Source organism: Pseudomonas sp. Tun-23181, from assembly GCF_057415455.1.
The window spans coordinates 4,496,967-4,952,551 of sequence record NZ_CM171630.1 but is presented as its reverse complement, the minus strand read 5'-3'; the positions used below and the strand labels follow the sequence as shown (position 1 = coordinate 4,952,551).

At 65.2% G+C, this 455,585-nt stretch carries 412 protein-coding genes, 3 tRNA genes, 3 pseudogenes and 1 riboswitch (2 of these 419 cut by a window edge); of the genes and pseudogenes, 190 read left to right on the top strand and 228 right to left on the bottom strand.

Features of this window, described 5'->3' with window-relative positions; genetic code table 11:
* The 3 genes in view from dapE to ACDI39_RS23350 are tightly spaced (at most 18 nt apart) and all read left to right on the top strand, a layout consistent with a single transcriptional unit that may run on beyond the window.
* Window positions 1–877, top strand: the 3' portion of a protein-coding gene (gene dapE / locus ACDI39_RS23360) for a succinyl-diaminopimelate desuccinylase (protein WP_225787322.1). It extends 275 nt beyond the left edge of the window; the window shows 877 of its 1,152 coding nt (coding positions 276–1,152); the start codon falls outside the window, past its left edge; its stop codon occupies window positions 875–877.
* Complete coding sequence (locus ACDI39_RS23355; protein ID WP_225787321.1) at window positions 877–1,689, top strand: putative RNA methyltransferase; 813 nt, start codon at window positions 877–879, stop codon at window positions 1,687–1,689. Before dapE ends, ACDI39_RS23355 begins: the two co-directional genes overlap by 1 nt.
* Window positions 1,690–1,707: 18 nt before the next feature.
* Entirely contained in the window at window positions 1,708–2,085 is a 378-nt protein-coding gene (locus tag ACDI39_RS23350; RefSeq protein ID WP_225787320.1) for a hypothetical protein, read from the top strand.
* A gap of 97 nt (window positions 2,086–2,182) precedes the next feature.
* Here the strand turns inward: ACDI39_RS23350 and ACDI39_RS23345 are convergent, their stop codons facing one another.
* Entirely contained in the window at window positions 2,183–2,392 is a 210-nt protein-coding gene (locus tag ACDI39_RS23345; RefSeq protein WP_225787319.1) for a cold-shock protein, read from the bottom strand.
* Window positions 2,393–2,625: 233 nt separating this feature from the next.
* On the opposite strand from ACDI39_RS23345, the gene plsB reads away from it, so the two are divergent.
* The 3 genes from plsB to ACDI39_RS23330 all read left to right on the top strand — a co-directional run bounded on the left by plsB (window position 2,626) and on the right by ACDI39_RS23330 (window position 6,309).
* On the top strand, window positions 2,626–5,112 hold the full coding sequence (gene plsB / locus ACDI39_RS23340) for a glycerol-3-phosphate 1-O-acyltransferase PlsB (protein ID WP_225787318.1): 2,487 nt from the start codon (window positions 2,626–2,628) through the stop codon (window positions 5,110–5,112).
* 75 nt (window positions 5,113–5,187) lie between these two features.
* Window positions 5,188–5,586, top strand: coding sequence for a YbaY family lipoprotein (locus ACDI39_RS23335; protein WP_225787317.1), 399 nt, complete (start codon window positions 5,188–5,190; stop codon window positions 5,584–5,586).
* 33 nt (window positions 5,587–5,619) lie between these two features.
* Window positions 5,620–6,309, top strand: coding sequence for a DUF4197 domain-containing protein (locus tag ACDI39_RS23330; protein ID WP_225787316.1), 690 nt, complete (start codon window positions 5,620–5,622; stop codon window positions 6,307–6,309).
* Between the two features lie 64 nt (window positions 6,310–6,373).
* On the opposite strand, the gene ACDI39_RS23325 is transcribed toward ACDI39_RS23330, so the two are convergent.
* Together ACDI39_RS23325 and ACDI39_RS23320 are read right to left on the bottom strand one after the other, a co-directional pair.
* Window positions 6,374–9,439 carry an efflux RND transporter permease subunit gene (locus ACDI39_RS23325; protein ID WP_225787315.1) on the bottom strand — a complete coding sequence of 1,022 codons (3,066 nt, stop codon included), beginning with the start codon at window positions 9,437–9,439 and terminating at the stop codon, window positions 6,374–6,376.
* 6 nt (window positions 9,440–9,445) lie between these two features.
* Entirely contained in the window at window positions 9,446–10,546 is a 1,101-nt protein-coding gene (locus ACDI39_RS23320; protein ID WP_225787314.1) for an efflux RND transporter periplasmic adaptor subunit, read from the bottom strand.
* Window positions 10,547–10,727: 181 nt separating this feature from the next.
* On the opposite strand from ACDI39_RS23320, the gene ACDI39_RS23315 reads away from it, so the two are divergent.
* The 8 genes from ACDI39_RS23315 (at window position 10,728) to ACDI39_RS23280 (ending at window position 18,338) form a co-directional block, all read left to right on the top strand.
* Window positions 10,728–11,360: a TetR/AcrR family transcriptional regulator gene (locus ACDI39_RS23315; protein ID WP_225787313.1), complete on the top strand. Its 633-nt coding sequence runs from the start codon at window positions 10,728–10,730 to the stop codon at window positions 11,358–11,360.
* A 103-nt stretch (window positions 11,361–11,463) separates the two neighbouring features.
* A protein-coding gene (gene prfB, locus ACDI39_RS23310) for a peptide chain release factor 2 (RefSeq protein ID WP_225787312.1) occupies window positions 11,464–12,559 on the top strand; the annotation gives its coding sequence in 2 pieces (ribosomal slippage) (window positions 11,464–11,535 and window positions 11,537–12,559; 1,095 coding nt in all).
* Between the two features lie 123 nt (window positions 12,560–12,682).
* Window positions 12,683–14,185 carry a lysine--tRNA ligase gene (gene lysS, locus ACDI39_RS23305; protein ID WP_253079931.1) on the top strand — a complete coding sequence of 501 codons (1,503 nt, stop codon included), beginning with the start codon at window positions 12,683–12,685 and terminating at the stop codon, window positions 14,183–14,185.
* A gap of 333 nt (window positions 14,186–14,518) precedes the next feature.
* Window positions 14,519–15,223: a TetR/AcrR family transcriptional regulator gene (locus tag ACDI39_RS23300; protein WP_225787310.1), complete on the top strand. Its 705-nt coding sequence runs from the start codon at window positions 14,519–14,521 to the stop codon at window positions 15,221–15,223.
* Between the two features lie 46 nt (window positions 15,224–15,269).
* On the top strand, window positions 15,270–15,818 hold the full coding sequence (locus ACDI39_RS23295) for a hypothetical protein (RefSeq protein ID WP_225787309.1): 549 nt from the start codon (window positions 15,270–15,272) through the stop codon (window positions 15,816–15,818).
* A gap of 24 nt (window positions 15,819–15,842) precedes the next feature.
* A complete protein-coding gene (locus ACDI39_RS23290; RefSeq protein ID WP_225787308.1) occupies window positions 15,843–17,120 on the top strand; it encodes a flavohemoglobin expression-modulating QEGLA motif protein in 1,278 nt (425 codons plus the stop codon).
* Window positions 17,092–18,015, top strand: a complete 924-nt coding sequence (locus ACDI39_RS23285; RefSeq protein WP_253090624.1) for an alpha/beta hydrolase — start codon at window positions 17,092–17,094, stop codon at window positions 18,013–18,015. The genes ACDI39_RS23290 and ACDI39_RS23285 overlap by 29 nt, the downstream gene beginning before the upstream one ends.
* Window positions 18,012–18,338 carry a PA3694 family proteiin gene (locus ACDI39_RS23280; protein WP_225787306.1) on the top strand — a complete coding sequence of 109 codons (327 nt, stop codon included), beginning with the start codon at window positions 18,012–18,014 and terminating at the stop codon, window positions 18,336–18,338. Before ACDI39_RS23285 ends, ACDI39_RS23280 begins: the two co-directional genes overlap by 4 nt.
* Window positions 18,339–18,471: 133 nt before the next feature.
* Here ACDI39_RS23280 and lptF (ACDI39_RS23275) read toward each other — a convergent pair whose 3' ends face one another.
* The 3 genes from lptF (ACDI39_RS23275) to ACDI39_RS23265 form a co-directional block, all read right to left on the bottom strand.
* Entirely contained in the window at window positions 18,472–19,260 is a 789-nt protein-coding gene (lptF, locus tag ACDI39_RS23275) for a lipotoxin F family OmpA-related lipoprotein LptF (RefSeq protein WP_225787305.1), read from the bottom strand.
* 50 nt (window positions 19,261–19,310) lie between these two features.
* Window positions 19,311–19,724 carry a DUF4398 domain-containing protein gene (locus ACDI39_RS23270; protein ID WP_225787304.1) on the bottom strand — a complete coding sequence of 138 codons (414 nt, stop codon included), beginning with the start codon at window positions 19,722–19,724 and terminating at the stop codon, window positions 19,311–19,313.
* Window positions 19,725–19,986: 262 nt separating this feature from the next.
* Window positions 19,987–20,334: a pilin assembly protein gene (locus ACDI39_RS23265; protein WP_225787303.1), complete on the bottom strand. Its 348-nt coding sequence runs from the start codon at window positions 20,332–20,334 to the stop codon at window positions 19,987–19,989.
* Between the two features lie 229 nt (window positions 20,335–20,563).
* Between ACDI39_RS23265 and ppc the strand changes: the two genes are divergently transcribed.
* The 7 genes from ppc (at window position 20,564) to ACDI39_RS23230 (ending at window position 27,709) form a co-directional block, all read left to right on the top strand.
* Window positions 20,564–23,191 carry a phosphoenolpyruvate carboxylase gene (ppc, locus tag ACDI39_RS23260; protein WP_225787302.1) on the top strand — a complete coding sequence of 876 codons (2,628 nt, stop codon included), beginning with the start codon at window positions 20,564–20,566 and terminating at the stop codon, window positions 23,189–23,191.
* 257 nt (window positions 23,192–23,448) lie between these two features.
* Complete coding sequence (adk, locus tag ACDI39_RS23255) at window positions 23,449–24,099, top strand: adenylate kinase (RefSeq protein ID WP_253079928.1); 651 nt, start codon at window positions 23,449–23,451, stop codon at window positions 24,097–24,099.
* An 87-nt stretch (window positions 24,100–24,186) separates the two neighbouring features.
* Window positions 24,187–24,861 carry a tRNA (adenosine(37)-N6)-threonylcarbamoyltransferase complex dimerization subunit type 1 TsaB gene (tsaB, locus tag ACDI39_RS23250; protein WP_486537090.1) on the top strand — a complete coding sequence of 225 codons (675 nt, stop codon included), beginning with the start codon at window positions 24,187–24,189 and terminating at the stop codon, window positions 24,859–24,861.
* A 130-nt stretch (window positions 24,862–24,991) separates the two neighbouring features.
* The gene (locus ACDI39_RS23245; protein ID WP_225787299.1) at window positions 24,992–25,279 is read left to right on the top strand and encodes a hypothetical protein; all 288 of its coding nucleotides are present in this window, start codon (window positions 24,992–24,994) and stop codon (window positions 25,277–25,279) included.
* Window positions 25,280–25,282: 3 nt separating this feature from the next.
* Entirely contained in the window at window positions 25,283–26,152 is an 870-nt protein-coding gene (locus ACDI39_RS23240; RefSeq protein ID WP_486537089.1) for a DUF72 domain-containing protein, read from the top strand.
* Between the two features lie 30 nt (window positions 26,153–26,182).
* Window positions 26,183–27,013 (top strand): isocitrate lyase/PEP mutase family protein, encoded by an 831-nt coding sequence (locus ACDI39_RS23235; protein WP_486537088.1) that lies wholly within the window; start codon window positions 26,183–26,185, stop codon window positions 27,011–27,013.
* A 6-nt stretch (window positions 27,014–27,019) separates the two neighbouring features.
* Window positions 27,020–27,709: an extensin-like domain-containing protein gene (locus tag ACDI39_RS23230; protein WP_368815603.1), complete on the top strand. Its 690-nt coding sequence runs from the start codon at window positions 27,020–27,022 to the stop codon at window positions 27,707–27,709.
* Between the two features lie 2 nt (window positions 27,710–27,711).
* Here the strand turns inward: ACDI39_RS23230 and ACDI39_RS23225 are convergent, their stop codons facing one another.
* Window positions 27,712–28,332 carry an energy transducer TonB gene (locus ACDI39_RS23225; RefSeq protein ID WP_225787295.1) on the bottom strand — a complete coding sequence of 207 codons (621 nt, stop codon included), beginning with the start codon at window positions 28,330–28,332 and terminating at the stop codon, window positions 27,712–27,714.
* Between the two features lie 94 nt (window positions 28,333–28,426).
* Between ACDI39_RS23225 and ACDI39_RS23220 the strand changes: the two genes are divergently transcribed.
* Entirely contained in the window at window positions 28,427–29,209 is a 783-nt protein-coding gene (locus tag ACDI39_RS23220) for a class I SAM-dependent methyltransferase (protein WP_225787294.1), read from the top strand.
* Between the two features lie 180 nt (window positions 29,210–29,389).
* Here the strand turns inward: ACDI39_RS23220 and ACDI39_RS23215 are convergent, their stop codons facing one another.
* Window positions 29,390–30,157: a tellurite resistance TerB family protein gene (locus tag ACDI39_RS23215; RefSeq protein ID WP_253079925.1), complete on the bottom strand. Its 768-nt coding sequence runs from the start codon at window positions 30,155–30,157 to the stop codon at window positions 29,390–29,392.
* Window positions 30,158–30,354: 197 nt separating this feature from the next.
* Here ACDI39_RS23215 and ACDI39_RS23210 point away from each other — a divergent pair, with 197 nt between their 5' ends.
* Entirely contained in the window at window positions 30,355–31,779 is a 1,425-nt protein-coding gene (locus ACDI39_RS23210; RefSeq protein WP_225787292.1) for a gamma-aminobutyraldehyde dehydrogenase, read from the top strand.
* A 65-nt stretch (window positions 31,780–31,844) separates the two neighbouring features.
* Here the strand turns inward: ACDI39_RS23210 and ACDI39_RS23205 are convergent, their stop codons facing one another.
* From ACDI39_RS23205 to ACDI39_RS23195, 3 genes are all read right to left on the bottom strand, one after another.
* Window positions 31,845–32,951, bottom strand: coding sequence for an NADH:flavin oxidoreductase/NADH oxidase (locus ACDI39_RS23205; protein WP_253079924.1), 1,107 nt, complete (start codon window positions 32,949–32,951; stop codon window positions 31,845–31,847).
* 256 nt (window positions 32,952–33,207) lie between these two features.
* Entirely contained in the window at window positions 33,208–34,917 is a 1,710-nt protein-coding gene (gene recJ, locus ACDI39_RS23200; RefSeq protein ID WP_253079923.1) for a single-stranded-DNA-specific exonuclease RecJ, read from the bottom strand.
* A 30-nt stretch (window positions 34,918–34,947) separates the two neighbouring features.
* Complete coding sequence (locus ACDI39_RS23195) at window positions 34,948–35,490, bottom strand: YaeQ family protein (protein WP_225787286.1); 543 nt, start codon at window positions 35,488–35,490, stop codon at window positions 34,948–34,950.
* Between the two features lie 234 nt (window positions 35,491–35,724).
* Here ACDI39_RS23195 and ACDI39_RS23190 point away from each other — a divergent pair, with 234 nt between their 5' ends.
* Complete coding sequence (locus tag ACDI39_RS23190; RefSeq protein WP_225787285.1) at window positions 35,725–36,924, top strand: CaiB/BaiF CoA transferase family protein; 1,200 nt, start codon at window positions 35,725–35,727, stop codon at window positions 36,922–36,924.
* A gap of 22 nt (window positions 36,925–36,946) precedes the next feature.
* Window positions 36,947–37,822, top strand: a complete 876-nt coding sequence (locus ACDI39_RS23185) for a TIGR02285 family protein (RefSeq protein ID WP_253167825.1) — start codon at window positions 36,947–36,949, stop codon at window positions 37,820–37,822.
* Window positions 37,823–37,971: 149 nt separating this feature from the next.
* Here the strand turns inward: ACDI39_RS23185 and ACDI39_RS23180 are convergent, their stop codons facing one another.
* The 12 genes from ACDI39_RS23180 to ffh all read right to left on the bottom strand — a co-directional run bounded on the left by ACDI39_RS23180 (window position 37,972) and on the right by ffh (window position 47,985).
* On the bottom strand, window positions 37,972–38,253 hold the full coding sequence (locus tag ACDI39_RS23180) for a DUF3509 domain-containing protein (RefSeq protein ID WP_225787284.1): 282 nt from the start codon (window positions 38,251–38,253) through the stop codon (window positions 37,972–37,974).
* Between the two features lie 77 nt (window positions 38,254–38,330).
* Window positions 38,331–38,771, bottom strand: coding sequence for a DNA-binding transcriptional response regulator (locus ACDI39_RS23175; RefSeq protein WP_253079921.1), 441 nt, complete (start codon window positions 38,769–38,771; stop codon window positions 38,331–38,333).
* 166 nt (window positions 38,772–38,937) lie between these two features.
* Window positions 38,938–40,347, bottom strand: coding sequence for a threonine synthase (gene thrC / locus ACDI39_RS23170; protein WP_253079920.1), 1,410 nt, complete (start codon window positions 40,345–40,347; stop codon window positions 38,938–38,940).
* Between the two features lie 170 nt (window positions 40,348–40,517).
* On the bottom strand, window positions 40,518–41,822 hold the full coding sequence (locus ACDI39_RS23165; protein ID WP_225787281.1) for a homoserine dehydrogenase: 1,305 nt from the start codon (window positions 41,820–41,822) through the stop codon (window positions 40,518–40,520).
* An 82-nt stretch (window positions 41,823–41,904) separates the two neighbouring features.
* On the bottom strand, window positions 41,905–42,666 hold the full coding sequence (locus tag ACDI39_RS23160; protein WP_253079919.1) for a DsbC family protein: 762 nt from the start codon (window positions 42,664–42,666) through the stop codon (window positions 41,905–41,907).
* Between the two features lie 154 nt (window positions 42,667–42,820).
* A complete protein-coding gene (xerD, locus tag ACDI39_RS23155; protein WP_225787279.1) occupies window positions 42,821–43,717 on the bottom strand; it encodes a site-specific tyrosine recombinase XerD in 897 nt (298 codons plus the stop codon).
* 184 nt (window positions 43,718–43,901) lie between these two features.
* The gene (locus ACDI39_RS23150) at window positions 43,902–44,312 is read right to left on the bottom strand and encodes an acyl-CoA thioesterase (RefSeq protein WP_225787278.1); all 411 of its coding nucleotides are present in this window, start codon (window positions 44,310–44,312) and stop codon (window positions 43,902–43,904) included.
* Between the two features lie 122 nt (window positions 44,313–44,434).
* Complete coding sequence (gene rplS / locus ACDI39_RS23145) at window positions 44,435–44,785, bottom strand: 50S ribosomal protein L19 (RefSeq protein WP_225787277.1); 351 nt, start codon at window positions 44,783–44,785, stop codon at window positions 44,435–44,437.
* A 42-nt stretch (window positions 44,786–44,827) separates the two neighbouring features.
* Window positions 44,828–45,580: a tRNA (guanosine(37)-N1)-methyltransferase TrmD gene (gene trmD, locus ACDI39_RS23140; RefSeq protein WP_225787276.1), complete on the bottom strand. Its 753-nt coding sequence runs from the start codon at window positions 45,578–45,580 to the stop codon at window positions 44,828–44,830.
* Between the two features lie 3 nt (window positions 45,581–45,583).
* Entirely contained in the window at window positions 45,584–46,120 is a 537-nt protein-coding gene (gene rimM, locus ACDI39_RS23135; RefSeq protein WP_225787275.1) for a ribosome maturation factor RimM, read from the bottom strand.
* 5 nt (window positions 46,121–46,125) lie between these two features.
* Entirely contained in the window at window positions 46,126–46,377 is a 252-nt protein-coding gene (gene rpsP / locus ACDI39_RS23130) for a 30S ribosomal protein S16 (protein ID WP_225787274.1), read from the bottom strand.
* Window positions 46,378–46,608: 231 nt separating this feature from the next.
* Window positions 46,609–47,985 carry a signal recognition particle protein gene (ffh, locus tag ACDI39_RS23125; RefSeq protein WP_225787273.1) on the bottom strand — a complete coding sequence of 459 codons (1,377 nt, stop codon included), beginning with the start codon at window positions 47,983–47,985 and terminating at the stop codon, window positions 46,609–46,611.
* Between the two features lie 530 nt (window positions 47,986–48,515).
* Between ffh and ACDI39_RS23120 the strand changes: the two genes are divergently transcribed.
* From ACDI39_RS23120 to ACDI39_RS23110, 3 genes are all read left to right on the top strand, one after another.
* Window positions 48,516–49,325 carry a cytochrome C assembly family protein gene (locus ACDI39_RS23120; RefSeq protein ID WP_225787272.1) on the top strand — a complete coding sequence of 270 codons (810 nt, stop codon included), beginning with the start codon at window positions 48,516–48,518 and terminating at the stop codon, window positions 49,323–49,325.
* 9 nt (window positions 49,326–49,334) lie between these two features.
* Window positions 49,335–50,540, top strand: coding sequence for a transporter associated domain-containing protein (locus ACDI39_RS23115; protein ID WP_486537087.1), 1,206 nt, complete (start codon window positions 49,335–49,337; stop codon window positions 50,538–50,540).
* Window positions 50,541–50,797: 257 nt separating this feature from the next.
* Window positions 50,798–52,102, top strand: coding sequence for an MFS transporter (locus tag ACDI39_RS23110; RefSeq protein ID WP_225787270.1), 1,305 nt, complete (start codon window positions 50,798–50,800; stop codon window positions 52,100–52,102).
* A 75-nt stretch (window positions 52,103–52,177) separates the two neighbouring features.
* Here the strand turns inward: ACDI39_RS23110 and purT are convergent, their stop codons facing one another.
* The 5 genes from purT to ACDI39_RS23085 form a co-directional block, all read right to left on the bottom strand.
* Window positions 52,178–53,359 (bottom strand): formate-dependent phosphoribosylglycinamide formyltransferase, encoded by a 1,182-nt coding sequence (gene purT / locus ACDI39_RS23105; RefSeq protein WP_253079918.1) that lies wholly within the window; start codon window positions 53,357–53,359, stop codon window positions 52,178–52,180.
* A 104-nt stretch (window positions 53,360–53,463) separates the two neighbouring features.
* A complete protein-coding gene (locus tag ACDI39_RS23100) occupies window positions 53,464–53,931 on the bottom strand; it encodes a VUT family protein (protein ID WP_253079917.1) in 468 nt (155 codons plus the stop codon).
* Between the two features lie 119 nt (window positions 53,932–54,050).
* Window positions 54,051–54,248, bottom strand: a complete 198-nt coding sequence (locus tag ACDI39_RS23095) for a DUF1289 domain-containing protein (RefSeq protein ID WP_253079916.1) — start codon at window positions 54,246–54,248, stop codon at window positions 54,051–54,053.
* Window position 54,249: 1 nt separating this feature from the next.
* Complete coding sequence (locus ACDI39_RS23090; RefSeq protein WP_225787266.1) at window positions 54,250–54,774, bottom strand: gamma carbonic anhydrase family protein; 525 nt, start codon at window positions 54,772–54,774, stop codon at window positions 54,250–54,252.
* A 44-nt stretch (window positions 54,775–54,818) separates the two neighbouring features.
* Window positions 54,819–55,418: a CoA pyrophosphatase gene (locus tag ACDI39_RS23085; RefSeq protein WP_225787265.1), complete on the bottom strand. Its 600-nt coding sequence runs from the start codon at window positions 55,416–55,418 to the stop codon at window positions 54,819–54,821.
* 133 nt (window positions 55,419–55,551) lie between these two features.
* On the opposite strand from ACDI39_RS23085, the gene ACDI39_RS23080 reads away from it, so the two are divergent.
* The 5 genes from ACDI39_RS23080 (at window position 55,552) to ACDI39_RS23060 (ending at window position 65,325) form a co-directional block, all read left to right on the top strand.
* On the top strand, window positions 55,552–56,106 hold the full coding sequence (locus ACDI39_RS23080; protein ID WP_225787264.1) for an NUDIX hydrolase: 555 nt from the start codon (window positions 55,552–55,554) through the stop codon (window positions 56,104–56,106).
* 19 nt (window positions 56,107–56,125) lie between these two features.
* Window positions 56,126–56,686: a L,D-transpeptidase family protein gene (locus ACDI39_RS23075; protein WP_225787263.1), complete on the top strand. Its 561-nt coding sequence runs from the start codon at window positions 56,126–56,128 to the stop codon at window positions 56,684–56,686.
* A gap of 158 nt (window positions 56,687–56,844) precedes the next feature.
* Window positions 56,845–58,536: a ShlB/FhaC/HecB family hemolysin secretion/activation protein gene (locus ACDI39_RS23070; RefSeq protein WP_486537086.1), complete on the top strand. Its 1,692-nt coding sequence runs from the start codon at window positions 56,845–56,847 to the stop codon at window positions 58,534–58,536.
* Window positions 58,537–58,563: 27 nt separating this feature from the next.
* A complete protein-coding gene (locus tag ACDI39_RS23065; protein WP_486537085.1) occupies window positions 58,564–63,102 on the top strand; it encodes a hemagglutinin repeat-containing protein in 4,539 nt (1,512 codons plus the stop codon).
* 171 nt (window positions 63,103–63,273) lie between these two features.
* Window positions 63,274–65,325, top strand: a complete 2,052-nt coding sequence (locus tag ACDI39_RS23060; RefSeq protein ID WP_486537084.1) for a PhoX family protein — start codon at window positions 63,274–63,276, stop codon at window positions 65,323–65,325.
* 98 nt (window positions 65,326–65,423) lie between these two features.
* On the opposite strand, the gene ACDI39_RS23055 is transcribed toward ACDI39_RS23060, so the two are convergent.
* Both ACDI39_RS23055 and purL read right to left on the bottom strand, forming a co-directional pair.
* On the bottom strand, window positions 65,424–65,735 hold the full coding sequence (locus ACDI39_RS23055) for a YqfO family protein (RefSeq protein WP_253090612.1): 312 nt from the start codon (window positions 65,733–65,735) through the stop codon (window positions 65,424–65,426).
* Between the two features lie 2 nt (window positions 65,736–65,737).
* A complete protein-coding gene (gene purL / locus ACDI39_RS23050; RefSeq protein ID WP_225787258.1) occupies window positions 65,738–69,634 on the bottom strand; it encodes a phosphoribosylformylglycinamidine synthase in 3,897 nt (1,298 codons plus the stop codon).
* A gap of 487 nt (window positions 69,635–70,121) precedes the next feature.
* On the opposite strand from purL, the gene mltF reads away from it, so the two are divergent.
* Window positions 70,122–71,579 carry a membrane-bound lytic murein transglycosylase MltF gene (gene mltF / locus ACDI39_RS23045; protein ID WP_486537083.1) on the top strand — a complete coding sequence of 486 codons (1,458 nt, stop codon included), beginning with the start codon at window positions 70,122–70,124 and terminating at the stop codon, window positions 71,577–71,579.
* 133 nt (window positions 71,580–71,712) lie between these two features.
* On the opposite strand, the gene tadA is transcribed toward mltF, so the two are convergent.
* Both tadA and ACDI39_RS23035 read right to left on the bottom strand, forming a co-directional pair.
* The gene (tadA, locus tag ACDI39_RS23040; protein ID WP_368816054.1) at window positions 71,713–72,192 is read right to left on the bottom strand and encodes a tRNA adenosine(34) deaminase TadA; all 480 of its coding nucleotides are present in this window, start codon (window positions 72,190–72,192) and stop codon (window positions 71,713–71,715) included.
* Window positions 72,192–73,574, bottom strand: coding sequence for a multicopper oxidase family protein (locus ACDI39_RS23035; RefSeq protein WP_225787255.1), 1,383 nt, complete (start codon window positions 73,572–73,574; stop codon window positions 72,192–72,194). The genes tadA and ACDI39_RS23035 overlap by 1 nt, the downstream gene beginning before the upstream one ends.
* 204 nt (window positions 73,575–73,778) lie before the next feature.
* Between ACDI39_RS23035 and ACDI39_RS23030 the strand changes: the two genes are divergently transcribed.
* A complete protein-coding gene (locus tag ACDI39_RS23030) occupies window positions 73,779–76,454 on the top strand; it encodes a dermonecrotic toxin domain-containing protein (RefSeq protein ID WP_486537082.1) in 2,676 nt (891 codons plus the stop codon).
* A gap of 253 nt (window positions 76,455–76,707) precedes the next feature.
* Here ACDI39_RS23030 and ACDI39_RS23025 read toward each other — a convergent pair whose 3' ends face one another.
* The 6 genes from ACDI39_RS23025 to ACDI39_RS23000 all read right to left on the bottom strand — a co-directional run bounded on the left by ACDI39_RS23025 (window position 76,708) and on the right by ACDI39_RS23000 (window position 82,635).
* Window positions 76,708–77,106 carry a type II toxin-antitoxin system death-on-curing family toxin gene (locus tag ACDI39_RS23025; RefSeq protein WP_225787253.1) on the bottom strand — a complete coding sequence of 133 codons (399 nt, stop codon included), beginning with the start codon at window positions 77,104–77,106 and terminating at the stop codon, window positions 76,708–76,710.
* Window positions 77,106–77,276, bottom strand: a complete 171-nt coding sequence (locus ACDI39_RS23020) for an acetyltransferase (RefSeq protein ID WP_225787252.1) — start codon at window positions 77,274–77,276, stop codon at window positions 77,106–77,108. The genes ACDI39_RS23025 and ACDI39_RS23020 overlap by 1 nt, the downstream gene beginning before the upstream one ends.
* Window positions 77,277–77,967: 691 nt before the next feature.
* Window positions 77,968–79,545, bottom strand: coding sequence for a glutamine-hydrolyzing GMP synthase (gene guaA, locus ACDI39_RS23015; RefSeq protein WP_225787251.1), 1,578 nt, complete (start codon window positions 79,543–79,545; stop codon window positions 77,968–77,970).
* Window positions 79,546–79,670: 125 nt separating this feature from the next.
* Window positions 79,671–81,140 (bottom strand): IMP dehydrogenase, encoded by a 1,470-nt coding sequence (guaB, locus tag ACDI39_RS23010; RefSeq protein ID WP_225787250.1) that lies wholly within the window; start codon window positions 81,138–81,140, stop codon window positions 79,671–79,673.
* 128 nt (window positions 81,141–81,268) lie between these two features.
* Window positions 81,269–81,829 (bottom strand): sugar ABC transporter ATPase, encoded by a 561-nt coding sequence (locus ACDI39_RS23005; protein WP_225787249.1) that lies wholly within the window; start codon window positions 81,827–81,829, stop codon window positions 81,269–81,271.
* Between the two features lie 50 nt (window positions 81,830–81,879).
* On the bottom strand, window positions 81,880–82,635 hold the full coding sequence (locus tag ACDI39_RS23000; protein ID WP_253081234.1) for a sulfite exporter TauE/SafE family protein: 756 nt from the start codon (window positions 82,633–82,635) through the stop codon (window positions 81,880–81,882).
* Between the two features lie 299 nt (window positions 82,636–82,934).
* Here ACDI39_RS23000 and xseA point away from each other — a divergent pair, with 299 nt between their 5' ends.
* The 3 genes from xseA (at window position 82,935) to leuA (ending at window position 87,140) form a co-directional block, all read left to right on the top strand.
* The gene (gene xseA, locus ACDI39_RS22995) at window positions 82,935–84,314 is read left to right on the top strand and encodes an exodeoxyribonuclease VII large subunit (RefSeq protein ID WP_253081235.1); all 1,380 of its coding nucleotides are present in this window, start codon (window positions 82,935–82,937) and stop codon (window positions 84,312–84,314) included.
* A gap of 3 nt (window positions 84,315–84,317) precedes the next feature.
* Window positions 84,318–85,145: a M23 family metallopeptidase gene (locus ACDI39_RS22990; protein ID WP_253090600.1), complete on the top strand. Its 828-nt coding sequence runs from the start codon at window positions 84,318–84,320 to the stop codon at window positions 85,143–85,145.
* A 321-nt stretch (window positions 85,146–85,466) separates the two neighbouring features.
* Window positions 85,467–87,140, top strand: a complete 1,674-nt coding sequence (gene leuA / locus ACDI39_RS22985) for a 2-isopropylmalate synthase (RefSeq protein ID WP_225787245.1) — start codon at window positions 85,467–85,469, stop codon at window positions 87,138–87,140.
* A gap of 163 nt (window positions 87,141–87,303) precedes the next feature.
* On the opposite strand, the gene ACDI39_RS22980 is transcribed toward leuA, so the two are convergent.
* The 6 genes from ACDI39_RS22980 to ACDI39_RS22955 form a co-directional block, all read right to left on the bottom strand.
* A complete protein-coding gene (locus tag ACDI39_RS22980; RefSeq protein WP_225787244.1) occupies window positions 87,304–88,596 on the bottom strand; it encodes an OprD family porin in 1,293 nt (430 codons plus the stop codon).
* A gap of 137 nt (window positions 88,597–88,733) precedes the next feature.
* Window positions 88,734–90,047: an MFS transporter gene (locus ACDI39_RS22975; RefSeq protein ID WP_225787243.1), complete on the bottom strand. Its 1,314-nt coding sequence runs from the start codon at window positions 90,045–90,047 to the stop codon at window positions 88,734–88,736.
* Between the two features lie 204 nt (window positions 90,048–90,251).
* Complete coding sequence (locus ACDI39_RS22970; RefSeq protein WP_225787242.1) at window positions 90,252–90,893, bottom strand: N-carbamoylsarcosine amidohydrolase; 642 nt, start codon at window positions 90,891–90,893, stop codon at window positions 90,252–90,254.
* 14 nt (window positions 90,894–90,907) lie between these two features.
* Entirely contained in the window at window positions 90,908–91,660 is a 753-nt protein-coding gene (locus ACDI39_RS22965) for a maleate cis-trans isomerase family protein (RefSeq protein ID WP_225787241.1), read from the bottom strand.
* 13 nt (window positions 91,661–91,673) lie between these two features.
* The gene (gene nicD / locus ACDI39_RS22960; RefSeq protein ID WP_225787240.1) at window positions 91,674–92,480 is read right to left on the bottom strand and encodes an N-formylmaleamate deformylase; all 807 of its coding nucleotides are present in this window, start codon (window positions 92,478–92,480) and stop codon (window positions 91,674–91,676) included.
* On the bottom strand, window positions 92,477–93,625 hold the full coding sequence (locus ACDI39_RS22955; protein ID WP_486537081.1) for an FAD-dependent monooxygenase: 1,149 nt from the start codon (window positions 93,623–93,625) through the stop codon (window positions 92,477–92,479). Before ACDI39_RS22955 ends, nicD begins: the two co-directional genes overlap by 4 nt.
* A 329-nt stretch (window positions 93,626–93,954) precedes the next feature.
* Here ACDI39_RS22955 and ACDI39_RS22950 point away from each other — a divergent pair, with 329 nt between their 5' ends.
* The 4 genes from ACDI39_RS22950 to ACDI39_RS22935 all read left to right on the top strand — a co-directional run bounded on the left by ACDI39_RS22950 (window position 93,955) and on the right by ACDI39_RS22935 (window position 99,855).
* Window positions 93,955–95,007, top strand: a complete 1,053-nt coding sequence (locus tag ACDI39_RS22950; protein ID WP_253090598.1) for a 2,5-dihydroxypyridine 5,6-dioxygenase — start codon at window positions 93,955–93,957, stop codon at window positions 95,005–95,007.
* A gap of 84 nt (window positions 95,008–95,091) precedes the next feature.
* Entirely contained in the window at window positions 95,092–95,574 is a 483-nt protein-coding gene (locus ACDI39_RS22945; RefSeq protein WP_225787237.1) for a MarR family winged helix-turn-helix transcriptional regulator, read from the top strand.
* 235 nt (window positions 95,575–95,809) lie between these two features.
* Window positions 95,810–96,277, top strand: coding sequence for a (2Fe-2S)-binding protein (locus ACDI39_RS22940; protein WP_486537080.1), 468 nt, complete (start codon window positions 95,810–95,812; stop codon window positions 96,275–96,277).
* 14 nt (window positions 96,278–96,291) lie between these two features.
* The gene (locus tag ACDI39_RS22935) at window positions 96,292–99,855 is read left to right on the top strand and encodes a molybdopterin cofactor-binding domain-containing protein (protein WP_486537079.1); all 3,564 of its coding nucleotides are present in this window, start codon (window positions 96,292–96,294) and stop codon (window positions 99,853–99,855) included.
* A gap of 3 nt (window positions 99,856–99,858) precedes the next feature.
* Here ACDI39_RS22935 and ACDI39_RS22930 read toward each other — a convergent pair whose 3' ends face one another.
* Window positions 99,859–100,497, bottom strand: a complete 639-nt coding sequence (locus tag ACDI39_RS22930) for a TetR/AcrR family transcriptional regulator (protein WP_225787234.1) — start codon at window positions 100,495–100,497, stop codon at window positions 99,859–99,861.
* Between the two features lie 118 nt (window positions 100,498–100,615).
* On the opposite strand from ACDI39_RS22930, the gene ACDI39_RS22925 reads away from it, so the two are divergent.
* Window positions 100,616–101,587 carry an XdhC family protein gene (locus ACDI39_RS22925; protein ID WP_486537078.1) on the top strand — a complete coding sequence of 324 codons (972 nt, stop codon included), beginning with the start codon at window positions 100,616–100,618 and terminating at the stop codon, window positions 101,585–101,587.
* 132 nt (window positions 101,588–101,719) lie between these two features.
* Here ACDI39_RS22925 and ACDI39_RS22920 read toward each other — a convergent pair whose 3' ends face one another.
* From ACDI39_RS22920 to zwf, 3 genes are read right to left on the bottom strand one after another with little or no spacing between them, the layout of a single operon-like run.
* Window positions 101,720–102,394 (bottom strand): bifunctional 4-hydroxy-2-oxoglutarate aldolase/2-dehydro-3-deoxy-phosphogluconate aldolase, encoded by a 675-nt coding sequence (locus tag ACDI39_RS22920; protein ID WP_225787232.1) that lies wholly within the window; start codon window positions 102,392–102,394, stop codon window positions 101,720–101,722.
* 17 nt (window positions 102,395–102,411) lie between these two features.
* Window positions 102,412–103,125, bottom strand: a complete 714-nt coding sequence (gene pgl, locus ACDI39_RS22915) for a 6-phosphogluconolactonase (protein ID WP_253081244.1) — start codon at window positions 103,123–103,125, stop codon at window positions 102,412–102,414.
* Window positions 103,112–104,581, bottom strand: a complete 1,470-nt coding sequence (gene zwf, locus ACDI39_RS22910; RefSeq protein WP_225787230.1) for a glucose-6-phosphate dehydrogenase — start codon at window positions 104,579–104,581, stop codon at window positions 103,112–103,114. The genes pgl and zwf overlap by 14 nt, the downstream gene beginning before the upstream one ends.
* 209 nt (window positions 104,582–104,790) lie before the next feature.
* On the opposite strand from zwf, the gene hexR reads away from it, so the two are divergent.
* Window positions 104,791–105,654, top strand: coding sequence for a DNA-binding transcriptional regulator HexR (gene hexR / locus ACDI39_RS22905; RefSeq protein WP_225787460.1), 864 nt, complete (start codon window positions 104,791–104,793; stop codon window positions 105,652–105,654).
* Here hexR and ACDI39_RS22900 read toward each other — a convergent pair.
* From ACDI39_RS22900 to edd, 10 genes are all read right to left on the bottom strand, one after another.
* Entirely contained in the window at window positions 105,647–106,501 is an 855-nt protein-coding gene (locus ACDI39_RS22900; RefSeq protein WP_225787229.1) for a D-hexose-6-phosphate mutarotase, read from the bottom strand. The genes hexR and ACDI39_RS22900 overlap by 8 nt on opposite strands.
* A 117-nt stretch (window positions 106,502–106,618) precedes the next feature.
* Complete coding sequence (locus tag ACDI39_RS22895; RefSeq protein WP_253102001.1) at window positions 106,619–107,920, bottom strand: carbohydrate porin; 1,302 nt, start codon at window positions 107,918–107,920, stop codon at window positions 106,619–106,621.
* Window positions 107,921–108,002: 82 nt separating this feature from the next.
* Window positions 108,003–109,157 carry an ABC transporter ATP-binding protein gene (locus ACDI39_RS22890; RefSeq protein WP_225787228.1) on the bottom strand — a complete coding sequence of 385 codons (1,155 nt, stop codon included), beginning with the start codon at window positions 109,155–109,157 and terminating at the stop codon, window positions 108,003–108,005.
* Window positions 109,158–109,160: 3 nt separating this feature from the next.
* Complete coding sequence (locus ACDI39_RS22885; protein ID WP_225787227.1) at window positions 109,161–109,997, bottom strand: carbohydrate ABC transporter permease; 837 nt, start codon at window positions 109,995–109,997, stop codon at window positions 109,161–109,163.
* Complete coding sequence (locus tag ACDI39_RS22880) at window positions 109,990–110,898, bottom strand: carbohydrate ABC transporter permease (protein ID WP_225787226.1); 909 nt, start codon at window positions 110,896–110,898, stop codon at window positions 109,990–109,992. The genes ACDI39_RS22885 and ACDI39_RS22880 overlap by 8 nt, the downstream gene beginning before the upstream one ends.
* Before the next feature lie 100 nt (window positions 110,899–110,998).
* Window positions 110,999–112,261 carry an ABC transporter substrate-binding protein gene (locus ACDI39_RS22875; RefSeq protein WP_253101986.1) on the bottom strand — a complete coding sequence of 421 codons (1,263 nt, stop codon included), beginning with the start codon at window positions 112,259–112,261 and terminating at the stop codon, window positions 110,999–111,001.
* A gap of 131 nt (window positions 112,262–112,392) precedes the next feature.
* The gene (locus ACDI39_RS22870; RefSeq protein ID WP_225787224.1) at window positions 112,393–113,847 is read right to left on the bottom strand and encodes an ATP-binding protein; all 1,455 of its coding nucleotides are present in this window, start codon (window positions 113,845–113,847) and stop codon (window positions 112,393–112,395) included.
* Window positions 113,828–114,553 (bottom strand): two-component system response regulator GltR, encoded by a 726-nt coding sequence (gene gltR, locus ACDI39_RS22865; RefSeq protein WP_225787223.1) that lies wholly within the window; start codon window positions 114,551–114,553, stop codon window positions 113,828–113,830. Before gltR ends, ACDI39_RS22870 begins: the two co-directional genes overlap by 20 nt.
* Before the next feature lie 72 nt (window positions 114,554–114,625).
* Window positions 114,626–115,585: a glucokinase gene (locus tag ACDI39_RS22860; protein WP_225787222.1), complete on the bottom strand. Its 960-nt coding sequence runs from the start codon at window positions 115,583–115,585 to the stop codon at window positions 114,626–114,628.
* Window positions 115,582–117,408, bottom strand: a complete 1,827-nt coding sequence (edd, locus tag ACDI39_RS22855) for a phosphogluconate dehydratase (protein ID WP_225787221.1) — start codon at window positions 117,406–117,408, stop codon at window positions 115,582–115,584. Before edd ends, ACDI39_RS22860 begins: the two co-directional genes overlap by 4 nt.
* Window positions 117,409–117,675: 267 nt before the next feature.
* Here edd and gap point away from each other — a divergent pair, with 267 nt between their 5' ends.
* From gap to ACDI39_RS22825, 6 genes are all read left to right on the top strand, one after another.
* Complete coding sequence (gene gap, locus ACDI39_RS22850) at window positions 117,676–118,677, top strand: type I glyceraldehyde-3-phosphate dehydrogenase (RefSeq protein WP_225787220.1); 1,002 nt, start codon at window positions 117,676–117,678, stop codon at window positions 118,675–118,677.
* A 286-nt stretch (window positions 118,678–118,963) separates the two neighbouring features.
* Window positions 118,964–119,476: an RNA polymerase sigma factor gene (locus ACDI39_RS22845; protein ID WP_225787219.1), complete on the top strand. Its 513-nt coding sequence runs from the start codon at window positions 118,964–118,966 to the stop codon at window positions 119,474–119,476.
* 93 nt (window positions 119,477–119,569) lie between these two features.
* On the top strand, window positions 119,570–120,532 hold the full coding sequence (locus tag ACDI39_RS22840) for a FecR family protein (protein ID WP_486537077.1): 963 nt from the start codon (window positions 119,570–119,572) through the stop codon (window positions 120,530–120,532).
* 126 nt (window positions 120,533–120,658) lie between these two features.
* Entirely contained in the window at window positions 120,659–123,247 is a 2,589-nt protein-coding gene (locus tag ACDI39_RS22835) for a TonB-dependent receptor (RefSeq protein WP_486537076.1), read from the top strand.
* Window positions 123,248–123,477: 230 nt separating this feature from the next.
* Window positions 123,478–124,086, top strand: a complete 609-nt coding sequence (locus ACDI39_RS22830) for a biliverdin-producing heme oxygenase (protein ID WP_225787216.1) — start codon at window positions 123,478–123,480, stop codon at window positions 124,084–124,086.
* Window positions 124,087–124,138: 52 nt separating this feature from the next.
* On the top strand, window positions 124,139–124,552 hold the full coding sequence (locus tag ACDI39_RS22825) for a YbaN family protein (protein ID WP_225787215.1): 414 nt from the start codon (window positions 124,139–124,141) through the stop codon (window positions 124,550–124,552).
* Between the two features lie 3 nt (window positions 124,553–124,555).
* On the opposite strand, the gene arcD (ACDI39_RS22820) is transcribed toward ACDI39_RS22825, so the two are convergent.
* On the bottom strand, window positions 124,556–125,983 hold the full coding sequence (arcD, locus tag ACDI39_RS22820) for an arginine-ornithine antiporter (RefSeq protein WP_225787214.1): 1,428 nt from the start codon (window positions 125,981–125,983) through the stop codon (window positions 124,556–124,558).
* Window positions 125,984–126,419: 436 nt separating this feature from the next.
* Here arcD (ACDI39_RS22820) and arcD (ACDI39_RS22815) point away from each other — a divergent pair, with 436 nt between their 5' ends.
* From arcD (ACDI39_RS22815) to ACDI39_RS22760, 12 genes are all read left to right on the top strand, one after another.
* On the top strand, window positions 126,420–127,847 hold the full coding sequence (gene arcD, locus ACDI39_RS22815) for an arginine-ornithine antiporter (protein WP_225787213.1): 1,428 nt from the start codon (window positions 126,420–126,422) through the stop codon (window positions 127,845–127,847).
* A gap of 32 nt (window positions 127,848–127,879) precedes the next feature.
* Window positions 127,880–129,136 carry an arginine deiminase gene (gene arcA / locus ACDI39_RS22810; RefSeq protein WP_225787212.1) on the top strand — a complete coding sequence of 419 codons (1,257 nt, stop codon included), beginning with the start codon at window positions 127,880–127,882 and terminating at the stop codon, window positions 129,134–129,136.
* 69 nt (window positions 129,137–129,205) lie between these two features.
* Window positions 129,206–130,216, top strand: a complete 1,011-nt coding sequence (locus tag ACDI39_RS22805; RefSeq protein ID WP_225787211.1) for an ornithine carbamoyltransferase — start codon at window positions 129,206–129,208, stop codon at window positions 130,214–130,216.
* Between the two features lie 89 nt (window positions 130,217–130,305).
* Window positions 130,306–131,244, top strand: coding sequence for a carbamate kinase (gene arcC, locus ACDI39_RS22800; RefSeq protein ID WP_225787210.1), 939 nt, complete (start codon window positions 130,306–130,308; stop codon window positions 131,242–131,244).
* Window positions 131,245–131,300: 56 nt separating this feature from the next.
* The gene (locus tag ACDI39_RS22795; protein WP_225787209.1) at window positions 131,301–131,663 is read left to right on the top strand and encodes a DUF5064 family protein; all 363 of its coding nucleotides are present in this window, start codon (window positions 131,301–131,303) and stop codon (window positions 131,661–131,663) included.
* A gap of 110 nt (window positions 131,664–131,773) precedes the next feature.
* Window positions 131,774–133,282 carry a sigma-54-dependent transcriptional regulator gene (locus tag ACDI39_RS22790; protein ID WP_225787208.1) on the top strand — a complete coding sequence of 503 codons (1,509 nt, stop codon included), beginning with the start codon at window positions 131,774–131,776 and terminating at the stop codon, window positions 133,280–133,282.
* Window positions 133,283–133,561: 279 nt separating this feature from the next.
* Window positions 133,562–133,945 carry a glycine cleavage system protein GcvH gene (gene gcvH, locus ACDI39_RS22785; protein WP_225787207.1) on the top strand — a complete coding sequence of 128 codons (384 nt, stop codon included), beginning with the start codon at window positions 133,562–133,564 and terminating at the stop codon, window positions 133,943–133,945.
* A gap of 12 nt (window positions 133,946–133,957) precedes the next feature.
* Entirely contained in the window at window positions 133,958–136,813 is a 2,856-nt protein-coding gene (gene gcvP / locus ACDI39_RS22780) for an aminomethyl-transferring glycine dehydrogenase (protein ID WP_225787206.1), read from the top strand.
* Between the two features lie 135 nt (window positions 136,814–136,948).
* A complete protein-coding gene (locus tag ACDI39_RS22775) occupies window positions 136,949–138,325 on the top strand; it encodes an L-serine ammonia-lyase (protein WP_486537075.1) in 1,377 nt (458 codons plus the stop codon).
* A 26-nt stretch (window positions 138,326–138,351) separates the two neighbouring features.
* Window positions 138,352–139,473, top strand: coding sequence for a glycine cleavage system aminomethyltransferase GcvT (gene gcvT, locus ACDI39_RS22770; RefSeq protein ID WP_253081730.1), 1,122 nt, complete (start codon window positions 138,352–138,354; stop codon window positions 139,471–139,473).
* Between the two features lie 346 nt (window positions 139,474–139,819).
* A complete protein-coding gene (locus ACDI39_RS22765; protein ID WP_225787203.1) occupies window positions 139,820–140,032 on the top strand; it encodes a cold-shock protein in 213 nt (70 codons plus the stop codon).
* A gap of 90 nt (window positions 140,033–140,122) precedes the next feature.
* A complete protein-coding gene (locus tag ACDI39_RS22760; RefSeq protein ID WP_225787202.1) occupies window positions 140,123–140,611 on the top strand; it encodes an RDD family protein in 489 nt (162 codons plus the stop codon).
* 118 nt (window positions 140,612–140,729) lie between these two features.
* On the opposite strand, the gene lptG is transcribed toward ACDI39_RS22760, so the two are convergent.
* A complete protein-coding gene (lptG, locus tag ACDI39_RS22755; protein ID WP_225787201.1) occupies window positions 140,730–141,791 on the bottom strand; it encodes an LPS export ABC transporter permease LptG in 1,062 nt (353 codons plus the stop codon).
* The gene (gene lptF, locus ACDI39_RS22750) at window positions 141,784–142,899 is read right to left on the bottom strand and encodes an LPS export ABC transporter permease LptF (protein WP_253081784.1); all 1,116 of its coding nucleotides are present in this window, start codon (window positions 142,897–142,899) and stop codon (window positions 141,784–141,786) included. Before lptF (ACDI39_RS22750) ends, lptG begins: the two co-directional genes overlap by 8 nt.
* Window positions 142,900–143,188: 289 nt before the next feature.
* Between lptF (ACDI39_RS22750) and ACDI39_RS22745 the strand changes: the two genes are divergently transcribed.
* The 5 genes from ACDI39_RS22745 to rlmF all read left to right on the top strand — a co-directional run bounded on the left by ACDI39_RS22745 (window position 143,189) and on the right by rlmF (window position 149,616).
* On the top strand, window positions 143,189–144,679 hold the full coding sequence (locus tag ACDI39_RS22745; RefSeq protein ID WP_225787199.1) for a leucyl aminopeptidase: 1,491 nt from the start codon (window positions 143,189–143,191) through the stop codon (window positions 144,677–144,679).
* Between the two features lie 50 nt (window positions 144,680–144,729).
* A complete protein-coding gene (locus ACDI39_RS22740; RefSeq protein ID WP_253081782.1) occupies window positions 144,730–145,158 on the top strand; it encodes a DNA polymerase III subunit chi in 429 nt (142 codons plus the stop codon).
* A 5-nt stretch (window positions 145,159–145,163) separates the two neighbouring features.
* Window positions 145,164–145,532: a DNA polymerase III subunit chi gene (locus ACDI39_RS22735; RefSeq protein WP_225787458.1), complete on the top strand. Its 369-nt coding sequence runs from the start codon at window positions 145,164–145,166 to the stop codon at window positions 145,530–145,532.
* Between the two features lie 121 nt (window positions 145,533–145,653).
* A complete protein-coding gene (locus tag ACDI39_RS22730) occupies window positions 145,654–148,500 on the top strand; it encodes a valine--tRNA ligase (protein ID WP_225787197.1) in 2,847 nt (948 codons plus the stop codon).
* 159 nt (window positions 148,501–148,659) lie between these two features.
* On the top strand, window positions 148,660–149,616 hold the full coding sequence (gene rlmF / locus ACDI39_RS22725) for a 23S rRNA (adenine(1618)-N(6))-methyltransferase RlmF (protein ID WP_225787196.1): 957 nt from the start codon (window positions 148,660–148,662) through the stop codon (window positions 149,614–149,616).
* Between the two features lie 49 nt (window positions 149,617–149,665).
* Here the strand turns inward: rlmF and ACDI39_RS22720 are convergent, their stop codons facing one another.
* Entirely contained in the window at window positions 149,666–149,947 is a 282-nt protein-coding gene (locus tag ACDI39_RS22720; RefSeq protein ID WP_225787195.1) for an HU family DNA-binding protein, read from the bottom strand.
* A 396-nt stretch (window positions 149,948–150,343) separates the two neighbouring features.
* Here ACDI39_RS22720 and yejK point away from each other — a divergent pair, with 396 nt between their 5' ends.
* Window positions 150,344–151,351: a nucleoid-associated protein YejK gene (gene yejK, locus ACDI39_RS22715; protein WP_225787194.1), complete on the top strand. Its 1,008-nt coding sequence runs from the start codon at window positions 150,344–150,346 to the stop codon at window positions 151,349–151,351.
* Window positions 151,352–151,422: 71 nt separating this feature from the next.
* Here the strand turns inward: yejK and ACDI39_RS22710 are convergent, their stop codons facing one another.
* The 14 genes from ACDI39_RS22710 to ACDI39_RS22645 all read right to left on the bottom strand — a co-directional run bounded on the left by ACDI39_RS22710 (window position 151,423) and on the right by ACDI39_RS22645 (window position 162,477).
* Entirely contained in the window at window positions 151,423–151,710 is a 288-nt protein-coding gene (locus ACDI39_RS22710) for a GIY-YIG nuclease family protein (protein WP_225787193.1), read from the bottom strand.
* 43 nt (window positions 151,711–151,753) lie between these two features.
* On the bottom strand, window positions 151,754–152,224 hold the full coding sequence (locus ACDI39_RS22705) for a nuclear transport factor 2 family protein (RefSeq protein ID WP_225787192.1): 471 nt from the start codon (window positions 152,222–152,224) through the stop codon (window positions 151,754–151,756).
* An 88-nt stretch (window positions 152,225–152,312) separates the two neighbouring features.
* A complete protein-coding gene (locus ACDI39_RS22700) occupies window positions 152,313–153,593 on the bottom strand; it encodes a CynX/NimT family MFS transporter (protein ID WP_225787191.1) in 1,281 nt (426 codons plus the stop codon).
* 13 nt (window positions 153,594–153,606) lie between these two features.
* Entirely contained in the window at window positions 153,607–154,254 is a 648-nt protein-coding gene (locus ACDI39_RS22695) for a FadR/GntR family transcriptional regulator (RefSeq protein WP_253081797.1), read from the bottom strand.
* 295 nt (window positions 154,255–154,549) lie between these two features.
* A complete protein-coding gene (hisC, locus tag ACDI39_RS22690; protein WP_225787189.1) occupies window positions 154,550–155,596 on the bottom strand; it encodes a histidinol-phosphate transaminase in 1,047 nt (348 codons plus the stop codon).
* A 2-nt stretch (window positions 155,597–155,598) separates the two neighbouring features.
* Window positions 155,599–156,924, bottom strand: a complete 1,326-nt coding sequence (gene hisD, locus ACDI39_RS22685; protein ID WP_225787188.1) for a histidinol dehydrogenase — start codon at window positions 156,922–156,924, stop codon at window positions 155,599–155,601.
* Window positions 156,925–157,050: 126 nt separating this feature from the next.
* Window positions 157,051–157,686, bottom strand: a complete 636-nt coding sequence (gene hisG / locus ACDI39_RS22680) for an ATP phosphoribosyltransferase (protein WP_225787187.1) — start codon at window positions 157,684–157,686, stop codon at window positions 157,051–157,053.
* Window positions 157,687–157,776: 90 nt separating this feature from the next.
* Window positions 157,777–159,042 (bottom strand): UDP-N-acetylglucosamine 1-carboxyvinyltransferase, encoded by a 1,266-nt coding sequence (gene murA, locus ACDI39_RS22675; protein WP_225787186.1) that lies wholly within the window; start codon window positions 159,040–159,042, stop codon window positions 157,777–157,779.
* 23 nt (window positions 159,043–159,065) lie between these two features.
* Complete coding sequence (locus ACDI39_RS22670) at window positions 159,066–159,305, bottom strand: BolA family protein (protein ID WP_225787185.1); 240 nt, start codon at window positions 159,303–159,305, stop codon at window positions 159,066–159,068.
* A 118-nt stretch (window positions 159,306–159,423) separates the two neighbouring features.
* Window positions 159,424–159,726, bottom strand: coding sequence for an STAS domain-containing protein (locus tag ACDI39_RS22665; RefSeq protein ID WP_225787184.1), 303 nt, complete (start codon window positions 159,724–159,726; stop codon window positions 159,424–159,426).
* Complete coding sequence (locus tag ACDI39_RS22660; RefSeq protein WP_225787183.1) at window positions 159,723–160,376, bottom strand: MlaC/ttg2D family ABC transporter substrate-binding protein; 654 nt, start codon at window positions 160,374–160,376, stop codon at window positions 159,723–159,725. Before ACDI39_RS22660 ends, ACDI39_RS22665 begins: the two co-directional genes overlap by 4 nt.
* Window positions 160,377–160,385: 9 nt before the next feature.
* The gene (mlaD, locus tag ACDI39_RS22655; protein ID WP_225787182.1) at window positions 160,386–160,871 is read right to left on the bottom strand and encodes an outer membrane lipid asymmetry maintenance protein MlaD; all 486 of its coding nucleotides are present in this window, start codon (window positions 160,869–160,871) and stop codon (window positions 160,386–160,388) included.
* Entirely contained in the window at window positions 160,871–161,668 is a 798-nt protein-coding gene (mlaE, locus tag ACDI39_RS22650) for a lipid asymmetry maintenance ABC transporter permease subunit MlaE (RefSeq protein WP_225787181.1), read from the bottom strand. The genes mlaD and mlaE overlap by 1 nt, the downstream gene beginning before the upstream one ends.
* A complete protein-coding gene (locus ACDI39_RS22645) occupies window positions 161,668–162,477 on the bottom strand; it encodes an ATP-binding cassette domain-containing protein (protein ID WP_225787180.1) in 810 nt (269 codons plus the stop codon). The genes mlaE and ACDI39_RS22645 overlap by 1 nt, the downstream gene beginning before the upstream one ends.
* 244 nt (window positions 162,478–162,721) lie before the next feature.
* Between ACDI39_RS22645 and ACDI39_RS22640 the strand changes: the two genes are divergently transcribed.
* The 11 genes and pseudogenes from ACDI39_RS22640 to ACDI39_RS22590 all read left to right on the top strand — a co-directional run.
* Window positions 162,722–163,696: a KpsF/GutQ family sugar-phosphate isomerase gene (locus ACDI39_RS22640; protein ID WP_225787179.1), complete on the top strand. Its 975-nt coding sequence runs from the start codon at window positions 162,722–162,724 to the stop codon at window positions 163,694–163,696.
* Between the two features lie 14 nt (window positions 163,697–163,710).
* Window positions 163,711–164,235 carry a KdsC family phosphatase gene (locus tag ACDI39_RS22635; protein WP_225787178.1) on the top strand — a complete coding sequence of 175 codons (525 nt, stop codon included), beginning with the start codon at window positions 163,711–163,713 and terminating at the stop codon, window positions 164,233–164,235.
* An 8-nt stretch (window positions 164,236–164,243) separates the two neighbouring features.
* Window positions 164,244–164,816, top strand: coding sequence for an LPS export ABC transporter periplasmic protein LptC (gene lptC / locus ACDI39_RS22630; RefSeq protein ID WP_225787177.1), 573 nt, complete (start codon window positions 164,244–164,246; stop codon window positions 164,814–164,816).
* Complete coding sequence (lptA, locus tag ACDI39_RS22625) at window positions 164,803–165,327, top strand: lipopolysaccharide transport periplasmic protein LptA (RefSeq protein WP_225787176.1); 525 nt, start codon at window positions 164,803–164,805, stop codon at window positions 165,325–165,327. Before lptC ends, lptA begins: the two co-directional genes overlap by 14 nt.
* A 5-nt stretch (window positions 165,328–165,332) precedes the next feature.
* Window positions 165,333–166,058 (top strand): LPS export ABC transporter ATP-binding protein, encoded by a 726-nt coding sequence (lptB, locus tag ACDI39_RS22620; protein ID WP_225787175.1) that lies wholly within the window; start codon window positions 165,333–165,335, stop codon window positions 166,056–166,058.
* A 176-nt stretch (window positions 166,059–166,234) separates the two neighbouring features.
* Window positions 166,235–167,728, top strand: a complete 1,494-nt coding sequence (locus ACDI39_RS22615; RefSeq protein ID WP_225787174.1) for an RNA polymerase factor sigma-54 — start codon at window positions 166,235–166,237, stop codon at window positions 167,726–167,728.
* Between the two features lie 77 nt (window positions 167,729–167,805).
* Window positions 167,806–168,114: a ribosome hibernation-promoting factor, HPF/YfiA family gene (hpf, locus tag ACDI39_RS22610; RefSeq protein WP_225787173.1), complete on the top strand. Its 309-nt coding sequence runs from the start codon at window positions 167,806–167,808 to the stop codon at window positions 168,112–168,114.
* Between the two features lie 12 nt (window positions 168,115–168,126).
* Complete coding sequence (gene ptsN, locus ACDI39_RS22605; protein WP_225787172.1) at window positions 168,127–168,591, top strand: PTS IIA-like nitrogen regulatory protein PtsN; 465 nt, start codon at window positions 168,127–168,129, stop codon at window positions 168,589–168,591.
* A gap of 2 nt (window positions 168,592–168,593) precedes the next feature.
* A complete protein-coding gene (gene rapZ / locus ACDI39_RS22600; RefSeq protein WP_225787171.1) occupies window positions 168,594–169,448 on the top strand; it encodes an RNase adapter RapZ in 855 nt (284 codons plus the stop codon).
* A 20-nt stretch (window positions 169,449–169,468) separates the two neighbouring features.
* A complete protein-coding gene (locus ACDI39_RS22595; RefSeq protein ID WP_225787170.1) occupies window positions 169,469–169,741 on the top strand; it encodes an HPr family phosphocarrier protein in 273 nt (90 codons plus the stop codon).
* Between the two features lie 307 nt (window positions 169,742–170,048).
* A pseudogene (locus ACDI39_RS22590) lies at window positions 170,049–170,183 on the top strand (transcriptional regulator); the annotation flags it as partial.
* Window positions 170,184–170,228: 45 nt separating this feature from the next.
* On the opposite strand, the gene ACDI39_RS22585 reads toward ACDI39_RS22590, so the two are convergent.
* The 6 genes from ACDI39_RS22585 to pmbA all read right to left on the bottom strand — a co-directional run bounded on the left by ACDI39_RS22585 (window position 170,229) and on the right by pmbA (window position 175,534).
* Window positions 170,229–171,122, bottom strand: coding sequence for a ZIP family metal transporter (locus ACDI39_RS22585; RefSeq protein WP_253081375.1), 894 nt, complete (start codon window positions 171,120–171,122; stop codon window positions 170,229–170,231).
* 11 nt (window positions 171,123–171,133) lie between these two features.
* Window positions 171,134–171,745, bottom strand: a complete 612-nt coding sequence (locus ACDI39_RS22580; RefSeq protein ID WP_253081368.1) for a superoxide dismutase — start codon at window positions 171,743–171,745, stop codon at window positions 171,134–171,136.
* Window position 171,746: 1 nt separating this feature from the next.
* Entirely contained in the window at window positions 171,747–172,208 is a 462-nt protein-coding gene (locus ACDI39_RS22575) for a DUF2753 domain-containing protein (RefSeq protein ID WP_253090590.1), read from the bottom strand.
* Window positions 172,209–172,233: 25 nt separating this feature from the next.
* On the bottom strand, window positions 172,234–173,610 hold the full coding sequence (locus tag ACDI39_RS22570; protein ID WP_253090589.1) for a class II fumarate hydratase: 1,377 nt from the start codon (window positions 173,608–173,610) through the stop codon (window positions 172,234–172,236).
* Window positions 173,603–174,004: a FagA protein gene (locus ACDI39_RS22565; RefSeq protein WP_225787166.1), complete on the bottom strand. Its 402-nt coding sequence runs from the start codon at window positions 174,002–174,004 to the stop codon at window positions 173,603–173,605. The genes ACDI39_RS22570 and ACDI39_RS22565 overlap by 8 nt, the downstream gene beginning before the upstream one ends.
* Window positions 174,005–174,187: 183 nt before the next feature.
* On the bottom strand, window positions 174,188–175,534 hold the full coding sequence (gene pmbA, locus ACDI39_RS22560) for a metalloprotease PmbA (RefSeq protein WP_410045788.1): 1,347 nt from the start codon (window positions 175,532–175,534) through the stop codon (window positions 174,188–174,190).
* A 109-nt stretch (window positions 175,535–175,643) separates the two neighbouring features.
* Here pmbA and yjgA point away from each other — a divergent pair, with 109 nt between their 5' ends.
* Window positions 175,644–176,165, top strand: a complete 522-nt coding sequence (gene yjgA, locus ACDI39_RS22555; protein ID WP_225787164.1) for a ribosome biogenesis factor YjgA — start codon at window positions 175,644–175,646, stop codon at window positions 176,163–176,165.
* 81 nt (window positions 176,166–176,246) lie between these two features.
* Here yjgA and tldD read toward each other — a convergent pair whose 3' ends face one another.
* The 8 genes from tldD to mreB form a co-directional block, all read right to left on the bottom strand.
* On the bottom strand, window positions 176,247–177,686 hold the full coding sequence (gene tldD, locus ACDI39_RS22550; RefSeq protein ID WP_253090587.1) for a metalloprotease TldD: 1,440 nt from the start codon (window positions 177,684–177,686) through the stop codon (window positions 176,247–176,249).
* 2 nt (window positions 177,687–177,688) lie between these two features.
* Window positions 177,689–178,540, bottom strand: coding sequence for a carbon-nitrogen hydrolase family protein (locus tag ACDI39_RS22545; RefSeq protein ID WP_253081371.1), 852 nt, complete (start codon window positions 178,538–178,540; stop codon window positions 177,689–177,691).
* Window positions 178,537–182,358 (bottom strand): YhdP family protein, encoded by a 3,822-nt coding sequence (locus tag ACDI39_RS22540; RefSeq protein ID WP_253081372.1) that lies wholly within the window; start codon window positions 182,356–182,358, stop codon window positions 178,537–178,539. The genes ACDI39_RS22545 and ACDI39_RS22540 overlap by 4 nt, the downstream gene beginning before the upstream one ends.
* 82 nt (window positions 182,359–182,440) lie before the next feature.
* Window positions 182,441–183,898 (bottom strand): ribonuclease G, encoded by a 1,458-nt coding sequence (gene rng, locus ACDI39_RS22535; RefSeq protein WP_225787160.1) that lies wholly within the window; start codon window positions 183,896–183,898, stop codon window positions 182,441–182,443.
* Between the two features lie 54 nt (window positions 183,899–183,952).
* Window positions 183,953–184,552 carry a Maf family protein gene (locus ACDI39_RS22530; RefSeq protein WP_225787159.1) on the bottom strand — a complete coding sequence of 200 codons (600 nt, stop codon included), beginning with the start codon at window positions 184,550–184,552 and terminating at the stop codon, window positions 183,953–183,955.
* Between the two features lie 34 nt (window positions 184,553–184,586).
* The gene (mreD, locus tag ACDI39_RS22525) at window positions 184,587–185,075 is read right to left on the bottom strand and encodes a rod shape-determining protein MreD (protein WP_225787456.1); all 489 of its coding nucleotides are present in this window, start codon (window positions 185,073–185,075) and stop codon (window positions 184,587–184,589) included.
* Window positions 185,075–186,085, bottom strand: a complete 1,011-nt coding sequence (mreC, locus tag ACDI39_RS22520; RefSeq protein WP_410045792.1) for a rod shape-determining protein MreC — start codon at window positions 186,083–186,085, stop codon at window positions 185,075–185,077. The genes mreD and mreC overlap by 1 nt, the downstream gene beginning before the upstream one ends.
* Before the next feature lie 229 nt (window positions 186,086–186,314).
* Window positions 186,315–187,352 carry a rod shape-determining protein MreB gene (gene mreB / locus ACDI39_RS22515; RefSeq protein WP_003255163.1) on the bottom strand — a complete coding sequence of 346 codons (1,038 nt, stop codon included), beginning with the start codon at window positions 187,350–187,352 and terminating at the stop codon, window positions 186,315–186,317.
* 201 nt (window positions 187,353–187,553) lie between these two features.
* Between mreB and gatC the strand changes: the two genes are divergently transcribed.
* The 6 genes from gatC (at window position 187,554) to ACDI39_RS22485 (ending at window position 192,784) form a co-directional block, all read left to right on the top strand.
* Window positions 187,554–187,841: an Asp-tRNA(Asn)/Glu-tRNA(Gln) amidotransferase subunit GatC gene (gatC, locus tag ACDI39_RS22510; RefSeq protein WP_225788658.1), complete on the top strand. Its 288-nt coding sequence runs from the start codon at window positions 187,554–187,556 to the stop codon at window positions 187,839–187,841.
* A 15-nt stretch (window positions 187,842–187,856) separates the two neighbouring features.
* Complete coding sequence (gatA, locus tag ACDI39_RS22505; RefSeq protein ID WP_225788657.1) at window positions 187,857–189,308, top strand: Asp-tRNA(Asn)/Glu-tRNA(Gln) amidotransferase subunit GatA; 1,452 nt, start codon at window positions 187,857–187,859, stop codon at window positions 189,306–189,308.
* A gap of 11 nt (window positions 189,309–189,319) precedes the next feature.
* The gene (gene gatB, locus ACDI39_RS22500) at window positions 189,320–190,765 is read left to right on the top strand and encodes an Asp-tRNA(Asn)/Glu-tRNA(Gln) amidotransferase subunit GatB (protein ID WP_253081373.1); all 1,446 of its coding nucleotides are present in this window, start codon (window positions 189,320–189,322) and stop codon (window positions 190,763–190,765) included.
* A gap of 118 nt (window positions 190,766–190,883) precedes the next feature.
* Window positions 190,884–191,294: a septal ring lytic transglycosylase RlpA family protein gene (locus ACDI39_RS22495; protein ID WP_225788656.1), complete on the top strand. Its 411-nt coding sequence runs from the start codon at window positions 190,884–190,886 to the stop codon at window positions 191,292–191,294.
* A gap of 61 nt (window positions 191,295–191,355) precedes the next feature.
* Window positions 191,356–192,399 carry a calcium/sodium antiporter gene (locus ACDI39_RS22490; RefSeq protein WP_225788666.1) on the top strand — a complete coding sequence of 348 codons (1,044 nt, stop codon included), beginning with the start codon at window positions 191,356–191,358 and terminating at the stop codon, window positions 192,397–192,399.
* Window positions 192,400–192,409: 10 nt separating this feature from the next.
* A complete protein-coding gene (locus ACDI39_RS22485) occupies window positions 192,410–192,784 on the top strand; it encodes a carboxymuconolactone decarboxylase family protein (RefSeq protein WP_225788655.1) in 375 nt (124 codons plus the stop codon).
* A gap of 58 nt (window positions 192,785–192,842) precedes the next feature.
* Here ACDI39_RS22485 and ACDI39_RS22480 read toward each other — a convergent pair whose 3' ends face one another.
* The 4 genes from ACDI39_RS22480 to ACDI39_RS22465 form a co-directional block, all read right to left on the bottom strand.
* Window positions 192,843–194,207, bottom strand: a complete 1,365-nt coding sequence (locus ACDI39_RS22480; RefSeq protein ID WP_225788654.1) for an amino acid permease — start codon at window positions 194,205–194,207, stop codon at window positions 192,843–192,845.
* A 54-nt stretch (window positions 194,208–194,261) separates the two neighbouring features.
* Window positions 194,262–195,203: an AEC family transporter gene (locus ACDI39_RS22475; RefSeq protein ID WP_225788653.1), complete on the bottom strand. Its 942-nt coding sequence runs from the start codon at window positions 195,201–195,203 to the stop codon at window positions 194,262–194,264.
* 184 nt (window positions 195,204–195,387) lie between these two features.
* The gene (locus tag ACDI39_RS22470; protein ID WP_225788652.1) at window positions 195,388–195,948 is read right to left on the bottom strand and encodes a response regulator transcription factor; all 561 of its coding nucleotides are present in this window, start codon (window positions 195,946–195,948) and stop codon (window positions 195,388–195,390) included.
* Window positions 195,945–197,204, bottom strand: coding sequence for an ATP-binding protein (locus tag ACDI39_RS22465; protein WP_225788651.1), 1,260 nt, complete (start codon window positions 197,202–197,204; stop codon window positions 195,945–195,947). Before ACDI39_RS22465 ends, ACDI39_RS22470 begins: the two co-directional genes overlap by 4 nt.
* Window positions 197,205–197,413: 209 nt before the next feature.
* Here ACDI39_RS22465 and ACDI39_RS22460 point away from each other — a divergent pair, with 209 nt between their 5' ends.
* The 13 genes from ACDI39_RS22460 (at window position 197,414) to ACDI39_RS22400 (ending at window position 213,222) form a co-directional block, all read left to right on the top strand.
* Window positions 197,414–198,130, top strand: coding sequence for an SIMPL domain-containing protein (locus ACDI39_RS22460; RefSeq protein WP_225788650.1), 717 nt, complete (start codon window positions 197,414–197,416; stop codon window positions 198,128–198,130).
* Between the two features lie 506 nt (window positions 198,131–198,636).
* Entirely contained in the window at window positions 198,637–200,262 is a 1,626-nt protein-coding gene (locus ACDI39_RS22455) for an ABC transporter substrate-binding protein (protein ID WP_225788649.1), read from the top strand.
* A 158-nt stretch (window positions 200,263–200,420) separates the two neighbouring features.
* Window positions 200,421–202,013 (top strand): ABC transporter substrate-binding protein, encoded by a 1,593-nt coding sequence (locus ACDI39_RS22450; RefSeq protein WP_225788648.1) that lies wholly within the window; start codon window positions 200,421–200,423, stop codon window positions 202,011–202,013.
* Between the two features lie 224 nt (window positions 202,014–202,237).
* Entirely contained in the window at window positions 202,238–203,617 is a 1,380-nt protein-coding gene (locus ACDI39_RS22445; RefSeq protein WP_225788647.1) for an OprD family porin, read from the top strand.
* A gap of 69 nt (window positions 203,618–203,686) precedes the next feature.
* Complete coding sequence (locus ACDI39_RS22440) at window positions 203,687–205,282, top strand: ABC transporter substrate-binding protein (RefSeq protein ID WP_486537064.1); 1,596 nt, start codon at window positions 203,687–203,689, stop codon at window positions 205,280–205,282.
* A 90-nt stretch (window positions 205,283–205,372) separates the two neighbouring features.
* Complete coding sequence (locus tag ACDI39_RS22435; protein ID WP_060515691.1) at window positions 205,373–206,383, top strand: ABC transporter permease subunit; 1,011 nt, start codon at window positions 205,373–205,375, stop codon at window positions 206,381–206,383.
* Window positions 206,384–206,393: 10 nt separating this feature from the next.
* A complete protein-coding gene (locus ACDI39_RS22430) occupies window positions 206,394–207,320 on the top strand; it encodes an ABC transporter permease subunit (protein WP_225788645.1) in 927 nt (308 codons plus the stop codon).
* A 10-nt stretch (window positions 207,321–207,330) separates the two neighbouring features.
* On the top strand, window positions 207,331–208,299 hold the full coding sequence (locus ACDI39_RS22425) for an ABC transporter ATP-binding protein (RefSeq protein WP_486537062.1): 969 nt from the start codon (window positions 207,331–207,333) through the stop codon (window positions 208,297–208,299).
* The gene (locus ACDI39_RS22420) at window positions 208,299–209,267 is read left to right on the top strand and encodes a peptide ABC transporter ATP-binding protein (protein WP_225788643.1); all 969 of its coding nucleotides are present in this window, start codon (window positions 208,299–208,301) and stop codon (window positions 209,265–209,267) included. Before ACDI39_RS22425 ends, ACDI39_RS22420 begins: the two co-directional genes overlap by 1 nt.
* 164 nt (window positions 209,268–209,431) lie before the next feature.
* Complete coding sequence (locus ACDI39_RS22415) at window positions 209,432–210,241, top strand: helix-turn-helix domain-containing protein (protein WP_225788642.1); 810 nt, start codon at window positions 209,432–209,434, stop codon at window positions 210,239–210,241.
* A 64-nt stretch (window positions 210,242–210,305) separates the two neighbouring features.
* Window positions 210,306–211,712: an NAD(P)/FAD-dependent oxidoreductase gene (locus ACDI39_RS22410; protein ID WP_225788641.1), complete on the top strand. Its 1,407-nt coding sequence runs from the start codon at window positions 210,306–210,308 to the stop codon at window positions 211,710–211,712.
* A 32-nt stretch (window positions 211,713–211,744) separates the two neighbouring features.
* Window positions 211,745–212,086 (top strand): cupin domain-containing protein, encoded by a 342-nt coding sequence (locus ACDI39_RS22405; RefSeq protein ID WP_225788640.1) that lies wholly within the window; start codon window positions 211,745–211,747, stop codon window positions 212,084–212,086.
* A gap of 56 nt (window positions 212,087–212,142) precedes the next feature.
* Window positions 212,143–213,222 (top strand): polyamine ABC transporter substrate-binding protein, encoded by a 1,080-nt coding sequence (locus ACDI39_RS22400; protein WP_225788639.1) that lies wholly within the window; start codon window positions 212,143–212,145, stop codon window positions 213,220–213,222.
* Window positions 213,223–213,470: 248 nt separating this feature from the next.
* Here the strand turns inward: ACDI39_RS22400 and ACDI39_RS22395 are convergent, their stop codons facing one another.
* The 3 genes from ACDI39_RS22395 to ACDI39_RS22385 all read right to left on the bottom strand — a co-directional run bounded on the left by ACDI39_RS22395 (window position 213,471) and on the right by ACDI39_RS22385 (window position 215,809).
* A complete protein-coding gene (locus tag ACDI39_RS22395; RefSeq protein WP_253090582.1) occupies window positions 213,471–215,054 on the bottom strand; it encodes a peptide chain release factor 3 in 1,584 nt (527 codons plus the stop codon).
* A 106-nt stretch (window positions 215,055–215,160) separates the two neighbouring features.
* Entirely contained in the window at window positions 215,161–215,529 is a 369-nt protein-coding gene (locus ACDI39_RS22390; RefSeq protein WP_410900155.1) for a helix-turn-helix domain-containing protein, read from the bottom strand.
* Window positions 215,495–215,809, bottom strand: coding sequence for a type II toxin-antitoxin system RelE/ParE family toxin (locus ACDI39_RS22385; RefSeq protein ID WP_253090581.1), 315 nt, complete (start codon window positions 215,807–215,809; stop codon window positions 215,495–215,497). Before ACDI39_RS22385 ends, ACDI39_RS22390 begins: the two co-directional genes overlap by 35 nt.
* Before the next feature lie 430 nt (window positions 215,810–216,239).
* Here ACDI39_RS22385 and ACDI39_RS22380 point away from each other — a divergent pair, with 430 nt between their 5' ends.
* Genes ACDI39_RS22380 through ACDI39_RS22365 form a run of 4 tightly spaced genes read left to right on the top strand, consistent with a single transcriptional unit; the run spans window position 216,240 to window position 219,682 of the window.
* Window positions 216,240–216,950 (top strand): ABC transporter permease, encoded by a 711-nt coding sequence (locus ACDI39_RS22380; protein ID WP_225788635.1) that lies wholly within the window; start codon window positions 216,240–216,242, stop codon window positions 216,948–216,950.
* Window positions 216,951–216,966: 16 nt separating this feature from the next.
* Window positions 216,967–217,878, top strand: coding sequence for a glycine betaine ABC transporter substrate-binding protein (locus ACDI39_RS22375; protein ID WP_225788634.1), 912 nt, complete (start codon window positions 216,967–216,969; stop codon window positions 217,876–217,878).
* Window positions 217,875–218,528 carry an ABC transporter permease gene (locus tag ACDI39_RS22370; protein ID WP_225788633.1) on the top strand — a complete coding sequence of 218 codons (654 nt, stop codon included), beginning with the start codon at window positions 217,875–217,877 and terminating at the stop codon, window positions 218,526–218,528. Before ACDI39_RS22375 ends, ACDI39_RS22370 begins: the two co-directional genes overlap by 4 nt.
* The gene (locus tag ACDI39_RS22365; protein ID WP_253080771.1) at window positions 218,525–219,682 is read left to right on the top strand and encodes an osmoprotectant ABC transporter ATP-binding protein OsmV; all 1,158 of its coding nucleotides are present in this window, start codon (window positions 218,525–218,527) and stop codon (window positions 219,680–219,682) included. Before ACDI39_RS22370 ends, ACDI39_RS22365 begins: the two co-directional genes overlap by 4 nt.
* A gap of 146 nt (window positions 219,683–219,828) precedes the next feature.
* Here ACDI39_RS22365 and ACDI39_RS22360 read toward each other — a convergent pair whose 3' ends face one another.
* The 3 genes from ACDI39_RS22360 to ACDI39_RS22350 all read right to left on the bottom strand — a co-directional run bounded on the left by ACDI39_RS22360 (window position 219,829) and on the right by ACDI39_RS22350 (window position 223,838).
* A complete protein-coding gene (locus ACDI39_RS22360) occupies window positions 219,829–222,258 on the bottom strand; it encodes a TonB-dependent siderophore receptor (protein ID WP_253080772.1) in 2,430 nt (809 codons plus the stop codon).
* Between the two features lie 108 nt (window positions 222,259–222,366).
* The gene (locus tag ACDI39_RS22355; RefSeq protein ID WP_253080773.1) at window positions 222,367–223,335 is read right to left on the bottom strand and encodes a FecR family protein; all 969 of its coding nucleotides are present in this window, start codon (window positions 223,333–223,335) and stop codon (window positions 222,367–222,369) included.
* Window positions 223,336–223,352: 17 nt separating this feature from the next.
* Window positions 223,353–223,838, bottom strand: a complete 486-nt coding sequence (locus tag ACDI39_RS22350; protein ID WP_225788629.1) for an RNA polymerase sigma factor — start codon at window positions 223,836–223,838, stop codon at window positions 223,353–223,355.
* Window positions 223,839–224,455: 617 nt separating this feature from the next.
* On the opposite strand from ACDI39_RS22350, the gene ACDI39_RS22345 reads away from it, so the two are divergent.
* Window positions 224,456–225,619 (top strand): type III PLP-dependent enzyme, encoded by a 1,164-nt coding sequence (locus ACDI39_RS22345; protein ID WP_486537058.1) that lies wholly within the window; start codon window positions 224,456–224,458, stop codon window positions 225,617–225,619.
* A 143-nt stretch (window positions 225,620–225,762) separates the two neighbouring features.
* On the opposite strand, the gene ACDI39_RS22340 is transcribed toward ACDI39_RS22345, so the two are convergent.
* Together ACDI39_RS22340 and ACDI39_RS22335 are read right to left on the bottom strand one after the other, a co-directional pair.
* A complete protein-coding gene (locus tag ACDI39_RS22340; RefSeq protein WP_225788627.1) occupies window positions 225,763–226,512 on the bottom strand; it encodes a tetratricopeptide repeat protein in 750 nt (249 codons plus the stop codon).
* 3 nt (window positions 226,513–226,515) lie between these two features.
* Window positions 226,516–227,196 carry a Fe2+-dependent dioxygenase gene (locus ACDI39_RS22335; RefSeq protein WP_225788626.1) on the bottom strand — a complete coding sequence of 227 codons (681 nt, stop codon included), beginning with the start codon at window positions 227,194–227,196 and terminating at the stop codon, window positions 226,516–226,518.
* A gap of 219 nt (window positions 227,197–227,415) precedes the next feature.
* Between ACDI39_RS22335 and ACDI39_RS22330 the strand changes: the two genes are divergently transcribed.
* Complete coding sequence (locus ACDI39_RS22330) at window positions 227,416–229,695, top strand: TonB-dependent receptor (protein ID WP_225788625.1); 2,280 nt, start codon at window positions 227,416–227,418, stop codon at window positions 229,693–229,695.
* Window positions 229,696–229,798: 103 nt separating this feature from the next.
* On the top strand, window positions 229,799–232,354 hold the full coding sequence (locus ACDI39_RS22325; protein WP_486539027.1) for a PepSY domain-containing protein: 2,556 nt from the start codon (window positions 229,799–229,801) through the stop codon (window positions 232,352–232,354).
* Between the two features lie 84 nt (window positions 232,355–232,438).
* Here the strand turns inward: ACDI39_RS22325 and ACDI39_RS22320 are convergent, their stop codons facing one another.
* The 21 genes from ACDI39_RS22320 to trmJ all read right to left on the bottom strand — a co-directional run bounded on the left by ACDI39_RS22320 (window position 232,439) and on the right by trmJ (window position 251,071).
* A complete protein-coding gene (locus tag ACDI39_RS22320; RefSeq protein ID WP_253080774.1) occupies window positions 232,439–233,230 on the bottom strand; it encodes an amidohydrolase in 792 nt (263 codons plus the stop codon).
* Window positions 233,218–234,366 carry a pyridoxal phosphate-dependent aminotransferase gene (locus tag ACDI39_RS22315; protein ID WP_225788623.1) on the bottom strand — a complete coding sequence of 383 codons (1,149 nt, stop codon included), beginning with the start codon at window positions 234,364–234,366 and terminating at the stop codon, window positions 233,218–233,220. Before ACDI39_RS22315 ends, ACDI39_RS22320 begins: the two co-directional genes overlap by 13 nt.
* A 111-nt stretch (window positions 234,367–234,477) precedes the next feature.
* Window positions 234,478–235,944, bottom strand: a complete 1,467-nt coding sequence (gene der, locus ACDI39_RS22310; RefSeq protein WP_225788622.1) for a ribosome biogenesis GTPase Der — start codon at window positions 235,942–235,944, stop codon at window positions 234,478–234,480.
* Window positions 235,945–236,061: 117 nt separating this feature from the next.
* Window positions 236,062–237,204: an outer membrane protein assembly factor BamB gene (gene bamB, locus ACDI39_RS22305; RefSeq protein WP_225788621.1), complete on the bottom strand. Its 1,143-nt coding sequence runs from the start codon at window positions 237,202–237,204 to the stop codon at window positions 236,062–236,064.
* 1 nt (window position 237,205) lies between these two features.
* Complete coding sequence (locus ACDI39_RS22300) at window positions 237,206–237,847, bottom strand: tetratricopeptide repeat protein (RefSeq protein WP_225788620.1); 642 nt, start codon at window positions 237,845–237,847, stop codon at window positions 237,206–237,208.
* Window positions 237,848–237,886: 39 nt separating this feature from the next.
* Window positions 237,887–239,176 carry a histidine--tRNA ligase gene (gene hisS / locus ACDI39_RS22295; protein ID WP_253080775.1) on the bottom strand — a complete coding sequence of 430 codons (1,290 nt, stop codon included), beginning with the start codon at window positions 239,174–239,176 and terminating at the stop codon, window positions 237,887–237,889.
* A 24-nt stretch (window positions 239,177–239,200) separates the two neighbouring features.
* Window positions 239,201–240,310, bottom strand: coding sequence for a flavodoxin-dependent (E)-4-hydroxy-3-methylbut-2-enyl-diphosphate synthase (gene ispG / locus ACDI39_RS22290; RefSeq protein WP_225788618.1), 1,110 nt, complete (start codon window positions 240,308–240,310; stop codon window positions 239,201–239,203).
* Window positions 240,311–240,313: 3 nt separating this feature from the next.
* Entirely contained in the window at window positions 240,314–241,348 is a 1,035-nt protein-coding gene (locus tag ACDI39_RS22285) for a RodZ domain-containing protein (protein ID WP_253080776.1), read from the bottom strand.
* Complete coding sequence (gene pilW, locus ACDI39_RS22280) at window positions 241,345–242,103, bottom strand: type IV pilus biogenesis/stability protein PilW (protein ID WP_486537055.1); 759 nt, start codon at window positions 242,101–242,103, stop codon at window positions 241,345–241,347. Before pilW ends, ACDI39_RS22285 begins: the two co-directional genes overlap by 4 nt.
* 11 nt (window positions 242,104–242,114) lie before the next feature.
* A complete protein-coding gene (gene rlmN / locus ACDI39_RS22275; RefSeq protein ID WP_225788615.1) occupies window positions 242,115–243,260 on the bottom strand; it encodes a dual-specificity RNA methyltransferase RlmN in 1,146 nt (381 codons plus the stop codon).
* Between the two features lie 24 nt (window positions 243,261–243,284).
* A complete protein-coding gene (gene ndk, locus ACDI39_RS22270; protein ID WP_225788614.1) occupies window positions 243,285–243,716 on the bottom strand; it encodes a nucleoside-diphosphate kinase in 432 nt (143 codons plus the stop codon).
* A gap of 88 nt (window positions 243,717–243,804) precedes the next feature.
* The gene (gene iscX / locus ACDI39_RS22265; protein WP_225788613.1) at window positions 243,805–244,005 is read right to left on the bottom strand and encodes a Fe-S cluster assembly protein IscX; all 201 of its coding nucleotides are present in this window, start codon (window positions 244,003–244,005) and stop codon (window positions 243,805–243,807) included.
* Between the two features lie 9 nt (window positions 244,006–244,014).
* Entirely contained in the window at window positions 244,015–244,356 is a 342-nt protein-coding gene (fdx, locus tag ACDI39_RS22260) for an ISC system 2Fe-2S type ferredoxin (protein ID WP_043208095.1), read from the bottom strand.
* Window positions 244,357–244,359: 3 nt separating this feature from the next.
* On the bottom strand, window positions 244,360–246,222 hold the full coding sequence (gene hscA / locus ACDI39_RS22255; RefSeq protein ID WP_225788612.1) for a Fe-S protein assembly chaperone HscA: 1,863 nt from the start codon (window positions 246,220–246,222) through the stop codon (window positions 244,360–244,362).
* Between the two features lie 43 nt (window positions 246,223–246,265).
* The gene (hscB, locus tag ACDI39_RS22250) at window positions 246,266–246,787 is read right to left on the bottom strand and encodes a co-chaperone HscB (RefSeq protein WP_253080779.1); all 522 of its coding nucleotides are present in this window, start codon (window positions 246,785–246,787) and stop codon (window positions 246,266–246,268) included.
* Between the two features lie 8 nt (window positions 246,788–246,795).
* Window positions 246,796–247,119, bottom strand: a complete 324-nt coding sequence (gene iscA / locus ACDI39_RS22245; protein WP_253080780.1) for an iron-sulfur cluster assembly protein IscA — start codon at window positions 247,117–247,119, stop codon at window positions 246,796–246,798.
* Window positions 247,120–247,161: 42 nt separating this feature from the next.
* A complete protein-coding gene (gene iscU / locus ACDI39_RS22240) occupies window positions 247,162–247,548 on the bottom strand; it encodes a Fe-S cluster assembly scaffold IscU (RefSeq protein WP_225788609.1) in 387 nt (128 codons plus the stop codon).
* 46 nt (window positions 247,549–247,594) lie between these two features.
* On the bottom strand, window positions 247,595–248,809 hold the full coding sequence (locus tag ACDI39_RS22235; RefSeq protein WP_225788608.1) for an IscS subfamily cysteine desulfurase: 1,215 nt from the start codon (window positions 248,807–248,809) through the stop codon (window positions 247,595–247,597).
* A 42-nt stretch (window positions 248,810–248,851) separates the two neighbouring features.
* Entirely contained in the window at window positions 248,852–249,343 is a 492-nt protein-coding gene (iscR, locus tag ACDI39_RS22230) for a Fe-S cluster assembly transcriptional regulator IscR (RefSeq protein WP_253080781.1), read from the bottom strand.
* 167 nt (window positions 249,344–249,510) lie between these two features.
* A complete protein-coding gene (gene cysE, locus ACDI39_RS22225) occupies window positions 249,511–250,296 on the bottom strand; it encodes a serine O-acetyltransferase (RefSeq protein ID WP_253080782.1) in 786 nt (261 codons plus the stop codon).
* A 4-nt stretch (window positions 250,297–250,300) separates the two neighbouring features.
* The gene (gene trmJ / locus ACDI39_RS22220) at window positions 250,301–251,071 is read right to left on the bottom strand and encodes a tRNA (cytosine(32)/uridine(32)-2'-O)-methyltransferase TrmJ (protein ID WP_253080783.1); all 771 of its coding nucleotides are present in this window, start codon (window positions 251,069–251,071) and stop codon (window positions 250,301–250,303) included.
* A 150-nt stretch (window positions 251,072–251,221) separates the two neighbouring features.
* On the opposite strand from trmJ, the gene suhB reads away from it, so the two are divergent.
* Window positions 251,222–252,040: an inositol monophosphatase family protein gene (gene suhB / locus ACDI39_RS22215; protein WP_225788604.1), complete on the top strand. Its 819-nt coding sequence runs from the start codon at window positions 251,222–251,224 to the stop codon at window positions 252,038–252,040.
* 144 nt (window positions 252,041–252,184) lie between these two features.
* Here suhB and ACDI39_RS22210 read toward each other — a convergent pair whose 3' ends face one another.
* The 6 genes from ACDI39_RS22210 to queA form a co-directional block, all read right to left on the bottom strand.
* On the bottom strand, window positions 252,185–252,733 hold the full coding sequence (locus tag ACDI39_RS22210; RefSeq protein ID WP_225788603.1) for a glycine zipper 2TM domain-containing protein: 549 nt from the start codon (window positions 252,731–252,733) through the stop codon (window positions 252,185–252,187).
* A gap of 120 nt (window positions 252,734–252,853) precedes the next feature.
* Window positions 252,854–253,762 carry a protein translocase subunit SecF gene (gene secF / locus ACDI39_RS22205; protein ID WP_225788602.1) on the bottom strand — a complete coding sequence of 303 codons (909 nt, stop codon included), beginning with the start codon at window positions 253,760–253,762 and terminating at the stop codon, window positions 252,854–252,856.
* A gap of 10 nt (window positions 253,763–253,772) precedes the next feature.
* A complete protein-coding gene (secD, locus tag ACDI39_RS22200; protein ID WP_225788601.1) occupies window positions 253,773–255,635 on the bottom strand; it encodes a protein translocase subunit SecD in 1,863 nt (620 codons plus the stop codon).
* Between the two features lie 63 nt (window positions 255,636–255,698).
* Window positions 255,699–256,034, bottom strand: a complete 336-nt coding sequence (gene yajC / locus ACDI39_RS22195) for a preprotein translocase subunit YajC (RefSeq protein ID WP_023382222.1) — start codon at window positions 256,032–256,034, stop codon at window positions 255,699–255,701.
* Window positions 256,035–256,074: 40 nt separating this feature from the next.
* A complete protein-coding gene (tgt, locus tag ACDI39_RS22190; RefSeq protein ID WP_253080793.1) occupies window positions 256,075–257,190 on the bottom strand; it encodes a tRNA guanosine(34) transglycosylase Tgt in 1,116 nt (371 codons plus the stop codon).
* Window positions 257,191–257,204: 14 nt separating this feature from the next.
* The gene (gene queA, locus ACDI39_RS22185) at window positions 257,205–258,254 is read right to left on the bottom strand and encodes a tRNA preQ1(34) S-adenosylmethionine ribosyltransferase-isomerase QueA (protein ID WP_225788600.1); all 1,050 of its coding nucleotides are present in this window, start codon (window positions 258,252–258,254) and stop codon (window positions 257,205–257,207) included.
* 108 nt (window positions 258,255–258,362) lie between these two features.
* Between queA and ACDI39_RS22180 the strand changes: the two genes are divergently transcribed.
* The 4 genes from ACDI39_RS22180 to ACDI39_RS22165 all read left to right on the top strand — a co-directional run bounded on the left by ACDI39_RS22180 (window position 258,363) and on the right by ACDI39_RS22165 (window position 262,750).
* Window positions 258,363–258,447, top strand: a tRNA-Leu gene (locus tag ACDI39_RS22180).
* A gap of 355 nt (window positions 258,448–258,802) precedes the next feature.
* Entirely contained in the window at window positions 258,803–259,294 is a 492-nt protein-coding gene (locus ACDI39_RS22175) for a sigma-70 family RNA polymerase sigma factor (RefSeq protein WP_253090575.1), read from the top strand.
* A gap of 3 nt (window positions 259,295–259,297) precedes the next feature.
* Window positions 259,298–260,236, top strand: a complete 939-nt coding sequence (locus tag ACDI39_RS22170; RefSeq protein ID WP_253090574.1) for a FecR domain-containing protein — start codon at window positions 259,298–259,300, stop codon at window positions 260,234–260,236.
* A 102-nt stretch (window positions 260,237–260,338) separates the two neighbouring features.
* Entirely contained in the window at window positions 260,339–262,750 is a 2,412-nt protein-coding gene (locus ACDI39_RS22165) for a TonB-dependent siderophore receptor (RefSeq protein WP_486537051.1), read from the top strand.
* Between the two features lie 91 nt (window positions 262,751–262,841).
* Here ACDI39_RS22165 and ACDI39_RS22160 read toward each other — a convergent pair whose 3' ends face one another.
* On the bottom strand, window positions 262,842–263,933 hold the full coding sequence (locus ACDI39_RS22160) for a diguanylate cyclase (protein WP_486537050.1): 1,092 nt from the start codon (window positions 263,931–263,933) through the stop codon (window positions 262,842–262,844).
* 181 nt (window positions 263,934–264,114) lie between these two features.
* Between ACDI39_RS22160 and ACDI39_RS22155 the strand changes: the two genes are divergently transcribed.
* On the top strand, window positions 264,115–264,666 hold the full coding sequence (locus ACDI39_RS22155) for a GNAT family N-acetyltransferase (RefSeq protein WP_486537049.1): 552 nt from the start codon (window positions 264,115–264,117) through the stop codon (window positions 264,664–264,666).
* On the opposite strand, the gene phnE is transcribed toward ACDI39_RS22155, so the two are convergent.
* The 4 genes from phnE to ACDI39_RS22135 are packed head-to-tail and all read right to left on the bottom strand — an operon-like array spanning window position 264,629 to window position 267,859.
* Window positions 264,629–265,396: a phosphonate ABC transporter, permease protein PhnE gene (gene phnE, locus ACDI39_RS22150; protein ID WP_486537048.1), complete on the bottom strand. Its 768-nt coding sequence runs from the start codon at window positions 265,394–265,396 to the stop codon at window positions 264,629–264,631. The genes ACDI39_RS22155 and phnE overlap by 38 nt on opposite strands.
* On the bottom strand, window positions 265,393–266,220 hold the full coding sequence (locus ACDI39_RS22145) for a PhnE/PtxC family ABC transporter permease (RefSeq protein ID WP_225788593.1): 828 nt from the start codon (window positions 266,218–266,220) through the stop codon (window positions 265,393–265,395). The genes phnE and ACDI39_RS22145 overlap by 4 nt, the downstream gene beginning before the upstream one ends.
* Complete coding sequence (locus tag ACDI39_RS22140) at window positions 266,214–267,008, bottom strand: phosphonate ABC transporter ATP-binding protein (protein WP_410045802.1); 795 nt, start codon at window positions 267,006–267,008, stop codon at window positions 266,214–266,216. Before ACDI39_RS22140 ends, ACDI39_RS22145 begins: the two co-directional genes overlap by 7 nt.
* Window positions 267,005–267,859, bottom strand: a complete 855-nt coding sequence (locus ACDI39_RS22135) for a putative selenate ABC transporter substrate-binding protein (RefSeq protein ID WP_225788591.1) — start codon at window positions 267,857–267,859, stop codon at window positions 267,005–267,007. The genes ACDI39_RS22140 and ACDI39_RS22135 overlap by 4 nt, the downstream gene beginning before the upstream one ends.
* Window positions 267,860–268,046: 187 nt before the next feature.
* On the opposite strand from ACDI39_RS22135, the gene selD reads away from it, so the two are divergent.
* Both selD and mnmH read left to right on the top strand, forming a co-directional pair.
* Window positions 268,047–269,081, top strand: a complete 1,035-nt coding sequence (gene selD / locus ACDI39_RS22130; RefSeq protein WP_486537046.1) for a selenide, water dikinase SelD — start codon at window positions 268,047–268,049, stop codon at window positions 269,079–269,081.
* Window positions 269,081–270,199: a tRNA 2-selenouridine(34) synthase MnmH gene (gene mnmH, locus ACDI39_RS22125; protein WP_225788589.1), complete on the top strand. Its 1,119-nt coding sequence runs from the start codon at window positions 269,081–269,083 to the stop codon at window positions 270,197–270,199. The genes selD and mnmH overlap by 1 nt, the downstream gene beginning before the upstream one ends.
* Window positions 270,200–270,391: 192 nt before the next feature.
* Here the strand turns inward: mnmH and ACDI39_RS22120 are convergent, their stop codons facing one another.
* The 11 genes from ACDI39_RS22120 to hmpA form a co-directional block, all read right to left on the bottom strand.
* On the bottom strand, window positions 270,392–270,931 hold the full coding sequence (locus tag ACDI39_RS22120; RefSeq protein ID WP_486537044.1) for a hypothetical protein: 540 nt from the start codon (window positions 270,929–270,931) through the stop codon (window positions 270,392–270,394).
* Window positions 270,932–270,983: 52 nt separating this feature from the next.
* Window positions 270,984–271,547 carry a GNAT family N-acetyltransferase gene (locus ACDI39_RS22115; RefSeq protein ID WP_225788587.1) on the bottom strand — a complete coding sequence of 188 codons (564 nt, stop codon included), beginning with the start codon at window positions 271,545–271,547 and terminating at the stop codon, window positions 270,984–270,986.
* A gap of 234 nt (window positions 271,548–271,781) precedes the next feature.
* Window positions 271,782–272,168 carry a YkgJ family cysteine cluster protein gene (locus ACDI39_RS22110; protein WP_225788586.1) on the bottom strand — a complete coding sequence of 129 codons (387 nt, stop codon included), beginning with the start codon at window positions 272,166–272,168 and terminating at the stop codon, window positions 271,782–271,784.
* A 218-nt stretch (window positions 272,169–272,386) separates the two neighbouring features.
* A complete protein-coding gene (gene alaC / locus ACDI39_RS22105) occupies window positions 272,387–273,595 on the bottom strand; it encodes an alanine transaminase (RefSeq protein ID WP_225788585.1) in 1,209 nt (402 codons plus the stop codon).
* A 252-nt stretch (window positions 273,596–273,847) separates the two neighbouring features.
* Window positions 273,848–274,735 carry a heme o synthase gene (cyoE, locus tag ACDI39_RS22100; protein WP_225788584.1) on the bottom strand — a complete coding sequence of 296 codons (888 nt, stop codon included), beginning with the start codon at window positions 274,733–274,735 and terminating at the stop codon, window positions 273,848–273,850.
* Window positions 274,736–274,746: 11 nt separating this feature from the next.
* Complete coding sequence (gene cyoD, locus ACDI39_RS22095) at window positions 274,747–275,079, bottom strand: cytochrome o ubiquinol oxidase subunit IV (RefSeq protein ID WP_225788583.1); 333 nt, start codon at window positions 275,077–275,079, stop codon at window positions 274,747–274,749.
* Entirely contained in the window at window positions 275,079–275,702 is a 624-nt protein-coding gene (gene cyoC, locus ACDI39_RS22090; RefSeq protein WP_225788582.1) for a cytochrome o ubiquinol oxidase subunit III, read from the bottom strand. The genes cyoD and cyoC overlap by 1 nt, the downstream gene beginning before the upstream one ends.
* 3 nt (window positions 275,703–275,705) lie before the next feature.
* Complete coding sequence (gene cyoB, locus ACDI39_RS22085; protein ID WP_225788581.1) at window positions 275,706–277,727, bottom strand: cytochrome o ubiquinol oxidase subunit I; 2,022 nt, start codon at window positions 277,725–277,727, stop codon at window positions 275,706–275,708.
* 3 nt (window positions 277,728–277,730) lie between these two features.
* Window positions 277,731–278,675, bottom strand: coding sequence for a ubiquinol oxidase subunit II (gene cyoA, locus ACDI39_RS22080; protein ID WP_253080791.1), 945 nt, complete (start codon window positions 278,673–278,675; stop codon window positions 277,731–277,733).
* A gap of 556 nt (window positions 278,676–279,231) precedes the next feature.
* On the bottom strand, window positions 279,232–279,738 hold the full coding sequence (locus tag ACDI39_RS22075; protein ID WP_225788579.1) for a disulfide bond formation protein B: 507 nt from the start codon (window positions 279,736–279,738) through the stop codon (window positions 279,232–279,234).
* A 604-nt stretch (window positions 279,739–280,342) separates the two neighbouring features.
* The gene (hmpA, locus tag ACDI39_RS22070; RefSeq protein WP_225788578.1) at window positions 280,343–281,521 is read right to left on the bottom strand and encodes an NO-inducible flavohemoprotein; all 1,179 of its coding nucleotides are present in this window, start codon (window positions 281,519–281,521) and stop codon (window positions 280,343–280,345) included.
* A 156-nt stretch (window positions 281,522–281,677) separates the two neighbouring features.
* Between hmpA and norR the strand changes: the two genes are divergently transcribed.
* The 4 genes from norR (at window position 281,678) to ACDI39_RS22050 (ending at window position 285,365) form a co-directional block, all read left to right on the top strand.
* Window positions 281,678–283,228, top strand: a complete 1,551-nt coding sequence (norR, locus tag ACDI39_RS22065) for a nitric oxide reductase transcriptional regulator NorR (protein WP_225788577.1) — start codon at window positions 281,678–281,680, stop codon at window positions 283,226–283,228.
* A gap of 103 nt (window positions 283,229–283,331) precedes the next feature.
* Window positions 283,332–284,231, top strand: coding sequence for a chemotaxis protein (locus ACDI39_RS22060; RefSeq protein ID WP_225788576.1), 900 nt, complete (start codon window positions 283,332–283,334; stop codon window positions 284,229–284,231).
* A gap of 88 nt (window positions 284,232–284,319) precedes the next feature.
* Window positions 284,320–284,631, top strand: a complete 312-nt coding sequence (locus ACDI39_RS22055) for a hypothetical protein (protein WP_225788575.1) — start codon at window positions 284,320–284,322, stop codon at window positions 284,629–284,631.
* Complete coding sequence (locus ACDI39_RS22050; RefSeq protein ID WP_225788574.1) at window positions 284,631–285,365, top strand: YkgJ family cysteine cluster protein; 735 nt, start codon at window positions 284,631–284,633, stop codon at window positions 285,363–285,365. Before ACDI39_RS22055 ends, ACDI39_RS22050 begins: the two co-directional genes overlap by 1 nt.
* A gap of 169 nt (window positions 285,366–285,534) precedes the next feature.
* Here the strand turns inward: ACDI39_RS22050 and ACDI39_RS22045 are convergent, their stop codons facing one another.
* Both ACDI39_RS22045 and ACDI39_RS22040 read right to left on the bottom strand, forming a co-directional pair.
* The gene (locus tag ACDI39_RS22045; RefSeq protein WP_410046054.1) at window positions 285,535–286,638 is read right to left on the bottom strand and encodes a methyl-accepting chemotaxis protein; all 1,104 of its coding nucleotides are present in this window, start codon (window positions 286,636–286,638) and stop codon (window positions 285,535–285,537) included.
* 198 nt (window positions 286,639–286,836) lie between these two features.
* Window positions 286,837–287,106: pseudogene (locus ACDI39_RS22040) on the bottom strand (PAS domain-containing protein); the annotation flags it as partial.
* 234 nt (window positions 287,107–287,340) lie between these two features.
* Here ACDI39_RS22040 and ACDI39_RS22035 point away from each other — a divergent pair.
* The 7 genes from ACDI39_RS22035 (at window position 287,341) to ACDI39_RS22005 (ending at window position 297,229) form a co-directional block, all read left to right on the top strand.
* On the top strand, window positions 287,341–288,504 hold the full coding sequence (locus tag ACDI39_RS22035; protein ID WP_225788572.1) for an efflux RND transporter periplasmic adaptor subunit: 1,164 nt from the start codon (window positions 287,341–287,343) through the stop codon (window positions 288,502–288,504).
* On the top strand, window positions 288,501–291,593 hold the full coding sequence (locus ACDI39_RS22030) for a multidrug efflux RND transporter permease subunit (protein WP_225788571.1): 3,093 nt from the start codon (window positions 288,501–288,503) through the stop codon (window positions 291,591–291,593). Before ACDI39_RS22035 ends, ACDI39_RS22030 begins: the two co-directional genes overlap by 4 nt.
* A gap of 9 nt (window positions 291,594–291,602) precedes the next feature.
* Window positions 291,603–292,277 (top strand): heavy metal response regulator transcription factor, encoded by a 675-nt coding sequence (locus ACDI39_RS22025; protein WP_225788570.1) that lies wholly within the window; start codon window positions 291,603–291,605, stop codon window positions 292,275–292,277.
* Entirely contained in the window at window positions 292,252–293,664 is a 1,413-nt protein-coding gene (locus ACDI39_RS22020) for a heavy metal sensor histidine kinase (RefSeq protein ID WP_225788569.1), read from the top strand. Before ACDI39_RS22025 ends, ACDI39_RS22020 begins: the two co-directional genes overlap by 26 nt.
* 129 nt (window positions 293,665–293,793) lie before the next feature.
* Window positions 293,794–294,018 carry a hypothetical protein gene (locus ACDI39_RS22015; protein ID WP_225788568.1) on the top strand — a complete coding sequence of 75 codons (225 nt, stop codon included), beginning with the start codon at window positions 293,794–293,796 and terminating at the stop codon, window positions 294,016–294,018.
* 205 nt (window positions 294,019–294,223) lie between these two features.
* A complete protein-coding gene (locus ACDI39_RS22010) occupies window positions 294,224–295,552 on the top strand; it encodes an OprD family porin (protein WP_225788567.1) in 1,329 nt (442 codons plus the stop codon).
* A 180-nt stretch (window positions 295,553–295,732) separates the two neighbouring features.
* Window positions 295,733–297,229, top strand: coding sequence for a GGDEF domain-containing protein (locus ACDI39_RS22005; RefSeq protein ID WP_253090646.1), 1,497 nt, complete (start codon window positions 295,733–295,735; stop codon window positions 297,227–297,229).
* A gap of 75 nt (window positions 297,230–297,304) precedes the next feature.
* Here ACDI39_RS22005 and ACDI39_RS22000 read toward each other — a convergent pair whose 3' ends face one another.
* Complete coding sequence (locus ACDI39_RS22000; protein WP_225788566.1) at window positions 297,305–297,781, bottom strand: ferritin-like domain-containing protein; 477 nt, start codon at window positions 297,779–297,781, stop codon at window positions 297,305–297,307.
* 66 nt (window positions 297,782–297,847) lie between these two features.
* Here ACDI39_RS22000 and ACDI39_RS21995 point away from each other — a divergent pair, with 66 nt between their 5' ends.
* Together ACDI39_RS21995 and ACDI39_RS21990 are read left to right on the top strand one after the other, a co-directional pair.
* Window positions 297,848–297,985 carry a hypothetical protein gene (locus ACDI39_RS21995; RefSeq protein WP_225788565.1) on the top strand — a complete coding sequence of 46 codons (138 nt, stop codon included), beginning with the start codon at window positions 297,848–297,850 and terminating at the stop codon, window positions 297,983–297,985.
* Window positions 297,982–298,218: a DUF3820 family protein gene (locus ACDI39_RS21990; protein WP_225788564.1), complete on the top strand. Its 237-nt coding sequence runs from the start codon at window positions 297,982–297,984 to the stop codon at window positions 298,216–298,218. Before ACDI39_RS21995 ends, ACDI39_RS21990 begins: the two co-directional genes overlap by 4 nt.
* Before the next feature lie 52 nt (window positions 298,219–298,270).
* Here the strand turns inward: ACDI39_RS21990 and ACDI39_RS21985 are convergent, their stop codons facing one another.
* The 3 genes from ACDI39_RS21985 to ptsP are packed head-to-tail and all read right to left on the bottom strand — an operon-like array spanning window position 298,271 to window position 303,793.
* Window positions 298,271–299,998: a PTS fructose-like transporter subunit IIB gene (locus ACDI39_RS21985; RefSeq protein WP_225788563.1), complete on the bottom strand. Its 1,728-nt coding sequence runs from the start codon at window positions 299,996–299,998 to the stop codon at window positions 298,271–298,273.
* Window positions 299,995–300,942 (bottom strand): 1-phosphofructokinase, encoded by a 948-nt coding sequence (gene pfkB, locus ACDI39_RS21980; protein WP_225788562.1) that lies wholly within the window; start codon window positions 300,940–300,942, stop codon window positions 299,995–299,997. The genes ACDI39_RS21985 and pfkB overlap by 4 nt, the downstream gene beginning before the upstream one ends.
* Window position 300,943: 1 nt before the next feature.
* The gene (gene ptsP / locus ACDI39_RS21975; RefSeq protein WP_225788561.1) at window positions 300,944–303,793 is read right to left on the bottom strand and encodes a phosphoenolpyruvate--protein phosphotransferase; all 2,850 of its coding nucleotides are present in this window, start codon (window positions 303,791–303,793) and stop codon (window positions 300,944–300,946) included.
* A 288-nt stretch (window positions 303,794–304,081) separates the two neighbouring features.
* On the opposite strand from ptsP, the gene cra reads away from it, so the two are divergent.
* Window positions 304,082–305,077 (top strand): catabolite repressor/activator, encoded by a 996-nt coding sequence (gene cra, locus ACDI39_RS21970; RefSeq protein WP_225788560.1) that lies wholly within the window; start codon window positions 304,082–304,084, stop codon window positions 305,075–305,077.
* A 2-nt stretch (window positions 305,078–305,079) separates the two neighbouring features.
* Complete coding sequence (locus ACDI39_RS21965) at window positions 305,080–305,865, top strand: TatD family hydrolase (RefSeq protein WP_225788559.1); 786 nt, start codon at window positions 305,080–305,082, stop codon at window positions 305,863–305,865.
* Between the two features lie 78 nt (window positions 305,866–305,943).
* Here ACDI39_RS21965 and ACDI39_RS21960 read toward each other — a convergent pair whose 3' ends face one another.
* The 4 genes from ACDI39_RS21960 to ACDI39_RS21945 form a co-directional block, all read right to left on the bottom strand.
* Complete coding sequence (locus tag ACDI39_RS21960) at window positions 305,944–306,648, bottom strand: methyl-accepting chemotaxis protein (RefSeq protein ID WP_410896967.1); 705 nt, start codon at window positions 306,646–306,648, stop codon at window positions 305,944–305,946.
* A 1,433-nt stretch (window positions 306,649–308,081) separates the two neighbouring features.
* The gene (gene ampE, locus ACDI39_RS21955; protein WP_225788557.1) at window positions 308,082–308,912 is read right to left on the bottom strand and encodes a regulatory signaling modulator protein AmpE; all 831 of its coding nucleotides are present in this window, start codon (window positions 308,910–308,912) and stop codon (window positions 308,082–308,084) included.
* Window positions 308,909–309,475, bottom strand: coding sequence for a 1,6-anhydro-N-acetylmuramyl-L-alanine amidase AmpD (gene ampD / locus ACDI39_RS21950; RefSeq protein WP_225788556.1), 567 nt, complete (start codon window positions 309,473–309,475; stop codon window positions 308,909–308,911). Before ampD ends, ampE begins: the two co-directional genes overlap by 4 nt.
* 191 nt (window positions 309,476–309,666) lie before the next feature.
* Window positions 309,667–311,841 carry a DUF1631 domain-containing protein gene (locus ACDI39_RS21945; RefSeq protein WP_253090565.1) on the bottom strand — a complete coding sequence of 725 codons (2,175 nt, stop codon included), beginning with the start codon at window positions 311,839–311,841 and terminating at the stop codon, window positions 309,667–309,669.
* Window positions 311,842–312,085: 244 nt separating this feature from the next.
* On the opposite strand from ACDI39_RS21945, the gene nadC reads away from it, so the two are divergent.
* Window positions 312,086–312,934 carry a carboxylating nicotinate-nucleotide diphosphorylase gene (gene nadC, locus ACDI39_RS21940; protein WP_225788554.1) on the top strand — a complete coding sequence of 283 codons (849 nt, stop codon included), beginning with the start codon at window positions 312,086–312,088 and terminating at the stop codon, window positions 312,932–312,934.
* 161 nt (window positions 312,935–313,095) lie between these two features.
* Here the strand turns inward: nadC and trxB are convergent, their stop codons facing one another.
* A complete protein-coding gene (trxB, locus tag ACDI39_RS21935) occupies window positions 313,096–314,058 on the bottom strand; it encodes a thioredoxin-disulfide reductase (RefSeq protein ID WP_225788553.1) in 963 nt (320 codons plus the stop codon).
* A 329-nt stretch (window positions 314,059–314,387) separates the two neighbouring features.
* On the opposite strand from trxB, the gene cysZ reads away from it, so the two are divergent.
* Together cysZ and ACDI39_RS21925 are read left to right on the top strand one after the other, a co-directional pair.
* Window positions 314,388–315,116 (top strand): sulfate transporter CysZ, encoded by a 729-nt coding sequence (gene cysZ, locus ACDI39_RS21930; protein WP_225788552.1) that lies wholly within the window; start codon window positions 314,388–314,390, stop codon window positions 315,114–315,116.
* A 151-nt stretch (window positions 315,117–315,267) separates the two neighbouring features.
* Window positions 315,268–316,485, top strand: a complete 1,218-nt coding sequence (locus tag ACDI39_RS21925) for a glycosyltransferase family 4 protein (protein WP_225788551.1) — start codon at window positions 315,268–315,270, stop codon at window positions 316,483–316,485.
* Here the strand turns inward: ACDI39_RS21925 and ACDI39_RS21920 are convergent.
* From ACDI39_RS21920 to ACDI39_RS21910, 3 genes are all read right to left on the bottom strand, one after another.
* Window positions 316,454–317,557: an NADH:flavin oxidoreductase gene (locus ACDI39_RS21920; RefSeq protein ID WP_253081402.1), complete on the bottom strand. Its 1,104-nt coding sequence runs from the start codon at window positions 317,555–317,557 to the stop codon at window positions 316,454–316,456. The genes ACDI39_RS21925 and ACDI39_RS21920 overlap by 32 nt on opposite strands.
* Before the next feature lie 197 nt (window positions 317,558–317,754).
* Window positions 317,755–318,237: a glutathione peroxidase gene (locus tag ACDI39_RS21915; protein WP_225788549.1), complete on the bottom strand. Its 483-nt coding sequence runs from the start codon at window positions 318,235–318,237 to the stop codon at window positions 317,755–317,757.
* 144 nt (window positions 318,238–318,381) lie between these two features.
* Entirely contained in the window at window positions 318,382–318,867 is a 486-nt protein-coding gene (locus tag ACDI39_RS21910) for an FKBP-type peptidyl-prolyl cis-trans isomerase (protein WP_225788548.1), read from the bottom strand.
* On the opposite strand from ACDI39_RS21910, the gene ACDI39_RS21905 reads away from it, so the two are divergent.
* Together ACDI39_RS21905 and pta are read left to right on the top strand one after the other, a co-directional pair.
* On the top strand, window positions 318,866–319,168 hold the full coding sequence (locus ACDI39_RS21905; protein WP_225788662.1) for a DUF3565 domain-containing protein: 303 nt from the start codon (window positions 318,866–318,868) through the stop codon (window positions 319,166–319,168). The genes ACDI39_RS21910 and ACDI39_RS21905 overlap by 2 nt on opposite strands.
* Before the next feature lie 31 nt (window positions 319,169–319,199).
* Window positions 319,200–321,290, top strand: a complete 2,091-nt coding sequence (gene pta, locus ACDI39_RS21900) for a phosphate acetyltransferase (RefSeq protein ID WP_225788547.1) — start codon at window positions 319,200–319,202, stop codon at window positions 321,288–321,290.
* A gap of 225 nt (window positions 321,291–321,515) precedes the next feature.
* Here pta and ACDI39_RS21895 read toward each other — a convergent pair whose 3' ends face one another.
* Window positions 321,516–322,235, bottom strand: coding sequence for a YiaD family glycine zipper/OmpA-like lipoprotein (locus ACDI39_RS21895; protein ID WP_225788546.1), 720 nt, complete (start codon window positions 322,233–322,235; stop codon window positions 321,516–321,518).
* Window positions 322,236–322,329: 94 nt separating this feature from the next.
* Complete coding sequence (locus ACDI39_RS21890; RefSeq protein ID WP_253081755.1) at window positions 322,330–322,974, bottom strand: MBL fold metallo-hydrolase; 645 nt, start codon at window positions 322,972–322,974, stop codon at window positions 322,330–322,332.
* Window positions 322,975–323,150: 176 nt separating this feature from the next.
* On the opposite strand from ACDI39_RS21890, the gene dctP reads away from it, so the two are divergent.
* The 3 genes from dctP (at window position 323,151) to dctM (ending at window position 326,122) form a co-directional block, all read left to right on the top strand.
* Window positions 323,151–324,146 (top strand): C4-dicarboxylate TRAP substrate-binding protein DctP, encoded by a 996-nt coding sequence (gene dctP / locus ACDI39_RS21885; RefSeq protein WP_225788544.1) that lies wholly within the window; start codon window positions 323,151–323,153, stop codon window positions 324,144–324,146.
* Between the two features lie 63 nt (window positions 324,147–324,209).
* The gene (locus ACDI39_RS21880) at window positions 324,210–324,842 is read left to right on the top strand and encodes a TRAP transporter small permease (protein WP_225788543.1); all 633 of its coding nucleotides are present in this window, start codon (window positions 324,210–324,212) and stop codon (window positions 324,840–324,842) included.
* Window positions 324,839–326,122, top strand: coding sequence for a C4-dicarboxylate TRAP transporter large permease protein DctM (gene dctM, locus ACDI39_RS21875; RefSeq protein WP_225788542.1), 1,284 nt, complete (start codon window positions 324,839–324,841; stop codon window positions 326,120–326,122). Before ACDI39_RS21880 ends, dctM begins: the two co-directional genes overlap by 4 nt.
* Window positions 326,123–326,141: 19 nt before the next feature.
* Here the strand turns inward: dctM and ACDI39_RS21870 are convergent, their stop codons facing one another.
* The 6 genes from ACDI39_RS21870 to ACDI39_RS21845 all read right to left on the bottom strand — a co-directional run bounded on the left by ACDI39_RS21870 (window position 326,142) and on the right by ACDI39_RS21845 (window position 337,061).
* Window positions 326,142–326,834, bottom strand: coding sequence for a sensor histidine kinase (locus ACDI39_RS21870; protein WP_253081753.1), 693 nt, complete (start codon window positions 326,832–326,834; stop codon window positions 326,142–326,144).
* Complete coding sequence (locus tag ACDI39_RS21865; protein ID WP_253101322.1) at window positions 326,831–328,438, bottom strand: tetratricopeptide repeat-containing response regulator; 1,608 nt, start codon at window positions 328,436–328,438, stop codon at window positions 326,831–326,833. The genes ACDI39_RS21870 and ACDI39_RS21865 overlap by 4 nt, the downstream gene beginning before the upstream one ends.
* Window positions 328,439–328,595: 157 nt before the next feature.
* Window positions 328,596–331,307, bottom strand: a complete 2,712-nt coding sequence (locus ACDI39_RS21860; protein ID WP_253090563.1) for a winged helix-turn-helix domain-containing protein — start codon at window positions 331,305–331,307, stop codon at window positions 328,596–328,598.
* 435 nt (window positions 331,308–331,742) lie between these two features.
* The gene (locus tag ACDI39_RS21855; protein ID WP_225788538.1) at window positions 331,743–333,107 is read right to left on the bottom strand and encodes a DUF1329 domain-containing protein; all 1,365 of its coding nucleotides are present in this window, start codon (window positions 333,105–333,107) and stop codon (window positions 331,743–331,745) included.
* Between the two features lie 25 nt (window positions 333,108–333,132).
* Window positions 333,133–335,052: a DUF1302 domain-containing protein gene (locus ACDI39_RS21850; RefSeq protein ID WP_225788537.1), complete on the bottom strand. Its 1,920-nt coding sequence runs from the start codon at window positions 335,050–335,052 to the stop codon at window positions 333,133–333,135.
* A gap of 326 nt (window positions 335,053–335,378) precedes the next feature.
* Window positions 335,379–337,061: a fatty acid--CoA ligase gene (locus ACDI39_RS21845; RefSeq protein WP_253081208.1), complete on the bottom strand. Its 1,683-nt coding sequence runs from the start codon at window positions 337,059–337,061 to the stop codon at window positions 335,379–335,381.
* Window positions 337,062–337,253: 192 nt separating this feature from the next.
* Here ACDI39_RS21845 and ACDI39_RS21840 point away from each other — a divergent pair, with 192 nt between their 5' ends.
* The 3 genes from ACDI39_RS21840 to ACDI39_RS21830 all read left to right on the top strand — a co-directional run bounded on the left by ACDI39_RS21840 (window position 337,254) and on the right by ACDI39_RS21830 (window position 340,103).
* Window positions 337,254–338,219: a 2-hydroxyacid dehydrogenase gene (locus ACDI39_RS21840; protein WP_225788535.1), complete on the top strand. Its 966-nt coding sequence runs from the start codon at window positions 337,254–337,256 to the stop codon at window positions 338,217–338,219.
* A gap of 50 nt (window positions 338,220–338,269) precedes the next feature.
* Window positions 338,270–339,268, top strand: a complete 999-nt coding sequence (locus tag ACDI39_RS21835; RefSeq protein ID WP_253081209.1) for a methyltransferase — start codon at window positions 338,270–338,272, stop codon at window positions 339,266–339,268.
* A 39-nt stretch (window positions 339,269–339,307) separates the two neighbouring features.
* Window positions 339,308–339,428: riboswitch (yybP-ykoY riboswitch) on the top strand.
* A gap of 90 nt (window positions 339,429–339,518) precedes the next feature.
* Entirely contained in the window at window positions 339,519–340,103 is a 585-nt protein-coding gene (locus tag ACDI39_RS21830; protein ID WP_225788661.1) for a TMEM165/GDT1 family protein, read from the top strand.
* Window positions 340,104–340,114: 11 nt separating this feature from the next.
* Here the strand turns inward: ACDI39_RS21830 and ACDI39_RS21825 are convergent, their stop codons facing one another.
* The 4 genes from ACDI39_RS21825 to ACDI39_RS21810 form a co-directional block, all read right to left on the bottom strand.
* On the bottom strand, window positions 340,115–340,930 hold the full coding sequence (locus ACDI39_RS21825) for a M48 family metallopeptidase (RefSeq protein ID WP_253081210.1): 816 nt from the start codon (window positions 340,928–340,930) through the stop codon (window positions 340,115–340,117).
* 106 nt (window positions 340,931–341,036) lie between these two features.
* Entirely contained in the window at window positions 341,037–341,657 is a 621-nt protein-coding gene (locus ACDI39_RS21820) for an SOS response-associated peptidase (RefSeq protein ID WP_225788532.1), read from the bottom strand.
* 12 nt (window positions 341,658–341,669) lie between these two features.
* Window positions 341,670–341,930: a putative signal transducing protein gene (locus ACDI39_RS21815; protein WP_225788531.1), complete on the bottom strand. Its 261-nt coding sequence runs from the start codon at window positions 341,928–341,930 to the stop codon at window positions 341,670–341,672.
* Window positions 341,930–342,115: a CPXCG motif-containing cysteine-rich protein gene (locus ACDI39_RS21810; protein ID WP_225788530.1), complete on the bottom strand. Its 186-nt coding sequence runs from the start codon at window positions 342,113–342,115 to the stop codon at window positions 341,930–341,932. Before ACDI39_RS21810 ends, ACDI39_RS21815 begins: the two co-directional genes overlap by 1 nt.
* Window positions 342,116–342,237: 122 nt before the next feature.
* Between ACDI39_RS21810 and ACDI39_RS21805 the strand changes: the two genes are divergently transcribed.
* Entirely contained in the window at window positions 342,238–343,407 is a 1,170-nt protein-coding gene (locus ACDI39_RS21805; protein ID WP_225788529.1) for a 1-acyl-sn-glycerol-3-phosphate acyltransferase, read from the top strand.
* 194 nt (window positions 343,408–343,601) lie between these two features.
* On the opposite strand, the gene ACDI39_RS21800 is transcribed toward ACDI39_RS21805, so the two are convergent.
* Window positions 343,602–343,862, bottom strand: coding sequence for a hypothetical protein (locus ACDI39_RS21800; RefSeq protein ID WP_225788528.1), 261 nt, complete (start codon window positions 343,860–343,862; stop codon window positions 343,602–343,604).
* 159 nt (window positions 343,863–344,021) lie between these two features.
* Between ACDI39_RS21800 and ACDI39_RS21795 the strand changes: the two genes are divergently transcribed.
* Entirely contained in the window at window positions 344,022–344,228 is a 207-nt protein-coding gene (locus ACDI39_RS21795; protein ID WP_225788527.1) for a hypothetical protein, read from the top strand.
* 73 nt (window positions 344,229–344,301) lie between these two features.
* On the opposite strand, the gene ACDI39_RS21790 is transcribed toward ACDI39_RS21795, so the two are convergent.
* On the bottom strand, window positions 344,302–344,886 hold the full coding sequence (locus tag ACDI39_RS21790) for a YajG family lipoprotein (RefSeq protein ID WP_225788526.1): 585 nt from the start codon (window positions 344,884–344,886) through the stop codon (window positions 344,302–344,304).
* A gap of 173 nt (window positions 344,887–345,059) precedes the next feature.
* Between ACDI39_RS21790 and ACDI39_RS21785 the strand changes: the two genes are divergently transcribed.
* Together ACDI39_RS21785 and mqo are read left to right on the top strand one after the other, a co-directional pair.
* Window positions 345,060–345,293 carry a hypothetical protein gene (locus tag ACDI39_RS21785; protein ID WP_225788525.1) on the top strand — a complete coding sequence of 78 codons (234 nt, stop codon included), beginning with the start codon at window positions 345,060–345,062 and terminating at the stop codon, window positions 345,291–345,293.
* A 605-nt stretch (window positions 345,294–345,898) separates the two neighbouring features.
* A complete protein-coding gene (mqo, locus tag ACDI39_RS21780; RefSeq protein ID WP_225788524.1) occupies window positions 345,899–347,404 on the top strand; it encodes a malate dehydrogenase (quinone) in 1,506 nt (501 codons plus the stop codon).
* 106 nt (window positions 347,405–347,510) lie between these two features.
* Here the strand turns inward: mqo and ACDI39_RS21775 are convergent, their stop codons facing one another.
* The 3 genes from ACDI39_RS21775 to ACDI39_RS21765 all read right to left on the bottom strand — a co-directional run bounded on the left by ACDI39_RS21775 (window position 347,511) and on the right by ACDI39_RS21765 (window position 349,002).
* Complete coding sequence (locus tag ACDI39_RS21775) at window positions 347,511–347,801, bottom strand: PA4642 family protein (RefSeq protein WP_225788523.1); 291 nt, start codon at window positions 347,799–347,801, stop codon at window positions 347,511–347,513.
* 70 nt (window positions 347,802–347,871) lie between these two features.
* On the bottom strand, window positions 347,872–348,342 hold the full coding sequence (locus ACDI39_RS21770) for a hypothetical protein (protein WP_225788522.1): 471 nt from the start codon (window positions 348,340–348,342) through the stop codon (window positions 347,872–347,874).
* A 102-nt stretch (window positions 348,343–348,444) separates the two neighbouring features.
* Window positions 348,445–349,002 carry a hypoxanthine-guanine phosphoribosyltransferase gene (locus tag ACDI39_RS21765; protein ID WP_225788521.1) on the bottom strand — a complete coding sequence of 186 codons (558 nt, stop codon included), beginning with the start codon at window positions 349,000–349,002 and terminating at the stop codon, window positions 348,445–348,447.
* Between the two features lie 164 nt (window positions 349,003–349,166).
* On the opposite strand from ACDI39_RS21765, the gene upp reads away from it, so the two are divergent.
* On the top strand, window positions 349,167–349,805 hold the full coding sequence (gene upp / locus ACDI39_RS21760; protein ID WP_225788520.1) for a uracil phosphoribosyltransferase: 639 nt from the start codon (window positions 349,167–349,169) through the stop codon (window positions 349,803–349,805).
* A gap of 2 nt (window positions 349,806–349,807) precedes the next feature.
* Complete coding sequence (locus ACDI39_RS21755; RefSeq protein ID WP_368816789.1) at window positions 349,808–351,082, top strand: uracil-xanthine permease family protein; 1,275 nt, start codon at window positions 349,808–349,810, stop codon at window positions 351,080–351,082.
* 78 nt (window positions 351,083–351,160) lie between these two features.
* On the opposite strand, the gene hemH is transcribed toward ACDI39_RS21755, so the two are convergent.
* Together hemH and ACDI39_RS21745 are read right to left on the bottom strand one after the other, a co-directional pair.
* Entirely contained in the window at window positions 351,161–352,174 is a 1,014-nt protein-coding gene (gene hemH / locus ACDI39_RS21750) for a ferrochelatase (RefSeq protein ID WP_486537037.1), read from the bottom strand.
* A gap of 13 nt (window positions 352,175–352,187) precedes the next feature.
* On the bottom strand, window positions 352,188–353,093 hold the full coding sequence (locus tag ACDI39_RS21745) for a TIGR01777 family oxidoreductase (RefSeq protein WP_253081216.1): 906 nt from the start codon (window positions 353,091–353,093) through the stop codon (window positions 352,188–352,190).
* 187 nt (window positions 353,094–353,280) lie between these two features.
* Between ACDI39_RS21745 and ACDI39_RS21740 the strand changes: the two genes are divergently transcribed.
* From ACDI39_RS21740 to ACDI39_RS21730, 3 genes are all read left to right on the top strand, one after another.
* A complete protein-coding gene (locus ACDI39_RS21740) occupies window positions 353,281–354,267 on the top strand; it encodes an NAD(P)/FAD-dependent oxidoreductase (protein ID WP_225788516.1) in 987 nt (328 codons plus the stop codon).
* Between the two features lie 202 nt (window positions 354,268–354,469).
* A complete protein-coding gene (gene phrB, locus ACDI39_RS21735) occupies window positions 354,470–355,912 on the top strand; it encodes a deoxyribodipyrimidine photo-lyase (protein WP_486539023.1) in 1,443 nt (480 codons plus the stop codon).
* Complete coding sequence (locus tag ACDI39_RS21730; RefSeq protein WP_253081217.1) at window positions 355,909–356,607, top strand: SDR family NAD(P)-dependent oxidoreductase; 699 nt, start codon at window positions 355,909–355,911, stop codon at window positions 356,605–356,607. Before phrB ends, ACDI39_RS21730 begins: the two co-directional genes overlap by 4 nt.
* 39 nt (window positions 356,608–356,646) lie before the next feature.
* On the opposite strand, the gene ACDI39_RS21725 is transcribed toward ACDI39_RS21730, so the two are convergent.
* The 6 genes from ACDI39_RS21725 to hemA all read right to left on the bottom strand — a co-directional run bounded on the left by ACDI39_RS21725 (window position 356,647) and on the right by hemA (window position 362,008).
* Window positions 356,647–357,165 carry an acyloxyacyl hydrolase gene (locus ACDI39_RS21725; protein WP_486537035.1) on the bottom strand — a complete coding sequence of 173 codons (519 nt, stop codon included), beginning with the start codon at window positions 357,163–357,165 and terminating at the stop codon, window positions 356,647–356,649.
* Window positions 357,166–357,281: 116 nt separating this feature from the next.
* Window positions 357,282–358,079, bottom strand: coding sequence for a glutamate racemase (gene murI / locus ACDI39_RS21720; RefSeq protein WP_368816544.1), 798 nt, complete (start codon window positions 358,077–358,079; stop codon window positions 357,282–357,284).
* Window positions 358,072–358,827: a molybdopterin-synthase adenylyltransferase MoeB gene (locus ACDI39_RS21715; protein ID WP_225788512.1), complete on the bottom strand. Its 756-nt coding sequence runs from the start codon at window positions 358,825–358,827 to the stop codon at window positions 358,072–358,074. The genes murI and ACDI39_RS21715 overlap by 8 nt, the downstream gene beginning before the upstream one ends.
* The gene (gene prmC, locus ACDI39_RS21710) at window positions 358,821–359,651 is read right to left on the bottom strand and encodes a peptide chain release factor N(5)-glutamine methyltransferase (RefSeq protein WP_225788511.1); all 831 of its coding nucleotides are present in this window, start codon (window positions 359,649–359,651) and stop codon (window positions 358,821–358,823) included. The genes ACDI39_RS21715 and prmC overlap by 7 nt, the downstream gene beginning before the upstream one ends.
* Window positions 359,652–360,734, bottom strand: coding sequence for a peptide chain release factor 1 (gene prfA, locus ACDI39_RS21705; protein WP_225788510.1), 1,083 nt, complete (start codon window positions 360,732–360,734; stop codon window positions 359,652–359,654).
* The gene (gene hemA, locus ACDI39_RS21700; protein WP_225788509.1) at window positions 360,731–362,008 is read right to left on the bottom strand and encodes a glutamyl-tRNA reductase; all 1,278 of its coding nucleotides are present in this window, start codon (window positions 362,006–362,008) and stop codon (window positions 360,731–360,733) included. Before hemA ends, prfA begins: the two co-directional genes overlap by 4 nt.
* Before the next feature lie 493 nt (window positions 362,009–362,501).
* On the opposite strand from hemA, the gene ACDI39_RS21695 reads away from it, so the two are divergent.
* The 8 genes from ACDI39_RS21695 to ychF all read left to right on the top strand — a co-directional run bounded on the left by ACDI39_RS21695 (window position 362,502) and on the right by ychF (window position 369,300).
* A complete protein-coding gene (locus ACDI39_RS21695; protein ID WP_486537034.1) occupies window positions 362,502–364,229 on the top strand; it encodes a tetratricopeptide repeat protein in 1,728 nt (575 codons plus the stop codon).
* A gap of 2 nt (window positions 364,230–364,231) precedes the next feature.
* The gene (gene lolB, locus ACDI39_RS21690) at window positions 364,232–364,849 is read left to right on the top strand and encodes a lipoprotein insertase outer membrane protein LolB (RefSeq protein WP_253081221.1); all 618 of its coding nucleotides are present in this window, start codon (window positions 364,232–364,234) and stop codon (window positions 364,847–364,849) included.
* Between the two features lie 3 nt (window positions 364,850–364,852).
* Window positions 364,853–365,698 carry a 4-(cytidine 5'-diphospho)-2-C-methyl-D-erythritol kinase gene (gene ispE, locus ACDI39_RS21685; RefSeq protein ID WP_253103273.1) on the top strand — a complete coding sequence of 282 codons (846 nt, stop codon included), beginning with the start codon at window positions 364,853–364,855 and terminating at the stop codon, window positions 365,696–365,698.
* Window positions 365,699–365,732: 34 nt separating this feature from the next.
* Window positions 365,733–365,807: transfer RNA gene (locus ACDI39_RS21680), tRNA-Gln, on the top strand.
* Window positions 365,808–365,855: 48 nt separating this feature from the next.
* Window positions 365,856–366,797, top strand: coding sequence for a ribose-phosphate pyrophosphokinase (locus tag ACDI39_RS21675; RefSeq protein ID WP_043214915.1), 942 nt, complete (start codon window positions 365,856–365,858; stop codon window positions 366,795–366,797).
* 123 nt (window positions 366,798–366,920) lie between these two features.
* Complete coding sequence (locus ACDI39_RS21670; RefSeq protein ID WP_225788505.1) at window positions 366,921–367,517, top strand: 50S ribosomal protein L25/general stress protein Ctc; 597 nt, start codon at window positions 366,921–366,923, stop codon at window positions 367,515–367,517.
* A 75-nt stretch (window positions 367,518–367,592) separates the two neighbouring features.
* On the top strand, window positions 367,593–368,177 hold the full coding sequence (gene pth / locus ACDI39_RS21665) for an aminoacyl-tRNA hydrolase (RefSeq protein WP_225788504.1): 585 nt from the start codon (window positions 367,593–367,595) through the stop codon (window positions 368,175–368,177).
* Between the two features lie 22 nt (window positions 368,178–368,199).
* Window positions 368,200–369,300, top strand: coding sequence for a redox-regulated ATPase YchF (gene ychF / locus ACDI39_RS21660; RefSeq protein ID WP_253103274.1), 1,101 nt, complete (start codon window positions 368,200–368,202; stop codon window positions 369,298–369,300).
* An 84-nt stretch (window positions 369,301–369,384) separates the two neighbouring features.
* On the opposite strand, the gene ycaC is transcribed toward ychF, so the two are convergent.
* From ycaC to ehuR, 9 genes and pseudogenes are all read right to left on the bottom strand, one after another.
* Complete coding sequence (gene ycaC, locus ACDI39_RS21655) at window positions 369,385–370,011, bottom strand: isochorismate family cysteine hydrolase YcaC (protein ID WP_225788502.1); 627 nt, start codon at window positions 370,009–370,011, stop codon at window positions 369,385–369,387.
* 122 nt (window positions 370,012–370,133) lie between these two features.
* Window positions 370,134–370,335 (bottom strand): annotated as a pseudogene (locus ACDI39_RS21650) (hydrolase); the annotation flags it as partial.
* Window positions 370,336–370,821: 486 nt separating this feature from the next.
* Complete coding sequence (locus tag ACDI39_RS21645; RefSeq protein WP_225788501.1) at window positions 370,822–372,207, bottom strand: aspartate aminotransferase family protein; 1,386 nt, start codon at window positions 372,205–372,207, stop codon at window positions 370,822–370,824.
* A gap of 12 nt (window positions 372,208–372,219) precedes the next feature.
* Window positions 372,220–373,686, bottom strand: a complete 1,467-nt coding sequence (locus ACDI39_RS21640; protein ID WP_225788500.1) for an NAD-dependent succinate-semialdehyde dehydrogenase — start codon at window positions 373,684–373,686, stop codon at window positions 372,220–372,222.
* A gap of 48 nt (window positions 373,687–373,734) precedes the next feature.
* The gene (doeB, locus tag ACDI39_RS21635; protein ID WP_225788499.1) at window positions 373,735–374,751 is read right to left on the bottom strand and encodes a N(2)-acetyl-L-2,4-diaminobutanoate deacetylase DoeB; all 1,017 of its coding nucleotides are present in this window, start codon (window positions 374,749–374,751) and stop codon (window positions 373,735–373,737) included.
* 3 nt (window positions 374,752–374,754) lie between these two features.
* Window positions 374,755–375,945 (bottom strand): ectoine hydrolase DoeA, encoded by a 1,191-nt coding sequence (gene doeA, locus ACDI39_RS21630; RefSeq protein WP_225788498.1) that lies wholly within the window; start codon window positions 375,943–375,945, stop codon window positions 374,755–374,757.
* 36 nt (window positions 375,946–375,981) lie between these two features.
* On the bottom strand, window positions 375,982–376,974 hold the full coding sequence (gene eutC, locus ACDI39_RS21625) for an ectoine utilization protein EutC (RefSeq protein ID WP_253081223.1): 993 nt from the start codon (window positions 376,972–376,974) through the stop codon (window positions 375,982–375,984).
* A gap of 33 nt (window positions 376,975–377,007) precedes the next feature.
* A complete protein-coding gene (eutB, locus tag ACDI39_RS21620; RefSeq protein WP_486537032.1) occupies window positions 377,008–377,979 on the bottom strand; it encodes a hydroxyectoine utilization dehydratase EutB in 972 nt (323 codons plus the stop codon).
* Between the two features lie 210 nt (window positions 377,980–378,189).
* A complete protein-coding gene (gene ehuR, locus ACDI39_RS21615) occupies window positions 378,190–379,584 on the bottom strand; it encodes a MocR-like ectoine utilization transcription factor EhuR (protein ID WP_253081225.1) in 1,395 nt (464 codons plus the stop codon).
* 288 nt (window positions 379,585–379,872) lie between these two features.
* Between ehuR and ehuB the strand changes: the two genes are divergently transcribed.
* The 4 genes from ehuB (at window position 379,873) to ehuA (ending at window position 382,963) form a co-directional block, all read left to right on the top strand.
* Window positions 379,873–380,730, top strand: a complete 858-nt coding sequence (gene ehuB / locus ACDI39_RS21610; protein ID WP_253081226.1) for an ectoine/hydroxyectoine ABC transporter substrate-binding protein EhuB — start codon at window positions 379,873–379,875, stop codon at window positions 380,728–380,730.
* A 63-nt stretch (window positions 380,731–380,793) separates the two neighbouring features.
* A complete protein-coding gene (ehuC, locus tag ACDI39_RS21605; protein WP_225788493.1) occupies window positions 380,794–381,453 on the top strand; it encodes an ectoine/hydroxyectoine ABC transporter permease subunit EhuC in 660 nt (219 codons plus the stop codon).
* The gene (ehuD, locus tag ACDI39_RS21600; RefSeq protein ID WP_225788492.1) at window positions 381,450–382,106 is read left to right on the top strand and encodes an ectoine/hydroxyectoine ABC transporter permease subunit EhuD; all 657 of its coding nucleotides are present in this window, start codon (window positions 381,450–381,452) and stop codon (window positions 382,104–382,106) included. The genes ehuC and ehuD overlap by 4 nt, the downstream gene beginning before the upstream one ends.
* Window positions 382,106–382,963 carry an ectoine/hydroxyectoine ABC transporter ATP-binding protein EhuA gene (gene ehuA, locus ACDI39_RS21595; protein WP_410045818.1) on the top strand — a complete coding sequence of 286 codons (858 nt, stop codon included), beginning with the start codon at window positions 382,106–382,108 and terminating at the stop codon, window positions 382,961–382,963. The genes ehuD and ehuA overlap by 1 nt, the downstream gene beginning before the upstream one ends.
* Window positions 382,964–383,050: 87 nt before the next feature.
* Here ehuA and ACDI39_RS21590 read toward each other — a convergent pair whose 3' ends face one another.
* On the bottom strand, window positions 383,051–384,028 hold the full coding sequence (locus tag ACDI39_RS21590; RefSeq protein WP_225788491.1) for a Fic family protein: 978 nt from the start codon (window positions 384,026–384,028) through the stop codon (window positions 383,051–383,053).
* A 234-nt stretch (window positions 384,029–384,262) separates the two neighbouring features.
* On the opposite strand from ACDI39_RS21590, the gene ACDI39_RS21585 reads away from it, so the two are divergent.
* The 4 genes from ACDI39_RS21585 (at window position 384,263) to ACDI39_RS21570 (ending at window position 389,092) form a co-directional block, all read left to right on the top strand.
* A complete protein-coding gene (locus ACDI39_RS21585) occupies window positions 384,263–384,646 on the top strand; it encodes a YybH family protein (protein ID WP_253081228.1) in 384 nt (127 codons plus the stop codon).
* 95 nt (window positions 384,647–384,741) lie between these two features.
* Window positions 384,742–386,241, top strand: coding sequence for a purine-cytosine permease family protein (locus ACDI39_RS21580; RefSeq protein WP_253103278.1), 1,500 nt, complete (start codon window positions 384,742–384,744; stop codon window positions 386,239–386,241).
* Window positions 386,242–386,254: 13 nt separating this feature from the next.
* A complete protein-coding gene (locus ACDI39_RS21575; RefSeq protein WP_253081230.1) occupies window positions 386,255–387,685 on the top strand; it encodes an aldehyde dehydrogenase family protein in 1,431 nt (476 codons plus the stop codon).
* 189 nt (window positions 387,686–387,874) lie between these two features.
* Complete coding sequence (locus ACDI39_RS21570) at window positions 387,875–389,092, top strand: DUF3422 domain-containing protein (RefSeq protein WP_225788487.1); 1,218 nt, start codon at window positions 387,875–387,877, stop codon at window positions 389,090–389,092.
* Between the two features lie 268 nt (window positions 389,093–389,360).
* Here ACDI39_RS21570 and ACDI39_RS21565 read toward each other — a convergent pair whose 3' ends face one another.
* The 6 genes from ACDI39_RS21565 to ACDI39_RS21540 form a co-directional block, all read right to left on the bottom strand.
* Entirely contained in the window at window positions 389,361–389,774 is a 414-nt protein-coding gene (locus ACDI39_RS21565) for a hypothetical protein (protein WP_368816532.1), read from the bottom strand.
* Between the two features lie 129 nt (window positions 389,775–389,903).
* A complete protein-coding gene (locus ACDI39_RS21560; RefSeq protein ID WP_225788486.1) occupies window positions 389,904–390,152 on the bottom strand; it encodes a hypothetical protein in 249 nt (82 codons plus the stop codon).
* A 1,086-nt stretch (window positions 390,153–391,238) separates the two neighbouring features.
* Window positions 391,239–392,636: a PAAR domain-containing protein gene (locus ACDI39_RS21555; protein WP_486537029.1), complete on the bottom strand. Its 1,398-nt coding sequence runs from the start codon at window positions 392,634–392,636 to the stop codon at window positions 391,239–391,241.
* A gap of 339 nt (window positions 392,637–392,975) precedes the next feature.
* A complete protein-coding gene (locus ACDI39_RS21550; protein WP_225790554.1) occupies window positions 392,976–395,357 on the bottom strand; it encodes a DUF3772 domain-containing protein in 2,382 nt (793 codons plus the stop codon).
* Between the two features lie 57 nt (window positions 395,358–395,414).
* The gene (gene ada, locus ACDI39_RS21545) at window positions 395,415–396,482 is read right to left on the bottom strand and encodes a bifunctional DNA-binding transcriptional regulator/O6-methylguanine-DNA methyltransferase Ada (RefSeq protein ID WP_486537028.1); all 1,068 of its coding nucleotides are present in this window, start codon (window positions 396,480–396,482) and stop codon (window positions 395,415–395,417) included.
* Between the two features lie 315 nt (window positions 396,483–396,797).
* Entirely contained in the window at window positions 396,798–397,424 is a 627-nt protein-coding gene (locus tag ACDI39_RS21540) for a DNA-3-methyladenine glycosylase family protein (RefSeq protein ID WP_253081605.1), read from the bottom strand.
* A gap of 176 nt (window positions 397,425–397,600) precedes the next feature.
* Here ACDI39_RS21540 and ACDI39_RS21535 point away from each other — a divergent pair, with 176 nt between their 5' ends.
* The 3 genes from ACDI39_RS21535 to ACDI39_RS21525 all read left to right on the top strand — a co-directional run bounded on the left by ACDI39_RS21535 (window position 397,601) and on the right by ACDI39_RS21525 (window position 401,645).
* On the top strand, window positions 397,601–398,116 hold the full coding sequence (locus tag ACDI39_RS21535; protein WP_225790557.1) for a sigma-70 family RNA polymerase sigma factor: 516 nt from the start codon (window positions 397,601–397,603) through the stop codon (window positions 398,114–398,116).
* Window positions 398,103–399,059 carry a FecR domain-containing protein gene (locus ACDI39_RS21530; protein WP_253103481.1) on the top strand — a complete coding sequence of 319 codons (957 nt, stop codon included), beginning with the start codon at window positions 398,103–398,105 and terminating at the stop codon, window positions 399,057–399,059. The genes ACDI39_RS21535 and ACDI39_RS21530 overlap by 14 nt, the downstream gene beginning before the upstream one ends.
* A 96-nt stretch (window positions 399,060–399,155) precedes the next feature.
* On the top strand, window positions 399,156–401,645 hold the full coding sequence (locus ACDI39_RS21525; protein WP_486537026.1) for a TonB-dependent siderophore receptor: 2,490 nt from the start codon (window positions 399,156–399,158) through the stop codon (window positions 401,643–401,645).
* Between the two features lie 101 nt (window positions 401,646–401,746).
* On the opposite strand, the gene ACDI39_RS21520 is transcribed toward ACDI39_RS21525, so the two are convergent.
* Entirely contained in the window at window positions 401,747–402,907 is a 1,161-nt protein-coding gene (locus tag ACDI39_RS21520; RefSeq protein WP_253081608.1) for an MFS transporter, read from the bottom strand.
* Window positions 402,908–403,318: 411 nt separating this feature from the next.
* Window positions 403,319–404,536 (bottom strand): MFS transporter, encoded by a 1,218-nt coding sequence (locus ACDI39_RS21515; RefSeq protein ID WP_253103477.1) that lies wholly within the window; start codon window positions 404,534–404,536, stop codon window positions 403,319–403,321.
* 183 nt (window positions 404,537–404,719) lie between these two features.
* Between ACDI39_RS21515 and ACDI39_RS21510 the strand changes: the two genes are divergently transcribed.
* Entirely contained in the window at window positions 404,720–405,652 is a 933-nt protein-coding gene (locus ACDI39_RS21510; RefSeq protein WP_253168373.1) for a FecR family protein, read from the top strand.
* A 97-nt stretch (window positions 405,653–405,749) separates the two neighbouring features.
* Window positions 405,750–405,826 (top strand) — tRNA-Met (locus ACDI39_RS21505).
* 130 nt (window positions 405,827–405,956) lie between these two features.
* Here the strand turns inward: ACDI39_RS21505 and ACDI39_RS21500 are convergent.
* Complete coding sequence (locus ACDI39_RS21500; protein WP_486537024.1) at window positions 405,957–406,571, bottom strand: LysE family translocator; 615 nt, start codon at window positions 406,569–406,571, stop codon at window positions 405,957–405,959.
* Window positions 406,572–406,712: 141 nt separating this feature from the next.
* Here ACDI39_RS21500 and ACDI39_RS21495 point away from each other — a divergent pair, with 141 nt between their 5' ends.
* Window positions 406,713–407,630, top strand: a complete 918-nt coding sequence (locus ACDI39_RS21495) for a LysR substrate-binding domain-containing protein (protein ID WP_225790564.1) — start codon at window positions 406,713–406,715, stop codon at window positions 407,628–407,630.
* On the opposite strand, the gene ACDI39_RS21490 is transcribed toward ACDI39_RS21495, so the two are convergent.
* The 4 genes from ACDI39_RS21490 to ACDI39_RS21475 all read right to left on the bottom strand — a co-directional run bounded on the left by ACDI39_RS21490 (window position 407,570) and on the right by ACDI39_RS21475 (window position 410,218).
* The gene (locus tag ACDI39_RS21490) at window positions 407,570–408,154 is read right to left on the bottom strand and encodes a D-Ala-D-Ala carboxypeptidase family metallohydrolase (RefSeq protein WP_253081610.1); all 585 of its coding nucleotides are present in this window, start codon (window positions 408,152–408,154) and stop codon (window positions 407,570–407,572) included. The two genes, ACDI39_RS21495 and ACDI39_RS21490, sit on opposite strands and share 61 nt — an antisense overlap.
* A gap of 126 nt (window positions 408,155–408,280) precedes the next feature.
* The gene (can, locus tag ACDI39_RS21485; RefSeq protein WP_225790566.1) at window positions 408,281–408,925 is read right to left on the bottom strand and encodes a carbonate dehydratase; all 645 of its coding nucleotides are present in this window, start codon (window positions 408,923–408,925) and stop codon (window positions 408,281–408,283) included.
* A gap of 52 nt (window positions 408,926–408,977) precedes the next feature.
* Window positions 408,978–409,433, bottom strand: a complete 456-nt coding sequence (gene rimI, locus ACDI39_RS21480; RefSeq protein WP_225790567.1) for a ribosomal protein S18-alanine N-acetyltransferase — start codon at window positions 409,431–409,433, stop codon at window positions 408,978–408,980.
* Window positions 409,430–410,218: an energy transducer TonB gene (locus ACDI39_RS21475; protein WP_486537023.1), complete on the bottom strand. Its 789-nt coding sequence runs from the start codon at window positions 410,216–410,218 to the stop codon at window positions 409,430–409,432. Before ACDI39_RS21475 ends, rimI begins: the two co-directional genes overlap by 4 nt.
* A gap of 204 nt (window positions 410,219–410,422) precedes the next feature.
* Here ACDI39_RS21475 and mksB point away from each other — a divergent pair, with 204 nt between their 5' ends.
* Genes mksB through mksF form a run of 3 tightly spaced genes read left to right on the top strand, consistent with a single transcriptional unit; the run spans window position 410,423 to window position 415,237 of the window.
* Window positions 410,423–411,712 (top strand): Mks condensin complex protein MksB, encoded by a 1,290-nt coding sequence (gene mksB, locus ACDI39_RS21470; RefSeq protein ID WP_225790569.1) that lies wholly within the window; start codon window positions 410,423–410,425, stop codon window positions 411,710–411,712.
* Window positions 411,702–412,409 (top strand): Mks condensin complex protein MksE, encoded by a 708-nt coding sequence (mksE, locus tag ACDI39_RS21465; RefSeq protein WP_225790570.1) that lies wholly within the window; start codon window positions 411,702–411,704, stop codon window positions 412,407–412,409. Before mksB ends, mksE begins: the two co-directional genes overlap by 11 nt.
* Complete coding sequence (gene mksF / locus ACDI39_RS21460) at window positions 412,406–415,237, top strand: Mks condensin complex protein MksF (protein ID WP_225790571.1); 2,832 nt, start codon at window positions 412,406–412,408, stop codon at window positions 415,235–415,237. The genes mksE and mksF overlap by 4 nt, the downstream gene beginning before the upstream one ends.
* A 116-nt stretch (window positions 415,238–415,353) precedes the next feature.
* On the opposite strand, the gene ACDI39_RS21455 is transcribed toward mksF, so the two are convergent.
* The 5 genes from ACDI39_RS21455 to rplU all read right to left on the bottom strand — a co-directional run bounded on the left by ACDI39_RS21455 (window position 415,354) and on the right by rplU (window position 419,049).
* Window positions 415,354–415,797, bottom strand: coding sequence for a CreA family protein (locus ACDI39_RS21455; protein ID WP_225790592.1), 444 nt, complete (start codon window positions 415,795–415,797; stop codon window positions 415,354–415,356).
* 22 nt (window positions 415,798–415,819) lie between these two features.
* Entirely contained in the window at window positions 415,820–416,938 is a 1,119-nt protein-coding gene (proB, locus tag ACDI39_RS21450) for a glutamate 5-kinase (protein ID WP_225790572.1), read from the bottom strand.
* Between the two features lie 87 nt (window positions 416,939–417,025).
* Window positions 417,026–418,249: an Obg family GTPase CgtA gene (gene cgtA / locus ACDI39_RS21445; protein ID WP_225790573.1), complete on the bottom strand. Its 1,224-nt coding sequence runs from the start codon at window positions 418,247–418,249 to the stop codon at window positions 417,026–417,028.
* A gap of 189 nt (window positions 418,250–418,438) precedes the next feature.
* Complete coding sequence (gene rpmA, locus ACDI39_RS21440; protein WP_225790574.1) at window positions 418,439–418,696, bottom strand: 50S ribosomal protein L27; 258 nt, start codon at window positions 418,694–418,696, stop codon at window positions 418,439–418,441.
* Window positions 418,697–418,734: 38 nt separating this feature from the next.
* A complete protein-coding gene (gene rplU, locus ACDI39_RS21435; RefSeq protein ID WP_225790593.1) occupies window positions 418,735–419,049 on the bottom strand; it encodes a 50S ribosomal protein L21 in 315 nt (104 codons plus the stop codon).
* A 246-nt stretch (window positions 419,050–419,295) separates the two neighbouring features.
* Between rplU and ACDI39_RS21430 the strand changes: the two genes are divergently transcribed.
* The 3 genes from ACDI39_RS21430 to ACDI39_RS21420 all read left to right on the top strand — a co-directional run bounded on the left by ACDI39_RS21430 (window position 419,296) and on the right by ACDI39_RS21420 (window position 421,170).
* Window positions 419,296–420,264, top strand: coding sequence for a polyprenyl synthetase family protein (locus ACDI39_RS21430; protein ID WP_225790575.1), 969 nt, complete (start codon window positions 419,296–419,298; stop codon window positions 420,262–420,264).
* Between the two features lie 167 nt (window positions 420,265–420,431).
* Window positions 420,432–420,773, top strand: coding sequence for a zinc ribbon domain-containing protein YjdM (locus ACDI39_RS21425; protein WP_225790576.1), 342 nt, complete (start codon window positions 420,432–420,434; stop codon window positions 420,771–420,773).
* A 151-nt stretch (window positions 420,774–420,924) separates the two neighbouring features.
* A complete protein-coding gene (locus ACDI39_RS21420; protein ID WP_225790577.1) occupies window positions 420,925–421,170 on the top strand; it encodes a PA4570 family protein in 246 nt (81 codons plus the stop codon).
* A gap of 149 nt (window positions 421,171–421,319) precedes the next feature.
* Here the strand turns inward: ACDI39_RS21420 and bamJ are convergent, their stop codons facing one another.
* From bamJ to ACDI39_RS21395, 5 genes are all read right to left on the bottom strand, one after another.
* The gene (gene bamJ, locus ACDI39_RS21415) at window positions 421,320–421,937 is read right to left on the bottom strand and encodes a BamJ family beta-barrel-assembly machinery protein (protein WP_225790578.1); all 618 of its coding nucleotides are present in this window, start codon (window positions 421,935–421,937) and stop codon (window positions 421,320–421,322) included.
* Between the two features lie 87 nt (window positions 421,938–422,024).
* On the bottom strand, window positions 422,025–422,330 hold the full coding sequence (locus tag ACDI39_RS21410) for a DUF6482 family protein (protein WP_225790579.1): 306 nt from the start codon (window positions 422,328–422,330) through the stop codon (window positions 422,025–422,027).
* A 138-nt stretch (window positions 422,331–422,468) separates the two neighbouring features.
* Complete coding sequence (locus ACDI39_RS21405; protein ID WP_225790580.1) at window positions 422,469–422,957, bottom strand: TIGR00645 family protein; 489 nt, start codon at window positions 422,955–422,957, stop codon at window positions 422,469–422,471.
* 239 nt (window positions 422,958–423,196) lie between these two features.
* The gene (locus ACDI39_RS21400) at window positions 423,197–423,535 is read right to left on the bottom strand and encodes a PA4575 family protein (RefSeq protein WP_225790581.1); all 339 of its coding nucleotides are present in this window, start codon (window positions 423,533–423,535) and stop codon (window positions 423,197–423,199) included.
* A gap of 160 nt (window positions 423,536–423,695) precedes the next feature.
* Window positions 423,696–426,134, bottom strand: coding sequence for a Lon protease family protein (locus ACDI39_RS21395; RefSeq protein ID WP_225790582.1), 2,439 nt, complete (start codon window positions 426,132–426,134; stop codon window positions 423,696–423,698).
* A gap of 257 nt (window positions 426,135–426,391) precedes the next feature.
* Here ACDI39_RS21395 and ACDI39_RS21390 point away from each other — a divergent pair, with 257 nt between their 5' ends.
* The 3 genes from ACDI39_RS21390 (at window position 426,392) to ACDI39_RS21380 (ending at window position 429,425) form a co-directional block, all read left to right on the top strand.
* Entirely contained in the window at window positions 426,392–426,880 is a 489-nt protein-coding gene (locus ACDI39_RS21390; RefSeq protein WP_225790583.1) for a DUF3015 domain-containing protein, read from the top strand.
* A gap of 78 nt (window positions 426,881–426,958) precedes the next feature.
* On the top strand, window positions 426,959–428,812 hold the full coding sequence (locus tag ACDI39_RS21385; protein WP_253081686.1) for an Lnb N-terminal periplasmic domain-containing protein: 1,854 nt from the start codon (window positions 426,959–426,961) through the stop codon (window positions 428,810–428,812).
* 112 nt (window positions 428,813–428,924) lie between these two features.
* Entirely contained in the window at window positions 428,925–429,425 is a 501-nt protein-coding gene (locus tag ACDI39_RS21380) for a GreA/GreB family elongation factor (RefSeq protein ID WP_225790585.1), read from the top strand.
* Between the two features lie 11 nt (window positions 429,426–429,436).
* Here ACDI39_RS21380 and gdhA read toward each other — a convergent pair whose 3' ends face one another.
* The 3 genes from gdhA to ACDI39_RS21365 all read right to left on the bottom strand — a co-directional run bounded on the left by gdhA (window position 429,437) and on the right by ACDI39_RS21365 (window position 433,285).
* Entirely contained in the window at window positions 429,437–430,777 is a 1,341-nt protein-coding gene (gdhA, locus tag ACDI39_RS21375) for an NADP-specific glutamate dehydrogenase (RefSeq protein ID WP_225790586.1), read from the bottom strand.
* A 260-nt stretch (window positions 430,778–431,037) separates the two neighbouring features.
* Window positions 431,038–432,705 carry an energy-dependent translational throttle protein EttA gene (gene ettA / locus ACDI39_RS21370; RefSeq protein ID WP_225790587.1) on the bottom strand — a complete coding sequence of 556 codons (1,668 nt, stop codon included), beginning with the start codon at window positions 432,703–432,705 and terminating at the stop codon, window positions 431,038–431,040.
* 208 nt (window positions 432,706–432,913) lie between these two features.
* Entirely contained in the window at window positions 432,914–433,285 is a 372-nt protein-coding gene (locus ACDI39_RS21365) for a hypothetical protein (protein ID WP_225790594.1), read from the bottom strand.
* A 265-nt stretch (window positions 433,286–433,550) separates the two neighbouring features.
* Here ACDI39_RS21365 and ACDI39_RS21360 point away from each other — a divergent pair, with 265 nt between their 5' ends.
* From ACDI39_RS21360 to ACDI39_RS21350, 3 genes are all read left to right on the top strand, one after another.
* The gene (locus ACDI39_RS21360) at window positions 433,551–437,381 is read left to right on the top strand and encodes a sensor domain-containing protein (RefSeq protein ID WP_486537020.1); all 3,831 of its coding nucleotides are present in this window, start codon (window positions 433,551–433,553) and stop codon (window positions 437,379–437,381) included.
* A gap of 198 nt (window positions 437,382–437,579) precedes the next feature.
* Window positions 437,580–438,833, top strand: a complete 1,254-nt coding sequence (gene glyA / locus ACDI39_RS21355) for a serine hydroxymethyltransferase (RefSeq protein ID WP_486537018.1) — start codon at window positions 437,580–437,582, stop codon at window positions 438,831–438,833.
* Window positions 438,834–439,027: 194 nt separating this feature from the next.
* A complete protein-coding gene (locus ACDI39_RS21350) occupies window positions 439,028–439,582 on the top strand; it encodes a hypothetical protein (RefSeq protein WP_225790590.1) in 555 nt (184 codons plus the stop codon).
* A gap of 42 nt (window positions 439,583–439,624) precedes the next feature.
* Here ACDI39_RS21350 and yjiA read toward each other — a convergent pair whose 3' ends face one another.
* The 3 genes from yjiA to ACDI39_RS21335 all read right to left on the bottom strand — a co-directional run bounded on the left by yjiA (window position 439,625) and on the right by ACDI39_RS21335 (window position 442,957).
* Window positions 439,625–440,596 carry a GTPase gene (yjiA, locus tag ACDI39_RS21345; protein ID WP_486537017.1) on the bottom strand — a complete coding sequence of 324 codons (972 nt, stop codon included), beginning with the start codon at window positions 440,594–440,596 and terminating at the stop codon, window positions 439,625–439,627.
* A gap of 79 nt (window positions 440,597–440,675) precedes the next feature.
* A complete protein-coding gene (locus ACDI39_RS21340) occupies window positions 440,676–440,873 on the bottom strand; it encodes a YbdD/YjiX family protein (RefSeq protein WP_027918412.1) in 198 nt (65 codons plus the stop codon).
* Window positions 440,874–440,890: 17 nt separating this feature from the next.
* Window positions 440,891–442,957 (bottom strand): carbon starvation CstA family protein, encoded by a 2,067-nt coding sequence (locus ACDI39_RS21335; RefSeq protein ID WP_486537016.1) that lies wholly within the window; start codon window positions 442,955–442,957, stop codon window positions 440,891–440,893.
* Between the two features lie 168 nt (window positions 442,958–443,125).
* Here ACDI39_RS21335 and ACDI39_RS21330 point away from each other — a divergent pair, with 168 nt between their 5' ends.
* Together ACDI39_RS21330 and ACDI39_RS21325 are read left to right on the top strand one after the other, a co-directional pair.
* Window positions 443,126–443,491 (top strand): PilZ domain-containing protein, encoded by a 366-nt coding sequence (locus ACDI39_RS21330; RefSeq protein ID WP_225790513.1) that lies wholly within the window; start codon window positions 443,126–443,128, stop codon window positions 443,489–443,491.
* A 260-nt stretch (window positions 443,492–443,751) separates the two neighbouring features.
* The gene (locus tag ACDI39_RS21325) at window positions 443,752–445,269 is read left to right on the top strand and encodes a nucleobase:cation symporter-2 family protein (RefSeq protein ID WP_225790514.1); all 1,518 of its coding nucleotides are present in this window, start codon (window positions 443,752–443,754) and stop codon (window positions 445,267–445,269) included.
* Between the two features lie 116 nt (window positions 445,270–445,385).
* On the opposite strand, the gene radA is transcribed toward ACDI39_RS21325, so the two are convergent.
* On the bottom strand, window positions 445,386–446,753 hold the full coding sequence (gene radA, locus ACDI39_RS21320) for a DNA repair protein RadA (RefSeq protein WP_225790515.1): 1,368 nt from the start codon (window positions 446,751–446,753) through the stop codon (window positions 445,386–445,388).
* A gap of 176 nt (window positions 446,754–446,929) precedes the next feature.
* Between radA and mscL the strand changes: the two genes are divergently transcribed.
* On the top strand, window positions 446,930–447,337 hold the full coding sequence (gene mscL, locus ACDI39_RS21315; protein ID WP_225790516.1) for a large-conductance mechanosensitive channel protein MscL: 408 nt from the start codon (window positions 446,930–446,932) through the stop codon (window positions 447,335–447,337).
* An 81-nt stretch (window positions 447,338–447,418) separates the two neighbouring features.
* On the opposite strand, the gene ACDI39_RS21310 is transcribed toward mscL, so the two are convergent.
* Window positions 447,419–448,195, bottom strand: coding sequence for a ferredoxin--NADP reductase (locus ACDI39_RS21310; RefSeq protein ID WP_225790517.1), 777 nt, complete (start codon window positions 448,193–448,195; stop codon window positions 447,419–447,421).
* A 199-nt stretch (window positions 448,196–448,394) separates the two neighbouring features.
* Here ACDI39_RS21310 and ACDI39_RS21305 point away from each other — a divergent pair, with 199 nt between their 5' ends.
* Window positions 448,395–449,099 (top strand): autoinducer binding domain-containing protein, encoded by a 705-nt coding sequence (locus ACDI39_RS21305; RefSeq protein ID WP_225790518.1) that lies wholly within the window; start codon window positions 448,395–448,397, stop codon window positions 449,097–449,099.
* 83 nt (window positions 449,100–449,182) lie between these two features.
* Window positions 449,183–450,310, top strand: coding sequence for a methyltransferase (locus ACDI39_RS21300; protein WP_253091489.1), 1,128 nt, complete (start codon window positions 449,183–449,185; stop codon window positions 450,308–450,310).
* Between the two features lie 81 nt (window positions 450,311–450,391).
* Here ACDI39_RS21300 and ACDI39_RS21295 read toward each other — a convergent pair whose 3' ends face one another.
* From ACDI39_RS21295 to ACDI39_RS21285, 3 genes are read right to left on the bottom strand one after another with little or no spacing between them, the layout of a single operon-like run.
* The gene (locus ACDI39_RS21295; protein ID WP_225790520.1) at window positions 450,392–450,532 is read right to left on the bottom strand and encodes a DUF2474 domain-containing protein; all 141 of its coding nucleotides are present in this window, start codon (window positions 450,530–450,532) and stop codon (window positions 450,392–450,394) included.
* A 12-nt stretch (window positions 450,533–450,544) separates the two neighbouring features.
* Window positions 450,545–451,552 carry a cytochrome d ubiquinol oxidase subunit II gene (gene cydB, locus ACDI39_RS21290; protein WP_225790521.1) on the bottom strand — a complete coding sequence of 336 codons (1,008 nt, stop codon included), beginning with the start codon at window positions 451,550–451,552 and terminating at the stop codon, window positions 450,545–450,547.
* Window positions 451,553–451,555: 3 nt separating this feature from the next.
* Window positions 451,556–452,995, bottom strand: a complete 1,440-nt coding sequence (locus ACDI39_RS21285) for a cytochrome ubiquinol oxidase subunit I (RefSeq protein ID WP_225790522.1) — start codon at window positions 452,993–452,995, stop codon at window positions 451,556–451,558.
* A gap of 366 nt (window positions 452,996–453,361) precedes the next feature.
* On the opposite strand from ACDI39_RS21285, the gene ACDI39_RS21280 reads away from it, so the two are divergent.
* Window positions 453,362–454,582: an MFS transporter gene (locus ACDI39_RS21280; protein ID WP_253091490.1), complete on the top strand. Its 1,221-nt coding sequence runs from the start codon at window positions 453,362–453,364 to the stop codon at window positions 454,580–454,582.
* Window positions 454,583–454,774: 192 nt separating this feature from the next.
* Window positions 454,775–455,585 carry the 5' portion of an NCS2 family permease gene (locus ACDI39_RS21275; protein WP_225790524.1) on the top strand. 485 nt of this gene lie beyond the right edge of the window, so only the first 811 of its 1,296 coding nucleotides appear in the window; it begins with the start codon at window positions 454,775–454,777; the stop codon falls past the right edge of the window.

Sequence of the window (455,585 nt, the reverse complement as noted above, 5' to 3'; positions counted from 1 at the left end):
CTTGATCGACGCCGAAGGCATGCTCTGCGGCCGTGGCGCCGCCGACATGAAGGGCAGCCTGGCGTCCATGGTGGTGGCCAGCGAGCGCTTCGTGCGCGACTACCCCAACCACCGTGGCAAGGTCGCCTTCCTGATCACCAGCGACGAGGAAGGCCCGGCCCACCACGGCACCAAGGCCGTGGTCGAGCGCCTGGCCGCGCGCAACGAGCGCCTGGACTGGTGCATCGTCGGCGAACCGTCGAGCACCAGCCTGCTCGGCGACGTGGTCAAGAACGGCCGCCGCGGCTCGCTCGGCGCCAAGCTGACCGTACGCGGCAAGCAGGGCCACGTGGCCTACCCGCACCTGGCGCGCAACCCGATCCACCTGGCCGCGCCGGCCCTGGCGGAATTGGCCGCCGAGCACTGGGACGAGGGCAACGCCTTCTTCCCGCCGACCAGCTTCCAGATCTCCAACCTCAATTCGGGAACCGGTGCGACCAACGTGGTGCCGGGCGAACTGACCGCGCTGTTCAACTTCCGTTTCTCCACCGAGTCGACGGTCGAAGGCCTGCAGCAACGGGTCGCGGCGATCCTCGACAAGCACCAGCTCGACTGGTCGATCGACTGGGCGCTGTCGGGCCTGCCGTTCCTCACCGAGCCGGGTGAACTGCTCGATGCGGTGTCGTCGAGCATCACGGCGGTCACCGGTCGCCAGACCCAGCCGTCCACCAGCGGCGGCACCTCCGATGGCCGCTTCATCGCCACCCTGGGTACCCAGGTGGTGGAGCTCGGCCCGGTCAACGCCACCATCCACCAGGTCAACGAGCGCATCCTGGCCAGCGACCTCGAGCTGCTGACCGAGATCTACTACCAGACCCTGGTACGGTTGCTCGCCTGATGCTCGCCTGCCCTCTCTGCCAGGCCGCCCTGACCCGGCTCGACAACGGTGTGCTGTGTCCGGCCGGGCACCGCTTCGACCGGGCCCGCCAGGGCTACCTGAACCTGCTGCCGGTACAGCACAAGAACAGCCGCGACCCAGGCGACAACCAGGCCATGGTCGAGGCGCGCCGGGACTTTCTCGACGCCGGCCACTACGCACCGGTGGCACGCCGCCTGGCCGAACTGGCCGCCGAGCGCCAGCCCGGCAGTTGGCTGGACATCGGCTGCGGCGAAGGCTACTACACAGCGCAGATCGCCCAGGCCCTGCCCGGCAGCGACGGCTATGCCCTGGACATCTCCCGGGAGGCGGTCAAGCGCGCCTGTCGCCGCGCCCCGGCGGTGACCTGGCTGGTGGCGAGCATGGCCCGGGTCCCCCTGGTCGATGCCAGCTGCGACTTCATCGCCAGCGTGTTCAGCCCGTTGGACTGGCAGGAAGCCAAGCGTCTGCTCAGCCCCGGCGGCGGCCTGCTGCGGGTCGGCCCGACCAGCGGTCACCTGATGGAACTGCGCCAGGTGCTCTACGATGAAGTGCGGCCCTACGCCGACGACAAGCACCTGGCCCTGGTGCCCGAGGGCATGGCCCACGCCCATGGCGAGGTGCTGGAGTTCACGCTGGCCCTGGCGGCGCCCAAGGCCCGTGCCGACCTGTTGGCCATGACCCCGCACGGCTGGCGAGCCAGTGCCCAGAAACGGGCGCGGGTGATCGACCAACCCGAGCCGTTCGAGGTCACCGTATCCATGCGCTATGACTATTTCGTGCGCCAAGACTGAGCACACCCGGAGCCCTTTATGCGCCAACCCGATATCGAGATCTACCTGAAGGACACCGACGTCGACCACAAGCAGATCGCCGCGTGGCTCGGCCAGGCACTGGGCCCTTGCAGCGAGTGGCAGCAGAAAGGCCAGACCTGGAAGTGCACGGCCGGTAACATTCCAGTCACCTGGGTACCCAAGGCTGTAGGGAAATGGAACAGCCTGTTCCTGGAAAGCGACCAGACCCCATGGGACGACGACATCGCCTGCGCGCGCGCCGCCTATGCCGCACTGGGCGTCGAAGTGCGCTGCGCGCCGGGCAGTTGGGTCGAGGAAGATGGGGAAGAAGATGCCGATCGCTGGATCCGCATCAGCGCCGACGGTGAACAGGAAATCACCTGGCGCACGGGTTGAAGCTGCAAGCTCAAGCTGCAAGACAGATCGCATCAAGCTGCAAGTCACACGGTCAACTTGCAGTTTGAAGCTTGTGGCTTGCAGCCCGGAGCGCGCCTCAGAGGCCGACTACGTCCTCGGCTTGCAGGCCTTTCTGGCCCTGCACCAGGGCGTATTCCACCCGCTGTCCTTCGACCAGGGTCCGATGCCCCTCACCGCGGATCGCCCGATAGTGGACGAACACATCCGCACCACCTTCGCGCTGAATGAAGCCATAGCCTTTGGCATCGTTGAACCACTTCACATTCCCAGTCTCACGAGACGACATCTGAACTACTCCGGATTTTTATTTTGAAGATCGCCGTGCAGGCACAGGGTCATCGCCCCATGCCGACGCAGCTTGCCGAAATATCCTGCAAGCTGCGGACCGAGTATATGACAGGGAACAAAAAAATTTCATGACTGGGGCGCTAATTGGCGGATTTTGCCGAACTTGCGCGGATACGGCAGACTAACTGGCTGGAATATCACCCGAAAAATCTCATCCAGGGCACACACCCCATGACCCGTTCCCCCCTGCGCCGCCTGATCTTCGGCGCCTTGCGTCGCCTGTTGTACCTGTGGGTGCGCTCCGAGACCATCAACCAGTCCTCCCTGACCCTGCAGCTCGACCGTGGTCGCCCGGTGTTCTACGCCCTGCCCTCGCCGTCGCTCACTGACCTGGCCGTGCTGGACCGCGAATGCACCAAGGCGGGGCTGCCACGCCCGGTCCTGCCCGTCGCCGTGGGCTCGCTGCAGGAGCCGGCAGGCTTCTTCTACCTGACGCCCGACCCTGACTGGCTGGGCCGCCACGACAAACGCGGTGCGCCACCGACTCTCGAACGCCTGGTCGCCGCGGTGAGCCAGCACGCCGAGGAAGACGCGCAGGTCATCCCGGTCAGCGTGTTCTGGGGCCAGTCGCCGGCCAGCGAGTCGAGCCCGTGGAAGCTGCTGTTCGCCGACAGCTGGGCGGTGACCGGGCGCCTGCGCCGCCTGCTGACCGTGCTGATCCTGGGGCGCAAGACCCGAGTGCAGTTCTCCGCACCGATCCACCTGCGCGAACTAGTGCAGCACAACAAGGGCCATGAGCGCACCGTGCGCATGGCCCAGCGCCTGCTGCGGGTACACTTTCGCAACCTCAAGACCGCGGTGATCGGCCCGGACATCTCCCACCGGCGCAACCTGGTCAAGGGCCTGGTGCACGACCCACTGGTACGCCAGGCCATCGCCGACGAGGCCGAACGGGCGCAGATCCCCTACGCCAAGGCCGAAGCCCAGGCGCTGCGCTATGGCAACGAGATCGCCTCCGACTACACCTACACCGCGATCCGCTTCCTCGAAGTGGTGCTCAGCTGGTTCTGGAACAAGATCTACGACGGCATCAAGGTCAACCACATCGAGCAGGTACAGGGCATCGCGCCGGGCCATGAGGTGATCTACGTGCCCTGCCACCGCAGCCACATCGACTACCTGCTGCTGTCCTACCTGCTGTTTCGCAACGGCCTGACGCCACCGCACATCGCCGCCGGCATCAACCTCAACATGCCGGTGATCGGCGGCCTGCTGCGCCGTGGCGGGGCCTTCTTCATGCGCCGCACCTTCAAGGGCAACCCACTGTACACGGCGGTGTTCAACGAATACCTGCATACCCTGTTCACCAAGGGCTTCCCGGTGGAGTACTTCGTCGAGGGCGGGCGCTCGCGCACCGGGCGCATGCTGCAGCCACGCACCGGCATGCTGGCGATCACCCTGCGCAGCTTCCTGCGCTCGTCACGTACACCGATCGTCTTCGTACCGGTGTACATCGGCTACGAGCGAGTGCTGGAGGGCCGCACCTACCTGGGAGAACTGCGCGGTGCGAGCAAGAAGAAAGAGTCGATCTTCGACATCTTCAAGGTCATCGGTGCGCTGAAGCAGCGCTTCGGCCAGGTCTACGTCAACTTCGGCGAGCCGATCCGCCTGGCGGGCTTTCTCGACCAGCAGCAACCCGGCTGGCGTGAGCAGGTGCTGGCCCCGCAGTTCCGTCCGGCCTGGCTCAACGAGACCACCACGCGCCTGGGCGAGACCGTGGCCCGGCACCTGAACGAGGCGGCGGCGATCAACCCGGTCAACCTGGTGGCCCTGGCGCTGCTCTCCACCAGCCGCCTGGCCCTGGACGAGCGGGCTTTGACCCGGGTCCTGGACCTGTACCTGGCCTTGCTGCGCCAGGTGCCCTACTCGCCCCACACCACCCTGCCCGAAGGCGACGGCAAGGCGTTGATCGAGCACGTGCGGCGCATGGACCTGCTGGCCGAACAGACCGATGCCCTGGGCCGCATCCTCTACCTGGACGAAGCCAACGCGGTGCTGATGACCTACTACCGCAACAACGTCCTGCACATCTTCGCCCTGCCGGCCCTGCTGGCGAGCTTTTTCCAGAGCAGCTCGCGGATGAGCCGCGAACTGGTCGGCCAGTACGTCCGGGCGTTGTATCCCTACCTGCAGGCGGAACTGTTCCTGCGCTGGGCACCGGAACAGCTCGACGAGGTCATCGATCAATGGCTCGAGGCGCTGGTCGGCCAAGGCCTGCTGCGCTTCGAGAACGGCGTCTACCTGCGCCCGGCGCCCAGCTCCCGGCAGTTCGTCCTACTGACCCTGCTGGCCCGTGCCATCACCCAGACCTTGCAGCGCTTCTACATGGCCACGTCGCTGTTGCTCAACAGCGGCCAGCACAGCCTGACCGCCGAGGAGCTGGAAGACCTGAGCGTGATGATGGCCCAACGCCTGTCGATCCTGCATGGCCTGAATGCCCCCGAGTTCTTCGACAAGACCCTGTTCCGCCACTTCATCCAGACCCTCGTCCAACAGGGCGTGCTGCGCCCGGACGGCAACAGCAAGCTGGGTTACCACGACAAGCTCGGCGAACTCGCCGAAGGCGTGGCCAAGCGCGTGCTGTCGGCGGAACTGCGCCTGTCGATCCGCCAGGTGGCGCTGCACCGCGAGGAAACCCTGGAAGCCGTGGCCAGCTGAGGCTTCGCCCCGGGCGAAAATCCGTTAAAGTCCTTGGGTTGGCCAAAAGCCGGCCCCAAGGACACCGGAGATTCCATGAAAAAACTCTTCATGCTGTGTTGCGCATCCCTGCTCGCAGCCTGTTCCAGCCATACCCCGTCGAACCAGGCCAGCCTGGAGGGCGAAGTCTTCTACCTGCAACGCATGGCCCTGCCGCCGAGCGCGACCTTGAGCGTGAGCCTGCAGGACGTGTCGCTGATGGACGCCCCGGCGGTGACCCTGGCCAGCCAGGCCGGCCCGGTCAAGGGCAATGTCCCGCTGCCGTTCCACCTCACCTACGACCCGGCCCAGGTCAAGCCCGGCCACCGCTACGCGGTCAGCGCACGCATCGAGCTGGACGGCAAGCTGCTGTTCATCAATACCGAGCACCATGGCGTCAAGCTCGACGGCAGCGACCCGCAGCCGGTGCGGATCAAGGTCGATCCGGTGCGCTGACCCCTGTTCATGTTCAACCATAAGGAAATCCCCATGATTCGCTCCTCCCTGCGCCTCACCACCCTGTGCGCCGGCCTGCTGCTGTCGGCCAGCGCCCTGGCCCTGTCGCTCGGCGACCTGACCCAGAAGGACGCCACCGGTGGCCTGAAGGACGCCCTCACCCAAGGCACCCAGATCGCCGTCAAGCAACTGAGCACGCCGGGTGGCTTCAACGACAACCCGGACGTGCGCATCGAGCTGCCGGGCAACCTCGGCAAGGCTGCCAAGGCCATGAAGATGTTCGGCAAGGGCGAGCAGGTCCAGGCCCTGGAAGACAGCATGAACAAGGCCGCCGAGGCCGCCGTGCCACAGGCCCAGACGATCCTCGTCGACGCGGTGAAGAAGATGACCGTGACCGATGCCAAGGGCATCCTCAGCGGCGGTGAAGACGCCGCCACCCAGTACCTGAACAAGAGCAGCCGCGAAGAGATTCGCGCCAAGTTCCTGCCGATCGTCAAGCAGGCCACCGACAAGGTCGGCCTGGCCCAGCAATACAACAACTTCGCCGGGCAAGCGGTGGCCCTCGGCGTGGTCGACGCCAAGAGCGCCAACATCGAGAACTACGTGACCGAGAAGGCCTTGGACGGCCTGTTCGAGATGATCGCCAAGCAGGAGCAGAGCATTCGCCAGAACCCGGCCGAGGCGGCGACCAGCCTGGCCAAGAAGGTCTTCGGAGCACTCTGACGCAGCCGCGGCTGCAAGCAAGAGCGAGACCGCGCCGCGATCCGCTCTTACTTGCAGCTTGCAGCTACCCCTTCCGCACCCTGAACCACGCCGCATATAGCGCCGGCAGGAACAACAGGGTCAGCACCGTGGCCACGATCAGCCCCCCCATGATCGCCACCGCCATCGGCCCGTAGAACACGCTGCGCGACAGCGGGATCATCGCCAGCACCGCCGCCAGGGCAGTCAGCACGATGGGCCGGAAACGCCGTACCGTGGCCTCGATGATCGCCTGCCAACGCTCCAGGCCGCTGGCGATGTCCTGTTCGATCTGGTCCACCAGGATGACCGAGTTGCGCATGATCATCCCCGCCAGGGCGATGGTGCCGAGCATGGCGACGAAGCCGAACGGCTGGCGGAACACCAACAGGAACAGGGTCACGCCGATCAGCCCCAGCGGCGCGGTGAGGAACACCATCACCGTGCGCGAGAAACTGCGCAGCTGGATCATCAGCAGGCTCAACACCACCACGATGAACAGCGGCATGCCAGCGTTCACCGATTTCTGCCCGCGCTCGGCATCCTCCACCGTGCCACCGACCTCCAGCAGGTAGCCATCCGGCAATGCGTCGCGCACCTGCTGCAGGGTCGGCAGGATCTGCTGCACCAGCGTCGCCGGCTGTTCCTTGCCGTAGATATCGGCGCGCACGGTGACCGTCGGCAGGCGATTGCGGTGCCAGATGATGCCTTCCTCGAAACCGTACGCCAGGGTCGCCACCTGCGACAGCGCCACGCTCTGGCCGTTGTCGGTGGGCACGGCCAGGCTGCCCAGGTTGCCCAGCTCGCTGCGCTCCTGCGGGGTGCCGCGCAGGAGAATCTCGATCAGTTCGTTGTCTTCGCGGTACTGGCTGACCGTGGTGCCGGTCAGCGAGCTCTGCAGGAAACTCGACAGGTGCGCGGTGCTCACGCCCAAGGCCCGCGCCCGGTCCTGGTCGATCTCGAGGAACACCGCCTTGCTCGGCTCCTCCCAGTCCAGGTGGACGTTCACCAGGTGCGGGTTCTCGCGAACCTTGGCCGCCACCTCGCGGGCCAGGGCACGGACCTTCTCGATATGCTCGCCGGTGACCCGGAACTGCACCGGATAACCCACCGGCGGGCCGTTCTCCAGGCGCGTGACCCGTGAGCGCAGGTCGGGGAACTGCTCGTCGAGCGTGGCGATCAACCAACTGCGCAGCGTCTCGCGATCCTCCAGGCTCCTGGCCAGCACCACGAACTGGGCGAAGCTGGCGGCTGGCAACTGCTGGTCCAGCGGCAGGTAGAAGCGCGGCGAGCCGGTGCCGACATAGGCCACGTAGTTGTCGATGCCCTGCTGCTGGCGCAGCAGCGCTTCCAGGCGCTTGACCTGCTCGGCGGTGTTGCTCAGGGAGGCGCCCTCGGCCAGCTTGAGGTCGATCATCAGCTCGGGGCGCCCCGAGGCCGGGAAGAACTGCTGCGGCACGAAACGGAACAGCAGGATGCTGCCGACGAACGCGGCGATGGTCAGCACGATCACCGTCTTGCGCCGGCGCACGCACCATTCCACCACACGTCGCACACGCTGGTAGAACGGCGTGGCGTACGGGTCCGGCGCATGCGCGCCACTGCCCTGGCGCGCTGCGTGGCGCTTGGCCAGGTCGGGCAACAGCCGCTCGCCCAGGTAGGGCACGAACACCACCGCGGCGACCCAGGAAGTGAGCAAGGCGATGGTCACCACCTGGAAGATCGACCGGGTGTACTCGCCGGTGCTCGACGCCGCCGTGGCGATCGGCAGGAAACCCGCCGCGGTGATCAGGGTGCCGGTGAGCATCGGGAAGGCCGTGCTCGTCCAGGCGTAGCTGGCCGCCTTGAGCCGGTCGAAGCCCTGCTCCATCTTGATCGCCATCATCTCCACGGCGATGATCGCATCGTCCACCAACAGGCCCAGCGCCAGTACCAGGGCGCCGAGGGAGATCTTGTGCAGGCCGATGCCGAAGTAGTGCATGGCCGCGAAGGTCATGGCCAGCACCAGCGGGATCGCCAGCGCCACCACCAGGCCCGTGCGCAGCCCCAGGGAGAAGAAACTCACCAGCAGGACGATGGCCAGGGCCTCGACCAACACCTGGACGAACTCGCCGACCCCGGCCTTGACCGCCGCGGGCTGGTCCGACACCTTGCGCAGTTCCATGCCCGCCGGCAGGTTGCGCGCCAGGCGGGCGAACTCCGCCTCCAGGGCCTTGCCCAACACCAGGATGTCGCCGCCGTCCTTCATCGACACCGCCAGGCCGATGGCATCCTCGCCCATGAAGCGCATGCGCGGCGCGGGAGGGTCGTTGAACCCCCGGTGCACCTCGGCGACATCGCCGATGCGCAAGGTGCGGTCGCCGACACGGATGGGGAACTGGCGGATCTGCTCGACACTGTCGAAACGCCCGCTGACCCGCAGCTGCAGGCGCTCGCTGGCGGTCTCGAAGAACCCTGCGGTGCTGACCGCGTTCTGCTCCTGCAGCGCCTGCTGCACCGCCTGCAGGGGCACGCCGAGGGTGGCCAGCTTGATGTTCGACAGTTCGATCCAGATCTTCTCGTCCTGCAAGCCGACCAGCTCGACCTTGCCCACGTCCTTGACCCGCTGCAGTTGGATCTGGATGCGATCGGCGTAGTCCTTGAGCACGGCATAGTCGAAACCGTTGCCGGTCAGCGCGTAGATATTGCCGAAGGTGGTGCCGAACTCGTCGTTGAAGAACGGCCCCTGGATCTCCGGCGGCAAGGTGTGGCGGATGTCCGCGACCTTCTTGCGGATCTGGTACCAGAGCTCGGGGATGGCATCGGAGTGCAGGGAATCGCGGGCCATGAAGGTCACCTGGGACTCGCCAGGCCGGGAGAACGAGACGATCCGCTCGTATTCGCCGGTTTCCATGAGCTTCTTCTCGATGCGCTCGGTGACCTGGCGCGAGACCTCCTCGGCGGTGGCCCCTGGCCACAGGGTGCGGATGACCATGGCCTTGAAGGTGAAGGGGGGATCCTCGCTTTGCCCCAGCTTGGTGTAGGACATGGCACCGACCGCCGCCAGCAGGATCATCAGGAACAGCACGATCTGGCGGTTGCGCAGCGCCCAGGCGGAAAGGTTGAAACCCATCGGGACTTACTCCTTGGCCGCCAGGTTCACTTCACGGTTGCTACGGTCCACAGGCCGCACCTGCTGGCCTTCGCGCAGCACATGACCACCGGCGGCGACCACCCAGTCGTCCGCCGCCAGGCCCTCCAGCACTGGCACGCTATCGGCACCGTAGGGGCCGAGGCGAACCACCGCGCGCTCCAGCCGACTGTCTTTGTTCACCCGCCAGACATAGGCCTGGCCCTGCTCGGCGGTGACGGCCGAGAGCGGCACCGACAACGGCGAGCGTTCGGCATGGGCGATGAATACCCGGGCGCTCTGGCCCAGTTCGGCCGGCGCCTTGGCCGAGGTGAAGGCGATGCGCGCGGCGAAGGTCCGCGAGCGTGGGTCGGCCGCCGGCGACAGCTCGCGGATGCGCCCTTCGTAGCGCTGGTTGGGGTGCGACCACAGCTCCACGCTGACCGTCTGCCCCACGGCAAAACGGGCGAACTGCTGCTCCGGCAGGCCGATGGCCACCTCACGCTCACCGTCGGCGGCCAGGGTGAACACGGTCTGCCCGGCCGCCACCACCTGGCCGACCTCGACCTGGCGCTTGGCGATGACGCCTGCCTGGGGGGCGCGCAGCACGGCGTATTCGGTCTGGTTGCCGGCGACTTCGAACTCCGCACGGGCCTGCTTCAGGCGCGCCAGCCCCGCGCGGTAGAGGTTCTCGGCATTGTCGAACTGGGAACGGCTGACCATCTGCCGCTCGAGCAGCTTCCGGTAGCGGTCACGCTCGGTACGCACCAGCGCCAGGTTGGCCTCGGCGGCAGCCAGTTGGGCGCGGTTGGCCTCCAGTTGCAGGCGCACGTCCTGTGGGTCGAGCTCGGCCAGCGGCTGGTCGGCCTTGACCCGCTGCCCCTCCTCCACCAGGCGCTTGCTGACCTTGCCGCCGATGCGGAAGGCCAGCTCCGGCTCGAACCGCGCCCGTACCTCGCCCGGGTAGCTGTCGGCAGAGGCACCGGTTGGCTGGGGCTGGACCACCAGCGCCGGACGTGGGGCGGCCGGTGCCGCGGTTTCCTGGCCACAGGCGGCCAGCAGCAGGGCCACGGCGGCGGACAGAGCGATGGGCAAGGCATGACGCAACATGGTGAATGACCTTTCGCAAGGAACGCATCGAATATTTATACTGGCGAGTATATTAAGTCAGGGAAGCGGGGTGTGGAAGCAGGCACAGCGGCGAAAACGCAACGACGTCGCGACATCCAGAGCAGCGGTATGACCCACGACCCGGTAAGATGGTCGCTCCTCCAACCAGATACGGATTCCAATGCCCAACGACGCACCCATCGGCCCCGGCCGGCCCAAGGACCTGGCCAAGCGCGAGGCCATCCTCGAAGCGGCCAAGACGCTGTTCCTCAGCCTTGGCTATGCCAACACCAGCATGGATGCGGTCGCTGCGGCGGCAGGTGTTTCGAAGCTCACCGTCTACAGCCACTTCACCGACAAGCAGACCCTGTTCGGTTCGGCGGTCATGGCGACCTGCCAGACCCAGTTGCCCGACCTGATCTTCGAACTGCCCGAAGGCGTGCCGCTGGAGCAGGTGTTGTTGAACATCGCCCGGGGGTTCCACGCGCTGATCAGCAGCGACGAGTCGGTCAAGCTGAGCCGGCTGATCATTGCCCTGGGCAGCCAGGACCCAGGGTTCGGCCAGTACTTCTGGGAAGCCGGGCCCAAGCGGGTGCTGGGTGAAATGGAGGCATTGCTGCGCTGCGTCGGCGAGCGGGGGCTGTTGCGCATCGACAACCCGTGGCGCGCGGCCGAGCATTTCTTCTGCCTGGTCAAGGGGGCGCCGGACTATCGCCTGCTGCTGGGCTGCGCGCCGCCCCTGCAAGGAGATGAGGCCGAGGCGCATGTGCGGGAAGTGGTCGGGTTGTTCATGCGGGCCTATCGAATCCAGTAGCCCGCAGCAGCGGCGGCACGGGACAAGTGGGGGTGGGAGGCACCCCTCATACTCGGTTATACTCGCGGGCTTTTCACCGAATTCGCACGAGAGCCGCGCACCCATGGAAATCCAACCGATCCTGAACACCATCAAGGACCTTACCGAGCGTTCCCAGTCCATTCGGGGGTATCTTTGACTACGATCAAAAAGCTGACCGCCTGATCGAAGTCAACCGCGAACTGGAAGACCCTGCCGTCTGGAGCAAGCCCGAATATGCCCAGGGGCTGGGCCGCGAGCGCGCCATGCTGGCGCAGGTCGTCGAGACCCTGGACAAACTGTCCGGCGGCCTGGCCGACTGCAAGGACCTGCTCGACATGGCCGTCGAGGAAAATGACGAAGGCGCCGTAGGCGACGTCGTGACCGAGCTGGAGGGCCTGGAAGAACGCCTGGCACAGCTTGAGTTCCGTCGCATGTTCAGCGGCGAGATGGACATGAACAACGCCTACCTGGACATCCAGGCCGGCTCCGGTGGTACCGAGGCGCAGGACTGGGCCAACATCCTGCTGCGCATGTACCTGCGCTGGGCCGACAAGCGCGGTTTCGACGCCACCATCATGGAACTGTCCGAGGGTGAAGTCGCCGGTATCAAGGGCGCCACCGTGCACATCAAGGGCGAATACGCGTTCGGCTGGCTGCGTACCGAGATCGGCGTGCACCGCCTGGTGCGCAAGAGCCCGTTCGACTCCGGTGCCCGTCGCCATACCTCGTTCTCGGCGGTGTTCGTGTCGCCCGAGATCGACGACAAGGTCGAGATCGAGATCAACCCGGCTGACCTGCGCATCGATACCTACCGCTCCTCCGGTGCCGGTGGCCAGCACGTAAACACCACCGATTCGGCAGTGCGTATCACCCACGTGCCGACCAACACCGTGGTCAGTTGCCAGAACGAACGCTCCCAGCACGCCAACAAGGACACCGCCATGAAGATGCTGCGGGCCAAGTTGTACGAGATGGAGATGCAAAAGCGCAACGCCGCCTCGCAGGCGCTGGAAGACAGCAAGTCGGATATCGGCTGGGGCCACCAGATCCGCTCCTACGTACTCGATGACTCGCGTATCAAGGACCTGCGTACCGGCGTCGAGCGCAGCGACTGCCAGAAGGTCCTGGATGGCGACCTCGACCAATACCTGGAAGCGAGCCTCAAGCAGGGGCTTTGAACCGCACACCGATACCGCGATGCAAGCTACGGCCCGTTCCCCGAGCGGGCCTGCCCAGGCCACCGAAGCGCCGCGATCCCTGCCTGGCAGGGGCAACGAACCCGTGATGGAAAGATTGACGACATGAGCGACCTCAACACCGCACCGCAAGACCTGCAACAGGAAGAAAACGCCCTGATCGCCCTGCGCAAGGAAAAACTTGCCGCCGAGCGCGCCAAGGGCCAGGCCTTCCCCAACGACTTCCGCCGCGACAGCTATTGCGACGACCTGCAGAAGCAGTACGTCGACAAGACCAAGGAAGAGCTGGAAGCTGCAGCGATCCCGGTCAAGGTCGCCGGCCGCATCATGCTCAACCGTGGCTCGTTCATGGTCATCCAGGACATGACCGGGCGCATCCAGGTCTACGTCAACCGCAAGACCCTGCCGGAAGAAACCCTGGCCGCGGTCAAGACCTGGGACCTGGGCGACATCATCAGCGCCGAAGGCACCCTGGCCCGTTCCGGCAAGGGTGACCTGTACGTCGAGATGACCGACGTGCGCCTGCTGACCAAGTCGCTGCGCCCACTGCCAGACAAGCACCACGGCCTGACCGACACCGAGCAGCGCTACCGCCAGCGCTACGTCGACCTGATGGTCAACGAGGACACCCGCAAGACCTTCCGCGTGCGTTCCCAGGTGATCTCGCACATCCGCAACTTCCTGGCCAAGCGTGACTTCCTCGAAGTCGAGACGCCGATGCTGCAGACCATCCCCGGCGGCGCCGCGGCCAAGCCGTTCGAGACCCATCACAACGCCCTGGACATGGCCATGTTCCTGCGCATCGCGCCGGAGCTGTACCTCAAGCGCCTGGTGGTCGGCGGCTTCGAGAAGGTGTTCGAGATCAACCGCAACTTCCGCAACGAAGGCGTCTCGACCCGGCACAACCCCGAGTTCACCATGCTCGAGTTCTACCAGGCCTATGCCGACTACAAGGACAACATGGACCTCACCGAGGAGCTGTTCCGCGAGCTGGCGCAGCTGGTCCTGGGCAGCACCGACGTGCCGTACGGCGACAAGGTGTTCCATTTCGGCGAGCCATTCGCCCGCCTGACCGTGCTCGAGGCCATCCTCAAGTACAACCCGGACATCACCGAGGCCGACCTGCAGGACGTCGACAAGGCCCGTGAAATCGCCAAGCGAGCCGGCGCCAAGGTGCTGGGCCACGAGGGCCTGGGCAAGCTGCAGGTGATGATTTTCGAGGAGTTGGTGGAGAGCAAGCTGGAGCAGCCGACCTTCATCACCGAGTATCCGTTCGAAGTCTCGCCGCTGGCCCGTCGCAACGACCAGAATCCGAGCGTCACCGACCGTTTCGAGCTGTTCATCGGTGGCCGCGAGATCGCCAATGCCTACTCCGAGCTCAATGACGCCGAGGACCAGGCCGAGCGCTTCATGGCCCAGGTGGCCGAGAAGGACGCCGGCGACGACGAAGCCATGCACTACGACGCCGACTTCGTCCGCGCCCTGGAGTACGGCATGCCGCCGACCGCCGGCGAAGGCATCGGCATCGACCGCCTGGTGATGCTGCTGACCAACTCGCCGTCGATCCGCGATGTGATCCTGTTCCCGCACATGCGTCCACAGGCCTGAGCATCCTGAACAAGCCGCCTTTCGAGGCGGCTTTTCTTTGGGCGACAAGCGACAAGCTGCACGCCACAGGAAAGCGCCATTCGGCATGCACCGCGCCGGTCAGTTAAGATTTCCAGCTGTCATTTGGGGCCACTTCGCTGCCCTATCGCCGGCAGGCCCCCACATGGTTCGGCGCAGACCTCAAGAGCAGCGCGGTCCTTGTGGGAGCTGGCTTGCCAGCGATGGGCTGCAAGGCAGCCCCGGCTCTGTGCACAGGCTTTTTCTTGTAGCTTGCCGCTTGCAGCTTGCATCCCACCGCTTCCACATTCAGAGGTACCCGACGTGACACCCGCAATGGCCCAACAAGGCGCGGCAGGCGTGGCCACCGCCGTCGCCGAAAGCGTGCAGTACCAAGGGCGCAAGACCGCCCGCCAGGGCAGCGAACAGCGCCGCCAGCAGATTCTCGACGCCGCCATGCGCATCGTCGTGCGCGATGGCGTGCGTGGCGTGCGCCACCGGGCGGTGGCCGCCGAGGCGGGAGTGCCACTATCGGCCACCACCTACTACTTCAAGGACATCGAGGACCTGCTCACCGATACCTTCGCCCAGTACGTCGAGCGCAGCGCCGCGTACATGGCCAAGCTGTGGGCCAATACCGAGGTGGTATTGCGCCAGTTGCTCGCCCAGGGCGACGGCAGCCCGCAGTCGCGTGCACGCTTGGCCGACGAGGTGGCACGCATGACCGCCGACTACGTCAGCCGCCAGTTCCACAGCCGCCGCGACTTCCTCATGGCCGAGCAGGCCTTCCGCCAGGAGGCGCTGCTGTGCCCGCGCCTGGCCGAGCTGGTGTGTGCCCACGAGCAGATCCTCCTGCAGGGTGCGCGGCAGATGCTCCAGGTCGTCGGGTCGCGCCATCCCGAGCAGGATGCCCAGATGTTGACGGCGATAATCGAGCAGATGGAATATCAGTGCCTGCTCAAGGACGCGAATTCTCAAGCCGATGGGCAGATGCTCGCTATCCTTACCCGGTACCTGCATCTGGTGCTGGCATCGGCCTGAGCTGCGAGCGGCCCGGGCTGGCCCCGACCTTTTCAAGGAGAACCCGATGAAAGCCTGGCGTGTGGTGTTGTTGACCTTGTCATTCCTGCTGCTGGGCGGCTGTCTGGTGACCTTCCACGAACCCTTGCCCAGCAACCAGGCCGCGCCCAGGGAACTGCTCGGCAAATGGAGCAGCAAGGACGCCTGGGGCGAGCCCCTGACACTGGCCATCAGCCGCAGCGGCGCCGATGCCTACCGGGCAGTGGCCACGGCCAAGGGCAAGGCCCCCGAGGAATACGTCTTCACCGTCTCCCGCCATGGCAACCGCTGGTACCTGTCGGCAGGCGTGCCCAAGCGCCTGGGTGGCAACTTCCTGATCGGCGGTTTCGAAGTGATCGACGGCAAGGAACTGGTGGTCTACAACCTCGATGTCGACCAGGTCCAGGAGGCGGTGGGGCAGAAGGAACTGAGCGGGCGCAGCACCGAGGGGCTGGAGGACAACGGCCCGGGCGTGCTGATCGACAGCCCGGCGGAGCGGGTCCTGGCCTACCTGGACGATCCGGCCAATTCCGACCTGTTCGTCGAAGTGGCGCGTTTCCAGCGCGTGGGCAGATAAGCGATCCGAGCAAGGAGTCCCGGGGTGGACGAGTACCAGCAGACCATACGCACGCTGTCCGATCGCATCGTCGCGGCGCAGACCCCCATCCGCGTACTCGATGCGGTGAAGTGGGACGACAACATCCGCCAGGGCTTCCTCAAGGCCAAGGGCAAGGAGCCGCCTGCGGTGGACCGTGCCTACTACCAGGGGCGGCCCCTGTCGTTCGACTCCGCCGCGGTGAAGTCGGAATTCCAGAGCATCGAGCGTGACATCACCCGCCAGCTCGGCCAGTTCAATCCGGTCGGCCAGATCATGCGGCGGATGTGCAAGGAGTACCGCATGGTGGTGCGCATGCTCGAGGCGCGCGGCACCGAAGACTTCGGCCTGATCTCCCAGGAGCTGTATGGCGCGGCCTCCGATGCCTTCCATGCCGGCGACCCGACGCTCGCCGACCTGGGCCTGATGCTCTCGGACTACCTCAACAACATCGACGGCCGCGGCGACCTCAAGGACGAGCCGAAGAACCTGACCGCCAAGGAAGCCGTGGAGATCCTCCAGCGACGGCTGAACAAGGTGTTCGGCGAGGCCGAAGAGACCATCCGCGTGTTCGAGTCCGACGGCATCGTCGCCGATGCCGCGGCCGGTGCCGACTACATCAAGGTGCGCGCCGACGCCCTGTTCAACAATCGCGACGTGCGCGCCCTGGAGGTGCACGAGGGGTTGGTGCACGTGGGCACCACCCTCAACGGCCTCAACCAGCCGATCTGCACCTTCCTGGCCAAGGGGCCGCCCTCCTCGACCGTGACCCAGGAGGGCCTGGCCATCCTCATGGAGGTGATCGCCTTCGCCTCCTACCCCAGCCGCCTGCGCAAGCTGACCAACCGCACCCGGGCCATCCACATGGTCGAGGAAGGCGCGGACTTCCTGCAGGTCTACGAGTTCTTCCGTGGCCAGGGCTTCGAGATGGCGCAGAGCTACAGCAACGCGAGCCGGGTGTTCCGTGGCTCGGTGCCCGATGGCCTGCCGTTCACCAAGGACTTGTCCTACCTCAAGGGCTTCATCATGGTTTACAACTACATTCAGTTGGCCGTGAAGAAGGGCAAGCTGGAGCAGATCCCCCTGTTGTTCTGCGGCAAGACCACCCTGGAAGACATGCGTACCCTGCGCCAGCTGGTCGAGGAAGGCCTGGTGGAGCCGCCCAAGTACCTGCCGGAGCAGTTCCGCGACCTCAATGCGCTGTCGGCCTGGATGTGCTTCTCCAACTTCCTCAACCACCTGAGCCTGGACCGTATTGAAGCCGACTACGCGAACATTCTCTGACGCCTGCCGCGGCCTGTGCCTGGGGCTGCTGTTGCTCGGCGTGGGCGGCTGCAGCAGCCTGCTGTTCTACCCGGAACCGGGCCAGCCGTTCACCCCCGAGAAGGCGCGCCTGGCCTTTCGCGAGGTGTCGCTGGTCACCGCCGACGGCGTGCGCCTGCACGGCTGGTGGCTACCGGCCAAGGCGGGGGTCGAGGTGAAGGGCACGGTGCTGCACCTGCACGGCAATGGCGGCAACCTGGCCTGGCACCTGGGTGGCAGCTACTGGTTGCCGGAACAGGGCTACCAGGTGCTGATGATCGATTACCGCGGCTATGGCCTGTCCCAGGGCAAGGCGCGCCTGCCGGATGTCTACCAGGACATCGCCGCAGCCCTGGACTGGCTCGACAAGGCGCCCGAGGTCGAGGGCAAGCCGCTGGTGCTGCTGGGCCAGAGCCTGGGCGGGGCCATGGCCATCCATTACCTGGCTGCCCACCCCGAACAACGCCAGCGTTTCAGTGCGCTGGTGTTCGACGGTGTGCCGGCCAGCTACCGCGAGGTGGGGCGCTTCGCCCTGGGGGCGTCCTGGCTGACCTGGCCGTTGCAGGTGCCGTTGTCCTGGCTGGTTCCGGACGGTGACAGTGCGATCCGCTCGATCGAGCGCCTGGACAGCCCGCCCAAGCTGTTCTTCCACAGCATCGACGACAACCTGGTGCCCATGGACAACGCCATCCGCCTGTACCAGCACGCCCCCCCGCCACGGGTGTTGCAACTGACCCGAGGTGGCCACGTACAGACCTTCGCCGACCCGACGTGGCGCCAGGTGATGCTGCGTTTTCTTGACGATCCGAGCCATTTCAACGGCCTTCGGCGCTTGGCCGAAGTCCCCAACTACCCTGACGAGAAGAACGCGCAATGAGTGAAGAACGCAACGCCATCCCGCTGATCCTGACCGCCGTCGGCAGCATCATCGTGACGGTCGGGACCCTCTGGTACTACGGCTACGTGCATTTCGCCAAGCCCGAGGATGCCCTGTTGCTGCAGGACTACACCATGCTCAAGACCATCCCCGGCGAGGACTACAAGGTCTCCCTCGCCCCCGCTCCCCAGGTCGCCCAGTGCATCGACGGCGTGCTGGTGCTGTTCGACACCCAACAGAAGGGCCTGACCGGCGTGCTGGTGGACAACCGCAAGCGGGCGATCCGCTGCATGGGGCAGGAGACGCCGCAGCAGGTGCAGTGATCGAGGTATCCCAGGCCGCTTCGCCCCCACAGGCCCCCGGCAATGCCCACGAAGCATGTGTCATGCAGTGGGTGCGGCCTTGTGTCGCGAAAGGGCCGCAACGCGGCCCCACGCTTTCGAGGCGCTACAAGCTTCAGCGCACGTGGCTCACCGAACGCGGCTGCACCGGTTGGTTGTCGTTGGAGATGGTCACCTCCACCCGACGGTTCTGGGCACGGCCGGAGTTGGTGGTGTTATCGGCCACCGGGTATTCCTTGCCATAACCCTGGGCGACGATGCGTGCCGGATCGACCCCGGCGCGTACCAGCGCCATGCGCACACTGTTGGCACGGCGCTCGGACAGGCCCTGGTTGTAGCTGGCCGAGCCGACGCTGTCGGTGTAACCCTCGACGATCACCTTGCGCTCAGGGTTTTCCTGGAGGAACTGGGCGAGCTTGGTGATGTTGGGGAAGGCGCTGCTCTTGAGTTCGGACTTGTTGAAGTCGAACAGCACGTCGCCGAAGGTCACCAAGGTCCCGCGATCGGTCTGCTTGGCGTTGAGGCTCTCCTGCAGCTTGCGGATCTGCGCGTCGCGGGCGTCCAGGCGGGCCTGGGCGCGATGGGCAGAGGCATTCTTCAGTTCGTTCTCGGCCGAACGCAGGGCGATGGTCTGCTTGGCCACTTCGACGCGCTGGTTGGTCAGGTAGGCCAGTTGGTCGACCTTCTTCTCGTCCTCGCGGTCCAGGTAGGCCTTGTCGGCCTTGTTCAGCCAGTCCTGGGCGTCCTTGGTCTCGAGGGCCGCCAGCTTGCTGGCCTGCGGATCGCTCTGCAGCGCGGAGAAGTTGGTGCGGGCCGACTCAAGGTTCGGGTTCGGGTCATGGGAGCAGGCAGCCAGGCCTACGCTCAGGGCCAGCAGGGCGGGAATCATGACGTAGTTGCGCATAGTGTTCATCCTTTGATCGTTAGCGAAGGCTCAAGGTGGCGGGACAACGCTCATTCAGCGCTGCGCAGGCCTTCCTCACGCAAGTCCTGGACACCCTGGCGGGCATCCTGCAGGGCCTTCTCGGCCTTGGCGGCCTGCGCCTTGCGTTCGGCGACGCGGGCGTCCCACTCGGCCTGTTCGGCCAGGCGCCTGGCTTCGTCGTACTTCTTGTCGTGCATGGCGATCTCGGCCTGCTTGAACTTGTCCTGGGCCGCCTTCATTTCCACCGCTGCGAACTCGGTGCCACCGGCACTGACGGCGGAATTCACCGCGGACTGGGTGACGGCATACTGCTCGGTGGGCGGGTTGCCCGCGCAGCCGGCCAGCAGCAGGCTGCTACCCAGCGCCAGCGCAGCCAGCCTGAGCCCGCGCAGGTGAGTGGGTGAAGGTTTCAACGTGCGGGTCTTCATGGTGGTCAGCTCCATTGGATCACTCCTGATAACGACGATGTCCGTAGCACTCCATCGCTCTTTCCCTGTCATCCGCGAGCACTCAGCCGAACTGTGCACAACGCCAGGTGTGCAGGGTTTTAGCGTGATGGCTATTGGCTGTGACTGAGGCGTTTTTCGAATAGTTCAGAAAAAATCACCCAAAACGGGTGACTTTTTCTGACTGACAAGTCAGTGTTTTTCCGGGAACTTCCAGGCCGCGCGGCGGTATCCAGGGCGCCTGGCGCGCCGCTGGAACTCAGCCCTGGTTGTCTTCGCCCGCCTTGCCCAGCGCGGCTTGCAGGTGACGCCGGGACAGGGCCAGGAAGCGTGGCGTGGGGCCGATGTCTTCGTACAACGGGTCGCCTTCTTCATCCGTGGCGATCACCTGTTGGCCCTTGACGTAGGGGAAGCTGGCCTCCAATTCCTCGAGCGCCGCGGCGACCAGTTCGCCGAGCAGCTCCTCGGTGCTGCGCTTGGGGTACATCTCGGTCAGCGCGGCCAGGCGCGCCTCGGATTCCAGGTCCAGATGCAGGACGTGCCCGGTGGGGCTCAGCCGGCCCGTGGCATCTTGTTCCCAGCGCTGGACGAGTTCGCGGATTTTCATGATGACCTCTGCACGCAACCTGAAATGAGGCATCGCCTGGGATGCCCTGCATTCACTTTAGTCGCTGAGCGCAAGCTTCGAGCGGCAAGCGAATCATGCACGGGCCGCTTTTACTTGCAGCTTGCCGCTTGTCCCCATCGCCCGGCTTGCCAGGCCGGCCCCGCTGTAGGCACTCTTGGGCAAGAGTTCCTGGGCGATGCGCGGGCCGACCGCGCCGGAGAGAGGGCCGATGACCGATATCGATGCACGCTTGCGAGAGGATGTCCACCTGTTGGGAGAGCTGCTCGGCGAAACCATTCGCCAGCAGCATGGCGATGCCTTCCTGCAGAAGATCGAGGACATCCGCCACAGTGCCAAGGCCGACCGCCAAGGCGGGGCCGAACAGTTGAGTTCGACCCTCGCCGACCTTGCCGACGACGACCTGCTGCCGGTGGCGCGGGCCTTCAACCAGTTCCTCAATCTGGCCAATATCGCCGAGCAGTACCAGTTGATCCGGCGCCGCGACGCTGGGCGCCCCGAGCCCTTCGAGGCACGCGTGCTACCTGAGCTGCTGGCGCGCCTGAAGCAGGCCGGGCACGGCGACGAGGCCCTGGCCAGGCAACTGGGCAAGCTGGACATCCAGCTGGTGCTCACCGCCCACCCCACCGAGGTGGCACGCCGGACCCTCATCCAGAAATACGACGCCATCGCCGGCCAACTGGCGGCCCAGGATCATCGCGACCTGACGCCCGCCGAGCGCGGCCAGGTGCGTGAGCGCCTGCGCCGGCTGATCGCCGAGGCCTGGCACACCGAAGAGATCCGGCGCAGCCGGCCGACCCCGGTGGACGAGGCCAAGTGGGGCTTCGCGGTGATCGAGCATTCGCTCTGGCAGGCCATTCCCAACCACCTGCGCAAGGTCGACAAGGCCCTGTTCGAGGCCACCGGCCTGCACCTGCCGCTGGAGGCCGCGCCAGTCCGCTTCGCCTCGTGGATGGGCGGCGACCGCGACGGTAACCCCAACGTGACTGCTGCGGTGACCCGCGAGGTCCTGCTGCTGGCCCGCTGGATGGCGGCCGACCTGTTCCTGCGCGACATCGACTACCTGGCCGCGGAATTGTCCATGCAGCAGGCCAGCGAGGCCCTGCGTGCACAAGTGGGCGACAGCGCCGAGCCCTACCGCACCCTGCTCAAGCGACTGCGCGAACGCCTGCGGGCTACCCGCGCCTGGGCCCAGGCTTCGCTGGGCGCCAGCCAGCCGGTCACCACCGAGGTGCTGGTGGACAACCGCGAGCTGATCGCCCCGCTCGAGCTGTGCTACCAGTCGCTGCACGCCTGCGGCATGGGCGTGATCGCCGATGGCCCGTTGCTCGACAGCCTGCGCCGGGCGGTGACCTTCGGCCTGTTCCTGGTGCGCCTGGACGTGCGCCAGGACGCTGCCCGCCACCGTGACGCGCTGTCCGAGATCACCGACTACCTGGGGCTGGGGCGCTACGCCGAGTGGGACGAGGAGCAGCGCATCGAGTTCCTCCAGGCCGAACTGAAGAACCGCCGTCCCCTGCTGCCGGCGCACTTCCAGCCCCAGGCCGAAACCGCCGAGGTGCTCGCCACCTGTCGCGAGATCGCCGCCGCACCGGCGGCGTCGCTGGGCTCCTACGTGATTTCCATGGCGGGTTCGGCCTCGGACGTGCTGGCGGTGCAGCTACTGCTCAAGGAAGCCGGCCTGACCCGGCCGATGCGCGTGGTACCGCTGTTCGAGACCCTCGCCGACCTGGACAACGCCGGCCCGGTGATGGCGCGCCTGCTCGGCCTGCCGGGCTACCGGGCCAGCCTGCGTGGCCCGCAGGAGGTGATGATCGGCTACTCCGACTCGGCCAAGGATGCCGGCACCACGGCAGCGGCCTGGGCCCAATACCGGGCGCAGGAGGAGCTGGTGCGCATCTGCCGCGAGCACCAGGTCGAACTGCTGCTGTTCCATGGCCGTGGCGGCACCGTCGGCCGTGGCGGCGGCCCGGCCCACGCCGCGATCCTGTCGCAGCCGCCGGGCTCGGTGGCCGGGCGTTTCCGCACCACCGAGCAGGGCGAGATGATCCGCTTCAAGTTCGGCCTGCCGGGCATCGCCGAGCAGAACCTCAACCTGTACCTGGCCGCGGTGCTCGAGGCCACCCTGTTGCCGCCTCCTCCACCGCAACCCGCCTGGCGCGAACTGATGGACCAACTCGCCGCCGATGGCGTCAAGGCCTACCGTGGCGTGGTGCGCGAGAACCCGGACTTCGTCGAGTATTTCCGTCAGTCCACGCCAGAACAGGAATTGGGCCGCCTGCCCCTGGGCAGCCGCCCGGCCAAGCGCCGCGCCGGTGGTATCGAGAGCCTGCGCGCCATCCCCTGGATCTTCGGCTGGACCCAGACGCGCCTGATGCTACCGGCCTGGCTGGGCTGGGAGACCGCCTTGAACAACGCGCTGGCACGTGGCCAGGGCACGCTGCTGGAGCAGATGCGCGAACAGTGGCCGTTCTTCCGTACGCGCATCGACATGCTGGAGATGGTCCTGGCCAAGGCCGACGCCGAGATCGCCAAGGCCTACGACGAACGTCTGGTGCAACCGCAGCTGCGTCCGTTGGGGGTGCATCTACGCGACCTATTGTCGCAGTCGTGCCAGGTCGTGCTGGGGCTGACCGGGCAGCCGGTGCTACTGGCGCACAGCCCCGAGACCCTGAAGTTCATCAGCCTGCGCAACACCTACCTGGACCCGCTGCACCTGCTCCAGGCCGAGTTGCTGGCGCGTTCGCGCAGCCGCGAAGCCGCTCTGGACAGCCCGTTGGAGCAAGCCTTGCTGGTCACCGTGGCGGGGATCGCCGCTGGCCTGCGCAACACCGGTTGAAGTGTCGCAAGCAGGGTCGCGCCCGGGGGGCATAGGCCCTTCGAGCGAGGGAGGCGAAGCCGGTTGCGCCGGGCGCAACCCGCTCGCCCCCAGGGGGCAAGTGGCGATTTCCTGCCACCTGGCGGCGCTTGTCTGCTTGCCGGGCGCTGTGTATCTTGAGCAGCCTTTTGACCGATTTTCGGTCTCACCCGATTTTTCGGAGTTGGCCCTGAGCGCCGAATCCGTTGATTCACATAGAAAAATATGAGGAGCACAAGATGCGCGTAATTCTGCTGGGAGCTCCCGGGGCCGGTAAAGGTACTCAGGCAAAGTTCATCACCGAGAAGTTCGGTATTCCACAGATCTCCACCGGTGACATGCTGCGTGCCGCCGTCAAGGCCGGCACCCCGCTGGGCCTGGAGCTCAAGAAAGTCATGGATGCCGGCCAACTGGTCTCCGACGAGCTGATCATCAGCCTGGTCAAGGAACGCATCGCCCAGCCCGACTGCGCCAAGGGCTTCTTGTTCGACGGTTTCCCACGCACCATTCCGCAGGCTGAAGCCATGGTCGCCGCCGGTGTCGAGATCGACGCCGTGGTCGAAATCGCCGTCGACGACGAAGAGATCGTCGGGCGCATGGCCGGCCGTCGCGTGCACCTGGCCTCGGGCCGTACCTACCACATCCAGTACAACCCGCCCAAAGTGGAAGGCAAGGACGACGTCACTGGCGAAGACCTGATCCAGCGCGACGACGACAAGGAAGAGACCGTACGTCATCGCCTGTCGGTCTACCACAGCCAGACCAAGCCGCTGGTGGACTTCTACCAGAAGCTGTCGGCCGCCAACGGCGGCAAGCCGAAGTACAGCCACATCGAAGGCGTCGGCTCGGTCGAAGCCATCACCGACAAGGTGCTGGCAGCCCTGAGCTGATTCGCCTCGCAACTTCACGACGGCCCGCTTGCGGGCCGTTGTCGTTTATACTGCCGCTCTTTCACCTCTCGCCTGGAATACCGTTCGATGACCACCTTGCTGGCCCTGGATACCGCCACCGAAGCCTGTTCCGTCGCCCTGCTGCATGACGGCAAGGTGACCAGCCACTACGAGGTGATCCCACGGCTGCATGCGCAGAAGCTGCTGCCGATGATCAAGCAGTTGCTGGCCGAGTCCGGCGTGGCTCTCAACGCCCTGGACGCCATCGCCTTCGGCCGTGGCCCAGGCGCGTTCACCGGCGTGCGCATCGCCATCGGCGTGGTCCAGGGCCTGGCGTTCGCCCTCGAGCGTCCAGTGTTGCCGGTGTCCAACCTGGCCGCGCTGGCCCAGGGCGCCCTGCGCGAGCGAGGCGCACAGCAGGTGGCCGCGGCCATCGATGCGCGCATGGACGAGGTGTATTGGGGCTGCTACCAGGCCTGCGACGGCGAGATGCGCCTGGTCGGCCAGGAGGCGGTGCTGGCGCCGGAGCGGGCGGCGTTGCCGCAAGGCGCCAGCGGCCAGTGGTTCGGCGCCGGGAGCGGCTGGGGCTACGCCGAACGGCTGGGCGCCGCGGTGAATGCCAGCGACGCCAGCCGGCTGCCCAATGCCCTGGACATCCTCGGCCTGGCCGGTTTTGCCTGGGCCCGTGGCGAGGCGATCAGCGCCGAGCAGGCGCAGCCGGTCTACCTGCGCGATAATGTAGCCACGCCCAAGGCGCGTTGAGCGCTGTTCGTCGGCTATCGCCGATGACGATAAAACCTTTTGCGCGAACTGTGGTCCAGTTATCAATCGGGCATTAGCGACGGATCTCTGATGCTGCTAAATTGCCATCACTGACCCTGAGTGCCCATTCATGCGTATCGACGGCTTCTCCTCGCAGTCCTATCCGATCCGGCGCCCGCCGCGCCAGGCCCCTGTGCGCGACGAGTCGATCGAGGACGCCGAACTGCTCGACGAAGCCGAAGCCTCCCAGCCGAACCGCGTCAATCGCCGCCCGGGCGGCCTGCCGGCGCGCCAGCAGGACATGATCTTCCCGCGTGCCCGTGACCGGCGCACCGCCACCGCCCTGGCCAGTTACCTGGCCACGGCCGGCTTCACCGACTGGGAGATGGAAGTAGAGGGGCTGGACCTGTACATTTGAGGCATGAATCCATCGCCTCTGCCTTATTTCCTCGGTTGTCCCTCCTGGAGCGAAAACGCCTGGCGCGACTACCTCTACCCCGCCGATGCCCGTCCCACCGAATACCTCGGCCTGTACAGCCAGGTCTTCAATGCCGTCGAAGGCAACACCACCTTCTATGCCCGCCCTGCCCCTGCCACGGTGCAACGCTGGGCCCAGGTCATGCCGGCACACTTTCGCTTCACCGCCAAGTTTCCGGGTGATGTCAGCCATGCGGGGGACCTGGGCGAACAGCTGGAGTCGGCGATCGACTTCACCCGCCTGCTGGCACCGCTGGGCGAGCGCGTTTCACCCTACTGGCTGCAGTTGCCGGCGCTGTTCGGCCCATCGCGCCTCGCCGAACTGAGCCACTTTCTCGACCGGATCGGCAAGCCGCTGGCCGTCGAAGTGCGCCATGACGCCTTCTTCGCCCGTGGCGAGGAGGAGCGCCAGCTCAATCGCCTGCTGCACGAACGGGGTGTGGAGCGCATTTGCCTGGATCCGCGTGCGCTGTTCAGCTGCACCTCGCGCGAGGCGGGCGTGTTGCATGCGCAAGCCAAGAAACCACGGGTACCGCCGCGCCCTGCGGCGTTCAGCCAGTCTCCCCAAGTGCGCTTCATCGGCCATCCGGAGCTGGAGGCCAACGAAAGCTTCCTTACCCCCTGGGTGGAAAAAGTCGCTGCCTGGATCGAGGAAGGGCGCAGCCCCTACGTGTTCCTGCACACCGCCGACAACCGCCTGGCCGCCGCCCTCGCCCAGCGTTTTCACCAGCGCCTGATGGCGCGCCTGCCTGGCCTTGCCCCGCTGCCGGAATTGCCGCGCGCTCCAGAGGTCGAACAACTGGGGCTACTCTGACGACTCCTTCATCTGCCGGAGGTTATGACCATGGATGTGCAAACCCTGCGAGCCGAAGCCTTCAAGGCACTGCACGAACGTGAAGGCACCTTCGTCATTCCCAACCCATGGGACGCAGGCTCTGCGCGGCTGCTGGCCAGCCTGGGCTTCGAAGCACTCGCCACCACCAGCGCGGGCCTGGCGTTCAGCCTGGGGCGACCGGATGCGGAAGGCGCCCTGACCCTGGACGAAACCCTGGAGAACGCCAGGGCGATCGTCGACGCCACTGCGCTGCCAGTGGCCGCCGACCTGGAAAATGGCTTCGGCGACCTGCCGCAGGACTGCGCCCTGGCCATCGCCCGTGCTGCCGAGGCCGGCCTGGTGGGCGGCTCGATCGAAGATGCCACGGGGCGCAGCGATACGCCGATCTACGACTTCGCCCTGGCGGTCGAGCGGGTACGCGCCGCAGTGCAGGCCGCGCGCGAGCTCCCCTTCCCCTTCACCCTCTGTGCCCGTGCCGAGAACCTGCTGCATGGGCGCCTGGACCTGGACGACACCATCCGGCGCCTGCAGGCCTATGCCGAGGCAGGCGCAGACGTGCTGTATGCCCCGGGGCTGCGCAGCGTCGACGAGATCCGGGCGGTGGTCCAGGCGGTGGCGCCAAAGCCGGTGAACGTACTGATGGGCATGCCCGGGGTGCCGCTGGGCGTGAACCAGTTGCAGGACCTGGGCGTGCGGCGCATCAGCGTCGGTTCGTCGCTGGCCCGGGCGGCATTGGGGGCATTGCGGCAGGCGGCAATGGAGATTCGCGACCAGGGCACCTTCGGTTATGGCGAGCAGGCGCTGCCGTTCGCCCAGCTCAACGACCTGTTCCGCCGCTGAGGCCGCATGCGCGCAGCGCCAGTACTGCTGGGCGGCCTGCTGTTGGTAGCGGGCCTGGCCTGGTACCTCGGCTGGCGGCCGCCTGCGTCATGGAACCCCTGGGCAGCGCTGGACGTGCGCCAGCCGCCGAACCTGCTGACGCCCTACAAGCTATCGCGCCTGCGCGACGATCCCGGCTTGTGCCGCCAGGTGCTGGCGACCTCTGCCCTGCGCTATCGCCCACAGGCGGACAGCCCGGCGACGGCCTCCTGTCCGTTGCAAAATGTCTTGCGCATCGAAGGCGGCCAGGCGCGGCTGAGCAGTAGTTTCCTGGCCTCCTGCCCGTTGGCGGTGGCTTATGCGCTGTTCGAGACCCATGGCTTGCAACCTGCGGCGCAGCGGGTGTTCGGCCAACCCGTGGTGCAGGTGGATCACCTGGGCAGCTTCGCCTGCCGCAACGTCTATCACCGCAAGCAGGGGCGCCTGAGCCAGCATGCCACGGCCGATGCGCTGGACATCAGCGGCTTTCGCCTGGGCGATGGCCAGCGCATCGTGCTGGCGCGCGACTGGCAGGGGGACGGGCAGAAGGCAGCGTTTCTACGCCAGGTGCGGGACGCTGCCTGCGACAGCTTCAACACGGTGCTGGGGCCCGACTACAACGCCGCGCACCATAACCATTTTCACCTGGACATGGGGTTCTGGCAGGTCTGCCGCTGAACTCAGGCGTGCAGGCGGACGTTGTTCAGCACCACCGGGCGCGCCCAGTGGGTGTCGAACGCCAGGTCGTTCTGCTGCTGGGCCAGGGTGGTTTCGTCGTAGGGTTCCGGGGCCTTGTCCAGCAGTTCCATCTCGAATTCGGCGATGGGCAGGAACAGCGGGCGTGGCGACGGCGCCGGCCCAGGCTCTGGGAGGGGATGGCCCTGGCTCATGACTACCGGGCGCAGCCAGCTGTTGTTCAGGTCGAGCTGACGCTGCTGCTCGATCAGCTCGGCGGTGCTGAAGGGCTCGGGGGCCTTTTCCAGCAGTTGCGGTTCGAATTCGGCCTTGGGCAGGAACAGCGGCTCGGGCGGCTTGACCTCCCTGTCCTGCACGTCGCATGCGCGCTGGAGGCGGATCTGCGCCAGGGCCTGCACGCCACCGATCGGCTCACCGCTTCGCTCGTCGTACTGCTCCAGGGCCTGGCGGGCGGGGTCTGCCTCCTGCCCTTGCTGCTCGGCCAGGGCGCGGGCGAAAAAATCCTGCCACAGGTGGCTGACGCCCCCGAGTGCCTGGGTGTTCTGCCGACCGTAGTTGCCGACGGGCGACAGGTAGGTCAAGCCGATGGGAAGGGTTTCTGACATGGCAGTCGCGCGCGTTGTGCTCTGGCAGAATAGCGAGTACTGCGTATATCGGCCGTGGCCGGGGTTTCATTAATTTTTTCGGATGCGGGTACGGATGGTAGAGCAAGAGCAAGGCACAGGTATCAGGGTCGAGGCGTTGTCGGCTGAATTCCAGGCGCAGGCCGTGGCATGGGCCGAGCGCCTGGGCCTGCCGCTTGCGGACGATACGGCGGGTTTCGCCGTGCAGGTCGGTGCCAATGGCCTGCAGATCCAGCAACTGGGGCCGCAGGCGCCGGGGCCGGTGCGGGTGGACTTCGTCGAGGGCCAGGCAGCCCACCGGCGCCTCTATGGCGGTGGCAACGGGCAAATGATCGCCAAGGCCGTGGGCATCGCCCAGGGCATACGGCCGCAGGTGCTGGATGCCACGGCGGGGCTGGGCAAGGATGCGTTCGTCCTGGCCAGCCTCGGTTGCCAGATGACCCTGATCGAACGCCAGCCGCTGATCGCCGCGTTGCTCGAGGATGGCCTGGCACGGGCCCGGGACGACGAGGACGTGGCGGCGATCGTCGGGCGCATGCGCCTGCTCACGGGCAACGCCATCGAGCGCATGCGTGGCTGGGAGGGCGAGCCACCCCAGGTCATCTACCTCGACCCGATGTTCCCGCATCGGGACAAGAGCGCCCTGGTGAAGAAGGAAATGCGCGTGTTTCGGCCGCTGGTCGGCGATGACCTGGATGCGCCGGCGTTGCTCGAGGCAGCGCTGGCGTTGGCTTCGCACCGGGTGGTGGTCAAGCGGCCGCGCAAGGCCCCCATTATCGAGGGGCCCAAGCCTAGCCATAGCCTGGAGGGGAAATCGAGCCGGTATGACATCTACCCGAAGAAGGCGCTCAAGGCCTGATCGGGCTGGGCTTGGGGCTGCCTTGCAGCCCATCGCCGGCAAGCCCACCACACGGTTCTCTACATGGCACCCCATGCGTGAGCACCAGTGCCCCTGTGGCCGGCTTGCCGGCGATGGGGCGCGAAGCGCCCCCAATGCCGCTTAACCGACTGGCATTAGGCAATGCCCTCTATCACAGCATCACTGCCCGGCGGCAAGCCTGACCTGCTCCTCCAGCTCCTGGCGCAGGGTCGGCTCCAGGCGCAGCTGGCGTGCCAGTTCGTCCAGGTAGGCACGCTCCATGAAGTTCTCCTGGTCGACCATCATCACGCTGGCCAGGTACATCTCGGCAGCCATCTCCGGCGTCTGCGCGGCACTGGCCACCTCGGCCGGGTCCAGCGGCTTGTTCAGCTCGGCGTGCAGCCAGTGCTGCAGCTCGCGATCGTCGTCGAGCCTGACGAATTCGCCCTCGATCAAGGCACGTTCGCGCTCGTCGATGTGGCCATCGGACTTGGCGGCCGCCACCAGGGCACGCAGGACCGCCTGGCTATGCTGCTCGGCCTGGGCCGGCGGCAGGCGATCGAGGGTCCGGGGTTCCTGGGGCTGGCCTTCGCCCTGGCGCGCCTGCCAGTTGCCGTAGGCCTTGTAGGCCAGCACGCCGAGGGCGGCCAGGCCTCCGTAGGTCAGCACCTTGCCGCCGTACTTGCGCGCCTTCTTGTTGCCCAGCAGCAAGCCCATGGCACCGGCTGCCAGGGCACCGCCGCCGGCGCCCGAGAGCAGGCTGCCAAGGCCACCGCCCTTGCCCGCCTGGCCGCCGAGCAGGTCGCCAAGGCCACCGCCCTTGCCCGCCTGGCCGCCGAGCAGGTCGCCAAGGCCAGGCACCTTGCCCGCCCCGCCCTTGCCTTGCTGGTTCTGCAACAGCGTCTGTCCGGACTTGAGCAGTTGGTCGAGCAGGCCACGGGTGTTCATCTGGCGTTACCTCCTGGGGAAAGGAAAACCCCAGAGTAGGCCCGGAGGCTGAATCCTCGCTTAACGCATTTGCATCCGAATGTTGCTCGATGTGTCATTTGTCGCCGGCGGCACCAGCTTCTAGTCTGGTGGATCACGGTCGTGCCGCGCCCACGTGGGTGGTCGTCGCGCGCAAACCCCCTACGGAGGATGGACGCATGCATACCCAAATGCTGATCAACGGTCGCCTGGTGGCCGGCGAAGGCCCCACCTGGACCGTGCTGAACCCGGCCCTGGGCAGCGCCCTGGCGCAGATCGGCGAAGCGACCGAAGCCCAGGTCGACGCCGCCGTGCGTGCCGCCGACCAGGCGTTCGACAACTGGTCGCAGACCAGCCCCAAGGACCGCTCCCTGGCCTTGCTGGCGCTGGCCGATACCCTCGAACGGCATGCCGAGGAACTGGCCCGGCTGGAGTCGCAGAACTGCGGCAAGCCTTTCGCCGCGGTGCTCGGCGACGAGTTACCGGCCATCGTCGACGTATTCCGCTACTTCGCCGGCGCAGCCCGTTGCCTGGGCGGCTCGGCGGCTGGCGAGTACCTGCCGGGGCACACCTCGATGATCCGTCGCGACCCGCTGGGGGTGGTCGCCTCCATCGCGCCGTGGAACTACCCGTTGATGATGCTCGCCTGGAAGGTCGCCCCTGCCCTGGCGGCAGGCAACACCGTGGTGCTCAAGCCTTCGGAGCTGACGCCCCTGACCGCCCTGCGCCTGGCAGAATTGGCCAAGGACATCCTGCCGCCAGGCGTGCTCAACATCCTGTTCGGTCGCGGCCCGACCGTGGGCACACCGCTGGTCACCCATCCCAAGGTACGCATGGTCTCGCTGACCGGCTCGATCCCCACCGGCGCGCACATCATCGGCGCCACGGCCAGCAGCGTGAAGCGCCTGCACATGGAGCTCGGCGGCAAGGCGCCGGTGCTGGTGTTCGACGACGCCGACCTGGACGCCGCCATCGAGGGTATCCGCACCTTCGGTTTCTACAATGCCGGCCAGGACTGCACCGCCGCCTGCCGCCTGTATGTGCAGGACGGTATCTACGAGCGTTTCGTCGAACGCCTGGGCGAGGCGGTGGCCAGCCTCAGGCCTGGCCTGCAGGACGATCCCGAGACCGAGCTGGGGCCGTTGATCAGCGCCCAGCACCGCGACAAGGTCGCCGGCCTGGTGCAGCGGGCCATCGCCCAACCCCACATCCGCCTGGTGACCGGCGGCAAAGCCCTGCCGGGCGAGGGGTTCTACTTCGAGCCGACGGTGCTGGCCGATGCGCTGCAGGATGACGAGATCGTCCGCCACGAAGTGTTCGGCCCGGTGGTCTCGGTGACGCGCTTCAACGATGAAGCCCAGGCCCTGGAGTGGGCCAACGACTCGGACTATGGCCTGGCCTCATCGGTATGGACCCGCGACACCGGCCGCGCCCACCGCCTGGCGGCACGCCTGCAGTACGGCTGCACCTGGGTCAATACCCACTTCATGCTGGTCAGCGAAATGCCCCATGGCGGGCAGAAACACTCGGGGTATGGCAAGGACATGTCCATGTATGGGCTGGAGGACTACACCTGCGTGCGGCATGTGATGATCAGGCATTGAGCCTGGGGCTGCCAAGCAGCCCCAGTGTCACCCGGCATTGGGGCTTGCCCACAAAGGCGCCGATACTATTCCCGCAGGTCTGACTCGTGGATCGGGTTCGCCCGGCTGGTGGCCCGCTGGTATTGCGCCGGCCACGTCGCCTTGTTGCCGCCCAGGTCATCGTCGGCGTGCAACGGCCAGTACGGGTCACGCAGCAGCTCGCGGGCCAGGAAGATGATGTCGGCCTGCCCGGTGCGCAGAATATGCTCGGCCTGGGCCGGTTCGGTGATCATGCCGACAGTGCCGGTAGCGATCTCCGACTCCTTGCGTACCCGCTCGGCAAAACGGGTCTGGTAGCCAGGGCCGGTAGGGATCTCGGCATTGACCGAGGTGCCGCCGGAGGAAACGTCGATCAGGTCCACCCCGATCGCCCGCAGGCGCCGGGCCAGTTCGACGGTTTCGTCCGGATTCCAGCCATCCTCGACCCAATCGGTGGCCGATACCCGCACGAACAACGGCAACTCCTGTGGCCAGACCTTGCGCACCGCCTCGGTCACCTCCAGGGTCAGGCGGATGCGGTTCTCGAAGCAACTGCCATAGCGGTCTCGGCGCTGGTTGCTCAGCGGCGAGAGGAACTGGTGCAGCAGGTAACCATGGGCGGCATGCACTTCGGCCACCTTGAAGCCTGCGCTCAAGGCGCGGCGGGCAGCATCGGCGAATGCCTGGACGATACCGCCGATCTCATCCTCGGTCAGTTCATGGGGTACGGTGTGTTCCGGATCGAAGGCGATCCTCGACGGGCCGACCGGCTGCCAGCCGCCCTCCTCCACGCTGACGCTGCCATGCTTGCCCAGCCAAGGCCGGTAGGTGCTGGCCTTGCGCCCGGCATGGGCCAGCTGGATGCCCGGCACGGCGCCCTGAGCGGTGATGAAGCGGGTGATGCGCTGCAACGGCGGGATCTGTGCATCGTTCCACAGGCCCAGGTCCTCGGCACTGATGCGCCCCTGCGCGGTCACGGCAGTGGCCTCGGTGAACACCAGGCCTGCGCCACCAACGGCACGGCTGCCTAGGTGCACCAGGTGCCAGTCGTTGGCCAGGCCGTCGACGGCGGAATACTGGCACATGGGGGAAACGGCGATGCGGTTGGGCAGGGTCAGCTGACGCAGGGTGTAAGGCTCGAGCAGCAGGCTCATGAGGGCACCTCCCAAGGACTCCAATGGTGATCCGGCCCGGACACTCAATTGCACGTCCCTGGCCCGGGTCCGGTCAATCTTCAGACTAGACCAGATTGGGTGGGGGAGTGGTTCCGTGGGATGTTGGGATCGAGCGCCGCCCGCCCGGCCGCATCGCACGCCATCGCTTTGGCTCGTGGCTCGTGGCTCGACATCGAATCGTACCGGTCGCGCATAGAGCACTTTCGCAGAACCGCCGTTCCCACAGGAGTTGCCGTCAGCGCGGCTCCATGTGGGCAATCATCAGCTGTACGCTTTCATTGCCACGGAACTCGTTCACATCCAGCTTGTAGGCCAACTCGACCCAGCGCACGGTCGGGTTCGGCCACACCTCGCGGTCGATGCCGAAGGCAATGCCGTCCAGCCGCACCGAGCCACACTCGCTCTTGAGCACTACCTTCAAGTGCCGCTCGCCCACCACCCGCTGCTCGACCAACTGGAACACGCCGTGGAACAGCGGCTCGGGAAAGTGCTGCCCCCAGGGCCCGGCATGACGCAGGGCACGCGCCAGGTCCAGGTGGAACTCCTCCACCGCCAGGGTACCGTCGGACAGCAAGCGCCCGGTCAGGTCCTCCTCGCGCAGCTGGCGGCGAACCTCCTCGTCGAAGGCCTGGGCGAAAGCCGGGAAGTTGTCTGCTGGCAGCGACAGGCCGGCGGCCATGGCATGCCCGCCAAACTTGCTGATCAACTGCGGATGGCGCGCCGCCACCGCATCCAGCGCATCGCGGATGTGAAAACCCGGCACCGAGCGCGCCGAGCCCTTGAGCATGCCCTCCCCGGCATCGGCGAAAGCGATGGTCGGGCGGTGGTAGCGCTCCTTCAGGCGCGAGGCGAGGATGCCGATCACCCCCTGGTGCCAGTCCGCATCGAACAGGCACAGGCCATAGGGCATGGACTCTACCGGCAGGTCCTTGAGCTGGGCCAACGCCTCGCGCTGCATGCCCTGTTCGATGGACTTGCGGTCCTGGTTCAAGGCATCCAGCTCGCGTGCCATGTCCAGGGCCTGGGCCGGGTCATCGCTGAGCAGGCATTCGATACCCAGGCTCATGTCGTCCAGGCGCCCGGCGGCGTTCAGTCGCGGGCCGAGGATGAAGCCCAGGTCGGTGGAGGTGATGCGCCGATGGTCACGCCGCGCCACCTCGAGGATCGCCTTGATCCCGGGCCGGGCACGGCCGGCGCGGATACGCTCCAGGCCCTGGTGGACCAGGATGCGGTTGTTGGCATCCAGCGGCACCACGTCGGCCACGCTGCCCAGCGCCACCAGGTCGAGCAGCTCGCCGATGTTCGGCTGCGGCTGGTTGTCGTAGCGCCCCAGATCGCGCAGGCGCGCGCGCAGCGCCATGAGCACGTAGAAGATCACCCCGACCCCGGCCAGGGCCTTGCTCGGGAAATCGCACCCCGGCTGGTTCGGGTTGACGATGGCGTCGGCCTGCGGCAACTGCTCGCCGGGCAGGTGGTGGTCGGTGACCAGCACCTTGAGCCCGGCGGCCTTGGCTGCGGCCACCCCCTCCACACTGGAGATGCCGTTGTCGACGGTGATCAGCAACTGCGGCTCGCGCTGCAAAGCCACCTGGACGATCTCCGGGGTCAGGCCATAGCCGTACTCGAAGCGGTTGGGCACCAGGTAGTCGACCTGGGCCGCGCCCAGCAGGCGCAGGCCGAGCACGCCGACCGTACTGGCGGTGGCGCCATCGGCATCGAAGTCACCGACGATGAGGATACGCTGGCGCTGGTCGAGGGCTTCGACCAGCAACTGCACCGCAGCGTCGATGCCCTTGAGCTGCTGGAAGGGCAGCAGGCGTGCCAGGCGCTTGTCCAGCTCGGCTTCGGACTGCACGCCACGGGCAGCATACAGGCGGGTCAACAAGGGAGGCAGGTTGCCCAGGAACGGCAGGCTCGGCGGCAGGGGGCGAGGTTCGATACGCATGGGATCTTCGGCAGTCAGGTAGGGAACAGGTCAGCCACGCTCACCGAGCAGCCACTCCAGCTGCACTTCGTGCTGGCCGCGGTCGTCGGTGACGTATACCGTGCCTTCGCTGATCATCACGTCCCACTTGATCGAGCGGGGCATGTCCGTGGCCAGGGTCTCCAGCACCTCCTGGGGCACGGCGGCGATGCTGAGGTTCTTCAGGCCCTTGACCGCATCCACCACCTTGTTCTGCCACACCCGCAGGCTGCCGTAGGCCAGCAGGCTGGTGCGCTCGGTGCGACGCGAGCACCAGGTCAGGCGCTCGGCATCCGGCTGGCCGACCTCGATCCAGTGCAGGACACGGTCATCCAGGCTCTTTTCCCACAGGGCTGCTTCATCCACATCCGACAGGCCACGGCCAAACGCCAGGTTCTCGTTGTACCAGAGCGCGTAGGCCAGCAGCCGTACGGCCAGGCGTTCCTCGGTCTCCGAGGGGTGACGGGCGATGGTCTGCCTGACGTTTTCGTACACGCCGCGGTCGAGATCGGTCAGGTTCAGTTCGAATTTGTAGGTGGTGGACGGCTGGGCCATGGCGACGGGCTTCTTGCAAAGAAAAGTTGCACAGTCTAACCGATCGTGGACAGTCGCGGGGCGCTGACGGCCTTCTTCGCGGGCTTGTCCCAATGCTGGGCCTGGCAAGACATTCGGCGTCCATTCAGGGCCGCTTCGCGCCCCATCGCCAGCAAGGCAGCCCCACCCTGGCAGTACCTGCCATGCACCACCTGTGATACAACCAAGGGCCAAACCCATCGCCACGGACGCCCCATGCCCACGCCCAGCAAACCCCTCGCCGGCCTGAAAGTCATCGAGCTCGGCACCCTCATCGCCGGCCCCTTCGCTTCCCGCATCTGCGCCGAATTCGGCGCCGAGGTGATCAAGGTCGAGTCGCCCGATGGCGGCGACCCGCTGCGCAAGTGGCGCAAGCTGTACGAGGGCACCTCGCTGTGGTGGTTCGTCCAGGCGCGCAACAAGCAATCGCTGACCCTCAACCTCAAGCACCCCGAAGGCCGCGAGATCCTCAAGCGCCTGCTGGCCGAGGCCGACATCCTGATCGAGAACTTCCGCCCCGGCGTGCTGGAAAAGCTTGGCCTTGGCTGGGACGTGCTGCACGCCCTCAACCCGCGCCTGGTCATGGTGCGCCTGTCAGGCTTCGGCCAGACCGGCCCGATGAAGGACCAGCCCGGTTTCGGCGCGGTCGGCGAATCCATGGGCGGCCTGCGCTACATCACCGGCTTCGAGGACCGCCCGCCGGTGCGTACCGGGATTTCCATCGGCGACTCGATCGCCGCCCTGTGGGGCGTGATCGGCGCATTGATGGCCTTGCGCCATCGCGAAGTCAACGGCGGCCAGGGGCAGGTGGTGGACGTCGCGCTCTACGAAGCCATCTTCGCCATGATGGAAAGCATGGTCCCGGAGTTCGACGTGTTCGGCTTCATTCGCGAGCGCACCGGCAACATCATGCCGGGGATCACCCCCTCCTCCATCCACACCACCGCCGATGGCCGGCACGTGCAGATCGGCGCCAACGGCGATGCCATCTTCAAGCGCTTCATGCAGGCCATCGGCCGCGACGACCTGGCCAACGACCCTGGCCTGGCCACCAACGATGGCCGCGACCTGCGCCGCGACGAGCTCTACGGGGTGATCGACCGCTGGGCCAACGGCCTGCCACTGGCCCAGGTAATGCAAGTGCTCAACGATGCCCAGGTGCCCGCCAGCCGTATCTATTCGGCCGAGGACATGTTCAGCGACCCGCAGTTCCTGGCCCGCGAGATGTTCCTCCAGGCCCGCCTGCCGGACGGCAAGCCGTTCAGGATGCCAGGCATCGTGCCCAAGCTCTCCGACACCCCAGGCTCCAGCGAATGGGTGGGGCCGGGCCTGGGCGAACACAACGAATCCGTGCTCGGCACCCTGGGCTACGATGCCACGGCCATCGCCCGGCTGCGCGAAGCCGGCGCGATCTGATCGCGCGCAACACGCCATGCACATGCCCGGCGGACGCCTGCTTGGCCTCCTGATCCTGCTGTGCGGGTTGCTGCCGGCCATGACCGAGGCCAAGGAGCGCCTGCTGTGGCTGGTGCGCGACCTGCCACCGTTCACCATCTTCGAAGGCTCGGAGAAAGGCCAGGGCGTGATCGACCGCATGCTACCGGAACTGATCGCGCAGATGCCCGAGTACGACCACAGCATCGTCCGGGTCAACCGTGCCCGTGGCCTCCAGATGCTCCAGAGACCCAACCTCACCTGCGACCCGACCCTGCTATGGACGCCGGAGCGGGCCAGGTTCGTGCAATTTTCCACGCCCTTTCTCGGCGTGCTGAGCAGCGGGCTGGTAGTGCGCCGCCAGGACCAGGCCCTGCTGGCGCCCTTCCTGGAGCGCGGCAAGATCGACCTCCAGCGCCTGCTGGCGCAGACCCGGCTCAAGCTCGGCATCGTCGCCGAGCGCAGCTACAGCGCACAGGTCGACGATATCCTGCGGCAATTGCCCGACAGCGCCTTCAGCCGCCACTACGGCAACGACGCCACCGCCAACCTGCTGCAGATGCAGCGCCTGGGGCGCCTGCAACTGGTGCTCGGCTACTGGCCGGAGGCGCGCTACATGATCCAGCAGCAAGGCGGATCGCTGGACGAATACGTGTTCCATCCGATCCAGGGGGTGGACCGTTACCAGTTCTTCCACGTGGGCTGCTCCGACACGCCGCTCGGACGCGAGGCCATCGGCCATATCGACCCGTTGTTGGCCACCTTGCGCCACGCCCCATTGCCCGAGCAGTATGCCCAGTGGCTGGACCCGGACCTGCGCGAGGACTATCTGGAACAGAGCCGGCGCTTCTTCAAAGACCAGCAGGACGCGCCCCGCTGACAGCCTTCGTGGCCGGACGGACAAAAAGAAACCCCGGATGCCGGGGAGAGCGTCCGGGGTCGAGCGAAAGCCCTGAAGGACTCCCGGGACAGCCCACAGCACCGGAGCAGAGTGCCGTCAGCCTGCCCTCACTGTGTCAGATAAAGCGCTCAGGCGAAGGTTCCCGGCAATGACTGCTGGTGCTGCAAGGCCGCGATCACACAGGGCTGCAGGCGGCCTTCGACGATCTGCAGGTCACGGTGCAGGCCATCCACCAGGTCGACCAGCAGTTGTTGCTCCTGCAATTGGCGCGGGCTTACCGCACGCCTGAGGATCACCGCCCCCTGGTTGTCGATCACTGTCAGCTGGCGCTTGCCGCTGGCGTCTGTTTCGCCGAGTTGGGCTTGGTACGGGGTCAGGGCATCATTGAGCAGTTTGCAGATTCTTTCCATCCGGCGTACTCGCTGTTCTTGGAACCTATCGGAACTGACCTTGGGGAGCGGAGGAAGTTCGTCTAGCCGCCCCCGTATCAATGAGCATGCGCAAGGCAGATGACCGTTTGAGTATCCCTTGCGCCGCATGCTCCAGGAATGGGTCGCAAGCGCCGCACGGCATCGTGCAGGGCGGCCGTCGACAACGGCCAGCGCAGTTCAGCGATGACCCACAGGCCCTGTTGTCGGGCTTGCTGGGCCAGGTCCGCCTTGCCCGGTGACGGCTGGCCGACGAACAGCAGCGCGCGTGGGCGCCGTGTCTGCAGCACATGCCGGAGCAGGGCCAGGCCGCTGGCCTCGGGCATGGCATGGTCGAGGATCAGCAGGTCGGTGGCGTCTCCCTGGGCCAAGCTTGCCTGGGTATCGGGCAGGCCCTGGGTGAGGCGCACATTGAAGATGCCCAGGGCATTGCAGGCCTGGTGCAAGAGGATCCGATGGGAAGGACGTGCCTGGTGGATGAGCACGTTGAGCCGGTGCATGGGCCGCTCCTGGGGCTTCGCGCGCCCTGGTGGATAGGGGCGGTTACTCTAGGGAAGTCACCTGACGACTCATATAGGAAAAGTCTGAAACCGCAGTGGGAACGGTCTGCGGATAATGGGTGGATAGACATTGGGGCCGCGAAGCGGCCCCAATCAATCACTCGTCTTACAGCGGCTTGCCACGATTCCCGTGCTGGCTGACGAACGCCTGCACCGCTTTCAAGTCGTTGGCCAGGACCGTGCAACGCTCCTCGCGCTCGAACAGGTCGCTCAGGTGGGCCGGCAGCTCCAGGGCCTTGCCGACGCCGGCCTTCTCCACCGCTTCGGGGAACTTGACCGGGTGCGCGGTGCCCAGCACCACCATCGGCGTATCCAGGCTGCGGCGGCACTCGCGGGCGGCCTTGACGCCGATCGCGGTATGCGGGTCGAGCACTTCACCGGTACTGGCGAACACTTCGGCAATGGTCTGGCAGGTCTGCTCGTCGGTCACCGCCAGGGAATCGAACAGCTTGCGCGCTTCGGTCCAGCGGTCCTGCTCGACGCTGAAACCACCGCCCTGCTTGAAGCGTTCCATCAGCTCGGCGATGGCGGCGCCACTGCGGCCATGCAGGTCGAACAACAGGCGCTCGAAGTTGGACGAGACCATGATGTCCATCGAGGGCGACAGGGTCGGGTGCAGGGTGTCCTTGACGTACTGGTTGCCGCTCATGAAGCGGTGCAGGATGTCGTTGCGGTTGGTCGCCACTACCAGTTGGCTGATCGGCAGGCCCATGTTGCGGGCCAGGTAGCCGGCGAAGATGTCGCCGAAGTTGCCGGTCGGCACCGAGAAGGCCACCGAGCGCGCCGGGCCACCCAGTTGCAGCGCGGCGTGGAAGTAGTAGACGATCTGGGCCATGATCCGCGCCCAGTTGATCGAGTTCACCGCCACCAGGCGGGTGCCCTTGAGGAACGACTGGTCGGCGAAGCTGGCCTTGACCATTTCCTGGCAGTCGTCGAAGTTGCCTTCGATGGCGATGTTGTGGATGTTGTCGCCGAAGATCGTGGTCATCTGCCGGCGCTGCACTTCCGAGACGCGCTGGTGCGGGTGCAGGATGAAGATGTCGACGTTGTCGCAGCGGCGGCAGCCTTCGATGGCGGCCGAACCGGTGTCGCCGCTGGTGGCACCGATGATCACCACGCGCTCGCCACGCTTGGCCAGCACATGGTCGAGCAGGCGGCCGAGCAGTTGCAGGGCGAAGTCCTTGAACGCCAGGGTCGGGCCGTGGAACAGCTCCATGACCCACTCGTTGCTGTCCAGCTGGCGCAGCGGCGCCACGGCGGCGTGGGCGAACTCGCCGTAGGTTTCCTCGAGGATCTTCTTGAAGTCGGCGTCGGCGATGCTGCCTTCGACGAACGGGCGCATCACCCGGAAGGCCAGCTCGTGGTACGGCAGGCCGGCCCAGGAGGCGATCTCTTCCTGGGTGAAACGCGGCAGGTTTTCCGGCACGTACAGGCCGCCGTCGCTGGCCAGGCCAGCCAGCAGGACATCTTCGAAGTTCAGGGCCGGTGCCTGGCCGCGGGTACTGATATAGCGCATGGGTGCAAACCTTTGGTTCGAGCGGCAAGCTTCGAGCGGCACGCTACAAGAAAAAGCCGATCGGCATCGTTCCTGTAACTCGCGCCTCACCCTTGCCGCATGTGTCATCTGTTCCAAGCCTCAACGCCGAACTGCCTTTATCTTGCAGCTCGCTGCTTGAAGCTTGCCGCTTAATTGAGCTGTTCGACGCGAATACGCACGACCTTGCCGACCACGTCCTGCAGGGCTTCCAGGGCGACGATGGCGTCGTCGATACGCTGCTCGACCACGCGATGGGTCAGCAGGATCATCGGTACCAGGCCGTCCTGCTCCTCGGCTTCCTTCTGCATGATCGACTCGATGTTGATGCCGCGCTCCGAGAGGATGCTCGCCACCTGGGCCAGCACGCCCGGATGATCCTTGGCCTGGATGCGCAGGTAGTAGGCGCTTTCGCAGGCTTCGATCGGCAGGATCGGGTGGGCCGACAGTGAATCGGGCTGGAAGGCCAGGTGCGGCACGCGGTTCTCCGGGTCGGAGGTCATGGCGCGGACCACGTCGACCAGGTCGGCGACCACCGAGGAAGCGGTCGGCTCCATGCCGGCGCCGGCACCGTAGTACAGGGTCGAGCCGGCGGCGTCGCCGTTGACCATCACCGCGTTCATCACACCGTTGACGTTGGCGATCAGACGGTCGCTGGGGATCAGCGTCGGGTGCACGCGCAACTCGAAGCCGTCGTCGGTGCGACGGGCCACGCCCAGGTGCTTGATGCGGTAGCCCAGGGCCTCGGCGTAGTTGACGTCGGCCGTGGTCAGCTGGGTGATGCCCTCGGTGTAGGCCTTGTCGAACTGCAGCGGGATGCCGAAGGCGATGGAGGCCAGGATGGTCAGCTTGTGCGCCGCGTCGATGCCCTCGACGTCGAAGGTCGGGTCAGCCTCGGCGTACCCCAGGGCCTGGGCCTCGGCGAGCACGTCAGGGAAGGCACGGCCTTTGTCGCGCATCTCGGTGAGGATGAAGTTGCCGGTACCGTTGATGATGCCGGCCAACCAGTTGATGCGGTTGGCCGACAGGCCCTCGCGGATCGCCTTGATCACCGGGATGCCACCGGCCACCGCGGCTTCGAAGGCGACGATGACGCCCTTCTCGCGGGCCTTGGCGAAGATCTCGTTGCCGTGCACGGCGATCAGGGCCTTGTTGGCGGTGACCACGTGCTTGCCGTTTTCGATGGCCTTGAGCACCAGGTCACGGGCGACGGTGTAGCCGCCGATCAGCTCGATGACGATGTCGATCTCCGGGTTGCTCGCGACCTCGAACACATCAGCGGTAATGGGGGTACCGGTAATCTGGCAGTTCGGGTTCTGCGAGCGCATGGCGATCTGTGCCACTTCAATACCGCGCCCGGCACGGCGGGCGATCTCCTCGGCGTTGCGCTGAAGTACATTGAAGGTTCCGCCACCGACGGTCCCCAACCCACAGATGCCTACTTTGACCGGTTTCACTGTGAACTCCCCATTGAACGGCCGGCCTCTGCGCCGACCGTGAAACATGCCGTCTCCCCATGGTGACGGCGTACTGATTGAATTACTTGGCTGCGCTGCCTTCGCTGGCCAGGGCCAGCTTGGCCACCTGCGGCGCCGGCTGGTAGCCCGGAATCACCTGGCCGCTCTGCAGGACGATCGCCGGCGTGCCGTTGACACCGATCGACTGGCCCAGCTGGAACTGCCTGCCGACCGGGTTGGCGCACTTGGCGGCCTTGATTTCCTTGCCCTCGATCATCTTGTCCAGCGCCGCGCGACGGTCGCTGGAGCACCAGACCGCCTGCAGTTGCTCGTCGCCCGGCGAGCCGAGCCCCTGACGCGGGAAGGCGACGTAGCGCACCTCGATACCGCGGCGGTTGAGCTCAGGCACCTCGGCGTGCAGCTTGTGGCAATACGGGCAGGTGGTATCGGTGAAGACGGTGATGTGCGACTTGGTCTGGCCCTTGGCAGGATAAACCACCATCTCGGCGGCTGGAATGCCGTTGATGAGCTTGGCGATGCCTTGGCGCTCGGTCTTCTCGGTGAGGTTGATCGGCTTGCCGTCCTGGATCTGGAACAGGTAGCCCTGCATGACGAACTGCCCATCGGCACTGGCGTACAGCACGCGGCCGCCCTGTAGCTTGACTTCGTAGAGACCGCTGACCGGGCTGCTGGCGACGCTCTCGACCGGCACTTCCAGCTCGAGGGTCTGCAGGGTCTTGCGGATCGCCTGCTCGGCGCCGGCACTGGCGTCGCTGGTCGCGGCAACGGCAAAGGTACTGGCCAGCGCCAGGGCGGCGGCGGCGAAAATCTGGGTCACGCGCATGGGAACTCCTGAAGGCGGACGGGGCCGGCGGGGCGTCGGGCGCGGGGGAAATCGCGGCGAGCGGGCAGCCCTTGGTGCAAACCGTCCAAGCCTACCACAACAGGCCGCTACTGGAGGGGTTCGCAGGCACCGGTCGGCGGAACATGAAAACCATTCATCCACGCGGATGGTGCTGGGCATGCAGTTGCTGCAGGCGCGCCTTGGCCACGTGGGTATAGATCTGTGTGGTCGACAGGTCGCTATGGCCCAGCAGCATCTGCACCACCCGCAGGTCGGCACCGTGATTGAGCAGGTGGGTGGCGAAGGCATGGCGCAGGGTATGCGGCGACAGTGGCTTGTCGATGCCAGCGACCCGGGCATGGTGCTTGATACGGTGCCAGAAGGTCTGGCGGGTCATCTGCTCGCCGCGCTGGCTGGGGAACAGCACGTCGCTGGGGCGGCCATTGAGCAGCTCGGCACGCCCATCGCGCTGGTAACGCTCCAGCCAGAGCACCGCCTCCTCCCCCATCGGCACCAGGCGCTCCTTGCTGCCCTTGCCCATGACCCGCAGCACGCCCTGGCGCAGGTTGACCTGGTCCAGGGTCAGGCTGACCAGTTCGGTCACCCGCAGACCGCAGGCATAGAGCACTTCGAGCATGGCCCGGTCGCGCTGGCCGATGGCCTCGCCTAGGTCCGGCGCCTGCAGCAGGGCCTCGACGTCGGCTTCGGACAGGGACTTGGGCAAGGGGCGGCCCAACTGCGGCATCTCGACCTGCAGGGTCGGGTCGACGTCGATCAGCCTTTCCCGCAGCAGGTAGCGGAAGAAGCCGCGCAGGCCAGAGAGAAAACGCGCCGTGGAGCGTGGCTTGTAGCCTTGCTCGAAGCGCCAGGCGAGGTGATCGAGAATCAGCTCGCGGCCTGCCGCCGGCAGGGCCACGCTGTGCTCCTGCAACCAGCCGTTGAACAGGGCCAGGTCGCTGCGGTAAGAGGCGCGGGTATTGTCGGACAGGCCTTTTTCCAGCCAGAGGGCGTCGAGGAACTGGTCGATCAGGGGGTGGTCGAGAGCGGACATGCGGGGCTGCTGGGCGTTGAGAGGGGCCTAGTGTTTCACAGCAGGTGACAGGTTGTCAGGTCTGGCACTTTCGCGGGCAAGCCCGCGCCCACATGGCCCTGCAAACCGCATCACTTGCGATCGACTCGCCCCCTGCAAGAGCGGGCTTGCCCGCGAACAGGCCGGCGCAGGCGCCGGAGCGTCCTCAGGCCTGCGGCAACACCGGCACCGGGCGCTTGTCCTCGTCGATGGCGACGAAGCTGAACACACCATGAATGGCCCGCTCGCGGCCATCGAGGTACATGTTCTCGACGAACACATCCACCTGCACCTGCAGGCTGGTGGTACCGACCTTGATCACGGTCCCCACCAGCTCGACGATCGAGCCCGCCGGGATCGGGTGCTTGAAGTCGATGCGGTCGGTGGACACGGTCACCAACGGCAGGCGACAGAAACGGGTCGCGGCGATGAACGACACTTCGTCCATCCAGGCCAGGGCGGTGCCGCCGAACAGGGTGTTGTGGTGATTGGTGGTGCTGGGGAAGACAGCCTTGGTCACGCGGGTCACCGACAGTTCGGTGCGGCGTTGGATTTCCTGGTCTCGGGTGATGGTCATCGCTTACTCACATCGCAAGGGGCCGGGGCGGCCCCGGTACATCATTCGACAAAACGCAAAAAAGCAGCCCGAAGGCTGCTTTTTCTCTCGCAAGGCGGCCTCGGCCACCGGTCAAACTGCACTCAGGACAGTTTTTCCTTGATGCGAGCGGCTTTGCCGGACAGGTCGCGCAGGTAGTACAGCTTGGCCTTACGCACGTCACCACGACGTTTCACGGACAGGCTGTCGATTTGCGGGCTGTAGGTCTGGAAGGTACGCTCGACGCCAACGCCGCTGGAGATCTTGCGCACGGTGAAGGCGCTGTTCAGACCGCGGTTGCGCTTGGCGATGACGACACCTTCGAACGCCTGCAGACGGGAACGCTCACCTTCCTTCACTTTCACCTGGACGACAACGGTGTCGCCCGGGGCGAAGGCCGGGATTTCCTTGTTCATCTGCTCGGCTTCGAGCTGCTGGATGATCTTGTTGGTCATGCTGTGCTCCTAAGGCGGATAACTCGATCCACCATCGATACGTTAACTATCGTCCCGCTCGCGGAGGTATTCCTCGAGCAGCTTCTTCTCTTCTCCAGAAAGCGAGCGACTTTCCAGAAGATCGGCGCGCCGTTCGAAGGTCCGACCAAGGGACTGCTTCAACCGCCAACGCCGGATGTGTGCATGGTTGCCACTGAGCAACACGTCGGGAACGCGCAGATCCGCATACACCTCCGGTCGGGTGTAGTGCGGGCAATCGAGCAGACCGTCGGTGAAGGAGTCTTCCTCCGCCGAGTCCACATGCCCTAAAGCTCCGGGCAGCAGCCGCGTAACCGCATCGATCAGCACCATGGCCGGCAGCTCGCCACCGGAAAGCACATAGTCGCCAATCGACCACTCTTCATCGACATGAGCCTCGATAAAACGCTCGTCGATGCCTTCATAACGACCGGCGATCAGGATCAACGATTCCTGTTGCGCCAGCCCTTTGACCGCCTGCTGGGTCAGCTTGCGGCCTTGTGGCGAGAGGTAGATCACCTTCGCCGCAGCCCCGGTCGCCTGCCTGGCACTGGCCAGGGCGTCTTCCAGAGGCTTGATCTTCATCACCATGCCCGGACCACCGCCAAAAGGCCGATCATCCACCGTGTGGTGGCGATCCGTGGTGTAGTCCCGCGGATTCCAGCAGGTCACTTGCAGCAACCCCTGTTTCACCGCGCGGCTGGTAATGCCGTACTCCGTGATGGCCGAGAACATCTCGGGGAACAGCGTGACGACTTCTACGCGAAGGTTACCCATCGGTCAGAAATCCACGTCCCATTCGACCCGCATCACGCCTGCTTCCAGGTCGATGGCCAGCACGCACTGCGCCGTATAGGGCAGCAAGCGCTCGCGATCGTCCAGGCTGCCTGCGCAGGGCCGGACCACCAATACATCGTTCGCGCCGGTCTCCAACAAGTGATCAACCTTGCCGAACAGCTGTTCGTCCTGGTTGACGACCTTCAGACCCACCAGCTGGTACCAGTAGTACTCGCCGTCGGTCAGGTTGGGCAAAAGGCTCTGCGGTACGCAGATCTCGTAACCGCTCAGAAGCCGTGCTTCGTCACGATCGTCGAGGCCCTTGAGCTTCACCACCAACCCCTTCTGGGAAAGGCGGCCCTTGACCAGCTCGACCTGCTTTACCACGCCTTCGTGCCGAAGCGTCCAGCGGGGATAATCCAACAGGTTGTCAATCGGATCGGTAAAGGAAAACACCTTCACCTCGCCGCGAACGCCGTGAACCGAAAAGATCTTGCCGACAACGATGAGGTCGTCAGCCTTGTCTGGCGTCGCGTTCATACTGCTCAGGCGGCAGCCTTGGCAGCGTCCTTCAGCAGCTGAGCAACACGCTCAGACGGCTGCGCGCCCTGGCTCAGCCAGTACTGGGCACGTTCCTGGTTGACCGACAGGCGAACTTCGGCGCCGGAGGCGATCGGGTTGAAGAAACCGATACGCTCGACGAAACGGCCGTCACGGGCGTTACGGCTGTTGGTCACGGTCAGGTGATAGAAAGGGCGCTTCTTGGAGCCGCCACGGGCAAGACGGATGGTTACCATGTGAACATCGTTCCTATAGTCGGTGCTGCAAATCTGAATGCCCAATGGGCACAGGGTGCCCAAAAGGCCGCATATTCTCGGGGAATACACGGACATTTGCAAATGCCTTTTTCGGCAAGGCTACGCCTCACCGTCCAGATCTGCCGGTTAAGCCGCTGTTTGCGGCGCTATTCCCGCCGAGGCGGGGCTCCGGACGACCGCCTCACGACAAGGCGGCCACCTCGAAATCGGTTACAGCTTCGGCATGCCGCCACCCGGCAGCATCCCGCCCAGGCCACGCATCATCTTGGCCATGCCGCCCTTGGCGGAGAATTTCTTCATCATCTTCTGCATCTGCTTGTGCTGCTTGATCAGCCGGCCGACGTCCTGCACCTGGGTGCCGGAGCCGAGGGCGATGCGGCGCTTGCGCGAGCCGCTGATCATCTCTGGGTCGCGGCGCTCGGCCGGGGTCATGGAGTTGATGATCGCCTCCATCTGCTTGAACTGCTTCTCGGCCGCGCCCTGGGCGTTGCCCATCTGCGACAGGTTGACCCCGCCGATGCTCGGCAGCTTGTCCATCAGGCCACCCAGGCCACCCATGTTCTTCATCTGTTGCAACTGGTCGCGGAAGTCCTCGAGGTCGAAGCCCTTGCCTTTCTTGAGCTTCTTGGCCAGCTTGTCGGCCTTGGCCTTGTCGATGGTCTGCTCGGCCTGCTCGATCAGGCTGAGCACGTCGCCCATGCCGAGGATGCGCGAGGCGATACGGTCGGGGTGGAACGGCTCCAGGGCCTCGCTCTTCTCGCCCATGCCGATGAACTTGATCGGCTTGCCGGTGATGGCGCGCACCGACAGCGCGGCACCGCCACGGGCATCGCCGTCGACCTTGGTCAGCACCACGCCGGTCAGCGGCAGGGCGTCGCCGAAGGCCTTGGCGGTGTTGGCGGCATCCTGGCCGGTCATGGCGTCGACCACGAACAGGGTCTCGATCGGCTTGACCGCGGCGTGCAGGGCCTTGATCTCGTCCATCATCTCGGCGTCGATGTGCAGGCGACCGGCGGTATCGACGATGACCACGTCGATGAACTTGAGCTTGGCCTCGCGGATCGCCGCCTCGGCGATGGCCACCGGCTTCTGGCTGATGTCGGACGGGAAGAAGGTCACGCCGATGTCGTTGGCGAGGGTTTCGAGCTGCTTGATCGCCGCTGGGCGGTAGACGTCGGCCGAAACCACCATCACGCTCTTTTTCTTGCGCTCCTTCAGGAAGCGCGCCAGCTTGCCGGCGGTGGTGGTCTTGCCCGCGCCCTGCAGGCCGGCCATCAGTACCACGGCGGGCGGTGCGGCATTGAGCGCCAGGTCTTCGTTGGCCGCGCCCATCAGGCCTTCCAGCTCGGCCTGGACGATCTTCACGAATGCCTGGCCCGGGGTCAGGCTGCGCGACACCTCGGTGCCGACCGCACGTTCCTTGACGCTGTTGACGAAATCCTTGACCACCGGCAGGGCGACGTCGGCCTCGAGCAGGGCCATGCGCACTTCGCGCAACGTGTCCTTGATGTTGTCTTCGGTCAGCTTGGCCTTGCCGGTGACATGGCGCAGCGTCTGTGACAGGCGGTCGGTCAGGTTTTCGAACATGGTGATCCTTTCAGGCCCAGTGAAGCCGAGGTTGTTCAGGCGCCCTGGCGGATATGCGCACGCGTGGGGCACAGCAAGCCGGGCATTATAACGGAGAGCGGCGGTGGCGCACACCTCGTGCCGTGCCTCCCATCGCGGCGGGGGCAAGCTGCAAGAAAAAGCAGATCGTGCAGCGTTCTGCTTTTTTAGGAACAGAACATTATTCAATGGGCCGCTTCGCACCCCATCGCCGGCAAGCCCACAGAGTTCTCTGCATGCCACAAGATTGATGAACACCGCCACCTTGTGGGAGCCGGCTTGCCGGCGATGGGCTGCAAAGCAGCCCCAAGACCACTGGACTGGCCGGCATTGGTGCAATGCCCCCTCCCCCACTCCTTCTGCCCTCTGCCCTCTGCGCGGATGGGAGGGCCTTCATCTGTCAAGCTTGCAACTTGTGGCTTGTGGCTGTGGCTCGAAGCCGCCCCCGGTCTTCCTAGGCTGCCGCGTTCTATGCCACACTTCGTTCCTTTAGGGCTTGCCTACCTGGACTTATGCTCTCGTCACCCAGCCTCATCCCCAACCTGCTCGCCGCCGGGCTGTACATCGTCGCCGCCCTCTACCAGGGCAGCCGCCTGGCCCAGGGCAGTCGCGCCGACAAACGGTTGCTCGGCCTGCTCGGCGCACTCGCCGTGGTCGCCCAGAGCGGCGCCCTGTTCTTCCAGCTGATCACCCCGCTGGGCCTGAGCCTCGACTTCTTCAGCGCCGCCAGCCTGATCGCCGCGGCCGTGATCGCCCTGACCCTCGTGGCCTGCCTGCGCATCCCGGTCGAGAACCTGCTGGTGCTGCTGTTCCCGCTGGGGGCCATCACCGCCCTGCTGGCCCAGTTCGCCCCCGCGGGCACCGTGCCGCTGATCAACGAGAAACCCGGCATCCTGGCGCATATCCTGTTGTCGATCCTCGCCTATGGCCTGTTCACCATCGCGGTGTTCCAGGCCCTGCTGCTGCTGCTCCAGGACCACCAGCTCAAGCACAAGCACCCATCCGGGCTGATCCGCAACTTCCCGCCCTTGCAAACCATGGAAAGCCTGCTGTTCGGCTTCCTCTGGGCCGGCTGGTGCCTGCTCTCGCTGTCGTTGATCTCCGGTTGGCTGTTCCTCGACAACCTGTTCGCCCAGCACCTGGTGCACAAGACCTCCCTCGCCTGCGTCGCCTGGGTGGTGTTCAGCGTGCTGCTGTGGGGCCGCACCCGCCTCGGCTGGCGCGGGCACAAGGCGATCCGCTGGACGCTTGCCGGTTTCTGCCTGCTGATGCTGGCCTATTTCGGCAGCAAGCTGGTCCGCGAATTCATCCTGCACGTCTGACGGCCGCCCATGGACACCCTGCCGTACGCGCCCTTGCTCGGCACCCTGACCCTGGCACTGCTCTGGTCGGCACTGTTCAGTGCCGTCGACGCGGCACGCCAGCAACTGAACGGCCAGCAGCGGCCCGCTGAAACCAGCGCCCCCCCCCTGCCCGCCCAGGCCCTGGTGCTCTGCGCCAGCCTGGGCAAGCTGCTGGTGCTGGGCCTGGCCTGCCTGCTGGGCCAGCGCTACGACGGCGAACACGGTTTCTGGCTCGCCGGCCTCGCCGCCGCCCTGACCCTGCTGGTGCTGGCCGAGTACCTGCCGCGGCGCATGGCCCGGCGCAATCCGCAGGCGTTCGTCAGCCTCGGCGCCAGCCTGCTGAAATGGCCCCTGGCTACCCTGCAGCCGCTGGCTTGCCTGCTGGACGGCTGCGCCCGGCTGATCCTGCGGCCGTTCCGCGCACAACCCACTGCCGTGGCCCTGCACCCACAGGAAGACGATCGCTTCGACGAGGACGAACCACTCGAACCACCCCGCCCTGGCCTGCCGGAAGGGCTGCAGGCGCTGGACAAGATCACCGTCAACGACATCCTGGTACCGCGCAACGAAGTGGACGGCATCAACCTGGACGAGCCGATGGAGCGCATCGTCGAGCAACTGATCGTCAGCCGCCATACCCGCCTGCCGGTCTACCACAGCGACATCAACCAGGTCGAAGCCATCCTCAACACCAAGCTGATCAGCCATCTGCTGCCCAGGGCCGAGCTGACCCTGCAAGCGCTGCGGGCCGCCTGCTACGAGCCCTACTTCGTGCCCGAGAGCACGCCGCTGCAACTGCAACTGCTGAACTTCCACAAGCAACAGCGCCGCCTGGGCGTGGTGGTCGACGAATACGGCGAAGTGCTGGGCATCGTCACCCTGGAGGACATCCTCGAGGAGATCGTCGGCGAATTCGAGGACGAGCAGTCGCTCGACAACCCCCACATCCACCCCCAGCCCGACGGCCGCTACGTGATCGAGGGCACCGCTTCGCTGCGCGAGCTCAATCGCAGCCTGGGCTGGCACCTGCCCTGCGACGGCGGGCCGAAGACACTCAACGGCCTGGTCACCGAGGCCCTGGAAAGCATTCCGGAAAGCGCCGTGTGCCTGAAGATCGGCCGCTATCGCCTGGAAATCCTCGAAACAGAGGACAATTGCGCCAGCAAGGTACTGGTATGGACCGTGACCCGATAGCTATACTCGGGTCACGCTTACCCAGCCCTGCCGTCCCGCCCGCTACCCGCACCCGGCGTCACACGGCCAGTCCGCTCCACTGACACGCCCCGCGGTCCTGCTTCACCACCCCGAACAGCGCCCGCTCCCGATCCTATCCCCTGGGGCCCTCGTCAGCGGGCGAACCACAACAAACGCTCCGGCGTCCGTGTGCCCATGCCTGCCTGGGCAGCGCGCGGCCATGCCCAGGATGCATCCGACTGTCAGGGACCTATGCAATGACAACCAGCAGCACCTATGCCGATTCGACCCCGGCGACGCCCGTCAACTCGCCTGCGCGGGTCGCCACGGCGAGTTTCATCGGCACCGCCATCGAGTTCTACGATTTCTACGTCTACGCCACCGCCGCCGCCCTGGTGATCGGCCCGGTGTTCTTCCCGTCCGGGTCTGGTACCGCGCAGATGCTCGCGGCCTTCCTCACCTTCGGTATCGCCTTCCTCGCCCGGCCGCTGGGCTCGGCCCTGTTCGGCCACTTCGGCGACCGCATCGGACGCAAGTCGACCCTGGTCGCCTCGCTGTTGCTGATGGGTGTCTCCACCACCCTGATCGGGGTGCTGCCGGGCTACGACAGCATCGGCATCTGGGCCCCGATCATCCTCTGCCTGCTGCGCTTCGGCCAGGGCCTGGGGCTGGGCGGCGAATGGGGCGGCGCGGCGCTGCTGGCCACCGAGAACGCCCCGCAGGGCAAGCGCGCCTGGTTCGGCATGTTCCCGCAACTGGGCCCGTCGATTGGCTTCCTGGCCGCCAACGGCCTGTTCCTGACCCTGGCCCTGGTGCTCAGCGACGAGCAGTTCCGCGAGTGGGGCTGGCGCATCCCCTTCCTGCTCAGTGCCGCGCTGGTGATCGTTGGCTTGTACGTGCGCCTGAAGCTCGAGGAAAGCCCGGTGTTCGCCAAGGCCGTGGCGCGCCATGAACGGGTGAAGATGCCGGTGGTCGACCTGTTCGCCAAATACTGGCTGCCGACCCTGCTGGGTGCCGCGGCGATGGTGGTGTGCTACGCGCTGTTCTACATCTCCACGGTATTCTCCCTCAGCTATGGCGTATCGACCCTGGGCTACAGCCGCGAGAGCTTCCTGGGCATGCTGTGCTTCGCGGTGGTCTTCATGGCCCTGGCCACCCCGCTGTCGGCCTGGCTGAGCGACCGCTACGGGCGCAAGCCGGTGCTGATCGTCGGCGGCCTACTGGCCGTGGCCTCGGGCTTTACCATGGAGCCACTGCTGACCTCGGGCTCGACCACTGGCGTGGCGCTGTTCCTGGCCATCGAGCTGTTCCTGATGGGTGTGACCTTCGCGCCGATGGGGGCATTGCTGCCAGAGCTGTTCCCGACCCACGTACGCTACACCGGCGCCTCGGCAGCCTACAACCTGGGCGGCATCGTCGGTGCCTCGGCGGCACCGTTCTTCGCCCAGCAACTGGTGAGCATGGGGGGATTGAGCTGGGTGGGGGGCTATGTGTCGGTGGCGGCGGTGATCAGCCTGATTGCCGTGCTTTGCCTGAAAGAGACACGCAACAGCGAGCTTTGAATTTCCAGCTGCAAGCTTCAAGCGGCAAGTAAAAGCGGGATCGTGCACGACCTGCTTTTTCTTGCCGCTTTAAGCTTAGAACTCGACCTTGACTGCCTGGGAGGCGCGGGTCGCCTTGGCACGAGCGGCTTCGATCGACTCGTCTCGCGCCAGGCAGACGCCCATGCGGCGCTGGCCGTCGATCTGCGGCTTGCCGAACAGGCGGATGGCAGTGTCCGGTTCGCTCAAGGCGGCGCCGAGGTTGGCGAAGGTGGTCTGCTGGGACTGACCCTGCGGCAGGATCGCCGCCGAGGCCGACGGCCCGAACTGGCGCACCACCGGGATCGGCAGGCCGAGGATGGCACGGGCATGCAGGGCGAACTGCGAAAGATCCTGGGAGATCAGGGTCACCAGGCCCGTGTCGTGCGGGCGCGGCGAAACTTCGCTGAACCACACCTGGTCGCCCTTGACGAACAGCTCCACACCGAACAGGCCACGCCCACCCAGGGCATCGGTGACCGCCTTGGCCACCCGTTGCGATTCCGCCAAGGCCTTCGGGTTCATCGCCTGGGGCTGCCAGGATTCCTGGTAGTCGCCCTTCTCCTGGCGATGGCCGACCGGCTCGAGGAACGTGGTGCCGCCCACGTGGCGCACGGTCAGCAGGGTGATCTCATAGTCGAAATCGATGAACCCTTCGATGATCACCCGGCCCCGGCCGGCGCGGCCACCTTCCTGGGCATAGTCCCAGGCCTTTTGCAGGTCGGCTTCGCCGCGCAGCAGGCTCTGGCCCTTGCCCGACGAACTCATCACCGGCTTGACCACGCAGGGGTAGCCCAGGTCGGTGACCGCCCTGGCGTACTCCTCGAAGGTATCGGCGAAGTGATACGGCGAGGTCGGCAAGTCCAGTTCCTCGGCGGCCAGGCGGCGGATGCCTTCGCGGTTCATGGTCAGTTGGGTGGCGCGGGCGGTGGGCACCACGTTGAAGCCCTCGTTCTCCAGCTCGACCAACGTGGCGGTGGCGATAGCCTCGATCTCTGGGACGATGTAGTGCGGCTTCTCGGCTTCGATCACCGCGCGCAGGGCGGCGCCATCGAGCATGTCGATGACATGGCTGCGGTGCGCGACCTGCATGGCCGGGGCGTTGGCGTAGCGGTCCACGGCGATCACCTCGACACCCAAGCGCTGCAGCTCGATCACCACTTCCTTGCCCAGCTCGCCGCAGCCACACAGCAGTACACGGGTCGCGGTGGGCGACAATGGGGTTCCGATACGGGTCATTTCAGGTCCTCGAAGGCGTCGGGGCCGCGCCATGCTGGCTGCCGCCCGCTGAAAAAGGACCGCTATTCTACACTGGCCGGTGAACGCGGGGCTGCCCCTTGCAATCAGCCAACGACAGCCGCACGCCGTGCCCGCCAGGCCATGGCCAGCCACACCACGGTGACTCCGGCGAACTTCGACCCCAGGGCGGTGCCGACCACCGTTGGGGTCAGGGCGCCGATCATGCCGAAGAAGATGAAGGTATCCACCGGGATGCTCAGCGCCGAGCTCAGCCACAGGCGGTCGCGCAGCGGCCGGCGGGTGATGCTGAACACCAGCCAGTCGATCAGTTCGGAGACGAAGAACGCCGTGGCGCTGGCCAGGGCGATGGCCGGCTCGGAGGTGACATAGGACAGCACCAGCGCCACCAGCATGGCCAGCAGCGCACCATGGCCATGGCGGGTCTGCACCATGTCGCGCAGGATGAACACCAGCCCGCCCCAGGCGGACCAGATCACGTCCAGGTGCGGGGCACTGGAAAAGGCGTAGTTGATCAGCACTACGCTGCTGATGTAGGCGATGAGATAGAACATGGGATCACACGTTGGGCAAGCGGCACAGATTACTTGATTTTTGAGTCAACCGCAGCTGTTGGGGCCGCCTCGCGCCCCAGCACTTACCAAGCCCAACGTGTACGCAGATGCCCCACCGTTCACATCCCGATGATCAACCCCGCGGCCACCGCCCGCTCATGACACAGCTTCAGCACCTGGCGCCGCTCCTGGTTGTCCATGCGCCCCCAACGGGTGATCTCCGCCACCGTCCGCTGGCAGCCGACGCAGATGTCCTGCTCGTCCAGGGCGCAGACGCTCACGCAAGGCGAGGCGACGGGGCGTTCGGCATCGCTCATGTCAGTCCTCCTGGGGCGCCAGGTCACGGGCGTAGCGCTCGGCATTGTGCACGTAGTGGGCCGCGCTGGCCTCGAGCATGCGTTTCTGCGCGTCGGTCAGCTCGCGTACCACCTTGCCTGGCGAGCCCATCACCAGCGAGCCATCGGGGATTTCCTTGCCCTCGGGAATCAGCGCATTGGCGCCGATGATGCAGTGCTTGCCGATGCGTGCACCGTTGAGGATCACCGCGTTGATACCGATGAGGCTGTAGTCGTCGACGCTGCAACCATGGAGCATGGCATTGTGGCCAATGGTCACGCCCTTGCCGATGGTCAGCGGCGAGCCCATGTCAGTGTGCATCACCGTGCCGTCCTGGACATTGCTGCCCTCGCCGATGTCGATCAGCTCGTTGTCGCCGCGCAGCACCGCGCCGAACCAGACACTGGCGTGGGCCTGCAGGCGTACCTTGCCGATCAGCGTGGCAGTGGGGGCGGCCCAACTGGTGGGGTGGGTCTCGACCCGCAGGTCGCCCAGGCGATATTTCATGGTTGGCTCCTCAAGGTTTGCCGGGGTGGCGGGGTGGGCCCCACTCAGTTCTGGATGAAGCGTTCGGGGGGCTGGTGCAGGCTGATACCGGCGTCGTACAGCAGGTTGACCAGCTCGACGATCATGATCGCCGACAATCCCCAGATCTTGTAGTCGCCATAGCGGTAGCTGGGCACGTACCAGCTGCGCCCCTGGTAGTCGATGCGATGGGTATGGTCGCGCGGGTCCTGGCGGAAGAACTCCAGCGGCACACTGAACACCGCGGCGATCTCCGCGTCGTTGGCGCGGTACTCGACGTAGTCCGGGATCAGGCCGACGAATGGCGTCACCTTCAGGCCATGCAACGACACCAGCGGGCTGAGCGGGCCGATCACTTCCACCAGGCCAGGCGGCAGGCCGATTTCCTCCTCGGCTTCGCGCAGCGCGGTGAACACCAGGTCCGGGTCTTCCGGGTCGCGCCGCCCGCCAGGGAAGGCCACTTCGCCGCCATGGGTGGACAGCCCCTTGGCGCGCAGGGTCAGCACCAGTTCGGGCTCTTCGCTGCGGGTGATGGGCAGGAGTACCGCCGCCTCGGGGAAACGGTGGTCCGTCTCCAATGACGCGGGGGTATGGTTGCTCATTCGGCGAAGAAGCTCGTCCAGCATTACACACTCTCGATTCCAAGGCCTGTCTTGCATGATGCACCAAAGCCGCGAAGCACCCAAGCCCCGCCAGATGGCGGCTTGCGGGCGAGCCGCCAGGCGCGCCAAGATATCCCGACCTCAAAGGAATAAAAGCATGAAATTCTGCAGCGCGTGCGGCCACCCGGTCATCCAGCGGATCCCCGAGGGCGACAGCCGCCCGCGGTACGTCTGCGAACACTGCCGGACCATCCATTACCAGAACCCCAACATCGTCGCCGGCGTGCTGCCCACCTGGGGCAGCCAGGTGCTGCTGTGCCGTCGCGCGATCGAGCCGCGCCGTGGTTTCTGGACCCTGCCTGCCGGCTTCATGGAGAATGGCGAGACCCTCGACCAGGCCGCTCGTCGCGAAACCGTGGAGGAGGCCTGCGCCCGAGTCGGGCAGATGAGCCTGTACCAGCTGTTCGACCTGCCGCACATCAACCAGGTGCATGTGTTCTTCCGCGCCGAGCTGGCCGACCTGGACTTCGCCGTGGGCATCGAGAGCCTGGAAGTGCGGCTGTTCGAGGAACACGAGATTCCCTGGGACGCGCTGGCTTTCCGCACCGTCGCTCGCACACTAGAATGCTATTATCGTGACCGCATCGGGCAGCACTACCCCATAGGCCATGAATACCTGCCACCGATGAACGTCTCGTCGTCCACCACCTAGCTTTCAGGGATAAGGTTTCATGCGCTGGTTGTTCGCCCTCTTCTGCCTCTGCGTTGTATCGGTGTCCCAGGCGGCCTTCACCGAAACCATCATCCGCAAGCCCCTGCCCGCTACGCAGCCACCGTCCCACTCCCCGGCCCAGGTTCCCACCCAGCCATTGATCGACAAGGTGCTGGTGCTCAAGTCCGAACGCCGCCTGCAATTGATCAGCCGCGGCGAGCCGCTCAAGACCTACCGCATCTCCCTGGGCAAGCAACCCAAGGGGGCCAAGGAGCGCGAGGGCGACAAGAAGACTCCCGAAGGCCTCTACTGGCTCGACTGGCGCAAGGTCAGCGACCGCTTCAACCTGGCCATGCACATCTCCTACCCGAACATCAGGGATGCCGCCCGTGCCCGCCGCGAAGGCGTCAACCCGGGCAGCATGATCATGATCCACGGCACGCCGATCGACGAGGAATACCCGGAGTGGTACTTCCATACCCTGGACTGGACCGAAGGCTGCATCGCCATGCGCAATGACGACATGCGCGAAGTCTGGAGCATGGTCAAGGACGGCACCCTGATCGAGATCCGTCCCTGAAAGCGTACGATCCAGGATATTTCCTCAGAATTTCCCGACACTAATTCCGCATCTGCCTGACACGCAGGTGGGCACGGGCTCGCATCCAGACGACCAGTCGCATTCTTAGAATCCTCGCAAACGAGTACTGAACCGTACGCACTTTGCAGATTTCTTCCATGCCGACCGCCTCGCTCCGCTTCCACACCGCCAGGTGGCTGCTGGCTGGCCTGTTGTCCGGTCTCCTGGCCATGCCCCAGGCCCTGGCCGACGACCCGGCCAGCCAGCAACTGCGCGAACAACAGCGCACGCTCCAGCAACTGGAGCACCAGCAGCGGCTGCAGCGCTGGCAGCAACGCGAGCGCCCCAGTGCCACGCCGACGCCTTCCTCCTCCCCCCATGAGCCGGACACCCACTGCTGGCCTACCCCAGGCGTACGCCTGGCTGGCAACCAGTCGCTCTCCACCCCAGCGCTGGAGCGAACCCTGCGGCCACTGCTGCGTCCCTGCATGGGCGTGGCTGACATCAACCGGCTGCTGAAGGCCATCACCGAGCGTTACGTGCAGGCCGGCTATCCGACCAGCCGTCCCTACCTGGCCCGGCAACCCGAACCGGGCGAGCCGCTGGAGATCGTCATCGTCGAAGGCTTCGTCGAGTCGATCGAACTGGCTGGCGCCGACCTGCCGCTGTCCCTGCAGGGCGCCTTCCCCGACCTGCTCGGCCATCCCTTGTACCTGCCGGACCTGGAACAAGGGCTCGACCAGCTCAATCGGCTGCGCGCCTATGACGTCGTCGCCGACCTGTCGCCAGGCGAGCTGCAAGGGGGCACCCAGGTGCTGCTCGGAGCGCGCCAGGTCAGCTCGCGCTGGCACCTGGACGGGCGCCTCGACAACCGCGGCAGCGAGCTGACCGGCCGTCATCGCCTGAACCTGAGCCTCGGCCTGGACAGCCCGCTGAACCTCAACGACGACCTGCGCCTGTCGCTGGTCTCGACGCTCTTCGGTGCCCCCGGCGAAAGCCGAGGCGCCAGTCTCTACTACAGCCTTCCCTACGGCCCCTGGACCTTCGCCCTGAACGCCAGCGAGATCGCCTATCGCTCGCCCATCCCCCACGGGCGCCAGGTCAGCAGCGGCAACAGCCGCTTCCTGGGCATGAGCGCCGAGCGCGTGCTCTGGCGCAACCCGCAGGGCATGCTAAGCGCCAGCGCCCGCCTGGACCACAAGCGCCTGGTCAACCGCATAACAGGCGTGGTCGCGGGCGTGCAGAGCCCTACCCTCACCACCCTGGAGACAGGCATCAACCTACTCTGGCTCGATGGCGGCCTGTGGAACGCCTACCTGGGCATCGCCCAGGGGCTGGACGGGTTCGGCGCCGACCGCAAAGCCCAAGGGACGCTCGCCCCAGCGCCGCAATTTCTCAAGTACCGCGCCAGCCTGCTGCACCTGCGCCAAGGTCCGGCACAACGGCCCTGGCGCTGGCAAAGCGAACTCAACCTGCAATACAGCCGCGATGTCCTGTTCGCTGTCGAACAGCAGTTGCTCAGCGACGACTCTGCCGTGCGCGGCTTTCGCCAATACACCGTCGCCGGTGCCAGCACTGGCGTCTGGCGCAACACCCTCAGCCAGCCCCTGCCCCTGTCGCTGCCCTACGGCCTGGAGGTCCGCCCGGTCGTCGGCCTGGACCTGGGCTGGGCCCGCCTCTTCCATGGCCAGCCCTCCCAACGCCTGGCAGGTGCCGCCGTGGGCGTGGAGCTCAGCATGCCGGGCTCGCGGCTGCGCCTGGACTACCAGCATGCGCTCTACGCCAGCGACCTCCCCCGCCGACGCCTGGAGCCAGGATTCTGGGTACTGGACTGGACCCTGAACATCTGATTCACCCACAACAAAGAGAACGAAGACGTGAAGAAAGATCCCAAGCAACCGGCACCACGGCCCAATACCTTGCGCTGGGCCATCTCCCTTGCGCTGCTCACCTCCTCCACGGCCCTGGCCCAGGGAGGCCTGCAACCCGCCCCCGGCCCAGGCGGCACGCCCATCATCAACAATGGCCACGGCGTACCGGTGATCGACATCGTCGCCCCCAACACCCACGGCCTGTCGCACAACCAGTTCCTCGACTACAACGTCGGCAAGCCCGGCGTGGTCTTGAACAACGCCCTGCAAGCGGGCCAGTCGCAACTGGCCGGGGCCCTGGCCGCCAACCCGCAGTTCCAGGGCCAGGCCGCCTCGACCATCCTCAACGAGGTGATCAGCCGCAATGCCTCGCTGATCGAAGGCCCACAGGAAATCTTCGGCCGCCCGGCCGACTACATCCTGGCCAACCCCAACGGCATCACCCTCAACGGCGGTAGCTTCATCAACACCACCCGCGCCGGCTTCCTGGTCGGCACGCCAGTCGTCCAGGAGCAGCAGCTCAAGTACCTCGACACCCTGCAGGCAAGCGGCTCGCTGCAGGTGCTCGGTGGCGGCCAGAGCAACGCCGAAGGCGCCCTGGGGCTGATCGCGCCGCGCATCGACAGCCAGGGCCTGCTCAGCGCCAAGACGGACCTCGACCTGACCGTTGGCCGCAACCGCATCGACGCCGCCAGCGGGCACGTTTTGCGGCACCTGCCCGGCACCCCGTCGAGCATCGATGCCAAGCTGTTCGGCGCGATGCGTGCCGGGCGTATCCGGGTGCTGAGCACCGCCGAAGGCGCCGGCGTGCGCATGGGGCCGATAGAGGTGGCGGCACGCGACGGTATCAGCATCCGTTCGGCCGGTGATCTGCAGATCGACGCCAGCGCCACCCAGGGCGCACGCTTGCACAGCGAGCACGGCGCATTGTCCCTCAGCGCAGCGGATGACCTGCGCCTGCTGGCCGTCGACGGCAAGGCGCAACGGATCGAGGTGAAGGCCGGCAAGAAGCTGACGCTCGATGCCAGTACCCGGGAGAACATCGAACGCGACAATGAAAAATGGAACAAGAAAGCCTGGTTCATCACCACCGAGACCTACGACCGCGAACGCACCGTCACCACACGCACGCGGCACGGCACACACCTGCAGGCCGGCGACGACCTCACACTGCAATCCGGCAGCGACATGCGCCTGGTGGCGGCCACCGTGCAAGCCGGTGGCGACCTTGACGTGGCCAGTGGCGGCAAGCTCGACATCGAGGCCGGTATCGACAGCCGGCGGGAGCAGGAACAGGTACGCCATCGCAAGCACCTGTGGCGCGGCGACCGCGATACCGACGACTACAAGGAGACCGCCAAGGCCAGCGCCCTGGGTGGAGAGCGCGTGACGGTGAAGGCCGGCGATACGCTCAGGGTACGGGGCAGCCGCCTGGAAAGCCGGGGCGAGATGGAACTCTCGGCGCGGCAGGTGGAGGTGACGACTGCCGCCCTGCAGGAAAACGGCAAGCAACGCGATTACCGTGGCGACCTGGTGTCCGGCACCTTCTTCGGCGACCGCAACGGCAACGACCGCCAGGGCCAGGCCGTCGCCGGCAGCGTCGTTGCAGCGGTGGGCGACCTGCATGTCAGCGCCGACCAGGTCGTCATCAAGGGCAGCAGCGTGACCAGCCAGGGCGATGCCGTGCTCTACAGCGAGAAGGGCCTGCTGGCGATCGAGGCCGACCAGGGCAGTTCCACCTCCAAGGAGCAGCAGAGCGACAGCAAGCTGTTCGGGCTGATCGGCAGCAAGCGCGACCGCACCGTGCGCGAGGAACAGGTGCTGGTCAGCGACGTGACCGCCAAGAGCAACCTGCGCCTGGCCAGCGCCGCGCAAATGAAGCTTCGCGGCGCCAAGCTCGAAGCTGGCGGGCATCTGCAGCTCGAGGCCAAGGGCGACCTGTCGATCGACAGCGCACAATCGCGCCTGGATGCCGAGACCGTCAGCCAGCAACGAGGCTTCACCGCCAACGCCCGGCAGACCCAGGAAGCCCAGGACGGCAAGCCCGATTCGCGGCAGTTCGAAGCCACTGCCGGCTACCAGGTCGCCACGACCACCACCCGCGAAAGCGAAACCACCCAGGTCGCCAGTGAACTCAAGGGCGCCAGCGTGGCGTTGAACAGCGGCGAGCACCTGCAGGTCAACGGCTCCAAGGTCACGGCCAGCGCAGGCGACCTGAGCCTGCAGGGCAAGCAGGTCACCCTCGGGGCCACTCGCAACGAGCGCAACACCCAGACCGACACCCGCACCAGCGGCGCAGGCCTGACTGTCACCGGTGGCATCGACAGGCTCGGTAGCGCCTTCACCGGCGAGCATGTGCAAGACACCCAGCGAGAACGTGACAGCCAGGTGCAACGCAGCGAGCTGCAGGCCAGCGGCGATGTGAAGATCAACGCCACGAACCTTGTCACCGAAGCCGCGAAAGTCGATGCAGGCAAGCAACTGCTGGTGGAAGCCGAGCACATCGACAACCGCGCCGTGCAGGACATCCAGGAGCGCGAACACAATACCGAGCAATGGCGTGGCAGCCTCGGCGCCGACGTGGAATACCGCGACCTGACCCGCCCGATCGAACGCCTGGTACAAGGCCAGGAAGCCGCCCGCTTCCAGCAGGCGTCCCCCGAAGACGCCATGGCACCGCCCAGCGTGGGCGCGCAGATGACCGTCGACCACCTCAAGCGCCTGGAGAACCAGCGCCGGGGTCACGCCCAGGTCAGCGAACTGTCGGGCGCCACGGTCGCCGTCAAGGCCAACACCCTCGATGACCAGGGCACGGCCTGGCGCGCCAAGGGCGGCCAGCTCAAGATCGACGCCGACCGCCATCACGCCAGGGCGGCCGAGGATGTCGAGCAAAGCAGCGTGCAGCGCCTGGCCTACGGTGGCGAACTGCGCGTCGACACCAGCACCGGCCAGGACATCAACGTGCGCGCAGCCGGCAAGGGCGGCTCGCTGGACAAGCAGGCCAGCGCCAGCACCGCGCGTCCCGTCAGCCTCCAGGGGCATACCGGCGTCCAGATACAGCTCGGCAGCGATGGCCGCTACGAAGGCACCACCATCGATGGCGGCAACGGCGATGTATCGATCAATAGCGCCGGACGGCTGAGCCTGACCCAGGCCAACGATCGCAGCAGCGAACAATCGCGGCAACTCGATGGCAATGCCTGGGCCAAGGGCGGCAACCGGCCCACCAGCACCGGCCTGGACGCCCGTGGCTACCTCGACCACGCGCAGCGCCAGAGCCAGGACAGCAAGGCCAGGGTCGCGCAGATCGACGCCAAGGGCGATGTCGTCCTGAGCAGTGGCGGCGACATGCTGCTCGAAGGCACGCGCATCGGCAGCCGCGAACGCAAGGTCGACGACATCCGTCTCGACAGTGGGGGCGTGCTGCAGGTCAAGGCCGCCAGCGACACCCACCAGGCCAGTGGCAGCAAGCTGGGCGGCGGCCTGGAACTGTCCGCCAAGACCGGCAGCAGCAAGGGTGGCGGTATTGGCGGCCACTTCGAGCATGGCAAGCTGGACGAACGTGGCCGCCAGGCCGTCGATGCCCATTTCAATAGCGCAGGCGCCCTGCAAATGAACAGCCGCGCGCGGGAGGACATTGCCCTGCACCTGCAAGGCCTGCAGGCCTCCGCCGCGCAGATCGCCCTGAACGCGGCCAACGGCGGCATACGGATCGAGGCCTCCGGCAACCAGGAGTACCGCAACAACCTGGCGATCACCGCCGGGGCCGGGTTCAACACCTCCAAGGGCGAGACGCCGGACAAGGACGTGCGCGGGCTGCATGGCCGCGTACAGGTTGACCTGGACAAACGCGACAACCAGACCTGGAACGGCAACACGTGGCGGGCAGAGCGGATCAGCCTGCACAGCCGGGGCGACACGCGCATCGAAGGCGCCAGCCTGGAGGCCGGGCAGATCCAGGGCAATATCGGCGGCGATTTGCGGGTGGCCAGCCGCAAGGACCGCGTCGATAACCTGAGCCTCAAGGTCGATGCGCGCCTGAGCAAGGAGAAAAACCCCCAGGGCTACGTCAATGCGGCCAGCGCCGTGGCAGGGCCGGCGGGGGGCAAGGTCAGCGAGAAAGTCGGCCCGACGCTGAGCAAGGCCGAGCCTGGCCTGTCGCCGACCTTCAAGCTCGACCTGTCGCATGAGCAGCGTGACACCGTGGCCCACCAGGCGTCCCTCAGGGGCAGCGAGGGCATCGACCTCAAGGTGGGCGGCGACGCACACCTGGTCGGCGCCCGGTTGCAATCGGCCGGTGGCACTGTCGACCTGGCAGCGGCCTCCGTCAGCCGAGAGACCCTGACCGGTCGCGATTATCGACGGGATGTGTCGGTCGATGCGTCCAACTCACCGGTCGACCTGGGCACCGCCGTGGCCGAAGTGGTCAAGGACAAGGGGGCGGCCGACGGCGAGAATGCCCTGGACCTGGGGCTGTTGCGTACCAGCGGGCATGACCGCCGTGAGCAGTGGTCCTCGAGTGTTCAGGGCAAGGTCGAGCGTTGAGTCGATCTCCATGATTTGGGGGCGTGGGGCTGCAAGGCAGCCCCACGCCACTCGATGGACCGACATCGAGGACCGCCCCGCGCCGAAGCCTCCGTTAACATTTCTGCCAAAAAATCATCATATTGACGCACTAAAGTCGCGTCTTTCTTACTCACAACAAAAGGACACCCGATGAGTCGAGAAACCGGCGACAACCTTGACCGGAACCTGAGCGACAACCCACCGATGGCCAGCGTCATGGACGCCTACCTGAGCCGTCGCAGCGTGATGCGCGGCAGCCTTGGCGCGGCGATCGCCATGATCGCGGGAACCGGCCTGGCCGGCTGCCTCGACGGCATTGCCGCCGCCCGCCAAGATGCGCCCCGCCCGGCCAAGCCGCAGCCCTCGAAACTGAAGCTGGGCTTCGAGTCCATCGCCGGCTCGCGCACCGATGCCTGCGTCGTCGCTGCCGGCTACAGCGCCTATGTGCTGGCCCCCTGGGGCACGCCGCTGAACAGCAAAGCCAGCCCATGGAAGGCCGACGGCAGCAACACCGCCCTCGACCAGGCCAACGCCATGGGCATGCACCACGACGGCATGCACTTCTTCCCCATCGCTGGCAGCGCCGACGACGGCCTGCTGGCGATCAACTTCGAGTACATCGATCCCGCCGCCCTGCACCCGAACGGCCCGACCACCGACGCCAACGGCAAGCGCCCAGCCGAAGAAGTGCGCAAGGAAATCAATGCCCACGGCGTCGGCGTGGTGCGCCTGAGCAAGGTCGACGGCCGCTGGCAGGTGGTCGAGAACGACCCGCTCAACCGCCGCTTCACCACCGCCTCGCGGATGAACATCTCAGGCCCGCTGCGCGGCACCGACCACGTCAAGACCCGCTTCTCGCCCGACGGCAGCCAATGCCGCGGGACCAACAACAATTGCGGCAACGGCCATACCCCGTGGGGTACCTACCTGACCTGCGAGGAGAACTGGCCGGGCATCTTCGTCAACAAGGGCGCCCTCCCCGCCGACCAGTCGCGGATCGGCGTGGCGACCTCCAGCGGCCTGTACCAATGGGAAAGCGCTGCTGGCGACAGCAGCGAGGTCGACGGCGAATTCGCCCGCTTCGACGTCACCCCGACCGGCGCCAGCGCCACCGACGACTATCGCAACGAAGCCAGCACCTACGGCTACATCGTCGAGATCGACCCGTACGACAGCACCACCCTGGCGGTGAAACGTACCGCCCTGGGGCGCTTTCGCCACGAGGGCTGCTGCCCGGGCCTGGCGGTGGCCGGCAAGCCGCTGGTCTGGTACAGCGGCGACGACTCCAACAACGAGTACCTGTACAAGTTCGTCTCCGACGCCCTGTGGGACCCGGCCGACGCCAACCCGGCCGACCGCCTGGCCACCGGCGACAAGTACCTGGACCAAGGCACGCTCTACGTGGCCCGCTTCGATGCCGACGGCCGTGGCAGTTGGCTGCCCCTCGACGTCGAGACCGCCACCACCGACGGCAGCACCCTTGGCGCCCGGTTCGGCGACCTGCCGAGTATCCTCCTCAACACCCGGGGTGCGGCGGATGCCGTGGGCGCAACGCCCATGGACCGGCCGGAATGGACGGCGGTCAACCCGCTCAACGGTGACGTCTACCTGACCCTGACCAACAACAGCGCGCGCACCCCGGCAACGGTAAACGCCGCCAACCCACGCGGCCCGAGCCGTCACGGCCATATCATCCGCTGGCGCGACAGCGACGATCAGCGGGGTTTCACCTGGGATATCTTCGTGTTCGGCGCCAACGCCTCCGGTGCCGCCGAGATCAACCGCTCGGGCCTGACCGAACTGAACCAGTTCGCCAGCCCCGACGGCATGTGTTTCGATAGCCGCGGCGTGTTGTGGTTCGAGACCGACAACAGCGAGCCGAGCGTGGCTGACTACACCAACGACCAGTTGCTGGCAGTGATTCCGTCCGACCTGATGGATACCGATGGCAGGCAGATCCCGGTCAACGCCCGCAACCAGGTCGACCTGCGCCGCTTCTTCGTCGGCCCGAACGGCTGCGAGGTGACTGGCATCGCCTTCACGCCGGACAACAAGACGTTGTTCATCAACATCCAGCACCCGGGCAACTGGCCGTACAGCGACATTGCCACCGATGCCACCCCGGCGGGCACGACGGTGCGTCCACGGGCTTCGACCGTGGTGATCCAGCGTGACGATGGTGGGGAGATCGGGACGGCCTGATGGGCTGTCCTTTCAGGTTTCTGGGGCCGCTTCGCGCCCCCATGCCACCTAGCTAACAAACATTCGCGGGCTTGCCCCGCGAATGGCTCCAGCGCGGTCTAGAACTCGGCGAGCCGCCAGAGCTCATAGGCCGGCGTCTCGTACGGATGGCTCGCCTTGAGCGCAGCGACGACCTGGGCAACCAGGTCGTCAGCCACCACCAGCTCCACCTTCCACTCGTCCACCTGCTCGACCTGCCCTGCCTGCCCCAGGTACGGCTGGCTGCCGTCCAGAGGCCGGAACTGGCCCTGGCCCAGGGTCTGCCAGGCACAGTGGTCGTAGTCGCCGATGCGCCCGCCACCGGCGGCGAACACAGCGGCCTTGACCACGTCCACATGGCTCGGCGGCACGAAGAAGGCGAGCTTGTACACCGTCAGTTCACCCAGACCCGCGCATTGCGGAACATGCGCATCCAGGCGCCATCTTCCTGCCACTCGTCCGGACGCCAGGAGTTCTGCACGGCGCGGAACACCCGCTCAGGGTGCGGCATCATGATGGTCACGCGACCGTCACGGCTGGTGAGGCCGGTGATACCACGCGGCGAGCCGTTGGGGTTGGCCGGGTAGGCTTCGGTGACCTTGCCGTGGTTGTCGACGTAGCGCAGGGCCACGCAACCGGACAGGTCGGCTTCCAGCAGCGCTTCCTCGCTGGCGAACTCGGCATGGCCCTCGCCGTGGGCGATGGCGATCGGCATGCGCGAACCGGCCATGCCCTGCAGGAAGATCGAATTGGACTTCTGCACCTCGACCATGGCCACGCGCGCCTCGAACTGTTCCGAGCGGTTGCGCACGAAGTGCGGCCAGTACTCGGTGCCCGGAATCAGCTCGTGCAGGTTGGACATCATCTGGCAACCGTTGCACACGCCCAGGGCGAAGCTGTCGTTGCGCTCGAAGAACGCCTGGAAGGCATCGCGGGCACGGCGGTTGAACAGCGCCGACTTGGCCCAGCCCTCGCCGGCCCCCAGCACGTCGCCGTAGGAGAAACCACCGCAGGCCACCAGGCCCTTGAAGTCGGCGAAGTCGACCCGGCCGGCGAGGATATCGCTCATGTGCACGTCGATGGCGGCGAAGCCGGCGCGGTCGAAGGCTGCGGCCATCTCGACCTGGCCGTTGACGCCCTGCTCGCGCAGGATCGCCACTTGCGGGCGCACGCCCTTCTTGATGTACGGCGCGGCGATGTCGTCGTTGACGTCGAAGCCCAGCTTGACCGACAGGCCGGGATTCTCTTCTTCCAGCAGCACGTCGAATTCCTGGTCGGCGCACTCGGCGTTGTCGCGCAGGCGCTGGATCTGGTAACTGGTCTCGGCCCACTGGCGCTGCAGCAGACGGCGCTGGTCGTCGAACAGCACCTCGCCGCCCAGGCTGATGGACACCTCGCCGTTGTTGACCGGCTTGCCGATGACCGCGACGCAGTCTTCCAGGCCGGCGGCGCTGAACTGGGCCAGCACCTCGGGGGTGGCATCCTGGCGCACCTGGATGACCGCACCGAGTTCCTCGTTGAAGAGGATCGCCGGGACTTCGCCACGCTCGTCGGTCAGCGGGTCCAGGTGCAGGTCGAGGCCGCAATGACCAGCGAAGGCCATTTCCAGCACGCTGACCAGCAGGCCGCCGTCGGAGCGGTCATGGTAGGCCAGCAGGTGGCCGTCAGCGTTCAGGCCCTGGATCACCGCGAAGAAGGCCTTGAGGTCTTCGGCGTCGTCGACGTCCGGGGCCTGCTGGCCGAGCTTGCCATGCACCTGGGCGAGGATCGAGCCACCCATGCGGTTCTTGCCACGGCCCAGGTCGATCAGGATCAGGTCGGTCTCGCCCTTGTCCATACGCAGTTGCGGGGTCAGGGTGTCGCGGATGTCGACCACCGGGGCGAAGCCGCTGACGATCAGCGACATCGGCGCGGTGACGCTCTTCTCGACACCGTCCTCGCTCCAGCGGGTCTTCATCGACATGGAGTCCTTGCCGACCGGGATGGTCAGGCCCAGGGCCGGGCACAGCTCCATGCCCACGGCCTTGACGGTGTCGTACAGGCGGGCATCCTCGCCGGGGTGGCCGGCGGCGGACATCCAGTTGGCCGACAGCTTGATGTCGGAGAGTTGTTCGATGCGGGCACCGGCCAGGTTGGTCAGCACCTCGCCGATGGCCATGCGGCCCGACGCCGGGGCATCGAGCAGGGCCAGCGGGGTGCGCTCGCCCATGGCCATGGCTTCGCCGGTATAGACGTCGAAGCTGGTGGCGGTGACGGCGCAGTCGGCCACCGGTACCTGCCAGGGGCCGACCATCTGGTCGCGGGCCACCAGGCCGGTGATGGTACGGTCGCCGATGGTGATCAGGAAGCTCTTGCTGGCCACCGCCGGATGATGCAGGACGCGCTCGACGGCGTTGTCCAGGTCCAGCGCGCTCGGGTCGAAGTCATCGCCCAGCTCCGCCTCGCGGGTGACCGAACGGTGCATGCGCGGCGGCTTGCCCAGCAGCACGTCCAGCGGCATGTCCACCGGGGTGTTGCCGAAGTGGCTGTCGGTGACGGTCAGGTGCAGTTCCTCGGTGGCCTCGCCGACCACGGCGAACGGGCAGCGCTCGCGCTCGCAGATGGCCTTGAAGCGCTCGAAGTCGGCGGCGCTGACCGCCAGCACGTAGCGCTCCTGGGACTCGTTGCTCCAGATCTCGTGCGGCGCCATGCCCGGCTCGTCGTTGGGCACGTTGCGCAGCTCGAAGCGGCCACCGCGGCCACCGTCGTTGACCAGCTCGGGGAAGGCGTTGGAAATACCGCCCGCGCCGACGTCGTGGATGAAGGCGATCGGGTTCTGCTCGCCCAGTTGCCAGCAACGGTCGATGACCTCCTGGCAGCGGCGTTCCATTTCCGGGTTCTCGCGCTGCACCGAGGCGAAGTCCAGGTCGGCGGAGCTGGCACCGGTATCGACCGAGGACGCCGCGCCGCCGCCCAGGCCGATCAGCATGGCCGGGCCGCCGAGCACGATCAGCTTGGCACCGACGGTGATCTCGCCCTTCTGCACGTGCTCCTCGCGGATGTTGCCCATGCCACCGGCGAGCATGATCGGCTTGTGGTAGCCACGGACCTCTTCACCACGCGGGGTGTCGATGGCCTGCTCGAAGGTACGGAAGTAGCCGGTCAGCGCCGGACGACCGAATTCGTTGTTGAACGCGGCACCGCCCAGGGGGCCTTCGACCATGATGTCGAGGGCGTCGACGATGCGGCCCGGCTTGCCGTAGTCCTGCTCCCAGGGCTGCTCGAAGCCGGGGATGCGCAGGTTGGACACGGTGAAGCCGGTCAGCCCGGCCTTGGGCTTGGCGCCACGGCCGGTGGCGCCTTCGTCGCGGATCTCGCCGCCGGAGCCGGTGGAGGCGCCGGAGAACGGGGCGATGGCGGTCGGGTGGTTGTGGGTCTCGACCTTCATCAGGATGTGCACCGGCTCCTGCACCGCGCCGTACTGACGGGTCTCAGGGTTCGGGAAGAAGCGCCCGGCGACGTGGCCGACGATCACCGAGGCGTTGTCCTTGTACGCCGACAGCACACCTTCGCTGTGCATCTGGTAGGTGTTCTTGATCATGCCGAACAGGCTCTTTTCCTGAGCCTCGCCGTCGATGTCCCAACTGGCGTTGAAGATCTTGTGGCGGCAGTGTTCGGAGTTGGCCTGGGCGAACATCATCAGCTCGATGTCGTTCGGGTTGCGCGCCAGGCCCTGGAAGGCGTTGACCAGGTAGTCGATCTCGTCTTCGGCCAGGGCCAGGCCCAGGTCGATGTTGGCCTGGGCCAGCGCGGCACGGCCGCCACCGAGGATGTCCACGGAGGTCATCGGCCGAGGCTGGGCGTGGCTGAACAGGTCGGCGGCTTCTTCGAGCTTGCCCAGCACGCGCTGGGTCATGCGGTCGTGCAGCTCGGCGGCGATGAGCCCGGCGTCGGCCTCGGACAGCTCGCCGGCGACGTAGTAGGCGATGCCGCGCTCCAGGCGCTGGATGGCCTGCAGGCCGCAGTTGTGGGCGATGTCGCTGGCCTTGCTGGCCCAGGGCGAGATGGTGCCCAGGCGCGGCACCACCAGGAACAGGCGGCCACTGGGCTCCTGCACCGGTACGCTCGGACCGTACTTGAGCAGACGGCCCAGCACCTGCTGCTGGTCGGCGGTCAGCTCGCCGCTGACGTCGGCGAAGTGGGCGAATTCGGCATACAGGCCGGTAACAGCGGGGACTTTCTGGCTCAGTTGCTCGAGTAGCTTACCGTGGCGAAAGGCAGAAAGGGCAGGAGCGCCGCGCAGGATCAACATCGTCGGGACAGCCTCAGGAAGGGGTGTGCTTAGAGGCCGTGCATTCTAGCCTAAATCCGCGGCTTTCGGCACCCGCCAGAGGGCAATGCTGCCGGGCGGCGGAACCGGACTTCGGGGTCAGGAAAGCGGCACGAAAAGCAGCTTCAAGCGGCAAGCTACAAGCCGCAAGAAAAAGTGGGGCAGTGCACGGCTAATGCTGTTCACTTAAGCCTGATGTGACATCGATTGGGGCTGCCTTGCAGCCCTTCGCGGGCAAGCCCGCTCCCACAGGATCGTGCATTTGCAGCGTACTTGTGGGAGCGGGCTTGCCCGCGAAGGGCCGCAAGGCGGCCCCAATTGATTAAAGTGAACAGCATTAGGCAGTGCACGGCCTGCTTTCCCCTGCAGCTCGCCGCTGGGAGATAAGTAGCTTGAAGCTTGCCGCTAGCAAACCTATGGCCCGTTGTCGAGATATGGCGCGACCGGTCCTTTGCGTATACTGCAAGCTATGTTCGCCCACACTGCTTTGCGCCAGCGCTGCGCCAGATGGCTCTTCGCAACCGGACTCTTCCTGATGCTCGGTGCCTGTGTTGAAAAACCCAGCACCCTCGAGCGCGTCAAGGAGGACGGTGTGCTGCGCGTGATCACCCGCAACAGCCCGGCTACCTACTTCCAGGACCGCAATGGCGAGACCGGCTTCGAGTACGAGCTGGTCAAGCGGTTCGCCGACGATCTCGGCGTGGAACTGGAGATCGAGACCGCCGACAACCTCGACGAGCTGTTCGACCAACTGGGCAAGCCCTCCGGCCCGGTGCTGGCCGCCGCCGGCTTGGTCAGCAGCGAGCGACGCAGCACCCAGGCGAAATTTTCCCACCCTTACCTCGAGGTGACCCCACAGGTCATCTACCGCAACGGCCGCTCCCGGCCCACCAGCGTGAAAGGCCTGATCGGCAAGAAGATCCTGGTGCTCAAGGGCAGCAGCCATGCCGAGCAACTGGCCGAACTGAAAAAGCAGAATCCCACGTTGGAATACGAAGAATCCGACGCAGTGGAAGTGGTCGACCTGCTGCGCATGGTCGACGAGGGCCAGATCGACCTGACCCTGGTGGACTCCAACGAACTGGCCATGAACCAGGTGTACTTCCCCAACGTGCGCGTGGCCTTCGACCTGGGCGACACCCGCGATCAGCGCTGGGCAGTGGCCGCCGGCGAAGACAACAGCCTGCTCAACGAGATCAACGCCTTTCTCGACAAGGCCCAGAAGAACGGCACGCTGCAACGCCTGAAGGAGCGCTACTACGGCCATGTCGATGTGCTCGGCTACGTCGGTGCCTACACGTTCGCCCAACACCTGCAGCAGCGCCTGCCCAAGTACGAGAAGTACTTCAAGGCCAGTGCCAAGGTCGAGCAGGTCGACTGGCGCCTGCTGGCGGCGATCGGCTACCAGGAGTCCCTGTGGCAGCCGGAGGTCACCTCCAAGACCGGCGTGCGCGGCCTGATGATGCTCACCCAGCGCACCGCCCAGGCCATGGGCGTGTCCAACCGCCTGGACCCGAAGCAGAGCATCCAGGGCGGCGCCAAGTACTTCATGGTCGTCAAGGCCCAGCTCGACGACAGCATCAAGGAGCCGGACCGCACCTGGTTCGCCCTGGCCGCCTACAACGTCGGCAGCGGCCACCTGGAAGACGCGCGCACCCTGGCCAGGCGCGAGGGGCTGAACCCGAACAAGTGGCTGGACGTGAAGAAGATGCTGCCGCGCCTGTCGCAGAAGCATTGGTACAGCAAGACCCGCTACGGCTATGCCCGCGGTGGGGAGCCGGTGCACTTCGTGGCCAACATCCGCCGTTACTACGACATCCTCACCTGGGTGACCCAGCCGCAACTCGAAGGCCAGGTGGCCGAGGGCAGCCTGCATGTTCCGGGGGTCAACAAGGACAAGCCGGCTGAACAGTCGCCGCCGATGTGATGCCGTGCGACCGGTGGTGGTCCCATCGCTGGCAAGCCAGCTCCCACGGGGTTCGAGTCGATCACGAATGATGCGGTTTGCAGGGCCATGCGTGGCTTGCCGGCGATGGGCTGCAAAGCAGCCCCAGGCCGGCTCAGGCCTTCGTCCTGCGTGCCTTGAAGAACTCGCTCAGTATCTGCCCGCACTCCTCGGCCAGCACCCCGCCTTCATAGATCACCCGATGGTTGAGAAACCCCTGGGTGAAGAACTGCCCCTGGCTCTGCACGACCCCCGCCTTCGGCTCCAGTGCCCCATACACCACCCGCGCCACCCGTGAGTGCACGATCAGGCCGGCGCACATGCTACACGGCTCCAGGGTCACGTACAGGGTGCTGCCGGGCAGGCGGTAGTTGCTCGCCGCCCTGGCCGCCGCGCGAATGGCGACCATCTCGGCATGGGCGCTGGGGTCGCTGTCGGCGATCGGCCGATTGAAGCCCTGCCCGATGACTTGCCCGTGCTGCACCAGCACCGCGCCCACCGGCACTTCGCCCATGGCCGCCCCTTCGGCGGCCAAGGCCAGGGCCAGACGCATGAATTCCTGGTCGCGGCTGCGATCGATGATCTGCGGGCGCATCAGACCACCGCGATCGCGGCCATCAGGCCGGTTTCCATGTGGTCGATGACGTGGCAGTGGAACATCCAGGTCCCTGGGTTATCCGCCACCAGTGCCACCTGGGCACGCTCGTTCTTGCCCAGCAGGTAGGTGTCGGTGAACCAGGGCTCGACGATCTTGTGGCGATTGGAGGCGATCACCTTGAAACTCATGCCGTGCAGATGGATAGGGTGCTGGTACTGGGTCATGTTCTTCAGTTCGAAGATATAGCTCTTGCCCTTCTGCAGGGTAGCGATCGGTCGATCGGCACAGGTCTTGTCGGTGATGTCCCAAGCCTGGCCGTTGATCTGCCACAAGCTTGGAGGCTTGCCGTCCTCGGTGCCGACCGACACCTTGCCGGCCCACTCGAAGTTGAAGTTGAGCTTCTCGGCGTTCGCCAGGTCCGGCTCAGCGACCGGATTGGGCGGCAGGGGCTTGGGCCAGTCGCCGGGAGCTTCGTCGCTGACCACCGAGCGCAGGGTGCCCAGGCGCACGAAACCATCGCGCAGGGAGATCTGCTCGCCGGCCTGGGGAATGCGGATGGCCAGGCAGATGCGCATGCCCGGGCCGAGCCAGTAGTCCTTGCCCAGGGGCCGTGGCGTGACGGGGTTGCCATCCAGGGCATAGATCATCGCCTCGCAGTTGCCCTTGAGGTTGATGCGGTAGGTCCAGGTGTTGTCCAGGTTGAGCAGGCGCACCCGCACCACCTGGCCGGCCGGCAGCTCGGTGACCGCCCCGGCCTGGCCGTTGATGGTGATCAGGCGCCCGGCGGTGCCGTTGCGCGCCGCCTCGCGGGCAACGCTGAACGGCATCCAGGCGCCCTGCTCGTCCACGTGCCAGGTCTTCAGGCTCAGGGTGCGTTCATGACGAAACCCCGTGGGCTCGCGCTCCTCGACGATCAGCGGGCCGACCAGGCCGCGGCCCAGTTCCTCGGAGCTGCTGACGTGGGGGTGGTACCAATAGCTGCCAGCGTCCGGGACGCGGAACTTGTAGTCGAAGAACTCGCCCGGCTTGACCGGCAATTGCGACACGTAGGGCACGCCGTCCATTTCCAGCGGCAGGCGGATGCCATGCCAGTGAATGGTCGTCTCGACCGGCAGGTGATTGATGAAGCGTACCCGCAGCCAAGTGCCCTGGCGTACCCGCAGCTCGGTGCCCGGGGCCGATGGGCCGAAGGCCCAGGCCTCGGTCTTGAAGCCGGGCACCAACTCGACGTCCAGGGGTGCGGCGATCAATTCGTAGTCGTGCCCGGCGTTCTCGTCCTCCACCTTGCCCAGCCAGTAGCGGGCGGCGCCCCCGGCGCCCAGGCCAACCACCACCAGGCCGGTCAGGCCCTTGAGCATTTGTCGACGGGTGAAGGACATCGGTGCAGGTACCTCGTTTTTCGCGATCAATCTGCCAGCAGAGCTGGCAAGGAAGGGCGAATACGATACACCTGCAGTTGAGAAAGATTAAGTGAAGACTTGTACCTCGGGCCGGACGCGATGTCGCATCCAGCATTAAGTACCACCCCCACCACGACCGTTCCAACCATCTTGTGCGCCCCTTGAACCACCGCGAGTACGCTCATGATCTTTACCGAACGGCAGAAGCAGGATCACCAAACCCTGAACCTGATGGCGACCCAGGTAAGCACCTCTTGCCCCGACCTGCGCCAGATGGCCCGGGATATCGCCAAAGCGCTCCTGACCCAACATGGTTTCACGGCACTGGATCCCGACCGGGTGTACTTCCATCGCTTCCATACCGCCTCCAGCAGCCCCCGCACATTCAATGGCTGGCAGCATCATGAAAAGCCCTACCAATCGCTGACCCTGCCACAGCTGGTGATGCATCGCTTCGACGCGGCCGAGCAGGACAATGCCGACCTGCTCGGCAACTACACAGGTTTCTACACCTCAGGCCCAGGGGCCCAAGCCTACGATGAACGCAACGAAGTCCCCCTGGCCCCCAAGGCCGTACTCGAGGCGTTCTGGAAGATCGATTTCAGCAGTGCCTTCCATCAACGCCTCGATGCCTTCTGGGCACAGCATGCCGATGACTACCGAACCCTGGCCAAATCCATGTTCCTGAGCAAGGTCCTGGAAGCCTGCGCACATGACGCCCACAGTAGCCTGGCCAAGAGAGCACGCCAGATCACCGAGGCCTTGACGGGCGTGCGGACCTGGCCTGCCTCCCTACAGGAGTTGCGCCAGCAGGTCGTGCCCTCGACAGAGGTACGCCTGTGCACCTTCGACATAGGCGGACACGTCGCCAGCGATATCCTCAGGGTGGTGATGAGTGATGGCTGCCAGTTGCTCTACCTGCCAGGTGAAGACGAGGCGCTGCAACTGTTCGCCAGTGACCGGGAGCTTCATGCGTGGGTCCTGGCCAATACCCGGGAAACGCAAGGCAAGGTCCGCTTCATGGGCCACTTCCCGCTGGCGAGCCAAAAGGAGAATGCCCCCAACGTGGGGCTCGGTCACCTGCTGGATGTCATGAGGTGCCAGTGGGACGCCGCACATCCCGATGGCCTGAACACGCGGGACACGACGCTGCACGTGGATGCTTTCAGCCACCTGCGCGATGCCGCTCGCCAGCGCATGCTCGAAGATGCTCACTTCGCCTTGCGCTCCAACGCAGACCTGCGCAAACAGCTGTGGATCGGTTACCTAGGGGCCTTCTCCAAGGTCTTCGGCCCCATGGCCGCCCTGGACTGGCCAGTGGCGCTGGCCGCCGTCGGCGCAGGCCTGGCCGAGACAGGCCTGGATATCGACCAGGCGATCAACGGCCACACCACCGCCGAGCGTCAGGCGGGCGTCACGGGGGCCATACTCGCCGGCATCAATACCTTGTTCAACGCCACTTTCCTGGTTGCCGCCGGTGTGAACGCCACGGGCGAGCTGGCCCCCATCGAGGAAGCCGGCGAACAGGTCACGCTCCCCGAGGAAAACCAGCCCCCGGGCGAAGAACTCGATCCCGCCACCCCGGACGAGATCCAGGCCTGGGTTCCGGAAGATTTCAGGCCGAGCGATCTCGCACAGCGGATGCAGACGCTAGAAAGCAACGATATCCTGCGCAATGCCCCGGCAAACGCACCGTTCAAGGGCATCCTGGTACAGGACGGCAAGCAGTACGCGATGGTTGGCGACCTCGTCTACCAGGTACGTTTCGTCGGAGAACTGGATACCTGGGTCATCATCGATCCAGAAAACCCCTACGCGTTCTCAGGCAGCATCCCCATTGCCCCGGATACCGAAGGCCGCTGGCAACCTATCGACAGCATAGGGCTCAAGGGCGGCGGAATACCGAGGTTCCTGCTCAAGGCATGGGGCCGGTTACGGCCAAGGCCTGCCCTGCCACCCCTGGCCCCCACCCCCTACGACGTAGCGGAAATCGAGCGTCCGGCCTTGGCGCCTGCGACCAGAGGCGGCCTGAGGCTCGCCCTGGAAGACCCCGACAGCGGCCATCCCTATTCGGTCTATAGGCAACTGCGCGACCGCTTGGCCGCTGACGCACAGGGCTTCTTTTCTTCGTTTCACGCCCCTACCCGCCCAACGATTCCCGAGCTACCCAGTACAGCCACAAACAAGGAGATCATCCGCACGCTTTACCAGGAAAGCGACGGTCTGGTGATCGGCGAGTCACATACCCAACGCGGCGCCAAGCAGTTCTTGATCAAGAACATGCGGCAACTCAAGAAACAGGGGGTGGATGTACTCTACATGGAGCACTTCACGACCGATTTCCACCAGGTCGATCTCGACCTGTTCAACCGAACCGGGATGTTGTCGGCCGAACTCAAGGCCTATGTGGAGGATTTCGACGCCCAAGCCACCCTCGCCGAATCGACGCCCCACACCATGAAGAACGTGCTGTACGAGGCCCACCGGCAGAACGTACGCGTACAAGCCATCGACTGCCTTGCCTCGTACGTCCAAGCCTGGGACGTGCAGCCCTCTTCGACCATTCGCCAGGAAATGATGAACTACTTCGCCCATGTGGTCATCGAGGCCGACCAGACGCGACGCGGGACCGGAAAATGGATCACCCTCGCGGGCAACTCCCATGCCAATACCTTCATGGGCACTCCCGGCCTGAGCGAGCTGGAGGGGGTTATCGGCTTGCGGGTCGAAGACGTCGAGATCGACCAGGCAGGCGGCATTGGCAACGATCCCGGCTTCTGGGAGGAGGTGGAGGGGGAGCCGTTATTCGTCAAGAACGACCTGCTCCTGCAAGTTCCTCTCCTTCGCCCCTGGATGTAGGTACGACGGCCCTGCCCCTGAGCGCCATGGCGACAACTCGCGTCAGAGTGCCGCCATGGCACTCCAGCGAATCGTACGCCCTGAAACCCAAAAGCCCGCAATCATGCGGGCTTCTTGGATGTTTCTCACCAGTGGGGACCGGTCAACGCCGATTCCACTTCATTATCAATAGAATAAAAAAACCATATAAGCGGCTATTGCCCATCGTGACTACAACGAATCAAGACAGTGAATCTGAAAGGACTTCCTAGCACTACGCCTGATTTTGAGAAGCTATGAAAGAGGAGTAGAGAATATCGGCGAAATCATGCTCGTTGATATCGCCAGTAACCAAATCCCTAACGGCATCCGCTAGCAGATCATTGTCTAAGGTTATTTCATAATCATTGAGCGAAAGGTACTCCAAGCCGACTGCAAGCCCGGTGCGCTTGTTAGCATCAGGGAGTGCGTGGCCTCGCGCGATACTGGCTGTGTATTTAGCGGCAATTTCAAACACATCGTCGAGGCCATCATAGGCGACCGCATTGTCGATTCGGGCCAGCGCGCCCTGCAAGATCGGAATGCTCACCGCCCCCTTCATGCCGGGCTCGGTAGTCAAGATTTGAGTATTTATCTCAATGACACGTTCAAATGGAAAGAAGATCAATTCCATTACATGTCAGCCAGCTTCTGAAAGGTTTTCCTGTGAGTTCTGAGAGCGAGCTTGGTTTCTGAATAAACGATCTGCTTCCCCAAGTCGCCGCCCAAATCCAGCTTCTTGGTGGCTTTAATTTTAGGCCTTTCTACTATGGATACGCCATAGGTGTTCAGCTTGTGGTTCATGGCTTGGGTACCCCAAACGGCTTGATCAATTTCTACTCGCAAGGTAGCACACGAGGAGGCAAGACGCACCGAGCCGTCGACTTAAGGTACAGAGGAGGTTGTCCGGCATTTTTTTGGCCTGTCGGCGACCGCTCCTGACCGATCGAGGCAAAAAGGGGACTGATTTATTTTCCACTTGTTCATCAGCCTGCTGGGCGTCGTGCTGGTGCACACGACGCGTTGGCGTGAGGAACGCGCCGCCATGGGCCTATGGCCTGCCGCTGCCGGGCATGCCGGCGGTGGCGACGCTGTGGCAGAAGCATGTGCATTCCGAGGCAGCGCTAAGGATGCTGCCCACCCTGTGGTTGCAGTGCGTGGTAGCGACAGGTGCATTCGCCTGACTGGCGAGCTTGGAGGGCAGCTTGATGCAGTGGCAAGCACCGGATTCACGCTGAGCGTGCTGTGGACGGCTGCGCTGTCCACCCTTGGCGGCTCTATGGGCTTGGGCCATGTTTGATGAGCCGCTGTCGTGATGGATGTTGGTGGGCACTGGGGTGTCGGGGTTGAGGGTCTGCTTGGTGGCGCGGCGGAGCGGGTGCGGAGTTGAAGCCAAGGGTGTGATACCCCACCTCAAAAACGCCGAAAGCCCGCAGTTACGCGGGCTTCCGGGGTGTTTTTTTACCGTTTGATCCGGTCTATGCCGGACGCGGGATCATTCCCACTCGATGGTGGCAGGCGGCTTGCTCGACACATCGTAGGTGACGCGGGAAATGCCTTCGATTTCGTTGATGATACGGCCGCTGACGGTCTCCAGCAGCTCATAGGGCAGGTGCGCCCAGCGAGCGGTCATGAAGTCCACGGTCTCGACGGCGCGCAGGGCGACGACCCAGGCGTAGCGGCGGCCATCACCGACCACACCGACCGACTTCACCGGCTGGAACACCACGAACGCCTGGCTGGTCTTGTGGTACCAGTCGGCCTTGCGCAGTTCTTCGATGAAGATGTGGTCGGCGCGACGCAGCAGGTCGGCGTATTCCTTCTTCACTTCACCGAGGATACGCACGCCCAGGCCCGGGCCCGGGAACGGGTGGCGGTAGACCATGTCGTACGGCAGGCCCAGCTCCAGGCCGATCTTGCGCACTTCGTCCTTGAACAGCTCGCGCAGCGGCTCGACCAGCTTGAGGTTCATCTCCTCCGGCAGGCCACCGACGTTGTGGTGCGACTTGATCACGTGGGCCTTGCCGCTCTTGGCGCCGGCCGACTCGATCACGTCGGGGTAGATGGTGCCCTGGGCGAGGAACTGGATGTTCTCCAGCTTGCTGGCCTCGGCATCGAACACGTCGATGAAGGTGCGGCCGATGATCTTGCGCTTCTTCTCCGGGTCGCTCTCGCCCGCCAGGTTGGCCAGGAACTGGGCCTCGGCGTCGGCACGGATCACCTTGACGCCCATGTTCTCCTTGAACATGGCCATCACCTGGTCACCTTCGTGCAGGCGCAGCAGGCCGTTGTCGACGAACACGCAGGTCAGCTGGTCACCGATGGCGCGGTGCAGCAGCGCGGCGACCACGGAGGAGTCGACGCCGCCGGACAGGCCCAGCAGCACGTTGGCCGAACCGACCTGCTCGCGGACCTGGGCGATAGCGTCCTCGACGATGTTCGACGGGGTCCACAGGGCTTCGCAGCCGCAGATGTCCTGGACGAAACGCGACAGGATGCGCCCGCCTTGCTTGGTGTGGGTCACTTCCGGGTGGAACTGCACGCCGTAGTAGCCACGGGCATCGTCGAACATGCCGGCGATCGGGCAGCTCGGGGTGCTGGCCAGGATGTGGAAGTCTTCCGGCATCTGGGTGACCTTGTCACCGTGGCTCATCCACACGTCCAGGCCGAACACGCCGTCATCGTCGACATGGTCTTCGATGCCATCGAGCAGGCGGCTCTTGCCGACCACGTCGACGCGGGCATAACCGAACTCGCGCAGGTCGGAACCTTCGACCTTGCCACCCATCTGTTCGGCCATGGTCTGCATGCCGTAGCAGATGCCCAGCAGCGGGACGCCCAGGTCGAACACCGCCTGCGGTGCGCGTGGGCTGTCGGCTTCGTGGACCGACTCGGGGCCGCCGGCGAGGATGATGCCGCGTGGGTTGAATGCGCGGATCGCTTCATCGTCCATGTCGAACGGATGCAGTTCGCAGTAGACCCCGATCTCGCGCACACGGCGGGCGATCAGCTGGGTGTACTGGGAACCGAAATCGAGGATCAGGATACGGTGAGCGTGAATGTCGAGGGCCATGACTCAATCTCTGATACAGCTGCGAGCGTCTAGCCGCAAGCTGCAAGTTGATCGGGGGAAAACGCGGTAGCGGCTGCAGCGCAACTACCGCTTGTAGCTTGGAGCGCGTAACGGTGACTGGGATATCAACCGACGCGATAGTTCGGCGCTTCCTTGGTGATCTGCACGTCATGCACGTGGGACTCGGCCATGCCGGCACCGGTGATGCGCACGAACTCCGGCTTGGTGCGCATCTCGTCGATGGTCGCGCTGCCGGTGTAGCCCATGGAGGAACGCAGGCCGCCCATCAGCTGGTGGATGATCGCTGCCAGGGCGCCTTTGTAGGGCACACGGCCTTCGATACCTTCCGGCACCAGCTTCTCGGCACCGGCCGAGGAGTCCTGGAAGTAGCGGTCCGAGGAGCCCTGGGCCTGCGCCATGGCGCCCAGCGAGCCCATGCCGCGGTAGGCCTTGTAGGAACGGCCCTGGAACAGCTCGACCTCGCCCGGGGCCTCTTCGGTACCGGCGAACATCGAACCCATCATGACGCAGGAGGCGCCGGCGACGATGGCCTTGGACAGGTCGCCGGAGAAGCGGATGCCACCGTCGGCGATCAGCGGGACGCCAGTCCCTTCCAGGGCGGCGGCGACGTTGGCAATGGCGCTGATCTGCGGCACGCCGACACCGGCGACGATACGGGTGGTGCAGATCGAGCCCGGGCCGATACCGACCTTGACCGCGTCGGCACCGGCTTCGGCCAGGGCCTTGGCAGCGGCGCCGGTGGCGATGTTGCCGCCGATCACCTGCACCTGCGGGTAGGTTTCCTTGACCCAGCGCACGCGGTCGATCACGCCCTTGGAGTGACCGTGGGCGGTGTCGACCACCACCACGTCGACGCCCGCGGCGACCAGGGCGGCAACGCGCTCGCCGGTGTCCTTGCCGGTACCGACGGCGGCGCCGACGCGCAGGCGGCCCTGGTCGTCCTTGCTGGCCAGCGGGTAGGCCTTGGCCTTCTCGATGTCCTTGACGGTCATCATGCCCTTGAGGTTGAACTTGTCGTCGACGATCAGGACTTTTTCCAGGCGGTGCTTGTGCAGCAGCTCGCGGACTTCGTTCTTGTCGGCGCCCTCGCGCACGGTGACCAGGCGCTCTTTCGGGGTCATCACCTCGCGCACCTTGGCTTCCAGGCGGCTTTCGAAGCGCACGTCACGGGAGGTGACGATACCGACCAGGTCGCCGTTCTCCAGCACCGGCACGCCGGAGATGTTGTTCAGGCGGGTCAGCTCGAACAGGTCGCGCACGGTGGCGTCGGCGTCGATGGTGATCGGGTCCTTGACCACGCCGGCCTCGAACTTCTTGACCTTGCGGACCTCGGCGGCCTGCTGCTCGATGGTCATGTTCTTGTGGATGATGCCGATGCCGCCTTCCTGGGCCATGGCGATGGCCAGGCGCGCTTCGGTCACGGTATCCATGGCGGCGGAGACCAGGGGAATGTTCAGCTCGATGCCACGGGTCAAACGGGTCTTGAGACTGACTTCATTGGGCAGTACCTCGGAATAGCCAGGTACAAGGAGGATATCGTCGAAGGTCAGGGCTTCTTGGCTGATACGCAGCATCGCGGGGGCTCCCGGGCGGGAAAAATGGAAGCGCGCCATTATACTCATCCACGCTGCCGCGCTCAATGCAAAATAAGGGCCTCTTGTCAGCTGCGAGCATCGGGACCGAGCCGCTCGCAGCGCGTGGCTCAGCGCTTGTCGCCCAGCTTCACCTGCACCACCGCCACCGGCTGGTCCAACCAGTCGGCGAAGGTATCGAGGAAGGCCTGGGTGAAGCCGGCCTCGCCCCAGTTGTTGAAGATGAACCCCAGGTTGGAGAAGGCGCACGGCTGCAAGTAGAGGAAGCCGTTGATGTCGTCCTCGAAGCCGCACAGCGGGCAGGTGAAGTTGTCGCTCACCCCGGGCATCCACTCCTCCAGGCTCTCGAACAGCGGTTCGCCCACCTCACGCCGACATTCGGGGCAGCCGGCTTCCTCGAGAAAGCCCTCGGTAGGGGTATAGATACAGCGCTTGAGCACCACCTCCAGGCCGTTGACCGGCTCGCCGAAGGGCAGCATCTGCGGGTGCAGCGCCACCTTGCGCGCGCCCTCGGCCAGGGCATGGCCCATGCGGTTGCCGGTGCGCCCGCAGGTGCTCAGGTGCTCCTCGACGATCTTCTCGCGCACCAGCCAGCGCAGGATCGCCCGGGCGCGGGCTTCGTGCACCGGCACGGTGGACAGTTTGGGGACGATGATGCTCTGGGTGTTCATGAACGAAACGGGCCTGCGGACTGCGGTAATGGCGCAATTCTACCGCCTGCTCACGTGCCCAGATAGCGACCGATCAGCGCCACGCCGCTGGCCAGCACCAGCCAGGTGACCAACCGGACGAAGGCCTCGCGCGACAGCCTCATGGTCAGCCGCCGCCCAATCCACAGCCCGGCGAACATGACCGGCAACAGGCAACCGGCGAGCAACAGCAGGCCCGTGTCGGCATACACCCCGGCGATCAGGAACAGCGACAGGCGCACGACCGTGCTGCAACTGATCAGTGCGCTCTGGGTCGCCCGTGCCTGCTCTTTCGAGTCCAGCCGGCCACTGAGGTAGATGGCATAGAGAAAACCGCCGCTGCCGAACAAGGCACCGAACAACCCGCCCACCGTGCCCATCGGCACGGCCCAGAAACCGGACAGGTTCGCCGGCCGCACCTTCACCGCCAGGCCGTAGAGCGCGTAGGCGGTGACGAACAGCCCCATCAGCAAGAGCAGCAGGTCGGACTTGAGCCGCAGCAGGAACACCACGCCCAGCGCGCAGCCCAGGGCCATGCACGGCAGCAGGCGCAGCAACTCGCCGCGCACCACATCCCGACGGGATGGCAGCAGGTTGCCGAACGCGGCGACGAAGTCCAGCAGCACCAGCAACGGAATGACCCGTGACAGCGGCATGAAGTGGATCAGCACTGGGCCTGCGACCAGCGCGGTGCCGAAGCCGGCGATACCGAAGACGACATAGGCCACGGCCACGCCGAGCAGGATCGGCAGCCAGTCGAGGCCGGTGAAAGGCAGTTGGGCGAGCATCGAGGCGATTCCTGGGAAGACAGCGCAAGGTTAGCCATCGACGTGCCGTGCTGGCCAGGCTGTCTGTTCGTTCTGCTCTATCTCGGCAGCGCTGCACGGCTGGAGGGCCCATTGGCGGGCAAGCCCGCCCCCACGGGGAGCAGTGGTGCTCACACATTCAGGTGCCATGTCCAGGACATTGTGGGAACCGGCTTGCCGACGATGGGGCGCGAAGCGGCCCCGAATGACAGCAGATGACTGGCACGCGGACCTGCCAGCAACCGATGCACAACCCCGCCGCGTCCTTTATGATGCCTGCCATGATCAAAGACCCTTTCGAACGACTCGGCCTGGACCGCGAGGTTCTCACCGTCAGCCAGCTCAACGGCCGCGCTCGCGTGCTGCTCGAGGACGTGTTCCGCAGCGTCTGGGTGGAAGGCGAGATTTCCAACCTCGCCCGCCCGGCCTCCGGCCATGTCTACTTCACCCTCAAGGACAGCGGCGCCCAGGTGCGCTGCGCGCTGTTCCGGCAGAATGCCGCCCGCGTGCGCCAGGCCCTGCGCGACGGCCTGGCGGTGCGGGTGCGCGGCAAGGTCTCGCTGTTCGAGGGGCGTGGCGACTACCAGTTGATCCTCGACAGCGTGGAGCCGGCCGGCGATGGCGCCTTGCGCCTGGCCTTCGAGGCACTGAAGGAGAAGCTCGGCGCCGAAGGCCTGTTCAGCGCCGAACGCAAGCGCCCCTTGCCGGCCCACCCGCAGCGCATCGGCATCGTCACCTCGCCTACTGGCGCAGTGATCCGCGACATCATCAGCGTCTTTCGCCGCCGCGCGCCCCAGGTCGAATTGAACCTGATCCCCACCGCGGTGCAGGGCCGCGAGGCCATCGGCCAGATCGTCCGCGCCTTGCAGCTCGCCGACAGCCGTGGCTTCGACGCACTGATCCTGGCCCGTGGTGGCGGCTCGCTGGAAGACCTCTGGTGCTTCAACGAGGAAGCCGTGGCCCGCGCCGTGGCGGCTTGCGTGACGCCCATCGTCAGCGCCGTGGGGCATGAGACCGACGTGTCGATCAGCGACTTCGTCGCCGACGTCCGGGCCCCGACCCCATCCGCCGCCGCCGAGTTGCTCGCCCCCGACAGCAGCGGCCTGCAGCAACGTCTCGAGAGCCTGCAACGGCGCCTGCTGCTGCGCATGCGTAACCGCCTGGCCCACGACCACCTGCGCCTGGAAAGCCTGGCCCGGCGCCTGCGTCACCCAGGCGAGCGCCTGCGCCAGCAGGCCCAGCGCCTGGACGACCTGGACATGCGCCTGCGCCGCGCCTTCATGCTCGGCATGAACCAGCGCCACGAACGCCTGGCGCGGCTCGACACACGCCTGTCCGCCCAGCACCCGGGGCGCACGCTGAAGCTGCTCGGCCAACGCCTGGACAGCCTTGCCGAGCGCTTGCCGCGAGCCATGCGCGAGGTGCTCAAGGACCGTCGCCAGCGCTTCCAGGCCCAGTTGCAGACCCTGCAGGTGGTCAGCCCGCTGGCGACCCTGGCGCGCGGCTACAGCATCCTGCTCGACGAGCGCGGCCAGGCCATTCGCAGCGCCGCCCAGACCCACAACGGCCAACGCCTGACCGCACGCCTGAACGAAGGCGAACTCAAGGTGCGGGTCGAGGACAATCACCAGACCCCGGTCACCCTTTCGCTACTGGACTGACACATGCCCCGCTTGTTCGCGCCCCTGCTCGCCCTGACCCTCCTGCTGCTCGGCACCAGTGCCCAGGCCAGCTACATCACCCGCCAGTTGAACAAGCCGGTCCCTGGCGGCGTCGCGGTGGTCGACCTCGGCCCGGCAGTCAGCGCGCCGAGCGCACGCTTCGACGGCAAGCCGGTGCTGGTGGTCAAGGAGCAGGACACCTGGCTGGCCATCGTCGGCATCCCCCTGACCCAGCAGCCCGGCACCGCCGTGCTCACCCAGGGCGGTCGCACCCTGCCCTTCACCGTCGTCGGCAAGAAGTACCCCGAGCAGCGCATCACCTTGAAGAACAAGCGCCAGGTCAACCCCAACCCCGAGGACCTCAAGCGCATCGACCGCGAACTGGCCGAACAGCTCAAGGCCTACCGCAGCTTCAGCCCCAACCTGCCGAGCAACCTGATCCTCGACAAGCCGGTCAACGGCCCGCTGTCGAGCCGCTTCGGCGTACGCCGCTTCTTCAATGGCGAGGAACGCAACCCGCACGCCGGGCTGGACTTCGCCGTGCCCGCCGGCACGCCGATCAAGACCCCGGCCAACGGCAAGGTGATCCTGGTGGGCGACTACTTCTTCAATGGCCGCACGGTGTTCGTCGACCATGGCCAGGGCTTCATCAGTATGTTCTGCCATATGTCCAGGATCGACGTGAAACCCGGCCAGGCGCTGCGCCGTGGCGAAGTGGTCGGCCGTGTGGGCGCCACCGGTCGGGCGACCGGGCCGCACATGCACTGGAATATCAGCCTGAACGATGCACGGGTGGACCCGGCGATCTTCATCGGGGCGTTCCAGCCCTGAGATCGGCGACATTGGGCCGCTTGCGCCCCTTGAAAAGACCGCGCAACCAACACGGTCTTTTTGCACCCAGCAAGCGATAAAATATCGAAAACCTACTTTTTTTGAGCATTTCTATCAATTTTTCTCGAAGGCTTGCCATCCTTCACCCCACTGGTTAGGGTTGAAGACATGAAAACGTCCACGACCCTCATTCTGCTCCGCCAACACCGCAGCCTCTGCCTGGTCAGTGCACGACTACCAGGGTGAATCGCGTCGCCTCGCCTTTTCATCTCGTTACGTCCGGCAGGCCCGATCACGGCCGCACACTAAAGGATTGCTTCCATGACCATGCTCAAAGACCCTTCGAAGAAATACCGCGCGTTCCCGACCATCGACCTGCCCGACCGCACCTGGCCGTCGAAGACCATCACCCAGGCGCCGATCTGGTGCAGCTCCGACCTGCGTGATGGCAACCAGTCGCTGATCGAGCCAATGGACTCGGAGAAGAAGCTGCGTTTCTGGAAGACCCTGGTGCAGGTAGGCGTCAAGGAAATCGAAGCGTCCTTCCCGTCCGCCTCGCAAACCGACTTCGACTTCGTGCGCACCCTGATCGAGGACGGCCACATCCCGGACGACACCACCATCCAGGTGTTGACCCAGGCCCGTGAAGACCTGATCGCCCGGACCTTCGAGTCCCTGCGCGGGGCCAAGAAGGCCATCGTCCACCTGTACAACGCCACCTCGCCGTCGTTCCGCCGCATCGTCTTCAACCAGGACAAGCAAGGCGTGAAGGACATCGCGGTGAACGCGGCCAAACTGTTCGTCAAGTACGCCGCCCAGCAGCCGGAAACCCAGTGGACGTTCCAGTACTCGCCGGAGACCTTCAGCGCCACCGAACTGGAGTTCGCCAAGGAAGTCTGCGACGCGGTGATCGAGGTGTGGAACCCGACCCCCGAGCACAAGATCATCCTCAACCTGCCGGCCACCGTCGAAGTGGCGACGCCGAACGTCTACGCCGACCAGATCGAGTGGTTCTGCCGCAACATCAGCCGTCGCGACAGCGTGATCATCAGCCTGCACACCCACAATGACCGTGGCACCGGCATCGCCGCCACCGAGCTGGGCCTGATGGCCGGCGCCGACCGCGCCGAAGGCTGCCTGTTCGGCAACGGCGAGCGCACCGGCAACGTCGACCTGGTCACCCTGGCCCTGAACCTCTACACCCAGGGCATCGACCCGCAACTGGACTTCTCCGACATCGACGGCGTGCGCAAGGTGGTCGAGGAGTGCAACCAGCTGCCGGTGCACCCGCGTCACCCGTACGTCGGCGACCTGGTCCACACCGCCTTCTCCGGCTCGCACCAGGACGCCATCCGCAAAGGCTTCGCCCAGCAGAAGGACGGCGAACTGTGGGAAGTGCCTTACCTGCCGATCGACCCGGCCGACATCGGCCGCAGCTACGAGGCGGTGATCCGCGTCAACAGCCAGTCCGGCAAGGGCGGCATCACCTACCTGCTCGAGCAGGAGTACGGCATCAGCCTGCCGCGCCGCATGCAGATCGAGTTCAGCCAGGTGGTGCAAGGCGAAACCGACCGCCTGGGCCTGGAAATGACCGCCCAGCAGATCTACAGCCTGCTGCACAAGGAATACCTCCAGGCCAACACCCCGTACGCGCTGGTCAGCCATCGCCTGCAGGAAGAAAACGGCCACAGCGCGGTGGAAGTGGAAGTCGCCGGTGAAGGCGAGACCACCCTGCACTGGCGCGGCAAGGGCAACGGCGCCCTGGAAGCCCTGGTCGCCGGCTTGCCGATCGGTGTGGAGATCATGGACTACAACGAGCACGCCATCGGTGCCGGTACCAATGCCAAGGCCGCGGCCTACATCGAGCTGCGCGTGGCCGGTGGCCGTCCGGTGCATGGCGTGGGCATCGACGAAAACATCACCACCGCCAGCTTCAAGGCCCTGTTCAGCGCGCTGAACCGCTCGCTGAGCCAGCAAGCAGCGAAGGCGGCATAAGTCACACCGCAACATGCAAAGCCCCTGTCGAAAGACAGGGGCTTTCTTGTGCTCGACAGTTAGAGCGAAACGTAATTCGTTGATTTGGGCAAACCCTGTGGACATTCCGTCAACCGAATGTTCTGCGTGCGGCAGCGCTGCCCGGAGGGCTGGGTCATCTCCCTCAGAACAACTTGATCGTATAGCTCAGGATCAACCGGTTCTCATCGATATCCGTGCGGTAGTTCGATCGCGCCACCACGTTGCGGATACGTACGCCAACGCCCTCCAACGGCCCACTCTGCACCACATAGGCCAGGTCCAGATCGCGCTCCCAGTCACGCCCCTCGAAGCCCAACCCCGTCTCCACGTCCTTGCCCTTCACATAGCGCAAGGTCGACGTCAGCCCAGGAATCCCCAGCACCACGAAGTTGTAGTCATGCCGGACCTGCCACGAGCGCTCGCCCGGGGCGGCGAACTCGTAGGTGGGCAGCGTGTTGCCCAGCGGGTTGGTGTTGGCGCCGACCTGGATGAAGCCGTCGTCGCCACCGATCTGCTGGTAGCCCAGGTAGAAGGTATGCCCGCCGTGCTTGGCGGAGAACAAACCGAACAACGCATGGTTGTCGTACTCGCCGGCGATCTGCCGGCCGTCCTCGCGGGCATCGAAGTAACCTGCGTTGACCCCCAGCACCCAATCCCCCACCGGCTCGGCATGCTTGAAGCTGTAGAAACGCTGCTGGTAGATGTCCTCGAGTTGCGCCTGCCACACCCCGACACTGGTGCGGTTGTCGTTGAAGGCATAGTCGGCGCCGACGTAGTTGAAGCGGTCGCTGGTGAAACGGGCCAGGCGCTGCGGGTTGATCGGGTCGTTGACCAGGGCATACATCTTCTGGTCGTTGGACGAGTCGCGCAGGCGGGTGGAGCGGAACTGGCCCGCGCTCAGGGTCAGCCCCGGGAACTCGCGGGATTCGAGCATCGCGCCCTGGTAGGTCGGTGGCAACAGGCGCAAGTCGCTGAACACCAGCACCGGCAGGTTCGGCATTAGCTCGCCGATCTTCAGTTCGGTCTTGGAGGCCTTGAACTTGATCGCCGCACCCAGGCGGCCGTACTCGTCCGCCGACTCACCGTCGGCGTGCGTGGGCAACAATCCCGACCTGGCCCGGTCAGGGCTGCTGTCGAGCTTGATGCCGAGCAGGCCGATGACATCGACACCGACGCCGACCGTACCCTGGGTATAGCCGGAGCTGGCATTGAGGATGAAGCCCTGTGCCCATTCCTCGGTCTTCGATTGCCTGTTCGCCCCCTGGATATCGGAATAATCGCGGCTGAAGTAATAGTTGCGGGCTTGCAGGGTGGCCTGGGCACCTTCGATGAAACCGGCTTGCTCGGCGACCGACTCACCGCACAGGGCGGCGGCCAGGCAACCGCCAGTCAGGCGAACGGCCGGGTTGAGACGCTGTGACATTCGGGCATGCATGGAACGACTCCTGGATTTCGGGCAATGGCGATCCGTCGCGGTGGCCTGGGGCCAACCACGGGCGGAGTGCGACAAGGGGGATCGGCAAGCGGACCCAGGGCCCGCCTGCACTGCCGTTACGAAAGCCGGTCGGCCGCCTAGCGGTTGACCAGCTTGGCCGGCAAGGCGATCACCAGGAAGCAGCTGAGGATCAGGCAGCCTGCGAACACCCACAGCGCGGCATGGGAGGTGCCGGTAAGGTCGGTCACCAGGCCCATCAGCGAGTTGCTCACCAGGCCCGCGATGTTGGCCAGCGAGCAGGCCAGGGCGAAGCCGGTGGCCGCGGCGGTACCCTTGAGGAACGTCGCCGGCAGGCTGAAGAACACCGGTACCGCGCCGATGATCGCAGCCGAGGCGATGGAGAACAGCACCACGGTCACCACCAGGTTGTAGCTGAACAGGGTACTGCCGGCCATGGCGAACGCACCGATGACGAAGGGCACGATGATGTGCCAGCGGCGTTCGCGATGACGGTCGGAGCTCGCACCGATCATCAGCATGCCGAGCAAGGCGGCAAGGCTGGGGATGGCGGTCAGCAGGCCGATGTGGAAGGTGTCGCTGACGCCCGCGTCGCGGATGAAGGTCGGCATCCAGAAGCCCATGGCATAGGCGCTGAGCAGGATGGAAAAGTCGATGCCACCGAGCATCCACACCTTCAGGTTGAAAAAGCCATCGCGGAAACTGTGCTTGCTGCCCTTCCCTTCCGCGTCATCGGCGGCGAGATCGCTGGCCAGTTGCGCCTTGTCGTCCTCCGACAGCCACTTGGCCTGCTGGAAGTTGTTGGGCAGCGCCCAGAAGGTCAGGATACCGAGCAGCACACTCGGGATCGCCTCCAGCAAGAACAGCCATTGCCAGCCGTGCAAACCGTGCACCTGGTCGAAATGGCCCATGATCCAGCCGGAGATAGGCCCGCCGATCACGCTCGACAGCGGCAGCCCGATCATGAACAGGGCGATGATGCGCCCACGCCGGTAGGTCGGGTACCACATGGTCAGGTAGTACAGCACGCCCGGCAGGAAGCCCGCCTCGGCGGCCCCCAGCAGGAAACGCAGGATATAGAACTGGGTGGTGCTGGTGACGAACATGGTGCAGGCCGAGAGCAGGCCCCAGGTGATCATGATACGGGCGATCCAGATCTTCGCACCGACACGCTCGAGGATCAGGTTGCTGGGCACTTCGAAGATGATGTAGCCAACGAAGAACAGCCCGGCGCCCAGGCCATAGGCCGCGGTGCTGAACTGCAGGTCTTCGAGCATCTGCAGCTTGGCGAAGCCGACGTTGATGCGGTCGAGATAAGCGGCGAGATAGCAGAAGCACAGGAAGGGGATGAGCCTCCATGTGATCTTTCGATAAAGCGCTTGTGTGCCATGGTCGGCTTCGCTATGGACCGTGGTTGCATTCGCAATGGGCATTTTCTGTCTCCTGGCGGCGACTTGTGGTTGTTGTATAGGCCAGCAGTTTTCGACGCTCCGGGAGCGCCGCGAACTACAAGCGACTTTCCAGGGCAGCGTCACAAGATCCCCGAGCGCTCCTGCGGGGAGGTCGCCCAGACAGCAGGCGGCCAGGGAACGGGCTTCCCGCGCCGTTCCTCGATTGTTATGGGTGCGCCGGTCGAGTCAGCCGGCCAGGCGCGCCAGTTGTTCCATGGCTTCCTGCCGACTGACGACATCGCCGTACTTGCTGTCGATGTCGAACAGGTTGGCCTCGTGGGGAGCGGGATGGCGATCGCCCACGCATTCACGAACCACGATGGTACGGAACCCATGCTGCACGGCGTCCACCGCGCTGGCACGGATGCAGCCGCTGGTGGAGCAGCCGGCCAGCACCACGGTGTCGACCCCTTGTGCATGCAGCAGCGAGGCCAGGCTGGTACCGAAGAAGGCACTGGCGTACTGCTTGCTGATCACCGGCTCCCCTGGCCGTGGCGCCACCGGGGCGCAGAACGCCGCCAGCGGGTTGCCCTCGACCATGTCCTTCATCACCGGCGCCTTGCGCACCCAGATACCCCCATCGGCGAAATGCCCAGGCTGGTAGCGGATGTTGGTATGCACCACCAGGGTACCGCAGCCACGGGCCAGTTCCAGCAGGCCAGCGGCCTGCTCCACCGCCGACACCACGCCCGGGGCGTAGAGCGGCGCACCTGGTGTGGTGTAGCCCTGCATGAAGTCGATCAGCAGCAAGGCAGGCTTGCGGCCGAAGCCGATGCGCTGGCCCCACACGCCCTGGTAGTTGTCGCTTGCACTCTGCACGTCGCTCATTTCCGCCTCCCGACTCAGTAGGCGCCCGACAGCAAGGCACCGGCACCCGGCACCACTGGCTCCAGGTCCAGGGCCTTGAGCATGGCGTAGGTGGTGGCGATGGCCGCAGTGACCACCGGCTTGCCGGTCTGCGCCTCGACCTTGGCCACCGCCGACAGCGACTGCATCTGCACGCAGGCCGACAGCACCACCACATCGACGCCTTCCAGGTCCATGTCGGCGACGATACCGGGCAGGTTGGCCGGGTCGTGGCGGGCCACGGCGAGGTTGTCGGGGATTTCCAGCGCGCGCCAGTCCTGCACCTCGAAGCCTTCTTCACGGATGTAGTTCACCACCAGTTCGGTGAGCGGCTTCATGTAGGGCGCGACGATGGCGATGCGTTTGGCCTTCATCACGTGCAAGGCTTCGACCAGGGCACCGGCGCTGGTGATCACCGGGGCCTGCGCCTCATTGTCGGCGGTGGCCTTTTGCAGGCGCTTTTCCGACTGGCGATGGTAGCCCAGCCCCATGGCCATGATCGCCACCAGGCAGGCGTAGCCCAGCACGTCGACCTTGGCGTCGGACAGCTCGACCGCGCAACGGTCGGACTCGGCGTCCATCGCCGCCAGCTCTTCCTTCTTCACCTGTTTCATGCGCATGCGGCTGGAGTGGAAGGTGAAACGCTCGGGACGGATGGCCTGGCGCGCCATGAGCATCGCCGGGATCTCGGTTTCCATGGTGGTGTTCGAGCTCGGCACGATCTGGCCGATGCGGTACAGCTTGGTCATGTTGCGTGCTCCTTCAGACGAGAGGTTGGCCGAGGAAATCGCCGAACGCGGCGAAGAAACCTTCAAGGTCATCCCAGGGAATCATGTGCCCGGCGTTGTCGACGTGAACCACCTGGATATCCGGCTTGAGCTCGCGGATCTCGGCGATGTCCTGGGGCTGGATCACGCCGCCGCGCCCGGCCACCATCAACAGTGCCGGCTGGCTCACGGCGGGCAGGTACTGGTGGATATCCACCTCGTGGAAGTCCTCGAAGGCGCGCACGATCGCCGGCTCATGGCAGGTGTGCAGCCACTCGGCGCGCAGTTGCAGTTGCTCGTCGCTCCAGGTCGGGCAGAACGCGCGCATGTCGTCGCCGGTCATGCCGATGCTGGCCTGGCGGATCGAGTCCACGTACCACGGCAGCTTGCTCGGATACACGCGGCGCCCCGGCCCGGAGACCGGCGGGTCCACCAGCACCAGGCGCTGCAGGCCCGGTGCGCCCGCGGCGGCGGCACGGATGGCGAAACGCGCCCCCATCGAGTGGCCGAGCAGGTCATAGCGCTCAAGGCCCAGGGCCTCGGCGAACGCCGGGATGTCCGCGGCGCAGGCATCGGTGCCATAGTCCAGGCCCGGACCGCTGGAGGACAGGCCACGGCCGCGTACGTCGAGCACGTAGGCGTCGAAGTGCTGGCCCAGGCGCTCGGCCACGAAGCCCCAGGTGATCGCCGGGCTGGTGATCCCCGGCACCAGGATCAGCGCCGGGCCCTTGCCACCGTAGCGCAGGTAGTGCTGGCGGATGCCGTTGGCACTGACGTTGCCACCCTCGACGAAGGTGCTCATGCCGCCTCCCCGCTCTTGAGCTGCTGGCCGTAGAGGTCATAGCCATAGACCCACGCCGGATCTTCCTGGGTACGCAGGAAGGTGTTGGCGTTGGACACGGCCTGCACTCGCGAGGCGCGCTCCTTGCGGTTGGCCTCGTACAGGGCGAAGGCGGTGTGGTGGTCGGACAGCCCGGTTTCCTCCAGGCAGCGGGTCAGCATGGCGGCATCCTCGATGGCCATGCAGGCGCCCTGGGCCATGTGCGGCTTCATCGGGTGACAGGCGTCGCCCAGCAGCACCAGGCGGCCACGGCTCCACAGCGGCAGCGGGTTGCGGTTGCGCAGCGGCCACTTGGTGATCGACTCGGTGGAGCGGATCAGGTTCTGCACCGTCGGGTGGTAACCCTCGAAGGCCGCCAGCATCTCTTCCTGGCTGCTGTCGACGAACGGGCCCTGGAAGTCCCAGGCCTCGTGCGGCACGCCGGTGACGAAGTAGTACTCGTCCCGCTTGCCGGTGGTGTAGTAGACCATCATGTGACGGTCCTCGGTCCACCACTTCACGCAGTCTTCGAACACGTCCGAATAGCGCGCCAGTCGCTCGCCGCGGATCAGCGCCCGGTGGGCGACCCAACCGCTGTAGATCGGTGCTTCAGCGCCCAGCAGCGCTTCGCGGATCTTCGAGTGGATGCCGTCGGCACCGATGACGATGTCAGCCACGGTGCTGGTGCCGTCGGCGAAGGCCAGGTGCACCTGGTCGCCATCATCGACGATGCTTTCCAGGCGCTTGCCGAAATGCACGGTGCCCGGCTTGATGGCGGCGATTTGCAAGGCATGCAGGTCGCCACGGTGAATGGTGATGTACGAGGCGCCGTACTCGCGACGGGCGAACTCGCCAAGGGGAATGCGCGACAGGTAGTCGCCGCTCAGGCCGTCGCGGCTGAACCAGAAGTCCGGGTGGGAGCTCATCAGCTCCAGCTTCTGCTCCAGCCCCATGCGGCGGAAGATCTTCATCACGTTCGGGCCGATGTGGATACCGGCGCCCAGCCGGGTGAACTCCGGTGCCTGCTCATAGACCTCGACGTCGAAGCCTGCCTGCTGCAACAACGTCGCGGCGGCCGCACCACCCAGCCCTGCACCGACGATCGCGATTTTCTGTCTACCCCGCATGGGCATGTCTCCTCTTGTTCTGATGGATCGCAAGCGGGAGGTCCCGCCTGGCGATTTACAGTGTATACGCTGTATTTTTTCAAAGTGAAGATGCTGCGCCAGGATATTTTCAAACAACCGATTGAAGTCGACGAACGGCCTACTGTTACCGTATTCATTGATAAATGTGTGCTTTCGTAACGAACCGATACAGTGCTTGCGCTTTGTTCGGGGATGCGCTTTTCTATTGCAAATAGGGTGTACACACTATTTTTAAGCACCACGACGAAGCACGCGGCACCACCATGGTGCAACGGCCTCCCCCTTCACGCCTGACCAGGAGAAACCCGATGCCGGTTAGCAACGCAGAACTGACCCAGATGTTCGAGCACGTGCTCAAGCTGTCCCGCGTGGACGAAACCCAGAGCGTGGCCGTGCTCAAGAGTCACTATTCCGACCCACGCACGGTGAACGCGGCGATGGAAGCGGCGCAGCGCCTGAAGGCCAAGGTCTATGCGGTGGAGCTGCCGTCGTTCAACCACCCCAGGGCCATGGGCAACGACATGACCGCCTACTGCGGCGACACGGCGCTCACCGGCAACCTCGCCGCCCAGCGCGCCCTGGAAGCCGCCGACCTGATCGTCGACACCATGATGCTGCTGCACTCCCCCGAGCAGGAGCAGATCCTCAAGACCGGCACGCGCATCCTGCTGGCCGTGGAGCCGCCGGAAGTGCTGGCGCGGATGCTGCCGAACGAAGAGGACAAGCGTCGCGTGCAGGCCGCCGAGGCCATGCTCAAGCAGGCGCGCGCCCTGCACGTGCGCTCCAAGGCCGGCAGCGATTTCCATGCCCCGCTGGGCCAGTACCCGGCCGTCACCGAATACGGCTACGCCGACGAACCCGGGCGCTGGGACCACTGGCCCAGCGGCTTCCTGTTCACCTGGCCGAACGAGGACAGCGCGGAGGGCACCCTGGTGCTGGACGTGGGCGACATCCTGCTGCCGTTCAAGACCTACTGCCGCGAACGCATCACCCTAGAGATCGAGAAGGGTTTCATCACCGGCATCCACGGTGGCTTCGAGGCCGAGTACCTGCGCGACTACATGAAATACTTCGACGACCCCGAGGTGTACGGCATCTCCCATATCGGCTGGGGCCTGCAACCCCGCGCCCAGTGGACCGCCATGGGCCTGCACGACCGCAACGACGGCATGTGCATGGACGCCCGCGCCTTCTATGGCAACTTCCTGTTCTCCACCGGCCCCAACACCGAGGTCGGCGGCAAGCGCAAGACGCCGTGCCACATGGATATCCCGCTGCGCAACTGCGACATCTACCTCGACGACCAGGCCGTGGTGCTGGCCGGCGACGTGGTCGCCCCCGAGGCCTCCAAAGCCCGCTAGCCCTGACCCGCGGCTTGGTTATACTGGCCGGACGCTCCGCTACCGGGGGCCGGCCAGCCCCCTCCACACAAGCCAAGCCATCACATGCCCAGAAAACCCAGCCCAGCTCCCGCCGCCCCACAGATCGACGCCACGCCCTACGATGTCACCGAACAGATCGGCCACCTGCTGCGCAAGGCCTATCAGCGGCACACGGCGATCTTCCAGCAGCAGGCCTGCGACCCGCAGCTCACCTCGATCCAGTTCGTCACCCTGTGCGCCCTGCGCGACAACGGCCCCAGCTCCCAGGCCGAGCTGATCAAGGCCACCGCGGTGGACCAGGCGACCATTCGTGGCATCGTCGAGCGCCTCAAGAGCCGTGGCCTGATCCAGCTGTCGCCAGACCCAGGCGACCGGCGCAAGGTCATCGTCGAACTCACCGAGGCGGGCAACACCCTGCTCGACGCCATGATTCCCTGCGCCCGCCGGATCAGCGAACTGAGCATGGGCAGCCTGAACGCGGCGGAGCAGGTGGCGATCCTGTTCCTGCTGCGCAAGATGATCGACAGCGACGAGTCGGCTGGCTGATCCGTCCTGGGGCAGTTTTCTTCACAAGCGTTCATGCCATTCGGGGCCGCTTCGCGCCCCATGATGGCAACGCACGACTTGACTGACTGACATAGCCGCAATCATCCCTGGCCTGCTTCTTGCCTACTCATTTAATGTAGTGAGTACTTACCGAAAAAACGCACCCGTTGAGTCCTTTGGTAGCGCCCCGGTACTCGCCCATGAACGGCAAGCAACCTCCAGAGATGAGCGAACCATGCAAAAAGACATCTCCCTGCGAGTCAACGGCCAGACAGTCGAGGTCAGCGCGACGCCCGACACGCCACTGCTCCTGGTCCTGCGCAACGACCTGTGCCTGAACGGCCCGAAATACGGCTGCGGCCTGGGCGAATGCGGCGCCTGCACGGTGATCATCGACGGTGTCGCGGCACGCGCCTGCGTGATCCCGCTGTCCGGTGCCGAAGGCCGCGAGATCACCACCCTCGAAGGGCTCGGCAGCAAGGCCGCGCCGCACCCGGTGCAGCAGGCGTTCATCGACGAGCAGGCAGCGCAATGCGGCTACTGCATGAACGGCATGATCATGACCGCCAAGGCCCTGCTCGACCGCATCCCCAACCCCAACGACGAACAGATCCGCAACGAACTGTCCGGCAACCTCTGCCGCTGCGGCACCCACGTCGAAATCCTGCGCGCCGTGCGTCGCGCAGCCGGCCGCCAGGCCTGAGCCCGGAGACAAGCATGAATCACTCACAGCAGGTTCCCACCCGCGACCAGTTGCTGGCCAAGACCGGCGTACTGCTCATCGTCGACGAGATCGTCCCGCCCTCGGGCCCGGTGGCCAAAGGCGTGACGCCGGAGGTCAAGGACAAGGAGCTGGCGCTGTTCCTTGCCGTCAGTGACGATGGAACGGTCTACGCCTTCAACGGCCACGTGGACCTGGGCACCGGCATCCGCACCTCGCTGGCGCAGATCGTCGCCGAAGAACTGGATCTGCGCATGGACCAGGTGCACATGGTGCTCGGCGATACCGAGCGGGCACCGAACCAGGGCGCCACCATCGCCAGCGCCACCCTCCAGATTTCCGCCGTGCCGCTGCGCAACGCGGCGGCGGAGGCACGGCGCTTCCTCCTGCGACGAGCAGCGCAGCAGCTGGCTGCCGATGTTGAGCAACTGCGCATCGAGGACGGCGTGGTGATCGCTGGCGACGGCCGTGCACTGGCGTTCGCCGAGCTGGTGCGCGGCGAGCACCATCGACTGCGCATCTGCGGCGACGCGCCGCTCAAGCGCATCGAGGACTACCGCCTGGTCGGCCGTAGTGCCGCGCGCGTGGACATCCCCGGCAAGGCCACCGGCGAGCTGACCTACGTCCACGACATGCGCCTGCCCGACATGCTTCATGGCCGCGTGGTACGCCCGCCCTACGCCGGCTACGACAGCGGCGAATTCGTCGGCAACAGCCTGCTGGCGGTGGACGAATCGTCGATCGCCCATATCCCCGGCGTGGTCGCGGTGGTGGTGATCCGCGATTTCGTCGGCGTGGTCGCCCAGCGCGAAGAACAGGCAATGCGTGCCGCGCACGAACTGAAGGTCAGCTGGAAACCCTGGACCGGCAAGCTTCCCGACCTGTCCGACGTGGCCCAGGCGATCCGCGACAACCCTAGGGTCCAGCGCACCGTGCTGGACAAGGGCGATGTCGACGCCGGCATCGCCAACGCCAGCCAGCGCCTGAGCCGGAGCTACCTGTGGCCGTACCAGTTGCACGGCTCGATCGGCCCGTCCTGCGCGCTGGCCGACTACACCGAAGGGCAGATCCGCGTCTGGTCCGGTACCCAGAACCCGCACCTGCTGCGCGCCGACCTGGCATGGCTGGTGGAATGCCCGGAAGAACGCATCGAGATCATCCGCATGGAAGCGGCCGGATGCTACGGGCGCAACTGCGCCGACGATGTCTGCGCCGATGCGCTGCTGTTGTCACGCGCAGTAGGCCGGCCGGTGCGGGTGCAACTGACCCGCGAGCAGGAGCATGTGTGGGAACCCAAGGGCACGGCGCAACTGATGGAGATCGATGGCGGGCTCAACGCCGACGGCAGCGTGGCCGCCTACGACTTCCAGACCAGCTACCCGTCCAATGGCGCCCCCACCCTCGCCCTGCTGCTGACAGGAGCCGTGGAGCCGGTGCCGGCGCTGTTCGAGATGGGCGACCGCACCTCGATCCCGCCCTACGACTACGAACACATGCGCGTCACCATCAACGACATGACCCCGCTGGTGCGGGCCTCGTGGATGCGCGGCGTATCGGCCTTGCCCAACAGCTTCGCCCACGAGTCGTACATCGACGAGCTGGCCTTCGCCGCGGGCGTCGACCCGGTCGAGTACCGCCTCAAGCACCTGTCCGACCCACGGGCCATCGACCTGGTCAAGGCCACTGCCGAGCGCGCCGGCTGGCAACCCCACGACGCCCCCATGCAGACCCCGGCCGAGGGTGACGTGCTGCGCGGTCGGGGCTTTGCCTATGCGCGCTACATCCACAGCAAGTTCCCCGGTTTCGGTGCGGCCTGGGCGGCCTGGGTCGCCGATGTCGCGGTGGACCGGCGCACTGGCGAAGTGGCGGTGACCCGCGTGGTGATCGGCCATGACGCCGGCATGATGGTCAACCCGGAAGGGGTGCGGCACCAGATCCACGGCAATGTGATCCAGTCCACCAGCCGGGTGCTCAAGGAGCAGTTGAGTTTCGAAGACTCGAAAGTGGCGAGCAAGGAATGGGGTGGCTACCCGATCCTCACCTTCCCCGAGGTTCCGGACATCGACGTGATGATGCTGCCGCGCCAGCACGAGCCCCCCATGGGCAGCGGCGAATCGGCCTCGGTGCCAAGCGCCGCGGCTATCGCCAATGCCATCTTCGATGCCACCGGCATCCGCTTCCGTGAGCTGCCGATCACCGCCGAACGGGTACGTGCGGCGCTGGGCGGCGATGGTCCCGGCAACGACACGCCAGCGCCCGGCGAGGTGAAGACCAAGCGCTCGAAGTGGTGGTTCGGCTCGCTCGCCGGCCTGTTCGGCGCCGCCCTGGGCATGGCCGCCACCGCCCTGCCCTGGCGCGCCGAGATCGCCCCGGTGACGCCGCCTGCAGCCGGCAGCTGGTCGGCGTCGATGCTCGAACGGGGGCGCCAGGTGGCTGCCGCGGGCGATTGCGCGGTCTGCCACACGGTGAGCGGCGGCAAGGTCAATGCCGGCGGGCTGGCGATGGAAACACCCTTCGGCACGTTGTACAGCACCAACATCACCCCTGACCCGGAAACCGGTATCGGCCGCTGGTCGTTCGCGGCCTTCGAGCGAGCCATGCGCGAAGGCATCAGCCGCGATGGCCGGCACCTGTATCCGGCCTTCCCCTATACCTCGTTTCGCAACATCACCGACGGCGACATGCAAGCACTGTATGCCTACCTGATGTCCCAGGCCCCGGTACGCCAGGAAGCGCCCGCCAACCAGATGCGCTTCCCATTCAACCAACGCCCGCTGATGGCTGGCTGGAACGCGCTGTTTCTCAAGCGCGGCGAGTACCAGCCCGACCCGCAGCGCAGTGCACAGTGGAACCGTGGTGCCTACCTGGTCGACGGCCTGGGCCACTGCACCGCCTGCCACTCGCCGCGCAACCTGATGGGCGCCGAAAAGGCCGGCAGCAGCTATCTGGCCGGCGGCAAGGTCGACGGCTGGGAAGCACCGGCCCTCAATGCCTTGGGCACGTCGTCGATACCCTGGAGCGAACGCGAGCTGTTCGACTACCTGCGTACCGGTTTCTCTGACAAGCACGGCGTCGCCGCCGGCCCCATGGGCCCTGTGGTCAGCGAACTGGCCACCCTGCCGGAAAGCGACGTACGCGCCATCGCCCATTACCTGGCCTCCCTCGACGGCGAGCCACGAGCGGTAGCGGCCAAGGCACCGCCCCAGGCGGACACACAGGTGTCGCTGAGCAATGGCGAACGGGTGTTCAAGGGCGCCTGCCAGGCCTGCCACAGCGATGGCCTGGGACCGAAGCTGTTCGGCGTCAGCCCGTCGATGGCGGTCAACAGCAACGTCCACAGCGACCTGCCGGACAACCTGCTGCGCGTGGTGCTGCACGGCATCCCGACCCCGGCGACCCGCGACCTGGGCTACATGCCGGGCTTCAGGGACAGCCTGTCGGATCGGCAAGTGGCAGACCTGGCAGCCTACCTGCGCCAACGCTTCGCCGCCGACAAACCGGCCTGGGAAGGGTTGCAGGCCAGGAGCGCACAGGTACGCGCCAACCCCGGCAGCCACTGAGCCTCAGCGGCGCAGACCGCGCAGGGCCAGGTCGCTGATGAAGTGCAGCCAGTCGTCCTTGGCGCGCTTGTCGGTGAGGTCCTCGGCAAGGAACGAGCTCAAGGTGTAGCAATTGGAGTTATAGAAGTAGCAGAGCGAGGCGATCATCAGGTAGGCGTGCTTGATGTCGATGTCGTCACGAAACAGGCCCTTGGCCTGCCCGGCTTCGATGATCGGCCGCAACACGCCGACCGCCTCGCCCGACAGCGCCTGCAGGTTCAGGGATTTGCGGGCGTGCTGGCCCTGGTGCAGGTTCTCGGTGGCAAGGATGGTGACGAACTCCGGGTGACGCAGGTAGTAGTCCCAGATGAACGCCACCAACTGGCGCAGCGCGGCCTCGGGGTCGGCGAGGTCGAGCCGCAGCTTGCCCTCGGCCTTGTTGAAGCTGGCATAGATATGTTCCAGCACGCTGATGAACAGCTTCTCCTTGTTACCGAAGTAGTAATAGATCATCCGGTCGTTGGACTTGGCCAGCTTGGAGATTTGCTCGATGCGCCCGCCGCTGAAGCCGTGCTTGCTGAACACCCGCACCGCCGCCTTGAGGATGCTGTCCTTGGTACGGTCGGCCTGCTGGGCACGAACGCCGGTTTTGCGATTCTGCATGTTGGTCCCTGTGGGGCAGTGCCAGATGGCCCGGATAGTACCAACACTGCCACAGGGCTCGCGCCTCTGCGCGACTTTTCTGGCGCGATGCACACCCTTTGGAACGAGGTAGCGGAACATGCGGCATCTCGACTTGCAGGTCATAGACCAGGCGCTGCAATGGGCCCGATCGGGCCAGCCGGTGTGGCTGTGCACGGTGCTCTCCACCTATGGCTCGGCACCCCGCTCGCCAGGCGCGATGCTGGTCAGCCGGGGCGTGGCCGGGTACGTCGGGTCGTTGTCCGGCGGCTGTGTGGAAGAAGAGTTCCTGGAGAGCCTCGCACGGGGCGCATTCGCCCGACAGGCGCAGGTGGTGCGCTACGGCGATGGCCAGGAACAGAGCCGGCGCCTGCGCCTGCCCTGCGGCGGCGTCTTGGTGGTGCTGGTGGAGCACCGAGCGCCGGATAGCGACTGGCTGGAGCACCTCGAGGCCCTGCGTAGCGCGCTGCTCGGCCAGCGTCGGCTATCACGCCAGGTGAGCCTGGCAGATGGCGCCTTGCGCATCGATACCCACGGCGGCCAGGGCAATGCCCGCGTACGCCTGCTCGATGATGCGGTGCATATCGACATCGGCCCGGCCCTGCGCCTGGTGCTGGCCGGCCTGTCGCCGGTGGCCGAAGCCTGCGCCGACATCGCCCGTACGCTCGGCTGCGAGGTGATCGCATGCGATCCCCGGGAAGAAATGGCGCACATGCAGCTCGACGGCGTGCAGATGCACCGCATCCTGCCTTCGATGTACATCGCAGCGCACGGCTGCCATGCCGCGACGGCCGTGGTGGCGCTGACCCACGACCCGAAGATCGACGACCTGGCGTTGATGGAGGCGGTCAACACCCCGGCCTTCTACATCGGCGCCATGGGCTCGACCACCACCTCGGCCCGCCGCGCCGAACGCCTGCGGCGCATTGGCGGGCTGACCGACGCACAGATCGAACGCCTGCACATGCCCATCGGGCTGGACCTTGGCAGCAAGTCGCCAGCGGAGATCGCCCTGGCGGTGATGGCGGATGTGCTGCGGGTGTATCGGGGCAAGGCGCGGCATGCGTTGTAGCGGTGCGCAAGGGACGCCGAGCGGCCCCAATGGCGCTGGCACCGGGCCTACCCCACGATGCCTTCTGCCAGGCAAAAAAAGGGGCGCCGACCAAGCGCCCCATAAGCCGTGCAGCACACAACAAATACGATGTCAGTCCAGCAGGGCCATGGCCTCGGCACTGCAGGCCTCGATCCGCGCCCAGTCGCCGTTCTTGATCCAGCTGCTGTCGAGCATCCAGGTCCCCCCCACGCACATGACGTTGGGCAGGGCCATGTAGTTGCGCACATTGGCCGGGTTGACGCCGCCAGTCGGGCAGAAACGAATGTCGCCGAACGGGCCGGCGTAGGCTTTGATCGCCGCCACCCCACCACTGATCTCGGCGGGGAACAACTTGAAGCGCCGGTAGCCGAGGGCGTAGCCCATCATGATTTCCGACGGCGTGCTGATGCCCGGCAGCAGCGGGATGTCGCTGTCCACGCCTGCTTCGAGGATGTCCTGGGTGACCCCGGGAGTCACCACGAACTGCGCGCCAGCGGCCTCGACGGCGGCGAACATGCCGCGGTCCAGCACGGTACCGGCACCGATGCACAGCTCCGGCCGCTGCTCGCGCAGCACGCGGATGGCCTTAAGGCCGTGCTCGGAACGCAACGTCACCTCCAGGGTGCGGATGCCACCGGCGGCCAGGGCGTCGGCCAGGGGCAGGATGTCTTCCTCACGGGCGATGGTGATCACCGGCAGGATGCGCGCCTGGCCACAGATCGCGTCGATCCGGGCGGCTTTCTCGGCCATCGAGAGCAGAGGCTGTGGGCGTTCAAGCGTGGTCATGAGAGTGGATCCTTGGCTCATGGGCACCAGTAGATGTCCAGGGGGTCGTGAAGAAAGGCGCGAATCGGCATTTCGGTTGGGTCGGCGCCCGCCAGGGCGGCGCGCAGGGTAGCGAGTTTGCCCGGGCCTTGCACGGACAGGGCGATGAAGCCGGCGCTGGCCAGCAGTGCGCGGCTCATGCTCAGGCGCTGGCGCGGCACGCTCGGCGCCAGCATCGGCAGGCAGCGGCGCGTGCCGGCAGGGTCCAGGCCTTCGGCCAGGTTGGGGCTGGCCGGGAACAGCGACGCCGTGTGGCCGTCGTCGCCCATGCCCAGCACCAGCACATCGATCGGCGGCAGCTCGGCCAGGGCCTGGTCGGCCAGGGCAGCGGCGGCCTCAAGGTTGTCAGCGCAGTGGTACAAACCGACGAAGCGTGCCTTGGCCGCCTCGCCCGTGAACAAGTGACGCGCCAGCAGCCCGGCGTTGCTGTCGGCATGCGCCACCGGCACCCAGCGCTCGTCGGCCAGGCTCACGGTGACCTTGGCCCAATCCAGCGGCTCGCCGGCCAGGCGCTCGAGAAACGGCACCGGGCTGCGCCCGCCAGACAGCACCAGGCAGGCCTGGCCCTTGGCAGCGATGGCCTGGCGCAGGCACTCGGCCACATCACCGGCCAGGGTCTCGGCCAGCGTGGCGGAGTCCGCCAGTGAGTGCGCCTTCACCTGCGCAGGCAATTGCAGTTCAGATATCGCCATACCACGCCCTCCCATCGCGTGTAATCAGAGCGATCGAGCTCATCGGCCCCCAGGATCCAGCCGCGTAGGGCTTGGGGGCGTCGCCGGCGTTCTTCCAGCCGGCGATCAGCTGGTCGCACCATTTCCAGGCATATTCGATCTCGTCCTTGCGCACGAACAGGTTCTGGTTGCCGCGCATCACTTCCAGCAGCAAGCGCTCGTAGGCATCGGGAATCCGCGCGCTGCGCCAGGTATCGGAGAAATTCAGCTGCAGCGGCCCGCTGCGCAGTTGCATGCCTTTGTCCAGGCCCTGCTCCTTGGTCATCACCCGCAAGGAAATGCCTTCGTCCGGTTGCAGGCGGATGATCAGTTTGTTACCGATCTGCAAACGCTGTTCCGGGGCGAAGATGTAGTGCGGCGTTTCCTTGAAATGGATGACGATCTGCGACAGTTTCTGCGGCATGCGCTTGCCGGTGCGCAGGTAGAACGGCACGCCCGACCAGCGCCAGTTGCGGATATCGGCACGCAGGGCGACGAAGGTCTCGGTATCGCTGGCGGCGTTGGCGTTGTCCTCTTCCAGGTAGCCTGGCACCGGCTTGCCATCGCTGTAGCCGGCGATGTACTGGCCCCGCACCACGCAGGTGCTCAGGGCCTCGCCGGTGATCGGCGCCAGGGCCTTGAGCACCTTGACCTTCTCGTCGCGGATGCTGTCGGCCGACAGGTCGCTGGGCGGGTCCATGGCGATCAGGCAGAGCAGCTGCAACAGGTGGTTCTGGATCATGTCGCGCAGCTGGCCAGCCTTGTCGAAGTAGCCCCAGCGCCCCTCGATACCGACCTTCTCGGCCACGGTGATCTCCACGTGGGAGATGGAGTTCTGGTTCCACTGGGTTTCGAACAGGCTGTTGGCGAAACGCAGGGCGATCAGGTTCTGCACCGTCTCCTTGCCCAGGTAGTGGTCGATGCGATAGACGCGGCTCTCCGGGAAGAAGCGCGCCACGGCGTCGTTGACCCGGCGCGACGACTCCAGGTCGTGGCCGATGGGCTTCTCCAGCACCACCCGGGCACGATCGGCCAGGCCGGCCTTGTCGAGGTTCTCGCAGATCGCCCCATAGACTGCCGCCGGCGTGGCGAAGTAGGCGATCAACGGCAGCTCGCCGGCAACCTGCTCGGCCAGGGCCTGGTAGCCCTCGGGCTGGAGGAAGTCCAGGCGCAGGTAGCTCAGGCGGCCGAGGAATCGCCCCAGGGTCGCCGCCTCGATGTCCGCCTCGGGCACGAAGCGGCGCAGGTGCGCCTCGATGGTCGCCAGGTGCTGCTCGCCGTCGCCTGCCTCGCGGGCCAGCGCCAGCAGGCGGGAATCGGCGTGCAGCAGGCCGGCACGGTCGAGCTGGTAGAGCGCGGGGAACAGCTTGCGCAGTGCCAGGTCGCCGAGGGCGCCAAACAGGGCAAAGGTGCAAGGTTCTACACTGATCGCAGCCATGATGTTGGTTCTTTCCTAAAGTTGACCTAGGAATATCGTGTTCAAACACGATTTTCAAGGGGTAATGTAGTAAAAACTACAACATTACCGACAAATGTTACAGACAAGTGGTGCGGCAACCTTACCGCCAGTACGATAGACACCGTGCAAAAAGCCTGCTGTTCCACCAGCCGGCCGTCTTCCCGACCCAAGGACATACCATGGACCGCGTGCGAAACCTCCTGGAACAGATCCAGGGACGCCTCGACGAGCTGAACAAGGCCGAACGCAAAGTCGCCGAGGTCATCCTGCTCAACCCGCAACAAGCCACCCGCTTCAGCATCGCCGCCCTGGCCCAGGCGGCCAAGGTCAGCGAGCCGACCGTCAACCGTTTCTGCCGCTCGTTCGGCGTCAGCGGCTACCCTGAGCTGAAGCTGCAACTGGCGCAGAGCCTGGCCAGCGGCGCCGCCTACGTCAGCCGCGCCGTGGAGGCCGACGACGATCCGGCCGCCTACACCCAGAAGATCTTCGGCAGCGCCATCGCCTCGCTCGACAGTGCCTGCCAGCAGCTCGACCCGCAGCAGGTCAGCCGCGCCGTGGACATGATGATCCAGGCCCGGCAGATCCACTTCTTCGGCCTCGGCGCCTCGGCCCCGGTGGCCCTCGACGCCCAGCACAAGTTCTTCCGCTTCAACCTGGCCGTGTCGGCCCACGCCGACGTGCTGATGCAGCGCATGCTGGCCTCGGTGGCGCACACCGGTGACCTGTTCGTCATCATCTCCTACACCGGGCGCACCCGCGAACTGGTGGAGGTGGCGCGCCTGGCCCGGGAAAACGGCGCCTCGGTGCTCGGCCTGACCGCCGCCGGCTCGCCGCTGGCCAAGGCCTGCAGCCTGAGCCTGCACATCCCGCTGCCGGAGGACACCGACATCTACATGCCGATGACCTCGCGGATTATCCAGCTCACCGTGCTCGACGTGCTGGCCACCGGCATGACCCTGCGCCGTGGCGTGGACTTCCAGCCCCACCTGCGCAAGATCAAGGAAAGCCTCAACGCCAGCCGCTATCCCATCGAGGACGACGAGCTCAACTGAGCCGATGCGCCTGCAGGCGCAGGTGGGCACGCTGCCCCGGCGCCAGGCTCAGGCCCTCGTCACTGCCGCTGGCCGCCTCGACGCAGACGAAACGCTGGCACTCGCGCCCGCTCACGCCCATCAGCGGACGCTTGCCCGGGTGCCAGACCACGGTGTCGTCGCTGTCGCCAGTATCGATGCACAACGCCCGCTCCCAGGCCGGGTCCTGCAATTGCACCCGGGGTGTGCCCGGATAGACCTTCTGGCAACCACCCTTGAGCTTCAGGGCGCCGTCCTCGCGGCAGGCCTGGCGGTTCAGGCGGTCGTAGCCCTCGATATCCTCCAGCCCAGACAGCGCTATCTCCGAGACGTCGCTGATACGCCAGTAAGCCAGCAGCGCATGGCTCAACTGGCAGGGCTCGCTGTCCTGGTGCTCGGTGCTCAGGCGCAGCTCCATGCGGCTGTCCAGCCGCGCATGCAGGTCGACCTGCCAGTCGCACAGCTGCAGGCGCCACCTGAGGGTCACGCCTTCCTCGTCCTCGCGGCTGTCCATCAGCTTCCAGTCGAGCAACCGCGCCCAGCCGTGGGCCGGCCACAGGTCCTCGCTGGGGTGGCGGCCATACCAGGGCCAGCACACCGGCACGCCACCACGGATCGCACCGACCTGCGGCCACTGTTCGGCGCACCACAGCCAAGGCCGTTCGCCGGCCGGCTGGAAATGCAGCAGCTGCGCGCCCTGGCGGCTGAACACCGCCTGGCAACGGGGATGATCGATGATCAGCACATCGCGCTGCTGGTAACGCTCCCACTCGAAGGTCGGCCTGGGCCGCTGCGAGGTGAAGAAGCGATGGAGCGGATGTTCGGGCATGGTTGCAAGGCTCTTGTTGTTGAGATAGCGCTGTCTCGACCTGGGCCCTGTTGCCACTGCGGGCCAGTGGGAACAGGGTTGCCAAGAATGGATGGCGTAAATTTACAACAATTTTTCTCAGAATGACGACTGAATCTTCAGGCCCGCGACCAGCGCGTTGTCCACCTCGTCCACCCCGCCCGGGCTCTTGATGTATTGCAGGTTGGGGCGCACGGTCAGCCAGTTGGTGACGTGGAAGCCGTAGTACAGCTCGGCGTTGTACTCGGTGCGCTGCAGCGGCACGAAGCCTGGGTTGTCGTAGTCGTCGATGCCGCTGGCGGCATTGAGCTGCCCGGCGCGCTTCTTCACGTCGTCGTTGACGTGGATACGGGCGATGCCGAAGCCGATGTCATCCTTGGGCCGGGCATCGAAGGGCCCCTTGTAGACCAGGCCGAGCTGCTGGTAGTTGTCGATGACGTTGGTGGCCTTGTCGTGCACGGTGAAATTGGCGAACAGGCTCAGGCCACGATTGACGTCGCCGCCATGGGCGGTGACCTGCTGCTGCGCCACCACCCACCAGCCATGCTTGCTGGAGTGGGACTTGAAGTCGTTGCCGGTGATGCCTTGGGGCTGGCCATTGACGTCTTCGTAGACATCGTCGGCCTTGGCGGTGCTGTAGTAGTAGCCCAGCCGGTACTCGCCCGGCAGGCCATTGACCTTCGGCGACCAGACCATCTCCACCGGCAGGATCGCCCCCTTGGTGCCGCTGCCGCTGAGCTTGAAGCCGTTGCCGGTCTCCAGGTTCGAGGGGTTCTGCTCGAAGGCGCCGACCTGGACGAAGAATTCCGGGTTGATGTTGTACTTGACCCGCAGGGCCCACTGGCTGACCGGCCAGTTGTACCAGATGTCGCCGACCCAGTTGCCCACCTGGGAGCCGCAGAACGCCAGGTTCTGGAAGTCGCAGGGGAAGCTGTTGAAGTCCTCGCCCTCGCCGAAGCGGCCGAATTTCACGTCCAGGGCGCCGTCGAAGTACTTCTGCTTGATCCACATCTGGGTCAGGCGCCAGGTCTGGCCACGCCCCCAGACCTCCTGGACCGAGCTGAACTGGCCGGCACGCGGGTCGCTGATGCGGTCGTTGGACAGGTTGCGGCCACTGCGCTCGGTGATCGCCAGCTTGAACTCGGCGTCATGCCAGCCAAGGATCTTCTCCAGGTCCAGGTGCGCGCCGAGGGCGAATTGGTCGCTGTAGCGCGCGGTCTTGTCGTCGTTGTAGCCACCGTGCAGGTTGCCGGCTACCTCGCCGACGTAGTCGAGGGTGAAATCGTAGCCTTTCTCCAGCAGTTCGGTGCGGGCTCCGCCCCAGTCACCGGTCATCCATTTCGACTCCGTCGAGAAGGCCTCGGCGGCCTGTGCGCCACTGCTGCCGACGATGGCCAGCATGGCCAGCGCCCCCAGCGTCCCGATGCGTTTGCAATGATCCATCCCTTGTTCCTCATTTCTTGTTATTGATGGTTTAGACGACTCAGCGCCCTTTGAAACGAGCCACGTTGTCCTTGACCACTGGGGCCGGCGTGGCCAGGTCCAGGCGTTCGCCGCTGACCGCGTCGAACAGCAGCACCCGCCCCGGATCGAACTGCAGGTTCAGGCTGTCGCCGACACGGCACGCCACATCCGGCGCCAGGCGGCAGCAGACCTTGGTCTGGTTGAGGGTGACGAACACCAGCAGGTCCGGCCCGGTGGGTTCGATGACCTGCACTTCGGCCCGGATACCCGGCAGGCCGTTGCCCTCCTCCGCCCCCAGGGTGATCTGTTCCGGGCGCACGCCGAGGATGATCTCGCGCCCGTCCAGCGCATCGTCCAGCACGCCGAGCGACAGCTCGCAGCGGGCCTGGCCGCTGTCGAGCAGGGCCAGCAGGCGCCCCTCCTGTTTCGTCAGGCGCACGGGAATGAAGTTCATCGGCGGCGAGCCGATGAAGCTGGCCACGAACAGGTTGGCCGGATCGTTGTAGATCTGCCGCGGCGTGCCGAACTGCTGGATGACCCCGTCCTTCATCACCGCCACCTTGTCGCCCAGGGTCATGGCTTCGATCTGGTCGTGGGTGACGTATACCGTGGTGGTCTTCAGGCGCTGGTGCATCAGCTTGATCTCGGTGCGCATCTCCACCCGCAGCTTGGCGTCGAGGTTCGACAGCGGCTCGTCGAACAGGTAGATCTTCGGCCGTCGCGCCAGGGCCCGGCCCATGGCCACCCGCTGCTGCTGGCCGCCGGAGAGCTGGCCGGGCTTGCGCCCGAGCAGGTGCTCGATCTGCAGGAGCCTGGCGACCCGCGCCACCTCCTCGTCGATGGCCGCCTGGGACATCTTGCGGATCTTCAGGCCGAAGGCGATGTTGTCGCGCACGCTCATGGTCGGGTACAGCGCGTAGGACTGGAACACCATGGCGATGTCCCGGTCCTTGGGGCTCATGCCGCTGATGTCGGCACCGTCGACGAGGATCTCGCCGCCGCTGATGTCTTCAAGGCCGGCGATGCAGTTCATCAGGGTCGACTTACCGCAGCCGGAGGGGCCGACCAGGATCAGGAACTCGCCGGACTCGATGGCCAGGTCGATCGCCTTGAGGGTATCCGGCAGGCCGCTGCCGTAGCGTTTGTTGACGTTGCGAAGTTCGAGCCGTGCCATGTGTCACCCCTTGACCGCGCCGGCGGTGAGGCCGCGCAGGAAGTATTTGCCAGCGAGGACGTAGACCAGCAGGGTCGGAAGCCCCGCGATCATCGCCGCCGCCATGTCGACGTTGTATTCCTTGACCCCGGTGCTGGTGTTGACCAGGTTGTTCAGGGCCACGGTGATGGGCTGGGCGTCGCCGCTGGCGAACACCACGCCGAAGAGGAAGTCGTTCCAGATCTGGGTGAACTGCCAGATCAGGCAGACCATGATGATCGGCACCGACATGGGCAGCAGGATCCGCCCGAAAATGGTGAAGAACCCCGCCCCGTCCAGACGCGCCGCCCGCACCAGGGCCTCGGGCACGCTGCAGTAGTAGTTGCGAAAGAACAGCGTGGTGAAGGCCAGCCCGTAGACGATGTGCACCAGCACCAGGCCGGTGGTGGTACTGGCCAGGCCCAGCTTGCCGAGGGTGAACGAAGCCGGCAGCAGCACGGTCTGGAATGGCAGGAAGCAGCCGAACAGCAGCAGCCCGAAGAACAGCTGCGAGCCACGGAAACGCCACATCGACAGCACGTAGCCGTTGAGCGCGCCCACCAGGGTCGAGATGAGCACCGCCGGCACGGTGATCTTCACCGAGTTCCAGAAGTAGCCGCCTACCGTGTCCCAGGCCTTGATCCAGCCGATACCGGTGACCACTTCCGGCCAGCTCAGCAGGTTGCCGGTGCGGATGTCGTCGGGCGACTTGAAGCTGGTCAGCAGCATCACCACCAGCGGCACCAAGTACAGGGCGCAGGCGGCCAGCAGGGTGGCATGGATGGCCAGGCGGCTGGGGGAGAACCAACGCGGGCTAGTCATGGCGCTTGTTCCTCAGTTCCGAATACAGGTAGGGCACCAGGATCGCCAGGATGGCGCCGAGCATGAGGATCGCACTGGCCGAGCCCATGCCCATCTGCCCGCGGCTGAAGGTGAAGTTGTACATGAACATCGCCGGCAGGTCGGAGGCGTAACCCGGCCCGCCAGCGGTCATGGCGGCGACCAGGTCGAAGCTCTTGATGGCGATGTGGGCGAGGATCATCAGGGCGCTGAAGAACACCGGGCGCAGGCTCGGCAGGACGATGCGCAGGTAGATCCTCGGCAGGCTCGCGCCATCGACCTGGGCGGCACGCACGATCGACGAGTCGACCCCACGCAATCCGGCCAGGAACAGCGCCATGACGAAGCCCGAGGCCTGCCACACGGCAGCGATCACCAGGCAGTAGACGACCCGGTCCGGGTCTACCAGCCAGTCGAAGCGAAACCCCTCCCAGCCCCAGTCGCGCAGGAGCTTGTCCAGGCCCAGGCCGGGGTTGAGCAGCCACTTCCAGGCGGTGCCGGTGACGATCATCGACAGGGCCATGGGGTAGAGGTAGACGGTGCGGATGACGCCTTCGCGGCGGATGCGCTGGTCCAGCAATACCGCCAGCAGCACGCCGACAGCCAGGCTGATGGCGATGAACAGGCCACCGAAGACCAGCAGGTTCTTGCTGGCGACCCACCAACGGTCGTTGTCCAGCAGCTTCAGGTACTGGGTCAGCCCGGCCCACTTGTAGCTGGGCATGAAGCTGGAGTGGGTGAAGGACAGCACGAAGGTCCAGAGGATGTAGCCATAGAAGCCCACCAGGACGATCAGCATACTGGGGGCCAGCACCAGTTTCGGGAGCCAGCGCTGCAGGGCGTCCAGGGGGGAGGCCCGCAGGGTTGCGGTTACTGTGTTCATGAGGAAATCCTGCTGGGGTGCATGGATTTATGGAGTGCGGTGTCAGTTCTGGCCTATTCGCGGCGGTTCGGCGCGGATAGGCCCGAACTGACACCCCGCCTTACTGGGCCGCCTTGATCGCTGCACCCAGTTGCCGGGCCGCCTTGGCCGGATCGGCCTTGGGGTCGTTGAGGAAGTTGGTGACCACGTCGAAGATGGCCCCCTGCACCGCCAGCGACGAGGCCATGTTGTGCGCCATGCTCGGCTGCAGGCCTTCGCCTTTTCCGGCCTCCTGGAAGTCCTTCTGCGACTGCTGGGTGCAGGCGTCGAACGGGCTCATGTCCATGCCCTGGCGCACCGGCAGCGAGCCCTTGGCCTGGTTGAAGGCGGTCTGGAAGGCCGGTTCCAGGGCGACCTTGGCCAGGTCGGCCTGGGCCTTGATGTCGTTGTCGTCCTTGAGCTTGAACATCGCCAGGGAGTCGATGTTGTAGGTGAAACTGCCCTGGGTGCCTGGGAACGGCACGCACTGGTAGTCCTTGCCGGCGACCTTGTGGGCTGCGGTCCATTCGCTCTTGGCCCAGTCGCCCATGATCTGCATGCCGGCCTTGCCGTTGATGACCTCGGCGGCGGCGATGTTCCAGTCGCGGCCGGCGCGGTTGGGGTCCATGTAGCTACCCAGGCGCTGCAGGACCTTGAAGGTCTCGACCATCTTGTCGCCGGTGAGGGTCTGCGGGTCCAGCTCGACGAACGCCTTGTGGTAACCCTCGGGGCCGAGGATGCTCAGCACCAGGCTCTCGAACACGGTGCTGTCCTGCCATGGCTGACCGCCATGGGCCAGGGGCTGGAAGCCGGCGGCCTTGAGCTTGTCGGCGGCGGCGAACAGCTCGTCCAGGGTGGTCGGCACCTTGGCGCCGGCCTTGTCGAACACCTGCGGGTTGACCCACAGCCAGTTCACCCGGTGGATGTTCACCGGCACCGCGACGTAGTGGTCGTCGTATTTCCAGATGTGGGTCAGCTTGGCCGGCAGCAGTTGATCCCACTGGTTGGCCTCGGCCACCTCGTCCAGCTCGGTGAGCAGGCCCAGGGCGCCCCATTCCTGGATGTCCGGCCCCTTGATCTGCGCGGCGGCCGGCGGGTTGCCCGCCACGGCGCGGCTCTTGAGCACGGTCATGGCCGCGGCACCACCGCCACCGGCCACGGCATTGTCCTTCCAGGTGAAGCCGTCCTGCTCGATCTGCTCCTTGAGGGTCTTGACCGCCGCGGCTTCACCGCCCGAGGTCCACCAGTGCAGGACTTCGACGGTGCCGTTGTTGGCAGCGATGGCAGAAAGGGGCATGAGCGAAGCGAGGGAAACGACAGCGGCGAGACGGGTGATCGCATTCATCGTGAAAACCTTTCTTGTTGTTATGCAGGTGCAAGCTGAGGCTTGCGCTTGCCCCGAAGTCTAACCAGCACACCGGCGCCGCCAGGTAACGAAGGGATGCGCGAATGTCACCGAACCGTGACATTCGCCGCTCAGTCGGCCGTGCGCGGCAAGCTCAAGGTGACCCGCAGGCCACCCTGGCGCAGGTTCAGCAGGCTCACCTCGCCACCGTGGCTGTGGGCGATGTTGCGCGCGATCCCCAACCCCAGACCGTAGCCCTGCTGCTGCCCGGCCAGGCGAAAATGCGGCTCGAACACCTGCTCCAGGCGCTGCTCAGGCACCCCGGGCCCCTGGTCGTCCACTTGCAGGACGAACCCGGTGGCGCTGTCGAGGATGCGCAGGTGCGCCCGCTCGCCGTACTTGATGGCGTTGTCGATCAGGTTGCCGATGCAACGGCGCAAGGCCAGCGGCTTGCCCGGATAAGGCGCCAGTGCGCGGCCCTCGACGGTGATGCGGCCATCGCCCAGGTAGGGCTCGGCGAGGATCTCCAGGACCTGGTTGAGGTCGATCGGCTCGATGTTCTCGTGGATGTCGGTGTCCTTCACGCACTGCAGCGCGCCCTTGACCAGCAGCTCCAGCTCGTCGAGGTCGCGGCTGAACTTGGCCTGCATCCGCTCGTCGTCGAGCAGCTCGACCCGCAGGCGCAGGCGCGTGATCGGCGTGCGCAGGTCGTGGGAGATGGCGCTGAACAACTGGCTGCGCTCGGTCAGGTAGCGACTGATGCGCTCACGCATGCTGTTGAAAGCGCGCCCCACGTCGGCCACCTCGCTGCCACCGCCTTCGGTCACCGGCGCCACGTCCGCCCCCAGCGACATCTCCCGCGCCGCCCGCGCCAGGCGCTTGAGCGGGCGGCTCTGCCAATGCACCAGCAGGCCGATGAACAGCAGCAGCAAGGCCGTGGTCAGGGCGATGAAGCCGATCTGCTGGCGTGGCAGCCGCTCGGCCTCCAGGCCCGTGTAGGGCTCCGGCAGCAACGAGGCGATGTACAGCCACTCGCCCTCGTCCAGGCGGATCTGCGTCACCAGCACCGGCGGGTTGAGCGGCTCCAGGGTCAGCGAGTAGTGCGCCCAGGAGCGCGGCAACTCGTCGAGCCTCAGGCCGCTGTTGAAGATGCGCAGCTCCTGGGGGCTGACGAACGCCACGCTGATCTCCACCTGCTGGCCGAGGCGCTCGTGCAATACCTCCTGGAAGACCTCGATCACCGCCTGCTTGCGCGGCGTGACCGGCAGCAGCGGCATGTCCAGGGGCTTTTCGTTGAGCGAGACGAAGAAGCGCGTCCCGCCCATGCTGCGCAACTGGTCGAGGATCATCGGCCGGTAGGCCACCGGCAACGAGCGGAAGTAACTGACACTCGCGCTCATGGAATGGGCCAGGCTGCGGGCGCTGGCCTGCAGGCCCTGCAACTGGCTGGCACGCAGCTGCGACACCCAGATCAGGCTCGACAGCCCTTGCGCCAGCAGGACCACCAGCAGGGTCAGCAGCAGCATGCGCCCGAGCAGCGAGCGCGGCAGCAGGCGCCAGCGCCGTTCAGCAGGCCGCGCAGACATGGGCCGCCAGCAGGTAGCCGCTGCCGCGCACGGTGCGGATCAGGCGTGGTGGCTTGTCGGTGTCGCGCAGCCGCTGGCGCAGGCGGCTGACCGCCATGTCGACGATGCGATCCAGGGGCATCGGCTCGCGGCCGCGGGTGGCATTGCCGATGGTGTCGCGGTCGAGGATCTGCTGCGGATGGTCGAGGAACAGCTTGAGCAGGGCGAAGTCGGCGCCGGAGAGGATCACCTCCTCGCCATCACGGTGGAACAGGCGATGGCTGATGGTGTCCAGGCGCCAGTCGTCGAAGGCCAGCACGGCACCGGCCGGCGCGGCCTGGGCGAATTCGGTACGACGCAACAGGGCCTTGATCCGCGCCTGCAGCTCGCGGGGGCTGAAGGGTTTGCCGAGGTAGTCGTCGGCCCCCAGCTCCAGGCCGATGACCCGGTCGGTCTCGTCGGAACTGGCGGTCAGCATGATGATCGGCACCCGTGCCTGGCGCGGGTGCTGGCGCACCCAGCGGCACAGGCTGAAGCCGTCCTCGTCGGGCAGCATCACGTCGAGGATCACCAGGTCGCAAGGCTGGCTGTCCAGTGCCTGGCGAAAGCCCTGGCCATCGGCCGCGGCGTGGACCTGGAAGCCGGCCCGGCTCAGGTAGGTTTGCAGCAGTTCACGGATCTCCTGGTCGTCGTCGACCATCAGGATCGATTTTCCGGCAGTGCTCACAACGTCCCATCCTCTGGTTGGCGCGGGTCTTCATGCCCGCTGTTGTCGGGGCTGCTGTGCAGCCCGCTTGAATCAGTCCTGCAATGCCTGCTGCAACGCCACCCCGGCACCGAGCAACCCGGAGAACTCCGCCGTCACCAGCCATACCGGCAGCCCTTCGAAATACCCGCTCATGCAGCCCTTGTCGGCAAAGCTTGCAGCGAACCCGCTGTGCAGGAACAGCTCGGCAAAGCGCGGGATCACGCCGCCGACGATATAGACCCCGCCCCGCGCCCCGAGGGTGAGCACATTGTTGCCCGCCACCCGGCCAAGAAAGCGGCAGAACTGCTCGATCACCGCCATCGCCCGTGGCTCGCCGCCCAGGGCGGCATCGGTGATCTGCGCCGGGGTCTTGTGCCGTGGCGTATCGCCGTCCAGGGCGCAGATGGCCTGGTACAGGCGCACCAGGCCGCCACCACTGAGCACGGTCTCGGCGCTGACATGGCCGATCTGCCGGTGGATCTGCTGGTGGATCGCCGCCTCGCGGGTATTGCCCACCGGCAGGTCGACGTGCCCGCCCTCCCCCGGCAGCGCCAGCCAGCGCTGTTCATCCAGGCGCAACAGGGTGCCCACGCCCAGGCCGGTACCAGGGCCGATGACCAGCGCCGGACGCGCAGGGTCCGCCTCGCCCGGGCAGACCTGGCGGTATTCGCCGTCCTGCAGGCGGGTCATGCCCAGGGCCATGGCGGAAAAATCGTTGAGCAACAGCAAGCGCTCGACCTGCAGCGCCTGGCAGAAGGCACGGCGGCTCAAGCGCCAGTGGTTGTTGGTGAAGCGGAACTCGTCGCCATCCACCGGCCCGGCCACCGCCAGGCACACCGCCGCCAGAGCGCCACGGCCGATGCCCTGCTCGGCAAGGTAGGCCTCGATGGCCTGTTCGGGGCGAGTGTAGTCGGCAGTCGCCAGCACCTGCACGGCATGCAGCCGGTTATCGCGCCACAGGGCGAAACGGGCATTGGTGCCGCCGATGTCACCGACCAGCAAGGCCTTCATTTGAGGTTCTCCAGGGCCGAGGTGAAGGCGCTGGCGCCCTGCTCGGCCGGGCTGAACGCCATGCGCATGAAGCCGAACAGCTCGCGGCCACAGCCCAGGTCGTTGCCCCGGGGTGGCTCGGGCAACTCGCGGGCGGCCATTTCCTCGGCCGGTACCATGACCTGCAGCGTGCCTTCGACACCGTCGACCCGCACGATATCACCATCGCGCACCCGTGCCAGCGGGCCGCCGTCATAGGCTTCCGGGCAGACATGGATGGCCGCCGGGATCTTGCCCGAGGCGCCAGACATACGCCCGTCGGTGACCAGCGCCACCTTGTAGCCACGGTCCTGCAGCACGCCGAGGAACGGCGTCAGCTTGTGCAGCTCGGGCATGCCGTTGCAGCGTGGCCCCTGGAAACGCACCACGGCGACGAAGTCGCGCTCCAGCTCCCCGGCCTTGAAGGCATCGGCCAGGGACTGCTGGTCGTGGAACACCCGCGCCGGCGCCTGCACCACCTGATGCTCGGGCGCCACGGCGGAAACCTTCATGACCCCACGACCCAGGTTGCCCGCCATCACCCTCAGGCCACCTTCGGCCGAGAACGGCCGGGCCACCGGCCGCAGGATGTTCTCGTCGAGGCTTTGCGCCGGCCCTTCGCGCCAGACCAGCTTGCCGTCCTCGAGAAACGGCTCCTGGGTATAGCGGCGCAGGCCATGGCCGGCCACGGTGTTGACGTCCTCGTGCAGGAGCCCGGCGTCGAGCAGTTCGCGGATCAGGAAGGCCATGCCGCCGGCGGCCTGGAAGTGGTTGATGTCGGCCTTGCCGTTGGGATAGACGTGGGACAGGGTCGGCACCACCTCGGAGAGGTCCGCCATGTCCTGCCAGGTCAGCTGGATGCCGGCGGCCTGGGCGATCGCCGGGATGTGCAGGGTGTGGTTGGTCGAACCACCGGTGGCATGCAGGGCGACGATGGCGTTGACCAACGCCTTCTCGTCGACGATCTCGCCCAGGGGCATGAAGCTGCCGCTGGCCTTGGTCATGCGCGTGACCTGCTGCGCCGCCTCGGCGGTCAGGGCATCGCGCAGCGGCGTGTAAGGGTTGACGAACGAGGCGCCCGGCAGGTGCAGGCCCATCACTTCCATGACCAGCTGGTTGGTGTTGGCGGTGCCGTAGAAGGTGCAGGTGCCGGGGCTGTGGTAGGACTTCATCTCCGACTCGAGCAGTTCCTCGCGGCTGGCCTTGCCCTCGGCGTAGCGCTGGCGCACGTCGGCCTTCTGCTTGTTGGAGATCCCCGAAGGCATCGGCCCGCCAGGGACGAAGATGGTCGGCAGGTGACCGAAGCGCAGCGCCCCCATCATCAGGCCGGGGACGATCTTGTCGCAGATGCCCAGCATCAGCGCGGCGTCGAACATGTTGTGCGACAGGGCGACGGCGGTGGACATGGCGATCACTTCGCGGCTGGCGATGGCCAGCTCCATGCCCGGCTCGCCCTGGGTCACGCCATCGCACATGGCCGGCACGCCACCGGCGAACTGGCCGACCGAACCGATCTCGCGCAGGGCCTGCTTGATCAGTTCGGGGAAGTGCAGGTACGGCTGGTGGGCCGAGAGCATGTCGTTGTAGGCCGAGACGATGGCCACGTTGGCGGCGTTCATCATCCGCAGGGCCTGCTTGTCCTGGGTGCCGCAGCCGGCCACGCCGTGGGCGAAGTTGGCGCACTGCAGGCCGGCGCGCATCGGTCCGTCGCTGGCAGCGCCGCGAATCAGCTCCAGGTAGCGTTCACGGGTGGGACGGCTGCGTTCGACCAACCGTTCGGTGACCTCAAGGATGCGCGGATGCATGTACTGGACTCCAGGCTAACAGTGGGGGTGGTCTCACAGGGCATTTCCCCTTCAAACGATTGCGACCTAGGCTCAAGGAAAAGGTGCCTGAGGCAATCGAGGGAAGGCTGGCCCAACCACTCGTTGTAGGTTTAAACAAAATACTGCCATCAAAAAGGCTTGTTTTCTATCTGTCAGTGAATAATCTTGTAATTCCAACAACAAAACCGTTTCAGTGAAGCTGCTCTTTTTGCCACAGGCTTCACCCGGACCGCCAGAGGTAGTGCCATGACCCTTCGCATCGCCATCAATGGATTCGGCCGCATCGGACGCAACGTCCTGCGCGCACTCTATACCCAAGGCTACCGCCAGGACCTGCAGGTCGTCGCCATCAACGACCTGGGTGACAGCGCCATGAACGCCCACCTGCTCAAGTACGACAGCGTGCATGGGATCTTCGAGGCCGATGTCCAGGCCGATCACGAGAGCCTGACGGTCAATGGCGACCGTATCGCCGTCAGTGCCATCCGCAACCCGGCGGAGCTGCCGTGGAAAGCCGAGGCGGTGGACGTGGTGTTCGAATGCACCGGGCTGTTCACCGAGCGCGCCAAGGCCGCCGCCCACCTGGCCGCCGGAGCCGGCAAGGTGATCGTCTCGGCACCGGCCAAGGGCGCCGATGCCACGGTGGTGTATGGGGTCAACCACGATATCCTGCGCGCCTCGCACCAGGTCATTTCCAATGCTTCCTGCACCACCAACTGCCTGGCGCCGATCGCCCAGGTGCTGCACCGCGAGTTCGGCATCGAGCAGGGCCTGATGACCACCATCCATGCCTACACCAACGACCAGGTGCTCACCGATGTCTATCACGGCGATCCGTACCGTGCACGTTCGGCGACCCAGTCGATGATCCCGAGCAAGACCGGCGCCGCCGAGGCCGTGGGCCTGGTGCTGCCGGAACTGGCCGGCAAGCTCACTGGCATGGCGGTCAGGGTACCGGTGATCAACGTGTCGCTGGTGGACCTGACCGTCAACCTCAAGCGCGAGGCCAGCGCCGAGGAAGTCAACAGCTTGTTCCTCGAGGCCAGCCGGCATTCCCGGGTGCTGGGCTACAACGCCCTGCCGCTGGTGTCGTGCGATTTCAACCACAACCCGCTGTCGTCGATCTTCGATGCCAACCATACCCGGGCCAACGGTCGGATGCTCAAGGTATTGGCCTGGTACGACAACGAATGGGGCTTCTCCAACCGCATGCTGGACAACTGCCTGGCGCTGTGCAACGCCCGCTGATAGCTGACGGGGTATGGGCAGGGCTGCTTTGCAGCCATCGCCGGCAAGCCGGCTCCCACAGAGCCCCTGCAAACCGCATCATCCAGGGTACGACTCGTACCCCTGTGGGAGCCGGCTTGCCGGCGATGGGGCGCGAAGCGGCCCCAAATGGCCGTTGAGGCCTTGACTCACCGGCATTGGGAAAGCGACGGCTGCCGATCTTTACCTAATCGTGACACTTCCAGGCTTGACCTCGGCCAATGATGATAAGCATTATCATTCACCTTCTATCGGCCCAGGTTTCCCCGTGAGTCAGTCCCGGTTCAACACAGTCTTCCTAACCCAGCGCCTCACCCTGCTGCGTACGTTGCAGCGCATGGTCGGCAACCCCAGCACGGCCGAGGACTTGCTGCAGGAAACCTACCTACGGGTCACCCGTGCCTTGGGCGAACGCCCCATCGAGCACCTCGAGCCGTTCGTCTTCCAGACTGCGCGCAACCTTGCCCTCGACCACTTGCGGGCACGCCGGGTGCAGGCACGGACCCTGGTCGACGATGTCCCCGAGCAGGTGCTGCACAATGTCGCCGCCCAGGCCGGCAGCAGCGAGGACGCCGCCCATGCCGAACAATTGCTCAGGCACCTGAGTGTCAGCCTTGGCCAGCTCACTGCGCGCCAGCAGCGGATCTTCATCCTCAGCCGCCTGCATGGCGCCAGCTACCTGGAAATCGCCGAACAGTTGAAGGTCTCGGCCAGCACGGTGCAGAAGGAACTGAAACTGATCATGGCCATCTGCATGGGCGTGGCCGACCGGCTCAAGTGAGCCGACCGCTCGCCGGCCGACCGAGGCAAAGCCCTTGCCATGCCTCGCCGCAGCCCTGATCATTCAAAAAAAAACCTACCGCAAGGAACCTCCGTGACCGACAGCCCCGTCCCTCGCCCGTCACCCGCCGGGCCTGACGCCCGTGCCCGTGCCATGGACGAGGCACTGGACTGGCTCGTGCGCCTGCAATGCGCCAGCGAGGACGATACCCGTGCCTTCGAAGCCTGGTTGAGCGCCGCCCCGGAAAACGCCGAGGCCTATGTCGAGGCCGAAGCCCTGTGGAACGGCGCGCCCCTGCGCCAGGCCGCCAGCCACCTGCACCACAACCGCCGCCGCTCCCTTGGCGGGCGCCTGCGTGCCCACTGGAAACCTCTGGCCACCGCCGCCGTGTTGCTGGTCGGGCTGTTCACCTTCGGCAACCTGCCGGTACGCCTGCAAGCCGATCACCTGACTGTGGTCGGCGAGCGCCAGCGCCTGCAACTGGACGATGGCGCGCAGGTGCTGCTCAACACCAACTCGGCCTTCGCCAGCGACCTGCGCGAGGGCCGCCAGGTCGCCCGTCTGCTCCAGGGCGAGGCGTATTTCCAGGTGCCCGGCGGCATCCAGGCGCCCCTGGAAGTCCAGGCCGGACCACTGCGTGCGCAGGTGCACGACACCGACTTCGCCGTGCGCTACCTCGATGGCCAGGCCCAGGTGCGGGTGCAACGCGGCGACGTCGACCTACAGGCCGCCAGCGACCAGCGCATCCGCCTGAGCGCCGGCGACAGCATCAGCGTCGGCCCCCAGGGCTTCAGCCAGCGCCAGCGCCCGGACATGAGCAAGGAACTGGCCTGGATCGACGGCCGCCTGGTGTTCGAGAACTGCCCGCTGAGCCAGGTCCTCGACGAGCTGCGCCGCTACTACCCCGGCTGGATCATCAACCGCAACACGCAGCTGGAGCAGGTCGCGGTGACCGGCAACTACCGCCTCGACCAACCCCTGGAAACCTTGCGCGCCCTGGCCCAGATCACCTCGGCGCAACTGCACGAGTACCCCGCGCTGGTGATCATCAACTGACCGACGAACTTTTTTTACGCGATCGCGCCGCCCTGCCCGTCTCGTTATAGCCAATGCAACTGATTCTTGTTTTGAAACAAGAACAGCCATCACCTATAACAGTTCGCGCGTCAGGGAGCGCCTTCGATGTCCACAGGTCCAACTCGTCCGTCCACCTCCTCCCGCCGCATGGGGCAGCTGTCGCTGCTGACCCTGGCCTTGCTCGCCAGCGGCGCCTGCAGCCTGCCGGCGCTGGCCGCAGAGCCCACCCAGGCCAGCGGCCCGCGCATGGGCGACTACCGCTTCGCCATCGCCCAGCAGCCGTTGGTCTCGGCGATCAACGCCTTCAGCCAGGTCACTGGTTGGCAGGTCGGCTTCAATGCCGAGTTGGCCGAGGGAGTGTCCTCGCCGGGGGTGCAAGGCTCGCTGGCGCCGGAGGCCGCGCTCAAGCGCCTGCTCCAGGGCACCGGCCTGGGCTATCGCAAGATCGGCAACGGCAACGTGGTGCTCGAACGCCAGGTGGCAGGCAACGCCATCGCCCTGCAGCAGCTCACCGTCAGCGCCACCCGCAGTGCCCAGGACGTCAGCCAGGTGCCCAGCACCGTCAGCGTGCAGACCCGCGAACAACTGGACCGGCAGAACGTCAACAACATCCAGCAACTGGTCCGCTACGAGCCTGGCGTGTCGGTCGCCGGCACGGGCCAGCGCAGCGGCCTCAATGGCTACAACATCCGCGGCATCGACGGCGAACGCATCCTGACCCAGGTCGACGGCGTGTCCATTCCAGACAGCTTCTTCTACGGCCCCTACGCCCAGACCCAACGCAACTATGTCGACCCGGAGATCGTCAAGCGCGTCGAGATTCTTCGCGGCCCGGCCTCGGTGCTGTACGGCAGCAATGCCATCGGCGGCGCGGTGAGCTACTTCACCCTCGACCCGGACGACATCCTCAAACCCGGCAAGGACGTCGGTGCGCGCCTGAAGACCGGCTACAGCTCGGCGGACGAAAGCTGGCTGACCTCCGCCACCGTGGCCGGCCGCCAGGGCGACTTCGACGGCCTGCTGCACCTGAGCCAGCGCAATGGCCACGAGACCGAATCCTACGGCAGCCATGGCGGCACCGGCCTGGATCGCACGCAGGCCAACCCCGAGGACGTGCGCACCACCAACGTGCTGGCCAAGCTGGGCTGGAACTACGCCGACGATGCGCGCCTGGGCTTTACCTACGAGCGCTACAAGGACGATCGCGACCAGAACATCCTCAGCGCGGTGGGCGGCCCCTTCATTCCCGGTTTTGGCGCCATGAATTCCTATCGCACGCGCCAGGGCAACGACACCGTGACCCGCGAGCGCTTCGGGATCAATCATGAATTCGGCCTCGACAGCCTGGTCGCCGACCATGCGAAGTGGAGCCTGAACTACCAGATCGCCAAGACCGACCAGCGTACCGATGAAATCTACGCGGCCTCGGGGCGCGAGGTATTCAGGGATCGCCAGACCACCTACAAGGATCGCCAGTGGGTCTTCGATGCCCAGTTGGACAAATCCTTCAGCATCGGCCCGACCGATCACCTGCTGACCTACGGCACCACGCTCAAGCACGAGAAGGTCACCGGTTCGCGCAGCGGCACCGGCACCTGCCTGAACGTGGGCGGCAGCTGCGCGTTCATCGGCCAGGACAGCAGCCGGGACGGCCAGGCACTGGTCAGCGATTTCCCGGACCCGACCGTCGACACCTACAGCCTGTTCGCCCAGGATGAGATCCGCTGGAACAACTGGACCTTCCTGCCAGGCGCGCGCTACGACTACACCCGCATGGAGCCGCACATGACCACCGAGTTCCTGCGCGGCGTGCAAGGCAGCGGCGAGGCCCCCGAGCGGATCGACGACTCGGACAAGAAATGGCACCGCGTCTCGCCCAAGTTCGGCGTGACCTATGCCTTCAACGACAACTACACCTGGTACGGCCAGTACGCCGAGGGTTTCCGTACGCCGACCGCCAAGGCCATGTACGGGCGCTTCGACAACCCAAGCCTGGGCTATCGCGTGGAGCCGAACCCCGACCTCGAGCCGGAAAAGAGCAAGAGCTACGAGACCGGCCTGCGCGGCAACTTCGAGGCAGGCAACTTCGACGTGGCGGTGTTCTACAACAAGTACCGCGACTTCATCAACGAAGACGCCGTGCAGTCGGCCAATCTGGGCTCGACCTTCCAGGCCAACAACATCAAGCACGCCACCATCAAGGGGGCCGAGTTCAAGGGCCGCCTGAACCTGGACCACTTCGGCGTAACCCAGGGCCTGTACACCCAGGGCTCGCTGGCCTACGCCCATGGCCGCAACGACGACAACGGCCAGCCGCTCAACAGCATCAACCCGCTCACGGCAGTGATCGGCCTGGGCTACGAGCAGCAGAACTACGGCGGCCTGCTCAGCTGGACCCTGGTCAAGCGCAAGACCCGCGTCGACGACACCACCTTCTTCGCCCCCGACGGCACCAGCTCGCAGTTCCGCACCCCGGGCTACGGCGTGCTGGACCTGACCGGTTTCTACAAGGTGACCGACGACATCACCGTCAATGCAGGCCTGTACAACCTCACCGACAAGAAGTACTGGCAGTGGGACTCGGTGCGCGACTACGACGCCCTGGGCGAGGCAGCGGTGACCCAACCGGCCAACCTCGACCGCCTGACCATGCCGGGCCGCAACTTCGCCATCAACCTGGTGTGGGATATCTGACTGCAGTCAGGGGGCGCTTCGCGCCCCTTTCCAACCAGTACGGCGCCCCGGCAAGGCCGCTCCCACATGGCCCTTCAGCGCCCATTATTTGTGATCGACTCGGCCCCTGTTGGAGCAGGCCGCGAAGCGGCCCCCTGACGATAATTTCACCTCTAGATGAGATTTTTTTACTGTTCCGTCTCACCTGGTTCGTCTTGTACTAGACAGCCTATTCCCAAGGACCCGCCTCCATGACCAGCACCCTTGCCTCTGAACGCCCAAGCCTGCGCTCGCAGCGCCTGAACCAGATCACCCATGCGCCGCACAGCGAGCTCGATGCCCTGGTCAAGTCCCATGCGCCGTTCGACAATCGCGAAAACTTCGCACGCTTCGTGGTCGCCCAGTACCTGTTCCAGTCCGAACTGCAGGCCCTGTACAACGACCCACAACTGATCGCCATCGTCCCCGACCTGGCCGAGCGCTGCCGCGCCGAACAGGCCCGCCTGGACCTGGCCGACCTGGACACCGAAGTCCCCGCACCGGTCTTGGGCGCCCTGCACAACCCGAGCCTGGGCGAGGCGATGGGCTGGATCTTCGTCTCCGAAGGCTCCAAACTAGGCGCCGCGTTCCTGATCAAGCGTGCCGTGGCCCTGGGTCTGTCGGACAGCTTCGGTGCCCGCCACCTGGGCGAACCGGCCGGTGGCCGTGCCGAGGGCTGGAAGCAGTTCACCCGCATCCTCGACAGCCTGGAGCTGTCGGCCGAGGAGGAGGCCGCCGCCGAACGTGGCGCGGTCGCTGCCTTCGAGCGCTTCACCGAACTGCTCAAGCATGCCTACGCCGCGGATGCCGCACTGGCCTGACACGCCTTACCCGGCCCCCCCTGGTGGCCGGACCGCCCCTTGCAGTGAGACCATGACCCAGCCTGCCCGCTCGAAGCTGTCCCGCCTGCTGTACGCGATCCTGGCCTATGTCAGCCTGGGGATAGGCCTGGTCGCCATCGTCGTGCCCGGCCTGCCGACCACCGAGTTCATTCTCCTTGCCGCCTGGGCCGCCACCCGCAGCTCACCGCGCCTGAGCGCCTGGCTGGAGAACCACCGGCTGTTCGGGCCGATCCTGTACAACTGGCGCAACGGCAAGGTCATCCAGCGCCGCGCCAAGGTCAGCGCCACCGTCAGCATGCTGCTGTGCGCCACGCTGATGCTGGTTTTCCTCGAGCATCGCTGGCCGGTGTTCCTGGCCCTGGCCGGCATGGCCCTGGGCAACCTGTGGATCTGGTCGCGCCCGGAGCGGCCTACCCCGCCCTGCCCCGGCACCGGCCCGGCCTGACGCTCACAAGCCCAGCAATCCCGAATACAGCGCATAGGCCGCCAACCCCGCCCCCACCAGCACCGCCGCGAAGATCAGCCTCTCCCACTGGGTGAACAGGGCTTGCCCCTGCTCGCGCTTGGCCCGGGCGAACAGCACCACCCCCGGCGCATAGAGCAGCGCCGACAGCAGCAGGTACTTGAGCCCTCCGGCATACAACAGCCAGATGGCATAGACCAGCGCCACCAGCGCCACCACCAGGTCCTTGCGGCGCATTCGCTCCTGCCCCGCGTAGCCCTCGCCTCGCAACGTGAGCAACACGGCGTAGGCCGCCGACCAGAAGTACGGCACCAGGATCATCGACGAGGCCAGGTAGATCAGGCTGGTGTAGGTGCCTGCGGAGAACAGCGTGATCAGCAGGAACCCCTGGATCATGCAGTTGGTCAGCCACAGGGCGTTGGCCGGCACATGGTTGGCGTTCTCGCGGGCCAGGAAGCGCGGCATGGTCTTGTCCCTGGCCGTGGCGTAGAGGATCTCGGCGCACAGCAACGCCCAGGACAGCAGGGCGCCGAGCAGCGACACCGCCAGGCCGATACTGATCAGCAAGCCTCCCCAGGGCCCGACGATGTGCTCGAGCACGGCGGCCAGCGACGGGTTCTGCAACTGCGCCAGCTCCGGCTGGGTCATCACCCCCAGCGATAGCACGTTGACCAGCACCAGCAGCGCCAGCACGCCGAGAAAACCGATCACCGTGGCCTTGCCCACGTCGCAGCGGTGCAAGGCCCGGCCGGAATAGACACTGGCGCCTTCGATGCCGATGAACACGAACACCGTCACCAGCATCATGTTGCGCACCTGCTCCAGCACGCTGCCGAACTTGGGATTGCCCAGGCCCCAGATGTCGCGGGTGAAGATGTCGGCACGAAAGGCGAAGGCGGCGATGACGATGAACATCAGCAGCGGCACGAGCTTGGCCACGGTGGTCACCTGGTTGATGAACGCCGCTTCCTTGATGCCGCGCAGCACCAGGAAGTGCACGGCCCACAGCAACAACGAGGCGCAGCCGATGGCCACCGGCGTGTTGCCCTCGCCGAATACCGGGAAGTAGAAGCCCAGGGTGCTGAACAACAGCACGAAGTAGCCGACATTGCCCAGCCAGGCGCTGATCCAGTAGCCCCAGGCCGAGGAGAAACCCATGTAGTCGCCGAAGCCGGCCTTGGCGTAGGCGTACACCCCGGAGTCCAGCTCAGGCTTGCGGTTGGCCAGGGTCTGGAACACGAAGGCCAGCGCCAGCATGCCGACGGCAGTGATGCCCCAGCCGATCAGCACAGCGCCCACGTCGGCCCGCGCCGCCATGTTCTGCGGCAACGAGAAGATCCCGCCGCCCACCATCGAACCGACCACCAGCGCGATCAACGCCCCCAGGCGCAGCTTTTGTCCCGGTTCGCTCATGGGGCCTCCCCCCTGCGTTCTGTCATACGCATGAAACAACCCTTGCGTTCATATAAAAGCTGCAGCCAATTTATATTAGACCAGGCGATCAGAGGCAGAAGATTCATAACCAGTATTTCTATGCCACCTGCAACTTCACGCCCGTTATTTCCGTGACGTGAATCACACTGCACCGGTACACAATGTGTTTACCCGGAAAATTTGCTTATTACCCAAAAGCGGCTAGCTTCAACATTCGCAGGCCGGTGGAGCGATTGCTCCAGATGGACATGGAGGTGCCAGCGCACAAGGCCTGCAGCCACGCTGTCGGCACTCTCCAGGAGGCGCGTGAAGGAATTTTCCTACTTCACAACGTCATGAACTGATCTGCATCAGCGAATGACGAAGGCGTCGGATTTATTCTGTCGTCAACTTTCTCCTGGCACGGAGTTGTTAAATGTCTGATTCTCCCGGAAAACTAAAACTGGGTGCACTTGTTGCACTTGTCGTCGGTTCGATGATTGGCGGCGGGATCTTCTCGTTGCCGCAAAACATGGCGGCCAGCGCCGGTGTCGGTGCCGTGCTGATCGGCTGGGCCATCACCGCCGTCGGCATGCTGACCCTGGCCTTCGTGTTCCAGACCCTGGCCAACCGCAAGCCTGACCTGGACGGTGGTGTGTACGCCTACGCCAAGGCCGGCTTCGGCGACTACATGGGTTTCTCCTCGGCCTGGGGCTACTGGATCAGCGCCTGGCTGGGCAACGTCGGCTACTTCGTGCTGCTGTTCAGCACCCTGGGCTACTTCTTCCCGATCTTCGGCGAAGGCAACACCCTGGCCGCCGTCATCGGTGCGTCGATCCTGCTCTGGGCCGTGCATTTCCTGGTGCTGCGCGGCATCAAGGAAGCGGCGTTCATCAACCTGATCACCACCGTGGCCAAGGTCGTGCCGCTGGCGCTGTTCGCCTTGATCTGCCTGTTCGCCTTCAAGCTCGACGTGTTCACCGCCGACATCTGGGGTGAGGGCTCACCTGACCTGGGCAGCGTGATGAACCAGGTACGCAACATGATGCTGGTCACCGTGTGGGTGTTCATCGGCATCGAGGGTGCGAGCATCTTCTCCTCGCGGGCGGAAAAACGCTCCGACGTGGGCAAGGCCACGGTCATCGGCTTCATCACCGTGCTGTTGTTCCTGGTGCTGGTCAACGTGCTGTCGCTGGGCGTGATGACCCAACCGGAACTGGCCAAGCTGCAGAACCCGTCGATGGCCGCCGTGCTCGAGCACGTGGTCGGCCACTGGGGCGCGGTGCTGATCAGCGTCGGCCTGATAATCTCGCTGCTCGGTGCCCTGCTGTCGTGGGTACTGCTGTGCGCCGAGATCATGTTCGCCGCGGCCAAGGACCACACCATGCCGGAGTTCCTGCGCCGCGAGAACGCCAACCATGTGCCGGCCAATGCCCTGTGGCTGACCAACGCCATGGTGCAGATCTTCCTGGTCATCACCCTGTTCTCCAGCAGCACCTACCTGTCGCTGATCTACCTCGCCACCTCGATGATCCTGGTGCCCTACCTCTGGTCGGCGGCCTACGCCTTCCTGCTGGCGGTACGCAGCGAAACCTACGAGCAGGCCCTGGCCGAACGGCGCAAGGACCTGATCATCGGCGGCATCGCCCTGTTGTACGCCATCTGGCTGCTGTACGCCGGCGGCGTGAAGTACCTGCTGCTCTCGGCCCTGCTCTACGCCCCTGGCGCGATCCTGTTCGCCAAGGCCAAGCGCGAGGTGGGCCAACCCATCTTCACCCCGGTGGAAAAACTGATCTTCGCGGCCGTCGTGGTCGGCGCCCTGGTGGCGGCCTATGGCCTCTACGACGGCTTCCTGACCCTTTGAACCACGTCTTCGCATTCTTGGAGGTATGAATCATGTCCACGGAAAAAGTGCAATACGGCGTCCACTCCGAAGCCGGCAAGCTGCGCAAGGTGATGGTCTGCGCCCCGGGCCTGGCGCACAAGCGCCTGACCCCGAGCAACTGCGACGAACTGCTGTTCGATGATGTGATCTGGGTCGACCAGGCCAAGCGCGACCACTTCGACTTCGTCACCAAGATGCGCGAGCGCGGCGTCGAGGTGCTGGAGATGCACAACCTGCTCACCGAGATCGTGCAGAACAAGGAAGCGCTCAAGTGGATCCTCGACCGCAAGATCACCGCTGACACCGTCGGCGTCGGCCTGACCAACGAAGTGCGCAGCTGGCTGGAAGGCCTGGAGCCGCGCCACCTGGCCGAGTTCCTGATCGGCGGCGTGGCCGGCCAGGACCTGCCGGAGAGCGAAGGCGCCAGCGTGATCAAGATGTACAACGACTACCTGGGCCACTCCAGCTTCATCCTGCCGCCGCTGCCCAACACCCAGTTCACCCGCGACACCACCTGCTGGATCTACGGCGGCGTGACGCTCAACCCGATGTACTGGCCAGCGCGTCGTCAGGAAACCCTGCTGACCACCGCCATCTACAAGTTCCACCCCGAGTTCACCAAGGCCGACTTCCAGGTCTGGTATGGAGACCCGGACAAGGACCACGGCCAGGCCACCCTCGAAGGCGGCGACGTCATGCCGATCGGCAAGGGCATCGTGCTGATCGGCATGGGCGAGCGCACCTCGCGCCAGGCCATCGGCCAACTGGCACAGAACCTGTTCGCCAAGGGCGCGGCGCAGAAGGTGATCGTCGCCGGCCTGCCGAAGTCCCGCGCCGCCATGCACCTGGACACCGTGTTCAGCTTCTGCGACCGCGACCTGGTCACGGTCTTCCCGGAAGTGGTCCGGGAGATCGTGCCGTTCATCATCCAGCCGGACGAAAGCAGGCCCTATGGCATGGACGTGCGCCGCGAGAACAAGACGTTCATCGAGGTGGTCGCCGAACAACTGGGCCTGGCCAAGCTGCGGGTGGTCGAGACCGGCGGCAACAGCTTCGCCGCCGAACGCGAGCAGTGGGATGACGGCAACAACGTGGTGGCGGTGGAGCCCGGCGTGGTCATCGGCTACGACCGCAACACCTATACCAACACCCTGCTGCGCAAGGCCGGTATCGAGGTCATCACCATCAGCGCCGGCGAGCTGGGCCGCGGCCGGGGCGGCGGCCACTGCATGACCTGCCCGATCGTGCGCGACCCGATCGACTACTAACGACCATCGCTTGCCGGCTGCCCCCACGCGGCGGCAGCCGGACACACCCCGAATCCAAGGAGAACCGTCATGGCGTTCAACATCCACAACCGCAACCTGCTCAGCCTGGAGCACCACTCCACCCGCGAGTTGAAGTACCTGCTGGACCTCTCCCGCGACCTCAAGCGCGCCAAGTACACCGGCACCGAGCAGCAGCACCTCAAAGGCAACAACATCGCCCTGATCTTCGAGAAGACCTCCACCCGCACCCGTTGCGCCTTCGAGGTCGCCGCCTATGACCAAGGCGCCAACGTCACCTACATCGACCCCAATTCTTCGCAGATCGGCCACAAGGAAAGCATGAAGGACACCGCCCGCGTGCTCGGGCGCATGTACGACGCCATCGAGTACCGGGGCTTCAAGCAAGAGATCGTCGAGGAGCTGGCCAAGTACGCCGGCGTGCCGGTGTTCAACGGCCTGACCGATGAATACCACCCGACCCAGATGATCGCCGACGTGCTGACCATGCGCGAGCACAGCGACAAGCCGCTGCACGACATCAGCTACGCCTACCTGGGCGATGCCCGCAACAACATGGGCAACTCGCTGCTGCTGATCGGCGCCAAGCTCGGCATGGACGTGCGCATCGCCGCGCCCAAGGCGCTGTGGCCGCATGACGATCTGGTCGAGCGTTGCAAGCAATACGCCGAAGAGAGCGGTGCGCGCATCACCCTCACCGAAGACCCGAAAGCCGCGGTCCAGGGCGTGGACTTCGTCCACACCGACGTCTGGGTGTCCATGGGCGAGCCGGTCGAGGCCTGGGGCGAGCGCATCAAGCTGCTGCTGCCCTACCAGGTGAACAAGGAACTGATGAAGTCCACCGGCAACCCGCGGACCAAGTTCATGCATTGCCTGCCGGCCTTCCACAACTCCGAGACCAAGGTCGGCAAGCAGATCGCCGAGCAGTACCCGAACCTGGCCAACGGCATCGAAGTGACCGACGACGTGTTCGAGTCGCCGGCGTGCATCGCCTTCGAGCAGGCGGAGAACCGCATGCACACGATCAAGGCGATCCTGGTATCGACGCTGGCCGACCTGTAACGCCACGCGCGATCCCTGTGGGAGGCGGGCCTGCTCCCTCCCACAGGCTCAGCATCGATCAGCACATTTCCGTTTAAAGGACATTCCCCATGCGTATCGTTGTTGCTTTGGGCGGCAACGCCCTGTTGCGCCGCGGCGAACCGATGACCGCCGACAACCAGCGCGCCAATATCCGCATCGCCACCGAGCAGATCGCCAAGATCCATGCCGGCAACGAACTGGTCATCGCCCACGGCAACGGTCCCCAGGTCGGCCTGCTGTCGCTCCAGGGCCAGGCCTACAAACCCGACGAGGCTTACCCGCTGGATGTGCTCGGTGCCGAAACCGAAGGCATGATCGGCTACATGATCGAACAGGAGCTGGGCAACCTGCTGCCGTTCGAAGTGCCGTTCGCCACCCTGCTCACCCAGGTGGAAGTGGATGCCAACGACCCGGCCTTCCAGGACCCGACCAAGTTCATCGGCCCGGTCTATGGCAAGGAAGAAGCCCAGCGCCTGGCCGAGGAGAAAGGCTGGGTGGTCAAGCCCGACGGCGACAAGTACCGCCGCGTCGTGGCCAGCCCCAGGCCCAAGCGCATCTTCGAGATCAAGCCGATCACCTGGCTGCTGGAGAAAGGCACCGTGGTGATCTGCGCCGGCGGCGGCGGCATCCCCACCATGTACGACCCGGCCAAGGGCGAACGCCTCCTCCAGGGCATCGAGGCGGTGATCGACAAGGACCTGTGCTCGGCACTGCTGGCCGAGCAGCTCAAGGCCGACCTTCTGGTGATCGCCACCGACGTGAACGCGGCGTACATTGACTACAACAAGCCCACCCAGAAAGCCATCGCCGAAGCCCACCCCGACGAGCTGGAAAAGCTCGGCTTCGCCGCCGGTTCCATGGGACCGAAGGTCCAGGCCGCCTGCGACTTCGCGCGCCACACCGGCAAGGTGGCGGTGATCGGTTCGCTGTCGGACATCCAGGACATCGTCAAGGGCACCGCCGGCACCCGCGTCTCCACCGCCAAGCCGGGCATCAGCTACCGTTGAGTGCAGTAGGCGGGCGTGGGGCGCCCGCCGTTTTCAACTTTCCGGAGGATTGCGCCATGGCCCAGTTCCAACCCGGTCACCTGCATATCGAGCGCCATGCGCTGACCAAGGATGACCATAGCTACAACCTGTGCATCGATTACGAGGTCGCGCAGGATCCCAAGGAAGGCAAGGGCATGCAGTTCCGCATGCACGGCAATATCCAGGGCAAGGACATGGACGAGACGTTCTTCCTGGCCAAGGACCAGGCCTTCGACTTCGCCCGCCATGTCACCCGGGTGGCGGAAAAGTACGGCATCCCGAAAAACGCCAGTAGCCTCGGCTCGTCACACAAGTACTACGACCTGATGTTCGAGGACGTACGGGCGCAACTGGACGTGAAATCCGGAGACCCCATCAAGCCCGAGCACCTGGGATAGGAGCTGCAAGCTGCAAGAGACTGCCGAACCTGCGCGATTCGCTTTTCTCTTGCAGCTTGAAGCATGAAGCTTGAAGCTATCCGCCTCCATCCCCGGCTACCGCTCCCCCAATGCGCATCCACGTCAGCTTCATCGACCGCGTCGGCATCACCCAGGAAGTCCTGGCCCTGCTCGGTGCCCGCAACCTCAACCTCGACGCCGTGGAGATGGTCCCGCCGAACGTCTACATCGACGCCCCGACCTTGAGCCCCGCCGTGCTCGAGGAACTGCACGATGCGCTGTTCGAGGTCCAGGGCGTGCAGTCGGTGGAAGTGGTCGACATCCTTCCCGGCCAGCGTCGCCACCTGCAGCTCGATGCCCTGCTCGCCGCCATGAGCGACCCGGTGCTGGCGGTAGACAGCGCCGGCAAGGTGTTGCTGGCCAACCCGGCGCTGATCGCCCTGTGCGGGCGCGAGTCGGCCGGCCGCTCGGTGGGCGAGCTGTTTGGCGACCCGGGGCTGCTCCAGGCCCTGCTGGACAACAACTTCCACCTGCCCATGCGCGAGATGCAGCTCAACGGCCAGAGCCTGCTGCTCGACGCCACGCCGATCACCAACGCCGGCGGCCTGCTCACCCTCTATCCGCCGCACCGCATGGGCGAACGCCTGTCGGCCCTGCACCACGATCACGCCGAAGGCTTCGATGCCCTGCTCGGCGACTCCCCGGCGATCCGCACCCTCAAGGCCCGTGCCCTGCGCGTGGCAGCCCTGGATGCACCGCTGCTGGTACATGGCGAGACCGGTACCGGCAAGGAGCTGGTGGCCCGCGCCTGCCATGCCACCAGCAGCCGCCATGCCGCGCCGTTCCTCGCGCTGAACTGCGCCGCACTGCCGGAGAACCTGGCCGAGAGCGAACTGTTCGGCTACGCCCCGGGCGCCTTCACCGGCGCGCAACGGGGTGGTAAGCCAGGCTTGATGGAACTGGCCAACCAGGGCACGGTGTTCCTCGACGAGATCGGCGAGATGTCGCCCTACCTGCAGGCCAAGCTGCTGCGTTTTCTCAACGACGGCAGCTTCCGTCGGGTCGGTGGCGACCGCGAGGTCAAGGTCGACGTGCGCATCATCAGCGCCACCCACCGCGACCTGGAGCGCATGGTCGCCGAAGGCACGTTCCGCGAAGACCTGTTCTATCGCCTCAACGTCCTTAACCTGCAAGTCCCGCCCCTGCGCGAACGTGGCCAGGACATCCTCCTGCTGGCGCATGTCTTCATGCAGCAGGCCTGCACCCAGATCCAGCGCCCACCCTGCCACCTGGCACCGGCCACCCACCCGGCGCTGCTGGCCAACCCCTGGCCCGGTAACGTACGTCAATTGCAGAACGTGATCTTCCGCGCCGCCGCCATCTGCGATGGCAGCCTGGTGGACATCGGCGACCTGGACATCGCCGGTACCTCGGTGGCGCGTGGCCAGGATGGTGACGTGGCCAGCCTGGAGCAAGCCGTCCAGGCCTTCGAGCGCGACCTGCTGCAGCGCCTGTACGTGAGCCATCCTTCGACTCGCCAGTTGGCCAACCGGTTGCAGACCTCGCACACCGCCATCGCCCAGCGCCTGCGTAAGTACGGGATTCCGGCGAAGGGCTGATGACGGTACGGAACATCTTCGTATCGATTTCATTACATCGTAATGAAATCGATACACGCCTTTGCAGATGCAGCTACGCAAGGGTTTGATCCAGCACAGCTTTTCAATCGCCCAACATCTGTAGCGATTTCATTACAGACTGCGGAACATGGACTTTCCCAATATCCCCTCAACCCATTGATTTATAAGCGATTGACTCATCTGGCCGCATTATTGCTAAGGGAATTCCAACCAAGAGTGCGGACCTACCGCACCCAACGCCCCCTGCGAGGAATTTCCATGAGCGAGTTGCGTTTCACCGAAGATCACGAATGGCTGCGCGTCGAGGCCGACGGCAGCGTCACCGTGGGCATCACCGCCTACGCCCAGAACGCCCTGGGCGATGTGGTCTACGTGCAACTGCCAGAACTGCAGCACTACGAAAAAGGTGCCGAAGCCTCCACCGTCGAATCGGTGAAGGCCGCCAGCGGCGTCTACATGCCCCTGACCGGTGAAGTGATCGCGGTCAACGACCAGCTCGACGCCAGCCCCGAGCTGGTCAACGAAGACCCGCTGGGCGAAGGCTGGTTCTTCCGCTTCGTCCCCGCCGACGCCAGCGCCGTGGCCAGCCTGCTCGACCAGGCCGCCTACGACCGCCTGCTCAACGCCAACGACGACGCCTGAGGAGAAGCCGCCATGACCATCGACCTCGGCACCGCCAACGAATTCATCGCCCGTCACATCGGCCCACGCAGCGCCGACGAGCAAGCCATGCTCGCCACCCTGGGCTTCGATTCCCTGGAGGCCATGACCGCCGCTGTCATCCCCGAGAGCATCAAGGGCACTAGCGTGCTGGGCGCCAGCGACGGCCAGAGCGAGGCCGATGCCCTCGCCGACCTCAAGGCCATCGCCAGCCAGAACCAGCTGTTCAAGAGCTATATCGGCCAGGGCTACTACAACTGCCATACCCCGGCGCCGATCCTGCGCAACCTGCTGGAAAACCCGGCCTGGTACACCGCCTACACCCCCTACCAGCCGGAAATCTCCCAAGGCCGCCTGGAAGCGCTGCTGAACTTCCAGACCCTGGTCAGCGACCTGACCGGCCTGCCGATCGCCAACGCATCCTTGCTCGACGAAGCCACGGCCGCCGCCGAGGCCATGACCTTCTGCAAGCGCCTGTCGAAGAACAAGGCCAGCCATGCCTTCTTCGCCTCCGTCCACTGCCACCGGCAGACCCTCGACGTGCTGCGCACCCGTGCCGAGCCCCTGGGCATCGAGGTGGTGGTCGGCGACGAGCGCGAACTGACCGACGTCAGCGCGTTCTTCGGCGCCCTGCTGCAATACCCGGCCAGCAACGGCGACGTGTTCGACTACCGTGAGCTGGTGCAACGCTTCCACGCCGCCAACGCCCTGGTAGCGGTGGCCGCCGACCTGCTGGCGCTGACCCTGCTCACCCCGCCCGGCGAGTTCGATGCGGACGTGGCCATCGGCAGCGCCCAACGTTTCGGCGTACCGCTGGGCTTCGGCGGCCCGCACGCGGCCTACTTCGCCACCCGTGACGCCTTCAAGCGCGACATGCCGGGCCGCCTGGTCGGCGTGTCGATCGACCGTTTCGGCAAGACCGCCCTGCGCCTGGCCATGCAGACCCGCGAACAGCACATCCGCCGCGAGAAAGCCACCAGCAACATTTGCACCGCCCAGGTGCTGCTGGCCAACATCGCCAGCATGTTCGCCGTGTACCACGGCCCGGCCGGCCTCAAGCGCATCGCCGAACGCACCCATGCCCTGACCGCGATCCTCGCCGCCGGCCTCGGCCAACTGGGCGTCAACGTGGTGACCGGCGCCTGCTTCGACACCCTGACCCTGGCCACCGGCGATGCCACCGCCAGCCTGCACGACAAAGCCCGCGCCCAGCGCGTCAACCTGCGCCAGGTCGACGCCACGCACCTGGGCCTGTCCCTGGACGAGACCTGCACCCAGGCCGACGTCGAGGCCCTCTGGCAACTGTTCGCCGGCGACCAGGCCCTGCCGGACTTCGCCGCCCTGGCCGCCACCGCGGCCTCGCGCCTGCCGGCCGCCCTGCTGCGCCAGTCGGCGATCCTCGCGCACCCGGTGTTCAACCGCTACCACAGCGAAACCGAGCTGATGCGCTACCTGCGCCGCCTGGCCGACAAGGACCTGGCCCTGGACCGCAGCATGATCCCGCTGGGCTCGTGCACCATGAAGCTCAACGCCGCCAGCGAGATGATCCCGGTGACCTGGGCCGAGTTCGGCAACCTGCACCCCTTCGCCCCGGCCGAGCAGAGCCAGGGCTACCTGCAGATGACCCGCGAACTGGAGGACATGCTCTGCGCCGCCACCGGCTATGACGCCGTGTCGCTGCAGCCCAATGCCGGCTCCCAGGGCGAATACGCCGGCCTGCTGGCGATCCGCGCCTACCACCGCAGCCGCGGCGAGGGCCATCGCAACATCTGCCTGATCCCCTCCTCGGCCCACGGCACCAACCCGGCGACCGCGCACATGGCCGGCATGCGCGTGGTGGTCACCGCCTGCGACGCCCGTGGCAACGTCGATGTCGACGACCTGCGCGCCAAGGCCATCGAGCACCGCGAGCAACTCGCCGCGCTGATGATCACCTACCCGTCGACCCACGGCGTGTTCGAGGAAGCGATCGGCGAGATCTGCGCGATCATCCACGACAACGGCGGCCAGGTGTACATCGACGGTGCCAACATGAACGCCATGGTCGGCCTGTGCGCACCGGGCAAGTTCGGCGGCGACGTGTCGCACCTGAACCTGCACAAGACCTTCTGCATCCCCCACGGCGGTGGCGGCCCGGGCGTCGGCCCGATCGGCGTCAAGTCGCACCTGGCCCCCTTCCTGCCGGGCCACGCGACCCTGGCCAACCCCGAGGGCGCGGTCTGTGCCGCACCGTTCGGCAGCGCCAGCATCCTGCCGATCACCTGGATGTACATCCGCATGATGGGCGGCGCCGGCCTCAAGCGCGCTTCGCAGATGGCCATCCTCAACGCCAACTACATCGCCCGTCGCCTGGAAGAGCACTATCCTGTTTTGTACACCGGTGGCAACGGCCTGGTCGCCCACGAGTGCATCCTCGACCTGCGCCCGCTCAAGGACACCAGCGGCATCAGCGTCGACGACGTGGCCAAGCGCCTGATCGACTTCGGCTTCCACGCCCCGACCATGTCCTTCCCGGTAGCCGGTACGCTGATGATCGAACCGACCGAAAGCGAGTCCAAGGAAGAACTGGACCGTTTCTGCGACGCGATGATCCAGATCCGCGAGGAAATCCGCGCCGTGGAGAACGGCAGCCTGGACAAGGACGACAACCCGCTGAAGAACGCCCCGCACACGGCGGCGGAGCTGGTCGGCGAATGGGCGCACGGCTACAGCCGCGAGCAGGCGGTGTACCCACTGCCGAGCCTGGTGGAAGGCAAGTACTGGCCGCCCGTCGGCCGGGTCGACAACGTGTACGGCGACCGCAACCTGGTCTGCGCGTGCCCGTCGATCGAGAGCTACCAGGACGCCTGATAGCCCCAGGCTCGCCATCCACCCTGTGGCAGCGGGCTTGCCCGCGAAAGCGTCGGTGAAGCCACCATCGCATTCGCGGGCAAGCCCGCCGCCACAGGTTCACCGTCATCCCGACGACCCTGGTAGGAGGTCACCATGTCATTGAGCGTCTTCGACCTGTTCAAGATCGGCATCGGCCCCTCCAGCTCCCATACCGTCGGCCCGATGCACGCTGCTGCGCGTTTCGCCGAAGGGCTGCGCCGCGAAGGCCTGCTGGCCCGCACCGCCAGCGTCAAGGCCGAGCTGTACGGCTCCCTAGGCGCCACCGGCAAGGGCCACGGCAGCGACAAGGCCGTGCTGCTGGGCCTGGAGGGCGAGCACCCGGACAGCATCGACACCGAGTCCATCCCTGCCCGCCTGCAAGCGATCCGCGACAGCGGCCGCCTGCGGCTGCTCGGCGAGCACGAGATCGCCTTCGTCGAAAAGCAGCACCTGGCGATGATCCGCAAGCCGCTGGACTACCACCCCAACGGCATGATCTTCCGCGCCTTCGACGCCGCCGGGTTGCAGATCCGCAGCCGCGAATACTACTCGGTAGGCGGCGGTTTCGTGGTCGACGAAGAGGCCGCAGGGCAGGATCGCATCGTCGAAGACACCACCGTGCTGGCCTATCCGTTCAAGACCGCCAAGGAGTTGCTCGCCCACTGCACCGCGCAGCAGCTGTCGTTCAGCCAGGTGATGCTGGCCAACGAAGCCGCCTGGCGGCCAGAGGCCGAGACCCGTGCCGGCCTGCTGCGTATCTGGCAGGTCATGCAGGACTGCGTCGAGGCCGGCTGCCGTCATGAAGGCATCCTACCTGGCGGGCTGAAGGTCAGGCGCCGTGCACCGACCCTGTACCGCCAGTTGAGCCGCCATCCGGAAGCCAGCCTGCGCGATGCCCTGTCGGTGCTCGACTGGGTCAACCTCTATGCCCTGGCGGTGAACGAGGAGAACGCCTACGGCGGACGGGTGGTCACCGCCCCGACCAACGGCGCGGCCGGCATCGTCCCGGCAGTCCTGCACTACTACATGCGCTTCGTCCCCGGTGCCAGCGAGGACGGGGTGGTGCGCTTTCTGCTCACCGCCGCGGCCATCGGCATCCTCTACAAGGAAAACGCCTCGATCTCCGGTGCCGAGGTCGGCTGCCAGGGCGAGGTCGGCGTAGCCTGCTCCATGGCCGCCGGAGCCCTGTGCGAAGTCATGGGCGGTACCCCGCAGCAAGTCGAGAACGCCGCCGAGATCGGTATGGAACACAACCTGGGCCTGACCTGCGACCCCATCGGCGGGCTGGTCCAGGTGCCTTGCATCGAGCGCAACGCCATGGGCTCGGTCAAGGCCATCAACGCGGTGCGCATGGCCTTGCGCGGCGACGGGCAGCACTACGTGTCGCTCGACAAGGTCATCCGCACCATGCGCCAGACCGGCGCCGACATGAAAAGCAAGTACAAGGAGACCGCCCGTGGCGGTCTGGCCGTCAACATCATCGAATGCTGACCCGAACACTACCTGAGGAGCCCCCGATGTCCGAAACACTGCACAAGACCCCGCTGCACGCCCTGCACCTGGAACTGGGCGCGCGCATGGTGCCGTTCGCCGGCTACGACATGCCGGTGCAGTACCCGCTGGGCGTGCTCAAGGAGCACCTGCACACCCGCGAGCAGGCCGGCCTGTTCGACGTCTCGCACATGGGGCAGATCCGCCTGCGTGGCGCCGAGGCCGCCCAGGCCCTGGAAACCCTGGTGCCGGTGGACATCGTCGACCTGCCGCTGGGCATGCAGCGCTATGCCATGTTCACCAACGAACAGGGTGGGATCCTCGACGACCTGATGGTCGCCAACCTGGGCGACGACGAGCTGTTCCTGGTGGTCAACGCCGCCTGCAAGGACCAGGACCTGGCCCACCTGCGCCAGCACATCGGCTCGCGTTGCGACATCCAGCCGCTGTTCGAAGAACGTGCGCTGCTCGCCCTGCAAGGCCCGGCGGCTGCCCAGGTGCTCGAGCGCCTGGCACCGGAGGTGGCCGGCATGACCTTCATGCAGTTCCGCCCGGTCACCCTGCTGGGCGAAGACTGCTACGTCAGCCGCTCGGGCTACACCGGTGAAGACGGTTACGAGATCTCGGTGCCGGCCGGCGCCGCCGAAGCCCTCGCCCGTCGCCTGCTGGCCGAACCCGAAGTACAGCCGATCGGCCTGGGCGCACGTGACTCGCTGCGCCTGGAAGCTGGCCTGTGCCTGTACGGCCACGACATGGACACCCGTACCACGCCAGTGGAGGCCAGCCTGCTATGGGCCATCTCCAAGGTGCGCCGTGCCGACGGCGCTCGCGCTGGCGGCTTCCCGGGCGCGCAAGCTGTGTTCGCCCAGCAGCAGCAAGGTGTCGCCCGCAAGCGTGTCGGCCTGCTGCCCCAGGAGCGCACGCCGGTACGCGAAGGTGCCGAGATCGTCGACCAGAACGGCAAGCCGGTCGGCAAGGTGTGCAGCGGTGGTTTCGGTCCGACGCTCGGTGCACCGGTCGCCATGGGTTATGTCGATAGCGAACATGCCGCGCTCGATACCGCCTTGTTTGCTGTTGTACGGGGCAAGCAGGTGGCCTTGAAAGTCAGCAAAATGCCTTTTGTCGCGCAACGTTACTATCGCGGTTGATTGTTCCCACGGCAGGTTCGGCATATTCGTTTTCGAACCTGCCTAATAACTTTTGAACATGGCGCCAGGCCAGGCACCATGCCGTTTCCGACAATTTTGTCGGTTATCGGAAAAAGCCTGAATTCCAGCGGTCCGGAGGGCTTGTTTTTGTCGACGGAGTTAGCGTAGAGTCACTGCACTGTGTTTGCATGGGTCGCAACAGTTCGTGACCTGGGCCAGTAGCTGCAATCTGCTACAACCCGTTCGACGTCTCTTACTTTCCTGCAACCCAGCCCGGTACTTTTTCATATCGTTTGGATATGAAAAAAACTGTCATCAAAAACTAAGCTTCATAGGAAACAAGACAATGGCTGAGCGTCAGAACGGTACCGTCAAGTGGTTCAATGACGAGAAAGGTTACGGCTTCATCACCCCCGAAAGCGGTCCGGATCTGTTCGTGCACTTTCGCGCCATCGAAGGTAACGGCTTCAAGAGCCTGAAAGAAGGCCAGAAGGTCTCCTTCGAAGCTGTTCAGGGCCAGAAAGGCATGCAGGCCGACAAGGTCCGCGCTGAAGGCTGATCCCAGACTTTTTCAGAAAAAGCCCCTGCCAAGTGCAGGGGCTTTTTTTTGTCCGTAGAATGTGGGCTTCGCCACTCGGAGCCGTCCTGCATGTCCAAGCCTCTGCTCAAACCCCAGGGTGATTTCCCGCCGGTCGGCCTGGGCCGTCGCCTGGCCGCGATGTTCTATGACTTCTTGCTGTGCACCGCCCTGCTGATCGTCACTGCCGGCCTCTACAAGATGGTACAGATGGCGATCATCGGCGAGGCACGCATGCGTGAGCTGACCGAGGCTGGCGCCCTGGACGGTGACCCGCTGCTGTCGACCCTCCTGCTGTTCGCCCTGTTCGGTTTCTTCGCCAAGTTCTGGACCCACGGCGGGCAGACCCTGGGCATGCAGGTGTGGGGAGTACGGGTGCAGAACGCCGACGGCAGCGCCATCAGCCTGTGGCAGGCGCTGCTGCGCTTTCTCGTGGCCATCGCCTCATGGCTGTGCCTGGGACTGGGGTTCTTCTGGTCGTTGATCGACAAGCGCAAGCGCAGCTGGCATGACATCTACTCCGAGACGCAACTGGTGCGGATTCCCAAGCAGAAGAAATGAGCTTACCGATACGTCCCCGGTGCCAGCCGCTTGAATGGCATCTGGGGCTGCGAAGCAGCCCCAGGCTTGACTGACCGGCATCGACGCTAGGGTCGACTTTTCTGTGCAGCCCAGGCCATCACCCCGCCCGGCGCAACAACCACACACCGGCCAGCGCGCAGATCCCGGCCGGGATCACCACCGCCAGCAGCGGCGGGAAGCCGAACACCTGGCTCGAAGGCCCAAGCAAGTCCTGGCCGATGCGGAACACGAAGCCCACCAGCACACCGGTGAACACCCGCTGGCCGAGGGTGACCGAGCGCAGTGGGCCGAAGATGAAGGAAATCGCCATCAGCACCAGCGCCGCCGTGACCACCGGCTGCAGCACCTTGGTCCAGAAGGCCAGCCAGTAGCGGGCGTTGTTCAGGCCCTGCTCGGACAGGTAGTGGATGTAGTCCCACAGGCCAGTGATCGACAGGGACTCCGGTGCCAGGATCACGGTATTGAGCAACTGCGGCGTCACCGAGACGTCCCAGCGCTCCTGCGGCGCCTTCACCACCTCGGTGCGGTCGCCGTGGAAGAAGGTGGTGCTGACATCGCTGAGGATCCAGTGGTCTTCCTGGTACTGCGCCCGACGGGCGAAGCTCGAGGTGACGATCCGTCGCTCGTCGTCGAAGCGGTAGCGGGTCACGCCCAGCAGCAGGCCATTGGGCTGCACCGCGTTGATGTGCACGAACTCGTCGCCCTGGCGGTGCCACATGCCGCGCTTGGAACTCTGCGCCTCACCGCCGCCCTGGGCCAGTGAGCGGTCGGCCTGGGCCTTGTTCTCGGTGACCGGGGCCACGTACTCGCCGATCAGCAGGCCGACCAGCATCAGCACCAGCATCGGCTTCATCACCGCCCAGACGATACGCCCGATGGACACCCCGGCGGCGCGCATGATGGTCAGCTCGCTGCTGCTGGCCAGGCTGCCCAGGCCGATCAGGCAACCGATCAGCGCCGCCATTGGCAGCATCTCGTAGAGCCGGCGCGGGGCGGTGAGCAACACGAAGTTGCCGGCATCCAGCACCGTATAGGTATCGCTCAGGTCGCCCATCTCGTCGATGAAGGCGAACAGCGAGGCCAGGCCGAGGATGATGCCCAGCACCGCCAGGATGGCCAGCAGCACGCTCTGGCCGATGTAGCGATCCAGCTTAACCATGGGCCACCTCCGCACGACGGGCGGCGCGCTTGAGGCGCAGCGGCTCCCAGTACATCAGGCCCAGGCCGATCAGCAGGAACAGGCCGTGTACCCACCACATGCCCAGGGCGATCGGCAGCTTGCCCTTCTCCAGGGCGCCGCGTACGGAAATCAGCATCGTCAGGTAGGCCATGTACAGGAGGATCGCCGGCAGCAGCTTGAGGAAGCGGCCCTGGCGCGGATTGACCTTGGCCAGCGGCACCGCCAGCAGGGTCACGATGAAGACCAGCAACGGCAGGGAGAGCCGCCACTGCAGCTCGGCCTGCTCGCGCAGGCCCTGGTGCCCGAACAGTTGCCAGGTCGGGATGGCTTCGCGCTCGGTCACTTCCTCGCTGACCTCGGGCTTGGGTAGCAGCACGCCGTAGGTGTCGTACTTGATCGCCCGGTAGTCGGCCTGGCCGGGGTTGCCGTCGTAGCGGTAGCCGTTCTCCAGGATCAGGTAGCGATTGCCGTCGGCCTGCACTTCCTGGTGGCCCTTCTCGGCAACCAGCACGGAGGGCGCGCGGTCCTTGGTCTTGTCCTGGTTGAAGCGTTTCTCGGAGATGAACACCCCGGCCAGGTTGACGCGGTCGTCCGTCAGCTCCTCGGTGTAGGTCACCCGTGAGCCGTCGCGCAAGGTCTGGAAGCGCCCGGGCACCAGGGTATCGAACTCGGTCAGGGCATCCTGCTGGTTGATGATCTGCTGCACCTGGGCCACGCCCTGGGGCGCCAGGCCCAGGCTCAGCCAGGCCACCAGCAAGGCGACCAGCGCGGCCGGCGCCATGGTCAGGGCGAGCAGGCGCTGCTGGCTCATGCCGGTGGCCGAAAGCACGGTCATCTCGCTTTCCAGGTACAGCCGGCCGTAGGCCAGGAGGATACCGAGGAACAGCCCCAGCGGCAGGATCAGTTGCAGGAAGCCCGGCAGACGGAAGCCCATGATCAGGAACAGCACGCCCGGATCGAGCACGCCCTGGGCCGCCTGGGCCAGGTACTTGATGAAGCGCCCGCTCATGATGATCACCAGCAGCACGGCGCTGACGGCGCTCAAGGTCAGCAGGACCTCGCGGGACAGATAACGAAAGACGATCAAACCAGACACTCCTGGGTTGTCAGGGGCGGAGAGCCAAACAATGGCCTAGGACAGCCAAGGCCCGTGCCAGTTCGCCGACGGCGAAGCAGCATGTGAAGTGCGCGCATTATCCTGTGATTGACCGCGCCTGTCACTTGGCCGCGCATGACGGCGCAGGTCGGGGTTGTCACAAGGGTTGCCGCAGGCTCAAACTGGCAGCTTTTCCACTGGCACGCGAACATGCGGCCAGGCCTGCTTCGAGCGCTCGCCAAAGACAGCGCCAACTGACAGATCATTCGGGGACCCTGACATGGAACTGGTTGTAAAAAGCGTAGCCGCAGCATCCTTGAAAACCGCCACCCTGGTGCTGCCCGTCGGTGAGGGCCGCAAGCTCGGCGACGTGGCCAAGGCCGTCGACCAGGCCAGCGGCGGCGCCATCGCCGCCGTGCTCAAGCGCGGCGACCTGGCCGGCAAGCCCGGCCAGACCCTGCTGCTGCACAGCCTGCCAGGCCTGAAGGCCGAGCGCGTGCTGCTGGTCGGCAGCGGCAAGGAGGCCCTGAATGACCGCAGCTGGCGCAAGCTGGCCAGCAGCGTTGCCGGGGTGCTGAAGAACCTGGGCGGCGGCGACGCCGTGCTGGCCCTGGAGGATGTCGCCGTCGACGGCCGCGATGCCCACTACGGCAAGTACCGCCTGCTGGCCGAGACCCTGCTCGACGGCGAGTACGTGTTCGACCGCTTCAAGAGCCAGAAGGCCGAGCCACGCACCCTGAAGAAGATCACCCTGTTGGCCGCCAAGGCCGGCCAGGCCGAGGTCGAGCGCGCCGTGAAGCACGCCACCGCCATCGCCACCGGCATGGCCTTCACCCGTGACCTGGGCAACCTGCCGCCGAACCTGTGCCACCCGAGCTTCCTCGCCGAACAGGCCAGGGACCTGGGCAAGGGCCACAAGAATCTCAAGGTCGAAGTGCTCGACGAGAAGAAGATCAAGGACCTGGGCATGGGCGCCTTCTATGCCGTGGGCCAGGGCAGCGACCAGCCGCCACGGCTGATCGTGCTCAACTACCAGGGCGGCAAGAAGAGCGAGAAGCCGTTCGTGCTGGTGGGCAAGGGCATCACCTTCGACACCGGCGGCATCAGCCTCAAGCCGGGTGCCGGCATGGACGAGATGAAGTTCGACATGTGTGGCGCCGCCAGCGTGTTCGGCACCCTGCGCGCGGTGCTGGAACTGCAGTTGCCGATCAACCTGGTGTGCCTGCTGGCCTGTGCCGAGAACATGCCCAGCGGCGGCGCCACCCGTCCCGGCGACATCGTCACCACCATGAGCGGCCAGACCGTGGAGATCCTCAACACCGACGCCGAAGGCCGCCTGGTGCTGTGCGACACCCTGACCTACGCCGAGCGCTTCAAGCCGCAGGCGGTGATCGACATCGCCACCCTGACCGGCGCCTGCATCGTCGCCCTGGGCAGCCACACCTCCGGCCTGATGGGCAACGACGACGCACTGGTCGGCCAGTTGCTCGACGCCGGCAAGCGGGCCGATGACCGCGCCTGGCAACTGCCACTGTTCGACGAATACCAGGAGCAGTTGGACAGCCCGTTCGCCGACATCGCCAACATCGGCGGCCCGAAGGCCGGCACCATCACTGCCGGCTGCTTCCTGTCGCGCTTCGCCAAGGCCTACCACTGGGCCCACCTGGACATCGCCGGCACCGCCTGGATCAGCGGTGGCAAGGACAAGGGCGCCTCGGGCCGCCCGGTACCGCTGCTGACCCAGTACCTGCTGGACCGCGCCAACGCCTGATGCCCCCAGGCCGGGCGGCGCCCGCGCGGCGCCGCCCGGCAGAGCGAACCATGAGCAAAGTCGATTTCTACATCCTGCCCACCGACTCGTTGTCGGCACGCCTGGACTTCGCCTGCAAGCTGTGTGAAAAGGCCTGGCGCCTTGGCCACCGGGTCTACCTGCATTGCCAGGACGACGCACAGCGCAGCGAGCTGGACGAACGCCTGTGGCGCTTCAAGGGCGAGGCCTTCGTGCCCCACGACCTGGCCGAGGCCCATGCCGATGCCGTGGTCGCACTGGGCCTCGGTACGGATGCCGGCGCGCACCGTGGCCTGCTGATCAACCTGGGCGGCGACGTGCCGGCCTTCGTCGGCCAGTTCGAGCGGGTCGCCGAGATCGTCGTCGAGGAGCCGACCGTTCGCCAGGCCGCTCGCGAGCGATTCCGTTTCTACCGCGAACAGGGCTATGCTCTGCAAGACCACCGCTTACAGCGACTTTGACGATGATGGACAAGCCTTCCCCCCTGCCCGATTCCGCCCACCTGCTCGACGACCTGGAGTCGATCCGCCAGTTGCTGGGCGATGCCGACCTGCAACCGCCGCTGCTGACCGAGACGGTCGAACAGATCCCCCTGCTGCTCGACGAACCGGCCGGCAATGCACCACCTGCCGCCGAACCGGAGCCGGCCGCAACCGCCGAGGACGATCCGCAGACCCGCCGCCAGGACACCCTGCTGCACCTGGAAGCCGAACTGCGAGCCGCCGCGCAGTTGATCATGCAGGACGTGATCAACGACTTCACTCCGCACATCGAGAACGAGATCAAGCGTCGCCTCGATGCGCGCATGGAGCGGCTGATCAAGCGCTCCGAGTAAGCCCTCCCGGGGCCGCTACGCGCCCACTACAGCTCCCCGCCTCGCAGCTTGTCGCTTGAAGCTTGCAGCTCCGTTATACTTCCCGGCTTTCCCGAATTAATGCCATAGGGTCCCGCCGCGCATGGATAAGACCTACCAGCCGCACGCCATCGAAACTTCCTGGTACACCACCTGGGAGTCGGAGAACTATTTCGCCCCACAAGGTGCAGGCGAGTCCTACACCATCATGATCCCACCGCCGAACGTAACCGGCAGCCTGCACATGGGCCACGGCTTCAACAACGCGATCATGGACGCCCTGATCCGCTTCCGCCGCATGCAGGGCCGCAACACCCTGTGGCAGCCAGGCACCGACCACGCCGGCATCGCCACCCAGATGCTGGTGGAGCGCCAGCTCGAGGCCAAGGGCCAGAACCGTCATGACCTGGGCCGCGAGAAGTTCCTGGAGAAGGTCTGGGAATGGAAGGAACAATCCGGCGGCAACATCAGCCGGCAGATCCGCCGCCTGGGCTCGTCGGTGGATTGGAGCCGCGAGCGCTTCACCATGGACGACGGCCTGTCCGAGGCAGTCAAGGAAGCCTTCGTCCGCCTGTACGAAGACGGCCTGATCTACCGCGGCAAGCGCCTGGTCAACTGGGACACCAAGCTGCACACCGCCATCTCCGACCTCGAAGTGGAAAACCACGACGAGAAGGGCCACCTGTGGAACCTGCGCTACCCGCTGGCCGATGGCGCCACGACCGCCGAAGGCAAGGACCACCTGGTCGTCGCCACCACCCGTCCGGAGACCCTGCTCGGTGACGCCGCCGTCGCCGTCAACCCGAACGACGAGCGCTACCAGGCACTGATCGGCAAGTTCGTCGTGCTGCCGCTGGTCGGCCGACGCATCCCGATCATCGCCGACGACTACTGCGACCCCGAATTCGGCACCGGTTGCGTGAAGATCACCCCGGCCCACGACTTCAACGACTACGAAGTCGGCAAACGCCACGACCTGCCGCTGCTGAACATATTCGACAAGAATGCCCTGGTCCTGGCCAGTGCCCAGGCCTTCAACCTCGATGGCAGCCTCAACGACAGCGTCGACACCTCCCTGCCCGCGCAGTACGCCGGCCTCGACCGTTTCGTCGCGCGCAAGCAGATCGTAGCCGACCTGGATGCCCAAGGCCTGCTGGTCAGCATCGACGACCATGCCCTGAAGGTGCCGAAGGGCGACCGCTCCGGCACCGTCATCGAGCCCTGGCTGACCGACCAGTGGTACGTTTCCACCAAGCCGCTGGCCGAGCCTGCCATCGCGGCGGTGGAGGACGGCCGTATCCAGTTCGTGCCCAAGCAGTACGAGAACATGTACTTCTCCTGGATGCGCGATATCCAGGACTGGTGCATCAGCCGTCAGCTGTGGTGGGGCCACCGCATCCCGGCCTGGTACGACGAGTCCGGCAAGGTCTACGTCGGCCGCGACGAAGCTGAAGTGCGCGCCAAGCATGGCCTGGGCGCCGACGTGGTGCTGCGCCAGGACGACGACGTCCTCGACACCTGGTTCAGCTCGGGCCTGTGGACCTTCTCCACCCTGGGCTGGCCGGAGCAGACCGAGTTCCTCAAGACCTTCCACCCCACAGATGTGCTGGTCACCGGCTTCGACATCATCTTCTTCTGGGTCGCGCGCATGATCATGCTGACCATGCACCTGGTGAAGAACGAGGACGGCACGCCGCAGGTACCGTTCAAGACCGTCTACGTCCACGGCCTGGTGCGCGACGGCCAGGGCCAGAAGATGTCCAAGTCCAAGGGCAATGTCCTCGACCCGCTGGACATCGTCGACGGCATCACCCTCGACGCCCTGCTGGAAAAACGCACCAGCGGCATGATGCAGCCCAAGCTCGCCGAGAAGATCGCCAAGCAGACCAAGGCCGAGTTCCCCGAAGGCATCGCCAGCTACGGCACCGACGCCCTGCGCTTCACCTTCTGCTCGCTGGCCTCCACCGGCCGCGACATCAAGTTCGACATGGGCCGCGTCGAGGGCTACCGCAACTTCTGCAACAAGATCTGGAACGCCGCCCGCTACGTGCTGGACAAGGGCGAGGACTGCGGCCAGAACGGCGAAGCCTACGAGCTGTCGCTGGCAGACCGCTGGATCATCTCGCAGCTGCAGCGCACCGAGGCCGAAGTAACCCGCCAGCTCGAGCAGTTCCGCTTCGACCTGGCCAGCCAGGCCCTGTACGAGTTCATCTGGAACCAGTACTGCGACTGGTACCTGGAGCTGTCCAAGCCGGTACTGTGGGACGAGAACGCCCCCATCGAGCGTGCCCGCGGTACCCGTCGCACCCTGGTGCGCGTGCTGGAAGTGGCCCTGCGCCTGGCGCATCCGTTCATGCCGTTCATCACCGAGGAAATCTGGCAGCGCATCGCGCCGCTGGCCGGCATCCAGGGCAAGACCCTCATGCTGCAGCCGTGGCCGGTGGCCAACGAGAGCCGTATCGACAGCGCCGCCGAAGGTGACATCGAGTGGCTCAAGGAGCTGATGGTGGGCCTGCGCAACATCCGCGCCGAGATGAACATCGGCCCGGGCAAGCCGCTGCCGCTGTTCCTCAAGAGCGCCAACGCCGACGACCAGCGCCGCCTGCAGGAGAACGAGGCGCTGCTCAAGAAGCTGGCCAAGGTCGAATCCTTCACCGTGCTCGGCGAACAGGACGAAGCGCCGCTGTCGGCCACCGCGCTGGTGGGTGACCTGCAGGTACTGGTACCGATGGCCGGCCTGATCGACAAGGATGCCGAGCTGGCGCGCCTGAACAAGGAAATCCAGCGCCTGCAAGGCGAGGTCCAGCGCGTGGGCGGCAAGCTGTCCAACGCCGCTTTCGTCGACAAGGCACCGCCTGCGGTGATCGAGAAAGAGCGCGCCAAGCTGGCCGAGGCCGAGCAGGCCCTGGCCAACTTCACCGAGCAGCATGCGCGGATTGCGGCGCTCTAATCACTAGAGACCGTCAGGGCCGCTGCGCGGCCCTTTCGCGACACAAGGCCGCGCCCACAGGACGGCGCCCGACTTCAAGGCGCCACTCTCCTGTAGGCGCGGCCTTGTGTCGCGAAAGGGCTGCACAGCAGCCCCTGGCCTGCGACACCGGACCCGACCATGACCGTAAAACCCACCCTGCACCCGCGCAACCGCCATCAGGGCCGCTACGACTTCCCCAGCCTGATCAAGGCGCACCCGCAACTGGCCAACTTCACCATCACCAACCCCTACGGCAAGCCGAGCATCGACTTCGCCAACCCGCAGGCGGTGCGTGTGTTCAACCGCGCCCTGCTCAAGGCCCAGTACGGTATCCAGCACTGGGACATCCCGGCCGACTACCTGTGCCCGCCAATCCCGGGCCGAGCCGACTACATCCACGTGCTGGCCGACCTGCTGGCCGAGGACAGCGGCGGTGAGATCCCCCGTGGTGCCCAGGTACGCGCCCTGGACATCGGTGTCGGCGCCAACTGCATCTACCCCCTGCTCGGCCACAGCGACTACCGCTGGCGCTTCCTAGGCTCGGACATCGACCCGGTGGCCCTGGCCTCGGCCAGGACGATCGTCCTGGCCAACGGCCTGGGCAAGGCCATCACCCTGCGCCAGCAAGCCAACCGCAACCACATCCTCACCGGCCTGCTGCAGGGCGACGAGCGTTTCGACCTGACCCTGTGCAACCCGCCCTTCCACGCCTCCCGCGAGGAGGCCACCCGCGGCAGCCAGCGCAAATGGAAGAACCTTGGCAAGCTCGACCCCAGGCGCAAGCTGCCCGTGCTGAATTTCGGCGGACAGAACAACGAGCTGTGGTGCGAGGGCGGCGAGATCCGCTTCGTCACCCAATTGGTGGGCGAAAGCGCGCAGTACGGGGAGCAGGTGCTGTGGTTCACCAGCCTGGTGTCCAAGGCCAGCAACCTGCCTGGCATCGAGGCAGCACTGAAGAAGGCGGGGGTTAAGGCACAGCGTATCGTCGCGATGGGCCAGGGCCAGAAGCAGAGCCGCATGGTCGCCTGGAGCTTCCTGGACGACAGCGCGCGCCAGGCCTGGCACGCTCGCCGTGAAAGCAAACCGCAGGTATGAAAAACCGCGCCCGGGCAAGCCGGGCGCGGTTTCAGTACGGCATCGACAATTACTTGTTGACGGCGTCGGTCAGGACCTTGGCTGGTACGAACTTGACGACTTTCTTGGCAGCGATTTCGATGGCGGCACCAGTCGAAGGGTTGCGGCCAGTACGGGCAGGACGCTCGGCGACTTTCAGCTTGCCGATACCTGGGAGAGTGATCTCAGCGCCGTTTTCCAGTTGGTCGGCAACGATCTGGCCCAGTTGCTCCAGCGCGTTCTTGGCGGTGGCCTTCGGGGCGCTGATCGATTCGGCGATGTCGGCAATCAGTTGGTCTTTGGTCAATGCCATGGTGGTGTTCCTTCCCTATCAAATTCAGTGGTTATGCAGCGTGCTACATCGGTTATCGGGCCAGCCCTGAAAAGGTCCGGCGGGCCGCGCCAATCGCGTATGTAGATACGAAAATCGGCGTTTGGTTCGACACGACGCGAGCGATCTGCCAGCAATGCGCCACCCAAGGGGCGCAAGACCGCGCAAAACTACCACAGGAATGGATAAATATCCGCTACCGGCTTCGATTTTATGCAGGTTTTTCGGGGGTTTTGTCGTAAAACGCAAAAAATTGAACAAAAAAACAACAACAGGCATTTACGCCAACATCCGGCCACTGCATCGCCCCCGCCCCTGGGGTAAACTGGCCGACTTTGCAGCGCGGCCTCGCACCGCCCCACACCATTCGAGAATCCCATGCCAATCCGTCATTGCATCGTTCACCTGATCGACAAGAAGCCCGATGGCAGCCCCGCCGTGCTCCATGCGCGGGACAGCGAACTGACTGCATCGGACGCCATCGAGAACCTGCTGGCTGACCTCAACGACAGCTACAACGCCAAGCAGGGCAAAGCCTGGGGCTTCTTCCACGGCGAATCCGGGGCCTACCCGTTCAGCGGCTGGCTCAAGCAGTACCTGGACGAGGAGAAGGACTTCACCGCCTTCAGCCGTGTCGCCGTCGAGCACCTGCAAAAGCTGATGGAAGAATCCAACCTGTCCGTCGGTGGCCATGTGCTGTTCGCCCAGTACCAGCAAGGCATGACCGACTACCTGGCGATCGCCCTGCTGCACCACAGCGAGGGCGTGGCGGTGAACGCCGAGCTGGATGTCACCCCGTCGCGCCACCTCGACCTGGGCCAACTGCACCTGGCGGCGCGGATCAACCTGTCGGAGTGGAAGAACAACCAGAACTCGAAGCAGTACATCTCGTTCATCAAGGGCAAGAACGGCAAGAAGGTCTCGGACTATTTCCGCGACTTCATCGGCTGCCAGGAAGGGGTCGATGGCCCCGGCGAGACCCGTACCCTGCTCAAGGCCTTCAGCGACTTCGTCGAGAGCGAGGACCTGCCCGAGGAGGCCGCCCGCGAGAAGACCCAGACCCTGGTCGAATATGCCACCACCCAGACCAAGCTGGGCGAGCCGGTGACCCTGGAGGAGCTGTCCAGCCTGATCGACGAGGACCGCCCCAAGGCCTTCTACGACCATATCCGCAACAAGGACTACGGCCTGTCGCCGGAGATCCCGGCCGACAAGCGCACCCTCAACCAGTTCCGCCGCTTCACCGGGCGCGCCGAAGGCCTGTCGATCAGCTTCGAGGCGCACCTGCTCGGTGACAAGGTGGAGTATGACGAAGAAGCCGGCACCCTGATCATCAAGGGTCTGCCGACCCAACTGGTCGACCAGCTCAAGCGCCGCAAGGAGTGAAACCGCTGGGCTGCCTCGCAGCCCATCGCCGGGACTGCGCCGTTCTTGAGCGAATGGGTCGCACAAGCGCCCTAGGAGCCGTGGGTCACGCCACCATAGGCCGCCACCAACGCTTCCTTGGCCGACTTGCGCAGCTTCTTGACCAAACGCTCCTGGCGCAGCGCCTCGGCCTTGTCCGGCCACTGCTCGACATAGACCAGCGCCTGGGCCGGGCTGGTCTTGAAGTAACGTGCCCCCTGCCCTTTCTGATGCTGGAGGAAACGTCGCTGCGGATCGTCGCTGATACCGCAGTACAAGGATCCGTTGGCGGCGCGGACCAGGTATACGTACCAGGGTTTGGGAAGGGATGTCTCGCTCACGGCTCGATTCAGGACAGCTGGGAAAGGCCGCCAGCTTAACCGCTCAACGCCCTTGCTGGAACGCCCGCAGCCCCTTGAATGCCTGCTGGCGTATCTTGTTCTGCAACATAGGCGACCACCCCAGCAGAAGCCCGGGCAGGCCCAGGGCCTGACGCGACCAAGCCCACAGGTCGAAGCTGTCATCGTGCTGACGAATCAGCCCATTGCGGATCACGAAACGCGCCTGGATGTCGTTGACCACGGTGCGCCCGGTCTGGCTGAACAGGTAGGTCGCCACCCAGTGCGCGCAGCCGCTGTCCTGGTTGGCATGGACGTGGTCGAAGGTCAGGGAGAAATCCCTGGCGCGGGTTGTGAGCAACCGCCACATATCGCCGACGTCACTGCCGCGCAAGGTGCCGAAGACCGGGTCGGTGAAGACGATGTCATCGCTGTAGCAGGCCACCATGGCCTCGGCGTCCAGGCGCTGGAAAGCCTGGTAGAAGCGGCAGATCAGGGCGTGGTTGGCGTCGCTCATGGGGCTGCTCCGTCCTGCAGGGCGAAACCTGAACGATAATCCGCCGCGGGCGATGTCGCCATGGCCATTCGCGCCATTTGTGCAGGCCTCAAACCCGTTCGCTCTCCACCTGCACATGCAGCGCCCGCCCGGCACCAAGGCCGAACACGATGGCGCCCACGCCCAGCACCGCGAAGATCCAGCCCACCGCAGCCCAGCCACCGGTCAGGTCATGCACCAGCCCCACGGCGAAAGGCCCCATGGAGGCCAGGGTGTAGCCCACGCCCTGGGCCATGCTCGAGAGGTTGGCGGCCACATGAGCATCCTTGGAACGCAACACGATCAGGGTCAGGGCCAGGGCGAAGGTACCGCCCTGCCCCAGGCCCAGCAGGACCGCCCAGCCCCACAGGCCGGAAAGCGGCGCATACAGGCAGCCGAACAACCCGGCCAGGGTGACCAGCATGACGATCACGATGGCCAGGCGCTGGTCCTTGCCACGGGTCGCCAGCCAGGGCGCACTGAGCGAACTGACCAGTTGCACGATCACCGAGCCGGACAGCACCAGGCCTGCCTCGGTCGGGCTCAGGCCGCGGCCAATGAGGATCGATGGCAGCCAGCCGAAGACGATGTAGGCCAGCGAAGATTGCAGGCCCATGTACAACGTCACCTGCCAGGCCAGCGGGTCGCGCCACAGACCGCGCACCCGGTAGGCCACCTTGTGCAGGCCATGCCCCTGGCGCGCCTGGGGCAACCACACGAGCATCGCCAGCAATGCCGGCACCAGCCAGAAACCCAGGCCCATCGCCCAGCTGTCGTCGAAGCGCTGGGCCAGCGGTACGGTCGCGCCGGCGGCCATCGCGGCACCGAGGCACAGGGCCATGGTGTAGACGCCAGTGAGGGTCCCCGCATGCTGTGGGAAGTCGCGCTTGACGATGCCTGGCAGCAAGACGCCGATGATGCCGATGCTGGCCCCCGCCATCAGGCTGCCGATGAACACCCCAGCCGTCCCCAGGGCACTGCGCACCAGGATGCCCAGGGCCAGGGTCAGGAGAATGCCGAGGATCACCCGCTCGCTGCCGAAACGTCGCGCCAGGACCGGCGCCAATGGCGCGAACAGCCCCAGGCAGAGCACCGGCAAGGTGGTCAGCAAGCCGGCCTGGGAAGCATTCAGCCCCAGCCCCTCGCTGACCTGGCCCAGCACCGGCGCCATGCTCGACAGCGCCGGACGCAGGTTCAGCGCCACCAGTACCAGGCCCAGCAGCAACAACCAGGGCCGCTGCAGGAGCACCGGTTGCTGCTGGACCTGCTCGTCGTCGGCTTCGGCATCGATGAGCAGTTCATCGAGCTCCGCCTCGCGGGGGGCGGTGTGGCGGGTCAATTGTTCAGCCATGGGAGTCTCGCTTTCAGGATTCGATGAGGGTGCGGCTCAGGCGCTTGGCCCGCTCCGCGTCGCGCTGCTCGATGGCGTCGAGAATCTGCCCATGCAGGTCGAAAACCTTCTGGCAACGGGGGGCAGTGCTCATGTTGAGCTGCAGCGCCGCCGCCACCACGCCGGAGAAATAGCGGTACAGCTCGCTCAGGGCGGGGTTGTGGGCGGCGTCCACCAGGCGCTGGTGGAAGACCAGGTCACAGGTGACGTAGGCCTCGACATCACCATGGAAATGCGCCGCGCTATCGGCAAGCGCCTCGCGCAGGCGGGCCAGGTCGTCCTCGGTGCGACGCAGGGCGGCCAGCCCGATCGCCTCGGCTTCGAGGATGTGGCGGGTTTCGCGGGCCTGCTCGGGGGTGCAGCGGGACATGGCCTGGACCGCCTGGAGCGGGTCCTGGGCGGTACGCAGGTAGCTGCCGTCGCCCTGGCGGATTTCCACCAGGCCACTGAAGGCCAGCACCCGCATGGCCTCACGCACGGTGTTGCGGCTGATGCCCAGCTCCAGGGCCAGTTCGGGCTCGGTCGGCAGGCGCTGGCCGATGGCCCAGGTGCCGCTGGTGATGCGGTTGCGCAGTTGGTCTACGGCTTGCTCGACCAGGGAGCGTTTGATTAACAGAGTCATGGGGACATCCAGTCATCGGATGATTTTTTCGAAGAGGTGAACGATAACGCTGGAGTGCCGCGGGGACAAGGTTGGTTTCTCACAGCAGCTAAACGATATAGGGGCCGCTTCGCGCCCCATCGCCGGCAAGCCGGCTCCCACAGAGTTGGCTGTATGACACATGATGTGCGAACAGTACTGACCCTGTGGGAGCCGGCTTGCCGGCGATGGGCTGCAAAGCAGCCCCAATAGCCTTGCGATCAGCACCACTCCCCATAAGAGCGGGCTTGACCGCGAAGAGGCCGCTACGGCCGAGTCAGTTCAGCGCATCGAGCAGCGCCTGGTTCTGCTCCGGCGTACCGATGGTGATCCGCAGGAACTGGGCGATACGCGCCTGCTTGAAGTGCCGCACGATCACCCCCTGCTCACGCAAGCGTGCCGCCAGCCCAGCGGCATCCTGCTGCGGATGGCGGGCGAAGATGAAGTTGGCCGCCGACGGCAGCACTTGGAAACCTCGCGCAACCAGTTGCTCGACCAGCGCCTCGCGGCTGTCGATCACCTGGCGGCAGGTCTGTTCGAAGTACGCCCGGTCCTCGAACGCCGCCGCCGCGCCGACGATCGCCATGCGGTCCAGCGGGTAGGAGTTGAAGCTGTTCTTGATCCGCTCCAGCGCCTCGATCAACGCCGGGTGACCGACGGCCAGGCCAACCCGCAGCCCCGCCAGGGAGCGCGACTTGGACAGGGTCTGGGTCACCAGCAGGTTGTCGTAGCGGTCCACCAGGCTGATGGCGGTCTGGCCGCCAAAGTCGATGTAGGCCTCGTCCACCACCACCACCGAGTCGCGGTTGGCTTCGAGCAAGCGCTCGATCGCCTCCAGCGGCAGCAGACAGCCGGTGGGGGCGTTGGGGTTGGGGAAGATGATCCCGGCGTTGGGCTTGCGGTAGTCCTCGATCCGGATCTGGAACTGCTCATCCAGCGCCACCTGCTCGAACGGAATGCCGTACAGGCCACAGTAGACCGGGTAGAAGCTGTAGCTGATGTCCGGGAACAGCAGCGGCGCATCGTGTTGGAACAGGCCGTGGAAGATGTGCGCCAGCACTTCGTCCGAACCATTGCCGACGAACACCTGCTGTGGCGTGACGCCATAGTAGTCGGCGACCGCCTGCTTGAGGCGGTCGCCGTTCGGGTCCGGGTACAGGCGCAGGTTATCGTTCAACTCGTCGCGCATGGCCTCCAGCGCCTTGGGCGACGGGCCATAGGGGTTCTCGTTGGTATTGAGCTTGACCAGGCGGGTCAGCTTCGGCTGCTCGCCCGGCACGTAGGGCACCAGATCCTTGACGAAGGGGCTCCAGAATCGGCTCATGTTCAGTTCCCCTCGTTCTCGGTGAGGATGCGGTATTCGGCGCTGCGGGCGTGGGCGGTCAGCGATTCGCCACGGGCCAGGACCGAAGCGGTGTGGCCCAGCTCGGACGCGCCCTGCTCGGAGCAGAAGATGATCGACGAACGCTTCTGGAAGTCGTATACCCCCAGCGGCGAAGAAAAGCGCGCGGTGCCGGAAGTCGGCAAGACGTGGTTGGGGCCTGCGCAGTAGTCACCCAGCGCTTCGCTGGTGTGGCGGCCCATGAAGATCGCGCCGGCGTGGCGGATGTGCGGCAGCCAGGCCTGCGGATCGGCCACCGACAGCTCCAGGTGCTCGGGCGCGATGCGGTTGGCCACGTCCATGGCCTGCTGCATGTCGCGCACCTGGATCAGCGCACCACGGCCATTGATCGACTTCTCGATGATCTCGGCACGCTCCATGGTCGGCAGCAGCTTGTCAATGCTGGCGGCGACGCGATCGAGGAAGGCGACATCCGGGCTGACCAGGATGGCCTGGGCATCTTCGTCGTGCTCGGCCTGGGAGAACAGGTCCATGGCGATCCAGTCCGGATCGGTCTGGCCGTCGCACACCACGAGGATTTCCGACGGACCGGCGATCATGTCGATGCCGACCTGACCGAACACGTGGCGCTTGGCGGTGGCCACGTAGATGTTGCCCGGGCCGACGATCTTGTCCACCTGGGGCACGCTTTCGGTGCCGTAGGCCAGGGCCGCGACGGCCTGGGCACCACCGACGGTGAACACCCGGTCGACACCGGCGATGCAGGCGGCGGCCAGCACCAGTTCATTGACCTCGCCGCGCGGGGTCGGCACCACCATCACCACCTCGGACACCCCGGCGACCTTGGCCGGGATGGCGTTCATCAGCACCGACGAGGGGTACGACGCCTTGCCGCCGGGCACGTACAGGCCGGCGCGGTCCAGCGGGGTGACCTTCTGGCCGAGTACGGTGCCGTCGGCTTCGGTGTACTGCCAGGAGTCCTGCTTCTGCCGCTCGTGGTACATGCGCACACGGCTGGCGGCCTTCTCCAGGGCTTCGCGCTGGGCCGGGGTGATGCGGGTCAGGGCCAGTTCCAGGCGCTCGCGGCCCAGGATCAGGTCATCGATGCTTTTGGCGTCGACGCCGTCGAAACGCTGGGTGAACGCCACCAGGGCTTCGTCGCCACGCTCGCGCACGGCCTTGATGATGTCGAGCACGCGCTGGTTGACCGCGTCATCGGACACACTTTCCCAGCTCAGCAGATGATCCAGATGTCGGGCGAAATCCGGATCAGCAGCGTTGAGACGGGCAATTGCAGTGGACACGGTCATGGCGAGGGCCTCGATGATTAGCGAATGCTCAGGCGCCCTAGGCTACCAGTCCATCCGCGCGGGCACCCGAGAAAATTGGCTATGACGCGGATAGATGGGCGCGACAGCGAAGGTCGCGCGCAGAGGTCAGCCGCGGTGTCGCGATTCGACAGCCTGGCGCAGGGTATCGATCAGGCTCTGGATGCGCGCGTGCTGCATCTTCATGGAGGCCTTGTTGACCACCAGGCGCGAGCTGATGGTGGCGATCAGTTCCTGGGGCTCCAGGCCATTGGCGCGCAAGGTGTTGCCGGTGTCGACCACGTCGATGATCTTGTCGGCCAGGCCGATCAACGGCGCCAGTTCCATGGAGCCGTAGAGCTTGATGATGTCGACCTGGCGGCCCTGCTCGGCGTAATAGCGCTTGGCGACATTGACGAACTTGGTGGCCACGCGCAGGCGGCCCTTGGGCTCCGGTGCTCCCACCGCACCGGCGGTCATCAGCTTGCAACGGGCGATCTGCAGGTCCAGGGGCTCGTACAGGCCCTGGCCACCGTACTCCATGAGCACGTCCTTGCCGGCCACACCCAGGTCGGCGGCGCCATGCTCGACATAGGTCGGCACGTCGGTGGCACGCACGATCAACAGGCGCACGTCTTCCTGGGTCGTGGGGATGATCAGCTTGCGGCTCTTGTCCGGATTCTCGGTCGGCACGATGCCGGCCTCTGCCAGCAGCGGCAGGGTGTCGTCGAGGATGCGGCCCTTGGATAGCGCGATGGTCAACATTGGAGCGTCGGTCCTTAAGCGTCTACTGCCGGCCGGGCACGCGCCCGACCGCATACGATTCGGCTGGCGCGTCCCTGCGCCAATCACAGACTAGCCCGGTACGCGACGGATCTTCGCGCCCAGCATCTGCAGTTTTTCCTCGATGCACTCGTAACCACGGTCGATGTGGTAGATGCGATCGATCAGGGTGTCGCCTTCAGCCACCAGGGCCGACAGCACCAGGCTGGCCGAGGCCCGCAGGTCGGTGGCCATGACCGGTGCGCCCTTGAGCGCCTTGACCCCGGTGACGATGGCGGTGTTGCCTTCGACCTGGATCTGCGCGCCCATGCGGTGCATCTCGTAGACGTGCATGAAGCGGTTCTCGAAGATGGTCTCGATCACCGCGCCCGTGCCTTCGGCGATGGCGTTGAGCGAGATGAACTGCGCCTGCATGTCGGTCGGGAACGCCGGATACGGGGCGGTGCGCAGGTTGACGGCCTTGGGCCGCTTGCCGTGCATGTCCAGCTCGATCCAGTCTTCGCCAGTGGTGATCTCGGCGCCGGCTTCCTTGAGCTTCTCCAGCACCGCCTCGAGGATGGTCGGATCGGTGTCCTTGAGCTTGACGCGGCCACCGGTCACGGCGGCGGCGACCAGGTAGGTGCCGGTCTCGATCCGGTCGGGCATCACGCGGTAGTTGGCCGAGTGCAGGCGCTCGACGCCATCGATGGTGATGGTGTCGGTGCCGGCGCCTTGGATCTTGGCGCCCATGGCGATCAGGAAGTTGGCCAGGTCGACCACCTCCGGCTCACGGGCGGCGTTCTGCAGCACGCTGCGGCCCTTGGCGAGCGCCGCGGCCATCATGATGTTCTCGGTACCGGTCACGCTGACGGTATCGAAGAAGAAGTGCGCGCCACGCAGGCCGCCCTCAGGTGCCTGGGCCTTGATGTAGCCGCCCTCGACCTCGATCTTCGCGCCCATGGCCTCCAGGCCGCGAATGTGCAGGTCGACCGGACGCGAACCGATGGCGCAGCCGCCCGGCAGGGCCACTTCGGCCTTGCCGAAGCGGGCGACCATCGGGCCGAGCACGAGGATCGAGGCACGCATGGTCTTGACCAGCTCGTAGGGGGCGACCAGGGTCTTGATGGTGCGCGGGTCGATCTCCACCGCCAGCTTCTCGTCGATCACAGGCTCGATGCCCATGCGGCCGAACAGCTCGATCATGGTGGTGATGTCGTGCAGGTGCGGCAGGTTGCCCACGGTGACCGGACCGTCGGCCAACAAGGTGGCCGAGAGGATCGGCAGGGCGGCGTTCTTCGCCCCGGAAATGCGGATCTCGCCGTCGAGGCGGGCGCCGCCAGTGATAATCAGTTTGTCCATTGGAGTCTCGCCGCCAAGTTGGCTCAGGTGCGCTCAGCCCAGGCTGCGCTGCTGAAAAATTTCATGGTTACCGCATGGATGCTGCCATCGGCGATCCACGGGTTCAGGTGAGCATAGATCGCCTGCTGGCGCTTGACCGGGCTCTGGCCGGCCAACTCGTCGCTGATCACGTTCAACTGGAAGTTGCAGCCTTCGCCCTCAACTTCGACCCGGGTTCCCGGCAATTTCTCTTCAAGGAAGTTCTTAACTTCTACGGCCTGCATGCTCAACCTCAATCGGCGCCCTGTGCGCGCGGGTCGGCCATCATACAAAAAAGCCCCTCGCCTGCGAAGCCCATGGACGGGCGTGCTGACCGAGGGGCCATCCATTGAAGGCGAGCCATCAGCCCGCCAGCACTTCATCGAGGTCATACACCTCGGCGATTTCCCGCATGGCGTCGGGCATCTCGCGCACTTCCCAACCCTTGCCCGCCGCCTGGGCGTCACGCATGAACGCCAGCAGCAGGGAAAGGCCCACACTGGAGGACTTCACCACCGCCGAGCAATCCAGCACCAGGCGCGGCTCGCGACAGGCGGCGATCAACGCCTTGCCTTCCTTGCGCAGGGTCGGGCCGCTGCGGTAGTCCAGCACGCCGGCCAGGCGCAGGACGCCCGGCTCGGCCATGCTCACGCCGGCTTCGCTCATTGCACTTCCTTGTCTGGCGACTTGTCGGCGGTTTCCTTGGCCTTGGCCACCTCGCCGGCCCAGCCGTCGATGGTCTTGTCCAGGTCGTTGCCGTTGCGCTGCATGGCGTCGGCGAACTGGTCGCGGAACAGTTTGCCGATGTTGATGCCGTTGACGATGACGTTGCGCACCTTCCACTCGCCGCCCAGCTTGACCATGGTGTACTGGACCGGGTAGACCGCGCCGTTGTTGCCGGTGACCTTCATGCCGACGCTGGTGCGATCGCCTTCCTCGCCCTTGGCCGGGTCGACGGTGATGCCCTGGTTGTTGTACTCCAGCAGGGCATTGCCATAGAACTGCATCAGGCTGCGCTTGAAGTTCTCCTGGAAGCGCTGCATCTGCGCAGGCGTCGCCTTGCGCGAGTACTTGACGGTCATGATGCTCTTGGAAATGCCATCGGCGTCGACCACCGGGCCGAGCACGCGGTTGAGCGCATCGTAGAACGCTTGCGGACTGGTCTTGTACTGTTCCTTGTTGGCCTTGAGGTCGGCCAGCAGTTCGTTGGTGGTGCCCTGGATCACATCACGGGCGGATTGCCCCGGCGCCGCCAGGGCCATCAGGGGGAAGGCCGCCAGCAGGACCAGCAGGCCACGTCGCAGGATCGAAATCATGAAAACTCCTCAATTAGCTGGTTGGGCTTCTTTCGGTTCCTTGCCAACGGAGTTGAGCAGGAACTTGCCAATCAGATCTTCCAGCACCAGGGCCGACTGGGTGTCGTGGATGGTGCTACCGTCCTTGAGCACCTCGTCCTCGCCGCCCACGCTGATGCCGATGTATTTCTCGCCGAGCAACCCGGCGGTCAGGATCGAGGCAGTGGAGTCGGTCGGCAGGTTGTCGACGTGCTTGTCCAGCTGCAGGGTCACCCGACCGGTGTAGGAATCACGGTCCAGATCGATGGCCGTGACCTTGCCGATGGTCACGCCGGCCATGGTCACCTTTGCTCTGACAGTCAAACCGGCGATATTGTCGAAGTACGCATAAACTTTGTACGTGTCGCTGCTCGGGCTGGCGGACAGCCCGCTGACACGCAGGGCCAGCAGCAGCAACGCCAGGATCCCGGCCAGAAGGAACAGGCCGACACCGATTTCCAGGGTGCGGTTTTGCATCAGAAATCTCCAAACATCAAGGCGGTCAGAATAAAGTCCAGACCCAGGACCGCCAACGAGGCGTAGACCACGGTCTTGGTGGTGGCACGGCTGATCCCTTCTGAGGTGGGCTCGCAGTCATACCCCTGGAACACGGCGATCCAGGTGACGACGAAGGCGAACACCAGGCTCTTGATCAGCCCATTGAGCACGTCGTCGGTAAAGGAAACGCTGTTCTGCATGTTGGCCCAGAACGAGCCTTCGTACACGCCCAGCCAGTCCACTGCCACCCAGGACCCGCCCCAGATGCCGACCACGCTGAAGATCAGCGCCAGCATCGGCAGCGAGATGAAGCCTGCCCACAGGCGCGGGGCAACGATGTACTTGAGCGGGTCGACCCCGATCATCTCCAGGCTCGACAGTTGCTCGGTGGATTTCATGTTGCCGATCTCGGCGGTCAGTGCCGAGCCCGCGCGCCCGGCGAACAGCAAGGCGGTGACCACCGGGCCGAGTTCGCGCAGCAGGGTCAGGGCGACCATCTGCCCCACCGCCTGCTCGGAACCGTACTTGGTCAGGATGCTGTAGCCCTGCAGGGCCAGCACCATGCCGATGAACAGGCCAGAGACCACGATGATCGCCAGCGACAGCACGCCAACCGAATACAGCTGCTTGACCAGCAGCTGGAAGCTGCCGCCGATGCCGCCGCGCCCGACCAGCGCATGGAACAGGAACAGGCAGGAACGCCCCAGCACGGCCAGCACGTCGATGGCCGAGCGACCGAGAAGACGGATACGTTCGAGTAAGGATCGTCTGCGCATCAATGCGCCCCCAGCAGATCGGCGCGGTAATCAGGCGCGGGAAAGTGGAATGGCACCGGACCGTCCGGATCGCCCTTCATGAACTGGCGGATACGCGGGTTGTCCGAGCCCATCAGTTCGTCAGGCGTACCCTGCCCCAGCACCTGGCCGTCACCGACCACATAGATGTAGTCGGCGATGCTGGCAGTCTCGGCCAGGTCGTGGGAAACCACGATGCTGGTGATGCCCAGGGCATCGTTGAGCAGGCGGATCAGGCGCACCAGCACGCCCATGGCGATCGGGTCCTGGCCGACGAACGGCTCGTCGTACATAAGGATCTGCGGGTCGAGGGCGATCGCCCGGGCCAGCGCGACCCGGCGCTTCATGCCGCCGGACAGCTCGTCCGGCATCAGGTCGATGGCCCCGCGCAGGCCCACGGCCTGCAGCTTCATCAGGACGATGTCGCGGATCATCTCGTCCGACAACTGGGTGTGCACCCGCAACGGGAAGGCGACGTTCTCGAACACGTCGAGATCGGTAAACAGCGCGCCGCTCTGGAACAGCACGCCCATCTGCTTGCGCGCGTCGAACAGGTCGCCCCGGGACAGGGTCGGCAAGTTCTGCCCAGCGACCCACACCTCGCCGCTGGACGGGCGCAACTGCGCGCCCATCAGGCGCAGCAGGGTCGTCTTGCCGCACCCGGAAGGCCCCATGATGCCGGTGACCTTGCCGCGGGGGATGCGGATGTCGACATTGCTGAAAATGCTGCGCGAACCGCGCTTGAAGGTGACGCCCTTCAACTCGACCGCGTAGGCGCTATCCACACTCATCTAGACTCCTTGCGATGCAGCCTCGTCTCCATGGACGCCCACCTTCATCGTGAAGGCACACGCGCCCCTTGGCGGGCCGAATAGCGGCGAACTATAGCATCGCGGCAGGCCCGCCCCAAGGCCATCGCCCGAGTCGTTCAGGCCAGCGACAGGCTCGCGCGACCTCCGTCCGGCAATCGAAGGATGAGCCTTTCACACATTGCGGCTATAATCGGCGCCTTTTCATCAGGCATCGTTTTTCGACATGAGCCAATCCAGCGAGCTGATCCAATCCGCCCAGCGCACCCTGCGCCTGGAAGTCGAGGCCGTGGAGGCCCTGCTGGCCCGCATCGACGATAATTTCGTCAAGGCCTGCGAGTTGATCTTGGCCAGCAAGGGCCGGGTCATCGTGCTCGGCATGGGCAAATCGGGCCACATCGGCAACAAGATCGCCGCAACCCTCGCCAGCACCGGCACCCCGGCCTTCTTCGTGCACCCGGCCGAAGCCAGCCACGGCGACATGGGCATGATCACCCGCGACGACGTCATCCTGGCCCTGTCCAACTCAGGCAGCACCGCCGAGATCGTCACCCTGCTGCCGCTGATCAAGCGCCTGGGCATCCAGATGATCAGCCTCACCGGCAACCCGGATTCGCCCCTGGCCCAGGCCGCCGAGGTCAACCTCGATGCCCGCGTCGCCCAGGAGGCCTGCCCATTGAACCTGGCGCCCACCTCGTCCACCACCGCAGCCCTGGCCCTGGGCGACGCCCTGGCCATCGCCCTGCTCGAGGCGCGCGGCTTCACCGCCGAGGACTTCGCTTTCTCGCACCCGGGCGGCGCACTTGGCCGCCGCCTGTTGCTGAAAGTGGAAAACGTCATGCATGCGGACGACGAACTGCCCCAAGTGAAGCGCGGCACCCTGCTCAAGGACGCACTCCTTGAAATGTCTCGTAAAGGTTTAGGCATGACCGTCGTCCTGGAAAACGACGGCAAGCTGGCCGGTATCTTCACCGACGGCGACCTGCGCCGCAGCCTGGATCGCAACATCGACGTGCACAAGACCCCGATCGACCAGGTGATGACCGTCCACGGCAAGACTGCCCGCGCCGAGATGCTGGCCGCCGAAGCCCTGAAGATCATGGAAGACCACAAGATCAACGCACTCGTGGTGGTCGACCAGGACGACCGCCCGGTCGGCGCCCTGAACATGCATGACTTGCTGCGCGCGGGGGTGATGTGATGGGGAGCGACGCGATGAACCAGGACCTGATGCAACGCGGCAAGGCGATCAAGCTGGCGGTGTTCGACGTCGATGGCGTGCTTACCGATGGCCGCCTGTACTTCCTCGAGGACGGCAGCGAATTCAAGACCTTCAATACCCTCGACGGCCATGGCATCAAGATGCTGATGGCCTCGGGCGTGACCACGGCGATCATCAGCGGGCGCAAGACCCCGGTGGTCGAACGCCGGGCCAGGAACCTGGGTATCCCGCACCTGTTCCAAGGCCGCGAGGACAAACTGGTGGTACTCGACGGCCTGCTGGCGGAACTGGGCCTAAGCTATGAACAGGTTGCCTACTTGGGCGACGACCTGCCCGACCTGCCGGTGATCCGCCGGGTCGGCCTGGGCATGGCAGTAGCCAATGCCGCGCCGTTCGTGCGCCAGCACGCCCATGGCGTGACCCAGGCACGTGGCGGCGAAGGCGCCGCCCGCGAGTTCTGCGAACTGATCATGCAGGCCCAGGGAACCCTGGACGCTGCCAACGCCAACTACCTGTAAGGCCGTACATGCTCAGCAAGAAAGCCCGAAACATCGCGCTGTTCGGTGCGATCGCCGCCCTGCTGGTGGCGGTCGGCTACTGGAACATCAGCCCCGAGAGCTTCCTCGACAGGCCAGTGGCCCAGGTCGACCAGAGCGCCATCGACTACTACGCGATCAACGCCCACAGCGTGCAGTTCCTGCCCGACGGCAAGCTGCAGTACGAAATGACCGCCGACAAGGTCGAGCACCTGAAGGCCAGCGAAGTGACCCTGGTGACCAAGCCCGACCTGCACCTGTATCGGGGCACCCCGTATCCCTGGCACGTACAGAGTGAACGCGCCGAGGTCAACCCGGACGGTAGCGAGGTCGAGCTGATCGACAAGGTCCGCGTTGCCCGTACCGACGCGAAACAACGCGATACCATCATCACCACTACCCGCATGACCGTGTTCCCGCAGAAGCAATATGCGCAGACCGAGCAAGCCGTTAGAATCGACGGCGCCGGTGGCACGACCACGGGCAAAGGAATGAAAGCGTATCTGAAAGACGGCAGGATGGACCTGCTGTCCAACGTAAGAGGACAGTATGAGGCTCGTTAAAACCCTCCCCCTTCTGCTCAGCCTGGGCGCGGCACTGGGAAGCGCGAGCGCCTTGGCCCTGCCGAACGACCGTGACCAGCCCATCCGCATCCAGGCCGACAACGCCCACCTGGATGACAAGCAGGGCGTTGCCACCTACACCGGCGACGTGATCATCACCCAGGGCTCGATGATGATCAAAGGCAATACCGTGACCATCACCCGCGCCGCCTCCGGCGATATCGACGTGGTCACCTCGGTGGGCAACCTGGCCTACTTCGAGCAGCAGCAGAGCGCCGCCAAGCCCGACAAGATGAAGGGCTGGGCCGTGACCATCCAGTACCAGGCGCTGAAGGACATGGTGATCCTCACCGACCGCGCCAAGGTCGAGAACGAAGGCAACACCACCGAGGGCGAGAAGATCGTCTACAACACCAAGACCCAGGTGGCTACCGCCGGTCGCGGTGGCAACGTGACCTCGCCGCGTCAGCGCATCGACATGGTGATCCAGCCGAAGAAGAAGGCCGAGTAAATCAGATGGCAACCCTCAAAGCCCAGCACCTGGCCAAGAGCTACAAGGGCCGCCAGGTCGTCCGCGACGTCAGCCTGTCGATCGACAGCGGCCAGATCGTCGGCCTGCTCGGTCCCAATGGCGCCGGCAAGACCACCTGCTTCTACATGATCGTCGGGCTGGTCCAGGCCGACCAGGGCCGCGTGCTGATCGACAGCCTCGACGTCAGCCACCAGCCCATGCACGGCCGCGCCCGTGCCGGTATCGGCTACCTGCCGCAGGAAGCCTCGATCTTTCGCAAACTGTCGGTGGCCGACAACATCATGGCCATCCTCGAGACCCGCAAGGATCTGGACCGTGACGGCCGACGCAAGGAACTGGAAAGCCTGCTGCAGGAGTTCCACATCAGCCACATCCGCGACAACCTCGGCATGAGCCTCTCCGGTGGCGAACGCCGCCGTGTCGAGATCGCCCGTGCGTTGGCCACCGCGCCGAAGTTCATCCTGCTGGACGAACCCTTCGCCGGTGTCGACCCGATTTCCGTAGGCGATATCAAGCAGATCATCCACCACCTCAAGGCCAAGGGCATCGGCGTGCTGATCACCGACCACAACGTGCGCGAAACCCTTGATATCTGCGAAACCGCCTACATCGTCAATGATGGCCAGCTGATCGCCGAAGGCGACGCCGAGACCATCCTGGCCAACGACCTGGTCAAGGAGGTTTACCTGGGCCACGAGTTCCGGCTCTAACGCTAGGAGTCTGCCCGGAGCACTGGCACAGGCGCCCGAGAAGGGCTTAAGTGATACAGTGCTCTAGGCAAACGCTACAATTTAAGGCATAAAACTTGCTTGAAGTTGGCGCCCCGGCGCCCTCTCTGTAGTGGATGGCGCATGTGCGCCGGCGAACAAGGTATTTAGCCCCTGCCATGAAACCATCGCTCGTCCTAAAAATGGGCCAGCAACTGACGATGACCCCGCAGTTGCAACAGGCTATCCGTCTGCTTCAGCTCTCCACCCTGGACCTTCAGCAGGAAATCCAGGAAGCGCTGGAGTCCAACCCGATGCTCGAACGTCAGGAAGACGGCGACGACTTCGACAACAGCGACCCGATGGCCGACAACGCCGAGAGCAAACCGGCCAGCGAACCCCAGGACAGCAGTTTCCAGGAAAGCACGGCCAGTGCCGACAACCTGGAGGATGGCGAATGGAACGAGCGCATCCCCAACGAGCTGCCGGTGGACACGGCCTGGGAGGACATCTACCAGACCAGCGCCAGCAGCCTGCCCAGCAGCGATGACGACGAGTGGGACTTCACCACCCGCACGTCGATCGGCGAGAGCCTGCAAAGCCACCTGCTGTGGCAACTGAACCTGGCGCCGATGTCCGACACCGACCGCCTGATCGCCGTCACCCTCATCGACAGCATCAACGGCCAGGGCTACCTGGAAGACAGCCTCGAGGAAATCTGCGCCGGCTTCGAGCCAGAGCTGGATATCGAGCTGGATGAAGTCGAGGCGGTGCTGCACCGTATCCAGCAATTCGAGCCCGCCGGCATCGGCGCACGCAACCTGGGCGAATGCCTGCTGCTGCAACTGCGCCAACTGCCAGCCAGCACGCCGTGGATGGCCGAAGCCCAGCGCCTGGTCACCGACTTCATCGACCTGCTCGGCAGCCGCGACTACAGCCAGCTGATGCGCCGCATGAAGCTCAAGGAAGACGAACTGCGCCAGGTCATCGAGCTGGTGCAGAGCCTCAATCCGCGCCCGGGCTCGCAGATCGAGTCGAGCGAGCCGGAGTACGTGGTCCCCGATGTCATCGTGCGCAAGGACAACGACCGCTGGCTGGTGGAACTGAACCAGGAAGCGATCCCGCGCCTGCGGGTCAATCCACAGTATGCCGGGTTCGTCCGCCGCGCCGACACCAGCGCCGACAACACCTTCATGCGCAACCAGTTGCAGGAGGCGCGCTGGTTCATCAAGAGCCTGCAGAGCCGCAACGAGACGCTGATGAAGGTCGCCACCCAGATCGTCGAGCACCAGCGTGGCTTCCTCGACCATGGCGACGAGGCGATGAAGCCGCTGGTCCTGCACGACATCGCCGAGGCGGTGGGCATGCACGAATCGACCATTTCCCGGGTCACGACGCAGAAATACATGCACACGCCCCGTGGCATCTACGAACTGAAATACTTTTTCTCGAGCCATGTGAGCACCGCCGAAGGCGGCGAATGCTCGTCCACGGCGATCCGTGCGATCATCAAGAAACTGGTTGCGGCGGAAAATCAGAAAAAGCCATTGAGTGACAGCAAGATCGCTGGTTTACTGGAGGCACAAGGCATCCAGGTAGCCCGTCGCACCGTCGCCAAGTATCGTGAGTCCCTCGGCATCGCACCGTCGAGCGAACGCAAGCGACTGATGTAGCCCCTGGCTGTGCCATAGCGTTTCAGTGGCAGGTGCAATACCTGCCCTTTATGCACGGGCAACAAAGGAGAAGCTGTATGCAAGTCAACATCAGTGGACACCATGTAGAAGTCACCCAGCCGCTGCGTGAGTACGTACTCGAGAAGCTCGCTCGCGTGGAGGGCCACTTCGACAAGATCACCAACGTGCAGGTCATCCTGACAGTCGAGAAGTTGCAGCAGAAGGTCGAGGCGACCCTGCAGATTCCCGGCGGCGAAGTGGTTGCAAACGCCGAAGACAAAGACATGTATGCAGCGATCGACGCCCTGGCTGACAAGCTCGACCGCCAACTGAAAAAACACAAGGAAAAACAGCAAAGCCTGCTGCAAGGTGCAGCCGCCCGCTGATCCCCCTCATCCATGATCCGACTTGAAACCATCCTGACCCCCGGCCGTTCCCTCGTGAACGTGCCGGGCGGCAGCAAGAAGCGTGTGCTCCAGGAAATCGCCACCCTGATCGCCAGGGACGTGACCGAACTGGAAATGGAAGACGTATTCGAGAAACTGGTCGCCCGCGAGAAGCTGGGCTCCACCGGTTTCGGCAATGGCATCGCCATTCCCCACTGCCGGCTCGAAGGCTGCACCGCACCGGTCAGCGCCCTGCTGCACCTGGATGCCCCCATCGACTACGACGCCATCGACGGCGCTCCCGTGGACCTGCTGTTCGTCCTGCTGGTACCGGAAGCCGCCACCGATGCCCACCTTGAACTGCTGCGCCAGATCGCCAGCATGCTCGATCGCAAGGAGGTCCGCGATCGCCTGCGTGCCGCCGACAGCAGCGAGGCCCTGTACCAGGTAGTCCTGGACGCACAGAACGAGCACTGAACATGCGCCTGATCATCGTCAGCGGCCGGTCCGGCTCCGGCAAGAGTACCGCCCTCGACGTGCTGGAAGACAACGGCTACTACTGCATCGACAACCTGCCTGCCGGGTTGTTGCCGCAATTGGCGGAAAATGCGCTGGTCAATACCGAGATGCTGCAACCGAAGGTCGCCGTCTCCATCGATGCACGCAACCTGCCCAGCCATCTGTCGCGATTCCCCGAATTGCTCGAGGAGGCGCGTGCCCGGCATATCCAGTGCGACGTGCTGTACCTGGATGCGGACGAGGAGACCCTGCTCAAGCGCTTCTCCGAGACCCGCCGGCGCCACCCGCTGACCAACGCCGATCGCTCCCTGGCCGAGGCGATCCGCGTCGAGAGCGAACTGCTCGGCCCGATCGCCGACCTGGCGGACCTGAAGATCGACACCACCAGCCTCAACCTCTACCAGTTGCGCGACTCGATCAAGCTGCGCCTGCTCAACCAGCCTGAGCCCGGTACCGCCTTCCTGGTCGAGTCCTTCGGCTTCAAGCGCGGCATGCCTGTGGATGCCGACCTGGTGTTCGATGTGCGCTGCCTGCCCAATCCCTACTGGAAGCCGGAACTGCGTGAGCACTCCGGCCTGGAGCAGCCAGTGATCGACTACCTCGACGCCCAGCCGGATGTCGAGGAGATGTTCCAGGACATCTCCAGCTACCTGCTCAAGTGGCTGCCACGCTTCGCCGCCAGCAACCGCGCCTATGTCACCATCGCCATCGGCTGCACCGGTGGTCACCACCGCTCGGTGTACCTGACCGAACGGCTGGGCCAGCAGTTGCAGCAATCCCTGAAAAACGTCCAGGTCCGCCACCGCGACCTCTAGCCCACAGGACCCGCACCACGATGCCCGCCCGCGAAATCACCATCATCAACAAGCTGGGTCTGCATGCCCGGGCGGCCGCCAAGTTCGTCGGCGTGGCCGGGCGCTTCCCCTGCCAGATCAGGGTGGGCCGCGCACCGGACAAGCTGGTGGATGGCAAGAGCATCATGGCGGTGATGATGCTCGCCGCTGGCAAGGGTACCCAGGTCCACCTGCACACCGAGGGCGAGCAGGATGACGCGGCCATGGATGCATTGGTGGCACTGATCAACAATCGCTTCGACGAAGGCGAATAGCCCCCGGGATTCCCTCGAACCTTTGCGCAACATCTCCTGCCAATTGTCAGGAGCAGGTTCTGTTCGATTGCCTTACCTATATCGGTATGGATTGAAGGCGATCCCATGGAACCACACAAGCAAATCAAGCCTTTGTATTGGGTCGGCAGCAGTAGGAAAGATATTCAGAAACGCCCCGCCGATGTCCAAGATGTCTTCGGTTTTGCCCCGCACTTGGCGCAGGAGGGAGGCAGGCATCCGCAAACGAAGGCCTTGAAAGGCTTCTCAGGCTCGAAGTCGTGGAAGATCATGGCAACAACACCTATCGCGCCGTCTATTCCGCGGCATCAGCGAAACGAAGATGATCGAGTGCCTGGCGCGCCTGGGGCGGGATATACAAATTGTCATCAAGGCCGCCCCGCGCACACGTCGTGAAGGACGCGTGGAAGTGATCTATGCCTGAGCCAACGGCATAAGCAATAAAAGGTACTCCCCACCTTCGCCATGCTCACGACATCGCCGTATCCATCACCATCATCAGGCAGAAGCCGACGCACAGCCCCAGGCTGGCCAAGCGATGATGGCCGTTGCTGCGAGACTCAGGGATGATCTCCTGGGTCACCACCAACAGCATGGCCCCCGCCGCGCAGGCCAGGCCCAGTGGCAGCAGTAGCTCGGCGATGTTCACCAGCCAGGCGCACACCACCGCCGCCAGCGGCTCGACCAACCCGGAAGCGGCCCCGATCAGGAACGCCTTGAAACGTGGCATCCCCGCCCCCGCCAGCACCAGGGCGATCACCAAGCCCTCGGGTACGTCCTGCAGGGCGATACCCATGGCCAGGCTGTCGGCATCGGCCATGCCGCCGCCAGCCGACACACCGATGGCCATGCCTTCCGGGATGTTGTGCGCGATGATGGCAATGACGAACAGCCAGATCCGTGCGGCGATCACCGGCTTGTTCTCGCCACCGACCAAAGCCTCCGGCGAGGCGCCCGACACCTTGAGGTCGACCAGGAACAGGCACAGGGCACCGAACAACAGGCCGAAGCTGATCAGCCCACCGGCGCCCCAAGGGCTGAAGCCAATGGCCTGGGCCGCATCCAGCCCGGGGATGATCAGGGAAAACGCCGTGGCCGCCAGCATCACCCCAGCGCCGAAGCCCAGCAGGGTGTCGGCCAGGGCCACCGGCATGTTGCGGATGACCAGTACCGGCACCGCGCCCAGCGCCGTGCCCAAGGCACACAGCGCTCCGCCCTCGAGGGCGCGCAGCATGCGCGGCTCGAGGTCCAGCCAGGCGATGCCGCGCGCCACCAGCAACGCAGTGCCGACCAACAACAGCAAGGTGCCCAGCGCCAGCCGAAACAGGCGCACACTGCTGACAGACATCACCTCCGAGCGCATACCGGTTCGACTCACTTCAGGGCTTCAAGGTAGCGGCGTTCGACTTCAGTCCAATCGATGACGTTGTAGAACGCACCGATGTATTCCGGACGACGGTTCTGGTACTTCAGGTAATAGGCATGCTCCCAGACGTCCAGGCCGAGGATCGGCGTGTTGCCGTGCATCAAGGGGCTGTCCTGGTTACCGCTGCTCTCCACCACCAGGGTCTTGGCCGGGGTCACGCTGAGCCAGGCCCAGCCGCTGCCGAAGCGGGTCAGCGCAGCCTTGGTGAAAGCCTCCTTGAAGGCCTCGAAGCCACCCAGTTGCTCGTCGATGGCCTTGGCCACCTGGCCCTGGGGCTGGCCACCGCCCTTGGGCGACATCACAGTCCAGAACAAGGTGTGGTTGGCATGGCCGCCGCCCTGGTTGACCACCGCGCCTTGCAGTTGCTCGGGCAGTTGCTTGACCGCGCCCACCAGCTTCTCGACCGGCCATTCGGCCCATTCGGTGCCTTCGATGGCGGCGTTGAGGTTGTTGATGTAGGTCTGGTGGTGCTTGGTGTGGTGGATCTCCATGGTCTGGGTATCGATATGCGGCTCCAGCGCATCGTAGGCATAAGGCAACGCAGGCAAGGTATGGGGCATGTCAATGGATTCCGTAGGCGTGTGAACGATGAATCGGTTCGCGCTGGGCGGCCAGCTCGCTCGCCCCTGGCGCATGGCGATCGAGCAGGCGCTCGGTACGCGGGTACTGGCCGTATTCGGCGATGAACCCCAGCAACTCGGTGTAGGTCCGGCCGCTGTGGCGCAACGCCGCCTCGCGCAGGGCCTGGGGCAGGCGCGGGTCCTGGCTGGCCTGAAGCAAGCGCTGGTGGGCGGCGCACAGGTAGTCGGCGCTCTCATGAGGCTGGTTCAGGCGCAAGTGCAGGTCGGCCAGGTTGTGGTGGGCGATGACGAACGCAGCCACCGCTTCGTCCACGTCATGCCAGCGCTCGAACAGCACCTGGGCCAGCGCCAAGGCCTGCAGGTAGTGTTCCCGGGCATCGACCAGCTCGCCCTGTTCGAACAGGCGGTTGGCGGTTTCCGTGGTGTGTTTCCAGTGCTGCATGACGTGTCTCCTGGGCGGTGCTGGATCAAATACCGCCGGCGGTGAGTTTTTCAGGGTCCAGCAGCGCCTCCAACTGGTCGCGCGACAGGTCAGTGTGCTCCAGCGCCACGTCGATGATCGGGCGCCCCTGCTTGTAGGCAGTCTTGGCGATCTCGGCGGCCTTCAGGTAGCCGATGATCGGGTTCAGCGCGGTGACCAGGATCGGGTTGCGCGACAGCGCCTCCTTGAGCTTGGTCTCGTTGATCTTGAAGCTGGCGATGGCCTTGTCGGAGAGCAGGCGGCTGGCGTTGGCCATCAGCTCGATGCTCTCGAGCAGGTTGCGAGCGATGACCGGCAACATCACGTTGAGCTCGAAGTTGCCCGACTGCCCGGCCACGGCGATGGTCGCGTCGTTGCCGATCACCTGGGCGGCGACCATGGCAGTGGCCTCCGGGATCACCGGGTTGACCTTGCCCGGCATGATCGAGGAGCCCGGCTGCAGGGCCTGCAGCTCGATTTCGCCGAGGCCGGCCAGGGGGCCGGAGTTCATCCAACGCAGGTCGTTGGCGATCTTCATCAAGGCCACGGCGGTGGTCTTGAGCTGGCCGGACAGGGCCACGGCGGTATCCTGGGAGCCGATCAGGGCGAACAGGTTGTCACCGGGGGTGAACTCGACCTGGGTCAGCGCGCTGAGCTGGCGGGCGAAGCCCGCGGCGAACTGCGGATGGGCATTGATCCCGGTGCCCACTGCGGTACCGCCCTGGGCCAGCGATTGCAGGCTCGGCAAAGTCGCCTCGATATGCGCCTGGGCAGCCTTGACTTGGGCAGCCCAGCCACCGAGGACCTGGCTCATGCGCACCGGCATGGCGTCCATCAGGTGGGTGCGGCCGGTCTTGACGTAGGCATGCACCTGGTCAGCCTTGGCTTCGATCACCTGGACCAGGTGACGCAACGCCGGTAGCAGTTGCTCGTGCAGGGCCAGCGCGGCGCTCACGTGGATGGTGGTGGGGATGATGTCGTTGCTGCTCTGACCGCAATTGACGTGGTCGTTGGCATTGACCTTGTCGCCCAGCACGCGGCTGGCCAGGGTGGCGATCACCTCGTTGGCGTTCATGTTCGAGCTGGTGCCCGAGCCGGTCTGGTACACATCCACCGGGAAGTGCCGGATGAAATCCTCGGCCAGCAGTTGCTCCACCGCCTCGACGATGGCTGCGCCCTGCTCGGCGCTCAATTGCTCCAGCTCGACGTTGGCCTTGGCCGCCGCGGCCTTGGCCAGCAGCAGCGCGCGGATGAACTGGGCCGGCATGCGCTGGCCGCTGATCGGGAAGTTGTCGACCGCGCGCTGGGTCTGGGCACCGTACAGCGCCTGGGCCGGCACCTGCAGTTCGCCCATGCTGTCACGCTCGATACGGGTATCACTCATCATCAAGTCCTTGCATCAGTTCATCGGGAGAAATCGAAGGCAGCAGCACGCAATTGGCCAGTTGCAAGGCGTAGGGCTGCCAGCGTTGGTTCTGTTCGCGACGGTCGAGGTTGCGCAGGTCGAGCAACGGACGCCAGGCCTGGTCCAGGCACAGGCAACGCCAGTGCCAGGGCAGCATGCGGTCGCAGGCGGTATCCAGGAGCAGGCGGAACGAGGTCAGGGCCACCGTCCAGGGCGAGGTTTCGGTACAGCACACCAGGTAGCGGCCTTCGGCCAGGTAGTGATCGATCAGCCGGGGCTCGTCGGGTTCGAGGGCACAGCGGATGCGCCGGCTGAGCCAGCGCCAGTTTTCCAGGTAGGGCAGTTCGTGGAGGACGGGTTTCATGAACATCATCGCCGGGTTACTGGATAATGATATTCATTATTAAGTGATAAATAGAATCACTTCAAGAGCAAGGCGAAAACCAACGCCTCGCGCGCCGTGAAAAATCGGCGCGACGACGTGATGATGCTTATTCGAATGTGCCCAATGAAGGGGCTGCTAGGCAGCCCCAATTGACATCACACGGCTTGAGGTTCAGCTACCCGCCACGGTCATCCGCTCGATCAGCACCGAGCCGCTGTGGATGTTGCTGCGGGTTTCGATATCACTGCCAATGGCGACGATTTGCTGGAACATGTCCTTCATGTTACCGGCGATCGTCACTTCCTGGACCGGGAAGCGGATCTCGCCATCTTCCACCCAGAAGCCCGCCGCGCCGCGCGAGTAGTCACCCGTCACCATGTTCAGCCCATGGCCCATCAGTTCGGTCACCAGCAGGCCTCGGCCCATGCGCCGGATCAACGCCGCCTGGTCCTCCACACCATGGCTGACGAACAGGTTGTGCACACCGCCGGCATTGGCCGTGCTCGGCAGGCCCAGCTTGCGGCCCGAATAGGTCCCGAGGAGGTAGGACACCAACTCACCTTTGTCGACGAACGGCTTGGCATAGGTCGCCAGGCCGTCACCATCGAACGCGGCGCTGCCCAGGGCCCGCGGCAGGTGCGGACGCTCGTCGATGGTCAGCCAGGTCGGGAACAGGCGCTGGCCGATGGCACCGTCGAGGAACGACGACTTGCGGTACAGGTTGCCGCCGGAAATGGCCGACAGGAAGCTGCCGAACAGGCCGCCCGCCAGCTCGGCGGAAAACAGCACCGGCACCTCGCAGGTCGGCACCGGACGCGCGCCAAGGCGGCTGGCGGCACGCTGGGCGGCACGCTGGCCGATGCTGCGCGGGTCGGCCAGCAAGTGGCCCTGGCGATTGACGTCGTACCAATAGTCACGCTGCATTTGCCCCTCGCCCTCGGCGATCATCACGCAACTGAGGCTATGGCGGGTGGAGGCATAGCCGCCGATGAAGCCATGGCTGTTGCCATACACCCGACAACCCTGGTGGGTATTGAGGGTGGTACCGTCGGCGTTGCGGATGCGTGGGTCGGCCTCGAAAGCCGCCGCCTCGCAGGCCAGCGCCTTCTCGATGGCCTGCTCGGGGCTGATGTCCCAGTCGTGGTAAAGGTCGAGGTCGGGGATATCCCGGGCCATCAGCGCCGCGTCGGCCAGCCCCGCGCAATTATCCTCGGACGTATGCTGGGCGATGGCCAGGGCGGCGGCCACGGTCTCGCGGATCGCCTCCGGGCCGCTCGCCGAGGTACTGGCCGAACCTTTGCGCTGGCCGACATACAGGGTGATGCCAAAGCCCTGGTCGCGATTGAACTCGACCGTTTCGACTTCACGCTGACGTACCGTGGTGGACAGGCCCTGCTCCAGCGACACCGCCACCTCGCAGGCGCTGGCACCCTGGCGGCGCGCTTCGGCGATGATCGCTTCGACCTGTTCCTGCAACGCCGGCAGGTCCTTGGGGCCTACGCTCTGGACTGCACTCATGGTTCTCTCCACTCAAAATTCTGCGTACGGCTTGGGTCATTCTACGACCGGACCGGACAAGCGGCCCCCGACTGGTTATCATGGCGGCGTTTTCCAGCGGACTGCCACCATGGTTGATTCTTACGACGACGCCTTCGACGGCGAAAAAAGCAAAACCCAGATCAAGCGCGAACTGCACGCGCTGGTCGAGCTCGGCGAGCGTCTCACCACGCTCAAGGCCGACACCCTGGCGCGCCTGCCCTTGACCGATGGGCTGCGCAAGGCGCTGGCCGAGTCCGTCAAGCACACCGCGCATGGCGCCCGCAAACGCCACATGTCGTTCGTCGGCAAGCTGATGCGCGACCAGGACCTCGACGCCATTCATGCCGTGCTCGAGCAGATCGACAGCTCGAGCCGCCAGTACAACGAACGTTTCCACAACCTCGAGCGCTGGCGCGACCGACTGGTCGATGGCACCGATGAAGACCTCGAGCGCTTCATCAACGAGTACCCCGAGGCCGATCGCCAGCACCTGCGCTCGCTGATCCGCCATGCCCAGCACGAGAAGGCGCGGAACAAGCCGCCTGCCGCCGCGCGCAAGGTCTTCAAGTACATCCGCGACCTCGACGAAACCCAGCGCGGCCTGCGCTGAGGCCCGTCTCGGGGCTGTCACGCAGCCCCTCGCGGGAACGGCTGCGTGTCGCGAAAGGACTGCATGGCGGCCCCGACTTTTTCACGCTCCCGTACCACCCACCGTGATGGCATCGAGTTTCAGGGTCGGTTGGCCAACGCCGACCGGCACCGATTGCCCATCCTTGCCACAGGTTCCCACACCACTGTCCAAGGCCAGGTCGTTGCCGACCATCGACACTCGGCTCATGGCCTCCGGGCCGTTACCGATCAGGGTCGCGCCCTTGACTGGCGCGGTGATCTTGCCGTCCTCGATCAGGTAGGCCTCGCTGGTGGAGAACACGAACTTGCCGCTGGTGATATCCACCTGCCCACCGCCGAGGTTGGCGCAATACAGGCCTTTCTTCACCGAGGCGATGATCTCCTGCGGATCGCTGTCGCCGGCCCGCATGTAGGTGTTGGTCATGCGCGGCATCGGCAGGTGCGCGTAGGACTCGCGGCGCCCGTTGCCGGTGACGGCCATGCCCATCAGCCGGGCATTGAGCTTGTCCTGCATGTAGCCCTTGAGGATGCCGTTCTCGATCAGCGTGGTGCATTCCGTCGGCGTCCCTTCGTCATCGACGCTCAGCGAACCACGGCGGCCTTCCAAGGTGCCATCGTCGACGATGGTGCACAGCGTCGACGCTACCTTTTCACCGATGCGCCCGCTGTAGGCCGAGCTGCCCTTGCGGTTGAAGTCGCCTTCCAGGCCATGCCCCACCGCCTCGTGCAACAGTACGCCGGACCAGCCCGGACCGAGCACCACCGGCAAGGTACCCGCCGGTGCCGGCTTGGCCTCGAGGTTGACCAGCGCCTGGCGCAGCGCCTCTCGGGCATAGCCCATGACCCGCTCCTCGGTGAAATAGCGGTAGTCGGTACGCCCACCGCCGCCCTGGCCACCTCGCTCGCGCCGACCGTTCTGCTCGACGATCACGCTGACGTTGAAGCGCACCAGCGGACGTACGTCGGCGGCCAGGCTGCCATCAGCGGCAGCCACCAGGATGCGTTCCCAGACCCCGGCCATGCTCACGGTGACCTGCTGGATCCTTGGGTCCAGGGCCCGGGTGGCAGCATCGACACGCTTGAGCAGCTCGACCTTTTCCGACCTGCTCAGCACGTCCAAGGGGTTGTCCGCGGCATACAGGGGCGTCACCTCCTGGCTGCGAAACGCCTGCACACGGCCCTCCTGGCCGGCACGGGAAATCGAGCGGGCAGCACGAGCCGCCGAGGTCAGGGCCTCGAGGTTGATCGCGTTGCTGTAGGCGAAGCCGGTCTTCTCGCCAGATTGGGCCCGCACGCCCACGCCCTGGTCGAGGTTGAAACTGCCTTCCTTGACGATGCCGTCCTCCAGGGCCCAGGTTTCCGAGATCTGGCCCTGGAAATACAGGTCGGCGGCGTCGATACCGGGGCCGGCCAACTCGCCCAGCACAGCCTGCAGGCTGTCCAGGGTCAGTCCGCCCGGGGCCAGGAGCTGCTCGCTGACGGTGGATAACATCTGGCTCATAGTCACTCCGAGGTGTGCGCAGGCCGCAAGGCGTCCTGCGAGAAAAAGCGCCGGTGCAAGGCGACCGGCATTCGCGCCCGTATGGACGCCTGTTCATCGATATCGCGCTCGGCCAGCAAAACGCCTTCGCCGCGCGCCTGTTCGGCGACGATCCGCCCCCAAGGGTCGATGATCGCCGCATGGCCGTGGGTTTCCCGCGGCCCTGGATGGGTGCCGCCCTGGGCCGCGGCCAGCAGGTAGCACTGAGTTTCGATGGCCCGGGCGCGGATCAGCACCTCCCAGTGGGCCGCGCCGGTCACCGCGGTGAAGGCCGAGGGCGCACTGATCAGCTCTGCCCCGGCAGCGCGCAGGGCGCTGTACAGCTCGGGGAAACGCAGGTCGTAGCACACCGAGAGGCCCAGACGCCCCACCGGGGTGTCGGCGACGACCACCTGGCCGCCATGGGCATAGTCGTCGGACTCCCGGTAACGGCCACGGCTGTCCGCGACATCCACGTCGAACAGGTGCAGCTTGTCGTAGCGCGCCGCCAGCTCGCCATGCTCGTCGACCAGCAGCGAGCAGGCGTGGGCCTTGGCATCGGGCTGGCCGACCGGCGGTAACGGCAGGGTACCGGCGACAATCCATAACCTGAGGTCGCGAGCCGTGCGTTTCAACCATGGCAGGATCGGCCCCTCGCCCATGGCCTCGGCCCGGCCTATCGCGGCCGCATCGCGCCGGCCCATGGCGACGAAGTTCTCCGGCAGCACTGCCAACCTAGCGCCGCCGAAGGCAGCCTGCTCCAGCAGGGCCGTGGCACGTTGCAGGTTGGCCAGCACATCGTCCTGGCTGACCATCTGGATGACCGCTGACTTCATTGACGTTTCTCGAAAGGTTTCACAAATGTGATTCTAGGCTCTTTCCATGGGCCCTCGATGCGGTAGTGCACGCTGGCGAAGCGGGCCACGCGATCGCCGATCAGGCGGTCGACCAGAAACAGCGCGCCACCGACTGCCGGCGCCCCGACGATCAGTGCGGCCAGGGGCAGGTTATTGGTCACCGGCAGGGTCACCTGCAGGTTGGCATCGACCCGGTCGCGGACCATGTCCAGGGTGCCGTCGAGTTCGAAATTGCTCGATGGCCCGGTGATGGTGATCGGCTCACGGGTCACGTAGACCCCATTGCTGGCCACCAGCAGGCCCTTGAGCCGATCGTAGGCCAGGCCCTTGTCGAACAGGTCGGAGAAGTCCAGGCGCAGGCGGCGGCCGATGGAGTTGAAATTGAGCAGGCCGAACACCCGCAGGGCCTGGGCACTGCCCTCCACCTCTATGAACTGGCCACTACGCAGGGCCGCGTCGAGGCTGCCGGAGAAGCGCTGGAGACCGACCCAGGCTGGCGAGCCCGGCCAGCGGCCATCCACGTCGAGGCGGAAGTCACGGCTGGTGACGGTCGGGGCAAAGCCCCAGCCCTTGAGCACCTCGGCAAGGTTCTTGCCCTCCAGGCGCCCCTTGTACCAGCTGGCGCTACGCCCCGGCTCGCCCTCCCAGCCACCGCTACCGCCGATGCGCAGGCCCTTGAGGTCGAGGTCGATATCGTTCAGCGAAACGCCACGCGCGGTCGGCCGCAGCTTCACCGCTGCGCGGCCGTACAGGTCGTCGCCGCGGAACAACTTGTCGATGGTCAGGTCGAGGGACGGCGCCTTGCGCGGATCGAAGGAAGCCAATGGGTCAGGCGCATCCTCGGCCTGGACCTGGGCCGGGTTGGCCGCGGGCAGGCGCAGGGTCTGCAGGCGCACGCTCATGGGCGCGGCCTTGGCATCCGGGATGCGGGCATTGCCGATGACCTCCCGGCTGTCCAGCCGCAGGTCCCAGGCCGCGCTGCCCCGGGCCAGGCGAACCACAGCCTGGTTCAGGTCCAGGCCGAAGGCCTTCAGTTGACCGATGCTCAGGTCGACACCCAGCAGGTTCTGTCGGGCATTGTCACCCGGCGCCTGGCCGGCGAAGCGCTCCAGTTGCTGCTGCCAGGGCGCCACGTCCAGGCTTTCGAGCCGGCCACGCACGCGCAGGCCCTGGCCGGGGGGCAGCAGCGCATTGCCGCTGCCGAGCAACAGTTCGCCACGGCCCTGGGCCAGCTTGTCGGCCGGCGCGGCATAGGCCAGACGGGCCAGGTCGGCATAACCGGCGTCGAAGCGTCGCTCCTCGCCCTGCAGGGTCATGCTGAAGCGGCTGTCACGGGTGTCCGCCGCAGCCTTGCCGAACGGTGCCGGCAGGTCGATGGCCAGGCCCTTGAGCGTGGAGTTGACCGTCAACCGGTTGTCGCGGGCGCCAAGGCTCAGTTGCAAGCGGTATGGCAGGTCACCCGAGGCCGGCAGCGGCTGCCCGAACTGCAACCAGTCGGTCAACGTCTTGAGCGCCACCTGGCCGCTGGCATCGATACGGGTCTGCATCTGACCGGGCCGGCCTTCGGCGACGATCTGCGCGGTGACCGGCTTGCCGAATGCCTGCAGGCTGATGCCCTTGCCACTCAGGCCCTTGTCCAGGTCGAAGCTGAAGTCGCCCTTCAGACGGCTCAGTTCCAGGGTCGGCGGCGCCACCTTGAGGCGGGCATTGGCGGTGGCGAAGTCCACCCGCACCTTGGGATGCAGGCCATGGGCCAGGGGAATGTCGAGCTTGACCTTGCCCTTGAGCGGCCCCTCGCCTTCCCAACCGGCGAAGATCTCGCCGGTACCGATCGGCGCTTGCTGGAGGATCTTCAGGCCATCGCCCAGATGGCCATCGAAGTCGCCCTCCAGGTACAGGTGGCTGTGCTGGTCGCCTTCGACATGGGGGATGTCGACGCTGACGTCGCTGACCTGGGTGTCGAGCAGCAAGCCACGCTTGGCCTTGATGCGCACGCCGCTGTCCTCGATGTAGACATCGCCATCGACCTGCTGCACCTGCGGCCAGCCAGGCTGGAAGTCCAGTGACGCATCGCGCACCTTGAAGAACAGGCTGATGCTGCGCGCCTGCGGCGGCGCACCATGGTTCAGCGAACCCTGGTACTGGAAGTAGCCTTCGTCGACGGTGCCCTTGACGATAGCGCTGCGCAGCCACTCGTCGACCGCCGGGCTGAGCACCTCGGGCAGGTACTTGGCGGTGTAGCGCCCGTCGCCTTCGGTCAGGCCCACGCGCAGGTCCATGTAGTCCTCGCGCCCTTCCTCGAACAGTAGGCGGATGAGGAAGTCGGCGGCAATCTTGCCCTCCTCCCCCAGCACCTTGATATACGGCGCAACCAGGGTGAAGCCGTCCTTGTCCAGTTGCCAGGTGAGCCGGGCGTTGGCCTTCTGGTAGTGCCAGGGTTTGGCGAAGATCGGGTACAGGTGCAGCATGAAGGCGTCGCTATCCAAGCGCAGCTCGCCGTGTCCGAGGTCGCCGCTGATGCTGCCGTTCACGTTGCCGGCCGCCGGCGCCCCGTGATAGGCGTCGAAACCGACCTTCTCCAGGTTGGCGGCGAAGCTCAGACGCTGGTCGCCCTCGGCCTTGGGGCGGATGTCCAGGCGCACGTTGCGCAGGGCACCGGTCACCTTGAGGGCATCGACCACGGTCATGACGTTGTCCGGCAACGGTGCCAGGGCGTCGACCAGCGGTGTCAGCGGCGTCAGGTCGAGGCGATCGGCCTGGACCTGCCAGTTTTCCTGGCTCGGATCAGTGCCTGACCGTTGTTGCAGTTGCAGGTGGGTTTCCCAGCGGGTCTCGCCGATGCTGGCCGCGAGCGAGTCCACGGTGACGTCGAAGCCGTCCTTGCCCCGCCGAAGCCAGGCGTTCAGGGCAAGGTTGTCGAGGGTGACGGCCTTACGCCCGACGTGGGCGCCCTGCAACTGCGGTGCATTGAGGCGGGCCACCGCGCGCTGCAGTTGTCCTTTGTTCCAATCGATCCAGAACTCGCCACCGGCGCGCAGCGTCGTGGCCTGCCACGGCCCCAGCAGGCGCGGCGGCAACCAGCGGGCCCAGTCGCTTTGCGGCAGGCTCAGGTAGGCCTCGAGCCGACTGTCGCGCCAGTTGCCGGGTACGGCACGACCACGCAGGCTGGCGGCCAGGGGCTGGCCATCGGGCAGAGTGGCCCGCAGGTCCAGCACCTGGCGCGAGGCGCCGGCGCGCAAGCCCGCACTGACGTAGGTGAGGGTCAAGGGGTCGCGTTGCCAAGGGTGGAGGGTGACCTGGCTGTCGAACACATCGATGCGGCCCAGTTGCCCCAGGCTGCGCAGGACCTGCGCCGGATCCGTCGGGGTGTCATCCTTGCGTGGCAGGCCTTCGAGCACCCAGGCGCCCTGTTCGTCCTCGCGCAGGATCAGTTGCAGGCCGCCGAGCTGGACGTTCGCCAGGCGCAGCTCGCGCGCCTTGAGGCTGGCCCACAGGTCCGGCACCACCTTGACGTCGTCCAGGCGCAAGGCCGCGGCGTCCTCGCCCAGTTGCAGGTCACGTACCTGCAACACTGGCGCCAGGCCGCTCCAACGACCTTCCAGGGCACCGATATGTACCGGCAGGCCCAGGGCCTGCTCGGCCTTGATCTCGGCGTCGGCACGGTACTCGGCCACCAGGGGGGTCAATTGCCGGCCGAGGCTGACATACAGCGCCACCAGCACCGCGAACAGGGCGCAGAGCCCCAGCCCCCAACGGGTCAAGGCGATCAGAACGCGGGTCAGACGTCCCATGGCCATGGCCCTCCAAGTCGTGCCTTAACTATGGCTCGGTGCCGTGGCTTTGCCAGTGCGTCCGAGCGCCGTGGGTGTTCATAACGCGTCAGAGCAACACCACATCGTACTGTTCCTGGGAATACATGGACTCCACCTGGAAACGGATGGTTCGGCCAATGAAAGCCTCGAGCTCCGCGACGTTGCCAGATTCCTCGTCGAGCAGGCGATCGACCACCTTCTGGTTGGCCAGCACCCGGTAACCCTCGGCCTGGTAGGCCCGGGCCTCACGGAGGATCTCGCGGAAGATCTCGTAGCACACGGTCTCGGGTGTCTTCAGCTTGCCACGCCCCTGGCAGGCGATGCAGGGCTCGCAGAGCACCTGCTCGAGGCTCTCGCGGGTGCGCTTGCGGGTCATCTGTACCAGGCCCAACTCGGTGATGCCGATGATGTTGGTCTTGGCATGGTCGCGCTCGAGCTGCTTCTCCAGGGTCCGCAGGACCTGGCGCTGGTGCTCTTCGTCCTCCATGTCGATGAAGTCGATGATGATGATCCCGCCGATATTGCGCAGGCGCAGTTGCCGGGCGATGGCGGTGGCCGCCTCGAGGTTGGTCTTGAAGATGGTTTCCTCGAGGTTGCGGTGGCCGACGAAGGCGCCGGTGTTGACGTCGATGGTGGTCATCGCCTCGGCCGGGTCGACCACCAGGTAGCCGCCGGACTTGAGCGGCACCTTGCGTTCCAGGGCACGCTGGATCTCGTCCTCGACGCCATAGAGGTCGAAGATGGGCCGCTCGCCCGGGTAGTGTTCCAGGCGGTCGGCGATCTCAGGCATCAGCTCGCCGACGAATTGCGTGGTTTTCTGGAAGGTTTCCCGGGAGTCGATGCGGATCTTCTCGATCTTCGGGTTGACCAGGTCGCGCAGGGTACGCAAGGCCAGGCCCAGGTCCTCGTAGATCACCAACGGCGCACCGCAGGTCTTGATCTGGCTGCCGATCTGCTCCCACAGGCGGCGCAGGTAGCGGATATCCTGGAGAATCTCTTCGGCGCGGGCGCCCTCGGCGGCAGTGCGCAGGATGAAGCCGCCGGCATCGCGGATATCCTCCTGCTCCATGCAGTCGCTGACCACCTGTTTGAGGCGATCGCGCTCGGCTTCGTCCTCGATCTTCAGGGAGATACCGACATGACTGCTGCGCGGCATGTACACCAGGTAGCGCGACGGGATCGATAGCTGGGTGGTCAGGCGTGCGCCCTTGGTGCCGATCGGGTCCTTGGTCACCTGCACCACCAGGGCCTGGCCCTCGTGGACCAGCGCGGTGATGGTCTCCACCGCCGAACCTTCGCGCTGGGAGATCTCCGATGCGTGGATGAAGGCGGCGCGCTCCAGGCCGATGTCGACGAAGGCCGCCTGCATGCCCGGCAGCACCCGCACCACCTTGCCCTTGTAGATGTTGCCGACGATGCCGCGGCGCTGGGTGCGTTCGACATGCACCTCCTGCAGCACGCCGTTTTCCACCACTGCCACGCGTGACTCCATCGGGGTGATGTTGATCAGGATCTCTTCACTCATGGCAGGCTCTCGTCAAAGGTCTCAGGTAATGATGGATCGCTGGCGGATAGCTGGCTAGCGCGGTGCTGAATCCTCATGTTGCTGCCAGCAGGCGATGGCGAATTGCGCCAGCAGGTCGGCCGTCTCGCTCAAGGGCAGACCGACCACCGCCGAATAGCTGCCGACGAGGCTCGTGACGAAGACCGCCCCCAGCCCCTGGATGGCGTAGCCACCGGCCTTGTCCAGCGGCTCGCCAGTGGCCCAGTAGCGCTCGGCCTCCTGCGCACCGATGGCACGCATGCGCACGTTGCTCGCCACACAGGCGCTCAGGCAACGCTGGTCATCGCTCAGGGCGACGGCGGTGAGTACCTGGTGTTCACGATTGGAAAGCTCGGCCAGCATGGCCAAGGCGTGTTCGCGATCTTGCGGCTTGCCAAGGATGCGACCATCGAGCACCACGGCGGTGTCGGCGCCCAGCACCACCCCTGGCCCGCTTACCTGGGCCAGCCCGGCTGCGGCCTTGGCCCGGGCCAGGCGCTCGACGTACTCGGCCGCGCCTTCGCCAGGCCGCGGGGTCTCGTCGATGGGTGCACTGACGGTGGTGAACGGCACGCCGATCTGGGTCAGCAGTTCACGACGGCGCGGCGAGCCAGAGGCCAGATACAGCGGAATCATGTCGACATCTCCCTGTCAGCGGCGATGATGGCCGTCAGTTGATGTGCAGGCGGCGGCGCAGATCGCGCAGGGCGAAGCTGATCCATGGCCAGAGCAACGCGCTGATCACCGCCGACCAGACCAGCGCCAGGGTCGGCAAGCGATTGCCGGTCAGGGCGCTGAGCCACAGCTGGATCAGTTGGGCGATACCGAAGATCACCAGGATCACCAGGCTCTGCTGCCACATGGGGAACATACGCAGGCGCTGTTGCAGCGACAGCACCAGGAAGGTGATCAGGGTCAGGATCAGGGCGTTCTGACCCAGCAAGGTGCCATACAGGACGTCCTCGGCCAGGCCCAGGACGAAGGCCGTGGTCATGCCGACCTTGTGCGGCACCGCCAGGGCCCAGAAGGACACCAGCAAGGCCAGCCACATGGGCCGGAACACTTCCATGAACTGGGGCATGGGCGACACGCTGAGCAACAGGCCGATCACGAAGGTCAGCCAGATGGCCCAGCCGTTCTTGCTGCGCGAACCTGCCATCATTCTCTCCCGGGGGTATTCGGCGCCGCGGGGGCCGCTGCCGGGCTGACAGGGGCCGCGCCTGGGGCGGCGGGGGCGGGGGTTGCCGGCGCGGCGGGTACGGCGCCCGGCGTGGTGGCGGACGGGGCAGGCGTGCCCTGCCCACCGTCGCCCGTGGCCTGGCCGTTGCCTGCCGCATCCTTGCGGTCAGCCTCTTCCTGGGCGATCGCCGCCTCCGTGGCACGCTGTTCCGGCGAACGCCGGTCGCTGAATACCAGCAGCATGTAGCGGCTACGGTTGAGCGCTGCGGTGGGAATGGCGCGGACGATGGCGAACGGCTGGCCGGAGTCGTGGATCACCTCGTTGACCGTGGCCACCGGGTAGCCGGCCGGGAAGCGCTGGCCCATGCCGGAGCTGACCAGCAGGTCGCCTTCCTTGATATCGGCGGTGTCGGCCACATGACGCAGCTCCAGGCGCTCCGGGTTGCCGGTGCCGCTGGCGATGGCGCGCAAACCGTTGCGGTTGACCTGCACCGGGATGCTATGGGTGGTATCGGTCAGCAGCAGCACCCGCGAAGTGTAGGGCATCAGCTCGACCACCTGGCCCATCAGGCCACGGGCGTCGAGTACCGGCTGGCCGAGGAACACGCCGTCGCGCTCGCCCTTGTTGATCAGGATGCGATGGGTGAAGGGGTTGGGGTCGACACCGATCAGCTCGGCCACCTCCACCTTCTCGTTGACCAGCGCCGAGGAGTTGAGCAGCTCGCGCAGGCGCACGTTCTGCTCGGTCAGGGCCGCCAGCTTCTGCAGGCGCCCCTGCAGCAGCAGGGCCTCGGTCTTGAGTTTCTCGTTCTCGGCGATCAGTTCGGTGCGGCTGCCGAACTGGCTGGCCACGCCCTGAAACAGGCGTTGCGGCAGGTCGGTGACCCAATAGGACTCCATCAGCACCAGCCCCATCTGGCTGCGCACCGGTTTGAGCACGGCAAAGCGCGAGTCGACCACCATCAGCGCGACCGACAGCACCACCAGCACGAGCAGACGAACGCCCAGCGAAGGGCCCTTGGAGAAAAGCGGTTTAATGGGCCGTTCCTCGTGGACGACGTTTCAGGAGGTCATTGGACATGGGGCAATGCACCGGCCTGCTTGCGGGTTGACGGAAACGACGCCCGGACGGACGCCAGCCCAGCACATACAGGTAGCACTGCGGGTGCTACCTGTAAACCGGGCGTTGACACTGCCAGGTGACGGACAGCGCCTGGGCTCACTCGCTGGAGAGCAGGTCCATGGCGTGCTTGTCCATCATTTCCAGCGCACGGCCACCGCCACGGGCGACGCAGGTCAGCGGGTCTTCGGCGACGATCACCGGCAGGCCGGTTTCCTGGGCCAGCAGCTTGTCCAGGTCGCGCAACAGGGCGCCACCACCGGTCAGCACCAGGCCGCGCTCGGCGATGTCCGAGGCCAGCTCGGGCGGCGACTGCTCCAGGGCGCTCTTGACCGCCTGGACGATGGTCGCCAGCGACTCCTGCAAGGCCTCGAGCACTTCGTTGGAGTTGAGGGTGAAGGCACGCGGCACGCCTTCGGCCAGGTTGCGGCCACGCACGTCGACTTCGCGGACTTCGCCGCCCGGGTAGGCGGTGCCGATTTCCTGCTTGATGCGCTCGGCGGTGGACTCGCCGATCAGGCTGCCGTAGTTGCGGCGCACGTAGGTGACGATGGCTTCGTCGAAACGATCGCCGCCGACCCGCACGGACTCGGCGTAGACGACGCCGTTCAGGGAAATCAGGGCGATCTCGGTGGTACCGCCACCGATGTCGACGACCATCGAGCCGCGGGCCTCTTCAACGGGCAGGCCGGCACCGATGGCGGCGGCCATCGGCTCTTCGATCAGGAACACTTCACGGGCACCGGCACCCAGGGCCGACTCGCGAATGGCGCGGCGCTCGACCTGGGTCGACTTGCACGGTACGCAGATCAGCACGCGTGGGCTGGGCTGCAGGAAGCTGTTCTCGTGGACCTTGTTGATGAAGTACTGCAACATTTTTTCACAAACGCTGAAATCGGCGATCACGCCATCCTTCATCGGACGAATGGCGGCAATGTTGCCGGGCGTGCGACCCAGCATGCGCTTGGCCTCGGTACCGACTGCGACGACGCTTTTCTGGTTGCCGTGGGTACGGATGGCAACGACCGAGGGCTCATTCAGGACGATACCGCGCTCACGCACGTAAATAAGGGTGTTGGCAGTCCCCAGGTCGATGGACAGATCGCTGGAAAACATGCCACGCAGTTTCTTGAACATGGGAAAGTGACCCTAGGCAAAGCGTGGGTAAAAAAGTGCGGCAAACTCTAACAATGGCAGGGATTTTGGGCAAGGAGCCAATATGTTAAATTGGCAGTTTTTCCGAGCACGCCAGCAGATGATCGCGGCCGTATGACCGCCAGAATGCCGGCATGTTCCTCATCGCGGACCCCATCCGTTCCGTTTCTCCTGGAGATCCCCATGGCGCTTCAACGCTGCGACGTGGAAAAGATCGCCCATCTGGCCCGCCTGGGCCTGAATGAAGGCGAACTGCCACGCATTACCGATGCCTTGAACAGTATTCTCGGGCTGGTCGACCAGATGCAAGCTGTCGACACCAGCGGTATCGAACCCCTGGCCCACCCCCTGGAGGCCAGCCAGCGCCTGCGCCCCGACCAGGTCACCGAAAGCAACCAGCGCGATGCCTACCAGGCCATCGCCCCGGCGACCGAGAACGGTCTGTACCTGGTTCCGAAAGTCATCGAGTAAGGGATAGAGCCTGCCATGCATCAATTGACCCTGGCCGAGATCGCCCGCGGACTCGCCGACAAGTCGTTTTCCTCCGAAGAGCTGACCGCCGCCCTGCTGGCGCGCATCCAGCAACTCGACCCGCAGATCAACAGCTTCATCAGCGTCACCGAGGAGCTGGCCCTGCAACAGGCCCGTGCCGCCGACGCCCGCCGCGCCGCCGGCGAGGGCGGCGCCCTGCTCGGTGCGCCGATCGCCCACAAGGACCTGTTCTGCACCCAAGGCATCCGCACCAGCTGCGCCTCGAAGATGCTCGACAACTTCAAGGCGCCCTATGACGCCACCGTGGTCGCCAAGCTGGCCGAAGCCGGCATGGTCACCCTGGGCAAGACCAACATGGACGAGTTCGCGATGGGCTCGGCCAACGAGTCCAGCCATTACGGCGCGGTGAAGAACCCGTGGAACCTCGAGCACGTTCCTGGCGGCTCGTCGGGCGGCTCGGCTGCCGCCGTGGCCGCGCGCCTGTTGCCGGCCGCCACCGGCACCGATACCGGCGGCTCGATCCGCCAGCCGGCGGCCCTGACCAACCTCACCGGCCTCAAACCGACCTACGGCCGCGTCTCGCGCTGGGGCATGATCGCCTACGCCTCGAGCCTCGACCAGGGCGGCCCGATGGCGCGCACCGCCGAGGACTGCGCCCTGCTGCTGCAAGGCATGGCCGGCTTCGATGCCAAGGACTCCACCAGCATCGACGAGCCGGTACCGGACTACAGCGCCGCGCTGAACGGCTCGCTGGAAGGCCTGCGCATCGGCCTGCCGAAGGAATACTTCGGCGCCGGCCTCGACTCGCGCATCGCCGACCTGGTCCAGGCCAGCGTCAAGGAGCTGGAAAAGCTCGGCGCGGTGGTGAAGGAAATCAGCCTGCCGAACATGCAGCACGCCATCCCGGCCTACTACGTGATCGCCCCGGCAGAGGCTTCCTCCAACCTGTCACGCTTCGACGGCGTACGCTTCGGCTATCGCTGCGAGGCGCCCAAGGACCTCACCGACCTGTACAAGCGCTCGCGTGGCGAAGGCTTCGGCGCCGAGGTGCAGCGGCGCATCATGGTCGGCACCTATGCCCTGTCGGCTGGCTACTATGACGCCTACTACCTCAAGGCGCAGCAGATCCGCCGCCTGATCAAGAACGACTTCATGGCCGCCTTCGAAGAGGTCGACCTGATCCTTGGCCCGACCACGCCGAACCCAGCCTGGAAGCTCGGCGCCAAGAGCAGCGATCCGGTCGCCGCCTACCTCGAGGACGTCTACACCATCACCGCCAACCTGGCGGGCCTGCCGGGCCTGTCGATGCCCGCCGGCTTCGTCGATGGCCTGCCGGTGGGCGTGCAGTTGCTGGCCCCGTACTTCCAGGAAGGCCGCCTGCTCAACGTCGCGCACCGCTACCAGCAAGTCACCGACTGGCACACCCGCGCCCCCAACGGCTTCTGAGGAATTCACACATGCAATGGGAAGTTGTGATCGGGCTGGAGATTCATACCCAGCTCGCCACCCAGTCGAAGATCTTCTCCGGCAGCGCCACCACCTTCGGCTCCGAGCCGAACACCCAGGCCAGCCTGGTCGACCTGGGGATGCCCGGCGTGCTGCCGGTGCTCAACCAGGAAGCCGTGCGCATGGCCTGCATGTTCGGCCTGGCGATCAATGCCCAGATCGGCAAGCGCAACGTGTTCGCGCGCAAGAACTACTTCTACCCCGACTTGCCCAAGGGCTATCAGATCAGCCAGATGGACCTGCCGATCGTCGGCAAGGGCTACCTGGACATCGCCCTGGAGGACGGCACCATCAAGCGCGTCGGCATCACCCGCGCGCACCTGGAGGAAGACGCCGGCAAGAGCCTGCATGAAGACTTCAGCGGCTCCACCGGCATCGACCTGAACCGCGCCGGCACCCCGCTGCTGGAGATCGTGTCCGAGCCGGACATGCGCAGCGCCAAGGAGGCCGTGGCCTACGTCAAGGCGATCCACGCCCTGGTGCGCTACCTCGGGATCTGCGACGGCAACATGGCCGAGGGCTCGCTGCGCTGCGACTGCAACGTCTCGGTACGCCCCAAGGGCCAGGCCGAGTTCGGTACCCGCTGCGAGATCAAGAACGTCAACTCGTTCCGCTTCATCGAGAAAGCGATCAACTACGAGATCCAGCGCCAGATCGACCTGATCGAGGACGGCGGCACGGTGGTGCAGGAAACCCGCCTGTACGACCCGAACAAGGACCAGACCCGCTCCATGCGCAGCAAGGAGGAAGCCAACGACTACCGTTACTTCCCCGACCCGGACCTGCTGCCGGTGGTCATCGAGGACAGCTTCCTGGAAACCGTCCGCGCTGGCCTGCCGGAGCTGCCGCAACAGAAGGTCGAGCGCTTCCAGAGCCAGTACGGCCTGTCGGCCTACGATGCCAACGTGCTGGCGGCCAGCCGCGAGCAGGCCGACTACTTCGAGAAGGTCGCCAGCATCGGCGGCGACGCCAAGCTGGCCGCCAACTGGGTGATGGTCGAGCTGGGCAGCCTGCTCAACAAGCTGGGCGTGGAGATCGACCAGGCGCCGGTCAGCGCCGAGCAGCTCGGCGGCATGCTGCTGCGCATCCGCGACAACACCATCAGCGGCAAGATCGCCAAGACCGTGTTCGAGGCCATGGCCGCCGGTGAAGGCGACGCCGACAGCATCATCGAGAGCCGCGGCCTCAAGCAGGTCACCGATACCGGCGCGATCGACAAGATGCTCGACGAAGTGCTCGCCGCCAACGCCGAGCAGGTCGAACAGTACCGCGCCGCCGACGAGGCCAAGCGCGGCAAGATGTTCGGCTTCTTCGTCGGCCAGGCGATGAAGGCCTCCAAGGGCAAGGCCAACCCGGGGCAAGTGAACCAATTGCTCAAGGCCAAGCTCGAAGGGTAATCGTTTTACCCCTGTAGCCCGACGAGGGCCCCGCCCTCGTTCACGGGACGAGCCCGCTCCCACAGGTTCCCCGCCCCCTGGGCCTTTCGGGAACCAGTGGGAGCGGGCTCGCTCCGCGATGGGCCGCAAAGGATGCAGTCTCGGAGCCTTCGACTTGACAAGACACGCCCTCAGCGCCCTGGCGCTCCTCTTCCTGCTGGCCGGCTGCGCCAGCCACGACATCGACCCCCGCGGCTACGACCAGTCCGGCACGGCCTCCTGGTACGGCTCACGCCACCACGGCAAGCGCACCGCCAGCGGCGAACCCTTCAACCAGCACGGCCTGACCGCCGCCCACCGCAGCCTGCCCTTCGGCAGCCGGGTGCGGGTCACCAACCTTGCCAACCAGCGCAGCGTGGTGGTGCGCATCAACGACCGCGGTCCGCACACTCGCGGCCGGCTGATCGACCTGTCGCGCGCCGCGGCAGAAAAAATCGGCATGCTCCGTAGCGGAACGGCGCGCGTCCGGGTACAAGGTCTGAGCAACTGAGCCGACAGGAGTCTCGACCATTTTCGACCTGGCCACCCTCCCCACCTTCAGCCTCCTGCAACTGGGCCTGGGCCTCGTGTTGCTGGTGATCGGCGCCGAGCTGCTGGTGCGCGCCGCCGTGCGCCTGGCCCTGCGCCTGCATGTACGACCGCTGATCATCGGCCTGAGCCTGGTGGCGTTCGGCAGTACCGCGCCGCAGCTCACCGTGAGCCTGCAGGCGGCCTACCAGGGTGCACCGGATGTCGCCGTGGGCAGCGTGATCGGCAGCAACATCTTCAATGTCCTGGTGATCCTGGGCCTGGCTGCGCTGATCATCCCGTTGCGTGTGTCCAGGCAACTGGTGCGCCTGGACATTCCATTGATGATCGTCGCCAGCGGCCTGGTCTACCTGCTGGCGGCCAACGGCCAGTTCGGCCGGTTGGAAGGCCTGTTGCTGCTGCTTGGCCTGCTGGGCTACCTGGGGATGCTCTGGCATCAGTCGCGCCACTACGCCCGTACCTACCCGGCGCCCGAGGCGGTACACACCAGCGCAGGGCGCTTCTGGAGCGCTGCGACGCTGCAGGTCCTGCTCGGCCTGGTTCTCCTGAGCCTGGCCGGCCACCTGCTGCTGGAGGCCTCGGTGGAGGTGGCCACGGACCTGGGATTGTCCGAGCGGATCATTGGCCTGACCGTGGTCGCCGTGTGCACCTCCCTGCCAGAGCTGGCTGCCGCCCTGGTGGCCGCCCTGCGCGGGGAGCGGGAGATCGCGGTGGGTACGGTGATCGGCAGCAACCTGTTCAACCTGCTGGCAGTGCTGGGGCTGACCGCGCTGGTTACCCCCGAACCGCTGTCGATCTCGCCCAACGCCCTGGACTTCGACCTGCCGGTGATGCTCGGGGTGGCCGCGCTGAGCCTGCCGGTGTTCTACTCCGGCTATCGAGTCACCCGCGCCGAAGGCCTGGTATTCCTCTGCCTGTACCTGGCCTATGGTCTGCACGTGGTGGCCTTCACCACTGGCATGCCGCTGGCCGGTCGCCTGGAAAAACTGATGCTGTTCTACGTGATGCCGGTGCTCGGGGTGCTCTTGCTGTACACGACCCTGCGCGCCTGGCGCCGCCAACACTAAGGAAAACAACATGGCTGACACACGCAAATCCGGCGAGCAGATCCGCCGCCAGGTAATGGGCGACGCCTTCGTCGACCGTGCCCTGGGCAATGCCACCGACTTCACCCAACCCCTGCAGGACTTCGTCAACGAGCACGCCTGGGGTAGCGTCTGGGCCCGCGAAGGACTGGCGCTGAAGACCCGCAGCCTGATCACCCTGGCCACGCTGACGGCCTTGAAGTGCCCGCAAGAGCTCAAGGGTCATGTGCGTGGCGCACTGAACAACGGCTGCACGGTGGAGGAAATCCGCGAGGCGCTGCTGCACTGCGCGGTCTATGCGGGGGTGCCGGCGGCGATCGACGCGTTCCGCGCGGCACAGGAAGTGATCGACAGCTACCCAGCCTGATTTTCGCGGCGCGCCATTCGCGGGCAAGCCCGCGAATGCTCCACCGTGAAAGAACAGATCAGCCCCTGACGAGCTGGCGCTGCTTCTTCAGACGAAACGCCACCCACAGCACCGCGATCCACAGCGGAATCAACATCACCGAGATGCGGATCGGCGGCGTCAGGTACATCACCACCAGGATCAGCGCGATGAACGCCAGGCACAAGTAGTTGGTGAGCGGATGCCCCCAGCTGCGGTAGAACGGCACGATGCCCCCCGCCAGCTTGGCCCTGCGGAACTTCAGGTGGGTGATGCTGATGCTCGCCCAGTTGATCACCAACGCCGACACCGCCAGGGCCATCAGCAGGCCGAAGGCTTCGCCCGGCATCAGGTAGTTGATCACCACGCACAGGCCGGTGGCCACGGCAGAGACGCCCAGCGCCGCCAGCGGCACGCCACGGCGGTTGACCTTGAGCAACTGGCGCGGCGCATCGCCCTGGGTCGCCAGGCCGAACAGCATGCGGCTGTTGCAGTACACGCAGCTGTTGTAGACCGACAAGGCCGCAGTAAGCACCACGACATTGAGCACGGTGGCCACCAGGTCGCTGTCCAGTTCATGGAAGATCATCACGAACGGGCTGCCGCCCTGCACCACCTTCTGCCACGGATACAGCGACAGCAGCACCGCCAGGGCGCCGATGTAGAAGATCAGGATGCGGTAGACCACCTGGTTGGTAGCCTTCGGGATGCTCACACGCGGGTTGTCCGCTTCGGCAGCGGTGATCCCCACCAGCTCCAGCCCACCGAAGGAGAACATGATCACCGCCAGGGCCATGATCAAGCCGGTGACGCCATTCGGGAAGAAGCCACCGTACTGCCACAGGTTGGCCACGCTGGCGTCCGGCCCGCCCTGGCCACTGCCCAGCAGCCAGGCACCGAAGACGATCATGCTGACGATGGCCACCACCTTGACCAGGGCGAACCAGAACTCCAGCTCGCCATACACCTTCACCTGGGTCAGGTTGATCGCGTTGATCACCACGAAGAAGATCGCCGCCGTGGCCCAGGTGGGGAAGCCCGGCCACCAGTACTGCACGTAGATGCCGACCGCGGTCAGCTCGGCCATGCCCACCAGCACGTACACCACCCAGTAGTTCCAGCCCGAGACGAAGCCTGCGAACTCGCTCCAGTATTGGTGGGCGAAGTGGCTGAAACTACCGGCGACCGGCTCCTCGACCACCATCTCGCCCAACTGGCGCATGATCAGGAAGGCCATCAGGCCGGCCACGGCGTAGCCCAGCAGGACGGACGGGCCGGCCAGCTGGATGGTCTGGGCGATACCCAGGAACAGCCCGGTGCCGATGGCGCCACCCAGTGCGATGAGCTGGATATGGCGATTCTTCAGCCCGCGCTGCAACTGCTCGGGCGTACGCTGGTCTTGCATGAAGTGTCCTCAGGTCAGGAGGCAGTGTTGTTGGTGTTGTCGGCAGTCGAGGATCTAGATCCATCCGCCCCACTGCAAGATAAAAATGCCGATATTGGTAGTGATTGCCGCCAAAAGCGTGGTGATCACGATGATCGAGGCCGCCAACTGGTGATTGCCGTTGGCCGCCCGCGCCATGACGTAGCTCGCCGCTGCCGTCGGGCTGCCGATGTAGAGGAACAGGATGCCCAGTTCGGCGCCACGGAAACCGCAGAGCCAGGCGCCCAGGGTACCCAACAGCGGCAGCCAGACCATCTTCACCAGGCTGACGTCGATGGCCAGCTTGCCACTGTCGCGCAAGGCCGCCAGCGACAGGGTGCCACCGATGCAGATCAGCGCCAGGGGCAGGGTCATCTGGGCCAGGTAGTCGGCGGATGTCAGCAACCAATTGGGCAGTGGCACCTGGCCGTAGGCCATGGGCGTGGCCACCAGTACGCTGAGGATCAACGGGTTGCTGAAGATGTTCTTGCACAGGCTCCAGGGGTCGGACTTCAGGTCCGGGCTGTAGACCGCCAGGACCACCACCGACAGCGAGTTGTACATGAGGATCACCAGGCCGGCGAGCACCGCGCCCAGGGAGATGCCGTAGTCGCCATACAGGCTCGCCGCCAGGGCCAGGCCGATCACCCCGTTGTTGCCGCGGAACGCACCCTGGGTATAGATGCCGCGATCGGCCGGCGGGCAGCGCCAGATCGCCAGGCCCCAGGCAATGGCGAAGCTGAGCAGGGTCGCGGCGACGAAATACAGGAGGACCCCAGGCTTGACCGCGGCGGCCAGGTCGGCGTGGTAGATGCCGAGGAACAGCAGGGCCGGCATGCAGACGTTGAAGACCAAGGTCGAGGCGACCTTGTTGAAATTGTCGTCGATCAGCCGGATACGCTTGAGAAGCACGCCCATGAACAGCATGGCGAACACCGGGGCCGTGATGTTCAGCGTCTGGATGAAGAGGGCGAGCATTGCAGGTCCTGAGGGGTTGCCGTTAGGGGGCTAATGATACGCGACCTGTCAGGTTTTGCGGGGATCTTGCTGTGACTTCTTCAGGTTTTGCTGCTGGGTACAGGGTGAGCCAGGCGGGGCGCACATCGGGGCTGCCTTGCAGCCCCAACAGCCAGCCGACGCTCCGCGAATCGAACCCTCGGCTTCAGCGCCGTACCGGCCGCTTCTGCAACTTGCGCTGCAGCGTACGCCGATGCATCCCCAGCGCCCGCGCGGTCGCGGAGATATTGCCATCGTGCTCGGCCAACACCCGCTGGATATGTTCCCACTGCAGCCGATCCACCGACATCGGGTTCTCCGGCACCAGCGAATCCAGGTCCGCATGCTCGGACAGCAACGCCGCCACCACATCGTCCGCGTCAGCCGGTTTGCACAGGTAGTTGCAGGCTCCGCGCTTGATGGCCTCGACCGCCGTGGCGATGCTCGAGTAGCCGGTGAGGATCAGCACCCGCATCTCCGGATCCAGCTCCAGCAGCTTGGGCAACAGCACCAACCCCGAATCGCCTTCCATCTTGAGGTCCAGGGTCGCGTAGTCCGGCACATCCTGCTTGGCCAGCACCAGCCCCTCTTCGGCGCAGGACGCAGTGCTCACGCGGAAACCGCGACGGCTCATGGCACGGGCCATGACCCGGGTGAAGGTGGCGTCGTCGTCCACCAGCAGCAGGTGTGGCAGCTCTTCGCCCTCGACCTGGTTTTCTTCGCTCATCGTTCATCTCCTCGCTTGCCATGGGGCAGGCGCAGCTCGGTAAGGGTGCCGCCCTGTTCATGACTATAGAGTTTCACCGAGCCGCCAGCACGCGTCACGCTGGCCTTGCTCAGGAACAGGCCCAGGCCGAAGCCTTTGCCCTTGGTGGTAAAGAAGGGTTTGCCGATCGCCTCGGCGATGGCCACGGGCACGCCCGGCCCATGGTCGCGGATGCTGATGAGGATGTCCTGGTCGTCCCAGTCCAGGCGTACCTCCAGGTCGTCCGGGCAGGCGTCGGCAGCGTTGTTCAACAGGTTCAGCAGGGCCTGGGTCAGGTCTGGGGGCGGGGTCAGGCGCGGCACCTCGCCGTCGCGCAGGCGCTGGAAACGGTAGCTGGCCTCCGGACGCATCAGGTGCCAACGGTTGAGCGCCTCGTCGAGCCAGACGGTCACCTCCTGCTCCACCACGCTCATGCGCCGGTTGGCCTCGGCGGCACGCACCAGTTGCTGCAAGGTCTCCTTGCACAATTTGACCTGGTCCTGGAGCACCATGAGGTCTTCCTGCAACTGCGGGTCGGTATGGTCCTGGCGCATCTCGTTGAGCAGCACGCTCATGGTCGCCAGCGGCGTGCCCAGTTCGTGGGCCGCCCCGGCAGCCTGGGTGGCCACGGCCAGCAGTTGCTCGTCACGCAGGCTCTCTTCGCGGCGCTCGGCGCGCAACTGCTCCTGCCGGCGCAGCTCCTCGGCCATGCGCGCGGCGAAGAAGGTGATCACCCCCGCCGCCAGGGCGATGCTCAACCACATGCCGTAGACCTGCATCTTGTCCCGCGCCAGCGGCAGGGTCTCGAGCGGGTAGAACTGCACCAGCAGCAGGCTGTAGGCCGCCAGGGCGATGCCGGAAAGCACCAGCGAGTAGATCCACGGCAGGGTCACCGCGGCGATCGCCAGGGGCACCAGGTAATAGGAGACGAAGGGGTTGGTCGAGCCACCCGAGTAATACAGCAAGGCGCTGTGGATCAGCAGGTCGCAGGCCAGCTGGAAGGCGTATTCGAACTCGGTGACCGGCAGCGACAGGCGCAGGCGCAGGGCGGTGAAGGCGCACAGCAGGGACGACAGGGCCAGGGTCACCGCCAGGGAGAACCAGGGCAGCGGCAGCAGTTCGGTCCAGTAGGCCACGCCTACGGAGCCGGCCTGGGCGGCCAGGACCAGGATGCGAATGAAGGTCAGGCGCCAGAGGTTCTGGCGGGTGGCGGACAGCGGGTGTGCGACGGCGAGCATGAGCTCTCCTGATGAGTGCTCCAGGGAAAACGGCTGGAGTATACCGAAGCCAGGCGCCCCGCTGCAGCGATGCGGCAAAGCGCCACACTCGGATCCAGCTTGCAGCTTGAAGCGCGGCGCTCGGAGATTGAAGCTCGGAGTCGCCCCATGAACCCACTACACTGTTTCCGGTCTGATGGACCATGCATTTCATTGCCAAGGAGCCCTACATGCAAATCCCTCGTCGCGGCACAGCCCTGATCCTGTCCTGTGGCCTGCTCGCCAGCCTGCCCACGCTGGCGGCCGAGGCACCGCGCTACAACCAAGTGTCGCTGCGTGCCGAAGTCAGCAAGGAAGTGGCGCGCGACCTGATGGTCGTGACCCTGTACAGCGAAGCCCAGAACAGCGACCCCGGCAAGCTCGCCAAGCAGATCACCGAGACCATGAACAAGGCCGTGCAACAGGCTCGCCAGGTCAAGGAGGTGAAGATCAGCCAGGGCAGCCGCAACAGCTACCCGGTCTACGACAGCAAGGGCCAGAAGATCACCGGCTGGCGCGAGCGCGCCGAACTGCGCCTGGAGAGCGCCGACTTCCCGGCCCTGTCCAAGCTCACCGGTGAACTGCTGCAGGACCTGAAGATGGGCGGCATGGACTTCTCCATCGCCCCGGCCACCCGCAAGGCCAGCGAAGACGCGCTGCTCAAGGATGCCGTCAACGCCTTCAAGGCCCGCGCTCAATTGGCTACCGAGGCGCTCGGCGGCACGGGCTACAAGGTCGTCAGCCTGAACCTCAACAGCAGCGGCTACCCGCGCCCGTACCTGCGCAGCGCACCGATGGCCGCCAAGGCCATGATCGCCGACGAGTCGGCACCAGCACCGGACATCGAGGCCGGCACCAGCGAAGTCAGCATGAACGCCGATGGCTTGATCGAAGTGCAGATGCCCTGATAGCCGAGGGCCGCTTCGGGAGCGAAGCCCAATGCGGTCAGGCAAGCTGTCTTGGGGCCGCTTCGCGCCCCATCGCGGGCAAGCCCGCTCCCACAGGGTCCGAATCGACCGCCAATGATGCGGTTTGCAGGATCATGTGGGAGCGGGCTTGCCCGCGATGGGGCGCGAAGCGGCCCTAAGCCTGGCCGGCCAGCCCCAACCGCCCCTCTCTCCCTCCCCCTTGTAGCCGAAAACCTATACCCAGTTCAGCCGTTTCCTACGCTCTAAACCGGTGCATCCGCTTGCCCCATTTAGTGCGAAATATCTTGAAAATCTCACCCTTCCACGCCACGCAAACGTTCAACTTCGTAAAAAGTTACACGAATGCGACATCCATGTACGTCCGTACCACACTTTTGACGCCAACTATCCTCCTCCCTGTTGCATTGGGAATACCCCCTGCATAAGTATCCCCAGGTCGGCTCACGAGGCCGCCTCAATCGAAAAATGACAACAATGAGGCCACCATGCTCAAACACGCAGTCATTCCGTTCCTGGTCGGCGCAGGCTTGCTAGCCGGCACACCCACCGCCCTCGCCGCGACCAACCTGGTGTTCTGTTCCGAAGGCAGCCCGGCCGGTTTCGACCCAGGCCAATACACCACCGGAACCGACTTCGATGCCTCGGCCGAAACCATCTTCAACCGCCTGACCCAGTTCGAACGCGGGGGCACCGCGGTCATTCCCGGCCTGGCCACCCGCTGGGAGGTTTCCGAGGATGGCAAGGCCTACACCTTCCACCTACGTGAAGGCGTCAAGTTTCACACCACCGACTACTTCAAGCCGACCCGTCCCTTCAACGCCGATGACGTGCTGTTCACCTTCAACCGCATGCTCGACAAGGACCATCCCTTCCGCAAGGCCTACCCCACCGAGTTCCCCTACTTCACCGACATGGGCATGGACAAGAACATCGCCCGTATCGAGAAGCTCGACGAGCACACCGTGCGCTTCGTCCTCAACGACGTCGATGCTGCCTTCATCCAGAACCTGGCCATGAGCTTCGCCTCGATCCAGTCCGCCGAATACGCCGACCAGTTGCTCAAGCAGGGCAAGGCCGCCGACATCAACCAGAAGCCGATCGGCACTGGCCCGTTCGTGTTCAGCAAGTACCAGAAGGACGCGCAGATCCGCTACAAGGGCAACAAAGACTACTGGCAACCCGAGGACGTCAAGATCGACAACCTGATCTTCGCCATCAGCACCGATGCCTCGGTGCGCATGCAGAAGCTGAAGAAGAACGAATGCCAGGTCACGCTGTTCCCTCGCCCGGCCGACATCGAGCCGCTGAAAAAAGACCCGAAGCTGCAGATGCCTGAACAGGCCGGCTTCAACCTCGGCTACATCGCCTACAACGTGATGGACAAGATCAAGGGCAGCAACGAGCCCAACCCCATGGCCCAGCTCAAGGTGCGCCAGGCCCTGGACATGGCGGTGAACAAGCAGCAGATCATCGACTCGGTGTACCAGGGCGCCGGCCAGCTGGCCGTCAACGCCATGCCACCGACCCAGTGGTCCTACGACACCAGCATCAAGGACGCCCCCTACGACCCGGAGAAGGCCAAGGCCCTGCTCAAGGAGGCCGGGGTCAAGGACGGTACCGAGATCACCCTGTGGGCCATGCCGGTGCAGCGCCCCTACAACCCCAATGCCAAGCTGATGGCCGAGATGCTGCAGTCCGACTGGGCCAAGGTCGGCATCAAGGCCAAGATCGTCAGCTACGAGTGGGGCGAGTACATCAAGCGCTCCAAGGGCGGCGAGAACGGCGCCATGCTGATCGGCTGGAGCGGCGACAACGGCGACCCAGACAACTGGCTGGGCGTGCTGTTCGGCTGCGATGCCCTGGAAGGCAACAACTTCTCCAAGTGGTGCTACAAGCCCTACGACGACCTGATCAAGCAAGCCAAGGCGACCTCCGACCAGGCCAAGCGCACCGAGCTGTACCAGAAGGCCCAGCACATCCTCAAGGAACAGGTGCCCTTGACCCCCATCGCCCACTCCACCGTGTACCAGCCGATGAGCGCCAAGGTGAAGGACTTCAAGATCAGCCCCTTCGGCCTGAACTCCTTCTACGGCGTGAGCGTGGAGAAATAGGGCAAGCCCCTGCGCCGCTGGCCTGACCGGCCGGCGGCCCCTCGCGCCACCCACGCACTACAGACCAAACGTCCTCCCGCTGCCATCCGCAGCGGGTCGGGCTCCTGTTGCCGCGCCTGCTACCTGGGCCGGCGAAAACCAATGGACAAGGATTCGCCATGCGCCACGCCACACTGCTCGCCACCCTGCTCGGCCTCGGCCTGCTACCCCAGGCCCCGACCCTGCTCGCCAAGAACCTGGTGTTCTGCTCCGAAGGCAGCCCGGCCGGTTTCGACACGGCCCAGTACACCAGTGCCACCGACAACGACGCCGCCGAGCCCATCTACAACCGCCTGGTCGAGTTCGAGCGTGGCGGCACCGCCGTGCAGCCGGCCCTGGCCACCGCCTGGCAGGTGTCCGAGGATGGCCTGCGCTACACCTTCCAGTTGCGCGAAGGGGTGAAGTTCCACGGCAACAAGGACTTCACGCCAAGCCGCGACTTCAACGCCGACGATGTGCTGTTCACCTTCCAGCGCATGCTCGACAGGCAGCACCCGTTCCGCAAGGCCTACCCCACCGAGTTCCCCTACTTCGTCAGCATGGGCCTGGACAAGAACATCGCCCACATCGAGAAGAGCGGCCCGCTGAGCGTGACCTTTACCCTCAATACCGTCGATGCCGCATTCATCCAGAACCTGGCCATGAGCTTCGCCTCGATCCTCTCCGCTGAATACGCCGACTACCTGCTGGCCCAGGGTCGGCCCAGCGACATCAACCAGAAACCCATCGGCACCGGCCCCTTCGTGTTCCAGCGCTACCAGAAGGATTCGCAGATCCGCTACAAGGGCAACAAGGACTACTGGGCAGCGCAAGAGGTGAAGATCGACAACCTGGTGTTCTCCATCAACATCGACCCGTCGGTACGCATCCAGAAGCTGCGCCGCAACGAGTGCCAGGTCACCCTCCATCCGCGCCCGGCCGACCTGCCGACCCTGAAGGCCGACAGCTCGCTGCAGATCCTGCAGAAGCCAGGCTTCAACCTCGGCTACATCGCCTACAACACCCAGCACCCGCCTTTCGATCGCCTGGAAGTACGCCAGGCCATGGACATGGCGGTGAACAAGCAGGCGATCGTCCAGGCGGTCTACCAAGAAGCTGGGCAACTGGCGGTCAATGCCATGCCGCCGACCCAGTGGTCCTACGACGACAGCATCGAGGACGCCGGCTTCGACCCGGACAAGGCCCGTGCCCTGCTCAAGGCCGCCGGGGTCGAGGAAGGCACCGAGGTCACCCTGTGGGCCATGCCGGTGCAGCGCCCCTACAACCCCAATGCCAAGCTGATGGCCGAAATGCTCCAGGCCGACTGGGGCAAGGTCGGCCTGAAGGTGCGCATCGTCAGCTACGAGTGGGGCGAATACCTCAAGCGCATGAAGAACGGCGAACACGACATCGCCCTGATCGGCTGGACCGGCGACAACGGCGACCCGGACAACTGGCTGGGTACCCTGTACAGCTGTGACGCCATCGGCAGCAACAACTACTCCCAATGGTGCGACCAGGAGTACGACACCCTGGTCAAGCAGGCCAAGCAGGTGACCGACCGCGAGCAGCGCACCGCCCTCTACCAACAAGCCCAGCAGCGCCTCAAGCAACAGGTGCCGATCACGCCGGTGGCCCACTCCACGGTCAACCAGCCGATCAGCGCCAAGGTCGTCGACTTCAAGGTCAGCCCTTTCGGACGCAACGACTTCTCGGGCGTGAGCGTTGATTGAACATCCCTGCCCCGCACTCCCACGCAGTGCTTGTGGGAGCGGGCTTGCCCGCGAAGAGGCCAGGGCTGGGCGGCACTGAAAGCAGCCGCGCCACATACCTCCTGAGTCTTCCCGAATTTGCCCGGCGATCCCGCGGCAAACCTGTGCAACACCGCGTCACCGCAACGACATCCGGCTCACGAGGCCCGGGTGATAACTAAAAAAAAAGAAAGGGAGCTTTCATCTTGAGACGAACCACACTCACCGCACTGGCCCTGTCCATCGGCGCGTTCTGCGCCACCGCCCAGGCCGAACCCGCCAGCCAGGACTTCATCCCGATCAGCCTCAAGTCAGGCAGCGAGCAGGACGAGGCCAGCGGTTTCCTCGCCGGCCAGAGCCTGACCGGCAGCACACGCAACTGGTATGCCCGCGAGCGCGCCACCCGCGCGCCGCTGTTCAAGTACTACAAGAGCGACGGCAGCCGCCACGCCACCCACAGCCGCGACAACTGGGTGCAGGGCACCATCCTCAACTACAGCTCCGGCTTCACCCAGGGCACGATCGGCTTTGCCGTGGAAGCCGCCGGCTACAACGCCATCGCCCTGGAGCAAGGCCGCGCGGCAGTGGCCGGGCCCAACAACCGGACCCTCACCGACAGCGACGGCGACGTGGTCAGCCAGTGGAGCAAGCTGGGCCTGGGCAACATCAAGGCGCGCATCTCCAACACCACCCTCACCGTGGGACGCCAGTCGGTCGATACGCCGATGATCGCCTATATCGGCAACCGTGCCCTGCCGTCGAGCTTCCAGGGCGCGTTCCTGCACAGCGCCGAATTCGACAACCTGTCGTTCGACCTGGGCACCTTCGACCGTGTCTCGCCACGTACCGAGCAGAGCCTGAGCAAGTTCCGCAGCGAATACAGCGCCACCGGCGTGGAGACCGACCGGGCCAGCACCGCAGGGGTCAACTACCAGCCGTTCAAGAGCCTGACCACCAGCCTCTACGCCACCAAGGTCGACGACTTCTGGAACCAGTACTACTTCGGTGCCAACCATGTGCTGGGCGACAGTGCGGTGCTGAGCCTGACCACTGGCCTGAACTACTACAAGACCGTGGATGCCGGCAGCAAGAAGATGGGCGAGATCGACAACGACACCTACAGCCTGTCGCTCGGCCTGACCCACCAGGCCCACTCGCTGACCTTCTCCTGGCAGCAGGTCAACGGCAACGAGTACTTCGACTACCTGCACGAGACCAACGGCATCTACCTGGCCAACTCGCTGCTGTCGGACTTCAACGGCCCCAACGAGAAATCCCTGCAGATCAGCTACGTGCTGAACATGGCGCCCTATGGCGTACCGGGGCTCAAGTTCAATGTGTACAACGCTCGCGGCTGGGGTATCGACGGCACCCACTACCGAGGCACGGCCTATGATGTCAACGGCATGGACGGGGAGACTCACTACGAGTGGGGCATCGGCACCAGTTACGCGGTGCAGAGCGGGCCGCTGAAAGACACCAGCATCCGCGCCACTTATACCGCACACCGCGCCAGCAAGGCCCAGGCCGACGGCAGCCTGGACGAACTGCGCATCGTCACGACCATTCCGTTCAACATTCTCTGACCCGTATCGCCACGGCCTGCCTTGTGCGGGCCGTGGCAGCTACGCTGGAACAAACTGCAGGGAGGTTCCATGACATCGCTACCGCTACGTGCCGCCCTGGTGGCAGTAATCCTCGGCGCCGCGCCCCACCTCGCGGCCAAGCCGCTGGTGGTGTGCACCGAAGCCAGCCCGGAAGGCTTCGACATCGTGCAGTACACCACCGCCGTCACCGCCGACGCCTCGGCCGAGGCCATCTTCAATCGCCTGGTCGACTTCAAGCCCGGCACTACCGATATCCAGCCGGCGCTGGCGAAAAGCTGGGAGATCAGCCCCGACGGACTCACCTACACCTTCCACCTGCGCGAAGGGGTGAAGTTCCACACCACCGACTACTTCAAGCCGACCCGTGAATTCAACGCCGACGACGTGCTGTGGAGCCTGCGCCGCCAGCTCGACCCGAACCACCCGTGGCACGACAAGACCAGCGTCGGCTACCCCTATTTCGAGAGCATGGCCTTCAAGGAACTGCTCAAGTCGGTGGACAAGACCGATGACCACACCGTGGTGATCACCCTGACCCGTCCGGAGGCGCCCTTCCTGCGTGACCTGGCCATGGCCTTCACCTCGATCTACTCCGCCGAGTACGGCGACCAGTTGCTCAACACGGGCAAGACCCGCGACCTCAACAGCAAGCCGATCGGCACCGGCCCGTTCGTCTTCCAGCGCTACAACAAGGACGCCCAGGTCCGCTACAAGCCCAACCCCGACTACTTCCGCGGCAAGCCACCGGCCGACGCCCTGATCTTCGCCATCACCCCGGACAACAACGTGCGCCTGCAGAAGCTGCGGGCCAACGAATGCCAGGTCGCGCTCTCCCCCAAGCCTGACGACGTGCCCTCGATCAAGACCGATCCCAAACTGAAGGTCGCCGAGACCGAGGCCCTGGTCACCGGCTACATCGCGATGAACACCGAGCGCAAGTACCTGAACGACGTGCGCGTACGCAAGGCGATCAACATGGCCTTCGACCGCACGCCCCACGTCGACCAACTGTTCGGCCAGGGCAACGCGCTGGTCGCCGTCAACCCCTACCCACCGAGCATGATCGGCTTCAACGACGAGAACCGGAACCCACCCCGCGACCTGGACAAGGCCCGCGCCTTGCTCAAGGAGGCTGGCGTGCCAGAGGGCACGGTACTGACCCTGTTCACCCGCAACGGCGGCGGTCCGACCAACCCCAATCCACGCCTGTCGGCCGAAATGCTCCAGTCGGACCTGGCCGAGATCGGCATCAAGCTGGATATCCGCATGATGGAATGGGCCGAGATGCTACGCCGCGCCAAGAAGGGCGAGGCCGACATGGTCTCCACCGGCTGGGCCAGCGACAACGGCGACCCGGACAACTTCCTCGGCCCGCTGCTCAGTTGCGAGGCGGCCCGCAACGGCGAGAACTATGCCCGCTGGTGCAACCCCAAGTTCCAGGAACTGATCACCCGCGCCCGCGAGGTCATCGACAACGACGAGCGCGCAAGGCTCTATGCCGAGGCGTTGGCGGTGTACGATGACGACCAACCCTGGATCAGCATGGCCCATCCGAAGATGTTCACGGCCATGCGCGAGAACGTGGAGGGTTATGTGGTCAACCCTCTGACCAACAACAACTTCGCCACCACCAAGGTGAAGTAGAACAACAACGACCGCCGGCAGCCCACGGGGAACCGGCGGCATTGCCCTGACGGGCTGACCGTACTACCGCCTGGAGAGGTACACCCGACGATGTTGAGTTTTATTGCCCGGCGCCTAGGCCTGTTGATTCCGACCTTCTTCGGCATCACCTTGCTGACCTTCGCGCTCATACGCCTGATCCCCGGCGACCCGGTGGAAGTGATGATGGGCGAGCGCAGGGTCGACCCCGAGATGCACGCCCAGGCCATGGAGCGCCTGGGCCTGAACAAGCCCCTGCCGGTCCAGTACCTGGACTACATCGGCAAACTGGCCCAGGGCGACCTGGGCGAGTCGCTGCGCACCCGCGAAAGCGTGTGGAACGAATTCCTCACGTTGTTCCCGGCCACCCTGGAGCTGGCCTTCGCCGCCTTGCTGTTCGCCGGCATCGTCGGCCTGCTGGCCGGGGTGATCGCCGCGCTCAAGCGAGGCTCGCTGTTCGACCACGGGGTCATGGGCATCTCCCTGGCTGGCTACTCCATGCCGATCTTCTGGTGGGGCCTGATCCTGATCATGTTCTTCTCCGTGAGCCTGGGCTGGACCCCGGTGTCCGGACGCATCGACCTGCTCTACGACATCGAGCCGAAGACCGGCTTCATGCTCATCGATACCTTGCTCAGCGACGAAGAAGGCGCCTTCAAGGACGCGGTGATGCACCTGATCCTGCCGGCCATCGTGCTGGGCACCATCCCGCTGGCGGTGATCGCCCGCATGACCCGCTCCTCCATGCTCGAGGTGCTGCGCGAAGACTACATCCGTACCGCCCGGGCCAAAGGCCTGTCGCCCGCCCGCGTGGTGTTCGTGCACGGCCTGCGCAACGCGCTGATCCCGGTATTGACCGTGTTCGGCCTGCAGGTCGGCACCTTGCTGGCCGGCGCCGTGCTCACCGAAACCATCTTCTCCTGGCCGGGCATCGGCAAGTGGCTGATCGAAGCCATCGGTGCCCGTGACTACCCCGTGGTCCAGAACGGCATCCTGTTGATCGCCTGCCTGGTGATCCTGGTCAACTTCGTCGTGGACATCCTCTACGGCCTGGCCAACCCACGCATCCGTCATCAGCGCTGAGGCCCTCGTCATGACTAGCCCGATTGCGAAATCCGTCACGCCGGCCAGCCCGGTGGACCAGAGCCTGCTCTACCCCTCGCCGTACAAGGAGTTCTGGCAGGCCTTCTCACGCAACAAAGGTGCGGTGGCCGGCCTGGCCTTCATGTGCCTGATCGTGTTCTGCGCGCTGTTCGCGCCCTGGGTCGCCCCGCACGATCCGAGCGAGCAATACCGCGACTTCCTGCTGACCCCGCCGGTATGGCTGGAAGGCGGCACCTGGCAGTTCATCCTCGGCACCGACGAGCTCGGCCGCGACCTGCTCTCGCGACTGATCCAGGGCGCCCGGCTGTCGCTGCTGATCGGCCTGTCGTCGGTGGTGATGTCGCTGGTGCCGGGGATCCTGCTGGGCCTGCTGGCCGGTTTCTTCCCGCACATCCTCGGCCCCTCGATCATGCGCCTGATGGACGTGATGCTGGCCCTGCCCTCGCTGCTGCTGGCCGTGGCCATCGTCGCCATCCTCGGCCCCGGCCTGATCAACACGGTGATCGCCATCGCCATCGTCTCGCTGCCGTCCTACGTGCGCCTGACCCGTGCCGCCGTGATGGGCGAGCTGAACCGCGACTACGTCACCGCCGCGCGCCTGGCCGGTGCCGGCCTACCGCGGCTGATGTTCGTCACCGTGCTGCCCAACTGCATGGCACCGCTGATCGTCCAGGCCACCCTGAGCTTCTCCTCGGCGATCCTCGACGCTGCTGCCTTGGGCTTTCTCGGCCTCGGCGTCCAGCCACCGACCCCGGAGTGGGGCACCATGCTGGCCTCGGCCCGTGACTACATCGAACGCGCCTGGTGGGTGGTGAGCCTGCCCGGCCTGACCATCCTGCTCAGCGTGCTGGCGATCAACCTGATGGGCGACGGGCTGCGTGATGCGCTGGACCCGAAACTCAAGAACGCCGTCTGAGGAGAACGCCATGTCACTGTTGCAGATCGACAACCTGAACGTGCGCTTCGGCGACGCCAATGCCGTGCCCGTGGTGGACGGCCTCGACCTTGCGGTGGAGGCCGGCGAGATCCTCGCCATCGTCGGCGAGTCCGGCTCCGGCAAGTCGGTGACCATGATGGCCCTGATGGGCCTGATCGACGCCCCCGGGCGCATCACCGCCGATGCCCTGAACTTCGATGGCACCGACATGCTGCGCCTCAGCGGCCGCCAGCGGCGCAAGGTGGTGGGCAAGGACATCGCCATGGTCTTCCAGGACCCGATGACCGCGCTCAACCCCAGCTACACCGTGGGCTACCAAATCGAGGAGGTGCTACGCCAACACCTGGGCCTGAAGGGCAAGGCCGCGCGCCAGAGGGCTCTGGAGCTGCTCAAGAAGGTCGAGATCCCGGCCGCCGAAAGCCGCCTGGATGCCTACCCACACCAGCTATCCGGCGGCATGAGCCAACGCGTGGCGATCGCCATGGCCATTGCCGGCGAACCCAAGCTGCTGATCGCCGACGAGCCGACCACCGCCCTGGACGTGACCATCCAGGCGCAGATCATGGAGCTGCTGGTGAACCTGCAGAAGGAGCGCAACATGGCGCTCATCCTGATCACCCACGACCTGGCCGTGGTCGCCGAGACCGCCAAGCGGGTCTGCGTGATGTACGCCGGGCAAGCCGTGGAAGTGGGCCAGGTGCCAGAGCTGTTCGACCTCCCTGCCCATCCCTATAGCGAGGCCTTGCTGGCGGCCATCCCCGAGCACAGCGTCGGTGCCGAACGCCTGGCCACCCTGCCCGGCATCGTCCCCGGCCGCTATGACCGGCCCCAGGGTTGCCTGCTGTCACCACGTTGCCCATATGTCCAGGACAACTGCCGCCGGCAGCGTCCGCCCCTCGATCCCCAGGCCCACAGCCTGGTGCGTTGCTTCTACCCGCTGAACCAGGAGGTGGCGTGATGACCGTCGTCCTATCCGCCCGTGAACTGACCCGTCACTACGAAGTCTCCCGTGGCCTGTTCAAGGGCCATGCCCTGGTGCGCGCGCTCAATGGCGTGTCGTTCGAGCTGGAGGCCGGCAGGACCCTGGCCGTGGTCGGTGAGTCCGGCTGCGGCAAGTCCACGCTGGCCCGCGCCCTGACCCTGATCGAGGAGCCGACCGCCGGCTCGCTGCAAATCGCCGGCACCGAAGTCAAGGGGGCCAGCAAGGCCGAGCGCAAGCAACTGCGCCGCGATGTACAGATGGTCTTCCAGAGCCCCTACGCCTCGCTCAACCCCCGGCAGAAGATCGGCGATCAGCTGGCCGAACCGCTGCTGATCAACACCTCGCTGAGCAAGGCCGAGCGCCGCGAGAAAGTGCAAGCGATGATGCAGCAGGTCGGCCTGCGCCCCGAGCATTACCAGCGCTACCCGCACATGTTCTCGGGCGGCCAGCGCCAGCGCATCGCCCTGGCCCGGGCGATGATGCTGCAACCGAAGGTGCTGGTGGCCGACGAGCCGACCTCGGCGCTGGACGTATCGATCCAGGCGCAGGTCCTGAACCTGTTCATGGACCTGCAGAAGGAGTTCAACACCGCCTACGTGTTCATCTCCCACAACCTCGCGGTGGTGCGCCACGTGGCCGACCAGGTGCTGGTGATGTACCTGGGCCGGCCAGCGGAGATGGGGCCGAAGCAGGACATCTACGACAAGCCCCTGCACCCCTATACCCAGGCGCTGCTGTCGGCGACGCCGGCGATCCACCCGGACCCGCTGAAACCGAAGATCCGCATCGCCGGTGAACTGCCCAACCCGCTGAACCCACCGGACGGCTGTGCCTTCCACAAGCGCTGCCCGCATGCCACGGAGCGCTGCGCCAAGGAGATACCGGCGCTGAGGCAGGTGGGCACGCGGCAGGTGGCCTGCCACTATGCCGAGCAGTTTCTCTAGAGCGGCATAGCCGTCCAAGCCAGGCCGCTCCCACGCCGGTATCCAGTGCTGTGGGAGTGGCCCAAATGGCAGTTGCAAAGCCTTGACGGGCATTGGGGCAGCCTGCGAATGGTCACCCCCCTGATCTTGTCACCCATGGCCAGGTCAAGGCACTATCCCCGTCCATGACGACGAGCACCCTCCCCGACGGCCCCGAGCAGACCGCGCTCACCGCCGAAACGGTACTGCGCTACCACCTGTGCTGGAAGCACCGCGACCTGGACGGGGTAATGGCGCTGTACCATGCCGACATCCAGTACCACGACTTTTTCCAGAACCGCGTGCTCGGCTTCGATGAGCTGCGCGACTACGTGCGCGGCTGCCTGCCTCATGAAGCCGACGAGGACATCGTCCATAGCGACCGCATCCGCGTCGACGGCTGTACCGCGTTCATCCAGTATCAAGTGACGGTCCAAGGCGGTGAGGGCTTGGTGGCCTTCCAGTCGAGCGAGGCGATCACCGTCAAGGACGGGCTGATCTGGCGGGTCAATGAATACGCCACCCTGGTGCGCCGTTCGAACGACAGCACCCCCCGTTCGGGCCCACGGCCCGCCACTAGCCGCCTGGGCCTGTCACCACGCCAGTTGAGCAGCATGGCCCAGGACCTGGAATACTATTTCCAGCGTCAACGCCCCTACCTCGACCCGGAGCTGGACCTGCAACAGGTCGCCGACGCCAGTGGCTACAGCCGTAACCAGATCTCCTACCTGCTCAACCAGGTGCTGGGGCAGAGCTTCTACCGCTACGTCAACCAGGCACGTCTGCAACACCTGATGGCCAGCCTCGACGATGACAGCCTCAAGGCCTCGATCGAAGACCTGGCTTTCAATGCGGGCTTCAATTCCTTATCGGCCTTCTACAAGTGCTTTCGCGAACATACCGGGCTCTCGCCCAAGGCCTACCTGAAGCAGATTTCCCTGCGTGCACGCACGTAAGACAGCCCCCACCGCATGACACTAGGATCGCCCACAGACCTTCATCGATGTGGAGCCGAACCTGATGCAACCCTGGCGCACGATCAGCCTCTGGATGGACCAGCTCGACGAGCCACTCAGCGCCCGCCCGGCATTGCAACAGGACCTCGACCTGGATGTGTGCATCATCGGCGCCGGCTACACCGGCCTGTGGACCGCCTACTACCTCAAGCGTCAGGCACCGCAGTTGAACATCGCCGTGATCGAAGCCAAGATCGCCGGCTTCGGCGCCTCGGGACGCAATGGCGGCTGGCTGATGGGCAACCTGCTTGGCGAAGATCGCCTGCTCGCCACCCTGTCGCCGCAACAGCGCCGCGCCAGCATCGACCTGCTGCACGGCATTCCCGACGAAGTCCACGCCGTGCTGCAACGCGAGGCCATCGACTGCGACTACCGCAAGGGTGGCGTGCTCTATTGCGCCGCTCGCTATCCGGAACAGGAACGCAGCCTGCGCGCCTACCTCGACGGCCTCTATCGCCTAGGCATGAACGAACACGATTATCGCTGGCTGCGTCCCGATCAACTGGATGCACAACTGCGGGTGAGCAATGCCTACGGCGCGATCTTCAGCCCGCACACCGCGACCATCCAGCCGGCCAAGCTGGCGCGCGGCCTGGCCCGAGCCGTGGAAAGCCTCGGTGTGCCGATCTACGAAAACACTCCAGCCATCGACTGGCAGCCCGGTCAAGTGCGTACTCCCCTGTCACGCATTCGTTGCCAGTGGATGGTGCCCGCCGTGGAGGGTTACGCGGCCAGCCTGCCACCGCTGGGTAAACATCAACTGCCGGTGCAAAGCCTGCTTGTGGCCACCGAACCACTGCCCGAGTCGACCTGGGCACAGATCGGCCTGTCCCAAGGGCAAGCCTTCAGCGAGAACAGCCGCCAGGTCACCTACGGCCAGCGCACCGCCGACAACCGCCTGGTATTCGGCGCGCGCGGTGGCTACCGTTTCGGCGGCCGGCTGCGCGACAACTTCAACCTGAACCCGGCAGAAATAGAACTACGCCGCTACCTGTTCAGCGAGTTGTTCCCGCAGCTCAAACATGTACGCATCACCCACTCCTGGGGCGGCAACCTGGGCATGGCCCGACGCTTCCGTCCGCACATGCTCTGTGATCGCCAACGCGGCGTTGCCCTTTCAGGCGGCTATGGCGGCGAGGGGGTTGGCGCCACCAATCTCGGCGGCCGCACGCTGGCCGCGCTGATCCTCGACCAGCACAACGAACTGACCGCACAACCATGGGTGCTCGACAACCGCCCATTGTCGAGCCTGGCCACCTGGCCGCCCGAGCCATGCCGCTGGCTGGGCTACAACGCGATCATCCAGAGTTTCGTCCACGAGGACCGGACCCTCGCCAACCCCGCCAATGCGCCCTGGAGGCGGCGCCTGGCCAGCTCGCTTGCGGACTTCATGGAAAGCTTCATGCACTGACTCCCCTTCCCCTCACACAGGATCCACCGGTCATGAGCATTACCCACTTCAAACACACCGACAGCACGGAGCTAGGCAGCTCCAACCCCGTCGCGGCACCCATCGGCGAGCCCGTGGCCGTGACGTCTGTCACCTGCGTCGAGCGTAGCGATGGCGTCGAGACGGGCATCTGGGCGTGCACCCCAGGGCGCTGGCGCCGGCAGATCGTGCAACAGGAGTTCTGCCACTTCATCAAAGGCCGCTGCACCTTCACCCCCGATGGTGGCGAGCCCCTGCACATAGAAGCCGGAGATGCCCTGATGCTACCGGCCAACAGCACCGGCACCTGGGACATCCAGGAAACGGTGCGCAAGACCTACGTCCTGATTTTCTGAACCGCCAATCGCCTGCCGCCCTTCGATAACAACAGACAAAGCAAGGTAAACCGGACATGCGCACGATTATTTTCGCTCCCCTGATGTTGGTCGCCTGCGTGGCCAATGCCACTGAGTCGGTGAAGATCTACAACTGGTCCAGCTACATCGCCCCGGACACACTGAAACATTTCCAGCAAACCACTGGCATCGTGCCGACCTACGACGTCTTCGACAGTAACGAAACCCTCGATGGCAAGCTGATGACCGGCAACTCCGGCTACGACGTGGTATTCCCCTCCAACCATTTCATGGCCCGGCAGATCCAGGGCAAGGCCCTGAAGAAGCTGGACAAATCGCAGTTGCCCAACTGGCACAACCTAAACCCGGTGCTGCTCAAGGCGCTGGAGGTCAACGACCCCGGCAACCAGTACGGTTTCCCCTACCTGTGGGGCAGTACCGGCATCGGTTACAACATCGACAAGGTCAAGGCCGTGCTCGGAGACGACGCCCCGGTGGACTCCTGGGACTTGATCTTCAAGCCTGAGTACATTTCCAAACTCAAAAGCTGTGGCGTGGCAGTGCTGGACAATGGCCCAGAGCTGCTGCCAATCGCCCTGCACTACCTGGGCTTGCCGCACCACAGCCAGGACCCGAAGGACTACGACAAGGCCAAGGAGCTGCTGATGAAGGCGCGACCGTACATCAGCTACTTCCACTCCTCCAAGTACACAGGCGATCTGGCCAATGGCGATGTGTGCGTGGTGGTGGGTTTTTCGGGCGATGTGCTACAGGCGAAGAACCGTGCGCAAGAAGCGAAGAACGGCGTGAAGGTGGGCTATTCGATCCCGAAGGAAGGCGCGCCGATGTGGTTCGACATGGTCGCCATGCCGGCCGATGCGCCAGACGAGAAGGCAGGATATGCCTACATGAACTACCTACTGCAACCCGAGGTGATGGCCAATATCAGTAACCATGTGCAGTACGCCAACGGCAACCTCAAGGCCGATGGGCTGGTGGATTCAGCAATGAAGAGCAACAGCATGATTTACCCGAGCGAGGAAGTGATGGGCAAGCTGTATGCACTGCAGGCCATGCCGGCGAAAATCGACCGCATCAGGACGCGCCTCTGGACCAGCATCAAGGCGGGGCACTGACGAGCTCCGGCCAATGACAAGCTTCGAGCTGCAAGGGAAAACAGGCGTGCCTGCGGTCTAATACCGTTCACTTAAGCCATTGGGGCCGCCTTGCGGCCCTTCGCGGGCAAGCCCGCTCCCACAAGTACGCTGCAAACCTCAAGGAATGCACGATCCTGTGGGAGCGGGCTCGCCCGCGAAGGGCTGCAAGGCAGCCCCAATCGATGTCACATCAGACTTAAGTGAACAGCTTGCAGCTTGAGGCTGAATCAGTGGTGCTCGCGCGTCGCGCGGAACTTCACATCCGGCCAGCGCTCTTCCATCAGCGACAGGTTGACCCGGGTCGGTGCCAGGTAGGTCAGGTGACCGCCACCGTCGATGGCCAGGTTCTCCATGGCCTTGTTCTTGAAGTCCTCGAGCTTCTTCTTGTCGTCGCAGCTGATCCAGCGCGCCGACCAGACAGTGATCGGCTCATAGGCGCACTCGACCTTGTACTCTTCCTTCAGGCGGCTGGCGACCACGTCGAACTGCAGCACACCGACCGCACCGAGGATGATGTCGTTGCTGCGCTCGGGGAAGAACACCTGGGTCGCGCCTTCCTCGGCCAACTGTTGCAGGCCCTGGCGCAGTTGCTTGGACTTGAGCGGGTCCTTCAGGCGCACGCGGCGGAACAGCTCCGGTGCGAAGTGCGGGATACCCGTGAAGCCCAGCACCTCGCCTTCGCTGAAGGTGTCGCCGATCTGGATGGTGCCGTGGTTGTGCAGGCCGATGATGTCACCGGCATAGGCCTCTTCCAGTTGCTCGCGCTCGGATGAGAAGAAGGTCAGCGCATCGCCGATGCGCAGGTCCTTGCCCAGGCGCACGTGGCGCATCTTCATGCCCTTCTCGTACTTGCCCGAGCAGATGCGCATGAAGGCGATGCGGTCGCGGTGCTTGGGGTCCATGTTCGCCTGGATCTTGAACACGAAGCCGCTGAACTTCTCCTCGGTCGGCTCGACGGTACGCTCGTGGGCAACGCGGCCCAGCGGGCGTGGCGCCCAGTCGACCACGGCATTGAGCACGTGGTCGACACCGAAATTGCCAAGCGCAGTGCCGAAGAACACCGGGGTCAGCTGGCCATTGATGAACTCGTCCTGGTCGAACGCATGGCAGGCACCTTGCACCAGCTCGAGCTGCTCGACGAACGCATCGTACTGGTCGCCCAGGTGCGCGCGGGCTTCGTCGGAGTCCAGCTTCTCGATGATCTTCGCTTCGGTGCGCTCATGACCATGGCCGGGGGTATAGACCACGATGTAGTCGCCGGTCAGGTGGTAGACGCCCTTGAAGTCCTTGTAGCAGCCGATCGGCCAGGTGATCGGCGCAGCCTTGATCTTCAGCACCGCCTCGATCTCGTCGAGCAGCTCGATCGGGTCGCGGATGTCGCGGTCGAGCTTGTTGATGAAGCTGACGATCGGCGTGTCGCGCAGGCGGCAGACATCCATCAGGGCGATGGTCCGCGGCTCGACGCCCTTACCGCCGTCGAGCACCATCAGCGCCGAGTCCACCGCCGTCAGGGTGCGGTAGGTGTCTTCCGAGAAGTCCTCGTGGCCGGGGGTGTCGAGCAGGTTGATCATGTGTTCGCGGTAGGGGAACTGCATCACCGAGGTGGTGATGGAGATACCGCGCTGCTTCTCCATTTCCATCCAGTCGGAAGTGGCGTGGCGGTCGGACTTGCGCGACTTCACGGTACCGGCGACGGCAATGGCCTTGCCCATCAGCAGGAGCTTCTCGGTGATGGTGGTCTTACCGGCGTCGGGGTGGGAAATGATTGCGAAAGTGCGGCGTTTCGCGACTTCGGCGGCCTGGTTGGTCATGGGAAATCGCCTGACTGGGGATCAAAAAGGGGCAGTATCATACCTGAAGTCGGGCGTCAGGCCAAAATAGCTGCCGCCAGACCGGACGCCCCTTGGCCTCGACACCCTAGCTGCGAGAAATCGGATCCTCTGCGAACCCTTCGATCGTGACGGGTGCTCGACCGGGCATGTAGGCCACCAGCTCCAGCCTGCCGCCCATGGCCTCCACATAGCCACGCAGAGTAGATATCAGCATGTCGCTGCGATTCTCGACTTTCGAAACATTGCCTTGACGGATGTCGAGACGTTCAGCCAGATCCTCCTGGGTGATCTGGAGCTGTTTACGCAGCGCTCGAAGCGTCATTTCTTCACGGACCAATTCGCGACCGCGCTCCTCCACCCTCGCCCTGCGCTCAGGTGAAAGGCCGTTCATTACGTCATCAAGTGTCTTGTACATGCTTTCAACCTCTGGACAGGTGCCGATCGAACCGCTCATCGGCACGGTCGATCAGGTGCCTGTAGAACCTGCGTTCATTGATGCCCGCCTTATCGCCAGCCACCAACAGAAGCGCACAACGAGAACGATCGAAGGCGAACGCCACTCGCCATACACCACCATCAGCATTGAAGCGCAACTCTTTCATATTCGAATGCCTTGAGCCTTTGAGCGTATCTACGCGAGAGCGTCCCAACGCAGGGCCCCAGCGTTCGAGCAGGTGAAGCTGAGCCAGCAGTTCATCCTGAACCGCCTCTGCCAACCTTTCGAACTCGGTCATGAACTCCAGACACATCCCTATAGACCACAAAAAAATACCTCCAAGAGAATATTCCTTCAAGGGATTACTCGGAAAATTTTCGAATGACCATGGAGAGATAGGGATGTGCTCGAAAAGCAGGTGATTCAACGTCCACAAGTAATATCCACGCTGTTTTTTCGCGTGAAATTTCCTACTCGCCAGTGATTAACGCTGGCCAAATGCCGCTTCAGATGGGAACCTTTACCCCCACGGAGACGTCCACTCCCCTGCAACCCGCCTCGGTTCAGGGCTGGAAACACCTGCATTTCGGGCCCGACGGGGTTCGGCTCATGGCGTGACCGCACAGCTCTGCTGGGCACCACGCTGCTACTCGCGACCACACTGCCCGCCGCCAGGAATGGCCGGCCGCCACGGGGTGTGCTCGCCGACTACACAAAGGAGTCCGCCTGTGGCTGCACGCTACGGAAAAGGGCTGTTGGGATGGGCCGCCGTGCTCGTCATCCTGGCCCTGCTGGTCCACTGGATCGGCATCGACACGATCGCGCGCTACCGCGACGATCTTGGTTTCTACCTGCAAGCGCACCTGGTCCTGGTGCTGGCTTCGATGGCGGCGGCGTTGGCCGTGGGCATCCCCGCCGGCATTGCCTTGAGTCGACCGCACCGGGTCGACAAGGCCGAGCGCTTCATGCAGTTGTTCAACGTTGGCAATACCATCCCTCCCCTGGCCGTTCTGGCCATCGCCCTGAGTGTCCTGGGCATCGGCGCAGGCCCGGCGATCTTCGCCCTGTTCCTCGCCTCCCTGCTGCCCATCGTGCGCAATACCTACGAAGGCCTGAAGAACGTGCCCGCCTCGCTCAAGGAAGCCGCCACCGGCATCGGCATGACCCCGCGCCAGCAGCTCTGGCAGGTGGAACTGCCCAACGCCGTGCCGATCATCGTCGGCGGGGTGCGCGTGGCCCTGGCGTTGAACGTGGGTACAGCGCCACTGGCGTTTTTGATCGGTGCCAACAGCCTGGGCAGCCTGATCTTCCCCGGCATCGCCCTGAACAACCAGCCACAACTGCTGCTGGGCGCGGCCTGCACGGCGCTGCTGGCGCTGCTGCTCGACGCCTTGGTGAGCTTCTCCAGCAAGCGCTGGCTGGAACGTGGCCTGGCCTGACAAGAAGAGGGACTGCATGAAGAAAAGAATCGCCTTGCTGCTGGGCGCGGCCCTGCTGTTCGCAGGATTTGCCCAAGCAGCGCAGAAACCACTGGTGCGGATCGGCGCCCGGGTCTTCACCGAACAGACCGTACTCGCCGAGATCACCGCACAGTACCTGCGTGCCAATGGCTTCGACGTGCGCGTCACCGCAGGCCTTGGCAGCAACCTCGCCCGCCAGGCTCAGGAGACCGGCCAGCTCGACCTGATGTGGGAGTACACCGGTGTCTCGCTGGTGTCCTACAACCACATCGACGAGCGCATGCCCAGCGCCGAGGCCACCTATGCCAGGGTCAAGGCGCTGGATGCGCAGAAGGGCCTGGTCTGGCTGACGCCCTCGAGGTTCAGCAACACCTACGCCCTGGCCCTGCCGCGCAAGGTCGCCGAGGCCTACCCGCAGGTCGCGACCATCAGCCAGCTCAACCAGGTGCTGCGCGATGAAAAGGCACGCAAGCACCTGGTGGCCCTGGACACCGAGTTCGCCAACCGCCCCGACGGCCTGGAAGGCCTGAAGGCGATGTACGACCTGCAGGTCGGCCGCGCCAACATCCGCCAGATGGACGCGGGCCTGGTCTATACCGCCCTGCGCAACGACCAGGTATTCGCCGGCCTGGTGTACACCACCGACGGTCGCCTGAGCGCCTTCGACCTCAAGCTGCTGGAAGACGACAAGCACTACTTCCCCGACTACACCGCCGCCCCCGTGGTGCGCAAACAGGTCCTCGACGCCAATCCACAGCTGGCCGCGCTGCTCAAGCCCCTGGCCGAAACGCTCGACGACGAGACCATGCGCCAGCTCAACGCCAAGGTCGATGTCGAGCACCAGAGCCCGACCACCGTGGCCGCCGAGTTCCTGCGCCAGCATCCCTTCAGCGAGGTACAGCCATGAACCTGCTCGACACCTTCGTCCACCTGGACTGGGCCCAGGTCGTGCAACTGACCTGGCAGCACATCGCCCTGGTCGGTATCGCCGTGGGCCTGGCGATTCTCTTCGGTGTGCCGCTGGGCATCCTGATGACCCGTTTCCCCGCCGTCGCCGGCCCCGTGCAGGCTGCGGCCACGGTCCTGCTGACCATACCGTCGATCGCCCTGTTCGGCCTGCTGCTGCCGTTCTATTCCAAGTTCGGCCAGGGCCTGGGGCCGCTGCCGGCGATCACTGCGGTGTTCCTGTATTCCCTGCTGCCGATCCTGCGCAACACCTACCTCGCCCTGACCAATGTCGAACCCGGCATCCGTGAGGCCGCGCGCGGTATCGGCATGACCTTCGGCCAGCGCCTGCGCATGGTCGAGCTGCCCATCGCCGTGCCGGTGATCCTCGCCGGCGTGCGCACCGCCGTGGTCATGAACATCGGCGTCATGACCATCGCCGCGACCATCGGTGCCGGCGGCCTGGGTGTGCTCATCCTCACCTCCATCAGCCGCAGCGACATGTCCATGCTGCTGGTCGGCGCCGTGCTGGTCAGCCTCCTGGCGATCATCGCCGACCTGATTCTGCAAACCCTGCAACGTGCCCTGACTCCGGAAGGACTGCGCCCATGATCGAACTGAAGAACCTCAGCAAGACCTTCAACGTCAACGGCAAGGACGTCAAAGCCGTCGACTCGGTAAGCCTCACCGTCAACGAAGGCGAGATCTGCGTCTTCCTCGGCCCTTCGGGCTGCGGCAAGAGCACCACCCTGAAGATGATCAACCGCCTGATCACCCCGACCTCCGGCCAGGTGTTCATCAATGGCGAAGACACCAGCGCCCTGGACGAGGTGACCCTGCGCCGCCATATCGGCTACGTGATCCAGCAGATCGGCCTGTTCCCCAACATGACCATCGAGGAGAACATCACCGTGGTCCCGCGCCTGCTCGGCTGGGACAAGCACAAGTGCCACGAGCGCGCCCGCGAGCTGATGAACATGATCAAGCTCGAACCCAAGCATTACCTACAGCGCTACCCACGCGAGCTGTCCGGTGGCCAGCAGCAGCGCATCGGCGTGATCCGCGCCCTGGCCGCCGAAGCACCGGTGCTGTTGATGGACGAGCCGTTCGGCGCGGTCGACCCGATCAACCGGGAGATGATCCAGAACGAATTCTTCGAGATGCAGCGGGCGCTGAACAAGACCGTGATCATGGTCAGCCACGACATCGACGAGGCCATCAAGCTGGGCGACAAGATCGCCATCTTCCGTGCCGGCAAGCTGCTCCAGCTCGACCACCCGGATACCCTGCTGGCCCACCCGGTAGACGATTTCGTCAGCGACTTCGTCGGCCAGGACAGCACCCTCAAGCGCCTGTTGCTGGTGCGTGCCGAGGACGCGGCGGACAACGCACCCTCGGTCAGCCCGCAAACGCCGGTGAACGATGCCCTGGAACTGCTCGACGAGCACGACCGTCGCTACGTGGTGGTCACCGACGCGGCGAACAAGGCGCTCGGCTACGTGCGCCGTCGCGACATGCACCGTCAACAGGGAACCTGCGGCGACTTCCTGCGCCCGTTCAACGCCACTGCATCCCATGACGAGCACCTGCGCATCCTGCTATCGCGGATGTACGAGTACAACCGTGCCTGGTTGCCGGTGCTGGATGCCGAGCAGGTGTTCCTTGGCGAGGTGACCCAGGAGTCCATCGCGGCGTACCTGAGCTCGGGGCGTTCGCGCGGGGGCAAGACCAGCATCGTCTCGCCGGCGGAGGCAGTCGGCGCCTGACCGAGGCGTACCGGATATCGGCCGGTCAACTTGGGGTCGCTGCGCGCCCCAATCGCCGGCAAGCCGGCTCCCAGGTACTCCACCCAGCGCCCCCCCTGTGGGAGCGGGCTTGCCCGCGATGGGCCGCAACGCGGCCCTCCTCGGCATCAGAACCCGACGCTGGCCTGCACATAGAAGGTCCGCGGTTCACCCACATACAACCCCGCGTTGTTGTCGCTCGAGCGGGTGTAGTACTGCTTGTCGAAGATGTTCTTCACCCCCGCCGCCAACTTCAGGTTCGACAGCTGCGGCCCGAAGTCGTAGCCACCACGGGCATGCCAGGTCACGTAGCCTGGAATATCGCCATACTGGCCGTCGGCACTGGGCTCGGTGATGTAGTTGCCGTTGAAGCTGCCGTCGGCGTTCATCCCGGTACCGGGGGCGCGCTGCTTGGATTGAGCGTAGGCATCCAGGTTCCAGGTCCAGCGGTCGACCTGGTAGCGCAGGCCGGCGGTGACCACCTGGCGGGAGTAGAACGGCAGGTCGCGGCCCTTGAAGCCAGGGATCTCGCCCTCGTAGGTAGCGCGGGTGTAGGTGAACCCGGCATTGGCCGACAAGCCCTGCAGCCGCGGGTCGAGGCCCGACAGGTCATAGCGCATCGACGCTTCGATGCCCTGGTGCTTGGTGGCGCCCAGGTTGGTCCAGCCCACATCGTTGCTGATGTATTGCAGCTCATCGTCGAAGTCGATGTAAAAGGCCGTCAGTTCACCGGCGAAATGGCCATCGTCATAGCGTGTGCCGATCTCGTAAGTCTTGGCCTTCTCCGGCTCCAGGCCGTTGGCGGTACTGTCGCCGACACCGCCCTGGCCGAGCTGGAAGTACTGCAGGCTGCCGAACGACGTCTCGTAGTTGGCGAACAGCTTCCAGGCATCCGACAGGTGGTACATCACGCTCAAGGCCGGCAGCGGCTCGTTGCTGGTGATGCTGCGGTTCTTTTCCGGCACCGGTCTGTAGTTGGCATCCAGCACCGGACGGTCGCGCCAGTCGGTATTGATGTGCTCGAAGCGAATCCCCGGGGTGATGGTCCAGTTGCCCACGTCGATCTTGTCATCGATGTAGTAGGCGCTGGCCTCGGTGCCGCCACTGCGGTCCTGGAAGACATGGCCGTCGGAGGTCGGGGTTGGCGTCGGTACGTTGTCGATCAGCGCCAGACGGGTGGATTGCTCGCGCATGGCCTCCTTCAGGTAGCGATAGCCGACGCTGACTTCCTGGGTGGTCGGGCCGACGAAGAAGATCCGCGACAGGCGTGGCTCGATGGCGAAGGTGTGGTAGTTGCGCGGGTACGACGACAGGGTCTTCATGTCGCGAGCGGCGATGGCGCTGCCACGGAAGCTGTCGGTGTAGTAGGTCAGCACCTCGAACTGGGTCGCGTCGTCGATCTGCCGCTGCCACTTGAACGACACGTCCTTGCGCCGGCCGCTGAAGTAGTCGTAGTCGCGTACCGACTGGTACGGGTCATGGTCGAACTGGGCCTGGGTCAGGCCGCCAGGCATGTCGGCGCGGCCGTCGTAGTAGTGGAAGTTGAGCCAGAACTCGTCGCGCTCGGTGGGCGCCCAGTGGGTCTTGAGGATGACGTCGTCGATATCGTTGTCGTTGTTGCTGCTGCGATAGCCATGGCCGTTGACCCCGGTGTACAGCAGCGCGACACCCAGGCCATTGTCGGCGGTACCGCCGACGAATGCCGATTCGGTGTGCTTCCAACCGCCGTGGCGGGAGGTTTCGAGGGTAGTGGCCAGCTCGCCAGTGGCCTTCTCGGGGATCGCCCGGGTGACGAAGTTGATCACCCCACCGACGTTCTGCGGGCCATAGCGCACCGAACCCGCGCCACGCACCACGTCGATGCTGTCGAGGTTGCCCGAGGAGATCGGCGCCATCGACAGCTGCGGCTGGCCATAGGGGGCGAAGGCTGCCGGGATGCCGTCGATCAGCACGGTCGAGCGTGGCGACAGGCGGGAGGTCAGGCCGCGCACGCCGACGTTGAGCGACAGGTCGCTGCCGCCGGTGCCGTTGGAGTCCTGCACCTGCACGCCCGGAATGCCACGCAGGACGTCGCGCACGTTCATCGCGCCCTTCTCCACCATGGCCTCGCGGCGCACCACGGTACGCGCGCCGGGATGGTTGTGCACGACGCGCTGCTCGGCGTCGCCCAGCCAGTCGCCGACCACCTTCACATCGGTGGGCGCCAGCTCGAGGCTGCCGGGGGTCGCGCCGCCCGCGCCCTGGGAGGGCTTGATCACCACGGTGTCCTGGGACATCTCATAAGTCAGCCCGCTGCCTTGCAGCAGTTGCTGCAAGGCCTGCTCGGGCGCCAGGTTGCCGGATACCGCAGGGGCCTGCTTGCCAGCCACGAGCTCCGGGCTGAAGAACAGCTGCAGGTTGGTCTGCTGGCCGAGCTGGGCCAAGGCCGAGGCCAATGACTGGGCCTGGATCTGCAAGGCGACCGGCGCCTGCTCGGCATAGGCATGGGTTGCGGCGGCACTGACCGCCACGGCCAGTGCCAGGGTGCGCAGGCGAAGAAGAGGTTTGTTGTTGTTCACGTCGTCGAAGGGTCCTGAAAGTCGGGATGAACGCCAACCGCATGCAAGTGGGAATGCTTGGCAGTTGCAGTTGGCGGGGAAGACGAACGAGCGAAAAAAAACCTGAATCTACTTCGCGATAATTTCGCTGGAGCCATCGCCGTAGGTCTTGATCGCCACGGGCAGGATGCTCGGCAGGGCTCGCAGCAAGGCGTCGGTATCGTCGACGCTGAAGGTGCTGGACAGGCGCAGGCCAGCCGCCTTGCCTGGTGCGACACGCAAGGGCTGGGCACGATAGCGGGAAACCTCGGCGACCACCTCCTCGAGGGTGGCGTTGTCGAATACCAGCTTGCCCTGGCGCCAGGCGGTCAGCGCAGCGGCGTCGACCGCATAGGGCGCGGCCACCTTGCCCTGTCGGTCGATGTGCGAACCCTGGCCGGCCTTGAGCTGCGCCAGCGAGTCGCCCGCCCCACGGACCCGCACCGAGCCCTGCTCCACTGCCACGCGGGTCCGCTCGGGGTCCAGGCGCACGTCGAAGCGCGTGCCGGTCACGGTGACGCTGCCTTGCGCGGTGTCGACCACGAACGGTCGGTCGACGTCATGGGCCACGCTGAACATCGCCTCGCCAGCGGTCAGCAAAACTTGACGTCGGCCGGAGCTGAACGCGACCTGCAAGTGGGTACCGCCATTGAGTTCCAGGTGCGAGCCATCGGGCAACTCGACCTGGCGACGCTCACCCAGGGCAGTCTGCAGATCTGCGTGATGGTTCAGGCGCTGGTACTGCCAGCCGCTCCACCCCAGCCCCAGCGCGGCCAGCGCGACCCCAGCGGCCAGGGCCTGACGCAACAGGCGACGACGCGGCAGCGGCAGCCGCTGCACGGGCTCGGGTTGGCACAGGGCCTCCAGGTGCTGGCGAGGAATGAGGTCGGCGGCCTGCCACAGCCGGCCCAGTTGTTCATATTCCTCGCGGTGCCGGGGATGCGCAGCGAGCCACTGGCGCAATTGCGCCTGCAGTTCGGCATCCTGGGGGGCATCCTGGACGCGGGCGAACCATTCGGCCGCCTGGTCGCGGACGGCATCGGCACCGTGCTGTTTCATGAAAAGGCTCTCCTGACTCATCTCGACACATCCAGGTGCTCACGCAGATGTCGGAGCGTGCGGATCATATACTTTTCGACCATGTTCTTGGTCAAACCCATGCGCTCGGCGATCTCCGCCTGGCTCAGCCCTTCGAGCTTCTGCCAGATGAAGACCCGCCGGCAATTGACCGGCAGTTGCGCCAACGCCCGCTCGACACTGTCGGCCAGCTCCAGGGCATGCACATAGGCCTCCGGATCGCCGCTGCCCGCGCCGACCGGCGCGAACGCCTCCTGCTCCAGGGACTGGCGCCGGTCTTCGCGGCGAAAGCCATCCACGGCGATGTTGCGGGCGGTCTGGTGCAAGTAGGCGCGGGGCTGCTCGACCTGTTCGCGCGGGTTTTCCAGAACCCGCACGAAGGCGTCGTGGGTGAGGTCCTCGGCTTGCTGGCGGCTGCGCAGCTTGCGCGTCCAGGTGCCGATCAGCTCATGGTAATGGTCGAGAAAGCCTTTGTGTCCGGACACGGTCGGGGTCGTCAGGGAGGCAGATGAGGTCGCGAATAGTAATGCTTCTCATCAACGACGGCAAATCGACGATGCCATGGCCCGACCAAGCCTCGCCAGGGCGTCAGTAACAAAAAATTTATGACGGGATTCATGCACAGGCGTGCCAGGAACATGTGGCCATAAATATGAACACCTGGTCGCTATTGCAGGCCAACCCGCACACCCCCGAAAACAGCGCTGACCTTGTGGGCACGGGTCTACCTGCGAAGTGGCCAACGGGTTCCATTCCACAATTTTTTACGCTTGTGATCCTGGGGGGAACATCCGAGGGTCACATGAGTCGGTTATTCAAGGCACTGCTCGTCGATCCACGACGATCGCGTCGGGATTGGCTGTTGATCTTGCTTTCTTCACCGCCTAAAGTGCGCGCCGAACGTCCATGCTGGAAACGATCCATCCGGCTCAAGTACTGACGACGAGACAGCAAGGTCACCCGCCGCTCCGTATCACGGGCACGGTTGACCTTTTTGCTTTCGGCGACATGCCTTGGGAAGTAGGCGAACCAAAGTGGGGATACGGAGGACGTTCAGTTTGCAGCCACTTACCTTTTCAGTTTGCCCATGGAGCCCTTGAGCATGTCGATCCAGGTCGAAGACTATTTCGCGCGCGACACCTTCCAGAAGATGAAGGCGTTCGCCGACAAGCAGGAAACCCCGTTCGTACTCATCGACACCCAGATGATCAGCCAGGCCTATGACGACCTGCGCGCCGGGTTCGAGTTCGCCAAGGTCTACTACGCGGTCAAGGCCAACCCGGCGGTCGAGATCATCGACCTGCTCAAGGACAAAGGCTCGAACTTCGACATCGCCTCGATCTACGAGCTGGACAAGGTGATGAACCAGGGTGTCAGCGCCGACCGCATCAGCTACGGCAACACCATCAAGAAGTCCAGGGACATCCGCTACTTCTACGAGAAGGGCGTGCGCCTGTACGCCACCGACTCCGAAGCCGACCTGCGCAACATCGCCAAGGCCGCGCCGGGCTCGAAGGTCTACGTGCGCATCCTCACCGAAGGCTCCACCACCGCCGACTGGCCGCTGTCGCGCAAGTTCGGCTGCCAGACCGACATGGCCATGGACCTGCTGATCCTCGCCCGCGACCTGAGCCTGGTGCCTTATGGCGTGTCTTTCCACGTCGGCTCCCAGCAGCGCGACATCAGCGTGTGGGATGCCGCCATCGCCAAGGTCAAGGTGATCTTCGAGCGCCTGAAGGAAGAAGACGGCATCGAGCTGAAGATGATCAACATGGGCGGTGGTTTCCCGGCCAACTACATTACCCGCACCAACAGCCTGGAAACCTATGCCGAGGAAATCATCCGCTTCCTCAAGGAAGACTTCGGCGACGAACTGCCGGAGATCATCCTCGAGCCAGGCCGCTCGCTGATCGCCAACGCTGGCATCCTGGTCAGCGAAGTGGTGCTGGTGGCGCGCAAGTCGCGTACGGCGGTCGAGCGTTGGGTGTACACCGACGTGGGCAAGTTCTCCGGCCTGATCGAAACCATGGACGAAGCCATCAAGTTCCCGATCTGGACAGAGAAGAAGGGGGAGATGGAAGAAGTGGTGATCGCCGGCCCTACTTGCGACAGCGCTGACATCATGTACGAGCACTACAAGTACGGCCTGCCGCTGAACCTGGCCATCGGCGACCGCCTGTACTGGCTGTCGACCGGCGCCTATACCACCAGCTACAGCGCGGTGGAGTTCAACGGCTTCCCGCCGCTGAAGGCGTACTACCTGTAAGAAACATGGGGCCGCTTCGCGGCCCATCGCCGGCAAGCCGGCTCCCAGGGGCAGCGCTGCTCACTCATCATGAGCCATGCAGAGGACTCCGTGGGCTTGCCGGCGATGGGCTGCAAAGCAGCCCCGATGCGACCTCCAATGCCTCAGAGGCCGCGCTGCTCGATCTCCCCGGCATACGCCGCCGCATACTCCGCCAACAATGGCCCACCACCCAGCAAGGTCGCCAGCGCGCTGCGCAGGAAGTTCAGGTTACCCGCCTCCCGTGCCCGTTCCAGCCAAGGCCTGGCCTCGGCCATCTGCCCCCGCTCGACCAACACCATCGCCAGGCTGAACATGCCACGAAAATCCCCCGCCTCGGCCGAGCGCCGGTACCAGCGCAGCGCACGTGCCGGGCTTGCCGGGGTGGCGATGCCTTGCTCCAGGTAACGGCCGTACAGGTTCATCGACTTGGCATGCCCCAGGTACGCGGCCTTTTCGTAGCAGGCGAGCGCCTGCGCCTGGTTCGCTTGCACGCCACGCCCGGTGGCCAGCAGGTTGCCCAGGTTGTACAGGCCCCAGTCCAATCCTGCGCGCGCAGCCTGCTGGAAATGCCGCGCCGCCCCTGGCAGATCCACCTCGCCGCCCCAGCCATGCTCCAGGCAACGCCCGAGCATGTTGTGCGCCATGGGACTGCCGTTTTCGGCGGCAATGGCGAACCATTGCCGGGCCACCTGCGGATCGCGCTCGATGCCCCGCCCGTCGAGCAGGATCTGCCCGAGCAGCAACTGCGCCTCGACGATGCCCTGCCCGGCCGCGGCGAGAATCGCCTGGGCGGCCTTGCCGGGGCTGTCCTCGAGCATGGCCTGCAGCCCGGCGACATCCACCACGTGCTCACGACGTAGCTGGTACGACATGGCTCAGACCTCGGCCCAGCGGCGCAGCAGGTTGTGGTAGGTGCCGGTCAGTTGCAGCAGCGCCGGGTGATCCGGCACATCGGCGGTCAATTGCTGGATGGCATTGTCCATCTCGAACAACAACGCGCGCTGGCTGTCCTCGCGCACCAGGCTCTGGGTCCAGAAGAACGCCGCGTAGCGCACACCGCGGGTGACCGGGTTGACCTTGTGCAGGCTGGTGCCGGGGTACAGCACCATGTCGCCCGCCGCCAGCTTGACCTGCTGCACACCGTAGGTGTCCTGGATCACCAGCTCGCCGCCGTCGTAGCTCTGCGGGTCGCTGAGGAACAGCGTCGAGGACAGGTCGGTGCGCACCCGCTCCGGGCTGCCCTTGGGCTGGCGCAAGGCATTGTCGATATGGAAATCGAAATTGCCGCCTTCGCGGTAGCAGTTGACCAGCGGCGCAAAGACCTTGTGCGGCAGCGCCGCCGACATGAAACGCGGGTTGCGCCACAGCCGCTCGATCAAGGCGCTGCCGATCTCCTTGCCCAGGGGGTGCCCTTCGGGCAACTGCAGGTTGTGCTTGGCCTTGGCTGACTGATAACCCGCGGTGACCTTGCCATCGGCCCAGTCGGCCTGCTCCAGGGCTTCGCGGATGCGGGAGAGTTCATCGACCTCGAACAGGCCGGGAATGTGGAGCAGCATGCTGGCGGCACCTGGTAGGGAGATAGGGCGCCAATGATATTGATTCCCTTTTACGCTTCACAAGCCCCATTCGCCGCCCAAGACGTTTCAGCAGGGGAAAACCGTAAAGGGAATTTGTAAAGATTGTAAATTTCTAGCGAATGGTAACTCTTCTCAATTGTTAGTCACAATTGCTTACATTATGATCCGCGGCCTTCACACCTTGGGGAAGGTCCACACATGCGTCACGTACCATCTGCTGTGAGTTCACCACGCCTGCTCGTCTCCGCCATCGGCATGGCGATCGGCGCCACCTCTGCCTATGCCGCCGATCCGGCTGCCAACAGTGCCATCACCCTCGACACCACCAGCGTTACCGGCAAGGCCGAACAGGCTTCTACCGAGTACAAGGTCGACAAGGCTTCGTCGCAGAAATACACCGCGCCGCTGGTGGATACTCCGCGCTCGATCACCGTGATCCCGCAGCAGGTGATCAAGGACACCAACGCCCTCACCCTGCAGGACGCCCTGCGCACCGTACCGGGTATCACCTTCGGTGCTGGCGAAGGTGGCAACCCTCAAGGCGACCGGCCTTTCATCCGCGGCTTCGATGCCCAGGGCGACACCTACCTCGATGGCGTGCGCGACACCGGTGCCCAGACCCGCGAAATCTTCGCCGTCGAATCGGTCGAAGTGGCCAAGGGCCCGAACTCGGCCATCGGCGGCCGTGGCGCGGCTGGCGGCACCATCAACCTGGTGAGCAAACGCGCGCACCTGGGTAACACGTTCGATGCCGCCTACACCTGGGGCAGCGACCAGACCCAGCGCTACACCCTCGACGGCAACTACCAGTTCAGCGACACCGTGGCCGGGCGCCTCAACCTGATGACCCACGACAGCAAGGTCGCCGGCCGCGACAAGGTCAACTACGACCGCTGGGGTATCGCCCCCTCCCTGGCCTTCGGCCTCGGCACCCCGACGCGGGTGAACCTCGACTACTACCACATGGAAAGCGATGACCTGCCCGATTCGGGCATCCCCTACAGCATTCCACGTGCCGGCAGCGGTGCCCGTACCTCGGCCCATCCAGACAAGCCGGTCGATGGCGGTGACAGCGACAACTTCTACGGCCTGACCGACCGCGACTTCCGCAAGACCCGCACCGACATCGCGACCATCGCCATCGAGCACGACCTGAGCGACTCGCTGACCATCAAGAACACCCTGCGCCACGGCAACAGCATGCAGGACTATGTCCTGACCCAGCCTGACGACAGCGCCGGCAACGTGAACAACAACGGTGTATGGCGCCGCGCCAACACCCGCGTGGGCAACACCGCCACCACCACCAACCAGACCGACCTGTTCGGCGAGTTCTTCGTGGGCGGTTTCAAGAACAGCTTCTCCACCGGTGTCGAGTTCACCAAGGAAGAGTCCGATCGCCAGGGCTATACGGTAACGCCGAACGGCAAGCTCACCTGCACCGGCCCTGGCAACGGCGGTAGCTGTACCTCGCTGAGCGATCCGAACCCGGACGACGCCTGGGACGGCACCGTCTCGCGCAACTACGCGGGCACCAAGACCAACAGCAAGACGCGTGCGATCTATGCCTTCGACACCCTGGAACTAACGCCCCAGTGGCTGCTGAACATGGGCCTGCGTTACGACCATTTCGACACCAAGTTCCGTACCTACGACGCCTCCGGTGCAACGGTCGTGAACAAGGACGGCGTCCCGACCAAAGGCCGCGACAAGAGCGAGTTCTTCACCGGGCAGTTGGGCCTGGTGTGGAAACCGGCCGAGAACGGCAGCGTCTATATCTCCTATGCCACGTCCGCGACGCCACCAGGCGCCATGCTCGGCGAGGGTACAGAAGGCAACCCGCTGCCAGGCACCACCGACCGTGGCGGCAACATCCTGAGCAGCGACCTGGAACCGGAAGAAACCACCAACTACGAGATCGGTACCAAGTGGGATCTGCTGGACGAGCGCCTGTCGCTGGCGGCTGCGATCTTCCGCACCGAGAAGGAGAACGCTCGCGTCCAGGTCGACACCGCCAGCTACGAGAACGTCGGCGAAACCCGCGTGCAAGGTATCGAGCTGTCGGCCAGCGGCAAGCTCACCGACAAGTGGCAGGTGTTCGCCGGCTACACCTACCTGCAGGCTCGCCAGATCGATGGTGGCCCGCTGGGCAAGGCTAACGACGGCAACCAGCTGCCGAACACGCCGAACAACAGTGCAAGCCTGTGGACCACCTATGCGATCACGCCGAAGCTGACCGTCGGTGGTGGCGCCTTCTACGTGGATGACGTGTATGGCAGCGTGGCCAACACCACCATGGTCGACAGCTATGTGCGCTACGACGCCATGGCGGCATACAAACTGACCAAGAACATCGACCTGCAACTGAACGTGCAGAACCTCACCAACGAGGTCTACTACGACAAGGCGTATTCCACTCACTTCGCCAACCAGGCGGCCGGGCGCACTGCCCTGCTGACCACCAGCGTCCACTTCTGACGACGCTGCTCGAAAGCCCCGCCCATTCCGATGCGCGGGGCTTTCGCGTACCAAGGCATAATGCACGCCGTGCCCCGCCAGGCGGCAAGACAAGGTGAACGATGTGGTGAAGAAGTCGCTGTTTCAATTGCACTGGTTCTTTGGCATCACCGCTGGGCTGGTGCTGGCCTTGATGGGTATCACCGGTGCCATCTGGTCGTTCCAGGAAGAACTGCTGCGCCTGTTCAACCCGGACGTCCTCAAGGTCGAAGTCCGCCAGGAGGGGGTATTGCCGCCCGCCGAGCTGGTACGCCGGGTCGAAGCCGCCCAGGGCGACAAGGTTTCGATGCTGTGGGTCGATACCCGCGAAGGCAACGCTGCGCGGATCTTCTTCACCCCACCACCTGGCGAGCGTCGTGGCCAGCTGCGCTACGCCGACCCGTACACCGGCGAACTCAAGGGCGATGTCGCCGGCCAGGACTTCTTCGGCCTGATGCTGCAACTGCACCGTTTCCTGGCCATGGGCGATACCGGCCGGCAGATCACCGGCGCCTGCACGCTGATGCTGGTGTTCTTCTGCCTGTCCGGCCTGTACTTGCGCTGGCCACGCCAGGCGTTGAGCTGGCGAGCCTGGTTGACCTTCGACTGGGCCAAGCAAGGCCGCGCCTTCAACTGGGACCTGCACGCCGTGGCCGGTACTTGGTGCCTGCTGTTCTACCTGCTGTTCGCCCTCACCGGCCTGTTCTGGTCCTACGAGTGGTATCGCGAGGGGTTGAACAAGCTACTGGCCGACGCACCTGCCGCCGGCCAGCAGCACAAGCGCGGCGAAGGGCGTGGCCGCCATGGCCCGCAGAACGCGGACAAGAACGCAGCGCCACTGGTGGTCGACTACGACGCCATCTGGAACAACCTCAAGGCCGCGGCCGGCCCAGGCCTGCTCACCTACAACCTGCGCCTGCCCCCGGCAGGCGGGCAGCCCGCCACGCTGTTCTACCTGCTCGACGACGCCGCCCACGAGCGCGCCTTCAACAGCATCACCCTGGACCCGGCCAGCGGCCAGGTGAAGCGCCACGAACGCTATACCGACAAGTCCTTCAAGGCCCAGCTACTGCAAAGCGTCTACGCCCTGCACGTGGGCAGCTACTTCGGCCTGCCGGGGCGCATCATCGTGACCATCGCCAGCCTGAGCATGCCGCTGTTCTTCGTCACCGGCTGGCTGCTGTACCTCGACCGGCGGCGCAAGAAACGCCAGGTCCGCGCTGCCCGTGGCAACGTCTCACCCGCCTCGGCAGGCGGCGACAGTTGGCTGATCGGCTTCGCCAGCCAGAGCGGCTTCGCCGAGCAACTGGCCTGGCAGAGCGCCGGCCAGTTGCAGGCCGCCGGCCTGCCGGTGCACGTGCGCCCGCTGGCCGAGTTGGGCGAAACCGACCTGCGCCAGGCCCGGCGTGCGCTGTTCGTGGTCAGTACCTTCGGTGACGGCGAGGCGCCCGACAGCGCCCGCGCCTTCGAACGCAAGGTGCTGGGCCAGCCGTGGGCCCTGGACAATCTCAGCTATGCCCTGCTGGCCCTGGGCGATCGCCAGTACCCGCACTTCTGCGGCTTCGCCCGCCGGCTCCAGGCCTGGCTGGGCGAACGCGGCGCCACCAGCGCCTTCAGCCCGGTGGAGGTGGATAACGCCGACCAGGCGGCCTTGCAACAGTGGCACCAGGCGCTGGCGCAGTTGACCGGTACCCAGCCGGTGACAGCCTGGCAGGCGCCGAGCTTCGGCACCTGGACCCTGGCCCGACGCGAGTTGCTCAACCCGGGCAGCCAGGGCGCGCCAGTCTACCTGCTCGGCCTGCAGCCCGATGAACCGGCGAGCTGGATGGCCGGCGACCTGGTGGAAATCCTGCCCCGCAACGGGCAGGCACGCGTCGCCGCCTGGCTCGCTGGGCTGGGCCTGGATGCCAACACACCGGTGGAGGTCGACGGCCTCGGCGAACGGCTCGGCCAGGCCTTGGCCAGCCGCCAGTTGCCAGCCAGCCACGGGCACCTGGTGGGGCTGCATGCCCAGGCACTGGTCGATGCGCTGGTGCCCATCGGCAGCCGCGAATATTCCATCGCCTCCATCGCCAGCGATGGCGTCCTGGAACTGATCGTGCGCCAGGAGCGCCATGCCGACGGTCATCTCGGCCTGGGCTCGGGCTGGTTGACCGAATACCTGCCGCTGCACGGCAGCGTCAGCCTGCGCCTGCGCCGCAACAGCGGTTTCCATCTGCCCCAGGCGCCGGCGCCACTGGTGCTCATCGGCAACGGCACCGGCCTGGCCGGCTTGCGCAGCCTGCTCAAGGCGCGCATCGCGGCGGGCGAGCGGGACAACTGGCTGCTGTTCGGCGAACGCAACCGCGCCCATGATTTTCTCTGTGGCGACGAGTTGCAGGGCTGGCTGGCCAGCGGCGACCTCGCACGCCTGGACCTGGCATTCTCGCGGGACCAGGCGCAGAAGGTGTACGTGCAGGATGTGCTGGTGCAACACGCCGATGAACTGCGCCGCTGGGTCAATGACGGTGCTTGCGTGTATGTCTGCGGCAGCCTGCAGGGCATGGCCGCAGGGGTGGATGCGGCGCTCGAGGGTATTCTTGGTGCCGAGGTGCTGCAGCGCCTGATCGAGGATGGGCGCTACCGGCGGGATGTGTATTGATCGGTCAATCGGTGGTGCTTTGGTCGTCCTGGGGCCGCTTCGCAGCCCCAAGATAGGCGTTGAATGACCACGCTGGCCCGACGCTCAATGCAACTCGAAGCTGTCGGCATCCAGGTTGGCCGGGAAGCGCGAGCGGTACGCCGCCAGGTCCGCCGCGCTCAACACCGCAGTGAACACCCCGTCAGCCTCCCCGGCGCTGAGCAGGCTCTCGCCCTGGAAATCCAGCACCTGGCTGTCGCCCGAATAGGCAAAGCCCTTGCCATCGGTGCCCACTCGGTTCACCGCCGCCACGTAGCACAGGTTCTCGATGCCCCGCGCCGGCAACAGGCGGTTCCAGTGCTGGCGGCGCGCGGCCGGCCAGTTGGCGGTATACAGCAGCAGGTCGGTGTCCTGGGCGTCACGGCTCCAGACCGGGAAACGCAGGTCGTAGCAGATCAGCGGGCGAACGCGCCAGCCCTTGATCTCGAACTGCACCTGGCGCTCGCCCGGCGTGTAGTGCTTGTGTTCGCCAGCCATGCGGAACAGGTGGCGCTTGTCGTAATGCAGGATCTCGCCATCCGGCCGCGCCCAGAGCAGGCGGTTGCGATGGCTGCCATCGGCGGCCTGGACGATCACGCTGCCGGTGATCACCGCATCGTGCTTCTTCGCCTGGGCCTTGAGCCACTTGTAGGTCGGGCCGTTCTCAGGCTCGGCCAGGCGCTCGGAGTCCATGGAGAAACCGGTGGTGAACATCTCCGGCAGGATCACCAGGTCTACGTCGCCGGCCTGCTCCAGCAGTTCCTCGAAATGCTCGTAGTTGGCCTGGCGGTCCTGCCAGGCCAGGGTGGTCTGCACCAGGGCGACTTTCAGGTTGGGCAGTTGGCTCAGATCGCGCATAGTCTTTCCGCCGCCTGACGCAGCGTCTCCTCACGTTTGGCAAAGCACAGGCGCACCAGGCGTTGCTCGGGGACAGGTTGCTGGTAGAACACCGAGACCGGGATCGTCGCCACACCGTGCTCGCGGGTCAGCCACAGGGACATGTCGACATCGTTGAGGTCCGGGCGGATCTGCGAGTAGTCCACCAGTTGGAAATAGGTGCCCGGCGTGCGGGTGAAGGTGAAACGCGAAGCCTGCAGCAGGTCGCAGAACAGGTCGCGCTTGGCCTGGTAGAAGCCCGGCAATTCGTCCAGGTGCTCCGGATGCTCGGCCATGTAGTCGGCCAGGGCGCATTGCAACGGGGTCACGCCACAGAAGTTGACGTACTGGTGGACCTTGCGCAGTTCGGCGCTCAAGGCCGGCGGCGCGACCACGTAGCCGGTCTTCCAGCCGGTGACGTGGTAGGTCTTGCCGAACGAGCTGACCACGAAAGCCCGCGCATACAGCTGCTCGTGGGCCAGCACACTGGCGTGGCGCACGCCATCGTAGATCAGGTGCTCGTACACTTCGTCGCTGACCAGGTAGATGTCGCGTCCTTCGATCAGCCTTGCCAACTGGTCCAGGTCGTCGCGACCGATCAACGCACCGCTGGGGTTGTGTGGCGAGTTGAGGATGACCATGCGCGTACGCGGGGTCAGGGCATCGCTGAACGCCTGCCAGTCGATACGAAAATCGCCATCGCGAAGCTGCACATGCACGCAGCGACCGCCGGCCAGCTCCACGGAAGGTTCGTAGCTGTCATAGGCCGGATCGAAGACGATCACCTCGTCGCCGGCCTGGATCACCGCCTGGATGGCGCAGAAGATCGCCTCAGTGGCACCGGGGGTGATGGTCACTTCATGGTCGGCATCGACGTTCACGCCATAGTGCCGTGCGACCTTCGCCGCCACCTGCTGGCGCAAGGCCGGCAGGCCGGTCATGGGCGCGTACTGGTTATGGCCGGCGGCCACGTGCCGGCCAACCGCATCGAGCAATGCCTGTGGGCCATTGAAGTCGGGAAATCCCTGGGACAGGTTGAGCGCACCGGTCTGCACGGCCAACTGCGACATGGTGGTGAAGATGGTCGTGCCGACGTTCGGCAATTTGCTGCGGATCATGGGGCCCTCTTTCCTGCACGTTGCATACGGCACGGGGTAGAGCCCGAGCATAGCGGATCGAGCGGTCAGGAAAAAGCTGCAAGCTACAAGCTGCAGCTTGCAGCCCGAAGCTTACTTGCGCTTGTCCTTGCGCTTCTTCTCGGCCTTCTTGTGGTGCGACATCAGGCGGCGCTTCTTGTTGACCTGGCGATCGGTGAGGGTGTTCTTCTTGCCCTCGTACGGGTTTTCGCTGCCCTTGTATTCGATGCGGATCGGCGTACCGACCAGCTTGAGCACCCGGCGGTAGGTGTTCTCCAGGTAACGCGAGTAGGAACGCGGGATCTTGTCGGTCTGGTTGCCATGGATCACGATCAGCGGTGGGTTGGCCCCCCCGAGGTGGGCATAGCGCAGCTTGATGCGCCGACCGTTGACCATCGGCGGCTGGTGCTCGCTGATGGCGTCCTCGAGGATCTGGGTCAGGCGGCTGGTCGGCCAGCGGGTCACCGCCGACTTGAACGCGGCCTGCACCGACTTGTACAGGTGGCCCACACCGGTGCCGTGCAGCGCGGAAATGAAGTGGATATCGGCGAAGTCGACGAAGAACAGCCGGCGCTCCAGCTCGGTCTTCACGTAGTCGCGCTCGCCTGGCTCCATGCCGTCCCACTTGTTCAGCGCGATGACGATGGCACGCCCCGCCTCCAGGGCGAAGCCCAGCAGGTTCAGGTCGTGGTCGACCACCCCTTCGCGGGCATCCATGACGAAGATCACCACGTTGGCGTCCTTGATCGCCTGCAGCGTCTTGACCACGGAGAACTTCTCGACTTCCTCGTGGATCTTGCCGCGCTTGCGCACCCCGGCGGTGTCGATCAGGGTGTACTTCTCTTCATCGCGCTCGAACGGGATGTAGATACTGTCGCGGGTGGTGCCAGGCTGGTCGTAGACCACCACACGCTCTTCGCCGAGCATGCGGTTGACCAGGGTCGACTTGCCGACGTTCGGGCGGCCGATGATGGCGATCTTGATACCGTCCTTTTCGCTCGGGCCAGGGATGCGCGCGGCTTCTTCGCCTTCGGCGACTTCTTCGTCGAGGGCTTCCTCGGCCTTGTCGCGCGGGATATGCCCCAGCACCGCTTCCATCAGCGCGTTGACGCCACGGCCCTGGGAGCCGGCCACCGGGATGGCGTTGCCCATGCCCAAGGGCGAAAACTCGGCGCGGGCGACGTCCGCGTCGATGTTGTCGATCTTGTTGGCGACCAGGATGGCTTCCTTGTTCCGCTTGCGCAGGTGTTCGGCGATCATCTGGTCGGCAGCGGTCATGCCGGCACGGGCATCGACCAGGAACAGCACGTAGTCGGCTTCCTCGATGGCCATCAGCGACTGCTCGGCCATCTTCTCGTCCATGCCCACTTCGTCGCCGGTGATGCCACCGGTATCGATCAGGATGTAGGAGCGGCCTTGCCAGGTCGCCTCGCCGTACTGGCGGTCACGGGTCAGGCCCGACAGGTCGCCGACGATGGCATCGCGGGTCTTGGTCAGGCGGTTGAACAGGGTGGACTTGCCGACGTTCGGCCGTCCCACCAGGGCGATTACGGGAACCATGCGGCTCTCCACTCTTGAATTCTTGAAAATGCAAAGGCCGCTGCAAGGCAGCGGCCGGAGTTCGTGCGGCGCGTCATGCGCCATTGCCTGAGCCCCATGACGGACTCAAGCATAGCCTCAGCGGATGGTCAGCGCCTCGAGCTTGCCGCTGTTGCCGAAGACATAGATGGTGTCGCCGACCACCAGGGGTCGGGCGCGCAGGCCATCGCTGTCGATCCGCTCGCGACCGACGAAGCGGCCATCGACCTGGCTGAGCAGGTGCAGGTAGCCCTCGAAGTCACCCACCGCCACGTAGCTGGAGAACACTTCCGGTGCCGACAACTGGCGGCGGGCCATGGAATCGTTGCTCCACAGGGCGCTGGAGGAGCGCTCGTCGATGCTCTCGACGGTGCCCGAGGCCTCGCTGACGTAGACGTTGCCGAAGCCCTGGGCGACACCCACGTAGCTGGAGGCATCGCGCTGCCACAGCACGCGGCCGCTTTCCAGGTCGAGGCCGGCGACCCGGCCCTGGTAGGTGCTGACATACAGCATGCCGCCAGAGAGCAGCAGGCCACCGTCGATATCGACCACCCGATCCAGCTCGGAACGGCCCTGCGGGATGGCCACGCGGCTCTCCCACACCGGCACGCCGTTCTGGGTATCCACGGCGATCACCTTGCCGGTGGACAGGCCAGCCACGGCCAGGCGGTTGGTCACGATCGGCGCACCGGTACCGCGCAGGGTCAGCACGGCCGGGCTGCTTTCGTAGATCCAGCGACGGTCACCGGTGGCGGCGTCGAGGCCGATCAGGCGGTCGTCCTGGGTCTGCACCACCACCACGTCACCGTTGGTGGCAGGCGGCGCCAGCACTTCGCTGGTCACCCGCGAACGCCAGCGCTCCTCGCCGGTGCTGGCATCCAGGGCGATGACCTCGCCCTTGAGGGTGCCGAGCATGACCAGGCCATAGCCCACGCCGACGGCGCCGGACACCGGCAGCTCCAGGTCCTTCTTCCACACCACGTCGCCGTTGAGGCGATCCAGGGCGAAGACCAGGCCGTTGACGTCGGAGGCATAGATACGGTCGTTCTCGATGGCCGGCACCAGGGTGTTGTAGGTCTCGCCCTGGCCGTCGCCGATCGAACGGCTCCACTGCTTCTTGAGCACCACTTCCTCGGTGAACTTGGTCAGCTCGGCCGGGGGCAGTTCCTTCTTGCTGTTGCTGCTGCAACCCGCGGCCAGGACGGCCAGGGCGAGCACTGCTGCTTGTTTCCAACCGATCACGTCAGGCGTCCCCTCTGGCCAGGTCATCCAGCTTCAGTTGCAGGCCACCGACCGCGGCGTCGTCGGACAGCGCGGCCTTGGCTTTCTCGTATGCGCTGTGGGCATCGTCGGCACGGCCGAGCTGGACCAGCAGGTCGCCCTTGAGTTCTTCGCGGCTGGCCAGGAAGGCCTTGTCGGCATCGCCGTCGAGCAGCTTGAGGGCCTCTTCGGCCTTGTCCTGCGCGGCGAGCACGCGGGCCAGGCGCTGGCGCGAGATCTCGCCCAGGGTCGCATCGGCCGGTTTGTCCATCACGCCCTTGAGCTCGGCAGCGGCATCGTCGAGCTTGCCGCTCTCGACCGCGACCTTGGCCACGAACAGGCTGCCGTACTGGGCGTACGCGGTGCCGCCGAACTCGCTCTTGAGCTTGCCGGCCAGCTCGGCGACCTTGGTCGCATCCGGCTCACCGCTCGGCGTCAGGGCGGTCTCCAGCAGGGCCTGGTACAGCACCGAGGCGCCTTGCGACTGGTTGCTCTGGTACTTCTGCCAGGCCTGCCAACCCATCACCACCGCGGCGGCCAGCAGGGCACCGGTCAGCAGCGGCTTGCCGTTGCGATTCCACCAGTCCTTGGCCGCGGCCAGGCCATCATCATCGATACTCGACACCCCAATACTCCTTTTCAGCAATTCGGCTGTTGAACCGCATCACGCCTGGGCGAGCGCGGCTTCCAGGTGCTCGGCCAGAGCATCCCAGGCAATGTTCTGTTGTTCGCCCTGGCCACGCAGGGGCTTGACGCCAATGACCCGTTGCGCCAGTTCGTCGTCGCCCAGGATCAGGGCGAACAGCGCCCCGCTCTTGTCGGCTTTCTTGAACTGGCTCTTGAAGCTGCCACCACCGGCGTTGACCGCCAGGCGCAGGCCCGGCAGGCGATCGCGCAGGTTTTCGCAGAGGCGCAGGCCGGCCAGTTCCGCCTGTTCGCCGAAGGCACACAGGTAGACGTCGATCTGGCGGCTGATGGACTCGGGCACCTTGCCCAGGGTCTCCAGCAACAGGATCAGGCGCTCGATGCCCATGGCGAAGCCCACGCCCGGGGTCGGCCTACCGCCCATCTGCTCGACCAGGCCGTCGTAGCGGCCACCGGCACAGACGGTGCCCTGGGCACCGAGCTTGTCGGTGACCCACTCGAACACGGTCTTGCTGTAGTAGTCCAGGCCACGGACCAGCTTGGTGTTGATGACGAACGGAATGCCAGCGGCGTCCAGACGTGCCTTGAGGCCCTCGAAGTGCACGCGGGAGTCCTCGTCCAGGTAGTCTTCCAGCTTCGGCGCGTCGGCCAGCACCGCTTGGGTGCCCTGGTCCTTGCTGTCGAGGATGCGCAGCGGGTTGCTTTTCAGGCGACGCTGGCTGTCTTCGTCCAGTTGTTCGATGCGCGCGGAAAGGAACTCGACCAGGGCGTCGCGGTAGCGCGCGCGGGCTTCGCTGGTGCCCAGGCTGTTGAGCTCGAGCTTGACCGCGTCCTGGATGCCCAGCAGCCCCCACAGGCGCCAGGTCAGCATGATCAGCTCGGCGTCGACATCCGGACCGTCCAGGTTGAACACTTCCACGCCGATCTGGTGGAACTGACGGTAGCGGCCTTTTTGCGGGCGTTCGTGGCGGAACATCTGGCCCACGTACCAGAGCTTCTGCACCTGGCCGTTGCCGGTGATGCCGTGCTCGAGCACGGCACGCACGCAGGCGGCGGTGCCTTCGGGACGCAGGGTGAGCGAATCGCCATTGCGATCCTCGAAGGTGTACATCTCTTTTTCGACGATATCGGTGACTTCACCGATCGAGCGCTTGAACAGCTCGGTGAACTCGACGATCGGCGTGCGGATCTGGCTGTAGCCATAGGTGTCCAGCAGGCCGGCCACGGTGCCCTCGAAGTAGCGCCACAGGGGCGACTGGTCGGGCAGGATGTCGTTCATGCCACGGATGGCTTGCAGCGATTTGCTCACGGAAAATCCTTACGAATCTGTGTGTCAGCCACGGGCGATCAGCGCCGCGTCGGCCTCGACCTTCTCGGCCGCTTTCTGGCGAATGAGCTTTTCCAGCTCGTCGACCAGGTTCTCGTTGGTCAGCTTCTGCGACGGCTTGCCATCGATGTAGACCAGGTTCGGCGTGCCGCCGGTGAGCCCCACGTGGGACTCCTTGGCTTCGCCCGGGCCGTTGACCACGCAGCCGATCACGGCCACGTCCATCGGTACCAGCAGGTCCTCCAGGCGCCCTTCCAGTTCGTTCATGGTCTTGACCACATCGAAGTTCTGCCGCGAGCAGCTCGGGCAGGCGATGAAGTTGATGCCACGGGAACGCAGGTGCAGCGACTTGAGGATGTCGTAGCCGACCTTCACTTCCTCGACCGGATCGGCGGCCAGAGAAATGCGGATGGTATCGCCGATGCCTTCGGCCAGCAGCATACCGAGGCCGACGGCGGATTTCACCGTCCCCGAACGCAGGCCGCCGGCTTCGGTGATGCCCAGGTGCAGGGGTTGGACGATCTGCCGGGCGAGCTGGCGGTAGGCCTCGACGGCCATGAACACGTCGGAGGCCTTGACGCTGACCTTGAAGTCCTGGAAATCCAGGCGGTCCAGGTGCTCGACATGACGCAATGCCGACTCGACCAGTGCGGCCGGGGTCGGCTCGCCGTATTTCTTCTGCAGGTCCTTTTCCAGGGAGCCGGCATTGACGCCGATGCGGATCGGGATGCCGCGGTCACGGGCGGCATCGACCACCGCACGCACACGGTCTTCGCGACCGATGTTGCCCGGGTTGATGCGCAGGCAGTCGACGCCCAGTTCGGCCACGCGCAGGGCGATGCGGTAGTCGAAGTGGATGTCGGCGACCAGCGGTACGCTGACCTGCTGCTTGATCTTGCCGAAGGCCTCGGCGGCGTCCATGTCCGGTACCGAGACACGGACGATGTCGACGCCGGCATCGACCAGGCGCTGGATCTGCGCAACGGTGGCAGCGACGTCGTTGGTGTCGGTGTTGGTCATGCTCTGCACCGCGATGGGGGCATCGCCCCCCACCGGTACATTGCCGACCCAGATCTTCCGGGATTCGCGACGTTTGATCGGAGATTCGCCGTGCATGACTTACTGTCCCAACTTCAGGCGAGCGGTCTCGCCAGTGGTGAACGAGGCAACGTCGACGGCCTGGCCGTTGTAGCTGACCTGGGCGCCGCGGGCGAAGCCCAGGCGCACCGCGAACGGCGGTTTGCCGGTCAGGTCCAGGCTGTCGCCCTTGCGCTTGATGGCGCTGAACAGCACCTTGCCGTTGCCGTCGGTGACCTGGGTCCAGCAATCGGCGGTGAATTGGATTTGCAGCGTGCCGTTGCCGGCAGGAACCGCGGCCGGCTCTACGGCGGCCGGGGCGCTGGCCACGGGAGCTACCGGAGCGGCAGGAGCCGCAGGCAGGCTAGGCGCCGCCGGGGCGGCAGGCGCCTCGCTGGCAGCCGGTGCAGGCGTCGGGGCGGTCGCAGGCGCGCTCGCGTCGTCGGCTGCCGGGGTTTCGCCGCTGGTCGCCGTCTCGGTCGCGGGGGCGGCCTCCTGCCCGGTGATGGCCTGGTCGAGCGGCAGCGGTGCGGCCTCGGGCTGCTGGCCAGCGCTCACGGCCTGGTCTTCCGGCTCGTCCAGCGGGTGGATCTGGGTGGTGCCATCGGCGCTCTCGACTTCGACGTGCTCCAGGGCGATCCTGGCCAGGTCCTTGCCGCGCTGGCTGTTCTGGTCCTGCCACCAGAAGAAGCCGCCGCCGACCACGGCCACCAGCAACAGCAGGCTGATGCCGCGCAGGATATTGTGCGACAGGCGCACCGGCTCCTCGATGCGCCCTAGCGCGTGCACTTCGCTGCCCTTGGCATGGGTGCCGGTGAACTGGTCGAATGCCTCGACCAACGGCGCCTGGTCCATGTCCAGCAGCTTGGCATAGGCGCGGATGTAACCACGGGCGAAGGTATGCCCCGGCAGCTTGTCGAAGGCGCCGGTTTCCAGGTTGTTCAGCGAACTTACCGTGAGGTTGAGCTTGCGGGCCACCTCGGCTTGCGACCATTCCCGGCGCTCGCGGGCCTGGCGCAAGACCTCACCGGGATTCTGGCGAGTCGCTGCTGCTACTTCGGGGTGCGCGGCTTTCATCGTTGCTCCGACAGGTATTGCTGATATTCCGGCGTACCGGGATAAAGTCGTTGTAGTTGCTGGCCCAGCTCGGCCACGCTGCTGTGCTCAGCGAAAGCCCGGGCGATACGGCTGCCCAGCAGCAGGCTGCGGGCGTTCTGGTCGCTCAGTTGGCTGAAACGATCGTAGTAGTCCCGGGACGGCACATAATGCCTGTTTTCGTAGGACAACTCAGCCATTTCCAGCAATGCCCGAGGCTGGTGCGGATTGAGCTGCAGGGCCTTGCCCAGGTATTCGTGCGCCTGGTCGCGGCGATCGAGCGCCAGGGCCGTCAGGCCAAGGTTCTCGTACACCCGTGACCGCTCAGGATACAGGGTATCGGTGGCGGCTTGGCGAAACATCTGCTCGGCCTGGCGAAATTGCCCCTGAGCATAAAGGAAACTGCCGTAGTTGTTGCGAATCCGCGTGTCGCCCGGGCGTATCGCCAGGGCCTTGCGCCAATGCGCCTCGGCCAGTGCCGGCTCACCCTCGGCCTGGAACACCAGGCCCAAGGCGGCATGGGCGTCGGCGTCGTTGCCGTTGAGCGCCAGGGCTCGGCCCAGTGGCACCTTGGCCTGTTCGGTCAAACCTTGTTGCAAATAACCCAGGCCCAATTGCACGTAGGCCTGCCCTGCTTCCACCCGCCCCTGGCGGCTGGCCAAGGGGTCACCGCGGCCGGACACGCAGCCGGCCAGCAGCGAAAGCGACAGGATCGACAGCGCGGCGCGCAGGGTCATGGGCGGCCTCGTCAGTGGCGCACGGCGTTGCCTTGCGGCTCTGCGTCGGCGTTCAGCTGGCGCACGGCGATGTAGCGCTCGCTGCGGCGGGTACGGTCCATGACCTGGCCGACCAGCTGGCCGCAGGCGGCATCGATGTCGTCGCCCCGGGTGGTGCGGGTGGTGACGTTGAAGCCACCGTGGTGCAGCAGGTCCTGGAAGCGACGGATGGCATTGTTGCTCGGCCGTTCGTAGCCCGAATGGGGGAACGGGTTGAACGGGATCAGGTTGATCTTGCACGGCACGTCGCGCAGCAGCTCGATCAGCTCGGCGGCGTGCTGCGGCTGGTCGTTGACGTCCTTGAGCAGGGTGTACTCGACGGTGAGCACCCGCTTGCCGCCCAGCGTGGACATGTAGCGCATGCAGGAGTCCAGCAGCACCTTCAACGGGTATTTCTTGTTGATCGGCACCAACTGGTTGCGCAACTCGTCGTTCGGCGCGTGCAGCGACAGCGCCAGGGAAACGTCGATGTGCTTGGCCAGTTCGTCGATCATCGGCACCACGCCCGAGGTGGACAGCGTGACGCGGCGCTTGGAAATGCCATAGCCCAGATCATCCATCATGATCTTCATGGCGGCGATGACATTATCGAAATTCAGCAGCGGTTCGCCCATGCCCATCATGACCACGTTGGTGATGGCGCGGTCGATCTTGGCCGGGACGGTACCGAAGGATTTGTTCGCAAGCCACACCTGGCCGATGACTTCGGCGGCGGTGAGGTTGCTGTTGAAGCCTTGCTTGCCGGTGGAGCAGAAACTGCAGTCCAGGGCACAGCCGGCCTGGGACGAGACGCAGAGCGTGCCGCGGTCGTCGGTGGGGATGTAGACGGTTTCGACGCAGCTGCCGGAGGCAACGCGGACCACCCACTTGCGCGTACCGTCGGCGGAAATGTCTTCACTGACCACTTCCGGCGCGCGAATCTCGGCAACGGCCTCGAGCTTTTCGCGCAAGGCCTTGCCGACATTGGTCATGGCGGCGAAATCGTCGACGCCGAAGTGGTGAATCCATTTCATGACCTGACCGGCACGAAAACGCTTCTCCCCGATCGACTCGAAGAATTTTTCCATTTCCTGGAGGGTCAGGCCCAACAGGTTGATCTTGCCAGTCATGTCACTCATGGAATCACCCAAGACCTGCTTCGCTTAGCGAATGCGGTCGCACAGCTCGGTAGCGGAGAAGAAGTACGCGATTTCGCGGGCAGCCGAAGCTTCCGAGTCGGAACCGTGGACGGCGTTCTCGTCGATGGAAACGGCGAAGTCGGCGCGGATGGTGCCTGGAGCGGCTTCTTTCGGGTTGGTGGCGCCCATCAGCTCGCGGTTGGCCAGGACGGCGTTCTCGCCTTCCAGGACCTGGACGATGACCGGGCCGGAAGTCATGAAGGCAACCAGGTCAGCGAAGAAGCCGCGCTCTTTGTGCTCGGCGTAGAAGCCTTCGGCTTCGGCCTTGGACAGCTGCTTCATCTTCGAAGCGACGACGCGCAGGCCGGCTTTCTCGAAGCGAGTGGTGATCTCGCCGATGACGTTCTTGGCGACGGCGTCGGGCTTGATGATGGAGAAGGTACGTTGGACAGCCATGGATAACTCCAGAAATATGAGTGTTGCGAAAAATTAAACCCGCGAATTATACGCGGGTTCCAAGGGATTGCCTAACCTGCGGACACGCTCAGTCGGCTTCTTCGATCCAGGCCGCCTGGATGGCTTCGAGCACTTTCTCGCCGCCACGTTGCGGATCATCGCTGAAGTCTGGCAGCTCCAGCACCCAGCGATGCAGATCGACGAAATTCACATAACGAGGATCGACGTCTGGCTTGCTTTGCGCAAGCTGGATGGCGATCTCAAGTACATCAATCCATTTCAGGCTCATGCGTAGACCTCAGTGCGGCGCTTCGGCGGCGTGGTTGAGCGAGTACTTGGGAATCTCGATCGTCAGGTCCTCTTCGCCGACGATGACCTGGCAGGCCAGGCGCGACTGGGCCTCCAGGCCCCAGGCCTTGTCCAGCATGTCCTCTTCCAGCTCGTCGGCTTCCTCCAGCGAGTCGAAACCCTCGCGGACGATGCAATGGCAGGTGGTACAGGCACAGACGCCACCACAGGCGCTTTCCATCTCGATGTGATGCTCGTGGGCCAGTTCCAGGATGTTGGTCCCTGGCTCCACCTCCACCACCAGCCCATCCGGGCAGAACTTCTCGTGCGGCAGGAAAATCACCTGGGGCATCGGTTACTCCTCGATCTCATTCAGGTTGCGCCCGGCCAGTGCGGCTTTGACCGTCGAATCAAGGCGACGGGCGGCAAATGCATCGGTCACCTGCGACAGACGCTTGGTCTGCTGCTCGATGGCCGCGCCATCGGTGCCGCTGAGCAAATCACGCAATTCTTGCATCTGGTGCTCGATGGCTACGCGCTCCTCGGCACTGAGCAGGCGGTCGCCGTCGGCGTCCAGAGCGCCCTGCACCGCCTCGAGCAGTCGCTCGCCGTCGACCTGGTGCTCGCGCAGCTGGCGCGCCTGCTTGTCGGAGCCTGCGTGCTCGAAGGAATCCTTGAGCATGCGTGCGATCTCGCCATCGGTCAGGCCGTAGGACGGCTTGACCTGGATGCTCGACTCCACGCCCGAGCCGGTCTCCCGGGCCGAAACGCTGAGCAGGCCATCGGCATCGACCTGGAAGGTCACGCGGATCTTCGCCGCGCCCGCGACCATGGCCGGGATGCCGCGCAGCTCGAAGCGCGCCAGGGAGCGGCAGTCGCTGACCAGCTCACGCTCACCCTGCAGGACGTGGATCATCATGGCCGACTGGCCATCCTTGTAGGTGGTGAACTCCTGGGCCCGCGCCACCGGGATGGTGGTGTTGCGCGGGATCACCTTCTCCATCAGCCCGCCCATGGTCTCGAGGCCCAGGGACAACGGGATGACGTCCAGCAACAGCAGCTCGCCGCCCTCGCGGCGGTTGCCGGCCAGGGTATCGGCCTGGATCGCGGCACCGATGGCCACCACCTGGTCCGGGTCGATGGAAGTCAGCGGGGTACGCCCGAACAGCGCGCCAACCGCCTCACGCACACGCGGCACGCGGGTGGAACCACCCACCATGACCACCGCCCCGACATCCTCCAGCTCGACGCCACTGTCGCGCACGGCGCGGCGGCAGGCCTTGAGGCTGCGGGCGATCAGCGGCTCGATCATGGCCTCGAACGCGGCGCGGGTCAGTTCGCCCTGCCAGGCGCCGTGGCTGACACGGACCGCATCGGCATCGGTCAAGGCTTCCTTGGCCGCGCAAGCGGCCTGCAGCAGCTGGCGCTGGGCCGCCGGGTCGAGGTCGGCGGACAGCCCAGCCTGCTCGATGATCCAGCCGGCGATGGCGTGGTCGAAGTCGTCACCGCCCAAGGCGGTGTCGCCGCCCGTGGCCAGGACTTCGAAGACACCTGCGCTCAGGCGCAGGATGGAGATATCGAAGGTACCGCCGCCCAGGTCGAAGATCGCCACGACGCCCTCGGCATCCTGGTCCAGGCCATAGGCCACCGCCGCCGCGGTCGGCTCGTTGAGCAAGCGCAGGACGTTGAGGCCGGCAAGCTTCGCGGCATCCTTGGTAGCCTGGCGCTGGGCGTCGTCGAAGTAGGCCGGAACGGTGATCACCGCCCCCACCAGTTCGCCGCCGAGGGTCTGCTCGGCCCGCTGACGCAGCACCTTGAGGATGTCGGCGGACACTTCCACCGGGCTCTTCGGGCCCTGGACGGTGTCGATGAACGGCATGTGCGACTCGCCACCGACGAAGCGGTAAGGCAGTTGCTCGCCCAGTTGCTTGACGTCGGCCAGGCCACGCCCCATCAGGCGCTTGACCGACAGGATGGTGTTCAACGGGTCGCTGGAGGCGGCATCGCGGGCGGCCTGGCCGACTTCGCTGCGGCCATCGAGGTAGCGCACCGCGGAAGGCAGGATGACCTTGCCCTGTGCATCGGGCAGGGGTTCGCTACGGCCGCTGCGCACCGCGGCGACCAGGGAGTTGGTGGTGCCCAGGTCGATCCCCACCGCCAGACGACGCTGGTGCGGCTGGGGGCTCTGACCGGGTTCGGCGATCTGCAGTAGGGCCATGCTTATCTGAGTACCTTAGGCGTCATCACGGGCGACGCCGGGATTAATCGTCGAGGCGCTCTTCCAGTTGGCGCACTTCTTGGGCGAGCTTGTCGAGGAACTGCATGCGGCGCATCAGGCGCTCGGCCCTGTCGCGCTCGGCAGCATCGTCCCAGCAGGCGGCGAATTCCTCGTTCAGCGTGTCCTGGGCGACCTTCAGGCGCTTCTTGAACACCGCGACGCCGTCCAGGTCGGCCTCGTCCTGCAGCTCTTCGAGCTCTTCGCGCCACTGCATCTGCTGCAGCAGGAAGTCCGGGTCGTGCACGGTGACTTCCTGGGGCACTTCGTGGCCACTGATGGCCAACAGGTAACGGGCACGCCGCGGCGCGCTGCGCAAGGTCTGGTAAGCCTCGTTGAGGGCGGCTGACTTTTCCAGGGCTACGCGCTGCTCACGCTCGGAGGCGTCGGCGAAGCGGTCCGGATGGACCTCGCGGGCCAACTCGCGATAGCGAACGGCCAGCTTGTCGAGGTCCAGGCGAAAGCTGGGCTTGAGGTCGAACAGGGCGAAATGGCAAGGAGTACCCACGTCAACCCTCAGACATTGAAGCTTTCGCCGCAGCCACACTCACCGCGCACGTTGGGATTGTTGAACTTGAAGCCTTCGTTCAACCCTTCCTTGACGAAGTCCAGCTCGGTGCCGTCCAGGTAGACCAGGCTCTTGGGATCGATGATCACCTTGACGCCATGGCTCTCGTACACCTGGTCCTCGGCAGCCAGCTCGTCGACGAACTCCAGCACGTAGGCCAGGCCCGAGCAGCCGGTGGTGCGCACGCCCAGGCGGATGCCCTCACCCTTGCCGCGCCCTTCGAGGGAACGCCGCACGTGGTTGGCGGCGGCTTCTGTCATGCTGATAGCCATCGGAACTCTTTCCTCAACGTCAGTTACCTTGCCACAGGCGACTTAGAGCAAGCCTTTCTTCTGCTTGTAATCGCGCACGGCCGCCTTGATGGCGTCCTCGGCGAGCACGGAGCAGTGGATCTTCACCGGCGGCAGCGCCAGTTCCTCGGCCAGCTGGGTATTCTTGATGGTCTCGGCTTCGTCCAGGGTCTTGCCCTTCATCCACTCGGTGGCCAGGGAGCTGGAGGCGATGGCCGAGCCGCAGCCGTAGGTCTTGAACTTGGCGTCTTCGATGATGCCCTGTTCGTTGACCTTGATCTGCAGGCGCATGACGTCGCCACAGGCCGGCGCGCCGACCATGCCGGTACCGACATCCGGGTCCTCGGCGTTCAGCTTGCCGACGTTGCGCGGGTTTTCGTAGTGGTCGATGACCTTTTCACTGTATGCCATGGTGCAATTCCTTCCTCATCAGGGAGCCGCTCTTGCCGGCGACTGCTTAGTGGGCGGCCCACTCGATCTTGGAGATGTCAACGCCGTCTTTGTACATGTCCCACAGCGGCGACAGCTCACGCAGTTTGTTCACGGCCTCGCAGACCTTCTGCGCGGCGTAGTCGACTTCTTCTTCGGTGGTGAAGCGGCCGAAGGTGAAGCGGATCGAGCTGTGCGCCAGCTCGTCGTTGCGGCCCAGGGCGCGCAGCACGTAGGAAGGCTCGAGCGAAGCGGAGGTGCAGGCCGAGCCGGACGATACCGCGATGTCCTTGAGGGCCATCAGCAGCGATTCGCCTTCCACGTAGTTGAAGCTCAGGTTCAGGTTGTGCGGCACGCGGGCGGTGCGGCTGCCATTGACGTACAGCTCTTCCAGGCTCTGGACCTGTTCGAAGAAGCGGTCGCTCAGCGCCTTGATACGGGCGTTCTCGCTGGCCATTTCCTGCTTGGCGATGGCGAAGGCCTCGCCCATGCCGACGATCTGGTGGGTGGCCAGGGTGCCGGAGCGCATGCCGCGCTCATGGCCGCCACCGTGCATGGTGGCTTCCAGGCGCACGCGCGGCTTGCGGCTGACGTACAGCGCGCCGATACCTTTCGGGCCGTAGGTCTTGTGCGCCGAGAAGGACATCAGGTCGACCTTGAGCTTTTGCAGGTCGATCTCGACCTTGCCGGTCGACTGGGCGGCATCGACGTGGAACAGCACGCCGCGGGAGCGGGTCAGCTCACCGATGGCGGCGATGTCGTTGATGGTGCCGATCTCGTTGTTGACGTGCATGACCGAGACCAGGATGGTGTCGTCGCGCAGCGCCGCCTCGACCATGGCCGGGGTGATGATGCCGTCTTCGCCAGGCTCGAGATAGGTGACCTCGAAGCCTTCGCGCTCGAGCTGGCGAGCGGTGTCCAGGACCGCCTTGTGCTCGATCTTGGAGGTGACGATGTGCTTGCCCTTGGTGTGATAGAAGTGCGCGACACCCTTGATGGCCAGGTTGTCGGACTCGGTCGCGCCGCTGGTCCAGACGATTTCCCGCGGGTCGGCATTAACCAGGTCGGCGACCTGGCGGCGAGCGTTCTCGACCGCTTCCTCGGCCTTCCAGCCGAAGACGTGGGAGCGCGAGGCCGGGTTACCGAAGTTCCCGTCGACCAGCAGGCAGTCGGCCATCTTCTGGGCGACGCGGGGATCGACCGGGGTGGTCGCGGAGTAATCGAGGTAGATCGGCAACTTCATTGAGTATCTCCTATCAGGCGGTGGCGTCGCTCGTCGCTACGTTCAGTCGACGGCGGACGTCTCAATCTTGTCCAACTGGGCGTTGCGGCCCGCGACACGGCGCAGGTCCTGGCGCTGGGCGACTTCCTGCACCTCACGGCGCATGACGAGGTCAGCCAGGCTGATGCCGCTGAGGAATTCATGGATCTGCTGGCTGAGGTCGCACCACAAGTGGTGTGTCAGGCAGGTGTCACCGGCGTGGCAATCCCCCAGCCCCTGGCAACGGGTGGCATCGACCGATTCGTTGACCGCATCGATGACCTGGGCCACCTGGATGGTTTCCATGTCCCGCGACAGCTGGTAGCCGCCGCCCGGACCGCGCACGCTGGAAACCAGGCTGCTGCGGCGCAGCTTGGCGAACAGCTGTTCCAGATAAGAGAGGGAAATGCCCTGGCGCTCGGAAATGTCGGCCAAAGACACCGGCCCATGCTGCGCATGCAACGCCAGGTCAAGCATGGCGGTCACGGCATATCGGCCTTTGGTAGTCAGTCGCATGGCTAGTGGATACCACGGGAGTTACAAGATGTGAGCGAGTATGCGATTCCCGAGCATTTAAGTCAACTATTAGACCTACTGCTTTAGTCGGGCTTACATCGGGGAGGCGGGCGCGATTGTAGCAGACAAGGGGCGTGAGCACACGCCCCATCGTCGCTGCGCCGTAATCAATGCGGCTGAGTGTCGCTCTGCGCGGCCGGCTTGACCTCGGTGAAGTCTTCCTCGGGCAACGCCGGCAGCTCCTTGCCGCAATAGTCGCTGCCCAGCTTGGTCAATGCCCCGCACACGCCCTCCAGGCGCTCGTCGACCGCGTGCAGGTGATCGAGCATCTGGCCGATGGCGCGAGCCACCGGGTCGGGCATGTCGCCACTGACACCATAGGCATCGAAGCCGATCTTGTCGGCCATGGCCTTGCGCTTGGCCTCGACCTCGTCGTCCTCGGCCTTGACGATGATCCGCCCGGGGATGCCGACCGCGGTGGCACCGGCCGGCACCGCCTTGGTCACCACCGCGTTGGAACCGATCTTGGCCCCCGCGCCGACGGTGAACGGGCCGAGCACCTTGGCCCCGGCACCGACCACCACGCCGTTCTCCAGGGTCGGGTGGCGCTTGCCCTTGTTCCAGCTGGTGCCGCCCAGGGTCACGCCCTGGTACAGGGTGACGTCGTCGCCGATCTCGGCGGTCTCGCCGATGACGATGCCCATGCCGTGGTCGATGAAGAAGCGCCGGCCGATGGTGGCGCCCGGATGGATCTCGATACCGGTCAGCCAGCGGCCGAAGTTCGACACCAGGCGCGCCAGCCACTTGAAGTCACGCACCCACAGGGCATGGCCCAGACGATGCAGCCAGATGGCGTGCATGCCCGGGTAGCAGGTCAGTACCTCGAAGGCGTTGCGCGCCGCCGGGTCACGATGGAATACGCTCTGGATATCTTCACGCAGACGTTCGAACATCTTTTTAGTCCTTGCGCTTATGCGGCTCGCCCCTGGCGACCTTCTGGGTCTCGGTGAGGATGCCGCGCAAAATGCTCATTTCCGAACGATTGACCGCGCTGCGCCCATAGAGCCGGCGCAGGCGCGGCATCAGGTGCTTGGGCTTCTCGGGGTCAAGGAAGCCGATGTCCACCAGGGTTTTCTCCAGGTGTTCGTAGAACAGCTCCATCTCGTCCATGGTCGCCAGCTCGCCGCTGCGCAGCGAGTTGGCTTCGAATTTCTCGACCTTCGACGGCGCCCCTTGGGCCACCAGCCAGGCCATGCGCACCTCGTAGGCGAGCACCTGGACGGCAGCGGCAAGGTTCAACGAGCTGAAGTCGGGGTTCGAGGGAATGTGCACGTGAAAGTGACATCGCTGCAGTTCTTCGTTGGTCAGGCCGGCGTGCTCGCGACCGAACACCAGGGCGACTTCCTCGCCGGCGCCGGCCTGCTCCACGACCTTGATCCCGCACTCGCGGGGGTCGAGCAGCGGCCACGGGATACTGCGGTCGCGGGCGCTGGTGCCAAGCACCAGGCTGCAGCCGACCAGCGCCTGCTCGAGGCTGCCCACCACCTGGGCGTTATCCAGCACATCGTCGGCACCGGAGGCACGCGCAGTGGCGTCCACGGCGGGGAAATCCTGTGGCTGGACCAGTACCAGGCGCGACAAGCCCATGTTTTTCATGGCACGAGCAGCGCCGCCGATATTGCCGGGGTGGCTGGTATTGACCAGAACAACACGAATATTTTGCAGCAAGGTATCGAGCTCACAGATACAAGGAAAAGGGGAATCGATCTTACAGAACCGACAGGCGTAACGCCATGAAAGCAAATGTCACCCTTCTGCCGGAACAGTTTTCTGATAGAATGTGCGGCTTTCTTCTTTAACATCCCAGGTGAAACGCCCATGCAGCCTATGCTGAATATCGCGCTGCGCGCCGCTCGCAGCGCCAGTGAACTGATTTTCCGCTCCATCGAACGCCTGGATAGCATCAAGGTCGACGAGAAAGAGGCCAAGGACTACGTCTCCGAGGTCGATCGCGCCGCCGAGCAGAGCATCGTCAACGCCCTGCGCAAGGCCTACCCGAACCACTCCATCCAGGGAGAGGAAACCGGCCTGCACGCCGGCTCCGGCGAAGACGGCAAGGACTACCTGTGGATCATCGATCCGCTGGACGGCACCACCAACTTCCTGCGTGGCGTTCCTCACTTCGCGGTCAGCATCGCCTGCAAGTACCGCGGCCGCCTCGAGCACGCCGTGATCGTCGACCCGGTACGCCAGGAAGAATTCACCGCCAGCCGCGGTCGCGGCGCCCAGCTCAACGGCCGCCGCCTGCGCGTCAGCTCGCGCAGCAGCCTGGAAGGCGCCCTGCTGGGTACCGGTTTCCCGTTCCGTGACAACCAGATCGCCGACCTGGACAACTACCTGGGCATGTTCCGCGCCCTCACCGGCCAGACCGCCGGCATCCGCCGCGCCGGCGCTGCCAGCCTGGACCTGGCCTACGTCGCCGCCGGCCGTTTCGACGCCTTCTGGGAGTCGGGCCTGTCCGAGTGGGACATGGCTGCGGGCGTACTGCTGATCCAGGAAGCGGGTGGCCTGGTGAGCGACTTCAACGGTGGCCACGACTTCCTCGACAAGGGCCATATCGTCGCGGGCAACATCAAGTGCTTCAAGGCGGTGCTGACCGCCATCCAACCGCACCTGCCCGAGCACATGAAGCGCTAAGCGCGGATTGCAGCCACAAAAAAAAGCACCCCGCGGACCGCGCGGGGTGCTTTTTTTGTGGCTGCAATTCACAACAGCGTGGGAGCGAGCGTGCCCGCGAACAAGGGTGTAGCCCTTGCTAAAGGGCATCTCCCACAAGGGGAGTTATTGGCCGACCTGGTTGTCACTCAGGACCAGGTTACCGTTCTTGTCCAGCGGGATGGTCGAGCCCGGCTCGTGGTTCATCTTCACCTGGCCGACCTTGTCGCCAATGGAGTACTTCACGTTATAGCCAACCACCTTCTCACTGATGTCGTTAACCGTGTTGCAGCGGGTCTGGGTGGTGGTATAGGTGTCACTGTTCTGCATGTGCTCCTGCACCTTGTTGCCCGCATAGCCACCACCGACCGCACCGGCCACGGTGGCGATCTTCTTGCCCGTGCCACCACCGATCTGGTTACCCAGCAGGCCACCCGCCAGGGCACCGACCACGGTGCCGGCGATCTGGTGCTGGTCCTTGACCGGCGCCTGGCGCGTCACGGTAACGTCCTTGCACACCTCACGTGGCGTCTTCACCTGTTGCTTGATCGGCTGCACGTCCATGACCTGGGCGTACTCAGGCCCCTTGTTCACCAAGCTGTAGGTCGCCACAGCACCTCCGGCGGTCACACCGACAGCACCCAGTACCGCACCCACCAGCATTGATTTGTTCACGCGAACCTCCTGATCGTACCCGCGGGATCTTGCCCGCCTTCTCCCAGCCTTGGAGCGAAAAAAAAGGCGCGAGTTCAACACTCGCGCCCTTCTTTACGCCAAACGGTGTAGGACAACGCCTTACGGACGGTCGTCCACCCCCTCGGCCTTGACCGTCGGGATCAGGTCTTCGCTGCTCAGGTTCAGCCAGATCAATACCACGTTGGCGATGTAGATCGACGAGTAGGTACCCGCCAGGACACCGATGAACAGCGCCAGGGAGAAGCCGAACAGGTTGTCGCCGCCGAAGAACAGCAGCGCGGCCAGGGCCAGCAAGGTCGACACCGAGGTGGCGATGGTCCGCAGCAGGGTCTGGGTGGTCGAGACGTTGATGTTCTCGATCAGCGAGGCCTTGCGCATGACCCGGAAGTTCTCGCGCACGCGGTCGAATACGACGATGGTGTCGTTGAGCGAGTAACCGATGATCGCCAGCACCGCAGCCAACACCGTCAGGTCGAAGGTGATCTGGAAGAACGACAGGATACCCAGCGTCACCACCACGTCGTGGACCAGCGAGACGATGGCACCGACGGCGAACTTCCACTGGAAGCGGAAGGCCAGGTAGACCAGGATGCCGCCCAGGGCCAGGAGCATGCCCAGGCCGCCCTGGTCACGCAGTTCCTCGCCCACTTGCGGGCCGACGAACTCGACGCGCTTGACCGTCGCCTGGTTGTCGCCGCCAACCTTCTGCAAGGCCGCCGCGACACGGTTGCCCAACTGCGGATCATCGCCCGGCATACGTACCAGCAGGTCGGTGGTGGCACCGAAGCTCTGCACCACGGCCTCCCCGAAGCCCGCCTGGGCCAGCTCGGCACGTACCGTCGTAAGGTCCGCCGGACGCTCGTAGGTCAGCTCGATGAGCGTACCGCCGGTGAAGTCCAGACCGAAGTTCAGGCCCTTCTGCCACCAACTGAACAAGGCCAGCACGGTGAGGAGCAGGGTAATGGCGAACGCGACATTGCGCACGCCCATGAAATTGATGGTTTTCATCGCAGCTCCCTCAAACCCACAGCTTCTTGATGTCACGCCCGCCGCAGGTCAGGTTGACCATGGCGCGGGTCACCATGACGGCGGTGAACATCGAGGTGAAAATCCCGAGGGACATGGTGACCGCGAAGCCCTTGACCGGGCCGGTACCCATGGCGAACAGGATGCCACCGACCAGCAGGCTGGTCAGGTTGGCGTCGATGATCGCGGTGTAGGCACGGTTGAAGCCTTCGTGGATGGCGCGCTGCACCGACATGCCAGCCCTGATTTCCTCGCGGATCCGCGAGAAGATCAGCACGTTGGCGTCCACCGCCATACCCATGGTCAGCACGATACCGGCGATACCCGGCAGGGTCAGCGTCGCACCCAACAGCGACATCAGCGCCAGCAGCAGGACCATGTTGCCCGCCAGGGCGATGGTAGCGATCACGCCGAAGCCACGGTAGATGGCCATGATGAACAGCGAGACGAACAGCATGCCCCACAGGGAGGCATCGATGCCCTTGACGATGTTGTCGGCGCCCAGGCTCGGGCCGATGGTGCGCTCCTCGGCGAAGTACATCGGCGCGGCCAGGCCACCGGCGCGCAGCAGCAGGGCCAGCTCGGACGACTCGCCCTGGCCGTTCAGGCCGGTGATGCGGAACTGGCTGCCCAGCGGCGACTGGATAGTGGCCAGGCTGATGATCTTCTTCTCTTCCTGGAAGCTCTGTACCGGCACTTCCTTCTCGACGCCATCGACCGTCTGCTTGACATAGCGCGTCACCGGTTTCTGCTCGATGAAGATCACCGCCATGCTGCGACCGACATTGGTGCGGGTGGCGCGGCTCATCAGCTCGCCGCCGTGGCCGTCGAGGCGGATGTTGACCTGCGGGCGGCCCTGCTCGTCGAAGCTGGCCTGGGCATCGGTGACCTGGTCACCGGTGATGATCAAGCCACGCTCGACCGCGGCGGAGCGCCCGCCTTCACGGAACTCGAACACCTCGGTGGTGGCCTTGGAAGCGCCCGGCTCGGCACCGAAGCGGAACTCCAGGTTGGCGGTCTTGCCGAGGATACGCTTGGCCTCGGCGGTGTCCTGCACGCCTGGCAGCTCGACCACGATACGGTTGGCACCCTGGCGCTGGACCAGCGGCTCGGCCACGCCCAGCTCGTTGACCCGGTTGCGCACGGTGGTCAGGTTCTGCTTGATCGAGTATTCGCGGATCTCGGCGACTTTCGCCTGGGTCAGCGCCAGACGCAGCACGGCGAGCTCGTTGCGCTCGGTGGTGGTCAGGTCGAAATCATTGAAATTCTTGCGGATCAGGCTACGGGCCTGCTCGCGGGTGGCATCGTCGGCGAAGCCCAGCATGATGCCGCCGTCCTGCTGGGGCAGGCTGCGATAGCGGATGCGCTCTTTGCGCAGCAGGGTCTTCACTTCGCCTTCATAGACCTTCAGACGGGCGTTCATGGCCTTGTCCATGTCCACTTCCAGCAGGAAGTGCACACCACCGGACAGGTCCAGGCCCAGCTTCATCGGGCTGGCGCCCAGGTTGCGCAGCCATTGCGGGGTGGTCTGGGCCAGGTTCAGGGCCACGACGTAATCATCGCCCATCGCCTTGCGCACCACATCCTTGGCCGGCAGCTGATCTTCCTGGTTGACCAGGCGCACCAGCGCGCTGCCCTTCTCGCCCAGGCTGCTGCCCTTGACGGTGATGCCGGCATCGGTCAGGGCCGTGGTGGCGCGGTCCAGGTCGGCCTGGGAGACCTGCAGGGCCGAGCTGGCACCGCTGATCTGCACCGCCGGGTCATCCGGGTAGAGGTTGGGAGCGGAATAAATAAAGCCGATCGCCAGTACCACCAGGATCAGCAGGTATTTCCACAGAGGGTATTTGTTCAGCATCACGCCGCCCGTTCAAGACGCGGGGCGCGTTGCGCGCCCCGACTGGAAAAGAAAAACGATGACTCAGATAGCCTTGAGCGTACCTTTTGGCAGGGTCGCCGCCACGGCGCCCTTCTGGAACTTCAGCTCGACGTTGTCGGAAACTTCCAGGACCACGAAATCATCGGAAACCTTGACGATCTTGCCAGCGATACCGCCGTTGGTGACGACTTCGTCACCTTTTTGCAAGTTGCTCAGCAGGTTCTTCTGCTCTTTGGCACGCTTGGCCTGCGGACGCCAGATCATCAGGTAGAAGATGACCAGGAAACCGACCAGGAAGATCCATTCGAAGCCGGTACCGGCGGGGCCGGCGGCAGGGGCAGCAGCGTCCGCGTAGGCGGCGGGAATCAGAAAGCTCATTGGGCACTCCAGTGACTAAGGTTTTGTTAAGTGCGGACAGTCAGTCCAAGGGCGGCACAGGCAGCCCGCGCTTGGCATAGAAGGCGTCGACAAAGGCGGCCAATTTACCTTGTTGAATAGCCTCGCGTAAACCGGCCATCAAACGCTGGTAATGGCGCAAGTTGTGGATCGTATTCAGCATGCTGCTCAGCATTTCGCCGCACTTGTCCAAGTGATGCAGATAAGCGCGAGAGAAGTTCTTGCAGGTGTAGCAGTCGCAGGTTGGATCCAGTGGCGAATCATCATGGCGATGGAACGCGTTGCGGATCTTGATCACCCCGGTATCGACGAACAGATGGCCGTTGCGCGCGTTGCGCGTGGGCATCACGCAATCGAACATGTCGACGCCGCGGCGCACACCCTCCACAAGATCCTCGGGTTTGCCTACCCCCATAAGGTAACGAGGTTTGTCAGCGGGCATCTGCGCCGGCAGGTAGTCCAGCACCTTGATCATTTCGTGCTTGGGCTCCCCCACCGACAGGCCGCCGATCGCCAGGCCGTCGAAACCGATGTTTTCCAGGGCCTCCAGCGAACGCATGCGCAGGTCCTGGTACATGCCGCCCTGGACGATGCCGAACAGCGCCGCGGTATTGTCGGCATGGGCGTTCTTCGAGCGCTGGGCCCAGCGCAGCGACAGCTCCATGGAGGCTTGCGCCACGTCGTGCTCGGCCGGGTACGGCGTGCACTCGTCGAAGATCATCACGATGTCCGAGCCCAAGTCGCGCTGGACCTGCATGGATTCCTCCGGCCCCATGAACACCTTGGAACCGTCCACCGGCGAGGCGAAGGTCACGCCCTCTTCCTTGATCTTGCGCATGGCGCCCAGGCTGAACACCTGGAAGCCGCCGGAGTCGGTGAGGATCGGGCCTTTCCATTGCATGAAGTCGTGCAGGCTGCCGTGCTTCTTGATCACCTCGGTACCCGGGCGCAGCCACAGGTGGAAGGTATTGCCAAGGATGATCTCGGCGCCGATGGCTTCGATATCGCGTGGCAGCATGCCCTTGACCGTGCCATAGGTGCCCACCGGCATGAACGCCGGGGTTTCCACCGTGCCACGGGGGAAGGTCAGGCGGCCGCGACGGGCCTTGCCGTCGGTGGCCAGCAGTTCGAAGGACATTCGACAGGTGCGACTCATGCTTGATCCTCGGGGCCGCGTGGCGCCGGATTGCGGGTGATGAACATGGCATCACCGTAACTGAAGAAGCGGTACTCCTGCTCGACCGCCGCCGCGTAGGCAGCCATGGTCTCGGGGTAGCCGGCGAAGGCCGAGACCAGCATCAGCAGCGTGGACTCCGGCAGGTGGAAATTGGTGACCAGGGCATCGACCACATGGAACGGCCGGCCCGGGTAGATGAAGATGTCGGTGTCGCCACTGAAGGCTTTCAGCTGGCCATCACGCGCCGCGCTCTCCAGCGAGCGCACGCTGGTGGTCCCCACCGCGATCACCCGACCGCCACGGGCACGGCAGGCCTCGACGGCGTCCACCACCGCCTGGCTGACTTCCAGCCACTCCTTGTGCATGTGGTGGTCCTCGATCTTGTCGACGCGCACCGGCTGGAAGGTCCCGGCTCCCACGTGCAGGGTGACGAAGGCGCATGCCACGCCCTTGTCGGCGATCTTCTCCAGCAGCGACTCGTCGAAGTGCAGCCCCGCCGTGGGCGCTGCCACCGCGCCGGCACGTTCGGCGTAGACGGTCTGGTAGCGCTCGCGGTCGGCGCCTTCGTCGGGCCGGTCGATATAAGGCGGCAGCGGCATGTGCCCTACCCGTTCCAGCAGCGGCAGCACGTCCTCGCTGAACCGCAGCTCGAACAGCGTCTCGTGTCGCGCGACCATCTCGGCCTCGCCGCCGCCGTCGATGAGGATTTGCGTACCCGGCTTGGGCGCCTTGCTGGCGCGTACGTGGGCGAGCACGCGGTGGTTGTCCAGCACGCGCTCGACCAGCACCTCCAGCTTGCCACCGGAGGCCTTCTGGCCGAACAGCCGCGCCGGGATCACCCGGGTATTGTTGAACACCATCAGGTCGCCCGGGCGCAGGTATTCGAGCAGGTCGGTGAAGCGCCGGTGCGAAAGCGCCCCGCTCGGCCCGTCGAGGACCAGCAGACGGCTGCCATGGCGCTCGGCCAGGGGGTGGCGGGCGATCAGGGAATCGGGGAGTTCGAAGGAAAAATCGGCGACGCGCATGATGGTGTTCGGTTCGACAGGGCCGGAAAGTTTAGCCCAACGCGCGAAAATTGACCATGAAACCCGATTGACCGACCCTCGACGCCTCTCTATACTGCGGCGCCACAAGCCCTGATGGCGGAATTGGTAGACGCGGCGGATTCAAAATCCGTTTTCGAAAGGAGTGGGAGTTCGAGTCTCCCTCGGGGCACCAAGATCCGAAAGAACCGACCTTATGGTCGGTTTTTTTATGCCTGGAATTCTGGATGCCAATCCGACCGTTCCAGCACGCCGCAGGTGATTCCGATAGACAAGGCATTATTTCCCACTTCAGCGCTCTGCCTGTAGGAGCGGCCTTGTGTCGCGATTGGGGCGCACAACGCCCCTACACCGCCTTCCAACGCGATCAACGATCTCGTTTCGCACATCCATGCAGCCTCCGCATACGCCCAATGCAGCGATTGCAGTGCCCCGTTGACGAGGCACAAGCGGAACAACGAAAAAGCCCCTTGTTCTGAACAAACACATAAGCCAACATTACAGAGAATCATTCTCATGAAGAGCCGATCATGCCCTCCGCCACCCTGCACCAGCTCTACCAGACCCACAACGGCTGGCTGAACACCTGGCTCCGCGCACGCCTGGGCAACTCCAGCGATGCCGCCGACCTGGCGCAGGACACTTTCATGCGCGTGCTGGCCGCTCGCAACGTCGAGGCCATCCGCGAACCGCGCACCTACCTCAGCTCCATCGCCCGCGCCTTGATGATCGATCGCTTCCGCCGCCGTGCCGTGGAACAGGCCTACCTCGACGCCCTGGCCCTGCGCCCGGAGCCGCTGGACATCTCCCCGGAAACGCGCCTGCTGATCCTCGAAACCCTCACCGCCGTGGATGCCATGCTCGACGGCCTGGGCGATCGCACCCGTACGGTATTCCTGGCGGTGCAACTGGAAGGCCTGAGCTACGTGGCCACGGCGCAGCGCCTGAACGTGTCGGTGACCACGGTGAAGAAGCACATGATCCGCGCCATGACCCAGTGCCTGCTGCTGGTGGAAGACTGAGCGATGCTGGAGCGCAAGGTGCTGGAGGCCGCGGCCACCTGGTACGTGCAGCTCAATGCCGCGCCGCCAGGCCAGGCCGATCATGCTGGCTGGCAAGCGTGGCTGGAGCAGGACGAGCGCCACGCCAGGGCCTGGGCACGATTAGAAAAATTGCAACGCCAGCTCGACACACTCCCCGGCGAGATCGCCCTGCCGGCCCTGGCCGGTGTCCGCACAAGGCGCCGGGCGGTGGCCAAGGTGCTGGGGCTGTTGCTGGCCGCTGGCGCCACGGGCTGGGGCCTGCAGGTGATCGAACCGTTGTCGTCGCGGCTGGCGCAGTATCGTACCCGCAAAGGCGAGCGGCGCCATGTGCACCTGGCCGATGGCGGGCGGTTGGAGATCAACACCAACAGTGCCCTGGACGTTCTCTATGGCGCGACCCTGCGCGAGGTACGCCTGCACCACGGCGAAGTCCTCATCCAGACGGCAGCCGATACGGCGCAGCGGCCCTTCATCGTGCATACCCCACAGGGCAGCATCCGCGCCCTGGGCACGCGCTTCAGCGTACGCAGCGAAGGCCAGCGCTGCCTGGTCCAGGTCACGGCGCATGCGGTCGAACTGCGTCCGGCACAGTCCCCCAGCCGCCTGCTGCGACTGGAAGCCGGCCAACAGGCCTGGTTCGACGATCATCGCCTGGATGTGCCGAGCCCCCTGCCCGACGATAGCGATGCCTGGGTGCGCGGCATGCTGATGGTGGTGGACTGGCGCCTGCGCGACCTGGTCGTCGAGCTCGGCCGCTACCGCCCGGGCTTGCTGGCCTGCAGCGACGCCGTCGCCGACCTGCGCGTCTCCGGCGCCTTCCGCCTGGACGATAGCGATCGCATCCTGGAAAACCTGGCCACATCACTGCCGATCCGGGTGCGTTACCTGACCCGCTACTGGGTGCGCATCGAGGCCGCATGAAAAATTTCCTGCAAAGGGTTGCCGATTTTCATTCTCATTCGGCCAAGCACTGAAGCGGCGACAACTGCCGCACCTTTGCCACGCCAACCCTAGGAAAACACGATGCCCCGTCTTGCCCTGGCCCATGCCATCCACCTGGCCTTGTTTGGCCTGATCGCCACGCCCTTGATCCCCACGGCCTACGCTGCCGAGCAGAACCAGGCCCGTCATTTCGAGATCGAGCCGGGCCCACTGGGTTCCGCCCTGAGCCAGTTCGCCAGCCATGCGGGGGTGAACCTGTCGTTCGCCAGCGAGCAGACCCAAGGCCTGACCTCGCCCGGCCTGCGTGGCCACTACTCGGTGGAGGATGGCCTGGCCCATCTGCTGGCCGGCAGTGGCCTGCAGGCGCGGCGCCAGAGCAATGGCGGCTACGTGCTGATGCCGGTTTCGGCACCGGGAGAAACCGCCCTGGAGCTGACCGCCCTGAGCATCTCCGGCAAGGCGCCGGGCTCGACCACCGAGGGCTCGGGCTCCTACACCACCGAGTCGTCGAGCAGCTCGACCCGCCTGAACCTGTCGCTCAAGGAAACCCCACAATCGGTCACCGTGCTGACCCGCCAGCGCCTGGAAGACCAGAAGCTCGACAACCTCACCGACGCCCTCGACGCCACCACCGGCATCACCGTGGTACGCGAAAGCATTGGCGGCGACAGCACCACCTACCTGTCGCGCGGCTTCCCGATCAACAACTTCGAGATCGACGGCGTACCCACCTCGTCGCGCATGGACAACTACACCCAGAACACCGCCATGTACGACCGAGTCGAAGTGGTGCGCGGTGCCACCGGCCTGATCAGCGGGCTGGGCAACCCGTCGGCGACCATCAACCTGATTCGCAAGCGCCCCACCGTGGATCCACAGGTCCTGCTGTCGGCCGAAGCCGGTAGCTGGGACCGCTACGGCCTGAGCGTGGATGTGGGCGGCGCGCTGAACGACAGCGGCAACGTGCGTGGCCGCTTCGTCGCCGACCAGAAGGACCAGCATGCCTGGATCGACCGCTTCAACCAGGAGCTGTCGACCCTCTATGGCATCACCGAACTCGACCTGAGCGACTCGACCCTGCTGACACTGGGCTTCAGCCACCAGGTCACCCACGCCAACGCGCCGATGCGCACGGGCTTTCCGCTGTTCACCACCGACGGCGACCTGACCGACATCCGCCGCTCGTTCAACCCCTCGCCCGACTGGACCTACTACGACCGCAAGCAGAGCACACTTTTCGCCTCGGTCGAGCAGCACTTCGCCAACGGCTGGAGCGGCAAGCTGGAATACAGCCACGCCCGCAATGACTACGACAGCGTGGTCACCTACATGAGCGGCGAAATCGACAAGGCCACCGGTGCCGGGGCCTACATCATGCCGACCCGCTGGAAGGCCACGCCCGAGCAGGACAACCTCGACGCCTACATGACCGGCACCCTCCCTTTGTTCGGCCGTGAACACGAACTGATCACCGGCGTCACCCTGTCACGCATCGAGGAGCGCGGCACCGCCAACTATGGCGGCTGGCAGCGCCCAGGGTCCGGCTACCAGGGCACCATCGACAACATCTATACCTGGGACGGCCATGCGCCCAAACCGGTCTTCAACAAGATCGGCGAAAACGACCTGACCGAGACCCAGTACGGCGCCTACCTGACGTCGCGCTGGCACCTGAGCGATGCCGCCAGCCTCATCGTCGGCGCACGGGTGGTGGACTGGAACCGCGAGAGCAAGAGCCGTCTCCATGCCGGTTCGAGCAGCAAGAGCGAGCGCACCGAGACCGGCATCGTCATCCCCTATGCGGGCTTCGTCTATGACCTGGACGACACCTGGACCGCCTATGCCAGCTACACGCAGATCTTCAACCCACAGTCGTCGAACATCCGCGACGTCAATGGCACCCCCCTCGATCCCCTGGAGGGCACGGGCTACGAACTGGGCTTGAAGGCAGGCTTCTACGAAGGCCGGCTCAATGCCAGCCTGGCGCTGTTCCGGGTCGAGCAAGACAACCTCGCGGTGGCCGACGGTGACCGCCTGCAACCCAATGGCTACCAGGCCTACAAGGCCGAGAGCGGCACCACCAGCGAAGGCGTGGAGCTGGAGGTCAATGGTGAACTCGCCGATGGCTGGCAGATCACCGGCGGCTACTCCTACAGCGTCAGCTTCAACGATGACGACCATCGCATCGTCACCGAGATCCCGCGCAACAGCGTCAAGCTGTTCACCACCTACCGCCTGCCCGGTGCGCTGGACAAGCTGACCGTCGGCGGCGGGGTGAACTGGCAGAGCGAGACCGGCTACGACCTGAGCTACGCCACCACCCAGAGCAGCTATGCCCTGGCCAACCTGATGGCGCGCTATCAGATCACCCCGTCGCTGTCGACCACGCTCAACGTCAACAACCTGTTCGACAAGGAGTACTACACCACCACCGCCGCCGGGCTGTATGGCGCGCCGCGCAACTTCATGACGACGTTGCGCTACGCCTACTGAGGTACAGGGGCCCTTGGTTTCGATGAGCTCGGTGAACGTGTCCTCACCGGCCTTGGGAGCCAGAGGCCCCAAGGCATGGAACTGCGTCGTCTCAATGCTGCGGTTGGAAGCCCGTGCTGCTGTTCCCGGACCAGTTAACCCAACTGGTCCCCGCTACCACGGTGCGATTGCGACCTTCGCTCTTGGCCTGGTAGAGCGCCGTGTCCGCCTCATGCAGCCAGGCCTCGGCATTGGTCAGGTGCAGCCCGAACGGCGCGATGCCGATACTCAGGCTCAAGCGCAAATGCGCCAAGGCTGGGTCGCGGTATTCCTCGACGGCCTGGCGCAGACGCTCGAGGATTTCCCTGGCCTGTGCCGGTGTGGTGCCGGGGAGCATGACGCAGAACTCGTCCCCGCCATAACGGGCCACGGGGTCGCTCTTGCGCAGGTAACTGGAAAAGAAGGCACTCACGATGCGCAGGATATTGTCCCCGACCAGATGCCCATGGCCATCGTTGATCTGCTTGAAGTGGTCGATATCGATCAGAGCCAAGGTGTTGGGCAGGTGGTTGGCGCGGCAGTGCTCGAATTCACGCAGCAACAGGTCTTTCCAGGCACCGTGGTTGATCAGCCCGGTCAGGCTGTCGGTCTGGCTCAGGCGTGCCAGGGCACGCTTGTGCTCGCCAAGCAGTACGGTGACCCGGTAGCAGATCATGCCGATGGCCATGGGGTAGACCAGCAGGATCGGCAGGCAGGCGAGCATCTGCGCCTGGCTGGTCTCGGGGAACAGCGGCGGCGCGTACAGCCACAGGCCCAGGCCGATGCCCAGCAACTGGGCCAGGAGGGTCTTGAACAGCATGTGCCAGCCGCCAGCGGCGATCTTGTCCATGGCGATCATCGACAGGATGATCACGCTCGGCAGCGGATTCAGGCCCATGACCCCAGCCCAGCAGCCGCCGGCGAAGCCGTCGAACACCAGGTTGCGCTGCTCGCAGCGAAAAGGTTGCGACGACAGCCGGGCGATCTGGAAAGCCAGGTGCGGCCAGACGAAGCCATGGGCCACCAGCAACGCCCATGTCCACCAGGCCGGCTGCAGCGGCCAGATGCCGATCATCACACAGAAGAAGCCCAGCCCCGTGCCGATGGCACGCGGCACGTACATGCGCTTGGCAAAAGAGAGGCCCTTACCCGTTCGCTCGCTCATAGAGGATCACCGATTCGACTGCTGTCCTGGAGGGCACCGGACAGGCGACAGGGCGGGGAAAGGCCCTGGGGTACGGCGACTGCGGCATTGTGCCATCAGCCAGAAGCCGACTTCAAATAACCTGGACGAATTGCATGGGCATGGATAATGTCATCTCGGAATCCACTACTTCCAGCCTGCCATGCGCCTGAACCACCGCCCTGCCCAGCCCGCCGACATCGCTGCCATCTGCCGCTTTCCCCAGGGCCCGGACGAGCTGTTCTACATGTTCCCCAAGGCCAGCTACCCCCTGACCCCGGCCCAACTGAGCGAAGCCATCGCCCAGCGCAGCGGCTCGACGGTGGTCGAGGCCGATGACGAGGTGCTGGGCTTCGCCAACTTCTACAAGGCCGAGCACGGTGGCGTGTGCGCCTTGGGTAATGTGGTGGTGGCGCCGAAGGCGCGTGGACGTGGCGTAGCGCGCTACCTGGTGCAATGCATGATCGACAAGGCACGGGAACAGTTCGCGGCGCGGGAGGTGTGGGTGTCGTGCTTCAACCACAACACCGCCGGGTTGCTGCTTTATCCACAGCTGGGCTTCGTGCCGTTTGGCATCGAGGAACGGCAGGCGCCGGAGGGTGGCAGGGTGGCGTTGGTGCAGATGAGGCAAGTGCTCTGCGACCCCGATAAACCTCTTGCTACACCCTCCCCCCACCTCAAGCACGCACATAGCGCTGACGCAGCAGGTCGCTGAACGCATCCACCAGCAACACCAGCACCAGCATGGCGATGATCACCGTACTGGCCTGCGCCTCCTGGAACAGGCTCAAGGTGGTATAGAGCATCTGCCCCAACCCACCCGCGCCCACGAAGCCGAGCACGCTGGCCATGCGGATGTTGTTCTCCCAGCGGTACAGGCTGTAGGCGAACAACTGCGGCCAGAGGTTGGGCAAGGTGCCGAAACAGAACGCCACGGCCTGGCTACCGCCCTGCAGGCGGATGGCTGCAGCAGGCTCAGCGGGTGCATTTTCCAGCGCCTCGGCGAACAGTCGGCCAAGCACACCGGTGGTGTGCAAGGCCAGCGCCAGGGTGCCGGCATTCGGCCCAAGGCCCGCGGCCAGGACGGTCAGGGCCGCCCAGACCAGCTCGGGAATGGCACGCAGGGCGTTGAGCAGCAGGCGCGCCAGCGATTGCAAGGGCCAACCGAATCGCCCTGCGGCAGGCAGCGCCAGCAGCAACCCCAGGGCCATCGCCAGCAAGGTGCCCAGGCCGGACATGGCCAGGGTCTCCAAGGCCCCCCAACCCACTGCCCGCAAATGGTCGGTGGACAAGTCCGGGCTGAGGAAGCGCGTGGCATATTCGCCCATCTGCGCCAACCCACCGTGGCCGATCACCGAGGCGAGGTCCAGCTCCAGGTAGCCGAACGAGGCCACCACCGCTGCCAGGATGCAGACGATCACCGACAGGTTGAGCAAACGGCTCACGCCAACCTCCCACGCAGGATGCGGCTGAGCAGGTCGGCGAGCATCACCAGCACCAGGAACGCCAGCAGCATGCTCGCCACTTCGGCCCCGGCGAACATACGCATGGACAGGTCGATCTGCTGCCCCAGTCCGCCCGCACCGACGAACCCCATCACCACCGAGGCCCGCACCGCGCACTCCCAACGGTAGACGGTGTACGACACCACCTCCGCGGCCGCATTGGGCAGGATACCGTAGAAGAAGGCCGCCAGCCGGCCGCTGCCAGCCTGCAACAGGGCATGGACCGGGCGCTGGTCGACCGACTCGAAGATCTCCGCATAGACCTTGCCGAGCATGCCGCTGTAGGTGATGGCGATGGCCAGCACGCCAGCGGTCGGCCCCAGCCCCACGGCACGCACGAACAACAGCGCCCAGACGATCTCCGGCACGCTGCGCAGGAACACCAGAAGGCCCCGCACCGGCAGGCGCAGGATGCGCGACCAGGGCCCGGCACGCCCGCCCCGGGATGCCGCGCCCAGCGACAGCGCACGGCTGGCCAGCAGACTCGTCGGCACCGCCAGCAGCAGCGCCAGGGCCATGCCGGCGGTCGCCACGGCCAGGGTCTGCAAGGTGGCCTCGAACAGCAATGCGAGAAAGTCGCGGTCATGGGCAGGCGGCCAGAAGGCCGCGACGAAGCTGCCCATCTGCTGCCGGTTCTCCTCCTGCAGCAGCACGCCGGGGTTCAGTTCGCTCAATTGCACCCCTGGCCACAACACGGCCAGGGCCAGCAAGGTCAGCAACAGACGGGGCAAGGCCGCCGGGTCGCGGGCATCGGCCTTCAGCATCGCGGGATCTGCACCGTCAAGGTCGGCCCCGGCACAGGCGGTGAGCTGAGTTGCTCGTTGGCGTAGAGCGCATCCAGCAGGCTCTCGGTAACGGCCTCGGCCGGGCAGTCGAAAACCACCTGGCCATCGCGGATGCCGACCACCCGGGGGAAATGCGCCAGCGCCAGTTCCACCGCATGCAGGCTGGCCACCAGGGTCACGCCGTGCTCACGGGCATGGCGGTTGAGCAGCGCCAGGCTGTGCTCGGCCAGCACCGGGTCCATGGCCGAGACCGGCTCGTCGGCCAACAGCACGTCGGGGCGCTGGTACAGCGCCCGGGCGATGCCCACCCGTTGCAACTGGCCACCGGACAACTGCCCGCACTGGACGAACAGTTTGTCGGCCAGGCCCAGCTCGGCAAGCGCCTGGCGCGCACCCGGCACATCGCTGGGATAGATCAGGTTGAGCAAGCCGCGCAACGTTCCCCACTGCCCCAGGCGCCCGGCCAGCACGGCGGTGACCACCCGCTGGCGCGGCGGTAGCGGCGGTGCCTGGTGCACCAGGCCAACCCGCGCGCGCAAGCGCTGGCGGGCCCCGGACGACAGTGCCCAGGGCTGCTCGTCGAGCAGTTCCAGATGCCCCGCGCTGGGCCGTACGGCGGTGGCGATCAGGTGCAGCAGGCTGGACTTGCCGGCCCCGGACGGGCCGATGATCGCCACCCGCTCGCCCTTGTCGATGCGCAGGTCCACCGCTTCGAGGGCGCGGACCTGGCCATGGCGCAGGCCTGCGCCGTGCAGATGGATAGTCACTTGAGCAGGCCGGCCTCGCGTGCGGCTTGCTCGGTGCCCACGTAGTTCTCAGGCTTGGTCTCGATGAAGCGGCTGGCGGCCTGCAGGTCGAGGATCGCCTTGTGCTCCGGGTTGGCCGGGTCGAGGGCGAGGAAGGCCTGCTTGATCTTCTCTTTCAGGGCCGGGTCCATCTTGCCGCGCACGGTCCAGTTGTAGTCGTAGTAGGTCGGCGTGGTGGCGAACACCTTCACCTTGCTGGTATCGACCTTGCCCGAGGCGACCAGCTTGTCCCACACGCTGGCGTTGAGCACGCCGGCGTCGACCTTGCCGGCCTGGACCCAGGCAGCAGTGGCGTCATGGGCGCCGGAGTAGGCGATGCGGCTGAAATAGCCCTCGGGCTTGATGTTGTCGTTCTTGAGCATGAAGTAACGTGGCATCAGGCTGCCGGAGGTCGACGAGATCGAACCGAAGGCGAAGGTCTTGCCCTTGAGGTCGGCCAGGCTGTGCACGTCCGGGTTGGCGGTGATGAACTTGCTGGTGAACTGGGCATCCTGCTCACGCTGCACCAACGGCGTCGCGGCCGGGTCCTTCAGGTGCACCTGGACGAAGGTGAAGCCGCCCAGCCAGGCCAGGTCCAGCTTGTCGCTCGCCAGCGACTCGACCACCGCGGGGTAGTCCGCCACCGGCACGAACTTCACGTCCATGCCCAGTTGCTTCTCCAGGTACTCGCCCAACGGCTTGAACTTGCGCAGCAGTTCGGTCGGCGCCTCGTCGGGGATGGCGCTCACCCGCAAGGTTTCAGCAGCCTGGGCGATGACGGCACAGCAGGACAGCGCGAGGCCGGCGGCAAGCGCCAGGGGACGTTTGAGCATGGGGGTTCTCCGGTTCAATAGCGGGGAAGATCAGCGGCGAGCTGCCAAAGAAACTACGAGCTGCAAGAAAGAGCAAATCGGTGCACTGGCTGCTTGAAGCTTGCCGCTGGATGGAGGGGATTATAAGAGGCGCTGGCGCAAAGGCCAGCTTTGCTACAATCGCGCATCACGAAAATCAGAGGTGCGTATGAGCGAGCCGATTCGCCTGACCCAGTACAGCCACGGCGCCGGCTGTGGCTGCAAGATCTCTCCGAAGGTGCTGGATGTGATCCTCGCCGAGAGCGGTGCCCAAGCCCTGGACCCGAAGCTCTGGGTGGGCAACGCTTCGCGCGACGACGCCGCAGTGTATGCGCTGGACGACGAGCGCGGCGTGGTCTCGACCACCGACTTCTTCATGCCCATCGTCGACGACCCGTACGATTTCGGCCGTATCGCCGCCACCAACGCCATCAGCGACATCTACGCCATGGGCGGCGACCCGCTGATGGCCATCGCCATCCTCGGCTGGCCGGTCAACCTGCTGCCGCCGGAAGTGGCCCGCGAAGTGATCCGCGGCGGCCGCGCCGTGTGCGCCGCAGCGGGTATCCCCTTGGCTGGCGGCCACTCCATCGATGCGCCCGAACCGATCTTCGGCCTGGCCGTCACCGGCGTGGTCGGCAAACGCGACCTCAAGCGCAACGATACCGCCACCCAGGGCTGCCGCCTGTACCTGACCAAGCCGCTGGGCATCGGCATCCTCACCACGGCCGAGAAGAAGTCCAAGCTGCGTGAGCAGGACCAAGGGCTGGCCCGCGACTGGATGTGCACCCTCAATACCCCTGGCAGCCGCTTCGGCAAGCTCGATGGGGTCAAGGCCATGACCGACGTGACCGGTTTTGGCTTGCTCGGGCATCTGGTCGAAGTGGCCGATGGCAGCGGCCTGACCGCGCGGCTGCAGTTCGATGCCGTGCCGCGCCTGCCCAGCGTCGCGCACTACCTGGCCGAGGGCTGCATCCCCGGCGGCACCCTGCGCAACTTCGACAGCTACGGCCACCGGATCGGCGCCCTGAACGACGACCAGAAACACCTGCTGTGCGACCCGCAGACCAGCGGTGGCCTGCTGGTGGCCGTGAGCCCCGAAGGCGAAGCCGAGTTCCTCGCCGTGGCCGCCGAACTGGGCCTGTCGCTGTCGCCGATCGGCGAGCTGGTCGAGCGACAGAGCCACGCGGTCGAGGTGTTCTGATGCGCCACGACTGCACCGATTACCGCCAGTTGTTCCTCGACGATGTGCCGATGATGGACATGCGTGCACCGGTCGAATTCGCCAAAGGCGCCTTCCCCGGCGCCGTCAACCTGCCGCTGATGAACGACCAGGAACGGCAGAAGGTCGGCACCTGCTACAAGCAGCACGGCCAGGCCGCCGCCATCGCCCTGGGCCACCAGTTGGTCAACGGCGCCACCAAGCAGCAGCGCCTGGAAGCCTGGGCCGCGTTCGCCCAGGCCCATCCGCACGGCTACCTGTACTGCTTGCGCGGCGGCCTGCGCTCGCAGATCGTCCAGGGCTGGCTGAAGGATGAAGCCGGTATCCAGTACCCCAAGGTCAAGGGCGGCTACAAGGCCATGCGGACCTTCCTGCTGGAGACCACCCAGCAGGCGGTCGAGCAGTGCGATTTCGTGCTGGTGGGCGGCCTCACCGGCACCGGCAAGACCGACGTGCTGCACCAGCTGGACAACGTGCTCGACCTGGAAGGCCACGCCAACCACCGTGGTTCCAGTTTCGGCAAGCGCGCCACCGCACAACCGGCGCAGATCGATTTCGAAAACCGCCTGGCCATCGACGTGCTGAAGAAGCGCGCCAAGGGCATGCAACAGTTCGTGCTCGAAGACGAAGGGCGTATCGTCGGTAGCTGCTCGGTGCCGCTGGAGCTGTACCAGGGCATGCAACAGTACCCGCTGGTGTGGCTGGAAGACAGCTTCGCTAATCGCGTGGAGCGCATCCTGCGCGATTACGTGATCAACCTCTGCGCCGAGTTCGTCGCCCTGCATGGCGAAGAGAACGGTCGCCGGCTGTTCGCCGAGCGGATGCTGCAGAGCATGGCCAATATCCACAAGCGCCTGGGCGGCGAGCGCTTCCAGCGCCTGTCGGCCCTGTTGGGGCAAGCGCTGGACGAGCAACTGCGCAGCGGCGATGTGAGCCTGCACCGGGGTTGGATCGAAGGGTTGCTCAACGAGTACTACGACCCGATGTATGCCTACCAGCGCGAAGCCAAGGCCAGCCGTATCGAGTTCGCCGGGGATGGCGTGGAAGTGCGGGAATACCTCAAGGCCAGGGCTCGGCGCGAACCTCGCGTAGCCCCCTAGGGCTGCTTTGCAGCCCATTCGCGGCGCCTCGGCGCCCCGACAAGGCCGCTTCGATCACCAATGATGCGATCTGCAGGCTCCTGGAGCGGCCTTGTGTCGCGAAAGGGCTGCGAAGCGGCCCCAGCCTTCGCCAAGCCAACGGGCTTGCCGGAGCGCCTCGAACGCCTCTTGCTGACACCACACGACCACTTCTCAAAACGACTGCGGCTGCTCCGGCGGCATCAGCACCTTGTCCACATCGAACTGCAGCGAAGGCATCTGGGTCCCGGCATACAGCGTCACGCCAAGCGCGGCGATCAGCGCCACATCGAGCCAGTGCCAGTCAGGCATGTCATTGGCACTGTGCGCCTTCCAGCACCACCAGGCCTGGCCCACGCAAAACAGCAGGATGGCCAGCAGCCACAGGTAGAAACCGGCACCGAAGCCAGTGACGTCCTGGAAGGCATAGCTCTGGTTGTCTGGCAGGCGCTCGATGCCGAAGCTGCTCGCGGCCAGGTACAAGGCCCCCAGCCCGAGTAGCAGCGCCAGCCGACGAAAGCGCCGGTGCGCCAGGATCGCCACCGCCAGCAAAGGGTTGGCGAACCACTGGTACAAGCCGAAGGGCACGCCCCATGGGCCATACAGCAGCATCTGCAACGCTGGCATGTGCCGCCCGGCCCCCGTCAGGACGCCATCGAAACACAAGGCGAGCAGGTACAGCAGGAGGCTGAAGGTCAGGTAGTAGGCAGGCAACCGCGTGCTCCATCGGCTCTGGGCAGGCCCCTGACCATACAGCACCCAGGCCTCATGCGACAGGCGGCTCCAGCAGCAAGCCGTAGATGCCCGAGTCGGTGAACTCGCCTGCCACGCACCAGCGCGCCCGCAAGGTGCCCTCGAGGACGAAGCCCTGGCGCTCCAGGGTACGTGCCGAGCCGGTGTTGCGCGGGTCGATCTCCGCTTCCAGGCGGCGCATGTGCAGGGTATGGGCCAGGTAGTCGATGAAGCAGGTCAGCGCCTCGTCCATGTAGCCACGGCCTTGCACGGCGCTGGCCAGGCAGTAGCCGATCTCGCCGCGGCGAGACGCTTCGTCGATGTTGAACAACTGGACCATGCCGATCAGCTCGCCGTTGTCGCGGCGGTACATGCCCAGCTTGAGCATCTGGCCGCTGGCATAGGCCTCGCGATCGGCAGCCAGGGCGCTCTCGGCCTCGGCCAAGTCGTGCCAGGGCGCGTGGTGCCAGTAACGCATGACCTCTGGATCGGCCATGATCGCCAGCCATCGAGGAGCGTCGCCATGACGCATGGGGCGCAGCTGCAGCCGTGGGCTATCGAGGCACAGGTCGCTGGGGAAACTGCGGGGTGGGGTCACGCCGGGACTCCTGTCCATTGCGAAGAAGATGACAGTCTAGCGTCAGCGGGGAGACAAGGCAGTAGTGGAGTCGGCCTGTTTGCCATTTGGGGCAGCTTCGCGCCCTATCGCCGGCAAGCCGGCTCCCACAGGGTCTTCTGCATGACACACGATATGTGGAGCACCACAGACCTCCTGTGGGAGCCGGCTTGCCGGCGATGGGCTGCACAGCAGCCCCAATGCGCAGCAGACAGCTCAGGCCACCGCCGCCCCGTCATCATCCGGCCAATGCGGCTCGTTGGCTTCCGGCGGAGTCAACGGCGCCAGCCCATAGTGGGCCCGGGCGGCATCGCAACTGGGGTTGTGCACGCCATGGGCCCAGGACGCCTCGAATTCACGGCAAGGGGTCGAACGGTTGGCATAGAGCGTACAGGCGACCTGCTTGCCGATCTCCCCATCCAGGCCGATGCAACGGCAGGGCTTGGCATCGGTGCCGATCATGGCGACCCGGGTCGGGTTGATCTGCACCACCAGGTCATCGGGCACCAGACCGCCCGCGGATTGGCATTCGCCCCAGAAGAAGGACACACGGAAGTACCCGCAGCAAGCGCCGCAGTCAAGGCAAGGGTTGTATTCGGACATGATGACACGGAGGGAAGGTTGTTGTTATCGGGGCGCTGCCCGCGCGCCATTTTTAATCCAAGGATGGGGGGTTGAGAAGAGGGGGATTGCAAAAAAATCTCGCCGTTTATCAGCTGCAAGACGAGTCGCGTCGGCCCCCTACCCCACATGAACTAAGAAGCCACAAGAGGCCACCTTCACACGGGCCTGCTTGCGGCTTGAAGCTACGAGCTTGCCGCTTACTTGCGAGCCAAGCCGTCGGCCCGGAACATCTGGCGAATTCCACGGATCGCCTGGCGAATGCGGTCCTGGTTCTCGATCAGGGCAAAACGCACATGATCGTCGCCATAGTCACCGAAACCGATACCCGGCGAGACGCAGACCTTGGCCTCGGCCAGCAGCTTCTTGGAGAACTCCAGCGAGCCCATGTGCGCGTAGGCTTGCGGGATCTTCGCCCAGACGTACATCGACGCCTTGGGGTTCTCGACCATCCAGCCCAGCTCGTGCAGGCCCTTGACCAGCAGGTTGCGGCGCTGGCGGTACTGCTCGGCGATATCGCGCACGCACTGCTGGTCGCCTTCCAGCGCAGCGATGGCTGCTACCTGCAAGGGGGTGAAGGTGCCATAGTCGTGGTAGCTCTTGATCCGCGCCAGGGCGCTGACCAGCTCCGGGTTGCCGACCATGAAACCGATGCGCCAGCCGGCCATGTTGTAGCTCTTGGACAGGGTGAAGAATTCCACCGCGATGTCCTTGGCGCCCGGCACCTGCATGATCGAGGGGGCCTTCCAGCCGTCGTAGACGATGTCGGCATAGGCCAGGTCATGGACCACCAGCACGTCGTACTGCTTGGCCAGGGCCACCACACGCTCGAAGAAGTCGAGCTCGACGCACTGCGCGGTGGGGTTGGACGGGAAGCCCAGGATCATCATCTTCGGCTTGGGGATCGACTCGCGGATCGCCCGCTCCAGCTCATTGAAGAAGTCCACGCCCGGCACCAACGGCACCGAACGCACCTGGGCACCGGCGATCACCGCGCCGTAGATGTGGATCGGGTAGCTGGGGTTGGGCACCAGCACCGTGTCGCCGTGATCGAGGGTGCCCAGCATCAGGTGGGCCAGGCCCTCCTTCGAGCCGATGGTGACGATGGCTTCGCTTTCCGGGTCGATCTGCACCTGGTAGCGCTCCTGGTACCAGCGCGAGATGGCCCGGCGCAGGCGTGGGATGCCGCGGGACGTGGAATAGCCGTGGGTGTCGTCACGCTGGGCGACCTGCACCAGCTTCTCGACGATATGAGGCGGCGTGGCACCGTCGGGGTTGCCCATGCTCAGGTCGATGATGTCCTCGCCACGGCGGCGGGCAGCCATCTTGAGCTCGGCGGTGATATTGAAGACGTAGGGGGGGAGACGATCGATGCGCGCGAAACGGCGCGGCGAACCTTGGTCGGCCATGCTTTCCTCGAAGACGTAAGCGCCCGGAACCGTCCGAGCGACGTTGGCCACTGCGGTGGCCGATTCGGAAGATAATCCCGAAAGAGAATTTCTGTAAAGGGATTTTTCTTGTCCGCCTAGAGTTTTTCAGACGAATTTATTGAATCCATTAGATCTGCGGTGTTCGAACTTGCCCGCGAAAGGGGCCGGCACAAGCAGCACAAAATGAAAAACCCCGGCACAAGGCCGGGGTTTTCACGTAGCAGGCGACTGTCAGCGCGCGTAGGTCATCAGCACATCGGCTGCCGTCTGGCTGTCCACCGACATCATCACGCTCAGGGCAGTGACGGTGAGGATGGAGAAGCCAAACACCTTGCGCGCCCATTTGCTGTCGTCCTCGGCCTTGTAGCCACCCCAGGCCATGTACAGCCAGTACAGGCCCATGGCGGCCGCCACGGCCAGGTAGCCGAGGCCAGCATAACCGCCAAGGGTCAGCATCAGGGTAGCGAGCACGAAAGCCAGCACGTACAGCACGATCTGCTTCTTCGCCGCGAGGATACCGCGCGCCACCGGCAGGACCGGAATGTTGGCAGCGCTGTAGTCCTTGAAGCGGAAGATGGCGATCGCGAAGCTGTGCGGCATCTGCCACAGGCTGAACATCACCAGCAGGGTCACTGCGGCCAGGTCGAAGCTGTTGCTCACGGCGCAGTAGCCGATCACCGGAGGCATGGCACCGGACAGGCTGCCAACCAGGGTGCCGTGCACCGATTTACGCTTGAGCCACAGGCTGTAGAAGCCCACGTAGACGATGAAGCCGACCAGCGCGCAGAACGCCGCCAGGGGGTTGGCCTGGACATACAGCAGGCTGAAGCCCGCCACCCCGAGCAGGGTGGCGTAGGCCAGCGCAATGGTCAGCGGCATGCCGCCCTGGACCATGACACGGTTCTTGGTACGTTCCATCTTCTGGTCGATGTCGCGGTCGATGCAGTTGTTGAACACGCAACCGGACGCGACGACCAGGGAAGTACCGACGACCACCGCCAGGAACAGGGCGAAGTCCACATGGCCCTTCGCGGCAAGGAAGAAACCGCCTGCCACGGAAAGCACGTTACCGAAAATGATCCCCGGTTTGGTGATTTGGATAAAGTGCTTAACGGACATGCAGTCTTACCTCACTTGGCCATCATTTCGATGTGGATGCTGAACATGATCCACAGCGACAGGCCGACCAGCAGAGCGATTACCAAGGTGGTGAACAGGAACGTCGACACATTGGAACGTTGCTCTTTCGAGCGGTCCATGTGCAGGAAGTACACCAGGTGCACCACCACCTGAATGACGGCCAGGGCCACCACGATCAGGACGGTCAGGTTCTTCGGCAGGCTCGGGTACATCACCAGGCCGAACGGGATCGCAGTCAGGATGATCGACAGCACGAAGCCGATCATGTAGGACTTCACGCTGCCGTGGTTACCTTCGTGATGAGTGTCGTGTGCATTGGCCATTACAGAACCCCCAGCAGGTAGACGACGGTGAAGACGCAGATCCAGACCACGTCCAGGAAGTGCCAGAACAGGCTCAGGCAGCTCATGCGGGTCTTGGCGGTCGGGGTGATGCCCTTGGTCTGGATCTGATACATCAGCACAGCCATCCAGATCAGGCCCGAGGTCACGTGCAGACCGTGGGTACCGACCAGGGCGAAGAAGCCCGACAGGAAGCCACTGCGGTTCGGACCGTAGCCTTCGGAGATCAGGTGATGGAACTCATAGACTTCCATCGCGATGAAGCCGGCACCGAACAGGAAGGTGATGGCCAACCAGCCCAGCACGCCGCCCTTGTTGCCCTTGAACATCTGCAGCATGGCGAAGCCGAAGGTGATCGACGACAGCAGCAGCAGTGCGGTTTCAACAGCTACGAAATCGAGCTGGAAGATGTCATGACCCGACGGGCCGCCGGCAAAACTGCCGGACAGCACCGCGTAGGTGGCGAAGAGCGACGCAAACAGGATGCAGTCGGTCATCAGGTACAGCCAGAAACCGAGGACGGTCATCTGGCCCGAGTCGTGGTGGTGATCGTCGTGCCCATGGTCGTGACCATGAGCAGCGCCGTGGATTACTTGACTGGACATTGATTACACCCGCTCAAACGATTCGACACGTGCGCCGCCGGCAGGCAGTGCACCGGCCTGGGCCAGCGCCTTCATGCGCTCGCCTTCGATACGCGCCACTTCTTCGGCCGGAACCATGTAGCCCTGGTCGTCACGCGCAGCGTGGCGAACGAAGACAGCGATGGTCGCAACCAGGCTCGCGCCAACCAGCCACCAGATGTGCCAGATGAAGGCGAAGCCGAACACGGTCAGGAACAGACCCATGAACAGACCGGTGGAGGTGTTGCTCGGCATGTGGATCGGCTCGTACTTGCCCGGCACCTTGTAGGCGACACCGGCTTCCTTGGCTTCGTGCCAGGCGTCCAGGCCAACCTTCTCAGGCATGTGGGCGAAGTTGTAGAACGGAGGTGGCGACGAAGTCGACCATTCCAGGGTACGGCCACCCCATGGGTCGCCGGTCACGTCCAGGTTCTGGTTGCGGTCGCGGACCGACACGTACAGCTGGATCAGCTGGCAGGCGATACCGAACAGGATCAGCACGGCGCCGACGACGGCAACGTACAGGTACGGTTCCCAAGCCGGGTTGTCCGAGTGGTTCAGACGACGGGTCATGCCCATGAAGCCCAGGGCGTACAGCGGCATGAACGCTACGTAGAAGCCGGAGATCCAGAACCAGAAGGCAGCCTTGCCCCACTTCTCGTTCAGGGTGAAACCGAAGGCTTTCGGGAACCAGTAGGCGAAACCGGCGATGTAGCCGAATACCGCACCACCGATGATCACGTTGTGGAAGTGGGCGATCACGAACAGGCTGTTGTGCAGGACGAAGTCAGCACCTGGAACAGCCAGCAGGACGCCGGTCATGCCACCGATGGAGAAGGTGACCATGAAGCCCAGGGTCCACATGATCGGCGCGGTGAAGCGCAGACGGCCCTGGTAGATGGTGAACAGCCAGTTGAACAGCTTCACACCGGTCGGAATGGAGATCAGCATCGTCGCCAGGCCGAAGAAGGTGTTGACGCTGGCGCCGGCACCCATGGTGAAGAAGTGGTGCAGCCATACGGCGAAGCCCAGGACGGCGATCGCGCCCGATGCGTAGATCATCGAGTGGTGGCCGAACAGACGCTTGCCAGCGAAGGTCGAGGTGACTTCCGAGAACACACCGAAGGCCGGCAGGATCAGGATGTAGACCTCAGGGTGACCCCACGCCCAGAACAGGTTGACGTACATCATCGGGTTCCCACCAAGCTCGTTGGTGAAGATGTGGAAGTCCAGATAACGGTCAACGGTCAGCAGGGCCAGGGCAGCGGTCAGGATCGGGAAGGAAGCGACGATCAGGACGTTGGCCCAGGTGCAGGTCCAGGTGAAGATCGGCATGTCCATCAGTTTCATGCCAGGCGCGCGCATCTTCATCACGGTGACGAGGAAGTTCACGCCGGTAAGCGTCGTACCCAATCCGGATAGCTGTAGCGCCCAGATGTAGTAGTCCACGCCCACGCCAGGGCTGTACTGGATACCCGCAAGCGGCGGATAGGCCACCCAGCCGGTCTTGGCGAATTCACCAACGCCCAGCGAGATGTTGACCAGCAGCACGCCTGCCAGCAGCAGGTAGAAGCTCAGGGAGTTCAGGAACGGGAAGGCGACGTCACGCGCACCGATCTGCAGGGGCACGGCCAGGTTCATCAGGCCAGTGAAGAACGGCATCGCCATGAAGATGATCATGATCACACCGTGGGCGGTGAAGATCTGGTCATAGTGTTCAGGCGGCAGGTAGCCTTCGGCGCCGCCAGTGGCCGCGGCCAGCTGGGTACGCATCATGATGGCGTCGGCGAAGCCACGCAACAGCATGACCATCGCGACGATGATGTACATCACCCCGATCTTCTTGTGGTCGACCGTGGTCAGCCACTCGGTCCACAAGTAGGTCCACTTGCGGTAATAGGTGATAGCACCGATCAAAGCGATACCACCGAGCGCGATCATGGCAAGCGTCACCATGACTATCGGCTCGTGATAGGGTATCGCCTCCAGACTTAGTTTACCGAACATCTCTTACTCCTCTGCCCCGGCAGCTGGTTGCATACTCGACTCCACACCATTGGTAGTGGCCAGATCCTTGCTGCCTGCTTCTTCGTGGCTCGGGCGACCGCGGTTCATACCCTCGTACTTGTCGACGATGATCTGGAACTGGTCAGCCGATGCCTCGCTGTACAGCGTGACTGGGTTGTTTTCGCTAGGTTTGGCCAAGGCTTCGTATTCAGCCTTATCCAGCTTCTTCGGCGATTGCTTGACTTCGTCGATCCAGGCCTGGAAATCGGCCTCGGAAGTCGCAATGGCCTTGAACTTCATGCCGGTGAAGCCGGCGCCGCTGTAGTTTGCGGAAATACCGTCGAACTCGCCGTTCTCGTTGGCGATCAGGTGCAGCTTGGTGGTCATGCCGGCCATGGCGTAGATCTGGCCGCCCAGGCCTGGGATGAAGAAGGAGTTCATCACGGCGTCGGACGTGACGCGGAAGTTGACCGGGGTGTTGGCCGGGAAGACGATCTTGTTGACCGTGGCGATGCCCTGCTCCGGATAGATGAACAGCCATTTCCAGTCCAGTGCGACCACGTCGATCTGCACCGGCTTCACGTCGGAGTCCAGCGGACGATAGGGGTCGAGGGAGTGGGTGGTCTTGTAGGTGACGATACCCAGGGCGATGATGATCAGGATCGGGATGATCCACACCGCGGCTTCGATCTTGGTCGAGTGCGACCAGTCGGGAGTGTAGGTGGCGGACTTGTTGGAAGCACGGTACTTCCAGGCGAAGACCAGGGTCATGACGATGACGGGCACGACGACCAGCATCATCAGGCCGAAGGCGATCAGGATCAGGTTCTTCTGCTCAATGCCCACCTGGCCCTTCGGATCGAGAAGGGTCCAGTTGCACCCACTGAGTAAAAGCATGCCTAAAAAGGGCAAAATGCCAAACAGTCTGGGGTAACGCTTTTTACTCATCTCACGACCTCTAGATCAGCTTGCTTCAATGCAATTTGTGTTTTGGTCGCCAACACTTCGTCCTGCCAAGCGTCAGCATTTCGGGCTCGAATTCGCTCATGCCTGTGGTCCGACTGCAGGACCTGGCGTCGAGCGTGTTTACGGTGCTTATGGTTTCGTAGGCTAACGGCCTGTACTTCAGACCAAGTCCATTTGGTGCGGGAAAACGCGGAGGGAGGTCCGCCCGGTATCGCCGTTGGGCGAAACTTGTCGAAGTCAGCAAAAGGAGCCTCGGCTTCCTTCAATCCTGCGACTCGCAAGCAGTGCCGAACGGAAATTGGGGGCGATTGTAGATAGGTCGCCCCCCCTTGACTATGACTTATTGAGCAACAGTCTTTTACAGGATACGTAACAATACGGATCAAAAAATCAACTTCGCGACAGTTTGTCGCACCCGGGTTGATAGCCCTGAAACCCGCATCGCGCAAGGCTTCTTTATTGATCTGGATCAACCAGGAGGCGAGTTTCGGTTGTTGTCTCGCCCTGCAAAAGACCCGCCTCGAAGCGGGACTTTTGTCTAAGCCCGACGCCGGTTCCGGTAGATGCCCAGCGGCACCAGGATGGCAGTGAGGATGAAGGCCAGCAGAGCCCATTGGGCCAGGGACAGCCCCAGGATCGGCGGGTAGGGCGTGGTGCAGAAACCATCGACCTGGAACGCCAGCGGCCAGACCCGCGCCAGGGGCAGGTCGTCGACGATCGGCTGCAGGGTATCGATGCCGCAACTGACTGCCGGGTTGGCGAGTATATACACATGGTTGCCGGCCGCAACGATTCCGCCGATCGCACTGAGCACCACCAGGCCTTCGAAGAAGGTCAGGCTGCGCCGTCCAGGCATGGCGGCGGCGATGAAGGCGAACACGGCGATCAGCAGCAGCGCATAGCGTTGCAGGATACACAACGGGCAAGGCGCCTCGCCGAGGACCACTTGCATGTAGAGCGCGCCACCGATCAGGGAGAGGCAGATCACCCCCAGCAGCACCAGGAAGCGCCGTTCGCGATTCAGGCGCAATGTTTGTTCGTTCATGACCGGTTCCTTCGATGGATAGTGGCAGCGCCTGCACGCCTGCCAGGGCTGCAGTCTACACGTGCGTCGAGGAAACGGCGTGATAGCACTGCGCGGGGCTATCCGGAGACGACTTCAGACCAGGCGCAACGACGTCGGTTCAACGTCGACCGCCAAAATGCGGCAACCCGGATGCCGGACAGGCGCAAGCCCCTCGACACCCGGGAGTGAAGGATACAGTGATTAAAGGAGGATTAAAGATGAAAATTGGCGCAGCCCGATTCATCTCTCCTTATATAGATAGAAAGGGTAGGCCCAATCGCTGGCAAGCCAGCCCCCGTACGGCAATGTCACGTACGCTTCGTCTCGATTACCCACGTCCGGGAGCACAGTGCACGAGAGCTGGCTTGCCAGCGATTGGGATGACACGACGAGCCGGTCGGTCAGACGTTAGTGGAGCCGCTTCGCGGCCCATCGCCGGCAAGCCGGCTCCCACAGGGTCTTGTGCATGACACACGATATGTGGAGCACCACAGACCTCCTGTGGGAACCGGCTTGCCGGCGATGGGCTGCAAAGCAGCCCCAATGCCACTCGACCGACTGGCTTTGCCCCGCTACTGGCTCATCACTCCAGCGCCGCCGCCGGCCCGAAGAACTCGTAGCGGCTCTGCTGTTCCGGTACGCCCAGGCCCTTGAGCTGGCGCTTGACCGCCGCCATGAAGCCTTTCGGGCCGAGGAAGTAGGCATCCACGTCGCGCTCGCGCGGCAGCCACTCGCCCAGCAGGTCCTGGCTCAGCAGCCCCACCGCGTCGACGTCGCCCTTGCCATCGTCCTCGGCGTAGCAGTAGAAGCGCTTGAGCTGCGGGTGGCGCGCGGCCAGGCCATCGATCCAGTCACGGAAGGCATGCACCGCGCCGTTGCGCGCGCAATGGATGAAATGCACCGGACGCTGGGTCTGCAGCGCCGCCTGGAGCATCGCCAGGGTCGGGGTGATGCCCACGCCACCGCTGATCAGCACCAGCGGCTTGTCGCTGGCGGCCAGGGTGAAGTCACCCGATGGCGGGAACAGCTGCAGGGTCTGGCCGACCATGAGTTGGTCATGCAGGTAGTTGGACACCTTGCCGCCAGCCTCGCGCTTGACGCTGATGCGGTATTGCTCGCCATCGCACAGGGCCGAGAGGGAATAGTTGCGGCGCTGCTCGACGCCATCGATGAACAACTGCAGGCCGATGTACTGGCCCGGTTCGGCCTTGAGTACCGGCTTGCCATCCACCGGGGCGAAGTAGAACGAAACGATCTCGCTGCTCTCCTGCTCGCGGCGCACCAGGCGGAATTCGCGGGTACCGCGCCAGCCACCCTCGGCCTCTTCCTTCTGTTTATAGAGATTCTCCTCGGCGCCGATGAGGATATCGGCCAGCTGGCCATAGGCCGCGGCCCAGGCGTCGATGACCTGCGGGGTGGCGATGTCCTTGCCCAGCACTTCCTCGATGGCGCGCAGCAGGCAGCTGCCGACGATCGGGTAGTGCTCGGGGAGAATCTGCAGGGCGACGTGCTTGTTGATGATCTGCCCCACCAAGCCGCCGAGCTGCTCCAACTGGTCGATGTGGCGGGCATACATGAGCACGCCGTTGGCCAGGGCACGCGGCTGGTCGCCGCTGGCCTGGTGGGCCTGGTTGAACAGCGGACGCACCTCGGGGTACTCGCTGAGCATCATCTTGTAGAAGTGGGTGGTCAGCGCCTCGCCACCGCTTTCGAGCAGCGGGACGGTGGCCTTGATGATTGCACGTTGTTCGGCAGTGAGCATTTGCAACGACTCCTGAGCCTGTGGCTTCAATTTGACTGCCCTGGCTATATCAGCAATCGTGCCAACTCTGCGGGCCAATGAATTCGGGGCTTTGACAGGTAGAGAGTCAAAACGACCGCATTCCCTGTATAGTCATATAGACCAACAGGAGTCCTTATGACCGCAAAGCCTCTGCTCACCACCCTGCTGCCCCTGGTCAGCGACCTGTCCCGCGACCTGCCCGACCAGGAGCGCTACCGCCGCTTGCTGCAGGCCATGCGCGGGCTACTGCCGTGCGACGCCGCCGCGCTGCTGCGCCTGGATGGCGAATGGCTGGTGCCGCTGGCGGTCGATGGGTTGTCGGCCGACACCCTCGGCCGACGCTTCCGGGTCAGCGAGCACCCGCGCTTCCAGATCCTGCTCAGCCGCACCGAGCCGACCCGTTTCGCCAGCGACAGCGACCTGCCCGATCCCTATGACGGCCTGGTCAATGCCCCTCACGCCGACCTCGAAGTGCATGACTGCATGGGCTGCCCGCTGATGGTCGATGAACGTCCCTGGGGCCTGGTCACCCTCGATGCCCTCACCCCCGGGCAATTCCAGAGCCTCGAGCTGGATGCCCTGCAGGCCTTCGCCAGCCTGGCCGCGGCCACCGTCACGGTGGCCGAGCGCATCGAGGACCTGGCCCTGCGCGCCGAGGACGAGCACCAGCGTGCCGAGGTCTACCGCCAGGCCAGCAGCCAGGCCAAGGAGTTGATTGGCCAGAGCAAGGCGCACAAGCGCCTGCTGGAGGAAATCCGCCTGGTCGGTGGCAGCGACCTGACCGTGCTGATCACCGGAGAGACCGGGGTCGGCAAGGAGCTGGTGGCCCAGGCCCTGCACCAGGCCAGCGCCCGTGCCGACAAGCCGCTGATCAGCCTCAACTGTGCCGCCCTGCCCGATACCTTGGTCGAGAGCGAGTTGTTCGGCCATGTTCGCGGCGCCTTCACCGGCGCCCATGGCGAGCGCCGTGGCAAGTTCGAGCTGGCCAACGGCGGTACCCTGTTCCTCGACGAGGTGGGCGAACTGCCCCTGACCGTGCAGGCCAAGCTGTTGCGCGTGCTGCAGAGCGGCCAGTTGCAGCGCCTGGGTTCGGACCGCGAACACCGAGTGGACGTACGCCTGATCGCCGCGACCAACCGCGACCTGGCCGAGGAAGTGCGCAACGGCCGCTACCGCGCTGACTTCTACCATCGCCTGAGCGTGTATCCCTTGCATGTCCCGCCGCTGCGCGAGCGCGGCCGCGATGTGCTGCTGATCGCCGGCTATTTCCTCGAACAGAACCGTTCGCGCCTGGGCCTGAACAGCCTGCGCCTGAGCAGCGAGGCCCAGGCCGCACTGCTGGCCTACGACTGGCCAGGCAACGTGCGCGAACTGGAGCACCTGATCGGCCGCTCGGCGCTCAAGGCCCTCGGTCAGCACTCAGAGCGCCCGCGTATCCTCACGCTGGAGGCCGGCGACCTGGACCTGCGCAGTGTCCTGCCTGCCAGCAGCGAACCTGCCCCCGCGCCCATGCCGATAGGCAGCCTGCCCGAGGGCGGCCTGCGCGAGGCGGTGGATGACTACCAGCGCCGGTTGATCGAAGCGTGCCTGGAGCGCCACCAGGACAATTGGGCCTCCGCCGCCCGCGAGCTGGGGCTGGACCGCGCCAACCTCAGCCGATTGGCCAAGCGCCTGGGGTTGCGCTGAAGCCATTCGGGGCCGCACAGCGGCCCCGGCGAGCTAAAGCCTGGTGCCGGCATGCCGATAACCCGGCATCCACCTCTATTCCTGACAAACCCGAAGGTTGCCCATGGCCACGCAAAATGCCCGCGCGGACTCGTTGTCCCTGCTGCTGTTCACCCTGCGCAGCGGCAAGCTGATGGCAATCAACCTGCTCAAGGTCAGCGAGATCATCCCCTGCCCGCCGCTGACCAAGCTGCCCGAGTCGCACCCCCACGTGAAGGGCGTGGCCACCCTGCGTGGCAACTCGCTGTCGGTGATCGACCTGTCTCGCGCCATCGGCGAACGCCCCCTGGCCGACCCCGACGGCGGCTGCCTGATCGTCACCGAGATCAGCCGCTCGCGCCAGGGCCTGCATGTCCAGGCCGTGAGCCGCATCGTCCATTGCCTGAGCACGGACATCAAGCCGCCGCCCTATGGCTCGGGCAACCGCTCGTTCATCACCGGCGTGACCCGGGTCGACAACACCCTGGTGCAGGTGCTGGACATCGAAAAGGTCATCCACGCCATCGCGCCACCCGAAGCCGAGCCACACCCCGGCGAACTGAGCGAGGAGGACGCCAGCCTGCTGGCGGCAGCCAACATCCTGGTGGTCGACGACAGCCAAGTGGCCCTACAGCAGTCGGTGCATACCCTGCGCAACCTGGGCATCGAGTGCCATACCGCACGCAGCGCCAAGGACGCCATCAACGTTCTGCTGGAACTGCAAGGCACCGAGCGGGAGATCAATATCGTCGTCTCCGACATCGAGATGTCCGAGATGGACGGCTACGCCTTCACCCGCACCCTGCGCGAGACACCGGATTTCCAGCACCTGTACGTCCTGCTGCACACCTCGCTGGACAGCACCATGAGCGCCGAAAAGGCCAGGTTGGCCGGGGCCAACGCCATCCTCACCAAGTTCTCCTCGCCGGAGCTGACCGATTGCCTGGTGCTGGCGGCAAGGGCGGTGGTGTTCGCCGAACACTGATATATCCAGCGACAAACTCCCTGGCTTGATGCAGGGGAGGACTCGGGCATAATTCGCGCTTCTCGGTTGTTCTTTGCCGGTACCGTGTATGAAATTTCCCAGTTACCTCCTGCTTGCCTGCACCCTGTTCAGCACCGCCGCCCTGGCCTCCAGCAGCCAGGCCTGGAACGAGCAGCGCCAGCAGATGCTCAAGAGCTGCCTGGCCGCCAGCCAGTTCAAGGATGCCCACGCCCGTGGCAAGCCCGTCGAGTTCGACGACCAGGTCGGCTACAGCGCCCTGCTGATCGAAGGCGTCTACCCACAGAAGCACATGCAACAACGCACGGGCACCGAGCTGTGCCTGTACGACCGCCAGCGCAAGCAGGCCGTCGTCAGCGAGTGGAATCCGGGCGCCTACTAGTGGACCAGCACATCCGTTTCGCCTGTACCGGCTGTGGCAAGTGCTGCACCGGCCACCATGTACCGCTGACCCTGGCCGAGTCCCGCCAATGGGCGGCAGCCGGTGGCCAGGTGGTGGTGCTGATCGAGGCTTTCGTTACCGACGGCCCCGGCATGCCCAGCGAGCAGCGCGAACACGTGCTGCGCCGCTCCTACCCGGTCGCCTGCGGCACTACCGAGATGCGCGTCTCGGTGACCTTCGCAGCCTTCAACCCAGGGCGCTGCCGCAACCTGGACGCCAACGACCTGTGCACCATCTACGAGACGCGCCCATTGGTGTGCCGCATCTACCCGGCGGAGATCAACCCGCACCTGCCCTTGCGCCCGGAAAACAAGGACTGCCCGCCCGAGGCGTGGGAACAAGGCCCCGCGCTGATCCATGGCAACCTGCCGGTCGACCCACAACTGATGGCGTTGATCGAAGCCTCGCGCCAGGCCGACCGTGACGACATCGCCGCCAAGGTTGTCATCTGCCAGGCCCTGGGCATGACCACCAGCGCACTCAAGGGCAATGGGTTCACGGCCTGGCTGCCGGACACGGGGGCGTTTGCCTCGGCGCTGGAACAGGAGCCAAGCGACCAGGGCGCCACCTGGGCCTTGCATGTGCAGGACCCGGCCCTGGTCGAACAACTGCACGGCCGTGGTCTGCGCACCATTGGCGAAGCGCCGCTGTACTACGCCTTCATCGGGTTTTGAGGCGGGCTCGCCTACTCAGTAGTCGGTGCTGGTCTTTTCGCGGGCAAGCACGCTCCAACATGGCCCCTGCAATCCTTATCATGCGGGACCGACACGACCCCAAGCGGCGCTTGTCATCCTGGGGCTGCTTTGCAGACCCAGATGCAGAGCATGGCCCACAACGAAACACTCACTGACAACGCCGCCAGAACTCATCCGCCAGACGCCGCAGGTCCTGGGCCAGGTCAGCCACGTCGCTGGCGCTGCTGTGGCTGCGCTGGCCAACGTCGACGGTCGCCTCGCTGGCCTGGCGGATGATGACGATGTTGCGGTTGATGCTCTCGCTGACCCGGCTCTGCTGCTCCACCGCCGCCGCGATCTGCAGGCTCATCTCGTTGATCTGGTTGACCCGTGCACTGATGCTGTCCAGCGCACCACTGGCCAGTTGCGCCTGCTCGACACTGTGCCCGGCATGGGCGCTGCTCTGCTGCATCACCTGCACCGCGGCGCGGGCGCCCTCCTGCAAGGTGGCGATCATGCGCTGGATCTGGTGGGTCGACTGCGCCGTGCGCTGGGCCAGGCCGCGCACCTCGTCGGCGACCACGGCGAAGCCTCGCCCCTGGTCGCCAGCCCGGGCCGCCTCGATCGCAGCATTGAGCGCCAGCAGATTGGTCTGCTCGGCAATGCCACGGATCACATCGAGTACCCCCGAAATTTCGCTGCTGTGGTTTTCCAGTTGCCGCACCACCTCGCTGGCCTCCACCAGCGAGCCGGCCAGGTCCTGTATGGCGCAGCGATTGCGGTCGACCAGCTGGTGACCGGACTGGGTCTCGCCCTCGGCCTGGTCGGCGGCCATGGAGGCCAGCTGCGCGCTGCTGGCCACCTGGGCCACGCTGGCGCTCATCTGGTGGATCGCGGTGGCCACCTGGTCGGCTTCGTCCTGTTGTTCCAGGCTGTTGGCATGGCTGGCCTGCAAAGCATCCACCAAGGCACCGGAATGCCCGGCCAGGCGCGCCGAGGTATCGCCGATGCGCCCCACCACCGCGCCCAGCTGGGCCTTGAGCATGCGCATGGCGAACTCGATCTGGCCAACGCCGTCGCGCCGCCCGGTATACAACTGCTGGCTCAGCGGATTGTCGGCGATCGCCAGGGCCTGCCTGCGCAGGCGTTCGAACGGGCGCAGCAACATCAGGATCAACGCGCTGCTAAGGCCCGCAGCCAGCACGACCTCCAACAGCGTCGGCAACCAGGGTGCCCCCTGCCACCACTGCCCCGCCCCAAGCACCAGCGCCACGATCGCCGCCACCCCGAACGACAGGCGCATGCCCAGGCCCAACACCGGCAAGCGCTCGCACCAGTGCCTGCGCCCCTCGCGCAAGCGCGCGTAGCAGCGCTCGGCCGCGGCCACCTGCTCGACGCTGGGCCGGGTGCGCACCGACTGGTACTCGATGGTCTTGCCGCCACTGCTGATCGGCGAGACGAAGGCGCTGACCCAATAATGATCGCCGTTCTTGCAGCGATTCTTCACCAGCCCCATCCACGAGCGCCCTCCTTTGAGTGCCTGCCACATCTGTTCGAACGCCTGGCTCGGCATGTCTGGGTGCCGCACGATATGGTGCGCATTGCCCAGCAATTCGTCGCGGGTGAAACCGCTGATACGCACGAAATCGTCGTTGGCATAGGTGATCAGGCTGTCCAGGTCGGTGGTGGACAGGATGTTGGCATCGCCGGGGTAATCCACTTGGCGACCGGTAACAGGCATATTGCACTTCATCGGAGGCACTCGTTCTTGTTGGGAAAATCGGCAGGGCATACGACTTTAGGCACAAATCCCGATGAAACATTGATCCACGGCAGCATCTTGGCAATTGGCCATCAATGAGCCGAAACTGACAGCCCTGTCAGCCTGGCGTCACGCTGCCGACCCGATCCAGGCGCTATAAGCTTGATCAGGACAGAACCGCTTCCCCATCCTTCGGCTACGGTGCCCGACCCGATGCGACCTCCATCCCGATCCCTCGTCCTCGCCGCCCTGGCACTTCTCATCCTGGCGGCCCTGGGCGGGTGGCTGAGCCAACGCCAGGAGGCGCCCAGCGTGCGCGCGCAGAACGCCATTCCGGTGCGGGTGGTCAGCGTCGCCCGGCAGGACGTACCACGCTACACCAGCGCCATCGGCTCGGTGCTGTCGCTGCACAGCGTCGAGGTACGCCCGCAGGTCGAAGGCGTACTGACCCGGGTGCTGGTCAAGGAAGGGCAATGGGTCAAGCAGGGCGACCTGCTCGCCACCCTCGACGACCGGGCGATCCGCGCCAGCCTCGACCAGGCCCGCGCCCAACTGGGCCAGAGCCAGGCACAACTGCAGGTCGCCGGTGTGGACCTCAAGCGCTACCGCCTGCTCAGCAGCGACGACGGCGTGTCCAAGCAGACCCTCGACCAGCAGCAGGCGCTGGTCAACCAGTTGCAGGCCACGGTCAAGGGCAACCAAGCCGCCATCGCCAACGCCGAGGTGCAGCTGTCGTACACGCAGGTCCGTTCGCCGGTGACCGGCCGGGTCGGCATCCGCAATGTCGACCCGGGCAACCTGGTGCGCACCAGCGATACCCGCAGCCTGTTCAGCGTCACCCAGATCGACCCGATCGCCGTGGAGTTCGCCCTGCCCCAGCAGATGCTGCCGACCTTGCAGAGCCTGCTGAACGCACCGACCCCGGCGCTGGTGCAAGCCTACCTGGATGCCGACGGCGAGAGCCGCCTGCTCGGCGAAGGTCACCTGGCCCTGATCGACAACCAGGTATCGGCCAACACCGGCACCGTGCGGGTCAAGGCCGAGTTCGACAACAAGGACGGCCATCTGTGGCCCGGCCAACTGGTGACCGTCAAGCTGCGCACCGCGGTGGAGCAAAGTGCCCTGGTGGTTCCACCGCCCGTGGTGCAGCGCGGCATCGACGGCCATTTCGTCTACCGCCTGGACGGTGACAAGGTGACCAGCGTGCCGGTCAAGGTGCTGTACCAGGACAGCACCCTGAACATCGTCGCCGGTGTCGAGCCGGGTGACCGCCTGGTGCTCGACGGGCAGTCGCGGCTCAAGCCCGGCGCCCAGGTCGAGGTCACTCCCGAAGCGCCCGCCCCAGCGGAAATGGCCGACCGCCGGAGCCAGCCATGAACACCCGCAATGGCCTGTCGGCCTGGTGCATCGACCACCCGGTGGCGACCCTGTTGCTGACCTTCGCCTTGGTCCTGCTCGGTGTCATCGCCTTCCCGCGCCTGCCCGTGGCGCCCCTGCCGGAGGCCGACTTCCCGACCATCCAGGTCACCGCCCAGTTGCCCGGCGCCAGCCCCGAGACCATGGCCTCCTCGGTGGCCACGCCGCTGGAGGTGCAGTTCAGCGCCATTCCCGGCATGACCCAGATGACCAGCAGCAGCGCCCTGGGCTCGACCACGCTGATCCTGCAGTTCAGCCTGGACAAGAGCATCGACACCGCCGCCCAGGAAGTCCAGGCGGCGATCAACACCGCCACCGCACGGCTGCCCCGGGACCTGCCCAACCCGCCCACCTGGCGCAAGGTCAACCCGGCCGACAGCCCGGTGCTGGTGCTCACCGTCAGTTCCGCGCAGATGCCTGGCAACGAACTGAGCGACTACGCCGAGACCCTGCTCGCCCGCCAACTGAGCCAGATCGACGGCGTCGGCCTGATCAACATCACCGGCCAGCTGCGCCCGGCTATCCGCGTCCAGGCCCAGCCAGAAAAACTCGCCGCCATCGGCCTGACCCTGGCCGACCTGCGCCAGGCGATCCAGCAGACCAGCCTGAACCTGGCCAAGGGCGCCCTGTACGGCGAACACAGCGTCTCGACCCTCGCCGCCAACGACCAGTTGTTCCACGCCGAGGACTACGCCCAGTTGATCGTCTCCTACCGCGACGGCGCACCGGTGCACCTGCGCGACGTGGCCAAGGTGATCCAGGGCGCCGAGAACGCCTACGTCAGGGCCTGGTCCGGCGAGCGCCCGGGGCTGAACCTGGTGATCTTCCGCCAGCCGGGGGCGAACATCGTCGATACCGTCGACCGGGTGATGGCCGCCCTGCCCAAGCTGCAGGAAATGCTCCCGGCCTCGGTCGAGGTGTCGGTGCTCAACGACCGCACCCAGACCATCCGCGCCTCGCTGCACGAGGTAGAGCTGACCCTGATGATCGCCGTGGCCCTGGTGATCGGGGTGATGGCGCTGTTCCTGCGCCAATGGTCGGCCACCCTGGTGGTCTCCAGCGTGCTCGGCGTGTCGCTGATCGCCAGTTGCGCCCTGATGTACGTGTTCGGCTTCAGCCTGAACAACCTCACCCTGGTGGCCATCGTCATCGCCGTGGGCTTCGTGGTGGACGATGCCATCGTCGTGGTGGAGAACATCCACCGCCACCTGGAGGCCGGCGACGACAGCCGTACCGCGGCGCTCAAGGGCGCCGGCGAGATCGGCTTCACCGTGGTGTCGATCAGCTTCTCGCTGATCGCCGCGTTCATCCCGCTGCTGTTCATGGGCGGAGTGGTCGGCCGGCTGTTCAAGGAATTCGCCCTGACCGCCACCGCCACCATCCTGATCTCGGTGGTGGTGTCACTGACCCTGGCACCGACCCTCTGCGCCCTGTTCATGCGCCGCCCGCCGGCACACCAGCATGGCGGCCTCGGCCAGCGCCTGGTGCGCTGGTACGAGAAAGGCCTGGACCATGCCCTGGCCCACCAGCGCCTGACCCTCGGTGTGTTCGGCCTGACCCTGGCGCTGGCAGTGGCCGGCTACGTGGCCATCCCCAAGGGCTTCTTCCCGCTGCAAGACACCGGTTTCATCCTCGGCACCACCGAGGCGGCGGCGGACGTGTCGTACCCCTCGATGATCGAGAAGCACCAAGCCCTGGCGAAGATCATCGAGGCAGACCCTGCAGTACGCGCCTTCTCCCACGCCGTCGGCGTGACCGGCAGCAACCAGACCATCGCCAACGGCCGCTTCTGGATCGCCCTCAAGCCACGCGGCGAACGCGACGTCTCGGCCAGCGAGCTGATCGACCGGCTACGCCCCAAGCTTGCCCAGGTGCCGGGGATCGTCCTGTACATGCGCGCTGGCCAGGACATCAACCTCAGCTCCGGGCCTTCGCGTACCCAGTACCAGTACGTGCTCAAGAGCAACGACGGCGTCGCCCTGAACCTCTGGACCCAGCGCCTGACCGACCGCCTGCGCGAGATCCCGGCGCTGCGCGATCTGTCCAACGACCTGCAGTTGGGCGCCAGCGTCACCCGTATCGACATCGACCGCCAGGCCGCGGCACGCTTCGGCCTGACCACCGCCGACGTCGACCAGGCGCTGTACGATGCCTTCGGCCAGCGGCAGATCAGCGAATTCCAGACCGAGACCAACCAGTACAAGGTGATCCTCGAACTCGACGCCCGCCAGCGTGGCAAGGCCGAGAGCCTGAATTACTTCTACCTGCGCTCGCCATTGACCGGCGAGATGGTGCCGCTGTCGGCGGTGGCGCATGTCGCCGCGCCGAGCACCGGGCCGTTGTCGATCAGCCACGACGGCCTGTTCCCGGCGGCCAACCTGTCGTTCAACCTGGCACCGGGCGTGGCCCTGGGCGACGCGGTGAAGATCCTCGAGCGCACCCAGCGCGAACTGGGCATGCCCGACTCGATCGTCGGCAACTTCCAGGGCGCGGCACAGGCGTTCCAGAGCTCACTGTCGAGCCAGCCATGGTTGATTCTGGCCGCGCTGGTGGCGGTGTACATCATCCTCGGCGTGCTCTACGAGAGCTTCGTCCATCCGCTGACCATCATTTCCACCCTGCCCTCGGCGGGCCTCGGCGCACTGATCCTGCTCTGGGCCATGGGCCAGGACTTCAGCATCATGGGGCTGATCGGCGTGGTGCTGCTGATCGGCATCGTCAAGAAGAACGGCATCCTGCTCATCGACTTCGCCCTGGATGCCCAGCGCCGCCAGGGGCTGACACCGGAGCAGGCGATCCACCAGGCGTGCCTGACGCGCTTCCGGCCGATCATCATGACCACCCTGGCAGCCCTGCTCGGCGCGCTGCCGCTGATGTTCGGCTTCGGCGCCGGCGCCGAGCTGCGCCAGCCCCTGGGGATCGCCGTGGTGGGCGGGCTGCTGGTCAGCCAGGCCCTGACGCTGTTCACCACCCCGGTCATATACTTGGCCCTGGAGCGTCTGTTCCACCGCCGCCAGGCCGCCAAGGCCGTTGCGCCCAGTGCCAGTTGAGACAAGACCATGCGTGTGCTGATCATCGAAGACGAAGAGAAAACCGCCGACTACCTGCATCGCGGCCTGAGCGAACAGGGCTTCACCGTCGACCTGGCCCGTGACGGCATCGACGGCCTGCACCTGGCCCTGGAAGGCGACTACGCGGTGATCGTGCTCGATGTCATGCTCCCCGGGCTGGATGGCTACGGGGTGCTGCGTGCCCTGCGTGCGCGCAAGCAGACGCCGGTGATCATGCTCACCGCCCGCGAGCGGGTCGAGGACCGTATCCATGGCCTGCGCGAAGGCGCCGACGACTATTTGGGCAAGCCGTTCTCCTTCCTCGAACTGGTCGCCCGGCTGCAGGCCCTGACCCGTCGCAGCACCAGCCACGAGCCGCTGCAGATCCAGGTCGGCGACCTGTGGATCGACCTGCTCAGCCGCAAGGCCAGCCGCGCCGGCCAGCGCCTGGAGCTGACCGCCAAGGAGTTCTCCCTGCTCAGCGTGCTGGCTCGCCGGCAGGGCCAGATCCTGTCCAAGACCGCCATCGCCGAGCTGGTCTGGGACATCAACTTCGACAGTGACGCCAATGTCGTCGAGGTGGCCATCAAGCGCCTGCGCGCCAAGCTCGACGGGCCCTTCGACAACAAGCTGCTGCACACCATCCGAGGCATGGGCTATGTCCTGGAAAACCGTGCGGGGTAACTCCATCGCCCTGCGCCTGTCGGCGCTGTTCACCCTGGTCGCCCTGGGGGTGTTCGTGCTGATCGGCAGCGCCCTGTACCGCCAAGTCGACCGCAGCCTCGACCTGCTGCCGGCAGCCGAACTGGACGCGCGCTTCAGCGTGCTGGAGTCCACCCTCAACCGCTACGGCACACCGGAACACTGGGCCAAGATCCATAACAAGCTCAACCTGCTCGGCGAGGAAGACCGGCGTATCCGCTTCTGGGTGGTCAGCGGCGACCCGGCCTACGAGTACGGCCAACCGGACGAGGCGATCCGTCGCTTCGCCGCAGGCCCGCAGGGCATGCGCGATTTGCGCCTGGCCGAGCATCCGTATCCATACAAGGTGCTGGTCAGCGAACTGCCAGCCCTTGGCGAACGCCCGCCGCTGCGCTTTCTCATCGGTATCGACACCGAGACCTTCTGGCAGGCCCAGCACAGCCTGCTGGTGGCCATCGTCGGCCTCGCCGCGCTCGGCGTGCTGCTGGCCTCGCTGCTCAGCTACTGGGTCGCGCGCATCGGCCTCAAGCCACTGCAGGCCCTGTCGACCGAGGCCCAGGCGCTGGCCCCGCCGCACCTGGACGGACGCCTGCGGACCCAGGACCTGGCCCCGGAGCTGGCGCAGTTCGCCGACGCCTTCAACGCCGCGCTGGACCGGGTCAGCCTGGCGTACTCGCGGCTGGAGGCGTTCAACGCCGACGTCGCCCATGAGCTGCGCTCGCCGCTGACCAACCTGATCGGCCAGACCCAGGTAGCCCTGACCCGCGGGCGCAGCGCCGAGCATTATTTCGAGGTGCTGCAATCGAACCTCGAGGAGCTCGAACGCCTGCGCAGCATCATCAACGACATGCTGTTCCTGGCCAGCGCCGACCAGGGCAGCAAGGTCACCGCCCTGACCCAGGCCTCGCTGGCCGAGGAAGTGGCCACGACCCTCGATTACCTGGACTACATCCTCGAAGACGCCCACGTCAGCGTCACAGTCAGCGGCGATGCCCAGGCACCGATCGAGAAGGCCCACCTGCGCCGGGCGCTGATCAACCTGCTGAACAACGCCGTGCAGCACACTGCGCCCCACCAGGTGATCGATGTACGCATCGAGGCCGGCAACGAGCAGGTCAGCATCGCCGTGAGCAACCCGGGCCCAGCCATCGCCGAGGAACACCTGCCGCTGCTGTTCGAGCGCTTCTACCGGGTCGATGCCGCCCGCAGCAACAGTGGCGGCGGCAACCATGGCCTGGGCCTGGCGATCGTCAAGGCCATCGCCCTGATGCATGGTGGCGAGGTCTTCGTGCACAGCAAAGGGGGGGCCAACACCTTCGGTATCCGCCTGCCGAGCGCTCAACTGCGCGGGTTTGCGACAAAAGCCTGAACGTTGGCCACTCGATCATTACCTTTTACGCAACGGTGCTTATCCAACTTCGCTCTGTTTCCAGGGCGTCGACGGGGCTAACTTACGCCTGTCTCAATTAGCACTTGCCCCGCAAGAAGGTTGTTCCAAATGTCCAACAGTATGGGTGTTGCCAGCGTTTTCGTCCTGTCTTCCCTGTTGTTGTCGCCCCTGGCCATGGCCGAAGAATCGCCGGCCTTCGTTGCCCGTAACGCCGCACTTTCCGCTGTTCACCAACAAGCCCGCGAAGCCTATGCCGCGCAGAAGGCCGACAGCGTGAAAGACGCACAACAGACCGCATCCAAGGCCGTTACCGACGATAATGCCGATAGCTGATCGGCACTTCGAACGCTCTCCTTTTTCCCTTGGCTACTCCATGGGCATTGCCCGTGTCGATATGTTAGCCTTTCAAAGCCGCTGCCGATCAGCGGCTTTTTTTATGTGCTCGAAACTCTCAGCCAGGCTGTTACGTACTTCATAAGAAAGTTGTAAACCCGACAATAAAAACTGCCCCACCGCCAGACCAAAGGAGCTCGTACCGGTGTCTTCCGCGTTTCGTTTCACCCCGTTGTTCGTTGCATTGGCCGCAACGATGCCGCTTGCCGCACAGGCCGATGAAGACAAGGCTGAGGGCTTCATCGAAGGCGCGTCCCTGAACCTGCATTTTCGCAACGCCTACTTCCACCGCAACCAGCTGGACCGCGGCCACAACGACAACCGTGAATGGGGGCAGGGCTTCGTCGCCCGCTTCGAGTCCGGCTATACCCCGGGCGTGATCGGCTTTGGCCTCGATGCCCACGCCATGCTCGGCCTGAAGCTCGATGGTGGCGGCGGGCATGCCGGCACCAGCCTCCTGCCGGAGCACATCGAGGACGACGGTGAGCTGGGCGCCGCGCCGCACTCGTTCTCCACCGCCGGCGCCGCCGTCAAGTTCAAGGCCTTCGACACCGAACTCAAGGCCGGTGACCTGTTCCTCACCAACCCGGTGATCGCCGGTGGCGAGACGCGCATGCTGCCGCAGACCTTCCGTGGCGTGAGCCTGACCAACACCAGCATCGACGGCCTGCTGCTCGAAGGTGGCCAGGTCAGCTTCACCAAGCCGTACAACCAGAGCGGCCACCGCCGTATCGACACCTACTACGGCACGCTCGACGATGGCACCAAGAGCCAGCACCTGACCTGGGCCGGTGCGTCCTGGAGCGGCAGCGAGAGCATCACCAGCAACCTGTATGCCGCCGAGCTGAAGGACATCTGGAACCAGTACTACTTCGACTTCGACTACACCTACGTGGTCAACGACCTGGTCAGCTTCAATCCGGGCCTGCACTTCTACCACACCCAGGACACCGGCCAGGCGCTGCTCGGCGACATCGACAACAACACCTACAGCGTGCACTTCACCGTCAATGCCGGGTACCACAGCGTCACCGCCGCCTACCAGCGGGTCAATGGCGACACGCCGTTCGACTACATCAACCTGGGCGATAGCGTGTACCTGGACAACTCGCGCATGTACTCGGACTTCAACGGCCCCAACGAGCGTTCGTGGAAGCTGCAGTACGACTATGACTTCGCCGGCCTGGGTATCCCGGGCCTGAGTTCGTCGCTGTCGTATTCGCGCGGTGAGTTGGACCTGACCAAGCCCGCCCCGGGCAACCGCCATTACGACTACTACAATCCCGACGGCAAGAACGCCATGCATTGGGAACGTGACCTGGACGTGCAGTACGTGTTCCAGGAAGGCAGCCTCAAGGACCTTTCGGTGCTACTGCGCTATGCCAGCCACCGTGGCAGCCAGGGCTATTCCTCGGTGGACCGTGACATGGACGAGTACCGGGTGATCGTCGACTACCCACTGAACGTGTTCTGACCGGCTGACGCTCAGCGGCTTTTGGGGCTGTTTCGCAGCCCCACACCACGTCAACCCGCTCATTCCGTCGGACAGCCGCGCTAGCTCTTGTCCGGCCATTGCCGCTTGCCTAGAATGAGGCCGCCGCGTAATAGCCCTACCCTCACGGACAGAGGGGCTTATGCAGTAGCGAGCATGACGTTGCCTACTCGATCACCGCGTTCCTCCCTGTCCAGATCGCAGCCCGAGCTGATCCTCAACCTGGGCAGCTGCCTGGCCGTGCTCGCCATCGTCGCCATCGTCAGCTATCTGCTGGCCCGCGAGCGGGACAGCGTCGAGCAATCGGCCAAGCGCTCCTCGAGCAACATCGTCCAACTCATCGAGAGCGATATCCTGCGCAACGTCGAACTCTACGACCAGTCCCTGCGCAGGCTGATCTGGGCGGTACAGCACCCCGACCTGCTGCAGGTACGCTCGCAGCTACGCCAACAGATCCTGTTCAACCAGACCTTCGCCGCGCCGGTGCGCGGGAACATCCTCTGGCTCGACGCCAAGGGCGAGGTGCGCGGTGATTCGCTCAACGTGGTGCCACGCCAGGCCAGCCTCGCCGACTCCGTAGCCTTCCAGGCCCATCGCGACAACCCAGGCCTGGGCCTGTTCATCAGCCCGCCCTTCCAGGCCCGCTGGGGCAACCTCGACTGGTGCATCAGCTTCAGCCGGCGTATCTCCAGGACCGATGGCGAATTCGCCGGGTTGGCCATGGGGGTGCTGCGGTTGTCCTATTTCAGCCAGTTGTTCGAGCGCCTGGACATCGGCACCGACAGCAGCATCAACCTGCTCAATACCGATGGCCAGCTATTGGCGCGCCAACCCAGCCGCCCGCAGGCCCCGCTGATCGGCAGCGATTTCAGCGCACGTGCGAACTTCCAGCGCATCCTCAGCGAACACAGCGGCAGCTTCACGGCCCCTTCCGGGGCTTCCGGCGCCCAGCGCATGTACACCTTCGCCCGGGTGGGCGACCTGCCGCTCATCGTCCTGGTGGCGCATTCCACCGACGAGGTCTTCCAGTCGTGGCGGCGCACGGCAGCCCTGGTCAGCGTGGCGACCGGCATCCTGTGCATCGGCATCCTCTGGCTGACCCTGCTGCTGGCCCGCGAATTGCGCCGCCGCCACGACGCCGAGCAAGGCCTCGCGGCCCTGGCCGCCACCGACAGCCTCACGGGCCTGGCCAACCGCCGGCAACTGGACCAGGTGCTGCGCCAGGAATGGGCACGCGCCCAGCGCAATCGCCAGCCGCTGGCGATCCTCATGGTGGATGTGGATCATTTCAAGGCGTACAACCAGCGCCATGGCCACGCCGGCGGCGACCATGCCTTGCGCGAGGTGGCCCGAACCATAGAGCGCTGCATCCGCCGTCCCGCGGACCTGGCGGCACGCTACGGCGGCGAGGAATTCCAAGTGGTGCTACCGGAAACCGAACTGTCCGGCGCCCGCCTGCTGGCCGAACGCATCCGCGCCAGCGTCCAGCAAATGCCGTCCTTCGACAGTGATGCCCGGCCAGTGACCGTCAGCATCGGCATCGGCCTCTATACCCCCGGTACCCAGCAAGACCTGGCAGGCCTGCTGGGCACGGCGGACGAAGCCCTCTACCGGGCCAAGGCCAATGGCCGCAACCGGGTGGAGGGCCCACTGGAGTAGACCTAGGCCTTTCGTACACCGTTGGGCCTGGCAAAGGCTGCGTAGCAGCCCCATCGATTCACCGCTGGACTGGCCTTAGGAGCGTGCACGCGCAGCATCACGCAGAGCCTTGACCTGGTCATGGTTGCGTTGCACGCCCTGCAACTGCCTCTCCACCAGGGCATAGGTCTCGTCGCTGGCGGTACGGCCGAGCTTGACCAGCTTCTCACGGGCGTCCTTGTAGGCCTTCAGGGCGAAGTCCTCGCCACGCTCGACCTCGTTGAGCACCGCCTCCTCGCTCTTGCCGGTCAGCATCGACTTGAAGTTGACCCAACCCCGGTGCAGGTCGCCGCTGAGGCTGGTGGAGGTTTCCGGATCGCCACCCAGGCGACGCACCTCGCCCTGCAGCTCGGCGGCGGCATTGGCGCACTCCCCGGCCCGCTGGACGAAAAAGGCCTTCAGCTCGGCATTCTTGACATCATCGGCCGACTCCTTGAACCCCTTCTCGCCGTCCTTGCTGTATTCGATCAGGTCGTTGAGCACGTCGATCACGTCTTTGTTCGGATTGCTCATGGCACAAACTCCTTGGCAGGTGATAGTCACCAAGGTTGGAGCAGCCTTCGTGCCAAGCCAAACCCCATGAAAAAACCATCCAAAATCAATCAGATAGCCAAAGGCAAGGAAAGACCGAACGAGGCGTTCTGCATGATCGCCGCTTGGGGCTTCGTGCAGATTGCAGTATGGTCGGAGCCTTTCACCCGCCAGGCCCGCCCATGAAGCCCGAATCCCTGCAACGACTGCTCACCCGCACCATGCCCTTCGGCAAGTACCAGGGCCGCCTGATCGCCGACCTGCCAGGCGACTACCTGGCCTGGTTCGCCCGCAAGGGCTTCCCATCCGGTGAGTTGGGCAGCTTGCTGGCCTTGATGTACGAAATCGATCACAACGGATTGGGCGAGTTGCTGACGCCATTGCGATCCCAGTTGCAAGCCACAAGCCGCAAACCATAAGAAGCCAGCCCCAGCGCCTCTTGCAACTTGCAGCTTGCGGCTCATCCCCCCGCTAGGACGCCACCGCCAACTCCACCCGCTCGCCCTTCTTGATCAGCGCATACACCACCGCCGTCAACAAGCTGCCCGCCAGGATCGCCAGCAGGTACAGCAGCGCATGGTTGATCGCATTGGGGATCAGCAGCACGAACAGCCCGCCATGGGGCGCCATCAGCTTGCAGCCGAAGTACATCGACAGCGCCCCGGTCAGCGCGCCACCGGCGATGCTCGCCGGGATCACCCGCAACGGGTCCTTGGCGGCGAAGGGGATCGCCCCTTCGGAAATGAAGCACAAACCCAGCACCAACGCCGCCTTGCCCGCCTCGCGCTCGCCCAGGGCGAACTTGCGCCGGGCCAGGAAGCTGGCGATGCCCAGGCCGATCGGCGGCACCATGCCAGCGGCCATGGTGGCCGCCATCGGCGCATAGCTGGACGAAGCCAGCAGCCCCACCGAGAAGGCATAGGCCGCCTTGTTGATCGGCCCGCCCAGGTCGACGCACATCATCCCGCCGAGCAGCAGCCCCAGGAGAATGGCGTTGGTGGTGCCCATGCTGTCGAGAAACTGCGTCAACCCCTCGAGCATCGCCGCCACCGGCTGGCCGACCACATAGATCATCACCAGGCCGGTGAACAGGCTGGCCAGCAGCGGAATGATCAGGATCGGCTTGAGCGCATCGAGGCTGCTCGGCAGGCGCGCCCAGCGGCTGATGGCCTTGGCGCTGTAGCCGGCGAGAAAGCCGGCGATGATGCCACCGATGAACCCTGCGCCCAGGGTGCTGGCCAACAGGCCACCGATCATGCCAGGCGCCAGCCCCGGTCTGTCGGCGATGGACCAGGCGATATAACCGGCCAGCAACGGCACCATCAGCTTGAACGCGGCCTCGCCGCCGATCTGCATCAGCGCCGCTGGCAAGGTACCGGGCTCCTTGTAGGCCTCGATGCCGAAGACGAACGACAGGGCGATCAGCAGGCCACCCGCCACCACCATCGGCAACATGAACGACACGCCGGTGAGCAGGTGCTTGTAGACACCGCTCTTTTCAGACGCCTTGGGCGCCTCGCCGGTGGCGTCACCGGCGTTCTCCACCTTGCCTTCGGCCAACGCCTTGTCGAGGATGCCGCGCGCCTGCTTGAGCGCGACGCCGGTGCCGCAGCGGTAGATGCGCTTGCCGGCGAAACGCGCGGTGGGCACCTCGATGTCGGCGGCCAGCAGCACCACGTCGGCGGCCGCGATGGCCTCGGCCGGCAGCGGATTGCGCGCCCCGACCGAACCCTGGGTTTCCACGGTGAGCAGGTAGCCCAGCTCTTGGGCCGCCTGTTGCAGGGCCTCGGCGGCCATGAAAGTGTGGGCCACGCCCGTCGGGCAGGCGGTGACCGCGACGATCCTCGGCTGCGCGCTGGGCAGCGGCGCTTCGACGGCGCCCACGGCTTCCTGCACCTGGGCCTTGGCGGCGGCCTCGTCGAGAAAACCTTCCCGGTCGGCCAGGGCCTGGGCCGGGGTGCTCTGGTACAGGCGCTTGCCGACGAAACGAGCCAGGTCCACCGGGCCGGTGCTGACCACCAGCACCCAGTCGGCCTCGGCGATCTGCGCGCTCGTCAGGCGGCGTTCGGGCTGTTCGTCGGCCTGCACCTCGACGCTGGTGCTCCAGCCCCGTCGCTGCGCGGCGGCCGCCAGCAGGCGTGCGCTCAGCACGCTGGACACCTGGCCGTTGGGGCAGGCGGTGACGATGGCGATGTTCATCGGCAACCCTCTTGTCGTTCTGTCAGTTGCACGGCGGCCTCCAGGTGGGCCAGTTGCTCGCGATCACAGAGGCCGAAGCCGACCTGGGTCACCGCCTGGGCAGCGATGGCAGTGGCGCGGCGCAGGGTCTGCGCAGGCGCCTCGCCCAGCAGTAGGCCATGGACCATGCCAGCCACCAGCGAGTCACCGGCACCCACGGTACTCGCCACCTGCACCTGCGGCGGTCGCCCATGCAAGGCCAGGCCCTTGGCGAACCAGCTCACGCCCTGCTCGCCCTGGGACACCACCACATGCTGCACGCCGGTCGCCAGCAGGCGCTCGGCGGCGGCACGCTGCTCGGCCGGGCTGTGCACGGCAACACCAAGCACCTCGCCCAGCTCCTCGGTGTTCGGCTTGACCAGCCACGGCGCCGTCCGCAGGCCAACACGCAAGGCCTCGCCGCTGCTGTCCAGGGCGACCTTCAGGCCCTGGGCCTGCAATTGCAGCAGCAACTGGCCGAACCACTGCGGATCGATGCCGCGAGGCAGGCTGCCGGCCACCACCACCGCGTCATGCCCCGGCGCGATCTTCTCCAGGCGGCGCAACAACGCAGTCCGGGCGACCTCGCCGACGTCCGGCCCCTGGCCATTGATATCGGTGACCCGGCCATCGGCCTCCACCAGCTTGATGTTGCTGCGGGTCTCGCCCGCTACGCGGACGAAGCAGTCGGTAAAACCGCGCCGGGCGATCAGTGCATCGAACGGCTGCAGGTTGTCACGCCCGAGGAAGCCGCCGACGGTGACGCTGTGCCCCAGGTCGGCCAGTACCTGGGCGACGTTCAGGCCCTTGCCGGCGGCATGGCTGTGCTGGGCCTGGCTACGGTTGACGTGCCCTGGGCGCAGGGCATCCAGGCTGACGGTGATGTCCAGCGCCGGGTTGAGGGTCAGGGTGAGGATCTTGGCCATTTCAATAACGCTCCACCAGCGCCCGGACCGCCGCGGCGCTGTCTTGTTGCAAAGCCTCGTGCGCCAGGGCGCGGGCCGTCTGGTGATCGGCCTGGCGCACCAGTGCCTTGACTTCGGCGACGCTGCGAGCGGCGACGCTGAGCTCGTCCACGTCCAGCCCGAGCAGCACGGCGACCGCCTGCGGGTCGGCGGCCAGTTCGCCGCAGACACCGACCCACTTGCCCTCGGCATGGGCGGCGCGCACGGTCATGTCGATCAGCCGCAGCACCGCCGGGTGCAAGCCATCGGCCTGGGCCGAAAGGCTCGGATGGCCGCGGTCGATGGCCAGGGTGTACTGGGTCAGGTCGTTGGTGCCGATGCTGAAGAAATCCACCTCGCGCGCCAACTGCGGCGCCAGCAAGGCAGCCGAGGGCACTTCGACCATGATGCCCAGTTGCAGGTCGGCGACCGGCAGTTCCTGGCGCAAGCGCTCGACCATGGCCTTGGCCTCACGCCATTCGTGAACCTGCCCGACCATCGGGAACATGATGCGCAAGGGCCGCTCACCCGCTGCCCGCAGCAAGGCCCGCAACTGATCCTCCATCACCTGTGGGCGCTGCAAGGTCAGGCGCACACCACGCACGCCGAGGAAGGGGTTTTCCTCCGGGGCGATCGGCCAGTAGGGCAAGGGCTTGTCGCCGCCCACGTCGAGGGTGCGCACCACCAACGGACGCCCGTCCAAGCCGTCGAGCACGCGGCGGTATTCGGCCTCCTGGGTGGCCACGTCCGGCGCCTGGGGATGGGCCATGAAAATCAGTTCGGTACGCAGCAGGCCAATGCCTTCGGCGCCCTGCTCCACCACCCGGTCGATGCCACGGCTTTCACCGATGTTGGCGAACACCTCGACAGCATGGCCGTCGCGGGTCACCGCCGGTTCGTGGCGATTGGCCCAGGCGGCCTGCAGGCGCTGCTCGCGCAGATCGCGCTCGGCCAGGGCTCGTTGCAACTCATCCGCCGCCGGCGCGACGACGAGCCGACCGCGCTGCCCATCGAGCAGCAACGGCGTGCCAGGCTCGAGCAGCAGGATCGCCTCCCCCGCGCCGACCACCGCCGGAATACCCAGGGCACGGGCGACGATGGCGCTGTGGGCGGTGGCACCGCCATGGGCGGTCACGATACCGGCCACCCGCGCCGGGTCGAGGCGGGCCACATCGGACGGGCCAACCTCGGCCATCACCAGCACATAGGGTTGTTCGGGCTCGGGCACGTCCTGCACACCGCACAGTTGCGCCAGGACCCGGCGGCCAATGTCGCGCAGGTCGGCAGCGCGCTCGGCGAGCAAGGCATCGTGCAATGCCTCCTGCTGACGCGCCGCCGCCTCGATCACCGCCATCCAGGCCGCCGCGGCGCTCTCGCCCTGGGCCAGGCGCAGCTCGACCTCGTCGCCCAGGGCCGGGTCGGCGAGCATTTCCTGGTGGGTAACGAAGATTTCGCCGATCGCTTTGTCGCTGCGTTGCACCAGGGCCTGTAATTGCGCGTTCACCGCCTCCAGGGCACGACGCAGCTTCAGGCGTTCCTGGGGCGTGGATTCGCCACGCAGGGGGTAGTCGATCTCTCGCTCGACATGTACATGGGCCGGGCCACTGGCGATGCCCGGCGCAGCGCCGACACCCAGGACCTGGCTGCCAGCCGGCGGCACCTGCAACACCTCGACCGGGGCGGCGACCGGCTGGGCGACCTCCGGCAGGGGGTCCACCGCCTCGCCCAGCCCCTCTTCGATGGCCGCCTGCAACACCGGCAAGGCATCCTCGGCGACGCTCGGCTCGGCGATCAGCTCCAGCACCTGGCCACGCCGAGCGCCGAGGCCAAGCAGCTTGCTCAGGCTCTTGACCGACACCGCCGGCTGCGCACTATCCAGCAGGCGCACACGGATCTCGCCGTCGAAGCCCTTGGCCAGCTGCGCCAGCACCTTGGCCGGTCGGGCATGCAGGCCGTGGGGGTTGGCCAGCACGATCCGCACGCTCGGCCAGTCGGCCGGCGCCTCGCCCCCTAGCACTTCGAGCACGGCACGGCTGCTGGTGGCCTGGTAGAGCATCTGCCCACGGCCTTCGATCAGGACTTCGCACAAGCGTTCGAGCAGGGCCTGGTGGGCGGCACCGAGGCTGGCCAGGCAGAACAGGCCGTTGAGCGGCTGGTCGCGGTAGCGCAACGGTTGCTGCGGGGTGACGAACGACAGGCCCGGCCGACGCACCTGCCGCTCGCTGTGCAACCACCACAAACCCTCGCCCAGCGGCAAGGGTTCGGCCTGTTGCAACTGGCTGGCAAAGCCCGCATCGACGCAGCCGGCGCGTTGCAGCAGGCGCGAGCCGCGCCAGGCCAGCTCGTCGAAGTCCTCGGCGGGCAGGTTCAGGCCCACCAGTTGCGCATCCAACGCCAGCTCCTGGGGCGCGCCCTGCAACAGCTTGAGTAGCGCCTCGGCGGAGCTCGCCCGGCGCAAGGCCTCGGCCAGGTCGGTTTCACCCAGGGCACGGGTCAGCAGTTGCAGCAGGCGCAGGTGCTCGTCGGAGCGGGCAGCGATGCCGATGGCCAGGTAGACGATCTGGCCGTCGCCCCAATCGACCCCCTCGGGAAACTGCAACAGGCGCACGCCGGTGGCGAACACCTGGTCACGGGTCTGTGGCGTTCCATGGGGGATGGCGATGCCCTGGCCAAGAAACGTGGAGCCTTGGGCCTCGCGGGCGCATAGCCCTTCCAGGTAACCTTCGGCGACCAGGCCATCGGCAACCAGCCGCTCGGCCAGCAGGCGCAATGCCTCGGCCTTGTCGGCAGCTACCTGGCCCATGGCTATCTGCTCCTTGGCGAGCTCCAGCATGACCTTCTCCTTTTGCAGCCCCATTCGGGGACTGAGGTATTGTTGTGCAATCCACGCAAACGATCATCGCGGGCAACCCCACGATGGCAGGCGCTGACGACGGCAGTGAATACGCCTGCTGAAACGTTTAACCTGACCAGGTGGCCACGTTACTCGATAATCTCCTGACGAAAAAGCCCCATTCTGTCGGACAATTGCGACAATGGTCGTCTGCGCCCGGGCCTGGCCTTCGGGGAAACTACCCAGCCAGGCTTCGCAGCCAGCCCTGGTAATAACAAGGAAAATTCGGTGAAACTCAGCGATATCGCCCGTCTGGCCGGTGTGTCCGTGACCACCGCCAGCTACGTCATCAATGGCAAGGCCGAACAGCAGCGCATCAGCAACAGCACCGTCGAGCGCGTGCGCGCGGTGGTCGAGGCCCATGGCTTCACGCCCAACCCCCAGGCCGCCGGCCTGCGCAGCCGGCACACCCGTACCCTGGGCTTCATTCTCCCGGATCTGGAGAACCCCAGCTACGCCCGTATCGCCAAGCAACTGGAACAGGGTGCCCGCGCCCGTGGCTACCAGTTGCTGATCGCCAGCAGCGACGACCAGCCTGACAGCGAGCACCAGTTGCAGCAGTTGTTCCGCGCCCGCCGCTGCGATGCGCTGTTCGTCGCCAGCTGCTTGCCGCCAGAGGACGACAGCTACCGCGAACTGCAGGACAAGGGTCTGCCGGTGATCGCCATCGACCGTCGCCTGGACCCGGCGCACTTTTGCTCGGTGATCAGCGACGACCGCGATGCCAGCCGTCAGTTGGCCCAGAGCCTGCTGGCCACCCGCCCACGCAGCATCGCGCTGATCGGCGCGCGCCCGGAACTGTCGGTCAGCCAGGCCCGTGCCGGCGGCTTCGACGAGGCCTTGCAGGCGTTCGACGGCGACGTGCGGCGCTACCAGGGCGAGGCTTTCAGCCGTGAGTGCGGGCAGCGCCTGATGCAGCAACTGATCGAAGAGCTGGGCGGTCTGCCGGATGCTCTGGTGACCACCTCCTATGTGCTGCTGCAAGGGGTGTTCGACACGCTGCAGACACGCCCGGTCGATTCGCGCCAATTACAGTTGGGTACCTTCGGCGACAACCAGTTGCTCGATTTCCTGCCACTGCCGGTCAACGCCATGGCCCAGCAACACGGCCTGATCGCCGCCACCGCCCTGGAGCTGGCCCTGGCGGCGATCGAGCACAAACGCTACGAGCCGGGCGTGCATGCCGTGGCCCGCACCTTCAAGCAACGCATCACGGCAGGCTGAGCATGCGCCTGATCGACACCCACACCCACCTGGACTTCCCCGACTTCGACGCCGACCGCGAGCGCCTGCTGGCCAACGCGGCGGCACGCGGGGTAGAGCGCCTGGTGGTGCTGGGGGTGTACCAGGCCAACTGGCAGCGGGTGTGGGACCTGGCCTGCGCGCACGGTAACCTGCATGCGGCACTCGGCTTACACCCGGTGTACCTGGAGCAGCATCGCCCCGAACACCTGGCGCAGTTGCGCGACTGGCTCGAACGCCTGCGCGGCGACCCGCGCCTGTGCGCGGTGGGCGAGTTCGGCCTGGACTACTACCTGCCAGAGCTGGACACGGCGCGCCAGCAGGCGCTGTTCGAGGCCCAACTACAACTGGCCTGCGACTTCGAGCTGCCGGCCCTGCTGCACGTACGCCGCAGCCACGCCCAGGTGATCGCCACCCTCAAGCGCTACAAGCCTGCACGCGCCGGCATCATCCATGCCTTCGCCGGCAGCTACGAGGAGGCCCGCGAGTACATCAAGCTGGGCTTCAGGCTCGGGCTTGGCGGGGCCGCCACCTGGCCCCAGGCCCTGCGCCTGCGCAGGACGCTGCCCCGGTTGCCGCTCGAGAGCATCGTGCTGGAGACCGATGCACCAGACATGGCGCCGGCGATGTTTCCCGGCATGCGCAACAGCCCGGAGCACCTGCCGGAGATTGCCGGGGCGCTGGCCGACGTGATCGGCATCGAAGCCGAACGGCTGGCTGAAGCCAGCAGCCGCAATGCCTGTGAGCTGTTTGGTTGGTCTTTCAGTTAAGCGGGACTCTGTAATCCTGGGCTGCTTTGCAGCCCAATCGCCGACAAGCCGGTGATTGGGCCGGTACAGACAAGACAACTAGACGCGAAACGCCCCGATCAGGCGCTTGAGCTCCAACACCTGCTCCGACAATGCACGGCTGGCTTCTTCGGTCTGGCAAGCACCGGCGGTGGTGTCCTGGGCGGCGCGGTTGATCGCCACGATGTTCCGGTCGATATCGTGGGCCACCGCGGTCTGCTGCTCGACAGCCGCGGCGATCTGCTGGTTCTGCTCGACGATACCGCCCACCGCACCGAGGATGTTGCCCAACGCCTGCTGCACCTGACGCGCTTCATCGACCGTGCCCGCCGCCATCTGGTGGCTGCTGCCCATCGCCTCGACCGCCGCGCCGACACCTGCCTGCAGGCGCTGGATCATCTGGGCGATCTCCTCGGTGGAGTCCTGGGTGCGCCGGGCCAGGGTGCGTACCTCGTCGGCGACCACCGCAAAGCCCCTGCCCTGCTCGCCCGCCCGGGCCGCCTCGATGGCAGCGTTGAGCGCCAGCAGGTTGGTCTGCTCGGCGATGCTGCGGATCACCTCCAGCACCCGCCCGATGGCCTGGCTGTCGCTGGCCAGTTGATTGACCGCGACCACCGTCTGGTCGATCTCCCCGGCCAGGCGGGCGATGCTGTCCTGCTGGCTGGCCACCAGCCCACGGCCTGTGGCGCTCTCGCGATTGACCTGTTGCGCGCCTTCGGCGGCCAGTGCCGCGCTGCGGGCGACTTCCAGGGCCGTGGCGCTCATCTGGTTCATCGCCGTGGCGACCTGTTCGATCTGCTCGCGCTGGCCGCTGACCGCCTGGTTGCTGCGCTCGGAGACCACCAGCACCTGGCCAGCCTGCTCCTCGACCAGCGACACGGTCCGACCGACCTGGCCGATCAGCTCGCGGATACGCCGCACGGTCTCGTTGAACCCCTGGCCCAGCTCACCCAACTCGTCGCGGCTGTTGGCCTGGAGGCTCACGGTCATGTCGCCGGCGGCGAGCTTGTCCATGGCCGTGCCCAGGCGGCCGAGGGTTTGGCGGATGGACACGTAGAAGCCGCCATAGAGGTAGGTGATCAGGGCCAGCACCGTGGCCAACGCGGCGACCAGGGCGCCCATGCGCAGGCGATGCTCGCCCAGGCGGTCCTGCAGTTGCACCTGCAAGTGGGCAAGGATGGCGTCATTGAGGCGGTAGGTCTGGCCCATCAGCTCGCTGGCCTGCTGGTAGAAGCCCAGCCAGGGCGCATCCAGGGTCTCGGCGACCACCACCTGATCCTCGAACATCGTGGCGGCCTGCTTCACCGAGGCCTGGCTGGCTTGTGCCTGCCCGGCCAGCTCGGCCCTGACCCGCTCGTCGCTGGCCAGGGCATCCTCCAGGCGCACGGCGTAATCGGCCGCAAGGCGCTCCAGGCGTTGCAGCAGGTCTTCGAAGCGGGCACTGCCGGAGGAGTCGATGAAGCCACGGCCCAAGGCCATGGCCCCTATCGCCCGGCCCTCGCCCAGGGTCTGGGTGACCTGGGCGGTGGCGCTACCGAGCAGCTCGCTCAACTGGCGCACCGAGGCCTGGCTGTCCTGGCTCAGGCCAGACTGGCTGGCCACCTGCTTGGCCAGGACCTGGGCCTGGACCAATAGCTTGTCGAACCAGGCCGCCTTGTTCTGCAGGGAGGACTCGTTGCGCGCACGGGCGAAGAGCGCCTCCAGCTCCCCGCGCCTGGCCTCGAGCTGCGGGTCGCTCACCGACAAGTCCTGTAGCTCGGCGGCGACTTTGTCCTGGAGTGCGGCTATGCGCCCCTCCACATCGCCGGCCTGGCCCGACTGGCCGAGCACCGCATTGATCTGCAAGAGGTTGCCCAGGGCCTCCAGGTCACCACGCAGGGTCAGGACGCTGGCTAGGGGCGCGAGCCCCTGAAGTTCTGTGCGGGTGACATGGAACTGGTCGTAGGCGTCGCGGACCAGGTAGAAGCTGGTGACCAGCATGGGCAGGAAGAACAGGGCGCTGATCAGGCTGAACTTCAGGCCGAAGCTCAGCCGGTTCATCAGTGCGATGGCCGGATGGAGCAGATGCTTCACGGGTCACCTCCTTGGATTCTTGTTGTTATACGGGGTAGCACTAAGCCATCAAGGGCCTGCCACCTTGTATAACGCAGATCGAACCCAAGGTTTGTAACTTAAGGTTAAGCGGCCTGGCACGCCGCTCAGACCAGCACCGTCCACAACGCAAAGCAGGCGTACCACAGCACCGCGCAACGCAGCAGCAGTTCCCAGAGGCTGTCGAGCCGCCCCAGGCCACGCTGGCTGTCTTCCTCGTCGGGGATGTCGTCCGCCACCCGCCCTACCCGGGCCACCAGGTGGCCGGCGCTGATGTGCCAATTGAGCAGTTCGTGCAGCATCAGGCGCATCACCGCGACGAAGTTGCCGACCAGGGCGAAACTCAGCGCCAATACCCGCACCGGCAGCCAGTCCATGGCATGGCGCAGTTGCTCGGCCCGCTCCTTGAGCGCCGGCTGGCGGCTGTTGCCGGCCGTGAGGGCCAGCAGGCGATAGGCCAGGGCCGCACCGGGCCCCAGCAGGAAATACCAGAAGATCACGGCGAAGAAGCTCTGGTACGCCTGCCACAGCAGGTAGCCCTGGACCCGCGTCATCAAGCACTGGGGATCGTCGGCGCCCAGGCCCAGGTCACGCTCGGCCACATGCAGCGCGGCCTGTTCGTCGCCGCGTCGCCAGGCATCGCGGAACGGCCCAAGGGCCGCCTTGGCGTCACCACGGCCGAGGCTGTAGATCAGCACCAGCAGGTGCACCGGCAACGCCAGCAGGCCATAGGCCACCGGTTCCAGGACATGCAGCAGCAACACCAGGAGCGCCACCGGTGCCAGGACCAGGATGGCCAGGGTCCACCAGGGGTGCACCTTGCCGCTGCGCTCCAGGCGCACCAGTTCGCCGAGAAAGAAACCATCGCGCTGCAAACGCTGACGCAGGGCGGAGAACTTCTCGACCCAGAGAATCAGCACCAACACCAGAAAACTCATGCCTTGTCCTCGTTGTCTTGCAGCGCTGCACGGTAGCGGCGCCAGTCGAAAGCCGGGCCCGGATCGGTCTTGCGCTGCGGGGCGATATCGCTATGGCCGCAGATGCGGCCCAGGCCGATGACCGGCCAGGCACGGCGGATCTCCCGGGTCAACTGCTCCAGGGCGGCGTACTGGGCATCGGTATAGGGCAGCTCGTCGGTGCCTTCCAGCTCGATGCCGATGGAAAAGTCGTTGCACCCTTCTCGCCCGTCGAAGCATGAAACGCCCGCATGCCAGGCCCGGTCCAGCAGCGACACGAACTGGGTCACCGCGCCGTCACGTTCGACGAACAGGTGCGCCGACACCGTCAGGTGGCGGATGCCTTCGAAATAGGGATGCTCGGCCGGATCGAGGCGGTTCTGGAAGAACTGCTGGACCTTGCCGGTGCCGAAGCAGGCCGGCGGCAGGCTGATGTTGTGGATGACCAGCAGGGAAATGGCTTCGCCTTCGGGGCGGGCGTTGAAGTTTGGCGAAGGGCAGTGGGTGACGCCGGAAAACCAGCCTGTCGCACGGTCCAATTGCATGGAGCAGATCCTGAAAGTCGCCAGGGATGGGCTGCCAGTATGCCCGGAGGCTGGCGTGGTTGCATGTAAATGATCGTTCGGGGGCCGCTTTGCAGCCCATTCGCGGGCAAGCCCGCTCCCACAGGGGCCCCGATGCGGTTTGCAGGGCCCCTGTGTGGGCTTGCCGGCGATGGGGCGCGCAGCGGCCCCTCTCACAACGCCTGCTGGCAACGCAGCCTGTCGAGCACCGCCTCCAGGGCACGCTCGAACAACAGCCCATCGTCCAGCACCCGTACCTCCCCCCGGCGTAGGGCCAAGGCCAGGCCAGCACGATTCCACTCGCGCACCTTCATGCCGGTACGGTTGGCGAAGACGAAACGCTCGCTGCTATCGATCCGCGCCACCAGTTTGCAACGTAGCGGCGGCTGCTCGTCGAGCACCTCGACCCAGGTACCGATGCGCAGGCGCTGCACCTGCCGCCACTCGGGCCCTTGCTCGTCCGGCTGCAACAAGGGGCCGCAAGCCGACTCTTCGGCGATGGCCAGGACGATTTCCTCGGCCACCAGCACCTGCGGCACAGACAGCCCCTCCCCCGCTGGCGACACGTCTGGCCCGGCCAGGGCCCGTAGGTGCAACTGCTCCAGTTGCAGGAAGAATTCGCGGGTCGCCGCCGAGTCCAGCACCACACCGGCCAACCCATCACGCAACGCCTTGAGCAGGCCGGGCACCTGCTGCAACAGCCGCTCGCGCGCCTGGGCCTCCCGGTGCGGGGCAATGCTCGCCAGCAACGCATCCATGGTCGCCAGCCCTGCGCGCCAGGCCGCGGACGCCTCGCCCTGCTTGAGCCAGGCCAGCAACAGGACCTGGCTCCAGCCCTGCACCAGCATCTGCACCACCACCTGCGGCAAGTACTTGCCGTGCAGGCGCTGGTTGAGCGCCTGCTGCACCTGCTGGCGCGCCAGCAGCGTGCGGGCACGGCCCTCCTCGGCATCGCGGGTACGTTGTTCGAGCAACTCGTTGCGGCGCCGTTCCTCATGGCTGAAGGCGAGGAAGTCCTCGAGCAGCTCGGCGAACAACGCCAGATCGTCGACAAAGTCGTTGAGCAGGCGCTGGACGATACGCTCCACGCGCAGGTGCAGGCTGTCGCGCAGGCCTTCGCCATTGTCCTCCCCGCCGATCGCGAGCATCGCGATCTCGTTGAGCAGCCGCCGGGCCGGATGGCTGGCACGGCTGAACAGCCCTTTGTCGAGCAGGGCCACCTTGAGCAGGGGGATATGCAGCCGCGCGAGCAGGGCGCGCACGCTCGGCGGCAGGTTGGCGTCGGCCTGGATGAAGTCGAACAGCAGGCCCACCAGGTTGATCGTATCTTCGTCCGCAGTGGCGATGCAGCGACGGGTACCGCTGCGCACGCTGACACGCAGGAGCAACTGCTCCAACTGCTGGCCGAGGTCGAAGTCATCGTCCTCGGTAGTCGCCGGCACGTAGTGCTGCAGGTGCGAGAGCAGGCGTAGCAGGTCGGCGGTGCTGATCGGTTGCGCCGTGGCAACGCGCTGCAGGCGCGGGGCGACACGCCCGCGGGTGGGCGCCAGCAGGTCCTGCAGCGAATCGAAAAAGGCCTGGCCCGCGTTGTCCAATTCCACCTCTTCAGCGCTGGGTAGGCTAGCCAGCCCACGGCGGGGCGCCGGGCGGTGGTCATCGGCACGGCGGCGCGGTGGCGGCTTGAGTGCAGGCAGCACGTCGGCGGCGGCAAGCAGTTGGTTGGCCTGTTCGTAGAGCAGGTCGACATCGCGCAGGACATAGCGCTCGAACAGCCTGAGCAAGATCAGCTTGACCCGCGGGCCTACTCCCAGGTTTCGCCCGGCCGCCAGGAAATAGCCGCACAGGCTGTCCGGCCCCAGGGGGTTGCAGCGCGCCTCCAACGCCTGGCCGAGCAGTGCCTGGAAACGCAGCCCCAACTGCTCGAGCGCAACCCCCTCACGGGACAGCACCCGGGCGACCATCGCTTCGACGACCGCGGCGCGCTCCAATTGTACCCTGCCCTGCGACGCGTCGGCCGCCGTCAGGCACTGCCGGGCATCCGCCTGGCCAAGGCGCGAGAAGGTGTCGTAGAAACTGTCGAGAAAACCCCGCTCGATGCTCTTGCGCTTGAGCCTTACGTCGCGCATGGCTTCGAAGTACAGGTTCTGCTCGAAGCGCTCGCCGGCCTTGTCGGCCATTTCGAAGAGGGTGTCGTCGGCGTTGTCGAACAGCACCTGCAGCCCCCGGCGCAGTTGCAACGCCGCCTGGTCGCGCACCTGCAGGAGCAGCACCGGAAGGCAAGGCAAGGGCGTATGCGCCGCCCGGTCGATGGCGGCCGCCAAGGGCACCACCTTGCCGTCTTCATGCATCCCGGACTCCTTGCTGGATGATTCTGTTCAATGGGACAGGTAACCGTCAAAGCCATGACGCCAAATACAAGGCGCCATTATCAGAAAAAAATCCGACAGCTTCCAGCGCGCAGTTCGCACGCCCCACACTGACCATGAATTCCGGCAAACGCTCATTCATCCTGACCAAAGGTCACGGCCCAGGCTGCTGTACAGCAGCCCCCCCTGCCCTATAATCGCCGGCACCTAGCTTGTGGAGCCGACCATGCCGAACCTACGCCTCGCCGACCTGACCGCCGAAATCGAAGCCAACGTGCGCCGCGCACTGCTGGAAGACATCGGCAGCGGCGACATCACCGCCCAGCTGATCCCGGCCGAGCGCCTGGCCAAGGCGACCATCATCACCCGCGAGGACTGCATGATCGCCGGTACCGCCTGGGTCGATGCGGTGTTCCGCCAGCTCGACCCTCGGGTGGCAGTGCACTGGCAGGTGGCCGATGGCGAGCGGGCCAGCGCCAACCAGGCGCTGTTCCACCTCGAAGGCCCGGCTCGCTCGCTGCTCAGCGGCGAGCGCACGGCGCTGAACTTCCTGCAGATGCTCTCGGGTGTGGCGACCCGCGCTCGCCTGCTCGCCGACCTGGTGGAAGGCACCCAGGTGCGCCTGCTCGACACCCGCAAGACCCTGCCCGGCCTGCGCCTGGCGCAGAAGTACGCGGTCACTTGCGGCGGCTGCCACAATCACCGCATCGGGCTGTACGACGCCTTCCTGATCAAGGAAAACCATATTGCCGCCAGCGGCGGCATCGCCGAGGCGATCACTGCGGCGCACCGCATCGCCCCGGGCAAGCCGGTGGAGATCGAAGTCGAGAGCCTGGACGAGCTGCGCCAGGCACTGGCGGGCGGGGCCGATATCGTCATGCTCGACGAGCTGACCCTCGACGAAATGCGCGAAGCCGTGCGCATCACCGCTGGCAAGGCCAAGCTGGAGGCCAGTGGCGGTGTGAACGAGAGCACCCTGCGGGTGATTGCCGAGACGGGGGTGGACTACATCTCCATTGGCGCGATGACCAAGGATGTGAAGGCGGTGGACCTGTCCATGCGCCTGAGCCTGTGAGCTGACCTGCGCGCCTTCATCACGACACAAGGCCGCTCCCACGGATACGGCGCTCGATTGCAGAGCGGCGCGGTATCCGCAGGAGTGGCCTTGTGTCGTGATAGGGCTGCAAAACAGCCCTATCAGGTGCCTGGCTCCAGCCCCCTTGAAGGGGCTGGCACTCAGAACGAAGCGTTCGCCAGACCGTCCAGGTAACGCTCGACGTCCAACGCGGCCATGCAGCCGGCGCCAGCGGAGGTGATCGCCTGGCGATAGACGTGGTCGGCCACGTCGCCCGCGGCGAACACACCCTCGACGTTGGTGGCGGTGGCATTGCCCTCACGGCCGCCGTTGACCACCAGGTAGCCGTCCTTGAGGGTCAGCTGACCTTCGAACAGCGAGGTGTTCGGGGTATGGCCAATGGCGATGAACACGCCGTCGACCTTGATCTCGTCGCTGCTGCCGTCGTTGTTCTTCAGGCGCGCACCGGTCACGCCCATGTCATCACCCAGCACTTCGTCCAGGGTGGCGTTGAGCTTGAGCTCGATCTTGCCTTCGGCCACGCGGGCGTGCAGCTTGTCGACCAGGATCTTCTCGGCGCGGAAGGTATCGCGACGGTGCACCAGGGTCACCTTGCTGGCGATGTTGGCCAGGTACAGGGCCTCTTCCACGGCAGTGTTGCCACCACCGACCACGGCCACCGGCTTGTTGCGATAGAAGAAACCGTCGCAGGTAGCGCAGGCCGAAACGCCCTTGCCCATGAACGCTTCTTCCGAAGGCAGGCCCAGGTAGCGAGCGCTGGCACCGGTGGCGACGATCAGTGCATCGCAGGTGTAGGTGCCGCTGTCGCCCTGCAGGGTGAACGGCTTGCTGGCCAGGTCAACGGCGTTGATGTGGTCGAAGACGATCTCGGTCTCGAAACGCTCGGCGTGTTCCTGCATGCGCTGCATCAGGGCCGGGCCGGTCAGGCCATGGGGGTCGCCCGGCCAGTTGTCGACTTCGGTGGTGGTGGTCAACTGGCCGCCGGCCTGCATGCCGGTGATCAGCAACGGCTTGAGGTTGGCACGGGCCGCATAGACCGCAGCGCTGTAACCGGCAGGGCCGGAACCGAGGATGATGACGCGCGAATGACGTACTTCAGACATGTCGAACTCCTGTGGAGCGGGACGCACGAGGCCGGCATCGATGTGCCGGTGGCACCAGCTGGAATTAAAAGGGGCCCGCGCAGCACTTGGGGAAGGCTACTACGCGCAGGCCCGGAAACCTAAAGTTGAGCGCACTTTAGCGAGGTGGCAGAGATTAAGGAAATATCCTTCGACAATCCACCTTATAGACAACCTCTATCTACAGACAAAACCGATGGAAACCGACCGCTGTGCTTTGTTACAGCCCGTTTCCCCATGCCCTGACACCTTTCGTCGGCGCGGCAAACTCGGTAAGGTCAGCGCGTTTTCCCTTTATCCGGAGCGTCTCGATGCAAGCCCCCGTCCTCTCTGGCCCCCAGTACCTGCGCGAAGGGCTGAAACTGGTCATGAGCCCGAACCTGCGGCTGTTCGTCCTGCTGCCCCTGGCGGTCAACCTGCTGCTGTTCGGCGGCCTGATCTACTTCGCCGCGCACCAGTTCAGCCTGTGGGTCGACGCACTGATGCCGAGCCTGCCGGACTGGCTGGGCTTTCTCAGCTACATCCTCTGGCCGCTGTTCGTCGTCCTGGTGATCCTGATGGTGTTCTTCACCTTCACCCTGGTGGCGAACGTGATCGCCGCCCCCTTCAACGGCTTCCTCGCCGAGAAGGTCGAGGTGGTGGTGCGCGGCGAAGACAACTTCCCGGCCTTCAGCTGGGGCGAACTGGCGGCCATGGTGCCGCGCACCTTCGGCCGCGAGATGCGCAAGCTCGGCTATTTCCTGCCACGGGCCATCGGCCTGTTCATCCTGTCGCTGATTCCGGTGGTCAACGTGATCGCGGCGCCCCTGTGGCTGATTTTCGGTATCTGGATGATGGCTATCCAGTACATCGACTACCCGGCGGACAACAACAAGATGAGCTGGCAGGACATGCTCGCCTGGCTGCGCGAAAAACGCTGGCAGTCGCTGGGGTTTGGCGGGATCACCTACCTGGCGCTGATGATCCCGCTGGTGAACGTGCTGATGATGCCGGCGGCGGTGGCCGGGGCCACGCTGTTCTGGGTGCGTGAGCGTCGTTGAAATCCTGGGCTGCTGTGCAGCCGATCGCCGCCAAGCCGGTTCCCACAGGGCGCCGAGTCGATCACAGATGATGTGGCTTTGCAGGCCCCTGTAACCTGTCCATCACAAGACCGTCACAGGGCCGCAACCCTGTAGGCGGACACTTTTCGCCATGAATACACCGGCCCTGCGCATCACCCTCGTCAGCGAGACCTTCCCACCCGAGATCAACGGCGTGGCCAACACCCTTGGCCGGTTGAGCGAGGGCTTGCGCCAGCGCGGGCATCAGGTGGCACTGGTGCGCCCACGCCAGGCGAGCGACGCTGCCGCCCACGGCGACGACGACCTGCTGCTCTGCCGAGGCTGGGCACTGCCCGGTTACCCGGGCCTGCAATGGGGCGAGATCTCCATGCATACCCTGCTGCGACGCTGGCGCCGGCAGCGGCCAGACGTCCTGTACATCGCCACGGAGGGGCCGCTGGGCCTCAGCGCCCTGCGCGCCGCACGGCGCCTGGGCATCGCGGTGGTCAGTGGCTTCCATACCAACTTCCCGCAGTATTCCGGGCAATACGGCCTGGGTCTGTTGACCCGCCTGCTCACCCATTACCTGCGCTGGTTCCACCGGCGTACCGCGACCACCCTGGTGCCCAGCGCCAGCCAGCGGCTGGAGCTGGAGCGGCGCGGTTTCGAGCGCCTGGCCCTGATGGCCCGTGGCGTCGATGCCTGCCTGTTCAATCCGGCCAAACGCAGCCAGGCACTGCGTGATAGCTGGGGCCTGGGCCCGGACGACATTGCCGTGCTGCATGTCGGCCGCCTGGCCGCGGAAAAGAATCTCAACCTGTTGCGCCCTTGCCTGGAGGCCTTGTGCAAGGCTTATCCACAACGGCGCATGCGCCTGGTCATCGTGGGTGACGGGCCGCAGCGCGAGCTGCTCGAGCAGCAGTTGCCCGATGCCGTCTTCTGCGGTGCGCAACGCGGCGAAGTGTTGGCCGAACACTACGCCAGCGGCGACCTGTTTCTGTTCCCCAGCCTGACCGAGACCTTCGGCAACGTGGTCCTCGAAGCGCTGGCCTCGGGCCTGGCCGTCGTCGCCTACGACGAGGCCGCGGCCGCCCAGCATATCCGCCACGGCCACAGCGGGGCCCTGGCCATGCCCGGCGACCAAGCGGCGTTCATCGATGCCGCGTGCTGGCTGCTGGAAGAAAGCGAAACCTTGCGCCGGGTCCGCCTCAATGCCCGCCAGCATGCCAGCCGTCAGGGCTGGGCGGCGATCGTCGAACAGTTCGAGGGGCACCTGTACAGCGCCTGTCGGCAGGCGAGCACCCCGGAGCGCCAGGCCACGGCCACGCCTCTGGCGATCAAGCCAGGCTCGACAGCGCCTCGCGGCTGAACGGCAGCACCTCCTGCTCACGGCCGTCGCGGACCTTCTGCGCCCACTGCGGGTCGACCAGCAACGCGCGGCCCACGGCCACCAGGTCGAACTCCTGGTCCTGCAACCGACGCAGCAACCCCTCCAGGCTGGCGGGCTTGGCCACCTTGTCGGTGTCCACCATGAACTGCAGGAACTCGCCCTCCAGGCCGACGCTGCCGACCGTGATCGTGGGCTTGCCGGTGAGTTGGCGGGTCCAGCCGGCCAGGTTCAGCGCCGCCCCTGGGAATTCGGGCTCCCAGAAGCGTCGGGTGGAGCAGTGGAAGATATCCACCCCGGCCTCGGCCAGGGGCGCGAGGAACGCCCCCAGCGCCTCGGGCGTCTCGACCAGGCGGGCACTGTAGTCCTGCTGTTTCCACTGGGAGAAGCGGAAGATGATCGGGAAATCCGGGCCCACTGCCGCACGCACGGCCTGGATCAGCTCGATGGCGAAACGCGAACGACCCGCCAGGTCGCCACCGTATTCGTCACTGCGCTGGTTGCTCGCCGCCCAGAAGAACTGGTCGATCAGGTAGCCATGGGCGCCGTGGATCTCCACGCCGTCCATGCCGATGGCCTGGGCATCGCGGGCGGCCTGGGCGAAGGCGGCGATCACCTCGCGGATATCCTCATGGCTCATCTGCTGGACCAGGACCTTGCCATCCTTGACCTTGCCGCTCGGCCCGTAGCCCGGCACGTTGCCGTCCGGCTCGGTGCCCAGGCGGCGTACGCTGCCGACGTGCCAGAGCTGCGGGACGATGCGCCCACCCTCGGCATGCACCGCGTCGACGACCTTCTTCCAGCCGGCCAGGGCGTCTTCGCCATGAAAGCGCGGGACGTTGGCATAGCCGTTGGCGGCCTTGTGCGCGACCGTGGTGCCTTCGCTGATGATCAGCCCGACACCGGCCGCGGCGCGGCGTCGGTAGTACTCCACCACGCCCTCGTGGGGCACGCCGCCGGGGCAGAAGGTGCGGGTCATCGGGGCCATGACCACACGGGTCGACAATTCGAGGGTGCCGAGGGTGAAGGGCTGGAACAGGGGGTGGGTGGACATGCGGCGCTCCCAGGGATGAAGAAATGCGCCTGAGCTTAGGGCGAGGGGAGTGGCAGGCCCAGCATCATTGATTCGGGTGATTGGCAGGTATGGGCTGGGAACCTGGGGCTGCAAGCAGCCCCAACCTCAATGGCCCGGTGCAAGCCCAAGGCGCCTGCAAGCCACATCATGTGTGATCGCCCCGGTCCCTGTGGGAATCAACCCAGCGCCTTCTCGATCGCCTGCACCACGCTCGGATCGTCTGGTGCGGTGCGCGGTGCGAAGCGGGCCAGGACGCGGCCATCCTTGCCGACCAGAAACTTCTCGAAGTTCCAGGTGATGTCGCCAGGAAACTCCGCCCCCTCGCCCGCCAGCAGGCGGTACAGCGAGTGACGCTGCGGGCCGTTGACCTCCAGCTTGGCGCCCAGGGGGAAGCTCACGCCGTAGTTCAGGCTGCAGAATTCCTGGATCTCCTTCTCGCTGCCCGGCTCCTGGCCGGCAAACTGGTTGCACGGCAGGCCAAGAACGTTGAACCCCCTGTCCTTGAATTTCTGGTACAGGTTCTCCAGGGCCTTGTACTGTGGGGTCAGGCCACACCTGGAGGCGACATTGACCACCAGCACCACCTGGTCCTTGAACGGAGCCAGGGGCAGTTCCCCGCCGTTGAGCGCCTGCAGTGTCAGGTCGTGAAATGCACTCATGATGAACTCCCCTCTCAGGTTCCTGGTTGCCGCAGGGGCGAATCCCGCCCACTAAAAAGGCGCGCGGCCAAACCGTTCACCCTCGTCGAGGGGAGTCCGGCTTGCCCGAGCGCCTGGCGACTTCCTGAGCTTAGCGCAGAAAGATCAGTGGTGATGGCCACCTTCGCCGTGGATGTGGCGGTGGGCGATCTCTTCGTCGCTGGCATCACGCACATCGACCACCTTGACCTTGAAGTTCAGGCGCTGGCCGGCCAGCGGGTGGTTGCCGTCAACGGTGATGTCGTCGCCGTCGATGTCGCGGATGGTGACGATCTGCATCTGGCCGTCCGGCGCCGAGGCGTGGAACTGCATGCCCACTTCCAGTTGGTCGACGCCTTCGAACAGGCTGCGGTTCAGGGTGCTGACCAGTTCGGCCAGGTACTCGCCGTAGGCTTGCTCGGGCTCGACGGTGACGTTCAGCTCATCGCCAGCCTGCTTGCCTTCCAGGGCTTTCTCCAGGCCCGGGATGATGTTGGCGGCACCGTGCAGGTACACCAGCGGCGCACCGCCGGCGGAGCTGTCGATGACCTCCCCGGCGTCGTTGGTCAGGGTATAGTCGATGGAGACAGCCTTGTTGGCGGCGATCAGCATGGGGCAAGACCTTTTGCAAAAGAATGTAGAGCGAACAAGTGTAACCAAGGCACCGCCTGAATGCGAACGCGCGACGGACGAGCAGCGCCCCATCAGTCGGATCATCGGGTTCCACCAGGACGAGGACGGCCACTGGGTGGTCGATCTGTCCTGCGGCCATACCCAGCACCTGCGCCACCAGCCACCGTGGCAGGCACGCCCGTGGGTGCTCGATCGACGCGAACGCGAGCGGCGCATCGGCCAGGCGTTCGCCTGCGGCTGGTGCGCTCAGGGGGCCGATAGCGATACCCTTGGCCGTTGATTCCTTGCACCGCTTATTCCGAGAAGCACGCATGCAGACATTTTTCATCGCGCCGACCGATTTTGGCGTCGGCCTGACTTCCATCAGCCTGGGCCTGGTACGCACCCTTGAACGCGGGGGCCTGAAGGTCGGCTTCTTCAAGCCGATCGCTCAACCTCACCCCGGCGACACCGGCCCGGAGCGCTCCACCGAGCTGGTGGCCCGCACCCACGGCCTCAAGCCGCCCACGCCGCTGAGCCTGGCCTACGTCGAGCGCATGCTCGGCGACGGCCAGCTGGACGAGTTGCTCGAGGAAATCATCCGGCTGTACCAGCAAGCCTGCGTCGGCAACGACGTGGTGGTGGTCGAGGGCATGGTCCCGACTCGCCACGCCAGCTACGCGGCACGGGTCAACCTGCACTTGGCCAAGAGCCTGGACGCCGAGGTGATCCTGGTCTCGGCCCCGGAAAACGAGGTGCTCAGCGAGCTGTCCGGGCGTGTCGAGCTGCAGGCCCAGCTGTTTGGTGGCCCGCGCGACCCGAAGGTGCTGGGGGTGATCCTCAACAAGGTCCGCACCGACGAGAGCATGGCCGACTTCGCCACCCGCCTGCGCGAGCACTCGCCGCTGCTGCGCGGCGACGACTTCCGCCTGCTCGGCTGCATCCCCTACCAGGCCGACCTGAACGCCCCGCGTACCCGTGACGTGGCCGAACTGCTCGGTGCCCAGGTGCTCAATGCCGGTGACTACGAGCAGCGGCGCATGAACACCATCATCATCTGCGCCCGGACCGTGGCCAACACCGTGCCGCTGCTCAAGGCCGGCACCCTGGTGGTGACCCCGGGCGATCGCGACGACATCATCCTTGCCGTGAGCCTGGCGGCGATCAACGGCGTGCCCCTGGCCGGCCTGCTGTTGACCAGCGACAGCAAGCCTGACCCGCGCATCCTCGAGCTGTGCCGAGGCGCCCTGCAGGCCGGCCTGCCGATCCTCTCGGTGAGCACCGGCTCCTATGACACCGCCAACCAGCTCAATTCACTCAACCGCGAGATCCCGGTGGACGACCGCGAGCGTGCCGAGTTCATCACCGACTTCGTCGCCAGCCATCTCGATGCCGCCTGGCTGCACCAGCGCTGCGGCACGCCACGCGAACTGCGCCTGTCACCGGCGGTGTTCCGTTATCAATTGATCCAGCGTGCGCAACAGGCCAACAAGCGCATCGTCCTGCCCGAAGGCGCCGAGCCGCTGCTGGTGCAGGCCGCGGCGATCTGCCAGGCCCGCGGCATCGCCCGCTGCGTGCTGCTGGCCAAGCCCGAGGACGTCGAGGCGGTGGCCCGTGCCCAGGGCATCACCCTGCCGGCCGACCTGGAGGTGCTCGACCCCGAGCTGATCCGTGGACGCTACGTCGAGCCCATGGTCGACCTGCGCAAGAGCAAGAACCTCAACGCCCCCATGGCCGAGCAGCAGCTCGAGGACCCGGTGGTGATCGGCACCATGATGCTGGCCCTGGATGAAGTCGATGGCCTCGTCTCGGGCCTGGTGCATTCCACCGCCAATACCATTCGCCCGGCCCTGCAACTGATCAAGACCGCACCGGGCTGCAGCCTGGTGTCGTCAGTGTTCTTCATGCTGTTCCCCGAGCAGGTGCTGGTGTATGGAGACTGCGTGATGAACCCGCACCCCAGCGCCGCGGAGCTGGCCGAGATCGCCCGGCAGAGCGCCGAGTCGGCCGCCGCCTTCGGCATCGCCCCGCGGGTGGCGATGCTCAGCTATTCCAGCGATTCGGCGGCCAGCGACGAGGAAGTGGAGAAGGTCCGCGAGGCGACCCGCCTGGCCCAACAGGCCGAGCACGACCTGCTGATCGACGGCCCGCTGCAGTACGACGCCGCGGCCAACCCGCAGATCGCCCGCCAGTTGGCCCCGGCAAGCCAGGTGGCCGGGCGTGCGACGGTGTTCGTGTTCCCCGACCTGAACACCGGCAACACCACCCACAAGGCGGTCCAGCGCAGCGCCGACTGCGTCAGCCTCGGGCCGATGCTGCAGGGGCTGCGCAAGCCGGTGAACGACCTGCCGCGCGGGGCGCAGGTGGACGATATCGTGCATACCATCGCCCTGACCGCGATACAGGCCAGCACGGTGCGGTGAAAAAAGGGGCCGCTACGCGCTAATGCTGTTCACTTGAGTCTGATGTGACATCGATTGGGGCTGCCTTGCAGCCCTTCGCGGGCAAGCCCGCTCCCACAGGATCGTGCATTCCTTGAGGTTTGCAGCGTACTTGTGGGAGCGGGCTTGCCCGCGAAGGGCCGCAAGGCGGCCCCAATGGCTTAAGTGAACAGCATTAGTGCAGGGCCCCCTTTTGCTATCGACGCCTTACGGATACTGCTGAACCTGCCCTTGCTGGTCGTACTGCTGGCCCGGGATCGGCTTGAGGTTGACCTCGACCCGGCGGTTCTGCGCCCGGCCGTTGGCATCGGCGTTGCTGGCGATCGGCTGGTCAGGGCCCATGCCGCGCACCGAGACGCGCGACGGGTCGACGCCCTGGGACGTCAGGTAGGTGCTCACCGCCTGCGCGCGGCGCTGGGACAGGTCCATGTTGTGCTGGCGGCTACCGGTGCTGTCGGTGAAACCGACCACTTCGATGGTGTTCTGGTTGAACTGCTTGAACGAGCTGGCCAGGTTGTTCAACGGTGCATAGAAGCTCGGGGCGATGTTCGCCGAGTCGGTGGCGAAGGTGATGTTGCCCGGCATGATCAGCTTGATCTGATCACCCTGGCGCTGCACCTCGACGCCGGTGTTGGCCATGCTCTCGCGCAGGGCCGCTTCCTGGCGGTCGGCGTAGTAGCCGTAGCCGGCAGCGGCGGCGCCCACGGCGGCAGCACCGATCAGGGCACCCTTGCCACGGTTGTTGTGGTCGATGGCGGCACCGGCGATGGCGCCGGCCAGCGCGCCCAGGCCGCCGTACTTGGCGGTCTTGCTCATCCCAGTGGAACCCTGCGCCTGCCCCTGGTTGTCGTAGGGGTTCTGGTTGGCGCAACCCGTCATCAGGGCAGCAGCGGTAGCGACGATAATCAGACGACGCATGGTGAACATGGACAAGCTCCTACAGAAATTCGAAAGTGCAGCGGATCGCGGGCGGACCTGTGCCAGCCTTGGATCATGGTCTAACGGAAAAATTCCCTGATCCTCAGGCCCGTACGAATGGATTTTCGCGCATTTCCTCGCCGAGGCGGGTATCCGGGCCATGGCCGGTCACCACGATCGCCTCTTCATCCAGGCGGTACAGCCGCTCCTTGATGGAGCGAACGATAGCCCGCTGGTCACCACCCCACAAATCGGTACGGCCAACGCCCCGGCGGAACAGGGTGTCGCCGGCGATCAGCAACTTGGCGTCGGCGAACCAGAAACTCATCGAACCCGGCGTGTGCCCAGGCGTATGCAGGGCCACGCCGCAGCCGCAGGCCAACTCCTCGTCATCGTCCAGCCAGCGGTCCGGCGGCGGCACCGGGGTATAGGGCACGCCGAACATCTGGCACTGCATCTGCAGGTTGTCCCACAGCGGCTGGTCGTCCTTGTGCAGGTGCAAGGTCGCGCCGGTCAGCTCCTTGAGCCTGCCCGAGGCGAGGAAGTGATCGAAGTGGGCATGGGTGTGGATGATGCTCACCAGGGTCAGGCCATGGGCCTGCAGGCGCGCGAGGATCTGTTCCGGGTCACCGCCCGGGTCGACGACGATGGCTTTCTTGCTGAGCGGGTCGCCGATCAGGGTGCAATTGCATTGCAGGGGACCGACGGGGAAGGTTTCGCGGATCAGTGGGGTGTCATTGGCAGGCATGGTCAGCTTCGTCAGTCACGCAGTGGGGTTGAACCAACCCCTGTTAATACCCTTGATCGCCTCGGTTGGCCAGCCTGCAATGGCGCTATCGTTGATCGCAGGCAAAACACCCCTGGAAATGACGCCTAGACTCTTATGGTCAACTCGCCACTACAACAATAAGAGGACGTACCTGGATGTTCACTCCCACACTCAAGGCTGTGTGCTGCGCCCTGACGCTCTGCTGCGCCACGCTGGCGCAGGCAGCCGACCCGATCACCATCAAGTTTTCCCATGTCGTCGCCGAGTCCACCCCCAAGGGCCAAGGCGCCTTGGCGTTCAAGAAGTTGGTAGAAGAACGCCTGCCAGGCAAGGTCAAGGTCGACGTCTACCCGAACTCCTCGCTGTTTGGCGACGGCAAGGAGATGGAGGCACTGCTGCTGGGCGACGTGCAGATCATCGCGCCCTCCCTGGCCAAGTTCGAGCAGTACACCAAGCAGGTCCAGCTCTTCGACCTGCCCTTCCTGTTCGACGACATCAATGCCGTCGACCGCTTCCAGATGAGCCCTGCCGGCCAGGGCCTGCTCAAGTCGATGGAGTCGAAGGGCATCACCGGCCTGGCCTACTGGCATAACGGCATGAAGCAACTGTCGGCCAACAAGCCGCTGCACGAACCCAAGGATGCCCGTGGCCTGAAATTCCGCGTCCAGGCTTCCGCAGTGCTCGAGGAACAGTTCAAGGCCGTGCGCGCCAACCCGCGCAAGATGAGCTTCGCCGAGGTCTACCAAGGCTTGCAGACAGGCGTGGTCAATGGCGCGGAGAATCCGTACTCGAATATCTACAGCCAGAAAATGCACGAAGTGCAGAAGTACATCACCGAGTCCAACCACGGCGTACTGGACTACATGCTGATCACCAATACGCAGTTCTGGAATGGATTACCGCCGGATGTGAAACCAGAGCTCGAGAAGATCATCAGCGAAGTCACCGCGCAGGTGAACAAAGAGGCCGAAGCGCTCAACCAGGGCGACAAGCAGCGCATCCTGGACGCCAAGACGACCGAGATCATCACCCTGACGCCGGAGCAACGCGAGGAGTGGCGCCAGGCGATGAGGCCGGTCTGGAAGAAATTCGAAGGTGATATCGGTGCCGACCTGATCGAAGCGGCCCAAGCGGCCAATCAGGCGCAATGAACCCGTTGGCTGGCAGTGCCGAACCCGGCCGCCAGCCATCGTCACGCACCGGAGAGTCCCCCCATGAATGCCTTGAGACGTATCTGGGAGCATTTCGAGGAAGGCTTCATTGTCTTTCTCCTGGCCGCCATGACCTTGGTGACATTCGTCTATGTCATCCTCAACAACCTCTACACCGTGTTCTACAGCCTTGCCGAGCACTGGAGCGCCGGCGCCGACCTGTTCAATGCCGCAGGCGACCATGTCATGGATGCCGCCCAGGCCATGACATGGAGCAATGCGCTGACCAAGGCACTGTTCGCCTGGCTGATCTTCTTCGGGCTGTCCTATGGCGTGCGCACCGCCGGCCACATCGGTGTCGATGCACTGGTGAAGCTGGCCAGCAAACCCCTCCAGCGCTACCTCGGCCTGCTGGCCTGCACGTGCTGCCTGGCCTATGCCGCCTTGCTGAGCATCGCCAGCCTGGAGTGGATCCAGACCCTGCTCAAGGCCAGCATCGGCGCCGAGGACCTGGGGCATTTCGGTGTCATGCAATGGCACATCGGCCTGATCGTGCCAGTGGGGTTCGCCCTGATGTTCATCCGTTTCGCTGAGATCCTGGTGCGAATCTTCAAGGGTCGCCAGACCGGCCTGGGCCTGGCGGACGAGGCAGCGGAGGCAGTGAAGCTGACCGAGCACGAGGACGACAAGCCATGACCATCCTCTTTCTGTTCGTCGCGCTGTTCGCCCTCATGTTCATTGGCGTACCCATCGCCATCTCGCTTGGCCTGGCGGGCTCGCTGACCATCATGCTGTACAGCCAGGACTCGGTGCGCTCGCTGGCGATCAAGCTGTTCGAGACTTCGGAGCACTATACCCTGCTGGCAATCCCGTTCTTCCTGTTGGCGGGTGCCTTCATGACCACCGGTGGCGTGGCCAGGCGCCTGATCGATTTCGCCAACGCGTGCGTGGGCCATGTACGGGGCGGCCTGGCGATCGCCGCGGTGCTGGCCTGTGTGCTGTTCGCCGCGCTCTCCGGCTCGAGCCCCGCCACCGTGGCGGCGGTCGGTTCGATCGCCATCGCGGGTATGGTCCGCTCCGGTTATCCACAAGCCTTCGGTGCAGGGATCATCTGTAACGCCGGTACGCTCGGCATCCTGATCCCGCCCTCGATCGTGATGGTGGTGTACGCCGCCGCCACGGAGACGTCGGTCGGAAAGCTGTTCATGGCAGGGGTGGTGCCTGGCCTGATGCTCGGCCTGATCCTGATGATCGCCATCTACATCATCGCCGTGAAGAAAAACCTCCCCGCCCTGCCGCGCGCTACCCTGCGGGAATGGCTGAGTACGGCGCGCAAGGCGATCTGGGGGTTGCTGCTGATGGTGATCATCCTCGGCGGCATCTATACCGGCATGTTCACCCCTACCGAGGCGGCAGCGGTGGCCGCGGTCTACTCGGCGTTCATCGCCCTGTTCGTCTACCGTGACATGAGCGTGCGAGAAGCCCCGAAGGTGCTGCTCGAGTCCGCCAAGCTGAGCATCATGCTGATGTTCATCATCGCCAACGCCATGCTCTTCGCCCATGTCCTGACCACCGAGCAGCTCCCCCAGCAGATCACCGCCTGGGTTCTCGATGCAGGCCTGACGCCGGTGACCTTCCTGCTGGTGGTGAACCTGGTGCTATTGGTGGCGGGGGCCTTCATGGAACCCTCGGCGATCATCCTGATCCTGGCGCCGATCCTGTTCCCGATCGCCATGCAACTGGGCATCGACCCGATCCACCTGGGCATCATCATGGTGGTCAACCTGGAGATCGGCCTGGTTACCCCACCGGTTGGGCTGAACCTGTTCGTCACCTCAGCGGTGACGGGCATGCCCCTGACGGCGACGGTACGCGCAGCGGCGCCCTGGCTGCTCCTGCTCCTGCTGTTCCTGATCCTGGTCACCTATGTGCCGTGGATCTCGCTGGTGCTGCCCAACGCGCTGGGCATGGGCTGAAGGCTATCGCGTCGGGACGCTATGGCAGGTACAGCCTGAACAACCCACCGCCAAGCGGCCCGCCGTTGGCGATCTCGATCCGCCCCCGCACGCCGTCGCGCTCATGCAGCGCGGCGATGCGTGCGGCGAAGTGCAGCCCCAGGCCGGTGCTGCCTGTGCGCGAGTCGATACCCAGGGCATGCTCCTGCTCAGGCTCGAGCATGCGCGCGGGATACCCTGCGCCGTCATCGTTGATGCTGATCACCAGTTGCTCCCCCTCTTCCTCGATGCTGATCAACAGGGCATGGCTGGCGTAGCGGATGGCATTGGTGAGTACGTTGGACACCGCCGAGGCGACCAGCTCACGGTCGAAGAAGCCCAGCGGGTTATCGCTGTCGACACGCCAGGTGGCAAGGATATCGCGGTGCTCGAGCACCTCCTGGTGGACAGCGAGCTGGGCTTCGATGAAGTCGTCCAACTCGTGGTAGTCCGGGCAGATGGGCAACTGGTTGATCCCCAGCTTGTACAGGCCCAGCAGTTGCACCAGCATGCCGTTCAAATGGCGGAACTCGTGCTCCATCACCCCCTGTTCGCTGCCCCCCCGCAGGGCCTCGGGCAGGCGCGCCAGCCACTGGTCGTGGGCCTGGATCAGGGCCGAGAGCGAGTTTTTCATGTCGTGCACGGTGGAGGCGATCACCGTGGAGAAATCCAGCCCCTGGTCGTTGTGGTTCATGCGCCGAAGACCCGGATATGCAGTTTGCGGTAGCGCTCGTAGCGGCTGTCGCTAGCGGGAATCCCAGCGACACTCTGCAGGCAGTCGCGGCACTCCTGCATGATCGCAGGCGATGGGCTCTGGCCAGCAATGCGCAACAGCGCCTGGGTGGTGTTGAGAGCGATGCTGATGTTCTTCGGTTGCAACGACAATGCCCGGCGGAACATCTCCAGGGCCTCGGTGAGCTGACCGGCCTGGTAGCTGCGCACGCCCTGGCGGTTGAGGTCGACCGCCTCGGTGACGGCACCGAGCACCACCGGGTCGCTGGTAAGCTTGGCGACACTCTGCATGACCTTGGGATCGTCGCCATAGGTTTCCACGCAGCCCTTGAGGATCGTGGTGCCCGCCGACGGCTGGCCGAGCGCCTGCAACTGCTTGGCCACGGTGAGCGCCGCCTCGACGGAGAAGAACTGGTCCATCTTCTCCAGCCGCTGCATGGCCTGGTCGGTAAGCTTGGCGGCCGTCTCCGGGTCGCCAGCCTGCTGCAGGCTGGCGGCCTTCATCAAGCGCGCACGGACCTGCAACCCCTGGTCTTCGACATGCTCCTTGGCCACCTCGCTGAGCACCGTGTTGATCTCGACGCGGGTTCGCGCATCCAGGCCATTGCCGATGTTCTTGCTCATCAATGCCTGGACCAGGCCCAGGTTGCTTTCCGGGTTCTTGTAGCGTGAGCTCTGGCCCTGGTTCACCGCGTGGCGATAGGCCTTCGAGGCGCTCTCGAAGTCCTGGTTGTCCAGCGCCAGCTTGCCCAGCGCCGCCTGGCGGCGCACCGCCAGGGGCGAAAGGCGTACCGCCTCTTCGAGCATGTGCTGGGCTCGCCGGGTCTCGCCCTGGGCCACCAGCACTTCGGCCATGCCATCGTACAGCCCCGGCATGATCGGGAATGCCTTGAGCGCCTGTTCGTACACACCCTGGGCCTGAGCATGCTGGCCACGCTTGTGCAGCAGGCTGCCCAGCGCCGAATACGCCCAGGGCTGGGGCCGGCTGGCGAGAATGGCCTTGAGGAACTTCTCCAGCTCGTCGAAACGATTGAGGTTGCGCAAGGCGTCAGCCCGGTAGCGCAGGCACAACGGGGCGAAGCGCGGGTCCTTCCGGCACAGCTCGGCACAGGCCGCCAGCACCTCGGCCGGACGCTCACGGTCCAGGGCCTGCAGGATGGGCTTGAGCAAGGCCTTGCGTTGCACCAGCTTCTCCAGGCGCTGGGCCAGGCCGACGCGGTTGAACGGCTTGGTCAGGTAGGCATCGGGTTCATGTTCGATGGCGCTGAGGACGATGGACTGGCTGCTCTCGGCAGTGACCATGATGAACACGCACTCATGGCTGACCAGCTTGTCGAGGATCAGGTCCTCGAGCACCTGCTGGCCATTCTTCTTGCCATCGCCCAGGTGAAAGTCCTGGAGGATGAAGTCGTAGCGCTTCTGCGCACACATGCGCAGGGCCTGCTCTCCACTGTCGGCGGTGTCCACATCACGCACGCCCAGCTCACGGAGCATCGAACGGGTCGACGTACGGAAGTCGGTGAAGTCGTCGACGATCAGAAAGCTTTTTTGCCCGTACTGCAGCATCAACACGACCTGTAGTGGAGTGGGTGGAAAATGGCGCGTGGCGATGCGTACCGCCGAACAGCGTATCGGCAGCGGGTGGGGAAAGATGAGCCCGGAATAGACGGCGCCAGCAGCAATGGCTTAATGCCACTATTTTACCGCCCCCACGCTCCGGGAGCTAGGCCAACAGGCCCAGGGACTTGGCCTTGGCCACCGCTTGGGTTCGCCGCTCTACACCGAGCTTGCTGTTGATGTGGCTGGCGTGGGTCTTGACGGTGTGCAAGGAAATGAACAGGCGCTCGCTGATCTGCTGGTTCGAGCATCCTTGGGCAATCAGTTCCAGCACGGCCAGCTCCCGGCCGCTCAGGGCCTCGGCCGCGTCGCTGGCCTGGGGCCGCGGCAGGCGCGCCAGCAGCTCAGCCTGGACCAGGCAGGCCGGGCGCGCGGCCAGTTGTTCGCGCAACCAGTGGGGATGGTCTTCGATCAAGCGCTGGAACGGCTGCAACGCGCCGCCCTGGGCCGCCTCCAGTGCCCTGGGCAGCACGCTGGCGGCTTCTTGCTCGCGCCCCTCGCCCAGCGACAGGGCGGTCCACTGGCACAAGGCACTGACCGCCAGCATCATCCCGCCACTGGCCAGGCCACGCTCGACCAGCGCCTGCAGGCGTTCGGCGGCCGCGTCCGGACGCCCCAGGACACGCTCCAGCAGGGCCTGCTGCAACTCGATGTGCAACGGCAGCAGGGGGTGGAACTCCGGTGCGGCCGCAGGCTGCTCGCCGCCGTAGGTCTGGCCCAGGCGCAACAGCCAGGACTCGGCAAGATCCGTACGCCCCTGGGCCAGCCACAGCTCGCATTTCACCAGGGTGATCATGGCCAGGTAGAAGATCGGCGGCACGTCCCAGATATGCATCAACCGCTCGGCCTCGGCCAGCTCGGCGAAGGCTTCGGCGAAACGGCCTTCACGCCCATCGAGCGAGGCGATCACGCAATGGCCGATCAACACGCTGATGTCGCGACAGGCACGTGCCTCGCTGAGCCCGGCGCGTAGCCGTGCGCGGCCCTGGGCCGGTTGCAGCCGCGCCACCAGCAGGTAGCCCTCGTACAGGGTGAGCCTGGCGCGTACCGCATACAGGCGCTGCGCCGACAGCCCCTGCAAGCGTTGCAGCCCTTGGCGTACCTCGTCCAGGGCACGCAATACCTCGCCCCGGGCATGCAGGACCCGCGCCCGGTCATAGTGGGCCAGGGCTTCGAACAGCGGGTTGCCGACCCGCTGGGCGAGCTCCAGGGCCTCGCGGTTCCAGCCCCGCGCCCGCCAGAAGTCGGCATCGGCGATCGCCAGGTTGGACAGCGTCGACAGGCACACCAGGCGTTGCCCATAGCGCTTGTATGGCAGGCTCTGCAGCGCCTCGCCGCAATAGGCCAGGGTCCGCTGGCGATCGCCACGGCCACGGGCGATGACCCCGCTCAGAGCCAGCCACTGGGCGAGCATGGATTTCTGTGCAGTGGCCGACGGGGCTGGCAGGAAGCGGCTGAGGTAGGCCGCCAGCTCCTCGGCCGCGTCCAGTTGGCAGGCCAACCCCAGTGCCCAGCTGTACAGGACGATCAATCGAGGGGTGCTGATCAGCAGGCTGTCGGGCAGGTCCATCTTCCAGCGCAGCAGCATGCCGACATTCTGCTCGGCCAGCAGTTGCTCCTCCGACAGGCTCTGCACCAGATCGGCCGCCACATCCAGGTGGCCGGCGCGCAATGCCTGCTCCACCGCCTCGTCGAGCAGCCCCTGCACCTGGAACCAGCGGCAGGCGCGCAGGTGCAAGGCCGCCAGGGGTTCGCTGGCCTGCCGGCTGCGCAGCAGGTCGGAGAACAGGTGATGGTAGCGGAACCAGTGGCCATGCTCGTCCAGCGGCACCAGGAACACTTGGTGGGCCTGCAGGTAACGCAGGATGCTGGCGCTGTCCTGGCGCTCGCGCAGGGCGTCGCACAGCTCGGCGCAGAAGCGCTCCTGGCAGGCCGTGTCGTAGAGAAAGGCCTGCACATCCGTGGGCAGGATCTCGATGACTTCCTCGAGCAGGTAGTCACGGATCAGCCCTTCACCGCCGTGCAGGGCCTGGGGCAAGGCATTGTCGTCGCCGGACTCGCTGGCCGCCAGTTGCCAGAAACGCAGCCCGGCGACCCAGCCGTCGCTGCGCTGGATCAGGTTGTCCAGCGCTTGCCCACGCAGGCCGGTGGGCTGGCGGCCGATCACGGCCAGGGCCTCCTCGGGGGTCAGGCGCAGGTCCTGTTCGTTCAGCTCCACCAGTTGACGCGACAGGCGCAACCGCGCCAGGTGCCAGTCCGGCCGCTGGCGGCTGGTGACCAGCAGGACCAGCCCGCCTGGCAGGTGATTGAGGAAGAACTGCAGGCAGCGGTCGAGGACCGGCCCCTGGGCCAGGTGATAGTCATCCAGCACCAGCAAGAGGGGGGTATCGGCTTGCAGGTAGAGGGCGAGCTCGTCGAGCAGGCCATCGAGCCACTCCTCGAAGGCGAACGGCTGGTGGCGTTGGCGCATCTTCAGCAAGCCCATGGCCTGGCCACCCAGGGCCGGACAGAACTGCTGCAGGCCTTCGAGCAGGCGCTCGAGGAAACGGCCGGGGTCGGCATCGCGTTGGCTCAGGCCGAGCCAGAGGCTGCGCCAGTGGCCAGGCAACGCCTGGCAGAACTCGATGGCCAGCGAACTCTTACCGAAACCCGCCGGGGCGTTGACCAGCAGCAGACGGCCACTCAGGCCGGACTGGAGCCGTTGGCACAACCGCGCCCTGGGCACATGGCCATCAGGCAGGGGCGGCCGGAAGAAACGCCCGTCCAGCAGGCCCATGGCCTGACTGGCGAATCCATGCGTACGGGACAGATCTGTCATGGCCGGCTCGTTCTGATTGGAAGAATTTCGGCGGTATGGATGGTTGCGAGACTAGCGGGTAACGCAGCGCATTTGAAGATGATGGGGTGGGTTTGCGCTGAAAAAGACTACGACAAAAAGAAACAGTGCTTACAGTTCTTTGGGATAGGAACTGCTTCGCGTCCCATAGCCGACCAAGGCACATGACGAAAACGCCCCGGCAAGCCGTAATGCTGTTCACTTAAGTCTGATGTGACATCGATTGGGGCTGCCTTGCAGCCCTTCGCGGGCGAGCCCGCTCCCACAGGATCGTGCATTCCTTGAGGTTTGCAGCGTACTTGTGGGAGCGGGCTTGCCCGCGAAGGGCCGCAAGGCGGCCCCAATGGCTTAAGTGAACAGCATTACCGGCAAGCCGGGGCGTTTTCGGGAGATCACACAAGGTTCATCACACCCGCCTCAACGCACCCCCTCCTGGCGCAGCGCAGCTGGCTGGAAGTCGCTCTTGCTGGCACTGAAGCCGAAGTCGTAGGCACGCTTCTCTTCGTTCTTCATGCCCAGCGCCAGGTAGCGCCCCGATTGCAGGTCGTAGATGGCTTCCAGGGTGTACCACGGCACCTGCACGTTGTAGTAGTCCTGCGCATGGGCCTCGGACACGCGCCACAGCTGCCCGCGCCCGTCGTACTGGTCGATCACCGCGGCCTGCCAGGTGTCCTCGTCGATGTAGAAGTCACGCTTGGCATAGATGTGCCGCTGCCCCGGCTTGAGGGTGGCGACCACATGCCACACACGGCGCAGCTCGTAGCGAGACAGGTCCTGGTTGATGTGGCCCGGTTTGAGGATGTCGGCATACTTGAGCTTCGGATCGTCGAGCTTGTAGCTGTTGGAGGCGATGTACATCTCCTTCTTGCCTTCCAGCTTCCAGTCGTAGCGGTCCGGTGCGCCGTTGTACATGTCCAGGTTGTCGGACGTCCGCAGGCCGTCGGCGGCGGTACCTGGCCCGTCGTAGGACACCTGCGGCGCCTGGCGCACGCGGCGCTGGCCGGCGTTGTAGATCCACGCCTTGCGAGGCTCCTTGACCTGGTCCAGGGTCTCGTGGACGAGCAGCACGGTCCCGGCCAGGCGCGCCGGCGCCGTCACCTTCTGCTTGAAGTAGAACAGCACGTTGCCTGGGTTGTTCGGGTCGTAGTCCTTCATCCGGTCGCGGAAGACGAACTGGTCCTGGAAGTACACCAGGCTATAGGAGCCATTCTGCTGCGGCGTGGCCTGGGTCACCAGGCGGGTCACGCTGCCGCCCCGGTAGCGGGTGATGTGGTTCCAGATCACCTCGATGCCGCTCTTGGGAATCGGGAACGGGATGGCGGTACGGAAGTTGTTCAGGCCGTTGCCGCCCTCGACCAGGGTGGTCTTGGTGGCGTTCTCCTTGATGGCGGCGAAGACTTCATCGGGCACCGTCGAGCCGCGATGGGTCTTGTACACCGGGATCTTGTAGGTCTGCGGATAGCGCTTGAACATCGCCACCTGGCCTGGGGACAGCTTGTCCTTGTACTGGTCGACGTTCTGCGCGGTGATGGTGAACAGCGGCTTGTCGCTGGCGTATGGGTCAGACAGGAACCCCTTGGCATCGGCGCTGCCCGCGGTCTTGGACAACGGCTCCCACGGGCCGATGGAACCATCGGCATTGCCCGCCTTCTCCGCCCCCATCGGGGTCAGGGTGGTGCCCAACTTGGCCGCCTCGTCGGCGGAAACCGCAGCCATGACGCTGGTCGCCAGCAGGGACAGGCCCAGCACACCGGCTTGCAGCAGACTTCTGGTCTTGTTCATTCTGTGTCGTCCTGGATCAGTGTTCTTAGAAGTTCACGCCGAAGCTGAGGGCGATGAAATCGCGATCATCCACGGTGGTGTACTTGCCATCGAAGAAGTTGGTGTATGACAGGCTGGCCGTGTAGGTCTGCTGGTACTCGGCATCCAGGCCCAGGCTGATCGCCTTGCGCCCTTCCTCGAAGTTGCCGCCCGGGCCCGGCGAGTAGCCATCGACGTCATGGGACCAGGCCACGCTCGGGCGCAGGTTCACGCCGGCGAAGACGTTGTTGTAGTCCCAGATGGCCCGAACGCGGTAACCCCAGGAATCGCTGGTGGTGTAGCCGTCGTTCTCGCAGTAGCGCGACACGTTGTTCTGCGGCCCGGTGCCCACGGTGCTGGCGTTCAACGACTGGCAACGGCCATTGGGCAGCGGCCCTGGGCCGTAGACCGGATCACGCCCGTAGCGAGCCTTGGACGTGCTTTCCAGGCCACCGACGTGGGTCCAGCCGATTTCACCCACCATGGTCAGGCGCTCGGCGCCCATCACCTGGTCGAAGAAGTGCGTGAAGGTGGTTTGCAGCTGGGTGATTTCCTTACGGCGATAGCCCGGCTGGTCCGTGCCCGGCCTACCCTGCAACACCGAAGCGTCAGGGTCGAGCGGCGTCAGGCCCGAATAGAGGATATCGGTCGTGTTCAACTGCACCGGTGCGTTCGGGCGATAGCTGATTTCACCGCTCCACGCCGTGCCGCTGGGCAGCGTGGTGGAGAAGCTCAGACCGTAGAGGCGGATATCTTCCGGGTATTCCACGTAGTAGCTGGAATTGCCCGCGACCACCAGCGGCATCAGCGAAGGCAGTAGCGCACCCAGCGCACCAGCAGGCACGCCCGCACCGATCAAGGCGGCGCCCAGCCTGTTCGGGTCGTAGTACTGGGCATCGGCGCCGCGGCCACTGAAGATCGGCGCACGGCTGTGGTAGTTCATGAAGTAACCGCCGAACTCGGTGTTCAACGGCTCGTACATGTAGCGCAGGGCCACGCCGAACTGGCCGCTGTCCCGTGCATCGCGGTCGGGCCCACGGCGCACGATCACCCCTTCGTCGGGCGAGCCCCAGTTCACGCCCTGCCCCGCCAGCGTGGCCCCCACCGGAGCGGCCAGCGGGCCGAGCCTGCCGGCCAGCGTGGACTGGGTGGCCAGTACCGCCAGGTTGTTGTCGCAACCATCGGCGATCACATCCGGCTGGGAGAAGAAGGTGCCGCAGTTATCGACGACGGTCTGGTCCCATTCCAGTTGGTAGAAGCCCTCGAACGACAGGTTGTCGGAGACGCTCTGGGACAGGTAGAACATGTTGACCGGGATCAGGCCTTCCTTGATCTCGGCACCGGGCCGGCGGAACGCCGAGACGTCGATCGGGTTGACGGCGTTGATGCCGCTGCCGATGAAGGTACTCTCCCCCCAGCTGACCACCTGCTTGCCCAGGCGCACCGTGCCCGGCAGGTCGCCGAGGCTGTAGTTGTGGTAGATGAAGGCATCGAGCAGCTCGGCACCGGAAGACTTGGCGCCTTCCTTGCGGTTGGAGTCGCTGATGTCCTTGAACGGGCGATTTTCGTCCTTGAGCTCGAAGTCGTACCAGTACTTGCCGCGGACGAACACCCCGGTGTCGCCGTACTTGAGTTCGAGGTCGTGGATACCCTTGAAGATCTTCGAGAAGGTTTCACCGCGCTTGAAGTTCAGGTGGCCGTCGTCGGAAGTCTGCGAAAGGCCCCGGCCACCGTTGTTGACCCCGATGAGGTTCTTGTTCGGCTTGGCTGTCGACCAACTGGCCCCGACGGAGAGCGACGAATCGAACTGGCCTTCGATTTCCCCGATGTTGAAGCTGACACCGAATGCGGGACTTGCGAGCGTGGAAGCGAGGCTGACGGCCAAGGGCAGCTTCGCCCGGCGCCAGAACTGGTTTGCAGATGTCATCGACGCTACTCCATGTACTTTTTTTGTTATGGCAGTGAGTCCTTTTCAGAAACGGCCCCGAGACCGGTGCAGCAGGCTTGCGCCCGCGGCGAAGCGGCTTGTGCGCCTCGCCCTCCCCATTCCTGAAAATCCCCTGACCCCGACTATAGCCAGCAGGCACAGGCGCTTGATCCCTCTAAAGTGTGATTTGCGCACCCTGCCAGCGCCCACCCCGCAGGCGCCTGCCTGCCGACAGGAAAGAAGCATGGCGCATATTTGCCGTTTGACAAGGCCGCAGCCGCTCTGGAATGCGGGACGCGCCTGGACGGTCGCGCCCCGCGCAGGTGTTACAGGGTCGACAGGAAGGCGCTGTTACTGGCCTGCCACTGGCTGATATCCACGCGGATACGCTTCTTGTCGAGCTTGCCGACACTGGTCTTGGGAATTTCAGTAACAACGGCGATCTGGCTGGGAATCGCCCACTTGTTGATGTGACCTTGCTCGACGAAAGGCTTGAGATGATCCTTGAGGCTGCGCGCGTCGATGCTCTGCCCCTCGCGCACCACCAGCAAGGCGAATGGCCGCTCGCCCCATTGCGGGTCGGCGACCCCGACCACCGCCACTTCACGCACGGCCGGATGACGGCTGATCAGGTCTTCCAGGTCGAGGGACGAGATCCACTCGCCACCGGTCTTGATCACATCCTTGATGCGATCGCGGATATCGATGTAGCCCATGCCGTCGAGGGTGGCGACGTCACCGGTATGCAGCCAGCCACCCTGCCACAGCTCCTCGCTTTTCTGCGGCTCCTTGAAGTAGCCCATCGACAGCCAGGGCGCGCGCAGTACCAGTTCGCCCTGGGTCTCGCCATCGGCGGGGAGGAAGTTGCCCTGTTCGTCGACGATCGCCGCTTCCACCAGCGGCACCGGCACACCGGCCTTGATCCGGTAGGAGATGCGCTCGTCCTCGCTACCGGCCTGCAGTTCGTCGTTCAGGTGCGCGCAGGAAATCAGCGGGCAGGTCTCGGACATGCCGTACGCCGCAGTCAGTTGGATGCCACGGGCCAGGGCCGCTTCGTACAACGCACGGTTGAGCGCACTGCCGCCGATGATGATCTTCCAGCCGGCGAAGTCCTGGCCCTGGGCCGATGGGCAGTTGAGCAGCATCTGCAGGATGGTCGGTACGCAGTGGGAGAAGGTCACCTTCTCCTCGCGCCACAGCTTGACCAGCATGTCCGGCTCGTAGCGCCCCGGGTAGACCTGCTTCATGCCGAGCATGGTCGCGGCATAGGGAATGCCCCAGGCATGCACATGGAACATCGGCGTGATGGGCATGTACACATCGTTGCTGCCAAGCAGGCGCACGCTGTCGATGCTGCCGGTCACCGAGGCCTCGGCCAGGGTGTGCAGCACCAGTTGGCGATGGGTGAAGAACACGCCCTTGGGGTTGCCGGTGGTGCCCGTGGTGTAGAAGGTGGTGGCCACCGAGTTCTCGTCGAAGTCGGGGAAGTCATGGTGTGGGCTGGCGGCGGCGAGCAGTTGCTCGTATTCGCCGACCAGGTCAGGCAGGTCGGCGGTCTTGTCCTGGCCATCGGTCAGCAGCAGGGTCTTTTCCACCGTGGTCAACTGCCCGGCGATGGCCTGGTAGAGGCCGACGAAATCGCTGTTGACCAGCACGAGACGGTCTTCAGCGTGGTTCATGGTGTAGAGGATCTGCTCCGGCGACAGGCGCACATTGATGGTGTGCACCACCGCACCGATCATCGGGATGGCGAACATGCACTCCAGGTAGCGGTGGCTGTCCCAGTCCATCACAGCCACCGTGTCACCGGCCTTGACCCCGGCCTCGGTCAGCACGTTGGCCAGGCGGGCGACCCGCTCGACCAGTTGTGGGTAGGTCAGGCGCAACTGGTCGCGGTAGACGATCTCGCGAGTCTTCTCGTAGCGGCTGCCAGACATCAGCAGGCGCTTGATCAGCAACGGGAAGGTGTAGGCGCCCTCGGCGGGCTCGATGATACGCGTCTGCAACATGGGGATCCCTTTTCTGCAATGCGGGCCGGACAAGTCAGGGGGTTACTCTAGATCGGTGACGCGTCGGTCAAATCAGCCGAAGGAATGATTTGCGCCGCCCAAGGTATGAGTGGCCGACTTGACACTTCGAGAGCCCGGCTTCAGGTTGGGGCATCAGCATCGCCCCATGACCCCAGCCCTCGGAGCCCCCGGATGCCCAGCCCGCGCCACGCCGTCTTTCTCGACCATCAATCCCTGGACCTCGGCGACCTCGACCTCTCGCCCCTGGCACAACAGTTCGACAGCCTGCAATTGCACGCCGCGACCACATCGGAGCAGGTCGCCGAACGCCTGCAAGGCGCCACGGCGGTGATCAGCAACAAGGTGATGCTCGACGCCTCTGCCCTGGCGGCCAACCCGCAGCTGAAACTGATCCTGATCGCGGCCACCGGCACCAACAATGTCGACCTGCAGGCCGCACGCGCCCAAGGCATCACGGTGTGCAACTGCCAGGGCTACGGCACGCCATCGGTGGCACAGCACACCCTGGCCCTGCTGCTGGCCCTGGCGACCCGCCTGTGCGACTACAACCAGGCCGTGGCCGAGGGACGCTGGGCGACGGCCAGCCAGTTCTGCCTGCTGGACTTCCCCATCGTCGAGCTGCAAGGCAAGACCCTTGGCCTGCTCGGGCACGGCGAACTGGGCGGTGCCGTGGCGCGGCTGGCCGAGGCCTTCGGCATGCGCGTGCTCAGCGGGCAGATCCCCGGGCGCCCGGCCCGCGCAGAGCGCCTGCCCCTGGACGAGCTGCTTCCCCAGGTCGACGCCCTGACCCTGCACTGTCCACTCAACGAACACACCCGGCATATGATCGGCGTCCGCGAACTGGCCCTGCTCAAGCCCGGCGCCCTGGTGGTCAACACCGCCCGTGGCGGCCTGATCGACGAGCAGGCGCTGGCCGATGCCCTGCGCAGCGGTCACCTGGGCGGCGCTGCCACCGATGTGCTGAGCGTCGAGCCGCCAACCAATGGCAACCCGTTGCTCGAACCGGACGTACCACGCCTGATCGTGACCCCGCACAGCGCCTGGGGCGCGGTGGAGTCACGCCAGCGCATCGTCGGCCAGCTGAGCGAGAACGCCCAGGCCTTCTTCGCCGGCCAACCACGGCGAGTGGTCGGCTGACGCCCAGGAGGCTCTGGTACACTGCGCCATTTTTTCAGGAGACGTCGTCCATGGACCCGCGCAGTGAAGTGTTGCTTCGCCAGGCCGAACTGTTCCAGGGCCCGCTGCTGCTCGCCGGGCTGCCCGCCGACGACCTGCTCGGCCAGTTGCCGCAGGCCAACGGCTGGGCCTGGCATGCCGGAGACCAGGCCTTGCTCGATGGCCGTTTCGCCGGCCGCAGCCATTATGGGGTGACGGTGCCGGACGTGCCCTTCGAGGCCGCCGTGCTGTTCCTGCCCAAGTCCCGCGAACTGACGGCCTACCTGCTCAACGCCCTGGCGGCTCGCTTGGCGGGGCGCGAGCTGTACGTGGTGGGCGAGAAACGCGGCGGCATCGAAGGCGCGGCCAAGCAATTGCGAGCCTTCGGCAAGCCCCGCAAGCTCGACAGCGCCCGGCACTGCCAGCTCTGGCAGGTGACCGTGGAAGAGGTGCCACAGGCCCTGCCGCTGGAGAGCCTGGCCGAACGTTTCGAACTGGCCCTGGAGGACGGCCCGTTGCAGGTAGTCAGCCTGCCCGGCGTGTTCAGCCATGGCCGGCTGGATCGTGGCACTGCCCTGCTGCTCCAGCACCTGGACGCGCTGCCGGTCGGCCATGTACTGGACTTCGGCTGCGGCGCCGGCGTGCTGGGCGCCACGGTCAAACGCCGCTACCCGCAGAGCCACGTGACCCTGCTCGACGTGGATGCCTTCGCCGTGGCCAGCAGCCGCCTGACCTTGGCGGCCAACGGTCTGGAGGGCGAAGTGATCAGTGGTGACGGCATCGATGCCGCGCCCAAGGGGCTGGCCCTGATCCTGAGCAATCCGCCCTTCCATACCGGTGTCCATACCGATTACCAGGCATCGGAAGATCTCCTGAGAAAATCCAGCGAACACCTGGAAAAAGGCGGCGAAATGCGCCTGGTAGCCAACAGCTTCCTGCGCTACCAGCCGCTCATCGAAGGGGCCCTGGGCAATTGCCGGGTACGCGCCGAGGCAGACGGTTTTCGCATCTACCAGGCAACACGTGGATAAAAACAAGGCTTGCCGAAAAGGATTCTCCTAGGCAGAATCCGCACCGTCCTAGGGGAGTAGTCTCCCGCGAGCCCCCGCTCGCCCGGCACGCGTCAACACACTTGGCCCACAGGCCATGGCGCGTGCGACCCGATCGCCGCACAGACGGCTCAAGGGGTTTGACAAGACCTATGACACGCACACCTTACCCGGGGCGGGGAGGCTGTACGTGTCATAGCCGTGTCGGCCCGCCCCCGTAGGAACCCTGATGTTGGAATCCCTGCTCGTCCCCACCGCGATCGTCGCCCTCGCCGAGATCGGTGACAAGACGCAGTTGCTCGCGCTCATTCTCGCCGCCCGCTTTCGCAAGCCTTGGCCGATCATTGCCGGCATCGTCGCCGCCACCCTGGCCAACCATGCCGCCGCAGGTGCCGTGGGCGCCTGGGTCAGCGGCTTCTTCAGCGAGACCGTGCTGCACTGGATACTCGCCGCCAGTTTTGCCGCCACCGCGCTGTGGACCCTGGTTCCAGACAAGATGGACGATGACGAGAATAGCGCCGCGCGTCGCTTCGGGCCGTTCGTCACCACGCTGATCGCCTTCTTCCTGGCCGAGATCGGCGACAAGACCCAGGTCGCCACGGTCATGCTGGCGGCCCAGTACCCTCATCTGATCATGGTCATCATCGGCACCACCGTGGGCATGCTGATCGCCAACGTGCCGGTGGTGCTGGCGGGCAACTTCGCCGCCGAGAAACTGCCACTGACCCTGATCCGCCGCCTGGCCGCCACAGCGTTCTTCGTCCTCGCCGCAGTGGCGGTATATTCGGCGATGCGGGCCAGTGGCTGGATTGGCTGACCGCTTGCAGCTTATTTCCGGGCGGCCTGGTACAGCGGCATCACCTTGGGAATGGCCGCCTGCAGTGCGGCAATGCGGCTGCTGGACGCCGGGTGGGTGCTCATGAACTCGGGCGGCGCGCCCTCCGAAGCCTTGCTCATCTTGTCCCACAGGGTGATCGCGGCATTCGGGTCATAGCCGGCGCGGGCCGCCAGCTCCAGGCCGATCAGGTCGGCTTCGTTCTCGTTCGCGCGGCTGTTGGGCAAGGTCATGGCGTAGTTCACCACGGTGTCGGCCAGGGCCATGCTGTCCTGGCCCAGGCCGAACAATGCACCGGCACCCTGGCGGGCCATTTCCACGCCATAGGCCTTGGACATCGCCTCACGGCCATGCTCGCGCAGGGCGTGGGCGATCTCGTGGCCCATGACCGCAGCGATCTCGGCATCGGTGAGCTGGAGCTTATCGATCAGGCCGGTATAGAAGATGATTTTGCCACCGGGGCCACAGTTGGCATTGAGCTCGTCGCTCTGGATCAGGTTGACCTCCCACTTCCACTGCGCGGCATCCGGGCGGAATTTCGGTGCCTGGGCGATCAGGCGGTCGGCGATGGCCTGGACGCGCTTGGCCTTGGCACTGGTCTCGTCCAGCACGCCCTTGCTCGACGCCTCGCTGAGGGTCTGCTGGTACGACTGGGCATACATCTGGTTGACCTCATCGGTCGAGAGCATGCTGAACATGTACTGCTTGCGCTCAACACCCACCGCACCACCGCTGGTGGTGTTCACCGCCTGGCAGCCCGCCAGCAGGATGCTGGCGCCCAGCATGCTGACAACAAACGATCTACGCATGGAAACACTCCCTCTGTACATGCGGCGTATCCTAGGCCGAGACGCCAGCCCCCGCCAGAGCCGCAGGGAAGATTTCTCGCCAGCCCCATGCGTTCTCACGACGGCATCAGGCCGGGGTCAGGCACTCCGGCGCATCGAGCTTCGGATCATTGACGAAAGGCGCCAGCGCCCGCTCGCGCAGGGCGGCCGGCGGGCTGGCCAGCAGCTCGTGCAGGCGCGGCAATGGCGTGTCGGGGTCGAGCCAGGCCGCCTGCCCCGCTTCATCCAGGATCAACGGCCGACGCTGGTTCATCGCCGCCTGGGTCACCACCGCGCAGCTCAGCCACACCTGCTCCTGCACCGGGTAGGCCTCCCACAGCGCAGCGAAGAACAGTGACGAACCCTCCCCCGGCGTCAACCAGTACGGCCGTTTGCGCACGTTGCCACGCCATTCGTAGAAACCATTGGCCGGCATCAGGCAGCGGCGCCGGCGAAACGCCTCACGGAACATCGGCTGCTCGACGAGGGTCTCGGCGCGGGCCTGGGCAGGCGTGCGGGAAAGGTCGGTGAGCCAGGCCGGGGTCAGCCCCCAGCGCGCCCGCGCCAGTTGCAACTGGCCGTCGACCAGGCGCTGGATCAGCACCGAGCCGCCCGGGGCGATGTTCCATTGCGCCCGCTGGTCGGTGGGATACCCCGGCAAGGCGGCAAAGGCCGCAGACCAGCGAAACAAGGCGTAGCGTCCACACATGGCGATAAAAACCTAGCAAATCAGGATTCCGGGGAAACTCTCCGGTTCGTCGCCGGCAAGTGGCTGGGCGGCATTGTACGCATCGATCAGCTGCCGTGCGTAGCCGGCCTGCTCGTCCGCCACCGCCAGGCCCAGCAACCCGTGCATCGGCAACTCGCCGGCAGCACCGACCAGGTCGCGGCCCACCAGGTGCGCATCGACCCCCTCGCTGACGAGCATGCCCAGCAGCAGTTCGGCCTCCATCAGGCTTTCCGGTTCGTAGATCCGTCGCATCAGGCATCGTCCTCGCGTCTGACCTCGAGCATCCATTCGTCACCATGCACCTGCAGAATGAACACGATGGGCTGGCAACAGACCTGGCAGTCCTCGGTATAGACCTGGTCCCCGCCGGAAAGGTCGACGGTGGTCTCCACCGATTCGCCGCAATACGGGCAACGATAGAAGTCGGTTTCCAGCATCGCGGCCTCCGCGGTGACTTGTGCGTATAATTGCCGGTCTGTTTACAGGGCCTGTGTGTGTCCGAGCCGTTTTTTCGGACCCGTCCCTACCTTACTACCCTAGCCGTTTCCAACAAGAGAGCATGATGGGCGAATTCGATGCCATCCGACCGTACGACGACGCTGAGGTCCCTGCCGTTCTGGCACGCCTGCTCAGCGACCCGGCATTCCTCGATATCCTCACCCACTTCCGCTTCCCGCGCATGGCGGGCGCCTTCGGCTGGCTGCTCAAACCGCTGATCGCCCGCCGCCTGCGCAAGGAATTCGCGGGCGTCGAATGCGTTTCGACCCTGCAGGACAAAGTCGAGTACTACGTCGACCAGACCATCGAACGCGCCACCGACGGCGTCACCTACTCGGGCGTCGAGCAGCTCAAGTCGGGCGAGGCCTACCTGTTCCTGGCCAACCATCGCGACATCGTGATGGACCCGGCCTTCGTCAACTACGCGGTGTATCACGCCGGCCTGCCGACGCCACGCATCGCCATCGGCGACAACCTGCTGCAAAAGCCCTTCGTCAGCGACATGATGCGGCTGAACAAGAGCTTCATCGTCCACCGCTCGCTGAGCGGTCGCCGGGAAAAGCTGGCGGCCTACCAATTGCTGTCGGCCTACATCAATCACTCGATCCGCAACGACTGCGTGTCGATCTGGATCGCCCAGGCCGAAGGCCGGGCCAAGGACGGCGACGACCGTACCGATTCGGCGATCCTCAAGATGTTCCACATGAGCCGCAAGGACGAGCCGTTCGGCGCGGTGATCCAGGGCCTGAACCTGATCCCGGTGTCGATCAGCTACGAATACGACCCGTGCGACCTGGCCAAGGCCCGCGAGCTGTACATCCGCGCCACCACCGGCGGCTACACCAAGGCGCCTGGCGAGGACGACAACAGCATCGCCCTGGGCATCACCGGCTACAAGGGGCGGGTGCACATCAACTTCGCGCCGCCGGTGACCGAGTATTACGAGGACACCAAGCAACTGGCCCAGGAAATCGACCGGCAGATCCTCGGCGGCTACCGGTTGTTCCCGGTGCACTACCTGGCCTATGGGATGTGGGATGCAGCGGACCCTGCACTGCAGGTGCCGACGGCGCAGAAGCTGTTCCCCGCCGAGGAGCTGGCCCGGGCCAAGGAAGAATGGCAGCGCCGCCTGGATGCCTGCCCGGTGGAGCACCGGCCCTACCTGATCCAGCAGTATGCGACGCCGGTGCGCAACCAGTACCAGGTCAGGTTGCAGAGCCCTGTGGCTTGACACGGTGCTCCCACAGCATGCAAGTGGACCCCACATGATGCGGCTTGCAGGGCCCCTGTGGGAGCCGGCTTGCCGGCGATGGGGCTTGAAACGGCCCCAAATGGCGGGTGAGATTCTTAACCGGCCCCCGCCCCCGCAGGTTTCCCGCTAAATCAAAGGCGTTACGTTTGCCCAGGGAGCGCCTACTCGCGCCCTCAGACCCAGGTGCTGAACCAGGACAACAGCAACGCCATGGCCAGGCAGGAAAAGCCGAGGATGTAGTAGTAGCGTGGCACGCGCTGGTCGAAGGCATCGACCACGCCTTCGTCGGCGGCCAGGCTCTCACGGCTCACGATCTCGCGGCGACGGGCACTGTGCAGCAGCAATCCGCCAGGGCAGGTCATCAACAGCGCCAGCAGGTTGATCAGCTTGGTCGGATGGGCGGCCAGGAACCCCCAGAGCATTTGCAAGGACATCACGCAACCTCGGAATAACGACAGCGAAAGCCGGCATTCTACCCAAGCCCGACTAGCGCGCCCGTTTTTTGCGACCAACTGTCACTAAATTTTGTCTGTAACACGCTCGTCATCCAGGCAAGCCACCCTGTCGGCCTTTTCCCCTCACCGGAGCTTGTCATGCTGCACGCCGAAAACCAGGACCGCCTCTACCTCGTCGCCCAGAGCGAAGAACAGCAGGCACTGATCGACGGCTTCGCCATCAATGTCCAGGATCGCCAGTGGCTGGTCTACTGCGCCCTCGGCGGCCACGCCCACCAGGACCTCCCGGAAATCGACGTGCAGACCGGCATCAGCCTGCTGGATTTCTACACCGAAGCCGCCTGACGCACCCTACATGAAAAAGCCCGCTGTCCAGCCATCCGGACAGCGGGCTTTTTCATAACGAGGGACGAAAGGTTTATTCGCCGAGCACCTGGCCGATGGTCGGGTCCTTGAACAGGCGAGTCAGGGCATCGCTGAGCACGTCGCTCACCAGCTTGGTGTTGGTCTCCTGATTCGGCGCCATGCCGAAGCGCTGGTCCAGGGTCGCGCCGTAGCGGCCGCTGTAGCGACGGTTGGCGTTGGACACATCGGCGCGGAAGGTGGCGCCGATGGTGGCCTCGGTCACGTACAGGTTGTCCTTGGGCGACTGGTACTTCAGCTCGGCCAGGGTCACGGTCAACTGCGGGGCGTTGTAGGCGTTCGGCGTCGGGGTGAAGCCGAGCAGGCGCACCGCCGCCTCGGCCTGGGCCTGCAGCTTGGGTACGATGTCGTTGCCATTGACGCTGATGGTGCTGGTCTCCGGATACATGCCACCGCGGGTCCCCAGGGCCTGGGAGGCACGCCCGTCGACCACCTTGACCACCACCGGCTGGCCATGGCCGACCGGGTTGAGCTGGGCGGTGAGCTTGGGTTGCGGGCTGAGTTGTTGCGGGCTGTGGGCACAACCGACCAGGCTGAGGCTGGCCACCGCGATCAAACCGAACAACAGACGTTGCAACATGCGCGTTTCTCCAGAAAATGCGGCAAAGGCCCACAGTATACCCAGCGGCGGGCGGCAAGCGATAAGCGGCAAGAAAAAGCAGGCACGCCAAAAGGCGCACCCCGCCGCTGTCACAAGGGTTTCATACCCCAGCCCTATCCTTGCCCCAGACCCGACCTGACAGGACGCCCGCCATGGCCTCGCTCTGGACCCTGCTTTTCCATCGCCCACGCCACAACACCTATGCGCGCCTCGACGCCGAGGGCAAGTGCCTGGCCTTCAAGCAGTGCAGCCAGCCACCGCTCGGCAGCGGCTGGGTGCAGGTCAGCGAAGCCCGGCTGGTCTGGCTGGGCCAGTCGCTGCCGGCCAACGCCCGGGTTTGCGCCCGCGCAAGCCATCGCTGGCAGCGACGCACCCTGCCGGCCTGACAAATGCCGCAATAAAAAGCCACGAAGAACGACCTTTCTGCCCGCGACCTCGTTATAATCTCCCCCCGATTATAAGGACGTCTCCTGATCGGGCCCCGCACCCGCCGCTTGACCCCGGCACCTTTACCGCTTCGCCCACAGAGAGCCTTCCACTCAGGTCTTGCATCGGCTGTCGTGCCTGCTGTTTCCCGGCCTTCCGCTTTGCATGAACCTGTGGGTTGCCATCGCGCAGTCCCTTTTGAGGTTCACGTCTCCAAAAGAGCGTGAAAAAACGGGTTTTTCACAACTTCACAAGAGTGTGGCGAGCAAATGAACAGTCTGGCATGTGCAAAAGCGCAAGATACGTCCCGAACAGCTCCGAACAGACGGCAACAGTGCTCATCCTGGATGGGTATCTGAAACCGGTCCATCACGCACGACGGATACCTTGACCATAAGTCGAATTGCCGCACCGGCAGTTCCGGGCGTTCAATAGGCGAACCCCAAGACCGGTTGGCGGTGTCCGCGGAAGTTGCAAGAACTGCGAAGAGTCGGACATGGCGATCCTGGCGACCCCAGGAATCCTATGCTGTCAATTAGGTGCTGTAGATTGTGGAGACGCGTTAATGGCGCAGAACGAATCGGTTGATGTGGTACTGGTAGGCGCGGGCATCATGAGTGCCACCCTGGCCGTACTGCTCAAGGAACTCGACCCGACGCTCAAGCTGGAGGTCGTCGAGGCGATGGACTCCGGTGCCGCGGAAAGTTCCAACCCCTGGAACAACGCCGGGACCGGCCACGCCGGCCTGTGCGAGCTGAACTATACGCCCCAGGCCGCCGATGGCAGCATCGACATCAAGAAGGCCGTGCACATCAATACCCAGTTCGAGGTGTCCCGCCAGTTCTGGGCCTACCTGAGCAAGAAAGGCAGCTTCGGCTCGCCGCGCGGCTTCATCAACCCGGTGCCGCACCTGAGCTATGTCGAGGGTGACAAGGGTGTCGCCTTCCTCAAGAAGCGCTTCGAACTGCTCAAGCAGCACCACGCCTTCGCCGAGATGGAATACACCGAAGACAAGGCCGTGATGAACGAGTGGATGCCGCTGATGATGCCGGGCCGCCCGGCCGACCAGCACATCGCCGCCACCCGCGTGCTCAAGGGCACCGACGTCAACTTCGGCGCCCTGACCAACAAGCTGCTCAAACTGCTGGGCGACAGCCCCGAGACCCAGGTCAAGTACAGCAAGAAGGTCGTCGGCCTGCGCCGTAACGGCAGCGGCTGGACCGTCAGCATCAAGGACGTCAACAGCGGCGGCAGCCGTGAGGTCGACGCCCGCTTCGTGTTCCTCGGCGCCGGTGGCGCGGCCCTGCCGCTGCTGCAGATGTCCGGCATCCCGGAGAGCAAGGGCTTTGGCGGCTTCCCGGTCAGCGGCCAGTGGCTGCGCTGCGACAACCCCGAGATCGTCAAGCTGCACCAGGCCAAGGTCTACAGCCAGGCTGCGGTCGGTGCGCCCCCCATGTCGGTACCACACCTGGACACCCGCGTGGTGGACGGCAAGAAGTCGCTGCTGTTCGGCCCGTATGCCGGCTTCACCACCAAGTTCCTCAAGCACGGCTCGCTGCTCGACCTGCCGCTGTCGGTGCGCATGGGCAACATCGGCCCGATGCTGGCCGTGGCCCGCGACAACATGGACCTGACCAAGTACCTGGTCAGCGAAGTGATGCAGTCGATGGAGCAGCGCCTGGAAGCCTTGCGCCGCTTCTACCCCGAGGCCAAGGCCGAGGACTGGCGCTTGGAAGTGGCCGGCCAGCGCGTGCAGATCATCAAGAAGGATCCGAAGAAAGGCGGCATCCTGCAGTTCGGCACCGAGCTGGTCTCGGCCCAGGACGGCAGCCTGGCCGCCCTGCTCGGTGCCTCGCCGGGCGCCTCGGTGACCGTATCGATCATGCTCGAGCTGATCGAGCGCTGCTTCCCCGAGCAGGCCAAGGGCGCCTGGGCCGCCAAGCTCAAGGAAATCTTCCCAGCCCGCGAGAAGGTGCTCGCCACCGACGCAGCCCTGTACCGCAAGATCAGCGCCTACAACGACGAAGTACTGGAACTGGTCGAGAGCAGCCCGGCCCAGCACTACGCCTGATACCGGCCCATGAAAAAACGCCCCTCGGGGCGTTTTTTCATGCCTGGCGGTCCGGCGTTCAGTCACATCCGGGGCTGCAAAGCCGCCCTGCTGAATGCTGGCTACATCAACCGCGGGCGTTGTCGATGATCGCGATGTACTCGGCAGCGTTACGCTGGTCGGCGATCAGCTCGACGAAGGTCTTGCCGTGCTCGTCCTTGCCGTCCAAGTCCAGGCCGGCCTCGACGAAGAAACCCACGAACCGCTCGAAGTCATCGACACGCAGGCCACGGTAGGCCTTGACCAGCTTGTGCAGCGACGGCGAGGTCACCCCGTCGGCCGGCTCGAACCGCAGGAACGTCTTGACGTACTCGTCGCTGATCTCGTCACCAATCACCTGTTTCTTGTCTTTACGCATCGCCGACTCCCAACTGGACCATCACGGACATTTCGAAGGCCGGCAGTGTACCCCCCACGGCCCACGTGCCTCAACGCGTACGTACGGTACCGGTATGCAGGTCGGCCCAGACATGGCCGTTGGGGTAGCTGAGGAACTGCACGTACAACGTCTCGTTGCGCAAAAGGTCCATGATCACCCGGTAATCGGCAAGGGGGTAGTTCAGGGTCAGGGTCCGCTTCTTCGGATCGTAGACCGGCTTCTTCAGGCTCTTGCCGCCTTCGCCGTCGAAGTTGACCAGCACCTGGGCGATGGTCGCGCCCTTGCTCAGCGGCTTGCCTTTGAGGCGTAGCAGCAGCGAGGAGGTGATCGGAATCGGTTGCTGGTCGGACTGGCGCTGGATGCCGGCCACCACCGAATAGTCGGTGACCTGCAGCAGCTGCTGGGCTGTCGGCGCTTCCTGGCGCAGGGACAGGTCGTCAGGCGGGAGGAACTGGCTGTGCAACGGTGCAGCGGACAGCGGCAGGCTCACCGCCAGCAAGAGGGGGAAAATCGCACGCATGTGAGGCTCCTTGGCATGAGGAGGCACTCTAGCATGCCCTGTTGGCTATCGCGGCCCGCCCCCCCCCCCCGCTCGAACCCCTCAGAGGCAGGCCCGTGCAGCCTACAGGCCCTTGACCGCGAAGATGCCGTTGGCGTTGCGCCAGTAACCTTTGTAGTCCATGCCGTAGCCGAAGATGTAGCGATCGATGCAGGGCAGGCCCACATAGTTGGCCTTGAGGTCCGGGCTGGCCTTGCGGTCGTGCTCCTTGTCGATCAGCACGGCGGTGTGCACCGAGCGCGCGCCGGCGTGCTTGCAGAAATCGATGATGGCGCTGAGGGTATGGCCTTCGTCGAGGATGTCGTCGACGATCAGCACGTCGCGATCGATGAACGAGATCTCCGGCTTGGCTTTCCAGAACAGCTCGCCGCCGCTGGTCTGGTTGCGGTAGCGCGAGGCGTGCAGGTAGGAGGCCTCCAGCGGGAACTGCAGGTGGGTCAGCAGCTTGCCGGCGAAGATCAGCCCGCCGTTCATCACGCAGAAGACCACCGGGTTCTTGTCGTGCAGATCCTGGCAGATCTGCTTGCCGACCTTGGCGATGGCCGCCTCGACCTCGGCTTCGTTGTACAGGCAGTCAGCCTCGTGCATGACTTGGCGGATATGCTCGAGATCGGCGGACATGGCGCTCTCCAGGGGCTCGGAATCGGAAAAGCGGGCAAAGGTACGCATCCGCTCGGCACAGATCAAGCATTTATGGACTAACGTGCTGAATGACTGCACGACAGCCAAGGCTGAATAGATTAATCTAGCGCGGTTTTTTTGCCCGCCTCCCGGAGCCCTCCCCCATGCCTACTCGTGAGATCCGCCATCCGCTGATCCGCCACAAGCTCGGCCTGATGCGCCGTGCCGACATCAGCACCAAGAATTTCCGCGAACTCGCCCAGGAAGTCGGCGCCCTCCTGACCTACGAAGCTACCCAGGACCTGCCGCTGGAAACCTACGCAATCGACGGCTGGTGCGGCAAGGTGCAGGTCGAGAAGATCGCCGGCAAGAAGATCACCGTCGTGCCCATCCTGCGCGCCGGCATCGGCATGCTCGACGGCGTGCTCAGCCTGATCCCCGGCGCCAAGGTCAGCGCCGTGGGTGTCGCACGCAACGAAGAAACCCTCGAAGCCCACACCTACCTGGAAAAGCTCGCCCCGGAAATCGACCAGCGCCTGGCGCTGATCATCGACCCGATGCTGGCCACCGGCGGCTCCATGGTCGCCACCATCGACCTGTTGAAGAAGGCCGGTTGCCGCGACATTCGCGCCATGGTCCTGGTGGCTGCGCCGGAAGGCATCGAGGCCGTCGAAAAGGCCCACCCGGACGTGCGGATCTACACCGCATCGATCGACCAGCGCCTGAACGACGATGGCTACATCATCCCCGGCCTGGGCGATGCCGGCGACAAGATCTTCGGCACCAAGCAGAAGGACGCCTGACCATGCAGGACGGCTTCAACGACCCGCTCTGGCGCCAGGTCGTCTCGGGCGCGCAGATGCTCTTCGTGGCATTCGGCGCGCTGGTGCTGATGCCGCTGATCACCGGCCTGGACCCCAACGTGGCGCTGTTCACCGCCGGCCTCGGCACCCTGCTGTTCCAACTGGTCACTGGCCGCCAGGTCCCGGTGTTCCTGGCCTCGAGCTTTGCCTTCATCACCCCGATCATCCTCGCCAAGGGGCAGTTCGGCCTAGCCGCCACCATGGGCGGCGTGATGGCGGCCGGTTTCGTCTACACCTTCATGGGCCTGATGGTGAAGATCAAAGGCACCGGCTTCATCGACCGCATGCTGCCGCCGGTGGTGATCGGCCCGGTGATCATCTCCATTGGCCTGGCCATGGCGCCGATCGCTGCCAACATGGCCATGGGCAAGGCCGGTGATGGCAGCGTACTGGTGCCATACCAGACCGCCATGCTGATTTCCATGCCGGCGCTGCTGACCACGCTGATCGTCGCCGTGTTCGGCAAGGGCATCTTCCGCCTGGTGCCGATCATCGCTGGTGTGCTGGTGGGTTTTGCCCTGTCGTTCGCCTTCGGGGTGGTCGATACCGCCAGGATCGCCGCCGCGCCCTGGCTGGAGCTGCCGAAGTTCACCGCCCCGGAATTCAACTGGCAGGCGATCCTGTTCATCGTCCCGGTGGCCCTGGCCCCGGCGATCGAGCACATCGGCGGGGTGATCGCGGTAGGCAGCGTGACCGGCCGCGACTACCTGAAAAAGCCTGGCCTGCACCGCACCCTGTTCGGCGATGGCCTGGCCACCACCGCAGCCGGCCTGTTCGGCGGGCCGCCCAACACCACCTATGCCGAAGTGACCGGCGCGGTGATGCTGACCAAGAACTACAACCCGAAGATCATGACCTGGGCGGCGATCTTCGCCATCGCCCTGGCGTTCATCGGCAAGTTCGGCGCCTTGTTGCAGAGCATTCCGGTACCGGTGATGGGCGGTATCCTCTGCCTGCTGTTCGGCTCGATCGCCGCGGTGGGCATGAACACCATGATCCGCCACAAGATCGACCTGGCCGAAGCGCGCAACCTGGTGATCGTTTCGGTCACCCTGGTGTTCGGTATCGGCGGCGTGCTGATCGGCAGCGGCGACGGCCCGGACGACTGGGGCCTGAAAGGCATCGCCCTGTGCGCCGTGGTGGCGATTGCCCTGAACCTGATCCTGCCGGGCAACGACGGCTGGAAGCACAAGAAGCTGGACGATCAGTTGCCCTGATCGCCAGGGCAGGCAATGCTGGGGCCGCATCGCGGCCCCAATGGCGGTGGTAAAAGTCTAGGATCGGCAGCCTGGAACTCAGGCAGCCTCGCACATCCCCGCCAACACCCTCGCCCATTCCGGGTGATCGTTCAGGCAAGGCACCAGCACCAACTCCTCCCCCCCCGCCTCGACGAACTGCTCGCTACCACGCAGGCCAATCTCCTCCAGCGTCTCGATGCAATCGGCAACGAAAGCCGGGCACATCACCAGCAACTTCTTCACCCCAGCCTTGCCCAACTCGTCCAGGCGCGCCTCGGTATAGGGCTCGATCCACTTGGCGCGGCCCAGGCGCGACTGGAACGACACCGACCACTTGCCATCGGGGATCCCCATCTTCGCCGCGAACGCCTTGGCAGTGGCCAGGCACTGCCCGCGATAGCACACCGCACGCATCTCGGCGCTGGCGTCCTTGCAGCAATCGGGCGCCTGGAAGTCATGCTTGCCGGTCGGGTCGAGCTTCTTCAGGTGGCGCTCGGGCAAGCCGTGGAAACTCAGCAGCAGGTGATCGTAACCCTGCTCCAGGTAAGGCCTGGCGCTGGTCGCCAGGGCGTCGATATAGCTGGGCTGGTCATAGAACGGCTGCAGCACGCGCATCTGCAACGACAGCTGGCGCTCGGCAATGGTCTTTTTCGCAAGCTCCACCACCGTGGTCACGGTGCTGTCGGCGAATTGTGGATAGAGCGGCGCCAGGGTCACCTTGCGCACACCCTGGGCCGCCAAGCGCTCGAGCACCTCGGGCAGGGCCGGCTCGCCATAGCGCATGGCGATCTCCACCGGGCCGTGGGGCCAATGCTCGGCCATGGCCGCTTGCAGGCGCCGGGTCAACACCACCAGGGGCGAACCCTCGTCCCACCAGATCGAGGCATAGGCATGGGCCGACTGCTCCGGGCGCTTGACCAGGATCAGCGACACCAGCAGACGCCGCACAGGCCAGGGCAGGTCGATCACGTAGGGGTCCATGAGGAACTGGTTGAGGTAACGGCGTACGTCGGCCACAGAAGTGGAGGCCGGTGAACCCAGGTTGACCAGCAGCAGGGCGTGATCGGTCATGCAGCGTCCTATGTCAGAGGCGACTGGACAGGTTGCCCAGGGCCGATTGCAGATCGTTGAAGCGGAACGTGAAGCCCGCCGCCAGCAAGCGCACCGGGCGGGCGCGCTGGCCGCCGAGCAACAGGGTCGACAGCTCGCCCAGGCCGGCCTTGAGCAACGGCGCCGGCACCGGCAGGAAGGCCGGCCGGTGCAAGGCCCGCCCCAGGCGCTTGGCGAATTCGCGGTTGCGCACAGGTTCTGGTGCGCAGGCATTATAAGGACCGCTGGCGTCCTTGTGCTGCAAGAGAAAATCAATCAGGGCGACCTGGTCTTCTATATGGACCCACGGCATCCACTGCCGACCGTCACCCAAGGGCCCGCCCAGCCCCAGCTTGAACGGCAGGCGCAGGCGCGACAAAAAGCCGCCATCGCTGGCCAGTACCAGCCCGGTACGCACCAGCACCACGCGGATACCGAGCGCTTGCGCACGTTGCGCGGTTTCTTCCCAGGCAATGCACAACTGGCTGGCGAAATCCTCCTTCACCGGCGGCGACGCCTCGGTCAGCTCACGCTCGCCACCGTCGCCGTACCAGCCAACGGCTGAGCCGGAGATCAGCACCTCGGGGCGTTGTTCGCGGCTTTCCAACCAGGCCACCAGGCGCTCGGTGAGGGTGATACGGCTGGCCCAGAGCAACGTTCGCCGCGCCGCGGTCCAGGGCCGATCGGCGATAGGCGCGCCGGCGAGATTGATCACCGCGTCCACGGCGTCGTCCGGCGCCAGTTCCTCCAGTTGGGCGATGCCGCGCACACCTGTACCACACAGCTTGGGCACCTGCTCCGGACGTCGGCTCCACACGGTCAGGCGATGGCCCTGGCCGCGCCAGAACTGGCAGAGATGCTGGCCGATCAAGCCAGTACCGCCGGTCAGCAATATATGCATGGCTGTATCCTCGCAGTCTGCGGCCGTGGTCTATTTTTAAGAACAAGGCACTTTTTTGACCGAACGCTCTCGGATAAACATAGGCCAACCTGTCCTATCGAGCGGAATAACCTTATACAAAAGTGGTGCATTGTACAGGTTTGCCTGACAGCGTAGTCTGCTTCCAGCAAGGTTCGAAGAGGCCATCATGACAGTACCTATCGCCATCATCGGAGCCGGGATCGCCGGTCTTTCCGCCGCACAGGCCCTGCAAAAGGCCGGGCAGACCGTCCACCTGTTCGACAAGGGCCATGGCAGCGGCGGACGCATGGCCAGCAAGCGTAGCGAGGCCGGTGCGCTGGACTTGGGTGCCCAGTATTTCACCGCGCGCGACCGGCGCTTCGTCGAGCAGGTCCAGCAATGGGTCGCCGCCGGCTGGGCCGAACAGTGGAAACCCCAGCTGTACAACTACCGCGACGGCGAGCTGACGCCTTCGCCCGACGAACAGACGCGCTGGGTTGGCGTGCCCCGCATGAGCGCCATCACCCGTGGGCTGCTCAAGGACGTCACGGTGAATTTCGGCTGCCGCATCGCCGAAGTCTTTCGCGGCAAGCAGTACTGGCACCTGCAGGACACCGAGGGCTGCAGCCATGGCCCGTTCAGCCGCGTGGTGATCGCCGTGCCCGCGCCGCAGGCCACCCCTTTGCTGGCCAGCACGCCCAAGCTCGCCGCCGTCGCCGCCGGGGTGCAGATGGAACCGACCTGGGCCGTGGCCCTGGCCTTCCAGACCGCCCTCGACACCCCCATGCAAGGCTGCTTCGTGCAGGACAACCCGCTCGACTGGCTGGCCCGCAACCGCAGCAAGCCCGGGCGCGACGAACAGCTCGACACCTGGGTACTGCACGCCACCTCGGGCTGGAGCAAGCATCACCTCGACCTGCCCAAGGAAGATGTCATCGAACAGCTGTGGGGAGAGTTCGCCGAATTGGTCGGCTGCGTGGTCCCTGCGCCGAACTTCGCCCTGGCGCACCGCTGGCTGTATGCGCGCCCGGCGAGCAACCACGAGTGGGGCGCCCTGGCTGACGCCGACCAGGGGTTGTATGCCTGCGGCGACTGGTGCCTGTCTGGCCGCGTCGAGGGCGCTTGGCTCAGTGGCCAGGAAGCTGCACGGCGGTTGCTGGAACACCTTGATTGATGGCGCGCAAACCTATACAAGAAAATCATCTTGCGTAAGTTTTTTGGCTACATTAATTGGCCTATAACGTTATACACAAAATATTTCAGTACAAGTCTTCTGACAGTATCGGGATACGCCTGGGCGCACGCAACGATCCCCATGCAAGGCCTGCGTCTTTGCAGCACTCACAGTGACCCACGAGCCAAGGATGAAACCCAACCTGCAGCTGATCTGGCTGCGCAGTGACCTGCGTATCGCCGACAACACCGCCCTGAGCGCCGCCTGCGCGCACGGGCCTACCCTCGCCGTGTGGCTGGTCAGCCCCGGTCAATGGCAGGCCCATGACGATGCCGCGTGCAAGGTCGACTTCTGGCTGCGTAACCTGCGCGAGCTGCGCCACTCGCTGGAAGCGCTCGGTATCCCGCTGCTGATCCGCCAGGCCAGCCTATGGAGCGAAGCCCCCGGAGCCCTGCTCGGCGTCTGCCGCCAGTACTCTGTCGGGGCCGTGCACTGGAACGAGGAATACGGGGTCAATGAACAGCGACGCGACGCGGCGACCCGGGCCCTGCTGGCCAGTGCCGGAATCGCCAGCCATGCTTACCTGGCCCAGACATTGTTTCGCCCCGGCAGCATCACGACCCGCAACGGCCAATGTTTCCAGGTATTCGGCCAGTTCAGGAAGGCCTGCCTGGAGCACCTGCACCGCAACCTGCCGAGCCTGGCCGCCCCAGCCCGGCCCCAGGCGCCGCTGGGCATCGCCAGCGACCCCGTGCCCACGCGTATCGAGGGTTTCGACACCCCGCCAACGGCATTGATCGCGCACTGGGGTGCCGGGGAGTCCGAAGCACGGCGCCGGCTGTCCCGATTCCTCGATGAAACCGTCGAGGACTACCCACACCTGCGCGACCTGCCGGCCAAGGCCGGTACCAGCCAACTCTCGCCCTACCTGACCGCCGGGGTGATCTCGCCACGGCAATGCCTGCATGCAGCCCTGAACGCCAACGGCGGGACGTTCGACAGTGGCAGCAGCGGCGTGCAAGCCTGGCTCGACGAGCTGCTATGGCGAGAGTTCTACAAGCACATCCTGGTAGGTTATCCACAGGTCTGTCGGCACCGGGCCTTCCGCGCCCACACCGACGCCCTCCCCTGGCGCGACGCCCCCGATGACTTCGAGGCCTGGGCCGAAGGCCGTACGGGCTTTCCGATCATCGATGCGGCCATGCGCCAGTTGCTGCACACCGGCTGGATGCACAACCGCCTGCGCATGATCGTCGCCATGTTCCTGAGCAAGAACCTGCTGATCGACTGGCGCCACGGCGAGCGCCATTTCATGCGTCACCTGATCGATGGCGACCTGGCCGCCAACAATGGCGGTTGGCAGTGGAGCGCCTCCAGCGGAACCGATGCGGTGCCATACTTCCGCCTGTTCAATCCGATCACTCAATCACAACGTTTCGACCCAGGCGGGAACTTCCTTCGCCAATGGCTGCCGGAGCTTCAGGGTTTGGATGAAAAATTCATTCATGAACCGATGAAATCTGCCGACTTTATTGCTACACGTTTCTACCACAGTCCGATCGTAGATCTCAGCAGCAGTCGCCAGCGGGCATTGGCAGCCTTCAAGGGCCTGTCCGGCTGGCAGGATCAGAGGGTTGAATCTTGAGAAACTTGCGTCGTTTCTGGGTAACAGGGGCAACCAACGGGCTCGGCCTGGCCTTGGTGCAAGGGTTGCTCGAACAGGGCTGCCACGTCGCCACGAGTGGCAAGCCGTGCCAAGAGCTGGATGACCTCGAGGCGCATCATCCAGGACAACTGCTACGCCTGCCCGCCCCCCTGCATGACGCCGCCCAGGCCCACCTCGCCGCGGCGCGCCTGCAGGCGGAGTGGGGCACGCTGGACGGCTTGATCGTCAACGCCGGCAGCTGCGACTACCTGCCGCAGGCGCAGGCGTCCGACGAACTGTTCGAAGCGATCGTCACGAGCAACCTGCTTGCCAGCGAGCACTGCCTGGCCGGCGCCCTGCCCTTGCTGGTCAAGGGCGATGCGCCCCAGGTCATGGCGATCTTCAGCCCCTGCACCACATTGCAACTGCACGACCCCGCCCAGCCGCCAAGCGGGGTCAACAACCTGCCACAGTGGTTCCGCGAACAACGCCAGACCCTACACGCCCTCAGCATCGACCTGGCCATGGTGGCGCCACAGTCGCTGACGACACCGGTAACTCCGGCCCGGGCCATCCCCGAGCAATGGACGCCATACCGCGCTGCCCAGGCACTGCTGCAGCGTCTGCCACAACGGGAACCGGAACTGGTGCTGGAGGCACTGAGCCTGAACAGCCTGTGGCCCCTGCCCCATTGAGAAGCGGTCGGCCACCCTCGACCAGGGTGGCCGCCAGGGTCAAAGCGGCATGCGGTAGTGCAAGGCGTAGCTCTCGACACCGTCGTTGGGTTGCTTGATACCAGCGTTGGAGTAGTGGATGGCACGGATACCGACCTCATGCCCACCGGCGAAACGCAGGCCGACGCCGATGCGGTCCTCGAACTGGAAGGCCGAGCCCAGCTGGTTACTCTCCAGCTCGATGCTGGAGAACACGGCGACGCCGATACCGGCCTCGATGTAGGGTTTGACCGACTCGCCGGCGAACTCGTAGACGAACACCGGGGCGAATGAAAGGCTGTGATTGCTGGCGGTGTCGTCCCCATCCCAATACGTGTAGGCCCCATCCCAATAGCCTGTCAGCCGCCCTACACTGGTCTGCCACCAGCTGGCATCCCAGTTCGACTGCATCCCCAACCGGTAGACCATGGTGGAGTCACCGCTCTGCCCCACCGAAAACGAAATGTCGGCGGCCTGCGCCAACAACCCCTGCCCCAAAGTCAAAGCGGCAAGCGCCGCCAAGCCAAGCCGTTTCTTCATGAGAGACATCCTTCTTCCTGATGCTGTCGTTGGTGTTCGCCCGTCATCGCAGGCAAATCGGTAGAAATCGGCAGTAGTCCGATAGTTCAGCTTGAAACGCGGCTTCTTGCGTTTAGCTATAGCGGAAAGCTTTGCACACTGTCGGACTTATGCCACAGCACAGGTAGGATCTTTTTCAGAGATTCAGGATCGGCACTGGTCCAGAACGCCGTATCCCGCGCTGGCCCTTCGGCCAGCAGGTCGTGCGCCCCAAGCAGGCGCTGCAACTGCCGCGCCACGGCGGCGCCGGTATCGATGATGGCCACGTCCGCCGGCACCATGCCAGCCAGCAACGGGCGCAGGAAAGGATAGTGGGTGCAGCCAAGGATCAGGGTGTCGCAGCCCGCGGCCAGCAAGGGCTGCACATAGCCTCGCAGCAGCTCGCGCAACCGTGGGCTGCCGAGATCGCCCGCCTCGATGCATTCGACCAGGCCCGGGCAGGGCTGGGTGACCACCCGCACGTCGCTGGCGAAGCGGTCGAGCAAGGCAGCGAACTTGGCGCTTTGCAAGGTGCCGGTGGTGGCCAGCACGCCGACCACGCCGGAGCGGGTCGCCGCCGCCGCCGGCTTGACCGCAGGCTCCATGCCCACCAATGGCCACCCCGGGTACAACTCGCGCAGATCGGCGACAGCCGCCACGGTGGCGGTGTTGCAGGCCAGGACCATGGCCTTGGCACCTCGCTCGTGGAAGAACCCGGCGATGCGCCGCAAACGCTCACGGATGTAGTCGGGCGACTTCTCGCCGTAGGGCACATGGCCGCTATCGGCGACATACAACAGCGACTCGTTGGGTAGCAGGCGCTGGATCTCGGCCAGCACCGACAGGCCGCCGACCCCCGAGTCCATCACCCCGACCGGCGCCGAGCGTTCAGCCATGCCGGCCGCCACAGACGGTACAGGCCGGATCGCGCTTGACCCGCAGTTCGCGCATGCGCGTGCCGAGGGCATCGATCAGCAGCAGGCGTCCTACCAGCGGCTCGCCGAAGCCGGCCAGGAGCTTGAGCGCCTCCAGCGCCTGCAGGCTGCCCACCAGCCCCACCAGCGGCCCGAGCACGCCGGCTTCGCTGCAGGTCAGCTCGGCTTCGCTGCCATGGCCATACAGGCAGTGGTAGCAGGGGCTGTCGTCACGGCGCGGGTCGAACACCGACAACTGCCCCTCGAGGCGGATCGCCGCCCCGCTGACCAGCGGCTTGCCTACGCCGACGCAGGCGGCATTGACCGCCTCGCGGGTGGCGAAATTGTCGGAGCAATCCAACACCAGGTCGACCGCCGCCACAGCAGCCGCCAGCGAATCCTCGTCCAGGGCCTGGCGATGGGCGACCAGCCTCACCTCGGGGTTGATCGCCTGCAGGCGCTGGAGCGCCGAATCCACTTTGCTCATGCCGACGCTGGCGCTGTCATGAATGATCTGGCGTTGCAGGTTGGTCAGGTCGACCGTGTCGAAATCGGCCAGGTGCAGTTCACCGACACCCGCCGCCGCCAGGTACAGTGCCACCGGCGAGCCCAGCCCACCGAGGCCGACCACCAGCGCCTTGCCCTGCTTGAGGCGCAATTGGCCGTCGATATCCACCTGGGCCAGCAGGATTTGCCGGCTGTAGCGCAACAGTTCCTGATCACTCAGCATGGCAGACACCCCAGGGAGATACGTTCATGACCGGCCAGGTCCAGGCGACTGGCCACGCGGGTGAAACCATGGCCAGCCAACAGCTCGCGCACCGCCGCAGCCTGGTCGTAACCGTGTTCGAGCAGCAGCCAGCCGCCAGGCTGCAGGTGCTGCGGCGCCTGGGCGATGATCGCCCGCAGGTCGTCCAGGCCATCCTGCCCCGCCACCAGCGCACTGCTCGGCTCGAAGCGCACGTCACCGGCCGCCAGGTGCGGATCCTCGGCGGCGATGTAGGGCGGGTTACTCAGGATCAGCTCGAAGCGCTCACCCGCCAGGCTGTCGAACCAGTGGCTGGCGCGTACCTGGACATTGCCCAGGCCAAGACGCAGGCGGTTGCGCTCGGCCAGGGCCACGGCCTGCTCGACCCGATCCACCGCCGTCACCTGCCAGGCCGGGCGCTCGCTGGCCAGGGCCAGGGCGATGGCGCCGGTGCCGGTGCCCAGGTCGAGCACCCGTGCCGGCGTGGCGGGCAGCAATTGCAGGGCCACCTCCACCAGCAGCTCGGTCTCCGGGCGTGGGATCAGGGTGTGCGGCGCCACTTCCAGGTCGAGCTTCCAGAAGCCCTGTTGCCCCAGGATGTAGGCCACCGGCTCACCGGCTCGGCGGCGCTCCAGGTAGCCGGCGAAAGTCTCGGCCGCCTCGCTGCTGACGATCCGCTCGGGCCAGGTGTGCAGGTAGCTGCGCGACTTGCCCAGGGCAGCCGCCAGCAACAGCTCGGCGTCCAGGCGCGGGGTCGGGGAATCCGGCAACTGCGCGTTGCGCAGCAGGCTGGCGATGATGGTCATTCAGTCTCCCAGGGCGGCCAGTTGATCGGCCTGGTATTCGGCCAGCAAGGGTTCGATCACGGCATCGACGCCACCGGCCAGGACCTCGTCGAGGGAGTACAGGGTCAGGTTGATACGGTGATCGGTGACCCGGCCCTGTGGATAGTTGTAGGTGCGGATGCGCTCGGAGCGGTCGCCCGAGCCGACCAGCAGCTTGCGCTCGCTGGCGATGGCGTTCTGCTGGGCGCTGGTCTGCATGTCGTTGAGCTTGGCCGACAGCCAGGCCATGGCGCGGGCACGGTTCTTGTGCTGGGAGCGTTCTTCCTGGCATTCGACCACGATGCCGGTGGGCAGATGGGTGATGCGGATCGCCGAGTCGGTCTTGTTGACGTGCTGGCCACCGGCGCCCGAGGCGCGGTAGGTGTCGATGCGCAGGTCGGCCGGGTTGATCTCCACCGCCACTTGCTCGTCCGGCTCAGGCAGCACCGCCACGGTGCAGGCCGAGGTATGGATGCGACCCTGGGATTCGGTTTCCGGTACCCGTTGCACACGGTGCGCGCCAGACTCGAACTTGAGCTTGCCATAGACGCTGTCGCCCTCGACCCGGGCGATGATCTCCTTGTAGCCGCCATGCTCGCCTTCGTTCTCAGAGAGGATCTCCAGGCGCCAGCCGCGCTTCTCGGCGTAGCGCGAATACATGCGGAACAGGTCGCCCGAAAAAATCGCCGCCTCGTCGCCGCCGGTGCCGGCACGGATCTCGAGGAACACGTTGCGCCCGTCGTTGGGGTCCTTGGGCAGCAGCATGCGCTGCAGTTGGGACTCCAGGCCGACCAGTTGCTCCTTGGCCTCGCGCACTTCCTCCACGGCCATCTCGCGCAGGTCGGGGTCGCTGTCCTTGAGCAGCGCCTGGGCACCTTCGAGGTCGTCCTGGACCTTGCTCCACTCCTTGTAGGCAGCGATCACCGGTTCGACTTCGGCATATTCGCGGGAATAGGCGCGAAAGCGGGTCTGGTCGGAAATGACTTCGGCATCGCCCAGCAGGGCGGTGAGTTCCTCGAAGCGATCCTGGAGGGTCTCCAGTTTTTTCAGCAGCGACGCTTTCATTGCGGGGTCTTGTCCGTGGAGCCCTCGTTGAGGGCAAAGAGTTCCTGGGCCATGGCCAGCGCATCGACGCGCCCCTCGGCCGAGAGCTTTTTCAGTTGCACGCTGGGTGCGTGCAACAGTTTGTTGGTCAGGCCCCGGGCCAGTTGCGCCAGCACATCTTCCGGGTTGCCGCCGTTGGCCAGCAGGCGCTGGGCCTTCTGCAGTTCTTCGTCGCGCAGGCGCTCGCTCTGTTGGCGGTAGGCCTTGAGCACGTCGACCGCGGCCAGTTCGCGCAGGCGCGCCATGAAGTCCTGGGCGCCCACCGAGACCAGCTCTTCGGCGGCCTGGGCGGCGCCCTGGCGGCTCTTGAGGTTTTCCGCGACCACTTCGTGCAGGTCGTCGACGGTGTACAGGTAGACGTCGTCCAGTTCACCGACCTGTGGCTCGATATCCCGTGGCACGGCGATGTCGACCATGAAGATCGGCTTGTGCCGGCGCTGCTTCAGGGCGCTTTCTACCGCGCCCTTGCCGAGGATCGGCAGTTGGCTGGCGGTGGAGCTGATGACGATATCGCTGTTGGCCAGTTCCTGGGGGATGTCGGACAGCAGCACGGCATGGGCACCGAACTGTTCGGCCAGGGTGCTGGCCCGCTCCAGGGTGCGATTGGCGACGACGATGCGGCGCACGCCTTGCTCGTGCAGGTGGCGGGCGACCAGGGTGATGGTCTCGCCGGCGCCGATCAGCAGGGCTTGGCTGCGGCCCAGGTCGCTGAAGATCTGCTTGGCCAGACTGACTGCGGCGAACGCCACCGACACGGGGTTCTCGCCGATGGCGGTGTCGGTGCGCACTTGCTTGGCGGCGCTGAAGGTGGCCTGGAACAGGCGGCCCAGCAAGGGGCCGATGGTCCCGGCTTCGCGGGCCACGGCGTAGGCCGATTTCATCTGGCCGAGGATCTGCGGCTCGCCGAGCACCAGCGAGTCCAGGCCCGAGGCCACGCGCATCATGTGCTTCACGGCGTCGTGGTCTTCGTGGATGTAGGCGCTGGCGCGCAGCTCGTCGAGGCTCAGTTGGTGATATTCGGCCAGCCATTGCAGCACGGCGTCGGCGGCCAGGTGGTCCTGCTCTATATAGAGTTCGCTACGGTTGCAGGTCGACAGGATCGCCGCCTCGCGGCTGGCGGTCAGTCGGCAGAGCTGCTGCAGGGCATCGACCAGCTGCTCTGGCGTAAACGCCACGCGCTCGCGTACGTCTACCGAGGCAGTCTTATGGTTGATACCAAGTGCAAGAAAGGCCATGCAAGGTCGCTGGTTGTGACGAGAAGCCGATAATTGTCCTACTTCGCAGGATTCAGAACAACCACCGTTCGCTATTGTCGCGATGCGCGCAGGCTATTGCCCTTGCCAGGCCAGCGCCAGACCGCATGCCTCATCCCCCTCTGACAAAAAGCCAAAGTACGCCCCGCCCTCGCCCTTGGCTTTTTGCTTTGCTTTTGCTTTTTATACGCGATGGCTCAGGCGCCGCGAATCGCGACTTCAGGAGGCCGAGTGGAGGCGCCTGAACCATCGCGCACCAAAAGCAAGAGCAAGAGCCAAAGCAGGAGCAGGAGCAGGAGCAGGAGCAGGAGCAGGAGCAGGAGCAGGAGCGTCCTTTATTTCGAAAGCCTCGAACAAGCTGGGCATGTGATTGTCCGAACAAACCGCCCCGTGCAATAAACCACGACCATCGCTGGTGGGTTTGCCCTCGCGCTTGTGTCATCATGCTCCGACCGCCTGTATCCAAAGCCTCTTTATGAACAGATCCTACGCATTGCTGCTTGCCCTTGCCCTGCTCCAGGGCTGCCAGAGCCTGGCCCCGCAGAAGCCCGAGGGCCTGCCGTCCGTCGCCGAAGCCAGCAAGGACGAGCCAGAAAAGCCCACCGTGTACGGATCGTTCAAGCAGGACACGCTCTACAGCCTGCTGGTCGCAGAGTTGGCCGGCCAGCGCAACCGCTTCGACATCGCCCTGGCCAACTACGTCGACCAGGCCGAGAAGACCCAGGACCCCGCCGTCTCCGAACGCGCCTTCCGCATCGCCGAATACCTCGGCGCCGACGAACCCGCGCTCGACACCGCACTGATCTGGGCCCGCAACGCCCCCGAGAACCTCGACGCCCAACGCGCCGCCGCCATCCAGCTGGCCCGCGCCGAACGCTACGACGACGCCATGACCTACATGGAAAAGGTGCTCCAGGGCCAAGGCGACACCCATTTCGACTTCCTCGCCCTGTCGGCCGCCGAAACCGACCAGAACACCCGCGACGGCCTGCTGCAAAGCTTCGACCGCCTGCTGACCAAGTACCCCGACAACAACCAGCTGGTGTTCGGCAAGGCCCTGCTGTTGAACCAAGACGGCAAGACCGAGCAAGCCCTCGACCTGCTCGAAGCCCACCCACCGCAACACGGCGAAATCGCCCCGGTACTGCTGCGCGCACGCCTGCTGCAGGCCCTGGACCGCGGCCCCGAGGCCCTGCCGCTGCTACGCCGGGCGATCCGCGACAACCCCGACGACAAACGCCTGCGCCTGACCTACGCCCGCACCCTGGTCGAGCAAGACCGCATCGCCGATGCCAAGGGCGAGTTCGCCAGCCTCGTCCAGCAGTATCCCGAGGACGATGAACTGCGCTACTCCCTGGCCCTGGTGTGCCTGGAAAACAAGGACTGGGACGAAGCCGAGGGCTACCTGCAGGAGTTGGTCGAGCGCGACAGCAACGTCGACGCCGCGCACCTGAACCTGGGCCGTATCCACGAGGAACGCAACGCCCCCGAATCGGCCCTGCGCGAGTACGCCCTGGTCGGCCCGGGCCCAGACTACCTGCCGGCACAACTGCGCCAGGCCGACATCCTCATCGCCAACGGCCGCGCCAGCGAAGCCTCACGCCTGCTGGCCGAAGCCCGCGAAGCGCAGCCGGACTACGCCATCCAGCTCTACCTGATCGAAGCGGAAAGCTACGGCAACAACGGCAAGGACGCCCAGGCCGAGCACGTCCTGGAGCAGGCTATCAAGCGCTATCCGGACGACATCAACCTGCTCTATACCCGCGCCATGCTGGCCGAAAAACGCGGCGACCTGGCACTGCTGGAAAAGGACCTGCGCACCATCATCGAGCGCGAGCCGGAAAACGCCATGGCCCTCAATGCGCTCGGCTACACCCTGGCCGACCGCACCACCCGCTATGCCGAGGCCAAGTCGCTGATCGAGAAGGCCCACCAGCTCACCCCCGACGACCCCGCCGTGCTCGACAGCCTGGGCTGGGTCAACTACCGCCTGGGCAACCTGGACGAGGCCGAGCGCCTGCTGCGCCAGGCCTTGGAGCGTTTCCCCGACCATGAAGTGGCCGCCCACCTGGGCGAAGTCCTCTGGGTCAATGGCAAACGCCGCGAAGCCCGCCAGGTCTGGGCCAAGGCCATCGAAGCCCAGCCCGACAGCCCCATCCTGCGCAAGACCCTCCTGCGCCTGACCGGATCCGAGACCCTGTAGACATGTTCCTGCGTCATTGCATCACCTTCATCCTGGTCGCCCTGCTCGCCGGCTGCGCCGGCTTCGGTTCCCGCGAAGCCCTGCAAGGCCAAGGCGACCCGCAGTTGTGGCGAGCCCACAAACAACAACTGACCGCCCTCGACGGCTGGCAGATCAACGGCAAGGTCGGCATCCGCGCGCCTCGGGACTCCGGCAGCGGCACGCTGTTCTGGCTGCAACGCCAGGACTACTACGACATCCGCCTGGCCGGCCCGCTGGGACGTGGCGCCGCCCGCCTCACCGGACGCCCCGGCGGCGTGGTCCTGGAAGTGGCCAACCAAGGCCGCTACGAGGCCCCCAGCCCCGAGGCCCTGCTGGAAGAGCAACTGGGCTGGCAGCTACCGGTCTCGCACCTGGTCTGGTGGGTACGCGGCCTGCCGGCCCCCGACAGCAAGAGCCAGTTGACCCTCGACGGCGACAGCCGCCTGGCCAGCCTCAACCAGGATGGCTGGCAGGTGCAGTACCTGGGCTACACCCAGCAGAACGGCTACTGGCTGCCCGAACGCCTGAAACTGCACGGCGAGCACCTCGACGTCACCCTGGTGGTCAAGGACTGGCAGCCCCGCCAGCTGGGGCACTGAACCATGCACAGGCTCACCCTGCCCGCCCCCGCCAAGCTCAACCTGTGGCTACACATCATCGGCCGCCGTGCCGACGGCTACCATGAGCTGGAAACGGTGTTCCAGTTCCTCGACCATGCCGACCAGCTGAGCTTCGCCCCCCGCGAGGACGGCCGGATCCACCTGCGCACCGCCGTCGAGGGTGTGCCCCACGACAGCAACCTGGTCGTGCGTGCCGCGCGCCAGTTGCAACAGCAATCCGGCTGCCACCTCGGCGCCGACATCTGGCTCGACAAGGTCCTGCCCATGGGCGGCGGCATCGGCGGCGGCAGTTCGAACGCCGCGACCACCCTCCTGGCGCTGAACCACCTGTGGCAACTGGGCTGGGACGAAGACCGCCTGGCCGCCCTGGGCCTGGCCCTCGGCGCCGATGTGCCGGTGTTCGTCCGCGGCCATGCCGCCTTCGCCCAAGGCGTGGGCGAACAGCTGACACCCGTCGACCCCGAGGAGCCCTGGTACGTCGTGCTGGTGCCGCAAGTGTCTGTCAGCACAGCGGAAATTTTTTCACATCCGCAGTTGACACGTGATTCCCTCCCCCTTAAGATGCGCCCCGTTCCCGAGGGAAACAGTCGAAATGACTGCCAACCGGTGGTAGAGCAGAGTTATCCAGAAGTTCGCAATGCGTTGAATTCACTGGGTAAATTCACTGAAGCTCGGCTAACCGGGACTGGAAGTTGCGTGTTTGGGGCCTTCCCAAGCAAAGCCGAAGCTGATAAAGTTCTGGCCCTTCTTTCAGAGACCCAAACAGGGTTTGTGGCTAAGGGAAGCAACGTTTCGATGTTGCATCGCAAGCTGCAGAGTCTGATCTAGAAGTCGAGTGCCAGGCACTCGCAGCAACAGATACAGGGGCGTCGCCAAGCGGTAAGGCAGCAGGTTTTGATCCTGCCATGCGTTGGTTCGAATCCAGCCGCCCCTGCCATTTTCCTTATACTCATCCAGGTATACCCTCAGCCTTCAGGTACTGCGCGTGTCCAAGATGATGGTCTTCACGGGGAATGCCAACCCCGATCTGGCTCGGCGTGTCGTACGTCAGCTGCATATTCCACTGGGTGATGTTTCTGTCGGCAAGTTCTCCGACGGCGAAATCAGTGCTGAGATCAATGAAAATGTCCGCGGTAAGGACGTCTTCATCATCCAGCCGACCTGTGCCCCTACCAACGACAACCTGATGGAACTGGTAGTGATGGCCGACGCCTTCCGCCGCTCCTCAGCTTCCCGAATCACCGCCGTGATTCCCTACTTCGGATACGCCCGCCAGGACCGCCGTCCGCGTTCGGCACGTGTAGCCATCAGCGCCAAAGTCGTCGCTGACATGCTCACTGTCGTGGGTATCGACCGTGTGCTCACCGTCGACCTGCACGCTGACCAGATCCAGGGCTTCTTCGATATCCCCGTCGACAACATCTACGGCTCGCCCGTACTGGTCGACGACATCGAAGACCAGCGTTTCGAGAACCTGATGATCGTCTCCCCGGACATCGGTGGTGTCGTGCGCGCACGTGCCGTCGCCAAGTCCCTGGGCGTCGACCTGGGTATCATCGACAAGCGCCGTGAAAAGGCCAATCACTCCGAAGTGATGCACATCATCGGCGACGTCGAAGGACGCACCTGCATCCTGGTAGACGACATGGTCGACACCGCCGGCACCCTGTGCAACGCGGCCAAGGCCCTGAAAGACCACGGCGCTGCCAAGGTCTACGCCTACTGCACGCACCCGGTACTGTCCGGTCGTGCGATCGAGAACATCGAGAAGTCCGTGCTGGACGAGCTGGTGGTGACCAACACCATCCCGCTGTCCGCGGCTGCTCAGGCCTGTGACCGTATCCGCCAACTGGATATCGCACCGGTCGTCGCTGAGGCGGTACGCCGCATCAGCAACGAAGAATCGATCAGCGCGATGTTCCGCTAAGCGGAACGCACGCTGACGAAAAGCGCCCCGCCCCAACACAGGTTGTTGGGGCGGGGCTTTTTTGCCCACCCCGCCTGACGCTGGTCGCAAGCGTCATCCGGGAGGCTTATTTGGAGAAAGAAAATGACCGATTTCATCCTGAACGCCCAAGCGCGTACTGACCTGGGGAAAGGTGCGAGCCGCCGCCTGCGTCATGCCGCCAGCATCCCTGCCGTTGTCTACGGTGGTAACAAGGACGCCGAGTCCCTGACCATCCTGACCAAGGAAATCACCAAGCTGTTCGACAACGAAGCGGCCTTCAGCCACGTCATCGAACTGAACGTCGACGGCGCCAAGCAGAACGTCATCGTCAAGGCCCTGCAGCGCCACCCGGCCAAAGGCTTCATCATGCACGCCGACTTCGTTCGCGTCGTCGCTGGCCAGAAGCTGACCGCCAAGGTTCCGGTTCACTTCATCAACGAAGAAGCCCCGACCAAGAAAGGCGGCGAGATCTCCCACGTAGAGAACGAGATCGAAGTTTCCTGCGAAGCCAAGGACCTGCCTGAGTTCATCGAAGTCGACCTGGCCAACGCTGAAGTCGGTACCATCATCCACCTGTCGGACCTCAAGGCTCCGAAAGGCGTCGAGTTCGTGGCCCTGGCCCACGGTGACGACAAGGCCATCGCCAACGTCCACGCACCGCGCGTTGCCCCTGAAGCTGCAGAAGGCGCTGCCGAGTAATCACTCGCGCGCCGGTGTTGACCGGGTTACGGCGCCCGCGCCGTAACCCACCAACTCCAAGGAAGAGCTCCTGACGTGACCGCCATCCAGTTGATCGTCGGCCTGGGTAACCCCGGCCCCGAATACGAACAGACCCGGCATAACGCAGGGGCTCTTTTCGTTGAACGCCTCGCCAGCGCCCAGCGCGTCTCCCTGACCGCTGACCGCAAGTATTTCGGCCTGACGGCTAGATTCAGCCATCAGGGCCACGACGTTCGTCTGTTGATCCCCACCACCTACATGAACCGCAGCGGCCAGTCCGTGGCGGCATTGGCCAATTTCTTCCGGATCCCACCGGCGGCCATCCTGGTGGCCCACGACGAACTCGACCTGCCCCCGGGTGTCGCCAAGCTCAAGAAAGGCGGTGGCCATGGTGGGCACAACGGCCTGCGCGACATCATCGCGCAGCTCGGCAACCAGAACGACTTCCATCGCCTGCGGCTGGGTATCGGCCACCCGGGCGACGCCAAACTGGTCTCCAACTTCGTCCTGGGCCGCGCACCGCGCGCCGAGCAGGAGAAGCTCGACGCCAGCATCGATTTTGCCCTCGGCGTGCTGCCGGACGTCCTCGCTGGCGACTTCGCCAAGGCGATGCGCGAGCTGCACAGCCAGAAGGCCTGATTTCCTAGAGAGGGGAATTCCCATGGGTTTCAATTGCGGCATCGTCGGCCTGCCCAACGTCGGCAAGTCCACCCTGTTCAACGCCCTGACCAAGTCTGGTATCGCGGCGGAGAACTTCCCCTTCTGCACCATCGAGCCGAACAGCGGCATCGTGCCGATGCCCGACCCGCGCCTGAACGCCCTGGCCGAGATCGTCAAGCCTGAGCGCGTGTTGCCCACCACCATGGAATTCGTCGACATCGCCGGCCTGGTCGCTGGCGCCTCGAAGGGCGAAGGCCTGGGCAACAAGTTCCTCGCCAACATCCGCGAGACCGACGCCATCGCCCACGTGGTGCGCTGCTTCGAAGACGAGAACGTGATCCACGTCTCCAACAGTGTCGACCCCAAGCGTGACATCGAGATCATCGACCTGGAGCTGATCTTCGCCGACCTCGACAGCTGCGAGAAGCAACTGCAGAAGGTCGCCCGCAACGCCAAGGGCGGCGACAAGGAAGCCCTGGCGCAAAAGGCCATCCTCGAGAAGCTCATCCCCCACTTCACCGAAGGCAAGCCGGCGCGCAGCCTGATGAAGCAGATGAGCGACGAGGAAAAGGCCGTGATCCGCGGCTTCCACCTGCTGACCAGCAAGCCGGTGATGTACATCGCCAACGTCGCCGAGGATGGCTTCGAGAACAACCCGCACCTGGACGTGGTCAAGGCCATCGCCGAGGAAGAAGGCGCGGTCGTGGTGCCGGTGTGCAACAAGATCGAAGCCGAGATCGCCGAGCTGGACGACGGCGAGGAGAAGGACATGTTCCTCGAAGCCCTGGGCCTGGAAGAGCCTGGCCTGAACCGCGTGATCCGCGCCGGCTACGCCCTGCTCAACCTGCAGACCTACTTCACCGCCGGGGTGAAGGAAGTCCGCGCCTGGACCGTCCGTGTCGGCGCCACCGCACCGCAAGCCGCCGCCGTGATCCACACCGACTTCGAGAAAGGCTTCATCCGCGCCGAAGTGGTGGCCTACGACGACTTCATCCAGTACAAGGGAGAAGGCGGTGCCAAGGAAGCCGGCAAGTGGCGCTTGGAAGGCAAGGACTACATCGTCAAGGATGGCGACGTGATGCACTTCCGTTTCAACGTCTGAGCGGCAGTCTTAACGAACTGAAAACCCCTTGAGGACAACGGTCCCAAGGGGTTTTTCTTTTCTGGCAAACCGCTTCGCCCGCGATCACTTCGCCCCGTTCAAGGTATTGAAGCTGGTCATCAGGTTACGGTAGTCCGGGATGTGGTTGGAGAACAGCGTGCCCAGCCCTTCGATGTCGTTGCGCCAGTCGCGGTGCAACTCGCAGGCCACGCCGAACCAGGTCATCAGTTGTGCCCCGGCAGCTTCCATGCGGCGCCAGGCCGAGTCACGGGTCAGTTCATTGAAGGTGCCGGAGGCGTCGGTGACGACGAATACCTCGAAGCCCTCCTCCAGGGCCGACAAAGCCGGGAAGGCCACGCACACCTCGGTCACCACGCCAGCGATGATCAGTTGCTTCTTGCCGGTCGCCTTCACCGCCTTGACGAAGTCCTCGTTGTCCCAGGCATTGATGTTGCCAGGACGGGCGATGTAGGGCGCATCGGGGAACTGCTCCTTGAGCTCGGGCACCAACGGGCCGTTGGGGCCGCTCTCGAAGCTGGTGGTGAGGATGGTCGGCAGCTTGAAGTACTTGGCCAGGTCCGACAGGGCCAGCACGTTGTTCTTGAACCGATCGGGTTCGATGTCCCGTACCAGAGAGAGCAGACCGGTCTGGTGATCGACCAGCAGAACGGCAGCATCATTCTTGTCCAGACGTTTGTATTGGAAGCCCATGGGGGTTCTCCTTGCTTGGTTTTCGGGGGGGCAGGTAAGTGCGGAGTCCAACAGCTCATTGTTGGTCACCACCGCCTGCGCTTTCATGTAGCTTTCGATCAACAGTTGCTAATGCGAGAACACGCGACGTACTGGGCGTGTGGCGCGGCTTCGTGGAACTCGGGGATCAGCGGGCCGTTGGGACGCTGCGGAACGGAGGCGGTGGTGATCAACGACCGTCTGGAACAGGCCGCTCTGCTGATCGATCAGCAACATCGCCGCCTGGCTGGGATCGATCCGGGGAACTTGGCCATTGAAGTTGGCGGCTTGGTTGAAAGTGCTCATCGTTCTCTCCTCGTTTCGAGAACCGGCCATCCTGGCCAATGCGGTAGGACCGCGGACCCACGAATCCAGCGTGGGGATTATCAGAGTAGGCAACGCCAGCCAGACGGGATGACCGTCAGTCGGCCGGAGCAGCTCGGTGCGGTCGGTTGGCGAGGTGATTGGCTGATGGATCTTCTTCACCACCGACCTCCTGAACACGACGGAAGTAACGGTAGTGCCCTGGGCAGGGACTCGGTAGATCCAATATTCGGGCCTCAGCGTTCCATTGCGCGAACGCTGGGTAGAGGGCCAGCAGGATAGGAGCGGAATCGTTCCAATAAAGGACAGTTAAGCGGTGCCTAATCGTGGGGCTGCTTTGCAGCCCATCGCGGGCAAGCCCGCTCCCACAGAGACCGCGCCGTTCTTGAGATCGACGCCGAACCTGTGGGAGCGGGCTTGCCCGCGATGGGCCGCAAAGCGGCCCCAGAACAGCGGCCTCAGGTACCGTCAGCCAAGCACCTTCCCGGCCACCTCATCGACCGCCGCCTTGGTGATCGCGACGATCCGCTCGGCATCGTCCTTGCCCAACACCAGCGGCGGCGCGAAGCCGAGGATATCGCCGTGGGGCATGGCCCGGGCGATCATGCCGCGCTCCAGGCACGCCGCCGACACCTGCGGCCCGACCTTCAGCGCCGGGTCGAACGCCGTGCGCGCCTCCCGGTCGGCCATGAACTCCACAGCACACAGCATGCCGTCCCCACGCACCTCGCCGACCAGCGGGTGCCCTTCGAAGGTCTCGCGCATGCGCTGGTTCAGGTACGCCCCCACCACCTCGGCATTGCCGGTCAGGTCCTCACGCTCGAGGATGTCCAGGTTGGCCAGGGCAGCGGCCGCGCAGATCGGGTGGCCGGAATAGGTCCAGCCATGGCCCATGGCCCCGTCCTTGCGCGAACCCTCCTCGATCACGTTCCACACCTTCTCGCCGACGATCACCGCCGACAGCGGCGCGTAGGCACTGGTCAGGCCCTTGGCGGTGGTGATCAGGTCGGGGCGGATGCCGTAGCGCTGGCTGCCCATCTTCGAGCCCAGGCGGCCGAAGGCGCACACCACCTCGTCGGCGATCAGCAGCACATCGTACTTGTCCAACACTGCCTGGATCGCCGCCCAGTAGCCCTTGGGCGGGACGATGATGCCGCCGGTGCCCATCAGCGGCTCGCCGATGAAGGCGGCAACGGTGTCCGGGCCTTCGGCGAGGATCAGCTTCTCCAGCTCATCGGCGCAATAGCGCACGAAAGCCTGCTCGTCCATGCCGGCCGGCGCCTTGCGGTACCAGTGCGGGCACACCGTGTGCTTGACCCCTTCCACCGGCAGGTCGAAGTGCTGGTGAAAGCTGGGCAGGCCGGTGAGGCTGCCGGTCATGATGCCCGAGCCATGGTAGCCACGGTCGCGGGAGATGATCTTCTTCTTTTGCGGCCGTCCGAGGATGTTGTTGTAGTAGCGCACCAGCTTGACCTGGGTCTCGTTGGCGTCGGAGCCAGACAGGCCGTAGTAGACCTTCTTCATCCCCGCCGGCGCCCAGTCGATGATGCGGCTGGAAAGCTCGATGATCGCCTCGGTCGAGTGCCCCACGTAGGTGTGGTAGTAGGCCAGCTCCTTGGCCTGCTTGTGGATCGCGTCGGCGACTTCGCTGCGACCGTAGCCGATGTTCACGCAGTACAGGCCAGCGAAGGCATCGATCAGCTCGCGGCCTTCGTGGTCGCGCAGGCGGATGCCCTCGGCGCCGGTGATGATCCGCCCCTTGAGCGCGCCACTGGCATGGTCGTGGGCGTGGGTCGAGGGGTGCATGAAATGGGCACGGTCCTGCTCGAACAGCTGGCTGAATTCTTGGCTCATGGCAAACGCTCCTTAGAACTGACCTTGATGGTGCAAGCAAAAGTATTTGGTCTCGACGAAGGGCTCGAAGCCCTCGCTGCCGCCTTCACGCCCCAGGCCCGAGGCCTTCATGCCGCCGAACGGGATCGGATGGCCGGTGAACTTCACGCCGTTGACCGCGACCATGGCATGGTCCAGCCGGCGGATCAGCGGGTGGACCACATCCAGACGGTTGGAACAGATGTAGGCGGCCAGGCCGTACTCGGTGTCATTGGCCATTTCGATGGCCTGCTCCAGGGTGTCGAACGGCATCACCCCGGCGATGGGCGCGAAATTCTCTTCCTGGTAAATGCGCATCTGCGGCGTGACATCCGCCAACACGGTAGGTTGGTAGAACCAGCCCCCCAGGGCATGGGCTTCGCCGCCGACCAGGCGTCGGGCGCCGTGGGCGATGGCGTCCTCGACCCGCTCGGCCGTGGCATCGAAGGCGGCCTGGTGCATCAGCGGCCCGATGTCGACGTGGGTTTCCTCGCCATCGAGCATCGCCGGCCCGACCTTCAAGGCCCGTACCGCTTCGGCGAAGCGCGCCAGGAAGGCCTCGTACAACGGGCGCTGGACCATGATCCGGTTGGCCGCGCAGCAGTCCTGCCCCGAGGTCTGGAACTTGGCCGCGACCGCGACCTTCACCGCCAGCTCCAGGTCGGCATCGGCGCAGACGATGAACGGCGCGTTGCCTCCCAGCTCCAGGGCGACCTTCTTGACGTCGTGGGCAGCGGCCTGCAGCACCAGCTTGCCGACCCGGGTGGAGCCGGTGAAGCTGACCGAACGCACGCGCGGGTCGCGCACCAGGGTCTCCATGGCCATCTGCGGTTCGCCGATGACCACGTTGAACACACCGGCAGGCAAGCCCGCCTCTTCGGCCAACTGCGCCAGGGCCAGTGCCGAGAACGGTGTCTCGTGGGCTGGCTTGACCACCACGGTGCAGCCGGCGGCCAGTGCGGCAGCGGCCTTGCGGGTGATCATGGCGCTGGGGAAGTTCCACGGCGTGAGCAACGCGCAGACACCCACCGGCTCCTTCACGGTCCCCAGTTGGGCCCCAGGGATGTGACTGGGAATGGTCTGGCCATACAGGCGCCGCGCCTGCTCGGCGAACCAGGGGATGAAGCTGGCCGCATAGGCGATTTCGCCGCGCGCTTCGGCCAGTGGCTTGCCCTGCTCCCGACTGAGGATGCGCGCCAGCGCTTCCTGGTGCTCCAGGAGCAGTTCGCCCCAGCGCCGCAGCAAAGCTGCCCGCGCCTCCAGGCTTTGCTGGCGCCAAGGCACGAAGGCACGCTGCGCGGCATCCACCGCGGCGACGATCTGTTCATGCTCGAGCAACGGTACATGGTCGATGACCTGGCGGTTGGCCGGGTCGAGCACGGCGATGCTGTTGCCACTGTTGCTGTGCAGCCATTGGCCGTCGACGTGGCACAGGTTTCTGAACGGGTATTGGTGTGACATGAGCTGTTCTCCATACCTCTTGTAATGGCGCGGCCGAAGCCTGGTGCGCTACAGCACGTCGGCGATCACCGCCAGGGTGTCGCCGCATTGCACCAGGCCGGGGAAATGCCGGGCGGCCAGCAGGCCGCCGCGTCGAGCGCGGTATTCGATCGGGGCGCTGCCGGTGCGCTTGATGTCATGGACGCGGGCGATGACCTCGCCCTGGCTGACCGTGTCGCCAAGGTCGCGGCACATCTCCAGCAGGCCGTCGTGTTCGCTGGCGATGAAGCAGTCGCCGTCGGGCATGTCGAGCATGATCGACGCGCTGGCCTGGACCTCGCCTTCGAGGATGCCGGCATGCACCAGCAGGTTGTGCACGCCGCGCTCGGCCAAGGCCACGCTCTTGGCCGTGGAGGTGCCGCCGCCGCCCAGCTCGGTGGTGACGAACACCTTGCCCTGGGCCTCGGCCGCAGTGTCGTACATGGCCTGGGCGTCCTGCTCGAGCATGCGCATGCTGTACGGCGCCGAGAACGCCCGCATGCCCGCTTCGCAACGCGCCTGTTGGTCCTTGTCGGGCAGCACGTGGCAGGCCGCGAACGGCAGGAAGTCCAGGGTCCTGCCGCCGGAATGGATATCCAGGACGATATCGGCCAGCGGCAGCAGGGTGCGGCGGAAATAGTCGGCGATCTTTTCCGTCACGGTGCCGTCAGGCTTGCCCGGGAAGCTACGGTTGAGATTGCCCTTGTCGATCGGCGAGGTACGCCGGCCGGCCTGGAACGCCGGGGTGTTCATGAAGGGCACGATGATCACCCGCCCGCTGACCTGCTCGGCCTGCAGCCGCTGCGCCAGCTTGCTCAGGGCCACCGGCCCCTCGTACTCATCGCCATGGTTGCCGCCGGTCAACAGGGCAGTCGGCCCGCTGCCGTGCTTCACCACGGTGATTGGGATCATCACTGCGCCCCAGGCCGAGTCGTCGCGCGAATACGGCAGCTTGAGAAAGCCGTGCTGCACACCGTCGCGCTCGAAGTCCACGGTGCTGCTGATCGGGTTCGTCGCTTGTGGGGCGCTGTCTGCAAATGCATTCATGGCTCAATCCTTCACGAACAGCTGGCGCGGCACGTTGCACAGGGTCTCGACCCCGGTCTCGGTGATCAGGATGCTTTCGGTGATTTCCAGACCCCAGTCGTCCATCCACAGACCCGGCATGAAGTGGAAGGTCATGCCCGGTTGCAACACGCTGCTGTCGCTCGGGCGCAGGCTCATGGTGCGCTCGCCCCAGTCCGGCGGATAACTGATACCGATCGGGTAGCCGCAGCGGCTGTCCTTGTGGATGCCGAACTTCTCCAGCACACCGAAGAACGCCCGGGCGATGTCTCCCGTGGTGTTGCCAGGCCTTGCAGCCTCGAGCCCCGCGGCGATGCCCTCGACCACGGCCTTCTCGCCTTCGAGGAAGTGCGGCGGCGGCTTGCCCAGGTAGACCGTGCGCGACAGCGGGCAGTGGTAGCGCTTGTAGCAGCCGGCGATCTCGAAGAAGGTCCCCGCGCCGGTGACGAACGGCGAATCGTCCCAGGTCAGGTGCGGGGCGCTGGCGTCGGCGCCGGTCGGCAGCAACGGCACGATCGCCGGGTAGTCACCGCCGTGGCCGTCGACGCCGAGGATACCGCTGCTGTAGATCTCGGCCACCAGCTCGTTCTTGCGCATGCCCGGCTCGATGCGCTCGAGGATGCGCCCATGCATCTTCTCGACGATGCGCGCGGCGATGCGCATGTATTCGATTTCCTGGGGCGACTTCACCGCCCGCTGCCAGTTGACCAACCCGGCGGCATCGCTGAAGGTCGCCTGCGGCAGGTGCCGGCACAGGGCCTGGTAGGCCGCGGCGCTGAAGTAGTAGTTGTCCATCTCCACGCCGATGTTCAAGGCGCCCCAGCCCTTGGCCAGGATCACCTCCTGGCACAGGTAGTCCATCGGATGGCGCTCACGTGACTGCACGTAGATGTCCGGGTAGCCGACGATGTTGTCGTGGGCCATGAACACCGTGCGCTTGGCGCCATTGGCATCCTGGCCACGGCCGAACCAGATCGGCTCGCCATCGAGCGCCAGCAACACGCACTGGTGCACGTAGAACGACCAGCCGTCGTAGCCGGTCAGCCAGGCCATGTTCGACGGATCGGTGACCAGCAACAGCTCCAGGCCCTGCGCCTGCATGGCGGCGCGGGTCCGGGCCAGGCGCTGGGCGTACTCCTGCCGGCTGAACGGCAGGTTGACCACTGACTGAGACATTGCAATGCCCTCTGTTGAGTGGGGTTGGAAGATTCTTCAGCTGGCGAAGGCCAGGCCCTTGCCAGCGGCCAGCGCACGCTCGAAGGCCAGGTTGGCGATGGCGGTGTCCTGGGCGCCGGTGCCGGTCAGGTCGCACAGGGTGATCTGACCGGCACTGGTACGGCCCGGCTGCTGCCCGGCGATGACCTGGCCGAGTTCGCAGAAGGCGCCGTCGTCGTGGACCAGGCCGGCGCGCAAGGCATGGTGCAGCTCGCCCAGCACGCGGGTCTGGCCGAGGCGGTCGGCGACGTAGCGGTCGACCTCGGCCACCACCTGCGGGGCGATCTCGTTCTTGTGCTCGGCATCCGAGCCCATGGCGGTGATGTGCAGGCCGGGGTGCAGGTGATGAGGCTGGAGCAGCGGTTCGCGGCTGGGGGTGCAGGTGATGGCGATGTCCGCACCCTGCATGGCCTGGTCGATGCTGTCGCACACCAGCACCTGCAAGCCGCCATCGCGGCCGAGTTCATCGCCCAGCGCCGCGGCCTTGGCCGGGTCGCGCGCCCACAGATGCACCCGCTCGATCGGCCGCACCAGGCGCAGCGCCTGCAACTGCAGGCGGGCTTGCTCGCCACTGCCGATCAGCGCCACGCAGCGGCTGTCTTCACGGGCCAGCCAACGTGCCGCTACCGCGCCGGCCGCGGCGGTGCGCACGGCGGTGAGGTAGCCGTTGTCGAGCAACAGGGCATCCAGCAAGCCGGTGCGTGCCGACAACAGCATCATCATGCCGTTGAGGCTGGGCAGGCCGAGCTTGGGGTTGTCGAAGAAGCCGGGGCTGACCTTGATCGCGAAGCGCGCGATGCCCGGCAGGTAGGCGGTCTTCACGTCCACCTCGCCGTTGTGCTCGGGCACGTCCAGGCGCAGGATCGGCGGCATCGCCACCTGCGCCGTGGCCAGCAGGGCGAAGGCCTGCTCGATGGTATCGACCGCGGCGCGGTCGAGGCAGATGCAGTCACGCAGGTCGGCTTCGCTGAGCAAGGTGATGGCGGGCATCGGAAAACCTCCAGTGAACGAAAAGAAAAGACCTCAGGCGTCGCCGCCGTTCATCACCCGCAAGTGCTGTGCGGTATCGACGTTGCGGCCGCTGACCACCACCACGATCGGCCCACGGGCCGGCACCAGGCCGTCGAGCAACGCGGCGATGCCCACCGCACCGGCGCCCTCGACCACCTGGCGCTCCTGCTGGTAGGCATGGCGCATGGCATTGGCGATCGAGGTTTCCGCCAGCAGGTGCACTTGGTCGAGCAGGCGCCGGGTCAGGGTGAAGGTGTGGCGGTTGTCCAGGCCGATACCGCCGCCGAGGGAGTCGGCCAGGGTCGGCAACTCCTCGACCTCGACCGGGCGGCCAGCCTGCAGGCTGGCGTGCATTGCCGCGCCACGGGTCATGCTGATGCCATGGGTGGTGATGGCCGGGTTGATGCTTTTCAGGGCCAGCGCCACGCCGGCGAACAAGCCGCCGCCGGACAGCGGCACGAGTACCTGGCCAACGTCGGGCAGTTGCTCGATGATCTCCAGGCCCAAGGTGCCCTGGCCGGCGATCACCGCCGGATCGTCGAAAGGCGGCACCAGCGCCGCGCCCTGCTCATGGGCATGCTGCAGGGCCGCGTGCTGGGCATCGTCCTGGGAGTGGCCGACGATGCACACCTCGGCGCCCAAGTCGCGGATCGCCTGGACCTTGTTGGCTGGTACCAGGTGCGAGAGATAGACGGTGGCGCGCACACCCAACTGCGACGCGGCGTAGGCCAGTGCCCGGCCATGGTTGCCGGTGGAGGCGGTGACCACGCCACGCGCCCGCAGGTCCGGGGCAAGGGCCGCGACTGCATTGCTGGCGCCGCGCAGCTTGAAACTGCCGGTGAGTTGCTGGGATTCGAGCTTCAGGTAGACCGGTGCGCCGGCGATGCGGCTCAGGCTCGGGGAGTGTTCCAACGGCGTGCGGCGCACGAGCCCCTGGATACGCTGGCGGGCAAGGTGGATATCGTGAAGCGAGAGCTCTGACATGACCGCGTCCCAACAAGTGGCCTGGTGTTGGGCGGAGTCTAAGAGCGGCAAATTGTCGTGATGAATGTACTAGGTCAATTTGCCGGACATTTTTTATTTTGCATCGCCTGTGCTGCCCCATTCGCGGGCAAGCCCGCTCCAGGGGTTGAGCCGATCACATGAAATGCGCATTGCACAAGCGTGTCATCCAGTTAGACGGCCCCCTGCTGCTCACAACTCATGAATCTGCGGATACTGCCCGAACAGCTCGCGCATGTCGGCCAACGCCTGGCGCATCTTGGCATCCGAACACTCGGTCCCCACGCACAGGCGTACCGCCCGCGGCCGTGGCGTGCCACGTACCAGGAATGGCTCCGGCGGCGTCACCGCGATCTGCCGGCGGCGCAAGGCCCGCACCAGGCTGTCGACCTCCCAGTGCGGCGGGATGTCCAACCAGGCCGCCAATGCCTGGACCGGGTTGCCCTGCAGGTAGTCGCCCAGGTACTCACGGACCATCGCCTGCCGCCCGGCAAGCAGCTTGCGCTGCAACTCCACCAACTGCACGGCACGGCCATCGTTGATCCAGCGGGTGGCGATCTCCGCCACCAGCGGCGTGGCCATCCAGCTGTTGACCCGCAGGATACTCTCGGTACGCAGCGCCAGGCGCTTGGGCATCGCCAGGTAGCCGACCCGCAGCCCGGTGAGCACCGACTTGGTCATGCTGGTGCAGTAGAACGACAGCTCCGGGGCGTAGTGGCTGATCGGCCGGGCATGACGCCCGCCCAAGAGCGGGCCGTACACATCGTCCTCGATGATGTGCACGCCAAAACGCCGGGCGATTTCGGCGATCTCCCGGCGGCGGGCATCGGGCATCAGGCTGGTGGTCGGGTTGTTGAGGTTCGGCGTGCACACCAGCGCGGTGACCCGCTCGTTGCTGCAGATATCCTCGAAATGCTCCGGGTCGATGCCATCGCGATCCATCTCCAGGCCCTTGAGGGTGAACCCCAGCACCTGCGAATTGCCGATGACGCCATGGTCGGTCAGGCCTTCGCACAGCACCACGTCGTCGGGGCCGGCCAGCGAGGCCAAGGCCAGGAAGATCGCATGTGCAGCGCCATTGGTGACCAGCACGTCGTCGCGCTCGACCGTCATGCCCAGCCCGGCCAACCAGCGCACCGCCGCCTCGCGATGGCTTTCGAAACCGGCGATGGGGCGATAGGCGTGGATCCACGGCTGCTCGTCCTCCTGGCTGAGCTCGGCACAGGTCTCGCGCCAGATCCGCTCGTGCGCCTGGGTGTGCAGGATGCGGGTGATGGAGAAATCCACCAGGGTGCGCTCGGGCAGGTCGATGATGTCGTCCGCCACCCGGTCGCTCATGCGCCGACTGACGAAGCTGCCACGGCCAATCTCGCAGCGCACCAGGCCCTGGCGCTCCAGTTCCTTGTAGGCATTGGTCACGGTCTGCACGCTGATGCCCAAGGCATCGGCGACCTGCCGCTGCGGCGGCAGGCGCTGATCGTGCAGCAGCACGCCACGCTCGATCTCGCCGGTGATCGCCTGGACCAGGATCTTGTACTTGGACTCGCCAATGCGAGCCGCGTCGAGGGCTGTCTTCCAGTTTTCCATGGGGCATCGCTTCGCTGGCCGGGGTCAGGACACAGCATCGCTCGTGTGGGATCTTCGGGCAATTGTCCTAGTGCAATGCCATCGGCGCCGGAGCTTTTGTATGCTCCGGCCATGGTCGACGCCAGGCTGCCCCGGCAGCATCGAACAAGATCCCTGTCGACCGGTGCCGGAACGCTCGCGTCGTCGGTTGATCGAACGAAAAGCCACCGTGCATCCGCTGTTTTGCTCCACTGCCTCCTAACACAGAGCCGTCGGCGACGGTTTGATAACAAAACAGGAGATTCATTGATGAGCCAGCCTTCCCCCATCGTGCCATCCCCGTTCAAGCGCCTGCTGGTCGCCTGTGCCGCCCTTGGCCTTGCCGCCAGCGCCCAGGCCGCCACCCTGGACACCATCAAGGAAAACAGCCGCATCCGCATCGGCTACGCCAACGAGACGCCCTTCGCCTTCACCGAGACCGATGGCCGGGTCACGGGCGAGTCGCCCGAGATCGCCAAGGTCATCTTCGAGAAGATGGGCATCAAGCAGGTCGATGGCGTGCTCACCGAATGGGGTTCGCTGATCCCTGGCCTGCGCGCAGGCCGCTTCGATGTCATCGCCGCCGGCATGTACATCACCCCAGCGCGCTGCAAGCAGGTGATCTTCACCGACCCGCAGTACGCCCTGCCCGACACCCTGCTGGTGGCCAAGGGCAATCCGAAGAACCTGCACAGCTATGCCGACGTCGCCGGCAACCCCGATGTCAAGCTGGCGATCATGGCCGGTACGGTCAACCTCGCCTACGCCCGCGACTCGGGGGTCAAGGACGCGCAGATCCTCCAGGTGCCGGATACCACCGCGCAATTGCAGGCGGTACGTGCCGGCCGCGCCGATGCCGCGGTGGGCACGCAACTGACCATGAAGGGCCTGGCCCGCAAAGGCGGCGAAAAGGTCGAGGCGATCAGCGACTTCACCGACGACCCGGCCCACACCGGTTACGGCGCCCTGGCCTTCCGTCCCGAAGACAAGGACCTGCGCGATGCGGTCAACGCCGAGCTCAAGCGCTGGCTAGGCAGCGAGGAGCACCTCAAGACCGTGGAGCCCTTCGGCTTCGACCGCTCCAACGTGACCGAGAAGACCGCTGCCGAGCTCTGTGCCCAGCAATGAATCGAGGTGGCATGGCACTTGCCATGCCGTTCCCTGCGTAGTCCGATTATTCAGGTCGAACCCATGGGTGAATTGATACCGTTGTTACTGCAAGGCGCCTGGATCACCATCCAGGTCACCTTCTTCGGCTCGCTGCTGGCCATCGTCGCCGCGATCCTCGCCGCCCTCGGCCGGCGCTCGTCCTGGCGGCCCCTGAGCTGGTTCTGCGTGGCCTACATCGAGCTGTTCCGCGGCACCTCGCTGCTGGTGCAGCTGTTCTGGCTGTTCTTCGTGCTGCCACTGCCGCCTTTCAATCTCGAAATGAGCTCCTACACCGTGGCGATCGTCGGCCTCGGGCTGCACATCGGTGCCTATGGCGCCGAAGTGATGCGCGGCGCTATCAGCTCGGTCGCCAAGGGCCAGTACGAAGCCTGCACAGCCCTCAACATGTCGTCGGCCACGCGCTTTCGCCGGATCATCCTGCCCCAGGCCCTGCTGGCGGCGATCGCGCCGGGCACCAACTTGTTGATCGAGCTGCTCAAGAACACCTCGCTGGTGTCGCTGATCACCCTGTCGGACCTGAGCTTCCGCGCCCGCCAGCTGGACCAGGCGACCTTCCAGACCCTGGAGATCTTCAGCCTCACCCTGCTGCTGTACTTCGTCCTGGCGCAGGTCATCAACTTCACCATGCGCGCCGTCGAACGACGCCTGGGCCGTGGTCGCCTGCGGGGGAGCCTGTCATGAACGTCTGGGACTGGAACTACGTCGCGCAGATCCTGCCCGACCTGCTGCAGGCTTCGCTCAAGACCCTGGGCATCACCCTGGTGGGCTTTCTGATCGCCATCGTCCTTGGCCTGTTCCTGGCCATCGGCCGGCGCAGCCGGCAGGTGTGGATCGCCTGGCCGGTGACTTTGGTGATCGAGTTCATCCGCAGCACGCCGCTGCTGATCCAGGTGTACTTCCTGTACTACGTGCTGCCCAACTACGGCGTGAACATGACTGCCATGCAGGCGGGCATCCTCGGCATCGGCCTGCACTATGCCTGCTACATCGCCGAGGTCTACCGTGGCGGGCTCGATGCCGTGCCGCGCAGCCAGTGGGAAGCGGTGGTGGCGCTGAATTTCGCGCCCTGGACAGCCTACCGCACGATCATCCTGCCCCAGGCGATCCGACCGATCCTGCCGCCGCTGGGCAACTACCTGATCGCCATGCTCAAGGACACCCCGGTGTTGTCGGCCATCACCGTGGTGGAAATCATGCAGCAGGCCAAGAACGTCGGTTCCGAGAGCTTCCGCTACCTGGAGCCGATCACCCTGGTCGGTCTGTTCTTCCTGGCCTTGAGCGTCGCTCTGGCCTATCTGGTTCGGCGCCTTGAAGTGCGCCTGGAGTTACGCTAATGATCGCGCCTGTCTCGAACCTCGCCACTGTCACCACCAGCCCCCTGCAGCGGGACCACGCCATGCCAGCACCGGCCATTGCCCAGCCAATCGTCAGCTTCCGCGACGTGACCAAGCGCTACGGCAGCTTCACCGTGCTCGATGGTCTCAACCTGGATATCGCCCCTGGAGAGAAGGTGGCGATCATCGGCCCCAGCGGCTCGGGCAAGTCGACCCTCCTGCGCGTGCTGATGACCCTGGAAGGCATCGACCAGGGCACGATCGAAGTCGACGGCGAATCGCTGACGCACATGCCCGGGCGCAACGGCGGCCTGGTCACGGCCAGTGAACGCCATGTGCGCAAGGTGCGCTCGAAGATCGGCATGGTGTTCCAGAGCTTCAACCTGTTCCCGCACATGAGCGCCCTGCAGAACGTCATCGAGGCGCCGGTGCAGGTGCTCGGCATCAAGCCCGCCGAGGCCCGCGAGCGGGCTGCCGAGTTGCTGGAGATGGTCGGCCTGGGCAACAAGTTCGATCACTACCCGTCGCAGCTTTCCGGCGGCCAGCAGCAACGCGTGGCGATCGCCCGGGCCCTGGCCATGCGGCCGAAGGTGATGCTGTTCGACGAAGTGACCTCGGCCCTGGACCCCGAGCTGTGCGGCGAGGTGCTCAACGTGATCCGCCGGCTCGGCAGCGAGCACAACCTGACCATGCTCATGGTCACCCACCAGATGGGCTTCGCCCGCGAGTTCGCCGACCGGGTGTGCTTCTTCTACAAAGGCCAGATCCACGAGCAGGGCACGCCAGCGCAGGTGTACGAGAATCCCCAGCAGGAGAGGACCCGGGCGTTTCTCAGTGCGGTACGGGAAGCGAACTGACCGGGACGTGGGGCTGCATTGCTACACACAGCTTAAGAGGCTGGCACTGAGGCTTGCCCCACGAGTTTGCCCTTTATAGGCGCCGAATCACGTGATGACTCGTCGATACTGCTGCCTGGGGCTACGGGGCGATGCGGGATCGGTCATTTCGATCAAGCCTGCCGCAAGGGCAGGCTTGAGGTAGTTCTTGTTGAACGTCGGACGATACGAAAGCCCCAAGCGTTGCATGAGCTCGTTGGCCTTCAACGCCACACCGGGTTGTAACTGCTGGATCAGACGCGCTACTTGATCGCTTACTTGATCGCTTTCATGGGCCTCGACCAGCGCTTGGCGTAACGCTTGCAACATGAACTCCACGAACGGGGTCGCCTCGGCCGCCTGATCAGCTGCCGCGAGCGCGCTGTAGTAAGCATCCTGTTGCGCACATATCACTGTTTCCACCGGTAGGTATGCCAGCACCGGACGCCAACGACTAAGGATCAAGGTCTGCCATAATCGTCCCATGCGTCCATTTCCGTCGGCGAACGGATGAATGAACTCGAATTCGTACTGAAACACACAGCTGGCAATCAAGGGGTGCCAGTCGCTTTGCCCGAGCCAATGAAGAAGGTCTTGTATCAGCATCGCCACACGACTGGCCGGTGGCGCCATATGCAGCAGGCGCGCTCCGCGATAGATGCCTACTCCGCCCTGACGGAAATGCCCGGCATCCTCGATCAGGCCACTCATCAGCAAGCCATGAGCAGCCAGCAGATCGGCCTGGCGATCTGGCCGCCACGTGGACATCGCATCATAGGCGGCGAACGCATTCCGCACCTCCTGGATCTCACGTGGCAGCCCCAGTACCTGCTTGCCATCCAGTAACGCCGTCACCTGCTCCACACTCAGCGTGTTGTTCTCTATGGCCAGCGATGCCTGGATGGTGCGTATACGGTTGCCTCGTCGCAGTTGTGGCGTAAGCACGTCATCACGAGACGCCGCCAACAGCCCCACATGTTCGCTGATCTGTGCAACCAGCCCCAGCATGCGTGGTGTCAAGGTCAACGGCGGCAGGTAGTTACTCATGCATGCAGTTCCATAAGCGTGGGATGCCTGACAATAGCGGGACGGAGATAGGGTATGCCAACGACTGCTACCCAACGATTGCCGTCACCTTATCCACTGGCATGGTCGGGGTAAAGGCGAGCGCATTGGTTCACGAATTCCTGAACTGATTATTTGCCTCCAGCGATTTTTCCCAACGGCAACCCTCACCAGAATCGCCTCACCAACAATCACAATAATCGTGAGGCCACGCCCGTGGACCAGACCCTCCAGGTACGCCAGGCTGGCGCCGACCTCGTCGCCGCCTTCGCCAGCAACGATACCGCCCGCTACTTCGCCTGCTTCAGCGAAGACGCCACCTTCCTCTTCCACAGCCTGCCGCAACCGCTGCTATCGCGCCGTGCCTATGAAACCTTATGGGCGCAGTGGCAGGCCGAGGGCCTCACCGTGCTCGAATGCCGCTCCGACAATGCCCATGTCAGCCTGCAAGGCGAGGTGGCGGTGTTCATGCACGACGTGGCCACGCGCATCCGCATCGCTGGCCAGGAACACCAACTGGCCGAGCGCGAGACCATCGTCCTGCGCCGCCACGGCGAACGCTGGCTGGCCTGCCACGAGCATTTGTCGGTCGCCTCCTAGCTGACGTTTTCCGCGGCCTTGCCGCACTGCCAACGCAACCACAAGAGGGTCCGCGCCCCGGCGCCGACCTACAACAACCGCGCTGGAGCCTTGCCATGAGCCACTCGACCGGTATCGAGACCAACGGCGTCGAACAGATCCCCGACGATCAACGCGACGCCTCCCCACTGGACCTGTTCCGCCTGATCTTCGGCGGGGCCAACACCTTCGCCACTGCCGTGCTCGGCAGCTTCCCGGTATTGTTCGGCCTGTCGTTCCAGGCCGGGGCCTGGGCGATCCTGCTCGGCGTCGGCATCGGCGCACTGATCCTCGCCCCCATGGGCCTGTTCGGCGCACTCAACGGCACCAACAACGCAGTATCGTCCGGTGCGCACTTCGGCGTGCACGGGCGTATCGTCGGGTCGTTCCTGTCGCTGCTCACCGCCGTGGCGTTCTTCTCCCTCTCCGTGTGGAGCTCCGGCGATGCCCTGGTGGGCGGCGCCAAGCGCCTGGCCGGGCTGCCGGAAACCGACCTGACCCTGGGCCTGGCTTACGGTCTGTTCGCGGTACTGGTGCTGGTGGTGTGCATCTTCGGTTTCCGCTTCATGCTCTGGGTGAACAAGATCGCCGTGTGGGCCTCGAGCCTGCTGTTCCTGCTCGGCATCGTCGCCTTCGCCGGCCCTTTCGACATGGGCTTCGCCGGCAGCGTCAGCCTCGGCCAGGCCGGTTTCTGGGCGGCGTTCGTCGGCGCGGCGATCCTGGCCATGAGCAATCCGGTGTCGTTCGGCGCCTTCCTTGGCGACTGGTCGCGCTACATCCCCCGCGAAACGCCCAAGGCACGCATCATGCTGGCGGTGATCGCTGCCCAGGCCGCGACGCTGATCCCCTTCCTGTTCGGCCTGTGCACGGCCACCTTGGTGGCCAGCCAGGCCCCCGACTACATCGCCGCCAACAATTATGTCGGCGGCCTGCTGGCGATCTCACCGAGCTGGTTCTTCCTGCCGGTTTGCCTGATCGCGGTGATCGGCGGCATGTCCACCGGTACCACGGCGCTGTACGGCACCGGGCTGGACATGTCCAGCGTGTTCCCCCGCCTGCTCAGCCGCGCCGGTGCCACCCTGCTGATCGGCGTGGCGGCGATCGCCTTCATTTTCATCGGCCGCTTCACCTTCAACCTGGTGCAGAGCGTGTCCACCTTCGCCGTGCTGATCATCACCTGCACCAGCCCCTGGATGGTGATCATGATCATCGGCCTGGTCACCCGCCGTGGCTTCTACCATGCCGACGACCTGCAGGTGTTCACCCGCGGCCAACGCGGCGGCCATTACTGGTTCCACCACGGTTGGAACTGGCGCGGCATGGGCGCCTGGGTCCCCAGCGCGGCGGTGGGCCTGTGCTTCGTCAACCTGCCAGGGCAGTTCGTCGGCCCGCTCGGCGCGCTTGCCGGCGGCATCGACCTGAGCCTGCCGGTCACACTGGGCCTGGCTGGCGTGCTGTACCTGGCCCTGCTCAACCTGTTCCCTGAACCCGCCGGCGTCTATGGCCCGAATGGACCGCGCTGGGTGCGTTGCAAACATGCACCGTCGACGCCTGTGACCACCGCCGAAATGGCCTGACTGGAATCCGACCATGACCACACCTCACTACATCGACGGCCGCTGGGTCGAAGGCCAGGGCAACGATTGCCTCACCGTGCATGACCCATCGCTTGGCCAACCGTTCGCCGAGCTGATGTCGGCGAGCACCGCCCAGGTCGACCAGGCCGTGGTGGCGGCGCGCCGTGCCCTGGCGTCCTGGAAGAACGTCGCCGCCAGCGAGCGTGCCCGCTACCTGCGTGGCTTCGCCGAGCAGTTGGGCCAGCGCCGCGAAGCGCTGATCGCCCTGCAGATTCGCAACAACGGCAAGCCACGCCACGAAGCCGAGATCGACCTGGACGACGCCGTGGCCACCTTCGGCTACTACGCCGACCTTGCCGAACGACTGCCGCAAAAGAACCGCGACGTCCCCCTCGCCGCCCCGGGCTTCACCGCCCGCACGCGCCTGGAGCCGGTCGGCGTGGTCGGTTTGATCGTGCCGTGGAACTTCCCCTTGGTGACCAGCGCCTGGAAACTCGCCCCGGCCCTGGCCGCCGGCTGCACCGTGGTGCTCAAGCCGTCGGAGATCACCCCGCTGATCGAGCAGGCCTACGGCCAGATCGCCGATACGCTGGGCCTGCCCGCCGGCGTGCTCAACATCGTCAACGGCAAGGCCGAGACCGGCGCGGCATTGAGCAACCACAACGGCCTGGACAAGCTGTCGTTCACCGGCAGCAACGGCGTCGGCAGCCAGGTCATGCGCGCCGCCGCAGCCCAATGCCGCCCGGTGACCTTGGAGTTGGGCGGCAAGTCCGCGATCGTGGTGTTCGACGACTGCGACCCGGACCAGGCCGTGGAATGGATCGTCGCCGGCATCACCTGGAACGCTGGGCAGATGTGCTCGGCCACCTCGCGGCTGCTGGTGCAGGACGGCATCGCCGACACCCTGCTGCCACGCCTGCAAGCGGCCCTGGAACGGATGCGGGTCGGCAACCCACAGGCCGAGGACGTGGCGATGGGGCCGTTGACCAGCCAGGCGCAATGGCTGAAGGTCGCCGGCTACTTCGCCACCGCCCGCGAGGAAGGCCTGCGCTGCCTCGCCGGCGGCCAGGTGCTGGACCGCGAAGGCTGGTTCGTTAGCCCGACGCTGTACGTGGACGTGCCCGAGAACAGCCGCCTGTGGGTCGAGGAAATCTTCGGCCCGGTGCTGTGTGCCCGGCGCTTTGCCACCGAGGCGCAGGCCATCGCCCAGGCCAACGACAGCCGCTTCGGCCTGGTCGCCACCGTCTGCAGCGCCGACCTCGAACGCGCCGAGCGCGTGGCCGATGCGCTGGAAGTCGGCCATGTGTGGATCAACTCGGTGCAGGCGGTGTTCGTCGAGACTTCGTGGGGCGGCACCAAGGGCAGCGGCATCGGCCGTGAACTCGGGCCCTGGGGGTTGTCGGCGTATCAGTCGGTGAAGCATGTGACGCGCTGTCTTGGCTGATCGCTGACACGACGCCCCCTTGTCGACAGTTGTCGCGAGGGGCTTTTACGTTACGCTCAGCGGGTATTCCCCCGCGAAAGCGACAGTACCGTCACCACAAAAGCCTGGTGTTCCAGGTGACTTTTACCCACCGTCGGAAAGTCCCACCCCTGGTAGCCCCAACAACCACAACACCAGGCCAGACCTCCCATGCACCCGCAACGCACCACCCTGCACAACGAACTGCACGCCCGCCCGTCGCTGTATTTCGACGAGCCGGCCCATGTCCATCACCTGGCCCTGCTGGGCGACGATGCCGCCTGCCAGGCCCTGTTGCAGCGCTGCTGCCCGGGCGCCTTCGACAGCGAGGCGGTCCAAGGCATCACCCGGCTGGACGGTCATCCGTTCAAGTGGGAGCGCCATGCCGAGTTCTTCACCCTGACCCTGGTCGTACCCTGCGCCACCCATGATGCGAGCTGGCAGTCCTTGCCCCAGGTGCTCGCCGAGGCCATCGCGCCGCAGGCGGCACAGGTGATCAACGCGGTACAGGTGCTGGTACGCGGCGAGCAGGACCTGGACCTGACCCGCTACGGCTTCAAGGACCCCTGCGGCTCCTGCGTCGGCGGTGGCGACGCGGTGGTGTGGAGCGACTTTCGCCTGACCGACGATGGCACCAACCGCCTGTTGTTCGTCAACCGGCGGCTCAATGCCTACCGCCAGGGCCGGATGATCCGTCGCCTGCTGGAAATCGAGACCTACCGCATGATGGCCTCGCTGACCCTGACCGACGCCAAGGCCCTCGGCCAGGAGCTGGACGCCTTCGACAGGACCCTGGTCAGCCTCTCCGAACGCAGCGCCAGCGTCGCCGGCCATGACTCCAAGGCCCTGCTCGAAGCCATCGCCCACCTCTCGCGGCAGGTGGTCAGCCGCACCGTGAAGACCCGCCACCGCTTCGGCGCCACCCAGGCCTATGCGCAACTGGTGTTCGAGCGCCTGGGTGAATTGCGCGAAACCCACGTGGGCGACTGCCAGCGCCTGGGGGTGTTCATCGAGCGGCGTTTCAAGCCGACCGTGCGCTACTGCGCCGCCACCGAACAGCGCCTCGAGCAGCTGGCCAAGAACGTGGCCAACCTGGGCGACCTGCTGCAGGCGCGGGTGCAGGTGGAGATGGAAGAGCAGAATGCCGAGATCCTGCGCAGCCTCAATGCCCGGGCCGATGCCCAGGTGAAGATCCAGCGGGCGGTCGAGGGGCTGTCGATCATCGCCATCACCTACTACCTGCTGAGCCTGTTCAAGCTGCTGTATGGCGGGCTGAATGTACTGGGGGCGGGGCTGACGGCGCGCGAAGCGCTGCTGGGGATGGCGCCGGTGGTGGCGCTGGTGCTGCTGGTGATCCTGCGGCGGATCAGGCAGGCCAAGCAGCATTGAGGATGGCGGGGCTGCATATGCGGACCATCACCGGCAAGCTCATAGAACAAACGCTAACTCATTGATTTAGCAGGGACCTGTGGGGGCTTGTCCGGGACACCGCATGTCTCGGACGAGACCAAAGGCGCGGCCTTGAGCTAGGCCCCAGGGATCAATCGGCGTATCAGTCGGCAAACATATAACACGCTGTCCAGGCTGATCCCTGACACGGCGAAAGCCCCTTGTCGGCTGTGGTCGCGAGGGGGGGTTGCTACCGCAGGTTCGCCAGCTAGTGTCCATGAAATCTATACAATCCTACCGCGGTGCAGAGTAGGACAAGCCCACTCAGCATGATCACCTCCCCAGCAAGCAGACGCCGCTTGAGGTCTGCGGGAAAACAACGTAATTCATGCGCATCAAGCTCCCCTCGCCTGATATGCCTTCCAGGCCATGCCAAAACCCCGCTGATCATGCCCAACAAAATCCATCGAGAACCAAAGGCAGTAGTACCCCAAATACCCTTCTGGAGCTCCAGCCAACTGCTGCTGCGTAAGGCTGCCATGGCTCTCTCGAAATCACTCCCCCAAGCGAATCTGGCGATCATGGCCATTCCAATCAAAAAGCTGATAGCTGGTACTAAAAGTACGATCATCTGATAGCTCACCGGCCAATTGCGCGGATTGGGGATCAATGTGGCATCCATTCGTAAATGACCTCCCCTGCAGTCTCTCCAATCTCGTTACCTAGCGTTCCCCCACAAACGAAGCACCGCCCCCAGTGGCCAAACCACAAACCGCACGTCCATAAATACCGAAAACCACGCATATCGCGCTCACTGCTTTACCACCGAAAAATCCACCTGCGGCGCCGCCCGCCAACCCTCCAGAAAAGCTCCCAGTCTCGGTGAACCGAATCCCCCTGCCAGGCACGCCTCCTGCACTTTCAAATAGGACGAAGTTGTCCCCAACCCAATCGCCACATACCCACCACATTTCAAATACCACGCCGTCTTCGCCACTTCTTCCAAATGCGTCGCATACCCCAGCCTTAAGGCCACGGGCCAGTCACTGAGATCAATCATATGGATCTCTGTATCAGCACAACATCATACTCGGGATACTGTACGCGTCACCTCGAAGTGAATCATATTCGAAAGCTATATTTTTCCAAGCTTGATCAGCGCGCCCCCAAGATCAGCCATCCCGCACCGAGAAATTCCATATAGAACGCCCATTTCAGACGCCGTTTAAAAAGGGTGGAAAGTTCCGATTACCCTCCCGATCTAGCCACCCCTGCCGAAGTGCCAATTTCGGCCATAGTGCACCAACTAACATAGCACTCACAATAAAAACTCTCGACTTCAGTGTTAAGGTACTCCACGTTCTTATTTCTTCATGAAGTCCTTTACTTCGCTGGAAGGACGCGCACATCACATCGAAATGACGTGTACTCGCAATGTACCCGAAGACTCCCAGCCCTGAAAGCAAGAGCAGAAGCGGAGCCAGCAAAAAGCAAGCTTGAAAACTACTGGCCAATTGGAAGGATCAATCAAGGAGCGCCTCATAAGTCAGTTCACCCACCCCGGCGTTTCAAAGGTTTTCATACAGAGCCTAACGCCCAACTGCCTGGATCAATCCAATAATCCACAAATCAGCTCACCCATTCACACCCAGCATTCGCCACCTTTGCTGAGAGAAAAACCATATGCATTTCCACATAACGGAGTCCAAACTCATCCTGCAAGGCAAGGAACCAGACTACCATTAGCGAGCGAAGTCATAAGACACCCCACCCCAAAATTCCGTACACGATCGCTGACCATGTCAGACCTAAAGCCAAAAGCCAAAATGCGACTTTAACCCTACGTCTCAGATAGGAAGGGAATTGCTTATTGTCCTCCGGATCAAGCAATCCTCTGCGCATTCCCCATTCTGGCCATATGAGCATCATGCTTGAGCCCGCAACCGCCAAACTTCGAAGTTCCAGACTCAACGCGCTCGAAGCCCTAACGTCCTCTAGAAAACCTTTACTATTTCTCAGCGAGGCGCACATCACGTCAAAATGACGCGTTCCGGCGATATGAGCGAGAACTGAAAGGCCTCCCACACACAACACCATCGGTCCAAGCAATACAGCCAGCTTGACATATAGCATTCAACCCACCAGATCAGTCATAAAGATTTTCATAAACGACTTCCCCTGTAGCCCCGCCCACTCTTTCCATCATTAAGCCTCCAGAGAGGGAGCCGCCACCAACTAATGCAATCCCGCAGATGGCTCTTCCCCAGGGCCCAAACGTACATACAGCGCTGATCGCAGCCTTCCCAAACGCGGCACCTGCCATACCACCCACCAACCCTCCAGAAAAGCTCCCAGTCTCGGTGAACCGAATTCTCCTGCATTCCTCCGTCTCCCCTGCCCTACAAACCTCCTGCACTTTCAAGTAGGACGAAGTTGCCCCCAATCCAATAGCCACATACCCACCATATTTCAAATACCGCGCCGTCTTCGCCACTTCTTCCAAATGCGTCGCATACCCCGGTATCTGCCCCGGCCCACCGGCCTTTTTCCAGTGATGCACCACACGCTTGGACGAAATCCCAAGATCCCGGCGCAGCCTGTCGTAAGTGCCCAGGTTCAACCGCTTGTGCAGGAACGCAGTACTCAATTGCGCGCTGAGCTGCTGATACAGCGCCTGGCGCGATGCGAAGAATTCCGGGCTTCTGAGGTGCCCATGCAAGGCAAACTGCCGTTGGTGCAGCGCCTCGATGCCCTTGAGCGTGTCCTTGACCTGCCCAAGCCCCTTTTCCAGCATGTCCTTGCCCACGCCCATCGAGGTGCTCGCCCCACTCAGCACCCCGGCAATCTCCCCGATATGCGCCATCATGAAATTGGCCTCCTCCTCGCTGAGGATCGCCAACGACTCCCGTGCATGCTCGGCCGCGCGCATCAGGTCGGCTTCCTCGCGGGTACAGGCATGGTGGTTGTCGGGGTCGCCGATGACGAAGATCTCGCCGGCCTTGAAGCCCTGCTCGAAGGTGGGATTAAGCCGTTGGATACGGGCGATGGGCAGCGTCTGGTCCTGCTCCAGCAACCGGCTCAGCAGTTGTGGGCCAGACATGCTGCGGGGGACGATGTAGAAGCCGGGCTCGAGCGCGACCGGCGATGAGGTGATGCCCGCCGGTGCCTGCACGGCGGACACTGCCTGCGTGCTGGCGGCAGCGTGCGCCGAACGGGCAGTGGGCGTGACACCGCCCAGCGAACGGCTGGACGGTACCTCGCCATGCAAGGGCGCCACCACCCTGTTGCGGCCACTGGGGCATCCACACGCGACCAGCGAGCCATCCATCGCCAATGGCTGGCCATTGGAAATCCACCCGAGATAGCCCTCCACGACGATTCCAGGTTCGCCACACAGGGGGCATTCAGTGGTTGCATCCCCAACCCGCAGGACCTTGCGCCCCTCGCAGAAATAGCCCTCGCCACTGGCGATGCAGATCGCCCCCGTCGTGGTGATGTCACCGTCTACTGCCTGGCCTCTGCCCTCGAGACTGACGCGGTACATAGGCAGGTTCCTTTGCCTGGAAAAGCTCCGAAACCTAACAGGTGCAAGCGGGCCTGTTGCCTGGGCGCTGACAAAAGAGACCTTTCCTACGCCACGCAGAAAGTATTCTCGCAGGATCGGCTCCCATGGCGTCTGAGTCGATCACACATGATGTGATTTGCCGAGCCTTGTGGGGCCTTGCCCCACGAATGGGCTCCCTCGCGTCCTGTCTCGGAAATACGTTCGCTTTTGGCGAGTGGCTTGGGTGTTCGGTCAAGGCGCCGCCAAAAGCGAACAACTTATCTCCGAGACAGGGCACTAGGATGACAACCTTGAGCTGACTGGCATTAGCCCCCTACTTCACGCCGACTGCCCAGGCTCCTGCAACAACACCATGCTCTGCGGCGACGACAAGGCGATGCCCTCGTCACGCAAGCGCCCGAGCACGGTGAACAGCAGGTCGCTGCGTGTGCCCGACACCTGCCGTGGGCTGGCCACGTAGCCACTGACGCTGAGCACCATGCCGCTGGCGGTGATGTCCTTGAACGACACCGACGTCGCGGGCGCATCGAGGATCGACTCGTGCTCGTGATAAGCCGCCAGCAGCAGTTCGCGCACCTTGTTGGCGTCGGTATCCAGCGGCAGGGTCAGGGTGATACCGACCACGCCCAGGGCATTGCCCATGGTCACGTTGCGCACGTTCTGCGAGATGAACTGGGAGTTGGGCACGATCACCGTGGAGCGGTCGGACATCTGGATCTCGGTGGCACGCACGTTGATCCGGCGGATATCCCCCTCGACCCCGGCCAGGCTCACCCAGTCGCCCACCTTGACCGGGCGCTCGGTGAGCAGGATCAGGCCAGAGATGAAGTTCTGCACGATCTGCTGCAGGCCGAAACCGATACCCACCGACAGGGCACTGACCACCCAGGTCAGGCTCGTCAGGTTGATGTGCAGGGTCGACATCACCAGCATGGCCAGGAACAAAAAGCCCAGGTAGCCGACCAGCGTCACCAGGGAGGCGCGCATGCCAGCGTCCATGTCGGTCTCCGGCAGCAGGCGCTCGCTCAGCCAGCGCTTGAGCACACGAAGACCGAACATGCCGCCGATGAACATGGCCACGGCCAGGAAGATGTCCTGGGGCACGATGTTCAGGTTGCCGAGGACCTTGCCACCGCTCCCGTCCCATTCCCCCAGGCTCAACAGCAGCTCGCCGGGGCTGGTGCCCGACGGCATGAAGGCGAACAGCGCGGCGACGAACAGCAACAAAGTGCGGCCGATACCCGCCAGGATGGTGCTGGCCTGGGCCTGGTGGCGCTGCTGCAGGCCCAGGGCCGAAGCCAGGGCCAGGCCGCCAGGCTGGCGCGGCGAGAGCAGGTTTTCGCAGAGATCGCCGAACAACGTGATGAGCAGGTAGGCGCAAGTAGCTACCACGCTGATCCACAGGAGCTTGGCAGTGAGGAAGTAGGCCAGGGTCAGGTAGCCGGTGAGCAGCGCCAGCAGGATCAGGCCGACCCACACCAGGCTCACGAACGGGATCAACCCAGCCAGCCCAGGCGGGCGCGCCAGGCCATGCTGGCGCCGGGTGCGGCTGTAGCGCACCAGGGCCGCGACGAAAATCAGCGACACCACCAGGGCGGTCAGGCCGTTGGTGGCCACGGTGAGCGCCAGGCTGGTGCCGATCACGCTGTTGATGCGCTCCTGGGTCAGCAGCACCATCAGGGCCAATGCCAGCAGCGGTGGGAACCAGCCCAGGGCACGGGCGATCTCGTCGGGGATCGGCGGCAAGCGCCAGGTGGGGCGTTGCAGCATCAGCATGGCGCGGCCAAGGCCGGAGATGAAGGCGCTGAACACCACCAGGGTGAGGATGTGGTTGGTCAGGCTGGCGATGTCGGCGCCCAGCTCGGCGCTGCTCTCCAGGCCCCAGCGCACCAAGGACACCGCGCCGCCGATGGTGGCCAGGGTGGCCAGGCTGACACCCACGGCCAGGGCGCTGCGGCGCAGTCGGCCCTCGGGTAGCCAGCGGATCGTGGCGTCGGCCAGCAGGCGTTCGACCATCCGCCGGAGCAAGGTCCAGACCAGCACCGCGATCACCAAGCTGGCGACGAACAGCCAGCGCTGCCCGGCACTGAAAGCGCTGGCCACGGCATCCGCCGCCTCGCCGCGCAGGCTGCGCAGGCGCGCCAGGTCCTCGTCGGTAGGGCGGATCAGGCTCGACCAGAACGCCGGGCTCAGGGGGCTGGCGGCACGGCTTGTGACCTGCGAGTTGAACAGGCTGCGGCGCAGGTTGACGATCTGTGTCGACAGGTCGCGGGCCGACTGGGTCAGCTGGGTGGCCTGCGTCTGCTGGGCGAGCAGGGATTTCTTCTCGTCCTCCAGCTGCTTGCGCTGGCGGGTGATGCTCTCGGCCTCGTCCGGCAACACCGGGCCGAGGACCTTGAGCTGGTCGTCCAGGCGCTCCACGTCGGTGGTCCGCAACGTGCCCAGGGCGTCAGCCTGGCGCTGGACCTGCAAGGCGGCCTGGCGCAACTGCGACAGCAGGTCGTCGTTGGCATTGCTGGTAACGCCCTGGCGAATCTGGTCGAGCCGGTCGCCCAGTTGCTCCAGGCTGGCGTTTTCATCCAGCACCGACAGCTCCGCCGGCGCCAAAGGCGCTGCCGACGCCGACCAGGCCGGTGTCGCCACGCACAGGAGCAAGGCCAGCAGGCCGATGCATAAATGGTCAAGGCTCAAGCGCCTCATCCGAATTCCCCTATTGATAAGCTCTGTTGCGCGGGAATTCTACGCTGCTCGTGATGATCAGGTGAGTGCCGTTTCTCGCTCCAGCAACTGCCGTTTGCGCTCCACGCCCCAGCGATAGCCGCTGATGTCGCCATCACGGCGCACCACCCGGTGGCAGGGGATGGCCACGGCGATGTGGTTGGCCGCGCAAGCCTGGGCCACGGCGCGCACTGCCTTGGGCGCACCGATGCGTTCGGCGATCTCGGTGTAGCTGACCCGGCTGCCGGCCGGCACTTCGCGCAGGGCCTGCCAGACCCGCTCCTGGAATGCCGTGCCCTGCACATCCAGCGGCAGGTCCAGGCCCAGGGCGGGCGCCTCGACGAAGCCCACCACTTCGGCGACCAGGCGCTCGAAACCGGTGTCCGCGCCAATCAGCCGTGCCTTGGCGAACTGGTCCTGCAGGTCTTGCAACAACTGTTCAGGGTCATCGCCCAGCAGGATGGCACAGATGCCTCGCTCGCTCTGCGCCACGAGGATCGCGCCCAGCGAGCACTGGCCGATGGCGAAGCGGATGGTCGCGCCTTCGCCACCGGCGCGGTATTGCCGTGGGCGCATGCCCAGACGCTGGTCGGCGTTTTCGTAGAAGCGGCTGTTGGAGTTGTAGCCAGCGTCGTAGATGGCCTCGGTGACCGTGCTGCCTTCAGCGTCGAGCCGCTGGCGCAGGCGCCGGGCGCGGAAGGCCGAGGCATAGGCCTTGGGCGTCAGGCCGGTCTCGGCCTTGAACAGGCGGTGCAGGTGAAAGGGGCTGACGGCGAGCGCGGTGCCGAGCTGCTCGAGGCTTGGGGGCGTCTCGCTGGCCTCGATCAGGCGGCAGGCGCGGGTCACCAGTTCGGTACGGCGTCCATTCGGGTCGGCCATGGCGTTCATGCAACGCTTGCAGGCACGGTAGCCGGCAGCCTCGGCGCTGGCGGCATCGGCGAAGAACTCGACGTTTTCGCGCTTGGCCAGGCGCGAGCTACAGCCGGGGCGGCAGTACACGCCGGTGGTGCGCACGGCGTAGACGAAGTGGCCAACGGCCTCGGTATCACGGGCCTGCACGGCGAGCCAGCGTTCGTGGTCGGAGGCATAGGTGGGGGCAGGCTTCATGGGGAGGTCTCCTTGCGGTTGATGGCACTAGCCTGGCAGGCCTGGCTTGGGCCATCACTCCGATTCTTGCCGGTGAATCTTCGGTGTCTGCATCTGGAAAGCAATGGGGCTGCCGTGCAGCCCATCGCCGGCAAGCCGGCTCCCACCGGATGGAGTCGATCCTCAAAGACCATGTGGGAACCGACTCCATAGCGTCCTCTGCATGGCACATGATGCGTGAACACCGCCGAACCCTGTGGGAGCCGGCTTGCCGGCGATGGGGCGCGAAGCGGCCCCAACTCCCCAGCCTGAAATCCGCCACTCCCCTGGCCCGCACTAGGCCCGCCACAGGTACCAGGCCGCCACTGTCCGGTACGGGCTCCAGCCACCACCCAGCGAGCGCAACTGCGCCGGTGTCGGCGCCTTGTCCAGGCCTTTCATCCGACGATACCCCTCACGCACGCCAAAGTCGTCCACCGGTAGGATGTCGGAGCGCTCCAGGCAATAGATCAACAGCATCTCGACCGTCCAACGCCCGACGCCACGCAGGGGCACCAGGCGCTCGATCAACGCATCGTCATGCAGGGACAACGCCTCCTCGCGGCTCGGCACGATGCCCTCCAGGCTCGCCTGGGCGATGCCTTGGAGGGTCGCAAGCTTGCTGGCAGAAAAGCCGCAGGCCCGCAGCGTCTCGGGCGCGGTCGCCAGCAGTTGCCCAGGGCTGGGGAACGCCACGTCGGGAAACAGCGCCAGCAGCCGCCCGAGGATCGCCTCGGCCGCCCGCGCATGCAGTTGCTGGTAAGCGATGGCCCGCACCAAGGCCTCGTATGGCTCGCGCCCTGGCATCGCCGCATGCTGGCAAGGACCGATCGCGGCGATGTGCCGCGCCCAGTCAGGGTCCAGGGAGGCAAGAAAGTCCGTAGCCTCGCGGTAGGCCTCGGGCGACAGATCGGCCAGGATCATGGCGTGGTACCTGTGGGTGTTGGGGAACAACCAGCTTAGCCCAACCGCTCATCGGGCAAACGCCGGATCTTGCGCGGCAAATTCCCGGCACGCCATTGCTCTGCGACCAATGGCCCGCATAGAATTGAGAACTATTAGCAAACGCACCTCCATCCGGAACCAGGGTTTTCGACACGATGCAGATGAACGACACGCTCAAGCCGTCCGAGGTCGATCTGCTCTATCAAACCCACCACGCCTGGTTGCGCGGCTGGCTGCGAGCACGGGTCGGCTGCCGGGAGAATGCCGCCGACCTGGCCCAGGACACCTTCGTGCGCTTGCTGCGTGCACGCCAGCCTTCACCCCTGAAGGAACCCCGCGCCTACCTGAGTAGCATCGCCCGGGGCCTGATGATCGACCAGTTCCGCCGCCGCGCCCTGGAGCGCGCCTACCAGGAAAGCCTGGCCAGCCTGCCCGAGGGCGAAGCGCCCAGCGAGGAACACCGGCTGGTCATCCTCGACACCCTCGAACGCCTCGACCAAGCCCTGCACCAGCTCAAGCCACGGGCACGCCAGGCGTTCCTGCTCGCCCAGCTCGACGGCCTGAGCCTGGTGCAGGTCGCCCAGCGCCTGGGCGTGTCGCGGGCCACCGTTGAACGCGACCTGGCCAAGGCCCTGGGTGTCTGCTACCGGTTGCGCTATGCCGACGCCTGATCGCCACCCAGCCCAGTCCCAGGTCGACCAGGCCATCGACTGGCTGGTGCGACTGCGCTTCGACACGCCCAGTGCGAAGACAGAGCAGCAGTTCCAGCAATGGCTGGCCAGCCATCCGCAGAACGCCGTGGCCTGGCAGCGGGTCAGCCACCTCAGCGACGAGCTGGCGGGCTTGCCCAGCGAGCTGAGCCGACGCACCCTCGAAGGCAGCCGTCGCCAACGCATCGGCCGCCGTGACCACCTCAAGCTACTGGCCGTGCTGGCCGTAGGCGGCAGCCTCGGCTGGACCGCGCGCGAGCCGCTGGGTCTACCAGCGCTGCTGGCCGACTCCAGCACCGGTACCGGCGAGCGACGCAGCCTGCAAGGCAGCGATGGCAGCCGCATCCAGCTCAACACGGCCAGTGCCGTCGACCTGCGCTACAGCGCCGATCAGCGCCTGCTGACACTGGTCAGGGGCGAGGTCAGCCTGGACAGCAACGCCAACGACAACCGGCCGTTCCGCATCGACACCCGCGTCGGCCCCCTGGGAACCCAGGGCGGCCAGTTGCTGCTCCGGGAGAACGACCAGGGCCTGCTGCTGGCGGTGCGCCGCGGCGAAGTCACGCTGTTCCCCTCCTCTGCTTCGCCGCGCCTGGTGCGCAGCGGCGAGGTCCTGCAAGTGTCGCCGTCGGGTACGTACCAGGCCGCCGCCCTGCATGGCGACCCCTGGGGCTGGACCGAGGGAGTGCTCAGCGTGCAACGGATGCCGCTGGGCGAGTTCGTCGCGGAGCTCTCGCGCTACCGGCCCGGGCTGCTGCGTTGTGCCCCTGGAGTGGCCGACCTCAGGGTGTCCGGCACCTACCAGTTGGCCGATACCGAGCAGATCCTGTTGCTGCTCGCCCGTAGCCTGCCGGTGCGCGTCGACTACCGCACACGCTATTGGGTGAGCATCGAGGCGGCCTGAAAAAATTTTGAAAATAAATGAGGTGGAATCTCATTCTCGTTCGGCCTGAAGGAACAAAGCCCGAAAAGTGGTCTTCACAACCTTCAGGAGCGCTTCATGAGTCACCCCTGTTCCCCCCACAACGACCGGCTGCGCCATGCCGTGCGCGCCGCCGTGCTCGGCTTCGGCCTGGCCGGCGCCTGCTGCCTGCCGGCCCAGGCCCTGGCGGCCCCGGTCAGCCAAGGCCAGCAGATCGACTGGAACATCCCGGCAGGCCCACTGGCCGTCGCGCTGGACCAGATGGCCCGCCAGGGCGGCCTGAACCTGTCGTTCGATGCGAACAGCCTGCAAGGCAAGACCACCGGCGGCGTCCGGGGGCATTACGACAGTGCCCAGGCCTTGTCGATCCTGCTCCAGGGCAGCGACGTGCAAGTGCAGCAGCAAAATGACAAGAGCTTCCTGCTGATCCCCGCAATGGATGTCGGCAGCGCCCTGGAGCTGGGCGCCACCAGCATTTCCAGCAACCGTCTGGGCGAGACCACCGAGCACAGCGGCTCCTACACCACCGGTGCGGTGACCATCGGCAAGGCCCCCCAGAGCCTGCGCCGCACGCCGCAGTCGGTGACCGTGGTGACCCGCCAGCGGATCGACGACCAGAACATCACCAACCTGACCAACCTGCTCGAACAGACCCCAGGCGTGGTGGTCAACCTCACCGACAGCGAGCGGGTGCAGTACTACTCACGTGGCTATGCGATCGATGCCATCCAGTACGACGGCGCCACCGTGGTGCAGAGCAGCGGTGGCGGCTCGTTCATCCAAAGCGATTCGGCGATCATCGACCGCGCCGAAATCCTGCGGGGGGCCACCGGCATGTTGCGCGGCGCCGGCAACCCGTCGGGCACGGTGAACCTGGTACGCAAGCGGCCAACCTACGAGTTCCAGGGCGAAGGCAGCGTGACCCTCGGCTCCTGGGATGCCCAGCGCTACGTCGCCGACCTCTCCGGCCCGCTGACCGAGACGGGCAACGTGCGTGGCCGGGTGATCGCTGTGCATGACGACAAGGATCACTTCCAGGACTCACGCATGGAGCGCAAGGAAGTGTTCTACGGCGTGCTGGCCTTCGACCTGAACGACAGCACCACCCTCACCACCGGCCTCGAATGGACCAAGCTGGACGCCACCGGCGCCTGGGGCAACCTGCCGGCCGACTATGACGGCTCGCCCCTGCCCCTGGGCCGCAGCACCTACCTAGGCGCCGACTGGAACCGCTGGGACCGCAGCAACCTGCAGACCTTCGCCGAGCTGGAGCACCGCTTCGACAACGACTGGAAGCTCAAGCTGATGGCCCAGCGCACCCACTTCGAGCTCGATGACCACGGCTTCAAGCAGACCTACTTCACCCGCGCCAGCGGTGCCGACAACCCGACCAACAACCCGTACCTGATGAACTACCAGGTCACCGAGGGCGATGGCGGCGAAAGCCTGCAGAACAACCTCAGCGCCACCCTCAACGGCCCGTTCGAGCTGTTCGGGCGAACCCACGAACTGATGCTCGGGGTCGAACGCATCCGCAACGACTCCTATGCCTCGGCCACCCATTTCACGCCCTCGGGCCTCTTCGACATCCGCGACTGGGACCCGAAGACCAGCCTGCCGGAGCCGGACATCGACATCACCGCCCACCCGGTGCGCACCCGTACCACCCAGGAAGGTGCCTACGCCACCTGGCGCATCTCCCTGGCCGATCCGCTCACCGCGATCATTGGTGCACGGAACAACTGGTACGACTACGAGCAGGAGAACAACACCAGCGGCAACGGCACGTTCAGCGTCGACAACAAGCTCGTGCCCTACGCCGCGCTGATCTACGACCTGAACGAAAACTTCAGCACCTACGCCAGCTATACCGAGATCTTCAACCCGCAGACCGTGACCGACGTCAGCGGCTCGGTACTCAAGCCAGTCGAAGGCGAGGCCTACGAGACGGGGATCAAGGGCGAGTTCTATGATGGGCGCCTGAATGCGTCGCTGGCGTTCTTCCGTATCTACCAGGTCGGCAACGCCATCGATGACATCGCCTCCGGCATGCCATGTGGCGGCAACACCGGCTACTGCAAGATCGCGGCGGGCAAGAACCGCAGCCAGGGCTTCGAGCTGGAGATCTCCGGCGAAGTGCTGCCGGGCTGGAACGTCACCGGTGGCTACACCTACAACACCACCGAGTACCTGAACGCCCCCAACAACCAGGGCAACGCGATCCGCACCACCGACCCCAAGCGCATGCTCAAGCTGTTCACCAGCTATCGCCTGCCGGGTGAGCTCGACGCCTGGACCATCGGTGGCGGCGTGCAGGCGCAGAGCGACATCTATTCACGCGCCACGGCCAGCTCGCGCGGCGTCAACCCCGACGCCGTGGCCAGCCAGTCGGGCTATGCGGTGTACAATGCCATGGTCAACTACCGCTTCAACGAGCACTACTCGCTGCAGCTCAACGCCAACAACATCTTCGACAAGAAGTACTACCGCCAGGTGGCACCGACCCCGACCGGTTACTACTGGGGCGATCCACGCAATGTGTCGGTGACCTTGCGCGGGAGCTTCTGAGCCTGGCCCATCCAGGGCCAGTGCTTGCAAGGTCTTCTAATGATGAGTCAGGGCAAAACTGGGGGCGCGAAGCGGCCCCAGTGGCGGTATTGGAAGGCACCTCACTCCGCCACCGCCCGCAGCCTCCCCGCCCGCCGATACGACTGCCGGGCAAAGCACACGAACAACCCCGCCATCAGCGCCAGGGCCATGGGCAGCCCGTGGGGCGCCACGTCCATGGCCGCGCCACTGAGCAACGGCCCGACCAGGCTGCCGACACCCCACAGCAAGCCCACGCTGGCATTGGCGGTGACCAGGTCCTGGCCCTTGAAGCGCTGGCCGATCAACACCAGCGCCAGGGTGTAGATGCCCCCGGCCACCGCCCCCAGCAACACCAGCAGCGGCCACAGCAGCCAGGTCATCTGCAGCAGCCACGGCAGGCCGATGCCGATCGCCATGGCCACCAGCCCGCACACCAGGTGCAGCCCGGTACGCTCCACCCGGTCGGCCAGCCAACCCAGGGGCAGTTGGAAGAGCATGTCGCCAGCGAACACCACGGTGACCATCAGCGCCGCCACACCCACCGCGAAACCATGACTGGTGGCGTACACCGGCAGCAGCGACAACACCACCGCATCGAAGAACGAGAAGAACAGCACCGCCACGCACAACGCCGGCGCCACGCGGAAGAATCCTGCCAGGGTGAAACTCTTCTCGCCCTCGTCGCCATGCTCTACATGATCGTCGGGCACGGTCAGCAGGATGCACAGCAGCGCCAGGCCGTAGCAGGCGGTGACCACACCGGTCACCCAGGGGCTGTTGGCACCGAGCACCGCCAGCATCGCCGGGCCGAGCACCTGGAAGCCAGTGAAGCTGGTGGCGTACAGGGCCATGATCTTGCCGCGGTTGTGCTCCGGGCACAGCTCGTTGACCCAGGACTCGCCGAGGATGATCGCGATGCCCATGCCGATCCCCAGGCCCAGGCGCAGCAGCGCCAGCAGCCAGATCGAGGAGAACGCCCACTCCAGCAGTGCGATGCTCAGGGTGCACAGGCTGAAGCACAGCAGGTAGATGGTGCGCCGGGTCAGGTGGCGGCAGCAGGTGTCGACCATGAACGCCGAGAGCATCATTCCCGCGGCGGGAATGGCCGAGAGAATGCCGATCTCCAGGGTCCCCGCACCGGCCTCGTGCAGGCGCAACGACACCAGCGGCAGGCTCGCCCCCAGGCTGAAGCCCACCACCGACACGGCGAACAACAGGCCCGCCAGCAAACGCATGTTCATGTACCACTCCTTGCACGCCGACGCACTGGCCCCCTGGGCACCGGTCGGCGGGAAATCACTGAAAAGATGTTCGAACGCAGGCGCCCGCAGCCACGCCATGGCGGCGGGTCATGCAGGGACGCGGATCAATTCAGGCAAGGTGTGGCGAAAAGGTGAAAGCGAACAGCACGCTACGCCGACGCTTGAGCACCGTGTCGCTCGGCCATGCACGACGTACCACCTGGACGACAGGCTGGCGGACGGGGCGAAGGCTCGGGGTACGGCGCATTGCATCGACTACATGGATTGAAAGGAGGCGGCACTCTAGGCCAAGGGCAGTCGGCTCGTCAATTGCCGGGGCCGCTTCGCGCGGTCTGGCAAGCCCGGGAGCCGGCTTGCCGGCGATGGGCTGCAAAGCAGCCCCAACCACGCTCAACGCTTGCCGGTAGAAGGCAGGAACACCGCCAGCAACCCGAACAGCGGCAGGAACGAGCACAACCCATAGACATACTCGATGCCACGCAGGTCGGCCAGGTACCCCAGCAACGCCGCGCCAATGCCGCCGAAGCCGAACATCAGGCCGAAGAAGATCCCGGCGATCATACCGACGCTCCCCGGTACCAGCTCCTGGGCATAGACCACGATGGCAGAGAACGCCGAGGCCAGAATGAAGCCAATCACCACGCTGAGCACGGTGGTCCAGAACAGGTCGGCATAGGGCAGCGCCAGGGTGAACGGTGCCACGCCCAGGATCGAGAACCAGATCACCGCCTTGCGCCCGATGCGGTCGCCGATCGGCCCACCGAAGAAGGTGCCGGCCGCCACCGCGCCGAGGAACAGGAACAGGTGCAACTGGGAACTGGCCACCGACACGCCGAACTTCTCGATCAGATAGAAGGTGAAATAGCTGGTGAAGCTGGCCATGTAGAAGTACTTGGAAAACACCAGCAGCCCCAGGACCACCAGCGCCAGGATCACTCGCTGGCGGGAGATGCCGTGGCTCGCCGGGGCGGCCTTGCGTGCCTTGAACTGGTTGAGGTGGCCCTGGTACCAGCGGCGCAGCAGCAAGGTCACGGCGAAGAAGAACAGCCCGGCCAGACCGAACCAGGCCACGTGAGTCTGGCCGAAGGGGATGACGATGGCGGCCGCCAGCAATGGGCCAAGGGCCGAACCTGCGTTGCCACCGACCTGGAAGGTCGACTGCGCCAGGCCGAAGCGCCCACCCGAGGCCAGGCGGGCGATACGCGAGGTCTCCGGGTGGAAGGTCGAGGAGCCGATGCCCACCAGCGCCGAGGCCAACAGGATCATCGGGAAACTACCGACGAAGGCCAGCATGACGATCCCCACCAGGGTACACAGGGTGCCCAACGGCAGCAGGTTCGGCGTCGGCCGGCGATCGGTGAAGAAACCGACCCAGGGCTGCAGCAACGACGCGGTGATCTGGAAGGTCAGGGTGATCATGCCGATCTGGGCGAAACTCAGGTCGTAGTTGGCCTTGAGCATCGGGTAGATGGCTGGCAACACTGCCTGGATCAGGTCGTTGATCAGGTGCGCCAGCGCGCAGAAGGCGATGATGCGCATCACCAGTGGGTTGGCTTGCGCTGCCGTCTGCGGGGCGGCGCTGGTGGTCTGGGCACTGCTCATGGCCATGGGCTGGGTATCCGTGCGTGCGCGAGTTGGGATCCGATTATCCGGAAACAAGTAGATACATAGCTAGCTTTTTATGGCGCTCATCAAACACGCACTTGTAAATGGTTCTCAATATATCTAGCATCTTCAATTCTATACCCCTGTAAACATTGGGCGAAACCGCCCTTTCCGCGAGCAGATCCCATGAGCCCGATGCCCGCCTTGCAGATCCAGGCCGATCCCCAACGGGAGGCGCTGGAATGGTTTTCCCGCCTGCGCCAGCCCGGTGGCGACGAACGGCTGCACCAGGCGTTCAGCGCCTGGTGCCAGGAGCCCGACAACGCACGGGCCTATGCCGAGCTGGAAGCCTACTGGCAACGGCTGCAGCCACCTCCGGCACGGCCACGCCCCCGACAAGTCAAGGCGCGTCGCAGTCGGGCCGGCACGTGGCTGGCGGTGCTGTTCCTGCTGGTGCTGGCGGGCCTGGCCTACCTCTACTGGCCACTGGCGCAGCGCCTGGGCAGCGAGCTGCACACCGCCAGCGGCGAGCGCCGCAGCCTGCGCCTGGCCGACGGCTCCACCCTGCACCTGGACAGCGCCAGTGCCATGAACGTCGACTTGCGTGGCCGCACGCGCCTGTTGCAGCTGGTGCAGGGCCAGGTCTACCTGGAAGTGATGCTCGACGGGCGCGCCATGGAGGTGCAGGTCGACGCAGCACGCATCCAGGTGTTCGGCACGCGCCTGATGATCGCCCGTCATGCCGGCCATGACGAACTGGTGGTGCTCAAGGGCAAGGCCATGGTCATCCAGGGCGGCGAGCAGCGCATGGTCTCGGCCGGCGAGCGGGTCACCTTCACCGATACACGCATCGACCCGGTGCAGAAGATCGACGCCAAGGCAGCCGACGCCTGGCGCAGCGGCCATCTGCTGGCCAAGGACACGCCCCTGGGCGAAGTCCTGGAGCGCCTGACCGGCTACCTGGGCCGACGGGTCTGGCTGATGGACGAGCAGACCGCCTATCGACGCGTCAGCGGCGACTTCAACCTCGACCGCCCCGCCGAAAGCCTCGAGCGCCTGGCCAACGACCAGCGCCTGCAACTGCACGACGTGCTCGGTCATTGGCTGATCGTCCGCTGAAGATCGGGCTTTCTGGCTAAGCGTTTGAAAGCGCGTAAATTTTTTTTGAAAGGGGTGTTGACAGGATCGGGATTCAAGCGAATAATGCGCGCCACTTGGCTACATAGCTCAGTCGGTTAGAGCACGGCATTCATAATGCCGGTGTCCGGGGTTCAAGTCCCTGTGTAGCCACCATCTTCGAAAAGGGTTTACCGCAAGGTAAGCCCTTTTTCTTTTGCCCTGCGAAAACCATTCGCGTAATGCCGGTCGATTAAGGCTTCCATTTAGTAGGGCCGCTTCGCAGCCCAACGTGATGGACAATCTCTCAACGCACACCCGCAACCACCACCGTCACCCCCAACCCGATCAAGGCCACGCCGATCACCCGGTCGACCACCCGCTGCCGTTCGATCATCGCCCTGCGCAGCGCCACACTGGAAAAGAACACCGCCACCAGGCTGAACCACAGCCAGTGAGCGAAGGACATGAATGCGCCGTAGGCGAAGTCCAGTGCCAATGGGCTGCCCGGCTGGACCACCTGGGTAAAGGCACTGACCACGAACAACAGGGTCTTGGGGTTCAGGGCATTGGTCAGGAACCCCGTGCATAACGCCGCCCGAGCGCTCGTGCGGGCTTGCTCGACGCCCTCGAGGCTGATGCGCGTGGTGTTGGTCAGCGACTGGTAGCCCAGGTAGATGAGGTACCCCGCCCCCACCACCTTCATGACCATGAACAGAGCCGGGCTCTGGCTGACGATCACGGCGATGCCGAGCACCGTGTAGCACACATGCACCTGCACCCCCAGAGCGATGCCCACTGCGGCCGCCAGGCCGGCCTTGCGGCCCTGTGCATAACTGCTGCGGGTGACCATGGCGAAGTCAGCCTCCGGGCTGATGACAGCCAGCACGGTGAACAGGGCCACGGCAATCAGTTCGTTCACGCAAAAGCTCCTCGATAGACGATGAAAAGGCACAGAGGCACTGATTATCGAAGGCTTATCCACAAGGAAAAATCGATTTATAGTGCGCTTGATCCGCTAGTTTTTCTCACACAAAAATATTGCGCATTCGACGGCAACCCCATGAAACGGCCCCCATTGACCGCCTTGCACTACTTCGACATCGCTGCCGAAACCGAGAGTTTCGTACGGGCCGCCGAGCGCCTGCACGTCACCCATGGCGCAGTCAGCCGCCAGGTACGGCTGCTGGAGGAAAGCCTCGGCGTGGAACTGTTCGAACGGCGCAATCGGGCGATCTTCCTCACCCCCGCCGGCCGCGCGCTGCACGGCACCACCCAGGCGATCTTCGAGCAACTGGACGGCACGGTGCAGCGCCTGCAGGCCCAGGCGCGCGACAATGTGCTGGTACTGTCGTGCGAACCCACCATCGCCATGCGCTGGCTGATCCCACGGCTGCCCCGTTTCCATGCCGCCCATCCAAGCTTGCAACTGCACCTGGTGGCTGCCGGTGGCCCGCTGGACTTCACCCGCACCGGCGTCGACCTGGCGCTACGGCGCGATGACTTCCATTGGGACCGCCAGTTGTACAGCCTGAAGATCTGCGACGAGTGGATCGGCCCAGTCGGCCGCCCAGGCATGGGCGATGGCCTCGACGGGCAACGCCTGTTGCACAGCACCACCCGCCCCGACGCGTGGAACACCTGGCTGCGCCTGAGCGCTCGTCAGGCCCGCCCTGACGCGCACAGTGACTATGAACATTTCTACCTGTCGGTCCAGGCCGCCAGCGCCGGGCTGGGCCTGGCCATCGCCTCGGCACTGATGGTCCGCGACGAACTCGACAGCGGGCAGCTACAGGCGCCGTTCGGCTTCCTGCGCGACGGTTCGGCCTATCATCTGCTCAGCCCTCGCCCACTGGATGATGGTGGCAAGCGCCAGTGCTTTGTCGAATGGGTGATGGCCGAGTGCCAGGCCTGTCTCGCTCACCTGGGCTTGGCGCAGAACGACGAACCCGAGCGGCCGTCTCCACCCCAGGTCCGATAGCCCGCCGTATCGAGGTGGATACGCCCGGACGGGTAGCGCCCCAGGCCCATGTTCCAGGCTCGGCCGTGTTGCTGCCAGAAGCGGCACAACGGGTTCGGGTCGGCCCAGGCCGGCAGCAGCAGGTCGACGGCGAAGGCGCGGGTATGGGCGCTGCCCACCGCACCACCGGCGCAGGCGTTCAGGCGGGGATCGCGGTAGGCCGAGACCACTTCGAACTGGCGCAGGATGCCCTGGTCGCCGAGGGTCTTGAGCAGCATCAGGGTGGAACGCACCTGGGGCCAGTGGGTAGCCGGTGGCACGGCGAAAGGCGAGGCACGGCACAGGCGCCAGTCCGAGGCCGAGCGCAGCAGTTGATGGATCGGCACCACGCCATACAGCCGGGCATCCACCAGCATCTGGCGGAAGGGGCGGGTCTGGTGATCCCCCGCCCACTGGGCGAACATCCACAGGTCGCGCTCGTCGGCCTGGGCGATACCTGCCATTAGCAAGCACCCAGCCAACGCCAGCAGCCTCGTGCTTTTCATTCCTTTCCCCCTTGCTCCAACTATGGCAGCCCCTGGCAAGGAGTTAAGCATGGCGTGTCGCGCACGGAGGTTTCGGGCTGGCCTCACGAGGGGCCGCTACGCGCCCCAATGCCGCATGCCTGGCCCTCAGCCCTGCTCCACCGGCCGCAACCGATACTGCGCCGGCAACTGGGCGAAGCCGCTGATGGTGGTGTCCAGGCTCTTCCAGCGACCATCCTTGATGCCATAGATGCACCCGTGGATCGACAGTTCCTGCCCGCGATGCCAGGCGTTCTGCACGATGCTGGTATGGGCCACGTTGGCCACCTGCTGGATCACGTTCAATTCGCACAGGCGGTCGACCTTGGCCTCCTCGCCGTCCAGCTTGGCCAGCTCGGCGCGCTTCTCGTAGTACAGGTCGCGGATCGAGCGCAGCCAACCGTCGATCAAACCCAGCTGGCGGTCCTGCATGGCCGCACGCACACCGCCGCAGCCGTAGTGACCGGTGACCAGGATATGCTTGACCTTGAGCACCTCCACCGCGTACTGGATCACCGACAGGCAGTTCAGGTCGGTGTGCAGCACCACGTTGGCGACGTTGCGGTGGACGAACAGGTCGCCCGGCAGCATGCCGACGATCTCGTTGGCCGGCACCCGGGCATCGGAGCAGCCGATCCAGAGGAATTCAGGCGCCTGCTGGCGGGCCAGCTTGGCGAAGAAGTCCGGGTCGCGCTGCTTGATCGCATCGGCCCAACGCTCATTGTTGTCGATCAGTTCCTGCAGGTCATGCATGGTCGTTGCCTCATCAGGGTATGCCTGTGTGACTTGGCCAGCCCCCGCCAGGTCACTCTTCGAGCAGGGTGCAGGCCATCACCAGGGCGTCTTCGCGCCCACCGGCAACCGGGTAGTAGTCCCGGCGCCGGCCGATTTCGTTGAATCCGTAGCGTTCGTAGAGACGATAGGCCGACTGGTTGCTGGCCCGTACCTCCAGGAAGCATTCGCGGCCATTGAGCTGGTAGGCCCGTGCCATCAGGTGCTGGAGCAGGCGCAGGCCGAGGCCACGGCCCTGGCTTTCCGGTTTGACGGTGATGTTGAGCAAGTGCGCCTCGTCGATGATCACGTTGATCACGCCATGACCGACCTGCTGCTGCCCCTCGAACATCAGCCAGACTTCATAAGACTTGAGCGCATCCTGGAAGATGCCACGGGTCCAGGGATGACTGAACGCGGCATATTCGATCTTAAGCACGGCATCCAGATCCGCCTCGGTCATCGGGCGGAAACTGATCGAGTCACTCATTCAACGCTCTTCCAGCGCGCCATCAGCCGGCGCATCGCTTGCCAGACGTCCGCCTTGCGCCGCGGCTCGTCCATCAACAGTTCAAGGCCTGGCAGGGCCCAGGCATCGCCCAGGCCCTCGACCTTGAGTTCTTGGTAGTAGGCCTCGGCGTCGGCCTGGCCGGCGAAGCGCACCGCAGGCAGGCCGACCAGCCACAGGCAGGTGCACGGGGCTTCTTCCAGGCGGGCCTGGATGAAGGCCTGGACGAAGTCCCGTGCCGCCTCCGGGCCCTGGTCCATGTTGCCGCGTACCAGCAGGGGCCAACGCACCGGTTCGCCGACGATCTGCGGGGCATCCGGCAGGCCGGCGGCGCGCAGCATGTCCTTGAGCAGCAGGTACGACGGGTCGCGGCTCTGGAACGACTGGCCGGTGGCCAATTCCACCAACAGCAGGCAGTGACCGGCGCGCAGCAGCTGCAGGGCGAAGCGCGGCGGCGGCACCGGGGTCGGACGAGGCGCTGGCGCCTGCTCCTCGGCTTCGACCGGCTTGCTGGCTGGCTTGGGCGCGCTGCCTGGGCGGGGAATTTCGATCTTCGGCCGCTCGCTGGGGCGGGCCTGGGGCGCGACAGGCGCCTCGCGGGCCGCCGGCGCCGATGGCTTGACCTCGAACTCGAGCACCTCGACCGGCGCCTGCGGCAACAGCAGCTCGGGCCGTGACGGCGCGGCGAACGGCAGTTCGGCACGCGGCAGCCAATGCACCACTTGCATGGCGGAAAGGTAGGCGCGGCGGCGAGGCTCGGTCAGCAAGGCACGGTCATCCGGGGGGAGAAGTCAGTCGGCCATTCTACCGCTGTTGTCCATCGAACGCCGCAACTGGGCGACGGAAATTTGTTGTCCGCGAAAGGGCCGGCACTGGCAACGGATACCCACCATTACAGACCAAGGGGTGAAATCCTCCCCCCGGGATGCAGTACAATCGCCCCTTTTATTTGGCAACGAGTCGACCCGCCAATGATCGAACCCAAGCGCGTCCTGCGCGCCCTAGCCGAACACTGGGCCCTGATCGAGCCGCTGTGCGAGCGCTTCGACCAGGGCACCCTGAGCCTGGTCGAACTACGCCAGCAACTGGCCCGCCAGCAGGTGGAGAGTACCCCGCAGGACATCACCCAGCTGCTCGATGTGTGGATCCGCCTGGATATCCTGGTGCCGGTGGCCAAGAGCCCGAACCGCTTCGAGCTCAACGCCCAGATCCACGACTTCCTCGCTTACCTGCGCCGCGAACACCGCCTGGGCCTGTGCCTGGAGATCGAGGCCTACCTGCGTCACCTGGAGCGCCTGGCCGGGCATATCCAGGACGCCTTCGACAACCGCGACAGCGACGACCTGGCGCGCCAGTTGCGCCTGCTCGACATGCGCGTGCGCGACGTGCTCAAGAAGCTCGACAACGACGAGCAGGCGCTGGTCGCCGTGGCCGAACGGGCCAAGACCAGCAACCGCCAGATCCCCCTGCGCCAACGCTACGCCGAGGTCCTGGCGACCTGGGACGAGTATGTCGAGCCGATGATCCAACTGGTCAACGCCGACGGTGCCTTCGAGCAGGGCGTGCGCAAGGTCGAGACCGTGCTGCTGCGCCTGCTCGGCGAGCAGGCGCGCCTGGGCCACCTGGTCGACGACGACATGCTGCTGCGCACCCACGCGCGCATCCTCGAGATGCAGACCAGCGCCCAGTTGACCCTGCGCCATGCCCGCGAGCTCTTGCTGCCGCTGCGCGAAGAAGCGCGCCGGCACAATGCCGTGACCCGCGGCGCCGCCCTGGCCCTGTCGGTGATCCGCCGCAAGGGCATCGACGCCGTGCCCCACGCGGCCATGCCACTGTTCACCCGGCCGCAGAGCACCTTCCTCGGCAGTGCCAGCCAGGTCGAGGCCTACGTCTATGCCCTGGCCCGCTTCGAACCGAAACCGGCGCGCTTCCCCAAGGCGCACAAGACCCAGAAGGGCCCGTTGCCGCGCGCACCGCGCACGGTCAAGGAAATGCTCGAGCGCTGCGAGGACGCCCTGCCCCTGCCGGACCTGATGGTCTGGTTGCTGGAGCAGGAACCCGAAGGCGCCACCGACGAGCTGCTGTACTGGTTCTCACGCCTGTCGCGGGAGAAGCGCTTCAACCGCGAGCGCCTCGACCGGCGCGAGTACACCACCCGCGAACACCTGGTCAGCCTGCGCTCCTTCGCCCTGACCTCCAGCCGCGAAACCACGCCCGCGGCCACGCCCGAATCCAACGCGAGCCCAGCCCATGCATCTTGATCTTTCCGAACTGTCCCAGCTCGCGCCGATCTTCCGCGAGCTGTTCAAGGGCTTCCATATCAGCCGCCGCGACCCTGAGCTGTACGCCCAGCTGTCGAACTTCCAGGACCAGTACCGCACCCTGTTCAAGGCCCTGGGCTTCGAGCTGGTGTGCGACACCCGCGGTTTCTACTACTTCGTCCCCGAACAGGCTGCCGCCCAGGTCAACAAGACCGCCCAGCGGCTGTCGCTGTTCACCTTCATCCTGGTCGAGCACCTGGCCGACCAGGGCCGCGACCCGATGGCCGTGCTCGATGGCGGCAGCATTGGCCGCGACGAGCTGCCATCGCTGCTGGAAAAATACCGCGACCTGTTCATCCAAGCCGAGGTGCAGACGGTCGACGAGCTGGAGGAGAAGATCCTGCGGCGCATGACCCAGCTGGGCTTCGCCCACGAGGAAGGCGGCATCTACCGTTTCCTGCCACCGATGCACCGCTTCCTCGACGTCTGCCTGTCGGTCCAGCAGGACCGCGACCTGGCCGCCAGCCTGCACAGCGACCTGCCGCTGCCGACGCCGGTACTGGTCGAGGAAGAAAGCCCGGAAGAACTCAACCGCACCGACGACCCGCTCGACCTGACCCCCTTCGAGGCCGAGGAAAGCGAGGAAGAAGCCCTGGCCCGGGCCATCCGCGAAGAGCAACAGGAGATTGACGCATGAGCCAGGAACGCTACGGCATCCGCCGCTTCGCACTGCTCAACACCGCCGGCTACAGCCTGGGCCTGTTCCCCCTGGAACACCCGCTGTCGGTCTACGGCGCCAACAACCTGGGCAAGTCCGCCTCGATCAACGCCCTGCAGTTCCCGATCCTGGCGCGCATGTCCGACATGAGCTTCGGCAAGTACAGCCTGGAGCAGTCGCGCCGCTTCTACTTCGCCAGCGACACCAGCTACATCCTCTGCGAACTGAACCTGCCCCACGGTCCGCACGTGATCGGTGTGGTCGGTCGTGGCCCGGGCGGCGGCTTCGGCCACCAGTTCTTCGCCTACCAGGGCCAACTGGACCTGGCGCACTACCAGAAAGACGACACCTGCCTGCGCCAGAAAGAACTGTTCACCAACCTCGAGCGCCACGGCCTGAAGGCCTACGAGCTCAAGCCGGACGAACTGCGCCGGTTGCTGGTCGGCGGCCACACCTCGGTGCCGCTGGACCTGACCCTGATCCCGCTGCGCTCGACCAGCGAGCAGAGCCTGAAGACCTTCCGTGCCCTGTTCATCAACCTGCTGCACATGCGCGAGATCACCGCAGCCAAGCTCAAGCAGCTGTTCCTCGATGCCTTCGAGCACAGCCTGCGCTCGGGCAGCGTCGACTACATCGCCGCCTGCGAGGAAGCCTTCCGCGACGTGCGCCGCATGGAGCAGGACTACAACGCCCTGGTCGCCGCAGGCCCGCTGGTCGAGGCACTGGCCGGCGGCGTGGCCCAGCGCGACATCCTGCGCGGCAAGCTGCACCGCCTCTCGCCGCTGCTCGACAACCTGCTGGGCACCTGGCAGGACTACGCCATGGCGCGCAAGGAAGAGCTGGTCATCCAGGCCGAGCACTACCGCAACGAGCAGGACAGCCTGCAGAACGACCAGCGCAGCGGCACCCAGGAGCTGATGCGCCTGGAGCGCGAGATCACCGGCATCCAGCGCTGGCTCGGCGAACTGTCGGTACTCAAGCACCGCTTCGCCCTGGTCGACGACGTCAAGGTCCTGGAGCAGCAGTTGCTGGCGGCCAAGGACGCCCATGACGAACTGGCCGGCGCCCTGGCCCAGTCGCGGCAGTTCTCCGCCGAGGACCTGGACGAGCGCGTGCGCGACCTGGAAAAACGCCTCAAGCAGGTCAGGCAGCAGCTCGACCACGCCGACAACAACAGCTACGCCCGCCTGCGCGAGGAGTTCTCCCAGCAGGATGTGGACCGCCTGATGCGCCTGTTCAACGGCGCGCTGTTCAGCCTGCCGCTGGGCGAGCGCGGCATCGAGCTGGACGACAGCGACCTGTGGGTGAAAACCCTGGAGGCCGTGCTCGACGGCTTCAAGGGCGAGCGTTTCGAGGCCCCGGGCCTGGCCATCGACCTGTCGCACATCGATCCGCCGGCCCTGCAGGCCCTGGCCGACCGCGCCGCCCTGCGCGACCAGAAAGAACGCCTGGAAAAAGAGCTCAAGCAGCTCAAGACCCAACAGGCCGTGGCCCTCGACCGTGCCGCCAGCAAGGCGCAGACCGAGGCCCTGTACCAGCAGGTGCTGGATGCGCAGAAGGCCCTGGAGGACTTCCGCCGCACCGAGACCCTGAGCGCCGAAGAGCCGGAAAAGCTCGAGCAACTGGCGCAACTGGAAGCTGCCCAGGACGAGCTCAAGCGCTCCAGCGACGCCTTCACCGAGCGCGTCCAGCAGCTGTCGGCCAAGCTGCAACTGGTGGGCCGGCAGATCGCCGACCTGGAAGCCAAGCAGCGCACCCTCGACGACGCCCTGCGCCGTCGCCAGTTGCTGCCGGCCGACCTGCCCTTCGGCACGCCCTTCATGGAGGCGGTCGACGACTCCATGGACAACCTGCTGCCACTGCTCAACGACTACCAGGACAGTTGGCAGGCCCTGCAGCGGGTGGACAACCAGATCGAGGCGCTGTACGCCCAGGTACGCCTCAAGGGCGTGGCCAAGTTCGACAGCGAAGACGACATGGAGCGCCGCCTGCAACTGCTGATCAACGCCTACTCGCACCGCACCGAAGAGGCCCTGACCCTGGCCAAGGCACGCCGCGCCGCAGTCACCGACATCGCCCGGACACTGCGCAACATCCGCAGCGACTACGACAGCCTGGAGCACCAGCTGGCCCTGTTCAACCGCGAGATCAACAAGCGCCAGGTGTCCAACCTAGAGAGCTTCCGCGTGGTCCTGGCGCCGAACAAGGAAGCGCTCAAGCACATCGACCAGATCATCCACAGCGCCGGCCAGTACGAGGAAGGCGAGACCCTGTCAGTGTTCGACCTGACCCAGAGCGCCGAGCAGGATCACAAGAACGAAGAGGCCAAGGAGTACCTGGCGCGGCTGGTGGCGGCCAACCACAACCAGCTGGGCCTGAAGGACTTGTTCGAGCTGGCCTTCGAGATCACCAAGATCAACAGCCAGCCGGTGATCCACGCCGACATCGATGGCGCGGCGTCCAACGGCACCACCATGACCATCAAGGCGCTGACCAACATGTACCTGTTGCTGCACCTGATGGACCGCGACCTGGCCGGCCGCATCCGCCTGCCCTACTACCTCGACGAGGCGGCGGACATCGACGAGCGCAACCAGGCCGCGCTGCTGGAGACCAGCCAGCAACTAGGCTTCGTGCCGATCCTGGCGAGCGTGAAGCCGCAGGTGTCGGCGCGGGTGGCGATCGACCTGGAAGGCGGCAGCGGGCCGAACGGTATCTACATCGACGAGGCGGACTGGAAGTTCATCAGCCGCCGGGATGAGGTGAAGGCGATCGTTCGTGAGGATCAGGCCGAGGAACTGGCCTGAGATGGGGGTAACCGGGGCCGCTTCGCGGCCCCACTACCAGATGGCCAACGCCGAACTTGTGGGAGCGGGCTTGCCCGCGAATGGAGGCCGAAGGCCTCCCCGCCCTCGACCCGGTATCACTGGGCCCACGGCACGATCGGAATCGCCGTCACCGCATTCTGCGGGCTGCCTTCGATCAGCCGGTCGCTGTACACCAGGTACACCAGCGTATTGCGCTTCTTGTCGAGAAAGCGCACCACCTGCATGGTCTTGAACACCAGCGAGGTGCGTTCCTTGAACACCTCCTCGCCCTCCTTGAGCTCACCCTTGAAGTTGATCGGCCCCACCTGGCGGCAGGCGATCGACGCCTCCGCACGGTCCTCGGCCAACCCCAGGCCACCCTTCAGGCCGCCGGTCTTGGCCCGCGACAGGTAGCAGGTCACGCCCTCGACCTTGGGATCGTCGAACGCCTCGACCACGATACGGTCGTTGGGCCCGACGAACTTGAACACCGTGGAGACCTGGCCGATCTCCTCGGCCCCAGCCAGCATCGGCAGCGCCAGGGCGGCCACGGCAAACATCCTTTTCAGCACGGTGCGCTCCTCAGACCAGAACCAGGTTGTCGCGGTGCACCAGCTCCGGCTCGGCGATGTAGCCGAGCAACCCTTCGATGGCGTCAGAAGGCTGGCCGATGATCTTCTGTGCCTCCAGGGCACTGTAGTTGGCCAGGCCACGGGCCACTTCCTGGCCGTCCGGGCCGACGCAGACCACCATCTCGCCACGGCGGAAGCTGCCCTGCACGGTCTTCACGCCGACCGGCAACAGGCTCTTGTTATCCTCGCGCAGGGCCCGCACGGCACCGGCATCGAGCACCAGGGTGCCGCGTGTCTGCAGGTGACCGGCCAGCCATTGCTTGCGCGCGGCGAGCATGCCGCGCTCGGGCGACAGCAGGGTACCCAGGCGCTCGCCGGCCTTGAGCCGGTCCAGCACACGCTCGATACGCCCACCGACGATGATGGTGTGGGCGCCGGAACGCGCAGCCAGGCGTGCGGCGCGCAGCTTGGTCTGCATGCCGCCACGGCCCAGCGCGCCGCCGGAGCTGCCTGCCACGGCATCGAGGCTCGGGTCGTCGGCGCGGGCCTCGAAGATCAGCTGGGCGTCGGGGTTGTTGCGTGGGTCGGCGTCGAACATGCCGTCGCGGTCGGTGAGGATCACCAGCAGGTCGGCCTCTACCAGGTTGGCCACCAGGGCCGCCAGGGTGTCGTTGTCGCCGAAGCGAATCTCGTCGGTGACCACGGTGTCGTTCTCGTTGATCACCGGCACCACGCCCAGGTCCACCAGGGTGCGCAGGGTGCTGCGGGCGTTGAGGTAGCGCTTGCGGTCGGACAGGTCGTCATGGGTCAGGAGAATCTGCGCGGTGTGCTTGCCATGCTGGCCGAAGCTCGACTCCCAGGCCTGCACCAGGCGCATCTGGCCGAGCGAGGCAGCAGCCTGCAACTCGTTCATCGCACTCGGTCGCTTGGCCCAGCCCAGCTGGCTCATGCCAGCGGCCACGGCCCCGGAGGAAACCAGCACCAACTCCACGCCTGCCTCCCGCAGCGCGACCATCTGCTCGACCCAGACGGCCATGGCGCCGCTGTCCAGCCCCTTGCCATCCGCCGTCAGCAGGGCGCTGCCGATCTTCACGACCCAGCGCTTGGCGCCTGTCACCTTGCTTCGCATCTTCTCTTCCAACCTATGTCGAATCTGTAGATACCGTAGATACCAAAACGCCGCTCCAGAGAGCGGCGTTTAGTGTACTGCAACCGGTCAGTCGCGCACGTAAATGATTTCCGGGCCGTCCCCGTCGTCCTCGTCATCATCCCAGTCGTCATCGTCGCCGATGTCGTGCACGCTCTTGACGCCGCTGCGGCGCAGGGCGCGGGCGTCGTCCAGGGCTTGCAACTGGGCCCGGGCCTCGTCCTCGATGCGCTGGTCGAGCTCGGCCAGTTCCTCGGCATAGGCCGGGTCGTTGGCCAGGCGGTCGGCGCGGTCTTCGAGGTAGCGCATGATGTCGTGGCTGAGCTGCTCGGTGCCCTGCTTGGAGATGGCCGAGATCACGTAGACCGGGCCTTCCCACTGCAGGCGCTCGACCACTTCCTTGACTCGCTCGTCGCGCTCGTCGTCCATGACCATGTCCGACTTGTTCAGCACCAGCCAGCGTTCACGCTCGGTCAGCGAGGGGCTGAAGCGGGTGAGCTCGTTGACGATCACCTCGGCGGCATCGGCCGGGCTGCTGCCGTCCAGTGGCGCCAGGTCGACCAGGTGCAGGAGGATGCGGGTACGCGCCAGGTGCTTGAGGAAGCGGATCCCCAGGCCGGCACCGTCGGAGGCACCTTCGATCAGGCCAGGGATGTCGGCGATGACGAAGCTCTTCCAGCGGTCGACACTGACCACGCCCAGGTTCGGTACCAGGGTGGTGAAGGGATAGTCGGCGACCTTCGGCTTGGCCGCCGAGACCGAGCGAATGAAAGTGCTCTTGCCCGCGTTGGGCAGGCCCAGCAGGCCAACGTCGGCCAGGACCTTGAGCTCGAGCTTCAGGTCGCGCTGATCGCCCGGCTTGCCTGGCGTGGTCTGGCGCGGCGCACGGTTGGTACTGGACTTGAAGCGGGTGTTGCCCAGGCCATGCCAGCCACCCTGGGCGACCAGCAGCTTCTGGCCGGGGGTGACCAGGTCGCCGATGATCTCCTGGGTACCGGCGTCGATCACCGTGGTGCCGACCGGCACGCGCAGGACCAGGTCATCGCCCTTCTTGCCGGTGCAGTCGGTGCTGCCGCCGTTGGCGCCACGCTGGGCCTCGAAGTGGCGGGTGTAGCGGTAATCGACCAGGGTGTTGAGGTTCTCGTCGGCGACCATGAACACCGAACCGCCATCGCCACCGTCACCACCGTTGGGGCCACCGTTCTCGATGAACTTCTCGCGGCGGAAGCTCATGCAACCATTGCCGCCGTCACCGGCCTTGACCCGGATCGATACTTCGTCAACAAACTTCATAGAAACCGCCTCTCGTCGGCAGACGAGCTGAATGACTCAAAAACATGAGGCTCTTGCAAAAATGAGCGCGGCGGCCCCGTAACGACCGTAAACACCAGCGCCAGCAGCCCATACAAACAGCTTTGCAAGAGGCTCACCACAAACGAAAAAGCCCCGTCGCATGACGGGGCTTCTCCAGCGACTTCGCGATCAGGCCGCGACGACGCTTACATAGCGACGGCCGAACTCGCCCTTCTTCTCGAACTTGATCACGCCTTCGATCTTGGCGAACAGGGTGTGATCCTTGCCCATGCCAACGCCGTAGCCGGCGTGGAACTGGGTGCCGCGCTGGCGGACGATGATGTTGCCGGCCTTGATGACCTGGCCGCCATACATCTTCACGCCAAGGCGTTTCGATTCTGAGTCGCGACCGTTACGAGTACTACCACCAGCCTTCTTGTGAGCCATGGTTCAATTCTCCAAATAAATTCAGGGGATCTAGGGGATTAAGCCTGGATACCGGTGATTTTGATCTCGGTGAACCACTGGCGGTGGCCCATACGCTTCATGTGGTGCTTACGACGACGGAACTTGATGATGCGGACCTTGTCGTGACGGCCTTGCGAAACGACTTCAGCCACAACCTTGGCACCTTCGACGACTGGCGCGCCGATGGTGACGTCGTCGCCATTGGCGACCAGCAGAACGCGATCGAAAGTCACGGATTCGCCGGTGGCGACTTCCAGCTTCTCGACCTTCAGGAATTCACCTTCAGCGACTTTGTACTGCTTGCCGCCGGTAACGATTACTGCGTAAGACATGGTATTTCTCCGATAATCCTGCTCACCCAGCGCTTTATAGGAAAGAGTATTGGCTGGCATGGCTGCACTGGGCTGGAACGGCCCGGTGCAATTGCGTAAGGCAGGTGCTGCCCAGGAAAGTTAGGGTGCGCGATTGTACGCAACCGCTGATTACCTTGCAAGTCCCGCCCCCGGCCCGTGGGCAGCGCGCCTTGACACACCGGGACCCGCGACCTAGCATGCCGCGCAACCTCAATGGAGCAGCCGATGCAACCCCAATCCTTCTACCGCGCGGTGGCTGACGATTTCAGCGCCGTCGACGAGATCATCAAGAAGCAGCTGACCTCGCGCGTGCCGCTGGTATCGAAGATCGGCGACTATATCACCTCCGCCGGCGGCAAGCGCCTGCGCCCACTGCTGGTGCTGCTGTGCGGCAAGGCCCTGGGCCGCGAAGGCGACGACCTGCGCCTGCTGGCGGCGACCATCGAGTTCCTGCACACCGCCACCCTGCTGCACGACGACGTGGTCGACATGTCCGGCATGCGCCGCGGCCGCTCCACCGCCAACGCCCTGTGGGGCAACGCGCCGAGCGTGCTGGTGGGCGACTTCCTCTATTCGCGCTCGTTCGAGATGATGGTTGAGCTCGGCTCGATGCCGGTCATGCAGATCCTCTCCAAGGCCACCCGGGTCATCGCCGAGGGCGAAGTGCTGCAACTGTCGCGGGTACGCGATGCCAGCACCAGCGAAGCGGTATACATGGAGGTCATCCGCGGCAAGACCGCGATGCTGTTCGAGGCCTCGACCCACAGCGCCGCCGCGCTGGCAGAAGGCACCGACGAACAGCGCGAGGCGCTGCGCACCTTCGGCGACCACCTTGGGGTCGCCTTCCAGCTGGTCGACGACCTGCTGGACTACAAGGGCGACTCGCAGACCCTGGGCAAGAACGTCGGCGACGACCTGGCCGAGGGCAAGCCGACCCTGCCGCTGATCTACACCATGCGCGAAGGCACGCCCGAACAGGCTGCGCTGGTACGCCAGGCGATCCAGAAGGGCGGCCTGGAAGACCTGGAGCAGATCCGCATTGCGGTCGAAACCTCCGGCGCCCTGGACTACACCGCGCAGCTGGCACGTGACTACGTCGCCCGCGCCATCGCCTGCCTGGAAGTGCTGCCGGCCAGCGAGTATCGCGATGCCCTGGTCGAGCTGAGCGAGTTCGCGGTCGCCCGTACCCACTGACCACACCGAAAAACTCCATTCGCGGGCAAGCCCGCTTCTACAAGGCCAATGCGGCCCCTGTGGAAGCGGGCTTGCCCGCGAATGCATTTGCACAGGCGGCACACACCTGGCAGACAAAACCTTATACAATATGCGTCTTTAACCGCCCGTCTGTTTAAGGAACCCCCGTGAGCACTCTGCCACCCTGCCCCAAATGCAACTCCGAATACACCTATGAGGATGGCACCCAACTGATCTGTCCCGAATGCGCCCACGAATGGTCGGCCAGCGGCGAAGCCGAAGCCGTCAGCGACGAGGTGGTGAAGAAGGACTCGGTAGGCAACATCCTCCAGGACGGCGATACCGTTACCGTGATCAAGGACCTCAAGGTCAAGGGCTCGTCCCTGGTGGTCAAGGTCGGTACCAAGGTCAAGAACATCCGCCTGTGCGATGGCGACCACGACATCGACTGCAAGATCGACGGCATCGGCGCCATGAAGCTGAAGTCGGAGTTCGTGCGCAAGGTCTGATGCACTGCCACTCGGGGCTGCCGGCGCGGCGGCCCTGACAGGTCCTGCAACAGGGCCCCTGCCCCATTCGGAAGAATTCCGCCAATAGGGGCTTGCTATTCTGATAATAAGAATTATTCTCATTGGAGTCGCTATCCAATGGAGAATAGCCATGACCTATCTGATCGACGCCTGGCTGGACCGGCCACACCCCTACCTACGTATCCTGCACCGCGAGACCGGCGAGGTCTGTGCCGTGCTCGAGGAAGACGCGCTCGACGAACTGCGCGACCAGGGCGACCTGGACCTCAATGGGCTGAATTCAAGCGAGCCGGTGGTGCTCAAGGAACTGGTGCGCAACCTGTTCCTGTTCTGCTATGCGCGGGCATTGCGCCCTGGAGGGACGGATTGGAACTGAGGGTGTGTCGGCCGATGGGGCTTTGCAGCCCATTATTCGCGGACAAGCCCGCTCCCACAGGGGCCGCGTCGATCGCACATGATGCGATTTGCAGGGCCTTGTGGGAGCGGGCTTGCCCACGATAAGGCCGCGAAGCGGCCCCAGAGGTATTACAGAACGTCGAGCAGCTCGACGTCGAACACCAGCACGCTGTGCGGCGGGATGCTGCCAACGCCCTGGGCGCCATAGGCCAGCTCGCTCGGCACGTACAGGCGCCACTTGCTACCGGCGTTCATCAGTTGCAGGGCTTCGGTCCAGCCCGCGATCACGCCGCCGACCGGGAACTCGGCCGGCTGGCCGCGCTCGTAGGAGCTGTCGAACACGGTGCCATCGATCAGGGTGCCGTGGTAGTGGGTGCGCACGTTGTCCTCGCGGGACGGCTTGGCGCCCTCGCCGGTGTTCAGCACTTCGTACTGCAGGCCCGACGCCAGGGTAGTGATGCCTTCGCGCTTGGCATTCTCGGCCAGGAAGGCCTTGCCGGCGGCAGCAGCGGCTTCGGCCTTGGCTGCGGCCTCGGCCTGCATCAGGTCACGGATGACCTTGAAGCTGGCCGACAGGTCGGCTTCGCTGACACGGCTGTCGGCACCGTTGAAGGCATCGCTCAGACCGGCCAGGATGGCCTCCAGGCTGACGCCCGGCGGCGGGTTGTCACGCAGCTGGCCGCCCAGCTGACGGCCGATGCCGTAGCTGACGCGGGTTTCGTCGGTGGACAGGTTGAGTTCGGACATTGGCTTGCTCCGCTGCAGGGCGCAATGAAGCCGCGCCCTTGATGAAAAGGGCGAGCAGCCTAGCACACTGGGGCTGCGCCAGGCAGCTTACCAAGCCGAACGCTGGGAAATCGGCACCTTGAGGTCGTCGTCCGACTGCACGCTCATGCCACACATTTCGTCCTGCACCGACCAGTGCACCAGGTTCATCGACAGCATCGGCAGCGATTGCAGGAGGTTGCGCGCATCTTCCACGCAGTGCACCCGCAGTCGCTGTCCACGGTTGTCGGCCAGGGGATGGGCACGGCCCTTGACCCGCGCCTCGAGGAGGTAGTCGCCACCTTCGATGGCGATAAGGTTGAGTTCATCGACATGGCCGGCCCTGGCCTCGACGTTGAGCTGATGCAGGTTCATGGGCGCACCTCGCTACGGGAACCACGCATGTCCGATCATTTTTCGTACAGCTGCCGGGAAAGCACAAGCCATGAACGCGACCGCCCGTCCGTTTCGCAACGGACGGGCGGTGGAGGGCTCGCCGGGGTCGGCCAGCGGTCAGTGCTTGGTGACCTTGTCCAGGTAACCCATGACGAACGCCGAGATGACGAAAGTCATGTGGATGATCACGTACCACATCAGGTAGTCGGTGGAGATGTTCTGGGCATCCATGAACACCCGCAGCAGGTGGATCGAGGAAATCGCCACGATGGAGGCGGCGACCTTCATCTTCAGCGAGGAGGAGTCCATCTTGCCCAGCCAGTTGAGCTTCTCCTTGTTGTCGTCGATGTCCAGCTGCGAGACGAAGTTCTCGTAGCCGGAGATCATCACCATCACCAGCAGGCCGCCGACCAGCGACATGTCGATCAGCGACAGGATGACCAGGATCAGGTCGGCCTCGCTCAGGGAAAAGACATTGGGCAGGACGTGGATGACTTCCTGGAAGAATTTCAGTGCCAGCGCCAGCAGGCCCAGGGACAGGCCGAAATAGATCGGGGCGAGCAGCCAGCGCGAGGCATACATCGCATTTTCGAGGATACGTTCCATGGAGGATAGGGACTCGTCAGAAGGCTAGAAAAGCGAGCGCGAGTATAAGCAAAAGACCGACATCTTGCATTGCGCGGACTTGCCCCGATGCCGGTCGGTCAAGCGGTAACGGGGCTGCCTTGCAGCCCATCGCCGGCAAGCCGGCTCCCACAGGGGCCCGCGCCGTTCACGAATCTGTGCATGCCGGCTTGCCGGCGATGGGGCATGAAGCGGCCCCCTTGGCAGCGGACAGCGCCTGCTCAGGTCTCCGGATGAAACTGGTAATCCCCCAGGTTGCGACAGCGCTCGCCATTGATCCGGCGCAACTGCGCCTGCAGGTGCAGGCACCAGATCTGCGGATCATCGGCGACCTGGTAGCCATGCAAGGTGAGGCTGTCGACGATGGCATTGAGCACCGACTCGGCCACCAGCGGGCCATGGAACGGGCCCTGGGCCTTGATCGCAGAGGGTTGTTCACCGGCCATGCCGGCGGCGAAGAGCAGCGTCCACATGCCGTTGTCACCGGCCAATGGACGAATGCTGCATTCGATGCGGGTCACCAGGCCCAGGCACTGGCGGGTGAGGCTGAGGTTGCGCATGGCGGCGTCCCCTCTGTGAAGCCTTGTTCAGCCTGAACCTCAGGCTGTCTCCATCCTGAACGCTGATACCGTCCTTAAAAACCAGCATAGAAGACCCGCGCCCAGGCTGGAAAACCGGCGCTGAACGGTAGCACATGGCCGCCAGCGCCGTTTTATTGACTCAGGCAGGCTTGGCCTGGGCCAGCGCCTCCTCCAGCCGCTCTTTCTCCGCCTCCTTGATGTCTTCCTCGCTGACCATCTCGGCGATCTCGCGCAGGCGCTCCACCACCCGCGCATTGACGCTGCCCTCGGGGAACTGGCCCTGCGCGTCCGGCGCGCCGGCCTCCTCGCCCACCAGCAGGCTCAAGGCCTCGTCGGCCTGGCTGACGGCATAGACATGGAAACGCCCGGCCTCGACCGCCCGCAGCACCCGCTCGTCGAGCATCAAGGTGGCGACGTTGGCGCGCGGAATGATCACGCCCTGCTCGCCGGTCAGCCCGCGTGCCTCGCACAGCCGGAAGAAGCCTTCGATCTTCTCGTTGACGCCCCCCACTGCCTGCACCTCGCCGAACTGGTTGATCGAGCCGGTGATAGCGAAACACTGCTTGAGCGGCGTGCGGGACAACGCCGAGATCAAGGTGCAGACCTCGCCGAGCGAGGCGCTGTCGCCGTCGACGTAACCATAGGATTGCTCCAGGGCGATGCTCGCCGAGATCGCCAGGGGGAACTCCTGGGCGTAGCGGCTGCCCAGGTAGCCGGTGAGGATCATCACCCCCTTGGAGTGGATCGGCTGGCCGAGGTTGACCTCACGCTCGATGTCGACGATCCCGCTGCCGCCCGGGTAGACCGTGGCGGAGATTCGCGCCGGCATACCGAACGCCGAGTCGCCGACCTCGAGCACGGTCAGGCCGTTGCACTTGCCGATGGCCGCCCCTTCGGTGTCGATCAGGATGATCCCGGCGAGCATGTCGTCGAGCACCCGCTGGGACACCCGCCCGGTGCGCGTGGCCTTGGCCTTGAGCGCCCGCTCGATGTGCCCGGCATCGGTCATTTCGTCGCTGGCCAGTTGGCGGATGAAGTCGGCTTCGCTGACCAACTGGAACAGGTCGCCGATGCGTGCCGACAGGCGCGACTGGTTTTCCGCCAGGCGAGCGCTGTAGGTGGCCAGCCGCGCCACCGCGTCGCTGGTCAGTGGGGCCATGCCCTCTTCGTTGGTGCGTGTGCGAAGCAACTGGGCGAACTGCTCCAGGTTCTCTTCGACCAGGGGCATGTCCTCGTCGAAGTCCACCAGGACCCGGAACATCTCCTGGAAGTCCGAGTCGTGGTCCTGCAGGGCGTAGTACAGCTGGCGCGAACCGATGATCACCAGCTTGACGTTGAGCGGGATCATCTGCGGCGTCAGGGTCACGGTGGCGACCCGGCCCAGTTCGCCCAGCGGCGACTCCATCTTCAGCTTGCGCGACTGCAAGGCGCGCTTGAGGGCGTCCCAGACGAAGGGCTCGCCGAGCATCTTCTCCGCCTCGAGAATCAGGAAGCCACCATTGGCCCGGTGCAACGCGCCTGGGCGCAGCTGGCGGTAGGAGGTGTACAGCGCGCCCTGGTCGGTGCTGTATTCGATACGGCCGAACAGGTTGTCGTAGGTCGGGTGCGGCTCGAACACCACCGGCGCGCCGCCGTTGGCGTGGTGGCCGACCACCAGGCTCGGCGCGTACTGCTCCTCGAGCATCTTGCGCGCCACGGCGTCAGGCTTGCTGTCGTCGACCAGTTGCTCGACCACGGTGCGCAGCAGGTTCAGTTGCACCGATTGCAGGTAGGCGCAGACCGCCGCGTTTTCCGCGTACTTCTCCGACAACGGCGCCAGCAGCGGCTGCAGAGACAGGGTGATGGTCTCTTCGTTGAGCTGGCGCAATTGGTTGTTCGACTCGCGTTTCCACTGGGGCAAGCTGGCCAGTTCCTCGTTGAGGCGCTCCTCCAGCGCGGCGATGTCTTCGTGGAAGCGCTCGCGGACTTCCTCGGGCAACTGGGCGAACTCGGCCTCGTCCAGGGCCTTGCCGTCGCTCATGGGGGTGAAGGCGACATTGCTGGCATCGCGGTACAGGGCCACGTCCTTTTCCAGCGAGGCCCGCTCGATCACGTCCAGGGCACGGTCATAGCGCTGGTTGAAGGCGCGATCGATGGCCCCTTTCTTCTGCTGGTAGGTGGGGTGCTCGAACACCGCCGGGAAGGTGGCCAGCAGGTTGTCGATCAAACCGTTCATGTCGGCGATGAATTCGCTGGCGCTGCCGGCCGGCAGCTCCAGGGCGCGGGGCTCGCGGGTCTCGTCGAAGTTGTTGACGTAGACCCAGTCGGCCGGGGTCTGCTGGCGCTTGCCCTCGGCCTTGAGGTAGCGCTTGACGAACGAGAAGCGCCCGGTGCCGGGCTCGCCCATGACATACACGTTGTATCCGGGGCGCGGCATGGCCACGCCGAACTGCAGGGCCTCGACGGCACGCTCCTGGCCCAGGACCCCTCGGAACGGCTCCAGATCGTCGGTGGTGGAAAAAGCGAACTGCTCGGCGGAGAAACGCCGGGTCAGGGCTTCGGGCGCAAGACGCAGGCGCGAGGCGACAGGATCGGGCATTGGGTTTCCTTACTTCGGCGGGGCGGATGAAAGGCATTCTGGCGCCGCCAACGCGCTGCTTGCAAGGCTTGCCGGGACTTTATGTCGCAGTCCAACCCCAACGATTTCGCAAGCAATTTTTCGCAATAAACAACGCAACCTTTGGATCGTGCCTAAACTCCAACCTGCGCGGGTGGGCGTATTTGCTTTCCCGACCTGGCAACCGGCTTGCCAGAACCCTGACCATTGGTACGTCTACTGAGAAAGAGAACAACGCTATGAAACGGATTCTTCTGGGTACTCTGTTCACCGCAGTTTCGATCAATGCCATGGCAGAAGCGCCTGGCGGACCCAACTGCGGCTGGGGCAACCTGCTGTTCGAGGGCCAGCGCGGCACACCGGCCCACTTCCTGGCATCCACCACCAACGGCACGTCCGGCAATGCGACCTTCGGCATGACCTCGGGCACCAACGGCTGCTCGACCAAGGCGGCCCTGACCTACGGCGGCAAATCCTGGTTCGCCATGAACGGCATGATGAACGAACTCTCCGAAGACATGGCCAAGGGCCAGGGCGAAGCCCTGACCACCTATGCCGTGGTCCTGGGCGTGGCGCCCGAAGACCGCGCGCACTTCGCCACGGTCACCCACCAGCACTTCAGCGAGATCTTCAGCAGTGCCGACGTGACGGCCGAAACCGTCCACAGCAACACCCTCGCGGTCCTCAAGAGCGACCCGCGCCTGGCCAAGTACGCCACCGAGGCCTGAGTCCCGCCTGTCCCGCCCCGATACCGGGGCGGGTACGGCTCATCCACCTTCGGCATCATCCAGACGTAGTTGCCCGACATGCTCAAACGCCTCGCCTCCCTGGCGCTCATCGCCAGTGCCCCGCTTCATGCCGCGCCGCAGCTCGACCCGGCACGCCTGCAACAGTTGGCTTCGACCCCCTACTGGATCGCCCTCGGCCACTACGAGACCGGCACGCTCGGCGGCTGGCGCAGCTATGTGGACGATGACGCCTTCTTCCTCGCCGAGGACGGCGCCCATCACCCGGACCGCGAACTGCAAGCCACGGTGCAGGCGCTATACGCCCCGGCCAGCCTGGGCGACAAGCATGCCCAGTGCGTCTTTCCGGCGCGCACCCGCTGGCTGCGTGAGCAGCTCGCGCTGAACGACCTGCCGCAGCCGGACTGCCAGGAATACACCACCTGGTACCGCGCCATCGACCCGCACAGCACTGTGCTGGTGTTTCCGGCGGCCTACCTGAACAGCCCCTCGTCGATGTTCGGCCATACCTTGCTGCGCATCGACCAGGCCAATACCCGCAGCGACGACACCACGCTGCTGAGCTACGCGATCAACTTCGGTGCCTACATCGAGGGCAGCGACAACAGCATCCTCTATGCCTGGAAAGGCTTGATGGGCGGCTATCCGGGCCTGTTCGCGCTGATGCCCTACCAGGAAAAGCTCTCCGAATACCGCAGCCTGGAGAACCGCGACCTGTGGGAATACCAGCTGGACCTGACACCGGAGGAGACGGGGCGCATGGTCGAGCACGTCTGGGAGCTCAAGCAGATCCAGTTCGACTATTTCTTCTTCGACGAGAACTGCTCCTACCGCCTGCTGGAACTCCTGCAGGTGGCGCGCCCTGGCCTGGACCTGACTTCACAGTTCCCGTTGACCGCCATTCCCACCGACACGGTCAAGGCCGTCAAGCAGTCCGGCCTGGTCGCCAGCGTACGCTATCGGCCGTCCCGCGAACGCGAACTGCTGGCCCGCGCCGAGCCGCTGGAGCATGACGAGAAACGCCAGGTGCTGGCCATCAGCGCCGACACCGACCAGTTGCAAAGCCCCGAGTTCACTGCCCTGCCCCGCGAGCGCCAGGCGCTGGTACAGGACGCGGCCTACCGCCTAGAGCGTTACCGTGCCAACGGCCGGGAACGCGACCCGGCCCAGGCCAGGCGCAGCTTCGAGCTGCTGCGGGCGATCAATCGCAACCCACCGCCGCCCCTGGAGATCGAGCGCCCGGGCCTGCCCGAGAACGGCCACCAGTCGCGCACCTGGCAGTTGGGTGTGGGCACCCGCGACGACCGCGCCTATGCCGAATACGGCCTGCGCATGGCCTACCACGACCTCAACGACAACGCCTACGGCTTCCCCCTCGGCGCGCAGATCGAGATCCTCCAGCTCAAGCTGCGCCAGTACGAGGGCAACGACTGGCAGGTACAACGCCTGGACCTGGCGACCATCCGCTCCCTGACCCCGCGCAACGAACTGCTCAAGCCCTGGTCGTGGCAGGTTGCCGGTGGCCTGGAGCGGGTGCCGGGCAAGCACGACGACGAGGTGCTGGTCAGCCACGTCAATGGCGGTGCCGGCGGAACCTGGCAGTTGGCCGATGGCCTGCTGGGCTTTGCCCTGGGCACGGTGCGGATCGAACACCACAACGACTTCGCCCAGTTCGTCGCACCGGCGGCGGGTTTCAATGGCGGGCTGTTGTGGCGCAATGGCCTGGGCAACATGACCCTGGAGGCCAAGGGCGACTATTTCGCCAATGGCGAAGTGCGGCGCAGCCTGAGCCTCAACCAGCAGTGGGAGATCAACCGCGACCTGGGGCTGAGGCTGAGTGCCCGGCGCACCTTCAGCCAGTTGGCCACGGCGCAGAACGAGGTGATGCTGGAGTTGAAGTGGTATCACTACTGATGGGGCTGCCTCATGGCTGACAGGCCATCGCTGGATGGCAAGGAAGTCGCAATCGGACAACCCTTGAAACTCGCAACCTGCCATCATGGTCTGCTGCACAAGGAGGCCTTCCATGAGCCGAGCATTCGTCAACGAGGATCAGGCCGCCGCCCAGGCCAACCAGCCGGTGGAGCGCCGGGTCAGCGACCAGCCCAACTACGTCACGGCCAAGGGCCTGGCCCAATTGCAGCAGCGCCTGGCCGAGCTCAATGCGCTACGCAGCGAGCTGCAGGCCCAGGGTGAACACGCCGACAAGCAGCGCCTGGCCGATGCCGAACGTGACCTGCGCTACTTCGGCGCGCGCGTGCAGAGCGCCCAGGTGGTGCCCGCCGCGACCTCGCGGGACAAGGTGCAGATCGGCAGCCGGGTGACCTTCGTCGATGAACAGGACCAGGAACACAGGGTTCAACTGGTGGGAGAGGACCAGGCCGATGCCGCGCAGGGCCTGGTCAACTGGGGATCGCCCCTGGGCCGCGCGCTACTGGGCGCCGGCCCCGGCGACGAGGTGCTGTGGCGACGACCTGCCGGCGATCAGCTGATCGAGGTCATCGCCATCGAGGCGCAGGACGAGTAGCCCGCAGGCTACTAGACCACTCCCTGGGCCAGCATGGCATCGGCGACCTTGACGAAACCGGCGATGTTGGCGCCCTTGACGTAGTTGATGGAGCCGTCGGCTTCCTCGCCGTAGTGCACGCAGGCGTGGTGGATCGACTGCATGATGTTGTGCAGCTTGCTGTCCACTTCGCCAGCGGTCCACAGCAGGCGCATGGCGTTCTGCGACATCTCCAGGCCCGAAACGGCCACGCCACCGGCGTTGGAGGCCTTGCCCGGGGCATAGAGGATGCCGGCTTCCAGGAAGATATCCACAGCCTCGAGGGTCGTCGGCATGTTGGCGCCTTCCGCCACGCAGATGCAGCCGTTGCGCAGCAAGGTGCGGGCATCCTCGGCGTCCAGCTCGTTCTGGGTGGCGCACGGCAGGGCGATGTCGCACGGCAGGCTCCACGGGGTCTGGCCCTTGCGGAACTCCAGGCCATACAGGCTGGCCAGCTCGCTGATGCGGCCGCGCTTGACGTTCTTGAGTTCCATCAGCGCTTGCCACTGCTCGTCGGTCAGGCCGGCTTCGCAGAACAGGGTGCCTTCGGAGTCGGACAGCGAGATCACCTTGCCGCCCAGGTCCATGACCTTGCGTGCCGCATACTGCGCGACGTTGCCGGAGCCGGAGATGGCCACGCGGCGGCCGTCGATGCGCAGGTCGCGGCGTTTGAGCATTTCCTCGGCGAAGTACACGCAGCCGTAGCCGGTGGCCTCCGGGCGGATCAGGCTGCCGCCGTAGGTCATGCCCTTGCCGGTCAGCACCGACGTGAACTGGTTGGCCAGGCGCTTGTACTGGCCGAACATGTAGCCGATCTCGCGGGCGCCGACGCCGATGTCACCGGCAGGCACGTCCAGGTCGGCGCCGATGTGGCGATACAGCTCGCTCATGAAGGCCTGGCAGAAGCGCATGACCTCGGCATCGCTCTTGCCCTTCGGATCGAAGTCCGAGCCGCCCTTGCCGCCGCCCATGGGCAGCGAGGTCAGCGAGTTCTTGAAGACTTGCTCGAAGGCCAGGAACTTGAGCACGCCCAGGTTGACCGACGGATGGAAGCGCAGGCCGCCCTTGTATGGGCCGATGGCGCTGCTCATCTGGATGCGGTAGCCGCGGTTGACCTGGACCTTGCCCTGGTCATCGACCCAGGACACGCGGAACAGTACCGCCCGCTCCGGCTCGACCATGCGTTCGAGGATGCCGGCCTGCAGGTAATGGGGGTTGGCTTCGAGGAAGGGCCAGAGGCTGCGCAGCACTTCTTCGACGGCCTGGTGGAACTCGGGCTGGGCCGGGTCGCGCTGCTTGAGGCGGGCCAGGAAATGGTCGACGGATTCGATCATGGTAGACATCTCACCAAGAGGGATTTGGACTTATTTGGTTTTTTCTGGAATGTACCAAGAAGCAATCGCACTGGAATAGGGCGCAATGTCGTTTTTTTGAATTTTTTTGGTGCGTTTTATATAAATGTATACAAAACGTGCGTTTCCTGCTGGCGGCTCCGCCCTCTTCGCGTCGGCGCGGCGCCAAGATGCCAGCCCCGTTTCGAGCCGGCACAAAAATGGGGCCATGAAGGCCCCACTATCGTGCAACCCGTTGCGGGTTACTGCGCCAGCTTCTTGTGCCGTACCCGGTGCGGCTGGGCGGCAGCATCGCCCAGGCGCTTCTTGCGATCGGCTTCGTACTCGGTGTAGTTGCCCTCGAAGAACACCACGTTCGAGTCGTCCTCGTAGGCCAGGATGTGCGTGGCCACGCGGTCCAGGAACCAACGGTCGTGGGAGATCACGATGGCCGCGCCCGGGAAGTCCAGCAGGGCTTCTTCCAGCGAACGCAGGGTCTCGACGTCGAGATCGTTGGACGGTTCGTCGAGCAGCAGGACGTTGCCACCCTCCTTCAGCGTCAGGGCCAGGTGCAGACGGCCACGCTCACCACCGGAGAGGTCCTTGACGAACTTCTGCTGGTCACCGCCCTTGAAGTTGAAGCGGCCGACGTAGGTGCGCGACGGGATCTCGTAGCTGCCGATGCGGATCATGTCGGAGCCATCGGAAATCTGCTGGAACACGGTCTTGCCGCCGTCCAGGTCGTCGCGGCTCTGGTCGACGCAGGCCAGTTGCACGGTTTCGCCGATCTCGATGCTGCCCGAATCCGGCTGCTCCTTGCCCATGATCATGCGGAACAGGGTCGACTTACCGGCACCGTTGCCGCCGATCACGCCAACGATGGCGCCCTTGGGCATGGAGAACGACAGATTGTCGATCAGTACACGGTCGCCATAGCCCTTGGTGACGTTCTTGAACTCGATGACCTTGTCGCCCAGGCGCGGGCCTGCCGGGATATAGATCTCGTTGGTCTCGCTGCGCTTCTGGAACTCTTGCGACTGCATCTCCTCGAAGCGCGCCAGACGGGCCTTGGACTTGGACTGGCGGGCCTTGGCGCCTTTGCGCACCCACTCCAGTTCTTCCTTCATGGCCTTCTCATGGGCGGTCTGCTGCTTGGATTCCTGCTCCAGGCGCGCCGACTTGGCTTCCAGCCAGCCCGAGTAGTTGCCTTCGTACGGGATGCCGGCGCCGCGGTCCAGCTCGAGGATCCAGCCGGCGACGTTGTCGAGGAAGTAACGGTCGTGGGTGATCGCCACCACGGTGCCGGGGAAGTCGTGCAGGAAGTGCTCCAGCCAGGCCACCGAGTCGGCGTCCAGGTGGTTGGTCGGCTCGTCCAGCAGCAGCATGTCGGGAGCCGACAGCAGCAGGCGGCACAGGGCCACACGGCGCTTCTCACCGCCAGACAGGTGCTCGACCTTGGCGTCCCACGGCGGCAGGCGCAGGGCGTCGGCGGCGACTTCCAGCTGACGCTCCAGGTTGTGGCCATCGGCGGCCTGCAGGATGGCTTCCAGCTTGGCCTGCTCGGCGGCCAGCTTGTCGAAGTCGGCATCCGGCTCTGCATAGGCGGCGTAGACCTCGTCCAGGCGAGCCTGAGCGTCCTTGATCACGCTCACCGCTTCCTCGACCACCTCGCGGACGGTCTTGTTCGGGTCCAGTTGCGGCTCCTGGGGCAGGTAGCCGACGTTGATATCGGGCATCGGACGGGCTTCGCCGTCGAACTCCTTGTCGACGCCCGCCATGATCCGCAGCAGGGTCGACTTGCCCGCGCCGTTGAGGCCGAGCACACCGATCTTCGCGCCTGGGAAGAACGACAGGGAGATGTTCTTCAGGATTTCCCGCTTCGGCGGCACGACCTTGCTCAGCCGATGCATGGTGTAGACGTATTGAGCCAAAACCAAGCCCTCTATAGATAGGTAAAGACATCGACGCTCGCCTGGCGGGCGCCAGGGGGATGCGTTTACGGGGTGTCATTGAACAAAGTGGGCCATTCTACGCCAAGTGGTGGCGTTGACCAGATGGGGCGCCGAAGCGCCGCTCCCACACCAGGACACTGTGGAAGCGGGCAAAGCCTGCGGTCGGGGACGAAGCCCTCGCCAGGCCTCAGACGTGGGCCTGTTTCACCTTGCCCCGTGGCAGGCGGCAGCGCTCGGATTGCCCGGCCAGGCGAGCGGCCCAGGCGGCCTTGACGCTGAAACCGCCGGAGCGGGCAGGTTTGCCGGTAGCCGCTGCGGCCGGCTTGGGCGCAGGCTTGGCGGCAGACGCCACGACCGGCTCGGCAACGGCCTTGGCGGACTTGCGCAGTTCAGCCAGCGACGGGCTCTTGCGCACATTGGCGGCGGCCGGGTCGGGCTTGGCCAGCGAACGCTGGCAGGACTTGCAGGATACGTCATCGGCCACGGCAGTGCTGACCAGGGTCTGACTGCTGCGCCCGCAGGCGGAATCGAGGCCATTGGTGGAATAATGGGTAACCAAACCGTACATCTCCGATGCGTTGACTATGAAGCGGCGGCATTCTCGCACAGGTCGCAGGGACTTGCCGAACGAGGATCAGCGGTAGCGACCACTGGCAGCAGACACAGCCGCTGGCACTTTGCCATAATTGGGGGCATGCTAGTCGGTGACTAGCTGCAAGCTGCAAGAAAAAGCAGATTGGCGTAGAGGCTGCTTTGGCTTTTGGCTTGCAGCTTGCCGCTTTGTCTCACCCCTGCCATCGCCAGCCCAATCGCAGGACCATCGCTTGACCGATCTTACCCACCCGTCATCCCTGCGCCCTGCCCTGCCTGCGTCGAGCAGCGCCCTGCGCGGCTCGCTCAAGGGCACGCTGGCCCTGCTGGCCTTGGTCCTGCTGGGGTTGCTGCTATGGCAATTGTTCGCCCAGTTCCGTCACACCCAGGCCGACCTTCGCCAACGGAGCCTGGCGACGAATGCGGAACTGGCCGACCACCTGACCCTGAACATGGCGCTTCAGGCCCAACAGGCGGTGAACCTGCTGCAACCCTACATCGAAGCGCCGACACCGGCGGCGCTGCCCTCGCTGCTGCAGACCCTGCAGCAGCGCCTGCCCGGCCTGCACCACGTGGCCTGGCTGGGCAGCGCCGGGCAGGTCAGGCGCGACAGTCTCGCGAACACCCCCGACCGTCAACTGATCGCCGAGCTCCTGCAACTCAGCCAGGGACGTGCATATTTCTTCAGCGACGCCGCAGACAGCCGCCAGGTCTACCTGCTGCTGCGCCAGCCGGCCGAACAGGATCGCGGCTACTGGCTGTTGCGCCTGTCCAACGACTACTACAAGACGCTGACCCACCGTCTGGAAGGTGCGGGCCATCCCCTGTGGCTGCTGGAAAGCAGCCGCAGCGGCGAGGTGCTTGCGCGCAACAGGCCTACCCTGCTCAGCGACGAGCCCCTGCAAAGCGTGATGCTGGCCTTGCTCGACAACAGCACCTGGCAACTGCGTGGGCTGTTCGATGCCGGCCTTGCCCGAGAGACGCTGCTGCCGGCGCTGATCGGCAAGTGCCTGTTGGTGCTGGTCTGTGCCTTGCTGCCGGTGCTCGCCCTGATCAACATGCGCCGCCGCCAGCGCGCCTTGCAGGAAGATCACCGGCGCTACCAGGAGATCTTCGAGGGCACCGGCGTGGCGTTGTGCGTGCTCGACCTCTCCAGCCTGCCCGGCCAGCTCGACCGCTACCACCTGCGCAACCGCGCCGCCCTCAAGCAGAGCCTGGCCCTGGACGGCAGCCTGCGCCGCTCGCTACTGCAGGAACTGAAGATCACCGAGATCAACCAGGTCGCCCGGCAACTGCTCAACGTCGAATGCAACGAAGGCGCCTGGCAGCGCCTGATCGCAGGCAGCGGCGAGGGTCGCGACAGCATCGGCATGCAGCTGATCGACGCCCTGATCGAGCAACGCCCCCTGCTGGAACTGGAAGTCTGCCTGCCCGCGCCCCTGGGCGGCGAACTGCACCTGTGGCTGATGGCCCGCCTGCCCCAGCAGCGCCGGGACTACCAGGCGGTGATCCTGAGCATCAGCGATATCACCAGCCGCAAGCAGGTCGAGCTGTCGCTGCTTGAGCGCGAGAGTTTCTGGTCCGATGTGGTGCGCACCGTCCCCGACCAGTTGTACGTGCAGGACGTGCAGAGCCAGCGGATGATCTTCAGCAACCGCCACCTCGGCCAAACCCTCGGCTACGACCGCACCGAGCTGACACAGATGGGCGACCGCTTCTGGGAACTGTTGCTGCACCCGGAGGACAGCGAGCACTACCACGCGCTGCGCCGCCAACAGCGCGACACCGGCCACAGCGACTCCTTGCACTGCCAGTTGCGCTTTCGCCACCGCGATGGCAACTGGCGCTGCTACGACATCCGCGAACAGGTGCTGACCCGCGATGCCGACGGCCTGGTCACCCGTATCATCGGCGTGGGCAAGGACGTCACGGTGCAGATCGAGGCCAGCGAGTCCCTGCGCGACAGCGAACAGCGCTATCGCATGCTGGCCGAAAGCATCAGCGACGTGATCTTCTCGACCAACAGCCAGTTGCAACTCGATTACGTCAGCCCTTCCGCGCAAGCCGTGCTGGGCTACCCGGCCGAGTGGTTCTTCCAGCACGGCTGGCAGTCGGTCATCGCCAACCCGGCCCAGCTCACCGGCCTCTACAGCCTGATGGAGCGGGTCAGCAAGGCCCTGGGCGACAGCGAACAGCTGGCCCAGCTGCGCAGCCAGCTGCCGACCCAGATGTTCCTGTTCGACTGCCTGCGCGCCGATGGCCGCAAGATCCCCATCGAACTGCGCCTGGTGCTGGTGTGGGACGAGCACGAGTGCTTCGAGGGCCTGCTCGGCGTCGGCCGCGACATCAGCCAGCAGCGCCGCGCCGAGAAGGACCTGCGCATGGCCGCGACGGTATTCGAACACTCGACCTCGGCCATTCTCATCACCGACCCGGCCGGCTACATCGTCCAGGCCAACGAGGCCTTCAGCCGCGTCAGCGGCTACGCGGTCAGCGAGGTGCTCGACCAGTTGCCGGGCATGCTCACGGTCGATGAACAGCAGGACGCGCACCTGCGCTATGTGCTCAAGCAACTGCACCAGCGTGGCAGCTGGGAAGGCGAGGTATGGCTCAAGCGGCGCAACGGCGAGCCGTATCCAGCGTGGGTCGGCATCACAGCGGTGCTCGACGAGGAAGGCGACCTGGCCAGCTATGTGTGCTTCTTCACCGACATCAGCGAACGCAAGGCCAGCGAGCAGCGTATCCACCGCCTGGCGTACTACGACGCATTGACCCACCTGCCCAACCGTACTCTGTTCCAGGACCGGCTCCATACCGCCCTGCAGCAGGCCGAGCGGTACAAGGCGTGGGTGGTACTGATGTTCCTCGACCTGGACCGTTTCAAGCCGATCAACGACTCCCTGGGCCACGCGGCGGGCGACCGCATGCTCAAGGACATGGCCCAGCGCCTGTTGGCCTGTGTCGACGACGACGATACCGTGGCACGCATGGGTGGCGACGAGTTCACCCTGCTGCTGCAACCCAGGGCGAGCCGCGAGATGGCCTTGAACCGCGCCATCCACGTGGCCGAGAACATCCTCGGCAGCCTGGTACGGCCGTTCGTCCTGGAGGGCCGCGAGTTCTTCGTCACTGCCAGCATCGGCATCGCCCTCAGCCCGCAGGATGGCAGCGAGCTCAGCCAGTTGATGAAGAACGCCGACACGGCCATGTACCACGCCAAGGAGCGCGGCAAGAACAATTTCCAGTTCTACCAGGCCGACATGAACGCCAGCGCCCTGGAGCGCCTGGAGCTGGAAAGCGACCTGCGCCATGCCTTGGAGCAGAACGAGTTCATGCTCTACTACCAACCGCAGTTCAGCGGCGACGGCAAGCGCCTGACCGGTGCCGAGGCGCTGCTGCGCTGGCGCCACCCGCGCCGCGGCCTGGTACCGCCGGGCGACTTCATCCCGGTGATCGAGGAGCTGGGCCTGGTGGTGGATGTCGGCGACTGGGTACTGCGCGAGGCCAGCCGCCAGCTCAAGGCCTGGCACAAGGCCAGGGTGCGGGTGCCGAAGGTGTCGGTGAACATTTCGGCGCGGCAGTTCTCCGATGGCCAGTTGGGCACCCGCATCGCCACCATCCTGGAGGAAACCGGCCTGCCGCCGGCCTGCCTGGAGCTGGAGCTGACCGAAAGCATTCTGATGCGCGAGGTCAACGAGGCCATGCAGATCCTCGACAGCCTGAAGAAGCTGGGCCTGAGCATTGCGGTCGACGACTTCGGCACGGGTTATTCATCGCTCAACTACCTCAAGCAGTTCCCCATCGACGTGCTGAAGATCGACCGCACCTTCGTCGACGGCCTGCCCGAGGGCGAGCAGGACGCGCAGATCGCCCGGGCGATCATCGCCATGGCCCACAGCCTGAACCTGGCGGTGATCGCCGAGGGCGTGGAAACCCATGAGCAACTGGAGTTCCTGCGCGAGCACGACTGCGACGAAGTACAGGGCTACCTGTTCGGCCGGCCGATGCCGGCCCACCAGTTCGAAGCGCAATTCAGCAACGAGACGCTGTTCGTGTTTCAGTGAGCTGCAAGAAAAAGCCGTGCGCGCCGCCGATGAGGCAGATGTCCCACAGGTTCAGCAGCGACCCCTCTTGTAGCTTGCAGCTCGCCGCTTGGTCGTCGTGAATTCCATTGGTCCGCGACATGACGCCTCTTCATATGCCAGGCCAGGGCCAATGGGTTAGAATGCCCCCCCAATTCAGCCCGATCCTTGAGGACCGCCATGTTCAGCCGTGATTTGACCATTGCCAAGTACGACGCCGAGCTCTTCGAAGCCATGCAGCAGGAAGCTCAGCGCCAGGAAGAGCATATCGAGCTGATCGCTTCGGAAAACTACACCAGCCCGGCCGTCATGGAGGCCCAGGGTTCGGTACTGACCAACAAGTACGCCGAAGGCTACCCGGGCAAGCGCTACTACGGCGGTTGCGAGCACGTCGACGTGATCGAGCAACTGGCCATCGACCGCGCCAAGCAACTGTTCGGCGCCGACTACGCCAACGTCCAGCCGCACGCCGGCTCCCAGGCCAACGCCGCCGTCTACCTGGCCCTGCTGCAGGCCGGCGACACCCTCCTGGGCATGAGCCTGGCCCACGGCGGCCACCTGACCCACGGCGCCAGCGTCAGCTCCTCCGGCAAGCTGTACAACGCCGTGCAGTACGGCATCGACGCCAACGGCCTGATCGACTACGACGAAGTCGAGCGCCTGGCCCTGGAGCACAAGCCGAAGATGATCGTCGCCGGCTTCTCCGCCTACTCCCAGGTCCTGGACTTCCCGCGCTTCCGTGAGATCGCCGACAAGGTCGGTGCCTACCTGTTCGTCGACATGGCCCACGTGGCCGGCCTGGTCGCTGCTGGCATCTACCCGAACCCGGTCCCGTTCGCCGACGTGGTCACCACCACCACCCACAAGACCCTGCGCGGTCCGCGTGGCGGCCTGATCCTGGCGCGCAAGAACGAAGAGATCGAGATGAAGCTCAACTCCGCGGTCTTCCCGGGCGCCCAGGGCGGTCCGCTGGAGCACGTCATCGCCGGCAAGGCGATCTGCTTCAAGGAAGCGCTGCAGCCTGAGTTCAAGGCCTACCAGCAGCAAGTGGTGAAGAACGCCCAGGCCATGGCCGGCGTGTTCATCGAGCGTGGTTTCGACGTCGTCTCCGGCGGCACCCAGAACCACCTGTTCCTGCTGTCGCTGATCAAGCAGGACATCACCGGCAAGGACGCAGACGCTGCCTTGGGCCGAGCCTACATCACCGTGAACAAGAACTCGGTACCGAACGACCCACGTTCGCCGTTCGTCACCTCGGGCCTGCGCATCGGCACCCCGGCCGTCACCACCCGTGGTTTCAAGGAAGCCGAGTGCCGCGAGCTGGCCGGCTGGATCTGCGACATCCTCGCCGACCTGAACAACGAAGCGGTGATCGACGCCGTGCGTGAGAAGGTCAAGGCCATCTGCAAGAAGCTGCCGGTGTACGGCAACTAAATTGGCGATTGCCTGATGTGAGAAGCCCGGTCTAGTACCGGGCTTTTTGATTGTGGACACAACCCCATCGCTGACGGCTGAACGCTCTCGCTCACGAGACTGGCCGAGCAAGGCCAGGAATGAACGGATTCCCGCTGCGCCCAGTACTCATGACCACCTTAAGGTAGGCATCCATCACCCCGAGGAGATGCGTCATGCCAACCCACCGCCAGCTATCGTTCATTGCCGAAATCAGCAGCCAGGGTGCTGATCTCAACCTGCTTGAAACCTTGCTGGGCAAGCCTGCCAAAGTCATCCTTCCCGGCACGGGAGGCGGCGTCTTCAGTGGACGCTTCAACGAACGGGACGACTCGCACCTGCTCTGTCACCAAGCAGCCTCTGTGCCCCAGCGCCCCATGAAGGTCTATTTCCGTCATACGGACAAAGGCTACACCTTGTCCGTCCACTCGCCAGGCAATCACTTCGGCAAGTGTCTCTGTCGAGACGACAACGGGGCCATTGCCGTATACAGGCCCGAAGATGTCACGCCTTCCTACTTCGAGATGGTAGGTCCCCAGGGGGAGATCACCCTGACGGATAAGCCCATCAACCCACTCATCTGCCTGCTGCGTGAACGAAGCTCCGGCAAATGCTTGCATCGCCAGCGGCGGCATGACTCCAAGCACATGTACCTGTTCGCCAAGCACGACCAGTTTCTGCCGATCAGGATCAATATCCTCGAATATAAAAATGAGCCGGACGAAGGCTGACTAACCGCCCTGGTGCAGAGGCGACCCAAGCCCACGAGGCCATTAGCTCAACGCAGCGAATCCTTCCCGGATCGTCTCCTCCGGCAGTTCATCGCCAATGAACACCATCACGCTTTCCCGCACCTCTCCTTCAGCCCACTCGGTATCCCAGTCGAAGCCATACAGCTTGAGCACGCCCTGGAATACCAGGCGACGCTCTTCGCCGGCGATGTTCAGCACGCCCTTGTAGCGCAGCAGCTGCTTGCCGTGGTTTTCCAGCAACTCGTTCATGAAGTCACTGAGACGGTCGATGTCCAACGGCGTCTCGCTACGCAGCACCAGGGTGGAGATACGGTCCGGCGTGGCAGGCTTGAGGACTGGGCGCAGGGCTGGCTTGAGGCTGCCACCCAGGTCGGTGTTGAGGTTGAACCCGCGCACGTCGAGCAACTCGGCCAGGTCGATGCGGCCGTGTTCGACCACACGGATCGCGGCGCGACCGTTGATGCGGGCCAGGCGCTCCTGCAGGGCCTCGACGGCGTCAGGCTCGACCAGGTCGGTCTTGCTCAGCAGCAGGCGGTCGGCGAAGCCCACCTGGGCCTGGGCGATGGCCTGGGTCAGGTGCAGCTCGGCATGGGCAGCATCGACCAGGGTGATGATGCCGTCGAGGATATAGCGCTCGCGCAGCTCCTCATCGATGAAGAAGGTCTGCGCCACAGGTGCCGGGTCGGCAAGGCCGGTGCACTCGATCACCAGGCGGTCGAAGGCGATCTCGCCGGCGTCCAGGCGTTCGAGCAGCAGGTACAGGGCACGGGTCAGGTCGCCGTGGATGCTGCAGCATACGCAGCCGTTGGCCAGGGTCATGACCTGCACCGGCTCGTCGCCCAGCAATTGGCTGTCGATGCCGGCCTCGCTGAACTCGTTCTCGATCACAGCGATCTTCAGGCCGTGCTCGGCCTTGAGCATGTGCTTGAGCAAGGTGGTCTTGCCGGCACCGAGAAAGCCGGTCAGGACAGTAACGGGAATGGGCGTTTGCACGCAGTTGCCTCCATGAAGCCGAAAATGACTGTGGGAGCCAGGTTACCCGGGCTCCCACAGGTTCATGCATGTCGCGGGGTCAACAACACTTGGGCCCGGACTTGCCACCGTAACGGGCTTCCTGGCGCTCCCTGAAGAACGCCTCGTAGCTCATCACCGGCTTGTCCGGATGCTTGGCCTGCATGTGCTCGACATAGTTGTCGTAGTCGGGCATGCCGACCATCAGGCGGGCTGCCTGCCCCAGGTACTTACCCAGTCGCCCCAGGTCGTTGAACATCGCGGTATTCCTCTTCGTTACGCGTCAGGCAGCGCCTGGAACGGGGTTTCCTTGTCGGTGCGCTCCTTGCGGCCCAGGGCGGCGAAGCCGACCTTGATGGCGAAGAACAGCACGCTAAACACCACCACCAGGAACAGCACGGTCAGGCCCGCGTTGGTGTAGGCATTGAACACCACGTGCTGCATCTGCGCCAGGTCCTTGGCCGGCGCCAGTACCTGGCCGGCGTCCAGCGCGGTGCTGTACTTGTTGGCCAGGGCCAGGAAGCCCACCGCCGGGTTCGGGTCGAACAGCTTGATCAGGCCCGCGGTGGTGGTGCAGATCAGCAGCCACACAGCCGGCAGCAGGGTGACCCAGACATAGCGCTGGCGCTTCATCTTGATCAGCACCACGGTGCCGAGCATCAGGGCGATACCGGCCAGCATCTGGTTGGAGATGCCGAACAGCGGCCACAGGGTATTGATGCCGCCCAGCGGGTCGATCACGCCCTGGTACAGCAGGTAGCCCCACAGGGCCACGCAGCCGGCGGTGCCGATCAGGTTGGCGCCCCACGACTCGGTGCGCTTGAGCGCCGGGATGAAGCTGCCCAGCAGGTCCTGCAGCATGAAGCGCCCGGCGCGGGTACCGGCGTCCACCGCGGTGAGGATGAACAGTGCCTCGAACAGGATCGCGAAGTGGTACCAGAAGGCCATGGTGTTCTCGCCCGGCAGCACCTGGTGGAGGATCTGCGCGATCCCCACGGCCAGGGTCGGCGCACCGCCGGCACGGGCCAGGACGGTGTGCTCGCCGATGTCGCGGGCGGTCGCCTCGAGCTGCTCGGGGGTGATGGTGAAGCCCCAACTGCTGACGGTCTGCGCCACCGACACGACGTCGGCACCGACCACCGCGGCCGGGCTGTTCATGGCGAAGTACACGCCCGGCTCGATCACCGAGGCGGCGACCATGGCCATGATGGCGACGAACGACTCCATCAGCATGCCGCCGTAGCCGATGTAGCGGGCGTTGACTTCGTTGTCCAGCAGCTTGGGCGTGGTCCCCGAGGAGATCAGCGCGTGGAAGCCGGACACCGCGCCACAGGCGATGGTGATGAACAGGAACGGGAACAGGGTGCCCTTCCAGACCGGGCCGGTACCGTCGGTGAACTGGGTCAGGGCCGGCATCTTCAGCTCCGGCGCGATGATCAGGATACCGATGGCCAGGCCGACGATGGTGCCGATCTTGAGGAAGGTCGACAGGTAGTCACGCGGCGCCAGCACCAGCCAGACCGGCAGCACGGCGGCGACGAAACCGTAGCCGACCAGCATCCAGGTGATCTGCACGCCGGTGAAGGTGAACGCCTTGCCCCAGACCGGATCGGCGGCCACCTGGCCGCCCAGCCAGATCGACAGCAACAGCAGGACCACGCCGATGATCGAGATCTCGCCGATGCGGCCCGGGCGGATGTAGCGCATGTAGATGCCCATGAACATCGCGATCGGGATGGTCGCCATCACCGTGAACATGCCCCACGGGCTCTCGGCCAGGGCCTTGACCACGATCAGCGCCAGCACCGCGAGGATGATGATCATGATCAGGAAGCAGCCGAACAGGGCGATGGTGCCCGGAATCCGGCCCATTTCCTCGCGGACCATGTCGCCCAGCGAACGGCCGTTGCGGCGGGTGGACAGGAACAGGACCATGAAGTCCTGCACGGCGCCAGCCAGCACCACGCCGGCGATCAGCCAGAGCGTGCCGGGCAGGTAGCCCATCTGCGCGGCGAGCACCGGACCGACCAGGGGGCCGGCGCCGGCGATGGCGGCGAAGTGGTGGCCGAAGAGGATGTGCTTGTTGGTCGGGACGTAGTCCAGGCCATCGTTGTTGAGGACCGCCGGGGTGGCCCGACGCGGGTCGAGCTGCATCACCTTGGTGGCGATGAACAGGCTGTAGTAGCGGTAGGCGACCAGGTAGATGGCCACGGCGGCGACTACGATCCACAAGGCATTGATCGCCTCGCCGCGACGCAGGGCGACCACACCCAGCGCGCAAGCGCCTATGACCGCCAGCGCCAACCACGGAATGTGGCGTAGCAGGCTATTATTGTTGTTCATGGTTCACTTCCAGCTGGTGGATTGGAAAAAGACCGCCCACCGAGTCTAGGGCGTGTCATCGCGCATTGCCATACTTGCTTTGATCTAGAGCCTCCGCGGCCCGTCAGCGGTACCTGATGCACAGACACAATCAACTATAGTCAGGAAGCACCCCCGGAGGGTCTAGCCATGAGCGAACACGACGAACGCCGCCGCTTCCAGCGCATCGACTTCGACGCCCCCACCGAGCTGCGCCAGGGCACACGGCGCTGGCCGGTGAAACTGCTCGACCTGTCGCTCAAGGGCCTGCTGATCGAGCGTCCCGAGCCGTGGGATGCCGACCTGACCCAGGATTTCGACGCCATCATCCATCTCGACCCGCAGACCCGTGTACAGATGCAGGTGGAATTGCGTCATGAAGAACCCACCCGGCTCGGCTTCATCTGCCTTTATATCGACATCGATTCGATGACCCATTTGCACCGTCTTGTGGAACTGAACGTCGCCGACAGCACCGAAATGATGCGCGAGCTGCGCGAACTCATCGAATATTGATATCTCTTAGCCAGCTAACATTCTTCCCGCCATGTGTTTCCTGTCTACCCAGACAGCTTTCTGTTGGGTAGCAGCTGTGTTGTACACACCCCTCTAGCATCGCCTCTGCCAGCTTGGAACGCATTCTGCATTCCATTTGCCCGCACCTTGCGAACGCCCTTGTCCGCGCTCCGATCAAAATCTTGTATACAATTCTTGTGGTATTTGTTTGTAGGAATTGTCTACAGTAGCGACACAACAATAAACAGAGAGCCTGCTCCATGACTACGTCCCCTAGCACGTCTCCCGCCAAGCGCCCCGAGGATGAATACCTCGGGCTTGGCGCCAACCTGGCCTATGGTCTGCAGCATGTGCTGACCATGTACGGGGGGATCGTGGCCGTGCCCCTGATCCTCGGCCAGGCCGCGGGTCTGGCGCCCGCGGAGATCGGCCTGCTGATCGCCGCCTCGCTGTTCGCCGGTGGCCTGGCCACGCTGTTGCAGACCCTTGGCCTGCCGTTCTTCGGCTGCCAGTTGCCATTGGTGCAAGGGGTGTCCTTCGCCGGTGTCGCCACCATGGGGGCGATCCTCAGCAGTGAAGGCGGCGGTGGCCTGCAGGGCGTGCTCGGCGCGGTCATGGCGGCCTCGCTGATCGGCTTCCTGATCACCCCGGTGTTCTCGCGCATCACCAAGTTCTTCCCGCCGCTGGTCACCGGTATCGTCATCACCACCATCGGCCTGACCCTGATGCCGGTCGCCGCGCGCTGGGTGATGGGCGGCAACAGCGCCTCGCCGGAGTTCGGTAGCATGGCCAACATCGGCCTGGCGGCACTGACCTTCGCCATCGTCCTGCTGCTGAGCAAGCTGGGCAACGCGACCATCTCGCGCCTGTCGATCCTCCTGGCCATGGTGGCAGGTACCCTGATCGCCTGGGCCCTGGGCATGACCGACTTCAGCAAGGTCAGCGAAGGCCCGATGTTCGCCTTCCCCAGCCCGTTCCACTTCGGCATGCCGACCTTCCACATCGCCGCGATCCTGTCGATGTGCATCGTGATCATGGTGACCCTGGTGGAGACCTCGGCCGACATCCTCGCCGTGGGCGAGATCATCGATACCAAGGTCGACTCCAAACGACTGGGCAACGGCCTGCGCGCCGACATGGCCTCGAGCATCCTGGCACCGATCTTCGGCTCCTTCACCCAGAGTGCGTTCGCCCAGAACGTCGGCCTGGTGGCGGTGACCGGGGTCAAGAGCCGCTACGTGGTGGCCACCGGCGGGGTGATCCTGGTGGTGCTCGGCCTGCTGCCGATCATGGGCCGGGTGATCGCCGCGGTACCGACGCCGGTACTGGGCGGTGCAGGCATCGTGTTGTTCGGCACCGTGGCCGCCAGCGGTATCCGCACCCTGTCGAAGGTCAACTACAAGAACAACGTCAACCTGATCATCGTCGCCGCCTCGCTGGGCTTCGGCATGATCCCGATTGCCGCGCCGAACTTCTACCACCACTTCCCGAACTGGTTCGAGACCATTTTCCACTCCGGCATCAGCTCGGCGGCGATCATGGCCATCCTGCTGAACCTGATCTTCAACCACTTCACCGTGGGCAACTCGGACCAGCAATCGGTGTTCGCCGCGGGCTACGAGCGAACCATCCAGTATTCCGACCTCTCGGCCCTGCGTGATGGCGACTACTTCAAGGACGGCAAACTGTTCGATGCCGACGGCAACGAGGTGCCGGTGCTCGAACCTGACGAACAGGGCGACGAGGCGCCCAGGCGCAAGGCGCTGGCAGAGCACTGATCGCCACCTGCGGCGGTCACGCAAGGGGAGCCGATGCGCATCGTCGGCTCCCCTTTTTTCATGTCGCGAAACTATCGGCCCCAATGCCACTTCACTGACCAGCCTTGGGGCTTGGATCACTCGAAGAGTGCATCCAAGGCCTGTTCCAGCCGGGTCACGGCAATCACTTGCAAACCGGCCGGGGCTTCCTTCGGCGCATTGCCCTTGGGCACGATGGCGCGCTTGAAACCGTGCTTGGCGGCCTCCTTGAGGCGCTCCTGGCCACTGGGCACCGGGCGTACCTCACCGGACAGGCCGATCTCGCCGAACACCAGCAGGCCATCGGCCAGCGGGCGGTTGCGCAGGCTGGACATGACTGCCGCCATCAATGCCAGGTCCGACGCCGTCTCCAGCACCTTGACGCCCCCCACCACATTGAGGAACACGTCCTGATCATGGGTGGGAATACCACCGTGCCGGTGCAACACCGCCAGCAGCATGGCCAGGCGGTTCTGGTCCAGGCCCAGGGTGACCCGGCGCGGGTTGGCCAGGTGGCTGTCGTCCACCAGCGCCTGGACCTCCACCAGCATCGGCCGGGTACCTTCCCAAGTCGCCATGACCACGCTGCCGGGCACTTCCTCCTGGGCGCGGTTGAGGAAGATCGCCGACGGGTTGGAAACCTCCTTGAGGCCCCGGTCGGTCATGCCGAACACGCCCAGCTCGTTGACCGCGCCGAAGCGATTCTTCACCGCCCGCAGCAGACGCAGTCGGCCATCGGACTCACCCTCGAAGTACAGCACGGTGTCGACCATGTGCTCCAGCACCCGTGGACCGGCCAGGGAGCCCTCCTTGGTCACGTGGCCGACCAGGAACACCGCCGTGCCGCTCTGCTTGGCATAGCGCACCAGCAATGCGGTGCTCTCGCGGACCTGGGCCACGCCGCCGGGCGCGGACTGCAGCTGTTCGGTGAAGATGGTCTGGATCGAGTCGATGACCATGACCCGGGGCTTTTCCTGGCGCGCCGTGGCGATGATCGCCTCGATGCAGGTCTCGGTCATCACCTTGAGCTGGTCCTGGGGCAGGCCCAGGCGCCGCGAGCGCATGGCCACCTGCTGCTGGGACTCCTCGCCGGTGACGTACAGCGCCGGCATGCGCGCGGCGACGTTGCACAGGGTCTGCAGCAGAATGGTCGACTTGCCGATCCCCGGGTCGCCGCCGATCAGCACCACCGAACCGTCGACCAGGCCACCACCGAGCACCCGGTCCAGCTCGGTACTGCCAGTGCCGAAACGTGGGATCTCCTCGACGCTGACCTCGGCCAGGGTCTTGATCTGTGCCTGTTGCCCGGCCCAGCCGGCACGCCCGCTGGGCGCCGCGGCACCGCCGCTCTCGATCAGGGTCTCGACCAGGGTGTTCCAGGCCCCGCATTCACCGCACTGGCCGGCCCATTTGGGGAAGGTCGCGCCACACTCGGTGCAGCCATACAAGCGCTTGGCCTTGGCCATGGGCTCAGTCTCCTGGAAAAAATCGCCATGATAGCCGAGCCGGACGTGCCTCGAACGTGCCGGGAAGCGACAAAACTATTCGATCTAACCGCAGTCTCTAGCATCGGCGTAACGCATGAAGCGCATAGCTGGCTTACACTGCGAATACCTTATCCATTTGTTACAAGGAATAAACCATGGGCATGCTCAGTGAATTCAAGGCCTTTGCGGTAAAGGGAAATGTCGTCGACATGGCCGTCGGTATCATTATCGGCGCGGCCTTCGGCAAGATCGTATCGTCCTTCGTGGGCGACGTGGTCATGCCGCCGCTGGGCCTGTTGATCGGTGGGGTGGACTTCAGTGACCTGGCCATCACCCTCAAGGCCGCCGAGGGCGACATCCCCGCGGTGGTGCTGGCTTATGGCAAGTTCATCCAGACGGTGATCGACTTCCTGATCATCGCCTTCGCGATCTTCATGGGCGTGAAGGTGATCAATCGCCTCAAGCGCGAAGAAGCCGAGGCCCCGAGCGCCCCGCCCGTGCCGACGCCCGAGGAGACCCTGCTGACCGAGATCCGCGACCTGCTCAAGAACCGTCAGCCCTGAGCGACTAGCCACGAGCTGCAAGCTGCAAGAAAAAGCCGATCGGTGTGATAGCTGCTTTTTCTTGCAGCTCGTGGCTTGCAGCTACCAGTAGTTCTCCACCGCCACCTGCCCCGGCCGCCGGCTCAGGCTCAACTGCAGGTCGCGCGCCTTCAGCACCTTGCGGGTGTCGTCGATCATGTCCGGGTTACCGCACAGCATGATCCGCGAATGCTCCGGTGACAGCTCCAGCCCCGCTGCCTTCTCCAGTTCGCCATGCTCGATCAGCGTGGTGATCCGCGCATTCAACGCCCCAGGGTACCGCTCGCGGGTGACCACCGGGATGAACTGCAGCTTGCCGGCGAACTCGGCCAGGTAGTCACGCTGCTCCAGGCCGGCGATCAGGTCCAGGTAGGCCAGTTCCTTGGCCTCGCGCACCGAATACACCAGCTTGATATTGTCGAATCGCTCCCAGGCTTCGAAGTCTTGCAGGATCGACATGAACGGCGCGATACCGGTGCCGGTGGCCAGCAACCACAGGTCACGGCCACCCACGAAACGGTCGAGGGTCAGGTAGCCGAAGGCCTGGCGATCGATGAGCAAGTGATCGCCCTCGCCCAGGCGGCTCAGCTCGCTGGTGAACTCGCCGCCCGGCACGACGATGGAGAAGAAGTCGAGGAACTCGTCATGGGGGGCGCTGACCATCGAGTAAGCCCGCCATACCACGCTGCCATCGGCCTTGGTCACGCCCAGACGGGCGAACTGCCCGGAACGGAAACGAAACCCAGGGTCGCGGGTGACCCGCAGGGTGAACAGATTGGGGGTCAACGGCTGGACGTCGAGCAGGGTCTGGCGGGTGAACTTGTCGGCGCTGGCAGTCATGACGGGCTCCATCGATCAGGAACGCCCAGTGTCGCCCAAAGCGCCGGGGATGAACACCGATGGTTTGTAGGGCCTCGTGCGGCGCTCGTCGGCGAGCACGGTCTATAACAAAATATTCCGAACAAATTGCTAGGTCTTTTCCTACAATCATCCGGTAGCGGAATTTTGGATCCATCTAGAGTCCAGAGGGAGCCGACTCATGCCACAGTGGAAAACCCAACAACTGCAATTGCTGCTCGAGGAGCGGGAGCCACAACGACTGTTCGATCGCGCCCTTGGCCTGGTCCAAGATCTGGACATGACCTACCTGGGCCTGGCGCTGTACCTGCCCATCGCCGCCCATCCTCCGCAGGTGGTGCGCTACAACAACTATCCAGGCGAATGGAACGCCCACTGCCAGGGCGGCGAAGCGCTGCGCGAAGACCCGGTCGTCAACAGATGCCATCGCACCACGATGCCCGTCCTCTGGCACGATGAGTTGTACCACGAGGTTCCCCACCTGCGCGAAACGGCCTGCAGCCATGGTTTGTGTCACGGCTGGACACAATCGGTGCACGACCTGCAGCACAACGAAACCCAACTGAGCGTGGCCAGGCCACAAGGAGCGATCGACACCGCCGAATTCTACGAGAAGGCCGCCCAGGTGCTCTGGCTGTGCAATAGCCTGCATGCCCTGCTCTGCGAGTATCACCTGGCGCGGCTCGCCCCCGAGCCCAGCCTGAGCGACCGGGAGCTGGAGGTCCTCAAGTGGTCCGCCGCCGGCAAGACCGCCTCGGACATCGCCTGCATCCTTTCGCTGTCGACCAGCACCGTGAACTTCCACATCCGCAGCGTGATCACCAAGACCAACGCCGCCAACAAGGCCGGGGCGATCGCCATCGCCGCCACCCGCGGCCTGCTCTGACGCCAGGCGCAAAGCCCTGTAGAATCGCGCACCTGAAGCTCGTCGTGGCCTGCGATGGGCAGTTTCGCACCCGAGCCAACGCCATGCCCCTGCTGACCAGCCCCTTCGCCGAACTCGACCTGATCCGCCAGCCGGAACAGGCCAACGATCCCCTGCAAGCCTTCGATGCCGCGGACCACTACCTGCTGGAGCACCTGGCCGGCCAGGCACCGGGGGCCGGTTGCCGGGTACTGGTGCTCAATGACAGCTTCGGGGCCCTGGCCGCCAGCCTGGCCGGGCACCTGGACGTGGTCAGCAGTGGCGATTCGCACCTGGCCCACCTGGCCCTGGAAAAGAACCTGGTGCGCAATGGCAAGCCCTACGACAGCGTGCCCTTCGTGCCCGCCAGCGAACGCTGGCAGGGCCCGTTCGATCGGGTACTGGTGCGTGTGCCCAAGGCCCTCGCCCTGCTCGAAGAGCAGTTGATCCGCCTGCAGGGCCACCTGGCGCCAGGCGCCCAGGTGATCGCCGGCGCCATGATCAAGCATCTGCCGCGTGCCGCAGGCGACCTGATGGAAAAGTACATCGGCCCGGTGCAGGCTTCGCTGGCCCAGAAAAAGGCACGCCTGCTCACGGCCAGCGTCGTCGACGAGCGTCCCGCCGCGCGTTCGCCCTACCCCACCCGCTACCGCCTGGAATCCCCCGCCCTGGAGCTGGTCAACCATGCCAATGTGTTCTGCCGCGAAGGGCTGGACATCGGTACCCGTGCCTTCCTGCCGCACCTGCCCCGCGACCTTGGCCAGGCCCGTGTCGCCGACCTGGGCTGCGGCAATGGCGTGCTGGCGATCGCCAGTGCCCTGGCCAACCCCGACGCGCACTACACGCTGGTGGATGAGTCGTACATGGCCGTGCAGTCGGCCCGGGAGAACTGGCTAGCGGCGCTGGGCGAACGCGAGGTAACGATCCGCCCCGCCGATGGCCTGGCCGGGCAGGACAAGCAGTCGCTGGACGTGGTGCTGTGCAACCCGCCGTTCCACCAGCAGCAGGTGGTCGGCGATTTCCTTGCCTGGCGCATGTTCCAGCAGGCCCGTGAAGCGCTGGTGATCGGGGGCGCGCTGTACATCGTCGGCAACCGCCATCTGGGTTATCACAGCAAACTGGCGCGGTTGTTCCGTGGGGTAGAGCAGGTGGCGGCGACGCCGAAGTTCGTGGTGCTCAAGGCGCGCAAGTAGGGCCTATCAATGCAGATCCGTTAGCGTTTCTGCTGCCATTTGGGGCTGCTTCGCAGCCCCTGTTCTGGCCCCCCGAGGGACTCAATGCGTACTGAGCCCCGCCGCACTCATGAACATCCTCATCAGCCAGGCCACCACCCCAAGGGCGGCGACGCTGGCCGCCCAGATCAGCACCAGCCAACCCAGGCGCTGCCACAGTGGCTTTTTCTCTCCAACGTTCATCGCCGCGCCCCCTCAGTGATAGCCCTGATCATGGGTCACCTTGCCACGGAACACGTAGTAGCTCCAGAAGGTGTACCCCAGGATGAACGGCAGGATGAACAACGTGCCCACCAGCATGAAGCCCTGGCTCTGCGGCGGAGCCGCGGCATCCCAGATGGAGATCGACGGCGGGATGATGTTCGGCCACAGGCTGATGCCCAGGCCGCTGTAGCCGAGGAAGATCAGCACCAGGGTCAGCACGAACGGGGTGTAGTGGGCATTGCGTGCCACCGCCCGCAGCAGCCCGTAGAAGGTCACCAGCACCAGGATCGGCACCGGCATGAACCAGATCAGGTTGGGCAGGCTGAACCAGCGCTCGGCGATCTGCGGATAGGCCAGCGGCGTCCACAGGCTGACGATACCGATCACCACCAGTAGCACCAGCGCCAGGGGCCGAGCCAGGTCATGCATCTGCTGCTGCAGCGGGCCTTCGGTCTTCATGATCAGCCAGGTGCAACCGAGCAAGGTGTAGGCGACGATCAGGCCGAGCCCGCTGAACAGGCTGAACGGGGTGAGCCAGTCCAGCGAACCACCGGCATAGTGGCGATCGACCACCTTGAAGCCTTCGATGAAAGCACCCAGGGCCACACCCTGGAAGAAGGTGGCGACCAGCGACCCCCAGATGAAGGCCTTGTCCCAGATATGGCGCTTGGCGGCCGTGGCCTTGAAGCGGAACTCGAACGCCACGCCGCGGAAGATCAGCCCCACCAGCATGAGGATCAGCGGCAGGTACAGCGCCTCCAACACCACCGAATAGGCCATGGGGAACGCACCGAACAGTCCCGCGCCGCCCAGCACCAGCCAGGTTTCGTTGCCGTCCCATACCGGGGCGACGGTGTTCATCATCACGTCACGGTCACGCTCGCCCTTGACGAAGGGGAAGAGCATGCCGATCCCTAAGTCGAAGCCGTCCATCACCACGTACATCATGACGCCGAAGATGATGATCACGGCCCAGATCAACGGAAGATCGATACCCATGGCTCAGTTCCCCTTGTTCAGGCTGGCGGCGTCGGCATCGATGCCGTCGTCATCGGCGGCGGACAACGGCCGTGCCGGCGTGCGTTTCTGCCCCGGTCCACCGGGTTTGTGCTCGTCGCCCTCGCCGGTCTGCGGCCCCTTGCGCACCAGGCGCATCATGTAGCCCAGGCCCGTGCCGAACAGGGCGAAGTAGACCACCACGAAAATCACCAGGGTCAGGCCGAGCTGGGTGTAGCTGTGGTTGGACACGCCATCGGCGGTCCGCATCAGGCCGTAGACCACCCAGGGCTGGCGGCCGACCTCGGTGGTGAACCAGCCGGCAAGGATGGCGATCAGGCCCGACGGCCCCATCCACAGGGTCAGGTAAAGGAACGGCCGCGAGCTGTACAGCGTGCCGCGCTTGCGCAGCCACAGGCTCCACAGGCCGACGAAGATCATCAGCAGGCCCAGGCCGACCATGATGCGGAACGACCAGAACACGATGGTCGAGTTGGGCCGGTCCTCGGGCGGGAACTCCTTCATCGCCGGGACCTGCTTGTCCAGGCTGTGGGTCAGGATCAGGCTGCCCAGGGCCGGGATCTCGATCTTGAAGCGGGTGGTCTCGGCCTGCATGTCGGGAATGCCGAACAGGATCAGCGGCGTCGGCTCACCGGGCACGTTCTCCCAATGGCCTTCGATGGCCGCGATCTTCACCGGCTGGTGCTTGAGCGTATTGAGGCCATGGAAGTCACCGATCACCGCCTGGATCGGGGCAACGATCAGGGCCATCCACATGGCCATCGAAAGCATCTTGCGCACGGCCGGGTTGTCACGCCCGCGCAGCAGGTGCCAGGCGGCCGAGGCGCCGACGAAGAAGGCCGTGGCGACGAACGCAGCGGTGGCCATGTGCATCAGGCGGAAGGGGAAGGACGGGTTGAAGATCACCGCCAGCCAGTCCACCGGCACCACCCGACCATCGATGATCTCGTGGCCCTGGGGGGTCTGCATCCAGCTGTTGGAGGCGAGGATCCAGAAGGTCGACACCAGGGTGCCGAGGGCGACCATCAGCGTGGAGAAGAAGTGCAATCCCCGGCCGACACGGTTCCAGCCGAACAGCATGACGCCGAGGAAGCCCGCCTCGAGGAAGAATGCGGTCAGCACCTCGTAGGTCAGCAAGGGGCCGGTGATGGCGCCGGCGAAATCGGAGAAACGGCTCCAGTTGGTGCCGAACTGGTAGGCCATGACCAGGCCGGAGACCACCCCCATGCCGAAGTTGACGGCGAAGATCTTCGACCAGAAGTGGTAGAGGTCACGGTAGACGTTGTTGCCGGTCTTCAGCCAGAGGCCTTCGAGAACCGCCAGGTAGCTCGCCAGGCCAATGGTGATGGCTGGGAACAGGATGTGGAAGGATACGGTAAACGCAAACTGGATTCGGGCGAGCTCCAAGGCCTCTAAACCGAACATAGTGCTTCCTCTTCAGGTAATCCGGCGTCCAGGCCGATGGCCTTCACGCCCACAGCCCCCACGGTTATCGAGTGCGGCGCGCTGGAATTGTTCTGTTCGATCGCAGGGAGTCCGGCCATCAGGCCGAATCGTTGCATCTGGAACTATTGACCCAGGTCAACGACTGCTGGAAAGCATAGACGCGAATGGCCGGATGGAGCGTGTGGTTGATTGCCGCGTGACCGGTTGCCTCACCCGCTTGCAAATGAGTGGCATGGGTGATCCCACAGGGTTCTTCGTCAGTCGCACGCCTTCTGAAAAAGTAACTATTTGTTACAGTCAGATGATACCCTGCATCCCCTCTACCACCGAGGTTGCAGATCTGCGATGCCCGACTCCGCCCCGCTGCTGTTGCGCCACCACCGCCCCTTCCTCGCCTTCTGGCTGGCCCGTGTGTTCACCGCCAGCGGCTTCCAGATGCTCACCGTGGCCATCGGTTGGCACCTCTACCAGTTGACCGGCAACGTCCTGGACCTGGGCTGGGTCGGCCTGGTGGAGTTCGCGCCGCGGGTGCTGTTCATGCTGCACACCGGCCACGTGGCCGATCGTTACGACCGCCGCCGTGTCGCCGCCCTGTGCCAGAGCCTGCAGGCCTCGATCGCACTGGCCCTGGCAGTGGGCAGCGCCACCGACAATGTCAGCCGCGAGCTGATCTTCATCCTCGCCTTCCTGCTCGGCGCCACTCGCTCCTTCGAAATGCCGGCGACCCAGGCCCTGCTGCCCAATGTCGTACCGCCAGGGCTGTTTCCGCGAGCCGTGGCAGCCTCGGCCTCGGCGACCCAGTCAGCGACCATCGTCGCCCCGGCCGTGGGTGGCTTCCTCTATGCCTTCGGCAGCCTCTGGGTGTATGCGCCGACGGTCGCCCTGTACGCCATCGCCTGCCTGCTGACCCTGAGCCTCGACGCTCGCCAGCAGCTCCCCCAGCGCGGTCGCGCCAACCTCGAATCGCTGCTGGCCGGCATCCGTTTCATCCGCAGCCGCCGGGACATCTTCGGGGCCATTTCCCTGGACCTGTTCGCCGTGCTGCTCGGTGGCGCCACGGCGCTGCTGCCGGTATTCGCCAAGGACATCCTGCTCACCGGCGCCTGGGGCCTGGGCCTGCTGCGCTCGGCGCCGGCGGTGGGGGCGCTGATGATGTCGCTGTGGCTGGCGCGCTTCCCGGTGGAGCGCAAGGTGGGCCTGATCATGTTCACCGCCGTCGGCGTGTTCGGCGTGGCGACCATCGCCTTCGGCCTGTCCACCTCGTTCTGGTTCTCCCTGGCCGTGCTGGTGGTGCTCGGTGCGGCCGACATGATCAGCATGGTCATCCGCGGTGCCTTCGTGCAGTTGGAGACGCCGGATGAGATGCGCGGGCGGGTCAGTGCGGTGAACGGCTTGTTCATCGGCGCCTCCAACCAACTCGGGGAGTTCGAGTCAGGGGTGACGGCGCACTGGTTCGGCACGGTGCCGGCGGTGGTGCTGGGCGGCGTGGGCACGCTGGTGGTGACCGGGATGTGGATGAAACTGTTCCCGACCCTGGCCAAGCGCGACCGGTTGCACGAAGGCTAGGCATGTGCCGAGCCTGTGCCGCGGTATGCCACCCACCCCGCCCGTCCCGGCGCCCATAGGCCCCCGCCATCCATGCTGGTATGATGCGCGGCTTTTTTCAGCCCCACGCAAATCCACGGCATCCGCTACGGTCTGTGCTTTGCTGATGGGGTCGATACATTCACGGCGCCGGGGGCGCCTTGGGGAGCGGGCATGCTGGAAAGGCTGTTTCAACTAAGAGCACACAACACCAACGTGCGCACCGAGATACTCGCGGGCGTCACCACCTTCCTGGCCATGGCCTACATCCTGTTCGTCAACCCGAGCATCCTCGGCGAGACCGGCATGGACAAGGGTGCGATCTTCGTCGCCACCTGCCTGGCCGCGGCCATCGGCTCAGCGACCATGGGCCTGATCGCCAACTACCCGATCGCCCTGGCGCCCGGCATGGGCCTGAACGCCTTCTTCACCTATACCGTGGTCCTGCACATGGGTCACACCTGGCAGGTCGCGCTGGGTGCGGTGTTCCTCTCGGCGGTGCTGTTCTTCCTGCTGTCGATCTTCCGTATCCGCGAGTGGATCGTGAACAGCATCCCGCTGCCGCTGCGCTCGGCCATCGCGGCGGGCATCGGCCTGTTCCTGGCGCTGATCGCCCTGCACAACGCCGGCATCGTGGTCGACAACCCGGCGACCCTGGTGGGCCTGGGTGACCTCAAGCAACCCGCGCCGATCCTGGCGACCCTTGGCTTCTTCCTGATCGTCGCGCTCGAATCGCTGAAGGTGCGCGGCGCGGTGCTGATCGGCATCCTCGCGATCACCCTGGCCTCGATCCTGCTGGGCGTGACGCCGTTCGGCGGCATCGTCTCCATGCCACCGTCGCTGGCGCCGACCTTCCTGCAGCTGGACATCGCCGGCGCCCTCGACGTGGGCCTGGTCAGCGTGATCTTCGCCTTCCTGTTCGTCGACCTGTTCGACAACTCCGGCACCCTGATCGGCGTGGCCAAGCGCGCGGGGCTGATGGGCA

Coding starts and splice junctions, on each gene's coding strand:
- mreB (WP_003255163.1), bottom strand. CDS start 187,352: ATGTTCAAGAAACTGCGTGGCATGTTTTCCAGCGATCTGTCCATCGAC.
- ACDI39_RS22470 (WP_225788652.1), bottom strand. CDS start 195,948: ATGAGCGAAGAAAACCAGGTCGAGGGCGAAGAGCTGCCACACCTGCTG.
- pmbA (WP_410045788.1), bottom strand. CDS start 175,534: ATGAGTGCAGTCCAGAGCGTAGGCCCCAAGGACCTGCCGGCGTTGCAG.
- ACDI39_RS21300 (WP_253091489.1), top strand. CDS start 449,183: ATGCCCCTGCTGACCAGCCCCTTCGCCGAACTCGACCTGATCCGCCAG.
- ACDI39_RS22645 (WP_225787180.1), bottom strand. CDS start 162,477: ATGAGTGTGGATAGCGCCTACGCGGTCGAGTTGAAGGGCGTCACCTTC.
- ACDI39_RS22825 (WP_225787215.1), top strand. CDS start 124,139: ATGACCCAGCCTGCCCGCTCGAAGCTGTCCCGCCTGCTGTACGCGATC.
- ACDI39_RS22425 (WP_486537062.1), top strand. CDS start 207,331: ATGTCACTGTTGCAGATCGACAACCTGAACGTGCGCTTCGGCGACGCC.
- thrC (WP_253079920.1), bottom strand. CDS start 40,347: ATGCGCTATATCAGTACCCGCGGCCAGGCACCGGCCCTGAACTTCGAA.
- gdhA (WP_225790586.1), bottom strand. CDS start 430,777: ATGATCGAATCCGTCGACCATTTCCTGGCCCGCCTCAAGCAGCGCGAC.
- ACDI39_RS22615 (WP_225787174.1), top strand. CDS start 166,235: ATGAAACCATCGCTCGTCCTAAAAATGGGCCAGCAACTGACGATGACC.
- ACDI39_RS22375 (WP_225788634.1), top strand. CDS start 216,967: ATGAAGAAAAGAATCGCCTTGCTGCTGGGCGCGGCCCTGCTGTTCGCA.
- ACDI39_RS22635 (WP_225787178.1), top strand. CDS start 163,711: ATGAACCAGGACCTGATGCAACGCGGCAAGGCGATCAAGCTGGCGGTG.
- ACDI39_RS21915 (WP_225788549.1), bottom strand. CDS start 318,237: ATGAGTGCATTTCACGACCTGACACTGCAGGCGCTCAACGGCGGGGAA.
- ACDI39_RS22025 (WP_225788570.1), top strand. CDS start 291,603: ATGCGTGTGCTGATCATCGAAGACGAAGAGAAAACCGCCGACTACCTG.
- hmpA (WP_225788578.1), bottom strand. CDS start 281,521: ATGCTCACTGCCGAACAACGTGCAATCATCAAGGCCACCGTCCCGCTG.
- ACDI39_RS23025 (WP_225787253.1), bottom strand. CDS start 77,106: ATGGAATTGATCTTCTTTCCATTTGAACGTGTCATTGAGATAAATACT.
- gcvH (WP_225787207.1), top strand. CDS start 133,562: ATGAGCGAGTTGCGTTTCACCGAAGATCACGAATGGCTGCGCGTCGAG.
- ACDI39_RS22405 (WP_225788640.1), top strand. CDS start 211,745: ATGAGCATTACCCACTTCAAACACACCGACAGCACGGAGCTAGGCAGC.
- ACDI39_RS22020 (WP_225788569.1), top strand. CDS start 292,252: ATGTCCTGGAAAACCGTGCGGGGTAACTCCATCGCCCTGCGCCTGTCG.
- ACDI39_RS21295 (WP_225790520.1), bottom strand. CDS start 450,532: ATGAACGTTGGAGAGAAAAAGCCACTGTGGCAGCGCCTGGGTTGGCTG.
- nicD (WP_225787240.1), bottom strand. CDS start 92,480: ATGAGCACCTTCGTCGAGGGTGGCAACGTCAGTGCCAACGGCATCCGC.
- ACDI39_RS22335 (WP_225788626.1), bottom strand. CDS start 227,196: ATGCTGCTCCACATTCCCGGCCTGTTCGAGGTCGATGAACTCTCCCGC.
- ACDI39_RS21755 (WP_368816789.1), top strand. CDS start 349,808: ATGCAGGACGGCTTCAACGACCCGCTCTGGCGCCAGGTCGTCTCGGGC.
- ACDI39_RS21420 (WP_225790577.1), top strand. CDS start 420,925: ATGACCTATCTGATCGACGCCTGGCTGGACCGGCCACACCCCTACCTA.
- pfkB (WP_225788562.1), bottom strand. CDS start 300,942: ATGGCCAAGATCCTCACCCTGACCCTCAACCCGGCGCTGGACATCACC.
- purT (WP_253079918.1), bottom strand. CDS start 53,359: ATGACCCGTATCGGAACCCCATTGTCGCCCACCGCGACCCGTGTACTG.
- murA (WP_225787186.1), bottom strand. CDS start 159,042: ATGGACAAACTGATTATCACTGGCGGCGCCCGCCTCGACGGCGAGATC.
- ACDI39_RS23220 (WP_225787294.1), top strand. CDS start 28,427: ATGGTAGAGCAAGAGCAAGGCACAGGTATCAGGGTCGAGGCGTTGTCG.
- ACDI39_RS21815 (WP_225788531.1), bottom strand. CDS start 341,930: ATGCGACGGATCTACGAACCGGAAAGCCTGATGGAGGCCGAACTGCTG.
- ACDI39_RS22775 (WP_486537075.1), top strand. CDS start 136,949: ATGTCATTGAGCGTCTTCGACCTGTTCAAGATCGGCATCGGCCCCTCC.
- ACDI39_RS22760 (WP_225787202.1), top strand. CDS start 140,123: ATGTCCAAGCCTCTGCTCAAACCCCAGGGTGATTTCCCGCCGGTCGGC.
- ptsN (WP_225787172.1), top strand. CDS start 168,127: ATGATCCGACTTGAAACCATCCTGACCCCCGGCCGTTCCCTCGTGAAC.
- mksB (WP_225790569.1), top strand. CDS start 410,423: ATGATCGAACCCAAGCGCGTCCTGCGCGCCCTAGCCGAACACTGGGCC.
- ACDI39_RS21430 (WP_225790575.1), top strand. CDS start 419,296: ATGCAACCCCAATCCTTCTACCGCGCGGTGGCTGACGATTTCAGCGCC.
- cyoD (WP_225788583.1), bottom strand. CDS start 275,079: ATGGCCAATGCACACGACACTCATCACGAAGGTAACCACGGCAGCGTG.
- ACDI39_RS23350 (WP_225787320.1), top strand. CDS start 1,708: ATGCGCCAACCCGATATCGAGATCTACCTGAAGGACACCGACGTCGAC.
- ACDI39_RS22055 (WP_225788575.1), top strand. CDS start 284,320: ATGAAATTTCCCAGTTACCTCCTGCTTGCCTGCACCCTGTTCAGCACC.
- ACDI39_RS21920 (WP_253081402.1), bottom strand. CDS start 317,557: ATGTCCACCCACCCCCTGTTCCAGCCCTTCACCCTCGGCACCCTCGAA.
- ACDI39_RS22455 (WP_225788649.1), top strand. CDS start 198,637: ATGCTCAAACACGCAGTCATTCCGTTCCTGGTCGGCGCAGGCTTGCTA.
- ACDI39_RS23270 (WP_225787304.1), bottom strand. CDS start 19,724: ATGGAGCTGACCACCATGAAGACCCGCACGTTGAAACCTTCACCCACT.
- ACDI39_RS21305 (WP_225790518.1), top strand. CDS start 448,395: ATGCCACAGTGGAAAACCCAACAACTGCAATTGCTGCTCGAGGAGCGG.
- ACDI39_RS21995 (WP_225788565.1), top strand. CDS start 297,848: ATGAAAAAACCATCCAAAATCAATCAGATAGCCAAAGGCAAGGAAAGA.
- eutB (WP_486537032.1), bottom strand. CDS start 377,979: ATGTCAGAGCTCTCGCTTCACGATATCCACCTTGCCCGCCAGCGTATC.
- arcA (WP_225787212.1), top strand. CDS start 127,880: ATGTCCACGGAAAAAGTGCAATACGGCGTCCACTCCGAAGCCGGCAAG.
- ACDI39_RS21960 (WP_410896967.1), bottom strand. CDS start 306,648: ATGAGCGCCACGGCCCTGGAAGTCGCCCGCAGCGCGGCACTGGCCGCC.
- ACDI39_RS23175 (WP_253079921.1), bottom strand. CDS start 38,771: ATGCACCGGCTCAACGTGCTCATCCACCAGGCACGTCCTTCCCATCGG.
- mlaE (WP_225787181.1), bottom strand. CDS start 161,668: ATGCGCAGACGATCCTTACTCGAACGTATCCGTCTTCTCGGTCGCTCG.
- ACDI39_RS21350 (WP_225790590.1), top strand. CDS start 439,028: ATGCCAACCCACCGCCAGCTATCGTTCATTGCCGAAATCAGCAGCCAG.
- ACDI39_RS21790 (WP_225788526.1), bottom strand. CDS start 344,886: ATGTTGCAACGTCTGTTGTTCGGTTTGATCGCGGTGGCCAGCCTCAGC.
- ACDI39_RS21880 (WP_225788543.1), top strand. CDS start 324,210: ATGAATGCCTTGAGACGTATCTGGGAGCATTTCGAGGAAGGCTTCATT.
- ACDI39_RS23005 (WP_225787249.1), bottom strand. CDS start 81,829: ATGAACACCCAGAGCATCATCGTCCCCAAACTGTCCACCGTGCCGGTG.
- ACDI39_RS23215 (WP_253079925.1), bottom strand. CDS start 30,157: ATGAACACCCGTGGCCTGCTCGACCAACTGCTCAAGTCCGGACAGACG.
- ACDI39_RS23110 (WP_225787270.1), top strand. CDS start 50,798: ATGACAACCAGCAGCACCTATGCCGATTCGACCCCGGCGACGCCCGTC.
- dctM (WP_225788542.1), top strand. CDS start 324,839: ATGACCATCCTCTTTCTGTTCGTCGCGCTGTTCGCCCTCATGTTCATT.
- ACDI39_RS21925 (WP_225788551.1), top strand. CDS start 315,268: ATGAATACACCGGCCCTGCGCATCACCCTCGTCAGCGAGACCTTCCCA.
- rapZ (WP_225787171.1), top strand. CDS start 168,594: ATGCGCCTGATCATCGTCAGCGGCCGGTCCGGCTCCGGCAAGAGTACC.
- ACDI39_RS21550 (WP_225790554.1), bottom strand. CDS start 395,357: ATGAGGCGCTTGAGCCTTGACCATTTATGCATCGGCCTGCTGGCCTTG.
- ACDI39_RS21805 (WP_225788529.1), top strand. CDS start 342,238: ATGATGGGCGAATTCGATGCCATCCGACCGTACGACGACGCTGAGGTC.
- rplU (WP_225790593.1), bottom strand. CDS start 419,049: ATGTCTTACGCAGTAATCGTTACCGGCGGCAAGCAGTACAAAGTCGCT.
- ehuD (WP_225788492.1), top strand. CDS start 381,450: ATGAACGTCTGGGACTGGAACTACGTCGCGCAGATCCTGCCCGACCTG.
- guaB (WP_225787250.1), bottom strand. CDS start 81,140: ATGCTGCGTATCAGCCAAGAAGCCCTGACCTTCGACGATATCCTCCTT.
- secF (WP_225788602.1), bottom strand. CDS start 253,762: ATGAAAACCATCAATTTCATGGGCGTGCGCAATGTCGCGTTCGCCATT.
- ACDI39_RS23100 (WP_253079917.1), bottom strand. CDS start 53,931: ATGTTCTATCTCATCGCCTACATCAGCAGCGTAGTGCTGATCAACTAC.
- ACDI39_RS21985 (WP_225788563.1), bottom strand. CDS start 299,998: ATGAACATCGCCATCGTCACCGCCTGCCCCAACGGCCAGGTGTCCAGC.
- ACDI39_RS22990 (WP_253090600.1), top strand. CDS start 84,318: ATGCCCCGCTTGTTCGCGCCCCTGCTCGCCCTGACCCTCCTGCTGCTC.
- ffh (WP_225787273.1), bottom strand. CDS start 47,985: ATGTTCGAAAACCTGACCGACCGCCTGTCACAGACGCTGCGCCATGTC.
- ACDI39_RS23240 (WP_486537089.1), top strand. CDS start 25,283: ATGAATCCATCGCCTCTGCCTTATTTCCTCGGTTGTCCCTCCTGGAGC.
- ACDI39_RS23300 (WP_225787310.1), top strand. CDS start 14,519: ATGGCCCAACAAGGCGCGGCAGGCGTGGCCACCGCCGTCGCCGAAAGC.
- ACDI39_RS21575 (WP_253081230.1), top strand. CDS start 386,255: ATGACCACACCTCACTACATCGACGGCCGCTGGGTCGAAGGCCAGGGC.
- can (WP_225790566.1), bottom strand. CDS start 408,925: ATGCATGACCTGCAGGAACTGATCGACAACAATGAGCGTTGGGCCGAT.
- ACDI39_RS21905 (WP_225788662.1), top strand. CDS start 318,866: ATGGGGCAAGACCTTTTGCAAAAGAATGTAGAGCGAACAAGTGTAACC.
- ACDI39_RS21385 (WP_253081686.1), top strand. CDS start 426,959: ATGCTCAAACGCCTCGCCTCCCTGGCGCTCATCGCCAGTGCCCCGCTT.
- ada (WP_486537028.1), bottom strand. CDS start 396,482: ATGAAGCCTGCCCCCACCTATGCCTCCGACCACGAACGCTGGCTCGCC.
- ACDI39_RS21325 (WP_225790514.1), top strand. CDS start 443,752: ATGACTACGTCCCCTAGCACGTCTCCCGCCAAGCGCCCCGAGGATGAA.
- ACDI39_RS22585 (WP_253081375.1), bottom strand. CDS start 171,122: ATGCGCTCGGAGGTGATGTCTGTCAGCAGTGTGCGCCTGTTTCGGCTG.
- ACDI39_RS22075 (WP_225788579.1), bottom strand. CDS start 279,738: ATGAACGAACAAACATTGCGCCTGAATCGCGAACGGCGCTTCCTGGTG.
- ACDI39_RS21335 (WP_486537016.1), bottom strand. CDS start 442,957: ATGAACAACAATAATAGCCTGCTACGCCACATTCCGTGGTTGGCGCTG.
- rimM (WP_225787275.1), bottom strand. CDS start 46,120: ATGAACGCGACGCCAGACAAGGCTGACGACCTCATCGTTGTCGGCAAG.
- ACDI39_RS21410 (WP_225790579.1), bottom strand. CDS start 422,330: ATGAACCTGCATCAGCTCAACGTCGAGGCCAGGGCCGGCCATGTCGAT.
- ACDI39_RS22345 (WP_486537058.1), top strand. CDS start 224,456: ATGTCGATCCAGGTCGAAGACTATTTCGCGCGCGACACCTTCCAGAAG.
- norR (WP_225788577.1), top strand. CDS start 281,678: ATGACCGCAAAGCCTCTGCTCACCACCCTGCTGCCCCTGGTCAGCGAC.
- ACDI39_RS22485 (WP_225788655.1), top strand. CDS start 192,410: ATGGCTGACACACGCAAATCCGGCGAGCAGATCCGCCGCCAGGTAATG.
- yjgA (WP_225787164.1), top strand. CDS start 175,644: ATGGTTGATTCTTACGACGACGCCTTCGACGGCGAAAAAAGCAAAACC.
- pta (WP_225788547.1), top strand. CDS start 319,200: ATGCAGACATTTTTCATCGCGCCGACCGATTTTGGCGTCGGCCTGACT.
- ACDI39_RS22935 (WP_486537079.1), top strand. CDS start 96,292: ATGAATCACTCACAGCAGGTTCCCACCCGCGACCAGTTGCTGGCCAAG.
- murI (WP_368816544.1), bottom strand. CDS start 358,079: ATGGCTGAACGCTCGGCGCCGGTCGGGGTGATGGACTCGGGGGTCGGC.
- mksE (WP_225790570.1), top strand. CDS start 411,702: ATGCATCTTGATCTTTCCGAACTGTCCCAGCTCGCGCCGATCTTCCGC.
- ACDI39_RS21330 (WP_225790513.1), top strand. CDS start 443,126: ATGAGCGAACACGACGAACGCCGCCGCTTCCAGCGCATCGACTTCGAC.
- ACDI39_RS23080 (WP_225787264.1), top strand. CDS start 55,552: ATGAAATTCTGCAGCGCGTGCGGCCACCCGGTCATCCAGCGGATCCCC.
- cydB (WP_225790521.1), bottom strand. CDS start 451,552: ATGGGTATCGATCTTCCGTTGATCTGGGCCGTGATCATCATCTTCGGC.
- ACDI39_RS21840 (WP_225788535.1), top strand. CDS start 337,254: ATGCCCAGCCCGCGCCACGCCGTCTTTCTCGACCATCAATCCCTGGAC.
- ACDI39_RS22415 (WP_225788642.1), top strand. CDS start 209,432: ATGACGACGAGCACCCTCCCCGACGGCCCCGAGCAGACCGCGCTCACC.
- cyoC (WP_225788582.1), bottom strand. CDS start 275,702: ATGTCCAGTCAAGTAATCCACGGCGCTGCTCATGGTCACGACCATGGG.
- ACDI39_RS21795 (WP_225788527.1), top strand. CDS start 344,022: ATGCTGCACGCCGAAAACCAGGACCGCCTCTACCTCGTCGCCCAGAGC.
- ACDI39_RS22480 (WP_225788654.1), bottom strand. CDS start 194,207: ATGCAAGACCAGCGTACGCCCGAGCAGTTGCAGCGCGGGCTGAAGAAT.
- gatB (WP_253081373.1), top strand. CDS start 189,320: ATGCAATGGGAAGTTGTGATCGGGCTGGAGATTCATACCCAGCTCGCC.
- ACDI39_RS22330 (WP_225788625.1), top strand. CDS start 227,416: ATGCGTCACGTACCATCTGCTGTGAGTTCACCACGCCTGCTCGTCTCC.
- ACDI39_RS23060 (WP_486537084.1), top strand. CDS start 63,274: ATGAGTCGAGAAACCGGCGACAACCTTGACCGGAACCTGAGCGACAAC.
- edd (WP_225787221.1), bottom strand. CDS start 117,408: ATGCATCCGCGCATCCTTGAGGTCACCGAACGGTTGGTCGAACGCAGC.
- ACDI39_RS22370 (WP_225788633.1), top strand. CDS start 217,875: ATGAACCTGCTCGACACCTTCGTCCACCTGGACTGGGCCCAGGTCGTG.
- hpf (WP_225787173.1), top strand. CDS start 167,806: ATGCAAGTCAACATCAGTGGACACCATGTAGAAGTCACCCAGCCGCTG.
- der (WP_225788622.1), bottom strand. CDS start 235,944: ATGGTTCCCGTAATCGCCCTGGTGGGACGGCCGAACGTCGGCAAGTCC.
- tadA (WP_368816054.1), bottom strand. CDS start 72,192: ATGCGCCCGCAGATCATCGATCGCAGCCGCGACCAGGAATTCATGCGT.
- cyoE (WP_225788584.1), bottom strand. CDS start 274,735: ATGTCCGTTAAGCACTTTATCCAAATCACCAAACCGGGGATCATTTTC.
- iscR (WP_253080781.1), bottom strand. CDS start 249,343: ATGCGACTGACTACCAAAGGCCGATATGCCGTGACCGCCATGCTTGAC.
- ACDI39_RS21380 (WP_225790585.1), top strand. CDS start 428,925: ATGAGCCGAGCATTCGTCAACGAGGATCAGGCCGCCGCCCAGGCCAAC.
- ACDI39_RS23180 (WP_225787284.1), bottom strand. CDS start 38,253: ATGGAAAGAATCTGCAAACTGCTCAATGATGCCCTGACCCCGTACCAA.
- hisG (WP_225787187.1), bottom strand. CDS start 157,686: ATGTTGACCATCGCGCTATCCAAGGGCCGCATCCTCGACGACACCCTG.
- ACDI39_RS21395 (WP_225790582.1), bottom strand. CDS start 426,134: ATGCCCGATCCTGTCGCCTCGCGCCTGCGTCTTGCGCCCGAAGCCCTG.
- ACDI39_RS21860 (WP_253090563.1), bottom strand. CDS start 331,307: ATGACAGATCTGTCCCGTACGCATGGATTCGCCAGTCAGGCCATGGGC.
- gatC (WP_225788658.1), top strand. CDS start 187,554: ATGGCGCTTCAACGCTGCGACGTGGAAAAGATCGCCCATCTGGCCCGC.
- leuA (WP_225787245.1), top strand. CDS start 85,467: ATGACCATGCTCAAAGACCCTTCGAAGAAATACCGCGCGTTCCCGACC.
- ptsP (WP_225788561.1), bottom strand. CDS start 303,793: ATGCTGGAGCTCGCCAAGGAGCAGATAGCCATGGGCCAGGTAGCTGCC.
- adk (WP_253079928.1), top strand. CDS start 23,449: ATGCGCGTAATTCTGCTGGGAGCTCCCGGGGCCGGTAAAGGTACTCAG.
- cgtA (WP_225790573.1), bottom strand. CDS start 418,249: ATGAAGTTTGTTGACGAAGTATCGATCCGGGTCAAGGCCGGTGACGGC.
- ACDI39_RS22110 (WP_225788586.1), bottom strand. CDS start 272,168: ATGTCCGAATACAACCCTTGCCTTGACTGCGGCGCTTGCTGCGGGTAC.
- ACDI39_RS23020 (WP_225787252.1), bottom strand. CDS start 77,276: ATGAACCACAAGCTGAACACCTATGGCGTATCCATAGTAGAAAGGCCT.
- ACDI39_RS23280 (WP_225787306.1), top strand. CDS start 18,012: ATGAGTGAAGAACGCAACGCCATCCCGCTGATCCTGACCGCCGTCGGC.
- ACDI39_RS23000 (WP_253081234.1), bottom strand. CDS start 82,635: ATGCTCGCCCAACTGCCTTTCACCGGCCTCGACTGGCTGCCGATCCTG.
- ACDI39_RS21740 (WP_225788516.1), top strand. CDS start 353,281: ATGACAGTACCTATCGCCATCATCGGAGCCGGGATCGCCGGTCTTTCC.
- ACDI39_RS22365 (WP_253080771.1), top strand. CDS start 218,525: ATGATCGAACTGAAGAACCTCAGCAAGACCTTCAACGTCAACGGCAAG.
- gcvP (WP_225787206.1), top strand. CDS start 133,958: ATGACCATCGACCTCGGCACCGCCAACGAATTCATCGCCCGTCACATC.
- yajC (WP_023382222.1), bottom strand. CDS start 256,034: ATGAGCTTTCTGATTCCCGCCGCCTACGCGGACGCTGCTGCCCCTGCC.
- hemH (WP_486537037.1), bottom strand. CDS start 352,174: ATGACCGATCACGCCCTGCTGCTGGTCAACCTGGGTTCACCGGCCTCC.
- ACDI39_RS22670 (WP_225787185.1), bottom strand. CDS start 159,305: ATGCAGGCCGTAGAAGTTAAGAACTTCCTTGAAGAGAAATTGCCGGGA.
- alaC (WP_225788585.1), bottom strand. CDS start 273,595: ATGGCCGACCAAGGTTCGCCGCGCCGTTTCGCGCGCATCGATCGTCTC.
- ACDI39_RS21640 (WP_225788500.1), bottom strand. CDS start 373,686: ATGTCACACCAATACCCGTTCAGAAACCTGTGCCACGTCGACGGCCAA.
- lptA (WP_225787176.1), top strand. CDS start 164,803: ATGAGGCTCGTTAAAACCCTCCCCCTTCTGCTCAGCCTGGGCGCGGCA.
- eutC (WP_253081223.1), bottom strand. CDS start 376,974: ATGCCCGCCATCACCTTGCTCAGCGAAGCCGACCTGCGTGACTGCATC.
- ACDI39_RS22035 (WP_225788572.1), top strand. CDS start 287,341: ATGCGACCTCCATCCCGATCCCTCGTCCTCGCCGCCCTGGCACTTCTC.
- guaA (WP_225787251.1), bottom strand. CDS start 79,545: ATGGCCCTCGACATTCACGCTCACCGTATCCTGATCCTCGATTTCGGT.
- ACDI39_RS21855 (WP_225788538.1), bottom strand. CDS start 333,107: ATGAACAAGACCAGAAGTCTGCTGCAAGCCGGTGTGCTGGGCCTGTCC.
- ycaC (WP_225788502.1), bottom strand. CDS start 370,011: ATGGGCTTCCAATACAAACGTCTGGACAAGAATGATGCTGCCGTTCTG.
- tgt (WP_253080793.1), bottom strand. CDS start 257,190: ATGTCCTTCGAACTGCTGGCCACCGACGGCAAGGCCCGTCGCGGCCGC.
- pgl (WP_253081244.1), bottom strand. CDS start 103,125: ATGGCGATATCTGAACTGCAATTGCCTGCGCAGGTGAAGGCGCACTCA.
- ACDI39_RS22970 (WP_225787242.1), bottom strand. CDS start 90,893: ATGAGCGACGTGCAGAGTGCAAGCGACAACTACCAGGGCGTGTGGGGC.
- ACDI39_RS22460 (WP_225788650.1), top strand. CDS start 197,414: ATGCAAATCCCTCGTCGCGGCACAGCCCTGATCCTGTCCTGTGGCCTG.
- prfA (WP_225788510.1), bottom strand. CDS start 360,734: ATGAAAGCGTCGCTGCTGAAAAAACTGGAGACCCTCCAGGATCGCTTC.
- zwf (WP_225787230.1), bottom strand. CDS start 104,581: ATGGCTGCGATCAGTGTAGAACCTTGCACCTTTGCCCTGTTTGGCGCC.
- ACDI39_RS22740 (WP_253081782.1), top strand. CDS start 144,730: ATGAGCAAAGTCGATTTCTACATCCTGCCCACCGACTCGTTGTCGGCA.
- ACDI39_RS22395 (WP_253090582.1), bottom strand. CDS start 215,054: ATGACCAACCAGGCCGCCGAAGTCGCGAAACGCCGCACTTTCGCAATC.
- ACDI39_RS23185 (WP_253167825.1), top strand. CDS start 36,947: ATGCCCGGCGGACGCCTGCTTGGCCTCCTGATCCTGCTGTGCGGGTTG.
- ACDI39_RS22440 (WP_486537064.1), top strand. CDS start 203,687: ATGACATCGCTACCGCTACGTGCCGCCCTGGTGGCAGTAATCCTCGGC.
- ACDI39_RS21570 (WP_225788487.1), top strand. CDS start 387,875: ATGCACCCGCAACGCACCACCCTGCACAACGAACTGCACGCCCGCCCG.
- ehuB (WP_253081226.1), top strand. CDS start 379,873: ATGAGCCAGCCTTCCCCCATCGTGCCATCCCCGTTCAAGCGCCTGCTG.
- arcD (WP_225787213.1), top strand. CDS start 126,420: ATGTCTGATTCTCCCGGAAAACTAAAACTGGGTGCACTTGTTGCACTT.
- ACDI39_RS22790 (WP_225787208.1), top strand. CDS start 131,774: ATGCGCATCCACGTCAGCTTCATCGACCGCGTCGGCATCACCCAGGAA.
- ACDI39_RS23295 (WP_225787309.1), top strand. CDS start 15,270: ATGAAAGCCTGGCGTGTGGTGTTGTTGACCTTGTCATTCCTGCTGCTG.
- ACDI39_RS22730 (WP_225787197.1), top strand. CDS start 145,654: ATGGATAAGACCTACCAGCCGCACGCCATCGAAACTTCCTGGTACACC.
- ndk (WP_225788614.1), bottom strand. CDS start 243,716: ATGGCTGTCCAACGTACCTTCTCCATCATCAAGCCCGACGCCGTCGCC.
- iscA (WP_253080780.1), bottom strand. CDS start 247,119: ATGGCTATCAGCATGACAGAAGCCGCCGCCAACCACGTGCGGCGTTCC.
- ACDI39_RS22640 (WP_225787179.1), top strand. CDS start 162,722: ATGAGCCAATCCAGCGAGCTGATCCAATCCGCCCAGCGCACCCTGCGC.
- ACDI39_RS22450 (WP_225788648.1), top strand. CDS start 200,421: ATGCGCCACGCCACACTGCTCGCCACCCTGCTCGGCCTCGGCCTGCTA.
- ACDI39_RS23245 (WP_225787299.1), top strand. CDS start 24,992: ATGCGTATCGACGGCTTCTCCTCGCAGTCCTATCCGATCCGGCGCCCG.
- ehuC (WP_225788493.1), top strand. CDS start 380,794: ATGGGTGAATTGATACCGTTGTTACTGCAAGGCGCCTGGATCACCATC.
- ACDI39_RS21280 (WP_253091490.1), top strand. CDS start 453,362: ATGCCCGACTCCGCCCCGCTGCTGTTGCGCCACCACCGCCCCTTCCTC.
- lysS (WP_253079931.1), top strand. CDS start 12,683: ATGAGCGACCTCAACACCGCACCGCAAGACCTGCAACAGGAAGAAAAC.
- ACDI39_RS22145 (WP_225788593.1), bottom strand. CDS start 266,220: ATGCTGAAGGCCGATGCCCGCGACCCGGCGGCCTTGCCCCGTCTGTTG.
- ACDI39_RS21945 (WP_253090565.1), bottom strand. CDS start 311,841: ATGCATGAAGACGGCAAGGTGGTGCCCTTGGCGGCCGCCATCGACCGG.
- pilW (WP_486537055.1), bottom strand. CDS start 242,103: ATGACCCTGCGCGCCGCGCTGTCGATCCTGTCGCTTTCGCTGCTGGCC.
- doeA (WP_225788498.1), bottom strand. CDS start 375,945: ATGTCTCAGTCAGTGGTCAACCTGCCGTTCAGCCGGCAGGAGTACGCC.
- ACDI39_RS22595 (WP_225787170.1), top strand. CDS start 169,469: ATGCCCGCCCGCGAAATCACCATCATCAACAAGCTGGGTCTGCATGCC.
- ACDI39_RS22385 (WP_253090581.1), bottom strand. CDS start 215,809: ATGACCGAGTTCGAAAGGTTGGCAGAGGCGGTTCAGGATGAACTGCTG.
- ACDI39_RS22975 (WP_225787243.1), bottom strand. CDS start 90,047: ATGCCCATTGCGAATGCAACCACGGTCCATAGCGAAGCCGACCATGGC.
- ACDI39_RS22435 (WP_060515691.1), top strand. CDS start 205,373: ATGTTGAGTTTTATTGCCCGGCGCCTAGGCCTGTTGATTCCGACCTTC.
- ACDI39_RS21285 (WP_225790522.1), bottom strand. CDS start 452,995: ATGTTCGGTTTAGAGGCCTTGGAGCTCGCCCGAATCCAGTTTGCGTTT.
- ACDI39_RS21535 (WP_225790557.1), top strand. CDS start 397,601: ATGCAGATGAACGACACGCTCAAGCCGTCCGAGGTCGATCTGCTCTAT.
- cysE (WP_253080782.1), bottom strand. CDS start 250,296: ATGTTCGAACGTCTGCGTGAAGATATCCAGAGCGTATTCCATCGTGAC.
- lptC (WP_225787177.1), top strand. CDS start 164,244: ATGCTCAGCAAGAAAGCCCGAAACATCGCGCTGTTCGGTGCGATCGCC.
- lptG (WP_225787201.1), bottom strand. CDS start 141,791: ATGGTTAAGCTGGATCGCTACATCGGCCAGAGCGTGCTGCTGGCCATC.
- glyA (WP_486537018.1), top strand. CDS start 437,580: ATGTTCAGCCGTGATTTGACCATTGCCAAGTACGACGCCGAGCTCTTC.
- ACDI39_RS22340 (WP_225788627.1), bottom strand. CDS start 226,512: ATGTCGTACCAGCTACGTCGTGAGCACGTGGTGGATGTCGCCGGGCTG.
- ACDI39_RS21765 (WP_225788521.1), bottom strand. CDS start 349,002: ATGTCCGCCGATCTCGAGCATATCCGCCAAGTCATGCACGAGGCTGAC.
- tldD (WP_253090587.1), bottom strand. CDS start 177,686: ATGAGCCAGATGTTATCCACCGTCAGCGAGCAGCTCCTGGCCCCGGGC.
- cysZ (WP_225788552.1), top strand. CDS start 314,388: ATGCAAGCCCCCGTCCTCTCTGGCCCCCAGTACCTGCGCGAAGGGCTG.
- ACDI39_RS23085 (WP_225787265.1), bottom strand. CDS start 55,418: ATGCTGGACGAGCTTCTTCGCCGAATGAGCAACCATACCCCCGCGTCA.
- ACDI39_RS22665 (WP_225787184.1), bottom strand. CDS start 159,726: ATGAGCGAAGCCGGCGTGAGCATGGCCGAGCCGGGCGTCCTGCGCCTG.
- gap (WP_225787220.1), top strand. CDS start 117,676: ATGACCCTTCGCATCGCCATCAATGGATTCGGCCGCATCGGACGCAAC.
- rpmA (WP_225790574.1), bottom strand. CDS start 418,696: ATGGCTCACAAGAAGGCTGGTGGTAGTACTCGTAACGGTCGCGACTCA.
- ACDI39_RS22580 (WP_253081368.1), bottom strand. CDS start 171,745: ATGCCCCATACCTTGCCTGCGTTGCCTTATGCCTACGATGCGCTGGAG.
- mreD (WP_225787456.1), bottom strand. CDS start 185,075: ATGGCAGGTTCGCGCAGCAAGAACGGCTGGGCCATCTGGCTGACCTTC.
- ACDI39_RS23090 (WP_225787266.1), bottom strand. CDS start 54,774: ATGAAATATCGCCTGGGCGACCTGCGGGTCGAGACCCACCCCACCAGT.
- ACDI39_RS22465 (WP_225788651.1), bottom strand. CDS start 197,204: ATGCTCGCCGTCGCACACCCGCTGTCCGCCACCCGCCAGAACCTCTGG.
- suhB (WP_225788604.1), top strand. CDS start 251,222: ATGCAGCCTATGCTGAATATCGCGCTGCGCGCCGCTCGCAGCGCCAGT.
- ACDI39_RS21540 (WP_253081605.1), bottom strand. CDS start 397,424: ATGATCCTGGCCGATCTGTCGCCCGAGGCCTACCGCGAGGCTACGGAC.
- ACDI39_RS21405 (WP_225790580.1), bottom strand. CDS start 422,957: ATGGAACGTATCCTCGAAAATGCGATGTATGCCTCGCGCTGGCTGCTC.
- ACDI39_RS22920 (WP_225787232.1), bottom strand. CDS start 102,394: ATGACCACGCTTGAACGCCCACAGCCTCTGCTCTCGATGGCCGAGAAA.
- ACDI39_RS22235 (WP_225788608.1), bottom strand. CDS start 248,809: ATGAAGTTGCCGATCTACCTCGATTACTCCGCGACCACCCCGGTCGAT.
- ACDI39_RS22745 (WP_225787199.1), top strand. CDS start 143,189: ATGGAACTGGTTGTAAAAAGCGTAGCCGCAGCATCCTTGAAAACCGCC.
- ACDI39_RS22315 (WP_225788623.1), bottom strand. CDS start 234,366: ATGATCCGCAGCAAATTGCCGAACGTCGGCACGACCATCTTCACCACC.
- ACDI39_RS22530 (WP_225787159.1), bottom strand. CDS start 184,552: ATGATTCCGCTGTATCTGGCCTCTGGCTCGCCGCGCCGTCGTGAACTG.
- ACDI39_RS22160 (WP_486537050.1), bottom strand. CDS start 263,933: ATGAGCGAGCGAACGGGTAAGGGCCTCTCTTTTGCCAAGCGCATGTAC.
- plsB (WP_225787318.1), top strand. CDS start 2,626: ATGACCCGTTCCCCCCTGCGCCGCCTGATCTTCGGCGCCTTGCGTCGC.
- ACDI39_RS23160 (WP_253079919.1), bottom strand. CDS start 42,666: ATGCGCGTGACCCAGATTTTCGCCGCCGCCGCCCTGGCGCTGGCCAGT.
- rplS (WP_225787277.1), bottom strand. CDS start 44,785: ATGACCAACAAGATCATCCAGCAGCTCGAAGCCGAGCAGATGAACAAG.
- ACDI39_RS22925 (WP_486537078.1), top strand. CDS start 100,616: ATGCGGCATCTCGACTTGCAGGTCATAGACCAGGCGCTGCAATGGGCC.
- ACDI39_RS22950 (WP_253090598.1), top strand. CDS start 93,955: ATGCCGGTTAGCAACGCAGAACTGACCCAGATGTTCGAGCACGTGCTC.
- hisC (WP_225787189.1), bottom strand. CDS start 155,596: ATGAGCCGATTCTGGAGCCCCTTCGTCAAGGATCTGGTGCCCTACGTG.
- ACDI39_RS21670 (WP_225788505.1), top strand. CDS start 366,921: ATGACCGATTTCATCCTGAACGCCCAAGCGCGTACTGACCTGGGGAAA.
- ACDI39_RS22320 (WP_253080774.1), bottom strand. CDS start 233,230: ATGCGCGATCTGAGCCAACTGCCCAACCTGAAAGTCGCCCTGGTGCAG.
- ACDI39_RS21865 (WP_253101322.1), bottom strand. CDS start 328,438: ATGCTGCAGTACGGGCAAAAAAGCTTTCTGATCGTCGACGACTTCACC.
- mscL (WP_225790516.1), top strand. CDS start 446,930: ATGGGCATGCTCAGTGAATTCAAGGCCTTTGCGGTAAAGGGAAATGTC.
- mnmH (WP_225788589.1), top strand. CDS start 269,081: ATGCGCCACGACTGCACCGATTACCGCCAGTTGTTCCTCGACGATGTG.
- rlmF (WP_225787196.1), top strand. CDS start 148,660: ATGACCGTAAAACCCACCCTGCACCCGCGCAACCGCCATCAGGGCCGC.
- ACDI39_RS23335 (WP_225787317.1), top strand. CDS start 5,188: ATGAAAAAACTCTTCATGCTGTGTTGCGCATCCCTGCTCGCAGCCTGT.
- ACDI39_RS23235 (WP_486537088.1), top strand. CDS start 26,183: ATGGATGTGCAAACCCTGCGAGCCGAAGCCTTCAAGGCACTGCACGAA.
- ACDI39_RS23030 (WP_486537082.1), top strand. CDS start 73,779: ATGATCTTTACCGAACGGCAGAAGCAGGATCACCAAACCCTGAACCTG.
- ACDI39_RS21560 (WP_225788486.1), bottom strand. CDS start 390,152: ATGATTGATCTCAGTGACTGGCCCGTGGCCTTAAGGCTGGGGTATGCG.
- ACDI39_RS23035 (WP_225787255.1), bottom strand. CDS start 73,574: ATGTCCTTCACCCGTCGACAAATGCTCAAGGGCCTGACCGGCCTGGTG.
- ACDI39_RS21800 (WP_225788528.1), bottom strand. CDS start 343,862: ATGTCCTTGCAAATGCTCTGGGGGTTCCTGGCCGCCCATCCGACCAAG.
- iscU (WP_225788609.1), bottom strand. CDS start 247,548: ATGGCATACAGTGAAAAGGTCATCGACCACTACGAAAACCCGCGCAAC.
- ACDI39_RS22720 (WP_225787195.1), bottom strand. CDS start 149,947: ATGGCATTGACCAAAGACCAACTGATTGCCGACATCGCCGAATCGATC.
- mlaD (WP_225787182.1), bottom strand. CDS start 160,871: ATGCAAAACCGCACCCTGGAAATCGGTGTCGGCCTGTTCCTTCTGGCC.
- ACDI39_RS21785 (WP_225788525.1), top strand. CDS start 345,060: ATGGCCTCGCTCTGGACCCTGCTTTTCCATCGCCCACGCCACAACACC.
- ACDI39_RS22830 (WP_225787216.1), top strand. CDS start 123,478: ATGACCAGCACCCTTGCCTCTGAACGCCCAAGCCTGCGCTCGCAGCGC.
- ACDI39_RS21990 (WP_225788564.1), top strand. CDS start 297,982: ATGAAGCCCGAATCCCTGCAACGACTGCTCACCCGCACCATGCCCTTC.
- ACDI39_RS21845 (WP_253081208.1), bottom strand. CDS start 337,061: ATGTTGCAGACGCGTATCATCGAGCCCGCCGAGGGCGCCTACACCTTC.
- ACDI39_RS21870 (WP_253081753.1), bottom strand. CDS start 326,834: ATGAACCACAACGACCAGGGGCTGGATTTCTCCACGGTGATCGCCTCC.
- ACDI39_RS22575 (WP_253090590.1), bottom strand. CDS start 172,208: ATGCAGCACTGGAAACACACCACGGAAACCGCCAACCGCCTGTTCGAA.
- ACDI39_RS22030 (WP_225788571.1), top strand. CDS start 288,501: ATGAACACCCGCAATGGCCTGTCGGCCTGGTGCATCGACCACCCGGTG.
- ACDI39_RS22955 (WP_486537081.1), bottom strand. CDS start 93,625: ATGCGGGGTAGACAGAAAATCGCGATCGTCGGTGCAGGGCTGGGTGGT.
- ACDI39_RS23075 (WP_225787263.1), top strand. CDS start 56,126: ATGCGCTGGTTGTTCGCCCTCTTCTGCCTCTGCGTTGTATCGGTGTCC.
- ACDI39_RS21455 (WP_225790592.1), bottom strand. CDS start 415,797: ATGTTTGCCGTGGCCGCCCTGGCGCTGCCGATGCTGGCTGGGGCCGAG.
- xerD (WP_225787279.1), bottom strand. CDS start 43,717: ATGTCCGCTCTCGACCACCCCCTGATCGACCAGTTCCTCGACGCCCTC.
- ACDI39_RS21965 (WP_225788559.1), top strand. CDS start 305,080: ATGCGCCTGATCGACACCCACACCCACCTGGACTTCCCCGACTTCGAC.
- ACDI39_RS22695 (WP_253081797.1), bottom strand. CDS start 154,254: ATGACTCTGTTAATCAAACGCTCCCTGGTCGAGCAAGCCGTAGACCAA.
- ispG (WP_225788618.1), bottom strand. CDS start 240,310: ATGCACGGCGAATCTCCGATCAAACGTCGCGAATCCCGGAAGATCTGG.
- xseA (WP_253081235.1), top strand. CDS start 82,935: ATGATCAAAGACCCTTTCGAACGACTCGGCCTGGACCGCGAGGTTCTC.
- ACDI39_RS21725 (WP_486537035.1), bottom strand. CDS start 357,165: ATGAAGAAACGGCTTGGCTTGGCGGCGCTTGCCGCTTTGACTTTGGGG.
- ACDI39_RS21645 (WP_225788501.1), bottom strand. CDS start 372,207: ATGAGCCAAGAATTCAGCCAGCTGTTCGAGCAGGACCGTGCCCATTTC.
- mqo (WP_225788524.1), top strand. CDS start 345,899: ATGGCGCAGAACGAATCGGTTGATGTGGTACTGGTAGGCGCGGGCATC.
- ACDI39_RS22660 (WP_225787183.1), bottom strand. CDS start 160,376: ATGATTTCGATCCTGCGACGTGGCCTGCTGGTCCTGCTGGCGGCCTTC.
- ACDI39_RS21530 (WP_253103481.1), top strand. CDS start 398,103: ATGCCGACGCCTGATCGCCACCCAGCCCAGTCCCAGGTCGACCAGGCC.
- rimI (WP_225790567.1), bottom strand. CDS start 409,433: ATGAGTGACTCGATCAGTTTCCGCCCGATGACCGAGGCGGATCTGGAT.
- ACDI39_RS22165 (WP_486537051.1), top strand. CDS start 260,339: ATGCCCCGTCTTGCCCTGGCCCATGCCATCCACCTGGCCTTGTTTGGC.
- ACDI39_RS22175 (WP_253090575.1), top strand. CDS start 258,803: ATGCCCTCCGCCACCCTGCACCAGCTCTACCAGACCCACAACGGCTGG.
- selD (WP_486537046.1), top strand. CDS start 268,047: ATGAGCGAGCCGATTCGCCTGACCCAGTACAGCCACGGCGCCGGCTGT.
- ACDI39_RS22885 (WP_225787227.1), bottom strand. CDS start 109,997: ATGACTAGCCCGCGTTGGTTCTCCCCCAGCCGCCTGGCCATCCATGCC.
- ACDI39_RS23320 (WP_225787314.1), bottom strand. CDS start 10,546: ATGTTGCGTCATGCCTTGCCCATCGCTCTGTCCGCCGCCGTGGCCCTG.
- lptF (WP_225787305.1), bottom strand. CDS start 19,260: ATGCGCAACTACGTCATGATTCCCGCCCTGCTGGCCCTGAGCGTAGGC.
- ACDI39_RS22980 (WP_225787244.1), bottom strand. CDS start 88,596: ATGCATGCCCGAATGTCACAGCGTCTCAACCCGGCCGTTCGCCTGACT.
- ACDI39_RS23205 (WP_253079924.1), bottom strand. CDS start 32,951: ATGAGCCTGCTGCTCGAGCCTTACACCCTGCGTCAGCTGACCCTGCCC.
- ACDI39_RS22390 (WP_410900155.1), bottom strand. CDS start 215,529: ATGAGCGGTTCGATCGGCACCTGTCCAGAGGTTGAAAGCATGTACAAG.
- ACDI39_RS22060 (WP_225788576.1), top strand. CDS start 283,332: ATGGCCACGCAAAATGCCCGCGCGGACTCGTTGTCCCTGCTGCTGTTC.
- ACDI39_RS22765 (WP_225787203.1), top strand. CDS start 139,820: ATGGCTGAGCGTCAGAACGGTACCGTCAAGTGGTTCAATGACGAGAAA.
- ACDI39_RS21340 (WP_027918412.1), bottom strand. CDS start 440,873: ATGTTCAACGACCTGGGGCGACTGGGTAAGTACCTGGGGCAGGCAGCC.
- rpsP (WP_225787274.1), bottom strand. CDS start 46,377: ATGGTAACCATCCGTCTTGCCCGTGGCGGCTCCAAGAAGCGCCCTTTC.
- ACDI39_RS21810 (WP_225788530.1), bottom strand. CDS start 342,115: ATGCTGGAAACCGACTTCTATCGTTGCCCGTATTGCGGCGAATCGGTG.
- ACDI39_RS22015 (WP_225788568.1), top strand. CDS start 293,794: ATGTCCAACAGTATGGGTGTTGCCAGCGTTTTCGTCCTGTCTTCCCTG.
- ACDI39_RS22170 (WP_253090574.1), top strand. CDS start 259,298: ATGCTGGAGCGCAAGGTGCTGGAGGCCGCGGCCACCTGGTACGTGCAG.
- ACDI39_RS21495 (WP_225790564.1), top strand. CDS start 406,713: ATGAAACGGCCCCCATTGACCGCCTTGCACTACTTCGACATCGCTGCC.
- bamJ (WP_225790578.1), bottom strand. CDS start 421,937: ATGTCCGAACTCAACCTGTCCACCGACGAAACCCGCGTCAGCTACGGC.
- ACDI39_RS22945 (WP_225787237.1), top strand. CDS start 95,092: ATGCCCAGAAAACCCAGCCCAGCTCCCGCCGCCCCACAGATCGACGCC.
- ACDI39_RS23325 (WP_225787315.1), bottom strand. CDS start 9,439: ATGGGTTTCAACCTTTCCGCCTGGGCGCTGCGCAACCGCCAGATCGTG.
- ACDI39_RS21890 (WP_253081755.1), bottom strand. CDS start 322,974: ATGCCTGCCAATGACACCCCACTGATCCGCGAAACCTTCCCCGTCGGT.
- ACDI39_RS23355 (WP_225787321.1), top strand. CDS start 877: ATGCTCGCCTGCCCTCTCTGCCAGGCCGCCCTGACCCGGCTCGACAAC.
- lptB (WP_225787175.1), top strand. CDS start 165,333: ATGGCAACCCTCAAAGCCCAGCACCTGGCCAAGAGCTACAAGGGCCGC.
- arcC (WP_225787210.1), top strand. CDS start 130,306: ATGCGTATCGTTGTTGCTTTGGGCGGCAACGCCCTGTTGCGCCGCGGC.
- ACDI39_RS21525 (WP_486537026.1), top strand. CDS start 399,156: ATGAGTCACCCCTGTTCCCCCCACAACGACCGGCTGCGCCATGCCGTG.
- ACDI39_RS21510 (WP_253168373.1), top strand. CDS start 404,720: ATGAGCCCGATGCCCGCCTTGCAGATCCAGGCCGATCCCCAACGGGAG.
- ACDI39_RS22735 (WP_225787458.1), top strand. CDS start 145,164: ATGGACAAGCCTTCCCCCCTGCCCGATTCCGCCCACCTGCTCGACGAC.
- ACDI39_RS22930 (WP_225787234.1), bottom strand. CDS start 100,497: ATGCAGAATCGCAAAACCGGCGTTCGTGCCCAGCAGGCCGACCGTACC.
- arcD (WP_225787214.1), bottom strand. CDS start 125,983: ATGAGCGAACCGGGACAAAAGCTGCGCCTGGGGGCGTTGATCGCGCTG.
- ppc (WP_225787302.1), top strand. CDS start 20,564: ATGACCGATATCGATGCACGCTTGCGAGAGGATGTCCACCTGTTGGGA.
- ACDI39_RS22700 (WP_225787191.1), bottom strand. CDS start 153,593: ATGGCTGAACAATTGACCCGCCACACCGCCCCCCGCGAGGCGGAGCTC.
- ACDI39_RS21850 (WP_225788537.1), bottom strand. CDS start 335,052: ATGACATCTGCAAACCAGTTCTGGCGCCGGGCGAAGCTGCCCTTGGCC.
- ACDI39_RS22835 (WP_486537076.1), top strand. CDS start 120,659: ATGTCCACAGGTCCAACTCGTCCGTCCACCTCCTCCCGCCGCATGGGG.
- tsaB (WP_486537090.1), top strand. CDS start 24,187: ATGACCACCTTGCTGGCCCTGGATACCGCCACCGAAGCCTGTTCCGTC.
- ACDI39_RS21490 (WP_253081610.1), bottom strand. CDS start 408,154: ATGAAAAGCACGAGGCTGCTGGCGTTGGCTGGGTGCTTGCTAATGGCA.
- prmC (WP_225788511.1), bottom strand. CDS start 359,651: ATGACCATCATCGCCAGCCTGCTGCGCAACGCGCAGTTGCCGGATTCC.
- ehuA (WP_410045818.1), top strand. CDS start 382,106: ATGATCGCGCCTGTCTCGAACCTCGCCACTGTCACCACCAGCCCCCTG.
- ACDI39_RS23225 (WP_225787295.1), bottom strand. CDS start 28,332: ATGTCAGAAACCCTTCCCATCGGCTTGACCTACCTGTCGCCCGTCGGC.
- ACDI39_RS22890 (WP_225787228.1), bottom strand. CDS start 109,157: ATGGCACGGCTCGAACTTCGCAACGTCAACAAACGCTACGGCAGCGGC.
- ACDI39_RS21565 (WP_368816532.1), bottom strand. CDS start 389,774: ATGGATGCCACATTGATCCCCAATCCGCGCAATTGGCCGGTGAGCTAT.
- ACDI39_RS21820 (WP_225788532.1), bottom strand. CDS start 341,657: ATGTGTGGACGCTACGCCTTGTTTCGCTGGTCTGCGGCCTTTGCCGCC.
- ACDI39_RS22870 (WP_225787224.1), bottom strand. CDS start 113,847: ATGTCTGCGCGGCCTGCTGAACGGCGCTGGCGCCTGCTGCCGCGCTCG.
- ACDI39_RS22875 (WP_253101986.1), bottom strand. CDS start 112,261: ATGAATGCGATCACCCGTCTCGCCGCTGTCGTTTCCCTCGCTTCGCTC.
- ACDI39_RS22495 (WP_225788656.1), top strand. CDS start 190,884: ATGGGCCGCAAAGGATGCAGTCTCGGAGCCTTCGACTTGACAAGACAC.
- ACDI39_RS23345 (WP_225787319.1), bottom strand. CDS start 2,392: ATGTCGTCTCGTGAGACTGGGAATGTGAAGTGGTTCAACGATGCCAAA.
- ACDI39_RS22545 (WP_253081371.1), bottom strand. CDS start 178,540: ATGAAGTCAGCGGTCATCCAGATGGTCAGCCAGGACGATGTGCTGGCC.
- ACDI39_RS21590 (WP_225788491.1), bottom strand. CDS start 384,028: ATGAGTAACTACCTGCCGCCGTTGACCTTGACACCACGCATGCTGGGG.
- ACDI39_RS22285 (WP_253080776.1), bottom strand. CDS start 241,348: ATGAAAGCCGCGCACCCCGAAGTAGCAGCAGCGACTCGCCAGAATCCC.
- hscA (WP_225788612.1), bottom strand. CDS start 246,222: ATGGCCCTACTGCAGATCGCCGAACCCGGTCAGAGCCCCCAGCCGCAC.
- lolB (WP_253081221.1), top strand. CDS start 364,232: ATGTTCCTGCGTCATTGCATCACCTTCATCCTGGTCGCCCTGCTCGCC.
- ACDI39_RS23315 (WP_225787313.1), top strand. CDS start 10,728: ATGCCCAACGACGCACCCATCGGCCCCGGCCGGCCCAAGGACCTGGCC.
- dctP (WP_225788544.1), top strand. CDS start 323,151: ATGTTCACTCCCACACTCAAGGCTGTGTGCTGCGCCCTGACGCTCTGC.
- ACDI39_RS22400 (WP_225788639.1), top strand. CDS start 212,143: ATGCGCACGATTATTTTCGCTCCCCTGATGTTGGTCGCCTGCGTGGCC.
- ampE (WP_225788557.1), bottom strand. CDS start 308,912: ATGAGTTTTCTGGTGTTGGTGCTGATTCTCTGGGTCGAGAAGTTCTCC.
- ACDI39_RS22475 (WP_225788653.1), bottom strand. CDS start 195,203: ATGCTCGCCCTCTTCATCCAGACGCTGAACATCACGGCCCCGGTGTTC.
- ACDI39_RS21775 (WP_225788523.1), bottom strand. CDS start 347,801: ATGCGTAAAGACAAGAAACAGGTGATTGGTGACGAGATCAGCGACGAG.
- doeB (WP_225788499.1), bottom strand. CDS start 374,751: ATGAATGCATTTGCAGACAGCGCCCCACAAGCGACGAACCCGATCAGC.
- recJ (WP_253079923.1), bottom strand. CDS start 34,917: ATGCGTATCGAACCTCGCCCCCTGCCGCCGAGCCTGCCGTTCCTGGGC.
- proB (WP_225790572.1), bottom strand. CDS start 416,938: ATGCGAAGCAAGGTGACAGGCGCCAAGCGCTGGGTCGTGAAGATCGGC.
- cyoA (WP_253080791.1), bottom strand. CDS start 278,675: ATGAGTAAAAAGCGTTACCCCAGACTGTTTGGCATTTTGCCCTTTTTA.
- ACDI39_RS21695 (WP_486537034.1), top strand. CDS start 362,502: ATGAACAGATCCTACGCATTGCTGCTTGCCCTTGCCCTGCTCCAGGGC.
- ACDI39_RS21910 (WP_225788548.1), bottom strand. CDS start 318,867: ATGCTGATCGCCGCCAACAAGGCTGTCTCCATCGACTATACCCTGACC.
- rlmN (WP_225788615.1), bottom strand. CDS start 243,260: ATGAGTGACATGACTGGCAAGATCAACCTGTTGGGCCTGACCCTCCAG.
- ACDI39_RS21555 (WP_486537029.1), bottom strand. CDS start 392,636: ATGTACCGCGTCAGTCTCGAGGGCAGAGGCCAGGCAGTAGACGGTGAC.
- gatA (WP_225788657.1), top strand. CDS start 187,857: ATGCATCAATTGACCCTGGCCGAGATCGCCCGCGGACTCGCCGACAAG.
- trmD (WP_225787276.1), bottom strand. CDS start 45,580: ATGGGTAACCTTCGCGTAGAAGTCGTCACGCTGTTCCCCGAGATGTTC.
- ACDI39_RS22000 (WP_225788566.1), bottom strand. CDS start 297,781: ATGAGCAATCCGAACAAAGACGTGATCGACGTGCTCAACGACCTGATC.
- ACDI39_RS21400 (WP_225790581.1), bottom strand. CDS start 423,535: ATGCGCAACCTCAGCCTCACCCGCCAGTGCCTGGGCCTGGTGACCCGC.
- ACDI39_RS22410 (WP_225788641.1), top strand. CDS start 210,306: ATGCAACCCTGGCGCACGATCAGCCTCTGGATGGACCAGCTCGACGAG.
- yejK (WP_225787194.1), top strand. CDS start 150,344: ATGCCAATCCGTCATTGCATCGTTCACCTGATCGACAAGAAGCCCGAT.
- radA (WP_225790515.1), bottom strand. CDS start 446,753: ATGGCCAAGGCCAAGCGCTTGTATGGCTGCACCGAGTGTGGCGCGACC.
- ACDI39_RS22705 (WP_225787192.1), bottom strand. CDS start 152,224: ATGAGCGACGCCAACCACGCCCTGATCTGCCGCTTCTACCAGGCTTTC.
- ACDI39_RS22430 (WP_225788645.1), top strand. CDS start 206,394: ATGACTAGCCCGATTGCGAAATCCGTCACGCCGGCCAGCCCGGTGGAC.
- ACDI39_RS23330 (WP_225787316.1), top strand. CDS start 5,620: ATGATTCGCTCCTCCCTGCGCCTCACCACCCTGTGCGCCGGCCTGCTG.
- ACDI39_RS23195 (WP_225787286.1), bottom strand. CDS start 35,490: ATGGCCCAGCCGTCCACCACCTACAAATTCGAACTGAACCTGACCGAT.
- secD (WP_225788601.1), bottom strand. CDS start 255,635: ATGCTGAACAAATACCCTCTGTGGAAATACCTGCTGATCCTGGTGGTA.
- ACDI39_RS23230 (WP_368815603.1), top strand. CDS start 27,020: ATGCGCGCAGCGCCAGTACTGCTGGGCGGCCTGCTGTTGGTAGCGGGC.
- ACDI39_RS21310 (WP_225790517.1), bottom strand. CDS start 448,195: ATGACTGCCAGCGCCGACAAGTTCACCCGCCAGACCCTGCTCGACGTC.
- ACDI39_RS22795 (WP_225787209.1), top strand. CDS start 131,301: ATGGCCCAGTTCCAACCCGGTCACCTGCATATCGAGCGCCATGCGCTG.
- ACDI39_RS22965 (WP_225787241.1), bottom strand. CDS start 91,660: ATGACCAAGCTGTACCGCATCGGCCAGATCGTGCCGAGCTCGAACACC.
- ACDI39_RS23070 (WP_486537086.1), top strand. CDS start 56,845: ATGCCGACCGCCTCGCTCCGCTTCCACACCGCCAGGTGGCTGCTGGCT.
- hemA (WP_225788509.1), bottom strand. CDS start 362,008: ATGGCCTTTCTTGCACTTGGTATCAACCATAAGACTGCCTCGGTAGAC.
- ACDI39_RS21515 (WP_253103477.1), bottom strand. CDS start 404,536: ATGGCCATGAGCAGTGCCCAGACCACCAGCGCCGCCCCGCAGACGGCA.
- ACDI39_RS22565 (WP_225787166.1), bottom strand. CDS start 174,004: ATGATGTTCATGAAACCCGTCCTCCACGAACTGCCCTACCTGGAAAAC.
- hisD (WP_225787188.1), bottom strand. CDS start 156,924: ATGACCGTGTCCACTGCAATTGCCCGTCTCAACGCTGCTGATCCGGAT.
- ispE (WP_253103273.1), top strand. CDS start 364,853: ATGCACAGGCTCACCCTGCCCGCCCCCGCCAAGCTCAACCTGTGGCTA.
- ehuR (WP_253081225.1), bottom strand. CDS start 379,584: ATGGAAAACTGGAAGACAGCCCTCGACGCGGCTCGCATTGGCGAGTCC.
- nadC (WP_225788554.1), top strand. CDS start 312,086: ATGCCGAACCTACGCCTCGCCGACCTGACCGCCGAAATCGAAGCCAAC.
- upp (WP_225788520.1), top strand. CDS start 349,167: ATGCCTACTCGTGAGATCCGCCATCCGCTGATCCGCCACAAGCTCGGC.
- ACDI39_RS21715 (WP_225788512.1), bottom strand. CDS start 358,827: ATGCTGAGTGATCAGGAACTGTTGCGCTACAGCCGGCAAATCCTGCTG.
- ACDI39_RS22805 (WP_225787211.1), top strand. CDS start 129,206: ATGGCGTTCAACATCCACAACCGCAACCTGCTCAGCCTGGAGCACCAC.
- ACDI39_RS23095 (WP_253079916.1), bottom strand. CDS start 54,248: ATGAGCGATGCCGAACGCCCCGTCGCCTCGCCTTGCGTGAGCGTCTGC.
- ACDI39_RS21770 (WP_225788522.1), bottom strand. CDS start 348,342: ATGCGTGCGATTTTCCCCCTCTTGCTGGCGGTGAGCCTGCCGCTGTCC.
- ACDI39_RS22860 (WP_225787222.1), bottom strand. CDS start 115,585: ATGAAGGCCTTGCTGGTCGGTGACATCGGCGGCACCAATGCCCGTTTC.
- ACDI39_RS23265 (WP_225787303.1), bottom strand. CDS start 20,334: ATGAAAATCCGCGAACTCGTCCAGCGCTGGGAACAAGATGCCACGGGC.
- ampD (WP_225788556.1), bottom strand. CDS start 309,475: ATGCAATTGGACCGTGCGACAGGCTGGTTTTCCGGCGTCACCCACTGC.
- mksF (WP_225790571.1), top strand. CDS start 412,406: ATGAGCCAGGAACGCTACGGCATCCGCCGCTTCGCACTGCTCAACACC.
- cyoB (WP_225788581.1), bottom strand. CDS start 277,727: ATGTTCGGTAAACTAAGTCTGGAGGCGATACCCTATCACGAGCCGATA.
- queA (WP_225788600.1), bottom strand. CDS start 258,254: ATGCGCGTCGCCGATTTTTCCTTCGAACTCCCCGATTCCCTGATCGCC.
- ACDI39_RS21580 (WP_253103278.1), top strand. CDS start 384,742: ATGAGCCACTCGACCGGTATCGAGACCAACGGCGTCGAACAGATCCCC.
- ACDI39_RS23210 (WP_225787292.1), top strand. CDS start 30,355: ATGCATACCCAAATGCTGATCAACGGTCGCCTGGTGGCCGGCGAAGGC.
- ACDI39_RS22570 (WP_253090589.1), bottom strand. CDS start 173,610: ATGAGTGATACCCGTATCGAGCGTGACAGCATGGGCGAACTGCAGGTG.
- ACDI39_RS21745 (WP_253081216.1), bottom strand. CDS start 353,093: ATGCATATATTGCTGACCGGCGGTACTGGCTTGATCGGCCAGCATCTC.
- ACDI39_RS23115 (WP_486537087.1), top strand. CDS start 49,335: ATGGACACCCTGCCGTACGCGCCCTTGCTCGGCACCCTGACCCTGGCA.
- ACDI39_RS22155 (WP_486537049.1), top strand. CDS start 264,115: ATGCGCCTGAACCACCGCCCTGCCCAGCCCGCCGACATCGCTGCCATC.
- ACDI39_RS22880 (WP_225787226.1), bottom strand. CDS start 110,898: ATGAACACAGTAACCGCAACCCTGCGGGCCTCCCCCCTGGACGCCCTG.
- ACDI39_RS22895 (WP_253102001.1), bottom strand. CDS start 107,920: ATGCTGGCCATCGTCGGCAGCAGTGGCGCACAGGCCGCCGAGGCCTTC.
- iscX (WP_225788613.1), bottom strand. CDS start 244,005: ATGAGCCTGAAATGGATTGATGTACTTGAGATCGCCATCCAGCTTGCG.
- rng (WP_225787160.1), bottom strand. CDS start 183,898: ATGAGTGAAGAGATCCTGATCAACATCACCCCGATGGAGTCACGCGTG.
- ACDI39_RS21825 (WP_253081210.1), bottom strand. CDS start 340,930: ATGCGTAGATCGTTTGTTGTCAGCATGCTGGGCGCCAGCATCCTGCTG.
- mltF (WP_486537083.1), top strand. CDS start 70,122: ATGTTCGCCCACACTGCTTTGCGCCAGCGCTGCGCCAGATGGCTCTTC.
- ACDI39_RS23190 (WP_225787285.1), top strand. CDS start 35,725: ATGCCCACGCCCAGCAAACCCCTCGCCGGCCTGAAAGTCATCGAGCTC.
- ACDI39_RS21520 (WP_253081608.1), bottom strand. CDS start 402,907: ATGAACATGCGTTTGCTGGCGGGCCTGTTGTTCGCCGTGTCGGTGGTG.
- ACDI39_RS22355 (WP_253080773.1), bottom strand. CDS start 223,335: ATGAAACAGCACGGTGCCGATGCCGTCCGCGACCAGGCGGCCGAATGG.
- ACDI39_RS21895 (WP_225788546.1), bottom strand. CDS start 322,235: ATGTTCACCATGCGTCGTCTGATTATCGTCGCTACCGCTGCTGCCCTG.
- ACDI39_RS22420 (WP_225788643.1), top strand. CDS start 208,299: ATGACCGTCGTCCTATCCGCCCGTGAACTGACCCGTCACTACGAAGTC.
- ACDI39_RS22540 (WP_253081372.1), bottom strand. CDS start 182,358: ATGGCCATGGGACGTCTGACCCGCGTTCTGATCGCCTTGACCCGTTGG.
- ACDI39_RS21835 (WP_253081209.1), top strand. CDS start 338,270: ATGGACCCGCGCAGTGAAGTGTTGCTTCGCCAGGCCGAACTGTTCCAG.
- ACDI39_RS23150 (WP_225787278.1), bottom strand. CDS start 44,312: ATGACCATCACCCGAGACCAGGAAATCCAACGCCGCACCGAACTGTCG.
- ACDI39_RS22900 (WP_225787229.1), bottom strand. CDS start 106,501: ATGCCCGAACATCCGCTCCATCGCTTCTTCACCTCGCAGCGGCCCAGG.
- fdx (WP_043208095.1), bottom strand. CDS start 244,356: ATGCCCCAGGTGATTTTCCTGCCGCACGAGAAGTTCTGCCCGGATGGG.
- purL (WP_225787258.1), bottom strand. CDS start 69,634: ATGTTGATCCTGCGCGGCGCTCCTGCCCTTTCTGCCTTTCGCCACGGT.
- ACDI39_RS21390 (WP_225790583.1), top strand. CDS start 426,392: ATGAAACGGATTCTTCTGGGTACTCTGTTCACCGCAGTTTCGATCAAT.
- trxB (WP_225788553.1), bottom strand. CDS start 314,058: ATGTCTGAAGTACGTCATTCGCGCGTCATCATCCTCGGTTCCGGCCCT.
- ACDI39_RS22135 (WP_225788591.1), bottom strand. CDS start 267,859: ATGCTCAAACGTCCCCTGGCGCTTGCCGCCGGCCTCGCGCTGTCCTGC.
- gcvT (WP_253081730.1), top strand. CDS start 138,352: ATGTCCGAAACACTGCACAAGACCCCGCTGCACGCCCTGCACCTGGAA.
- ACDI39_RS23120 (WP_225787272.1), top strand. CDS start 48,516: ATGCTCTCGTCACCCAGCCTCATCCCCAACCTGCTCGCCGCCGGGCTG.
- ychF (WP_253103274.1), top strand. CDS start 368,200: ATGGGTTTCAATTGCGGCATCGTCGGCCTGCCCAACGTCGGCAAGTCC.
- ACDI39_RS22940 (WP_486537080.1), top strand. CDS start 95,810: ATGCAAAAAGACATCTCCCTGCGAGTCAACGGCCAGACAGTCGAGGTC.